Raw genomic sequence first — 457,285 nt, forward strand, 5'->3', positions numbered from 1 at the left:
GTTAAAGAACCCCGCTACCAAGTATCGCTCGTTCAAGCCCGTCACCTTGACGGATCGCCAGTGGCCGTCGCGCACCATCACGCACCCGCCGATCTGGATGAGCACCGACCTGCGCGACGGAAATCAGTCGCTGTTCGAGCCGATGGACGCGCAGCGCAAGATGCGCATGTTCAAGACGCTGGTGCAGATCGGCTTCAAGGAAATCGAAGTCGCGTTTCCGTCCGCTTCGCAGACCGACTTCAATTTCGTGCGTGAACTGATCGAAGGCGGCCACATCCCCGACGACGTCACCATCGAAGTCTTGACGCAAGCGCGCGACGACCTGATCGAGCGCACCTTCGAATCCTTGCGTGGCGTGCCGCGCGCCATCGTCCACCTGTACAACGCGACCGCGCCGGAATTCCGCAAGATCGTCTTCAATCTGGAAAAGAGCGGCGTGAAGGAGTTGGCGCAAAACGCAGCGCGCACGATGAAACGCATCGCCGCCACCATGCCGGAAACGCAGTTCACGTTCCAGTACAGCCCGGAAGTATTCAGCGGCACCGAAATCGAATTCGCCAAAGAAGTCTGCGACGCCGTGTTCGACGTCTGGCAACCGACGCCGGAACACAAAGCCATCGTCAATCTGCCGGCCACCGTCGAAATGTCCACGCCGAACATCTACGCGGACCAGATCGAGTGGATGCACCGCAACCTCGCGCGCCGCGATTCGCTGATCATCTCCGTGCATCCGCATAACGATCGCGGCACCGCCGTGGCGGCGGCAGAACTCGCCGTGATGGCCGGCGCGGATCGTATCGAAGGCTGTTTGTTCGGCAACGGCGAGCGCACCGGCAACGTGGACCTCGTCACGCTCGCGTTGAACCTGTACACGCAAGGCGTCGATCCGGGCCTCGACTTCTCGAACATCAACGAAGTCGCGCGTACCGCTGAAGAATGCACGCAACTGCCGATCCATCCGCGTCATCCGTATGTCGGCGATCTGGTGTTCACGGCCTTCTCGGGCTCGCATCAGGACGCGATCAAGAAGGGCTTCGCGGTGCAGAAACCGGACGCGGTCTGGGAAGTGCCCTACATGCCGATCGATCCGGCCGATCTCGGCCGCACCTACGACTCGGTGATTCGCGTGAACAGCCAGTCGGGCAAGGGCGGCATCGCGTATCTGCTCGAACAGGGCTACGGCGTCGTGTTGCCGCGCCGCTTGCAAGTGGACTTCAGCTCGGCCGTGCAGCGCTTCACCGACGACAGCGGCCAGGAAGTCACGTCCGCGCAGATCTGGGAATTGTTCCAGCAGGAATATGTGCAGAACACGGCGCCGATTCATTATGTGGGCCACAGCCTGTCCGAGCGCGAAGGACGCGAGCGCATCAAACTGACGGTCGACATCCACGGCACGCGGCGTGTGTTGACCGGCGAAGGCAATGGCCCGCTCGACGCGTTGATGCACGCGATCGGCGTACCGGTGCGGATTCAGCACTATGAAGAGCGTGCGTTGACGCAGGGCGCGGATGCCCGAGCGGTGGCCGTCGCTGAAATGGCCGGCGCCGATGTGACCGGCAGCGCGTTCGGCGTCGGCATCGACGCCAATCTGGTGACGGCGTCGATTCGCGCGGTGATCAGCGGGGTGAATCGCGCTTATGCTCGAGTCAATGCGCAGGCGCAGGAGAACTTCTTCGACGCTGCGATGAACGATGCCGCGGAGAGCGTGGGCGTTTAAGGGTCTCTGCAGTCAGTGACAGACTTGTAGCGGTTATGTGCGAAGGGGGCGTTCCGGCAACGCCCCCTTTTTTATCCAGCCGCATGGCCACATTGCCACGTGACTGCCATCAGGTCCGCATCATTGCGTCCACTCATCCGGCAGACTATGCGTCAGCGTCGAAACGAAACGCTCCGTTTCCGGTGCACGCGGCTGCATGAAGATCTCGCGCGACGGTCCAGCCTCCACCACCACGCCGTTATTCAGAAACACCACATCACGCGCGATCGTCGCGGCGAGCCGCAAGTCGTGCGTGGCCATCAGCATGGTCATACCTTCAACGGCGAGTTGCTTGAGCACCTCCACCACTTCCGCGGCGAGACCGGGGTCGAGCGCCGAGGTCGGCTCGTCGCACAACAGCACTTCCGGCGACGGCGCCAACGCCCGCGCAATCGCCACACGCTGTTGCTGGCCGCCGGACAGCGTCGAAGGCCACGCATCCGCTTTGTGCGCGATGCCGACCTTTTCCAGCAATTCGTCGGCGCGAGCCCGCGCCTTGTCCTTGTCCCACTTCTGCACGGTCAGCAGGCCTTCCATCACGTTCTGCCGCACCGTCAGATGCGGGAACAGCTGAAAATTCTGAAACACCATGCCGGTGCGGCGGCGAATCGTCAGCACCGCTTCGCGCGAAGGCCGGTGGTCGCGGCTGAACTCCAGCCGCTGATCGCCGAGTTCGAGCGAACCGGACTCGGGAATCTCGAGCAGATTCACGCAACGCAACAGCGTGCTCTTGCCGCTGCCCGACGGACCGATCAGCGCGGTGACATTACCCGAGGCGAGTTGCAGATCGACCGAGTTGAGCACTCGCAGGCCGCCGAAATACTTGTCGATTTTTTCCAGTCGGATCATCAGTTGCCTGCCTGGAAAAGTGCGTGGCGCCCGAACTTGCGCTCGAGCCTGACTTGCGCCGACGACAACACGGAACTGAACACCAGATAAACCAGCGCCGCTTCCGTGTACAGAATCAGCGGCTCGTAAGTCACCGACGCAATCCGCTGCGCGGCCTGAAACACCTCGGGCACGGTCAGCACCGCGGCGAGCGAGGTGTCCTTCACCAGCGCGATAAACGAATTGGACAACGGCGGCAACGCGACGCGCGCGGCTTGCGGCAGGATCGCGCGACGCAGGGCCTGCTCGCGCGTCATCCCCATCGAATAGGCCGCTTCCCACTGCCCTTTCGGGATCGACTCGATCACGCCGCGTATCACTTCGGAGTTATACGCGCCGACGTTCAGCGAAAAGCCGATGATCGCCGCCGTCAACGGATCGAGCACGATGCCCACGTTCGGCAAGCCGTAGAAGATCACGAACAGCTGCACGAGCAACGGCGAACCGCGAAACAGCCACACGTAAAAGCGCACGATCGCCACGGCCCACTTCGGCCCGAACAACCGGACCAGCGCGACGAGAAACGCCAACGCGAGCCCGATCGCGAACGAGATCAGCGTAAGCGGCACGGTGAAGACGAGCCCCGCATATAGCAGGGGCCACAGCGACTGCGCCATCAGATGCAACCATGCCGGCATGATTCAGACTCGCTGAAGGCGTTTACTGGGAGACGTCTTTGCCGAAATACTTCTGCGAGATTTTCAGGTAGCTGCCGTCTTTCTTCATGTCGGCGAGCGCCTTGTTGATCGCGGCCTGCAATTCGGGGTTGCCTTTGCGGATCAGCACTGCGGACTTGTCGCTGCTGTCTGCCGACGTATCGAGCGCGGCGATCTTCACTTTCGCATCCGGCTTGTGCTTCTTGAAGTCGAGAAACGACAGCGAGTCGTTGACGGTGGCATCGACGCGACCCGAGGTCAGCAGATCGATCGACTCATTGAAACCCTGCACCGGGATCACTTCCGCGCCGTGCGCCGCCGCGATCTTGCCGAAGTTGCTGGTCAGCGTATTGGCCGACTTCTTGCCCTTCAGGTCGTCGAAGTTCTTGATCGTGGTGTTGTTCGACGCCACGATCAGCGCCGCGTGCGACGTGATGTACGGGTCGGAGAAATCGTATTTGGCCTTGCGCGCATCGGTCACCGCCACTTCGTTGATCACCGCGTCGTAACGGTTCACATCGAGGCCGGCAATCAGACCGTCCCATTTACCTTCGACGAATTGCGGCTTGACGCCGAGACGCTTCGCGATCTCCGTACCGATCTCGACGTCGAAACCGGTCAGCTTGCCGGATTCGTCGTGGTACGTGAACGGCGCATAGGTGCCTTCAGTGCCGATCTTGAACACGCCGGCGGATTTGATCTGCGCGAGTTCGTCGGCGGCGAATGCGGAACTCACGGCCACGGCCTGGAACAACGCGATCAGCAGAATGGAACGAATCGATTTCATCAGGCGGCTCCGTCAAATGTGCCACGCGAGTGGCTGAGTCTTGTGTTGGACAGTCCCCGCCGGCGTTTGCGCCGGGCAGAGTGGGCGGACTGTAGCAAACGGCCTGCGTTTTTACAAAGGATCAGGTTTTCGATCGATATGCGCTTGCGTGCTAAGTGAACAGCCGTGGCCTCCACTATCACGTGGATTCCAACTCTACAGCAGATAGACAGACGCGGCATGCATCGCAACACGGAACCCATGCGGTGCGCCATCGGGGAAAACGCGAGAGGTCTCGCCGCGGCGAACGCGCGGCAGGAGAAAAACAGGCGGCGCCGCGTTTGAAAACGGCGCCGCCCGTCGGTTTGCGAAAGGCTTACCGCTCCACCGGATGCGGTTCCTTGCGCTTGTTGGCGACGCGGATCGCGTCGAAGTAGGCGCCGTTGGGCGGACGTTTCAGGTAACGGCCGGCGCCGCGCACCGCCCGCAACTCGCCGTCGGTCCAGGCGAGCGCGCCACGGGTCAGCGTGTGCATCGCCACGCCTTGCACGGTCATGCCTTCGAACACGTTGAAGTCGACCTTCTGATGATGCGTCTTCACCGAAATCGTTTTGCTCGCGTTCGGGTCCCACACCACGAGGTCGGCATCCGCGCCGACCCGCACCGCGCCCTTGCGCGGATACAGGTTGAAGATCTGCGCGGCATTGGTCGACGTAATGCGCACGAACTCGTTCGGCGTGAGACGCCCGGAGTTTACGCCGTGATGCCAGAGCACCGCCATGCGGTCTTCCACGCCGCCGCAGCCATTCGGGATTTTCGTGAAGTCGTCGCGTCCCATGGCTTTCTGCGACGCGCAGAACACGCAGTGATCGGTCGCCGTGGTGTGCAACTGGCCGGCTTGCAAACCACGCCACAATGCCTCGCGATGCTCGGCGGAACGGAACGGCGGGCTCATCACGTGGGCGGCCGCGCGGGTCCAGTCGGGATCGCGGTACACCGCTTCGTCGATCACCAGATGGCCCGGCAATACCTCGCCGAACACGCGCAGACCTTCGCTGCGGGCGCGGGCGATTGCATCGACGGCGTCTTTCGAGGATACGTGCACGATATACACCGGCACGCCCAGCACCTGCGCGATCCGGATCGCGCGATTGGCCGCCTCGCCTTCTACTTCGGGCGGCCGCGACAACGGATGCGCCTCCGGACCGGTAAAGCCTTTCGCCAGCAACTGCCGCTGCAATTGAAACACCAACTCGCCGTTTTCCGCATGCACGGTCGGCAGCGCGCCGAGTTCGAGCGAACGCGAGAAACTGTTCACCAGCACTTCGTCGTCGGCCATGATGGCGTTCTTGTAGGCCATGAAGTGCTTGAAGCTCGACACGCCGTGTTCGTGCACCAACGTGCCCATGTCGCGATAGACCGAGTCGTCCCACCACGTCACCGCGACGTGAAAGCCATAGTCCGACGACGCCTTCTCGGCCCAGCCGCGCCATTCCTTGAAGGCGTCCATCAGCGGCTGCTTCGGGCTCGGAATCACGAAATCGATGATGCTCGTGGTGCCGCCCGACAAACCCGCCGCCGTGCCCGTGTAGAAATCGTCGCTCGCCGTGGTGCCCATGAACGGCAGCTCCATATGCGTGTGCGGATCGATGCCGCCGGGCATCACGTACTGCCCGCCCGCATCGACGATCGTGGCGCCGGCGGGCGCCTCCAGGTCCGCTCCGATCTGCAGAATCGTGCCGCCGTCCTGCGGGTCCGCACACAATACGTCCGCGCGATAGGTGTTCTCCGCGTCGATAATCGTGCCGCCGCGAATCAGGGTCGTCATGTTGCCGCCTCCTTATGAACTGCTGGTTTCGGTGCTGCGTAATTCGTTGGTGCTCATATGGCTGGTTTATGCGCTCGCCACGCGCGCGCTCGGTCCTTTGCTGAGCTTCATCCACGCGCTGTATACGATCGACGCCAACGCGAGCCCGACGAACCACGCATACGTGTAGAGCGTATTGAAGATCGCCGGCACGTTCGGGAACGAGGCCGGAAACGCGGTATGCAAAAAGCCCGGCAGATTCGGCAGCACGCCGATCACGAGCGCGACCACCGCGCCGATATTCCAGCCACCCGTGTAGCTGTATTCGCCGTGTTCGTCGAACAGTTCTCGCGTGTCGAGACGCGTGCCGCGGATCAGGAAATAGTCGACCATCAGAATGCCCGCAACCGGACCGAGCAGCGCCGAGTAGCCGACCAGCCACGTGAAGATATAACCCTGCGTGGTGGCGAGAATCTTCCACGGCATCATCACGATCGCGATGGTCGCGGTGATCATGCCGCCGACACGATACGAAATGCCCTTGGGCCACAGGCTCGAAAAATCGTAAGCAGGCCCGACGAGATTTGCCGCGAGATTGCAGCACATGGTGTCGAGCGTCAGGATGATCAGCGCGACGCCCACGCCGATGCCGGTCATGCGGCTCGTCAGATCGATAGGATCCCAGATCGCCTTGCCGTAGATCACCACCGTCGCCGACGTGACGACCACCGAGATCACCGAGAGCAGCGCCATCGGCACTGGCAAGCCGACCGACTGGCCGATGATCTGATCGCGCTGCGTTCTGGCAAAGCGCGTGAAGTCGGGGATATTGAGCGCGAGCGTGGCCCAGAAGCCGACCATGGCGGTGAGGCCCGGCCAGAACGTGGCCCAGAACAAGCCTTCTTTCTTGCCGCCCGGCACGAATTGCGACGGCGCCGACAGCATCGAACCGAGACCGCCCGCTTTCGACGTCGCCCACCACACCAGCGCAATGCACATCACGATCTTGATCGGCGCGGACCAGCTTTCGAGCCAGCGGATCGAATCGGTGCCATGAACTATGAAGTAGATTTGCAGCGCCCAGAACACGAGGAAACACGCGAGCTGCGCGAGCGAGATGTCGAGAAACGGCAGAACCGCGCCATGCAGCGCGTTGCCGGTGAGAATGTTGAGCAGCGTATAGATCGCGCTGCCGCCGAGCCAAGTCTGAATCCCGTACCAGCCGCACGCGACAATGGCGCGCAGCATTGCCGGTAATTTGGCGCCCTGCGTGCCGAACGAGGAGCGCACCAGCACCGCGTACGGAATGCCGTGCTTCGCGCCCGCGTGGCCGATAAGCAGCATCGGCACCAGCACGATCAGGTTGCCGAGCAGCACGGTCGCGACTGCCTGCCACGGCGACATGCCCTCTTCCGTCAAGCCGGCGGCGAGCATGTACGACGCGATGTTCATCACCATGCCGACCCACAGCGCTGCGAAGTGATACCACTTCCACGTGCGCTGCGCGACGCCGGTCGGCGCAAGATCGTCGTTGTAAAGACTGCTGCCCTGCACGCCGGCCGCGAACTGCGGGTCGGCGGGTTGCGCTGTCTGCTTCATCTAGAGCTCTCCACTCGATCGTTGAGGCCCGCGCGGCTTCTGTCGGCGCGTCGGGCCTTTTGGGGAATGACAGGTTCAGTACTAGCGCTGCGTTTGTTTCAGGTTGCCTCAGTTTGCTTTAGTTTTCTTCAACCACGTCCTGTTTCAGGCGGCTTTTGCCGCGTGCGCGTGCGCGTGCTCGGCGGTTTCAGCCGTGTCCGCCGATGCGCTCACGCCTGCGTCCACGCGCGCCGGATTGTTCGGATGCGTGGTCCAGTTCGCGTATTCGCCGTTGTCGACGCGCTCCATCGAGATGCACTGCTCGACCGGACACACGTGCATGCACAGATTGCAGCCGACACATTCGGAGTCCATCACTTCAAAATGCCGGACGCCATCTTTTTCTTTCATGATGGCCTGGTGAGCCGTGTCTTCGCAGGCGATATGACACAGACCGCACTGGATGCACTTGTCCTGGTCGATGCGCGCCTTGATGTCGTATTTCAGGTTCAGGTACTTCCAGTCGGTAACGTTCTGGACGGCGCGGCCGCGAATATCGTCGAGTGTCGCGTAGCCTTTTTCGTCCATCCAGTTGGAGAGGCCGTCGGTCAAGTCGGAAACGATACGGAATCCGTAGTGCATCGCCGCGGTGCAGACCTGCACGCTGCCCGCGCCGAGCACCATGAATTCGGCCGCGTCGCGCCATGTCGTAATCCCGCCGATGCCGGAGATCGGCAGATTCGGCGTTTCCACATCGCGCGCGATTTCCGCGACCATATTCAGCGCGATCGGCTTCACGGCCGGGCCGCAATAGCCGCCGTGCGTGCCCTTGCCATCGACCATCGGCAACGGCGACATCGCGTCGAGATCGACGGCGACGATCGAGTTGATCGTGTTGATCAGCGACACGCCGTCCGCGCCGCCTTTATAGGCCGCGCGCGAACCCGTTCGAATGTCGCTGATGTTCGGCGTGAGTTTGACGAGGCACGGCAGCCTGGTGCCTTCCTTCACCCAGCGCGTGACCATCTCGACATACTCAGGCACCTGCCCGACGGCCGCGCCCATGCCGCGCTCGCTCATGCCGTGCGGGCAGCCGAAATTCAGTTCGACCGCATCCGCGCCGGTGTCTTCGACGAGCGGCAGAATCCACTTCCAGTCGCGTTCGTTGCACGGCACCATCAGCGAGACGATCATCGCGCGGTCCGGCCAGTCGCGTTTGACTTGCGTGATCTCCTTCAGGTTGACGTCGAGCGGGCGGTCCGTGATCAGCTCGATGTTGTTCAGGCCCGCCATGCGCTGGCCGTTCCATTGCACTGCGCCGTAGCGCGAGCTGACGTTCACCACGTGCGGGTCGAGGCCGAGCGTTTTCCACACCACGCCGCCCCAGCCTGCTTCGAAGGCGCGGTTCACGTTATAGGCTTTGTCGGTCGGCGGCGCGGAGGCGAGCCAGAAAGGATTCGGCGAAGTGATGCCGGCAATCGTACAGCGCAGATCGGCCATGTTCGGCTCCTTGGGGACTGCTGTTTTTTGTCTGGTATGACGCTTCGTCAGGCTTGGCTCGATTCGCTTCAGGCGGCTTTTACCGCTGTGCGAGCGAACTGAGCGTCGATCGCGGCAGCGGCGATCTTGCCGTCCTGCACCGCCTGCACCGTGAGGTCGATGCCGCCGGTGGCCGCGCAATCGCCGCCGGCCCACACGTTCGCGAGCGACGTCTGGCCATTCGCATCGACCGCGATGCGGCTGCCGTCCAACGTCAGCAACTCACGCTCGATGCCGACCGCCACCAGCGTTTGACCGATCGCCTTGAGCACCATGTCGGCCTCGACCACGAAGCGCTCCTCTCCACCATCCTTCGACGTGCGCGCGAATTCGACACCTGTCACCACGCCGCCGTCGCCGATCAGACGCATCGGCGCGGCATGCGTGACGAGCGTGACGCCGCTGGTCTGCGCGAAGTCGCGTTCGGCCCAGGTCGCGCTCATCGCTTCGACGCCGCGCCGGTACACCATCGTCACCGACGTCGCGCCGAGCTTGCGGCTTTGCACGGCAGCGTCCACCGCCGTATTGCCGCCGCCGATCACGACCACGCGGCGGCCCACCGGCACCGTGCCGAGATCGCTCGCGCTGCGTACCTGCTCGATGAAGTCCACCGCGTTCATCACGCCGCCGAGGTCTTCGCCGTCCATCGCGAGCGCCCGCACGCCGGTGAGGCCAATCGCGAGGAACACCGCGTCGTGCTGCTTGCGGAGCGTGTCGAGGTCGACGTCACGTCCGAGCGACACGCCGTGCTTGATCTCGATGCCGCCGACAGAACACAGCCACTCCACTTCACGCTGCGCAAAGTCGTCGACGGTTTTATAGGCGGCGATACCGTATTCGTTCAGGCCACCGGCTTTTTCGTGCGCGTCGTAAATCGTCACGTTGTGGCCGGCCAGCGCGAGCCGATGCGCACAGGCAAGGCCCGCCGGACCCGCGCCGACCACCGCGACGTGCCGTCCGCTTTCTGCCGCGCGTTTGAAGAGCACCTCGCCGCGCGCCATTGCCCAATCCGTGGCGTGACGTTGCAGCGCGCCGATCGCCACCGGCTTCGCGTCCTGATGGTTCCGCACGCAAGCGCCTTCGCACAGAATCTCCGTCGGGCAGACGCGCGAGCACATGCCGCCTAGCGGGTTGGCCGACAGAATATCCACGGCCGAGCCCTTCAGATTGCCGTTGCTGATCTTGCGGATGAAGCTGGGAATGTCGATCTGCGTCGGGCAAGCGTTCACGCACGGCGCGTCGTAACAGTAGTGGCAGCGGCTCGCCGCCGCGGCTGCGGCACTTGCGTCGAGCAGGGGCGCGATGTCGGAGAACTCGCACGAGAGCTGCTCGGGCGATAGCCGCTGAGCGGCAATATCGCCGGTTTGCTTGATGGCCATACTCGTTCCTTCTTCGATGTGAGGACGTAGCCGCTCCTGCCGGCCACGCTTCGAGCGGCGCCGGGACGGCATGTTTTATGGGCACGACGGTGAAGCGGGTCAAACGTGTCGATACGGACCGCAACCGCTAAAGCGTTATGAAACCGGCTCGCACGCACGCTCCAGCATGGCGTGCAGCAATACATTGGCGCCCGCCTCGATCCATTCGAAGGTGGCGTCCTCGATTTCGTTGTGACTGATCCCGTCCACGCACGGCACGAACACCATCGAAGTCGGCGCAACTTGCGACAGATAGCAGGCATCGTGTCCCGCACCGGACACCATGTTGCGATGCGGATAACCGAAGCGTTCCGCCGCGGCGCGCACGGACTTCACGCAGGCTTCGTCGAAGGCGACCGGCGCGTAATAAAAAATCTGCTCGAGTTCGGTTTCGAGGCCGATACCGTTCGCGATGTCGGCCACGCCCTTGCGCAAGGCGGCATCCATTTTCGCGAGCACGGCATCGTCCGGATGACGGAAATCGGCGGTGAAGAACACGCGGCCCGGAATCACGTTGCGCGAGTTCGGATAGACCTGCATCATGCCGACCGTCGCGCAGCCGAATGGCGCGTTGTCCAGACCGATACGATTGACCAGATCGACCACGCGCGCGGCGCCGAGCAACGCGTCGCGACGGCGCGGCATCGGCGTCGGACCCGCGTGCGCCTCCTGTCCCGTCAGCGTGATTTCGTACCAGCGCTGACCTTGCGCGTCGGTCACGACGCCAATGGTTTTCTGCTCGGCTTCGAGAATCGGGCCCTGTTCGATATGCAGTTCGAACGCCGCGTGCAGTGGCCGTCCGCCGCATGGAATATCGCCCGCATAGCCGATGCGTTCGAGTTCCTCGCCGATGGTCTTACCGTCCACGTCCTTGCGCGACAGACCGTAGTCGAGCGTGAACACGCCGGCGAACACGCCTGACGCCACCATCGCGGGCGCGAAACGCGAGCCTTCCTCATTGGTCCAGATCACCACTTCGACTGGGTGCTCGGTCTCGATGCCGTGATCGTTCAGACTCCGAATTACTTCGAGACCGCCGAGGACGCCGTAGATGCCGTCGAAGCGGCCGCCTGTCGGCTGCGAGTCGGCGTGCGAACCGGTCATGACCGGCAACGCAGCGGGATTGCGCCCGGCGCGGCGCATGAATACATTGCCCATCTGGTCCACACTGACCGTGCAGCCGGCTTCCTTCGCCCAACTGACGATCAGATCGCGTCCCTCCTTATCGAGGTCGGTGAGCGCGAGGCGGCAGACGCCGCCTTTAGGCGTTGCGCCGATCTTCGCCATGGTCATCAGGCTGTCCCACAGCCGCTTGCCGTCGACCTTGATCGACGTGGTGGGTTCAGCATGCTTCAGCGCTTCGGATACCGCATTCATTCGTCTCGCTCCTTTCGGTGAACCGACATGAAACTGGTGCATCGGCGGCGGGTTTTGGGGCGCGCCCGCACGGGGGCGGTGCAGATTCGAAGCCCTCGATGACCTCTCACACAGAGGGCAAACCCTGGGGCATCGGCCGCCCTTTCAATCCTGTCCAGTTGGACAGGTTGTAGCCGATTAAACTCGCCAAATCAACACCTTTCGTGCGGTGAGAAACATAGCGAGAAGCGTGCCATTGCACCGCAGCACGCCTTCGACGCGCGAGACGAATGCGCGTGTGGGCAGCGCGCCAAACGACTAGAATGAAGCGCGACGCGGCACCCATGCCGCCGAAGGCGAACATGAGAGACGACGACGTGGCGGCTGACATCACGGAAAACGAGGAAACACGCGCACCTTTGCGGCGGCGCAAGGCGCACATTCGCGAGTCGAATGAAGCGCATCTTCTGGCGTGCGCGGAGGCGGTTTTCGCCGAGCGCGGACTCGACGGCACGAGCACCGCGATGATCGCGGAACGCGCGGGCTTACCAAAAGCCAACGTGCATTACTACTTCCCGACAAAGCTCGCGCTGTATCGACGCGTGCTGGAAGACCTGTTCGAAGACTGGCATCGCGCGGCGGATACGTTCGAGTGCAGCGACGACCCGGTCGAAGCGATCGGCGGGTACGTGCGCGCGAAAATGGAATTGTCGCGGCGCCGGCCGCTCGGTTCGAAGGTGTGGGCGAGCGAGATCATTCACGGCGCGGAGCATATGGAGGACATTCTCACGGAGCGGGTGAAGCCGTGGCTCGATAGCCGTGTGAAGGTGATCGACGATTGGATCGCGCGCGGGCTGCTTGCGCCGGTGAATGCGCAGACGCTGATGTATATGATCTGGGCGACGACACAGCACTATGCCGACTTTGATGCGCAGATTCGCGCGCTTAAGGGCAAGCGCGCGTTGACGCAAAAGGCGTTCGATGCGACTACGGAGGAAGTGGTGCAGTTGGTGATTCGGGCTTGCGGGGCGGTATCGCCGGGGAAGGTGGATTTGCCCGAGTGTAACGCGTAGGTTCGAAGCTAGGGTGCTCGAGTTGTTTCAGCAGATCGAATCTTCCGGCGAGAGTGTGATCGTGACAGACTGCGGCAAACCCGTGCTCGAAGTGCGGCCCTATCGCGGCATGGAACGCAACGCACTCGAAGTGCTGCGTGGCACGCCTTTGCGTTATGACAATCCCACGACGTCCATCACCGAAGACGCGTGGGAGGTCACTCAATGATCACTCCAGGCGAGTTCCATGAGATCTTGCCGACCGCACGACCGGACACCATCCGGTCAATACGTCTCCAGATGCAGCCTCCCCTCCTTCTTCAACTTCACCCACAGCGCTTCCCAATCCAGCTGATGCCGCTCGCCAATCTCCTTGAGCGCTTGCAGCACACCATCCTCCATGCCCTTCAACCCGCACACGTAAATATGCGTGTTGTCGTCCTTGAGCATGTGCGCCACATCGACGGCGCGTTCGCGCATGGCGTCCTGAACATAACGCTTCGGTTGACCGGGCGTACGCGAAAACGCCAGATTCGTATCGATGAAATCCTTCGGCAGATTCGTAAGCGGCCCGAAGTACGGCAACTCTTCCTTGGTCCGCGCGCCGAAGAACAACATCAACTTGCCCGTAGCGCCCTTCAGCCGACGCCGGCGGCGATACTCGGTCATCGCGCGCATCGGCGCTGAGCCCGTGCCGGTGCAGATCATCAGCAGATGCGAGTTCGGATGGTTCGGCATCAGGAACGTGCCGCCGAACGGGCCGATCACCTTGACCACGTCACCCTTCTTCAGATCGCACAGGTAGTTCGAACACACGCCGTCCAATGAGTCGCCGTGTTGCTGCGAAACACGTTTGACCGTCAGCGAGACGTTGTTGTAACCAGGCCGCTCGCCATCGCGCGGGCTCGCAATCGAATACTGGCGCGCGTGATGCGCGCGGCCGTCGGCGGCAGTGCCGGGCGGCAGAATGCCGATCGACTGGCCTTCCAGCACCGGGAACGGCATCGACCCAAAATCCAGCACGATATGATGAATGTCGCTATCGGTCGATCCGTCCGTCAGCCGGTAGTTGCCGACCACCGTCGCGCTAGTCGGCTCCTTGTGCGTGTAGAGATTCACGTAGGGCTTCGCTGCGGACCACGGCGGCACGACCGAGCCGCGCACGGTATCCACTTCGATGCCGCTCGCCTCGGCCACCGTATCGCCCGACGCGCCCGCGCCTGGCAATTCGTCCGCGGCGGGCACGGCCATCGTGTTCTGTTCCGGCAGGACGTCCCATGTGAACTGCTCTTCGATCGGATACGCGTCGGCCTTCAGCACCGTGCGCCAGTTATCGATTGCGCCGGTCGGACACGGCGGCACGCACGCCATGCAGCCGTTGCAGATCTCCGCCTTGACCACGTAGTTGTTGTCGTCGTGCGTGATCGCATCGACCGGGCAAGTCTCTTCGCACGTATTGCAGCGAATGCAGATTTCCGGATCGATCAGATGCTGCCTGAGAACTTCGATCGATACTGGGCCGTTCATGACTTCCTCCATCTTGAGATGCGGCGCAACCGTGCATGGCGCCGTTCGCCGCCCGCGCGCTCAGTTAAAGCGCACGTATTCGAAATCGACCGGCTGACGGTTCACGCCCATTGCGGGCGGCGCGATCCAGTTGGCGAACTTGCCGGCTTCCGTCACGCGTCCCATCAAAGAAGCGACGTAAGCGCGGTCTTCCGGCGTAGCGAGCCATTTCGCCTCATTGGCAGCCCATTCGCTTTCGCTGACCACACGGCCATCGGGCGACACACGCGTACCCGCGAACGTGCCGATCTGCCGATTGAACGCTTTATGCGGCACAGTCATGCGGAAATCGATGCCCGCCTTGTCCAGCACCTTGTTCCAGCGCCCCACGCCCGCCACCGAATCCTTGATGTAGTCGTCGCGCAGCACTTCGTTCATCGCGTTGAGCATCGGCACTTCGCGCTCGACCAGCTTGCCGTCCTGCACGTCGAGCAGCTTGTAGCTCTGACCGTTCAACTGATGATCGTCGTCGCGCTTGTTTTCTTCGTAACGGCCTTTGAGGCCCGAGCTATAGAACGTGGCCGCGTTGGAAGAATGATCCGCGCCGAACAGGTCGATCGTGACCGAGTAATGGAAGTTCAGATAGCGTTGAATGGTCGGCAGATCGATCACGCCGGCCGCGCGAAGCTTCGAGACGTCGTCGGTGCCGAGTTCGTTCATCACCTGAGCTGTGCGCTGGATCACGCGAGATACACCCGACTCGCCGACGAACATGTGATGCGCTTCTTCAGTCAGCATGAACCTCGTGGTACGCGCGAGCGGATCGAAGCCCGACTCGGCGAGCGCCGACAACTGGAACTTGCCGTCGCGATCGGTGAAGTACGTGAACATGAAAAACGCGAGCCAGTCCGGCGTTTTCTCGTTGAACGCGCCGAGAATGCGGGGATTGTCGTCGTCGCCTGAACGGCGGCCGAGCAATGCTTCGGCTTCCTCACGGCCATCGCGGCCGAAGTAACGATGCAGCAGATACACCATCGCCCACAGGTGGCGGCCTTCTTCCACGTTCACCTGGAAGAGGTTGCGCAAGTCGTACATGGAGGGCGCCGTCAAGCCAAGGTGACGCTGCTGTTCGACCGACGCCGGCTCGGTATCGCCTTGCGTCACGATGATACGGCGCAGATTCGCGCGATGTTCGCCGGGCACGTCCTGCCAGGCCGCTTCGCCCTTGTGTTCGCCGAAATGAATCTTGCGGTCCTGCTCGCCGGGCGTAAGAAAAATGCCCCAGCGGTAGTCCGGCATCTTCACGTGATCGAAATGCGCCCAGCCGCCCGCGTCGACGCTTACGGCGGTACGCAGATAAACGTCATAGCCGTGCGAGCCTTCCGGGCCCATATCGCCCCACCACGCCAGGAAATTCGGCTGCCATTGTTCGAGTGCGCGCTGCAGCGCGCGGTCGTCGGCGAGGTTGACGTTGTTCGGAATCTTTTCGCTGTAGTTGATCGTTGACATGGTCGGTTCCTGGTTAGGAAACTGCAGTGACGATGAATGGCGCGTATCTGACAAACGGTGGCCTGTTTCGCGCTCATTGAGCGGACGGCGTTCAGACGCCCATCACGCGCGCATCAAATGCGTATCAAACACGCGAGACGTCGAATTGCGCCTTGCTGCCCTTGCCGTACACCTTGAGCGCGCCCTTCTCGCCCACTGCGTTCGGCCGGTTGAAAATCCAGTTCTGCCACGCGGTGAGACGGCCGAAAATGCGCGTCTCCATTGTTTCCGGACCGTTGAAGCGCAGGTTCGCTTCGAGTCCGGTCAATGCATCCGGCGACATCGCGGCGCGTTCTTCGAGCGCGATTCGGATTTCGTCGGCCCAGTCGATGTCGTCGGGCGATGCGGTCACGAGACCGAGGCGTTCGGCTTCGACTGGCTTGATCGGCTGACCGATCAGGGAGCGCACAGCATCGAGCGGCTCCGCTTCCTCATAGAAACGGCGACCGAGACGCGACTGATGCGTGACCATCGGATAAAGGCCGAAGTTGACTTCGGACAGCGTGATGGCCGGCTCTTCCTCTTCGTTGCTCGGCAGCGCCGCCATATACGTGCGGTCGGCGGCGAACGCGAGTTCCGCGAAAGTGCCGGCGAAGCACGAGCCCGGCTCGATCAGCGCGAACAGCGAACGCGACGAGACGTCGATGCGCGCCAGCGTGCGGCGCAACAGGCCGATGGTCTCGCGCACGAACCAGTGATCTTTGTGTTGCATAAGCGAGGCGTCCGCGGCGAGCAGATTCCGGGCGTCGCCTTCGGTCTTGAAGACCCATGTGCCGACCGCCAGTTCGTTGGTGCGCATGCAAAGGATCGCGTCGTCGAGTTCGCGGGCGAATTGCAACGGCCACCAGTTCACGCCGGCTGCGACGATCTCATCGATATTCGTGGGCGGTTCGCTCTGCGGCGCCTTGGCAGTGAACGTCGCGATACGTTTTGCACGATCGATCGTGACGTCGAGCGTTTTATAAGTGAGGCCTTCTTCGCGATCCGTGCGTTCGATACGCGTGAGCACAACACCTTGTGCGTCAGCGGGACGATCGCTTTGCTCGGCGAGTTCGAGCGCGCGTGCCTGGATCGCCTGGTCGAACTGATTCGGCTTCACGACTTCATCCACGAGACGCCATGCTTTCGCGCGCTCGCCGCGTACGCCCTCGACCACCGTGCAGAAGATATCGGCGCGATCGTGCCGCACCTTGCGTTTGTCGGTGACGCGCGTGAGGCCGCCGGTGCCCGGCAGCACGCCGAGCAGCGGCACTTCCGGCAGCGACACCGATGACGAACGGTCGTCCACCAGATAGATCTCGTCACAGGCCAGAGCGAGCTCATAACCGCCACCGGCGCACGCACCGTTCACGGCAGCCAGAAACTTCAGTCCCGAATGACGCGACGAATCTTCCAGACCGTTGCGCGTTTCGTTGGTGAACTTGCAGAAGTTGACCTTCCACGCATGCGTCGAGAGACCCAGCATGAAAATGTTGGCGCCCGAGCAGAACACGCGGTCTTTCAGGCTCGTCAGCACCACGGTTTTCACTTCGGGATGCTCGAAGCGGATGCGCTGTACCGCGTCGTGCAGTTCGATGTCGACGCCGAGGTCGTACGAATTCAGCTTGAGCTTGTAGCCGTCACGAATGCCGCCGTCCTCGGCGATATCGATGCCGAGCGTCGCGACGGGACCGTTGAAGCTCAGCTTCCAGTGCTTGTACTGGGAGGGTTCAGTGCGGTAGTCAACCGGCGCGACGGCGGTTTCTGCTGTGGACATGGGGCGTCTCCTGACTGGACGATGCAAAACTGTTTTTTTGAACAATAGTGCACTGTCAAACCCATGTAAAGCACTTTAGTGCATGTTTGCTAGTAAACCCTGACGTCGAATTGCACGTTAGCCGAGCCGCGCTTCGTCGGGCGATTCCGCAGCGAGTCTCGCGGCGAGGCGGTCGCGCAGTTGCAGGTAGGCGTCGGCCAAGGTTTTTTCGCTGGTGTCGAAGGTCATGTCGGCGCGGGCGTAGAGCTCGCTGCGCCCCGCCAGGATGCGCTTCAGGTCGTCCATCGCCTCCTTGTTGCCCGACATCGGCCGCAGGTCGCCTTGCGCGACGACGCGGCGCATGTGCTCCTCCGGCGCGGCCTGCAGCCACACCGTATAGCAATGCGACAGCAACGTATTGAAGGTGCCCGACTCCGACACCAGCCCGCCCGGCGACGCGATCACCGCGCGTTCGTGTTCCTGAATCACGGCCTCCAGCGCGCGGTGTTCGTAACGCCGGTAAGCGGCCGCGCCATAAAGCGAATGAATCTCCGAGGGCGGGCAGCCGGCCAGTTGCTCGATTACACGTGTGAGTTCGACGAACGGCACTTTGCGCTCCTGCGCGAGCATTCGTCCGAGCGTCGATTTGCCGGCGCCGCGCAGGCCGATCAACGCAATCCGGTCCTTGCGATGCGGGTCGCGCGGCGCCTGCGCGAACATCTCGGCGAGCGCCACGCGGGCGCGCTGCAAGGCCGCCTGATCGCGTCCCTGCAGCAGCTCGCGGATCAGCAGCCATTCGGCGGAGGCCGTGGTTTCGTCACCGATCACCTCGGCCAGCGAACAGTTCAAGGTGCCCGCGATCTGCCGCAGCACCAGCACCGACGCATTGCCCACCCCCGACTCCAGATTCGCCAGATGCCGCTCCGACAGGCCGGTTTCCGCGGCTAACGTCTTGCGCGTCATGCCGCGGCGCGCGCGCAGCAGACGCACGCGTTCGCCCATTGCCGTGAGAAACGGATCGCGCTCTGCGCCGCGCTCCGGCACCCGTTCGGCGCGGCTCGCGTCCTCGTCGGCTGAGTCGGCCAGCGGTACGGAAGAGTAATTTTGGTTCATGTTTTGCTGCCCGTTAACTTCGATACATGTACTATAGTGCTTGACAGACACCAGGTGAACGGTTAATTTTCGCCAAATATTGATCCAATAACAAACGCTGTTGAGAACTTTCGGCAGCGTCACGGAGATGGCGCGACGACTCGCATGCATTAACGTGCGTGTGCGGTCGAAGGCGCCGATCTGGAGGCTCGCATGTCCCCACATGAATTCCAGCGCCTGATCGCGGGCGTCACGGAGCAACTCGACGGCCGGCCGCTCGACGGCGAGCTGGCGGACTGGCTGAACGACACCTATCCCGCCGACGGAGACGCGTTCCGCGAGCTTGCAGAGGCATGCCGAACCGGCGTCGCCGAAGGCTGGCTGTGCAACCGCGAAGGCGGCGGCATTCGCTACGGCCGCATCTTCAAGGCGCTGCCCGAAACCCACGGCTTTTCCGTCGACGTCGTCGATATGAAGGATATTGCCGGTCCGCATCATGTTCATCCGAACGGCGAGATCGATCTGATCATGCCGCTCACCGAAGGCACCACCTTCGACGGCCACCCGGCCGGCTGGTGCGTGTACGGGCCCGGCTCCGCCCATCGGCCGACGGTGGCGAACGGCGAGGCGTTGGTGCTCTATCTCCTGCCGCAAGGCGCCATCGAATTCACTCCCGCCTGAGCGCCGCCATGACCGAACTCCTGAAGAACCATGTAGCCGGCCAATGGATCGCCGGCAGCGGCACAGGCGTCACGCTCACCGATCCGGTGACAGGCGTCGCGCTCGTGCGTGTGTCGAGCGAAGGTCTCGATCTCGCACACGCGTTCGGCTTTGCGCGCGATACCGGCGGCGCCGCGTTGCGCGCCTTGACCTACGCGCAGCGCGCCGCCCGTCTCGCCGATATCGTCAAGCTGCTGCAAGCGAAACGCGACGACTACTATGCGATCGCCACCGCGAACTCCGGCACCACGCGCAACGACTCGGCCGTCGATATCGACGGCGGCATTTTCACGCTCTCGTATTACGCGAAACTCGGTGCGTCGCTCGGCGACGTGCATGCGCTGCGTGACGGCGAAAGCGTCTCGCTGAGCAAGGATCAATCGTTCAGCGTGCAGCACGTGCTCACGCCGACACGCGGCGTCGCGCTCTTTATCAACGCGTTCAATTTTCCATCGTGGGGCTTGTGGGAGAAAGCTGCGCCAGCGTTGCTATCCGGCGTGCCCGTCATCGTCAAACCGGCTACGGCAACCGCCTGGCTCACCCAACGCATGGTCGCCGATGTGGTCGACGCGGGCATTCTGCCGCCCGGCGCGCTCTCGGTGATTTGCGGCAGTTCGGCGGGCCTGCTCGATCAGATTCAGTCTTTCGACGTCGTGTCGTTCACGGGCTCGGCGCAAACCGCCGCCACGTTGCGCGCGCATCCGGCCTTCGTGCAGCGCGGCGCGCGTCTGAACGTCGAAGCCGACAGCCTGAATAGCGCGATTCTGTGCGCCGACGCCGCGCCCGGCACACCGGCCTTCGATCTCTTCATCAAGGAAGTGGTGCGCGAAATGACGGTGAAATCCGGGCAAAAATGCACGGCGATCCGGCGCGCGTTCGTCCCCGAGGGCGCACTTGAAGCCGTGCTCGAAGCGCTCAACGCGAAGCTCGCGAAAATCACCGTCGGCGATCCGCGCAACGACACCGTGCGCATGGGTTCGCTCGTGAGCCGCGAGCAATACGAGAACGTGCTGGCCGGCATCGCGGCGCTGCGCGAAGAAGCGGTGCTCGCCTTCGACGGCTCCGCTGTGCCGCTCATCGACGCAGACTCAAATATCGCGGCTTGCATCGCGCCGCATCTGTTCGTGGTCAATGATCCGGATAACGCGACGCTACTGCACGACGTCGAAGTGTTCGGACCGGTGGCGAGCGTGGCGCCCTATCGCGTCGCCACTGACGCAGCAACGTTGCCCGAAGCGCACGCGGTCGCGCTCGCGCGGCGCGGCCAGGGATCGCTCGTCGCCTCGATCTATTCGAACGACGAAGCACATCTCGGCCGTCTTGCGCTCGAACTTGCGGATTCGCATGGCCGCGTGCATGCCATTTCGCCTTCAGTCCAGCAGAGTCAAACGGGTCACGGCAACGTGATGCCGATGTCGCTGCACGGCGGCCCGGGCCGCGCGGGCGGCGGCGAGGAACTCGGCGGCTTGCGCGCGCTAGGTTTCTATCACCGGCGTTCGGCCATTCAGGCAGCGAGCGCGGCAATCGGCTCGCTGACGCAAGCGACTCATTTGCCCAAGACCTGACGGCGCACGAATCTAACGATAAGGACCGGGCAAGCACATTAGCCTGACAGCATCAAGCGGATCACGAGCACAGAATAGCCGGACCGCGCCCACCCGATGGAGGAGACACATGGAAGCCCTGTTGGAAAAGGCCGCGAATCAGCCCGCCGCGACAGCCGAAGCGCCGCCCGCGCTATTCAATTTCGCGGCCTACCTGTTTCGACTGAACGAAACACGCGCCACCAAGACCGCCTATATCGACGACACCGGCAGCATTACCTACGGTGAACTGGAAGAACGAGCGCGGCGCTTCGCTAGCGCGCTGCGAACGCTCGGCGTGCATCCCGAAGAGCGCGTGCTGCTCGTCATGCTCGATACCATCGCGCTGCCGGTTGCCTTTCTCGGCGCGCTCTACGCGGGCGTCGTGCCGGTCGTTGCGAACACGCTGCTCACGCCCGCCGACTACGTGTATATGCTCACGCATAGCCATGCGCGCGCGGTGATCGCCTCGGGTGCGCTGGTGCAGAACGTAACGCAAGCGCTAGATTCCTCCGAACATGACGGTTGTCAGTTGATCGTCTCGCAGCCGTGTGAAGGCGAGCCGCTTCTCGCGCCTCTGCTCGAAGAATTGATCGACGCCGCCGCGCCCGCCGCCAAAGCCGCGGCAACCGGTTGCGACGACATCGCCTTCTGGCTGTATTCGTCAGGCTCGACCGGCAAACCGAAGGGCACGGTCCATACGCATGCAAACCTGTACTGGACCGCCGAACTTTACGCGAAGCCGATCCTCGGTATCGCCGAAAGCGACGTGGTGTTCTCCGCAGCCAAGCTGTTCTTTGCATACGGTCTCGGCAACGGCCTGACGTTTCCGCTGTCGGTCGGCGCCACGGCGATCCTGATGGCGGAGCGTCCCACCGCCGACGCAATTTTCATGCGTCTCGTCAAACATCGCCCTACCGTATTCTACGGCGTACCCACGCTCTACGCGAACATGCTGGTCTCACCCAACTTGCCCGCACGCGCCGATGTCGCGATGCGGATCTGCACCTCGGCGGGCGAAGCGTTGCCGCGTGAAATCGGCGAGCGCTTCACCGCGCATTTCGGCTGCGAGATTCTCGACGGCATCGGCTCGACAGAAATGCTGCATATCTTCCTGTCCAATCGCGCGGGCGCGGTCGAGTATGGGACGACGGGGCGACCCGTGCCGGGATACGAAGTCGAGTTGCGCGACGACGCCGGTCACGCCGTGGCCGATGGCGAAGTCGGCGATCTGTACATCAAAGGCCCGAGCGCAGCCGTGATGTACTGGAACAACCGCGAGAAAACGCGCGCTACTTTTCTCGGCGAATGGATTCGCAGCGGCGACAAGTACTGCCGGCTGGCGAACGGCTGCTATGTCTACGCGGGCCGCAGCGACGACATGCTCAAGGTGAGCGGCCAGTATGTCTCGCCGGTCGAAGTGGAAATGGTGCTGGTGCAGCACGGCGCGGTGCTCGAAGCGGCGGTGGTCGGCGTCGATCACGGCGGCCTCGTCAAGACCCGCGCGTTCGTGGTGTTGAAGCGTGAATTCGCGGCGTCTGAGATACTCGCGGAAGAGTTGAAGGCTTTCGTGAAGGACCGCCTCGCGCCACATAAATACCCGCGCGATATCGTGTTCGTCGACGATTTGCCGAAGACTGCCACCGGAAAAATTCAACGCTTCAAACTGCGCGAGCAGTCATAAGGTGATTTATGCAGAACCCCGCCATTGGCAACGTTGCAGCGACGACCGCCAGCGAATTCGCTGATTTGCCTGCTACCGCGTCGCATGGGCCGTTGCGCATCGAGTATCGTTGGCTCAATGAAGCGGCAGGCGACGCGCCGATCGCCGTCTTCCTGCACGAAGGTCTCGGCTCGATCGCGATGTGGCGCGACTGGCCGCAAACGCTGTGCGAACGGCTCGGCATGCGCGGGCTGGTTTATTCACGGCCCGGCTACGGACTTTCCACCCCGCGTCCGCATGCAGTGAAGTGGCCCGTCGATTTCATGACGGCGCAGGCGCGCGACATTCTGCCCGCTTTGCTCGACGCACTCGATATCGATATGCGCGAACGCCGGCGCATGTGGGTGATCGGCCACAGCGATGGCGGTTCGATCACGCTGCTGTATGCGGCACTCCATCCGGAAGAATTGGCCGGTGCGGTGGCCATTGCGCCGCACGTTTTCGTCGAAGATATTTCAGTGGAGAGTATCGCGCAGACCAAACAACTCTACGAAACAACGGACCTGCGCAGCAAGCTCGCCCGCTATCACGCGGACGTCGATTCCGCGTTTTATGGCTGGAACGACATCTGGCTGAATCCGGCATTCAGGCAGTGGTCGATTGCAGAAGAAATGGCGTCGATCCGCAAGCCGCTGCTCGCGGTGCAAGGCCACGACGACAACTACGGCACGATGGCCCAAATTGACACGATCGCCGTACAGGTGCCGCATGCGCAACTGGTCAAGCTCGACGCTTGCGGGCACTCGCCGCATCGCGACGCGCCGCAACCGCTGAACGACGCCATTGCGGCATTCGTTTCGAGCGCGGCGCGTCTGGACCATTGAGGTCATGAGCGCGGCGCGTCTTCACGACGCGCCGCATTGCAGCGCTATTGCTGTCGAACCGCTCAGATCACCGTCGACAAACCCAGCGTCAACAACAATGCTGTCACCGAGATGATCGTTTCGCAAACGGTCCATGTCTTGAAGGTTTGCGGCACCGTCATGCCGAAGTACTCCTTCACCAGCCAGAAGCCGCCGTCGTTCACGTGCGAGAGGATTAGCGACCCCGCACCGGTGGCCAGCACCAGCAACTCGGGGCGCACGCCACCCACCGTGCTTGCGGCCGCAGCCGCGATCGGCGCGATGATGCCGGCAGCCGTTGCCATCGCCACCGTCGCCGAACCGGTCGCCACGCGAATCAGCGCCGCCACCAGCCAGGCGAGAATCAGCAACGGCACGTGCGCGCCGGTCGCGACATCCACAATCGCTTTCGACGCGCCGCTGTCGATCAGAATGCGCCCGAAACCCGCGCCCGCTCCCACCACCAGCGTGATGCTCGCGGTCGGCGCAAGACATTCGTTGGTGAACTTGAGGATCTGGTCGCGGTTGAAGCCGCGCGCCTTGCCGAAGGTGATGAAGCTCAACAGCACAGCCAGCAGCAGCGCCATGTCCGGGTGACCGATCAGGCGCAGCACGTTATTCGCTGTCGATTTGGCCGGCACGATCAAATCGGCCCAACTGCCGACCAGCATCAGCAGCACCGGCAACAACACTGTCAACAGGGTGATGCCGAAGCCCGGCAACTCCTGGTGCGAGCGCTTCGCGTCCTGTTCGATGAATTGCTGCGCCATCGGATTGACGCCGTCGAGCACGACAAAGCGCGCGATCAGCTTCGAGAACAACGGACCGGCAATCGCAGCGGTCGGAATACCGACGATCAGTGCGTAGAAAATCGTGTGGCCGATATCCGCGTTGTACGCGGTCACTGCGAGCAACGCGGCCGGATGCGGCGGAATCAGCCCGTGCACGACCGAGAGACCCGCCACCATCGGAATGCCGACGCGAATCATCGAGGTGCCGGTACGCTGCGCCACGTTGAACGCAATCGGAATCAGCAGCACGAAGCCGACTTCGAAGAACACCGGCAAGCCGACGAGGAACGCGATGCACATCATCGCCCAATGCACGTTCTTCGGACCGAACAGGTCGATCAACGTGCGTGCGATGCGCTCCGCGCCGCCCGACTCGGCCATCATCTTGCCGAGCATGGTGCCCAGACCGACCACGATCGCAATGTGGCCGAGCGTGCCGCCCACGCCGGTTTCGAACGACTTGAGAATCGACGTCGCCGGCATGCCGACGGCCAGCGCCAACGCCACCGACACCACCATCAAGGTGATGAACGGATTCATCTTGAAGCGCGCGATCAGCACGACGAGCGCGATGATGGCGATCAATGCATAGACGAGTAACAGACTTCCTTGAACGGTCGCCATAGGTGCTCCTGAAGGGAAAGAACCGCGCCGCCGCTTTGAGCGCTTTGCAGCGCTCTCTGCCGCATAGGTCACACGACATGCTGCGAATGCGACAACGCGGGCGGCGTGCTTAGAACTTGTGGCGGATGCCGGCGACGGTCACGAACTGACCGTTGTTGCTCGACGGATTGGAAATGCCTTCAACCCACGCTTTCGAACCGGACGAGCGCTGGTAGATGCCGTTCAGGTAGAGGTCGGTCGTCTTGGACAGGAAGTACTCGCCGCCCAGGCTCAACTGGTTGTAGTGCGCGTTGGTCGCCGTGGTGCCGCTGGTGTTCTGCGTCGTGTAGATGTAGCCGAGCGCGAGCAGCGTGGCCGGCGTGAACTGGTACTTCAGGCTGGCTTCGTAGTTGGCGAACCGCAGGCTGCCGCCCGTCAGCAACTGGAATTGCGAGTTCGTGTAGAGCAATGCGACGGTAGCCGGACCGAACACGTACGCACCGCCCGCGCCCCACACCTGATTGCGCTTCACACCGCTGATGATCGACGAGCCGGTGTTGTAGTAATTGTCCGAAGGCGCCGCGCCCGCGGTGCTGGTAGCCGGCTGATTGACCAGCGAGTACGCCGCGTCCAGACGCACCGGACCGTTCACGTAATCAGCGCCGACGCTCCATGCGCGGTTGTTGGCGAAGTCGCCCGCAGCGTTCGAGAACGCGTACATGGCGTTGGCAGTGAAGCCTGCATACGTCGGCGTGGTGTACTTGACCGCGTTGTTGGTGCGATAAGTGTTGTTGATATCGTCGTTGTCGTAGATCGCGTTGCCGTACTGGCTCATGGCGCCGACGCCGTTGATCTGCAGATTCGACAGATAGTCCTGCACGCTGTTGTACTGACGGCCGAGCGTGATCGTGCCGGCCTTACTGTTGGACAGCGCGACCCATGCGCTACGACCGAAGATGCGGCCGCCCTGGCCCAATGCGCCGGTCTCCAGGCTAAAGCCATTTTCCAGCTTGAACATCACCTTGTTGCCACCGCCCAGATCTTCCGTGCCGAGCAGGCCCCAGCGCGAGCCCTGCACATTGCCCTGCGTCGCCTGATAGGCCTTTTCGCCCTTCTGATTGTTCGTGAACGTAAAGCCCGCGTCGACGATACCGTAGAGCGTCACGCTGCTTTGCGCCTGCGCGGCTTGTGCGGCGAGTCCGGCCACTGCGAAGGCGATGGCCGTACGGAGAATCTGCTTGTGCGTCATGGTTTCCTCAAGTCGAAAGAAAAATGAACGCCGGTGACATCGAGCATGTTCCGGCGATATAAGTAGTACTAAGCGGGCAAGTCAAAGCCGCACCGGAACGGCGTCCGGTGCTGCGGTCAAGCCAGGGTCATCGGTGAAGCGAAATCAGTCGGGCCAGTTGCGGCGCGCGGCGATGCGGCGAGCGTCGCGCTGGTAAAACGGTGTGACGATGGGTTCGGGCGACAGACGCGCCCGTTCGAGTTCGGCGGTCAGCCTAGCCAGCACGATCTGCTCTTCACCCGGGTGCAGATTGCACGGGTCGATAAAGAAGAAATGCAATTCGGCTTCGTGATCGCGCACGATCACCGGCGCTTCCCCCGCAGATGGATGCGCCAGTGCGTCGGCGAGATCCCATGCGGTGATGCGCGCCTGCTTCGGATCGATGTGCAACTTCAGGCGGTCGAGCGGATTGCCGGTCGGGTCGGCGTCGATCTCGGCCCACACACCGTCGCAACGGTTCAGCGTTTCACGCCACAGCGTCAGGTAGCCGCGTTCGCGGGCACGGATCGCGACGTGGTCGCGCTGCTGCCACTGCTCGAGCGCGGCAATCGCGCCGACAATGCCTTCCTTACCGACTTTCATGCCGCGGCCGATGCCGCCATTCTGGAAATAAGCGGCACGTACCAGCGCTTTCTTGCCCGCGACGATGCCGGCGGTCAGTCCGCCGAGAAACTTGTGCGCCGAATACAGCACGAGGTCCGCGCCGGCGGCGATGAAACGCTTGAGGTCGTACTCGGAAGCCGCGTCGACGATCACGGGTACGCCCTTCGCACGCGCGATCGCTATAAATTCTTCGAGCGGGATCATGCCGAATTGCACGGTGTGATGCGACACCACGTAAAGCGCCGCAGCCGTGCGTTCGGTGATGGCGGTGTTCAGTTGATAACCGTGCGCTTCGGTGGCCGCGCCGACCGGCACGACGCGCGCGCCCGACAAACGGATCGCCTGATCCACCGGTGCGCCATAATTGACGAGATGGCCGGTCTGGATCACGACTTCATTGCGCAGGCCCGGCAAACTGCTCGTATCCGGCAGGCGTTCGATCAAGCCGTGGTCGTCGCCCGTCATGGTGGCGGCGATGGCAAGCGTGATGGCCGCTGAGCACGACGCGGTGACATAGCCAGCTTCGCTGCCGCACGCCGCGCTGATCGCAGCGGATGCCTTGCGTTGCAGATCGTCGATCTCGACGAATTGCGGCAGCATCTGCGCTACCGTGTCGATCACCGGCGCGCTGACGCTGGACGCGCCCAAGCTCGTCATCGTGCCCGAAGCATTGATGACGGGGCGTAAGCCAAAACGAGAGCGAATGTCCATGAAGCGCCTCCGACCTGGTATTTCTTAATTATGGAATATATGTTGTAATTGCGGATCAGTCTAGCATACAATCCCCCTGCGTCAACTGGCCAAAAACATAGCGACAGAGGAGCACGATGGCTCGCACGTCCCGACCTTCCGCGTCCGCCGGCGAATCCGTGGCGGCAGCGGCGCATCCGTCCGCAGAGCAATCGCAGGGTGAAACCGTGGCGCCGCGCACGCGCACCAGCGCGCTCGACCGGGCCGTGCAGATTCTCGACGCGCTTCAGCAGGCGAACCGCCCCGCCACCGCGTATGAAGTTGCGCGCATCGTCGGCGCACCGTTGTCCACCGTATATTCGATCATCAACGACATGGTCGAGAAGAGTCTGCTGGCGCGGCGTGTCGACGGCACCATCTGGCTCGGCTCGCGCCTGTACGGCTACGGCCTGACTTACGCGAGTTCGCTCGACTATCTCGCGGTCGCGCATGAGGAAATGCAGCGGCTCTCCGCCGAAGTCGAAGAAACCGTGCAAGTCTGCGGTCTCGAAGACGGCATGATGGTGGTTCAGCAAATGGCCGAAGGCCCCGGGCATTTTCGCGTCACGTCGCGAGTCGGCAGTCGCGTGCCGCTCAATTGGACGGCTTCGGGCCGGTTGCTGGTCGGCCACTTGCCGGACGCCGAACGGGTCGCGTTTTTCGCGCAGCACGCGCAAAGCTCGCCCACCGGGCGCGCGGAAACGCGGCCGGAAGTGCTCGCGCAGATCGCGCGCGAAGCGCTTGAGGCGCGACTGTCGATTCAGATCGGCGAATCGGATGCGTCCGTGGCGTGCCTCGCAGCGCCCGTGCTCGACAACAGCGGCGCGTGCGTCTTCACCATTTCGATCGTGATGCCCGAGGCGAAGGCCGCGCTCGGCACCGAACGTTTCGCGCAAGCCGTGCAGTCGGTGGCGGCCCGGATCGAAGCGCGCCTTGGCTGGCGGCACCGCGAGCAGGAGCCGGCCGCGTAAGCGCCGCCGCCCTGCTCAATTCTCAACGACCGCTCACCCTCACGTCCTTATCGATGAACTGCTACGACCGGCTGCACACGCGCGGCCTCAAGCTCCCGCAAGTGCCGACGCCGATCGGCAATTTCACGCACTGCACACGCGAGGGCAATCTGCTGTTCCTGTCCGGCCAGGGTCCGCTCGACGAAACCGGCTCGCTGATGACCGGCAAGGTCGGCGCTACGGTCAGCGCGGACGAAGCCTACCGGCATGCGCAAATGGTCGGACTCAATCTGCTGGCGGTGCTGCACGACGAACTCGGCGATCTGCGCCGCGTGAAGCGCATCCTCAAACTGCTCGGCATGGTCAACGCAGCGCCGGATTTCACCGAGCATCCGCGCGTGATCAACGGCTGCTCGGATCTCTTCGTCGATATATTCGGCGACGCCGGTCGCCACTCGCGCTCCGCGGTCGGCGTGGGCTCGCTGCCGGGCAATATTACCGTCGAGATCGAGGCCATCGTCGCGATCCAGGATTGACGGTCGCGCAGTTTTCAACAAATACCCAAATTTCCACATCTTCACAAAAGTTACACAGGTCAGCGACTATTCTTGCGCATCGCTGACCTGGGCACATGGATGCCCTGGCGCAACTTTCCCGTGCCGGAGACATTGCCATGTCTGTTGTGTCGAACCCGTCGATTGCCTTGCATCGCAAACGTTTGTCGGCCGCGCTGGCCGCCGTGTCGCTGTGCCTGCTGCTCGGCGCATGCGGCAACGACGACGACAAAACTCCGGACACGCGCGCGGTTAGTTCCACCGTGAGTCCCGCGGGCGACGGCAACGCCGCTGCCGTGCCGCCGGCGAATCCATCCTCCGCTTCACCCGCGCCCGCTGCCGTTACGATTCAAACCCCCGCACTACCCGCATCAAGCGCCGACCCGGCATTGACCGCCGCCGCGTCGACGCCGCTCGCCACACCCGTTATCCACACCGTCGACTGAGTTTCGCGCGTCACGCGACGCGCGGGCGAGTCTCGCGTGTTGCGTGCATCGTTCCTTCACTGAAGATCGAAAGCCAATACCATGACCTCAAAAAATCGCCGTGATTTTCTGCGCTCCGCCGCGCATGCAGCGGGTTCCGCCACCGCGTTGAGCATGCTGCCGCTGGGCATTCGCAACGCACTCGCCATTCCCGCCAACAACAAGACCGGCACCATTCGCGATGTCGAGCACATTGTCGTGCTGATGCAGGAAAACCGTTCGTTCGACCACTACTTCGGCACGCTCAAGGGCGTGCGCGGTTTTGGCGACACGCGCGCGATCAATCTGCCGAACGGCAAGCCCGTGTGGTATCAACCGCTCGCGGCGGATGCCGGTTACGTGCTGCCGTTCCGCCCGAGCGCGCCGAATCTGGGTCTGCAATTCCTGCAGGATCTCGCGCACGACTGGACCAGCACGCACGCGGCTTGGAACGGCGGCCGCTACGATCAATGGGTGCCCGCCAAGAGCGCCACGACAATGGCCTATTTCACGCGCGAGGACATTCCGTTTCACTACCAACTCGCCGATGCGTTCACCATCTGCGACGCGTACCACTGCTCGCTGATGGGACCGACGGACCCGAACCGCTATTACATGTGGAGCGGCTGGGTCGGCAACGACGGCAGCGGCGGCGGCCCAGTGATCGACAACTCCGAACTCGGCTACGGGTGGTCCACTTACCCCGAAGTGCTGCAGAACGCGGGCATTTCGTGGAAGATCTACCAGGACATCGGCACCGGTCTCGACGCCAACGGTTCGTGGGGCTGGACGCAAAACCCGTACATCGGCAACTACGGCGACAACTCGCTGCTCTACTTCAACCAGTACCGCAACGCGCAGCCCGGCAATCCGCTTTACGACAACGCGCGCACCGGCACGAACGCGGCGAAAGGCGACGGCTACTTTGACATCCTTAAACGCGACGTGCAGAACAACGCGTTGCCGCAAGTGTCGTGGATCGTCGCGCCCGAAGCCTACTCCGAACATCCGAACTGGCCGACCAACTACGGCGCGTGGTACATCGACCAGGTCCTGCAGATTCTCACGTCGAATCCCGAGGTGTGGAGCAAGACGGTGCTGCTGATCAACTACGACGAGAACGACGGTTTCTTCGATCACATGGTGCCGCCGTTCGCACCGTCGTCGAGCGCGAACGGTCTGTCCACCGTCGACACAAGCAACGAAATCTATCCGGGCGATGCGAAGATTCCCGCCGCCCCGTACGGACTCGGACCGCGCGTGCCGATGCTGGTCGTGTCGCCGTGGTCGAAAGGCGGCTATGTGTGCTCGGAACTGTTCGACCACACGTCGGTGATCCGCTTCATCGAAAAGCGTTTCGGACACGAGCACAACCTCGGCGAATCGAACATCACGCCGTGGCGCCGCGCGGTGTGCGGCGATCTGATGTCGGCGTTCAACTTCCGCAATCCGAACGACGCTTTCCCGACGCTGCCGGGCACGAGCGGCTACGTGCCGCCGGATCAGAACCGCCATCCGGATTACGTGCCGCTGCCGCCCGCCTTGCAGGCCGTGCCAAAGCAGGAACCCGGCGTGCGCCCCGCTCGCGCGTTGCCCTACGAGTTGTTCGTGCGTGTGCATGGCGAAGGTTCGGCCAACCAGCTTACGATGCGCTTCGTCAACACGGGCCGCACTGGCGCAGTGTTTCTCGTCTATGCCGCGCATAGTCTCGACGCGCCGCGCACCTACACGGTCGAAGCCGGCAAGCGCCTGCAGGACGCGTTGCCGCTGAATGCCGACGGCAGCTACGACTTCACTGTGTACGGCCCGAATGGCTTTCTGCGCCGCTTCGCGGGCAAGCCGGTCGCGCGCAACTGGTGGAACGGTTCCGACATCGCGCGGCCTGAAGTCGAGGAAGGCTACGACGTCGCGAACGGCAATCTGCAGTTGCGCCTTGAAAACGTGGGCAGCGCGCCTTCCCAATTCAAGATCGTCAACGCGTACGACCCGAACAACGTGATCCGGCATACGGTGCGCGGCGGCGACACTGACCAGATCTACCTCGATCTGCGCAATGCTCACGGCTGGTACGACCTGGCGATTACGGTCAATACGGATCCGCTGTTCGCGCGGCGTTTTGCCGGACACGTGGAGACCGGCAAGAGCAGCATGAGCGATCCGGCGCTGGGGAGCTAAGCCTTAGCCGAACGTCTCGATGAAATACAGCGGCCGCTGCCATGGAAAACGCAGCGGCCGTTTTTCTTCCACCATCGCTCGTAATCGCATTGAGCAACGTCACGCCGCCACAGCGGACGATAACGACGCGCGCTCGCGTGCCTTCTCGCGAATCGCCTGCACGATAAATTCCGCATCGCGTGCGACGCCGGAGAAACGCCCCGAGCCCCACGTATGCAGCCATGGCAAGCCCACGAAATACAAACCGTCGATCGGCGTAATGCCGCGCGTATGCGCGGGATAACCGCGACCGTTGAACACGGGTGCGTCGAGCCAACTGAAGTCCGGCGTAAAACCAATGCACCAGATGATCGCGGCAATGCCGCTTGCTTCCAGATCAAGCGTGGTGCGTTCCTGTGCCGGACGCCAGACAGGTTCGTACGCGCCACCCGCCGGCGCGTCGATGCCACGCTTCTCGATGAAGTTGTCGATGCTCACGTTGATCCGGTTATACGTCTCGTCGGCCGCATCGAGATTGGCCGCAAGCGTAGGTGAAAAATGGAATTGGCCGTCGCGCAGATCGTCGAGGCGGCCGTACAACTCCATGCCCTCCGCGGCGAATTTGCGCAGATCGATATCGCGGCCGCCGTCTCGGCCCGTCACGTAGTGGTTGGTGTTGTCGCGCACGCCTTCGCGCAACGGATGCTTTTCGACCGGCATGTCGTAGTACTGCATGTCGGCCAGCCAGTCGACCACGTCGCGGCCACGATAGAAGCGCGCGCAGCGCGGCGCCTCGCCCACCGCCAGCACCACCTTGCGGCCGGCCAGATGCAAGTCTTCCGCGATCTGCGCGCCCGATTGCCCGGTGCCGACCACCATCACCGCGCCATCAGGCAGCGCCTGCGGGTTGCGATACGCCGACGACTGCAGCTGCACGATTCGCGCGGGCAAGCGCTCGGCGAGGCGCGGCACGATCGGCGTGTGGTAGCCGCCCGAGGCCACCACCACCTGATCCGCGCTGAAATCGCCCTGCGTCGTCGTGATCGCGTAGACGCCGTCGTCGCGCTGCTTGACGCGTTTGACCTCGGTGCGCTCCATCAGCGGCGCATCGACATGCGCAATGAAGCCGTCGAGGTACGCCACGATCTCGTCCTTCTTCATGAAACCGTGTGGATCGTTGCCGCGATACGGATAACCGGGCAGCGCGCATTGCCAGTTAGGCGTGACCAGACAGAACGCGTCCCAGCGCTGCTCGCGCCATGTGTGCGTCACAGTGTTCTTCTCGACGACCAGATGGTCGATGCCGGCCTCTTTGAGGTAATAGCTGACCGACAGTCCCGCCTGACCGCCGCCGATGACGAGCACGCTGTAATGGCCCTCGGCGCGCGCGTGATGTGCTGGATTCGACATGATGCATCCTCTGAAAAAATAAGCGCCTAGCTGAATTCGATAACCTTGACGGTTGCGCCCGGCCGCTCGCGAAAGCGCGCCGCGTCGCGCTCGATCTGTGCAAGCTGGTCCATCGCCGCCGAGCAGGCAAAGCCGTATTTCTCGCGCACGCGCTCCGACGCGATGCCCAGCGCCTGGCGCGAGCGCGCCACAAAATCGTCCAGCGCGTAGACCTCGCCAGGGACGAAAAATTCGCCGATCACGCGCGAGGGCGAATAACAGTTCGCTTCGTCGCCATCAGGCCATTGAATGCGAAAGTGCATGACAGGCATCGCTAATCCTTGAATCAATGAGTGAGCACGAACACGGTCGCGTCGTGCCCATGTATCGTCAAAGGCGTCGCCAGTTCGAGCGTGTGCACGACGCCGTCGCGCGGGTTGACTGTGCACAGCGCGCTCATGTCACACCACCCTTTCCGACAATGAACGGCTCGCGCTGAAAATCCCATAGCATTGCAGCGTCATCTTCCTGCTGCACGACCACCTGACTCGTCGCATCGACGGATCCGATCACCGCACACGAGAGAGCGCGCGCATCGAATAGCGCCTGCACGGCATCGACATGCTCGGGCCGCACGGATAGCAGATAGCCGAAACTCGGAAACGCGGTCACCCAGCGTTCCAGTGCCACGCCGTCGGGTTTGGGAATGCGCGCGAGATCGATCCGCGCCCCCACCCGTGAACACTCCAGCAACATCAACGCCGTGCCGAGCGTACCCGCCATGCTGATATCTTTCGCGGCGTCGCACAGGCCGCTCTCCGCCAATTGCGGTAGCAGTTCGAGATCGCCGCGCAGACGCCCGGCCGGTGCATCCACCGACGCATTCCAGAACGGATACGGTTCTTCAAAATGGCCGCGCAGATCGATCGCCATCATCAGGCTATCGCCCGGTTTCGCGTTGAAGCTCGACAGCAACGCCTTGGCGCGGCCGATAATCGATACCGCCAGTTGCGCAGCGTCGCTGCGCGTATTCGTGTGGCCGCCGACAATCGGCACGCCGTACGCGACCGATGCCGCCGCCATGCCCGCCAGCACCTCGTCGGCCGCGCCGATGCCCGGACTCCACAGCGCATCCACCACCGCCAGCGGCCGCCCACCCATCGCATAGATATCGCTGACGTTGACCATCACGCTGCTGTAGCCGGCAAACCATGGCATGGCGCTGACAAAATCGCTGACCATGCCTTCGATGGCAAAGAGCAGATAGCCGTCGCCATCGGCAAGCGCGGCGCAGTCGTCGCCTAGCGCCACGGCCTGTGCGAGATCGTGCGTGCCGTGAGGCAAACGCTTCGCCAGCGCACCGACCACGTCGACGATATCGGTCTTGTGACGGAACCCACGGCTTTCGCGCAAGCTGGCGACGAGATCGGCAACGCTCATGCCGCACTCCGCGCGGGCTCGATACGACGCGAATACACTTGTGCTGGCGTGGGCGTGACGAACCCACCAAAGGGCGTCACACACGGCGGATAGCGGTCCAATTGCGCCTGCATCAGATGGTGCGGCCTGCCGAGCAGCGTTTCCTCGGCGAGCACGTCCCAATGCATCGCGCGAAAGAGCGGCACATTCTGGCTCTGCACATGGGCCAAAAACGTCTCGCAGCCCAACGCATGCGCGCTGCTTACCGCGAGACGAATCAGCGTCGCGCCGATTTTTCCATGCCGACGAAACGCCGCATGCACGGCGAGGCGCGAACCGAACCACACGTTGTCGTGATCGCGATGAATCCGCACGGTGCCGACCACCTGCTCCGGCATGCCGCCAAGACAACTGACGGCCACCAATTGCTGCGCGTGCCGATCGATATCGTCACGATCGTCCGCAACGAAAATGCCCTGCTCGATGCAGAACACCGCACGCCGCAATTTGAATGCCTCTTCGGCTTCCCAATTCAACGTGGTCCACTTGATGCGGAATTCACTCGGCGCATACGGTGCGGAATCGATGTCACCGTCCAGCGCCTCGCCTGCAATCGCTTCACCGAACATGATCACTCCTCGTACGACGATAGCGACGAACACGCGCCGCATTTACCGCAGCCCGCCTTGATATCGCTCGAACGCATGGCCGCTGCATTGAGCATGCCGCCAAGCGGCTGCAACACCGACTTCATGAATTCAGGCGTGGGCGCCGGATGATCTTCGAGCGGCGTGCCGCTAATCGGCACGAATGGCACCACGAACGGATAGACGCCCAGTTCGATCAATTCGCGCGACATCGCCAGGATCGCCGCCGCGCTATCGCCGAGCCCAGCAAGAATGTAGGTACTGACCTGACCGCGCCCGAATACGGCCACGGCGGATTTGAACGCTTCCATGTAGCGCGATAGCGGCACGCTTGCCTTGCCCGGCATGATGCGTTCGCGCAAAGCGGGCGTCACCACTTCGAGATGCATGCCGAGCGTGTCGATGCCGCTCGCTTTCATGCGCGCGAACCAGCGGTCGTCGTCGGGTGGCTCGCATTGCGCCTGGATCGGCAGATCGACCGCGGCCTTGATCGCGAACGCGCTCTCGCACAAAATCTGCGCGCCGCGATCCGGCGTGGGCGGCGTGCCGGTGGTCAGCACCATATGCTTTACGCCGTCGAGCAACACGGCCGCGCGCGCCACTTCCGCCAGTTGCTCCGGTGTCTTGCGCGCAATCGTGCGGCCCGCCGCCAACGACTGCCCGATCGCGCAGAACTTGCAGCTCTTGCGCCGGCTCTCGTAGCGAATACAAGTTTGCAATACGGTCGTCGCGAGCACGTCCGCACTATGCAATGCGGCGATATGCGAGTACGGCACGCCGTCGAGCGTCTGCATGCCGTAAAAACGCGGCGCCTTCGGGAAGCTGATGTTGGCGATTGGAATCGTGCCGCGCAACAGCGCGCTCGAACCGCTCGCATCCGGCGTCTGCGCAACGAAGGGCGAGTGCCACGCGGTGCTCGTATGCACAGGCACCATGATCGTCACGCCGTCCACCGTCACCGCCTTATGATCCGACGGACCCGCGCCGCCGCGCCGGCTCGCCGCGCCCGCATCCGGCGATACGAGGCGCAAACCGGCCGACTGCAATTCAGTCATCAATTGCCGGCTCCGCGCCGACAGCGAGTCGCTGGCGTTCATCGCATCCTCCTTCGGTTGAATTGAAATCGATACTCGATGCGGCCGGCCACGCCGGCATCGGCGCCACGGTTTCCGCGGGCCGCCGGTTGATCGCGAGACTCAGCAACTCGGGCCGCGCGTAATGGCCGACCGAATCCATCATGCGTTTGCGCTTGGTGATCAAGGCCATGTCGAGATCGGCGATCACCATGCCTTCGCCCTCGCGCAGCGGTTCGGCCAGATGCTGTCCTTCCGGCGAAACGATCGCAGTATTGCAGCCGCCGCGCAGCGCCTTTTGCAAATTCGTCTCCGGCGTCACGGAGGCGATCTGCGCCTCAGTAAGCCATCCCGTTGCATTGACGACAAAGCAGCCCGACTCCAGCGCGTGATGCCGGATCGTCACTTCGATCTGCTCGGCGAAGATCGGTCCCACGAGAGAGCCAGGGAACTGGCTGCAATGAATCTCTTCGTGCTGCGTCATCAACGCATAGCGCGCGAGCGGGTTGTAATGCTCCCAACAGGCCAGCGCGCCGACACGCCCCACCGCCGTATTCGCCACCGTCAAACCTGCGGCGTCGCCCTGCCCCCAGATCATCCGTTCATGAAACGTCGGGGTAATCTTGCGGCGTTTGAGGGCGATCCGGCCATCCACGTCGAAGATCAACTGCGTGTTGTAGAGGCTGCCGTGATCGCGTTCGTTGACGCCGAGCACCACCACCATCCGATGCAAACGCGCCTGCTCGGCCACCGCCTGCGTCACCGGGCCCGGCACGATCACGGCCTCTTCATAGAGTTTCATGTGATCGGCGCCGGACACGACCGGCGGCCGCACGAAAGAAAAGTACGGGTAATACGGCACGAAGGTTTCGGGGAACACGATCAGCTGCACACCCTCGCGTGCGGCTTTCCCGATGGCCTCGCAAACCTTCTCGAGCGTGCCGCCGCTGCGCTCGAAGTCGGGTGCGATCTGAACCGCTGCGGCGCGCACGATACGTTTGTCGGACATAGTGGTCACTTGCCTCTTGTCAAACTGCGGTCAGACCGTCCACGTGTGGATGACCAGCGCATTGTCCTTGCGGTGAAGCAACTGAATGTCGAGCACGTCGAGCGGACTGATCGGCCGGATACCTTCGATCAGCGAGGCTTCGCCGTGGCCATACAGCGCTTGCAGTGCGAAGCGGCACGCGTAGACCTTGCCGCCCTCTTCCATGAACTTCGTCAACTGTTTGTTGAAGTTCAGATGACCGGGAAACGCTTCGTCGCCGAGCGTCGGAAAGCCGCGTTGCAAGCCGAGCGTCACGCCCGGTCCATACAGCAGCACCGATGTTTCGAAGCCCTTACGTTGCAGCCGCGTGGCCTGCAGCATATTGACGAAACCGATCGAACCTTCGAACGCGACCGTATGAAACGTGACGAGTGCCTTCTCGCCCGGCTCGGCTTTCACGTCTTCGAAGACTTTCTCCTCGTAGTCGACAAGGTAATCGCCTTTCTGATGCAGCGGTTTGTTGACGGCTGGCATGACACTCTCCGATCAGGTTTGCTAAGTAAAAGAGGACGCGCGTTCAAGCTGTGCGCGCTTCTTCTAATGCAACGGCCGTGCCATTGATCGGCCAGGCGAATGCGATCAATCAGCAATCAATTCCGTCTCGATTCGAAGTGCGACTCGAAAAAATTTTGGGCGCGAAGGTTGCATATGACTCGGGCATCCGGCGCGAACGCCGTTGCTGCGGCTTTATCGCACCAGCCATGTGCGATTCGCGCATATCTGCGTGTCGGCGTGGTGCAGTCATTCACCACGGTCGATCAATCCAATCATTGATCGCATGCGAATGCGATCAAGTTCTTCAACGTAATAGAGACCCGAAGAGACCCGAAACCGATGAGCAGCCCCACACATCACTGGATCAAACGTCTCGCCGACATTCGCAAACCCGCCTATCTGGCGATTCCGGATCTGATCGAAGAAGATCTCGCCACCGGGCGGCTGCGTCCGCGCGACCGCTTGCCGGGGCTGCGCGATCTCGCACTGGAACTCGCGCTGAACTACACGACGGTGGCGCGCGCTTACGCCGAAGCGCGCAAACGTGGCCTGCTCGATTCACGCGCGGGCAGCGGCACGTTCGTGCGCGGCCGTACCGCCACTTTGCCGCTCGCGGGCGGCAGCAGTATCGAGATGTCGATGAACACGCCGCCCGAGCCGCCCGACTTCGCGATACGTCTGCGAGAATCCGCCGCGCGGCAGATGGCCGACAGCGATCCCTATCAGTTGCTGCGCTATCAGGACTTCGGCGGCTCGGCGGCTGACAAGGACGCGGGCGCCGAATGGTTGAGGCGGCGCGTGCCGCATTGCGACGCGCAGAACGTGCTGGTGTGCCCCGGCATCCATAGCGCGCTGGTGGCGCTCGTCTCGCAACTCGCGCGGCCGGGCGGCACCATTTGTCTCGATTCACTGGCCTACCCCGGCATCAAGGCAATCGCCGCGCAACTCGGTGTGCGTCTGCAAGCGCTGCCGCGCGATGACGAAGGACCGCTCGCACACGCCTTCGAGGCGCTCTGCAAGACCGACAAGCCCAGCGCGTTCTACTGCAATCCGACGCTGCAGAATCCGAGCACGCTCACGCTCACACACAAACGGCGCGAGGCGCTCGCCGACGTCGCGCTGCGCTACAGCGTGCCGATCATCGAAGACGATGCCTACGCGATGCTGCCGCAGAACGCGCCCGACGCGCTCGCGAGTTTCGCGCCCGAACTGACCTATTACGTCACCGGTTTGTCGAAGAGCTTCGGCGCCGGTTTGCGCGTCGCGCATCTGCATGCGCCTACGCCGCGGCAGACGCAGCGGCTAGCCGGCGCATTGCGCGCGACCACCGTCATGGCGAGTCCGTTCACGGTCACGCTCGCGACCCGGTGGATCGCGGACGGCACCGCGGCTGACATGCTCAACGCGATTCGCAACGAGTCGCGCGCCCGCCAGATCATCGCTTCGCGCATGCTCGGAGCGTGGCGTTACGAAGCGCATCAGGATGGCTTTCATTTGTGGTTGCCGGTGCCGGTGGAAAGCGGCTGGAGCGCATCCGAACTCGCGTTGCAGTTGCGCAATCAGGGCATCGCCGCCGTGGCGGGCGCTGCGTTTTCGACCGACGGCAATCCGCCCAACGCCATGCGCCTCTGTCTCGGCGGATCGAAAACGCGCGACGAATGCGAAGAGGCGCTGCGCATCGTCGCGGAGACACTCGATCATCCGCATCATCTGCATTCTCCGGTGATGTGACGCGATCCTCAGACGCCTCTAGCCAGCGTTATTGTCATACGAATACAGCGTATCGCGAGCGATCGATCAGCGCGCAACGACACGCTGTTCCACGCGCATTGAAAAAGCCGACGCGCAAGAAATATTTCGCGCGCGCTCGACACACCGCCCCGCACCGCTCACCCGCCTCGGTGTGTAATTGAAAGCATTCCCCCACTCAAGTCCCACTAATTGGAGCCGTATACAGCTTGTGAGGCCACTGCCTCGCTGACTCCGACTCCGACTCCGGTTCACCGCTCACTCCGAAAGACTCCCGACATGTTCACCTCCATTCGCGCGCGCATCGTCGCCCTGTGCGTCGCTATCGTTGTGGTCGCGCTCGCCGCCAACGCGGTTCTCAACTATGTCGTCGCCAACTCGTATAACGCCGATGCCATCGACAGCAGTCTGAGCGCGGTCGAAAGCGGTCACGCAGGCGGCATCGGCGACTGGGTCGCCGCCAACAGCCAGATGATCAACTCGCTGCAAGACGCGGTGCTGCAAGCGGATCCGTCCGCCGCGCTGAAGCAGATCGCCGCGGCCGGCAAGTTCACCAACGTGTACGTCGGCTATGCGGACAAGACCGCAAAGTTTTCCGATCCGACCGGCATTCCGCCCGACTACGATCCGACCGGCCGTCCCTGGTACAGGCAGGCGGCGGAAGCGGGCAAGCCGGTGGTCACGCCGCCTTACGTGGACGTAGGCACGGGCAAGCTAGTGGTGGCGTTCGCTGCGCCCGTGGTGCGCGACGGCGCGGTGAAAGGCGTGGTCTCCGGCGATGTCGCGATGGACAGCGTGATCGCCAACGTCAAGGCGATTCATCCGACACCGGCGAGCTTCGGCATGCTGATCGATGCGAGCGGCCACATCGTTGCGCACCCCGATCCGAAACTGACCTTGAAGCCGGTCTCCGATGTGGCGCCGGGCCTGACCGGCGACAAACTCGCCGCCCTCTTCAGCGCCGAGCGTCCGCTCGAAATGGACGTGAACGGCAGCACGAAGCTGCTGCGTGCACAGGCGATTCCCGGCACCGACTGGTACGCGGTCGTCGCGCTCGATAAAGCCGAAGCGACCGCCGGCATGCGTTCGCTGCTGACCGCTTCGGTGATCGCGCTGATCGTGATCGCGGGCATCGCTGCCGCTATCGTGGCCGCGGTCACCGCTGTGTCGTTTCAGCGTCTGTCGAAAGTGCGCGACGCGATGGATGCCATCGGCTCCGGTGAAGGCGACCTCACGCAGCGCCTGCCCGCCGTCGGCAACGACGAAGTCGCGCAGATCGCGCGTTCGTTCAACACCTTCATCGACAAACTCAGCCACGTGATGCGCCAGATTCGCGACGCCAGCGAATCGGTGCGCGTGGCCGCGAATGAAATCGCCGCGGGCAACGTGGATCTGTCGGGCCGCACGGAGTCTGCGGCGGCGAGCTTGCAGCAAACCGCCGCGTCGATGGAAGAAATCACCTCGACCGTCACGCAATCGGCAAGCGCCGCGAAGCAGGCCGACGGCACCGCCGTGTCCGCCTCGCAGGTCGCCTCGCGCGGCGGCGTCGTGATCTCCGAAGTGATTGCGACGATGGGCGAGATCCAGCATGCGTCGGTGAAGATCTCCGACATCATCGGCGTGATCGACGGCATTGCGTTCCAGACCAACATCCTCGCCTTGAACGCCGCGGTGGAAGCCGCGCGCGCGGGCGAACAGGGCCGCGGTTTCGCGGTCGTGGCCGGTGAGGTGCGCAGCCTCGCGCAGCGTAGCGCGCAGGCGGCGAAGGAAATCAAGGCGCTGATCGAATCGACTGTGGCGAGCGTGACGTCGGGTTCGGACCAGGTGCGCCAGGCCGGCGAGACGATGACGGAGATCGTCAGCAACGTTGGCAACGTGACGACCATCATTTCCGAAATCACCCAGGCGGCCAACGAGCAGACGCGCGGCATTCAGGAGGTGAACCGCGCGGTCAGTCAGCTCGACGAGATGGTTCAGCAGAACGCCGCGCTGGTCGAGGAATCCACCGCGGCAGCCGCCGCGCTGCAAAGCCAGGCGGTGAGCCTCGCCAGCGCGGTGACGCAATTCAAACTCGATTAAACGCTTTTGCAGGGACACCGCAGTGACGTTCTATAGAAATCTGAAGATCGCCGTTAAGCTGGCGTTGCTCGGCGCGGTGTTGCTGGCCGCGACGATGATCGTGGGCCTGGAAGGCTGGCACGCGTTGTCGAAAACGCATGCGCTGCAAATCGAGTCGGCGCAATCGCTCGGTCGATATGCGCAAGCCGCCGACACGGCGCGCGTCGCGCAGGTCGAGTTCAAGAAGCAGGTGCAGGAATGGAAAGACCTGTTGTTGCGCGGCGCCGATCCCGCCGCGTTCGCCAAATACCGTGATGCCTTCAGCAAGGAAAGCGGCACGACGCACGCCGCCCTGCTGCGCCTGAAGGACCAGTTGAGCGCATTGGGCGCGAACGTGGACGGTGTCGACAAGGCGCTCGCCACGCACGCTTCGTTGCAGGACAGTTACATCGATGCGCTCAAGCGTTACGACGCCACCGATCCGAACACCGCGCACGTGGTCGACGGGCTCGTGAAGGGCATCGACCGCGCGCCGACCGCCGCAATCGACGACATCGTCGCTTCCGTCATGCAACAGGCGCAGGATTCCAGCGTGCGCACGAGCGAAGCGGCGGAACGCGCCTATACGATCGCCACGGTGCTGTTGCTGTCGGTCGTGATCGGTTCGCTCGGCGTCGGCGCATTTGCGGTGTGGTTTCTCAGCCGCAGCATCACGCTGCCGGTCAGGCAGGCCGTGGGCGTCGCGCAGGCGGTTGCGGCAGGCGATCTGCGCGCGGACGTGGCGGTGGCGAGCCGCGATGAAACCGGCCAGTTGCTCATCGCGCTCAACGACATGAACCAGCGTTTGCGGCATATCGTCAGCGAGATTCGTGAAGGCGCGACGACGATTTCGTCGGCCACGCAGGAGATCGCGGCGGGCAACCTCGACCTGTCGGCGCGCACCGAACAGCAGGCGGCCTCGCTCGAAGAGACCGCTGCGTCGATGCAGCATTTCACCAGCTCGGTCCAGCGCAACGCCGCCAATGCGCGCGAAGCCACCACGCTCGCGCAAACCGCCGCGCAAGCCGCGCGCGACGGCGGCGCAGTGATGAGCGACGCGGTACGCACGATGGGCCAGATCGATGCCGCGTCCAGGCGCATCGTCGATATCATCGCGGTGGTGGAAGCGATCGCCGCCCAGACCAATATTCTCGCGCTCAACGCCGCGGTCGAAGCAGCGCGTGCCGGCACGCAAGGGCGCGGCTTTGCGGTGGTCGCGAGCGAAGTGCGCAGTCTCGCGCAACGTTCCGCCGATGCCGCGCAGGAGATCAAGGCGCTGATTCGCGAGTCGGTCGCCACGATCGACGCCGGCACGCAACTGATCAATCACGCGAGCAATACGATGGACGGTGTGGTGGCCAGCGCGGGCAGCGTGACGCGCATCGTCGAATCGATCGCGACGGCAAGCGTCGATCAGGCAGCAGGTATCGCGGAAGTCAACGATGCCGTCACGCAGATGGATCAGGTGACGCAAAGCAACGCGGCGCTCGTCGAGCAGGCGGCTGCCGCAGCCGATGCGGTGCAAAGCAAGGCATCGGGGCTCGTGCAAAGCGTGAGTTTCTTCAGGCTGGGCGCCGCGGCTTGATGGAGCGGGCGCGGCGCCGGTTGTTATACGAGGGCGATGCGGCGCTTACGACTCGAAATCGAGTCCGCCGATCAACACCAGAGGATCGGCCTGCGTATGCGAGAGAAAATCCAGTTCCCGCGCATGATTCCAGGCTGCGAGCTTGCGCGGCAATGCGGCCAGATAGCCGGCGAAACGCACCGGCCCTTCAGCGCCCATCAGTCGCTCGATTTCGTCGCTGTCCCAGGTCAGATACAGATTCAGCGGATACGGGTACTGCCCCATGTCTTCGATGGGCGCTGCGTGAATCCGTACGCGAGTGGGATGCCCATGGCCACCGTACGGCAGCACTTTGGTCTGCACGGTTGTCGCGAAACAGGCGGCAATAGCCTCGGCGATGCGAGGCGCGAACTCTTCATCGAAACGGGCGGCACTCTCGGGACGCATCCAGGTCTCCAGCTTATGCGTGATGAACTGGATATCGTAGCATGCGGGTAGGCGTGCCCAACCGCAGCAGCGGCTTTGCGCCGGCCCATCCGCCTCAAACCGTCTTCAGAATCCGCGGCTTCGCTTCGTTCACCGCCAATGCGAGTTCAGGCACCGCATCGGGAGCGCCGGCGCCCTTCTCCGTGCGCATCGACAGATAGCGCAAGCAGCACACCCGCAAAAACGATGCGAAATTGGTCGGCATCTCGCCGCGCAACGCGATCAGTTCGTCGTAGAGCTTCACGGCGAACTGGCTGGTCGTCATGCTCTCGCGCGCGGCGATTTCGTGCAGCACGTCCCAGAACAGATTCTCCAGCCGCACCGTAGTGATCACGCCGTGAATGCGCAACGAGCGCGTGCGCGACTCGTACAGGATCGGATCGGCGTTGATGTATATCCCACACATAACGTTTGCTCCTTAATTACAGGCACACGCGCCGTGGCGCTTTGCATGCAGCCACGGCACGCCGCCCGTCTTCGTCAACATACGCCGGCATTCGGCGCCCGGCAATCGCATCGAACCCGAACACCGCGCCGGCCCCGTCGAACCGCTTTACACATTTACACCGCGCGTTTATTCATCTGCCCCGCGATGTGATCCGCCTGACGAATCGCCAGTGTGACGATCGTCAGGGTCGGATTTTCCGCCGCGCCGGTGGTGAACTGGCTGCCATCCGAAATGAACAGGTTCGACACTTCATGCGTCTGGCCGAAGCGGTTGCACACACCGTCTTCGGCGCGCGCGCTCATGCGGGCGGTGCCGAGATTGTGCGTGGACGGATACGGCGGCACGCGATACACCGTCTTCGCGCCCGCCGCTTCATACACTGCCGTGCCCTGCTTGTAGGCGTGGTCGCGCATCGCTTCGTCGTTCGGGTGATCGTCGAAATGCACGTTGGCGACCGGCTGGCCGTACTGATCCTTCACGTCCGTGTTCAAGGTCACGCGATTGCTCTCGCGCGGCATGTCCTCACCGACGATCCACATGCCCGCCGTGTACGCGTATTGATCCATCGCCTGGCTGAAGGTCGGCCCCCATGCGCCCGGATTCAGAAAGGCCGCGTAAAACGGCAGGCCGAGCGACACGGTCTCCATGTGGTAGCCGCCCGCGAAGCCGCGCTGCGGATTGAACACCGCTTCGTCCTCGATGATGCCGGCCATCGTGGTGCCCTTGAACATCTCCACCTTGTCGTTGAACACCGCATACACCGAGCCCGTGGTGTGACGCATATAGTTGCGGCCCACCTGGCCCGAGCCGTTCGCGAGCCCCTGCGGGAATTTGCTCGAATGCGAGTTCAGCAACAGCCGCGGCGTCTCGATCGAGTTGCCGGCCACCGCGACAACGCGTGCCTTCTGCCGCTGCAATTTGCCGTTGCCGTCGTAATAGAGCACCTCCTTCGCCTTGCCGCGCGCATCGGTTTCGATACGCACCACGTGGGCCTGTGTGCGCAACTCCATATGGCCGGTTGCCTGAGCGCGCGGCAATTCGGTGTAGAGCGTCGACCACTTCGCGCCCGTACGGCAGCCCTGAAAACAGAAGCCGCGCTGGAAGCAATGCGCGCGGTCGTCGCGCACCACGCTATTGATCGCCATGTGGCCGGTATTGCAATCCTTGTAGCCGACTTTCATCGCGCCGGCCGACATTACCTTGAAGTTGTTGTTGCCCGGCAGGCCCGGCAAACCATTGGTGCGCGTCACGCCCATTTTCTGCGAAGCGCGGTCGTAGTATGGATCGAGTTCTTCACGCGTAACCGGCCAGTCGAGCAGATTGGCGTCCTTGATATCGCCGTAGGTCGTCTTTGCCTTGAACTCGTACGGCTGGATGCGCAGACTCGCGCCGGCCCAGTGCGTGGTCGTGCCGCCCACCGTCTTGCAGATCCACGCGGGCAGATTCGGGAAGTCCTTGGCGATGCGCCAACTGCCCGACGTGGTGCGTTTGTCGAGCCATGACAGCATCTGGAACGCGCCCCATTCGTCGGTCGTGAAATCGCCCTGCGTATGCAGCTTGCCCGCTTCCAGCACCACGACGTTGATGCCCTTCTGCGCCAGCTCGTTGGCGAGCGTGCCGCCGCCCGCGCCGGAGCCGATGATCACGACGACCCTGTCGTCGTTGTGCGAAAAACGCACCTTGTTGTTGTCCTGATCCATTTCTTTCTCCGCTGTCGACAAGAGTTAACGCTTTAGCGCTTACTCTTGTCCCATGCACCGCAGTCGACCAGAGTTGGCCCTTTAGCGCTTACTCTGGTCCCATGCACCGCTATCGCCAAGAGTTAGCGCTCCAGCGCTTACTCCTGCCCCATGCAAAGCTCTCGTCGCGATTAGCTATCCGTCGGAATCGGGCCACTGGCAGCAGGCGGCGGATTGGGCAGCCACGATAGGCTGTTGAACCCTTTGGTCAGGTAGCCGCCGTCGCCTTCCGAAGCGCCGTAGCCGAAGTGCGCGTACGCCATGGTGTTGGCGTACAGCGAAACCACCGCTGTGCTGCGTATCGTGTTGAAGAACGGCGTGCCCGCGAGCGCGGCGACGTCTTTCGCCTGGTCCGCAGGCGCGCGTTTCAGCCAGTCTGCACCCGCCTGCGCGTCGAGTTGTTTGACCCCGTCCGCAAGTTGCTGGCGTACCGCCGGATCGGCTTTCGCTTTCGCGTCGAGGTCCTTGACCACCAGCGCGTAGACCGCGTTGTCGAGCGTGGGGTGCGGATAGAGCTGCCGTGTGAAGGCCAGAATCACTTCGCCCTGGTGCGTGTCGAGACCTTGCAGTTCGAGCGCCCACGCGCGGCTCGGCGCCAGCGTCGACAGTACCGACGAGAACGCCAGCGTGCCCACCAGCACACCCGTACCTCTCAATAGCTCGCGGCGCGTGAGCGGAATGCGCAACGCGGCCGCGGCAGCTTTCGTCGCGCGATGTTCGCCGCCGTGCTCATGATCGTGTTCATGAGGATGCTCATGACGTGCGTGATCGGACGCGACGATCGGGATGACCGTTGTCTTCATGGTTGTCTCCTGTCGACCGGAGTTGGCGCTTTGACGCCTTATTCCGGTCCCATCCAAGATGGTTGCTTGTGGGGTATTGCAACTACGCGCGGCGGCCGCCGGGTGACTTTTACTATTGATAGTGGCCGTGGCGTTCCAACACTTCAATCTTGTAACCGTCAGGGTCCTGAATGAAAAAATAACGCGCCAGCAGCTCGCCGTTATCGTTGTGAAACTCGCGCAAATCGTTGGGCGTCATACCGAGATCGAGCAGACGCTGGCGTTCGTGTTTCGCATCGTCGACCACGAAAGCGACGTGACCGTATCCATCGCCGTGCGAATACGGTTCCTCGCGGCCTTTGTTCCAGGTGAGTTCTATCTCGGTGTCGGCCTCCGCGTTGCGCAAATAGGCGAGCGTGAAGTCCGGAAAATCGAGCCGGTGCGATACGTCGAAATTGAAAGCCTTTTGATAGAACGCGAGCGAGCGCGGCAGATCCTGCACACGGATCATCGTGTGAATGAGTTTGGCCATCTGTGTCCCCTCCTGGTTGAATCAAGTTTAGGAGGTCGCACAGACGAGTGGTAATGCACGGCTAAATCGCGCCAGGGACTTGCCCTATGTTGCAGAAGCGTCGATTGCGGGGATTTCGCTCGCGCGTCGGCGGCGCGAACAGCGGTGGACGTGGCGCCACGTCAGGTTGCATTGCAACACGCCAGCTTGTTCAAGCGCGCATGCGCCGAATGGCATTAGGCAAAACCCGACCTCGACGTAGTGCCCACGCGTATCCGGCGAAGCCCATTCGTTTTTGCCTGACCACCCTACACACGCGCGCCGAGTTTCCATAACATCGGGCTTGACTGTCTTTCTAAATGCTGTGGAGCGTAGTGCGTGATGGAATTCGATACGAAAGTCGCGATCATCGTGCTGGACGATCTCGCTGTCTGGCAAAAACTCAATGTGACCGCGTTTCTCGCGACGGGGATCGCGGGCGCGGCACCGGAGGCAATGGGTGAGCCGTACGAGGACGCGGCGGGCCGCCGGCACGCGCCGCTGCTCGGCCAGCCGATGATGGTGTATCAGGCGGACAACGCGGGTTTGCTGCGCGCGTTTCGCCAGGGCATTGAACGCGAATTGACGCGCGCCGTGTATGTGCGCGCGATGTTCGCGACCGGCCACGATCAGGCCAACCGCCAGGTGTTCCGCGCCGAACCCGCCGATGCGCCCGACCTCGTCGGTATTGCCGTGCGCGGGCCGAAGAAGGCGGTGGATAAAGCCGTGAAGGGTCTTTCACTGCATGCGTGACACGGCCTACTGAAATCGCGCGCTCAGCGTTCAGAGTTCAGGACTCGGGCCGCGCTCCAGATAGGTAGTCAGCGCGATATAGCTGCGCGTGCCGGTAAATCCTTCGATCGCGTGAATACGCGCGAGCAGTTGTTCGAGTGATTGCGTGTCGCGCGTGCGGACCTTGAGCAACATCGCGCTCTCGCCCGTCACGGTGTGAATCTCCTCGACATCAGGTAGCTCCTGCAGCGCGAGCAGTTGCCGAGTCACCGCCCAACTCGTCGTATCGACATGCACGAACGCAAGCAACGGGCGGTTCAGCCTCGCGCCGTCGAGCGCGGCGACAGTGCCCTTGATCACGCCTTCCTTCTTCAAACGCCGGGTGCGTTCGTGGACCGCGGGCGCCGACAGGAACAGTAGCTTGCCAAGCTCGGCATAAGTGCGCGTGGCGTCTTCGGCGAGCAGCGCGAGCAGCTTGCGGTCGGTGTCGTCGAGCGAGGCCGGGCCCGGTTGGGTGCCCGGCGTCCGGAGCGCTCTGCCGCTGCGGGTGGAAGGTGAGCGCGAACGCGTGCTCATGGTCTTGCCGCGGCGTTGTCCCCGTCTTGTGCGAGTCCCTCGCGCAAGGCTTTACGGATCACCTTGCCGGTCGGCGTCAACGGCAGGCTGTCGACAAAGCGGATCTCGCGCGGATATTCGTGCGCGGCGAGACGCGTTTTGACGTGATGCTGGATCTCGCGCACGAGCGCCTCGTCGCCGACAAAACCGGCCTTGAGCACCACGAACGCCATCACGATCTCCGTGCGCTCGGGATCCGGCGCGCCGATCACGGCCGCCATCGAAACAGCCGGATGGCGCAGCAATGAATCTTCAATCGAAGCCGGTCCGATTCGATAACCGGCGCTCGTGATCACGTCGTCGCCACGGCCGACGAAGCGGATAAAACCGTCCGCGTCGCGGGTGCCGAGGTCGCCGGTCAGCAGAAACTTGCCGCGGAATTTGTCGCGCGTGGCCGCCTCGTTGCCCCAGTACCCGAGGAACATGACCGGATCGGGCGCGGCCACCGCGATATCGCCGATTGCGCCTTGCGGCAGTTCGTTGCCGTCCGTGTCGACGATCGCGACATAGTGTCCCGGCACCGCTCGGCCAATCGCGCCAAAGCACGGCTCGAACAGCGCCGCGCACGACGACACCACCACGTTGCACTCCGTCTGCCCGTAGAACTCGTTGATCGTCACGCCCAGTGCCCTGCGGCCCCAGCCGATCAATTCCTCGCCGAGCGATTCGCCGCCGCTTGCCACCGAGCGCAACGCGAGGCTCCAACGTTCCGGATGCTCGACGCCCCGCATCATCTTCAGCGCGGTCGGCGGCAAAAACGTATGCGAGACCGCGTGGCGCGCCATCAGATCGAACGCGGCCTCGCCGTCGAATTTCGCAAAGCGGCGCGCCAACACCGCGACGCCGTGATGCCACGACGGCAGCAGCACGTCGAACAGACCGCCGATCCATGCCCAGTCCGCGGGCGTCCACATCAGCGTGGCGTGCGCGGGAAAGCCCTGTTGCGACATCTCGACGCCCGGCAGATGACCCAGCAACACGCGATGCCCATGCAGCGCGCCCTTCGGCTTGCCGGTCGTGCCCGAGGTATAGATGATGACGGCGGGATCGTCGGCGCCGGTGTCGGCGGGCGTGAAGCTCGCGGCCGCGCCATTCAGCGCATGCCAGAATGAACGCACAGGCGCTTGCGGATCGCTGTTGTCCTGATCGATATCCACGCTGAAGACAGTGCGTAATGCAGGCAACGCCGCGCGGATTTCGTCGACCTTCCGCACGCCGGCGTGATCGGTGATCAACGCCACCGCGCCGCTGTCGCCGAGCCGGTGTTCGATCGCGTCGACGCCGAACAGCGCGAAGAGCGGCACGGCCACCATACCGGCCTTATAAGCGGCAAGGTGCGCGACCGCCGTTTCGATCGATTGCGACAGGAAGATGCCGATGCGGTCGCCACGTTGCGCGCCCGCTGCGAGCAGCACATTGGCGAAACGATCGGACAGCGTCTTCAACTGGTCGAACGTATAGCGTGTGGCGTTGCCCTCGGCGTCTTCGTAGATCAGCGCAAGGCGGCCCGAACCGTCAGCCCATTTGTCGCAGACGTCGACGCCGATGTTGTAGCGCGCCGGGATCTCCCAGGCGAAGTTTGCCGCCAGCGATTCATAGGTCTGGCCGTCGAGATTCATCGTGTCTGCTCCTGCAAGCCCGTCGGCGGTTGATAGCGCGGGAAGCCGTTATATTCGATCGTACGCTGCGCTTCAGCGAGCGGCCATGAATGGCGCGCGTTCGGCACGCCGCCGTCGACACGGATCACCGTACCGTTGATGAACGCCGACGCCTCCGACAACAGAAACACCGCCGCGCTGGCGAGTTCCGATTCCGTGCCGAAACGCTGCAACGGCACCTTATGCTTCAGCGTGCGCAGTAGCGCCTGGTACTCTTCGTTGTAGCTGTCCATGCCCGCTGACGCAATCCAGCCGGGCGCGACCGCGTTGACTCTGACGCCTGCGTGGCCCCATTCGCAAGCAGCCGTTTCTGTGAAGTTCCATACGCCCGCACGCGCCGCGCCGGAGTGCCCCATGCCGGGCATGCCGCCCCAGATGTCCGCCAGCATGTTCACGATCGCGCCGCCGTGATGCTGCATCCATTGGGTATAGCACTCGCGGGACATCAGAAACGTGCCGTGCAGATTGTTGCGCACGACCGCGTCCCAACCGTTCAGGGAGATGTTTTCGAGCCTCGCGGGGAATTGGCCGCCCGCGCAGTTGAAAAGGCCGTCCACGTGACCCAGATCCGTGATGATCGAAGCGATCGTTTCACGCACCTGCTGCTCGTTGCGGATGTCGCAAGAGTAAATTTTGTGGCCGATGGCGGAGGACGGATGATCCGCCGCCAGTTCGGCTTGCACCGCTTTCAGCTTGTCTTCGCTTCGGCCGACCAGCGCCAGGGTCGCTCCGAGGGATGCGAGTTCGTGAGCCGTGCATCGGCCGAGCCCGCTGCCCGCGCCGGTGACGATGACCACCTTGCCGGTGAAAAGGCCTGCGCGGAAAACAGAACGATAGCCGCTGGAGAGCGGCGAGCTACTCGACGAAGCTGCGGGCATTCGGGTGTCTCCTTCATGTGCTGCGTTTTCGATGTTTTCTGAGTTTAGCTCATGTTTTGTTTGCCCGTTGTTGTCGCTGTCAATTTCATTTCAGTTATTTCGTGCTTGATATTTCATTAATTTTTGAGCTAGGCTCAACTCCGGTCCACTCGACTGCCCGCGCGGCACCCACCGTCGTGCGTTCATCGAGCCCGACGGCCAGATCGTCAACCGGCCGCGAGCGTGGCCGCGCCAGCGCCGCGTTCAGCTTGCCCCGATCCAGTTCTTTCTCCCACGCCGCAATCACAATCGACGCCACGCCGTTGCCCATCGTATTGGTCAGCGCCCGGCATTCGGACATGAACCTGTCGATGCCGAGAATCAGCACCATCGCCGTCACCGGCACGGTCGGCACCACGGAAAGACTCGCAGCCAGCGTGATGAACCCCGCCCCCGTGACGCCCGTCGAACCCTTGGACGTCAGCATCGTCACCGCCAGCAGCGTGATTTCCTGAGCGATCGTCAAATGCGTGTTGGTGGCCTGCGCGAGAAACAGCACCGCGAGCGTCATGTAGATATTGGTGCCGTCGAGATTGAACGAGTAGCCGGTCGGCACTACGAGACCGACAATGCCGCGCGAGCAGCCGAGCCGCTCCAGCTTCTCCATCAGTTGCGGCAGCGCGGCTTCCGACGTGGAAGTGCCGAGCACGATCAGCAATTCATCCTTGATGTACACGACGAAGCGCCACAAACTGAATCCGCATGCCCGCGCAATCAGACCGAGGCCGCACGAGACGAACAGAAACGCGGTCAGATAGAACGTGCCGATCAGTTTCATCATCGGCAGCAAGGAGACGATGCCGTATTTGCCGATCGTGAATGCGATCGCGCCGAACGCGCCGATCGGCGCGAGGCTGGTGATCATCCGCACGATACGGAAGAACGTTTTAGACAGCAGGTCGATCAGGCCGATCAGCGGTTTGGCGGGTTCGCCCAGCACCGCGAGCGCGGTGCCGAACAACATCGCGATCAGCAGCACCGGCAGAATATCGCCCTGCGTGAAAGCGCCGGCGAACGTGTCGGGAATGATGTGCATGAAGAAGCCCGCGAGCCCTTCACCGTGTGCGGCTTGCGCGGCATAACTCGCGATCGCGCCGGCATCGAGCGTGGATGGATCGACGTTGAAGCCGATGCCCGGTTTCAGCACATGCGCGGCGAGCAGACCGATCGCCAGTGCGAGCGTCGACACCACCTCGAAATACAGCAAGGCCTTGCCGCCGACGCGCCCAACTTTGCGCATGTCGTGCATGCTCGCAATACCGGTCACGACCGTGCAGAAAATCACCGGGCTGATGATCATGCGCACGAGTTTGATGAAGGCATCCCCGAGCGGTTTCATCGCCACGGCGTCCGCGGGCAGAAAATGCCCCAACGCCACGCCGATGATGATCGCCACGATCACCTGCACATACAGCACCTTGTAGAGCGGTTTGCGTTTCATGTCTCCTCCGTTTTTGCAGGCAAAGCGCGTCCGTTCCCTTCTGGTGGGGAATGAGTCACGCGCTGTTTGGTTGGATGGCGACGTGGATGTCGCCGGGGTGTTACAACACGGCGGCCCAGCTATGCCGCGCGAAATGGTCTCGCTCGAATGCTTCGATGTCGTGCAATGAAGCGAGCGTCAGATCGATGGTGTCCATGCCTTCGACCACCATCTGTTTATGACGAGCGCCTAGTGGAAACGCAAACACGCGTCCCGTGGCGGACGTCACCGTTTGGCGTTCGATGTCGATATGCAGCGGCGCTGCGGGCTGCGTTGCCGCGTCATGCAAGAGGACGTCGATTTCGTCGCGTTCAAGCTGCACGAGCAGCAGACGGTTATTCATCGCGTTCGAATAGAAAATCTCCGCGAAGCTCGGCGCGATGACCGCCTCGAAACCGCCTTGTTGAAGTCCCCACACCGCGTGCTCACGGCTCGAACCGCAGCCAAAGTTCGAACCGCCGATCAGAATGCGCGCGTCACGATACTCAGGCTGATTCAGCACGCAGTCGCTACGCGGCTCGCCTTGCGCATCGAAACGCAAGTCATACAGCAAGCCATCCTTGAGCCCCGCCTTGCCGATAATGCGCAGAAACTGCTTCGGCATGATCTGGTCGGTATCGAGGTTTTCGATCGGCAAAGGCGCGGCGGTGCCGTGGATTTCGGTAAGTCTCATGACTGCGTCTCCAGCGTGCGGACGTCGGTGATGCGTCCGGTCAATGCGGCCGCCGCGGCCATCGCGGGGCTCATCAGGTGAGTACGGCCGCCACGGCCCTGGCGCCCTTCGAAGTTGCGGTTAGTGGTCGAGGCACACCGTTCGCCGGGCGTCAGAAAATCGTCGTTCATCGCCAGACACATCGAGCAGCCCGGCTCGCGCCATTCGAAACCGGCCTCGCGCAATGTCGCCGCGACGCCTTCGGCTTCCGCCTGGCGGCGCACGCTGCCCGAGCCGGGCACGACCATCGCGCGCACGCCCTGCGCGACGTGGCGCCCCGCGACGATCGACGCGACGATGCGCAGATCTTCAATGCGTCCATTGGTGCAGGAGCCGATGAACACGCGATCGATCGGCGTGCCCGCAATCGGCTGATCTGCGTCGAGGCCGATATAGTCGAGCGCGCGGCGTAACGCGGCGGCGGCTTCCGGTGTCTTTTGCGCGGCCGCAGCGGGAATCCGTTCGTCGACGGCGATGGCCTGATCGGGACTCGTGCCCCACGTGACAAACGGCGAAATATCGCATGCGTCGAAACGATACTCGCTATCGAAGCGCGCGCCCGGGTCCGACTTCAGTTCACGCCAGTCGCTCATCGCTGCGTACCACGCGATCTCATCGAGTTGCGTTGCGTGTGCGCGGATGTAGTCGAAGGTGGTGGCATCGGGTGCGATCAGCGCGGCACGCGCGCCCGCTTCGACGGTCATGTTGCACAAGGTCATGCGTGCTTCCGCCGACAGCGACGCGATGGTCGATCCAGCGAATTCCACCGCATAGCCGCGCGCACCCTGCGCGCCGATTCGGCTGATGATCCACAGAATCAGATCCTTCGACGATGTGCCATACGGCATGGGGCCCTCGATCGTGATGCGCATGGTCTGCGCGACGCGATACACCAGCGTCTGCGTGGCGAGCACATGTTCGACCTCGGACGTGCCGATGCCGAAACCCAACGCGCCGAGCGCACCATACGTGGTGGTGTGGCTATCGCCGCACAACACGACCATGCCCGGCCGAACCAGTCCACGCTCGGGCGCGACGATATGTTCGATGCCTTGCAACGGATCGTTTGCCGCATGCAGCGCGATGCCGGCCTCGGCGCAATTGCGCGCCAGGTTGTTCGCGAGCAGCAACGACGCGGCATCGCGAATCACACGCGGCGCTTCCGCGTGCGTCGGAATGATGTGACTGACCACCGCGAGCTGCTGCTTCGGCCGGCGCACGCGCCGCGTTTTCGCGGCCAGCGCGCTGAACGCTTGCGGGCTGGTGTATTCGTTCATCAGATGCAGATCGACGTACAGCAGCACGTTCTGTTCATCGACGCGCGTCACGACATGCGAATCGACCAGCTTCTGGTAAAGGGTTCGTGTTGACATGATGAAGGCCCGAGCAACTAGGACTGCAGAAACGGAAGGACGCGTTCGAGCAATAACTCGGGCGCTTCCTCGGGAATGTAGTGACCGCACGGCAGCGCTTCGCCGCTCACCCTGGCCGACCACTTCCGCCATTCGGCGAGCGGCTCGAAGCATTGTTCGATCACGCCTTGCGCGCCCCACAGCGCGAGGAAATCGCATTCGATCTTCCGCCCCTCAGCGAGCGACGCGCGGTCGTGTTCGAGGTCGATCGTAATGCTCGCGCGGTAGTCCTCGCAGATGCCGTGCGCGGTGCCGGGGTCGCTCAGGCAGCGCAGATATTCGGCATAGGCCGCGTCGGTGAATGGCGCGAGGCCTGCGCTGCGCGCGCCGATGGTCTGCTTCAGATATAGGTCGGGGTCCGCGCGAATCAGCGTCTCGGGAAACGGCGCGGGTCGCACGAGAAAGAACCAGTGCCAGTAAGCGCGCGCGAAATCGAACGAGGTCTGTTCGTACATCGCGAGGGTCGGCGCGACGTCGAGCGTCACGAGCCGCGTCACGGCTTGCGGATGATCGAGCGCCATGCGGGCGGCCACGCGTCCGCCGCGATCGTGGCCGATCACGGCGAAGCGGTCGAAACCTTGCGCATGCATCAGCGCGAGCTGATCGGCGGCCATGCGGCGCTTGGAATAGTTCGCGTGGTCGTGGGTGCCCTGCGGTTTGCCGCTGTCGCCATAGCCCCGCAAATCCGCGGCGATCAGCGTGAAGTGTTGCGCCAACGTCGGTGCGACCTTGTGCCAGATGGCGTGAGTTTGTGGATGCCCATGCAGCAGCAGCAAAGCCGGCCCGTTGCCGCCGCGTATCGCGTTGATGCGGATGCCGTCGACCTCGGCCGACGCGTCTGTGAAACCTGCAAACATCATTGCCTCCCATGTTTGAATGAAGTCTAATTGATGCCTGCAGCGATATGGTTTCTCTTGGCGCAATCCGGAATTAACTTTTAGGAACGAATCGATGGACGGCTTTTCCGACCTGAATCTGTTCGCGCTGGTGGCGCGCCATCGCAATCTCGCCGCGGCCGCGCGCGAACTCGGCGTCACGCCGCCGTCCATCAGCAAGCGGCTTGCGCAACTCGAACAGCGTCTCGGCGTGCGCCTCGTGAACCGCACCACACGGCGCGTGAGCCTGACGGCGGAGGGCGAGATTTATCTGGCGAATGGCTCGCGCATCCTCGACGACCTCGCCGAACTCGAACAATTGGTCACGCAGAGCCGTGCCGAGCCGGCCGGCCTGTTGCGCGTGAATGCGTCGTTCGGTTTCGGCCGCGCGCACATTGCCCCGGCGATTTCGCGTTTCAGCGAACGGTTCCCATCGATGAAGATTCAACTGCATCTGACGGACCGGCCGGTCAGCTTGCAGGAAGAAGGCTTCGATCTCGGGATCCGTTTCGGCGAAGTGCCGGATGCGCGCATCAACGCGCGCTTGCTGCTGAAGAACCAGCGCGTCGTGTGCGCGTCGCCGGCTTATGTGAAGCGGCACGGCGCACCGCAAATGCCGCACGATCTCACGCGCCATGCCTGCCTCGTCTTACGCGAAAACGAATCGGCGTACGGCACGTGGCATTTTTCGCGCGGCAAGAAATCGGAGACGGTGAAGGTGGACGGTCCGCTAAGCAGCAACGACGGCAGCGCCGTGCTGAAGTGGGCGCTCGACGGCCGCGGCGTGGCCGTACGCTCGGCGTGGGAAATCGCCGGCCATCTACGGCGCGGCGAACTGGTGCCGCTTCTCGCCGACTGGACGCTGCCGAACGCGGACATTCACGCCATCTATCTGGAGCGGCACCGCTTGTCGGCCAAGCTGAGGACGTTCATCGAGTTTCTCGGCGACGAGTTGCGCGAGAGCGTTCAGGCCACCTAGCGAGACATGTGCTCACCCTGCCCGCTTATTGCGCTGTTGGGTCCGGCTGGCGCGCCAGCGCAGCAGAAACCCGACAAGCGCGGCAAAAGCGGCAGTCCCCATGTAGCCGCCGAGACGAATCGCGTCTTCGCCCGGCAAGCGGGAGATCAACAGAACGACTACGGCGAGCGCCGGCACGGCCAGAAGTCCAATGATCCATTTCATCTCTTGTCTCCGCTCTTTTCTGCGTAGCATACCCGCGCGAGATGCAAGATGAACCTCGTCGTTTACGCGGGCACGCCTCGGCCCGTGCCATGCGCCTGCTGCAAAATGAAATCGATGAAGGTCGACGCCGCGCGCGTGTGATGCCGGTTCGGCATATACAGCATGTACATGTGCGTGCCGAAGATGCTCAGGCGCCATTCGTCGAGCGTGGTGAGCACGTCGCCGCGGCGCAGATCGTCCTGCACCACATAGTCGGGCACAAGGCCCACGCCAAGGCCGGCGAGCACCGCCTGACGCAAGAACAGAAAGTTCTCGGAGATGATGCTCGGCTCCAGCAGCACTTCATGCCGTTCGTCGCGCAAATAAGCGGCCACCCGCAATTGCCGGCCGACCACTGCCGCGGTAATCAGCGGCGCCGTGCGCAGGTCGTCGAGTTGCCGCGGCATGCCGTGCCTGTCCGCAAAATCCGGCGACGCGCACGCCACATACCGCACCGGCCCCATGTCTCGCGCGACGAGGTTTTGCGGCGGCTCGGACATCACGCGCACGGCGATATCGACTTCATCGCGCATCAGGTCTTCAACACGGTTTTCGAACATCACATCCAGCACGATGCCCGGATAAAGCCGCTTGAACGCGATCAGCCAGTCCGACATGATGAGTTGCCCGTAACCGCTCGGCACGCTCAGCCGCACGCGCCCTTGCAGGCTCTGCCCGAGCGTGGTGACGGATTCGCGCGCGGCCAGCAGCGCGTTCTGGATCGTGCGGCCGTGTTCGTAGAGTTGCAGGCCGATCTCGGTCGGCTCGACGCGGCGCGTCGTGCGCCTCACGAGTTGCAGCCCGATGGAACGCTCCAGCTGATTCAGGTGGTAGCTCACGTTCGCCCGGCTCATCTTCAGCCGACGCGCGGCTTCGCTGAGATTGCCGGCGTCCAGAATGTCCACCAGCAGGGTCAAGGAGTTGACGTCCATGGCAGCGCCTTTGTCAAAGAAACCTTGACAGTCTGTCAACCGCCCATGTGATTGTCAATAAACCTTGACCGACTCACAATCGGGACAGTTCGCCAGACCCCGGCATGCTTTGCCATGCGACCCATCACAATCAGGAGACGCCATGACCCCCAATCCTTCGGCCGACGTTGTCTCGCGCGAATTGCGCGGCAAGGTGCTGCTCGTGACGATCGACCACGCGCCGGTCAACGCGCTGTCTGCCGACGTGCGGCGCGGCCTGCTCGCCGCCATCGAAGCCGCGGATGCCGACAAGGCCGTGGAAGCGGTGCTGATCGTCGGCGCGGGACGCAATTTCATCGCCGGCGCGGACATTCGCGAGTTCGGCAAGCCCCCGGTGCCCCCGTCGCTGCCGGACGTGTGCAACCGCATCGAGGCGTGCACGAAGCCGGTGGTCGCCGCAATTCATGGCGCGGCGCTCGGCGGCGGCCTGGAAGTAGCGCTCGCGGCGCATTACCGGATTGCCGTCGACGGCGCGAAGCTTGGCTTGCCTGAAGTACAACTCGGCCTGTTGCCGGGCGCGGGAGGCACACAGCGCACGCCGCGTTTGATCGGCGCGCAGGCCGCGCTCGATCTGATCCTGAGCGGCCGTCACGCCAGCGCGAAGGAAGCGCTGGCGTTCGGTCTGATCGACCGTCTAGGCAGCAGCGACGACATCCTCGCCGAAGGCCTTGCCTACGTGCACGAGTTGCTGGCCGCGCACGCGCCGGTGCGCCGCACGCGCGACGCCGCGGCACTCAGCGACCGCGCCGCGAGTCTCGCGGCCGTCGCCACGGCACGTGCGGAAACCGCGAAGAAATCGCGCGGCCTGTTCTCGCCGCTGAAAATCGTCGATGCCGTCGAGGCCGCCATCGAACAGCCTTTCGACGAAGGTCTGCGGGTCGAACGTAAGCTGTTCCTCGAATGTATCGACAGCCCGCAGCGCGCCGGTTTGATTCACGCGTTCTTTGCCGAGCGCGAAGTGCTCAAGGCGCCGGAAACGCGCGCTGCCAAACCACGCACCTTAAATACGATCGGCGTGGTGGGCGGCGGTACGATGGGCGCGGGCATTGCCGTCGCGGTGCTCGACGCCGGCCTGCCGGTGACGATGATCGAGCGCGACGACGCGTCGCTCGCACGTGGCCGCGCGCACATCGAAAAAGTCTACGACGGCCTGATCGCCAAAGGCCGCCTGAGCGCGGAGAAAAAAGCGGCGCTCATGTCGCGCTGGAGCGGCAGCACGTCATACGATGCGCTCGCCGGCGCCGACCTCGTGATCGAAGCCGTATTCGAAGACCTCGCCGTCAAACAGGCCGTATTCGCCGAACTCGATCGCGTCTGCAAAGCGGGCGCGGTGCTTGCGACCAACACCTCGTATCTCGACATCGACGCGCTCGCGTCGAGCGTTTCGCGTCCCGCCGACGTGATCGGCCTGCACTTCTTCTCGCCCGCTAACATCATGAAGCTGCTGGAAGTGGTGGTGCCGAAGCAGGTCAGCGCCGATGTAGTCGCCACCGCGTTCGAGCTGGCGAAAAAGTTGCGCAAGACGCCGGTGCGCGCGGGCGTGTGCGACGGCTTTATCGGCAACCGCGTGCTGGCCGTGTATCGCAGCGCCGCGGACGCCATGATGGAAGACGGCGCCTCGCCCTATCAGATCGACGCGGCCGTGCGCGCGTTCGGCTTTCCGATGGGACCGTTCCAGGTGGTGGATCTGGCGGGCGGCGACATCGGCTGGGCGGCACGCAAGCGGCGAGCGGCGACGCGCAATCCCGCCGCGCGCTATGTGCAGATCGCCGACCGCCTGTGCGAGCGCGGCTGGTTCGGCCAGAAGAGCGGACGCGGCTTCTATCTGTACCCCGAAGGATCGCGCAGCGGCACGCCCGATCCGGAAGTCGAGGCGATCATCGACGCCGAACGCGCACGCGCCGGCATCACGCCGCGCAGCTTCACCGACGAAGAGATCATCCGCCGCTACATGGCCGCGATGATCAACGAAGGCGCCAACGTCGTGCATGAACGCATTGCGCTGCGGCCGTTGGACGTCGACGTGACGTTCCTGTACGGCTATGGCTTTCCGCGTTATCGCGGCGGTCCAATGAAATATGCGGACATGGTCGGCTTGCCGAAAATCCTCGCCGACATCCGCGAGTTCGCCAAAGAAGACCCGCTCTTCTGGAAACCCTCGCCGCTGCTGATCGAACTGGTGGAACGCGGCGCCGATTTCGCGAGCCTGAACCAGAGCGTCTGAAACGGCGCATCATCGTCGACGTCCATCATGATGACCGGCCGCGCCCAGCGCGCGCCGTTCGCTCAACCCAATCCGGAACCCCGCCATGGATCTGAACTTCACTCCCGAGGAAGAAGCCTTCCGCGCCGACGTGCAGGCCTTTCTGCGCGACAAGCTCCCGCAGCGTCTCGCCGACAAGGTGCACGGCGGCCGCCGTCTCACGCGCGACGACATGGCCGAGTGGCACGCGATTCTCAACGCGCAAGGCTGGCTCGCCAATCACTGGCCGAAAGAGTACGGCGGCCCGGGCTGGAACCCCGTGCAGAAATTCATCTTCGAAAACGAATGCGCGCTGGCCGGCGCGCCGCGCGTGGTGCCGTTCGGCGTCAACATGCTCGGCCCGGTGCTGATCAAATACGGCAGCGAAGCGCAAAAGCGCCATTGGCTGCCGCGTATTCTCGACGGCTCGGACTGGTGGTGCCAAGGCTATTCGGAACCGGGCGCCGGCTCCGATCTCGCGTCGGTCAAAACCACCGCCGTGCGCGGCGTGGATGCGCAAGGCGAGCACTACCTCGTCAATGGACAGAAGACGTGGACCACGCTCGGCCACTTCGCGAACATGATCTTCTGCCTCGTGCGCAGCGCGACCGACGTGCGCAAACAGGAAGGCATCAGCTTCCTGCTGATCGACATGAAGACGCCGGGCGTCGAAGTGCGCCCGATCATCACGCTCGACGGCGAGCACGAAGTCAACGAAGTGTTTTTCACCGACGTGCGCGTGCCGGTCGAGAACCTGGTCGGCGAAGAGAACAAGGGCTGGACCTGCGCCAAGTATCTGCTCACGTATGAGCGCACCAATATCGCGGGCGTCGGCTTCTCGGTGGCCGCGTTCAATCGGCTGCGCAAGATCGCCGCGAAACAGCGGCGCAATGGCCGGCCGCTCGCGGAAGACCCGGCGTTCGCGGCGCGCATGGCGCGCGTCGAGATCGATCTGGAGAACATGAAGACCACCAACCTGCGCGTAATCGCGGCAGTGGCGGGCGGCGGCGTGCCCGGCGCCGAAAGTTCGATGCTGAAGATTCGCGGCACAGAGATCCGTCAGGAAATCTCGTCGCTCACAAGGCGCGCGATGGGTGCGTACGCACAGCCGTTCATCGAGGAAGCCTTGCATGACGGCTTCGAAGGCACGCCGGTCGGCCCCGACGAAGCCGCGAGCGCCGCGTCGCTGTATTTCAACAATCGCAAGCTGTCGATCTTCGGCGGCTCGAACGAAATCCAGAAGAACATCATTTCCAAAATGATCCTGGGACTGTAAGGGGGCGCACGTCATGAATTTCCAGCACACCGAAGACCGCCGCATGCTGGCGGATACGCTGAACCGTTTTGTCAGCGAGCAGTACGCATTCTCGACGCGAGACCGGATCGCTCAGTCCGACCAAGGCTATAGCGGCGAATTGTGGAGCCGCTTTGCCGAACTCGGCATTATCGGTGCACTGTTCGATGAAGCGGACGGCGGTTTCGGCGGCGGCGGTTTTGATATCGCGGTTGTATTCGAGAGCTTGGGGCGCGGTCTCGTGGTCGAGCCGTTTCTCGATACGCTGATCGTCGGCCGCGCCATTGCACGCAGCGGCAACGAAGCGCAAAAAGCCGTGCTCGGCGAATTGATCGACGGCTCGCGGATCGTCGCGCTCGCGCACGGCGAGCCGGACAGTCACTATGAACTGTCCCGCGTATCGGCGCGTGCGGAGCGAAGCGGCTCGACGTGGCAACTGAACGGAGCCAAGGCCGTGGTTCAGCACGGCGAGCACGCTTCGCTTTTTCTGGTTTCGGCGCGCACCGGCGGTGACGACGATAGCGACGCCGGCATAACGCTCTTTCTCGTGCCACGCGATGCAGCCGGCGTCAGCGTGCGCGGCTATCGCAAGATCGACGGCGGCCGCGCTGCTGAAGTGACATTGGACAACGTCACGCTCAGCGACGACGCATTGCTCGGCACGCCCGACGCGGGCTTCGCGACGCTCGAATACGCGATTGGCTGCGGCGTGTTCGCGCTGTGTTCCGAAGCAGTCGGCGCGATGGATGTCGCCAAGGACTACACCCTCGAGTATCTGCGCACGCGCAAACAGTTCGGCGTGCCGATCGGCAGCTTCCAGGCGTTGCAGCATCGCATGGCCGATCTGCTGCTGGAGATCGAGCAGGCCCGCTCGGCGGTGATCAATGCAGCGGCGGCGCTCGGTGCCGAGCGCAAGGTGCGGGAGCGCGCGGTGTCGGCGGCCAAGTACAGCATCGGGCGAATCGGCGCGCTGGTCGCGGAAGAATGCATTCAGCTGCATGGCGGCATCGGCATGACGTGGGAACTGCCGCTCGCACATTACGCGAAGCGCCTCGTGATGATCGATCATCAACTCGGGGACGAGGACCATCATCTCGAACGGTTCGTCGCGCTGGGCCGTTGACCTTGACATGACTTTCCATGGAAACCACAATGATTTCCATGGAAGCCAATCATTAGCCGAGGTAAAGGTCATGCGCAATCAGAAGAAAGGGGTACCGTCCTCGCCTGCCCTCGAAACGCATCTGGGTTATTGGCTGAGACTCGTATCCAATCATGTCTCAGGCAACTTCGCTCGTGCTTTGCAGGAACGCAGCGTGTCCGTGGCCGAATGGGTCGCGCTCAATCAGATTCAAAGATGGACGGACATGACGCCCGCGCAACTCGCCGACGCGATGGGCATGACGCGTGGCGCAATCTCGAAGGTGCTGGACAAGCTGCAAGAGAAGAAATGGATTTCGCGCGCGACGAGCGCGGAGGACAACCGCGTGCAGTTCCTTTCGCTGACTCCGCAGGGAAAACGCGCGCTGCCGGATCTAGCGTCGATTGCCGATGAAAATGACGACCACTTCTTTAGCGCGCTGGATGCCGATGAGCAGAGCACGCTTCGAAGCCTGTTGCGCAAGTTGGCGGAGTTGCACCGGATCAGCAACGTGCCGGTGGATTGAGGACTCGCAAGCTCCAGCGAGATTGTTGCTAACCAGCGTGCGCTCAATGATGGGGCGTTGCACGCTTAAGGCGGTCTGCCGGCATTCCGTTCGCCGTCCCGTCAGTCATTCGCTCAAGCGAACTCACTCCGGCGCATCCATCCCCGATTGCAGATAGTTCTGGATGCCGACCTTGTCGATCAACTCAAGATTCGTCTCGAGCCAGTCGATATGTTCCTCGGTGTCGTCGAGAATATGGGTCAAAATCTCCCGCGAGATGAAGTCGCGGACCGACTCGCAATAGACGATGGCCTCCTTGCAGGTGGCCTGCGACATCTGCTCCAGCTTCAGATCGCACTCCATGATCTCTTTGGTTTCTTCGCCGATCAGCAGCTTATGGAGGTCTTGCAGATTCGGCAGGCCGTTCAGCAGGAAGATGCGCTCGATCAGCAGATCCGCATGCTTCATCTCGCCGATGGATTCGTCATACTCATGCTTGCCGAGCTTATCGAGCCCCCAGTGCTTGTACATGCGGGCATGCAGGAAATACTGGTTGATCGCGGAGAGTTCGTTCTTCAGTTGCGCGTTCAGGTATTCCAGGACCTTTGGGTCGCCTTGCATGTTACCTCCCTGTTTCGTGTGCGAAGACCCCGGCGCCGGCGAAAGATAATGGATCGGGCCGGCTCCTCGGTGGCATTGCACCAGCACGGAACCTGCCTCACGGTTTATATTTTTTAGCCGTCATCCCAGCATAGCGCATCGAGTCGGCAAGGCAAAAAATGATAATCGTTCTCATATGTCTGACGACGAGCTTACGTCGGCGGGGACGACTTGCTGCAAGCGCCATGCCACAGGCCGCGCGGGTTTTCCGCCACAACGACGACAGCCGACGCGGTTCGCGCAATGCGCTCGGGATTTGATAGTGCGCCGCAAAACTCCTGGCCTCGGCAAACGCCCGCGACCCGGCCATCGACGGCGGGGTCGCTGAGCCGCCGAAAAGGCGGCACGACACTAGATACAGTGCTTGGCTCGCCTCGATAAACGACTAGTATGGTTTGGTGAGCACGCTCCTCGGACCTCGGGGAATACAGCATGGCTCGCGACTCATCTGTCGCACAGACCCGGCACAGGATTGCGCCCTGATGCCCGCTCCCGACGCACGTTAATGCGGTGCGTCATGACTTGAACGCGCCCGCTTCCTCACGCCGCGTAAAAACCTGTTTGCACGCTGCAACGCAAATGCGTTCGCCGTCGACAAGACGCCGGACCGTCTCTTGTGTTCGAGCGATCGACGAAACGATACCTGTCCGGCGCGAAGGAGCGACAAAATGAACGCGAGTCTTCAGGCAGTGCGTTCGGGTTCCCCGGACACGGTAGTGATAGCGCGCACGAAAGAACTCGCGGACGACGGCATCAAGGCGGCGAACATCGACGGCATCGATTTGATCGTTCTTCGCCACGGCAACGCCATTTCGATTTTTCAGGGCCGCTGCCCGCATCAAGGCACGCTCCTGTCTGAAGGAACAGTAAAAGATGGCGTGCTCGCCTGCCGCGCACACGGTTGGCAGTTCGACTGCTCGTCAGGCTGCAAGCAAGGGCCAAGTAGTTCGAATCTGAAGCGCTTCGACGCAATCGTCGAGAACGGCGAAGTTAAAGTCGATCGCAACGAAGTGCGCGCATGGAATGCGCAGCGCCCTGCCCCGGCAGTGATAATGCCGTGCCGCGAATCTGCCGTGAGATCGCTTGCCCAGCTCCCTGGCCCCAAGCGCGTTTCGTTTCTCGGCAATACGTTGCAACTACGTCCCGAGAAGCTGCACCTCGTACTCGAAGAGTGGTGCAGGGAATTCGGCCCCGTGTACACGTTCCGATTGATCGGCCGCCCATTCGTCGCGATCGCCGATCCCATTCTCATCAGTCAGGTGTTGCGCGATCGCCCTGGCGCGTATCGCCGCTGGAACGTGATCGAAACCGTTGCGCGCGAGTTGGGCATCAACGGCGTTTTCTCCATGGAAGGCGATGCCTGGCGACGGCAACGGCAACTCGTCGCCAAGGCGCTAGACCCTCTGCATCTGCGTGCCTTCTTTCCGTTGCTCTGCGAAATGACACGTCGATTGCTGCAACGCTGGGAGAAAGCGGAGCGCGAGCGGCAAATCATCGATATCCAGAAAGACCTGATGCGATACACGGTGGACGTCACCACCAATCTCGCGTTTGGATATGACATGGATACCATCGAAAGCGAGGGCGACGTGATCCAGCGTCATCTCGAAGTCGTGTTCCCGATGATCAACCGGCGGATCAATGCGCCCTTCCCTTATTGGCATTACGTCAAGCTAGCCGCAGACAAGACGCTGGATCGCGCCTTGATTGCGGTTCAGGCGCTCACGAAGGACCTCATCGCCGCCAACCGCGCGCGCCTCGCGCAGCGCCCGGAAACGGACACGATGCCCACGAATCTGCTCGAGGCGTTGCTCATGGCGCAACACGATGGAGAAGCGCCGCTGACAGACGATGAAGTACTGGCCAATGTGTTCACCATCCTGTTGGCCGGACAGGACACGACGGCGAACACGATCGCCTGGGTGGCGTACTTCATTGCGTCTTTACCAGACGTCCAGCGAAAAATGCAGGAAGAAGTCGATGCCGTTATCGGATCCGCAGCCATGCTCGAAGATTTTGACGCCGGAGACGCGCTCCTCTATGTGAACGCGGTCATCAGCGAGTCCATGCGGCTCAAATCGGTGACGCCCGTTCTTGCAGTCGAGCCGAATTACGACGTGCAAGTGGGCGACATTGCGATCCCGAAGGGCGCGGTGCTGTCGCTATTGACGCGCGAGGCAGGGCTGCAGCAAGGCGGCCATTCGGCGCCCGACGTATTCGATCCGGCCCGCTGGCTCACCGGCGAAAGTGCCGCCAGCCATCATCGAGCGGGGTTCATGCCGTTCGGCTCCGGACCTCGCCTCTGTCCGGGACGCAGCCTCGCCTTGATGGAAGTGAGATCAGCAGTCGCCATGCTGTGCCGCAACTTCGATCTGCTGCTGGTCGACAACGCGTCCGAGGTGGAGGAAGTGTTCGCGTTTTCGATGGTGCCGCGAAACCTGCGCATCGAATTGCGTCGACGCGGTTAGTCGAGAATAGAAGACGGAAACCGAGTTGAACCGCATGCTTATGAAAGTGCGTCCAGCAACGCATACCACGCCACCCCCGCGCTGATATAAAACCGCTGCAACGCATGCAACGGAACCGGCTCGATCGGCGTCGGCGGGAGCGGCAAGCCCTTCGCCGCCCCTCCAAGATACGCAGCCAGGTGCTTGCCTAACGTCGTCGCCATCGCGATGCCGCGTCCGTTGTAACCGAGCGCGATAGTCATACCTTTCGCTGGCATATGCACGTGCGGCAAGAAGTTGCGCGTAATGGCGATGCGGCCCGCCCAGCGGAATTCGTATTCGGTGCCCCTCAGTTGCGGAAACATCAACTGAGCGGCTCGCTCGAGATGCGCCCAATCCGCCGCGTTGCGAGGCTCGCGAAACGGACCGCGTCCGCCCATCAGCAAACGTCCATCCGCGTCCTTGCGAAAGTACAGCAGCAGCCGCCGCGAATCGGACGCCACTTCTCCGCCCGCCAGAATCGTTGCGCCGACATCGTCCGCCAGCGGCTTCGTCGCGACAATGAAGCTGTTTGCCGCGATCACCGATTGCGCCAGTCGCGGCCAGAGTCCGTCGGTATAGCCGTTGGTGGCGAGCAGCACCTGTTTCGACTCGATGACCGGACCGTGCGCCGTGCGAATGCGCCATCCGTTCGCGCCGCGCTCGATGCCCGCGGCGCGAGTCCCGCCATGAATCTGCGCGCCCGCTGCTTGCGCCGCGCGCGCAAGGCCGCGTGCATAACTCAGCGGTTGCACGCTGCCCGCACGCCGATCGACCCAGCCGCCGACAAACGCGTCAGTGCCGAGCCGTTTCGATACCTGCGCACGGTCGAGCAACTCGACCGGCGCGCCACGCGCTTCCCACTGTCCCGCGCGAGCGTACAGCGTCTTCAGCAGCTTGTGCGAATGGGTCGGCTGAATCCAGCCCGCGCGCGTTGCATCGCAGCGAATGCCGTGGCGCGCGACCAGATCGAAAACCGTATCCGCAGCACCGCCCGCCATTTGCACGAGCGCGTTGCCATCGCGCGGACCATAGCGTCGGATGAGTTCATCGGGATCGTATTTCAGGCCGGGAATGACCTGGCCGCCATTGCGGCCGGACGCTCCCCAGCCGGGCTCGTTGGCGTCGATCACGCAGACGCGCAAGCCCTGCTCCGCCAGATGCAACGCCGTCGACAAACCGGTATAGCCGGCGCCGACGATCGCCACGTCCACGACCGTCGAGTTATCGAGTGGAGGCGTTACCACCGCGGGTTCCGCTGTCGCCGCCCACAGCGAGGGCGGCAACGGCTTTGCAACTTCAACTTCAACCAGGCTCATGATGGTCTTCAAATCCGGGGCGCTTCGGACAGCGCAGGCATCTTGCCGAGAAACTCGCGCGTGCGGGCATGGCGCGGACGGTCGAACAACTCGGCCGCGCTGCCTTCTTCATGGATCGCGCCGTCGTGAAGAAAACACACACGGTCGGCCACTTCGCGCGCAAACGCCATTTCATGCGTGACGACGATCATCGTCATGCCGTCGTCGGCCAGTTGGCGCATCACGCCGAGCACTTCACCAACCAGCTCCGGGTCGAGCGCCGAGGTGGGTTCGTCGAAGAGAATCGCTTTGGGCTCCATGGCCAGCGCTCGCGCGATCGCCACGCGCTGCTGCTGTCCGCCCGACAGTTCCGCCGGATGCGCGTTCATACGATGCGCAAGCCCGACCTTGTCGAGCAGGTGCCGCGCGCGCTCGCGTGCCTGAGCGCGCGCTTGCTTCTTCACGAACACGGGACCCTCGAACACGTTTTCAAGCGCCGTGCGATGCGGAAACAGATTGAAACGCTGGAACACCATGCCGACCTGCGCGCGCAGTTCGTGGATCTGTTTCGATTTGGCATCGACGGTGCGACCCTCGACGGTGATCTCTCCGGCGTCATGCCGTTCCAGCCCGTTGATACAGCGTAATAGCGTGGATTTGCCCGAGCCCGATGGGCCGATCAGACAGACCACCTGGCCGCGTTCCACATTTAGACTGACGCCTTTCAGCACGTGCTGATCGTGAAATCGCTTGTGAATCGAGTCGACCTTGATCATCGTTTTCCCTTCAGTCCAAGGCGGCGTTCGAGCCGCCGCAATCCATAGACGAGCGGCAGGCTGAGTCCGAGATAAAGCAGCGCGACCAGCGTGAAAACCGTCATGTTCTGAAACGTGGACGATGCAATGAGCTGCCCGGCACGCGTCATTTCGGCAACCGTGATGGTCGAGGCGAGCGACGAATCCTTCAGCATCATCACGAGCGTGTTGCCGTACGGTGGCAACGCGATCCGGAACGCTTGCGGCAACACCACGCGCCGCATGATCATCGCGCCGCGCATGCCGATGGACTGCGCCGCTTCGATCTGCCCGTGATCGATCGCCTGAATGCCCGCGCGGAAGTTCTCCGCCTGATACACCGAGTACGCAATACCGAGGCCGATAAACCCGGCCTGGAAGGCGGACAACTGCACGCCGAGATCGGGCAGCACAAAGTAGATATAGAAGAGCTGAACGATGATCGGCAGTCCGCGAATCACGTTGATGAAAGTAGCGGCCGCGTTCGACACGACGCGGTTGTCGGACACGCGCATCAGCGCGAGCAGCAACCCGAGCACGGTGCTCAGAACGAACGAGCAGAAAGTAATCTCGATCGTGACGACCGCGCCTTTCAGCAGGATCGGCAGGAATTCAACGGCGTTCTGGAAGAACATGGCGGGCAGTCCTTATTCTGAAAACGGCGTCATTCCACCTGCCACTTCTTGACGATCTGCGTGAGCGTGCCGTCGGCCTTGATCTTTTTGATGCCGGCATTCAACTGCTCCAGCGTGGCCGTGTCGCCCTTGCGCACGACAAAGCACAACTGGCCTTTCACCGAAGGCTGATATCCGCTGACGAGGCGCAGTTGCGGATTCGGATTGTGCTGAAGCTGATAGGCAATGATCGGATGATCGCCGAAGCCCGCTTTGATACGGCCCAATGCGACGTCGCGCATGATGTCGGCGACCGAATCGTAAGTGCGGACTTCCTTGAAGATGCCCTTCTTGTTCAAGGCGTCGACGAACGCGGTGCCGACCTGCGCGCCGACGATCTCGCCCTTGAGATCGTCCATGGACGTGTACTGACCTTTGTCGTCGGCGCGAACGATCAGGCCTTCGCCGTACGAATAGACCGTATCGGAGAAATCGACGACCTGTTCGCGCGCTGGCGTCTTCAGCATGGCTGCTGAAATGATGTCGATCTTTTTGGTGGTCAGCGACGGAATCAGCGACGAGAACGTGGTCTGCTCGATCTTCACATCGAAGCCCGCCGCCTTGCCCGTTGCCGTGATCGCATCGACCAGCAGCCCCTGGATCGAATTGCTCTTCACGTCGAGAAAGGTGAACGGCACGCCGGTGGCCGTCGAACCGACCTCGTAGGTGGTGGCGGCAACCGACCAGGCCGGCGCGCCGGCGAGCAGCAATCCTGTTGCAAAGACACTAGCGAAGCGTTTGGCGAACTGGAACATGAGTCTCTCCACGGAGTTGGCGAGGGCCGACAGGAATATCGGCCACCATCGGTCTAACTATGATATTCGAATCAAAAATATCGACTAACGGAAATTGCGTATCGATATTCGATATGCTAGTCTCGATGCTACGCCTAAACAATTGGGTAATTCCATGACACGCAAGACGCCCGACGCGCCGCCGGAAGCCTCTCCGGAACCGGATGAGACGCCGGATGCGCTGTTCAATCAGTCGCTGGAGAAGGGAATCGCGGTGCTACGCGCGTTCAGCGCGCAGCGCCGGTCGATGACGCTGCCCGAAGTCGCGGAAGCGACGTCGATTACCAAAAGCTCTGCGCAGCGCATGATCTACACGCTGGAGAAGCTCGGCTACGTGAGAAAGCATCCGCGTACGAAGCGGTATCAGCTCGCGCCGCGTGTGATGCAAATCGGTTTCAACTATCTTGCCGCCGACACGCTGATCGACGTCGCCAACCCGTTTCTGTCCGAACTCACCAATGTCACCGGGGAGACCACCAATCTGACCGAGCCGGACGGCGTCGACATGGTCTACGTTGCACGCTTCGTCTGTACGAAGTTCGTGCCCATTCATATGCCGATAGGCAGCCGTATTCCGATGTACTGCACGGCGTCGGGGCGGGCTTATCTCGCGGCGCTGCCGGACGACGAGTCACGCGCGCTGCTGGTGGCCAGCGATCGCGTGACGCACACGCAGTACACCGTCACGGATCTCGAGGAGATCGGCACGCGTCTTGTGCTTGGGCGGCGCAATGGTTATGCGTCGAACCGCGAGGAGTTGTTTATCGGCGATATGACCATCGCGGCGGCGGTGCTCGACGGCGAGCGCCGCCCGGTCGGCGCGGTTCACGTCGTCGCGCCGACGAGCCGCTGGACGCTGGCGGACGCCGAAGCGCGGCTGGCGCCGGCGGTGATCGATTGCGCGCGTGGTATCAGTAGTTCGATCAGGACACTGGTTTGAAATGACGTGTCGTGTGCGGCGCTTGGGGCTACGCTACAGAATGTTCACCGTAGCGTGACTGTGCTCGCATCCTGCTGGCCTGAAGAAGAAGCCGACGGAAACACCATCCCTCCTTCGGCCTCGCTCCAGCGCGCGACCCATTCGGGCAACGCCGGCGATGACTGCGTCACGCCGGAAAGTTGCATCAGCTCGGCGGTCGTCACGACACCACCGCTTCGCTTCAGAAAGCGTGCTCGCACGACGGCCAGCGCGACTTGTGCATCGTCGCGCACGAAGCCTTGTTCGATGAAGATGTGTTTCTCATCCCAGCCGATCACACGGGTCCGAACGTCATAGCGATTGCCGAGTTCGAGCGAGCGGTGAAAACGCATCGTTTCCAGTGTGACGACCGGATACCAGCCTTGTGCCTTCAATTGACGCCACAAGCCGCTGCGCATCATCAGATCGACGCGTGCCAGATCGAGGATCGTGAAATAACGGCCGTTGTTCATGTGAAGCAATACATCCAGGTCATTCAACCAGACGCGAAACGGCGTGACGCACGTATCGAGCACATGCAAGCGGCTGCGGCGACGGCTGGTGAATATCAGAAGCAACAAACGAAGTAGCAGACTCATGCGAAAACCCGTTGATCATGACGCGCCGCGCGCGGCGGGCAAACGTGCATGGTAGACGCGCGCGTGGGAGACGGGACGCGGGTGATGGGCAAATCTATAGAGCGCCTATTCGAAAACGAGCGGCTGCGGTTGAAGCGCTCGTCGCAACTTCGCGCACTGGCTTGCTCCGGGTCGAGCGAGCCGGGGCCGAGCCTCTCCCCCTCAATCATCCGCTGACGGACTACGCGACGTCTCCTTGCTCGCCAGCATCGCCACGAGCGCGACGCCCGCCGCGCCGATCAACCGCGTGGCGACGAGCGGCATCGTCTTGCGGCCGGCCCGGTCGGAGAGTTTCCGCATTAGAAAAGCGGTTGATATTTATTCGTGGGCAGCGTGAGATCGTAGGAGACGATAACCGCTTCGAATTTTCGTTGATATTCAGCGATGAGGGCGTGCGCCTTCGCAGCCGCTTCGTTACAGTCTGAGGTGCCCAGGCTTTTGCGATAGGCATCGACGGCGTACTTACCATTCGCTTGGCGGGGCCATGGATGTTCACATCTTTGGGCACAACAATGCGCAGGTGGCACACGGAACCGCGAAGGCTAACGCCAGCAGGAAGAGTAACGGGCATGTCGGTCATCTCCGTAGATTCGCACAGCGGATTGACACACTCCACAGACACAGCCGTAAACGAGAAAGCCCGGTGAGCCTTGTCAGCATTGGCTTCTCCAATACTGGCTTGACTTACCGGGCTATGTCTCTTGGTCGGGGCGAGAGGATTTGAACCTCCGACCACCTGCACCCCATGCAGGTACGCTACCAGGCTGCGCTACGCCCCGAACAGCACAAAATTATAACAGACACTTTATTCGATTAGAACCGCCATCTGCCAACAAAGGCGACTAGTGCCCCAACAAATCGATTACGTGCAGCAATTCTTTACGCAACTGCTCGACGTCCACCGCCGCGGCTGCAGTGGTTGCCGCCGGCACCACGGCGCCCTCGCCTTCATCGACCAGATCGCCCGGCGCACCGTGCGCCCCGCCGCCGTGTGAATCGAGCCGGTTGCGCGCGCCGTTGATCGTGAAACCCTGCTCATACAACAACTCACGAATCCGCCGGATCAACAGCACCTCGTGATGCTGGTAGTAGCGACGATTGCCGCGCCGCTTGACCGGCCTCAACTGCGTGAACTCCTGTTCCCAGTAGCGCAGGACATGCGGTTTCACACCGCATAGTTCGCTGACCTCACCAATCGTGAAGTAGCGCTTCGCCGGAATCGGAGGCAAGACGACTTTTTCGATCGTCGCTGTCATCGTCAGTTAGCCGTCGTGGTGGGTTGCGCAGGAACGCGCCAGTCGGTTAGCGCGTGAAGCTCGCTTCAGCGCCGTTCTCGACCAGTGCTTTCAGCTTTTGACTTGCATGGAACGTCACAACACGGCGCGCGGCGATCGGAATCGCCTCGCCGGTCTTCGGGTTTCTGCCGGGACGCTGGGGTTTGTCGCGCAACTGAAAGTTGCCGAACCCCGACAGCTTCACGCTGTCGCCACTCTCCAGCGCGTCGCGGATCACCTCGAAAAACGCTTCGACCATGTCTTTCGCTTCCCGCTTGTTGAGTCCGACATTGTCGAACAGCAACTCAGCAAGTTCCGCCTTGGTAAGCGTCGGCGTTTCAGTGGAAACGACGGCGGGTGATGTCGGAATTTCGCGAATCATGGCGCTGCGTTGCGCCGTAAGAAGGGCTTCGAAATCACTCGAGTTCATTTCATTCATATCTATCAAATGGCGCGCCAAGCAGAAAACAATGGATGCGGAAACAGCCGTGCAATTGTTAAATGCGGGTTATCCGCGCAACCGTGCGCCATATACTCGAGCCAGACGTTCCACCAGAGTTTGAATAGCCAGATCGACCGTTTCATCCTGAAGGGTTCCGCCAGTATCTTGCAAGGTCACACGGAACGCAAGGCTTTTCTCGTGAGCGCCCAGACCACCGGAAGTGTTTGATTTTGGACGGAATTCGTCGAAAAGCACAACCTTCTGAACAGTCTTGCAGGCGGGTTCGGACTGGGCCTTCTGAAGCTCATCCAGCAGTGCCTGAGCCTCGATTTTCTGATCGACGACCACCGCAATATCACGACGCACCGGCTGAAATTTAGACACCTCAGACGGAATGGGCAATACGCGCTGCATTAATGCTTCCGCTTCGATTTCAAACAGAATCGGCGCAAGCGGTAAATCATATTTTTGCATCCAGCGCGGATGCAATTCGCCAATCCAGCCAACTGCGCGGCCATTCAGTTCGATACGCGCGCTGCGTCCCGGATGCAATGCCGGATGTTCCGCTTTAACGAAGCGCGCGACCGCCGGTGCCAGCACGGCTTCCAGATCGCCCTTCACGTCGAAGTAGTCGACCGTGCGCGTCGCCGCGCCCCACTGCTCTTCGAGCGCGGGACCGTACGCGAGGGCGCCGATCATTTTCGGCTGCGCGAAACCTTCGACTGTCAGCTCGCCGGCCTTGATCGACGGATCGTGCAGGAACACGCGGCCGGCTTCGAACACGCGCACGCGATCCGCCGCGCGGCGGTTCAGATTCGTACGCAGCACGTGGATCAGGCTGCCGAACAGCGTGGTGCGCATCACCGACAACTGGCTTGCAATCGGGTTCAGCAAACGTACCGGCTTGTCGTTGCCGGCAAAGTCCTGCTCCCACTCCGCATCGACGAAACTGAAGTTCACCGTTTCCGCGTAGTCGCGCGCGGCGAGCGCGTGACGGATCACGTGGATCGAGCGCTGCGTTTCGTTGGTCGCGCGCATTTCGCTGGTCGCGACCGGCGGACGCGCCGGAATTTTCTCGAAGCCATAGATGCGCGCGACTTCTTCGATCAGGTCTTCTTCGATTTCGATATCGAAGCGATACGACGGCGGCATCACCGAGAACGTGTCTTCACTGCGCTCGAACGACAGGCCGAGGCGCGTGAAAATCTGCGCGATTTCGTCGGCGTCGATCTTGATGCCGATGATGCGATTCGCACGCGACACACGCATCTTCACGGGCTCGCGCTTCGGCACGTTGACGATCTGATCGTCGACCGGACCGGCTTCGCCGCCGCAGATGTCGAGAATCAGTTGCGTGATGCGTTCGATATGTTCGACGGTGGTCGCGTAGTCGACGCCGCGCTCGAAGCGATGGCCGGCGTCGGTCGAGAAGTTGTATTTGCGCGAGCGGCCGCGGATGCTGTCGGGCCACCAGAAGGCGGCTTCGAGATAGATGTTGGTGGTGTCGAGCGTGACGGCCGTGCTGTCGCCGCCCATGATGCCCGCGAGACTTTCGATGTGCTGCTCATCGGCGATCACGCCGACGGTTTCATCGAGCTCGACGGTATTGCCGTTCAGCAGCTTGAGCGTCTCGCCCTTACGGCCCCAGCGAACGTCCATGCCACCGTGGATCTTGTCCAGATCGAACACGTGCGACGGACGGCCCAACTCGAGCATCACATAGTTCGAGATATCGACGAGCGCGGAGATGCTGCGCTGACCCGAACGCTCCAGACGCTCGACCATCCAATGCGGTGACTTGGCGTGTGCATTCACGCCACGAATCACGCGACCCGAGAACCGGCCGCACAGATCAGGCGCCGAGATTTTGACGGGCAGCGTCTCGTTGAGTTTGACTTCGACCGGTTTGATTTCCAACGGACGCAACGGCGCGCCGGTAATTGCCGAGGTCTCGCGCGCCACGCCGAACACCGACAGGCAGTCTGCCTTGTTCGGCGTCAGCTTGATTTCGAAAACCGTGTCGTCGAGATTGAGCGTTTCGCGGATGTCCTGGCCGATCGGCGTATCTTCCGGCAGGATCATCAGGCCGCTATGATCTTCGGAGAGCTTCAGTTCGCGTGCCGAGCACAGCATGCCCTGGCTTTCCACGCCGCGCAGCTTCGAGAGCTTGATCGCGAACGGCGCGCCGCCTTCTTCGGCGGGCGGCAGTTGCGCGCCCACCAACGCGACCGGCACCTTGATGCCCGGCGCCACGTTCGGCGCACCGCACACGATGTTCAGCGTCGCGCCCGTGCCGGCGTCGACCTGACACACGTTGAGCTTGTCCGCGTCCGGGTGCTTGACGACTTCCAGCACCTGGCCGACAACGATCTTCGAGGTCGGCGGCGCGGCCGGCCGCAGGTCTTCGACTTCGAGACCCGCCATCGTCAACGCGTGCGACAGTTCGTTGGTCGTCAGTTGCGGGTCGACAAAGGTTCTCAGCCAGGATTCCGGGAATTGCATGGTTCTGTGTACGTTCTGATCAGGTTAGGTCCACGTCCGGCAATGTTTCGACTCGGCGCGCTGTTCATGCGAGCGATTCATCGAACATTGCCGGGGACGCTGTGGCGGCATGTACTGCATACCTTGCCGCACTCTATGCTCGTCGCGTTCGACCGCGCCGGTTCAGGCGAATTGACGCAGGAAACGCAGGTCGTTTTCGAAGAACAGACGCAGGTCTTGCACGCCATAACGCAACATGGTGAGCCGCTCGAGGCCGCTGCCGAAAGCAAAGCCGATGTAACGGTCCGGGTCGAGGCCCATGTTGCGGATCACCGTGGGGTGAACCTGGCCCGAGCCCGAAATTTCGAGCCATTTGCCGGCGTTCTTGCCCGTTTCGAACAACATGTCGATCTCGGCCGACGGTTCGGTGAACGGAAAATACGACGGACGGAAGCGCACGAGAATGTCGTCGCGCTCGAAGAACTTCTTGAGGAAGTCGGTGTAGACGCCCTTCAGATCCGCGAAGCTGATGTTCTCGTCGATCCACAGGCCTTCGACCTGGTTGAACATCGGCGAATGCGTCGCGTCGCTGTCCACGCGATACGTGCGGCCCGGCACGATCACCTTGATAGGCGGCGTGTTGGTGCGCGCGTAGCGAACCTGCATCGGGCTGGTATGCGTGCGCAGCAGCAGTTGGCGGCCGTCGGCATCTTTGCCGTCGACGTAGAAGGTGTCCTGCATGGAACGCGCCGGATGATTTTCCGGGCTGTTCAGCGAGGTGAAGTTGTACCAGTCGGTTTCGATTTCGGGGCCGTCGGCCACGTCGAATCCAATCGTACGGAAAATCTGTTCGACCCGCTCCCACGTGCGCATCACCGGGTGCAGGCTGCCTGCGCCGGTGCCGCGGCCCGGCAGCGTCACGTCGATGGCTTCAGCGGCGAGGCGCTGATTCAGCAGCACGTCGGCCAGCGCCTGACGGCGCGCGGTCAGTGCGGCTTCCACTTGTTGCTTGACGAGGTTGATCCGTGCGCCTTCGGACTTGCGCGTTTCGGGATCGAGTTTGCCGAGGCCCTTCAATAGCTCGGTCAGCGCACCCGATTTGCCGAGAAAGCGTGCTTTCTCGTTCTCGAGGGTGGTGACGTCGGAGGCTTCTGCGAAGGCTTTTTGCGCGTCGGCGACAATCTGGTCCAGATCCATTGATCCCATCATTTCAACGTCAGTGTTCAATCGAAGCAAAACTGGTTCTACCAACAAAAACGGGGCTCGGTGAGGAGCCCCGTTTTTGCTGCAGCGTCACCGAGACTACCGGATGTTCGCTGCAACGAACCACGCAGTTTTAATTGCCAGAAGCGCAATCAGGCTGCAACGGCGGCTTTCACCTGCTGAACGATCGCAGCAAAAGCAGCCTTGTCGAACACAGCCATGTCGGCCAGCACCTTGCGGTCGAGTTCGATCGAAGCCTTCTTCAGGCCGTTGATGAACACGCTGTACGTCATGTCGTGCTGACGCACCGCCGCGTTGATACGCGTGATCCACAATGCACGGAACACACGCTTCTTGTTGCGGCGATCGCGGTAGGCGTATTGGCCTGCACGCATGACCGCCTGCTTGGCGATGCGATAGACGTTATTGCGACGGCCGCGGTAACCCTTGGCCAGCTTGATGATCTTCTTGTGACGGGCCCGTGCGGTAACCCCACGTTTTACTCGAGGCATGTCTTGCTCCTATGAGTGTCGGTTAAGGGTTAAGCGAACGGCAGCATTGCGCGCACGGAGTTCATATCTGCATCATGAACTGCCGTCGAACCGCGCAAATGGCGTTTGTTCTTGGTGGTCTTCTTGGTAAGAATGTGGCGCTTGAAGGCTTGACCGCGCTTGACGGTACCGCCCGGACGCACCACGAAGCGCTTTGCAGCACTCTTCTTGGTCTTCATCTTCGGCATGACAACTCCATTATTTGATGGATATGGGTGTGCGGTCGGCCATTGGCCATTACCCGCCCTTCGAAACCCACTCCACTTGGTATGCAGACCGCCTGAACTGCCGACAGCCGCTTTTCGGGAAACGACGCGCATTGTACACACGTCGTTCCGAAACCTGCTGACACAGCACCGGACACCCGGCGCCGCGTCGTTCAATCTTTTCACAAACAGAACGCGCGCCACACGGCGCGCCGCTGCTCTGATTGCTTACTTCTTTTTCTTCGGAGCGAGCACCATGATCATCTGGCGCCCTTCCATTTTCGGCATCTGCTCGACCTGACCGACTTCGTCGAGGTCCGTGCGCAGGCGCTCGAGCATGCGCATACCGATTTCCTGGTGAGCCATTTCGCGGCCACGGAAACGCAACGTGATTTTCGTCTTGTCGCCGTCGTCGAGGAAGCGGATGAGGTTGCGCAGCTTGACGTTGTAGTCGCCGTCGTCCGTGCCCGGGCGGAATTTGACTTCCTTGACCTGGACGATCTTCTGCTTCAGCTTGGCCTCGTGTTGCTTCTTCGCTTCCGAGTACTTGAACTTGCCGTAGTCCATCAAGCGGCAAACCGGCGGAACCGCTTGCGGAGCAATTTCGACCAGATCCACGTCTTGCTGTTCCGACATGCGGAACGCATCAGCGAGTTTCACAATGCCGAGCGGTTCGTTCTCGACGCCGACCAGACGCACCTCGGGTGCCGTAATTTCACCGTTGATGCGGTGCGCAGACTTATCAGTAGCGATGTTACGTTTCCTCTAAAAATTAAAAAAACGAGCCGGGCTGCCAAGTGGCTCAATTGAACGACTGCACATCCTGGCGCAGACGCTCAATGAAAGTGTCGGGAGGCATCACACCCAGATCGACACCACCACGGGCACGCACGGCTACCGTTTGGGCTTCACGCTCTTTGTCGCCGACCACAAGCAGGTACGGCACCTTTTCCAGCGTGTGCTCACGTATTTTATAGCTAATCTTCTCGTTGCGCAAATCGGCCTCTACTCTAACCCCTTGTTTTTGCAACGATTGGGCTAAAGATTGCGCATATTCGGCCTGACTTTCCGCGATATTCATCACCACGACCTGCATCGGCGCGAGCCATGCGGGCATTGCACCGGCATGGTGCTCGATCAGAATGCCGAGGAAACGCTCCATTGATCCGACGATTGCCCGATGCAGCATGATCGGACGGCGGCGGCTGTTGTCTTCAGCGACGTACTCGGCGCCCAGACGCTCCGGCAGCACCATATCGAGCTGCAGCGTGCCGCATTGCCACGAGCGGCCAAGCGCGTCCTTGATGTGGTACTCGACCTTCGGGCCATAGAACGCGCCCTCGCCCGGCAACTCTTCCCACGTCACGCCGCAGGCCGTCAGCGCCTCGCGCAGGCCCTGCTCCGCGCGATCCCACGTTTCGTCCGTACCGGCGCGCGCGTCCGGGCGCAGCGACAGCTTGATCTCGACGTTGTCGAAGCCGAAGTCTTTATAGACGCTCATCGCCAGCGTATTGAACGCGATCGATTCGCTGATGAACTGGTCTTCGGTACAGAAAATATGCGCGTCGTCCTGCACGAAACCGCGCACGCGCATCAGGCCGTGCAACGCGCCCGACGATTCATTACGGTGGCACGAGCCGAATTCCGCGTAACGCAACGGCAGATCGCGATACGAGCGCAGACCGTGGTTGAACACCTGCACGTGACCCGGGCAGTTCATCGGCTTGATTGCGTAGTCGCGCTTTTCCGATTCCGTCGTGAACATGTTTTCACGATAGTTCTGCCAGTGGCCCGACGCTTCCCAGAGCGAGCGGTCCATGATCATCGGCGTCTTGATTTCGAGGTAGCCTGCGTCGTTCACGCGACGGCGCATGTACTGCTCGACCTGCTGCCACAGCGTCCAGCCGCGCGGATGCCAGAACACCATGCCCGGCGATTCGTCCTGCATGTGAAACAGATCGAGTTGCTTGCCGAGCTTGCGGTGATCGCGCTTCTCTGCCTCTTCGAGCATGTGCAGATACGCTTCCTGGTCTTCCTTTTTCGTCCAGGCCGTACCGTAGATGCGCTGCAGTTGTTCGTTCTTCGAATCGCCGCGCCAGTAAGCGCCCGCGACCTTCATCAGCTTGAAGACTTTCAGCTTGCCGGTGGACGGCACGTGCGGGCCGCGGCACAGATCGGTGAAGCCGCCGTGCGAGTACAGCTTGATGTCGTCGGTAGCGGGAATCGATTCGATGATCTCGGCCTTATACTTTTCGCCGATGCTCTTGAAGTAGTCCACCGCTTCGTCGCGCGACACCACGCGGCGCGAAACCGGCTCGTCTTTCTTCGCGAGTTCCTGCATGCGCTTTTCGATCTTCTCGAGATCTTCAGGCGTGAAGGGGCGGTTGTACGCGAAGTCGTAGTAGAAGCCGTTGTCGATGACCGGGCCGATCGTGACCTGCGCTTCCGGATACAAATCCTTCACCGCGTACGCGAGCAAGTGCGCCGTGGAGTGGCGGATGATATCGAGACCGTCTGCGTCTTTCTCGGTGACGATGGCCAACGCCACGTCGTGATCAATCAACGCGGACGTATCGACCAGCTCACCGTCGATCTTGCCGCCGAGCGCGGCTTTCGCGAGGCCGGGGCCGATCGAGGCGGCCACTTCGGCGACGGTCACCGGATGCTCGTACTGTCGAACAGAACCGTCAGGCAGACGTATCGAAACCATTGCGTTCTCCGTGGTGCCGACCGGCGGCGGCACATACAACCAGGTCAAAAAAACAAAAAAAATGCGGCCCCGCTTTCGAGGGGCCGCATTCACATTTCCTGCTAACTACAGTGGCGAAAGTGGTCCTCGACTAGCGTCGCTCCGAAGTAGTTTCGGTCAACGTTCGCGGTGTCATAACCGTATTCGCCTTTTGCGCCAAAGGCGCTTACTGCAGCTTGCGAAACCCCGGCAAGACCGGAATTTCTCTTTCGTTGGTAGGCTCGATTGGACTCGAACCAACGACCCCCACCATGTCAAGGTGGTGCTCTAACCAGCTGAGCTACGAGCCTGAAGAAACGAGATTATATGGAGCGCCACACTGCTTGGCAAGTACTTTTATGCACCGACTTTAAATTTCTACTCACGCGCTCATGCATGCCCAGAAGATACCTCGACTGGCCATGCGTTCGCCGCACACTCATCAACTCTTGCGTGAAGCGCGCACCACGCCCGTGACTTCGCCGAGCAGCGTACACGCGCGCTGAATCTGCGCCGCGCTCGACACCTCGACGGTAAATTGCATGAACGCGGCGTTACGTCGCGTCTGCGTTTTCACGCCGATCACGTTCATCTTCTCGCGCGCGAACACTTCGGAAATATCGCGCAGCAGGCCCTGCCGATCCGTTGCATCGATCGAGAGATCGACCGGATAGACCGACTGGCCACGGCCGCTCATCACCTCCGCCGACCACGCCGTTTGCAACACGCGCTCGGGCGCCCGGTCCGCCATGCGCAGAAACGTCGGGCAATCGCTGCGGTGAATGGACATGCCTTTGCCGCGCGTAACAAAGCCGCAGATATCGTCGGGCGGCGCGGGCCGGCAGCAGCGCGCGAGTTGCGTGAGCAACGCATCCACGCCGACCACCAGCACGCCCGTGGACGCTCCACGCGCCACGCTCGCGCCGCTGCTACGCTTCTCGAACTGCTCCGGCGCTTCGACCACCGGTTCCGGCGGCGGCGCATCATGCAGCGCCTGCTCGACGAGCCGCAAACTGAATTCTTCCTTGCCCACCACCGAGAACAGATCGTCGGTGGTCTTGAAGCCGAGCTTGGCCGCGAGCTGATCCAGATTGACCGACGTCTTGCCCTCGCGTTGCAAGGTCTTTTCGACCATCGCACGGCCGCTCGCGATATGTTCCTGCAGTTCGACCGCATTGAACCAGGCGCGCACCTTCTGCCGCGCTCGCGGACTTTGCAGATAGCCGAGTTGCGGGTTGAGCCAGTCGCGCGACGGACCGCCCTCCTTCACCGCGACGATCTCCACCGTCTGACCGTTTTGCAAAGGCGTGTTCAGCGGCACCATCGCGCCGTCGACGCGCGCGCCCCGGCAACGGTGCCCCAACTCGCTATGCAAGTGGTACGCGAAATCGACAGGCGTGGCGCCGTGCGGCAACGGGATCACCCGGGCCTGCGGCGTCAGCACATAGATGTGGTCGTCGTCGAGCGTGGCCTGGCGCAGTTGTTCCCACGGCTGCGATGCGCGCTTCTCACCGTGCTCGCCTTCGGAGACTTCGTCCTTCCACGCGAGCAATTGACGCAGCCACGCGATCTTCTCGTCGTACTTCTCGTTGGCGGCGAACTGGCCGCCGTAGCCGCGCGTGCCGGCTTCCTTGTAACGCCAATGCGCGGCCACGCCGTATTCGGCGAACTGATGCATTTCCTGCGTACGGATCTGCACTTCGAACGCGCGGCCATCGTCGCCGATCACCACCGTGTGCAGCGACTTGTAGCCATTAGGCTTCGGTCGTGAGATGTAGTCGTCGAACTCTTTCGGCACCGGTTGCCACAGGTTGTGCACGATGCCGAGCACCGTGTAGCAATCCTTGATGTCCGGCACGATCACGCGAAACGCTCGCACGTCGTAAAGCTCGGCGAAGTCCAGCTCCTTGCCGCGCATCTTGCGCCAGATGCTGTAGATATGTTTCGGCCTACCACTCACTTCCGCACGAATATTCGCTGCGGCCAATTCCTTTTGCAGGCGCTCGATAGCCTGCGCGACATAGCTCTCGCGCTCGACGCGTTTCTCGTCGAGCAACTTGGCGATGCGCTTATATGTGACCGGCTCTTCGAAGCGTAATGCGAGATCCTCGAGTTCCCACTTCAACTGCCAGATGCCCAGGCGATTGGCGAGCGGCGCATAGATATCGAGCGTCTCGCGCGCCACGTCCGGCGAAGGCGTGATTTTCGCCGCCGCGTAGTAACGCAGCGACTGCAGTCGCGACGCGAGCCGGATCAGCACCACCCGGATATCCTGCGCGAAGGCGAGCAGCATCTTGCGCAGCGCCTCGACCTGCGCGCGGCGCGCGGCTTGCGCATCGCGCCCGGCTTCGGGCATGGCATTCTGTGCGGCACGCAAGCTCACGGTGCCGAGACGCAACAACTTGCGCACGTCGCCGACCAGTTGCGCAACTTCTTCGCCGAAGTTGTCGGCGATCACGCGCTCCGGGTCCTGCAGATGCGGCGTCAATGCAAACAGCGCCGCCGCCAGCACCGCCGGCGGATCGACGTTGAGCTTGCGCATGATCGACGCCGTACCCGCCGCGTGATCCGCCAGCATTTCGCCCGACGACAGCCGCACCTCGCCCGCATGTTCGCGCACGAACGCCATCGCTTCATCGAATGAAGGAAGGGGGTTCGGCGCGTTAGTAACGGTTTCGGTATTCATGGTGCGACGGCCCACCGGGCCAGGCGATTCAACGGAAATTCAACTACGCGTGCACGACTTAGTCGCGCTGCGCCGCGACCACGCAGATTTCAACCAGGCACTTCGGATTGGCGAGCTTTGCTTCGACCGTAGCGCGCGGCGGCGTGGCGCCTTGTGCGACCCACTCGTCCCACACCGCGTTCATGCCCGCGAAATGCACCATGTCCGAGATGTAGATCTGCACCGACAGCAAGTGCGACTTGTCGCTGTTCACTTCGCCCAGCAGACGGTCGATATGGCCGAGCACTTCGCGCGTCTGACCCGTGATGTCCTGATCCGCGTCTTCAGCGATCTGGCCCGCGAGGTACACGGTGCCGTTGTGCACGGCGATTTCCGAGAGGCGCTTGCCGATGTGGTGACGAATGACTGCCATGACGAATCCTGAGTTGGTTTGAAAATTGATCGGAGATGCGTTCCGCATGGCGCCCCACTGAGGACGCCGCGCGGAACTGCATATTATGACGCGTCGGCGGCCGGTCCGATAAAGAACTGCCGCGCGATGTCGATCTGCTCGGCCGACAGAAACGCCGGCGCGTGTCCGACACCGGCGATTTCCGCGCTCGACACCGCGCGCCCGGTCTCGATCATCTTCGCGACGGTTTCACGCGAGAGCAGATCGGATAGCTCGCCGCGCACCACCAGCACCGGCCCCTGAAACGAGGCCAGCGAATGCCACAGCGCGGCCTCGCCGAGTTTGGCCGCTTCTTCGGTGATCGCGGTAAAAGGCTGCGCGATCCGCGGGTCGTAACGGAACAGCCACTTGCCGTCCTGTTCGTGCAGAAGCGGCGTGTTGATCTCGCGCCACTCGTCTGGCGTGAGCGGGCCAAAAGTCTGCGCGAGCAAGGCTGCGTAATCGATACCTTGCTGCAGCGTTTCAAACTGCACGGGCTTGCCCAAATAATCGCCGATGCGTTGTACCGCAGCCGGCTCCAGATGCGGACCGACATCGTTCAGCAACATCTTGCCGATCGGCGTTTCGGGCAAGCCGGCCAGTCCAAGCCCAATCAGGCCGCCCATCGACGTGCCGAACCAGTCGATCGTCTCGACGTTCAGGCGCGCGATCAGCGTGACGATGTCGGCGACGTATTGCGGCACCGTATAGAAGTTGGGGTTGGCGAGCCACGATGACAAGCCCCGCCCCGCGACATCCGGGCACACCACGCGGTAAGTGCCGGCGAATTCCTCCGCGAGGCGGTCGAAGTCACGCCCTGAACGGGTCAAGCCGTGCACGCACAGCAACACGCGCGGATTGGCCGGGTCGCCCCACTCGGTGTAGGCAACGCGATGCAAGCCTCCAGCGCTCGCGCACTGCACGTAGCGTTGACGCGGCGCAAGCCGACCGGCGGTGGAAGCGGACGTGATTTCGGTCATCTGGGTTCCTTGCAAAAGCGCTGCGGGTTCGGCATGGGCACAGCAGGGATCGACGTGCGTTCAATCTTCAAACGATTGTAAACCGCTTTGCCGCGCGGCAAGAGTCGGCCAGATGGCATAGGACGGCTCCGAACGAATGTCCTGCGCACAAAAGAAAGCGGGCGAGACTCACGCCTCGCCCGCCTTGGAACCGCCTCGCGGCCGCCTGCCGCTCACACCAGCCGCATCTGGCCGCCAGCGGCCTCAAACAGCCTCGAACCGCTTCAGCTGGCCTCGCCGCACGCCATTCAGCTAACCGCGCTCACATCGAGCGGCGCGCCCGTCTTCGCCTTGATTTCCTCGACGCTCACGCCCGGCGCCAGTTCGGTCACCTTGAGCCCGTTGTCCGTGACTTCGATCACGCCGAGATCGGTGATGATCTGGTCGACCACGCCCACGCCCGTGAGCGGCAGCGTGCATTCTTCGAGGATCTTGTGCTGGTCGCCCTTCGCGACGTGCTCCATCAGCACGACCACGCGCTTGACGCCCGCAACCAGATCCATTGCACCGCCCATGCCCTTGATCATCTTGCCCGGGATCATCCAGTTGGCCAGGTCGCCCTTCTTGCTGATCTGCATGGCGCCGAGAATCGCCAGATTGATGTGGCCGCCGCGAATCATCGCGAACGAGTCCGCCGACGAAAAAATCGACGAGCCCGGCAGCGTGGTCACCGTTTGCTTGCCGGCGTTGATCAGATCGGCGTCCACTTCCTCTTCGGTCGGCGACGGGCCGATGCCGAGCAGGCCGTTTTCCGACTGCAGCCACACTTCGACGCCGGGCGGGACGTGATTGGCCACCAGCGTCGGCAGGCCGATGCCGAGGTTCACATAAAAACCGTCCTGCAATTCCTTCGCCGCGCGTGCGGCCATTTCGTCACGAGTCCATGCCATGATCAGTCTCCTTTCGCGCGGACAATGCGTTGTTCAATGCGTTTTTCCGGATTCGCATTGAGCACAATGCGCTGCACGAAAATGCCAGGCGTATGGATCGCGTCCGGATCGAGTTCGCCCACTTCGAGAATCTCTTCGACTTCCGCAACGGTAATCTTGCCGGCCATCGCGCACATCGGGTTGAAGTTGCGCGCGGTGCGGCGGTAGATCAGGTTGCCCGATTTGTCGGCCTTCCATGCCTTGACCAGCGCGACGTCGGCCGTCAGCGAATGTTCGAGCACATAGTGGTTTTCGCCGAACTGGCGGGTTTCCTTACCTTCGGCGATCAGCGTGCCGTAGCCGGTATTGGTGAAGAACGCCGGAATGCCCGAACCGCCCGCGCGCAGCTTCTCGGCGAGCGTGCCTTGCGGCGTGAATTCGAGTTCGAGTTCGCCGGCCAGATACTGGCGTTCGAACTCCTTGTTCTCGCCGACATACGACGAGATCATCTTCTTGACCTGGCGCGTTTCGAGCAGCAGACCGAGGCCGAAACCGTCGACGCCCGCATTGTTGCTGATGCAGGTAATGCCCTGCACCTTCGAATCGCGCAGTGCGCCGATCAGCGCCTCCGGAATGCCGCACAGCCCGAAACCGCCGACGGCGAACGTCTGCCCGTCCTTGACGATGTCTTTCAGCGCCTCGGCGGCGCCTGGATAGACCTTGTTCATCAGTATGTCCCTTCCTTTATGGAAACCCGAAATCGGATCGTTGCGGCTGGTATGACGTTGCGCGGGCCCGCGCCCGACACGTCATTCTAGTCATCCCCGGCGGGCTGTGCGCCCAGGTTTCCCTGTGCGCCGTACAAAGCCCGCCGCGGACGGCTTCGCCGCGTTGTCATGTGCCCGAAAGAGTACGCTGGGCGCGCCATGCGGCACAATACGCAAAAATACATAAGTACTCGCCGCCAATTCATGCCCGCACTGGATTATCAAACCGCGTTCCAGCTCGCCCCGATCGGACTCGTGCTGTCGCGCGAACGGACTATCGAAGACTGTAATGACGAGCTCGCGTCGATATTCGGCTGCACGCGCGAGTCGCTGCTCGGCCAGTCGTTCCAGGTGCTGTATCCGTCGACGGACGAATTCGAGCGGATCGGCGCGCGGATTCCGCCGATCATGACCGCGCACGGCAGCTACGCGGACGACCGCATCATGAAGCGGGCCAACGGCGAATTATTCTGGTGCCACGTAACGGGCCGCGCGCAGGAGCGCGCCGACCCGCATGCGGCGGGCGTCTGGACCTTCGAGGACTTGAGCGCGACGCGGCGCGTGGCGGTCGAACTGACACCGCGCGAACGCGAAATCGCCGCGCAACTGGTGACAGGCAAAACCAGCAAGCAGATCGGCCGGGCGCTGGATATCAGCCCGCGCACCGTCGATGTCTACCGGGCGCGGCTGATGCGCAAATACGATACGGGGAACGCGACGGAGTTGTTGCAGCGCCTGCTCGGGCATTGAAGCAGCGGGCGCGTGTGTCCGGTCACTGGTTCGCGCGACGCTGAGTCGCGCTTGGGCAAGCCATCTCGGAGGCAGGCGGCAATGTGCCGCGACGTTAGCGATTGCCGCCGGTTCGCCACGAAAGCCGGCTGAAGGTCGGCTATTACGCCACCTTGACCAGCGCAGCCCGCTCGATGGTTTCGCGCAGCAAGTCCGGCACCGGCACCGACTTGCCAGCCGCGTAATCGATCCAGACGCAGCGCGCGGCACCGCGTGCATAGACGGTATTCGGATCGTCCGCGCGCACCAGCTCGAAACCCGTGTCGAAGCTGCTGCGGCCGGGCGTGGCGACCGTCATCCGGCCGATCACGTCGCCGGGATAATGCAGTTGCTTGAGAAATTCCATCGACGCATTGACGATCACCGGTCCCTGGCCGTCGGCGTTGTTACCGGCGAGGCCCAGCTGTTCGAACCAGGAAATCCGCACCTGCTCCATGTAGCGGAAATAGACCGTGTTGTTCACATGGCCGAAGGCGTCCATGTCGCCCCAGCGGATCGGCATCGACATCTCGAAAACTGCGTGAAAATCGCTCATCGTACTTCTTTATCGGGTTGAAATCAGGTTGAAGCCGGCGCGTGGACCGGCGTAGAGACAGACAGCAACATAGCGCACGCCCTCAGGCGGCACAAAGGCCCGAGTGCGTAAAACAGTTTCTTCGAACGGACGCCAATCCGGGCCCTCGCGACCTGAAAACGCGAGCGCCGGCTGCGCCGTCTTGCGTTCAGGAGAGCCCGAAGCCGTCGTCGGCGGCAATCACCGAGCCGTTGATGAACTGCGATTCGTCCGCCGCCAGCAGCAGCAGGAGCCCGTCCAGATCCTCCGGTTTGCCGACGCGGTGACGCGGCAGCATCGACACGAGCTTCTGCCCTTGCTCCGTCGACCAGTGATGATGGTTGATCTCAGTGTCGATATAGCCAGGACAGATCGCGTTCACGTTGATGCCGTGCTTGCCCCACTCGAGCGCCATGGCTTTCGTCATATGCACGACAGCCGCCTTGCTGATCGAATACAGGCCGATTTGCGGCAGCACGCGCAAACCCGCCATCGACGCGATATTGATGATGCGGTACGACGGTTTCTGCGCGCCGTTACCGCGCATGATCATGCGCTTGGCGACTTCCTGCGCGACGAAGAACGCGCCGCGCGTGTTGGTATCGAACACGTATTCGAAGTCGGCGGGCGTGACCTCCGACAGCTTCTGCGTGGTCGACACGCCCGAATTGTTCACCAGAATATCAATCGTGCCGGCCTCGGTTTCCGCATGGGCGACCGCGGATTTGATGCTCTGGTAGTCGGTCACGTCAAGCGAAACGACGTGCGCCGCGCCGCCGGAGGCCTCGATCTCGGCGCGCAACTCCTTCAGACGCTCGGTCCGCCGGCTCGCCAGCACGACCTTGGCGCCCGCCTGCGACAACACTTGAGCAAAGCGCTTTCCCAACCCGCTCGAGGCGCCGGTAATCAGCGCGACCTTGCCTTCCAGATTGATCGAACGGCCCATTGTCGTTCCTTGTTCGGTTGTTGTTACGGCTGCGGTTGACGGGTGCGGTAAGCCCGTCGCTACGGGTCATACCGTATCACAAAAATAGAACGATCGTGCTAATCTCTGCTCATCTGGTTGCAGTGCGGGTGTGCATCGCCCACAATACGAACCCGAAAAAAGCATTCTAACGGTAAGAGGAGCATCAATGACCCCCGCAAGTCTCATTGAGCAATACGGTCCACGCGAGTCGATGGAATACGACGTCGTGATCGTCGGCGGCGGCCCGGCTGGCCTGTCCGCGGCGATCCGCCTGAAGCAGCTGGCTGCTGAGAAAAGCGTCGAGATTGGCGTGTGCGTACTGGAAAAAGGCTCGGAGATCGGGGCTCATATCCTGTCGGGCGCGGTGATGGATCCGCGCGCGATCACCGAACTCATTCCCGACTGGAAGGAAAAAGGCGCGCCGCTGACGGTGGATGTGACCGAAGACAAATTCCTGTTTCTCACGGAAACCGGCTCGAAGAGCGTGCCGACCTGGGCGCTGCCGGATAACTTCAAGAATCACGGCAATTACGTCATTTCACTGGCCAATGTCACACGCTGGCTGGGTCAGCAGGCCGAGGCGCTGGGTGTCGAGATTTTCCCGGGCTTTCCTGCGGCTGAAATCCTGTACAACGACGACGGTTCGGTTAAAGGTGTCGCCACAGGCAACCTGGGCATTGGCAAGGACGGCGAGCCGACCGAAAACTTCCAGCTCGGCATGGAACTGCACGCGAAATACACGCTGTTCTGCGAAGGCGCGCGCGGTCACCTCGGTCGCCAGCTGAACGATAAATTCAAGCTGCGCGAAGGCGCCGATCCGCAGGTCTACGGTATCGGCATCAAGGAACTGTGGGAAATCGACCCGTCGAAGCACAAGCCGGGTCTGGTGATGCACACGGCCGGCTGGCCGCTGGAAAACGACACGTACGGCGGCTCGTTCCTCTATCACATGGATAACAACCAGGTGGTGGTGGGCTTCGTGGTCGGCCTCGGCTACACGAACCCGTATCTGTCGCCGTTCGAAGAATTTCAGCGCTACAAGACGCATCCGGCGATTCGCGCCGTGCTCGAAGGCGGCAAGCGCGTGTCGTATGGCGCGCGGGCCATCACGGCGGGCGGTTTGATGTCGCTGCCGAAGCTGGTATTTCCGGGCGGCGCGCTGGTGGGCGACGATGCGGGTTTCCTGAACGCGTCGCGGATCAAGGGTTCGCATGCGGCGATCAAGACCGGCATGCTGGCTGCTGAAGCGGCTTTCGACGCCGTGCAGGCAGGACGCACCAGCGACGAACTCACCGCCTATCCGGAGAGCTTCAAGACGTCGTGGCTGCACACCGAACTTCACCGTGCGCGCAACTTCAAGCAGTGGATGAGCAAGGGACTCTACCTCGGCACGCTGATGGTCGGCATCGAGCAGAAGCTGCTGGGCGGCAATGTGCCGTGGACGCTGCATCACCAGCATTGGGATCACGAGATGCTCAAGCCCGCGTCGCAATGCAAGCCGATCGTGTATCCGAAGCCGGATGGCAAGCTCACGTTCGACCGGCTGTCTTCGGTGTTCATCTCGAACACGAATCACGAAGAGAATCAGCCGGCGCATCTAACGCTGAAAGATCCGTCCGTGCCGGTGAACGTGAACTGGCAGACGTATGCCGGTCCGGAATCACGCTATTGCCCGGCGGCCGTGTACGAGTTCGTGAAAAACGACGACGGCAGCGAGCGTCTCGTGATCAACGCGCAGAACTGCGTGCACTGCAAGACGTGCGATATCAAGGACCCGACGCAGAACATCGTGTGGGTCACGCCTGAGGGCGGCGGCGGTCCGAACTATCCGAACATGTGATCGATGCTTCACTTGCCTTCGCAGCGCCTGCTTCTAAATGCCGGCGCTGCGAAAAGGTAGGCAACTCACCGCCGTCCCACCGCTTCAATCCGCTCCCGCACCCTCGCCACCACCGGCGCCCAGTCGCCGACGCGTAGCTGTCGAACCAGCTCGATCGAATCGTACCAGACCGTCTCCGGCGTTTCGTCGCCCCAGAACCAGGCGGAGACGTGGTCGATCATCAAACAGGTCGGCACGCCAAGCGCCCCCGCCAGATGCGCGGGCCCGCTATCGATCGTGACCACCAGATCCAGATTCGCCAGCAGCGCCGCGACATCGTCGAAGCCTGATTGAAAATGATGCGTCAGATCGACGACGTCGAGACCCTTGGCGCGCCACTGCGCGACCGTCTCTCCGCGCCCCGGCGACACAGCAAAATAGGTCACACCGGCTACATCCAACAGCGGCTCGATTTGCCCGACCGGCACCGAACGCCGCATGTCGCGGATATGGTCCGGATTACCGTTCCACACCAGACCGACCTTGCGATTGCCCCGCGTGCCGGCCATATGCGCTTCGACCCGCTCACGCCATGTCTGCTCAAGCGCGGCATCAGCGCTTAAGTACGGCGCGCCCCATCCGGTTGCGTCGACAATGCCGAGCCGCAGTGGCAGGGTCATCAGCCCGCAATGAAAATCCGGCTGCGTCTCCAGACTCGTTTCGAGCGGCAAATCGGCGGGCAGCATGCGTTCGAATAGATGCCGCAAAGGTCCGTCGTGGCCGAAAATCACCCGGCCGCCCTCGCGCCGCGCCCGCTCGGCGAGCAGCGGCAAAAACCTCACCGCCCAGAGGCAATCGCCGTTGCCTTGCTCGCCGTACACCACGAGCGTTTTGCCAGCTAGCGATTCGCCCTGCCAATGCGCGCTGATCGCCGCGAGGGCTTGCTGCGCGTTGTTCAGTTCGCCCGCGGCAAACGCGATACGCGACTCGTAATGCGCCCAGCCTTCGGCAAGACGCCCACTGCGAATCTCGAGTTCCGACAGATCGAACAACGCATGGGCATTGTCCGGCGAAAGCATCAGCACTTGTCGCAGCAAGCCCTCGGCCTCGGCGAAGCGCGCCTGCTCCTTGATGCATAGCGCCAGCTTGTGAAGCGCCACCGGGTTGCCCGGCACGACGCGCACGGCTTCGCGCAACAGCGCCTCGGCCGCGGCAAAGTCGTCGCGCTGCTGAACGGCCGCCGCGCGCCAGATCAATGCGTTGGCGTCTTCGGCATGGCGCGCGAGCAGCAGGCCCGTGGCCGAGTCGACCAGCGCCCAGTCGCGCAATACGAACGCCGTTTGCGCAATGGTATGCAACAGTGTGGGTTCGCAGGAAGCATCGAGTTGATAGGCGCGCACCAGCGCAGCAAGTGCCTCGCGCTGGCTCGCCTTGTCGCGGCCGGCGTGTTGCAGTAGCGCCTGACCGAACGCCAGGCAGTCGCCGGCGGCGGCATCGGGCGCGGCGGCGCGCGCACGCAGGCCCGCGAGGGCGCTCGCGGACGGCCCGGAATTGAGATCGGTCATGGAGAGCACTGCCCACGCAGAACGGCTACAGAGGCGCTCGAAGCAGGCCCGTTAAGGCGCGCTCGCGGCGATCTTCGGCGTGCTGACGGCCACGTCGCCGCATTGCGCGCGATGACGCAGCGCATGGTCGATCAGCACCAGCGCGAGCATGGATTCAGCGATCGGCGTGGCGCGAATGCCGACGCACGGATCATGCCGTCCGAACGTTTCGACGACGACCGGTTGCCCCGCCTTGTCGATCGAGCGGCGCGGCGTGCGAATGCTCGACGTCGGCTTGATCGCGATCGACACCGTCACGTCCTGTCCAGTCGAAATACCGCCGAGCACACCGCCCGCGTGATTACCGACGAAGCCCTCCGGCGTCAATTCGTCGCCATGCACCGAGCCTCGTTGCGCGATGCTGGCAAAGCCCGCGCCGATCTCGACACCCTTCACCGCGTTGATGCCCATCATGGCGTGCGCAATGTCCGCGTCGAGGCGGTCGAACAGCGGCTCGCCGAGGCCGACCGGCACGCCGGACGCCACGACGTTAATGCGCGCGCCGATCGAGTCGCCGTCCTTGCGCAGCGCGTCCATGTACGTTTCCAGTTGCGGCACGATCTGCGCGTTGGGCGCGAAGAACGGGTTCTCGCGCACGTGTGCCCAATCGACGAAGGGCACGTCGATCTCGCCAAGCGCTGCCATATAGCCGTGAATTTCGGTGCCGAACTTCTCGCGCAGCCACTTCTTGGCAACCGCACCGGCGGCCACCGTCGGTGCCGTGAGACGAGCCGACGAACGGCCACCGCCGCGATAGTCGCGGATGCCGTATTTCTGCCAATAGGTGTAGTCGGCGTGGCCCGGGCGGAACGTGTCGGCAATGTTGCCGTAGTCTTTGCTGCGCTGGTCCGTGTTGCGGATCAAGAGCGCGATCGGCGCGCCGGTGGTCTGGCCTTCGAACACGCCCGACAGAATCTCGACCTTGTCTTCTTCCTGACGCTGCGTGACGTGGCGCGACGTGCCGGGCTTGCGCCGGTCGAGTTCGAACTGGATGTCGGCTTCGTTGAGCGCCATGCCCGGCGGGCAACCGTCGATCACACAGCCGATAGCGGGGCCGTGCGATTCGCCGAAGGTCGTGACAGTGAAAAGCGTACCGAGCGTGTTGCCGGACATGGGCGTCGTCCAAAGAAATGCGGGGAAGACGCTATTATGCCAGCCCCGTGGCGGCTGGACCGCGCCGCGCAGTCGCGTTGGCCGATCGGCCAGGATGTGTATAAGCAGGCATTCCGGCCGGACCACCCGGCTTGTCGGGACGCTCGCTGCGCCGTGCAGGATTGTTCGCATCGCCGCCGCTGCCCAGGTCACTCAGGCGGAGCCGCGCAAAACATCGCACGTCAGGAATTTCTGCGCCGATATTGCGCGCTACTTGCGCGATCGATTGGCGTTCTGGCGGCGCTGGCATTCCAGCATCTTGCGCCTGGCCGGCGTCCGCGCGGGCATCGTTCGATTTCCGTGACACCGCGCGCGCTTCACCGCTGCGGCCGCGCTACTTGCGCGCCCCGCGCAACTCGGTGACGATCTGCTGCAACGTCTCCGGCGTCGCCAGTTCCGGTTCGATCGGCTCGCCCACCGCCAGCGTGAGACGGCTCATGACGCCCTTCTGGATCGGCCGCGGCCAGCGCGCGTCGCCCGCGCGCGAAAACACGCTGCCCCACAGGCCGCGCAGCGCCATGGGAATGACCGGCGCGGGCGTGCGCCGGATGATCTCGGTGACGCCATGACGGAACGGATTCATGTCGCCGGTTCTGGTCAGCTTGCCCTCCGGAAAGATGCAGACCAGATCGCCCTCGGCAAGCGCCTGCGCGCAGCGCTCATAGGCGCGCGTCAGCACCTGCGGGTCCTGATGCGCCGGCGCGATAGGAATCGCCTTGGCGTGACGGAACACCCAGCCGGCAAACGGCGACTTGAAGATCTGGTGGTCCATCACGAAACGGATCGGCCGCGGGCTCTCGGCCATGATGACGATCGCGTCGACGAAACTCACGTGATTGCAGACCAGCACGGCCGCGCCCTCTTCCGGAATCCGCTCAGCGTGCACGAGGCGAATCCGGTAGAACGTGTGCACCAGCACCCACGCGATGAAGCGCAGCAGAAACTCCGGCACCAGCGAGTAGATGTAGGTCGCCACCACGATGTTGAGCAACGCAGTGACGAGGAAAATGGCCGGAATGCTAAAACCCGCCGAGGTCAGAGCGACCGCCATCAGCGACGAGACGATCATGAACAGCGAGTTCAGGATATTGTTCGCCGCGATGATGCGCGCACGGTGGCTCGGCTGGCTGCGGCTCTGGATCAGCGCATACAAGGGCACGCTGTAGAAGCCCCCGAACATGGCGAGCAGGAACAGATCGGCCAGCACGCGCCAGTGCGCGGGCCGCACAATGAACTCGCCGACGCTCAGCAGATGTCCCGGTAGCGGCAACGCATGGCTCGCGAAAAACAGGTCGATCGCGAATACGCTCATGCCGATCGAACCGAGCGGCACGAGGCCGATTTCGATGCGTCGCTTCGAGAGTTTTTCGCACATCAGCGAGCCGAGGCCGATGCCGATCGAGAAGGTGCCGAGCAGCACGGTCACGACGTCCGGATCGGCGGATAGCACATTCTTCGCGAAGCTGAAAAACGACGACAGGAAGATCGCGCCGACGAACCACAGCCAGGAAATCCCAAGCAGACTCAGAAACACCGTACGGTTCTCGCGCGCCAGCTTGAGATTGCGCCACGTCTCGCTAACCGGATTCCAGTTGATGCGCAGATCGGCCTGCGGCGCCGGCGTCACGGGAACGAAGCTCGACACCACGCGCCCCACCAGCGCGATCGCGACGCACGCGCAGGCCAGCACCACCGCGCCATGTTCGGCGAAACCCGCGCCCACGCCGCCGACGATTGTGCCGATCAGGATGGCCACGAAGGTGCCCATTTCAACCATGCCGTTGCCGCCGACCAGTTCCGCCTTCGACAGATGCTGCGGCAAATAGGAGTATTTGACCGGCCCGAACACGGTGGAATGCACGCCCATCAGAAACGTGCACAGGTACAGAAGCGGCGCGCTATGCAGCCAGAAACCCGCGCCGCCGATCAGCATCACGACGATCTCGAAGCTCTTGACGAAGCGCGTGAGCATCGCCTTGTCGTACTTGTCGGCGATCTGGCCGGAGGTGGCCGACAGCAGCACGAACGGCAGAATGAAGATGGCGGAGATCAGGAACGCCGCCGTTTTCGGATCGACTCCGGAAAAGCGCGCCGCCTGATACGTGACGAGCGACGTGAAACCGATCTTGAACACGTTGTCGTTCATCGCGCCGAGGAACTGGGTCCAGAAAAACGGTGCGAAGCGGCGCTGGTTGAGCAGCCGGAACTGGGATTCGTGCGCCTCGTGTTGACGCGCGGCGCGGCGGGCAGCAGGTAACGGACGATCGCTCATGGAGTTCCGGAAGCAGGCTAAAAGAACGACAGGTAAGAAAGTGCGATGCGCGGTGTCGCGTACGGGCGGGTCGCCGGGCGGCACGCGGTGCCGGATTGCAAACCCGCCACGCGGACTCGCACCGGCCCTGACGTCGAGCCGGCTACCGAACCGGACACAAGACTCCTCATAGGCCGAGCACAGCGCCGGACACAAAAAAAGCGCACGCTTTCGCGCGCGCCTCGACTGCCTTTTCGCGCTCACCGCAACGGCTGGCGCGTCGCAGTGAATCGCCGCGCATTAACGCGCCGGCTGCTGCTCCTGCTGTTCTTCCGGCCAGTCGCGGATATAGGCCTTGAGCATGCGGTTTTCGAAGCCCTGCTCTTCGACCACCGCCTTGGCGACGTCGTAGAACGAGATCACGCCCATCAGCGTGCGGCTTTCGAGCACCGGCAGATAACGCACGTGATGCTCGAGCATCATGCGGCGAACTTCGTTGACGTCCGTTTCCGGCGTGCAGGTGAGCGGATGGTCGTCCATCACTTTGCGGATCGTCGACGTGCCGACGCTGCCGCCGTTCTTGCTCAGCGTCAGCATGATTTCGCGGAATGTGAGCATGCCGACGAGGTCGCCATACTCCATTACCACCAGCGAGCCGATGTCGTGCTCGGCCATGGCGTTGACTGCGTCGTGCAGCGTGGTGTCCGGCGTGACCGTGAATAGGGTGTTGCCTTTGACTTTAAGGATGTCGCTGACTCGCATGATCTGTCTCCCGTAGTGCCCGCTAAGCTGGTAATGCATCGATGTCTTTCGATCCTAGCGGAAAGACCCATAAAAGGAAAGCGGCCCGCCCACCAAGGCGCAGCGGGCGTTCGCAGGTTCGAAGCCGTGCTTGCACGCGCACGCGCATCGGGAAAACCGCGCTTGATGCGCCGCGTGCCGGTGATAGGATGGCCGCCACTTTCACCTTTCGCGAGGCCGTCCGTGGCCTCGCCGCTCCGCATGTCCGCCAACCGTTTCGACACGCTTGCGCTGCACGCCGGCGCTGCTCCCGACCCGACAACCGGCGCGCGCGCCACGCCGATTTACCAGACTACCTCGTTTTCGTTCCGCGACTCGGACCACGCCGCGGCGCTCTTCAATATGGAGCGCGCCGGCCACGTCTATTCACGCATCTCGAACCCGACCGTGGCCGTGTTCGAGGAACGCGTCGCCGCGCTGGAAAACGGCGCGGGCGCGATCGGCACGGCAAGCGGCCAGGCGGCCTTGCATCTGGCCATCGCCACGCTGATGGGCGCGGGCTCGCATATCGTCGCCTCCAGCGCGTTGTACGGCGGCTCGCACAATCTGCTGCACTACACGTTGCGGCGCTTCGGTATCGAGACGACCTTCGTCAAGCCCGGCGACCTCGACGCGTGGCGCGCCGCGCTGCGCCCGAATACACGACTGCTGTTCGGCGAAACGCTCGGCAATCCGGGCCTCGACGTGCTCGATATCGCCGCCGTGGCGCAGATCGCGCACGAGCACCGCGTGCCGCTGCTGGTCGACTCGACCTTCACCACGCCTTATCTGCTCAAACCGTTCGAACATGGCGCGGACTTCGTCTATCACTCGGCCACCAAATTTCTCGGTGGCCATGGCACGACGATCGGCGGCGTGCTGGTGGACGGCGGCACGTTCGACTTCGAAGCCTCCGGGCGCTTCCCCGAATTCACCGAACCGTACGACGGCTTTCACGGCATGGTGTTCAGCGAGGAAAGCACCGTCGCACCGTTTCTTCTGCGTGCACGCCGCGAGGGCCTGCGCGACTTCGGCGCCTGCCTGCATCCGCAGGCCGCGTGGCAACTGCTGCAAGGCATCGAAACGCTGCCTCTGCGGATGGAACGGCACGTCGCCAACACGCGACGCGTGGTCGAATTCCTCGCCGCTCACGCGGCAGTCGAATCCGTCGCCTATCCGGAGTTGCCGACGCACCCGGATCACGCCCTTGCGAAACGCCTGTTGCCGCGCGGCGCCGGCGCGGTGTTCAGCTTCAATCTGCGCGGCGACCGCGCCGCCGGGCGCAGTTTCATCGAGGCGCTCTCGCTGTTCTCGCATCTCGCGAACGTAGGCGACGCACGCTCGCTCGTCATCCATCCCGCATCGACCACGCACTTTCGCATGGACGCCGCTGCGCTCGCCGCGGCCGGCATCGCCGAAGGGACGATCCGCCTTTCGATCGGCCTCGAAGATCCCGACGATCTGATCGACGACCTCAAGCGCGCGTTGAAAGCCGCACAGAAAGCGAGCGCTTCGAGCGCGCCGCACGGCGGCGCAGCCGCTGCGGCCGCCCAAACTCGCCCGGAGTCCGCATGATCCTGACCGTTCAAGGCAAACCTGCCTACGCCTACACCGGCGGCAAAGCGTTCGATGCGAGCCTGCCGACCGCCGTATTCATCCACGGCGCGGAGCACGATCACAGCGTGTGGGCGCTGCAAACCCGCTACTTCGCGCATCACGGCTTCAGCGTGCTGGCCGTGGATCTGCCCGGTCACTGCCGCAGCGCCGGCCCGGCGCTGACCACCGTGCCGGCCATGGCCGACTGGCTGGCAGCGCTGCTCGATGCCGCCGGTGTGCGGCGCGCCTTCGTGGCCGGTCACAGCATGGGCTCGCTGATCGCGCTCGATTTCGCCGGCCGCTATCCGGAACGGGCAACGCATCTCGCCCTGCTCGCCACGGCGATTCCGATGGCAGTCTCCGACGCACTGCTCGACGCCGCCTTGCACCGTGAGCCCGAAGCGATCGGCATGGTCAATCAATGGTCGCACTCGACCTTCGCGGCCAAGCCCTCCTGCCCCGGCCCCGGCTTCTGGCTGCACGGTATGAACCAGCGCTTGATGGAACGCGTCTCGGCAAGCGGCGAGCCGAACCTGTTCCACACCGACTTCGCCGCCTGCAACAGCTATGCGGACGGCCTCGCCCGCGCTGCGCAAGTGCGTTGCGCCGCACGCCTGATCGTCGGCCGGCGCGATGCGATGACGCCGCCGCGCGCCGCCAAAGCGCTCGCCGGCGCCCTGGCGCAAGCCGGTGTACCGGTCGACACGGTCACACTCGACGCCGGTCACGCGCTCATGTCCGAGCAACCCGACGCCACGCTCGACGCCCTCTTCAGCTTCGCCACCAGAGCGCCTCGCGAGGCCGGATAAAGGTCACGAGCCGTCACGATAACGGCGTAAAGAGCGGCGCGCCATCGGCCGAATGGCCAGGTTGCGCGCGTCGTCCGATAGCCGCACAATGGATCAACCCTGTCCTGTTTCGAGCGCGCGTGCCTGGCATGTTGGCGCACGCCGAAGCATCGGGAAGCGTCGCAATCCGGAGGCCGTGATGGCGCAAACCGCGCACACCGATCACTTCGCGAGTTTCGCGGAGTTTTATCCGTACTACCTGAGCGAGCACCGCAACACGGTCTCGCGGCGGCTGCATTTCGTGGGATCGCTCGGCGTGATCGGCTGTCTCGCCATGGCGCTCGCCACCGGCGACTGGCTATGGCTGCCCGCCGCCGTGATCTGCGGATACGGCTTTGCCTGGGTCGGACATTTCTTCTTCGAGAAGAACCGGCCCGCTACCTTCCGGCATCCGCTTTACAGCCTGATGGGCGACTGGGTGATGTTCAAGGACATCTGCGTCGGCAAGATTTCGCTGTAGCGATGCATTAGTTTTAGCGCCGACCAGTACGCACTCCGCGACTCAAGCAGCCTGATGCGGCATGGAAGGCGTGCCGGGTTCGCTCTGCTCGGCGCGCGCCGCGCGAGCGGCCGCGCGCGCCGCCAGCAATGCGGCAAGTGTGACTTTCAGCTTGTCGTTTTCCAGCGCCGCCAGCAGCATCTCGCCATCCACGCGGGTGGACGCCAGCTGGAGTTGATACTCGAGTTCCGCGCGGTCGATCACGAACATTTCGAACAGGCGCTCCACTGTGATTTGCGCCGGATTTGCCAGCAGCAGGAAATGCGGACGCAGCCCGTCCTCCTGCAAGCGCGCGATCCATTCGATCTCCTCGAGCTTTTGCAGCAGGTTGATCGTGGTGTCCATATCGCGCCGAAGCATCCGCGAAAGTTCGGGTACGGTGTAGCCGCGCTTACCTGCTTCACGCGCTTCCGAGAGGCGTGCGAGCAGTTCGAGCGAGTCGAACAGATTGCTGCCCTCGAAGGTGGGCCGGTGAAACTGGCCGATGCGAATGGCCGGCAACGCGGACGCGATCATTGCGCCCGCGAGCGTGATGAACCAGCACAGGTACATCCACACCAGAAATAGCGGCACGGCCGCGAATGCGCCGTACACCGCGGTGTAGGTCGGAATACGCCGCACGTAATAGCCGAAGCCGCGCTTCGCCAGTTCGAAGGCGATCGCCGCGGTCACGCCGCCAATCACCGCGTCGCGCCATTCCACACGGCAATTCGGCAGGTAGACGTAGAGAATCGTGAAAGCGACCGCAGTGAGCGGCAGCGCGGCGCCGGTAAGTGCCCACTCGATGACGGGCGTCATGCGCTGCGCCGCCGTGAAGGTCATGGACTGCGTAAACAGATACGACGATATCGACAAACTGACGCCGATCAGAATCGGGCCCAGCGTGATGATTGCCCAATACACCAGAATGCGCTGCGCGATCGGCCGCGCTTTGCGCACGCGCCAGATCACATTGAAGGCGGATTCGACTGTCATCATCGTCATCACGGCAGTGACAAACAGAAAGATCATGCCGATGGTCGTGAGGCCTTTCGCCTTCGACGCAAACTGATTCAGATAGTTAAAAATCTGACTGTTGAGCTGCGCTGGCATCAGATGGTCGGCAAGAAAAATCTGCAGCGACATCTGGAACGAAGCAAAGATCGGAAACGCGGTGAACAACGCGAACGCGACCGTCGCGAGCGGCACGAGCGAAAGCATGGTGGTGAACGTGAGGCTGCCGGCCACCTGCGGAATGCGGTCTTCGCTGCTGCGCTGCGCGGCAAATTGCGCGAGCCGTTTGAGCGTGTCGAGATCGAAACGCACCCTGGACAACAAACCCACCTCCTTGCTGCGTGCAACGGTATGACAGGACCGCGCGAGACCTGGCCGAATGGCTATGGGCGGCCTGTGGAGCGGACCCAGCCCCTATAATACCCGTTCACCGATGAGGCCTATGAAAGACATTCTCGTGCTCTATTACAGCCGTCACGGCGCCACGCGCGAACTCGCGCTGGCGATCGCGCACGGCGTCGACAGCGTTCCCGGCATGCAGGCGCGCGTGCGCACCGTGCCGGCGGTCTCCACCGTCTGCGAAGCGACCCAGCCCGATATTCCCGCCGAAGGCCCGCCCTACGTCGAACTGCGCGACCTCGAAGATTGCGCCGGTCTGGCGCTCGGTTCGCCTACCCGCTTCGGCAACATGGCGGCGTCGCTCAAATACTTTCTCGACGGCACCACGCCGCAGTGGCTGTCCGGCGCGCTCGCGGGCAAACCCGCTTGCGTGTTCACGTCCACAGGAAGTCTGCACGGCGGCCAGGAGTCGACTCTGCTCTCCATGATGCTGCCGCTTCTGCATCACGGCATGCTGATCGTCGGCATTCCGTACACGGAGAGCGCACTGAGCACCACGCAAACCGGCGGCACACCTTACGGCGCGTCGCATTTCGCGCGCGCGGGCAGCGCCGGACACGGCATCTCCGCGGACGAGAAGACGCTCGCCATCGCGCTCGGCGCACGCATCGCGCGCACGGCGGCATCCATGAGTGAAAGGCCGTGAACGAGCCGCACGCGCAACCGGCCGCCGCGTCTAACGCCCACACCGCAATGCAGGCGTCCACGCCTCCTACCGCTGCCCCCGTGCCGCGAAATCGCGCCGCTGCGCTCGGCGCCACCACTGCCCTGGTTGCGCTGATCGTCGTGTCCGTCGTGTGGGAATGGTGGCTTGCGCCGCTGCGTCCCGGCGGTTCGGCGCTCGTGCTCAAGGCTGTGCCATTGCTGCTCGCCCTGCCCGGTGTCTGGCGGCAACGGCTGTATACGCTGCAATGGGCGTCCATGCTGATCCTCCTGTTTTTTGCCGAGGGCATTGTGCGTGGCTGGAGCGAGCGCGGGCTGAGCGCGCGCCTCGGCTGGCTGGAAGCCGCGCTCTCCGTGGTCTTCTTCGTCTGCGCGCTGGCCTACGTCGCGCCGTTCAAACGCGCGGCGAAACGAGCGGCAAAGCAGGCTGCAAAGCAAGCTGCCACTCAGGCTGCAACCCAGCCCGCGAATCAAGCCGGAAGCGAGCCCGCCGACCACGCCAATCCGTCCGGCTGACAAAAACGCTCCGCCTCGCCCGACATTTCCGCCCGAATACGCTGACCGACCGACATGACCCAAACCGCTTTCCTCGCCGCCTGCCGCGACGCCATCGGCGCCGCGCAGGTGCTGACCGATCCGCACGACACTGCCCTGTACCTGACCGACTGGCGCCGCCGCTACGCCGGCGCGGCGTGCGCGGTACTCTGCCCGGCCACGCCTGACGAAGTCGCCGCACTCGTGAAGCTTGCTGTCGAACATCGCATCGCGCTGGTTCCGCAAGGCGGCAACACGGGTCTCGCCGGCGGCGCCACGCCGGACGCAAGCGGCGCGCAGGCGGTCATCAGCTTGCGGCGTCTGAACCGGGTGCGCGACATCGATCCGCACAACAACACGATCACGGTCGAAGCCGGTGTGATTCTCGCCGAGGTGCAGAAGCACGCCGACGAGGCCGGCCGCCTCTTCCCCTTGAGCCTCGCCGCCGAAGGCAGCTGCACGATCGGCGGCAATCTCGCCACCAATGCGGGCGGCACCGGCGTGCTCCGCTACGGCAACGCGCGCGAGTTGTGCCTCGGGCTGGAGGTCGTCACACCGCAGGGCGAACTCTGGGACGGCCTGCGCGGACTGCGCAAGGACAACACCGGCTACGATCTACGCGACCTGTTCATCGGCGCGGAAGGCACGCTCGGCATCATCACCGCCGCCGTGCTTAAGCTGCATCCGCGACCGGCCGCGCGCGTCACGGCGCTCGCCGCGCTCGCGTCGCCGCATGCCGCGCTCGACTTTTTGTCGCTCACGCAGCGTGTCGCCGGGCCGCTGTTGACCGGTTTCGAATTGATGTCCGATTTCTGCCTGCGGTTGGTCGGCCGGCATTTCGAGCAGATGCGCTATCCGTTCGCCGAGCCGCACGCGCAAGTCGTGCTGCTCGAACTGTCGGACAGCGAAAGCGAGGAGCATGCACGCGAACTGTTCGAGCGTCTGATGGAAACGGCGCTCGAAAGCGGTCTGGTGCAAGACGCGGTGGTCGCGGAAAATCTCAGCCAGTCGCGAGCGTTCTGGAATCTGCGTGAACACATTCCGCTCGCACAGGCCGAGGAAGGCCTGAACATCAAGCACGATATCGCGGTACCGATCTCGCGGGTCGGCCACTTCATCGAGGAAACCGACGCGGCGATCGCGCAGGCCGTGCCCGGCGCGCGCATGGTGACGTTCGGCCATCTCGGCGACGGCAATCTGCACTACAACGTGCAAGCGCCCGAAGGCGTCGATGCGAAAGCGTTCCTCACGCAATACCAGAGCCCGATCAACCAGATCGTCTACGACAGCGTGCACCGGCATCGCGGCAGCATCAGCGCGGAACACGGGCTCGGCCAGTTGAAGATCGACGAAGCGATGCACTATAAGCAGGACGTCGAAGTGCAGTTGATGCGCGCTGTCAAACGTGCGCTCGATCCGCTGAATCTGATGAATCCGGGCAAGGTGCTACGCTAGCGTCTGAAATTCCGCGTCCCCCCGCGGAGGCCATTTCAGGAGTCGTGGCCGTGAAGATTCGAGTGCTGTCCGATCTGCATCTGGAGAACGACGAGCCCGAGCTGATCCCGCATGCGCAGGCGGATCTGATCGTGCTGGCCGGCGACATCCACAATCACGCGGCCGGACCGCGCTGGGCCGCGCAGACTTTCGACGGCGCCGTGCCGGTGGTCTACGTGCCCGGCAATCACGAATACTACGACGGCGAGTTCAGCGCGCTCGACGCGGCGCTCTACGACGCTGCTGCGCAGGTCGAGAACGTGCACGTGCTGAACAACGCCGCGCTGGTCGACCCGCAAGGCCGGTGGCGCGTGCTCGGCACGACTTTGTGGACCGACTTCGCGTTGTACGGAAACGACCCGGACGCGCTCGCCAGTTCGATCGAGGCATCGCGCAAGGTGATGCTCGACTTCCGCGGACTGATCCAGATGAACTGGCCGCACGACACCCACGACGCCACACGCGATTTCACGCCCGACGACTCGCTTGCACTGCACCGGCGAGCGCGCACCTGGCTCGAGGGCGAACTCGCCAGGCCGTTCGGCGGCAAGACGATTGTGGTCACGCATCATGCCCCGCATCGGCTGAGTCTGGCCGAGCGCTATGCGGAAGACCTCGTGTCGGCGGGCTTCGTCAATCATTTGCCGGATCTGGTCGGCGCGCCTGTCGCGTTGTGGATTCATGGGCATACGCATACGCCTTTCGATTACAGCGTGAACGGCACGCGTGTGGTCTGCAATCCGCGCGGCTATCTCGACCGGCGCACTGGCCAGTTGGAGAATCCGCTTTTTGCGTGGGATAAGGTCGTAGAGATATAGCGGTCGCGTGAGGTGGCTTGGGGCCAATCTGAATAGCGCGCCCGCACAGCACGCACTACGCTATCGAGGTTGTCGAATCGCGGTGATCCAGCCGCGGCTATCGAAACCCACGCCGGTCGTCCCGGAGGTCGCTCATGTGTGGTCGAATCAGCCAGTACCGCGATCCGCATTTCTACGCCGGGCAGCTCGGCCTCGCCGACCCGCTCATGCTCTTCGATGCCGCCGACCGCCGCCCCGGCTACAACCTCGCGCCCGGTACTCACCCGCTCGCCATCTACCCGGATCAAACAGTGCACGCGATCCACTGGGGTTATTGCCCTGACTGGGCACGCGAACAGCATCTGCCGCAGACGATCAACGCGCGCGCCGACGCCGCGCCGAGCGGCCGCTACTTCAAGGACTTGTGGAAAACCGGAAGGGTGTTGGTGCCGGCAGACGGCTGGTTCGAATGGCGCATGGAAACCGCGTCACTGGCCAACATCGCGGATAGCAAAGACCGGCTAGACGAGCCACCGGGCCGCCAACCCCACTTCGTGCATCTGAAGAGCGACGCGCCCATGTATCTCGCGGCGCTCTCGAGCGTGCGCGGAACCGAACCGCAAACGGAAGGCATGGGGATGGTAATCGTGACGGCCATCGCCGACGCGGGTCTCGTCGACGTGCACGACCGCCGTCCGCTGGCATTCGCGCCGGACGCGGCGCGCCGCTGGCTGGACCCTGAATTGCCGCTCGATGAACTCGAGCAGTTGACGCGCACCGCCGGCATCGCCGCCGCGCGCTTTCGCTGGCACAGAGTGAGTCACGAAGTGGACCGCACGCTCACCGACGAGCCGGGTCTGATCGCAGCAGTGAACTGAATTTGAGCGCCGGATATGAGCGCGGATGGAGGGCGAACCGCGACGCCCGAAGGCGGAAGCGTCACTCGCCGCACACGGAACGCGACATCAGCGCCAGACGCGCGCCCGCATCAACCCGTCACCCCAAGAACAAAGACCCGGCCGCCCGGTAGCAAGGCCGCCGCAGCAAACCTCAACGATCGCGCCGCTGCCCCTGCGAATCCGGGCGCTCGACCTTGACCGGCACCAGTTGCGGCTGCTGATCGCGCAACCGGCGCAGCAAATCGCGCGACGCGGCAATCGCGATCAAGCCAAACATGACGGCCACGCCGATCATCAGATGCGTATCCATGAATCCCTCGTCCTTCTGTCGTTGCGATTTTGTTGCGATTTGCCGAACGGCGGCGAACTCAGCGCGTCCGGTGCAGACCGCGACGCATGAACGACACGTTAGCAAATCGACCGCGCGGCAGAAGTAAGGAAATGTTGCGACGCGGCAGCTATGTAACAGGCGCTCACGCCAGCTTCCGGCAGACCGCCGATCATCGCCGGAAACACCGCGCGGCACAGTATCAAGTGCGCGCGAACTGGCGCAGTTCCTCCTGATCCGCGGCTAGCGTGGCGGGCAATTCGTCGCGCAGGAACTCGACCCACGTGCGGATCTTGGCATCCAGATACTGCCTGGACGGGTACAACGCGTACAGATTCATTGGCTGCGACGTGTATTCCGGCAGCAGCCAAACGAGTTCGCCCTTTCGCAAACCGCTGATCGCCGAGTAGATCGGAATCAGGCCGACGCCCATGCCGCTCGACACCGCCACCGCCATGGCTTCGGCGACGTTCACCTGAAAGCTGGTCGCGCCCAGCGCAATGGTTTCCTCGCCGTTCGGGCCGTCGAAGATCCATTTTTCGGTCGGGAAGACCGGTGTGACCATTTGCAGACACTCGTGGCGGGTGAGGTCCGCCGGCGTTTGCGGCACGCCGTGCCGCTCCAGATAAGCGGGCGACGCGCACGCAATGCTGAACGCGCTGCCGAGCCGCTGCGACACCAGCCCCGAATCCGGCAGACTGGTGGCGAGCGTGAGCGACACGTCGAAGCCTTCATCGAGCAGATCGGGCATGCGCTGCGCGAGCGTCAATTCGATTTGCACGTCAGGGTAACGCTCCTGGTAGCGGCCGACGGCCGGCACCACGTAGTGCTGGCCAAAGCTCGTCATGGCGTGCACCTTCAGCTTGCCGGACGGGCGGGCATGGGCGTCGCTCGCCTCGGCCTCCGCCTGATCCACGTACGCGAGGATCTGTTCGCAGCGTTGCAGATAGCGCTCGCCGGCTTCGGTCAGCGCGATCCGGCGCGTCGTGCGGTTCAACAGGCGCGTGCGCAGATGCGCTTCCAGATCGGACACCGCGCGCGACGCGTAGGCCGTGGTCGTATTCAGATGCTGCGCGGCGCCCGTGAAGCTGCCTGCTTCGACGACCCGGACAAATACGCGCATGTTTTGAAGCGTATCCATAACTTTCCCTTGTGATCGGAAGCGATTGTTACACGATTCGCAAAGGCGATTGTCTCATATCGCGTAAGAATGCCTTGCATCTTTACCGGTTATTCCGCAATCAATCGAAAAATATAATGACGCACATGCTTCTATAGCCAATTTTGGAGGAAATCGTGCAGTCTCCGGTACAGAAAGGGATCGCCGCAGCCGCGGTTCTTACGATCCTATTAACAATCGCCGGCTGTGCAAGTACCGGAGGCGTTGCGCCGCAGGCCAGCGGAATCGAACCCGCTTCGCTCGACGCGGGCAACGCGATCCGCGCCGCCAACGCGGACGCCCAATGGCCCGCGCTCGACTGGTGGCGCGCCTATAACGATCCGCAACTGAACCAGTGGATCGAAGACGCGCAAGCGGGCAACCCGAGCCTCGCGGCCGCCCAGGCGCGCGTGCGCGAAGCCATGTCGATGGCCGGCGTCGCCCGCTCGGCGTTGTCGCCGCAAGTCAACGGCAGCCTGTCGATCCAGCGCCAGAAGTGGGCCGACAACCTTTATTACGGCCCGGGACCGCTGGCCGGCGAGCAGTCGTGGAACAACACCGGCACGCTCGGCCTGTCGTATCACCTCGACATCTGGGGCAAGGACAAGAACGCCGCAGAGCGCGCGCTCGACGCCGCGCACGCGAGTTCGGCCGATGCGCGCGCCGCCCAGCTCGAACTGGAAGGCAACGTGGTGCGCACGTACATCGAGATGTCGCTGAACTACGCGCTGCTCGATATCGCCAAGGCCACCTTGCAGCAACAGCAGCAGATCGTGGATCTGGCCAACCGGCGTCTGAAAGGCGGCATCGGCACGCAGCTCGAAGTGAGCCAGGCCGAAACGCCGCTGCCGGAATACGAACGCCAGATCGACGAAATCGAAGAGAAGATCGCGCTCGGCCGCAATCAGCTGGCGGCGCTGGCCGGCAAAGGTCCGGGCGCGGGCGATTCGATCCAGCGTCCGAGCCTGTCGCTCCAGATGGGGCCGGCCGGTCTGCCGAGCGCCTTGCCCGCGGACCTGATCGGCCATCGGCCGGACGTGGTCGCGGCGCGCTGGACCGTCGCGGCGCAAGCGCGCGGCATCGACGTCGCCAAGGCCGATTTCTATCCGGACATCAACCTGCTGGCGTCGATCGGCGGTTATGCGGCGATGGGGCCGCTGTTCCAGTTCCTGAAGAATCCGTCGCATAGCTGGAGCGCGGGGCCGGCGCTGTCGCTGCCGATCCTCGACGGCGGACGGTTGCGTTCGCAACTCGGCGCGGCGTCGGCGGGCTATGACGAAGCCGTCGAGCGCTATAACCAGTCGATTGTCGGCGCGCTCAAGGACATTTCCGATCAGGTGATCCGCATCCGTTCGCTCGCCACTCAAGCCGACGACGCCGACCGTTCGGTCGCGGCGGCCCGCAAGAATTACGATCTGTCGCGCGAAGGATATCGGCGCGGCCTGACTGACTACCTCAACGTGCTGATCGCGCAGAATCAGTTGCTGCGCGCGCAGGAAGGGGTCGCGAAGATTCAGGCCGAACGGCTGGGCGCGCATGCGTCGCTGGTCACCGCGTTGGGCGGTGGACTCGACGACCCGGCTAACGGTCCGCAGGCGAATGAGACGTTGCCGGCGCATGGGAAGGGGAAAGCGGCGGGTTCGGCCGTTGGCGGTTTGCCGGCGAATGGGGCGGCGGGTTCCAGCGCTGGGTCGATTTCGGCGAACACGGCGGTGAAGTCGAGCGCTGGGGCGATGTCCGCGAACACGGCGGTGAAGTCGAGCGCTGGGTCGATGCCGGCGAACACGGCGGCGAAGCCGAGCGCTGGGGCGATGTCGGTGAACACGGCGGCGAACTCGAACACTCTGTCCACGTCGCCAACGACACCAGCGAATTCACGCGCCGGATCAATACCCGCAAACGCGTCGGCGAGCACAAATGCCGCTCCCCGGTCGGCTAAGTCGGGAAGCTGATCATGTCCGCCTCCCCTGCCTCCGCCTCGCGGTCCGTGTTGACAGCGAAGTTCGCCGCGCTCTACGCGGCCGCCGCCGACTGGGCCCGCAACGACGGCCTCACGTGGATCTACCTTTTCAAAGCGCTGGCCGCCTGCTTCCTCGCGCTCGGCATTGCGATGAAGCTCGACCTGCCGCAGCCGCGCACCGCGATGACCACTGTGTTCATCGTGATGCAGCCGCAAAGCGGCATGGTGTTCGCGAAGAGCTTCTACCGGATCTGCGGCACTCTGGTCGGCCTTGTAGTGATGCTCGCGTTGATCGGCCTGTTCGCGCAGCAGCCCGAACTTTTCATCGTCACGACGGCGATCTGGGTCGGCATCTGTACCGCCGGCGCCGCGCGCAACCGCAACTTCCGCTCGTACGGTTTCGTGCTCGCCGGCTATACCGCCGCGCTAATCGGCATTCCCGCCTCGCAGCATCCGGACGGCGCGTTTCTGAGCGCGCTCACGCGGGTGGCCGAAGTGGTGGTCGGCATCGTTTGCGCGGGCGCGGTGAGCGGCCTCGTGTTTCCGCAGTTCGCCGGCTTGCAGATGCGCGGCACCGTGCGCGCGCGGTTCTCGGCGTTCGTCGAGTATGTGTCGGCGTCGCTCGCCGGCCGCAACGACCGCGCGCAAATCGAAGCGACCAATGCGCGCTTTGTCGCCGACATCGTCGGATTCGAAGCGGCGCGCAGCGTGGCCGTGTTCGAAGGCCCTGATTCGCGCATGCGCGGCGGACGTCTCGCGCGTCTGAACAGCGAGTTCATGACCGCGTCGACACGCTTTCACGCGCTGCATCAGTTGATGAACCGCTTGCGCAACACGAACACGAGCGGCGCGGCCACCGCGATCGACGCGCTCGAACCGTACTTCAAGGAAATCGCCCCGCTGCTCGAGAAGTCCGGCGAACCCGTGCTGAGCGCCGCCGACGCCGCGCACGCCGCCGCGCAACTCGAGGCCTACAAAGCCGAGTTGCCCAAACGCGTGCGGGCGACGCGCGCGCAACTGGAAGCGCATCCCGACGCGCCGCTGCTCGACTTCGACACCGGCGCTGAACTGCTGTACCGCTTCATCGACGATCTGCATGCGTATGCGGCCACGTACGCGTCGCTCGCCGTCGATACGCACGAGCGCGAGCGTTGGATCGAGCGTTACGAACCGAAGACGAACGCGATCGCGGCGGGCGTCGCGGGTGTGCGCGCCGCCCTCGTGATGATGGCGCTCGGCGCGTTCTGGATCGCGACCGCGTGGCCGAGCGGTTCGACCTTGACGCTGAATGCCGCGGCGGTTTGCGCGCTGGCGTCGTCGTCGCCGAATCCGAAGCGCACCGCATTCCAGATGGCCGGCGGCACCCTGGTCGCCACCGTGATGGGCATGATCGCGGTGTACGGCGTGTTTCCGCACATCGACGGCTTTCCGCTGCTGTGCGCCGCCCTCACGCCGTTCCTGCTGCTCGGCGTGTTCATGACGACGCGGCCCGCACTCGCCGGCTACGGGGTCGGCTATTGCATCTTCTTCTGTTTCCTGGCCGGCCCGGACAACGTGATTCACTACGACCCGAGCGCCTTCATGAACGACGCGATGGCGCTGGTGCTGTCCATGCTGGTGTCGTCGGTCGCGTTCGCGGTGTTGCTGCCGCCTTCGACTCCGTGGCTGCGCAACCGCCTGCTGGTGGACCTGCGCCGCCAGGTCGTGCTGGCGAGCCGCGCGGGCTTGCGTCGCGTGAGGTCGCGCTTCGAGAGCGGCGCGCGCGATCTGATGTTCCAGATCAACGCGCTCGCGCAGAACGAGCCCGAGTTGAAACGCGACACCTTGCGCTGGCTCTTCTCGGTGCTCGAAGTGGGCAACGCGGTGATCGACCTGCGCCGCGAAGTGGCGGCGCTGCCCGCCGACGCGCGCTATGCGAAGTCGATGCCGTGGCGCGTCGCGTTGCGTTCGATGCGCGATGCGCTGGCCGCGCTGTTCGAGCGGCCGCGTGAGGACCGCTTCGACCACGCGCTTGCCGCGACCGGCGACGCCATCGCCGCCGTCCAGCAGACGCTGGCCACTTTCACGCCGTCGCGTGAAGAACGGCATCGGCTGCAACGCATCTTGAGTCAACTGCATTTCATTCGTACCGCGCTGCTCGATCCGCAATCGCCGCTCGAACCGCTGATGAGCGGACGTGCCGACGCGTCAGAGGGAGTTCTTCATGCCACGTGATATCGCCGTTTTCGACGCCTACGTGCCGGCCATCGTGCTGCTGTTCATCGCGGGCGCCGCGCTTACCTGGGTGCTGGACCGCGTGATTGCCTATACGGGCGTGTATCGCGTGGTGTGGCATCCGTCCTTGTTCCGGGCCAGCTTGCTCGTGTGTGTGTGCGGCGTGCTGGGTCTCGCCGTTTATCGTTGATCAGAGTCGAAACATGACCATCCGAAATCTTGTGGGCTTCGTCGCGACAGCCGTTATTTTTATCGTCGCGATTTTGATTGGACGCGTGCTGTGGGTTCATTACATGGACGAACCGTGGACGCGCGATGGACGCGTGCGCGCCGAGATCGTGAATGTCGCGCCGGATGTTTCTGGCGCGGTTGTCGATCTGCCTGTGAAAGACAATCAATTGGTGAAGAAAGGCGATCTATTGATGCAGATCGATCCGTCGCATTATCAGATTGCGGTTGAGCAGGCGCAGGCTGCGGTGGCGGCGCGAAAGGCCGAGTTGCAGATGAAGCGCGATGATGCGCAGCGGCGCGCGGATATGGATGCGCTGGTTGTGTCTAAAGAGAGTCGTGAGAATGCGACTCATACGGCTTCGGCTGCGGAGGCTTCTTATCAGCAGGCTTTGGCTGCTCTGGATGCGGCTAAGTTGAATCTCGAGCGGACGCGGGTGGTGTCGCCGGTTGATGGGTATGTCACTAATCTCAGCGTGTTTCGGGGGGATTATGCGACTGCTGGCGCCGCCAAGCTGGCGATTGTCGATAGTCACTCGTTCTGGGTTTATGGGTATTTTGAGGAGACCAAGCTGCCTCATGTTCGGGTCGGGGACAAGGCCGAAGTTCGGTTGATGAGTGGTGGCACCCTGCAAGGGCACGTCGAGAGTATTTCTCGTGGGATCTATGATCGGGATAATCCGGAGAGCCGGGAGTTGCTGGCTGATGTGAATCCTACTTTTAATTGGGTTCGGTTGGCGCAGCGCGTTCCTGTGAGGGTTAGGATAGATTCGGTGCCCGATGATGTTGTGCTTGCTGCTGGGATTACCTGTACTGTTGTTGTTATGCCGGCAGGTGGGAAGGTTGCTGGGTGAATTGTTCGGATTTCTAAGGTGTTGGCCTTTCCTTGAATTGCTTTTGGTCTATTAGCATTGCCCCTGTGCGGGGCGGCACCTACTTCTCTTTGCCGCCGCAAAGAGAAGTAGGCAAGAGAAAGCGGCTCACACCGCTAATTCTTAAGTGGGTCCCTCGCGCAGCGACGGTAGTGGTGCATCTGGAATCAGTGATCTCGCGCATTCGGCGTCAGTGACAAAGGGCTCATTCTTCCGGCGGCGCTGCGCGCGCCGTCGCGGTCCGCGCTACCTTCCCGCCCTTCGGCAATGACGAACGTGTAGGGCGCAAACTTTCGGCTGGTCACCAGATCACCCTTGCGCGCAATCGAAATTTCCTCGCGCCCCCATGTTGAAGAGAGGCTGCCGGATATGACCTCGCCTCCATGACTCGTCGTATCACCCACGTTCATGTCCGCACGCTCATTCAGCATGATCTCCCGCTCAATTCCCGGATGCGCTGGACGAAGACTCCAGCGCTTTGATCGGCGGGTCTTGGTAGTTCGTGTCGATGGTGTAGCCCTGGCTTCCCAATGCTGCCTCTGTTTTGAGGCGCTCCGCGTGGTACTTCTTCAACTCTGCAGGAAGCAGTGTCTTCCAGCGATGAATTTTTTCTGCGTTCCCCGGGAAATACCCCAGACCATAAAAGGCATATTCGCTCTTTATATCTACGGTCAGCAGATAGGTGCTCTTCCCGACGAAACCCCCCATATTGCTCTCAACAAGAGAGATCTCGAGATACACCCCATCGGCATAGAAAATCCATCTTGGATCATGTCGCAACATCGCATTCCATTCCTCTTGCGTTGGCGCGTATTCCGAATCCAGGGAATAAATGGCAACGGGAAATGACGAGCCGTAGAGCCACGCCGCTCGGCCCCGAAGGCGAGGATCGCCGACATCAATATAGCGATTCCATCCAAGAGATCGCAGCTGTGCCAACAATTTCAAAACCCGGTCTCGCGCGGCCTCGTGCGTATCAGCCTGTTCGGAACTGACACCAAAACTGATGTTCCACTTGTAAATTCCCTCTGGCACATCCTTGTCAGCGAAAGCGAGAATCGACAATACGTTATCGATCATCAAGCTCCGGTTATTATCGACGAACTCTACAGTGCCGAGATGACCCCTGGTCCACTCACGCTGGTAGAACCTCGCCCCTGTTGGATGATCGTCGATGGACGAGCCAGGGCCGTTCAGGTCACTGTTCTGAGGCTTGCCAAGCCGGATAAGGGTAGGTGATTGGGACATGGTGTGGCCGTCGGGGAACGAGGAAGGGAGACATCTGTTGTGCGCAACCATCAGCACGCCAAGCAAAAATGCGCCGAGGATTAACGTTTTGGAAAGGACGATCCTCATGAATTATCCGGCCTATCGCCCCAGTTCCGAATATCTTTGAGATAGCCGATCATGGTTTCCCGCCTGTCACCTTGCATCAGTCCGTGATATTTCATTGCAGCCTTCTGAATCCAGTCCATTCGTTTCTGGTAATCCTGCAAAACCAGTCTGTCTGGAGCATTGGATTGGAATTCGGCATCGTCCGTTGTATCGCCTGATGTAAGTACCAGTTGGAGATTTGGCACCAAGGCTCGAAGAAGGAGCGATAGCGCAATATCTGAGCCGTCCGACAGACCGTATCGCATTGCTTCCATCGAAGAATGGATCGCTGTGTCGTCAGAGGCCGACAGCGCCACTCGCTGCATGTTGAGCCATCGTTGAAACGCCGGTTCGTCATATATCAGACCCTGCAACACCTCTCCTTGTTCGTGCTTGGCAATGGCTAGCAAATGGGAAAAGGCGATGGCAGGACGAGCTTTGTCGGCCGCTTTCTCCCATTGATTTACAGCAGCAAACCCGTCACCAACCAGCGAGGTGTGCCTGAGATATCCCAGCCTGAATTTCTTCAGTCCGGTGTCGCCATCAATTTCGCAGGGAATTTTGTCGATCGATTCAGCATGACTCTTTTGTCTTGTGAAATTAGTCGCGACCTGATCGACAAAATTCCTGCTGTCGCGTGACTGTGCACATTTTTCGAAGGTGTCAGCTCCGGCGGCATAGCCATAGAACCATGGCAGCACGTCGTTGAAGAGCCAAAGATTGCCCCGGCCCAAGCCCGCGCGCAACTCGGACCATCGTGCGCCGTATTTGACACGCCATAGCGCGAGCGTCGCCGCAACCTGCTTGGACGCGAACGCACCCAAACCTAGCCAGTAAAAGCGGCCAACAAAATTGCCCTTGCTGCCGCCCTTGGCGCCCAGGTGAAAATCTTCAAGAAACACGCGTGCATAAGCTGCGGCAATGCGTCTTGCCCGTACCTCCGGGTCGGTAACAAACGCTGGCGCTTCCTTCTCAAGCTGCGTACCTGAAACCTGTGGGTCGTCCTCGCGGTAGTCTGGCATGTGATTGTGGACCGGCGCATGTGTCACGATCTGCCGCATCGCAAACTGCTGCGCAAGCGACCAGATGACATCGCAACTGCACTGCGCGTCGACACAAGTATTCGGCTGTGGATTTGTCGTGGCGGTCGCTGTCAGATTCTCTGCCAAATGATTCCCCTTATTGTGGACTCGGTGTTACACACTGGAATTTTCACGAGCGGCGGAAAACTCATCCCAGTGCAACTGGAACGTTGCGCTTTCCTGCTCCGCGGTATTCAGGGCCGGTGAAGTTCCGCGACTATCCGTTCTGAAAATATGTCCGCCCGATTGCGTAGTGAGCCGGTAGTCCACGCCAGGAAGTGGTTGACCGGTTGGTGAGAGCGTACGGAACATCTGGTCGTTCGCCTGCACGTCGGGCAGTCCATCCGCGCTCACCCCCATCGGCTTCGGAGGCAGGTTTTTCACCTCGGCGTTCACCTCGTAGACACCGCCACCCACCTTGATCTTGCCGTTCTTCAGGCTGATATAGCTGTCGCCACCGTGAAGCATCACTTCTTCCGTTGCCTTGATCGTGATGCGGTTTGCACTTTGGGTAATGTCGAGTTTTGCCAGCAGATTCAGGTTCTTTCTCAGCGCGGAAATATTGATGTCCTCGGCATACGAAATAATGCGGATGCCAAACTGGTAGGCGAACAGCCTGACCGCATTGCGTGCTGCGGCGAACAGGCTGCCTCCTGTGCTGATGCTCGTATGCTTGCCGCTCGTCAAGGCGATATTCTTGCCGCCGTGCACATGGGCATTACTGGTCGCGGTCGCGGCAATGTCGGCGGCGGCGGCAAGCACCAGATGCGGCTTCGATGGGCATCCCAGCCCATCGTGGCCGGCGTCACCAATTTCCGTCCCCAACGCCTTCAGAGACTGACCCAGGGCGCTACGATCCTGCGACACTTGCGCACCCGCCTGAACAGCCGCTGCCGCCAGCACGTCATGCTGCTCCGCTGCCTCGACCAGACGCTGCACCGTCTCACCGCGATCCAGCGCCGGCGCCCGCGCACCGCTGCGGGATTCGGTGGTAATTAGCAGGCTCCCGTTCGCCCGCGCAACGCCGTGCGCATCGGTGGCCAGTTCAAATCCCTCGCCACGTGCTTCGCTACGCCCCTTGCGCCGGTCAATGCGCGTATTGCTGCCGACTACCAGGCGCGACTGCGCGTGGTCGCTCGCCACCTGTACCTGGAGCTTGCCAGGTGTGTCGTCCGTGACGACGCTGTTCGTCGCCGGCCCCTCCAGGTCCTCGCTCAGCCAGCCCGAAAGCGCCTGGTTGGCGGGCAGCGGCCAAGGCGGCTCGTGGAACTGGTTCACGTGCCGGCCCGCAATATAGGGCTTGTCCGGGTCGTTATCGTGATAGCCGATGACGACCTCGTGGCCAACCCGCGGGATATAGATCGCGCCGTAGCTCGCGCCCTGCCACGGCGAGGAGACCCGCACCCAGCAACTTGAATCCTGGTCCTGCTTGCCCTCGCGGTCCCAAGGAAACGAGACTTTCGCCCGACCATACTTGTCAGTCCAGATTTTTGACGAGGAATAGCCTGTCACGACCGCTACCTCGCCTTGCGAGCGCGGCTTCTTCGCCTTCTGCGGTGTACGGAAATACGTGCTGGCGGGTTGCACCGTAAATTGCGTATCGCAGGTGTAGTTGCGTTGCAGTGCGCCCTGGTTCGACACCGTATCGTTGTTGACGATCTCGATCTTCGTGGAGACGACGAGGTATTCGCCATCGCCCGGTGCGAGCGGATAGCCTTCCAGGTGGAACGTGTGGCCTACCCTCAGCCCGCGCATGTTGCCGCGCCCCTTGCCACGCAGGCTCTTTGCACGCTTCGCCTCGAGCCGCACGCGGGCGAGATGTTCACCCTCGAAATCGACTTCATTGGGCTGCGCCGCGGTTCCCATCGCGCCCGCCAGCGGCTGAGAGTAATCCCCCCAGGCATAGTGCTCGATATTGTCATTCGCGCGCTCGCGGTAGTCCGAATCCTTCGCGGCCAGGTCCGCACGCGACTGCGTATAGTCGTAGTCGGTCACGCTCACCTTGCCCGTGGTCAGGGCGCGCGCAATCTCGAACTGGTGAATATGTTCCTCGTCGATGCGCTGGCCACCGCGCTCCAGATAACGCAGCGTTTCGTATGCGGGGCCGTGCTTTCTGTATGCGCTGGTGGAATCGCACAGGACCAGTCTCAAACCCTCGTAAAAGAACGTGATGCCCCATTCCTGCCATAGCCGATTCAGATAGCCCCAGTCTGACTCCCAGTACATCCGCTGGTAGTCGCGTTTCGGATATTGCCGCCCAAATCCAAGACCCGACAGGCGCAGTTCGTAGGGGAATGGATACTTCTTCAGGATCAGTTCGGATATTTCCTTGACGGTCTTGTCTTGGAAGAGTCTTGAATCCTGGTTCAAGGTCGCGAGCCACAGCCACGGGCGAATCCGCAACCGGTAGAACGCCCGCCGCGTATCGGCCCCAACGCACTGCGCCGAGACGATCAGGCCGGTGATCTCGCGTACATCCGCGCCAACGTTCACCAACGGGGCCGTGCCATTTCGACCGACCTGCCAGGTGCCGCTTCCTTCAATAGCAATCCTGACCGTCACTTGCCTGCCGACGAGCTCATCCACTTTGACCAGCGCCTGCGCCTCATGCACGCTCAGACTGGCATGCTCCTTCGTCGCAACTTCGACCGTGTAGTCGTAGAGTTTGCCGAGCTTTTCGGTGCCCTTCACGCGCGACACCGTAAAAAGGCATTCGGCCTGCCACTTCGGCAGGCCCGCGCTGACAATCTCCAGCGTGCGGGACGGGTCAATCCATGATGACATGCGTGTCTCCGTGTTGAATCAGGGAAGATAGTCAGAACACGCCGCGCGTGCCCCGTCGCGGTGGCCAGCTCGCGATGCGGCCACGCTGCTTTGAATACAGCACGGTGGTCGTGAACGAGTGCGTGGAGACATGCCGCGCGACGTAGTGCTCCAGCACCAGCGCGAGGGTGTAGGGGCTCACGCCATCGAAACCGCTTTCATCGAAGGTGAAGCAGCACTCAATGCAGCGTCCGAAAACGAATGGGCCGTCGCCCGGCAACTTACGGTTGACCGGCGTCGCCGTGGCGCTCAACAGGCACTCGACTTGCCGCGCCAGAACACCCGCATCCGGCGTCACATAGAGCCGCAGGCGGCGACGTACTCCGTCGCCGGAATGTGGCTCGATGTCGTGATCGCCGCATCGGTCGTCGAACATTCCATAATTGAGATTTAACTGGCTCATCAGTTGCCAGGCGAGATCGTGGCGGGCGAGGGGCGACTTCGGCGCTGACGGTGCACGCACCAGTCCCACGCTGGCCACCGGCTTCGATCCGTCGAGCGTGAGGTCGTCCCGGCCATTGCAGTCGAGCAGCGAGGGCAGGTCGCGGTTGGTGAGCCACGCATCGAGCGACAGGGAACGGATGCGGCTTTCATTGGACCGGCCCTCGCCATTCACGAGCGAGATGAACGTCTGCGTTTCGGTGAAGGGGCGGCGTGTGCCGTACTGCCGCTCGCTGCCCGTGTTTCGGCACAACTCGCGGCGCAGAGAGAAGTAATGTCCTGCGCTGGCGTCGCGCTCTTCAAACGATCCGTCCCAAGGCTTGAACCGCACGTCATCGCTGTCGTCCTCCGAAACCTGGCCATGCGCGACATCGACCGATCGCAGATCGAAGTCGGCAGGCGCGTCCGGCACCGGCACAAGCCGCTGGGGAGCGCTATCCTCCGGGTCGATTTCGAGATGCTTCGTGCGCCAGGGAAACAGGTTGATGACGGGTGTGCAAAAGAGCGCAACATGTGACGCATCCACCGCGTCTAGCAGCGCCCCGGGCGCGCGGTTGAGCAGGATGACGATTTCGATGGCATTCCCCTCGACTGCCCTCAGGCCCTGCGCCAGCCCCGTCAGCGCAAAAAACCAGAAGCGCGCCGGACACGCGAAGTATTCCTGCACGAGACCATGTCCGTGCAGGCTGCGCGGCACGTCGGGCAGCACCGCCTGCTGCGGGTCAAGTCCCTCGTGAACGACCGCACCACGCGTCACTCCGTACAGCCGTCCCTCCGTGAACCGACCTGGCGCCGCCATGACGGTAGCGACGCTCGAAGTGTGGAGCAGTTCGAACAGGTGCGATGCGGTGCGCTCATCGCCGGTGAGATACACCGGGAGCCGCGCCAGCTCCCCGAGACTGGCAATTGAGGTACCGTTGGTCGTTTCCAGCGTGAGGCGCAACGCGCCATGCACCGGCTGGCCGTCCGGCACGTAGAAGTCAAGGGAGGGTATGTCGGATGGAACCAGCGTGACCCGCGCAAGATTGATTCGCAGCGGATAGACTGTCACGTCCTGGCTGCTGCGGAACACGCACGGTGTTTTCTCCCCCTCAGGCGGGCGTGATGTAAAGGCCGTGCCGCGCGGAATAAGAAATCCCTGGCCGAGGTGGCCGCTTTCGTGACCCGGGTACAGGCGGGCCACGCTGATAGACGGAGTCTGCCGGACATAGTTCGGATAAACCGTCTCCAGCAGCGGCTGCATCAGTTCGGGAAACGCCGTATCAAGGCGCATCCGCATGCGTGCGGTCACGAACGACGACGCCTGGAGCAACCGCTCGACGTAGGGATCAGCCGTCTCGCCTGCATGCATGCCGAGGCGCTTTGCCACCTTTGGATGCTGTTCCGCGAACTCCTGCGCCAGTTCCCGCATATAGAGCAGTTCGCCCGTGTAGTAGTCGAGCAGTTCCGGGTCTGTAAGAGATCGATGCGGCTTGGTCATGTCTTTCGTACTTTTTCCATCGGGGTTGCGCGCGCAATATTTAGCTATCCATATTTAACATCCGATCAGGCTGGGCGCAATTTTTGAGATCGGCGTGAGGAAACACCACGACACGCCTGCCCGTATTTCGTATCGATGGAGCCTGGTCTCTAAAGACGGATATCCGACGACGCTGTCAGTCAGCGGCGAAATTGTCGTGGAAATTTCTGCGACTGATAGGGATGTGCGGCTCCCCAATCGCGATAAGACCAAGATGGGCCCCGCTACCATTCTCGGCACGGCGATAGCGAAGCGCGATCTTGCAGCTTTGACCGACCTCCCCCATCAAGCTCACGGCAAGCATGCCGTCAATGGTGAATACCAAAACGAAAACGCAGATTAGTCGGCGAGCTATTTATGCATCGAATTGCCGACGCTGCCACTAACAGTAATGATTAAGCGTTCTGGCGGATCGGCAGTTGCAAATACTGCTCTCCAACGAGCCGCGACTCATTAAAAAAGCGGGGGATATAAGAGTGCAAAATCTGTTGCGTGGGGCTTTGTTTGTCGCGACCGCTGTCGTGTTGAGCGCCTGTGGCGACCGCTCCGGCACAGCGTCTGAAAGTGCCGACATGGCGCCGTGACAACCACGTTGGCGCCAGGCGCCAGCCGGAGCATAACGGCAAAAGCTTCAGTCCAGGTTCCGGCCGGCACGATCGTGAGTTCGCCGAATGGCACCGTGATAACAATCAGCGGAACGTCGCATACCGTCTACACGCAGATTGGCGCGCAAGTCGCAGTACCCGCGAATGCAACGGGTCCTGCAACGAATATCGTCACCACCACACAGTCGTCGGCCAATGGCCTTTCAGCATCGGCCCTGAGCGTCGTCAGCCTGGCAGGAGCAACCGGATCGTGAAGTTTGGCCTGGCCCACAACACGTGGGCGGTTCTTGCCGGCGGCGGTGCGAGCGGAAATGTCGACGGGAACGGCAGCGCCGCGACATTTTCCCTCAGCGGCGGGCCGATCTTGCAATCGACAGCAGCGGTTATCTCTACATAAGAAGTCTCGACACGGTCCGCAAGACTTCCCCCGACGGCGTCGTGACGACGCTGGCGACCGGACTAACGACTGCCAGCAATGCAATCGCGGTCGACAAACAAGGAAACGTCTACACCGCCGGTTCGCGAGTCATTTATCGGCGTCCCGCGAATGGCAGCATCGCGTCCTACCCATTCACCGCCACGTCCGACTTCATTACGTCCATGACCAGGGACAGCGCCGGAAATCTGTTCGTCGGCACACGCGGGGTTGGTGCGCAGATTTTGAAGATCACATTCTTATAGCCCCGAAGAGAGCGACCGCGGCAGCAAAGACGCCGCACGCGGCCTTCCCTCACAGCCGGAATTTCCCCACCATCACCTTCAACCCCCGCGCCTGATCATCCAACGACCTGGCAGCAGCGGTAGCCTCCTCCACCAACGCAGCATTCTGCTGCGTCCCAGAATCCATCTGCGTCACGGCAAGATTTATCTCCTCGATCCCGGCGCTCTGCTCGGAGGAAGCCGCAGAAATCTCCCCCATGATGTCGGTCACGCGCTTCACCGCCTTGACCACTTCATCCATGGTCTGCCCAGCGTCCTGAGCCAGGGTCGAGCCATTGCTGACACGCTCCACCGACGTGCTGATCAACCCCTTGATCTCTTTCGCGGCAGCGGCACTACGCTGAGCCAGATTGCGCACCTCGGCAGCCACCACCGAAAAACCGCGCCCTTCCTCGCCCGCCCGCGCAGCCTCGACCGCCGCGTTCAGCGCCAGAATATTGGTCTGAAACGCAATCCCTTCAATCACGCCGATGATGTCGCCGATACTGCGCGCGCTATCGTTGATCTCGTTCATCGTCGCGACCACGCGGCTCACCACGGCACCGCCCTTCTCCGCGATTTCCGACGCGTTGTTGGCCAGCGTGCTCGCCTGCTTCGCGTTATCGGCGTTCTGGCGAACCGTCGATGTCAACTGCTCCATGCTGCTCGCGGTGCGTTCGAGCGCCATGGCCTGCTGCTCGGTGCGCTGCGACAGGTCCAGATTGCCCATCGAAATCTCACCCGACGCCGTCGCAATCGCATCGGCGCTCGACGCAATGTCGGCGACCGTCGTGGCGAGCCCGCTTTGCATGTCCTGCAGCGCGAACAGCATGCTCGACTTGTCCTTGCGACCCAGCGCGATTTCGACCGACAGATCGCCCGCCGCGATCCGGCTGGCAATTTCCTTTGCATACGCCGGCTCGCCGCCAAGCTGGCCGGCGAGCCGCCGCACCACCCACTCGCTGATGCCGAACGCGAGCACGATCAGCCCGAGCGTCGCCACCGCGAGCATCACGAACGACGAGTGGTAAATAAAGCCCGACGCCTCGATGGTCGCCTTGGCCGCCTTGCCGCGCTGCGCGACGAGTTCATCGACCATTTTTTCAAGCTTGCCGGTTTCGACCAGCAGCGACACATCCTGCGTGCCGACCTGCCAGTTCATCTGCGAGAGGTCGAGCGGCTGCGCTTTCACGAGCGTCACGAAGTCGCGCAGATGCCCGCTCCACACGGTCACGGCGGCGGCGAATTTCTTTTGCTGATCGACGGCCTTCGCGTCGGACGTGTCGACGTACTGTTGCAGCGTGCCGAGTTGCGCGGCGAGACCGCTTAAGCCCGCCTCGATGTCGGTGCCGAGTTCATCGCGCTCCTTCGCGGTGGTAGCGGTGAGCAGCATTTTTTGCGCGCGGCTCGCGCGCAGCATGTGGCCGCGCGCTTCTTCGGCGGCACGGCTCGCGACATGCCCCTGATCGTAGATCGATTGGGCCGACGCATTCAGACGGCTAATCTGGGTCAGCGAGAACACGCCGATCAGCAGCGTGCCGACCAGCAGCACGGCGAAAGCGAGGCGCAACATCGCCTTCACCGACAATCCCTTGAGCCTCACCGCCCGCGAGCGGCTGCTCTGGCCACGCGGCGGCTTGCCCGCCGCTTCTCCCCCCGGTACGAATCCCGCGCCCGTCTGGCTTCCCAGCGAAACTGCTTTCATATTCCCCGTCCCCACGTTTAGAACTGCCGGAAAGGTCGGTTCCGGCATTGCTGCTTATCTCTCCGGGTCTACGGCAAGAACGCCGGCGATCTTTAACGTCGCTTGCGAAAATGCCAGCCGCTTGCGCCACGCGTGTCACCACGCGTTTTGCCACGGTTCTTGCCACATCTGTCGCCCGGTCCTCGGCGCGCCGCCTCGTAAGCCGCGCGCCCGCGACCGTTTTATACATGGCCAAAATTCGGTGGTTGGCATATATCAGACGACTTGCCAGCCATGCGTAGCCGTGGCAACACACCGGTCGCCGGCACCGCCGAGGTGCGCACGGTTCCCCGTTTCGGCGCACGGTCTCTGGCCCTTATGACCAGAACCTGTCCGATTCACGACAAAACTTGTCCTTACATTTAACTCAGGCCACTTTAAACTTCGACAATTAGTTGACGGCGCACGTCGCCGCGTCGAAATGCCGCAGCGCTGGAAACGTCGCCCGAACAGAGCCTCCGGCTACCTCAGATCCACCTTTCTTCTCTCTCATCTAGCGTATGGAAACGAGCCTCGATAAAAGCGCCCTCGCCGGCGGAGCTGGAACAGGAACCGGCTCGGCCGCCGCCGCGCAGCCCGCCGCCAAAGCGCAGCGCACGGTGTACTCCGTGCTCGGCGCGATCAGCTTCTCGCATCTGCTCAACGACATGATCCAATCGTTGATCCTGGCGATCTACCCGATGCTGAAGGACAACTTCTCGCTGTCGTTCGGTCAGATCGGTCTGATCACGCTGACCTATCAGATCACTGCGTCGCTGCTGCAGCCGCTGGTCGGTAGTTATACGGACAAGCATCCGAAGCCGTATTCGCTGCCCGTCGGCATGGGCTTCACGCTCGCGGGTCTGCTGCTGATGTCGGTCGCGCCCAGCTTCGGCGTGCTGCTGGTGGCAGCCGCGCTGGTGGGCTGCGGTTCGTCGGTGTTTCATCCGGAGTCGTCGCGGGTCGCGCGCATGGCGTCGGGCGGCCGGCACGGGCTCGCGCAGTCGCTGTTCCAGGTGGGCGGCAATGCGGGTTCGTCGCTCGGGCCGCTGCTCGCCGCGTTGATCGTGATTCCGCACGGCCAGCGCAGCATCGCGTGGTTTTCGGTGGCCGCCCTCGTCGCGATCGTCGTGCTGACGCAGATCGGCCGCTGGTACAAGGCGCATCCGTCGGTGAAGAAAGCGCGCAGCGTCGCCGGTCACGCCACGCTGTCGCGCAACAAGGTCATGTTCGCGATGGGCGTGCTGATCCTGCTGGTGTTCTCGAAGTACTTCTATCTCGCCAGCATCAACAGCTACTTCACCTTCTATTTGATCGACAAGTTCCATCTGCCGGTGCAGGCCGCGCAGGTTCATCTGTTCGTGTTCCTCGCGGCCGTCGCGGCGGGCACGGTGATCGGCGGTCCGATCGGCGACAGGATCGGCCGCAAGTATGTGATCTGGGTGTCGATTCTCGGCGTGGCGCCGTTCACGCTGCTGCTGCCGTACGCCAATCTGTTCTGGACCGGCGTGCTGACGGTGATCATCGGCGTGGTGCTCGCCTCGGCGTTCTCGGCGATCCTCGTGTATGCGCAGGAACTGATTCCCGGCAAGGTGGGCATGGTCGCGGGCCTGTTCTTCGGCTTCGCGTTCGGCATGGGCGGGATCGGCGCGGCGGTGCTCGGGCAACTAGCCGATGCCACCAGCATCACGTACGTCTATAAGGTCTGCTCGTTCCTGCCGCTGATCGGCGTGCTGACGGTGTTCCTGCCCGATGTGGAAGGCAAGCGCGCAAAGGCGTGACGGCCGGCTGACGGCAACTCTGGTGAGAAGAAGGCGCTTCGGCGCCTTTTTCTTTTTCTTTGTCTGCAACGGGTGTCCCCGGCAGGCCCGCCGCGGAAGTCATCACCCATCCCGATAGCACGCCGCATCGCTCATGGTGAACCCGCGTTGTCCGCCGAGCCACGCCTGCTCTATGCTTGTGCGGATACACGCCCTGCTCTCGCGCCGCGCCACACGGCCGCACGACCCGACATCCGTTCACTCACGCAGCAGAAGGATCGCCGCAGATGACAAGCTATCGCGACTTCCACCGCCGTTCGATCGAAGACCCCGAAGCATTCTGGCGCGACGAGGCGCGGCGCATTCATTGGCACACGCCGTTCGATACGGTGCTCGACCGTTCGAATCCGCCGTTCGCGCGCTGGTTTGTCGGCGGCCGGACGAACCTGTGCCACAACGCGGTGGACCGCCATCTGGCCGAGCGCGCGCAGCAGAACGCGCTAGTGTATGTGTCGACGGAAACCGGCATCGAGCGGCGCTACACCTACGCCGAACTGTACGGCGAGGTCAACCGGATGGCAGCGGTCATGCGCTCGCTCGACGTGAAACGCGGCGACGTAGTGCTGCTCTATCTGCCGATGATCCCCGAAGCCCTGTTCGCGATGCTCGCCTGCGCGCGTCTCGGCGCGATTCATTCGGTGGTGTTCGGCGGCTTCGCGGCGCCGAATCTCGCGGCCCGCATCGACGACGCAAAGCCGGTCCTGATCGTCACCGCCGACGCCGGCGCGCGCGGCGGCAAGGTGATCGACTACACACCGCTGATGGACGAGGCGCTCGCCCGCGCCCAACACAAGACGCCGCGCGTTCTGCTGATCGACCGGCAACTCGCGCCCGAGCGGCTCAACGCCAGCTACCTGGTCGCCTACGAACCGCTGCGCGAGCAGTTCTTCGACGCCCACGTGCCGTGCGAATGGCTCGAATCGAACGAGCCTTCCTACGTGCTGTACACGTCGGGCACGACCGGCAAGCCGAAGGGCGTGCAACGCGACGTCGGTGGCTACGCGGTCGCGCTGGCGGCTTCGATGGAACACATCTTTCAGGGCAAAGCGGGCGACGTGATGTTCACGGCGTCGGACGTGGGCTGGGTGGTCGGCCACAGCTATATCGTCTACGCGCCGCTGATCGCGGGCCTCACCACCGTGATGTACGAAGGCACGCCGATCCGTCCGGACGGCGGCATCTGGTGGCGTCTCGTCGCGCATCACCGGATCAATCTGATGTTCACCGCGCCGACCGCCTTGCGCGTGCTGAAGAAGCAGGACCCGGCGCTGCTGAAGCAGGCGGACCTGACGAGCCTGCGCGCGCTGTTCCTCGCCGGCGAGCCGCTCGACGAACCCACCGCCGCCTGGATCGCCGGCGCGCTCGACAAGCCGGTGATCGACAACTACTGGCAGACCGAGACCGGCTGGCCGATGCTGGCGATTCCGCGCGGCGTCGAAGCACTGCCGACCAGGCTTGGCTCGCCGGGCGTGCCGTCGGCGGGATTCAACCTGACCTTGCGCAACGAGCTCACCGGCGAGCCCTGCCCGCCCGGCGAGAAAGGCGTCCTGACGCTGGACTATCCGCTGCCGCCCGGTTGCATGTCGACGGTATGGGGCGACGACAAACGCTTCGTGAGCACTTACTGGTCGAGCATCCCAAACCAGCAGGTCTATTCGACCTTCGACTGGGGCGTGCAGGACGAAGACGGCTACGTGACGATCCTCGGCCGCACCGACGACGTGATCAACGTCGCCGGCCACCGGCTCGGCACGCGCGAGATCGAGGAAGCGTTGTCGAGCCACGCGGCCGTGGCGGAGGTCGCGGTGGTCGGCGTTACCGATCCTTTGAAGGGCCAGGCGGCGATGGCCTTCGTGGTGCTGCGCGACGCGCAGGCTTACGCGGACACGAAAAAGCGCAGCAAACTGGACGCCGAACTCACGGCGACGGTAGACCGCCAGCTCGGCGCGATTGCGCGGCCGTCACGGGTCGTGGTGGTGCCCATGCTGCCGAAGACACGCTCCGGCAAGCTGCTGCGCCGCGCGATCGCGGCGCTCGCCGAGGGACGCGAGCCTGGCGATCTGCCGACCATCGAAGATCCGGCCGCGTTGCAGCAGGTGCGCGAGGCATTGGACGACGGTGCGGGGAAGTAGCTTGCAAGGCAGCAGCGGGGCTGAAGCGCGTGTCGTTATAGATGCGTCGACACGCGCATCCCGACGCCGTCCGTCAGACGGTCGAACTACGCGCTTCTAAAAACCGCGTCAGAATCGCGTTCGAATACGTCCCCGCGATCTCCGTGAGAAACGACACGAAAGACGCCGGCGCGTGATCGTCGGCGGTATCGGAAACGGTACGCACGACCGCGCACGGCACGCCGTATTCGTAACAGACCTGCGCGATCGCCGCGCCTTCCATCTCGACGGCGAGCGCATCCGGCAACGCCTCGCGCAAGGCCTGAACGCCGGCCGCGCTGGCCACGAACTGATCGCCGCTGATGATCAAACCGCGATGCACGCGCGGCTCACGTGTGCCGAAACGCGCCGCCAAGGCCAAGCCCTCTTCCGCGACGAACCGCCCGCAGGCTGCGGCGAGTTGATCGGCCAGCGCCACATCGGCGTCGAATCGCGAGACGCCCAGCAACGGCACTTCGAAACGCGGAAACAGCGGCGATGCGTCGAGATCGTGCTGCAGCAACGCGTCAGCGACGACGATGTCGCCCACTCGCACTTCGCTGCCCACGCCGCCGGCCACGCCCGTGAAGACGACCGCTTCGACGTCGAATGCATGGATCAGCGCGCTGACCGTGGCCGCCGCCGCGACCTTGCCGACGCGCGCCAGCGTCACCACACACGGCGCGCCGTGGACGGTGCCCACGTGATAGTCGCGCTGACCGTGCGTGATCGTGCGCACGCCGGACTCGGCGCGCATCGCTTCGATCAGATCGCCGAGCTCTTGCGGCAACGCCGCCAGAATTCCGAGCGGTCGCCGTGAAAGCGGCTTGCCGCTGCGGTCCGGATCTATCGCGGAGAGGCTTGCGGCTGACGAGCCCCCCACCACCGCTGGCGTGCCGGCGGCTTCTACGCCTTGGGCCTCGACGCCCACCGTTTCAACGCCATGCGCCACTTGGCGCGCTGCGTCGACGCCGGACATCCCGGCACCTGCGCCCGTCCCGCTCATTCCACCGCCTGCAATTTAGCGACCGCGAGCGCCAGCCATTTCTCGCCGTGCCGCTTGAATTTGACCTGTGCTTTCGCGTCGGCGCCGCCGCCTTCGAGCGCGGTGATCGTGCCTTCGCCGAACTTGGTGTGGAACACTTGCTGGCCGACGCGGAAACCCGTTTCCGCCGCACGCTGCTCGTTCGCGAACGCGGGCAACTGCGCGGGCGTGGACGATGCGGGCCCCGTATAACCCGGCCGCGCGAACCAGTCGCGCCCATAACCCGCGTTGTCGGAGCGGCCGCCCCAGCGCGCGCCCGCCTCGACCTTCGGCGTGAGCCACTTGAGCGTTTCCTGCGGCAGTTCGTCGAAGAAACGCGAACGGATGTTGTAACGCGTCTGACCATGCAGCATGCGGCTCTGCGCGAACGACAGATACAACCGCTCCTTGGCGCGCGTGATTGCCACGTACATCAGGCGGCGCTCCTCTTCCAGGCCGTCCGATTCCATCGCGCTGTTTTCGTGTGGGAACAGCCCCTCTTCCAGACCGGTGATGAACACCGCCGTGAACTCGAGGCCCTTCGCCGCGTGCACCGTCATCAGTTGCACGGCTTCCTGGCCGGCTTGCGCCTGATTGTCGCCCGCCTCCAGCGATGCGTGTGACAGGAAACCGGCGAGCGGCGTCATCGTGTCCGGGTTTTGCGCCGGGTCGGCAATGCCGGGGGCGTCGAGCACGACGGTATTCGGATCGTCGGTGGCGACGGCCAGTTCGGGCGCGGCGGTCGCGCCCGGACGCAGCGGAATGGAGCGCGCCGGCGTGTCCATGCCGTAGCCCTCTTCGCTGACGAACGCGGCGGCCGCGTTGACCAGTTCCTGCAAGTTCTCGAGCCGGTCCTGGCCTTCGCGTTCGTTCTGATAGAACTCCGAGAGACCGCTCGTGCGCACCACGTATTCGACGGTTTCCGGCAGGCTCATCTGCTGCGTTTCCGCGCGCATCTTGCCGACCAGGTTCGCGAAGGCCGCGAGGCTCGAACCCGCCTTGCCCGCCACGTACGGAATCGCTGCGGCCATCGAGCAGTTGTACAGACGCGCCGCGTCCGCGAGTTGCTCGATGGAGCGCGCGCCGATGCCGCGTGTCGGAAAATTGACAACGCGCGCGAACGCGGTGTCGTCGTTCGGATTGTCGATCAGGCGCAGATAGGCGAGCGCGTGCTTGACTTCCTGGCGCTCGAAAAAGCGCAAGCCGCCGTACACGCGATACGCGATGCCCGCGTTGACCAGCGTGTGTTCGATCGTGCGCGACTGCGCGTTGCTGCGGTAGAGAATCGCGATTTCGCTGCGCGACGTGCCGGTGCTGATCAGCGCCTTGATTTCCTCGACGATCCAGCTGGCTTCCTGCGAATCAGTCGCGGATTCATACACGCGGACCGGTTCGCCGTGGCCCGCGTCGGTACGCAGATTCTTGCCCAGACGGCGCGAATTGTTGGCGATGAGCTGATTGGCGGCGTCGAGAATATGGCCGTGCGAGCGGTAGTTCTGCTCCAGCTTGATCAGATGACGGACGTTGAACTCGTGTTCGAAGTCGCGCATGTTGCCGACGTTCGCGCCGCGAAACGCGTAGATCGACTGATCGTCGTCGCCGACGGCGAAGATCGAGTTGGTCTGGCCCGCCAGCATCTTGAGCCAGGCGTATTGCAGCTTGTTGGTGTCTTGGAACTCGTCGACCAGAATATGCCGGAAGCGCGCCTGGTAGTGGGCGCGCAACGGCGGATTGTGCGCGAGCAGTTCGTAGCAGCGCAGCAGCAGTTCCGGAAAGTCGACGACGCCTTCGCGCTGGCATTGCTGGTCGTAGGCTTCGTAGAGTTCGACGAATTTGCGGTTGAAGTTGTCGGTGGCGTCGACGTCTTTTGGGCGCAGACCTTGTTCTTTCGCGTTGTTGATGAAGTACTGGAGATTTTTCGCCGGGTACTTTTCGTCGTCGATGTTGAGGCCCTTCATCAGACGCTTGATCGCGGACAGCTGGTCGGCGGTATCGAGAATCTGGAAGGTGGCCGGCAGGCCCGCGTCGCGGTGATGCGCGCGCAGCATGCGGTTACAGAGGCCGTGGAAGGTGCCGATCCACATGCCGCGCGTGTCGATCGGCAGGAGCGCCGACAGACGCGACATCATCTCGCGGGCGGCTTTGTTGGTGAAGGTCACCGCCAGAATCGTGGCCGGCGACGCCAGACCGTGCTGGATAAGCCACGCGATGCGCGTGATCAGGACGCGGGTCTTGCCGCTGCCCGCGCCGGCGAGAATGAGGGCGGGCTCGTTCGGGAGCGTGACGGCGGCGTGTTGTTCGGGGTTGAGATTGGCTAGCAGGTCGGGCATTTTTTCGGAGGGGCGGCGGGTCGTTCGACATTATATGCCCCGGAGGGGGGGCGGTTTTTTTGCCTGTTCGGCGGGGTGGGTTGGGGTGGGGTTGTCGGTTTCTTTTTGTTGGTCTTTTGTTGCGGGCGCTGGGGGTTGGGTCTGATTGCTGTGTTGGCCTTTCCTTGAAATCTTTGTGGTCTATTGGCGTTGCCCCTGTGCGGGGCGGCACTGTAGTGGTCCAATGGTCCTGGACATCTCTAAAGGGGATAATTCTCCAACTGAGGTGAGAGACATGGGCAGACGGAACCTGACAGACGAGTTCAAGGCTGAGGCAGTGCAACTGGTGGTTGCGCAGGGCTATCCAATCACCAAGGCCTGCGAGGCGTTGGGCGTGGGCGACTCGGCTTTGCGGCGCTGGGTGGCGCAGTGGCGTGCGCAGCAGGCTGAGCCGCCACGCAGCGACGTGCAGATCCAGCGCGACCAGCGACGCATCCGTGAGCTGGAAGCGCGCGTGATGGAGCTTGAGCGGGAGCGCGAGATACTAAAAAAGTCTACGGCCTTCTTCGTCAAGGAAATGGATCGCTCCTCGAAGTGATCCGTTCGCTGAAGAAGGCCTGGCCGGTGAGTCTGATGTGCCGTTTGCTGAAGGTGCCGCGAAGCAGCTATTACGCCTTTGCTGCGCGGCCGCCCAAACCGGGCGCATCGCCTCCACTGCTGAAGGCCGTGCGTCAGATTCATAGCGAAAGCCGCAGCAGTTACGGCAGTCGCCGGATGGCGCAGGCACTGCAGCAGCAGGGTTATGCAATCGGACGCTACCGGGCGCGTTCACTGATGCGCGAGGCGCAACTGGCTGTGGCCAGGCGGCGAACGCACCGGTATCGCAAGGCCGAGGGTGAAGCCCTGATTGCACCTAACCTGCTTGAGCGGCAATTCGAGCCGGGCGCGATCAACCGGGTATGGGCAGGCGATATCACGTATGTGAGAACGCGTCAGGGGTGGTCCTATCTGGCCATCGTGATGGATCTGCACTCGCGCCGCATCGTAGGCTGGGCGTTCGCCTTGCAGGCGGATACGGAACTGGTCATCCAGGCCCTACAGCAGGCCCGGCAGAAGCGGCGCCCGGCAGCCGGGCTGATGTTCCACTCCGATCAGGGCTGCCAGTACACCAGCGAGCGCTTCGTGGGCGATCTGAAGGCGAACGGGATCGTCCAGAGCATGAGCAGAAAGGGGAATTGTTGGGACAACGCGGTGGTCGAGCGCTTCTTCAGAAGCCTGAAGAGTGAATGGATTGGCGAACAGGAATACGGCAACCACGAACTCGCCCGCCGCGATATCGCGGGCTACATCGCAGACTTCTACAACTACCGGCGCATTCATTCGGCGGCAAACAATCTGCCGCCAGTGCGGTACGAAACTTCGATTTATTGAAAAAACCCTTTGTGGGTGTCCAAAGAGGCTTGACCACTACACACTCCCTTTCTTTGCCGCCGCAAAGAAAGGAAGCAAAGAAAGCGGCTTCACACCGCCAGCTTTTAAGTGGGTCCCCCGGCTTGGAGGGGGCAGTGGCGCATCTGGAATCTGTGCCCTCGCGCATTCCGCGTTCGTGACAAGGCGCTCATTCTTCCGGCGGCGCTGCGCGCGCCGTCGCGGTCGTTCGGCAAGACCTCAGTCGGTTCGATGCCAAGGGCCTTCAATGAGCTGTGGACGGATTTTCCGCATTGCGGCTTGCCGGGTGCTCGGCCTCTCTCGCGCGCAACTGTTCTCGTTCCGTCATTTTCCACGTCCCACGGCGTCTCCCGTGTGCCCGGCTCCGTCCCACCCGAGCGCTTTCAGGACCGCCGGCCGTTTCGCGGCATCGTTGGGGCGAAGCCGGTGGCCCCACTGCGCACACGAGCCGCGGCGGGTTTGGGATAGACCGTTCCGGCGAGCGCGCAGCGCGACGCGGGCGGCATGACTGCCTTGTCACGAACGCGGAATGCGCGAGGGCACAGATTCCAGATGCGCCACTGCCTCCTCCAGTCCGGGGGACCCGCTTACAAGCTGGCGGTGTAAAGCCGCTTTCTTTGCTTCCTTTCTTTGCGGCGGCAAAGAAAGGGAGTGCCGCCCCGCACAGGGGCAACGCCAATAAACCACAAAGATTTCAAGGAAAGGCCAAAGCAGCAAGCCAACCCCAAACCACCCAAAACCCGCCCGCCGCCAAGGCGCCGCTTATAATCAACCATTCCCAGCATTCACCAGCCGAACCGACACAAATGAGCGAGACCCCGAGCGACACCACCTCCACGCTTGCCAAAAGCTTCGAGCCCCACACCATCGAAGCCCACTGGGGCCCCGAATGGGAAAAGCGCGCCTACGCGACGCCCGTCATCGACGAAAACCGGAAAGATTTCTCGATCCAGCTGCCGCCGCCGAACGTCACGGGCACCCTCCACATGGGCCATGCGTTCAACCAGACCATCATGGACGGCCTCGCCCGCTATCACCGCATGCTCGGCGAAAACACCCTGTGGGTGCCGGGCACGGACCACGCGGGCATCGCCACGCAGATCGTCGTCGAGCGGCAACTGGACGCGCAAGGCGTCTCGCGCCACGACCTCGGCCGTGAAAAATTCGTTGAACGCGTCTGGGAGTGGAAACAGGAATCCGGCTCGACCATCACAAACCAGGTGCGCCGCCTCGGCGCCTCGATCGACTGGTCGCGCGAATACTTCACGATGGACGACAAGATGTCGGCCGCCGTGCGCGACGTCTTCGTGCGTCTGTATGAACAGGGCCTGATCTATCGCGGCAAGCGCCTCGTGAACTGGGACCCGGTGCTGCTCACCGCCGTCTCCGATCTTGAAGTGGTCAGCGAAGAAGAAAACGGCTCGCTGTGGCACATCCAGTACCCGCTCACCGACGGCTCGGGCCATCTGACGGTCGCCACCACGCGCCCGGAAACCATGCTCGGCGACACCGCCGTGATGGTCCACCCGGAAGACGAGCGCTACGCGCACCTGATCGGCAAGACGGTCACACTGCCGCTATCGGGCCGCGAAGTGCCGATCATCGCAGATGATTATGTCGACCGCGAGTTCGGCACCGGCGTCGTCAAGGTTACGCCCGCGCACGATTTCAACGACTACCAGGTCGGTCTGCGCCACAAGCTGCCGATGATCGAAATCCTCACGCTCGACGCGAAGATCAACGACAACGCGCCGGAAAAATACCGCGGCCTAGACCGTTTCGACGCCCGCAAGCAGGTGGTGGCCGACCTCGAAGCGCTCGGCGTGCTCGAATCGGTCAAGCCGCATAAGCTGATGGTGCCGCGCGGCGACCGTACGGGCGTCGTGATCGAGCCGATGCTGACGGACCAATGGTTCGTCGCCATGAGCAAGCCGGCGCCGGAAGGCACCTTCAATCCGGGCAAATCGATCGCCGAAACCGCGCTAGACGTGGTGCGCAGCGGCGAAATCAAGTTCGTGCCGGAAAACTGGACCACCACTTACTATCAGTGGCTCGAAAACATTCAGGACTGGTGCATCTCGCGCCAACTCTGGTGGGGCCACCAGATCCCGGCGTGGTACGGCGAAAACGGCGAAATCTTCGTCGCGAAGACCGAGGAAGACGCGCGCGCCAAGGCCGCGGCGGCCGGCTATACGGGCGCGCTCAGGCGCGACGAAGATGTGCTCGACACCTGGTTCTCGTCTGCTCTGGTGCCGTTCTCGTCGCTCGGTTGGCCGAATGAAACCCAGGAGTTGAAGCACTTCCTGCCGTCGTCGGTGCTGGTCACCGGCTTCGACATCATCTTCTTCTGGGTCGCGCGCATGGTCATGATGACCACGCACTTCACCGGCAAGGTGCCGTTCGATACGGTGTACGTGCACGGTCTCGTGCGCGACGCCGAAGGCCAGAAGATGTCGAAGAGCAAGGGCAACACGCTCGACCCGATCGATATCGTCGACGGCATCGGCCTCGACGCGCTGGTCGCCAAGCGCACCACCGGCCTGATGAACCCGAAGCAGGCCGCGTCGATCGAAAAGAAAACCCGTAAGGAATTCCCCGACGGCATCCCCGCGTTCGGCACCGACGCGCTGCGCTTCACGATGGCCTCGATGGCCACGCTCGGGCGCAACGTCAACTTCGACCTGGCGCGCTGCGAAGGCTATCGCAACTTCTGCAACAAGCTGTGGAATGCCACCCGTTTCGTGCTGATGAACTGCGAAGGCCACGATTGCGGTTTCGGCAAACCGGAACAATGCGGCGAATGCGGTCCGGACGGACACTTGCATTTCTCGCAGGCCGACTTCTGGATCGTCTCGCGTCTGCAGCGCGTGGAAGCGGAAATCGCCAAGGGTTTCGCCGACTATCGTTTTGACAATGTGGCCAACGCCCTATACAAGTTCGTATGGGACGAATACTGTGACTGGTATCTGGAGCTCGCGAAGGTTCAGATCCAGACGGGTCAGCCGAACCAGCAGCGCGCAACTCGCCGTACTCTGCTGCGCGTGCTCGAGACGGTGCTGCGGTTGGCGCACCCGGTGATTCCGTTCATTACCGAGGCGCTGTGGCAAAAAGTGGCGCCGTTGGCCGGGCGTTACCCCGAAGGCAAGGCCGAGGGCGAAGCGTCCATCATGGTGCAGCCTTACCCCGTCGCCGAACCGTCGAAGATCGATGAAAACGCGGAACAGTGGGCGGCCGATCTGAAAGCAGTGATCGATGCGTGCCGGAATCTGCGCGGCGAAATGAATCTGTCGCCGGCGGTCAAGGTGCCGTTGCTCGCTACCGGCAACGCGGAGCGCCTGCGCACCTTTGCTCCGTACGCGCAGGCATTGGCCCGTTTGTCCGAAGTGCAGATCATTGCCGACGAGGCAACGCTGGATGCGCAGGCAGATGGCGCGCCAATTGCTATCGTGGGGAATGACAAGCTCGTGCTGAAGGTGGAAATCGATGTGGCAGTGGAGCGCGAGCGGTTGTCGAAGGAGATTGCGCGGTTGAGTACGGAAATCGTCAAGTGCAGCGGAAAACTGCAGAATGAGAGTTTCGTTGCAAAGGCACCGCCGGCAGTCGTTGAGCAGGAGCAGAAAAGACTGGCGGAATTCGAAGCGACGGTGGGCAAGCTGAAAGCCCAACTGGCGCGCTTGCCGGCTTGATCACGCTCCGTGCCCGCCCGAAGAGGCAGGCAAGGACCGATAGCTAAACCAGAGGATTCAGGGTAATCACATGCTAAAAGTTACAAAGGCGGTTTTTCCGGTAGCAGGTCTTGGCACCCGGTTCCTCCCGGCCACGAAGGCGAGCCCGAAAGAGATGCTCCCGATTGTCGACAAGCCGCTGATCCAGTACGCGGTGGAAGAGGCAATGGCGGCCGGCATCACCGAAATGATCTTCGTCACGGGCCGCAGCAAGCGCGCGATCGAGGACCACTTCGATAAGTCGTATGAAATCGAGGCGGAACTCGAGGCACGCGGCAAGGACAAGCTGCTGGAACTCGTGCGCAGCATCAAGCCGAGCCATGTGGACTGCTTCTACGTGCGTCAGCCGGAAGCGCTGGGCCTGGGCCACGCGGTGATGTGCGCCGAAAAGCTGGTGGGCGACAACCCGTTCGCCGTCATTCTCGCGGACGACTTGCTGTACGGCACGCCGCCCGTCATGACGCAGATGATCGAGGTGTTCGACCACTATCACAGCTCGGTGATCGGCGTCGAAGAGATTCCCGCTCAGGAAACCAAGTCGTACGGTATCGTCGACGGCAAGGAGTGGGAAGACTCGATCATCAAGATGTCGGGCATCGTCGAGAAGCCGGAGCCGAGCGTGGCGCCGTCGAATCTCGGCGTGGTGGGCCGCTATGTGCTGAAGCCGCGCATCTTCGAACATCTGCGTGCGTTGAAGCCGGGCGCGGGCGGCGAATTGCAGCTGACGGACGCAATCCAATCGCTGCTCGCCGACGAACAGGTGCTGGCGTACAAGTATCACGGCACGCGTTTCGACTGCGGCAGCAAGCTGGGTTATCTGAAGGCGACCGTCGAGTTCGCCTTGCGTCACCCGGAAGTGGCTGCCGATTTCGAAGAATATCTGCGCACGCGTTCGCCGGTGCTGGAGGGTTGAGCGGCTTTGAGCCGGTAGCCTCTCGGTAGCGTTGAACCGAAGTCAAAAGGCGCTGTGCCCGCATTCGCGGGGACAGCGCCTTTTGTTTTTTGCGACCCTCTCACGAGTGAGCGCGTTGCTGCGTCGGCTTTAGCGGCGCTTCATCAGGAAGGTGAAAACCTTGTCGTGCGCGGAGCTTTCGACGATTTCATTGCCGGTTTGCCGGGCAAACGCGGCGAAATCGCGCTGCGAGCCCGGGTCGGTGGCGAGCACCTTGAGAATCTGGCCGCTTTCCATATCGGCGAGCGCCTTCTTGGCGCGCAAGATGGGCAGCGGGCACATGAGGCCGCGTGCATCGACTTCCTTGTGAATCTGAATTTGCATCGATGATGACCTTCGGACTGGGGCGTGTTTTTTTGACGCTGGAGGCTTAAATTCTACAGCAGGGTTGGTGGGGTTGCCGGCGGGGCGGTTTTTTTTGGCTGTTTGCTTGGTGCTTTGGCCTTTCCTTGAAATCTTTGTGGTTTATTAGCGTTGCCCCTGTGCGGGGCGGCACTGTAGTGGTCAAGCCTCTTTGGACACCCACAAAGGGTTTTTTCAATAAATCGAAGTTTCGTACCGCACTGGCGGCAGATTGTTTGCCGCCGAATGAATGCGCCGGTAGTTGTAGAAGTCTGCGATGTAGCCCGCGATATCGCGGCGGGCGAGTTCGTGGTTGCCGTATTCCTGTTCGCCAATCCATTCACTCTTCAGGCTTCTGAAGAAGCGCTCGACCACCGCGTTGTCCCAACAATTCCCCTTTCTGCTCATGCTCTGGACGATCCCGTTCGCCTTCAGATCGCCCACGAAGCGCTCGCTGGTGTACTGGCAGCCCTGATCGGAGTGGAACATCAGCCCGGCTGCCGGGCGCCGCTTCTGCCGGGCCTGCTGTAGGGCCTGGATGACCAGTTCCGTATCCGCCTGCAAGGCGAACGCCCAGCCTACGATGCGGCGCGAGTGCAGATCCATCACGATGGCCAGATAGGACCACCCCTGACGCGTTCTCACATACGTGATATCGCCTGCCCATACCCGGTTGATCGCGCCCGGCTCGAATTGCCGCTCAAGCAGGTTAGGTGCAATCAGGGCTTCACCCTCGGCCTTGCGATACCGGTGCGTTCGCCGCCTGGCCACAGCCAGTTGCGCCTCGCGCATCAGTGAACGCGCCCGGTAGCGTCCGATTGCATAACCCTGCTGCTGCAGTGCCTGCGCCATCCGGCGACTGCCGTAACTGCTGCGGCTTTCGCTATGAATCTGACGCACGGCCTTCAGCAGTGGAGGCGATGCGCCCGGTTTGGGCGGCCGCGCAGCAAAGGCGTAATAGCTGCTTCGCGGCACCTTCAGCAAACGGCACATCAGACTCACCGGCCAGGCCTTCTTCAGCGAACGGATCACTTCGAGGAGCGATCCATTTCCTTGACGAAGAAGGCCGTAGACTTTTTTAGTATCTCGCGCTCCCGCTCAAGCTCCATCACGCGCGCTTCCAGCTCACGGATGCGTCGCTGGTCGCGCTGGATCTGCACGTCGCTGCGTGGCGGCTCAGCCTGCTGCGCACGCCACTGCGCCACCCAGCGCCGCAAAGCCGAGTCGCCCACGCCCAACGCCTCGCAGGCCTTGGTGATTGGATAGCCCTGCGCAACCACCAGTTGCACTGCCTCAGCCTTGAACTCGTCTGTCAGGTTCCGTCTGCCCATGTCTCTCACCTCAGTTGGAGAATTATCCCCTTTAGAGATGTCCAGGACCATTGGACCACTACACACTCCCTTTCTTTGCCGCCGCAAAGAAAGGAAGCAAAGAAAGCGGCTTCACACCGCCAGCTTTTAAGCGGGTCCCCCGCGCAGCGACGGTAGTGGCACATCTGGAAACCGTACCCTCGCGCATTCCGCGTTTGTGACAAGGCGCTCATTCTTCCGGCGGCGCTGCGCGCGCCATCGCGGTCGTTCGGCAAGACCTCGGTCGGTTCGATGCCATGGGCCTTCAAAGAGCCGTGGACGGATTGCCCGCATTGCGGCTTGCCGGGTGCTCCGCCTCTTCGCGCGACTGTTCTCGTCCCGCCATTTTCCGCGTCCCACAGCGCCTCCCGTTGCGCCGGCTCCATCCCGCCCGCGCGACTTCAGACCGCCGGCCGTTTCGCGGCATCGCCGGGGCGAAGCCGGCGACCCCAACCGCGCACGCGAATCGCGACGGGTTTGGGATGGACCGTTCCGGCGAGCGCGCAGCGCGACGCAGGCGGCATGACTGCCTTGTCACGAACGCGGAATGCGCGAGGGCACAGATTCCAGATGCGCCACTGCCTCCTCCGAGCCGGGGGACCCGCTTATGAGCTGGCGGTGTAAAGCCGCTTTCTTTGCTTCCTTTCTTTGCGGCGGCAAAGAAAGGGAGTGCCGCCCCGCACAGGGGCAACGCTAATGGACCACAAAGATTTCAAGGAAAGGCCAACACAGCAAGCCAACCCAGCCGCGCAGGCAAAAAGCAAAAAAACCTACAACGTAACCGCCTCCCCCCTCAACAAAGACTCCCGCAACGCCACCCCAATCCGCGTAGCCTCCACCGCATCAGCGAGTGAAGCACCAGCACCAGCCTGCGCAGCCGAAGCCCCCACCCCACCCCGCACCGCCGCAACAAACGCCCGAGCTTCAAACAAAAACGCATCCTCGAACCGATCAAAAAAATTCGGCGTGCACTCGTTCCGAATCCCCGTGGCGTCATAAATCTCCACCCGATTCGCCCGCGGATTACGCCCAATAGCCAGCGCGCCGGCCGTGCCGATCACTTCGCTATGCGTATCATTCCCATGCGCCTGCGTCCGCGACGCATAAAACATCGCCAGCTTGCCGCCCTCGAACTCGCAGATCGCGACACCGTTATCGACATCGCCGAACTCACGCAACCCTTCATGCATCACCGCGGCCCCCGCGGCAAACACGCGTTTCGCACGCGGCTTGCCAAGCAGCCAGCGCGCGACATCGATATCGTGCACCGTGCAATCGAGAAAGATCCCGCCAGAGGTCGCCGCAAAACGCACGAAAAAACCATCGCTGTCGTTCTGATCCGCAGTCTGTGAGCGCACCAGAAACGGCCGGCCGATCTTGCCGGCTTCGATCTTCTCGAATGCGTCCCGATAGCTCGGATCGAAGCGCCGCATAAAACCAATCGTGGCCTGCAAATGCGGATAACGCGCGGACTCGGCCAGCACCCGCTCGCACTCGGCAAGATCCAGCGACAAAGGCTTCTCACAGAACACATGCTTGCCGGCTCGCAACGCATCGACAATCTGCTGCGCGTGCAACGACGACGGCGTGACGAGCCACACCGCATCCACTTCGCGGTCACCCAGCAACTCCGCATAATCCTCGTACAGACGCGGCGCGGGCAACGCTTCTCGCGCCCATGCCCGCTCTTCTTCCACCGGACTGCAGGCTGCCACGAGCGACGCGCCCGGCACGCGATACGCCAGATTCTCCGCGTGCCGCTTGCCGAGACGCCCGAGGCCGACCACGCCCACACGAACCCGCGGCGCGGCGGCCGTCATCACGAGGCCTCGCCGAGTTTGATCGCGCGGCCCTCGCGCCACGACCGGGTCGCGGCTTCAGCCAGTTCGAGCGCCTTCAAACCGTCGGCTACAGTTGTACGCACCGGCTTGCCATGCGTCACCGCATCGAAGAAATGCGCGATTTCATGCGCGTAAGCGGCGCGGTAGCGTTCGAGGAAAAACGCTTCCGGCACGTCGCTCGACACCTCGGTTTTCGAATAGGCCGTGACTTCCGTGGGCCGCACATTGCCCGCTTGCAACATGCCGTGGCTGCCCAGTACTTCGAAACGCTGGTCGTAGCCGTAGGCGGCACGGCGCGCGGTATTGATCTGGCACAGGCGGCCGCGCTTCGTGCGGATCGTCACCGCGGTCGAATCGATATCGCCCGCCTCTGCAATCGCCGGGTCGCTCAGACAACTGCCGGTGGCGTGCAGCGTCTCGGCCTCGTCGTCGAGAATCCAGCGGAAGATGTCGAAGTCGTGAATCAGCATGTCCTTGAAAATTCCGCCGGAATGCTTGATGTACTCGACCGGCGGCGCGCCCGGATCGCGGCTCGTCACCACCAGCATTTCCGGCGTGCCGATCTCACCCGCATCGAGCCGCGCCTTCAACGCCGAGAACGTCGGATCGAAGCGGCGCTGAAAACCGATCATGCACACCACGCCCGCGCGCTCCACCGCATCCGCGCAAGCCCGCGCGCGCTCCAGCGTGAGATCGACCGGCTTCTCGCAGAACACATGCTTCTTCTGCGCGGCGGATTGCAAGATCAGATCGGCATGCGTGTCGGTGCTCGAACAGATCACGGTCGCGCCGATCGACGCATCGCCCATCGCGCCGTCAATATCGGCAACCTGCGCGCCATGCTCGGCGGCGAGCGCCGCGGCGGCTTCACGATTCACGTCGACCACATACTTCAGCCGCACGCCCGGCTGCCGCGCAAGATTCGCCGCATGAATCTTGCCGATGCGCCCTGCGCCGAACACCGCCACGTCGATCGTCTTTGCCCCATCAGTCATCGTATCCTCCAGTATCTTTGGATTCTTCAACATTCAATTCGAGCTTGTACGCGAGCGCGATGAACAACGCCTGGCACAAACAGATCGTGCTGGTCAGCGAGCGAAACGCAAACGCGCTGCCCTCTTTCACATACAGTTGCGTACTGGCATAACGCGCAAGCGGAGATAGTTGGCTATCCGTAATAACGAGCGTCTTCGCCTGATGATGATGCGCCACTCGCAAGCAATACTGCGTTTCCTTGCCATAGGGCGCGAAGCTGATTGCGATCACCACATCGCCCTTCTTCACACTGCGAATCTGTTCGCGGTACATGCCGCCGAAACCGGACACCAGATGCACGCGTTTGGGCGTGTGCTGCAGCGCGTAGACGATATAGCTCGCCACCGGAAACGAGCGCCGTACGCCGATCACGTAGATGTTGTCGGCCTGTTGCAGCATCTTCACCGCGGCGTCGAACTCCTTGTCGTCGAGGCCCGCTTCGAGTTCTTCCAGAGCGCCGCGCGAGGCCGCGATGAATTCGCGCGCCACCGAACCGCCGGACAGCGCGCCAGGCTTCTCGTCGATCAGCTTGCGAATGCGCTGCTGATAACTCGGCGACGAACTGCCCTGCCCCGTGTAAGCCTGGCGAAACACCGCCTGCAGGTCGGAGAAACCGGAAAAGCCGAAGCGCTGCGCAAACCGCACCACGGCGGACGGATGCACGCCACAGCTCGCGGCAATGTCGCTGGTGCGGTCCACCATCACGCTCGATCGATGCTGCTCGATATACGTCGCGACATTCTTCAACTGACGCGGCAACGCGTCGTAGTTTTCCGCGATGCGCTGCATCAATTCTTCGACGCTTGGCAATTCCTCGGTGCTCTCTTCCGCCATGGTTTTCTCTCGGGTGCTTTATTGCAGTGCGGCAGCGGCCTCAAACCGGCGCCACACGGCCTCCTGACGCTGCCGATTATAGGCAGCCGCCCCGTCAAATGGAACGTATTTTCCATTTTTATTTGTAATGAAATTTTCATTGCAACGTCTTGGAAGATCGCCTAATCTTGGTCGTGAGCGATGGCGCTTTGGTGGCAACACCCGGGTTTGTACGCAGATGCAAAGCCGCCCGCCAGACGCTCCCTTCAAAAACGACATACCGAGAAAGGTGGAGACAATGAGACTTTGCAAGGGCAAGGCTACGCTCAGGATTCTGGTGACGGCATTGACGTTGGCGACGGGATTCGGCGCGGCCTCGGCCGCCCGCGCGGCTGACGCGCACTTCGTGCTGATCAGCCACGCGCCGGATTCGGATTCGTGGTGGAACACCATCAAGAACGCCATCAAACAGGCCGACGAGGACTTCAACGTCGAGACCGACTATCGCAATCCGCCGAATGGCGACATCGCCGATATGGCGCGTCTGGTCGAGCAGGCCGCCGCGCGCAACTACGACGGTGTGATCGTCACCATCGCCGACTTCGACGTGCTGAAGAGCTCGATCAACAAAGTCACCGCGAAAAAGATTCCGCTCGTCACGATCAATTCCGGCACGGAGGAACAGAGCGCGCAACTCGGCGCGATCATGCACGTGGGTCAGCCCGAATACGTGGCAGGCAAAGCCGCCGGTGAGAAAGCCAAGGCAGCAGGCGTGAAGTCGTTCCTGTGCGTGAATCACCTCGCCACCAACACCGTGTCGTTCGACCGTTGCCGCGGTTTTGCCGAGGCGATCGGCGTCGATTACAAGTCGTCGACCATCGACTCCGGCCAGGACCCGACCGAAATTCAATCGAAGGTCAGCGCGTATCTGCGCAACCATCCGAACACCGGCGCGATCCTGACGCTCGGACCGACCCCGGCTTCGGCCACCTTGAAAGCGGTTCAGCAAATGGGTCTGGCGGGCAAGATCTACTTCTGCACGTTCGACTTCTCCGACGACATCGCCAAGGCGATCCAGAACGGCACGATCCAGTTCGCGATCGACCAGCAGCCGTATTTGCAGGGCTATATCCCCGTGGCCGTGCTGGCGATCGTGAAGAAAGAGCACACCACCGATCCCGCGAAGATCCGCCAGATTCTCGAAGCCAATCCGAAGTTCAAGGAACGGCTCGCAACCTATGGCCTCGCACCTTCCTATGGGCCGAAGAACATTCGTTCGGGCCCGGGTTTCATCACCAAGGAAAACCTCGACAAGGTCATCAAGTACGCAGGGCAGTATCGCTGATTCTTTTCTTTAGCTAGTCACGCGCACGGCGGGCACCGCTTCGATTCGCAGCGGGCCGCCCGCCGCCACCGCGCATTTCACCGGCTGTCGTTCTCGCCTCGCATCCTCGCGTGCGAGCCGCACACGGCCGGGCTCCAAGGAGACATCATGGGTGTAGCCGGCAAACACTTCCCACCGCACGTCAAGACGAATACCGGCGAAGCAGCGCCCTCGCTGCCCGATTCGGATGAACGGTTGCGCAAGGAATCCCGATTCGGCCATGTGCTGAATCGCCCCGAATTCGCCGCGATTTCCGGCGCGGTGCTGGTGTTTCTCGTTTTCGCGCTGACGGCCGGCAACTCCGGCATGTTCAATCTCGACGGCGTAATGAACTGGTCGCAGGTCTCCGCGTATCTCGGCATTCTCGCCGTGGGCGCCTGTCTATTGATGATCGCCGGCGAGTTCGATCTCTCCATCGGCTCGATGATCGGTTTCTCCGGCATGATGGTCGCGATTCCCTCGGTGTACTTTCACTGGCCGATTTCGCTGGCGATTCTCTTCGCGTTCGCCGGCTCCATGCTGCTCGGCGCGCTGAACGGCTATCTGGTGATGCGTACGCGCCTGCCGTCGTTCATCGTCACGCTCGCGTTTCTGTTCATCCTGCGCGGCCTCACCCTCGCGCTCTCGATCATGTTCGCGGACCGCACCATCGTCTCCGGTGTCGGCGACCTCGCGCAGCAGGACTGGTTCGCGAATACGCTGTTTCACGGCGTCGCGCTGAACGGTCTGTTCACGATGCTCGCGCGCCATGGCATCGGCACCATGCTCGATAACGGCCACGCCCTCGTGCCGGGCATTCCCAAGGTGATTCTGTGGTGGCTCGGACTCGCGGCAGTGTGCGCGTTCGTGCTGGCAAAAACGCGCGCCGGCAACTGGATCCTCGCGGTAGGCGGCGACGCCAACGCGGCCAAGAATGTCGGCGTGCCGGTGCGTCGCGTGAAGATTTCGCTGTTCGTGTTGACCGCGTTCTGCTCATGCCTGTTCGCGGTGCTGCAAGTGTGCGACATCGGCTCGGCCGCGGCCGACCGCGGCTTGCAGAAGGAATTCGAAGCGATCATCGCCGCAGTGATCGGCGGCACCTTGCTCACGGGGGGTTATGGTTCGGTGGTCGGCGCGTGTTTCGGTGCGTTGATCTTCGGCGTGGTGCAGATCGGTATCACCTACACCAACGTCAGTTCCGACTGGTTCCGCGTGTTCCTCGGCGTGATGCTCCTGATCGCCGTGCTATTCAATCACTATGTGCGCCGCCGCGTCTCGCAGGCGTAAGGAGGAGACGAACATGTCCGATATGAATACCGCGGCGAACGCCTTGCCTGAATCGAACGCAAACGCGAACGCGAATGCCACCGCAGCCGCGCCGCAGGAAGACGTGATCCTCGCGCTGGAGAACGTCAACAAATACTTCGGCAAGGTCATCGCGCTAAGCGGCGTGACCTTGCGCCTGAAACGCGGCGAAGTGCACTGCCTGCTCGGCGACAACGGCGCGGGCAAGTCGACGCTGATCAAAACGCTTGCCGGCGTGCATCAACCCTCTTCCGGACAATATCTGGTGGACGGCAAACCGGTGCTGTTCGAGTCGCCCAAAGATGCGCTCGATCTCGGCATCGCCACCGTGTATCAGGATCTCGCGCTGGTGCCGCTACTCTCCGTGGCGCGCAACTTTTTCATGGGACGCGAGCCGCAAAAGAAGTTGTTCGGTTTCCTGAGCGTAATGGACCTCGAAACGAGCGCCACCACCGCGCGCGACAAGCTCGCCGAAATGGGCATCAACGTGCGCGACGCGCATCAGCCGATCGGCACCATGTCCGGCGGCGAGAAGCAATGTCTCGCGATTGCGCGGGCGATTCACTTCGGCGCACGTGTGCTGATTCTCGACGAGCCGACCGCCGCGCTCGGCGTGAAGCAGAGCTTCAACGTGCTCAAGCTGATTCACAAAGCGCGCGCCAAGGGCATCTCGGTGATCTTCATTACGCACAACGTGCACCACGCGTATCCGATCGGCGATTCGTTCACGGTGCTCAATCGCGGCAAATCGCTCGGCACGTTCACCAAGGAAACCATCAGCAAGGACGAAGTGCTCGACATGATGGCCGGCGGCGCCGAGATGCAGAAGATGATCGGCGAACTCGAAGGCGCGACGATCTGATTCATTAGCGCGGCGGCCCGGCACAGTCGCGCCGGCCGCCGCGCCTAGCTATTCAGGAAACTTCATGGATCAATCCATCACATCCAGCGGCGTCACATCCGCTTCGGCGCCGGCCACCGGCAGCCGCTTCGCGCCGGGCCGCAGCCGCGATATCGTCTGCCTCGGCCGCCTCGCTGTCGATCTGTACGCGCAGCAAGTCGGTGCGCGACTCGAAGACGTGTCGAGCTTCGCGAAGTATCTCGGTGGCTCGTCGGCGAATATCGCGTTCGGCTGCGCGCGGCTCGGCCTCGCCTCGTCGATGCTGGCGCGCGTCGGCAACGATCACATGGGCCGTTTTCTCACCGAGACGCTCACCAAGGAAGGCTGCGACGTCAGCCATGTGCGCATCGATCAGGAGCGCCTGACCGCCCTCGTGCTGCTCGGCTTAAAAGACCGCGATACTTTCCCGCTGATCTTCTATCGCGAGAATTGCGCGGACATGGCAGTCGACGAAGCGGATTTCGACGAGGCCTACATTGCGTCATCGAAGGCGTTGTTGATCACCGGCACGCACTTTTCCACCGAACAGGTGAACCGCACGAGCCGCCGCGCGCTGGACTACGCGCGCCGCAACCAGGTGCGCACCGTGCTCGACATCGACTATCGCCCGGTGTTGTGGGGTCTCACCGGTAAAGCGGACGGTGAGACGCGCTTCGTCGCGAGCGAAGGCGTCACTGCGCATTTGCAGCGCATTCTGCCGCTGTTCGATCTGGTGATCGGCACCGAGGAGGAATTCCGCATTGCAGGCGGCAAAACCGAACTGGTCGACGCACTCGCGATGGTGCGAGCCGTCACGCCGGCCACACTGGTACTGAAACGCGGACCGATGGGCTGCCAGATCATCGACGGCGCGGTGCCCGCCTCGCTCGACGACCTGCCGATTCACGGCGGCGTGGAAGTCGAAGTGCTGAACGTGCTCGGCGCGGGCGATGCGTTCGCCTCGGGCTTTCTCTCTGGATGGCTGCGCGATCAACCGCTCGAAGCCTGCGCGCGCATTGCAAACGCGAGCGGCGCGCTGGTCGTCTCGCGCCACGGCTGCGCGCCGGCCATGCCGACGCCCGCTGAACTCGACTACTTCCTGCGCGAAGCGAAAGCGGATCCGCAGCGCATGCGCCGCCCGGATCGCGACGCAACGCTCGCACGGCTGCATCGCGTCTCGCCGGCCCGCAAACAATGGGACGAAGTGCTCGGCTTTGCCTTCGACCATCGCAACCAGTTCTTCGAACTCGCGCAGCAAACCGGCGCTGACGATGCGCGTATTGCGCGCCTGAAGGGTCTGTTCGTCGAAGCCGTCGCGCAAACCGAAAGCGCGTTGGGTTTGCAGAACCGCATCGGTGTGCTGATCGACGACCGCTATGGCCAGGACGCGCTGAACGCAGCGACTGGGCGCGGCTGGTGGATCGGGCGGCCGGTGGAACTGCCGGGCTCGGTGCCGCTCGTGTTCGATCATGGCCGTTCGATCGGCACCACGCTGATCCCGTGGCCGCAGGAACATATCGTGAAGTGCCTCGTGCAATTCCATCCGGACGAACCCATCGAGCAGCGGCTCGAACAGGAAGCGCAACTGCGCGCGCTCTACGACGCGACGCAAGCAAGCGGCCATGAATTGCTGCTCGAAGTGATTCCGCCGAAACACGCGCATCTGCCGCAAGCGCCGGACACCGTGTATCGCGCGTTAAAGCGGCTGTACAACATCGGCATCTATCCCGAGTGGTGGAAGCTCGAACCGATGGACGCCGCGCAGTGGCGCAACGTCGATGCGCTGATTGCCGAGCGCGATCCGTATTGCCGGGGCGTGGTGCTGCTCGGTTTGTCGGCGGCCGTCGAGCAGCTGGACGAAGGCTTCCGCGCGGCGGCGCAATCGGCGACGTGCCGCGGCTTCACGGTCGGACGCACGATCTTCCATGAGCCGAGCCATGCGTGGCTCGCCGGAGAAATCGGCGACGACGAGTTGATCGGGCGCGTGCGCCGCACCTTCGAAACACTGATCGCTTCGTGGCGTGCAACGCGTGGCGCAAGCGCCGCGCAGTCCAGCGCACCGAAGCCTGTCCATCAGGAGCAAGCCGCATGAATCAGCGCGTAGTGCATCACGAAGCGGCGTCCGCCAATGACGCCAGCCATGCCAGCACGCGCACGGACGGCACGGTGCGCCTGACGACCGCGCAGGCACTGGTCCGCTATCTCGCCGCGCAACGCGTCGCGACGGAAGACGGCGAAGGCACCGAGCCGCTGTTCGGCGGCGTGTTCGCCATTTTCGGCCACGGCAACGTGGCGGGGATCGGCGAGGCGCTGTATCAGCACCGCGAAGAGTTGCCCACTCTACGGGCTCACAACGAGCAGGCGATGGCGCATAGCGCGATCGCCTATGCGAAGGCGCATTTCCGCCGCCGCATGATGGCCGTCACGACGTCGATCGGACCGGGCGCCACCAACCTCGTGACCGCGGCGGCGCTCGCCCATGTGAACCGTTTGCCGGTGCTGCTGCTGCCCGGCGACATCTTCGTTTCGCGCGCGCCCGATCCCGTATTGCAGCAAGTCGAAGACTTCCACGACGGCGGCGTCTCCGCCAACGACGCGCTCAAGCCCGTGTCGCGCTACTTCGACCGCATCGTGCATCCGGCGCAATTGCTGAATGCGTTGCCGCGCGCGGTGCGCGTGCTGACCGATGCCGCCTTGTGCGGGCCTGTCACGCTCGCGTTGCCGCAAGACGTGCAGGCGCAGGCATGGGATTTCCCAGTCGACTTCTTCAAGCCGCGCGTCGTCACGTTTTATTCGCCCGCGCCGCGCGCCGATGAAATCGAAGCCGCGATCGCGCGTCTGCGTCATGCGAAGCGGCCGTTGATCGTTGCGGGCGGCGGCTTGCTCTATGGCCGCGCAACCGACGCGCTGCACCGTTTCGCCACCACGCATGGCATTCCAGTGGCGGAAACCCAGGCCGGCAAAGGCGCGCTCGCGTGGAACGATCCGCTGAACGCGGGCGCGTTGGGCGTGACCGGCTCGCCCGCGGCGAATGCGCTCGCGCACGACGCCGATTGCGTTCTCGCCATCGGCACGCGCTTGCAAGACTTCACGACCGGCTCGAACACCTTGTTCACGCAAGCCGACGTGATCGCCGTCAACGCCAATGCGTTCGACGGCCTCAAGCAACGCGCGCAAGTGGTCGAAGCCGATGCGCGTCTCGCGCTCGAAGCGCTCGCCGAACCGCTGCAAGGCTGGCACGCTGACCGCGCGTGGACCGCGCGCGCGCACAAACTCGCGGCAAGCTGGCGCGATACGGTCAGCACGCTCACGCATGCGCCGCAGCGCGATACCGTGCTGCCTTACGAGGGCGACGTGATCGGCGCCGTGCAGCGTTCGAGCGCCAGTTCACCCACGAACGATATCGTCGTCTGCGCGGCCGGCACGCTGCCCGCCGAGTTGCACAAGCTGTGGCGCGCGGGCAAACCGGGCGCGTATCACGTCGAGTACGGCTACTCGTGCATGGGCTACGAGATTGCCGGCGGCCTCGGCGTGAAGCTCGCGCGGCCCGCGCGTGAAGTGATCGTGATGGTCGGCGACGGCAGCTATCTGATGATGAACAGCGAGATCGCCACCTCGGTGATGATCGGCGCGAAGCTGATCGTCGTGGTGCTCGACAATCGCGGCTATGGCTGCATCAACCGCTTGCAGCAGGCGTGCGGCGGCGCGCCGTTCAACAATCTGCTCGAGAACTGCATGCAAGGCCCGCTCGGCGCGCCGAAGATCGATTTCGCCGCGCATGCGCGAGCGCTCGGCGCGCAGGCCGAACACGCGGCGAATGTCGCCGAACTCGCAGCCGCATTGCAACGCGCCCGCGCGGCGGATCGCACTTACGTGATCAGCATCGATACCGATCCCGCCCACACCACCGACGAAGGCGGCTGGTGGTGGGAAGTGGCGGTGCCGGAAGTCTCGACGCGCCCCGCCGTGCGCGACGCGCGCGCGAAATACGAAACGCAACTCGCCGCCCGCGCCGAACCGGCCGGCTCCGCGCAGAACACCGGCTCCACCGACAACGAATGAGGACGTCCGCATGACTGCTTTCGACGTACGTATCGGCATCAATCCGCTCTCGTGGATGAATGACGATCTGCCTTCGCTCGGCGGCGAGACGCCGCTCGAAGTGGCGCTGACGGAAGGCCGCGAGATCGGCTATCAAGGCTTCGAACTCGGCAACAAGTTTCCACGTGAACCGCAGGCGTTGAAGTCGCTGCTCGCGCAATACGATCTCGCGCTCGTCTCCGGCTGGTATTCCGGACGCCTCGCGCGACGCAGCGTCGAAGAAGAAATCGCGGAGGTCGGCCCGCATCTCGAACTACTCGCGCAAAACGGCGCGACGGCGATGGTGTACGGTGAGGTTGCCGATTCGATTCAGGGCGCAGCGCAACCCCTTTACCAGCGCCCGCGCTTTTTCAGCGAGAAGCAATGGGCCGACTATGCGGCCCGTGTCGACGAATTCGCACGTTATACGCTGAGCCGCGGCGTGCGGCTCGCCTATCATCACCACATGGGCGCCTATGTCGAAACGCCTGCCGATGTAGACCAACTGATGGCGCGCACCAGCGACGCCGTTGGCCTGCTGTTCGACGCGGGACACATCACGTTTGCCGGTGGCGATCCGCTCGCCGTGCTCGACAAACATATCGGGCGCGTTTGCCACGTGCATTGCAAGGACGTGCGCCCCGCCGTCATGAAGCTCGCGCGCAATCGCAACTGGAGTTTTTTGGACGCGGTCATCGCCGGCGCCTTCACGGTGCCGGGCGACGGCGCGGTGAATTTCCCCGCGATCATCGAGCGCCTGAAGCGGCACGGTTATTGCGGCTGGCTGGTGGTGGAAGCCGAACAGGATCCGGTCGTGGCGCCGTCGTTCGAGTACGCGCAGAAAGGCTACAAGACGTTGCGCGCGCTGGTCGATGCGCCGCTCGACGGCACAGAGCAGGAGGCAGCATGAGTTTATTGGTGAAGGCGCAGCGCGAAGGCCAGACAATCGCGCGAGTGACACCGGAGTCGGCGTGCTGGCGGTATGTCGGTTTTGCCGCTTACCGGCTGGGTGAGAACGAGGTCGTGCACGTATTCGAGCCGTCGCGTGAAACGTGCATCGTCGTGCTGACGGGCGCCGTGGATATCGAAACCGCGGACACCAAATGGAGTTCGCTGGGTTCACGCGACAGCGTGTTCGAAGACGCCGCGCCGTATGCGGTCTATCTGCCGCCGAATGTGCGGATCACGGTACGCGCCTGCCGCGATGCCGAGATCGGCGTGGCGAGCGCACCGGCCAAAGGCGAACTACCGGCGCGGTTGATCGAGCCGGGTTCGATGAAACGCTCGACACGCGGCAAAGGGCTGAATACGCGATATGTATGCGACATTCTTCCGCAGACCGAGCCGGCGGAGTCGTTGTTGGTGGTGGAAGTCAGGACGCCTGGCGGACACGCTTCGAGCTACCCGCCGCATAAACACGATACCGACAATGTCCCGCACGAGAGCTCACTCGAAGAGACTTACTATCACCGGCTCGATCCGCCGCAAGGGTTCGCGTTCCAACGCGTGTACACCGACATGCGCGACATCGACGAGTCGATGGCCGTCGAGAATCACGACGTCGTGATGGTGCCGCGCGGCTATCATCCGGTGATCGTGCCGTATGGGTACGACTCGTATTATCTGAACGTGATGGCGGGCGGACAGCGGGTCTGGCATTTCCGCAACGACCCGGCACACGAATGGATTATCAATAAGGATGCCTGATGTCGCAGCCTGCGCGGCGCTCTTGGGAAGCACCGCACAGGCTATTTTCTAACGGCCAGATCGACATCCAGGCCGCCGTCTTCACCCATCTTCACCGTGCCCTTCGACACGTCCTTGCGATAACCGTACAGATCGAACTTCATCACGCCGGGGTTCGAACTGTCCTTAATGAAGGTGCGCGTATTCGTCACCAGCGAGTTGAACATCTTCACGTCGCCGGACTCGATCCAGACGAAGCTCTTGCCCGCGCCCGCGGGCGGCCTCGCGGCGGCGACGTTGCCGTCGCGCTTGAACTTCAGCACGAGGCCTTCGTCGGTGACCGTCGCGCTGGCGAGACGCCCTTGCAAAACCGGCGGCGGAAACACGGTGTACTGATCGAACACCAGCTCATTGCCCTTGAGCGCCACACCCTTGCGCGTGAACGGCGTGAGCGACGCGAGCGGAATATCCAACGCGCGCAGCAAGCCGGCCTGCGGCACGCCGAGCACCTTCACCGACGTCGGTTGATACACGAGATGCCGCTCGTCTTTCGCGACGATCGAACCGCTCATCGTGGTCGGCAGCCACACACCAGGAAAGTGATTCCATAACTTGATGCCGCTGCTCACTTCCAGTTTGCCGTCCACCGGCTTCAACTGCAAATCGTTGAGCGAGCGCGGCTCGTAGTCGAGCAGGTAGTCGTTGAAAAGCGCGGCCATCGCGGGCCACGGCTCCACGACCTCGCCGCTGATGATGCGGATATCGTACTGATCGGGATCGTCCAAGTCGACTGGTTGTCCCGGTTTTTTCGGCACCATCTGCGCGTCCAGCGTGCGCACGTGAAAACCGATGCGCCCCGACACATAGAAGTCGACATTCTCGACGTGAATCAACGGTGCGGGTCCCGACGAATGACGCTCGTTGCTCAACGCGGAACCCGGCGTCGCCATACTTTGCCCCGAGAATGCCGCGCGCGTGCCGACTGGAATCGCGCGCGCCACCGCGGCGGTCCGCATCGTCTGCGGCACGTGTTGCCAAACGAGGCGCGCCTGCGCGAGCGCGGCCTGCTGCGCGCGGATGAAGCTGTCGTTAAAGCGCGCGCTCGCGCTGCCGGTTTGCAGAGCGGTGTCTTTGTCCGCGCTGGCTAGCGTCGTATACGACGGCAGATGCACGTCCAGCGCGCCCGCTTCGTCGAAGGTGAAATAGCCCGCCGCCATCTGCTCGCGATAGTGGTACAGATCCAGCACGAACGGCGCTTTGCCGTCGACCGGCGTGAGCGCCATGTCGATGTTCATCGGCATCGAACGCATGAATTTAACGTCGCCGCCTTGCACCAGCATGCCGCGGGCGGGCATCGTCGCGGGCCAGACGATGTTCGGCACGCTCCGGTCGTCGAGCGTGAAGCGCACGCCCGCAGCGCTAGTTTCAATCTGCGTGATGGTCATATGCAACGCGGGCGGCGGCGTCAATTTGGCCACTTGCATCACGACGTCGTCGCCCTCAAGGCGCGCGATCGGCGTGTCCACTTTCAGCAGGTCGGCCATCTTCACGTGCGCGGCCTGCATCAGCTTGTCCGCGCCGACGCCGGCCACTTCGACGTGATCGGCGTGAAAGACGAGTTCGTCGGGGTTGCGCATCGACAGCGATCCGCTCAGCACGATCGGCACCCAGGTATCACGATGCATTTCGCCGGTAATGCGCAGATTGCCGCCGTCCTGCGGCATGACACGCATGTTGCGCAAAGGCGAGCCCTGATACTGGAACAGATAACGGTTGAAGATCGCCGTGAGCTTCGCGGTGTCGAGCGTCACATGGCCGCGGTGGACGTTGATCGTCACGCTGGTCGGATCGTCGAATACGATCGGCTGGCCGGGACGCGCCGGGCTCAGCGTCGCCGCCATGTCGTGAATCATGAAGCCGATGTCGCCGGTCACGCGAAAGTCGACATCGCGCGCGAACATCAGCGAGCCGTCGATGCCGGAATCGCGCAGCGTCAGCGGACGGCTGCGTTTTTCAGTCATTCCGCTCGCCGATGGCACGCGCGCAGCGATGCTTTGCTCCACGGCGAGTTGTTTCGCCTTGGCGAGTTCGAGGGCGGGTCGCGTCGACGAAGCGGGTCGAGCGGCGAGCGCAGTGTCCGGCGATGTCGTGACATTCGCGCGGACGCCGGTGGTGCTGGCTTCGTTGCTTGATGCACTGGTTGTCGCGTTCGCGGAATTTGACGGCGCAGACGCCGTATCGCTGGTTGTCGAGCTCGCGTCGGCGCAGGCGGACATCAGCAGCGCGGCTGTCATCAACGTGGCGCCCGCGCAGATCGGCGTGTACCACCAGGCGTAGTTCGACCTCAGACCTTGCAGCGAGTGCGTCGATGTCCGCGGATCATTCGCCGACGCCACATGCAATGCGCGTCTCTGTCTCATGATGTCTCCTCCTGAAGCCGTGACGCGTTCTTCGCGCGCCGGGCACGACATGGTTCGTCGCGCATACCGCGGCTTTAAACAGCAAGCCGCCGTCACGCGTCTTTACCCGATTGTCTTTATTTGTCAGCGCGCTGCCGACAAGATTTCTGGAGGACGCTCACCAAACGATCAAGCGTTTGAATCGCAGCGGCGGGCGAGCGGAGAGCCGCGTGCACGGGGCGTGAGCGACGCGTGGACAAATCGGATTCAAACGGCACGAATGGCGCGATTCGAGCGGTCTGCGCGGACCCGGCGACTCATTCGACGCAAGAAGCATTCGGCAAGGACAGCACAACGGCCACCCATCACCGCGCGGCGCCGCAATAAAACGCCGCTAGCGGACGTCGATCGATCAACCGACGCCGAGCCATTCCCGCATCACGTCCGCCCGCTGCACGAACGACGCGAGCGCGCCGTCGAACACGATTTCGCCGTGCCCCATCACCGCGACGCGGCTGGCGATGTCCTGCGCAATCACGAGACGCTGCTCGATCAGCAGCATCGCCACGCCGCGATCGCGCAAAGTCCGCAAGCACTGCGCGACCTGCTCCATCACGAGACTCGCGAGACCCTCACCGGGTTCGTCGATAACGAGCAGATCGGGATCGCCAAGGAGCGCGCGAGCGAGTGTCAGCATCTGCTGCTCGCCGCCCGAGAGCGCGCCCGCGCGCGTGCGCTTTCGTTCGCGCAGTATGGGGAAAAGCGCGTAGGCATCGTCGAAGGTGAAGCGCGGCGCGCAGCCGCGATCCCGTGGCGCGACGCCGAGTTGCAGATTCTCGTGCACGCTCAGCGCCGGAAATACGTCGCGATGTTCGGGCACATAGCCGAGTCCGAGACGCGCGATCTCGAAGGTGCGCAGACCGCCGAGCGGTCGGCCCGCGAAACGCAACTCGCCTTCGCTGCGCACGAGGCCCATGATCGCGCGCGCGAGCGTCGAGCGGCCCGAGCCGTTACGGCCGACCAGCGCCAGCACTTCGCCCGCTTCGATGCTGAGCGTGACGCCGTGCAGCGCCTGGCTCGCGCCGTACCACGCGTTCAGCGCGCGAATCTCCAGCAAGGCGCTCATGTGCCGAATCCTTCGCCGAGATAGGCGGCGCGCACTGTCTCGTCCGCGCGGATCGCCGCCGGCGTGCCGCTCGCGATGATGCGTCCTTGCACGAGCACCGAAATGCGATCGGCGATCGCGAAGACCGCGTCCATGTCGTGCTCGACCATCAACAGCGTGCGGCCCGCCGTGGTCTCGCGAATCAGTTCGATGGTGCGCGCCGCTTCCGCGCGATTCATGCCGGCCGTCGGCTCGTCGAGCAGCAAGGTATGCGCGCCGCCCGCGAGCGCGATGCCGAGATCGAGCGCGCGCTGCTCGGCATAGCTGAGCGTGCCGGCCTGAACGTGGCGGCGCTCGGTCAGGCCCACCGCGTCGAGCACTTGTGCGGCGCGCGCGTCGACCGTTGGCGAGCCGCTGAAACGCTGCCACCAGCGCGTGCGGTCACGCTCAGCCAGCATCGCCGCGCAGCGCAGGTTGTCGAACACGCTGAGGCGCGTGAACACGCTGGTGCTCTGGAAGCTGCGCGCAAGTCCGCGACGCGTGATCGCGGCCGGCGCGAGCCGCGTGATCTCGGCGCCGAACAGATCGATGCGCCCCGCGTTCGGCCGCGCGCCGCCGGCGATCAGATTGAAGAGCGTCGACTTGCCCGCGCCGTTCGGACCGATCAGCGCGTGACGCTCGCCCGGTTGGATCGCGAGATCGACGCCGCGCAGAATCCGCGTCGAGCCGAAGCGTTTTTCGATGCCGTAGAGCGCGAGCGCGGGGATCATCGCGAGGCTCCGGTGGTGGGGGTGACGCTTGAATGCGTAGTTGCGAGATGCGCTCGCGCGCGAATTGCCGGCAGCGGGATCGTCAAGGCACCGGCGGTGCGCGTGGCGCTTGAGCGCGTGGTGGCGAGATGCGCTTGCCTGAGAATTGCGAGCGCGGAGATCATCGCGAAGCTCCGGCGGTGGGGGTGACGTTTGAGCGTAATGCTGCGAACAACGCTTGCGCGCGCCTCGCGTAATGAGCGGCCAGTCCTCCCAACGCGGCCAGCACAAAGACCGTGGCGCCGAAGTAAACCGGCGACGCGATGATCCACGACGGCACGCCAGGCACACTGAATACCGCGCCGTCGCCCGCATCGAATTGCGCGGCGTAGGCCCATTGCACGGCGAGCACGGCGGCCACGCTCCACAGCAATGCGGCAACCGCGCCCCACCCATACGCAGCCCCGCACCGGCTCCAACCGTGCGCGGCCACCCGCGCCATAAAACGCCGCGCGAAGCCCGCCAATCCATCCGGCGACATCATCACGATCACGATAAAGAACAGCCCCAGATAAAACAGCCAGGCGCGCGTGACGCTCGCCACCGCGACGCTGAAAAACGTCAGAACGACCGCACCCGCGACCGGCCCGAAAAACGCCGCCGTGCCGCCGATCACCGTGGCGATCAACACCGCGCCCGAGCGCATCATGCCGACGCTTTCCGTCGACACCAACTCCACATTGATCAGCGCCAACGTCCCCGCGATACCCGCGAAAAACGCCGACATCACCACGACGCCGTAGCGAACGCGGCGCGGGCAGCAGCCGATCGCCGCAGCCCGCACGGGGTTGTCGCGCACCGCATTGGCAAGCCGCATGAAAGGCGTGCGCGAAAGCGCGAACATCATCGCGCACGCGAGCAGGCACCACACCGCGATGAGCGCATAAGCCTCGCGCGCCGGGCCGAAGCTCCAGCTTCCCAGCGGCACGCCGCTCGCGCGATCGATCGCCACGCCCGCCTCACCGCCGAACCAGTCGGGCAGCGTCCACGCCGCAGCCGCGACGAGTTCGCCGAGACCGAGCGTGATCATCGCGAAGGCCGTGCCGGCGCGCCGCGTCGATATGAAGCCGAACAGCACGCCGCACAGCGCACCGCCAATTCCGCCGACCAGCGGCAGCAGCGCGAGCGGCACGCCGATCCGGTTGAACACCTGCGCGGCCATCAGCGCGCCCAGGCCCGAGTAAGCGGCATGACCGAACGACAGCAGCCCCGTCTCGCCGAGCAGCAGGTTGTATGAAAGCGCGAACACGATCATCGTCGCGGTCTGCGCGAGATAGGCGAGCAGCCAGCTTTGCGGCCAAACAAAGGGAGGCACCGCAAGGAACAGAATCAGCGCAAGCCACGGCGCGAGCACGCGCCAACGCGCATGCGGCTCGGCCTTGGATTTCGCTGACGATCCGCCGGCTTCACGCATGATCGTCGCGCCGTCCGAACAGGCCGCGCGGGCGCAGCGCCAGCATCGCCACCAGCAGCAGATACGGAATCAGCGGCGCGAGTTGCGCGAGCGTCAACGCGTCCCATTCGACGGGGAGCGTGGCATCGAAGATCGACAGCACGTCGCCCAGCGACACATTGCTCGCCACGGCCAGCGTCTGCACGCAACCGACCAGCAGCGACGCCGCCAGCGCTCCACCCAGCGAACCCAGCCCGCCGATCACGACCACCACGAACACGATCGAGCCGAGCGACTCCGCCATTCCCGGCTCGATCACGAAGAGCGGCGCGCCGATCACGCCGGCCAGCGCGGCGAGCGCCGTGCCGGCCGCGAACACGCCGGTGAACACGCGCGGCACGTTGTGGCCGAGCGCTTCGACGGCGCTCGCGTGCGTGAGCGCGGCGCGCACGATCAGCCCCGCCTTCGACACGCGCAACACCGCGAACAGTACGGCGAGCATGGCGAGCGACACCGCCATCATGAACGCGCGGTAGCGGGCGAACGCCGCGCCGTAGACGGTGAAGAGCGGCCCGTCGAGCACCGCGGGCACGGTCGCGGACAACGGGCTCAGGCCCCAGCCGAGCTTGACCAGTTCGCCGAGCAGATACGCGGCGCCGAACGTCAGCAGCAACTCGGCAAGATGGCCCTGCACGCGCACCCGCCGTAACAGCCAACGCTCGAGCGCTGCGCCGATCAGCCCGACGACGAGCGGCGCGACGACCAATGCGCTCCAGAACCCCTCGCGCGCCGCCACCGAAAACCCGACATACGCGCCGAGCATGTAAAAACTCGCATGCGCGAAGTTCAGCACGCCGAGCATGCTGAAAATCAGCGTCAGGCCCGCCGACAGCATGAACAGCAGCAAGCCGTAACTGACGCCGTTGAGCAGATTGATGACGAACGACTGCACGCGCCTAGTCCGGCTGTTCTGCAACGCTCAACGGTTCGAGCGCCGCGCGCAATTCGGCGGGCAGATTGACCGGGCGCCGTGTGACACGATTCACATACACATGCACGAAGTGTCCTTGCGCGGCGGGTTGATCTTCGCCTTCCTTGAAGAGACCCACCTGATAGCGCACGCTCGAGGTGCCGAGCCGTATCACGCGCAGACCCGCGTCGATCCGCTCGGGAAACACCACCGGCGCGAAGTAGTTGCACTGCGTCTCCACCACGAGGCCGATCGTCTCGCCCCGCTCGAAATCGAGCACGCCGGTGCGAAGCAGATACTCGTTCACCACGGTGTCGAAGTAACTGTAGTAGACGACGTTGTTCACGTGACCGTAGACGTCGTTATCCATCCAGCGGGTAGGGATCGTTAGGAAATGCGGGTAGGCGCCGCGCGGGGCGGATGCGGGTTTGTTCATGCTGGCGTGGTCGTCTCGGACGTTATCGTGAACGTTGTGCGGCTAGTTGTTTTCGTCAATGCGAGTCGGGCAGTACGCGCTGCGAGCGCTTTCGCTAACGGTGCATGATCAGGCAGGAAATATTAACCATGCCGCGGCGAATTTGTCACTCGGCTCACTGCCCCGGTCTTTCGACGAACTCGAACGGCAGGCCGCGCCGCCGCATCCATTCGCCGAGCGCCTGGCCGGTGCCCGCGCGCCACGGCCGCAATTTGGCCGGCTCGACCAGCCGGTACTCCAGCAATTCCGGCGACAACGCAATCGTGCCGTACGCCTTCACGTGATACGCGATGATCAGTTCGTTCTTGCGAATGAATTCGTACACGCCGATCAGTTCGACCGTCTCCGCACGCAACGAGGTTTCCTCGAGCACTTCGCGGGCAATGCCCTCTTCCGGCGTCTCGCCGTTTTCGAGGAAGCCCGTGATCAGCGCGAACATGCCCTCCGCCCAGGCGGCATTGCGCGCCAGCAGAATCTTGCCTTCGTATTCGACGATCGCCGCCACCACCGGCAGCGGGTTGTTCCAGTGGACGTAGCCACACGTCGGATCAGGGCAGCTCTGGCGGATGCGGCCGCCTTCGTGTTCGGCGTCGGCGCGCTGGGTCAAAGGCGTGGCGCAGCGTGGGCAAAATCGGTATTCGGTCATGGCGAAGAGGACGTCTCGTTTGTCTTGTGTGATGGCTTGTAGCTTCTGGGTGTGACGCTCGGTTTGCGCTTGCCGCTTGTTGACGCGGCACTACGCCGGACTAGATGCGTGCAAGAGCGGATTATTGTGGCTTCTGCTGCGAGGAATCCGGTATTCGCATTCCGCCCTGCTCGGCGCGCGCGATCGTGTTGAAGATCGCCTTCCAGCCAGCGCGAGGATCGGTGCTTCGCGGGTCGGTGGACGATACGACGCGATCCCGAGTTGCCGTTTCCGCGGGTTCGGTCGCGTGCTCATCCCGCAAACTCCCTCCGAGCACTCACGCCGCGCACAACTCGCGCACCTCGGCGGCGAACCGCTCGACCGTTTCCGGCTGCGTATCCCACGCGCACATCAGCCGGCAGCCGCCCGCGCCGATGAATTCGTAGAACTTCCAGCCTCGCGCGCGCATGGCCTTGGCGGCTTGCGCGGGCAATTGCGCAAAGACTGCGTTCGATTCTCCGGGGAACATAATGCTCACGCCCGGAATTTCCTGCAACCGCGTTTGCAGCAGTTGCGCCATCGCGTTCGCGTGACGCGCGTTGCGCAGCCACACGTCGTTGTCCAGCAGACCGAGCCAGGGCGCGGAAATGAAGCGCATCTTCGAGGCCAGTTGGCCGGCCTGCTTCAGGCGGTAAGCGAAATCGTCGGCCAGCGCGCGATCGAAGAACACCACCGCTTCACCCACCGGCAAGCCGTTCTTGGTGCCGCCGAAACACAGCACGTCGACGCCCGCGCGCCAAGTGATCTCCGACGGATGCACGTCCAGCGCGGCGACCGCGTTGGCGAAACGCGCGCCGTCCATGTGCACTTTCAGATGACGCCGTTTGGCGATCGCCGCGATCGCCCGCACTTCCTCGACGCTGTAGACCGTGCCGACTTCCGTCGACTGGGTCAGCGTGACGACTTTCGGCTTCGGGTAATGGATGTCGGCGCGGCGGGTGACCACGGCTTCGATCGCATCCGGCGTGAGCTTGCCGCCGATGCCCGGCGCGGTCAGCAGCTTCGAGCCGTTCGAGAAGAACTCCGGGCCGCCGCATTCGTCGGTCTCGATGTGCGCGAGCTCGTGGCAGATTACCGAGTGATACGACTGGCACAGCGACGCGAGCGCCAGCGAATTGGCCGCCGTGCCGTTGAATACGAAGAACACTTCGCAGTCGGTCTGGAACAGTTCGCGCAGACGGTCGCACACCTGGTTGGTCCAGGAATCGTCGCCGTAGGCCGGCTCGTGGCCGCTGTTGTTGGCGGCGATCAGCGCGTCGAGCGCTTCGGGACAGATACCGGCGTAGTTGTCGGACGCGAAATGTTGCATGGCGGGCGGCGCGTCCGGCGATGGGCGCGCTGGGATGACGGGAAAGCGGTCATTTTAGTGCGCGCTGCGGTTATTTGTTTTCCGGCGGATGCAGCGTGGGCAGCGACGCCTTTATCGATGTGCGCTCAGTTGCAGCCGCAATTGGGCATGCGGCCCCGGCCGCGCGGGATGCGCGCGACGGCGATCAACCCGGCCGCGCCCACCAGCAACGCGCCCGCCGCCAGCCACAAGGCTGGCGAAAACGAGCCGGTCTGCTCGGCGATCGGCGCGGCAACCAGCGGGCCGACAATCTGGCCGACGCCGTAGGCCGCCGTCGCGTAGCCCATCAGACCGGCAGCGTCGTCGCCACGCAGACGCCGCGCCTCACGCATCGCGAACAGCGTGATCGCGGTGAACGGCAGGCCGATCAAGATGCTGCCGAACGAGAAGCCGCCTGCCGTCGGCCAGACAATGCCGAGGGCGATGCCGCACGCTTGCAGCACATAGCAGCCGGCGAGCAGCGAGCGGTTGTCCCAATGCACCGGCAAACGCGCCGCCAGCAGCGCGCCGACGATCAGCGCCGCGCCGAACATCGGCCAGAACAGGTCGGGCCATGATGAGCCGGGCAAGGCGTGACGCGCGATGACAGGCAGGAACGTCGCGGTGATGATGTAGCCGAAACCGGGGATGCCGTAGAGGAGGATGAGCCAGAGGGCGTCGGCGCGGTGGGGCGTGGGGTGGTGGGTGGCGCGGGTGGCGGGTTGGGTTGCGGTGGGTTGCGCGGCGGTGGGTTGCGCGGCGGCACCTGACGCCGCGCCAAACACCGGCCAAACCAAAATCGACAGAACCGCCGCAATCAGCCCGAACCCGAGCCATCCCGTCGTGGCCCCATACCCACCCGCCACGCTGACCAGCAGCCCCGTGCCGACGATGCCCACGCCCGGTCCCGTGTAGATCACCCCGCCCCACCCGTGCGCACCGAGTTCGGCGAGCCGCCGCAAGCCCCACTGCGACGCGAATACGAACGTCCAGGCGCTAACCGCGCCCGCGATGAACCGTACCGCCGCCCAGATCCAGAACTGGCTCGTCACGCCCATCATCAACGTCAGCAACACGGTCGCGGCAAGCCCCGCGCGCACCATGCGCGCCGGCGCGATCCGCAGCGCCGCGCACGTGAGCGCGCCGACGAAATACCCCGCGTAATTGAACGACGCCAGCCAGCCGCCATGCTGAATATCGAGCTGCGGCTGACCGAACCCGCTGCCGTGAAGCATCAGCGGCAAAAGCGGCGTGAATGCGAATCGCCCGATACCGAGCGCGACGGCCAGCGTGACCATGCAGGCGAGCGCTGCGCGGCGGGCGGCGTGGCGTTCGGCGAAGCCGCCGTGCGCGGTGGAGGCGAGGTCGTTCATGGGCAAGGGCAATAAATGCAGTCAACGGGTCAGATGGCGTACGTCCATACTAGCTTGACCTTTCAATCACGAAAAATGAATAATTCGGATATCACCCATCGCCGAGAGAGAATCATGGATCTGGCCGCTTTGACCATTTTTCGCGCCGTCGTGCGGGAAAACGGCGTGACGCGCGCTGCCGCCAAGCTCAATCGCGTGCAATCGAACGTGACCACGCGCATCAAGCAGCTCGAGGAGCAATTGGGCACCGACCTGTTCATCCGCGACGGGCGTCGTCTCGTACTGACGCCAGCAGGCGAGACGCTGCTGCCGTATGCCGAGCGCCTGCTCGCGCTCGCGGATGAAGCGCGCCACGCGGTGCGTGAGGATCGCCCAAGTGGACGGCTGCGTCTGGGCACGATGGAGAGTGTCGCCGCGACGCGACTTCCCGCACTGCTCGCGCGCTATCACCAGCAGTGGCCCGCCGTCGCGCTGGAACTCGAGATCGGCACGACTGGCAAGCTGATCGAGCGGGTGCGTGAATTCGAAGTGGATGCGGCTTTGGTGGCGACGCCGTTGGACCGCGCCACGCTCGGCGATTTATTCGAATCGGTGCCGGTGTTTCGGGAAGAACTGGTGATGCTGACGCCGCGCGGGCATCGGCCGATTCGCGACGTACGGGACATTGCGTTGTCGACGCTGATCGCGTTCGAGCGCGGCTGTGCTTACCGGTCTTATATCGAGAAGTGGTATCTGGAGCACGGCGTGAGGCCGGCGCGCGTGCTGGAACTGGGCTCGTATCACGCAATCGTGGCTTGCGTGGCCGCAGGCGCGGGGGTTGCGGTCGCGCCCCGGTCGGTGCTGAATTTGCAGACCGACGCCAGCAATATCGCGGTGCATGAATTGCCCGATATCGGCGTGATCGAGACACTGCTGGTGTGGCGACGCGGACATTTTTCGTCCGCGCTGAACGCGCTGAAGCAGGCGCTTGTGATGCGGCAGGATGCCGTGAATTCGACCGGGATTGCGACCGTTGCGGAGGGTGCAGTCTGATTTTTGGCTGCGTCGCCGGCATCCGTCAAAACGAACACTGCGAGCAAAATCAAGGCTCGGAGCGCGGCCAATCCAAAACCCGGCGCACCTGACTCTGAAAAAAAACTTAGGCCACGCTAAACGCCCGAATTTCCGGCGCCCCGCGTGGCCCACCCAATCACATCAGCAGAATTAAAGCTGGCCTTCGACCCAACCCTTGACGCCAGCCAGCGCCGCCGGAAGATTCGCCGGCTCGGTGCCACCAGCCTGAGCCATGTCCGGACGGCCGCCGCCCTTGCCGCCGACTTGCTGCGCCACGAAGTTGACCAGTTCGCCCGCCTTGACCTTCTTGCTCGCGTCCGCCGTGACGCCGGCGATCAGACTCACCTTGCCGCCTTCGACCGACGCCAGCACGATCGCCGCGCTCTTCAGCTTGTCCTTCAGCTTGTCGACGGTTTCGCGCAGCGTCTTGACGTCCGCGCCTTCGAGCGTGGCCGCCAGCACGTGTACGCCGCCTACTTCGATCGCCTGACCCGCCAGCTCGTCGCCCTGGCTCGACGCCATCTTCGATTTCAGCGCGCTCAGTTCCTTCTCCAGCGACTTCACCTGATCCTGGACCTGCGTGATCCGCTGCGTCAGTTCCGACGGTTGCGCCTTCAACACAGCCGCGGCCGCATTGATGCGCGCGTCGAGGTCTTGCACGAAGCGCACGGCATTGTCGCCCGTGATCGCTTCCACGCGACGGATGCCCGCCGCCACGCCGCCTTCCATCACGATTTTGAAGAGACCGATGTCGCCCGTGCGATGCACGTGCGTACCACCGCACAATTCACGCGAGAAGCCCAGGTCGAGCACGCGCACTTCGTCGCCGTATTTCTCGCCGAAGAGCGCCATCGCGCCGCCCTTCACCGCTTCGTCGAACGGCATGACGCGCACGATGCCCGGCGCATTCGCCAGCACTTCGGCGTTGACGATTTCCTCGACGCGGCGGATCTGCTCGTCCGTCATCGGCGCATTGTGCGCGAAGTCGAAACGGGTCTTGTCCGCGTCGACGAGCGAGCCCTTCTGCTGCACGTGCGAACCGAGCACTTCACGCAGCGCCTTGTGCATCAAGTGCGTGGCCGAGTGGTTGCGAGCCGTGCGAGCGCGACGCACCGCGTCGATCTCCGCCTTGACGACGTCGCCCACCTTTAGCGTGCCCTGTTCGAGCGTGCCGTGATGACCGACCACGTCGGCCTGCACCTTCAGCGTATCGCTTACCGCGAAGCGCACGCTCGCGTTGGCCAGCACGCCCTGGTCGCCGACCTGGCCGCCCGACTCCGCGTAGAACGGCGTGTGGTCCAGCACGACGACAGCCTGCCGGCCGTCACGCACTTCCTTCACCGAGGCGCCGTCCACATACAGCGCGATTACCTTTGCGTCGTCGAAGACGATTTCTTCGTAACCGTGGAATGTGGTCTTCGCGCCCGAATATTCGAGGCCTTGCGCCATCTTGAACTTGCCCGCCGCGCGAGCCTGTTCGCGCTGACGCGCCATGGCTTCGTCGAAGGCGGCTTCGTCGACCGTCACTTCGCGCTCGCGGCACACGTCTGCCGTCAGATCCAGCGGGAAGCCGTATGTGTCGTGCAGCTTGAATGCGAGTTCGCCGTCGAGCGTCTTGCCGCCCTTGGCTTCGAGGTCGGCCAACGCGCTCTCGAGAATCGACATGCCGTGTTCGATGGTCTCGAAGAAGCGCTCTTCTTCCTGACGCAGCACGTCGGTCACGCGTTGTTCGGCTTCCTTCAGTTCCGGGTACGCGTCGCCCATTTGCGCAACAAGGTCGGCCACCATGCGATGGAAGAACGAACCCTTCTTGCCCAGCTTGTAGCCATGGCGGATCGCGCGGCGCACGATGCGGCGCAGCACGTAGCCGCGGCCTTCGTTGCCCGGAATCACACCGTCGACAATCAGGAACGAGCACGCGCGGATGTGATCGGCGATCACCTTCAGCGAGTTGTTGGTCAGATCGCTCACGCCGGTTTCGCGGCCGGCCGCTTTGATCAGCGCCTGGAACAGGTCGATCTCGTAGTTGCTGTGCACGTGCTGCAGCACGGCGGCGATACGCTCCAGACCCATGCCGGTGTCGACGCACTGCTTGGGCAGCGGCGTCATGTTGCCTTGCGCGTCGCGGCTGAACTGCATGAACACGAGATTCCAGATCTCGATGTAGCGGTCGCCGTCTTCCTCGGGCGATCCCGGCGGGCCACCCCAAACGTCCGGACCGTGGTCGTAGAAGATTTCCGAGCACGGGCCGCACGGACCGACATCGGCCATCTGCCAGAAGTTGTCCGACGCGTAGCGCGCGCCCTTGTTGTCGCCGATGCGGATGATGCGCTCGACCGGCACGCCCACTTCTTTCGCCCAGATGTCGTGCGCTTCGTCGTCTTCGTGATAGACGGTGACCCACAGCTTGTCTTTCGGCAGCTGATACACGCCCGTGAGCAGCTCCCACGCGTAGTGGATCGCGTCGCGCTTGAAGTAGTCGCCGAACGAGAAGTTGCCCAGCATTTCGAAGAACGTGTGGTGACGCGCGGTGTAGCCGACGTTTTCCAGATCGTTATGCTTGCCGCCGGCGCGCACGCTGCGCTGCGCGGTCGTGGCTCGCGAATACGGGCGCGATTCCGCGCCGAGGAACACATCTTTGAACTGCACCATTCCCGAATTGGTAAAGAGCAGCGTCGGATCGTTGCCGGGCACAAGGCTCGACGAGCGAACGATCGTATGGCCCTTCGATTCGAAGAACTTGAGGAATTTCTCGCGGATTTCGGCGGCTTTCATAGCGGGCGGGGGACGGGTTTGCCAGTTCCCTGGCTGTTACCGGCGGCATCGTGAGATGCGCCAACTGTTTGTTTCTTAAACGACTGATTATACGGGATCGGCGCCCGTGCGCGGCGGGGCGGGCTGCATGGTTGGCCGTTCGGCCAGGTTTGAACGGGCGGCGCGGGACATAACGGCGCTTTGCGGGACCCGTCATTCGTCCTATGCCCTTCGGCCGACTGCGCCTGCGCACGGGAATCGCTTAAGATTGCCTCCATCCCGCAGCGCCTCGCGCGCCGCCTGGCTACTCGCAACTACGTGCATGGGACCCGCCTTGCATGGGACCAACTAAGCGCTAAAGCGCTAACTCTGGTCGACACAGGAGACATCGAACAATATGGGCGCTCTCAGTCATATCCGCGTGCTGGATCTCACACGCGTACTCGCCGGCCCCTGGTGCGCGCAGACTCTCGCCGATTTCGGCGCCGACGTGATCAAGATCGAACGCCCCGAGGTGGGCGACGACACCCGCCACTGGGGCCCGCCGTACCTCAAGACGCCGGAAGGCGAGGACACGCGCGAGGCCGCGTACTACCTTGCAGCGAACCGCAACAAGCGCTCGGTCACCGTGGACATCGCCTCGCCAGAAGGTCAGCGGATCATTCGCGAACTGGCCGCGCAGAGCGACGTGGTGCTGGAAAACTACAAGGTCGGTCAGTTGAAAAAGTACGGTCTCGACTACGCGTCGCTCAAGGAAGTGAAGCCCGACATCGTCTATTGCTCGGTGACCGGCTTCGGGCAAACCGGCCCGTATGCGCAGCGCGCCGGGTACGACTTCATCGTGCAAGGCATCGGCGGCTTCATGAGCATTACCGGCGAGCGTGACGGCCAGCCGGGCGGCGGCCCGCAGAAGGCCGGCGTCGCGATCGCCGACCTCATGACCGGCATGTATTCGACCATCGCCGTGCTCACCGCCCTGACCCACCGTGACCGGACGGGCGAAGGCCAGTACATCGACATGGCGCTGCTCGACGTGCAGGTCGCGATGCTTGCCAACATGAACTCGAACTACCTGGCGAGCGGCCAGCCGCCGGTGCGCTGGGGCAATGCGCATCCGAACATCGTGCCGTACCAGACCTTCCAGACGAGCGACGGCTGGATCATCGTCGCGGTCGGCAACGACGGGCAGTTCCGCAAGTTCATCGAGGCGGGCGGCCGCCCGGAATTAGCGGACGACGAACGCTTTGCCACCAACCCGGCGCGGGTGCGCAACCGCGACGTCCTCGTGCCGATTCTCGCGGAGATGGTCCGCCTGCAGGGCAAGCAGCAATGGATCGCCGCGCTCGAGGCGGCGGGTGTGCCGTGCGGACCGATCAACGATCTCGGCGAAGTCTTCGAGAACGAGCAGGTCGTGGCACGCGGGCTGCAGGTGGATCTGCCGCATCCGTCGGGCGGAACGGTCAAGCTGGTGCGCAATCCGATCAATATGACCGGCACGCCGCCTGAAGCGCTTGCCCATCCGCCCACCCTCGGGGAACACACGGAGAGCATCTTGCGCGACGTGCTGGGCTATGACGAAGCGACGATTGCCGCGTTGCGGAGCCAGTCCGTGATTTGAGTGTGCAGCCTGGCCGCCGCGAAGTCCGAAGATGCGAGGTGTGCAGAGCGGTGCCGCGCCGCGATGGACACAGCGCAGCAGCGGGCTTCCAGATCGACGGCGCGGGCGGCTAGCGCGGCCCGAACGAGTCCAGCCACTCACGCCCTTCGTCCCAATCGCCGAGCCCGCTGTCCGCGTTGATATGGCCGCGCGCGCCGAGGTCGATCCAGCGGCTGCCCCACGCGCTCGCACAGGCCTGAGAAAACGGCACGCCGCCGTAGGGATCATCGCTGCTGGCAACGACAATGGTCGGAAACGGCAATTGCTTTAGCGGCACAGGTGCGAAGCCACGCGCGTCCCGCGGAAAATGCGCCCCGCCCGGATCGGGCAGCGCGACCAGCAACGCGCCCGCCACCTTCGCAAGCTGCGCGGCGCTCGCATATTGCGCCGCCCAGAAAGCCGTCGTCAGGCAGCCGAGGCTGTGCGCGGCGAAGACCACGGGCGCATCGGCGGCGGCCACGGCGGCGTCCAGCGCGCGGCACCAGGCGTCGCGCTCAGGGTGATCCCAGTCCGGCATGCGCACCCGCACGAATGCCGGATTCAGTTCTTCCCAACGCGTCTGCCAGTGGCCGGCGCCGGAGTTCTGGTAGCCCGGCAGAACCAGCGTGGTGGACTGTTTTCGTATGCTCATCCGCGTTCCCCGTTGAAGGTTGTTAATCGCAGTTATTGTTTTTGGCTTGCGGTCTTTGCTCGCGCGGGCGCAAGCCCGCATCGCCGCGTCAATGCATCACGCGCCCCACGCCCACGCCTCGCGGATCCGCCGCAGGCACGGGCGTCGTGCCGTCGATACGGATCATCTGCACGTCGCCGTTGAACGACTGCCCTTCGAGCGTGTAGCCCTTGGCCTGCAACTGTTCGGCCAGTTCCCCCGTGATCGGACGATACGGCTCGAAATAGATCGTCTTCTGCGGCAGCAACTGGTGGTGAAAACGCATCGCGGCGAGCGCGTCGGCGGGCGACATGTTGAAGTCGTACAGGTCGGTCATCACCTGGAAGATCGACGTCAGGATACGCGAGCCGCCGGGTGTGCCGATCACGAGCGACACCTTGTTGTCCTTCAGCACAATGGTCGGCGTCATCGACGACAGCGGACGGCGTCCCGGCGCCACCGTGTTCACTTCGGCGCTGCTTGCGCCGGACGCGTTCGCGCCGGCGGGTTTGGTGACGAAGTCGTCCATGGCGTCGTTCAGCAGAAAGCCGGCGCCGTCCACCACCACGCCCGAACCGAAGTCGCCGTTCAGCGTGTAAGTGTTCGACACGGCGTTGCCCCACTTGTCGACCACGGAGAAGTGCGTGGTTTGGACCTTCTCCGGCGCCGCGTCGCCGAGGCCAGGCTTGACCGGCGTCGCGCCCGGCACTTCGTCGGGTTTGACTTCGTCGGCGCGCTGCGCGAGGTAGGCGTCGTCGATCAGTTTACCGGTCGGCACCTTGTACGCATCCGGATCGGCCAGGTATTGCTGGCGATCGGCGAACACGCGGTCCTCGATCTGCGCGATCAGATGGATGTACGGCACGGAATTCAGCTCAAGGCCATCGAACGCCTGCTTCAGGTCGGCCTTCATCTTCAGCATCTGGATCAGACCCACGCCGCCCGAACTCGGCGGCGGCGCGGTGACGACCTGATAGCCGTTCCAGTCGGCGGTAAGCGGCTGGCGCCACACGGCCTTGTATTGAATCAGATCCTGTTTCGTGACGAGACCGTGGCCGTACATCTGCTGGGCGATCAGGTCGGCGGTGCGGCCTTCATAGAATTCACGCCCGCCGTCGCTTGCAATGCGCGACAGGGTCTGCGCCAGTTCGGGCTGGCGATACGTCACGCCCGCCTTGAGATTGGAGAAGTAGGCGTCGAAGTTGGTCTTGCCAGCGAAACTCTTCGCCGCCGCGTCGTGGCGTTGCTGCAACCACGGTTCGACCTGGAAACCGTCGGTGGCGTAGCGGACCGCGGGCGCGAGCACCTGCTTCCACTTCAGTTTGCCGAAACGCTGCTGCGCTTCCCACATGCCCTCGACGGTGCCCGGCACGCCCACCGCGCGATGCCCGACGGCGCTCATACCCGGCAGCAGATTGCCCTTGTCGTCGAGATACATGTCGCGGGTCGCCTGTTGCGGCGCGCTCTCGCGATAGTCGAGAAAGTACGGCTTGCCGTCCATGAACACGGTCATGAACCCACCGCCGCCGAGGTTGCCCGCATCCGGCGCGGTCACGGCCAGGGTGAAGGCGACGGCGACGGCGGCATCCACCGCGTTGCCGCCGGCGGCGAAGATCTGCTGCGCCGCGTCAGCGCTGTAGCGGTCCGGCACGGCCACCGCCGAGGCGTCGAACACGGCCCTGGGCGGCGGCGTTTTCGCCAGCGCGACCGCGGGCGCGGCCACGCCGCCCGCAAAACCGGCGAGTACAGCCGACACCGTCAGGATCCGGGTCAGGGAGAGAAAAGTGAAAGGCGCGCGAGGCGCGCCGTGCGTCGGGACAGACATCCGAGAAACTCCGGCAACTGAGGGCGCCGTGATGCACGAACGACAGGAATCGTGCGGGGCGACAAAGGGCGGTGCGGCCTGCGTGGACGGCTGCGACGAGTGCACGCGCTGCGCGTTCTGGCGCAGGCTGCACTACCCCGAGGAAAAATCGGGCGGCGGGCATGTAACGCGAGGCGGCTCATGGGCCGCTCAATGCGCGATGCTTGCCCGCCCATGGACTGACACCGCACGAAACGCGGCGTGACTGCCTGCTCGATGCGGCACACCGAAAGCGGCCGCATACAGCCCATTGCTGTGCCAAAACACGCCAAGGACACTCGACGCGGACACCCCGCGCAGCCCTCGCGGGCGAACCCGCGCCGCTCGCATCCTAAGTCGGCCGCGCTCGCGCGAACAAAACGTTTTACCTCCTGTTACAGCACCGGCCCGCCCGTTGAATGACCGTCAAAATGGCTCAAACGTTGGCGGCACGCCGCACTCGCCTGCCGCGACGGGACGCGTCAGGTAGAATTGTCGGATAAGAGGGCGCATTGCGCGCCCCCGACAGACTCTCACCATCTCGCATGAATACCGAACGCAACGACGCGCCAGCGGCATCCAATTTCATCCGCAACATCATTGACGACGACAACCGCACCGGCAAGTGGGGTCAGCGCGTCGAAACGCGCTTTCCGCCCGAGCCGAACGGCTATCTGCATATCGGTCACGCCAAGAGCATTTGCCTGAATTTCGGCGTGGCGCGCAGCTACGGCGGCGTGTGCCATCTGCGCTTCGACGATACCAATCCGGAAAAGGAAAGCGTCGAATACGTCGACTCGATCATCGACGCCGTGCGCTGGCTCGGCTTCGAGTGGGAAAAAGACGGCAAGGCCGAGCTTTACTACGCGAGCGACTACTACGACAAGCTATACGAATTCGCCGAACTGCTGATCGAACGCGGCAAAGCCTACGTTGACAGCCAGTCGGCCGAAGAAATGCGCGCGAACCGCGGCTCGGCCACGGAAGTCGGCACGCCGTCGCGCTTCCGCGAGCGTTCGGTGCAGGAGAACCTCGACCTGTTCCGCCGCATGAAGGCCGGCGAGTTCCAGGAAGGCGAGCACGTGCTGCGCGCGAAGATCGACATGTCGTCGCCGAATTTCAACATGCGCGATCCGGTGATCTACCGTATCCGCTTCGCGCATCACTACCGTACCGGCGACAAGTGGTGCATCTACCCGATGTACGACTACACGCACTGCATCTCGGACGCGCTGGAAAACATCACGCATTCGCTGTGCACGCTGGAGTTCGAAGACCATCGTCCGCTGTACGACTGGATTCTGAACGAGCTCGCCGAGGCCGGCGTTTTTACGCGCCCGCTGCCGCAGCAAATCGAATTTTCGCGCCTGAATCTGACCTACGCGATCACCAGCAAGCGCAAGCTGCTGCAACTCGTGACCGAAGGCCATGTGGACGGCTGGGACGATCCGCGCATGCCGACCATTGTTGGCGTGCGCCGGCGCGGCTTCACGCCGGAATCGATCCAGTTGTTCTGCGAGCGCATCGGCGTGACCAAGGTCGATTCGTGGATCGACATGAGCGTGTTCGAAGGCGCGCTGCGCGACGATCTGGACGAAAAAGCGCCGCGCACCGCTGCCGTGCTCGATCCGGTCAAGCTGATCATCGACAACTTTCCGGAAGGCGTCACCGAGCCGTGCAATGCGCCGGTCCACCCGCATCATCCGGAAATGGGCGTGCGCGAGTTTCCGATTTCGCGCGAACTGTGGATCGAACGCGACGATTACAACGAAACGCCGCCGAAGGGCTACTTCCGCCTGTTCCCGGGCAACAAGGTGCGCCTGCGTTACGGCTACGTGATCGAATGCATCGGCGCGGACAAGGACGAGAAGGGCAACATCGTCGCGGTCCATTGCAACTATTTCCCGGACAGCAAATCGGGCACCGAAGGCGCGAACAACTACAAGGTCAAGGGCAACATTCACTGGGTCAGCGCAGCAGCCGCGTGCCCGGCCGAAGTGCGCATCTACGACCGCCTGTTCAAGGAACCGCAACCGGACGCCGGCGGCCGCGATTTCCTCGAAGCGCTGAATCCGGATTCGAAGCGCGTGGTCAACGCCTACCTCGAGCCGGGCGCGCGCGAAGCGCTGCCGGAACAGCGCTATCAGTTCGAGCGTCACGGCTATTTCGTCGCCGACCGCGTCGATTCGAAGCCGGGTAAGCCCGTATTCAATCGCATCGTCAGTCTGCGCGACAGTTGGGGCAAGCCGGCGTAAGCCGGGGCGCACCCCTTGTGCCGCGCATCTGGGGTTGGATTCGGCGTGCGTCTGGATCGAAAGATGCACGCCGTTTTGTTGCACCATGTTCCATCGACAGTGACGGCGCGGCATCCGCAAACGCCAGTCCGGGAGGTCCGATGAAAGTTGCAGGCCGCCGCAGGGCCAGTACCCGGCACGCGACGGGGCACACGGCATACGCCGCGCGTTTCGTCCACCGCACACGTTGCGCGCTCGTGGCGCTGACCACCTTCGGCGCGGCGTCGCTCGCCTGCTCCGCTCAGACGGACGAACTTACCGGCACGCTGAGAAAAATCCACGACGACGGCGTAGTCGTGCTCGGCGTGCGTGAAGCGTCGATTCCTTTTTCCTACTTCGACGGCAAGGGCACGGTCGGCTACTCGCAGACCATCGCGCTGCAGATCGTCGAAGAGATCAAGAAAACGCTCGGCATGCCGCAACTGAAGGTGCACGAGATCACGGTGACCTCGTCGAACCGTACGCCGATGCTGCTGAACAACCAGATCGATCTTGAATGCGGCTCGACCACCCACACGGTGGAACGCGAAAACCTGGCCGCGTTCTCGAACAGTTTTTTCCAGTATGCGGTGCGCATGATCGCGCGCAAGAACGCCGGCATCACGGATTTTCAGGATCTGGCCGGCAAAGCGGTCGTGACGACCGCGGGCACCTCGGATGAGCGTCTGCTGCGCCGCCTGAACACCGACAAGCTCCTGAACATGCGCATTACCAGCGCGCGCGACCACTCCGAGGCATTCAACACGCTCAAGGACGGACGCGCGGTGGCCTTCGTGATGGATGAGCCAATCGTGTACGGATTCAAATCGACCGATCCGCGTCCCGACGATTTCGTGGTGACCGGCACGCCGCTGGGCTACGAAGTCTACGCGTGCATGTTCCGTAAAGGCGACGAGCCGTTCCGCACGCTCGTCAATGGCGTGATCGCGCGCGGCCAGACTTCCGGCGAAGCGGAGCGTCTGTACAGGCAGTGGTTCACGCAACCCATTCCGCCGCACGGCATCAATCTGAATTTTCCGCTGTCGGAGCAGAACCGCGCCCTGTTCGCGCATCCGAACGACCGCGCGCTCGACTGAAGCGTCGCGCGGTCACGGCCTCGCCGCTACAGCGACCGATGCAGTTCCGCGAGCGACAGTGTGGTCTGAAAGAGCCGCGTGAGACTGCGGCTCGCATACTTGTCCACCTCGTCTGGCGCAGCCCAGCGGTAGGCGTCCATTTCGGGTATCAGCGTGCCGTCCGAGCGGCGCGGAAAGAGCGACGTGCAGGTGCACACGCTCAGATCGAGTTCATCGACGGTGGCACGCGCGCCGAACAGATGCAGATCCTTGTCGCGCCGATAGACGAACAGGCCGAGGTCTTTCAGACGCTCGGGCTCGATGGCGATACCGGTCTCCTCGACCATCTCGCGCAGCGCCGTGACGTGCGGCGCCTCGCCTTCTTCGCCGTGTCCTTTCGGGATGTCCCAGTGCGACGTTTCGGTGGCGTGAGCAAGCAGCACACGGCCGTCCGGGTCGAGCAAGACGATGCCGCACGAAATAATCCGAGGGCTCATCGCGGCACCATGTCAAGCAAACGCACAGATCCGCCGACACGCACGCGCACGGCTTCGGGCCGCGTCGGGGGCCAACCGGCGCGCGCCGCCATCAAGGCCTGCATGCTCAGTGTTTTTTCTGCAATTGCCAGGTGCCGCTGCCCTGCTTGCAGAACTGCGGGCGCAGGTTCATCGATTGCCCCTTGGCGCTCAGCACGACGCCGACGTCGCGGCAGGTGCGATCGCCGTCTTTGGCCGTGCTGGCCATCGTGATCGCGGCGTCGATCTTCACGCTATTGCCCGTGCCTTCGTTGACCCAGGTCGCGGTTTCGCCGTCATGCTTGTCGTTCAGCGCGGCAAAGACCGCCTTTTTGACGGAGTCGATGTCGCGTTGCTTCATGTAGCTGATCGGCGTGTCGTTCAGAAAGCCAAGATTCGCAGCGTGCGCGCCGATCGCGGCACCCAGCAACAGGCTACCGGCGGTCAGTTGAGACAGGACACGGGTTCGCATCGACATGAAGGGTTCTCCTCGAAAGTGTTCGGCGGTCTTGAGCGCGCATGGCGTCTCGTGATCTGGACCCCAAAAGCATAGCATGTCGCCCTCGAAGGACCCGCGAGAAACGGCCGCGCGCCAAAGCGAACGCTAGCCCTGCACACGACGCGCCTCATTCCCGGCATCGCGCGCCAGTGCGCATAGTGAGCGCCTTTAATTTTAGGACAGCTCCCATTCCTGGCACCAGGACGTCTTCTTAACATTGATCGGTTGCGCCCCCGCGCCAATCAGAATCTCAAGACGCCCCGCCATGTACACCCTCTCCGCCCTCGAAGTCATTGCCATCGCGCTTGCGCTGCTGTGCGTCGCGCTCGTGCCGGTTGCCATCGGCCGCGATCCCGGACTCGCGCGGCGCGTCGTGCGGATGGACGCGTTGCCCCGCGCTCGCTGGCCCAATCTGCTGACGCGCGTCGGCGTCGCCTGCCTGTTGCTGTCCTTCGCGCTGCTGCTCGCCGCTTGCTATTACATGTTGGCGAGCGCCGGCCACTAATCTTTGCCCGAGCGATCGACTACTCCAGCGGCAATCGCATCGCTCACGTCACTTTGCGGCCACCGAATCGGCCGCCCCGCTTCCCGCCTTGTATCCGTCCGTCAGCGTATTCAAAAACGCGACCACGTCCTTGATTTCAGCCTCGTCGAGCGCCGGCTTGTCGCCCGGCTTGCGGTCGAACGGCGGATCGGTATTCAGATTGGCCCAGTACTGCTGAGGCAGATCGTCGAACTTCCGCACTTTGCCTTTCGCCACCGGATAGAACTTCTCCGGGTTCGTGTCGCGCTCGGCATAGAAGCGCACCACCTGATCGAGCGAATGGTAGACGCCGTTGTGGAAGAAGCTTTTCTTTAGCGCCACATTGCGTAGCGTCGGCGTGCGGAAGATCCCGCAAAATTCGGCGCGTCCCTTCAGATCGGTGCGCTCCGGGCCACAGGCGCCGAGATCGTAGAAATGCGGATCGCGATTCACGGACAGCGAGCGATTGCGCGGCACGCCGATCGCGATCAGACCGAAATCGCTGAACTGCGGTGGCGCGCCGTCCATGCTGCGCTGGCTGATGTGACAGCTCGCGCAATTGCCTTTTTTCTCATCGTTGAAGAGTTGCAGGCCGCGCAGTTCAGCTTGCGTCAACTGCGCCTTGCCCGCCAGATAGGCGTCGTATTTGCTGGTGTACGGATAGAAAGTTTCCGGCGTCTGCTCGAAGGTTTCGAGCGCTTGCAGCACCGCTTTGAAGGTGGCGTCGTCGCTGTCGAAAATGTGTGCGCCGAAGGCCGCGCGGAAAGCGTCGGCGTACGGCGCGGCCTTGACCGCCGCAGTGACCTTGGCCGGCGTGCTGCCCATTTCGAACGACGACAGCAGCGGAATGCGCGCCTGGTCGCCGCCCCGGTCGACGCGGCCATCCCAGGTCAGGCCGCCGGTGGGTCCGGCATCCACGCTTTCGTCGCCTTCGTCGTCCGACTCGTGATAGTGCTCGGCGAACGCCGGCACCGATTGCAGATACTTCAGCGTCGGCGCGGCGCGCATGCCGGTGCGGTGCATGTCGTTGCCGCCCAGTTGCACCGACAACGCATTGGCCGGCGAGAACCCATGCTCCGGACTGTGACACGACGCGCAAGCAAGCTTGCCCGAACCTGAGAGCGATGCGTCGAAAAATAGTTGTTTGCCGAGCGCCGTCATCTGCCGCACGGATTCGTAGACCTGCGCGCGAGACTGGCCTGCTTCATGAGCGGCAACTTGCACAACCGGCGCCGCCAATGGCACGGACGAAGGCGATACGCCCGCGCCCGTGCTCGCGACGGCGCCCGTGCCCGGCGCGCCCGCATCGCACGCGGCAAGCGTCAAGGTCATGGCCGTCAACGCGAACGCCGTCGCTTGCCGCAGGCGCTTCGTCCCGAGCCCGGCGTCATGATTTGCGCCGACCCGAGCCATTATTTTCCGAATCCCCGTCAGACCTGGCCGCATATGAAAGATGTGTGTTGGCGATTAGTGAAGTCCGCGAGCGTATTTCATCTGCATGTCGTTTAAATGACATGCAGCCGACGTTATTTTTCAATCAGAAGCAATTCGTAATTAATTACATCTTTCTGTCAAATTGCCTTGCCAAACTTTCGCCCGCGGCCATCCGTGTAAGGAGTTCGGATGGCCCGTCCCCAACGCGAGAGAGAGAAACCACATCAAATGAACAAGAAACTGATCTGCGCGACGCCCATCGCGATCGCAGCAGCGTTGAGCCTGTATGCGTGCGGCGGTGACAAGGTCAACGAACCGGACATCACGTCGATCAAGAACGTCGTGGTGATCTACGCGGAAAACCGCAGCTTCGACAATCTGTACGGCAACTTTCCGGGCGCCAACGGTCTACAGAACGTGACGGCGGCGAGCGCCACGCAGGTGGATCGCAACGGCACCGTGCTCGCGACGCTGCCGCAGGTGTGGAACGGTCTGACGCAAATCGGCGTGACGCCGGTGGTCACGCAGGCCATGACGGCGAATCTGCCGAACAGCCCGTTCGCCATCGACGACCCGAAGGGTTTCAACACGCCGATCACGGCAACGACGCGCGACCTGTACCACCGCTTCTACGAAAACCAGATGCAGATCAACGGCGGCAAGAACGACAAGTTCGCCGCGTGGGCGGATTCGGGCGGCCTCGTGATGGGCCACTACACGCTCAACGCCGACAAACTGCCGCTGTGGAAGATCGCCCAGCAATACACGCTCGCCGACAACTTCTTCATGGGCGCGTTCGGCGGCTCGTTCCTGAACCACCAGTGGCTGATCTGCGCGTGCACGCCGACTTATCCGAACGCGGACAAGAGCGTAGCGGCCGGCTCGATCTCGTCGGTGGAAAGCGACGGTGTCACGCTCAAGGTCGCGTCCAACTCGCCGGCTTCGGCACTGAGCGGCCCGCCCAAATACGTGAATTCGGGCAACCTCACGCCTGACTTCTACGCGATCAACACGATGCAGCCGCCGTATCAGCCGAGCGGCAACAAGCCGGCGAGCGGCGGCGACGCGAACTTCGCCGATCCGACCCAGGCCACCACCCTGCCGGCGCAGTCGCAGCAGCACATCGGCGATCTGCTGAACAACGCGAAGGTGTCGTGGGCATGGTACAGCGGCGCGTGGGGCGCGGCGGTGTCGGCAGCGCAGAACGGCACGTCGAACGTGATTTACGGCGCGAATCTGACGGCGCCGAATTTCCAGCCGCATCATCAGCCGTTCAACTATTTCGCCGACCTCGCACCGGGCACCGCGAACCGGTCGCAGCATCTGCTCGACGGCGGTCTGGCCGGCTCGGAGTTCATTAAGGCGATCGATAGCGGCACGCTGCCGCAAGTGTCGTTCTACAAGCCACAGGGCAACCTGAACGAACACCCGGGCTACACCGACGTGGCGTCGGGCGACCAGCACATCGCGGACGTCATCTCGCATCTGCAGAAGAGCCCGCAGTGGAACAACATGGTGGTGGTCGTGACGTACGACGAAAACGGCGGCTTCTGGGATCACGTCTCGCCGCCGAAGGCCGACCGCTGGGGTCCGGGCACGCGTATTCCCGCGCTGATCATTTCGCCGTACGCGAAGAAGGGTTACGTCGATCACACGCAGTACGACACCACGTCGATCCTGCGCTTCATCACGCACCGCTTCTCGCTGCCGACACTGCCGGGTATCGCGGCGCGCGACGCGGCGCTGGTCAGCAACGGCAGCAAGCCGATGGGCGACCTCACGGCTGCGTTGAACATCAAGCAGTGAGCGAAAGGCGCAATTCGTTCAAGATCGGACGGAAGAGGTTAAGCGTTAAGCAACAGTCCGCCTGAGGGCGAGACTTTGACAGGGCAGCTTCGGCTGCCCTTTTATATGGCCGCCTCGTGACCGCCGGGTCCGACGCGTTTTCATGAGCGGCGTATGCTTCGAACCAGAACGCGCTCGTCTCGTCGAACGCGGCTCGATATTTTCCGCGACCCGTTGCAGACTTGCCTACATTCAGGAGTTCGACAGCATGACTGAAAAAACCATCAAGGTGCCCGGCCCCGACCATCCGATCACGGTCGAACCGTCCAACGCGCGCGTCGTCGTGAGCGTCGGCGGCAAGGTGATCGCGGATACCCTCAAGGCACTCGTTCTGCGCGAAGCGTCGTATCCGCCGGTGTATTACATTCCGCGCAACGATGTCGAAATGACGCTGCTGGAGCGCACCGATCACGCGACCTACTGTCCGTACAAGGGCGATTGCGCCTACTACAGCATTCCGTCGGGCGGCGAAAAGACAGTCAACGCAGTGTGGACTTATGAGTCGCCGTATGCGGCCGTGAAGGAGATCGCGCAACATCTGGCGTTCTATCCGAACCGCGTCGACTCGATCGATGTGAAACCGGCGCAGTGACAGTTGCGCGTGGCGCGGCGCGGTGTTCGGCGCTTCGCGCGCTGCCGCCGTGGCTGCCGACGGGCTCCTTAAAGGTGCAACGACCACGCCGATGGATTCACTCCTCGGTGGCCCACAACATCCAGCGTCATTCTCACTTGCTGGAGCTGCCACGGGAAACGGACTACCGCCTGTCCCACGTCATTAAGTCAGCTCTCGTCCCGGGTTTCGATCAGTACCGCACAGGGCGACCGGTCGATGACTTCTCCGCTGGTCGAAGGGTTGGCCCAGCGGCGCAGCCGTGACAGATGGTGATGTCCCATCACGATGACCTCCGCGGCCAGCAGTCGGGCTTGTTCGATGACGACGTCGGCCGGACTATTTCCCGTGCACAGGTGCTGTTCCACCGTGAAATTCCGGTCGGCAAGCTGTGCGCCTGCGGCAGTCAAGGCGGATTGCGCGAAAGATGTCTGCGCATATGCGGACGGATAGTTCTGGCCATCGGGCGCGATATCGCTTTCGCTACCGGGAGGCAACAAATAGGACGGGTCGACCACGCACAGAAGGTGCACAGTTGCGGTACCCGGCGCCGCGACGCGGCTGACGAGGTCGACGACGTGGATACTCTGGGGCGAGCCGTCCAGCGGAACGAGGAGGATATTGAACATGGCTGGCGAAAAAGTCTGAAATCGGGATGCGACACGTGTCGCCTTCCGCCGCGCGTATAGCCTAATAACAGTAGGCGAAAAGCCTCAAACTTTAAATTGATAAGACACAAAGTTGGCAGTTCGACAGGGCGCGCACTGCCCCGCGAACAGATTTGATCTGATTGGTACGGCAGGAGGGACTCGAACCCCCCACCCTCGGCTTAGAAGGCCGATGCTCTATCCAGCTGAGCTACTGCCGTATTGAAGTGGGACGATGCAACCCTGCACAACGTGCATCGCCCGCAATGAGAACCTGCTTTCTGGCATTGGAACCTGTGCCTCTGGAAGCCACAGGTTCGCGGGATACCGAAATTCTAACTGACCGTGCCGTAGACGGGGAATCTGCCCGGGCGCCCGGCAAACAATCCGCGCGTCACACCGGCTGTTGCACGTCACGAAACAAACGGGCCCGGCAAGTTGAGCCGGGCCCGGATTATAACCGATCGTCCCCTGCCCGCCGGCGCACGCTAACGGACAGGGTGAACGCCATCAAGCCGGTTGCGGATGCAGCATGAACCAGCCGAGGAACACGATGCCGGCGATCACGCAATACACGCCGAACGACGCCAGACGTCCGCGGCCCTCGAAATAGCGCATCAGGAAACGCACGCTGAGATACGCGGCGATCGCGGTGAGCACGCCACCGAGCAACGCATCGGCGAGTTGGCCCGGCGCGTGGAACAGTTTGGGCAACTCGAGCACGCCGGCCGCGAAGATAATCGGCGTGCCGAGCAGGAACGAGAATTCCGCCGACTTCTCCGCCGTCAGACCGGCGGCATTGCCGGCGATCATCGTCAGACCACTGCGGGAGAAACCCGGAATCAACGCGCCGATCTGCGCGAGACCGACAAAAAACGCCTGACCGAAACTCAGCTTCTCCGGTGCCTGATGCGCGCGCGAACGCTGCAGACGATCGCCGAACCACAGCAGCACGCCGTTCACGATCAACGCGATCGCCACGATCCGCAAGTCGTGAAAAAGCCGCTCAAGCCGTTTTTCCAGCAGCAGTCCAACCAGACCGGCCGGAATCGTGCCGATGATGAGCGCCCACATCATGTGCGCGTCGTCGTTGCGGCGGCCGCCAAACGATGCGAAGAAGCCGCGCACCAGCGCGCACCAGCGTTTGCGGAAGTACCACAGCAGCGCGAGCGCCGTACCGAGATGCAAAGCGACGAGGAACGGCAGCAATTGCGGCGCGTGTTTGTCGATGTGCATGCCGAACAGTGCGGGTACCAGCAACGTATGGCCGAGGCTGCTCACCGGAAACAGCTCGGTGACGCCTTGCAGCACGCTCAGGAAGATGAGAAACGACAGGTTCACGCGGGGCGTCCTTGTAAGGAAAATGTCGGGGAAAGGCGCGCCGGATAAGGAATCCACGGGCGCCTCAAAAGCGCACCGATTATGCCTGGCTGCAATGTCAGCGCCAAGCGTTTGAACCGCATTCGGGGAAATATTGTGCGTCGCGTCACAACTCGAAACCGTTGTTACGGCGCAGAAAAAGAAACGGGCCGCCGTGAATGGCCGCCCTTATGGGATCAGCAGAATGACGTGAAGCGATGCAGGACGCCCGGATCAGCGTTCGAGCTTGTAAAAGAAGTAGACCGTGCTTGCCGCGAACATGCCGAACAAAGTGACAGCCATTGCCATTGCGAGATCCATGCAGCCTCCTGAGGCAGTCTCGCCCGGTCGTCGAAGTTACCGGGCAGTCGGACGAATTATCAGCAAGAATGGCCTTGCGGCGACACCCGCAATTTCCCCAGAAGGGTTTCCCCGTAGCGGAAAGCAGCGCAAAATCATTCTCTCGCGCGGCGCCGCGCGGCAAATTCCGACGCTCGTACGCTTGGATGGCGCCGCCTGCGGGCGCCCTTGGGTCTGCCTTCAACCTCTTACTCACCAATCCATCGACCATGCCCCTCTCCCCGCAACAGGACATTCTCGAGATCGCTCAGGACGCCTCCGTGCTCCGCTTCGCGCCGCAAGCCGGCGGCCGCCTGATGTCGTGGACGATCGACGGCGAAGAAGTCATCCATTGGCCGGAGCATGCCGACTGGAGCCAGCCCGCGCGGATTCGCGGCGGCAATCCGTTGCTGTTTCCGTTTCTAGGCCGGCATCGTGTCGACGGCAAGATCGGTTACTGGCGCGATGCTCATGGCACGGTGCGCGAACTGCCGATGCACGGCTTCGCCCGCGACCTGCCGTTCGAAGCCCACGCCGACGTGCACGGCGCCGGCTTGCGCATGATCCTGACCGACAGCGAGGCAACCCGTGGCGGTTATCCATTCGGCTTCCGTTTCGAGGCCGCCTACGACCTCGTGGATGCGCACACGCTCGACGTCACGTTCACCACCACCAACACCGGCCACACGCGTCTGCCCTACTACGCCGGCCATCATTTCTACTTCACGCTGCCGCACACGCAGCGTGGCGAGACCTCGCTGGAACTGCCACGCACACAGCGCTGCTATCAGCAGGAGGACGGTTCGATCAGCGCCGCCGAGCCGGGCGAAGCGCGCTATACGCTCGACGAGGCGCGCATCCATGACCGCTTCCATTGCCTCGTCGGCACGCCGGATCAACCGGTGCGGCTCGTGGCGCCGGGTCTCGACCGGCTTATTACTATCGACCTGCAACGGCCGGGCTCGGTGCCCTGGTACGCGGTGACGACGTGGACCGAAGCCGCGGAGTCGGACTTCTACTGTGTCGAACCCTGGCTCGGATTGCCCGACGCGATTCACAACGGCAGGGGTTTGCGTTGGCTCGAAGCCGGGCAGACCGAGGTCGCCGCGCTGCGCATTAGCGTGGCCAGGTTGGGTTGATTGCTGGGAGTCCAGACAGGGCGGCGCGGTTGGCTATCGGGCGAATTTCGCTGCATTTCGCCGCATCTCGCGCCGCGCGCGCCTGCCGCGCTGTCCGCTTTTCGCGTACTGCAGCGCAAAACCGTTAGAATCGAGCGCTTTGTATCCACCTGCCGCGTGATCGGGATCGGCGCGCGGCAGCGCTTTGCGAGGTCCAATGGTAAGCACGACAAGAATGATGAAACGGCTCGCCTGCGCGTCGTTGGTGGCACTGCTCGCCGCGTGCGGGTCGGCGCCGGTGGGGCCGGGCTTTTATCGGGTGGAACGGGGCGATACGCTGTCGAAGATCGCGCGCAGTAACCGGCAGTCGGTGCAAAGCATCGTACGCTGGAACAATCTGACCAATCCGGACAGCATCGAGGTCGGCCAGGTGCTGCGCGTCGCGCCCCCGGGCGGCACGGCATCGACCAGCGGCGCGGTGCGCAGCAGCGGAAGCGGCAGCGCGTCGGCCACGCCGCGTCCGGCGCCCGCGGACAGCGCGCCGTCCGCGGCGCCGGCTTCGAGCATCTCGCTGGTGTGGCCGGCCGACGGCACGGTCATCCGGCGTTTCGACGGCGGCAATTCGAAGGGCATCGATATCTCGGCGGCGGCGGGTACGCCTGTCGTCGCCGCGGCGCCCGGCACGGTCGTGTACGCCGGCAACGGCTTGCGCGGCTACGGCAATCTGCTGATTCTCAAGCACAACGCCGAGTATCTGACCGCCTACGCGCACAACCGCACGCTGCTGGTGAAAGAAGGCCAATCGGTCACACGCGGCGAGAAAATTGCCGAGATGGGCGACACCGATACCGATCGCGTGATGCTGCACTTCGAACTGCGCTATCAGGGCCGCTCAATCGATCCGTCGCGGGCGCTGCCGCCCCGCTAGCGGCTGGCTGAGGCATGAGCACTGGCTCGCGCCAGCGGGCGCGCCTGGCCCGGCCTGCGCGGTCCGCGTGCTGCCCCGCCGCCCGCGCCGCCCATTGCGGGCAGGCAGCCTGCAACTCCGGTCGAGGGAACCCGGCGTGTTATAAAACGCTCAATCAGGACACGGCGTGGCTTCGCGTCACGTCTTTCTCCGTCTATCTGTAAGGAATCTGTATGAAGAGCGCATTTGCGTCCGTCGCGACGGCCGCGGCGATCGGTCTCGGCCTGCTGACGCTGGGCAGCCTCGGCGGCTGCTCCAGCACCACCACCATGACCTACCTGCCGAGCGGTGACACTGGTTTTGCGATCAACTGCAGCGGCAGCGACGCCAGTTCGAGCTGGGCAGAGTGCTACAAGCGCGCGGGCGAAGTCTGCGGCAACTACGGCTACGACGTGGTATCGAAAGACGTCGACAACGGCGCGACCTCGGGTGGAACGGTCGGCGGTATTTTCGGTGCGAACGTGAAGAACCGGTCGATGGTGGTTCGCTGCAAGCAATAACGACGACGCCGCGCGCGCCGCCGTGCGGACTAGCGGCGGCGCCAGCGTCCTGAGCGCGGATCGATGCGCGCGGCGAAGGCGACCAGCACGCCGAGCGCGACCGGGCAGACGCCGAGAAAAATGATTAGCGCGGTCATGCTCGAGGAAGGAAAGGTAAGTTTTCATGATCCACTGCACATGTGAATCGGCGGTGACTCGGACGTGGCGCGGCGAAAAAAAAGCCCGGCACGAGGCCGGGCTAACGGGGGTTCGGCGCATATCGGCAAAGGACCGGTTCACCATGCGCCAGAACGAAATCTAACAATCCGCTTTTACAAGCGCAATATATTAATTTCGCAGTCAATGTGATGCGGCGTACTGATTCCGCCTTACGTGAAGCGGAAAAGTCGGAAACAAACAGGTCGAATTCGCCCGCCGTTTCAACATGAAACGCTTTAAATGGCGCGACTCGAAACCCAATACTGCCCGCCGGGCCGCGCGAAGCAAGGGACGCGCCTGAAACGGCCGGAAAAGCCTGAAGAATGGCGCTGGCGGATTTCTGCTAACTCATCCAGCCTGATTCGGACGCTTTGCGTACTGCGTAGCTTTAGTGCGCCACCGCACCTTCTCGCATTAATATCCGATATTGACCGACTTAATCAAGGAAACCGGCTTCTTCACAACAATTCGCAAACGGCGGAAATATTATAGAGATTAAATCAGCCGACAATTGCGGCACTTAAAATCCGGCGACTTAATTGATTCGACCAATTGAATCATAAGCACCGGCATGGGATCGTTCAAGCTGGCCGAATGGCTAAAATCGGCCAGCTTGAGCGCACGCTCACATGACCCGCAACCCCAGCTCGGTGACGAGCACGGCCGCTTGGGCATGCGAGATCGTCGCGCCCTTGAAGAGCGCCGCATCCACCAGCCGCACGCCGCTGAGGTCGGCTTCGCGCAGGTCCGCGCCGTCGAAGCGCGCGCCCTTCAGGTGCGCATCCTTCAGGCTGCCGCCGTCGAAGATCGCTTCACGGAAGTCCACGCCGGCCAGGTCGGCATCCGAAAAATCCAGTTGTTGCAGCGTGGCCTTGCGAAACGACAGGCCGCGCAGGTGCGCGCCAACCAGCAGGGTTTCGACGAAGCTCAAACCCAGCGCCGTGCATGCTTCGAAATTGGCGCCGGTCAGCTTGCAGCTATGAAACGACGCCGAAGCCAGCTTGGCGCGCCGCCAACTGGTGTTGTTCAGGTCGCTCGACTGAAACGCCGCGTCGACCAGATCGGCCGACGCGAAGTCCGCCTCGCGGCCACGGCAACGGACCCAGCGGGTATGCGAGAGCGCCGCGCCGAAAAACGACGTCTCGACGATCGTGCAGCGCTGAAACTCGGCGCCGCGCAGATCGAGTCGCGAGAGGTCGACGCCTTCGAAATCGCAGTCGGTGAAATGAAGCGGCGCCTTATTGCCGGCGAGGCTGGCCGCGACAAGTCGCTCCACTTCCGCGCGCGTGAGCGCGGCGTCGGTCACGACATGAGCTTGCGCGCCTGAAGCCGGCGCCGTTGAATCCAGTGACATGAAGGTTCAGAATGAATTTCGCAGGACCCATAGCCTACCGGAACGCGCACCGCGCTGACGGTTCGCACCGATGGTTTATAGTAACGGCCCCGCCGGAACCCGCTTACGATGACTTCCAACGACGCCACCCATAGCCCGCTGTACGCCAAGCTGCTCGCCGAAACCGCCAAGATCGGCTGGATCGAGCTCGAACGTTTCTTCGCACGCGGCATCCTGCTGCGCGTCGCGCGCGACCTCGATCTGGTGAGCGTTGCCGAGGCCATCGCCAGCGACGACACCAAGCAGGTCACGCAGTGGCTGTCCGCCGGGCTCGTCGAGCGCGTGCAGGCGGAAACCGCCGCCGACTTCGCCGAGCGCGACCCGGATCTGTGGGCGGTCGTCGTCTCGCCCTGGGTATGCGTGCAGGAACGCAGTTGAGCGAAGCCACGCGCGACGCTAACACGTCGGCAGCGGCACCCGCCGTTCCCGTGCGCTGGCACCGCAGGGTGCTCGCGCTGGCGTTTCCCATCGTTCTCGCCAATCTGACGCAGCCGATTCTCGGCGCGGTCGATACCGCCGTCGCGGGCCATCTGGATGGCGCTTCGTATCTCGGCGGCGTGGCGCTCGGCGGTCTGTTCTTCAACTTCGTGTTCTGGGGCTTCGGCTTTCTGCGCATGGGCACGACCGGACTGGTCGCGCAATCGCACGGTGCGCGCGACCACGCGGAGTTGCGCAACACCGTCGTACGCGCGCTGTTGCTGGCGGCCGCGATCGGCGCCGTGGTGCTGGCACTGCAAATGCCGCTGATCGATTACGCAGTGCGCGTGATCGGCGGCAGCGACGCGGTGCAACGCAACGCGCGGCTCTATTGTCACGCGCGCATCTGGGCCGCCCCGCTCGCCCTCGGCAACTATGTCGTGCTCGGCTGGCTGCTCGGCACGCAGCAGGTGCGGCTCGCGCTTCTCTCGCAGGTGTTCATCAACAGCGTGAACATCGTGGCCGTACTCCTGTATGTGTATCGGTTCGACTGGGGTGTAGCCGGCATCGGCGCGGCCACGGCCACCGCCGACGCGCTCGGTTTCGTGCTCGGCGCCGCCCTGCTATGGCGCGGCAGGCCACGCGGCTTGCCTGGCCTCAACCGCGCCGCGCTGTTCGACGCAGCGGCGCTCAAGCGGCTCGTGGTGCTCAATCGCGACATCTTCGTGCGCACCTTGTGCCTGCTCTCCTCGTTCGGCTGGTTTGCACACCTGGGCGCGAAGCAAGGCGACGCCACGCTCGCCGCCAACGCGCTGCTGCTCAATTTTCAGACGTTCATGGCCTACGGACTCGACGGTTTCGCGCACGCCGCCGAAGCGCTCGTCGGTGCGGCGATCGGCGCGCGCGACCGGCACGCTTTCGCGCAGGCGATCAAGGTGACGGCGTTGTGGTCCACGCTCGGCGCGCTGGCATTTTCGCTGGCGTATTGGGGCGCGGGCTCGTGGATCGTCGAACGTCTGACGGATCAGGCCGCCGTACGCGCCACCGCCGAAATGTATCTGCCTTGGGCCGCGCTCTCGCCGGTGGTGTCCGTGTTGGGCTTTCTGCTCGACGGCGTGTTCATCGGCGCGACTCGCACGCGCGAACTCATGATGTCGATGGTGGTGTCGTTCGCGTTGTTCGTCGTGGCGTCGTGGGCCTTGCTGGCGCTGTACGGCAATCACGGCTTGTGGGCCGCGATGCTGCTCTTCATGGCGCTGCGTGGTCTCACGCTTGCGCGTTACGTGCCGGGCGTCGTGCGCGGCATGGCGAGCGCGGCGGCTTGAGCCAGCGGGCTCGCCCATTTCGCATCGCGGCACTCGGTTACGGCTTGAAACAAGCGCATACATGTCACGCGCGACGCTCGCCCTAGAATGACTTCAGCCCGCGCTCTCCGCGCGAACAGTCTGCGCGGGTCAGAAGCGCCGGCGTGCCCGCGCCGGTGCTTCGCTTCCGCTATTCATCACCGTTGCCGCGCCCGTCATCAGCCGAAACCTCAGGGCGCGACCGGTGCAGGCACCATCGTGGGCGGACGGCTGTCGGTCGGCACGCCGTGGTAGTCGGCCGGATCTTGCGGCGGTGGCCCGCCGTGATGGCCGGACGGACCATTCGCACAACCTGCAAGGCCGGCAACCAGCAGCAACGCAATCATTGAAACGCGGATCATAAACTGAGTCTCTCGAAGCGGAATGAAAGAGCGGCTGCCCGCCGGTGAGCGGGCAAGCGCGAGCGCCGAGAGTCTAACCGCAAAGCACATTCCACGACGCCGCGCCGCGCTGCGTGCGCCCTCCCATTTCGTTGCGCGTGACCTACTATAAAGTCACGGTCGCATCTCACAGGAGGCTGCCATGGACGCTGAAACGATCGCGGGTCTGGTTGGACTTGCAATAGGTCTGCTCGTGCTGCTCGTGTTGTCGATCTACGAATCGAGAACCTATCGGCATGAACACGATGGCGAAGGCATGGTGCACCACTGGCTGACTCATCAGCACATGCCGCACTGGATGCGCCGCCGGCACTGAACGAACAACCGGGAGTGCCAACTGCGCCTGCGCACATTCCGTTCGAATAATTGAACGGTTGAAGCGTTGCATTGCACGTGCGAGTCCGCGCTCGCACGTCGGCCGTTTGCGCGGTGACGCCAATGGCATGTCCACCGTAACTCGCGCAAGTCTTTCCGGCCTGCCCTTTCCCTGATCAGGCGCCTCGTCACGGCTGGAGCATCCAGCAGCCCGCCATTTCCCCTCCGGACTCATTTCCTCTTTGGGCACATGCCTTGCTGATGGTAAGCGTGCAAGGAGCGCGTAGCTTGCGCGTCGAGCGTCCCGGCGTGAATGCGCCGAACCAACCAGACTAACTGGCTCAGGCCAGACAGGGAGAACTCGAATGACCATCGGAACCATACTGCTTATCGTGCTCATTCTTCTGCTGATCGGCGCGTTACCGAGCTGGCCGTACAGCAGTGGCTGGGGCTATCGGCCGACCGGCGTGCTGGGCGTCGTGCTGATCATCGTGATCGTGTTGCTGCTGATGGGCCGCATATAACGCAGCCGACTGGCGCTTTCGAGCCTGCGTTTCTCTCCGATGCAATTCGTGATTGACTCTGGCACCCAATGCCACGTAGAATCTCGGATTCGTCGGAGCGTAGCGCAGCCTGGTAGCGCATCTGATTTGGGATCAGAGGGTCGAAGGTTCGAATCCTTTCGCTCCGACCACGAAAAGCAACACGAAACCCGCGTAGCCTCCGGCTTCGCGGGTTTTTGCTTTTTGGGCTTTGTTCGGTCTGGCTTTGTTCGGGCTTTCAGACTCTCGCCTGCGATACACCCGCGCGCTGATACGGTCGGCCCGAGCCCTTGCCTTGCGGCATGACGGGCCCGCGTGCGACAGTGACTAAAACCTGGCGCAGGCCTCATCAGGCTCAAGCGCCGCAAGCAGAGTCAAGGAGACACGCATGGATCTGATTCTCTGGCGTCACGCCGAAGCCGAAGACATCGCCAGCACCGACCTCGCGCGCGCGCTCACCACCCGCGGCCGCAAGCAGGCGCAAAACGTCGCCAAATGGCTGCGCACCCGCCTGCCCGACGACGCCGTCGTGCTCGCGAGCCCCGCTGTGCGCGCCATCCAGACTGCCGAGACGCTGAGCGATCAATATCGCGTAGTGCGTGAACTCGCGCCCAACGCGAGCGCCGACGACGTGCTCGACGCCGCGGGCTGGTCTAAAGGCATTGCGCAGACGGTGGTGATCGTCGGCCATCAGCCGACGCTCGGCCACGTCGCCGCGCGGCTGCTCGGCAATAGCGACGCGAGCTGGCCCCTGAAGAAAGCGGGCCTGTGGTGGATTGCGAGCCGCGAGCGGGATGGCGACGATCAGGCCGTGCTGCGCGCCGCGATGACGCCCGATCTGGTCTGAGCCGCTTTCGCTCCGACGAGGCGAGGCGCGCCCATAAAAACCCACGCGCCACGCGAGACGGCGCCGAACTATCAAACCAATCACCCGCTTGACCCACATCGCCGGGGCTTCACCGTCCCGGCGCGTGAACTACTCCCACCCGTTTCCTCGATTCCCCACGTTTCGCGCGGAAACAACACTCGTCGTCCCGACTCGCAACATTACAAGCCGCGGGCACGCAGCTTACGGGCAGTCATCCAATCGTCATGGGTTTGCCATGCGAGCGTCACCAGGCGTTACTACATTGGCGAAAAAAGAAATCTCCTTTTTTTCGACCAGGACCCCCCAATGCGAGAACTGCCGACGCCTACCCTGCCCCTCGCTTCGATCTTCGAGTCGCGCCGTCTGCCGCGCGCCGAAGAAACGGTCACCGCCCAGCATCGCCTGCAAGTCACGTGGGCTCGCACCGACGAAGAACTGCGCGAAGCGCAGCGTCTGCGCTACCGCGTGTTCGCCGACGAAATGGGCGCGCGTCTGACGGGCCCCGCGGGTCTCGACGTCGATTCGTTCGACTCCTACTGCGATCACCTGCTGGTGCGCGATCTCGACACATTGAAAGTGGTCGGCACGTATCGCGCGTTGCCGCCGCATCAGGCCGCGCGTATCGGCCGCCTGTATGCGGAAAGCGAATTCGACGTGTCGCGTCTCACACACCTGCGCGCCAAGATGGTCGAAGTGGGCCGTTCTTGCGTGCATCCAGACTATCGCAGCGGCTCGGTGATCATGTCGCTGTGGGCGGGCCTGGCCGCCTACATGAAGCACAACGGCTACGAGACGATGCTCGGCTGCGCGAGCGTGGCGATGGTCGACGGCGGCCACTACGCGGCGAATCTGTATTGCTCGCTGCGCGACAGCGCGCTGACCGCGCCGGAATATCGCGCGTTCGCGCATACCCCGCTGCCGGTCGATGAGCTGCAAACGGGCGCCGAGGTCGCACCGCCGCCGTTGGTGAAGGGTTATCTGCGGCTCGGCGCGAAGATTTGCGGCGCACCGGCATGGGATCCCGACTTCAATACCGCGGACTTTCTGACGCTGTTCCGCTTGTCCGATATCAATGCACGTTACGCCCGCCACTTCCTCGGCGATGCGCTGCCGCGCTGAGCGGATTCGCACGCAAGACGCGCTGTGACGCGCGTCGGCGAAACAGAACACGCGGCCACAAAAAAGCCCGGCAACATGCCGGGCTTTCTCGTTCATCCGCAATGCGCCACGCGCAAGCTTCAATCGTCCGTATAGACCACACGATACGGAATGCCGACTTTCTCCCACTCAGCGGCTTCCTGAATCAGGCTGTAGTCGGTGAGCGGATTGTTAGCCACCCACTCGTTCGGCAAACGCACCTCGTAACCGCCGTTGACCTGCGCCACCGCAATACCCGGCAAGCCAACGTCCGCACGCCGGCGGCAGAGCAAAGCCGCGAGCCGCAGACAGAACAGCAGCGGCCACTCCACTTCGCGTGTTTGCGACAGCTTGCCGAGCTTGCCCGCGTGACCGAGCACGAGCGCGGCAAGCCGCGCCTGATCGGTGCGCGAAAAGCCCGGCATGTCCGCGTTGCTCGCGATATAGGCCGAATGCTTGTGATAGGCGCTATGCGAGATCGACAGACCGATTTCATGCAGCGCCGCGGCCCAGCCGAGAAACATGCGGTTCTCCGCGCGGCGTTCTTCGTCGGGTTCCGCGAACTGTTCGTAGAAGCGCACCGCGAGTTCGCCGATGCGCCCCGCCTGCGCGCGATCCACGCCATAGCGGCGCATGAAACCTTCCACCGTGACCGTACGCATATCTTCGTGCTGCGAACGGCCTAGCAGGTCGTATAGCACGCCGAGGCGCAAGGCGCCGTCCGTGGTATCGACGTAATCGACACCAAGTTCGTCGAACACCGCGATCATGATCGACAGACCGCCGGCCAGCACCGGAATACGATCGCCCTTCAACGCGACTAGCTTCAGCCGGTTGACGTTCTCCGCCTTGATCAGCGCGCGCTTGAGCCGTTCGAGGCCGCCGCGCGAGATGCCGTGCGTGATACCCGGATCGTTGAAGTTATTTGCCTCCACCAATTCGGCCAACGCGCGCGCGGTGCCCGACGAGCCGATTGCCTGCTCCCAGCCGGTTTTCTTGTACTCGGCGGAAATGATCTGGATTTCGCGGCCCGCGGCGAGTTCGGCCTGACGCATCGTGTATTCGTCCACGTTGCCTGCCGGGAAAAACGCCCGGCTATGACTCACGCAGCCGATATACAGGCTCTCCATCTTGATGGGCGTGTAATGCGAGCCAATGATGAATTCCGTCGAGCCGCCGCCGATGTCGACCACGAGACGCTTACCCGGGCTCGCGGGCACGGAGTGTGCTGCGCCCGCATAGATCAGGCGCGCTTCTTCACGCCCGGCGATCACTTCGATCGGGAACCCGAGCGCGGCCTGCGCCTCGCCGAGGAATTCGCCGGCATTCTTGGCGATGCGCAATGTATTGGTTGCGACCGCGCGAACGTGATCGGGATGAAAGTCGCGCAGACGCTCGCCAAAACGCTTGAGCGCGTCCCAGCCGCGCACCTGCGAGGCACGGTCGAGCATCTTGTCGCGCGACAGACCGGCGGCCAGACGCACCGGTTCACGCAAGGCGTCGACCTGATAGATCTGGCTGCCCGCGTCGGTTTCCTCGACCCGGCCCACGATCAGCCGGAAGCTGTTCGAGCCGAGATCCACGGCAGCGAGGAGTTGTGGAGTATTGACCATCGGGTAAGCGGACTCCATGCGCGCGAGCGCGGCGGCGTTGGATGCGGGAAACGCTCCGTGTCCATCGGGTGCCCTGGGCGCCTCATGCACCTTCCGGCCGGCCGCGCTGTTCAAAGACGCCATTCTAAGCGTACCGCGCCTCACGATGTCACCTCGCAGCAATGGGGGTGCCCAATGGTCCCATACGGACTGCGTCATATTGACGACATGCGGCGATTACGGCGTAGAATAAAAAATCGAGAATGTCATAACAACGTCATCATACTGTGAGAATTTCCGAGCGTCTTTCCGCATCTCTTCCTGACATTCCATTCTCGCTGCCGATGTCCATCCGCTACCCCTTATTGAATCGCGAGCTGGGCATTCTGGGTTTCAACGAGCGTGTGTTGGCACAAGCTGCCGACCCAGCCGTCCCTTTGCTCGAACGCCTGCGCTTCATCTGCATCACCAGTAGCAATCTCGACGAATTCTTCGAAGTCCGCATGGCCGGACTGCAGGAACAGATGCGCGACAACCCCGGCGCGCTATCGCCGGACGGCATGTCGCTGCAGCACGTGTACGACCTCGTGGTCGAACGCGCGCAGAAGCTCGTGCATCGCCAGTACACCATGCTGCACGACACGGTGCTCACCGCGCTCGAAGCAGAAGGCATCTATTTTCACGGCACGGAAGCGTGGAACGAAGCGCAGACCGAGTGGGCCCGCAACTACTTCTTCGACGAACTGTTGCCCGTGCTCACGCCAATCGGCCTCGATCCGGCGCACCCGTTTCCACGCGTGCTCAACAAGAGCCTGAACTTCGTCGTCGAACTCGAAGGCAAGGACGCGTTCGGCCGCCAGGCGATGATGGGCATCGTGCAGGCGCCGCGCGCGCTGCCGCGGCTCGTGCGCATGCCGCAGGAACTGTCGGGTTATCCGCACGGTTTCGTGCTGCTGAGCTCGCTGTTGCAACGCTTTGTCGGCGAGCTGTTTCCGAACCTAGTGGTGCGCAGTTGCAATCAGTTTCGCATCACGCGCAATAGCGAACTGTTCGTCGACGAAGATGAAATCACCAATCTGCGCGTCGCGTTGCAGGGCGAATTGCCGGCACGGCATCTGGGCAATGCGGTGCGGCTCGAAGTGTCGGCGGAAACGCCCACGCATGTCGTGCGCCGCCTGCTCGATGAAAGCGGCCTGTCCGACAAGGACTGCTATTACGCCGACGGCCCCGTCAATCTGGTGCGGCTGATGCAATTGCCGGAGATGGTGGACCGCCCCGATCTCAAGTTCGTGCCGCACATCCCCGCGATTCCGGCGCAGGTGGCCAACAGCGTCAGCATGTTCGACGTGATCGATCAGGGCGACGTGCTGCTGCATCATCCGTACGAGAGCTTTCAGCCGGTGCTCGAACTGCTGCTGCAGGCGGCTAAAGATCCGAACGTCGTCGCGATCAAGCAGACCATCTATCGCACCGGCACCGATTCGCCGTTGATGGACGCGCTCATGCAGGCCGCGCGCAACGGCAAGGAAGTCACGGTAGTGGTCGAACTGCTCGCGCGTTTCGACGAAGAAACCAACATCAACTGGGCCTCGCAGCTCGAGGCGGTCGGCGCGCACGTGGTGTACGGCGTGGTCGGCCACAAGTGCCACGCGAAGATGATGCTGATCGTGCGGCGCGTGTCGGTGGGCGGCAAGACCACGCTCAAGCGCTACGTGCACCTCGGCACCGGCAACTATCATCCGCGTACGGCGCGTCTTTACACCGACTTCGGTTTGATGACCGCCGATCAGAAAATCTGCGAAGACGTTCATCACGTATTCCAGCAACTGACCGGCATCGGCGGCGAGTTGAAGCTGCACGAGTTGTGGCAATCGCCGTTCACGCTGCATCCAAAACTGGTCGAAGCGATTCGCGCCGAAGCCGAGCATGCGCGCGCCGGCAAGAAGGCACGCATCGTCGCGAAGATGAACGCACTGCTCGAACCCACGGTGATCGCCGAGTTGTACGAAGCCGCGCAAGCGGGCGTGAAAATCGATCTGATCGTGCGTGGCGTGTGCTCGTTGCAGCCGGGCGTGGCGGGGCTTTCGGAGAACATCACGGTGCGCTCGATCGTCGGGCGCTTTCTGGAACACCATCGCATCTTCTACTTTTACGACGGCGGCAAGGAACAGGTCTATCTGTCCAGCGCCGACTGGATGGACCGCAATTTCTTCCGGCGCGTTGAAGTGGCGTTCCCGATCAACAACCGCCGTTTGAAGCGGCGCGTGATCGCCGAAGGCCTGTCGGCATTCCTCGGCGACAATCAATCCGCGTGGCTGATGCAAAGCGACGGGCACTATCGGCGCCGCCGGCCGGGCAAGTCCTCGCGCAATGCGCAGATGAGTCTGCTGGGGAAATTCTGTTCGTAGCGTTAGTGACTGCGCTCGCTTCGGCGAGCCACCAACACACGTGAGACGCGTAAAAAAGCCCGCTACGTGCGGGCTTTCTTTATTCCGATGCGGCCACCTTCAAACCGGCACCGGTTGCCGGCGCGCCGTGCGATACACCGGGAAGCGCACGGTGAATGTGCTGCCACGCCCCTCTTCGCTCTTCACGTCGAGTTGCGCATCGTGACGCTGCAGCACATGCTTGACGATCGCGAGCCCGAGTCCCGTTCCGCCGGTGTCGCGCGAACGGCTGCGATCGACGCGATAGAAACGCTCCGTCAACCGTGGAATGTCCGCAGCCGGAATGCCGAGTCCGCTGTCCGTCACGGAAAATATCGCACTGCCGCCCTGCGCATGCCAGGCCACTTTGATCGCGCCGCCGTCCGGCGTGTAGCGGATCGCGTTCGTGACGAGATTGCCCAACGCACTGAGAATTTCCGTTTCGACGCCGGTGACCGTGAGCCCTTCGTCGGTATCGAACACGATCTTGTGATGATCGCTCGACAGATTTTCTGCGTCGTCGCGCAGATGCCGCAACACCGCGCGCATATCGATCATCTGATCGCTCGGCGGCTTGTTGTCGCCTTCGAGTTTGGCGAGCACCAGCAGATCGTTGACGATATGGCGCATGCGCGACGCCTGCTGCTCCATCAGTTCGAGATAGCGCGAACGTTCGGCTTCGCTCAGCGGCAACTCGCGCATGGTTTCCAGAAAACCCGAGAGCACCGTGAGCGGCGTTTTAAGTTCATGCGAAACATTGGCGACGAAGTCGCGCCGCATCGCATCGGTGCGTTCGAGTTCGGTGATGTCTTGCGAGAGCACCAGCTTGCGATTCTCGCCGTACGGAAACACCTGTACCGACAGCACGTTCTGGCGCTTGTCGCCCATGCCGCGCATGATCAGCATTTCTTCGTAGCGATGCGAATTCAGATAGCGAACGAAGTCCGGCTGGCGCACCAGATGTGTGATGTGCTGACGCAGATCGCGCTTCGCATCCAGACCGAAATGAAGCTCGGAGATCGCGTTGCACCACTCGATCTGGTCGTGATCGTCGAGCATCGCCACGCCGTTCGGCGAGGCCTGGATAGCCTGAATGAAGCGCGAATGCTGCTGCTCGACCGAGCGCACCTGGGCGTGCCAGCGCTTCGCAAGCTTGTGCAGACGGTAGTAGATTTCGCCCCAGATGCCAGGGGCGCTCGGCACTTCGCCGTAAACCGGTGCGTCGAGCAAACGCCACAGACGCTGTTTATGGAAGGTGCTGAAAAGGCTCTGCGCGAGCAGCATGACGATCGCGAGGACAAGCCCTGCCTTGACGTTCACCAGTGCGCCGACCACCACGCACAGAACAGCCAGCAGCACGACCGACACGATGGAGCGCGCCCAGATGATGTTCATGGTCTAGCGATCGAAGAGGAAAACTTAAGCGCCGGGATGGCAATCGCGGCGCCTGTCATTGCGAAAAAAACGTAGCCGACGCGGGCGGCTCGACCACCGCTACCGCAGAAGCCTCAGGCGCTCTTCGCAAGCCGGTAGCCGCTGCCGCGTACCGTCTCAATCATAGCATCGCACCCGGCCGGCTTGAGGGCCGCGCGCAAACGCTTGATATGCACGTCTACCGTGCGCTCTTCGACGAACACGTGGTCGCCCCACACCTGATCGAGCAGTTGCGTGCGGCTGTGCACGCGCTCGGGATGCGTCATGAAAAAGTGCAGCAGGCGGAATTCCGTCGGGCCGAGATCGAGCTTGATCTCGCTGCCTTCCGCATGGGCGGCCACGCGGTGCGTCGCCGGGTCGAGCTTGAGACCGTTGATCGCGACCACGTCTTCGGTCAGCTGCGGCGCACGGCGGCGCAATACCGCCTTGATGCGCGCCATCAGTTCTTTCGGCGAGAACGGCTTGGTGACGTAGTCGTCGGCGCCGATTTCGAGGCCGAGCACCTTGTCCTGCTCGTCGCCACGCGCGGTCAGCATGATGATCGGGATATGTTTCGTGCGCTCGTTGTTGCGCAGATCGCGAGCGAACGCGATGCCCGATTTACCCGGCAACATCCAGTCGAGCAGGACGAGGTCGGGCAATACGTCGCTGATCAGGTTCTGCGCCTGCTCCGCGTTGTACGCGCGAATCGGGCAGTGTCCGGCGTGTTGAAGATTGACCGAAATCAGTTCGGAAATGGCGGGCTCATCTTCAATGACGAGAATGCTGCTGGGCATCGGCACCTCTGGTCCTTATGTCTGGATTAACTGAGTGCTTCGCGTTCGAGCGCGTCACGCGACTTGTGCCGCACGTCCGTACCCTTCACGATGTAAATGATGAATTCGGCGATGTTCTTCGAGTGGTCGCCGATCCGCTCGATCGCCTTGGCGATAAAGAGGAAGTCGAGGCCCACCGAGATCGAACGCGGATCTTCGGTCATGTACGAAATCAGCTTGCGCACGAAGGCGCGGAATTCTTCGTCGATCGCTTTATCGTCGCGCACAATCTGCGCGGCGGCGACCGTGTCGAGGCGCGCGAACGCATCCAATGCGCGACGCAGAATCGACACCGCCATCTCGCCCGACAGCTTGATTTCGGCGATGTTGATGGTGCGCGAGGCGCCGTCTTCCATCAACCGCTTGGTGCGCTTGGCGATTTTTTCGGCTTCGTCGCCGGCGCGCTCGAGATTCGTGATGGTCTTCGAAATCGCGATCAGGAGGCGCAGGTCACGCGCGGCCGGCTGACGGCGCGCGATGATGTTGCTGCACTCTTCGTCGATTTCCACTTCCATCTTGTTCAGACGGTCTTCCGCGGCGATGACCTGCTCGGCGATGTCGAGATCGAATTCGTTGAGCGCCTGCATGGCCTTGACGATCTGCGATTCGACCAGGCCACCCATTTCGAGCACCTTGGAAGAAACCAGATTCAGGTCGGCGTCGAACTGGCTGGACAGGTGTTTATCGGACATGTCGTACTCCCTTGTATTGCTCGTCGAGTTAACCGAAGCGGCCAGTGATGTAGTCCTCGGTTTCCTTGCGGACCGGCTTGATGAAGATCTTTTCGGTATCGCCGAATTCGATCAACTCGCCGAGGTACATATAGGCAGTGTAGTCCGAACAGCGGGCCGCCTGTTGCATGTTGTGCGTGACGATCACCACCGTGTAATCGCTCTTCAGTTCAGCGATCAGTTCTTCGATACGGCCCGTCGAAATCGGGTCGAGTGCCGAACACGGCTCGTCGAGCAGGAGCACTTCCGGACGGATCGCGATACCGCGCGCGATGCACAGACGCTGCTGCTGGCCGCCCGACAAACCGTAGCCGCTCTGGCCGAGCTTGTCCTTCACTTCGTTCCACAACGCGGCCTTGGTCAGCGCCCATTCCACGCGGTCGTCCATCTCCGAGCGCGGCAGCGTTTCGAACATCTTCACGCCGAACGCGATGTTGTCGTAGATCGACATGGGAAACGGCGTCGGCTTCTGGAACACCATGCCGATCCGTGCGCGCAAGAGCGAGATGTCGCGCTTGGAGGTCAGCAGGTTTTCGCCGTCCATCAGGATCTCGCCTTCGGCGCGCTGTTCCGGATAGAGCGCGTACATCTTGTTCAGCGTGCGCAGCAGCGTGGACTTGCCGCAACCCGACGGGCCGATGAACGCGGTCACCTTGCCTTCGGGAATCGCCAGATTGATGTTCTTCAACGCGTGATACTTGCCGTAGAAGAAGTTCAGGTCGTTGATCTCGATCTTCGGGCGCGACGGCGCCTGCGACTGGCCGCTCTGGGCGGGATCGAAACCAGCGGGCGCAGTGTGGCGCGCGATCGGATTGAGTTGAGTTTCTGCCATATTCATCGGATTACACTCCGCCCTTACTTGTTCGAGAAGATCGTGCGCGCGAGGATGTTCAATCCCAGCACCGCGAGCGTGATCAGGAAGACGCCGGCCCACGCGAGCGATTGCCACTGCGCGAACGGGCTCATCGCAAACTTGTAGATCGTGACCGGCAGGTTCGCGACCGGCTGGCCCATGTCCATCGAGAAGAACTGGTTCGACAACGCCGTGAACAGCAGCGGCGCGGTTTCGCCTGCGATACGCGCGACGCCGAGCAGCACGCCGGTGACGATACCCGCGATCGACGCCTTCAGCGTGATCGACAGCACCATCTTCCACTTCGGCGTGCCGAGCGCGAAAGCCGCTTCACGCAGTGCGTTCGGCACCAGCTTCAGCATGTTTTCCGTGGTGCGGATCACGATCGGAATCTGCAGCAAGGCGAGCGCGAAGACGCCGGCCCAGCCGCTGAAGTGGCCCATCTTCGCGACGACCAGCGCGTACACGAAGAGACCGACCACGATCGAGGGCGCCGACAACAGAATGTCGTTGATGAAACGCGTGAAGCTCGCGAGCCAGCCCTTCTGGCCGTATTCGGCGAGATAGACGCCCGCCAGGATACCGATCGGCGTGCCGACGAAAGTCGCGAGTCCGACCAGCATCAGACTGCCGACGATCGCGTTGGCGAGACCGCCGCCATCGGTGTTCGGCGGCGGCGTCGATTGCGTAAACAGTTCGACCGACAAGCCACCGACACCGAGACGCAAAGTCGTATAGAGAATCCAGACCAGCCAGATCAGGCCGAACGCCATGGCGGCGAGCGACATGGTCAGCGCGATCGCGTTCTTCATGCGGCGGCGGCCTTGCAGACGCACGCGCATCGCTTCGAGCGCGGCGGCGTCGTTCGAACCCGGCATATTCAAAGTGGGCTGGCTCATTTCGCGCCCTCCGCTTTCTGAAGACGCAGCAGCATGACCTTGGAGATCGCCAGCACGATAAAAGTAATCACGAACAGAATGAGGCCGAGTTCCATCAGCGCCGACGTGTGCAAGCCCGGATCCGCTTCGGCGAATTCGTTGGCGAGCGCCGACGTAATGCTGTTGCCCGGCGAAAAGAGCGACACGTTGTCGAGCAGATTGGTGTTGCCGATCACGAACGTCACAGCCATGGTCTCGCCGAGCGCGCGGCCCAGACCCAGCATCACGCCGCCGATCACGCCGCTCTTCGTAAAGGGCAGCACGATCTTCCACATCACTTCCCACGTCGTGCAGCCGATGCCGTACGCCGATTCCTTCAGCAGGACCGGCGTGACTTCGAACACGTCGCGCATCACCGAGGCGATGTACGGAATGATCATGATCGCGAGAATCACGCCCGCGCACAGAATGCCGATGCCGATCGGCGCGCCCTGAAACAGCGCTCCGACGAACGGAATGCCGCCGAGCACCACGCCGAGCGGTTTTTCGAAGTACGTCGCGAAGATCGGCGCGAACACCAGCAAACCCCACATGCCGTACACGATCGACGGAATCGCGGCGAGCAGTTCGATCGCGATGCCGAGCGGGCGGCGCAGCCACGCGGGCGAGAGTTCAGTCAGGAAGAGCGCGATGCCGAAGCTCACGGGCACCGCGATGATGAGTGCAATGATCGAGGTGGCGATCGTGCCGTAGATCGGCACCAGCGCGCCGAATTGCTTGCTGGGTGGATCCCAGTCCGCGGTCCACAGGAAGCTGAGGCCGAATTGCTTGATCGACGGCATGGATGCGACGATCAGCGAGACGATGATGCCGCCGAGCAGCAGCAAAGTGATGATCGCGGCGAGGCGCGCGAGACCGCCGAAGATCACGTCGCCGGCGCGGCTGGGCGCTTTCTGCTGCGACGCGCTGCCGGGCGGGGTCGACCTGCTCGCGCCGGGCGCTAATTGGATATCGGACATGAGAGCCTGATGGACCTGTTTCCAGTTGCCGTACGACACGTGTCATGCGGCCGGTAATGCCGGGGGTTAAAGCCATTGGCCGTCCTCACATGAGGACGGCCAACGTGTTACATACTGCGGATGCCGAGCGCTGTGCCCGATGCGTCCCTTACTCGGCGATTGCCTTGCCCGAAGCGTCCTTCACCTTCGACTTCCATTGCGTGCGGATTTCCGACACGACCGAATCCGGCAGCGAGATGTAGTCCAGATCGTTCGCGGCTTGCGTGCCGTTCTTGAACGCCCAGTCGAAGAACTTCAGCGTTTCGCTGCCTTGCGGCGCCTTCTCTTGCGTCGTGTGAACCAGCACGAACGTCGCGCCGACGATCGGCCATGCGTTCTTGCCCGGCTCGTTCGTCAGGATCTGGTAGAACGACTTCGACCAGTCCGCGCCTGCTGCCGCTGCCTTGAAGGTGTCCGTCTTCGGCTCGACCACCGTGCCCGTCGAGTTCTTCAGCGCGACATACGTCATGTGGTTTTGCTTCGCGTACGCCCATTCCACGTAGCCGATTGCGCCCGGCAGACGTTGCACGAAGGCCGCGACGCCGTCGTTGCCCTTGCCGCCCGTGCCCGTCGGCCAGTTGACCGTCGAACCTTCACCGACCTTCGACTTCCAGTCCGCGTTGACCTTCGACAGATAGTTCGTCCAGATGAAGCTGGTGCCCGAACCATCGGCGCGGCGAACCACGGCGATGTCGGTATCCGGCAGCTTGACCTTCGGGTTCAGCGCAACGATCGCCGGATCGTTCCACTTCTTGATCTTGCCCAGATAGATGTCGCCCAGCACTTCGCCCGACAGCGTCAGTTCAGCCGGCTTCACGCCCGGCACGTTGACGACCGGCACCACGCCGCCGACCACCGTCGGGAACTGGAACAGGCCTTCCTTGGCGAGTTCGTCGTCTTTCAGCGGAGCGTCCGAACCGGCGAAGTCGACGGTCTTCGCGACGATCTGCTTCACGCCGCCCGACGAGCCGATGCCTTGATAGTTCACCTTGCCGCCGCCGGACTTCTGATACGAGTCGGCCCACTTCGTGTAAATCGGTGCTGCGAAGGTGCTGCCCGCGCCGGTGATGTCTGCGGCTTGCGCTGCGATCGCGAAAAGCGCGCCAGCGACGCCAGCGAACACGGTTTGCATCAATTTCATGAGACCTCCAAAGGTGTGAGCGGTGTGAGCGTGTAAGACGAACACCGCGAAGCTTAGGGTCTCTTTGTGACAGTAACGTGACTTAACGTGAAACGGATGTGACAGTGGGATTACGCAGTTGAAAGGCGCTTCGCCAGGGAAAACGCTGACCCTTCGCCGAAGGTCATGCCGCTCTTTAGATTAGACGAAGAAAGTTGGGGCGCGAACGTTTGCGAGTGCGCATTTGGGAAAAGATGCGGTGTGGATGGTACGGAATGTTGTGGTTGGGTGAGACGGTAGTTGCAGTGTGGGTAGAGCGTTGGAATTGTTTTTTGGGGCTGCGCGGTTTGGCGTGGCGCGTTTGGGCGCCGGCCCACCTGGCGATGTGCCCTTTGCGCGGTTCGCTTTCTGAGTTCGCGACACTTGGTCACATGATGCGTGACGCGCTACGTGCGGCAGGCGCCAATTGCCGCGTGGTGATTGCGAAGCTGAATTGCAGGTTGCGGGCGGCAAGAGGGGAACCTGTCCGCATTTTTGTGTGCGAGGCGGTTAGCGGATCTAGCCGCGTGCGTTGGTGAAGCGCTCGCCAAACAGGATGGCAAACTGGTTCATGGCAGATTTCCAGTCGAAGGTGGTTCGTACGGACTTTGCCAGCACGTTGCGAAGCGCCAGCCACAGCAGCTTGATGGCCGCCTCGTCATTCGGGAAGTGACCACGGGTCTTGATGATCTTGCGCAGTTGCATGTTCAGACTCTCAATGGCATTTGTGGTGTAAATGACCCGGCGTATCTCCGGCGGAAACACAAAAAATGGCGTGACGTTTTCCCACGCCCGCCGCCAGGATTGCACGATAGTCGGATACTTCGTTCCCCATTGTCCTTCGGCAAAGGCCTCCAGCGCCTGCCGCGCGGCCAGCTCGTTCACAGCGGTATAGATGGGCCTGAGCGCGGCAGCGACGGCCTTGCGATCCTTGTAGCTCGCGTACTCCAGGCTATTGCGCATCAAATGCACGATGCAGGTCTGCACGGCCGTACGCGGGTACGCCGTGCCGATCGCTTCGGCCAGTCCCTTCAGGCCGTCGACCACGGCGATCAGGATGTCCTGGCAGCCGCGCGTTTTGAGCTCGTTGAACACCTTGAGCCAGAACTTTGCGCCCTCGGTCTGTTCGATCCACAGACCGAGCACGTCGCGCTGGCCGTCAGCCTGGATACCCAGCGCCAGATAGACGGCCTTGTTGCTGACCACGCCGTCGTCACGGATCTTCACGCGCAGCGCATCGAAGAACACGACCGGGTACATCGGCTCGAGCGGACGGTTCTGCCAGGCGAGCGTTTCGGCCATCACCTCGTCGGTAACCGAGCTGATGAAATCGGGCGAAACCCCGGTGCCATAGGTTTCGGCCAGAAACGCCTGGATCTCGCGCACACTCATGCCGCGCGCGTACATGGCGATGATGCGCTCATCGAAACCGGTGAAACGGCGCTCGTGTCTGGGGATCAGGATGGGCTCGAAACTGCCGTCACGATCGCGCGGCAGATCGACCCGCAGCGGGCCATAATCGGTGAGGAGCGTCTTGCCGCTGGCACCGTTACGTTCGTTGCCCTGGCCGTCGGGTTTGGGCTGACCCGCCGGGTAGCCCAGATGCATCTTCATCTCGGCGCCCATCGCGCGCTCAATGAGTGCCTTGTTGAATGCCAGCATCAGGTCCTGAACCTCGTTGGGCGTCATCGGGCCTTTGACCAGGTCATCAAGCAGACCTTCCGGTAGGGCGGGCAGCGGCCCTCGGGCCGCTGCCTGAGAAGCGACGGTGCGTTTCTTCTTCATCGGCATATCCATGACTTTTACCTCCCATGATATGCCTCGCCCACAAAATTACGGATAGGTCCCAAGAGGGCGTCGGGACGATATGCTCGTCATCCCGACGCCCTCTCGCCGCAACAGCGTGCGGCTTACGCCGTTGCCTCTTTCACGGCTCCGGCAATCGACTCCGCGTACTGAAGCGCGTCGGCGGCATTTTCTGCTTCCACCATCACGCGCAGCACCGGCTCGGTGCCGGACGCGCGGATCAGCACGCGGCCGCGGCCGTTCAGCGCGCTCTCGGCCTTGGCGATGGCGCGGCGGATCGCATCGCTGCTCTTCCAGTCCGCGTCGGGCTTCATGCGCACGTTGATCAGCTTCTGCGGGAACAGCGTGACGCCGTCGAGCAGGTCCGCGAGCGTCTTTTCGCTGCGCTTCATGGCCGCCAGCACCAGCAACGCGGAGACGATGCCGTCGCCCGTGGAATGGCGGTCGAGCGAAAGAATATGGCCAGAGCCCTCGGCCCCGAGTTGCCAGCCGTGCTCGCGCAACTGCTCGAGCACGTAGCGGTCGCCGACCGCCGCGCGGACGAACTTCACGCCGGCTTCCTGCAGCGCCACTTCCACCGCCATATTCGTCATCAAGGTGCCGACTGCGCCGTCCACTTTGCCGTCGGTCGCGACTCGATCCTTGACCAGGATGTACAGCAGTTCGTCGCCGTTGTAGAGGCGCCCTGCCGCGTCGACCACTTGCAGACGATCGGCGTCGCCATCGAGCGCGATGCCTAGATCCGCGTGATTCGCGCGCACGGCACGCACCAGCGCATCCGGTGCGGTCGCGCCGACACCGTCGTTGATGTTGAAGCCGTTCGGCGCGACGCCGATCGGAATCACTTCGGCGCCGAGCTCGTGGAACACGTGCGGCGCGACGTCATAAGCGGCGCCATGCGCGCAGTCGACCACCAGCTTCAGCCCGTGCAGATCGAACGCCGCCGGGAACGTGCTCTTGCAGAACTCGATGTAGCGGCCCGCCGCGTCGTCGAGACGCCGCGCCTTGCCGAGTTGCTCGGATGCCGCGCAAGCGAGCGGCAGATCGAGCTGCTCCTCGATCTGCGACTCCACTTCGTCCGGCAACTTGTTACCGTCGGCGGAGAAAAATTTGATGCCGTTGTCGTAGTACGGGTTATGCGATGCACTGATGACCACGCCCGCGGCAAGCCGCAACGCGCGCGTCAGGTAGGCGATGCCGGGGGTCGGCATCGGGCCGGCCAGCATCACGTCCACACCTGCCGCGGAAAAACCCGACTCGAGCGCGGCTTCGAGCATGTAGCCCGACACCCGCGTGTCTTTGCCGATCAACACGGTTGGCCGCGTGCCCGATTTGGCCCAGCGGTCCGCGCCTGCCAGCACCTTGCCGGCCGCGTAGCCGAGCCGCAATACAAACTCCGGCGTGATAGGCCCTTCGCCGACTTTGCCCCGAATGCCGTCCGTTCCGAAATAACGACGTGCCATGTTTTATCTTCCTCCTTGGCTTGTGGGTTCAACCGCGCGCGCGGCTGTGATTCCCCGCGTCGCGCATGGCTGCCCATACTTTCAATGCATCTACCGTTTGCGCGACGTCGTGCACGCGCAGAATCGCAGCGCCCCGTTCAGCGGCGCACACCGCCGCCGCAATACTGCCCGCGACGCGTTCCGGCGCCGGGCGTCCCACCACCGCGCCGACCATCGACTTGCGCGACATGCCGGCAAGAATCGGATACGGCGGTTCGGCTCGCGGCGCCGTATCCGACAGATGCGCGAGCAGCGTGTAATTATGCTCGACTACGGTCTTGCCGAAGCCGAAACCCGGGTCCACGCTGATACGAGCACGCGCAATGCCCGCCTGCTCGAGTGCCGCGATGCGCTCCTCGAGAAAATCGCGAACTTCACGCACCACATCGTCGTAGACCGGCTCACCGAGCTGCATGGTCTGCGGCTCGCCGAGCATGTGCATCACGCACAGGCCGCACTCGCTGTCGCGCACCGCGTCGATCGCGCCGGGCATCCGGAAGCCCCAGATATCGTTGATCAGATCGGCGCCGGCGGCCAGCGTGTGGCGCATCACTTCGGGCTTGTAGGTGTCGATCGACAAGGGCACATTCGCGCCGCGCAATTGCTCGACGAGCGGGATCACCCGCTCCAGCTCTTCGTCGAGCGGCACCGGCGGCGCGCCGGGGCGCGTCGATTCGCCGCCGATATCGATGATGTCCGCGCCGTCGAGCATCATACGCTCGGCCTGGCGCAACGCATCGCCGCGCATCGCGTATTTGCCGCCGTCGGAAAAAGAATCGGGAGTAACGTTCAGAATGCCCATGACCAACGGGCGTTCAAAGGTCAGCTTGAAACGGCCGCATTGCAGCGGCTCGGGAATGGGCAACAAAGGGGATTCGACTTTCGACACGTGGTAGTGCTTCGCGCAAACGGATAAATGCAAAACGGGCCGGTGTGAAACACACCGGCCCGCACTTTCTACTGGTCGCCTATCAGGCCGGCGCCGTTGCGCTGCCCGGCTTGACCTCGGTGCCCGGGCTGCCGCCCGAGGAGGCGTCGGTTGCCGACGGCGGCGAGCTCTTCGGCGAACGTGGCGGACGGCCTGCCATGATGTCGTTGATCTGATCGGCGTCGATCGTTTCCCACTCCATCAGTGCGGCGGTCATCGCCTCGACCTTATCGCGGTTCTCGTCCAGCAAGCGCTTCGCGAGGTTGTACTGCTCATCCAGCACGCGACGGATTTCAGCATCGACCTTCTGCTGCGTCGCTTCCGAAATGGTGCGCGTGAAGCCGCGGCCAAACGGCGTGGCGTCGTTCTCGTCGTCGACGTAGACCATCGGTCCGAGTGCGTCCGTCATGCCGAAGCGAGCCACCATGGCGCGCGCGGTTTGCGTCGCCTTGTTGAAGTCGTCCGACGCGCCGGTGCTGAGCAGGTTCAGGAACAGCTCTTCCGCGACGCGGCCACCGAACAGAATCGCGAGACGATCCAGCAGGTAGTCCTTCGAATACGTTTCGTTGTCATGCTCCGGCAACTGCCACGTCACGCCCAATGCACGGCCACGCGGAATGATCGTGACCTTGTGCACCGGATCGGCCTTCGGCAACAGCTTCGCGATCACCGCATGACCCGACTCGTGGTACGCCGTAGCGCGCTTCGATTCTTCGCGGATCACGGCCGACTTGCGCTCCGGACCCATGAAAATCTTGTCCTTCGCATCTTCAAAGTCGTTCATTTCGACGATGCGCTTGCCGCGGCGAGCCGCGAACAAAGCTGCTTCGTTCACCAGGTTCGCGAGGTCGGCGCCGGAGAAGCCCGGCGTGCCGCGTGCGATCACCGCTGCGTCGACGTCGTTCGAAATCGGCACCTTGCGCAGGTGAACCTTCATGATGTGCTCACGGCCGCGAATATCGGGTAGACCGACATACACCTGGCGGTCGAAACGGCCCGGACGCAGAAGCGCCTTGTCGAGGACGTCCGAACGGTTCGTTGCAGCAATCACGATCACGCCTGAGTTCGCTTCGAAGCCGTCCATCTCGACCAGCATCTGGTTCAAGGTCTGTTCGCGCTCGTCGTTACCGCCGCCCATACCGGCGCCACGATGACGGCCAACCGCATCGATTTCGTCGATGAACACGATGCACGGTGCATGCTTCTTGGCCTGCTCGAACATGTCGCGCACACGAGCCGCGCCGACACCGACGAACATTTCGACGAAGTCCGAACCCGAGATGCTGAAGAACGGCACTTTCGCCTCACCGGCGATGGCGCGCGCCAGCAACGTCTTACCGGTTCCCGGCGGCCCGACCAGCAGCACGCCGCGCGGAATGCGACCACCCAGCTTCTGGAATTTCTGCGGATCGCGCAGGAAGTCGACCAGTTCGGAGACTTCTTCCTTGGCTTCGTCGCAACCGGCGACGTCGGTGAAATTGATTGCGTTATTGTTTTCGTCGATCAGACGTGCACGGGATTTACCGAACGAGAACGCACCACCTTTCCCGCCCCCCTGCATCTGTCGCATCATGTAGAACCAGAAACCAATGATCAGGATCGTCGGCCCGAGGTAGTACAGCGCGGACACCAGCGCATTGGGTTCGTCATCAGCCTTGCCGCTCACCTGAACGCCGTACTTCATCAGATCGCCGACCATCCAGATGTCGCCGGGCGACACGATCTGGTACTTCTGGCCGTCTGCTGGAGTGACCGTGAGGTTCCGCCCCTGGACAATGACGTTCTTGACTTTGCCGTTCTTCGCGTCGTCCATGAACTGCGAATAGGAAACGCCTTCCTGGACACGGGGCTTGTCGAACTGCTTGAACACCGTAAACAGCACCAGTGCGATAACCAGCCACACTGCTGCTTTCGAAAACATATTGTTGTTCAAAGCACCACTCCTTCACTTAGACGGGCGCCTACATTTGCCTTGCGGCACCACGAAAGCATTCTAATCCAGTCCGCAGACCCCTGCCATAAGGTTTCACTACCACAGAAATAGGACAGCGGGCCATTGCAGCACCCATTTCCGAGGCCATGATCGCATTATCGGCAGATGCGGAACCGTCCTGCAGCGTCCTATGCGGGCCGCTTGAGATGCTTACCCAAAATAAACGTTTCTGATGACTTGTCCCGCGAGGCTTTCGGCTTGCGGGCCGCCACCACCTTAAATTGATGCTTGAACTTTTCGACAATCTGGCTGTAACCGCTGCCGTGAAAGCATTTGACTAAAAGGGCACCATCCTGCTTCAGGTGATTTTGTGAGAATTCCAGCGCGAGATCGCACAGATGCTCGATTCGCGCGGCATCCGCCACCGCCACTCCCGACAGGTTGGGCGCCATATCCGAAATTACAAGATCAACCTGGCGTTCGCCGACCAATTCTTCCAGTTGACCGAGCACGGTGTCTTCGCGGAAGTCGCCCTGAATGAACGTGACGTCGGCGATCGGCTCCATGGGGAGGATGTCCAGCGCGATGATCGTGCCGTCGATGCCACCTTCGCGCTCGGCGTCGCGCTGCGCACCCTTGGCAAGCTTGTTACGCGCGTACTGGCTCCAACTGCCCGGCACCGAACCGAGGTCGACGATCACCTGGCCGGGACGGATCAGCCTGTCCTGCTCGTCGATTTCCTTGAGCTTGTAGGCTGCGCGGGCACGATAGCCCTCCCGCTGCGCCATTTTTACGTACGGGTCGTTGATGTGATCGTGCAACCACGCCGTGTTGAATTTGTTTTTTGCCATTAAGCGTTGAACTCTTGCTGCGTTATGACACGCTTTAGGGGATAATACGCGGTTAATTCGCGCGGACGCCGCCAAAACTGGCAGTCATCCGCGATTCTGTTGTTCTGACGCGCCGCCCTGCGCAATTGGCCGAATCTCTCGGAAATGCAGGTGCCGCCATTTTAGTCGAGTCTCCCACTTTCCATGCCCGCCCTCAAAGTCTCTTCCGACCAACGCGCCGAGTTGCGCTCCCAGGCACATGCGCTCAAACCGGTCGTGCTCGTCGGCGCCGAAGGCTTGACCGACGCTGTGCTCTCCGAGATCAAGGTCCACCTTGGCGCCCATCAGCTCATCAAGATCCGCGTGTTCGGCGACGAACGCGAAGAGCGCATCGCGATCTATGAAGAAATCTGCGACAAGCTGAACGCCGCGCCGATCCAACATATCGGCAAGCTGCTGGTGATCTGGAAACCGGAAGCCGCACAGCCGGCCGTGAAGACCAAACGCGGCGCCCTGCCGAGCGCCCGCGAAGCCGCAGTGGAAGCCAAGCCGGGTAAGGGCCGCGCGCCGCGCGTCGTGACCGTAGTGAAGCCCAGCGAAATCCCGATGCGCAAACCCAAGGCCAAAGCAGTCGTGGTGCGCGGCAATGAACGCGTAACGCAAGGCGGCAACATCAAGCGCGCCAAGAAGCGCCAGACCAGCGCGAAGCGCTCGCATCAGTCGTCGAAATAAGCGAATGATGAGCGGTGCGGGCGGCGTCCGCACCTTGCCGTGGGCTGCCTGATCACGATCACGAAGCTCAACGTTGCTCACTCAGCAGGCTCGTCGCGCTCCAGCTTGCATACTCAGCGCCTGAAAGCAGCCACGGCCGCGCGTGTCAGCCGGCCGCCTTCCCTGCCGTGCCGCGAGCAACCTGCTCTGCGGACGCAACGCCTGCGCCGGCGGGCAGTTTCCACACCAGCGCCACTCCCAGCAGGCTTTCGATCAGGTAGAACAGACTCGACACGCCGTGCAAAATGCCGAAGCGTGTTGCATAAGCCGAATGCCCGACATCGCTGCCCGCCTCGAGCGCGGCGATGCGCATTGCATTCATAAAAGGCTGCAACGCAAAGTAACCAACGAGTACGCACACCAGCATGCCGGCGATCAGCCAGCGCAGCCGGCGATACGCATCGCTGCCGCGCCGAACCAGCACGTTCGCGAGACCGAGCAGCAAAATGCCGCACACCGCGCCCAGCACGCCTTCAATGCGGAACAGTTGCGCGGCCACCGCGCCGGCCGTCATCCGGTCGAGCGACGTGAACAGCACGGGCGCGACGGCATAGCCGATAGTCAGCAGACTACCGACCCACACCACCGTCAATAGCCGGAAAAATCGATGCGGCATCAGGGACACCGGAACCGCCTTCAAACGTAGCTAACCGCGATGATTTCGTATTCGCGCACGCCGCCCGGTGCCTGCACCGACGCAACGTCGCCTTCCGACTTGCCGATCAGGGCGCGCGCAATCGGTGAGCTGATCGAGATCAAACCATGGTCGATGTCCGCTTCGTCGTCGCCGACGATCTGATACTTGACCGACGCGCCCGAATCCAGATCTTCCAGCTCCACCGTCGCACCGAACACCACGCGCCCGTCCGCTTCCACAGCCGCCGGATCGATGACTTGCGCGCCTGCCAGCTTCGATTCGATTTCGGCAATCCGGCCTTCGATAAAGCCTTGCTTTTCCTTCGCCGCGTCGTATTCCGCGTTTTCCGACAGATCGCCCTGGGCACGCGCTTCCGCAATCGAATTGATCACCGAAGGACGCTCAACCGATTTCAGGCGCTGCAATTCATCGCGCAACATTTCCGCGCCGCGCTTAGTCAATGGAACAGTGCTCATAAACAACTCTATGCAAAAAACAGCCGTAAAAAAAATCACCGCGGTTAAGTGCATTCCGCGGGGGCCGGAGCGCCGGGCAAAGCCCGGCGTCAAGCACCTGCGGAACGCCGCTTAACCGCGGCACTTACATCTTGGACAGGTATTCGAAGCCTTAGTTTAGGCGAGCGTGGAGGCCTTGTAAATCATAGACTTCCAGGTCCTTCAAATAGCGCAAACCTTCCACAGCGGCACGCGCACCGGACATGGTCGTGTAGTACGTGACCTTGTTCGCCTGCGCGCTCATGCGGATCGAACGCGAGTCGGCGATCGCGGCGCGGGTTTCGTCGACGGTCGTGAAGACCAGCGCGATCTCACCGTTCTTGATCATGTCGACGATGTGCGGACGGCCGTCCTTTACCTTGTTGACGACCTTCACCGGCACGCCGGCCGCTTCGATCGCGGCGGCCGTGCCCTTGGTCGCGACGATCGGATAACCGAGTTCGTGCAGCATGCGCGCGACTTCGACGGCCTTCGGCTTGTCGGCGTCCATCACGGTCAGCAGCACCGTGCCCGACTCCGGCAGACGCGAACCCGCCGCGAGTTGCGACTTGAACAGCGCTTCGCCGAACGTCTGGCCCACGCCCATCACTTCGCCGGTCGAACGCATTTCCGGTCCGAGCACCGGATCGACTGCCGGGAACTTGACGAACGGGAACACGGCTTCCTTCACGCTGAAGTACGGCGGATCGATTTCCTTCGTCACGCCTTGATCGGCGAGCTTCTGGCCGACCATGGCGCGCGCCGCGATCTTCGCGAGCGGCAGGCTGGTTGCCTTCGACACGTACGGCACCGTGCGCGAGGCGCGCGGGTTCACTTCGAGCACGTAGATAACGTCTTCTTTCGAGCCGTCTGCCTGCGGCACCTGCTGAATCGCGAACTGCACGTTCATCAGGCCGATCACGTTCAGCGCCTTCGCCATTGCGCCAGTCTGGCGCTTCAACTCAGCAACGGTTTCCTTCGACAGCGAATACGGCGGCAGCGAGCACGCCGAGTCGCCCGAGTGCACGCCCGCCTGTTCGATGTGCTCCATCACGCCGCCGATAAACACCGCTTCACCGTCGGAGATGCAATCCACGTCGCATTCGATCGCGTCGTTCAAAAAGCGGTCGAGCAGTACCGGCGAGTCGTTCGACACCTTCACGGCCTCGCGCATATAGCGTTCGAGGTCGCGCGGCTCGTGCACGATTTCCATCGCGCGGCCGCCCAGCACGTACGACGGGCGCACCACCAGCGGATAACCGATTTCGTCGGCGAGCTTGAGCGCTTCGTCTTCGGCGCGCGCGGTACGGTTCGGCGGCTGACGCAGGCCGAGGTCCTGCAGCAGCTTCTGGAAACGCTCGCGGTCTTCCGCGGCGTCGATCATGTCGGGCGACGTGCCGACGATCGGCACACCGTTCGCTTCGAGATCCAGTGCTAGCTTCAGCGGCGTTTGACCGCCGTATTGCACGATCACGCCGACCGGCTTTTCCTTGTCGACGATTTCGAGCACGTCTTCGAGCGTCAGCGATTCGAAGTACAGACGGTCGGACGTGTCGTAGTCGGTCGAAACGGTTTCAGGGTTGCAGTTGACCATGATCGTTTCGTAGCCGTCTTCGCGCATGGCGAGCGCGGCGTGCACGCAGCAGTAGTCGAACTCGATGCCCTGACCGATCCGGTTCGGGCCGCCGCCCAGCACCATGATCTTCTTGTTGCTGGTCGGGTTTGCCTCGCACTCTTCCTCGTAGGTCGAGTACATGTAGGCGGTTTTCGTGGCGAACTCGGCCGCGCACGTATCCACGCGCTTGTACACCGGGCGCACGTTCAACTCGATACGGCGTTGACGCACTTCCGCCGGCTTTGCGCCGAGCAACTTGGCGAGACGGCGATCCGAGAAGCCGCTTTGCTTCAGATACTTCAGCTCTTCCTTCGAGAGGCTGGCGAGCGTACGGCCGGCCAGCGCCTTTTCCTTCAGGATGATCTGTTCGATCTGCGCGAGGAACCACGGGTCGATCGAGGTTTCTTCGAAAATCTCTTCGGCCGTCATGCCGACGCGGAACGCGTCGCCCACGTACCAGATGCGATCCGGACCGGCTTCGCCGATCTCGCGGATGATCTCGTCGCGGTTATCGGTCTTTTCGTCCAGACCGTCCACGCCGACTTCCAGACCGCGCAGCGCCTTCTGGAACGATTCCTGGAAGGTGCGGCCAATCGCCATCACTTCGCCGACCGACTTCATCTGCGTGGTCAGGCGCGAATCGGCTTCGCGGAATTTTTCGAACGCGAAACGCGGGATCTTGGTAACGACGTAATCGATGGTCGGTTCGAACGACGCCGGAGTCTGGCCGCCGGTAATTTCGTTCTTCAGTTCGTCGAGCGAGTAGCCGACCGCCAGCTTCGCCGCGATTTTCGCGATCGGGAAACCGGTCGCCTTCGACGCCAGCGCCGACGAGCGCGACACACGCGGATTCATTTCGATCACGACCATCCGGCCGTCTTTCGGATTGATCGAGAACTGCACGTTCGAACCGCCGGTGTCGACACCGATCTCGCGCAACACCGCGAGCGATGCGTTACGCAGGATCTGATATTCCTTGTCCGTGAGCGTTTGCGCCGGCGCGACGGTGATCGAGTCGCCCGTGTGGATGCCCATCGGGTCCAGGTTTTCGATCGAGCAGACGATGATGCAGTTGTCCTTTTTGTCGCGGACCACTTCCATCTCGTACTCTTTCCAGCCGAGCAGCGACTCTTCGATCAGCAACTCGCGCGTGGGCGACAAATCGAGACCGCGCTTGCAGATCTCTTCGAACTCGTCGCGGTTATACGCGATGCCGCCGCCCGAACCGCCCAACGTGAACGACGGACGAATCACGACCGGATAGCCGCCGCTGCCCGTTTGCGAAGCGATGTCCGCTTGCACCGCCAGCGCTTCTTCCATGGAATGCGCGGTGCCCGATTTGGCCGAACCGAGGCCGATCTTGGTCATCGCATCTTTGAACTTCTGGCGGTCTTCCGCCTTGTCGATCGCTTCCGGCGATGCGCCGATCAGCTCGACCTTGTACTTCTCCAGCACGCCGTGCGCGTGCAGATCGAGCGCGCAATTCAGCGCGGTCTGGCCGCCCATCGTCGGCAGGATCGCGTCGGGGCGCTCCTTGGCGATGATGCGCTCCACCACTTCCCACGTGATCGGCTCGATGTAGGTCACGTCGGCCGTGTTCGGGTCGGTCATGATCGTCGCCGGATTGCTGTTGACGAGAATGACCTTGTAGCCTTCCTCACGCAGCGCCTTGCATGCCTGCGCGCCCGAGTAATCGAACTCGCACGCCTGGCCGATGATGATCGGACCCGCGCCGATGATGAGGATGCTCTTGATGTCTGTCCGCTTGGGCATAACGCTCTCGCTAATGTATTCCTGTGTCCACCGGAGTTGGCGCTTTAGCGCCTTACTCCGGTGCCATGCAACCTGGTTGCTGTTCTTTCCGCCGGCACGCGCCGCTGTGGCGTTGCGCGCGCTCTGCTCTGTCTGCTGCGGCTCGCCGCGTGTGCGCCGCTGTGCGTCGATCACGCGCAGCGCGGCGCGAGCCGTGCGCCGCCGAAACTTTGATGCCGCCTTATGCCGCTGCGGTCTTGCCGGCCTTCTTCGTGTCCATCAACGCCGTGAAGCGGTCGAACAGATAGGCGATGTCGTGCGGACCAGGCGATGCTTCCGGGTGACCCTGGAAGCAGAACGCCGGCTTGTCAGTCAGCGCAAAGCCCTGCAACGTGCCGTCGAATAGCGACACGTGCGTGGCGCGGGCGTTGGCGGGCAGCGTGTCGGCGTCGACCGCGAAGCCGTGGTTTTGCGACGTGATCACCACGCGGCCGTCGTCCAGATCTTTCACCGGATGGTTCGCGCCGTGGTGGCCCGTCTTCATCTTCATGGTTTTGGCGCCGACCGCGAGGCCCATGATCTGATGGCCGAGGCAGATGCCGAAGGTCGGGATGCCGCGCTCGATAAGCTCTTTGGTAGCCGTGATCGCGTAGTCGCACGGTTCCGGGTCGCCGGGGCCGTTCGACAGGAAAATGCCGTCCGGATTCAGCGCGAGCGCGTCAGCAGCGCTGGCTTGCGCCGGCAGCACGGTGACGTGGCAACCGCGTTCGGCCAGCATGCGCAGGATGTTGTACTTGACGCCGTAGTCGAACGCCACGACGCGATACTTCGGCGCCTTTTGCGTGCCGTAGCCTTCGCCCAGACGCCATTCGGTCTGGGTCCACTCGTAGGTTTCCTTCGTCGACACGACCTTCGCGAGGTCCATGCCCGAGAGGCCCGGGAACGAGCGTGCGAGTTCGATCGCTTTGGCTTCGTCGTCCGAACCCGCGAGGATCGCGCCGTTCTGCGCGCCCTTGTCGCGCAGAACGCGGGTCAGCATGCGGGTGTCGAGACCGGCGATGGCGACCACGCCTTCGTCCTGCAGGTATTGCGGGAGCGTGCGCTCCATGCGGAAGTTCGACGCGAGAACCGGCAGATCGCGAATGATCAGACCGGCGGCATGGACTTTCGTAGCTTCGACGTCTTCGGCGTTCACGCCGACGTTACCGATATGCGGATACGTGAGGGTCACGATCTGGCGCGCGTAGCTCGGGTCAGTCAGGATTTCCTGATAGCCGGTGATAGCGGTGTTGAACACGACTTCGCCGATGGTGTGCCCGGGGGCGCCGATCGAGTAACCACGAAAGACCGTGCCGTCGGCGAGCGCGAGCAGAGCGGGAGAAAATGACGGCAACACGGGAGACTCCTTGGGGGAACACCCTGTTGCCGACCTGTCTATCCGACTGCGAGCCGCAGCGAAACGCATCCGGGATGCGCGCGCAGACTCGCTCGCGAACTGCCGTTGACGTTGCAAGGGGCGCGATGGGTCCATTGTGTGGACGGATCGGCTGGGGGCGGGGCCCTGCTTGCTACGCCGGTGGCGCGCGGCGGATGAACGGTATGGGAGAGGTAGGCGCTAGGGTGCGGGTTGATAAGCTCAAACCTCGGAATTATAGCGTGAAAATGCCCTTCTCTCCAAATCCGAGATGGCGTCGCCCCGCAAAACAGTGCGGTTCGAAACCGCTGAAAGCCTTGCCGTGCTTGACGCGGACGGTGCTCTGGAACGCTTCCGCCGGGGCGAATCGGGACAGCGCCGGGAGATGGGGCACGACCGGCGAATCACCGCTCGCCAGCGCCGTGACGACGATCGAATGGGCGTGCCCGGCGGCAGACTACAGGTTCGCTTTACCTCAAGCGTCCTGCTCGGCGTGGACCTCGGCCTGATGAACCTGCTTACGGCCCGGCAACACGTACCAGATTGCGCTCGCCACCTGCAGCGCCACGAGAATGCCCCAGGCCGTCAGATGCGCGGCCGCCGGATAATGGCCGCCGCTCGCCGGCCAGTGCGACAGCACGGCGCCGACACCAATCTGGAAGCCGAAAATCAGCAGAAAGATGATCAACGTCAGCGTGGTATTCACGCGGCCGATCATCTGCGCCGGGAAGTGCCGGGCCATCACCGCGTAGCTGAGAATGCCGGTGCCGCCGAAGATCCCGTACGCCGCCCACAACAGGCCCGCCGGCAGCGGCGCCTTGAACATGATCAGCAGCTGAGTCACGACGTACAGCGCCATGCCGATGCCGCAAAACGCATAGAGCGAGATACCGCGCCGTTCGAGACCGCGCGCGGCCGCGCCGAAGCCCACGCAGCCGGCCATCATCGCGAAGCCGAGAATCGAAACAAGCGCGGCGGCTTCGCGCGGCTCGAAGCCTTGCACGTCACGCAGCCACGCGCCGACCCAAAGCGATTGCATCGCGTAGAAGACGCCTTGCGTGACGACCGAAAACGACGCGATCTTCCAGAACGCCGCGCTGCGCAAGATATGCAGCGTGCCTTTGAACTGGGCACCCAGACTCGCCTGATGATGCGATTCCTTCGTGTCCGGCGCGAGCGTCCACTGTGCTAGCGCGACCAGCACCGTCAGCACACCCAGCCCGACGCAGACGGCGCGCCAGCTGGCGAACGTCAGCGCCCACGTCAGCGGCGAGCCGACCATCACACCGCCGAAGCCGCCGATCGCCATCACCAGTCCGTTCATCAACGGCAGGCGCGCGGCGGCGAAGTGCTGCGCCAATGCCTTGAACGCGGCGCCAAGGCACACGGACACGCCGACGCCGATCAGCAGGCGCCCCACCATCATCACGCCGACGTTATGGGCCGCGCCGAACACCCAGATGCCGAGCGCTGCGAATAGCAGCGTGACCGCCGTGACACGCCGCGCGCCGAAGTGATCGAGCAGAACGCCAGCCGGAATCTGCGCACCCGCGAAGCCGAGAAAATAGAGACTCGTGAGCAGGCCCAGATCCGTGGCCGACAAGCCGAGATCGTGCGTGATGAACGGCGCAAAACCGAGGTTGACGCCGCGGAACACGTAGGAAACGAAGTAACCGGCGGAGAACAGCAGGAAGACGCGCAACTGGGTCGACGACATGAGCTTTGAGTTAGACCGCTGGCCGATTGGGTTTGACCGAAGCACGAAAGATAAAGGAAAAGCGCCGACTTTGCGCGAAATGATCTGCACAATGAAAAACGCCGTCACCACAGGTGACGGCGTTGGAAAAAGCACGGTGCGTGATCGGAGCGCAATTCATGCGCTGCCCCCGCAACGCATGTGGTCACTACCGTGTGAGCCGCTATTGGTCTATTTACCCTTCTTCGCGCTGGCCGCGGTCTTCGGGCGGCTCTCTGCCGCAGCCTTCGACGCCTTGCTGGACGTGGAAGCCGAAACCTTGGTCACCTTGCCCTTGCTGGCGCTGGATGCCGTCGGCTTGACGACTTTGCCTACCGGCTCGGAAACCTTCACCACCTCTGCCCGGCCACGACCCTTCTTCTTATCGTAGCGCGATTCGCGTCTGGTGTCTGCGACGCGGGTGCCGATCTTCTCGACGCCGCCGCCTTGCACGTCGGTCGCGATGCGTTCCGGACCCGGCTCGCTCGGCATGGCTTTGCCGACCGGCACGTGCAGCACGATCACCTGACCGCGCGAAACGGCGTCGCGATGCGTGCGGTTCCAGGCCTTCAACTGGCCGACCGATACGCCGTAGCGCACGGCAATGGCCGCCATCGACTGATTGCGGCGCACGCGAATCAGCATCTTGCGCGTATCGGGGACGTCGGGTTCCATGGCGAGCACGGCGCTTTCGGCGACGTCGGCGCTGATGTCCTCGTCGTCGTCCGAACCGCGCGGCACCACGATCGTGGAGCCGGGTTTCAAACGCATGCCGACCGGAATCTTGTTCACTTCCATCAGCGTGTCGGCGTCGACGCTGATCTTCTGCGCGATTGCCGCGGGTGTCGCGCGTTCGGTGACCGTGTACGTGGTCCACGACGACAGCGAGCCGGAGTAAGTCTTCAGATTGCGCTCGAAGGCGCTCGCGTTATCGAACGGCAGCAGGATCTGAGGCTGCGTGGCGCCGAGAATCACCGGCTTCCTGAACGACGGGTTCAACGCGCGGAATTCGTCCGCGGACAGGTTCGAGAGCTTGGCGGCCATATCCACGTCGATGTCGTGCGAGGTGGTTACCGTCACGAAATACGGGTGGTTCGGAATGGTCGGCAGCGTGAGCCCGTACATTTGCGGGTTCATCACGATGTTCTTGACCGCCTGCAGCTTCGGCACGTAGTTACGCGTCTCGTTCGGCATGCGCAGGCTGAGGTAGTCGGTCGGCAGGCCCGCCGCTTCATTGCGCGCAATCGCGCGCTGCACGTTGCCCTCACCCCAGTTATAGGCCGCGAGCGCCAACTGCCAGTCGCCGAACATGTCATGCAGACGCGACAGATAGTCGAGCGCGGCACTGGTCGACGCCAGCACATCGCGCCGCTCGTCCTGCCACATGTTCTGCTTGAGGTTGTAGGTGCGGCCCGTGCCCGGCATGAACTGCCACATGCCGGCCGCCTTCGCGACAGACAAAGCCTGCGGGCTATACGCCGATTCGATGAACGGCAGCAACGCGAGCTCGGTCGGCATATGGCGCGCCTCGAGCTCTTCGACGATGTGATAAAGGTATTTCTGCGAGCGCTCGGTCATGCGCTGCACGTAGTCAGGCCGTTGCGCATACCAGTTGACCTGCATGTCGACGAGGTCGGTTTGCAGGTCCGGCATCTGGAAACCACGGCGAATACGGCCCCAAAGGTCAGCGTCGGCGCTCGTCAACTGAGTGACGGAGCCTTGATCGACGTTGATCGTCTCTTTGGCGGTGGCTGACTTGCGAAGGGCGTCTGCTACGGCTTGCTGACTGGCGGGGTTGGTTGCGGTGTTCGGAATGCTCGTCGTCGGTCCCTGGCTCGCGCAGGCGGCGAGCGTCAGGACCAGCAACGCACTAAAGATAAATCGCATGAAAATCTCGGCTTCCACAAGGGCTGGAATTTGCAGCCGATAGTACGAAACGGCAACGTTTACGTCAATCGGAAAATTACGAAAAAATCAAGTAAATCTTGGGCTTGGCGAATTTTTCCGATTCTTCGCGTGAGGATTACCCTGCCTGGGGGCGGGTTAACGGAAGCGGTTCTTCCATTCGCGCATCAAGGTAAAGGCCGTCAATCGATCCGGCACTGCCTCGTGCAACTGCTCCCGCAAGCTCGCCTGCACCGCTGGGTCGCCGGCGCGTAAAAACGGATTCACTGCGCGCTCATGGGCGATCGTGGTGGGCAACGTGGGCACGTCGCGCGCGCGCAGTTCGCTCGCTTTGTCCCGCCAGGCTTGCAGCTCGGCGTTGCCCGGCTCGCAGGCGAGCGCGAAGCGGATATTCGACAGCGTGTACTCGTGCGCGCAGTGGACCTCGGTCGCGCCGGGCAGCGCGGCCAGCGAATCCAGCGAGGCGAGCATCTGCTTTGGCGTGCCTTCGAACAGCCGGCCGCAACCGCAGGCGAACAGCGTGTCGCCACAAAACACGTGCGGCGTGCCTTGCGGGTCGGCCGCCTGAAAATAGGCGATGTGGCCGCTCGTGTGACCCGGCACGTCGAGCACGCTCAATTTGAGCGCCGGCGCCGCAATCGACACGTGATCGCCATTTTTCAGACGGTGTGTGAGATGCTCGATCGCTTCACCGGCGGGGCCGTAGACGGGCACGGCCTGGCCATTCAGCAGATCGGCCACCCCGCCGACGTGGTCTTGATGATGGTGCGTGAGTAAAATAGCGCTCAGCCGCCAACCCCGTTTCGCCAGATAGGCTTTAACGGGGGCGGCCTCACCCGGATCGACGACCGCCGCGTGGCGTCCGTCGGAAACGACCCAGATGTAATTGTCATCAAACGCCGGGACCGGTACGTACTCGAGCGCATTCATAGGCGACGCATTCTTTGATATGACTGACCGAGCGATTATAGACTGGCCCGCCTGGACCCACTCGCCACCTGGCCGATACGTACTCGAGTGGGAGCAAACGCAGCTCGACCGCGTGGTGTCGGACGTGTTCGGATACCATGCGCTACAACTCGGCTTGCCGCAACTCGACGCCTTGCGCGAGAACCGCATGCCGTGCCGCGGGCTCGTGCTCGACGCCGCGAGCGGAGCGAGCGCTCCGTATGCATATCCGCGCGGCGCGGGCCGTGCGGCCAATGGCGATCGCAACGGTTTGAACAACGGCGCCGCACAGAGCGGCCTCGCGGGTCTGCCGGCGCCGGCCGGACGCAGCGCGGTCTGGTGCGACCTGCTGGATCTGCCGTTCGAGGCGCAAAGCGTCGATCTGATCGTCATGCCGCACACGCTGGAATTCACGAGCGACCCGCATCGTCTGTTGCGCGAAGCCGAGCGCGTGTTGATGCCTGAAGGCCAGTTGATCATTCTCGGCTTCAATTCGCTGTCGCTGTGGGGCGCGCGGCAATCGGTCGGCAAGATGACCGGCCGGCCGTTCGTGCCGGCCGCCGTCGATCTGATCGCCTTCACGCGCCTGAAAGACTGGATCAAGCTGCTGGGCTTCGACCTTGAACGCGGGCGCTTCGGCTGCTATCGTCCGCCGCTTGGCAGCGAACAATGGCTCGCCCGCTACGGTTTCATGGAAGCCGCCGGCGACCGCTGGTGGCCGATTTTCGGCGCCACCTACATGATCAAGGCGATCAAGCGCGTACGCGGCATGCGTCTCGTCGGCCCGCTGAAAGTGAAGAAACCCGTCCTCGCCGCGGGCCTCGCGCCCGCCGCCACACCGAATACACGCAACCACACTCAATGACTTCCGATCTCATCGATATTTATACCGACGGCGCCTGCAAGGGCAACCCCGGCCCCGGCGGCTGGGGCGCGCTGCTGCGCTTCGGCGACCAGGAAAAAGAACTGTTCGGCGGCGAAGCCAACACCACCAACAACCGCATGGAACTGATGGGCGTGATCGCCGCGCTGGAAGCGCTGAAGCGCCCTTGCAAAGCGGTCGTGCACACCGACTCACAGTACGTGCAGAAAGGCATCAGCGAATGGATCCACGGCTGGAAGAAGAAAGGCTGGATCACCGCCGCCAAGCAGCCGGTCAAGAACGCCGACTTGTGGAAGCGGCTCGACGCACTCGTCGCGCAACACGAAATCGAATGGCGCTGGGTGCGCGGGCACAACGGCCACCCGGAAAACGAGCGCGCCGATCAGCTGGCCAATCGCGGCGTCGCATCACTCGCGCAGCTGTAAGTCCTGCTGCGACGGCGCACGCGGTCCACTGCGTGCGCACTCTTTTTTGCTACAACTATCTTCAAGCAGGTTAACCCGACATGCGTCAACTCATCCTCGATACCGAAACCACCGGCCTGAATGCCCGCACCGGCGACCGGATTCTTGAACTCGGTTGCGTCGAAATGGTGAACCGCCGGCTGACGGGCAACAATCTGCACTTCTATATCAACCCGGAACGCGAGAGCGATCCGGGCGCGCTGGCTGTGCACGGACTGACCACCGAGTTCCTGAGCGACAAGCCGAAATTCGCCGAGATCGCCGATCAGTTTCGCGACTTCATCCAGGACGCGGATCTGATCATCCACAACGCACCGTTCGATATCGGCTTTCTCGATGCCGAATTCGCCTTGCTGGGTTTGCCGCCGGTGAAAACCTACTGCGGCGAAATCATCGATACGCTGGCGCGCGCCAAGCAGATGTTCCCCGGCAAGCGCAATTCGCTTGACGCACTGTGCGACCGCTTCGGCATCAGCAACGCGCACCGAACGTTGCACGGCGCCCTGCTCGACTCGGAACTGCTCGCCGAGGTCTATCTGGCGATGACGCGCGGCCAGGAAAGCCTTGTCATCGACATGCTCGGCGAGTCGCACGCCGGCGGCGACGCGCATGCGCCGCGCGTCGCGCTCAGTTCGCTCGATCTGATCGTGGTCACCGCCAGCGACGACGAGCTCGCCGCGCACCAGGCGGTACTCGACGGCCTCGACAAGGCGATCAAGGGCACGAGCGTGTGGCGCCTTGAACCGGCGCCGGCTGCGGATGAGCAAACCGCTTAAAAAGTACTGGACGAGGCCGGAAATCCCTGACATAATTCGGATCTCTTCGGGTGGTTAGCTCAGCGGTAGAGCACTGCCTTCACACGGCAGGGGTCACTGGTTCGATCCCAGTACTACCCACCAGAATTTTGGTGTGTCGATCACCGAAGACTAAAGGGCTCGCGCAGAAATGCGTGAGCCCTTTTTCATTTCGTGGTTTGGCTCATAGGTCGCCCGGTGAAAACCGTACGGAATGCCAGGCAGATTCCGGTGCTCAACGTTCGGACTAGCCGTCAACTCCGGATCTTCGTACGTTTGCGGACGCCTGACACTGCTGATATAGTTGGCACTCGGGCATTCGCCCCGTCCATTTTTCCACCTCATTCGACCATAGGGAGGCGCCACATGTTCGCAATGCGTATCGCCGTCCCCGGCATGGTCTCGCGAGCGTTTTCGCGATCTTAATCTGTCCGATTAAGTCGCCGAATTAAGCCGCCGCATCGCCGTTCACGTGGTGTCGCCTGAAAAGGCACTCCACGCAATTCCCAGACAGTCCGCAGTTCAATCGCCTATGCATTCCGGCGCGTTTTGACTGTCTCGTCCTTTCGCTTCTGACTGGAACCTCGCTGCGCTCATGCGCCACGGGGGCGTGACAAATGACCAGAAAAAAACTCGACTTTCGCGGACAAGCCTTCAAGGATGTCCTCGGCTTTACCTTCCATCACTGGGCGCAGCAGCCCTGGCGCATCGTCGTCATCACGGCGCTGGTGCTGCTCTCGGCAGTGGCCGACGTACTCACGCCGATGTTCGCCGGCCGTCTCGTCGACGCCATCGCGTCCGGCGCGGCGAGCGACGCTGTCGCCTGGCATGCCGCGGTCACGGCCTTCTGCGTGCTGAGCGCGCTCGGTCTCGGCGCCACTTTGCTGCGGCAAGGCGTGTACTTCAACATCATCCGGCTCACGCTCAAGATGATGAGCGAGATCGCAGCCAACGCGTTTCATCGCGTGCAACGCTTTTCGACCGATTGGCACGCCAACAGCTTCGCCGGCTCCACAGTGCGCAAGATCACGCGCGGCATGTGGGCGCTCGACCTGCTCAACGACACGCTGCTCATCGCGCTGTTGCCGTCGCTCGTCATGCTGGTCGGCGCAACCGTTCTGCTCGGCTGGCGCTGGCCGATGATGGGCGCGGTCGTCGGCATCGGCTCGGTGCTCTACATCGCGGTGACGGTCGCCATGTCGCTCGGCTTCGTTGCGCCGGCCGCGCGTCTTGCGAATGCGTGGGACACGCGCATGGGCGGCGCGCTCGCCGACGCGGTCAGTTGCAACGGCGTGGTCAAGGCGTTCGGCGCGGAAGAGCGCGAAGAAGCGCTGCTCGCGCGCGTGATCGGCAAGTGGCGGCACCGCACGCGCCGCACATGGATGCGCGGCACGATCAACGGCGGCGTCCAGGGCGGCATGCTGGTAGCGATCCAGGCCGCGATTCTCGGCGCGGCGCTGCTGTTATGGGCGCGCGGCGACGCGAGCGTCGGCGACATCACGTTCGCGCTGACCATGTTCTTCATGCTGCAAGGCTATCTGCGCGACGTGGGCATGCACATCCGCAACCTGCAACGCTCGGTCAACGACATGGAGGAACTGGTGTCGCAGGAAAGCCAGCCGCTCGGTATCGAGGACCGCCCCGGCGCAGTTCCGATCACGATCGGCAAAGGCGAGATCCGTTTCGAGCACGTCACGTTCCACTACGGCACGAACGGCCTGCCGCTTTACGACAACTTCTCCGTGCGCATCGCGCCGGGCGAGCGCGTCGGATTGGTCGGGCATTCGGGTTCGGGGAAGACTACGTTCATCAAGCTGATCCAGCGGCTCTATGACATTTCGGAAGGCCGGATCACGATCGACGGTCAGGACATCGCCCAGGTGCGGCAGGCGTCGCTGCGCAGCCAGATCGCGATCGTTCAGCAGGAACCGGTGCTGTTTCACCGCTCGCTCGCCGAGAACATCGCTTATGCGCGGCCCGGCGCGAGCCGTGCCGAGATCGAGCGGGCCGCGAAGCTGGCGAGCGCGCACGGCTTCATCGCGGCGCTGCCCAATGGTTATGACACGCTGGTCGGTGAACGCGGCGTCAAGCTCTCGGGCGGCGAACGTCAGCGCGTCGCGATCGCGCGGGCGTTCCTCGCCGACGCGCCGATCCTGATTCTGGACGAAGCGACGTCAAGCCTCGACAGCGAAAGCGAGGTGCTGATCCAGCAGGCCATGGAGCGGCTCATGACGGGCCGCACCACGCTGGTGGTGGCGCACCGCCTTTCCACTGTGCGCGCGCTGGACCGGCTGCTGGTGCTGGACAAGGGCAAGGTGATCGAGGAAGGCAGCCACGACGCGCTGATCAGACTCGAGAACGGCCTGTACCGGCGGTTGTTCGAGCGTCAGGCGCTGGAGCTGATCAAGGGTCTGGGGGAGCCGGAATTCACGACTCGGACCGCGCGGCCGAATGCGAACCGGACGGACGATTCCAGCCTGCTGGTCGGGAAATAGATTGAACTGGGCGTGTGGGACGCCGACTGAAAACCGCAGATAGGGCGGCGCTTTCGGATGACGTTCCACCGCCCGTTTTTCGGGCGCGAGTGGGCGTTAATCAGGCACGCTCTCGTCATCTGGAAATCGCCGCGCCGGTAGGCGGCGACGCTTCCACTATCAACCTGCCGCGCTTTTTCGCACGCGGAAGAGCGCACGCGTAAGCGCCGCTCCGCTCGCGCCGGCTACGCAAGCGTCCACACCGCCGTCACACCATACCCGCCGGCAATCCCACGCCGCGCGCCATACCCGTCGCGGCAAACACCATCAGCACCAGCAAGATCGTCTGAATGACACTGTAGCGGGCATAAGAGCGCGCCTTGCGCAAATCCGGCGCGACGCCTTTTCTGATCGCGGCGCGCCATCGCATCAACGCGAGCATCGACGGGACTTCAAGAATGAGAATGATGACGAGCAGCGTCATCTTGATGTGGAAGAGCGGCTCGTGGAGATAGTAGTCGGCGCCCTTTTCGTAACCGCCGAATACGCGCATCACCCCGGTGACCAGCAGCACCAGCGCTGAAATGCCCCAGCGTGAATCCGCGCGGAAGAGCGAGCGCAGCGCGGCGGGTACGGTGGCGCGGCGCAGCGCCCAGGTGCGCCGCAGAATCGACGCGAGCGCGAAGCCATAAGCAAGCAGATGGATGGCGGCAATCAACCAGCGAACCAGCATGGCGACTCCTGCAAAGGACGCAATACGATCGTTGTATGTCTCACTCGCCCGCGCTGAAGCGCCGGGCGCCATGACTTCATTATCGACTACGGCTCAATCTACAACGCCTGCTTCGGCCACGGGGTGTGGCCGACTGCACAAACCGGCAGGTTCAGACCTGCTGCAAGGATGTGTCAAGCGCGCGGGCGGCGGCGCGGTCGCCTTCGGTCGTCAGCGCGGTGCGGAATACGGTTTGCCGGTTGTGCCCCGCGGCGGCCGGCGAATCCCACAGTAGTTCGATCTTCGGACGGCGGCCGAAGGCGCCGTGCGCCAGCGAAGGCGCGGCAGCCGCCCCCAGCGATGCGCCGGATCCACCCGGCTCTCTCACGCCGCCGAACGCGACAGCGGGAACGGGCGTCGGCGTCGGTGTAGTGCGTGCCTCCTGCCCCGCCGCCCAGCGCACGGACAATTCGCGCGCGTCGTACTGCCCCACCTTGCGGCGCTCCGCCCACACGATCACCGTCCGAGTGGCCGGATCGAGCGCGACCGCATAGCGGCCGATCGCGAAACGGCGCGCGGCGATATTGGTGCGCCACAGCGCGCGCGGCCGGCAGATCCACAGCACGGCCGCGTACAGCGCCGGCGCGGCCAGCAACCAGCCGTTGGAGGCCGCCACCGCATTGGCGGCACGCCGCCAGCCGGCGCTCGCGGCAAACGCGCCGACCGACCAGACCGCAAACAGGAAGCCGAGAAAAGCGAACAGACGCAGCGCCTGCCGCAGCCATTGCGGCAGCGGATGAAACGGACGCTCGGCCACGGCGCGCGCGCCCGGCAGGAAGATCAGCAGGAACAGGAAAACGAGGTTGATGCAGGCCCATGGCGAGGACAGCATGGCCAGCAGCGACGCGCCCGCATCCAGGTCCGCCATCGAAAAAAGCCAGCGAGCGAGGATCACGAGACCGATGGCGCGCAACGCGAAAATCGTTCCGGCGCCGGGCGCCGCGTTCGCACGCGTCTCTTTCGTTCTCGCCAAGGCATCCTCCTGTCGTCGGCGGCGCCGCAGCCAAATTTGCGGCAGGGCCATTATAGGGATATTACGGAGCGTGGCTCATTCTTACCGGCTGGAAACCCGCACTTTCGTCCGTTGATTGGGGAAAACGCTGCGCGCCTGCAACAACGCCCCGTGGGCATGTGCCTCACGGGGCGTTGCGGGCGGCCTTCGGAGCGCCTGACGCGCTCCTTGAGCCGGTGCGACTTTCCTACCTGTCGCGCATTAGCTGGCGTTGACTTCGCGCAGCACCGTGCGGTGCTTCTGACGCAGCAGTTCCTCGTAAGTCGCGACGTAGTTCTTCGCCATGACCTTCGACGAGAAGCGCGACTCGAACGCCTTGCGCACACCGGCGCGCGACAGCGTGTGCAGACGCTTGACGGCAGCGACCGCGCTGATTTCGTCTTCGACGACGAAGCCCGACACGCCGTTTTCGATCACTTCGGGCACCGAACCGCGGTTGAACGCGATCGCCGGCGTACCGCACGCCATCGCTTCGATCATGACCAGACCAAAGGGCTCCGGCCAGTCGATCGGGAACACCAGTGCATGCGCGTTGCCGAGGAACTCACGCTTTTCGGCTTCGCCGATTTCGCCGATGTACTCGACGTGCGGGAGCGCCATCAGCGGCTTGATCACTTCTTCGTAATAGGCGCGGTCGGCCTTGTCGATCTTGGCGGCAACCTTGAGCTTCATGCCTGCCTGGCCAGCGATACGGATTGCGCGGTCGAGGCCCTTCTCCGGCGAGACGCGGCCGAGGAAAGCGAGGTAGCCCGGCTCGACGTTGGGGATCGGCGTGAGCACGTTTTCCGGCAGACCGTGATAAACGGTTTGCAGCCAGTTTGCCTGCGGCAGCGGAATGCGCTGGTTGTCCGAAATCGACACCACCGGCACGTCGCTGAACGTATTGAAGATCGGCTGCAGTTCCGGCAGGTCGAGACGGCCGTGCAGCGTGGTCAGGAAAGGCACCGGCTGACGGGCGAACAGCGAGAACGGGTAATAGTCGATGTGGAAATGCAGCACGTCGAATTCGTCCGCGCGGCGGCGCACTTCTTCGAGCAGCAGCATGTGCGGCGCCATCACGTCGCGGATCGTCGGGTCGAGGCGCAGCGCCTGCGGCCAGAAAGCTTCGAGTTTCGCCGAGGTTACCGAATCGCCGCTCGCGAAGAGCGTGACGTCGTGACCTTGCTCGACGAGAGCTTCGGTCAGATAGGACACCACGCGTTCCGTACCGCCATACAGCTTGGGAGGAACCGCCTCGTGCAACGGAGCGATTTGAGCGATTCGCATATGAAGAACTCCTCGTAAAAAATCAGGCAAAGATACTGCGTTTGGTAAAAGCGACTCGCTTGCTCGCCAGGGCAGTCTGGCCGGACTTGCCGGCGCGGGCCTGATTCTTTCGAGAAATCCTGCGATGGATCGCTTGGGTAGTGAGCCCAGACCCGTGGTCAGTGTCTGCGCATGTGCCGGTAAACGCACACATGACACCTACGTTGACAAACTGTCAGAAAATTCGGTGGGCCTACAGAGCATGCATTATCAATGCCGGGATTCACGCTGCACCACAACATTTCAAAGTCTTTACGTTGTTACAAACGCGAAACACTTTGCAAACCCTTGTTTTCTAAGACAGTTCTACAGTGGCAACTGGTTTGCGGCAAGGACCGTCGAGGTGGTCCCGTAAGCACTTGCGTCAACTTTGCCGGCAAGCGTTGAAGAAATGCCGCACCGCAGTTGAATGCAATTTGTAATTATATCCCGAAATTTTTCGCGGCCCCCGCGCGAACCCAGACCCCATAGGCGGGTCGAGTAGCGGTGGGCGGCGACGTCTATCGCGAATCAATCGCGCCAAGGCCCGGATACACAGGGCGCAATCGCTTTTGCATGTTTACAATGCGAAGCATCGGCTTCGCGGCGAACCTTTTCCATGTGGCCCACGCTTTGCATGCACAACCCGAATCACACCAACCTCACGATCAATTGGAACATTTAACCATCGCCCAGCGTAATGCCGAGAACGCAAAGCTCGCGAGCTATGCGCACCGGCCGCTTGCGTTCCTTTTCCGCTTCATTCGCCGCCATCCGCTCGCGCATGCGATCGTCCTGTGCAGCGTGTTCGCGGCCGTGGGCTGTGCGCTCGCTTCGCAGTACGCGATCAAACATTTGATCGACGTGCTTGGCGAAGGCCGGCACCATCCCGGCCCGCTGTGGGGCGCATTCGCCATCCTGGTCGGCCTGATCGCCGCCGACAACCTGCTGTGGCGGGTCGGCGGCTGGGTCGCCGCGCATACGTTCGTCGCCGTGACCGGCGACCTGCGGCGCGATCTGTTCCAGTATCTGAGCGGACACTCACCCACCTACTACTCCGAAAAGCAGCCGGGCATGCTTGCCAGCCGGATCACGGCGACATCGAACGCGGTCTACACGGCTGAGAACACCACCGCATGGAACGTGCTGCCGCCGTGTATCGCGGTGCTCGGCGCGATCGTCATGATCATCGCGGTGAATCCGCTGATGGCCTGCGGTCTGATGCTGTGCTCAGCCATTCTGTCAGTCGTGCTGTACAAGCTGGCCGGGCGCGGCTCCGCGCGCCATCACCATTTCGCCACCAAGGCGGCGTCGGTGGACGGCGAACTGGTCGACGTGATCAGCAACATGGGCCTCGTGCGCGCTTTCGGCATGACGTTTCGCGAGCAGCAGCGCTTCGGCGCAACGGTCAAGGCCGAGATGGACGCGCGCCAGCAGAGCTTGCTGTATCTGGAAAAGCTGCGTCTGCTGCATGCAGTGATCACCGCGCTGCTCTCGGCGGGCTTGCTGGGCTGGGCGCTGTGGCTGTGGGATCAAGGCAAGGCGACCTCGGGCGACATCGTGCTCGTCAGCTCGCTCGGCTTCACGATCTTGCACGGCACGCGCGATCTGGCCGTGGCGCTCGTCGACGTCACGCAGCACGTGGCGCGTCTTGCTGAAGCCGTACGCACGCTGCTCGAGCCGCACGGCATGCCGGACCGCGACGGCGCGACCGAACTCGTTCCGCAAGGCGGCCGCGTCGATTTCGAAGGCGTGACGTTCGCCTATCCGCGCCGCCGTCCGATCCTCGACCACTTCGATCTGCATATCGAACCCGGCCAGCGCGTCGGTCTGATCGGCAAGTCGGGCGCGGGCAAGTCCACTGTTCTGGCGCTGTTGCAGCGTTTCTACGAGACGCAGGGCGGCGCGATCAGGATCGACGGCCAGGACATTGCCACGATCACGCAGGACAGCCTGCGCCATGCAATCGCACTGGTGCCGCAGGATATTTCACTGTTCCACCGCACGGTGTACGAGAACATCGCCTACGGACGCCCGGAGGCAAGCCGTGACGAAGTGCTCGCGGCCGCGCGCGAGGCGCGCTGCGCGGACTTCATCGAGGCGATGCCGGAAGGCTACGACACGATTGTCGGCGACCGCGGCGTGAAGCTGTCGGGCGGCCAGCGTCAGCGGATCGCCATTGCACGCGCGATCCTCAAGAACGCGCCGATCCTGCTGCTCGACGAAGCCACCTCGGCGCTCGACAGCGCGTCGGAAGAAGCGATCCAGAAAGCGCTCGACCGGCTGATGGTCGGCCGCACCGTGATCGCGATCGCGCACCGTCTGTCGACGCTGAACAACTTCGACCGGATCATCGTGATGAGCGCCGGCAAGGTTATCGACGACGGCAGTCCGGAAGAACTGCGCCAACGTCCGGGCCTCTATCGCGACCTGCTCACCAAGCAGTATGGCAAGGGCCACACGCTGCACATCGGCGGCAAGAAGGTCGACGAACAGCACGTGGTTTAAGCCTGCGAACGCGGCATGATTCCAGCCGCGAGCCGTTATCGCCATAAGAAAAGCCGCTCGAGAGCGGCTTTTCTTTTACGCGCGTTGCAATCGGAAGCGCCGACCTCGGCCTACCCCGCCTGCGTCTCGCGCGCTGCTTTTTTCCCCGACACCGCGCGCGCTTTCCCGCTTCGGGTGCTCTTTGCACCAGCGACGCCCTGCAAATCGCGCATGAAGTTATCGCGCCACACCGACACATTGTTCTCGCGCAACTGCACCATCATTTCGCGATGACGCGCCTGACGCTCCGCGAGCGGCATGTCGAGCGCCCGCGCGAGCGCCTCCGCCATGCCGTCGATATCGACCGGATTGACGATCAGCGCGCCGTCCAGCTCCTGTGCGGCGCCGGCAAAGCGCGACAGCACGAGCACGCCGGGATTGTCCGGATCCTGCGCCGACACATATTCCTTGGCGACGAGGTTCATGCCGTCGCGCAACGGCGTCACATAGCCGACGTGCGCGGTGCGGAACAGCGCGGCCAGCACCGAGCGCTCGTACTGCTTGTGGATGTAGAGAATCGGCGTCCAGTCCAGTTCGGCGAAGCGCCCGTTGATGCGCCCCGACTCCCCTTCCAGCTGCAAACGGATGTCCTGATACGCGTGCATGTCGGCGCGCGTTGGCGGCGCGATCTGCAGAAACGACACCTTGTTGCGTTGCGCGGTCGCGTGTTCGAGCAGCCGCTCGAAGGCGCGAAACCGCTCGACCAGTCCCTTCGAATAATCGAGCCGGTCGACGCTCATGATCAGCTTGCGCGAATGCAGCGTCGCCTTCATGGTGCGCACCGGTTTGCCGCGCTCGCCCGCTTTCGCGAGTTCGGCGATCTCGTCCGGATAGACGCCGATCGGATACGCCGCCGCGCGCAGCGTGCGGCCGAACGCGTGGATCATCAGCGGGCCTTTCGCCGATGCGTCGACCGAGCCGTTCGCCTCGTTGACGATGTAGTCGCAAAACGCGCGCAGATCCGGCGCTGTCTGGAAGCCGAGCAGATCGAACGAACACAGCGCTTCGACGAGTTCTCGATGCGGCGGCACCGCCAGCAACACCTGCGAAGCCGGAAACGGAATATGCAGGAAAAAGCCGATGCGGTTCTTCACGCCCGCCGCGCGCAGCGCCTGCGCGAACGGAATCAGATGGTAGTCGTGGACCCAGATCACGTCGTCTTCGCGCAGCAACGGCACGAGCTGTTGCGCGAGCCACGCATTGACGCGGCAGTAGCCCTCGAAGTCGTGCCGGTCGTACTGCACCAGATCGGCGCGATAGTGGAACGCGGGCCACAGCGTGGCGTTAGAGAAGCCACGATAGTACTGATCGTAATCGCGGCGCATCAGCGCGATGGTCGCGAAGGTCACCGGGCCGCGCTCCTCGACCTTGATCTGCGGCTGGCCCGAGCTGAGCACGTCGCCGCTCCAGCCGAACCACATGCCGCCGGTTTCCTTCAGCGCGTCGTACACGCCGACCGCCAGACCACCCGCCGCCGGGCCGCCCTCCGAGATCGGCGCAACCCGGTTCGATACGATGATCAGTCGGCTCATGAAGCGCGATTCCCGATGCAGTACTTTGTTTGCTTTGGATGATGCGGCGCGGCCATCATGCGGCGCGCGCCGCCGCAACGATCGATGCCAGCCAGTCGAGCAGACCCGACACCGAGTCGATACGCGTATGCGCCAGCGTCTCGCCCGGACCGACCTTGATCGACACGCCGCCGCGTTCGTTGACGACGGCGAAGCCTTTCTCGTCGGTCAAATCGTCGCCGGCAAAGACTGGCTTGCGGCCGACGAAAGGCGGCTCGTCGAGGAACGCGCGCAACGCGCGGCCCTTATCGACATCTTTAGGTTTGATTTCGTAGACCATCTTGCCGGGCTGCAGCACGTAGGAGCCGGCATAATCGGCCACCAGCCGCTCGGTCGCCTCGCGCGCCACCGGCTCGCGGTCCGGCGCATTGCGGTAATGCAGCGCCACGGCCGCACCCTTGATCTCGAGCAGCATGCCGGCGTTCTCGTTGACCACCTGCGCGAGCACCTGCTCCATGCGTAGCAGCCGCTCGTCGTGAAAGCCGATGCGCTGCGTGTCGCCGTTGGCGTCGCGCCGTTCGGCGCCGTGCAGGCCGGCGATCGGCAGATCGGGCATGTTGAGAAAACTGTCGATGCTGTCGATACCGCGGCCCGACACGACCGCGACCGCACCGTTCGTCAAGCTGCGCAACTCGCTCAGCAAATCGATCACGCGAGGTTGCACCAGCACGCCGTCCGGCGTGGGAGCCAGTTCGACGAGCGTGCCGTCGAAATCGAAGAAAAATGCCGTCTCGCTCGGAGACAGAACAGCCGGAAGTGCTTGCATCGGTTAGTTTTGCCTTTCAGCCTTCTGCGGCCGGAAAAGTGTGCGCATCTTACCGCGCATCCATCAATTTTTCGAGAAAGTAAGGCTCGGCACAAGCCCAGCCGGGTGCCGCAGGCGGGCCTCGGCGGCGATTGCGTTCAAAATGGGAACAATCCGACTTCAACCGGCTTTCAGCCGCCTGCGTCAAATTGCCTCGCAAACCGCGCGCCCGTGGGCGCTGCGCAACGTCGTCCGCTAATTTGCGCTAAAGTCGCAGCCACGCGAAACATTGCCGTTACGACCATATTTGCACACTATGACCGCGCAAGCGCCGCATGCGCATCGAGCAGCGCCGCAATTCAATCGAGTAACCAAACCCAGCTTTGTTCCCGATCTTCTCATCCCGGCACTCGCAACCGCACTTCGCAATGTCACGCTGGCCGCGGTCCGCGCGTCTGTTCGCGCTGACGCTGATGCTGGGCGCACTGACGGCGCTCGCCGGCTGCACGCATCGCACCGAAACGTGGCAGTTGACCAATGTGAGCGGCCATCTGCCGGATCTCGACTTCAAGCTGACCGGCGACGACGGCAAACCCGTCACCGGCGATTCGTTCAAGGGCCGCGTCTCGCTCGTCTATTTCGGCTACACCCATTGCCCGGACGTCTGTCCTGAAACGATGGGCCGGCTCATGCAGGTGCTCGGCAAGCTCGGCCCCGACGCGCAGAAGGTGCGCATCCTGTTCATCACCGTCGATCCCGCGCGCGACACGGCGCAGGCGTTGCACGATTACGTCGGCGCCTTCGATTCGCAACATGCCGAAGGGCTGACCGGCACCGACTGGCAGATCGAGTCGCTCGCCAAGCGTTACCGCGTTGCCTATCAGATGGAAAAGCGCGACCCCAGCGGCAACTACGAAGTCACCCATAGTTCCGCCGTCTACGTGTTCGACAGCCAGGGTCACGCGCGCCTGCTGGCCACCGATCACGACACACCCGATGCGATCGCGCAGGACCTGCGCCGCATCATCGATGACCGTTCCTGACCTTTCCCGAGTTCAACCATGTCGATCAAGATCAAAACGTTCGCTGCACTGAGTTGTGCCCTCGCCCTTTCGTTCGGTGCCGCATCGACCGCGCAAGCGGCCGGCGCCAATGCGATCAGCGTTAAGGACGCGTGGGTTCGCTGGCTGCCCAACAACCTGCCCGCCGCCGGCTACGCGACGCTCGTCAACGCGAGCGACAAACCGGTCGATCTCGTCGATATCTCCAGCAACGACTACGGCGACGCAATGCTGCATCAGACCGTGTCGAACGGTTCGTCGCAGAAGATGGTGATGGTCGACAAGCTGACGGTGCCCGCGCACGGCCAGGTCGCGATCGCGCCCGGCGGCTATCACGTGATGCTGGAAGACGCGAAGCACAAGGTCGCGCCGGGCGACACCGTGCATCTCACGCTCAAATTCTCCGACGGCGAAACGCTCGACACGCCGTTCGCGGTCAAGTCGCCGGCGCAAACCAAGTAACCAGGCAACGTGCCGCGATGAACCTGCTCTACTGGCTCGATCCCTGGGAGTTTTCGCCGACCGTCGTGATCGCGCTGCTGGTGCCCGCGATCCTGTTCGTGCGTGGCGCGCGTAAAGCGAAGGTGTCGGTCGCGCGGCGCATCTCCTTCTGGTTCGGGCTGGTGGCGTTATACGTCGCGTTGCATACGCGGCTCGATTATTTCTTCGAGCATGAGTTCTTCATGCATCGCGCGCAGCATCTGGTGCTGCATCACCTCGGGCCGTTTTTTATCGCGCTGTCGTATCCGGGCGCCGCGTTGCGCGCGGGTATTCCGTTTAGCTGGCGGCAGCGCTTCGTGCGGCCCGCTCTGGGAACGCCGGTGGTGCGCAAACTGCTCGACGTGGTGATGCACCCGGTGGTCGCGGTCACGTTGTTCGTTGGGCTGATCTACTTCTGGCTCATGTCGCCGATTCATTTCGTGGCGATGCTCGACTGGCGGCTTTATCGCGTAATGAACTGGAGCATGGTGATCGACGGCCTGCTGTTCTGGTGGCTCGTGCTCGATCCGCGTCCCGCGCCGCCCGCGCGTTTGTCGCCAGGCATGCGCGTGCTGGTCGTGATCGCCGCGATTCCGCCGCAGATCATTCTCGGCGCGTTCATCTTCTTCACGCCGCACGAGCTGTATCCGATCTACTCGATCTGCGGCCGCGCGTTCACGTGGTTGAGCCCGATGCGCGATCAGCAGATCGGCGGGCTGTTGCTGTGGATCCCGGGTTCGATGATGAGCGTGATCGGCGCGCTGCTCGCCTTGCGGCACTGGATGCGGCTGTCGGCGCGCGGACGTTTGCGTAGCGAAAGGCGCGCGAAAGCCAAGCAGTCCCTAGCGCCGGCGCGCGGCCAGCACTGAGCCTACGATTCGATTGACAGCCCGGCGCGCCCGCGCCGGACTCAGCTTGCTGTAGCCGCTTCAGGCCGACCGCATCCACACGTGCGGAATGCCGTCTTCTTCGTGAATCTCCGAAACCGGCGTGAAGCCGAACGCGCCATAGAAACCTTGAAGATGCGCCTGCGCATGCAAGCGAATCGGCGTACCGGGCCACTGCGCGCGAATATGCGTCAGCGACCGCTCGAGCATCGCATTGCCCAGACCGATGCCGCGGAAATCGGCGGTCGTGAGCACGCGGCCGATGCGGATATCGGTGTCGTCCGCATCGGGCACCAGCACGCGCAGATAGCCCGCGAGCGCCGGGCGTCGTTCATCGGCTCCGTACACCAGCAGATGCCACGCATCCATATCGAGCCCATCGATATCGCCGTACAAGCAGTTCTGCTCGACGACGAACACCGCGGCGCGTGCGCCCAGCATCGTATAAACCTCGACGCCCGTGAGATCGTGAAAGGATTTCCAGCGCCAATCGAGTTGTGCCAGCCGCATGGCGGCGGTTTGCTGCGGTTCAGTCATGACAACGTTCTACAGAAAGAGTCGCGCCGCACCTGAAGCGGCGATGCGTGATTATGCCGCGCGTGACGGCTTCGCCGCCGTGCCGCGCTCAGTTGCGATGCGCAGCGCGCGCCTTCGACGCCTGTTTGTGGCTGTACATCGCAGCGTCGGCGGCCGCCAGCAGTTCGGCAATGGATTGGTGCCGGGCGCAATCGTATTGAACCTGCCCGACGCTATAGCGGATGTGATAGCCACGCTGCGCTTCGGCATTGCGCGCGTCCAGCATCTGCGTGAGACGCTGCGTCACTTCCTGCGTGGCACCGCTGTCCGAATCGGTGAGCAGCACGACAAACTCGTCGCCGCCGAGCCGCCCGATCACGTCGCTTTCACGCAGCGCGGTACGCAAGACGTCGGCGAAGGTCTTCAGCGCGCGATCGCCTTCGGCGTGGCCGAGCGTGTCGTTGATCTGCTTGAAATCGTTCAGGTCGAAGAACAGCAGCGACGCCGGTTTGTGCATCCGCTTGCAAACGTTCAGCGCATGTTGCGCGAGCGCCTCGAAACCGCGCCGGTTCGACAGCAGCGTCAGATCGTCAAGCGTGGCCAACTGGACCGCCGCCAATTCCTGCTCGGCCATGCGCGCCAGATCGCGCAGGAGTTGACGTTCTTCTTCGTCGAGGCCGCGCGGCTTGGTGTCGATCAGACAGAGCGTGCCGAGCTTGCTGCCGTTGGGCACCGTCAGCGGACAACCGGCGTAGAAGCGGATACTCGGGTTGTCCGTAACGAGCGGATTGTCGTGAAAGCGCTCGTCCGCGAGCGTGTCGGGCACCATCAGGATTTCGTCGCCGAGAATCGCGTGCGCGCAGAACGATACGTCGCGCGAGGTCTCGCTCGCCTCCAGGCCGACACACGACTTGAACCATTGACGGTCCGCGTCGACGAGACTCACGAGCGCGATGGGCACGCCGAAGAGCCGCTTGGCGAGCCGGGTCAGACGATCGAAGCGCTCTTCGGGCAACGTATCGAGAATATGCAGCGCACGCAAAGTGTCGAGACGGGCGCTTTCGTTCGTGGGCGTCGGTGGGACATGCATGTTGGATTCCCTTGGGCGACCGGCTTGGCCGAAGTGGTAGGCGGGTAGTGTATAGCTGTGTGCTTCACCTTGGGGCAAAACCACGGCGCGAGAGTTCCCGCCGATTGCGCGCGCGTCGGACCCGCGCTCGATCCTCACTTACGCCGATGCAGGCCGCATCGGGCTGCCACGCGCGCGTGGAGACGGCTTTGCTATGGGTTGGCAAAGACCGGTTCGACGGGCCGCGCGAGGCAGTCGATCAGATTACCGGGGCCACACAGATGCAGCGCGCCGACCACGACCAACGTGCGCTCCGGCCGCGTGAGCAACTCCGTCAGGCGCGTCGCCCATGCGCAATTGCGCGCGTCTAGAATCGCATGCCGGATGCCCGGCAGATTGAACATTGGCGACTCGATGGCGATTTGGTGCACGGCGGGCAGATCGCCATCCAGCCAGGCTGCGTGCATGCGCTCGAGCGTGCGCTGCGGTTCGTCGAGATCGGCCATCAGCAGGCCAAGCGCTGCGCCGACCGCATCTAGCGGAATCGATTCAAGCGCCGCCGCTACCTCGTCCGCGGTCTCGAGATACCGATAGGGCTTGGCCTGCGTGATCGCCGAGCGCAGCATGCGCGGCTCGACACCTTCGACGACCTGCTGGAACAAGGTCGGCGCGACGATCAGCGCGGCCCACGGACGCAGATCGGCGAGTGGCGCCAAAGGTCCATCAACGGGCCACGCCGCCTGGAGTTGCCGCCATGCGTCGGCGGAAAGAAAGGGCTGCAGTTGCTGCGCGCTGCCTGGTTGGTCGGCCTTGAGAAACGGCAGGATCGTCGGCGGATCGGACTCGAAGACGAGCGCTTCGGCCCAGTCGTAGGCCTCGGCGATCCACGGCGGCGTTCTGCGGCTCGTCGCCGGAAATAGATGCATCGAGCCGAGCAGGCGAACTTGGGTGCCGGTGAGTTGTAGGTACATGCAGCCTCGGTGTGGACGGGCAATGACGCAGGAATCAGACGCGCGGACAAATGATCGATCACGTGCAGAATGGATTGTGCGCCGCATCGGCCACGGCATCTGCCACGATAGCGGCAACGCGGAGACTCAGCCCATATAAAAATAAAGCCCCGGAGGATGGGGCTCCACTTCGGGGAAAAATCGGCCGCTGTCTATTCTGTATGCGCCTTCATCGAATGCAGTTCCGTGTAGCCGATATTCCCAGGTTTTACCGGACGACAACGGGAACGCGACCTGCCAATTGACCACCACTTCCGCGCCGGCGATCGCTTGGTTCGGCGGCTGGGTCAAGCCCGACGATTTCGCCGATGACAAGCAATGCTTACGAACGCGAGAATGGGTATTGCACACTCTACATTAATGGCAATTGCCGAATGCACTCAATGCATCGTTCCGTGTGTTAACCGATTGGCAAAACACAGTTGAAAGACAATAAAGCGAAAGTGAAAGTGCGCGCGAAGCAATTGGTAAATAAGCATTTGATGCCGGCGTTCGAACCTGTTGCGCAGTACTGTGCCGTTCGCGCCTCTTCGAAGCACTGATGATCGCGAGTGACCAACATGCTGGCTACCCCATGGCCCTGCAACGAAACCAGCAACCGCGCCAGCCCCCATCCGCTTCGCCGGCGAAACCGACGCCGAAAAAAGAAAAGCCCCGACGAGTCGGGGCTTTTCTTTACATCAACTACTGGAGGCGCGAGCCGGAGTCGAACCGGCCTAAACGGCTTTGCAGGCCGCTGCATAACCGCTTTGCTATCGCGCCGCAAGCGGACTGGAACCTAGCAACAGATTCGCAGATTTTGTCGGGCGGACAACCGGCAGAACCGGGCCACCAAACAAAAAGGGAAGCGTTGCTTCCCCTTATGTATGGAGCGGGAGACGAGGCTCGAACTCGCGACCTCAACCTTGGCAAGGTTGCGCTCTACCAACTGAGCTACTCCCGCATTGAACTGCTTCACAACGCACTGCACTTCTACTTGCCAAACAATGCGCTGCTTTAAAAATTTGGAGCGGGAGACGAGGCTCGAACTCGCGACCTCAACCTTGGCAAGGTTGCGCTCTACCAACTGAGCTACTCCCGCATTGTGCTGCTTTTGCCGTGCTATCTGCTGCCTTGTTACCGCAACTACTCTCTTACTGCCACCGACGTTTCGAACTGCGCGCATCGGAGAAACGAGATTATGGAGAAACGACTGAAACGTGTCAACCCCTTTTGCGAATCTCTTTTACTGAACAGATTTCACTCATGCGACAACGAAGTTCGGACACGCTCCGAGCGCCCTCCACCACGACGAAACCTCAGGCCACCCCGCCCCGTTCGCGGATCTGCGGCCACGCGAGCTTCATGTAGTAGAGCATCGACCAGATCGTCAGGAACGCAGCCAGATAGATGAGCCACAGGCCCCACACGCGCGTGTCGACCACCACGCCGCCGCCGAACTGCAGCGGGCCGTAGAACAGCAGCATGGGAATCGCCACCATCTGGCAAACGGTCTTGAACTTGCCGAGCGAATTCACCGCGACGCTCTTCGACGCGCCGATCTGCGCCATCCATTCGCGCAACGCCGAGATCGCGATCTCGCGCCCGACGATCACGAGCGCAATCGCCGAATCGATTCGCGCGAGTTGCACGAGCACCAGCAACGCGGCGGTCACCATCAGCTTGTCGGCGACCGGATCGAGGAACGCGCCGAATGCCGAGGTCTGATTCCACTTGCGCGCCAGATAGCCGTCGAACCAGTCGGTCAGCGCCGCCAGAATGAAGATGGTCGCGGCCGCCAGATTGCGGTGCGCGGGGCTCATCATCATGTCGGGCAAATAGAACACACCGACGACGAGCGGGATCAGGACGATCCGCAGCCAGGTCAGGAAAATCGGGAAATTAAACGGCATGGGCAGGCGCAGCGTCTGGCAAGGGAGATGCAATTGTGCCGTGTCATAAGGCCTGCCACAAGCAAAGCGGCGCGCAGGGCTTGCGGTGCGCGCCGCCGCGGCGCTGTTCGACAGCGGTTGAGCGGCCGGCCGCGGCCGCCGCAATCAGTGCAATTGCCGGTAAATCTGCTCCGCAAGTGCCTGCGAAATGCCTTCGACGCTCGCCAGATCCTCGACACTGGCCGCAACCACGCCACGCAGTCCGCCAAAGCGCGCGAGCAGCCGTTGACGCCGCTTCGCGCCCACGCCTTCGAGTTCTTCGAGCCGCGAGGTCTGGCGCGTCTTGCCGCGCTTCGCGCGCATGCCCGTAATGGCGAAGCGGTGCGCTTCGTCGCGGATCTGTGCGACCAGCATGAGTGCTGCGCTTTCCTTGCCGAGTTCGAGCGGCGCGCGGCCGTCGGCGAAAATCAGGGTTTCGAGGCCGACTTTGCGCCCTTCGCCCTTCGCGACACCGACCAGCATGCCGGTATCGAGACCCAGTTCCGTGAACACCTGACGCGCGATTTCGACCTGGCCCTTGCCGCCGTCGATCAGCACGATGGTGGGCAGGATGCCGCCGGCCGCGACCGGCTCCGCGGCGTCCGGCGTGAGCGACGGATCGGCGGCCGCATCGCTTTGCAACTCGGCGGCTTCGTCGGCGGCATTCGCGGCGGCTTGCTCGACCATCTTCTCGTAACGGCGCGTGAGCACCTGGCGCATCGCGGCGTAGTCGTCGCCGGGCGTGATGCCGGTGATGTTGTAGCGGCGGTACTCCGACGACTGCATCTTGTGATGGTGATACACCACGCACGACGCCTGGGTCGCCTCGCCCATCGTGTGGCTGATGTCGAAGCATTCGATACGCAAATGCGCGAGATCGTCGCACTCCATGCCGAGCGTGTCCGTGAGCGCGCGCGTGCGGGCTTGCTGCGAGCCCTGCTCCGAAAGCAGGCGCGCGAGCGCGAGCCGCGCGTTCTGTTCGGCCATCGTAAGCCAGGCGCGCCGTTGTCCTTGCGGCTGGCGCAGCACCGTGACCTTGTGGCCGGCTTGTTCGATCAGCACGTCGACCAGTTCGCGGTTGGCGGGTGCGTGGCTGACTACCAGCACCGGCGGCACGCGATTGCCCAGGTAATGCTGGGCGATGAATGCTTCGAGGACTTCGGCTTCGATGCCGCCGGTTGCAGCACGGCCTTTGCGCGGCTTTGCGGGTTCGGAGCCGGCTTCTTCGGCTACGTCGACTTCTTCGGCGGCGTCGTTCTGCTCGTTCTCTTCGTCCTCCGATGGCATCTCTTGCGCGATCGCGAGAGCGTCGGCGGTATCGGCCAACGCTGCCGTTTCATCATCAATGACATCGTCTCCCGCGAGCGAGTTCGACGCGAGCGCGACACTGGCCAACGCCGCGTCGTCTTCTTGCAATCCGCCCTCGTCGGCGGTCAGCGCGCTTTCAACATGCGCCGGAAAATACGCCTTGTCGCCCAGATGCCGTCCGCCGCGCACCATCGCCAGATTCACGCACACGCGGCCGCCTAGCGCGACCACCGCGAGAATGTCCACGTCGCTATCGCTGCCGACTTCAATCGCCTGCTGATGCAGCACCGTCGACAGCGAACTCATCTGGTTGCGCACCGCCGCGGCCTGCTCGAACTTCAGCTCGCTCGCGAACGCGTGCATCTTCTGCTCGAGCTCCTTCATCACCTCGCCCTGCCGGCCGAGCAGAAAGCGCGAGGCGTTGGCGACGTCGCGCGCGTAGTCCTCTTCATTGATCGCCGCGACGCACGGCGCCGTGCAACGGCCGATCTGATGCAGCAGACAAGGCCGCGTGCGGTTGTTGAACACCGAGTCTTCGCAGGTGCGCAACTGGAATACGCGCTGCAGGATCTGGATGCTCTCGCGCACCGCCCACGCGCTCGGAAACGGACCGAAGTACTGATTCTTGCGATCCACCGCGCCACGGTAATACGCCATGCGCGGAAACTTGTGACCGGTCAGCTTGAGGTAGGGATACGACTTGTCATCGCGAAACAGAATGTTGTAGCGCGGCGCGAGCGCCTTGATCAGATTGTTTTCGAGCAGCAGCGCTTCGGCCTCGGAGCGCGTGACGGTCGTTTCGATGCGCGCAATGCGCGTCACCATCATCGCGATACGTGGCGACAGCAGCGTCTTGGTGAAGTAGCTCGACACGCGCTTCTTCAGATCGCGCGCCTTGCCCACGTAAAGCACCGCGCCGTGCGTATCGTAATAGCGATAGACGCCGGGCAGATGCGGCAGTTGGGCGAGCACTTTTTTCGGCTCGAAAGCGTCGGTTGCTTCGGGTTCGGTCATGCAGAATCGGTCGGGTGGGACGGTCTCGCCAAGCATTCCTCCGTTGCCGCGCGCCGTAGCGAACCACAGGACGCCATGCGCGCGCAATCGTGAACGAGTGCTTTAGAATCGCCAGTTTAGAGCATTCCGCGCGCGTCCGAGCCTTGTTGGCCTGAATCGGGTCACGCTTCGGCGGCAGCTTCGTCATGCCGCGGCGAAGTGCAACGCCATCGGATCGCTCGCACTGCCTCGCTCCTTCCATCCGTCCGAATCCGCGACCCAGGCCATCATGTCTTCCGCTACGCCCCAATCCGAGCATGCTGCCGACGCGCCCACGGCAATCGCCTGCGATATCTTCTGTGCGGTGATCGACAATTTCGGCGACATCGGCGTGTGCTGGCGGCTCGCGCGCCAACTCGCGAGCGAACACGGCTGGCAGGTGCGCGTGTTCGTCGACGATCTGCACGCGTTTCAGAAGCTGTGCCCATCGCTGACGTTAGAGCGCGCGCGCCAGACGGTGGGCGGCATCGTCGTCGAACATTGGCACGAGCCGGCCCATGCGGGCGATACGCTCGAAGTCGCCGACGTCGTGATCGAGGCGTTCGGCTGCGAACTGCCGCCCATTTATGTCGCCGCGATGGCGGCGCGCGAGCGCACGCCGGTGTGGTTCAACCTCGAATATCTGAGCGCCGAGGATTGGGTGGCGGATTTCCATCTGCGGCCGTCGCCTCATCCGCGCTATCCGCTGACCAAGACGTTCTTTTTCCCCGGACTAGGCCCCGGCACCGGCGGCGTGCTGAAGGAACGGCATCTCGACGGCGCGCGCGCGGATTTTGAAGCGTCGCCCAGCGCGCGCGCGGCATGGTGGCGGCAAACCACCGGCCACGCGCCGCCGCCCGCCGCTGCCACGGTCGTCTCGCTGTTCGCCTATGAAAACCCCGCCGTCGACAGCCTGCTCGAACAATGGCGCGACAGCGCGGAGCCGGTCGCCCTGCTGGTGCCCGAAGGCCGCATTTCAGGCGCGGTGGCGCGCTTTTTCGACCTCCCGGCGTTCGGCGCCGGCTCGCATGCGATGCGCGGCAATCTCAGCGCGCACGCCCTCGCCTTCACCGACCAGCCCGGCTACGACGCGCTGCTGTGGGCGAGCGAAATCAATTTCGTGCGCGGCGAGGATTCGTTCGTGCGCGCGCAGTGGGCCGCCAAACCGTTCGTCTGGCACATCTACCCGCAAGCCGACGACGCCCATCTGCCGAAGCTCGACGCCGCGCTCGCGCACTACGCGCGCACCCTGCCCGCCGACGCCCGCGACGCGCTCGCGCGCTTCTGGCACGCCTGGAACGGCACGGGCCGGCCGGACTGGGCGCAATTCCGGCATCACTTGCCGGCGCTCAGGCACCGCGCGGCGGCGTGGGCCGGAGAACTGGCTCAAGTGGGCGACCTCGCCGGAAATCTGGCCTTGTTCGCAAAAACTCAGTTAAAATAAGCGGTTATCCAACGGCCGACGACGCAAGCGCGGCCCGATCGCAGCGGCGCAATCCAGACAACTCACTTTGGCGGCGCGCCAACCTTGGCCTCGAAAGGGGCCAGATATTTCCTAAGTCACAGCTTGATGCCGGAAATATCGAAAAGGGACGTATGTTGCGAATCGGCGCCACTCGTGTACACGCCCGCACAGGGTAAAAAAGCAGGTAACGGATCGCTGGGAGTGGCTGAGACCGCGCGTTTGCGGTACTCCCGCCGCGCCCCGCGGCAAGCCGGCCACGCTTGACCCGCTCGCGACTCGCCGAACCGCTTCTGCGGTGCGGCGCGCGGCGGCAAAGCGCCGAAGCCGCTTGCGCCGTATGCCGTTGAGCACAAGTTGAAGCTACTTAATTCGTACAGGACAGTTTTATGAAGACCGCACAGGAACTCCGCACCGGCAACGTCGTGATGATCGGCGCAGACGCAATGGTTGTGCAAAAGGCCGAATACAACAAATCGGGCCGCAACTCCGCCGTCGTCAAGATGAAGTTCAAGAACCTGCTGACCGGCGCAGGCATGGAAAGCGTGTACAAGGCCGACGACAAGTTCGACGTCGTCGTGCTGGAACGCAAGGAAGTGACGTACTCGTACTTCGCTGACCCGATGTACGTGTTCATGGACGCCGACTACAACCAGTTCGAAGTCGAAGGCGAAATGATGGGCGACGCCCTTCATTACCTCGAAGACGGCATGGCTTGCGAAGTCGTGTTCTACAACGAGAAAGCCATCTCGGTCGAACTGCCGACCACGCTGGTCCGCGAAATCATCTACACGGAACCGGCTGTCAAGGGCGACACGTCGTCGGGCAAGGTGTTGAAGAACGCCAAGCTGAACACCGGTTTCGAACTGCAAGTGCCGCTCTTCTGCAACATCGGCGACAAGATCGAAATCGACACGCGTACGCATGAGTACCGCAGCCGCGCGTAAGCGCCCTGCTCGCCTGAATCCAGCGCTCTAACGGGGGCGCTGCGAAAAAAATGGCAAAAAAAGCGCCCAATTTGGGCGCTTTTTCTTTTTTGCGCCACCGTGTATGGTTAAGGAAAACTTTACCGGCAAACTTCGCCAAATTGCCACACCTCGACTTCAAATTTCCCGTATGCCGTCCTACAAACCATTGATAAGTTTATATAAATTATCGTGGCACGGTCCATGCTTGTCTCTGGATATAGGCCAGTACGGCTTTATTTCTTCAACCCCGGAGATGCGGCATGAATAACGACATCGCTGAAGGCAAGTGGAAGCAAATGGTTGGGAAGGCCAAGACAGCATGGGGTGAACTGACGGACGACGAGTTGACCAAGGCCGAAGGCCGCGCTGACAAGCTCGCCGGTTTGATCCAGGAACGTTACGGCAAGACACGTGAAGAAGCGGAACGCGAAGTGCGGCGTTTCTTCGACAGCAATCGGGATTTCTGACAGCCCGAGTGAAGGAAATACAGGCGCTCGGTCCTCGCGTTACAAACGTAATGACCGATTGCCAGGTAAAAACACAAAGGACCGAACCGATTGAGCCGAATCGCCGCCGTTCTGCCGGTGCCACGCCTGGCGTGCGCGCCGGACGAGTTGCCTACGTCAGCCGGCTGCGCCTTCAACGCGACCGCGTATGTCGTAGTTGCGCACGCGGCGCAGGATCCGACTCGGCATCCGACCGACAGTACCGGCCAGCATCGCGCCCGTGCCGCGCGCCAACGTATCGGCGCAGCGCATCGGGTATTCCATCCATCTAAAAATTGCGCTCGCCATGCCACACGCCCTGATTGTTGAAGACGATCCCAATAGCCTGTCAGGCCTGTCCGCCATCCTGGCAGCCGACGGTTTTTCCGTCGATACCGCGACGACGATCGCGGAGGCCCGGGCCGCGTTGACGCGTTTCATTCCCGACGTCGTGCTGGTCGACCTGAACCTGCCGGACGGCAGCGGGCTCGACCTGCTGCAGCACCTGCCCGCCCATCCGCCCGGTGGCGCCCTGCCCGTGATCGTGATGACCGGCAATGCGACAGTGGAAAGCGCGATCGAAGGTTTGCGCCACGGCATCTGGGATTACCTGCTCAAGCCGGTCAACATTCCCCGTTTGCGCAGCCTGCTCGCGCGCATTCCGCGGCCATACGAACTGACCGAAGAAGTTCAGACGTTGCGCGCGTCGCTGCGTCAACTAGGTCGTTTCGGCTCGATGCTCGGCCGCAGCGGCGCGATCCAGCACGTCTACGACACGATTGAACATATCGCGCCGACTGAAGCCGCTGTGCTGATTTCCGGCGAAACCGGCACCGGCAAGCAGATCGCGGCGCGCACGATGCACGACATGAGCCGGCGCCGCAAAGGTCCGTTCATCACGTTCGACTGCCGGAGCGCGAATAGCGCGGGCGTGCAACGCTCGCTCGATAGCCTGCTGTTCGGTCACGAACGCGGCGCGTTCAACGGTGCCGAGCAGCGCGAACCGGGCCTGTTCGAACAGGCGAGCGGCGGCACGCTGTTCATCGAGGAAATCGCCGAGTTGCCGCGCGCCCAGCAGGAAGCGCTGTTGCGCGCGCTCGATTCGCAGACCTTTATGCGGGTCGGCGGCACGAATCAGGTGGTGACGGACTTCCGCCTAATCGCGTCGACGCGCAAAGCGCCGCGCGCGGCGGTAGCCGACGGCAGCCTGCACGAAGACCTGGCGCTACGCCTCGAAGCCGCAGCCGTCACGCTGCCGCCGCTGCGCGAGCGCGGCGAAGATCCGGCGCTGATCGCCCAGGCGGTCGTCGACGAGTTGAATCACGAAGGCTTGACTCGCGGCAGCGCGGAGAGCGCCAAACAGGTTGCGCCGAATTTCCTGCGCGAATGCCTCGCGTACGAATGGCCAGGCAATGTACGTGAATTGCAGGACCGCGTGCGGCGCGCGTATCACGCGTCCGGCGACGTGCTGGAGTCGCTGCGCGCCGACGAGGCCGGCTCGGCGAACGGCCGCGATCTGAACGGCAGTCGCGTGCAGGTCACCGTGGGCACGCCGCTCGCGGACGTCGAGGAAATGCTGATTCGCGCGACGCTCGACGCGGTCGGCGGTACGCGTCACCGGGCGGCGTCGCTGCTGGGTATCAGTCCCAAGACGCTATACAACAAGCTGCAGCGTATGCGCCTGAACTAACAGCCGCGGCGATCGTTTGCGGTTCGCCTTGAACGAAAAAACGGCGCCTTCATATTGAAGGCGCCGTTTTTTTGCGATGCTTGCCGGGTGTTCGGGCTGCCTATGCAAACGCGCTACGCAACAGCGCCTGCGCTTGCAGATATTGCGGATCGGCGACCAGCTTGCTCCACTTCAACGCTTTGCCGCGCGGCCGCATGCGTTGCAAGCGCCGTTGCGATTCCTTCGACGGCGTGAAGCGCAGCGCATCCAGCACCTTCTCCGCTTCGTCCGGCTGATTGCAGATCAGCACCATGTCGCAGCCGGCCTGCAGCGCGGCGCTCGCGCCTTCGGTCAGCGTGCCGCCCTGGCGCGCAGCTTCCATCGACAGATCGTCGCTGAAAATCGCGCCTTCAAAGCGCAGCTTGTTGCGAAGAATGTCCTGCAGCCAGACACGCGAGAAACCCGCCGGCTTCGAGTCGACCTGCGGATAGATCACATGCGCCGGAATCACCGACCCGAGCGACAGGCCGAGCCAGTCGTACGGCGCCACGTCGTCGCGCAAAATCTCCTCGAGCGAACGGTCGTCGACCGGCATGGCGACATGCGAATCCGCGTGGGCGAAGCCGTGTCCCGGGAAATGCTTGCCGCAATTGCTCATGCCGGCCAAGGCGAGTCCATGGTTCAGGCTCTTGGCGAGCAACGCCACCACGCGCGGATCGCGGTGGAACGAGCGGTCGCCGATTACCTGCGATTGTCCGTAGTTCAGATCGAGCACCGGCGTAAAGCTCATGTCGATGCCGCATGCGCGCAGTTCCGTCGCGAGGATATAGCCGACGGCCGTCGTCACTTTGGTGGCGTGCAGCACGTCGCTGTCCCACAACGCGCCGAGCTTGCCCATTGCGGGCAGCACCGTGAAGCCGTCGGTGCGAAAGCGTTGCACGCGGCCGCCTTCGTGATCGACGGCGATCAGCAGATCGTCGCGAATGTCGCGGATCGAATCGGTCAGCGCGATCAGTTGCGCGCGGCTCTCGTAGTGGCGCGCGAACAGGATCACGCCGCCGGTCATGGGATGGGCGAGGCGGCGCTTGTCGTCGTGGTTCAGCGTTTTGCCGACCACGTCGAGCATCACCGGTCCGGGAATGGTTTTCATCGATTTCCGCTGGAAAAAAGCCTGGAGCAAGAAGAGACGCGGCAGACCTTCGCCGCGTTCAAGGTATTTTTATTCGGCGATGTCGGCCGCGCCCGCTTGCGCCGTTTCCGCGATCACGAACGACACCGCGTAGTCGCGCTCGTCGCTGATCGTCACGCGCGCCGTGATGCCGCGCGCGTCGAGCCACTCGGCCAGTTCACCGGACGCGACCACCATCGGCTCGCCGCTCGGTTTGTTGAGCGTTTGCAGCGCGCGCCAGGTCATCGGCCAGTGCATGCCGAGGCCGATCGCTTTCGAAAATGCTTCTTTCGCCGAGAAGCGCGTGGCGAGAAACGCGAGACCGCGCGCCGCCGAACGCGCGTGGCGCGCGTGATAGACGCGCAGTTCGTCGGGACCGAGCACCTTCTCGGCGAAGCGGCCGTTGGTGCGCGTCATGACCGCGGCCACGCGGCTGACCTGAACGATGTCCGTGCCGATGCCGTAGATCGCCATACGCGAGCCGCCGCGTTACGAACGCGCGCCGAGACGCGCGGCGACCATGATCGCCTTCATCTCACGCACCGCGTTGTCCCAGCCGGCGAAGATCGCGTGCGCGACGATCGCGTGGCCGATATTCAGTTCGTCGATGCCCTCGATCGCTGCGATCTGCTGGACGTTCGTATAGTGCAGGCCGTGGCCCGCATTGACCTTGATGCCGAGCGTCCTGCCGAATTCGACGGCGCGCACCACGCGCTCGAATTCGCGCTGCTGTTCGGCGGGATCGTGGGCTTCGGCGTAACGTCCGGTGTGCAGTTCGATCACCGGCGCGCCGGCTTCGTGCGCGGCGCGAATCTGCGTTTCGTCCGGATCGATGAAGAGCGACACGCGCGAGTTCGCGTCCGCGAGTTGCTTGCACGCGGCGCGTACGGCTTCGAACTGGCCGGCGACGTCGAGTCCACCTTCCGTCGTCAGCTCCTGACGTTTTTCCGGCACGAGGCACACGTCGTGAGGCTGCACTTCGCTGGCGATGTCGAGCATCTCCTGCGTGACCGCGCACTCGAGATTCATGCGCGTTTGCAGAAGCGGGCGCAGCTTGCGCACGTCGGCGTCGACGATATGCCGGCGGTCTTCACGCAGATGCAGCGTGATGACGTCCGCGCCGGCCTCTTCGGCCATCAGCGCGGCGCGGATCGGATCGGGATAGGACGTGCCGCGCGCGTTGCGCAGCGTGGCGACGTGATCGATGTTCACGCCCAGGTCAATCACATTCGGCGACGTAAGAAAGAAGCTCATAAGTTCTGCAAGTCGATCAGGATCTGGCGCGTCGCGAGCGGCGTGCCGCCAAGGTAAGTGTTGAGCAGAAAGCGCATCAGCGTTTTGCTTTGCGCCACCGTCTGCGCTCGATGGTAATCGTCCTGCTCCATGTCGAGCAAGGTTTGACCCGCGATCACCGGCCAAAGCGCGGGCAGATCGTCGGAGGCTTCGCGCACGCCGCGCTCCGGATCGAACACGTAGCGGCCATCGGCCAGCACCGCTTTGCGCGCGACCGTGCGATCCAGCGCCATCGCGTAACCGGTTTCGCGCAGCAGCACGCGCTCGAACGAACGCAGCACCTGCACGGGCGGCTCGTCGTGCGCGAGACGCGTCATCGTGACGACGTAGTGATGGAACAGTTGCGGATGCGGGTCTTCGCGCGCGCAGAACTTGACCAGCAGTTCGTTGACGTAGAAGCCGCACAACAGCGCGTCGCCGGCCAGCGGCAACATGCCGCCGACCCATTCGGCGCCGGTCAGCGTGCGCACTTCGGATTTGCCCGACCACGAGAGCGCAAGCGGCTGGAACGTCTGCAGCACGCCGCGCAGCGCGGAGTGCGGACGCTTCGCGCCCTTCGCGACGAGCGCGAGACGGCCGTGATCGCGCGACAGCACGTCGATGATCAGACTGGTCTCGCGATACGGATAGCTATGGAGAACGAACGCGGGTTGCTCCGCGATCCGGTAGTCGGACGCGGAGATGCGCGGCGCGCGGCGAGTGGGCGTTTTCCGTGGCTCGCCTTCGGCGCCTTCGGCGCCTTGAGCACTTTTGGCCGATGAAGATTTTCTGGTGCTACGCGCCGGTTTGGACGCGGGTTTGGACAAATCGCGTGCCGGCGCGGCCGGCTCCGAATCGTCCGGGTCGGTGTCGGAATTCAGCGTCATCCACGCGTCATTCGTACCCATACGCACGAAGTCCGGCTTCGTTGTCGGCCCAGCCGCTCTTGACCTTGATGAAGGTTTCCAGATACACCGGACCGTCGAACAGCTTTTCCATATCGAGGCGCGCTTCGGTGCTGATCTGTTTCAGCTTGGCACCCTTCTGCCCGATGATCATCGCCTTATGCGTGTCGCGTTCGACCATGATGGTCGCGAAAATGCGGCGCAGACGCCCTTCGGTTTCGAACTTGTCGATCAGCACGGTGCTCGTGTACGGCAACTCGTCGCCGGTCCAGCGGAACACTTTCTCGCGCAGGATTTCCGCGGCGAGGAAGCGCTCGCTGCGATCGGTCAGGTCGTCTTCGCCGTAGATCGGCGCGCCTTCCGGCAGGAACGGCTTGACGGTCGCCATCAAACGTTTGATGTCGTCCAGATTTTTCGCCGACAGCGGCACGATCTCAGCGAACTTGTGCAGCGCGCTCACCTGCTGCATGAACGGAAACAGCGAATCCTTATCCGACACGCGATCGAGCTTGTTAGCGATCAGCAGCGTGGGCACCGACGGCGGAATCAGGTCGAGCACCTTCTGATCGTCCGGGCCGAAACGGCCGGCTTCGATCACGAACAGGATCGCGTCGACCGAAGTCAGCGTGGACGTGACCGCGCGATTGAGCGAACGGTTCAGTGCGCCGCTGTGCTTGGTCTGAAAACCCGGCGTGTCGACAAAAATGTATTGCGCGTCGTCGAGCGTATGAATGCCCGTGATGCGATGGCGCGTGGTCTGCGCCTTGCGCGACGTGATACTGACTTTCTGGCCGACCAGCGCATTCATCAGCGTGGATTTGCCGACGTTGGGGCGGCCGACGATCGCGACCATGCCGCAGCGAAAACCAGTGGGAGTGGGAGTGTTCATATTCGGGCTACGGCAAGTTCGGATCGACGCGCGGGAATGGCGCGCCGATGGCAATCAATGGCCCGCGTCGGCGACGCGCGTTTGCACCGCGTCGGCTACGCCGGGTTCGTGTTCGGTGGGTGCCGCCGCCGCGCTCGGCACGGGCACGGGCACGGCGGGACCAGGCGTGGCCTCGCGGCTGCGGTGTTTGTCGACGCTGCGGACTGCGACGGTTTCTGGCTTCGCTTCCGGTTTGGATTCAGCGGGTTTGGCCTCGGCGGGTTTCGCATCCGCGGCCTTGGTGTCGAGCTTTTCGGCGGCTTTTTCCGCTGCGACTTTGTCAGCGGACTTGTCGCCCGCGTGAGCGGCCGTCTTCTCTGCTTTCTCGGCGCGCTCGGTTTTGTCCGGTCCGCTGTACTCCACATGCGCGGCCCGAATCACTGCCAACGGCGCGGCTGTCGCGGTCAACGCCGGGCGTTCGGTTGCGGGCTCCGCGGCCGCGCGCGATTCGCCACGCCCCGCTCCGCGCTCGCTCTTGCGATCCGGACTGCGCAAATCCAGCGCCGCTTGCACGCCCGTCACACCGGGCACGATCTCCAACTCGGCATGCTTCGCCGCGCGAGCGCCTTTCGAGCGCTTGGGCTTGGCGACGACAGCGGGCGCCGCGGCCATGACTTCGTCGAGTGCTTTCTTGGCCGCTGCCTGCTCCGCCGCGCGACGGCTCGCGCCGGAACCGGACACTTTCACGTCCAGCTTCGGCACCGTGCACTCGACTTCGAATTGCTGATTGTGCGCCGCACCATGCGTTGCGACGACCGTATACGTGGGCAGCGCGATCTTGTGACCTTGCAAATACTCCTGCAGCAGCGTCTTGGCATCCTTGCCGAGCGTGCGCGGATCGATGTGATCCAGAATTGGTACGTAAAGGCGCTTGATGACTGTTTGGGCGGCGTCGAAGCCACCGTCGAGGAACACGGCGCCCAGCACTGCTTCGAGCGTGTCAGCGAGAATGGAGGGCCGGCGGAAGCCGCCGCTGCGCAACTCGCCTTCGCCCAGCCGCAAACCTTCGGAAATATTCAGGGCCTGAGCAATCTCGTAGAGCGACTGCTGCTTGACCAGGTTGGCGCGGACGCGCGACAGGTCGCCTTCGTCCAATTTGCCGAAACGTTGGAACAAAAGCGCGGCCACCGCGCAATTTAGAACGGAGTCGCCAAGAAACTCGAGCCGTTCGTTATGCGTGGAACTGTGACTGCGGTGCGTTAAAGCCTGGCGCAACAATTCCGCATTGCGAAATTCGTAGCGCAGACGGCTTTCCAACGGAGATAGGGGCATGGGCAGAGTATAACGCGGGCGCCAGACCCGGCGAAAACGCGGGGCGGCCAGCGGAAAAAGCGTGGTGAAGCGACGTTACCGCGGGATCTTAAAGTAGCGTGAGAACACGCCGCGGCTCATGCGGCCTGGTGAAGGCCAACTGCGAGCGAGGCACGCGGCGTGTCGTGCAATCAACGCAAACGAACTCAGTTGAATGAGCCGATGCGCTTCAGATTGCTGAAGTTCATCCAGATAAAAAACGCGCGGCCGACGACATTCTTGTCGGGTGCGAAACCCCAGTAACGGCTGTCCGCGCTGTTATCGCGGTTGTCACCCATCATGAAGTAGTTGCCCGGCGGCACCTTGCAGATCACGCCGCGTGCGTTGTACGTGCAGTTGTCGCGATACGGATAATCTTCGGCGCCGACGATAAACGGCGGCACGGCGGGATTGTTTAGGATCGCGTTCTTGCGGCCGTCGAGATCTTCTTCGAACTGTTTCGCGTAACCCATGCGTTCGTCGTCGAGATAATCGGGCAGCGGCGTTTCCGGTACAGGCTTGCCGTTGATCGTGAGTTGCTTGTCCTGATACGCGACGGTGTCGCCCGGCAAGCCGATCACGCGCTTGATGTAGTCGACCGATTCGTCTTTCGGATAACGGAACACCACCACGTCGCCGCGTTGGAGCGGACGGCCTTCGGTGATTTTCGTGTTGGTGATCGGCAGACGGATGCCGTAATCGAATTTATTGACGAGGATGAAGTCGCCCACCAGCAGCGTCGGCACCATCGAACCCGACGGAATCTTGAACGGCTCGACCACGAACGAGCGCACCACGAACACCACCAGAATCACCGGGAAAAAACTCGCCGAATACTCGAGCCACCACGGCTGGCGCAGCTTGTCGTCACGCAGACGCGCGCGCGTTTGCGCGGCGTTTTCATCGGCGAAACGCTCGCCGATGCGTGCCTGCTGGCGGTCGAACTCGGCGACCACGGCTTCCGCCGCGCGGCGCCGTTGCGGCATGAAAACCAGTTTGTCTGCGACCCATGCGACGCCCGTCAAAATGACGAGCACAAAAAGAATCAGCGCAAAATTCATAGGGTTCCGTTGTTCGTCTTATTTGTCTTCGACACGCAAAATCGCGAGGAAAGCCTCTTGCGGAATCTCGACCGATCCCACCTGCTTCATTCGCTTCTTGCCTGCCTTTTGCTTTTCCAGCAGCTTCTTCTTACGCGAGATATCGCCGCCGTAGCATTTTGCCAGCACGTTCTTACGCAATGCTTTAATGTTCTCGCGCGCAATAATGTTCGCGCCGATGGTGGCCTGAATCGCGACGTCGTACATTTGACGCGGAATCAGTTCACGCATTTTCGCCGCCACTTCGCGGCCGCGATACTGGCTTTGCGAACGGTGCACGATGACCGACAGCGCGTCGACCTTGTCGCCGTTGATCAGCATGTCGACCTTCACGACGTCTGCCGCGCGGTATTCCTTGAACTCGTAATCCATCGACGCATAGCCGCGCGAAATCGACTTCAGACGATCGAAGAAATCGAGTACGACTTCGCCCATCGGAATTTCGTAGGTCAGTTGCACCTGACGGCCGTGATACTGCATGTTGATCTGCGTGCCGCGCTTTTGCGTGCACAGCGTGATCACCGAGCCGACATAGTCTTGCGGCATGTACAGGTTCACGGTGACGATCGGCTCGCGCACTTCTTCGATCTTCGACGGCTCCGGCATCTTGGCCGGATTCTCGACCATGATGGTCGTGCCGTCGCGCTGCAGGACTTCGTACACCACGGTCGGCGCCGTGGTGATCAGATCCATGTCGAACTCGCGCTCCAGCCGTTCCTGCACGATCTCCATGTGCAACAGACCGAGGAAGCCGCAACGGAAACCGAAACCGAGCGCCTGCGACACTTCCGGCTCGTACATCAGCGAGGCGTCGTTCAGCTTCAGCTTTTCGAGCGAATCGCGCAGCGCGTCGTACTGGTTTGCTTCGACCGGATAGAGACCGGCGAACACCTGCGGCTTCACTTCCTTGAAACCGGGCAGCGGCTCGGGCGCCGGACGGTTCACCAGCGTCACGGTGTCGCCCACTTTCGCGGCAGCCAGTTCCTTGATGCCGGCGATGATGAAACCCACCTGCCCGGCCGACAGCGATTCCAGATTCTTCGACTTGGGCGTGAACACGCCGACATGCTCGACCGGATACTGCGCGCCGGTCGCCATCATGCGGATCTTGTCCTTGGGACGCAGCGTACCGTTGACGATACGCACCAGCATCACGACGCCGACGTAGTTGTCGAACCACGAGTCGATGATCAGCGCCTGCAGCGGCGCTTCCGGATCGCCCTTGGGCGGCGGCACTTTGGCGACCAGCGCTTCGAGCACGTCTTCGACGCCGAGACCGGTTTTCGCGCTGCAATGCGTGGCGTCGGTCGCGTCGATGCCGATCACGTCTTCGATTTCGGCAATCGCGTTTTCAGGGTTCGCCGCCGGCAGATCGATCTTGTTGAGCACCGGAATCACGTCGACGCCGAGCTCGATCGCCGTATAGCAGTTGGCGACGGTTTGCGCTTCCACGCCCTGGCTCGCGTCCACGACCAGCAACGCGCCTTCACATGCGGACAGCGAGCGGCTGACTTCGTACGAGAAGTCGACGTGGCCCGGCGTGTCGATCATGTTCAGGTTGTACACCTCACCGTTACGGGCTTTGTACGTCAGTGCGGCGGTTTGTGCCTTGATGGTGATGCCGCGCTCGCGTTCGAGATCCATCGAATCGAGCACTTGAGATTCCATCTCGCGGTCGGACAGGCCGCCGCAAATCTGGATGATGCGATCGGCGAGCGTCGACTTGCCATGGTCGATGTGCGCAATGATCGAGAAGTTACGAATATGATCCATTCAGTGCCGATCAAGCAAAAAAGGCGCGCTCGGACAATAGCGGAGCACGCCTTGTAAGTAGGTGAAAAACCTATCTATTTTAGCCGAAAAGGCTATCGCCCGGCGCATCTTGCGAAGCTCGGGCGGAAAAGACGGCTCAGGAGAGGCGTGAGACTCGGTGTGAACGGCGCGGCGTCGGCGCTACGTTCGAGCTCTTGAGCAAGCTCAGAGCCTAGCCGCAACCCGTGCGGCGAGCGCGGCACGAACCCGCGCTTCGTCGAGGTGATAGTGACACAACTCGACGCCGTCGCAGACCAGAACCGGCACCAGTTCGTTATAACGGGCTTCCAGCACGGGATCGGTGTCGACGTCGATCACCTCGACCTGCGCGCCGAATTCGGCCAGCAAAGGCTCGAGCGCGGCATGCAGGTCGTCGCACAGGTGGCACCACGCGCGCCCGTAGAGCGTGAGCGGCGCCGCCTTCGTCATTTCTGCACGCTGCGTGGCCGGACCGGCACGAACTGCGTATTCTCGCCGCGGCGAACCAGCAGCGCGACCATCTTCTGCGGATCGAGGTGCGAACTCACCTCGTCGAACTGCTTCGCGCTGGTGATATCCGTATCGCCTACCCGCAGGATAATGTCGCCCTTTTGCAAGCCGACGCGCGCTGCGGGACCGTCCGCGGCGTCGATCTGCACGCCGTTGCGCAGTTTCAGCGCCTTCAGTTGGTCAGCAGGAATATCGCTGACGGCCACACCCAGCGCGTTGGTGGCGCGCTGCTTCGGCGGCTGCGGTTTCTTCTGATCCGCCTTGGCCGATTTATCCGGCTGCATTTCGGCGATCGTCACCGGCAGATCGCGCGTCTGGCCTTTGCGCCAGATCGTAATCGTCGACTTGGTGCCCGGCTTGGTGTCGCCAACCATGCGCGGCAGATCCGTTGCCGTATCGACCGAATGGCCATTGAACTTAAGGATGATGTCGCCCGGTTGCACGCCGGCCTTATCCGCCGGGCCGCCCGGTTCGACGCTGCTAACCAGCGCTCCCTGCGCCTTCGGCAGGCCAAGCGAGTCGGCCACGTCTTTGGTCACTTCGCCGATCGCTACCGCGATCCGGCCGCGCACGACCTTACCCGACGCCTTCAATTGATCGGCCACACGCATGGCCTCGTCGATCGGAATCGCGAACGAGATGCCCATGAAACCGCCCGTGCGACTGTAGATCTGCGAGTTGATGCCGATCACCTCGCCCTGCATATTGATCAGCGGACCGCCCGAATTGCCCGGATTGACAGCCACGTCGGTCTGGATAAACGGCAGGTAGTCGCCCGTATCGCGCCCCTTGGCGCTGACGATGCCGGCCGTCACCGTGTTCTCGAGACCGAACGGCGAGCCGATCGCCACGACCCATTCGCCCACGCGCACCTTATTCGAGTCGCCGATCGTGATGGTCGGCAGATTGGCGGCGCTGATTTTCACGACGGCAACGTCGGTCCGATCGTCCACGCCGATCAGCTTCGCTTTGAATTCGCGCTTGTCGGTGAGCGTGACGTAAATGGTGTCCGCGTCGTCGATGACGTGCGCGTTGGTCATCACGTAGCCGTCCGCCGACAGAATGAAACCGGAACCGACGCCGCTGTTCTGCTCGGCATCGCTGTTATCCGGCAAGTCCTGACTGCCGCCACTGCCGCCGTTGTCGCCGCCACGTGGCGAACCGGGCGCGCCAGGAGATTGCGGCGACTGCGGCAACGGAATGCCGAAGAAGCGCCGGAAAAACTCCGACATGTCGCCGTCGTCCATGCCCGGCGGCAAACCGCCGCGAGTTCCGCTGTTCGACACGCGTGTAGTCGTGCGAATGTTGACGACCGCCGGGCCGACCTTGTCAACCAGATCAGTGAAATCGGGCAGATTGGCGGCCGATGCCGCCGAAGCCGTATGCGGCACGAGCGGCAAACAAGCCGCTACCACCGCGGCCGCGAGGAATTTGCGCACCGAGAAAGTCGTCATATCGTAGCAAGCCGAGGGATTCAGGATTCGGAGGATTACTTCGGAGCTTTGTATTCTATGGCAGACGCAAATTGCTGCAATGTGGTCTGGGGCACTTCACCAAGCAGAGTAATCCAGAAGTCGCCGCGACGCTTGACGAGCACATGCGTGGCGCCGCTGCTTCCCGCGCCTTCCTTGCGCGTGTTGTTTTCAACCGGTTCGACGAACACCGAAATGGCCGCGAGGCCGTCGGAGAAAACCGCCTGGTCCACCGGAATGGTCGGCTGGCCCGGATCGCGCGCGGCCATGGGACGGCGCAGTTCACGAATCTTGCGGAAGCCCGGCACTGTCGGCGTGATCTGCCAGCCTTGCGCGGCCATGTCGACCGGCTCAACCGGCGGACGCACCACGGTCCAACCCGCCGTATTACGAATACCGTTGACGATGCCGGTTTTGTCGACCGGCACGCCGATGCGAATCTGGGAAAACGAAAGTTGCTCGAGCACCTGACCACTCGTATCGAGCGTCTGGGCGCGCAGCAGGAGGCCGGTTTTCTTGTCGGCCCACAGCTTGTAGGCAAAGCGATAGGCGTCTTTCGGATCCAGTTCGATCACCTGGCTGTCGACGCCCGCGACGCGGTCGTCGCCGAGCAGCTTAGGCTCGTAAACCGACAGCACCTGCTCGCCGCTCACGGCCAGCAGCGCAGGGAACGAGTCTTTGTTCTGACGTTTTTCGACGACGCACAAATGCCGCTCCGGCACGAACGTGTAGAGCTCGTCGTTATGACGCAGCATTTTGCGCGGCTTGCCGTCGAGGCTTTCGAGCTGCTCGAATTCGCCGTCCGAGCGGGTCGCGTAGTGCGCGATCCGCGACGTTTGAACGAAATTGCCGCGCTGATAGACGAATGCGCCCTCGTAGTTCTGCTGTTGCGCGGCCTGATGGATGCGATCCAGCAAATCCGCAGCCGTGCGACGGGCAACGATCGGATCGTCGGTTTGTGCAAAGACCCGCGGTGTAGCGGACAACAATACGGCTGCGCAGAACAGAAATGCTGGCAGCCGCCCCCAGATAGTCGTTTTATTCAACCGCGGAGTCTGCATCAAACTATTGGCCTTGCGTAGAAACAGCGGCAGCGCGAATCAGCGGCATCGAACCCGGCATGACCGGTTGTTGCGCGAATTGCTGATGAGCTTCCAGATACTGGTCGAGACTGGCGTCGCGAATGATGTTGGCGTCTTGCGCGACCGGCTGGACCGCAGCTGTCGGCGCAGGCGCCATGGCCACGCGTTGCAGTGCGTCGCCATGTTGAACCGATGCCAGCTGCGCCGCGCCCGGACCGCCCGGCACACCTTGCAGTTGCGGCACGACGATCCACGTCAGCGTGGCGGCTGCCGCCGCGACGGCAAACGCCGGCACGACGCGGCGGCGCAGCGCCAGCAAGCGACGCGCAACCGGCATGGCGGCGGGCGCCAGCACGTGCGGCTCGTTGTCGAGGCGCGCGGCAAAACCGCTCAGAAACGCGCTGCTCGCCGCCGGGCTAACCGCCAGATCGTCAGAACGCAATGCGTCGCCGATCAGGTGATAGCTCGACCAGGCGGCGCGATCCTCGCCATTCAGCCCGGAAATAAACGTGTCCAGATTCAGATGCTCTTCGCCGAACAGCTCACCGTCGACAAAAGCGGACAGACGCTCGCCGCGCGAGCTGGCTTGCGATTGCATCGAGACCGACCCCATGATGCTCCCCATCTTACAAATACCCCGTAGTGACACCACTAATCCAGATATTGCACCCGCGTCCCGTCCGACCGGCTGGTGGTTTACCAGCGCTTGCCTTCAGGTGTGTCAAGCAACGGACGCAATTTTGCCGCAATGGCTTCGCGAGCGCGGAAAATTCGTGATCTGACTGTGCCAATCGGGCAACCCATCATCTCAGCGATTTCCTCGTAGCTCAAACCTTCAATTTCACGAAGAGTAATGGCGGTGCGCAACTCTTCCGGTAAAACCGCCATCGCAGCATTGACCGTCTCAGCGATCTGCTTGCTCATCAACATCGACTCAGGCGTGTTGATATCCCTTAGTTGGTCCGCGTCCGAGAAAGTTTCAGCTTCTTCAGCATCTGCTTCGGTCGAGGTCGGCGCGCGCCGCCCTTGGGTCGCAAGGTAGTTCTTTGCTGTGTTGACGGCAATCCGGTACAACCACGTATAAAAGGCCGATTCCCCGCGAAACTGCGGCAACGCCCGGTACGCCTTGATAAAGGCGTCCTGCGCGACGTCTTCTACCTCGGCGGGGTCCCGCACGAGGCGCGAGATCAGCCGGAGAATCTTGCGGTGGTATTTGGAGACCAGTAGCTCGAACGCGGCCTTGTCGCCCTTCTGAACGCGCTCGACCAGCACCTGATCAATTTCTTTTTCGCTCACCTGATAAATCCGTTAACTATGGGGCGCATGGCGGGGCACCATTGTAGCGTCCCCATCATCCGGGTACGTTACGCCGGTAACAGCGGTTACAGTCTTTACAGTCAGGCGCCGGCGCCACGCCGGCCCAGCACGGCCAGTTCCCGGAAGATGGGCGCCGGGAGTGCGTCGGCGGCAAGTAGCAGGGTGCATGAGCGGCCCTGCTCCGGCATCAGCGCCAGCATCAGCAGACGGCCGCTCCATTGCGAACAACCGACAATGCGGCCTTGCGCCAGCAGCGCGCCGGTCCGGTTCCAGACAGACAATCCGTCCGGCCCGATTTTCAACGCGACAGGTTGCGCGCGCTCATACCGGAGCGAGCAAAGCGCAAGCCACGCCCACACGGCGAGCGTGAATGGAATAGCCTGCCACGCGCCCAGATGCAATGCGAGGCAAGCATAGACGGCCAATGTCGCCGTCAGAACGAAAATCCCTAACGCAGCCCAGATCGCGACGGAGCGTCGCAGCAAAATCCGCTGCGACGCTCCGTCGGGCTCGGCCGATTCGGGGGAAAGCGCCGGCGCAGCCGGCGCCGTCGACTGGCGCGTCACCAACTATCAGGCGTTTCAGGCGCGCTTGAAGACCAGCGTGCCGTTCGTGCCACCGAACCCGAACGAGTTCTTCAGCGCGACGTCGATCTTCATCTCCCGCGCGGTGTTAGCGCAGTAGTCCAGGTCGCAGGCCGGATCCTGGTTGAAGATGTTGATGGTCGGCGGCGACACCTGATGATGCACGGCCAGCACGGTGAACACCGACTCCAGACCGCCTGCGCCGCCCAGCAGGTGACCCGTCATCGACTTGGTCGAGTTCACGACCATGTCTTTGGCATGGTCGCCGAAAGCGCGCTTGATGCCAGTGGTTTCAGCCAGGTCGCCGAGCGGCGTGGACGTGCCGTGCGCGTTCAGGTAATTCACCTGATCCGCGTTGATGCCCGCGTTCTTCAACGCGGCCAGCATGCAGCGGCGAGCGCCGTCGCCGTCTTCCAGCGGCGCGGTCATGTGATAGGCGTCGCCGCTCATCCCATAACCGCTGACTTCGGCGTAAATCTTCGCGCCGCGAGCCTTCGCGTGTTCGTACTCTTCCAGCACCATCACGCCGGCACCTTCGCCCAGCACGAAACCGTCGCGGTCCTTGTCCCACGGACGGCTCGCGGTTGCCGGATCGTCATTGCGTTGCGACAGCGCACGTGCCGCCGCAAAGCCGCCGATACCCAGCGGCGACACGGTCGATTCCGCGCCGCCCGCGATCATCACGTCGGCGTCGCCGTATTCGATCAGGCGCGATGCCTCGCCGATACAGTGCAGGCCGGTGGTACAGGCGGTGACGATCGCCAGATTCGGACCCTTGATGCCGAACTTGATGGACAGATGGCCGGAGATCATGTTGATGATCGACGCCGGCACGAAGAACGGCGAAATACGGCGCGGGCCGCGATTGAGCAGCTCGGTTTGCGTCACTTCGATCATCGGCAAACCGCCGATGCCCGAACCGACCACCACGCCGATACGCTCCGAATTCTCGTCGGTGACTTCGAGACCGCTGTCCTGCATCGCCTGGATGCCTGCAGCCACGCCGTAATGGATGAACGTATCCATGTGGCGCGCTTCCTTACCGGGGATGTAGTCCTCGATATTGAAGCCCTTCACCTCGCCGGCGAAACGAGTCGAAAAGTTCGACGCATCGAACTTCGTGATATTGGCAATACCCGACTTGCCGGCGACCAGATTGGCCCAGCCGTCGGCAACATTATTGCCAACAGGCGAAATCAGCCCCAGGCCTGTAACAACAACACGACGGCGGCTCACGGTAACCCCTTTTTCATAGATGACAAAAGCAAAAGCCACAGCGGCCACAGGAACCTCCCCTGTGTGCCCTGTGGCTGTTTAACTCGGCAATCGCGCGAAACTCTGCGCTGTCGACATGGCTGGCTCCTGCTTGGCAAAACGCGCGGCAAAAAGCACCAACCCTGCTGGCGTCGACAACCGACACGGCAGGGCGTCATACGCCGCCAACGCAGAAACGCGGGCGCGAATGACCTTAGGCCTTGACGTTCGCGCGAGCGTAGTCGATCGCTTGCTGAACGGTGGTGATCTTCTCGGCTTCTTCATCCGGAATTTCCATGCCGAATTCGTCTTCGAGGGCCATCACGAGTTCAACGGTGTCGAGCGAGTCGGCGCCGAGGTCGTTCACAAACGAAGCTTCGTTCTTGATCTCAGCTTCTGCAACGCCCAGTTGTTCTGCGACGATCTTCTTGACGCGCTGTTCGATATTGTCCATTACCCCTCCAAGGGAAAAGAAGTTCAAAAATACAGGTGCGCGCATTTTATCAGGTTTGACCCGGCAAAAAAGCGGCGCATCGGGTTGCTGTCAAGGCATGCGCCTTTATGCATTTACAAACGCATCAAGGCGCGGATAGTAACCGAATTTGGTTACGACATGTACATCCCGCCGTTCACATGCAGCGTCGTGCCGGTGATATAGCCGGCTTGCGGCGACGCCAGAAACGCCACGGCGTGCGCGATATCTTCCGGGCTGCCGAGGCGGCCCAGCGGAATCTGTGTCTTCAGCGCCGTTTGCTGCTCTTCCGGCAGGGTTTTGGTCATGTCGGTATCGATGAAGCCCGGCGCCACGCAATTCACCGTGATGTTGCGGCTGCCGATCTCGCGCGCGAGCGCGCGCGTCATGCCCGCCACGCCCGCTTTCGCGGCGGCGTAATTGATCTGCCCAGGGTTGCCGGCCGAGCCGACCACCGACGTGATGTTGATGATGCGGCCGCCCTTCGCCTTCATCATGGGACGCAGCACGGCGCGCGACAGGCGAAATACCGACTTGAGGTTGGTATCGACCACCGCGTCCCAATCGTCGTCCTTCATGCGCATGGCGAGTTGATCCTGCGTGATGCCGGCGTTGTTCACCAGCACGTGCAGCGCGCCGAATTCCTTCACCGTGCCGTCGATCAGCGCTTCTGCCGCAGCCGCGTCGTTGACGTTGAGTACCGCACCGCGACCGTTCACGCCGGCTGCGTTAAACGCTTCGCTGATGGCGGCCGCGCCGCTTTCGCTAGTCGCCGTGCCGATCACCGTCGCGCCCTGGCGCGCCAGTTCCATGGCGATCGCGCGGCCGATGCCGCGCGAAGCGCCGGTGACGATTGCGATCTGCTTGTCGAGAGTCTTTTCCATCTGTCAGTCCGGATGCCCTTCGGAGGGCTGATTGATTCTTGATGCTTGCGTCTGATGCTGCTCTTGCAGCGCCTGCTGCCAGGCGCTCATGAGACTATGCGTTCAGCCTGCCGTTACCAGCTTGAGCGTTTCTTCGAGTGAAGCCGGATCGAAGATCGAAGCGCCAATCAGGTTGCCGTCGATACGTTTGGTCAGGCCCGCAAGGACCTTGCCCGGACCGCATTCGATCACGTGAGTGACGCCTTGAGCCGACATGGCCTGAACGCTTTCGACCCAGCGCACCGCACCGGCCGCCTGGCGCACCAGCGCGTCCTTGATCTTGACCGGCTCGTTGACCACGGCGACGTCGACGTTGTTGATGACCGGAATCGCCGGCACCTGCACCTCGACGCTCGCCAGATACTCACGCAACTGGTCGGACGCCGGCTTGAGCAGCGACGAGTGGAACGGTGCCGAGACCGGCAGCGGCAACGCGCGCTTGGCACCCTTCGCTTTCGCGACTTCGCAGGCCTTTTCAACCGCAGCCTTGTTTCCTGCGATCACGACCTGCGCCGGGGCATTAAAATTCACCGCTTCGACGACGCCCGCGACCGACGCTTCGGCGCACACCGCGCGCACTGCATCGTCGTCGAGACCGAGAATCGCGGCCATGCCGCCTTCACCGACCGGCACCGCCGTCTGCATGGCTTGCGCGCGAAAACGCACGAGCGGCACAGCGTCGCGAAACGCGATCGCGCCCGCCGCGACCAGCGCCGTGTACTCACCGAGGCTATGGCCCGCAACGATCGCCGGCTTCGGGCCGCCAGCCTGCAGCCACGCGCGATACATGGCGTAAGCGGCGGTCAGCATGACCGGTTGGGTGTTGGTGGTGAGGTTCAGATCTTCGACGGGGCCTTCGGCGATCAGCTTGCCGAGATCCTGATTGAGCGCATCGGAGGCTTCCTGAACCGTCTCACGCACGACAGCGTGATCGGCGAATGCGTTGAGCATGCCGACCGACTGCGAACCTTGCCCAGGAAAAACGAACGCAAATTTCATATCGTCCCCAAAATCGATTTAGTCAGATGTGGGTGGCGCGCCCAGTTCATGGCGAGCGCGCTCAAGCGTAGCCAAGCGCCGTGAAGAGCGCTCGCCATAACGTCGCCGCTATCAGTAGCGGATAACCGACGCGCCCCACGTGAAGCCGCCGCCGACACCTTCGATCAGCACGTTCTGGCCGCGCTTGATGCGGCCGTCGCGCACTGCGACGTCGAATGCGAGCGGAATGGACGCAGCCGACGTGTTGCCGTGCTCGCCCACCGTGACGACCATGCGTTCCTGCGGTAAACCGAGCTTGCGGCAGGTGCTTTGCATGATGCGGATATTCGCCTGATGCGGAATCAGCCAGTCGATCTGCTCAGCCGACAGATTGGCCTTCTCGAGCGCTTCGACCGCGACCTTTTCGAGCACATTGACGGCGAGCTTGAACACGGCCTGGCCGTCCATGTGCAGGAACGCGCTGCCCGCTACCACGCCGCCGTTCACGTTGCCCGGCGTGCAGAGAATGTTCGAATGACTGCCGTCGGCGTGCAATGCGCTGGCCAGCACGCCCGGTTGTTCGGAGGCCTGCAGGATCACAGCGCCCGCGCCGTCGCCGAACAGCACGCAGGTAGTGCGGTCGTTGAAGTCGAGAATGCGCGAGAAGGTTTCCGCCCCGATCACGAGCGCCGTGCGATGCTGGCCGCTGCGGATGAAACTGTCCGCTGTGGCCACCGCGTAGGCAAAACCGGAACAGACGGCCTGCACGTCGAATGCCGCGCCGTGGTTCTTGATGCCGAGCTTATTCTGCAGCAGGCACGCCGTGCTCGGAAACACGAAGTCAGGCGTGGACGTGGCGACGATGATCAGGTCGATGGACTGCGGGTCGATATCCGCGGCTTCGATCGCGCGTTGCGAAGCGATGAGCGCGAGATCGCTGGTCGTGACATCAGGGTCCGCGAAATGGCGCGCATGAATGCCCGTGCGGGCCACGATCCATTCGTCGCTGGTCTCGACACCTTGCTTGCCAAGACGCTCGGCCAGATCCTGATTGGTGACGCGGTTGGGCGGCAGATAGCTGCCGGTGCCCAGCACGCGGGAATAAATTGTCGATTGAGCCATTATGCCTTCGAGGATTGCGCAGCGTAGGGCTCGGCTGGCTGGCCTGCGATGGGGCTTGCTTGACCCGCACCGCTCGCGTCGCGCGCCGCCTGTTCAAGAGAACCCGCGTTCTCTTCCATCGCTCGCGCAAGGCGTTCCAGCACGCCGTTTTTGACGGCATCATACCCGCGTTTGATAGCCCACTCAAACCCGTAAGCATCCGCCGAACCGTGGCTTTTGATCACCAGCCCGCGCAGGCCGAGCAACGCGGCGCCATTGTATTGCCGATGATCGACGCGTTTCTTGAAGCGCATCAATACCGGCAAAGCCAGCACCGCCATCACCTTGGTGAGCCAGGAACGGCCGAACTCTTCCTTGATGATGTTGGACAGCATCTGCGCGAGGCCTTCCGACGTCTTCAGCGCGACATTGCCGACAAAACCGTCGCAGACGATGACGTCGACCGTGCCCTTGAAGATATCGTTGCCTTCAACGTTACCGTGAAAGTTAAGTGTACTCGCGCGCAGCAGTTCGCCGGCACGTTTGATGGTGTCGTTGCCCTTGATGACTTCTTCGCCGATGTTGAGCAGCCCGATGGTAGGCCGATCCTTGCCCTCGAGCGCGGACACGAGCGCATGCCCCATCTCCGCGAACTGCAGCAGATGCTGCGGCTCGCAGTCGACGTTGGCGCCCAGGTCGAGCATCATCGTGTAGCCATTGGGATTGGGCAGTGCCGACGCGATGGCCGGGCGTTCGATGCCCGACAGCGTCTTCAGCACATAGCGCGAGACCGCCATCAGCGCGCCGGTGTTGCCCGCGGAAACGCAGGCTTGCGCCTCGCCTTCCTTGACGCGGTTTAGCGCCACGCGCATGGAAGAATCTTTTTTCTTGCGCAGCGCGACTTCGACCGGATCGTCCATGGCGACGATCTCGGAAGCGGGTACGACGGTCAGCGCCGGCAGGTCCTGAGCCTTCAACTTTTTCAGCTGCGCACGAATCGCGCTTTCGATGCCGACGAGCAGCAACTCAGCATCGGGATGCGATCGAACGAAGTTGACGGCAGCGGGAACGGTCACGGACGGGCCGTGGTCGCCTCCCATGCAATCTATCGTGAGCTTTACTGTCATGGAGTGCGACGAATTTCAGACGCCCTGCATGGAATCATAGTAAGCGCGGAGGCGCCAACTGCGATCGACACAAAAAAGCGGCAAGTGAATGCCGCCTTTTTGCCGAGCCGGGAAAATGTCAAGCGAGCCGATCGCCACGCGAAACGCCACAGGGCGACACGCAGTGAAACGCGCAGTGGAACGATTAATCGTTCTTCGTCTTGACGACTTTCTTACCGCGATAGTAGCCGTTCGGGCTAACGTGGTGACGCAGATGCACTTCGCCCGTGCTCGGTTCCACGGCCAGCGGCGCTGCCGTCAGGAAATCGTGCGAACGGTGCATGCCGCGCTTCGACGGCGACTTCTTATTTTGTTGAACTGCCATGACTAACTCCTAAAAATTTTCCGAATTCTAACACAGCCCGATCCGGTCTCCGCCACTGGCCGAATGGCCAACGCGCCCGCATCGTGCTCCCTGCAACTGTTCAATGCTTCTTGTCGCCCGGCTCACCGCGCTTGAGACTCTGGAGCGCCGCAAACGGATTAGGCCGTTCGGGCTCGCCGCCCTCACCCGCTTCGTCCAGTGCGCCCTCGTCACCCTCGCCTTCAGTACCGGCCACGCCCGAGACAAGGCTCTCGTGCACTTCGGGACAGACCTCGTGCTTCGGCACGAGCGGCAAGGAAAGCAGCAACTCTTCTTCGATCAAGTCGATGAGATCGAAATGGTTCGAACCCACGATCACTTCGACTTCATCCTCGTCGAGCGGAAACTCTTCGGCTTCCGCCTCAGTGTTGACGATCCGGTAAGTTGCATCGACGTTGAATGCCTGCAAGTACGGTGTCATGCACCGCTGACATTCGAGCCAGGCGGCGCCGTGAATCGCCATCCTCAAATAAGGTTGGGGACCCTCGGTGCCGTCGTCCTGCAATTCCGGCTGCGTCGTCCCTTCGGCTTGCCAGGTGAACGCGGCATCGCGGTCTGGCGCTTCTGCCGGAACTTCGTTTAACATGCGCGGCAGTTGCGAGACGCGCACGACACCCGCGGCCTGACGCCCACTCCGCGCGAATTCGAACAGATCGATATCATGCGGGTCGGACAGACCTGCAGGGTTGCCAGGATGTTGAGTCATGTGCGCTCCTGCGTCGGCAAAGATTTCGCCGGATATAACCGCGAGGTATAACCGATTTGCGAGACAGCCCGTGAGACTCTTGTGTCTTGTGTTTACCGGCAGTGACACAGCCCTTGATCACTGCCATTGACACGCACCGAGACTCGCCTAGCGCAAGCATACCGATGAAAAGCCCGAAATCATATCCGTTTTGTCTTTTCGAGTCAAACACTTAAGCCCGTACGCGCGCGAGCTTCGCGCAACCCCGTACGCCCCGCCTCCCTAGCCGTCGCTTACCCATGTCAGATTCTCCGAATCGCCCGCCACGCCTGATTCTGGCGTCGAGTTCGCCTTATCGTCGCGAACTGCTCGAACGTCTGCGCGTGCCGTTCGATGTCGTCGTGCCCGCAATCGACGAAACGCCGCTCGTCGGCGAAATACCCGAAGTCACCGCGCTGCGGCTCGCGCAAGCCAAAGCTCGCGCGGTAGCCGGCGGACTCGGCGCCGGTGAAGCGGCGCTCGTGATCGGCTCCGACCAGGTCGCCACCTACGACGGTCTGCAGATCGGCAAGCCAGGCACGCACGACAAGGCGCTTGCCCAATTGCGAGCGATGCGCGGCCGCGAAGTGCTGTTTCATAGTGCGCTATGTCTGTTCGACAGTCGCTCGGGAAACGTCCAAGCCGTCGACGTAATCACCCGCGTGCATTTCCGCAATCTGCCGGATGCCACGCTGGAGGCCTATCTGCTGGCCGAAACGCCGTACGACGTCGCGGGTAGCGCCAAATCCGAGGGGCTCGGCATCGCCTTGCTCGAGGCCATCCATTCCGACGACCCGACCGCGCTTGTCGGCCTGCCGTTGATCGCACTGTCGCGCATGCTGCTCGCAGTGGGTTATCCACTATTGGAGGCTCAATGAGCGGCACGCTCTATCTGATTCCGAACACGCTGGGCGAAGGCGACACCGAGGCGCTCGACGCCGTCCTGCCCGCCCCGGTGCGCGCGCGTGCGGCGTCGCTTCACTATTACATCGGCGAAAACGCGAAAACCACGCGCGCTTTCCTAAAGAAAGTCGGCACGGAACGGCCGATCCAGGAAATCGAGATTCGCGAACTGAATGTGAATACACCGCCCGGCGAGATCGACAAGCTGCTCGCGCCGCTTCTTGCCGGCACGGACGCGGGCCTTGTTTCCGAAGCCGGCTGTCCGGCGGTCGCCGACCCCGGCGCCCTGCTGGTGCGCCGCGCGCATGAGCGCGGCGTGAAAGTCGTGCCGTTCGTGGGCCCGAGTTCGATCCTGCTGGCTTTGATGGCGTCGGGGCTCAACGGGCAAAGCTTTGCGTTCCACGGCTACCTGCCGGTCGATGCCACAGAGCGGGCCAAGCGTCTGCGAGACCTGGAGCAGCAGTCGCGCAAAGGCAAGCAAACGCAGATCTTTATCGAGACGCCCTATCGAAATCGCGCGTTGCTGGATACGCTGCTCGCGACGTGCGCACCTTCCACGCTCGTTTGTGTGGCAGTGGATTTGACTCTGGAAACGGAAACTATCGCAAGCCGCACCGTGGCCGACTGGAAGAAAAAGCCGCCGATCGATCTGCACAAGCGGCCGGCTATATTTCTGATTCTGGCCGTTTGATCGGGTCCGACAACCAGCAGTCAAACTAATAGAAAGCGCCGCGCGATCATCAAACGACGACCGGGCGGCGCTTCTGAATTGTCACCGGCAATTCAACGCAAATTCATCTTCCCACCAAGCGCCATGGCGTGAACCGCGCCGCTACCGACAGCCGCGCCGAACTTGCGCGCAACACGGTCCGTAATGCTCTCTTTCACCGTGTAATCAACAATATCCGGGGCCTTGAACAGGTCGCGGGCCACATAGTCGGCGTCGCCCAAACCGTCGGCGAGGCCAAGTTCGACGCTCTTTTGGCCAGTCCAGAAGAGGCCGGAGAACATGTCTGGCGTTTCGTGCAGGCGCTTGCCGCGCCCCTGACGCACTGCGTCGATGAACTGGGCGTGGATCTGATCGAGCATATCCTGAGCATGTTCGTCCATCTTCGGCGTTTCCGGCGAGAACGGATCGAAAAAACCCTTGTTCTCGCCAGATGTATGCAAACGCCGCTGAATCCCCAGTTTATCCATCAGGCCGGTGAATCCGAAGCTGTCCATCAGCACGCCGATCGAACCCACGATGCTCGCCTTATCGACATAAATCTTGTCAGCCGCCGCCGCCGCGTAGTATCCGCCGGACGCGCACATGTCGCCCACAACCACATACAGCGGAATTGACGGGTATTTGGCGCGCAATCGACGAATTTCGTTGTAAATGATCCCCGCTTGTACCGGACTGCCACCCGGACTATTGCAGCGCAGGATCACGCCTGCCGTGCCCGCGTCGTCGAACGCGCTTTGCAACGCCGTGTTGACATCTTCCGCGTTCGCATTCGTATCCGCGGATATCTCGCCGTCTAACGTCACCATAGCCGTGTGCCGGCCGGTGGCGGCGACCTTGTCCCCGGAGAAGTCAATAGCCGCCCAGATCGCCAGCAGCACTACCACCAGAAAAACAAACCGGAAAAAAATCTTCCAGCGCCGCGCCGCGCGCTGCTCGTTGATCGCCGCGAGCGCGATACGTTCGAGCGCGGCGCGTTCCCAGCCCGGCTCATCGGCAGGCTTGCTGGGGCGACCATTCAGAGACGGTTCCTTCGGCTCGGGAGTCAAATTGTCGGACATGCGGTGCAGTGGAAAGGTCGAAGAGGGGAAAAATCAGGATGTGGCCGGACGCAATTCGCCGTCTGGCAGCCAGAATACGGCTCGGCCTTCCGGCGTGTCGCGCTCGTCCACCTGGACTGGCCGCAATTTGCCGCCGCGGCACGGACCACCGACGCATTTGCCCGTATCCGGCGCGTAAATCGCGCCATGTGTAGCGCACATCAAGTATAAACCGGACGATTCGAAGAACTGCCCTTCGGCCCAGTCCAGCTCCATCGGTACGTGGGCGCAACGGTTCAGGTAGCCGTAGGCGCGGCCATCGTACCGAACGAAGAACACGACGACGTCGCCGCCACCGAGCTTCGCCGCGTGCCGCACGCCCGCGCCACCGTCGACCAGTTCGTCCGACGCGCAGACGCGAACCGCCTCCGCTTGCTCCTGGGTGGCAGCGGTGTTCATGCGTTCTCCCGCAGCCAGCCGGACAGCACGCTGACGCTCGACGCAACGAACCTAGGCGACAACGCGCTCAACGATTCCGCAGGATGCGCGCCATATGTGACGCCAATTCCCGCGACGCCCGCGTTGATCGCCATTTGCAGATCGTGCGTCGTATCGCCGACCATCACCGTACGCGCGTTATCCTGCCCCAGTTCGCGCGTCAATTCGTGCAGCATCGCGGGGTGCGGCTTCGAGAACGTTTCGTCGGCACAGCGCGTGCCGTCGAACAGGCTTGTCAAGCGCGACTGATCCAACGCGCGATTCAGCCCGACGCGGCTCTTGCCCGTCGCCACGGCCAGCAAATAGCCCTGATCGCGCAATTCCTGCAACATCTCGCGCACACCGACGAACAGCTCGGTGGTCTGATCCTTCACCAGATAATGGAAGCGGTAGCGCTCGGCCAGCCGCGGATAGTCCGAAGGATCGAGCGTGGGCGCGGCAATCTGCAGCGCGTCGCGCAGACCAAGGCCGATGACATAGCTGGCCGCCTCGTCGGCGGGCACCGGCAACCCAAGATCGCGGCACGCCGACTGGATGCTGCGCGTGATGTGCGCGGTCGAATCCATCAACGTCCCGTCCCAGTCGAAGACGATCAGATCAAATTGCTCTCTAGCCATGCGGTGCCGTCTCCGGGTGTGACCCATTTCGTAGTTCGTTGAGTTGTGCAATGAAGCTGCGGCATTCGGCAGGCAGCGGCGCCTCGAACTGCAGCGGCGCGCCGGTTGCCGGGTGCGTGAGCTTCAGCCGGTAAGCATGCAGGAACATGCGCTTCAGGCCAGGCTTGGCGTTGGCCCGCGCCAGTGCCTTATTTAGCGCGAAGTCGCCGTATTTGGCGTCGCCAACGATCGGCAGTTCCAGATGCTGCAAGTGGACCCGGATCTGATGCGTGCGCCCGGTCTTCAGTTCCGCCTCGAGCAACGCATATTCCGGCCAGCGGTCGATCAGGTTGAACACCGTGTGCGACGCGAGACCGTCCGGCTGAACGCGCACGCGGCGCTCGCCGTCGGCGGTCAAATACTTGTGCAGCGGTTCCTTGACCGCGCGGCGGCGGCCCCAGTCGCTCGCCCAGTCGCCGTGAACGCAAGCATAGTAGCGCTTGTCCATCTTGTTCTCGCGAATCTGCTCATGCAGATTGACGAGCGCCGAGCGCTTCTTGGCGAGCATGAGAATGCCGGACGTCTCACGATCCAGCCGATGCACCAGTTCGAGAAATTTTGCCTGCGGACGCGCCTCGCGCATTTGCTCGATCACGCCGAACGCGACGCCGCTGCCGCCGTGAACCGCCACGCCGGCCGGTTTATCGATCACGAGCAAGTGCTCGTCTTCGAAAATAATCTTGAAATGGGCGGCCGGGACCGGCGCCTGGGTGGCCGTTTCGCTCGGTTGAGCGACGCGAATGGGCGGCACTCGCACCAGATCGCCTAGTTCGAGACGGTACTGCGCGTCTATCCGGCCCTTATTCACCCGCACTTCCCCGCTGCGCAGGATGCGGTAAATATGGCTTTTTGGCACGCCTTTACAGACGCGCAACAAGAAGTTGTCGATGCGCTGTCCGGCCGCGCTGTCGTCGATCTCGATCATCGAGACCTGGTCGCTTGCGACCGATTTCTGGGATATTTTGCCTAACTCTTTCATTCTGAATATAATTTGCCCAGCAGTCTGCGGCGGCCGGCGCAGTGTCCGGAATTCGGGCGGATTGCGCAGGTGCAAGCGATAAACCGTTATTTTACTTGCGCCGGGGTCTGGTTGCTCACCCTGAAAATGAGATGCAACAAGTTGCACGCACGAAGTCAGTGCCCGGCAGGGACGTCGCCCACAGGCGCGTTCGGTCAAGGTCGGCTTCGACGGTAACGGAATTTTGGTAAAAAAGAATTTAACTTCCAGCTTCGGTATCGGGCGGTCTGACGCCCTGTTCCACGAAGCTGCAGGTTGCGAAAATACGGCGTGCGCCCAAGGCGTCTTGTAGAAAATACAAGATATGGCGACGTCAAAATGAGGCGAGACACCCCCAGCAGGAAAAGACGCGCCGACTGCGCGAACTTCCCGCTGCGGCACGACCGCAGCCTTCGACCCTCCGGTCACGCGCCCAGTTGGCGCACCGGCGCGAGTGGACGAAGGCTTATGAAGGTCGGCCGGCAGAACCCGCGGCGTGTCGGGTCGTTATTTGAAGCCGTGTTCGCATGTGCCCTGCGGCACCGTGCCCGTTTTATGGGCCGGGCCCTCTCAGGCAATTCTCCCGCCAGCTTTCCCGCTCCAGCGTGCTTGTGAAAACACAATAAGGCGCGGCATGCCGCTGCCCGCTTCGCCCTCGCGACTGACAACCGCGCGGCGGAGGGGCAGGCTAAGCCGCTCTGGAGCCGTTCAATGAAACGAATGTTGTTCAACGCAACGCAGCAGGAAGAACTGCGCGTCGCCATCGTCGATGGGCAAAAACTCATCGATATCGACATCGAAACCGCCGGGCGCGAACAGCGCAAAGGCAACATTTACAAGGGCATCATTACTCGCATCGAGCCGTCGCTCGAAGCCTGTTTCGTCAACTACGGCGAAGACCGCCACGGCTTCCTGCCGTTCAAGGAAGTCGCCCGCCAGTATTTCCGCGACGGCGTCGACATGCGTTCCGCGCGCATCCAGGACGCGCTGCGTGAAGGCCAGGAACTGATCGTTCAGGTCGAAAAAGAAGAACGCGGCAATAAGGGCGCGGCCCTCACCACGTTCATCTCGCTCGCCGGCCGCTATCTGGTCCTGATGCCGAACAATCCGCGCGGCGGCGGCGTGTCGCGCCGGATCGAAGGCGACGACCGTCAGGAACTGCGCGAAACCATGGCGCAGCTGCAACTGCCGGAAGGCATGAGCATCATCGCGCGCACGGCCGGCATCGGCCGCAGCGCCGAAGAACTGCAATGGGACCTGAACTACCTGATGCAACTGTGGCGCGCTATCGAAGCCGCGTCGCAAAGCGGTTCGAGCGGTCAGCCGATGCTGATCTATCTCGAATCCAGCCTCGTGATCCGCGCGATCCGCGACTACTTCCAGCCGGACATCGGCGAAATTCTGATCGACACCACTGAAATTCATGACCAGGCCCGCGCCTTCATGGATATCGTGATGCCGGATAATGTCAGCAAGGTGAAGCGGTATCACGACGATGTACCGCTCTTCTCGCGTTTCCAGATCGAACACCAGATCGAAACGGCGTATTCGCGCACCGTGCCGCTGCCCTCGGGCGGCGCGATCGTGATCGATCACACCGAAGCGCTGGTCGCGATCGACGTGAACTCGGCGCGCGCCACCAAGGGCGCCGACATCGAAGAAACGGCCGCGCGCACCAACCTCGAAGCCGCCGACGAAGTCGCCCGCCAGCTGCGTCTGCGCGACCTGGGCGGCCTGATCGTGATCGACTTCATCGACATGGAGTCCGCCAAGAGCCAGCGCGAAGTCGAGCAACGCCTGAAAGACGCCCTCAAGCACGACCGCGCGCGCGTCCAGATGGGCAAGATCTCTCGTTTCGGCCTGATGGAACTGTCGCGTCAGCGTCTGCGTCCGGCGCTCTCGGAAGGCAGTCACGTGACCTGCCCGCGCTGTAACGGCACGGGCCACATCCGCGATACCGAATCGTCCGCGCTGCAAGTGCTGCGGATCATTCAGGAAGAGGCAATGAAGGAAAACACCGCGGCAATTCACTGCCAGGTGCCGGTCGAAGTGACCGCCTTCCTGTTGAACGAAAAGCGTGCCGAGATCAACAAGATCGAGTCGCGTTTCAAGGTCAACGTCGTGCTGATCCCGAACAAGCACCTCGATACGCCGCATTACAAGCTCGAGCGTCTGCGTCACGACGACGCGCGCCTCGACGACCCGCGCGCTTCGTGGAAGATGGCCGAAGAAGCGGCCCGCGAACTGGAATCGGAAACCGGTTACAGCAAGCGTACCGAAGAAGTGAAGCCGAAGCAGGAAGCGGCGGTCAAGGGCATCACGCCTGAAAAGCCGGCGCCGAGCGCGCCTGTGCGCCCGGTCGCGGCCCCCGCTCCGGTCGCGGTTACGCCGGCGAGCGGCGGCTTCATCGGCTGGTTGAAGAATCTGTTCGGCGTGCAGCCGGCCGCTCCGGCGCCCGTCGCGCCTGCAGCGACCGATAAGCAGGCGCGTCCGCAACGCGGCGAACGCACGGAACGCGGTGAGCGCACCGGCGAACGCGGCGGCGATCGCAACCGCAATCGCCGCACTGGCACGGGCACTCGCGATGCAGCGGGCCGTGGCGAAGGCACGACCGGCGGCCGTCAAGCCCAAGGTCAGCAGCCGTCGCAACGCCGCGAAGAACGCGAGCCGCGTGAAGGCCGTGAAACACGCGAAGGCCGCGAGCCGCGCGAAGCACGGGAAGCGCGTGAACCGCGTGGCAACCGTGAGCCGCGTGAAGCCCGCGAAGGCCGTGAACCGCGCGAGGCCCGTGAGCCACGCGAGGGTCGTGAAAATCGTGACCGCGACAATCGCGGTGCCGAGCGCGCGGAAACGGCGGAAGCCGCACCGCGTGGCGAACGTCAGGAGCGCGGCGAGCGCCGTGAACGTGGCGAGCGCGCGGAACGAGGTGAACGCCGCAAGCCGCAAACGGAAACCGCGGACGCATTGACGCAAAGCGAAGCGCAAACGGCGGAAGAACTGGTGCAAAACCAGACCGCTTTGGGCGAAAACGGCGCGCCGATCGATCAGGAAGCAGTGGCGCGTGAAGGCGAAGAGCGTCGTCGTCGCCGTCGCGGCCGTCGCGGTGGCCGTCGTGAGCGTGAAGAGGACGTGAATGGCAATCTGGCGGCGGACGTCGCAGAAGCTGAAGGCGACAATGCAAGCGCAACCGACGAAGCGCCTGTGCGCACGGCGCATCAGCCGGTCGAGCGCAAGCCGGAAGTCGTCGAGGCGAAGGACGTGACGCCGGTCGAAGTAGTGGTCGCTGCTGTCGCGACGCAAACCGCCGTTGTGACCGAACTGCACGCCGCAACCGAAACGCCGGCTCTGGCCGTCGAAAAGGCTGCGAAGACGGAAACGGTAGTACCGGTCGCGGAAGCGCCGGTTGCGCCGGCAGTCGTCGAGCCGGTCGCCGAAACGCCGGTGGCGCAAGCCGCTGCGGAGCCCGTCGAAGCAGCGCAAGCGGCGCCGGCCGCCAGCGAAACGGTTTCGCTGGTTGAACCGGTCGCACGCGTCGAAGCCCCGGCTCATGCGCACGTCGAAGCGCCTGCGGTTGCGCCGGTTGTCGAAGCGCAAGCCGCTGCTCCGGCTCCGGCTCCGGTCGAAACCGCGGCTCCGGCTGTGGCAATCGAAGCGCCTGTTGCTCAACCTGCACGGCAGGCTGAGATCGTCGAACCGCAGCCGGTCGTGGCAGCGGTCGCACCGGCACCTGAACCGGCTGCTGTCGAGCCGGCGCCCCTCGCCGTCGCACCGCAAGCTGCGCCGCAAGCGCCGCGTCAAGCCGCCGTGTCGGCGGAAGCCCTGAAGCCGGTGCTGGAACAAGCCGGCCTCGTCTGGGTGAACACCGACGCCGACAAGCTGCGCGCGGCTCAGGAAGTTGCTGCACAGACCGTCAAACCGGCTCGCGTGGCTCGCGAACGCAAGCCGCTGCCGCCGCTCGACAGCGCGCCAATGCAACAGGTGGAAACAGGCCAGCACCCGCAGTAAGCTGCCCTGCCGCATTCGAAAAGCCCGCCCTCACTGGCGGGCTTTTTGTTTTCATGGGCTCGCGCCGCAGCCCGGGCACGCCGCGGTACGCCACTCCCCGTATACCCCGACACGAGCCGGGGTGCCAGCGCTGCCCGAATCATTTCCGATAGAATGAATATCTAGCTTTGATTTCAAGCACTAACCGCCGTAATTCATCGAAGCAATTCATGTCCCGACGCATCATCCCTGTTGCCGATCTCAGCGCCGTGCCGGTTATCGCCGGCCCCGTGCAGACGCCCAGCGGCGCGCTGCACGACACGCTCGCGCGGCCGCTGCGCGACCTGCGCATTTCGGTCACGGATCGCTGCAATTTCCGGTGCGTCTATTGCATGCCTCGCGCGGTGTTCGACAAGGACTACACGTTTTTGCCGCACAGCGCCTTGCTGAGCTTCGAGGAAATCGAACGGCTGGCGCGGCTGTTCGTCGCACATGGCGTCGAGAAAATCCGTCTGACGGGCGGCGAACCGCTATTGCGCAAAAATCTGGAATTCCTGATCGAACGCCTCGCGCAACTGACCACGCCGGCGGGCCGTCCGCTCGATCTGACGTTGACCACCAACGGTTCGCTGCTGGAACGCAAGGCGCGCAGCCTGAAAGACGCCGGTTTGACGCGCGTCACGGTGAGTCTCGACGCGCTCGACGACACGTTATTTCGTCGCATGAACGACGCGGATTTCGCCGTCGGCGACGTGCTGGACGGCATTGCCGCAGCGCACGCGGTGGGGCTCGCGCCGGTCAAGGTGAACATGGTCGTCAAGCGCGGCACCAACGACAGCGAAATCGTGCCGATGGCACGTCACTTCAAAGGCTCGGGCGCGGTACTGCGCTTTATCGAATACATGGACGTTGGCACGTCGAACGGCTGGAACATGACGGAAGTGCTGCCGTCCGCCGACGTCGTCATGCGCATTGCCGAGCATTTCCCGCTCGCGCCGCTCGAAGCGCACAGCGCCGCCGAGACCGCGCAGCGCTGGGGTTACATGGACGGCGGCGGCGAGATCGGCGTAATTTCGAGCGTGACACGCGCCTTTTGCGGCAGTTGCACGCGTGCGCGCCTGTCGACCGAAGGCAAGCTCTACCTGTGTCTGTTCGCTTCGTCCGGGCACGACCTGCGCGCGCTGGTGCGCAACGGCGCGAGCGATGCCGACATCGCCACCGCCATCGCCGAAATCTGGCAGGACCGTGGCGACCGCTATTCGCAACTGCGCGGCAGCGCCTCAGCCGATTCGCGCGCGCGGGATGGCCGTCGCGTCGAAATGTCGTACATCGGCGGCTGAGCGGCGGCGCATGAGGCCGGCGCGCGAACACATTACCGGACTGTTGCTAGCGGGCGGCCGCGGCATGCGCATGGGCGGCGCCGACAAGGGCCTGCAAATGCTGCACGGCGAACCGCTCGCCGCGCATGTGCTCAAGCGCCTCGCGCCGCAAACCGGCGCCCTTCTGATCAGCGCCAATCGTCACCTCGAGACTTACAACGTACTCGGCGCGCCGTTCGGCGCTACGGTGGTGGAGGACACCCTAGCTGGATTTCCAGGCCCGCTAGCCGGCCTGCTTGCCGGGTTGCGCGTAGCCGCGACCGGCTATGTGCTCAGTGCGCCCTGCGACTCGCCGTGGCTGCCCGCCAATCTGGCCGATCGCCTCGCGTACGCGCTGGACTCGAACGCAGCCGACGTTGCCACGGTCACCACTATCGACGCGCACGGCCAAACGTCCTTGCATCCCGTCTTCGCGCTCATTCGCACGAGCCTCGCGCACGATCTGTCGGGCTTTCTGGAAGCCGGCGAGCGTAAAGTTCGCGCGTGGTACGCGCGCCACAAGACGGTGGAAGTCGTCTTTACCGACGAGCGCGCGTTTTACAATATCAATTCGCTACAAGAACTCGCCGACCTCCAGCGTGATTGAGGCCCCGGTTGAAATCCCGCTCCGGCCGCACGGCAACCGCCGCTCCCGCACCCGCCGCCGGTCGCGACGCTCAGCTCTTCATGACCACGTCTAACGAATTTTCCCGCTGCGTCGCGCAGTACGATCCTCACGCGCTACCTGTCCCGGCCGCACAGGCGATTGTTCGCCAGTGGGCCGTGCCCGTCACGGCGGTTGAACGCGTGGCCTTGCGCGACGCGCTCGACCGCGTGCTCGCGGGCGATATCGTGTCGCCGATCGACGTCCCGTCGCACGACAACTCCGCCATGGACGGCTACGCGTTCAACCGCGCGGCGCTCGCCACGGGCGCGGCCACTGTCGAACTGGCGGTCGTCGGCAAGGCGCTGGCCGGGCATCCGTTCGCGGGCCGCGTCGAGGCCGCGCAATGCGTGCGCGTCATGACCGGCGCATGCATGCCGGCCGACTGCGACACGGTCGTGCCGCAAGAACTCGTCGAGCGCGGCGCCGATGCCGATTCGATCCGGTTTGCGGCCAACGCCGTGGCGGCCGGCGCAAACCGGCGTCTCGCTGGCGAAGACCTCGCGCGCGGTCATGCCGCGCTGCGGGCGGGCCGCATCATGCGCGCGTCGGATCTCGGTTTGCTGGCCTCGCTCGGTATCGGCGAAGTCAATGTGAGGCGGCGTCTACGCGTCGCCTTCTTCTCGACCGGCGACGAATTGCGCTCGCTCGGCGAGCCGCTCGATCCGGGTTGCGTGTACGACAGCAACCGCTACACGCTGTTTGCCATGCTGCGGCGCCTGAACGTCGACACGCTCGACCTCGGCGTGGTGCGCGACGAGCCCGCCGCGATGGAAGCCGCCTTGCGCAGCGCCGCGGCGAACGCCGACGTGGTGCTGACCTCGGGCGGCGTCTCGGTCGGCGAGGCGGATTTCACCAAGCAACTGCTGCAAACTTTCGGCGACGTCGCGTTCTGGAGTCTCGCCATGCGCCCGGGCCGCCCGCTCGCCTTCGGCCGCGTCTGGTCCGGCGAGCGGCCGGGCCTCGGGCTTCCCGCGTTATTCTTCGGTTTGCCGGGAAATCCGGTCGCCGTGATGGTGGCGTTCTATCAGATCGTGCGAGAAGTGCTGCTGCTGATGTCCGGCGCCACGCCGCAACCGCTGCCGGTCATCCACGCCATGAGCCGCCGGGCCATCCGCAAACGCGCCGGGCGCACCGAATTTCAACGCGGCGTCGCGGAACAGGACGCGCATGGACAATGGCACGTCACGCCGACCGGTTCGCAAAGCTCCGGCGTGCTGAGTTCGATGAGCGAAGCCAATTGCTTCATCGTGCTCGGGCACGATGACGGCGAGGTCGCCGAAGGAGAGCGCGTCGCGATCATGCTGTTCGACGGTCTCATCTGACGGCGCACGCGGGGCTGAAGCAACGCACCCGCCAGCGCTCATTGACTGCTTTACCCATTACCACTACGACACACGGGTTTGACTTACATGAAAAAACAGATCTCGTTCATTGCACCGGGACAGACGGCCAAAGCACTGATCCTCGTGTACCTGACGTTTTCGGTGCCGATCGTGCTGCTGGGCGTGCTGGTCGCGTTCGTGCGCTACGGTTCGGTGGAACTGAGCACGGTGTTCAGCGCGCTGCTGCTGAATGCGATTCTCGGTTTCATCCTGCTGTGGATCGCCTGTCATGCGTACAACTGGGTGGCGTCGCGCTTCGGCGGTATTGAAATCCAATTGACCGACGCGCCGGAAGAGGCCTGATGCCCGCGACGATCCGCGCCGCCACGCCCGCGGACACCGGCGCCATCTTCGCGCTGACGTACGAACTTGCGCAGTTCGAAAGCCTCACGCACGTGTTCGTTGCGACGGAAGACGGCTTGCGCGACGCGCTGTTCGGCGCGCGGCCTTCCATTGAAGGGTTGGTGGCGGAGAGCGAAGGCGGCATCGTCGGCTATGCGCTGTTCTTTCACAATTACTCGAGCTTTGTCGGCAAGCGCGGACTGTATCTCGAAGACGTCTACGTGCAACCCTCGCAACGCGGTAGCGGTCTTGGCACCGCGTTGTTGCAGCGTCTTGCCGCATTGGCGGTGGAACGGCAGTGCGGGCGGTTCGAATGGACCGTGCTCGATTGGAACAAGCAGGCCATCAGCTTCTATGAAAAGTTGGGCGCGGCTGTCATGCCGGATTGGCGCGTGGTGCGTCTGGCGGGCGAAGCGCTGGAGCAGCTGGCGGCGGGCGCAGGCGCCTGAGCAAGCGCCAGCGTATTCTTGCGTTGGTTTTCGCGGAGCCGACTTGCCACGCCGCCATGACTAGCAAACCACTAGCGCCACTGCGCTATGGCTCGTCGGGATCCACACCCGACAGCGCATCGCCGAGCAACCCACTAGCCTCTTCACCCGGCAACGCTTCGACATCGCGCAGTCTTCGGCTCATGACGCGTGTGCGCGTTTCCGCCGCTTCAATAGAACGCGTCACAGTTTCCAGTTGCGCCTTCGTCTTGGCCAGCACATCACCAAATTTGCCGAACTCCGTTTTCACCGCGCCGAGCACCTGCCACACCTCGCTCGATCGCTTCTCGATCGCGAGCGTGCGGAAACCCATCTGCAAACTATTGAGCAAGGCGGTCAGCGTTGTCGGCCCCGCAATCGTCACCCGATAGTCGCGTTGCAGCAGGTCCGTCAGGCCCGGCCGACGCAGCACTTCCGCGTATAGACCTTCCGTCGGCAAAAACAGCAGCGCGAAGTCGGTGGTGTGCGGCGGCGACACGTACTTCTCCGCGATCGTGCGCGCCTCGGCACGAATCCGCGCTTCGAGCGCGCGTGACGCTTCTTCCACCGCAACCGGATCGGCGCGCTCCTGCGCTTCGATCAGACGTTCGTAGTCTTCACGCGGAAATTTGGCGTCGATGGGCAGCCACACAGGTGTGGCCGAAGCGCCCTGCTCCGCTCGCCCCGGCAGCTTGATCGCAAACTCGACGCGCTCCGCGCTTCTCGGCACAGTCGCAATGTTTTTCGCGTACTGGTCAGCGGTGAGCAATTGCTCGAGCAACACTTCGAGCTGCACTTCACCCCACGTGCCCCGCGTCTTCACATTGGTAAGAACCTTTTTCAGATCACCGACGCCGGCGGCCAGCGTCTGCATCTCGCCCAGTCCACGGTGCACCTGTTCGAGCCGGTCCGACACCAGCTTGAACGACTCACCCAAACGCTGTTCAAGCGTAGCGTGCAATTTTTCGTCGACGGTGCGGCGCATTTCGTCGAGCTTGAGCGAGTTGTTCGCCTCGATATCCTTCAGCCGCTGTTCGATGGTCGCGCGCACTTCGGCGAAGCGGCGGTCGTTCGCCTCGGTGAGCTGCCCCAATTGCAGGCTTAGCGTATCGCCGAACTGTTTGAGCGAGCGGCCTTGTTCGTCGCGCGCCTGCTGGGCCTGCGCCTGCAGACTGTGGCGCACGGCGTCGAGCTGTTGCGCGAAGCCGTCTATCTTGCCGGCCTGCACCGTCGTCATGCTGCTGAACTGCGCGGCCAGCGTCTGCTGAAAGTGCGCGAAGCCGCTGCTCTGTTCGGTGCGCGACACGCGCGCCGTCTCGGCGATGTCATTGCGCAGTTGCCGCTCAAGCCGCTCATAGGCGTGCGCTTGCGCGTCGGCCGCCACGTCGATGCGTTCGTTGAGCAACTCGAACTGCTCGTTGTCCTCCGTGCGGCTATGCCCGCGCATCAGCAAGGCCAGTGCGATAACCAAGGCGACCGCCAGCACGGCGACGGCCACCACCAGATACATTGTCATGAACGCGCCTTGCCGATGACCTCGGGGTTGACCGGGTTCGGCGGCCGCCCCGCGCGCGGACCTTCGCCCAGGCCCGCGATCAGATTGTCCGCGGCGAGATTCGCCATGGCGCGGCGCGTGGCTTCAGTCGCGCTGGCAATGTGCGGCGTCAGCACGACATTCGGTACGCTGAGCAGATCCTGATTCAGATTGGGCTCGCCTTCGAACACATCGAGACCAGCGGCGGCAATCTGCTTCGAGCGTAATGCTTCGACCAGCGCTGCGTCATCGACGATGCCGCCTCGCGCGATATTCGTAAGCGTCGCGGTCGGTTTCATCAGCGCGAGTTCAGCCGCTCCGATCGTGTGATGGTTCTCCTTCGTGTACGGCAGTACGAGCACGACGTGATCCGCACGCCGCAACAGGTCCTGCTTCGATACATACTCCGCGTTCAACTCAGCCTCGATCTCGGGCGCCACGCGCGAACGATTGTGATAAATCACCTGCATGTCGAAGCCCTTCGCGCGACGCGCGAGCGCCTGGCCAATACGGCCCATGCCGATCACGCCGAGCGTCGAGCCGTGCAAATCGCTGCCGAGGAACGCGTCATACGCCCACTTCTGCCATTGGCCCCCGCGCAGCCAGTGCTCCGATTCGGTGATGCGGCGCGCCGCCGCCATCATCAACGCCCAGCCGAAGTCCGCTGTCGATTCGTTCAACACGTCCGGCGTGTTCGTGCCGAGCACGTTGGCCGCGTTGAAAGCGGCCACGTCGAAGTTGTTGTAGCCCACCGCCATATTCGACACCACACGCAGACGCGGCGCCGCCGCGAGCTCGGCGGCACCGACCGGGTCGCCCGCGGTCAGGGCGCCGTCTTTATCCGCGAGACGGCGCTTCAGTTCGTCGGCGGCCAACACGTCGCCCTGATTCCAGTCGACGTCGAAATATTGTTTGAGCCGTTCGATCACATCGGGAAAGATCGGACGGGCGACGAGGATCTTCTGCATTGCAATTCTCCGTAAGCGCGTCGAGTTCGATTGCCTCGGCGTCAAAAAAAGAGCCAGCCGGTGACAAGAAAAAGCGGCAACAACACCGCGGCTGACCAGCCCAGATACGCGAAAAAACCCGGCATGCGAACACCGCGCGATTCCGCGATTGCCTTCACCATGAAGTTCGGCGCATTGCCGATATACGTGTTCGCGCCCATGAACACCGCGCCGGCGGAGATCGCCGCGAGCGTGGTGGCGCCGGTGGTCATGAGCGTCTGCGCGTCGCCGCCGGCCAGGTTGAAGAACACGAGGTAAGTCGGCGCGTTGTCGAGGAACGAAGATAGCAGTCCGGTCGCCCAGAAGTACATCAGATCGTGCGGCTGGCCCGAGGCGTCGTTGACCAGATGGACGATGCCCGCGAACGCACCCGCCTCGCCCGCGCGCAAAATCGTGATGACCGGCGCGATCGTCACGAAGATGCCGGCGAAAAGTTTGGCCACTTCTTCGATCGGCGCCCAGTTGAAGTCGTTGCCCGCGCGAGCCGCGCGCGGCGTAAGCGCCAACGAGAGCAAGGTGACGCAGATCAGCGCGGCATCGCGCACGGCGTTTTGCAGCGCCACATGCGTGCCGAACACCTCGAATTCCACGCCAGGTTTCCACAGCCCGCTCATCAGCACGAGCGCGATTACGGCGGCAAGCAACACAAAATTGATTTTGCCGTCGATGCCGAGCGGCGGCGTGTCGGGCGTCGGATCGAGAAAACGCGAGCGCTCTTCTTCGCGCCGATGAAAATAGTGCGAGTCCAGCGCATAGAACCCGACCAGCAGCACGCCGCAGACGAACAGCATCGGCAGCGCGAGGTGCGTGGTGGTCCAGAAAAAACTCACGCCTTGCAGAAAGCCGAGAAAGAGCGGCGGGTCGCCCAGCGGCGAAAGCGAACCACCCGCGTTGGCCACGAGGAAGATAAAAAACACGACTACGTGAATGACGTGCTTGCGATTGTCGTTGGCGCGCAGCAACGGACGGATCAGCAACATGGCGGCACCGGTCGTGCCCATGATGCTCGCGAACAAAGTGCCGAGCGCGAGGATCGAGGTGTTCAGGCGCGGCGTGCCATGCAGATTGCCGCGCACGCAGATGCCGCCCGCCACGGTGTAGAGCGCCGTCAGCAACACGATGAACGGTATGTATTCTTCAAGCAGCGCATGCACGAGCGTGCCGAATGCGGCGCTGCTGCCGTAGTTGAGCGCGAACGGCACGAGAAACACCAGCGCCCACGCCGCCGCGATCTTGCCGAAATGGTGATGCCAGAACGCCGGCGCGATCAACGGAAATACCGCGATCGACAGCAGCACGCCCGCGAACGGCAGTCCCCACAGCGCCGACAAGGTCGCGCCGTCGAGCGTGGCGGCCGACGCCAGCTGCGGCCAGCCGGCCAGCGTCAATGCAGCCGCGAGCGCCATGCCCGTCCAGACGGCACGTCCTTTCATAGGTTTGAAGTCCTTGTTATTGATTGCGACCGCGCATCGGAGCATGCGTTTTGCGGCACGGCCGTGCTTGCCGCTCAGGCGCCCTGCACGACGATCACATGCACCCGGTAAGGCCCATGCGCGCCGAGCACGATGGTCTGTTCGATATCGCCGGTCCGCGAAGGCCCGGAGACGAAGTTGACCGCGCGCGGCAGTTCGCCGCGTTCCTTGCGGATCAGTGCGAACGCCTCTTCGTGACCCGAGACGATGCGAGAAGCCGGCACGATCGCAATGTGCGTTTCCGGAAGCAGACCGGCCGACGCATAAGTTTCCGGTCCCGACAGCAGCACTAGCGTGCCGGTCTCGGCGGTCGCGCAGAAGCAGCCGGTAAGACCGACTACGTCGCCGTCTTGCGGCTTGCGAAATTCGACGGTGAGGCCGGCTTCGGCCCAATGCAGATCTTGCAGCGTTTGCCAGGCGATGGCTTGCAGCGGCAATGCATGCTGCGTGAGGTAGCGGTGCGCCGCGGCCGGCACGTCGCTCAGTGCTGCAACCGAGTCCACCGTGGTCGCCATTTTTTGCGCTTCTTCAATGAAGTGCGCAACGAGGTCAACCGGCATCTCCGGACGCGGGCCGGCAGGATGGCGCGCGAGATAGTCCGCGGCGGCCTCGCGCTCGGAAGCTGACGGCTTGGGCTCACGCCCTTGTGCCGCGCGAATGCGCGCCAGGATGTTGCGGCGTGCGAGCGATGTGTCCATGTGCAAAATCCTCGTGTCGACAGCCGTACGATATGGCGAGAATTATACCGGCCACCCTGCGCGCGAACACCCTGGCCGAACGGCCTATTGCCGCGCATCGCAAGCGCGGCATAAGCTACTGACAGCTAGCGACGAACCGCGTTACTTCGCCGCCTCTTCCTCGGGTTGCGCAATGCCGAACACCTGGCGCAGATAGGCGAGATAAGCCTTGTCTTCGCACATGTTCTTGCCAGGCGAGTCCGACAGCTTCGCCACCGGCTGACCGTTACAGCGGACCATCTTGATGACGATCTGCAGCGGGTTATAGCCGAGGTCGTTGGTCAGATTCGTGCCCACGCCGAACGCCAGCTTGCAGCGGCCGCGGAAGCGCTCGTAGAGTTGCAGCACTTTGGGAATGTCGAGCGCGTCGGAGAACACGAGGATCTTGGTGCGCGGGTCGCAGCGGTTCGCTTCGTAGTGCTTGAGCAGGCGTTCGCCCCAGTCGAACGGATCGCCGGAATCGTGGCGCGCGCCGTCGAACAGTTTGCAGAAGTACATGTCGAAGTCGCGCAAAAACGCCTCCATGCCGTACACATCGGAGAGCGCGATGCCGAGGTCGCCGCGGTATTCCTTGGCCCACATTTCGAAGCCGTAGATCTGCGAATCGCGCAGCCGCGGACCGAGCGCCTGACATGCCTGCAGGTATTCGTGCGCCATCGTGCCGAGCGGCGTGAGGCTGTGCTTCATCGCGTAGAACACGTTGCTGGTGCCGGCGAACTGCTCGCCGAGGCCTTCCTTGAGCTTGAGGATCACCTCCTCGTGCCATTGCTTCGAGAAGCGACGGCGTGTGCCGTAGTCGGCGATCTTGCAGTCGGCGAATTCCGGACGCGCGCCGAGCAGCTGGATCTTGTCGACGAGGCGCCCGCGCCCTTCGCTGTAGTCCGGCTTTTGCTGCGTATTGCGGAAGTAGACTTCGTTGACGATCGCGAGCATCGGAATCTCGAACAGGATCGTATGCAGCCACGGTCCCTTGATCTCGATGTCGATTTCGCCATTGCCCTTCGGCGACGGTTCGATCGAAATGTATTTTTCGTTCAGATGGAACAGCGCGAGAAACTCGATGAAGTCGCCCTTGATGAAGCGCATGCGCCGCAGGTAGTCGAGTTCGTCGTCGGTGAAGCGCAGTTGGCAGAGCTTGCGCACTTCGTCGCGAATCTCGCCGATGTACGGTACGAGATCGACATTCGGCGTACGGCAGCGGAAGCGATACTCCACGTTCGCCGCGGGAAAGTGATGCAACACCACTTGCATCATCGTGAACTTGTACAGATCGGTGTCGAGCAGCGAAGTAATAATCATGATGGTGCGAACTGGACTGCGGAGAAACGGAAGGCCTGACACGAAGGCCCGACTCACCCATGCGCGACGGCACGCCCCGTGCGCACCGGCCTGACGCATGTTACCCGAATGCGCCGGTATTCAGCGCGCCGGCAGACTCCCGCGCCGGGCGCTCGGGAGAGCCACCGGGCGGACGTCATAAACTAATCACGAAAACGTATAAACGGTCTTGCGCGATGCTGCATGTGCCTCTTGACGTTACGATACAATAGCGCTTTTGGCGTTTCCGCCTCCCCAGATACCGCATGCAGGAGCTGCCTGAATGACTCACGTTGTGACCGAAAGCTGCATCAAGTGCCGCTATACCGACTGTGTCGATGTGTGCCCGGTGGACTGCTTTCGCGAAGGTCCCAACTTCCTCGCGATCGACCCCGATGAATGCATCGACTGCGCCGTGTGCGTGGCCGAATGCCCGGTGAACGCCATTTATGCCGAAGAAGACGTGCCGGGCGACCAGCAGAACTTCATCGAGCTGAATGCCGAGCTCGCGAAGAACTGGCCGAGCATCACCAAGACCAAGGCACCGCTGCCGGAAGCCGACGAGTTCAAGGACGTGAAGGAAAAGCTCGAGCTGCTCGCACGTTGAGCCTCGCTGCCTGTCGCGTCTGCAGTCGAATTCGAATGAAATCGAGATGAACGCAGGGTATTGACAGGCGCTTAAGCTCCTCCTACAATTTCGTTTCTCTGCTGTTTGTTGTTCTGTTCCTCGATAGCTCAGTCGGTAGAGCGCCGGACTGTTAATCCGTAGGTCCCTGGTTCGAGCCCAGGTCGAGGAGCCAAGAATTGCAAAAGCCCGTTAACCAAGACGGGCTTTTTTATGTAGATCAAGCTGTAGTTAATCAAGTTGTACTGCTGTTCCTCGATAGCTCAGTCGGTAGAGCGCCGGACTGTTAATCCGTAGGTCCCTGGTTCGAGCCCAGGTCGAGGAGCCAAAAAATTTGAAAGGCCCGCATCCGTGCGGGCCTTTTTCTTTTTGCGCGCCGCACGCTGCCAAACCATGTTGCCCTGTTCTGGCCGACGCCGTGATCGCGCCGCTACGACCGGCGCGCCGGCTGGATCATTGGCCATCTGACCCGCCCGCCGTTATACGATGACGATTTCCTGGCGCACAACCCGCGCCCAATCCGGGCGCTCAATTTCCGGCAAGCTCATCCCATGAAACCCACTTTGTTGCGCATCTCGCTTGCGGCGGCTGCCGCCCTCCTGCTGCCTTCGGCGCATGGCGAAGAAGTCGGCAGCGTCAATACCAATTTCCGCGTCACCGGTTCCGACCGCGTGGTCGTCGAGGCCTATGACGATCCGATGGTTCAAGGCGTGACTTGCTACGTGTCGCGGGCACGCACCGGCGGCGTCAAGGGTACGCTCGGCATCGCTGAAGACCCGACCGAAGCGTCGATCGCCTGCCGGCAGGTCGGTGAAATCCACTTCACGGGTCCGGTGAAGAAGCAGGCCGACGTGTTCTCGGTGAGCATGTCGTTCATCTTCAAGTCGTTGCATGTGGTGCGGGTGGTCGACGCGAAGCGCAACTCGCTCGTGTATCTCACCTACAGCGACCGCGTGGTCAGCGGCAGCGCGAAGAACAGTGTGAGCGCCGTGCCGATGCCGGCCGGTACAACGATCCCGGTCAAGTAGACCCTGCCCTACGGCAAAACGCAGTCGGCTGGCACATCAGCGCATGACGCGCCATGGTCGCGACGCGCTACACTGACCGGTCCAGCCGGACTTTCATCATGACCGCCGCACACCGTTTCCAGGATTCCGCCCGCTACTGGCGTACGCCGCTCTTGCCCGGCGCGGACCTGCTCACGGCCGAATATCACGATCACGAATTCACGCCGCATTGGCACGACGCGTACACGATTCCAGTGATCGTGGCGGGCGCCGAGGGGTATCGGTATCTCGGTTCCGACTACGTCGCCGAAGCCGGCAGCGTACCCATCATCAATCCCGGCGAGTTGCACACGGGCTCGAAGGCGGTCGAGGCGGGCTGGCGATATCGCGTGATGTACGCGCCGGTGGATTTCATCCACGCCCTCGCCAACGAGGTCAGCGGCAAGCCTCAGGCGTTGCCGTGGTTTGCGCCTGGTGTGATCCGCGATCCGGATCTGGCCGCGCGGCTGGCGCACGCGCATCGTCTGCTGGAGGCGGGCGGCGACGCGCTCGCTGCCGAAGCCGCCATGCTCGACGCCTTGTCCACGCTGCTGGTGCGCTATGCGCAGACCCAACCCGCGCCTTCACGCCTCGCCACCGACGACGCTCGCGTAACGATCATGCAGGATCGCCTGACGGGCGACCTCGTCGAGCCCGTCACGCTCGCTGAAGTGGCCCAGGTCGCGGGACTCTCGCCGTTCCACGCGGCGCGTCTTTTCACCCAGACGACTGGTCTGCCGCCCCACGCGTGGCGCAATCAGGTGCGCTTGCAGCGCGCGCTCGCGCCGCTGCGCGCGGGCGTTTCCGTCACGGAGGTCGCCGCCGCCAGCGGCTTCACGGACCAGAGCCACTTCACGCGACACTTCCGACGCATGTTCGGCGTGCCGCCCGGGCGCTGGCAGGGCGTTTGACGCGGCGCGGCTGCGTGCGTCGTGGGCGAACTGCGCGTCCTGCAACCTCAAGTACGCCAGCCGCACGACACGACGCAAGTGCGTACTTCGGCCCACGGCCTGCTGCCTCGGCCATCCCATGTGCTCGCAAGTACGCGAACGGCTGCCTCCGGCGCGCCGTGGCCCCGATCAACCCAACCGCCGGACACGATGCCAACACCCACGTTACCGGCGACCTCTGCGTGCCATGTTATTTGCTCATTCCAGCCGCATGGCATGTAACGGCCTGGCGCGCGCCGCCTCCGCATCGAACCATTGCCCATCCGCAAGAACGTACAAGCCCCGCCCGACCTCCGCCGCTATGCTTCCCGAATCAAGGAGGCTAGATTGACCCATTCCACCGCAGGCCGGCCCACGAGCCCAAGCCATTTCAAAGAGTTCACCGCAGGCGCGCGCGACATCATCCCGATGATGGTCGGCGCGGCCCCTTTCGGCGTCATTTTCGGCACTCTCGTCGCATCCGGCCCGTTGCATCTATGGCACGGCCAGTTGATGTCGCTCGTCGTGTTCGCCGGCTCCGCGCAGTTCATCGCGCTCGGCCTGATTGCCGGACACGCGAGTTTTGCCGTCGTCTGGGCGACCACGCTCGTCGTTAATCTGCGCCATGTGCTGTACAGCGCCACGCTCGCCCCGCACGTCGCGCATCTGCCGGCACGCTGGCGCTGGGTGCTCGGCGCGCTGCTCACCGACGAAGTTTTCGCCGTCGCGTGGGAACACTACCGGCATCGGGAGCCCGGCACGGTCGGGCCGCATTACTTCTTCGGCGCCGGCTTGGCCATGTATCTGAACTGGCAGCTCTGGACCGCCGCCGGCCTGCTGTTCGGCGCGGCTTTCCCGGACCTGCAATCGCTCGGCCTCGATTTCGCCATGGTCGCCACGTTCATCGCGATCGTCGTGCCGCAACTCGTCGCGCTGCGCTACATCGCGGCGGCCGTCACCTCGGGCATGCTGGCCTTCTTCTGGCAGGCGTGGCCGTACAAACTCGGTTTGCTTGGCGCGGTGTTCGCGGGCGTGGCGATCGGCGTGCTGCTGTCGACGTCGCGGCCCAACCTGCGCGGCAACGGCAAAACCGCGGAGGCATCGCGATGAACTACGTCTTCCTGATTCTCGGCATGGCGGCGATCACGTGGGTGATCCGCGCCGCTGTCTTCGTGCTCGGAGACCGGCTGGTGTTTCCGCCGCTGGTGCGCACCGCGCTCGGCTTCGTGCCGGTCACCGTGCTGACCGCGATCATCGTGCCGATGGCGGTTGCGCCGCACGGCGGCGACGCCGAGCTGACCTGGCGCAATCCCCAGTTGGTCGGCGCATTGGCCGCGGTGCTCGTCAGCGCGTTGACGCGGCGGCCGCTGCTGACCATCGCCGTCGGGCTGACGGTGTTTTTCGTCTGGCAATGCGTCGTGCTGAAATAGACGCACGCCGCTTTCAAGGCAGCGACAGCGTCGCCCGGCTCGCGCCATGTCTGCGCAAGCCGGGCGACGCTTCCTTCTAAAGCGGGCGGCCCCGCCCCGCACTCCCTTAAGTTTCCCCACGATCCGCCGTTATGCAGTCGAGGTCCGCTCGTCGGGATACGTCCCGCTGGTGATGCGGCATCAGGCAGCAATCAAGCGCGCCGGCATCGAACGCCGCGTCTCCCAAGGCCCGCGCGGCCGGACGGTGTGGCGAGGCCGCGCGGCAGGACCAAACGGGATAACACATGGGTCAAATCACCCTCACGCTCAAAGACGAGACCATCGCGACGCTGCGCAAGGATTTCGACGCTTTTCTGCGGGTATCGCTGAAGCTCGATCCGCAGTTCGCGACGCCGTCGTTTGAGGATTTTTTGCGCGCCAAGCTGCTCGACAACATGGTGCCGCTGACCGAACACGCGGTTCAGCGGATGTTGCAAGGCGGCCAATACGCGTGGGCCAAACGCACACTGGACAAGGAATTTCCGGATGTCGTCGCGATTCTGATGCGGCAGGCGGGCGAGTTCGGCTTCGGCTTCGCCGCCCGCTCGGAATGGACGCCGGAGGAACTGGCCAAGCAGTGCCGCGACTGGGCGGCGGCGATCGTCAAGGAAGCGGAAGGCGACGCCGCGCTCATCGACCCGCTTGCCGCGCAGATCAAGAGCGCGGCGCAGGATATTCAGGCGCTCGAGGAAGTCATGCAGACGCCCGCGTGGCGGCTGGTGGAATCGCTGCGTCAGCGTGTCTACGAGGCCAAGGTGGCGTGCGAAACTAGCGTGGGCAGCACGGCGCGCGAGAAGCTCGGCGAACTGCGCGGGCTGCTGCGGCTGGGTATTTCGCACGGCTCGTTCCAGAAGCAGGAAGCGCAGCAGATCATGGAATTCCTGCGCCTTCTCAAGCCGGAAATTTTCGTGGAAGAGCCGTACGACGTGTTTTCGCGGATGGCGGCCTGGCTGCGCAATTTCTTCGTGCCGCCGCGTCCGGCGCCGCAGCAACAGCAGCAGCGGCAATCGCAGCCGCGCTGAGGCGGAAGAGCTTCGGAAACTATCACTGAGTCCAGGGGCCAACAGCGGCATCCGTTCGCCGCTCTAGAGACATTGCGCAGAACAACAGACCAGGCCGACGATCTAGGCGCGTCGTTTAGTCAGCCTGGATCGCCTCTCGGTTGACGCGAACAGGAGCGCGCGCCGCGTTCCCAATCCCACATCGTTCTGAGTTCCACCGATCGAGGGCGCTGCCTGAACGTCGCGCCCGCTCAGACGCCGCAGGCGCGCGCAGAACTGGCACGCCTGGCCACACATTGCATCAGAGAACGGCATAGACGCGTGGCATAGAAGCCCGCACCGCCGCCGCTCTCAATCCCACATTTTCCTGAGTTTCGCGCCGATCTCGATCTTCGCCTGCGCCGCCGCGGCCAGCCCGGCCGCCGTCGGCGCGCTCGGCATCGCGACGCGCGGCCATGCATAGGCATCGAACAACGGCATCAGATGCGCGGGAATGAAGCGCGTGCGCGATGCCCACACGTGACGATCCCCCATATGCGTCTGGTTGTGCACGTAAAAGCGTTGCGGCACGACGATATGCAGGTCCTCTTTCGCGCGCGTCATCGCCACATAAAGCAGACGGCGCTCCTCGTCGATTTCCTCTTCGCTGCCGGTTCCGAGATCGGACGGAATGCAGCCGTCCACGCCGTTCAGCACGAACACGTTGCGCCACTCCTGCCCCTTCGCCGAGTGAATCGTGGACAGGATCAGGTAGTCCTCGTCGATCAGCGGCACGCCGGATTCGTCGCTGGTGGCGTCGGGCGGGTCGAGCGTCAACTCGGTCAGAAACCGTTCACGCGATGCATACGTGCCCGCGATACTTTCCATCTGCGACACGTCCGCGTGACGGATCGCCGCGTCTTCGTGATTGCGCTCGAGATGCGGCTCATACCAGCGGCGCACCATTTCGAACTCGGCGGGCCATGGCGTCTGGCGCCCGTAGATGCTCGACATCAGCTTGACGAACGGATGCCAGTCTTCCTGCGCCCGAGCCGGCGCGGTGAAGGCGGCCAGCGCGCCGCCGGCGGTGTCGGCGGGATTGCCGCTGCCCGCGCACGCGACGACCTCGTCGAGCACCCTGGCCGCGGTGGCCGGTCCCACGCCCGGCAGCAACTGCACGACACGAAAGCCGGCCACGCGGTCACGCGGATTTTCCGCCCAGCGCAACACGGCAAGCACGTCTTTCACGTGCACCGAGTCGAGAAACTTCAGCCCGCCGAACTTGACGAACGGAATATTGCGCCGGGTCAGTTCGATCTCCAGCGCGGCGCTGTGGTGCGCGGCGCGGAACAGCACAGCCTGCGACTTCAGCTTCATGCCCTGCTCGCGCGCTTCCAGCACCTGCTCGACGATGTAGCGAGCCTGATCGGCCTCGTCGGCGACCGTCACGAGACGCGGGCGCTGCGCCGACGCCTTGTCGGTCCACAGATTCTTCGTGTAGCGCTCGCTGGCCAGCTCGATCACCGCGTTCGACGCCGCCAGGATCGGCGCGCTCGAGCGGTAATTGCGCTCGAGCGTGACCTGTTTGGCCGGCGGATCGAAATGCGCGGGGAAATCGAGAATATTGCGCACGGTCGCGCCGCGAAACGAATAGATCGACTGGGCGTCGTCGCCGACCACGGTCAGGCCGCGGCCATCCGGCTTCAACGCGAGCAGGATCGACGCCTGCAGACGGTTGGTGTCCTGATATTCGTCGACCAGTACGTGGTCGAAGCGTCCCGACAGGTCGGCGGCGATGCCCGGCTCGGCGGCCATGTGCGACCAGTAAAGCAGCAGATCGTCGTAGTCGAGCACGCTCTGCTTCTGCTTCGCCTCGACATAAGCCGCGAACAGCATGCGCAGATCGGCCTCCCATTCGCGACACCACGGGAATGCCTTGTCCAGCACCTGGCCGAGCGACGCGCCGGTGTTCACGACGCGCGAGTAAATGGCAAAGCACGTGCCCTTGGCCGGGAAACGCCGCTCTTTCGCCGACAAGCCGAGCTCGTGCCGCACGAGGTTCATGAGGTCAGCGGAATCCTCGCGGTCGTTGATCGTGAAGGCCGGCGCGAGGCCGATCAGATCCGCGTATTCGCGCAACAGCCGCGCGCCGACGCTATGAAACGTGCCTGACCACGTCAGCCCCTGCGCGAGCGCGGCTCGCGAACCGAGCGCCGCGCCGGCGATGCGCGTGACGCGCCGGGTCATTTCGAGCGCCGCGCGGCGCGAAAAGGTCAGCAGCAGGATGCGGCGCGGATCGGCGCCCTTCACCACCAGATTGGCGACCCGGTGCGCGAGCGTGTTGGTCTTGCCGGAGCCGGCGCCGGCAATCACCAGCAACGCGCCGGGCGGTGCGGTGGGCGTGTCGGCGCCGTAGTCGACGGCTTCGCGCTGGGCGTCGTTGAGCTTCGCCAGCCAGGCGGCGGAGTCGAAAGTCGAGGACGTCGATGACGTCGGGGATGGCGAAGAAGGCGCGGATTCGGCGACGGAGAGCACGATTGATCTGGGCGTTGGATGAATTCAGAGCGGCGACGCATACTGTATATCCATACAACCTGCGCCGACAAGCGACCCTTTTTTAGCCGGATACGCTGCCCACGTTTTCACGCCTGCCGTGCGAGCGAACACGAACACGAGCACAAAAAAATGGCCCGTCGCACGAATGCACACGAGCCATTTTTCGCAGGCACAACATCGAGACGCTCACGCGCCTCGCGTCAGCCGCTGCCGCGAAGCCTGCTATTGCTTCTTCGCGTCCTTGACGTTTGCGTCGGCGCTGGCCTTGTCGGCGTCGGCCTGGGCATCGGTCTTTTTCTTGTCGGCCTTGGCCTGCGCGACCGCAGCCTTCTTGTCCGCCTTCGACTGTTCCTTGGCCGCCTTCTTGTCGGCATGCGTAACCGGCGCCGCGGCCGGATCGCTAGCCTGCGCGAATGCAGCCGACGACAGGCAACCCGCGACCAACGCGGCGACAAGCGTGGTCTTCGTGGAATTGGCAATGCTCATGCGATACCTCCCTTGAATCGAAATGCCCGGACCCGAAAGTCCGGTAAAGCGGCGGGCGCGGCGGCTAACCAAGCCGCCACCCGCCCTGCTCAAAACCCGGCCTTAATGCTTGACGTCGGTGCCGTCCGACTGGTCGCCCGTCTGGCCTTGCATGTTCATCTTCATTTCGTTGTTGGCGGTCTGCTTATCCGCCTTCTGATTGATCTTGGCGTCGCGCACCTGCTCCTTGTACTGCACCTTGGCGGCCTTCTGCTGTTCCTTCAGCTCCGCCTTGGATGCCTTCTTCGACGCGCGATATTCGGCGTTAGCCTTTGCGTTGGCGTCGCGCTTCTGCACCAGCGGGTCGGTCGAGCCCGACGCCGTCAGCCGCGTCGGCGCCGGCGTCACCGGCTGCACGCCCTGCGCGGCGGGGGCCGCGTCATTGCCTTGCATCTGAACCTGCGGCTGGCCTTCCGTACCCGCTGCCGGTTGCGCGGTCTGTGCGAACGCGGCGGTCGAAGCAAGGGCCGTCAGGGCGGTACCGATCAGAAGCGTACGAATCTGGGTCATGGCTAATCCTCTCCAAGTTGTTGTGACGCGGGCGACCTGTCTGGCGCTGCACATTCGAGCCCGTATGAGCGCGCTCTGCGTGCCTCGCCGGTCTGCTCGCTGCCAGATAAAAATCCAGCAGGCTTTCTCTACTGACCTGCACTTTACGAGTGAAGATCGGGTTTTACGACCACCGTTACGGAACGTTTCACTTTCCGACAAACGCATAACATCTGCTTGCAGATGCTCACACGACGGCGGCGTACACCGCGAACTTCATCCAGGGCAAGCTTCTGGCTTATGATGCGAACCCTTTGCCTGGAGGCGCAAACGCCATGCCCAACCTCGATTTCACGCTCACCGGCGACTACGTCGAACTGCACAATCTCCTGAAGATAACGGGGCTGGCGGACAGCGGCGGCTCGGCAAAAATGATGGTCGCCGACGGCGCGGTCACCGTCGACGGCCGGGTCGAGACGCGTAAAACCTGCAAGATCCGCGCGGGTCAGGTCGTGCTGCTAGGGGATACGCGGATCGCGGTTCACGAGGCCTGACTCGATGGGCTAATTCACGGGACTAACGCACGGGCTGACGCACAATCCGCAGTCCGAAAACTCGGAGGAACGGGCGCACCAAAATTGTGCCAATTCCATCGACATCGCCGCGCCTAAGCAATAAGCTGTCTGTTTCAACAGACCAACAATCGGCTGACACACTCGGCCGGCGGCCGCCTCGAGCGTTCGCCGAGGCTCATCGAGCCGCCGCCCTCGGCTCCGCTCGCGCGCACGTCGCGCCCGCCGTCGCACTGTCGCCACTTCCGCCGCCAGGCGCTCCATGACTCAATCCGGCATCACCCGTGTGGCCGCCCGGCCGCCGACCCTGACCCGCCACGCGGCGGACACCGCGCGGCTCGCCGCGCCGCTTGCCATCGCACAGCTCTCGCAAATGGCGATGGGCGTCACCGACACGATCCTGCTCGGCTCGCTCGGCCCCGACGCGCTCGCCGCCGGCGGCCTCGGCGCAAATCTGTTTTTCGTGGTGGTCACGCTGCTGCAAGGCGTGTTGACCTCCGTCAGCGTGAGCGTGTCGCACGCGCGCGGCGCGCAGGACGAAGGCCGCGTGCCGCACATCTACTGGACTGGTCTCGTGCTGTCCGTGCTGCTGTCGGTGCCGGCGTTCTTCCTGCTCTCGTTCGCCACGCCGATCCTGCTCGCTTTCGGCGAACCCGCGCTGCTCGCGCACAACGTCGGCGAATATTCGGCGGTGCTGCGTTGGGGCTCGCTCGGCAGCCTGATCGGGGTCGGCCTGATGCGGTCGTTTCTGCCGGCGATCGGCGCGGCCAAACGGCTTTTGTGGGTGTCGCTGGCGAGCGTCGGCGTGAACGGTTTTCTGAATTACGGCCTGATCCACGGCGCCTATGGTCTGCCGCGGCTCGGTTTTCTCGGCTCGGCGGCCGCGACCTCGATCACCGTCTGGCTGAGCGCGCTCGTGTTGATGGCGCTGCTGCATTTGCGCCCGCGTTATCGCCATTTCGTCGTCGCCACGCGGCCGAACGTGCCGCTGATGGGTGAACTGTTCGGCATCGGCTGGCCGGTCGCGATCACCTACGGCGTCGAGTCCACGCTCTTTCTCGCCACCGGCCTGATGGTCGGCCTGCTCGGCGAGTCGCAACTGGCCGCGCATCAGATCGCGCTGAATGTAGCCTCCGTGGCCTTCATGGTGCCGCTGGCGATAGGCCAGGCGGCGAACGTGCGCGTCGGCTTCTGGTCCGGCGCCGGCCAGCCGCTCGCCGCGCGCCACGCTGGTTTCGTCGCGCTCGCGCTCGGCGTCGCTTTCATGACGTTGTCGGGCCTCGTGCTGATCGCCGCCCCGCACTGGATCGTCGGCCTCTATCTGCATCTCGACGATCCGGCCAACGCGGCCACGGTCAAGCTCGCGAGTTCGCTGCTCGGCGTGGCGGCAATCTTCCAGATCGTCGATGGCATGCAGACGGTCGGCTCCGGCTGTCTGCGCGGCCTGAAAGACACGCGCGTACCGATGATCGCCGCCGCCTTCGGCTACTGGGCGATCGGTTTTCCGACCGGCTACACGCTGGCGTTTCACTTCGGCCTCGGCGCTCGCGGACTGTGGTGGGGACTCGCGGCCGGCCTCGCCAGCGTCGCGCTGCTGATGACGCTGCGCTTTCACAAACTGAGCCTGCGGCGCGTGCCGGCCGTGTCTGGCGCGTCGCCGGTTAAACCGGTTTGATGATGGGTTAAAAGCGCCGTGCCGGCCGCACTTGGCGGGTCGTGGATCAAAACCGTTCGACGCCGATGCCGAGTTAAAAGCGTCGTGCCGCCCGCGCCCGGCGGTTCGCCGATCAAACCCGGTTGACGCCGGGTGGCAGGTTAAAGGCGCCGCGCCGGCCACTCCCAGCGGCTCGCGGATCGATCCCGCGCGAAGTTACACCCGCAGCGCCATCAGACAACGCAGGGCCCGTTATGAGCCCAATCCGCGTGAAGCGCTAACCTGCAGCGCATGCAGCCACACTCGTCACACCGTCGCCCAACCCCGGTAGAACGATGCGCGCCTGGTTGCACGCGCAACCATCGACGCACGAGCAATTCACCGCGAACGGTAAAATACCGTGCTCCGGCGTAGACTCGCGCACCCGCACCCCCACGCCGAACCCCATTCGCGCCTCAAAAAGGCCAGCGCCGCCCGAAGGCCCATCACCCGCCAACAAGGCTTGCCGCGTTCACGCGACAGACTCCCGCAAGCGCGCCACCGCCGGTGGCGCGCCGCTCGACCGACCCTGCTTCTCGCCATAAAACATAATCAAGGACCACACGCCATGCTTGCCCGCGTCACCCGTCTTTTCCCGCTCTGGGCCGTGCTCGTTTCGATTGCCGCTTACTTCTCGCCCGCCTCGTTCGCAGGCGTCGCGCCGCACGTCACCACGCTGCTGACGATCATCATGCTGGCGATGGGCGTCACCCTTTCCGTGGCCGATTTCCAGCGCGTCTTCACGCGGCCCGCGCCGGTGATCGCCGGCATCGTGCTGCACTATCTCGTCATGCCGCTCGCCGCCTGGGTGATAGCCAAGGCGCTGCGCATGCCGCCCGATCTCACCGCCGGCATGGTGCTGGTGGGCAGCGTGGCAAGCGGTACGGCGTCGAACGTGATGATCTACCTGGCGCGCGGCGACGTCGCGTTGTCGGTGACGATCAGCGCGCTGTCGACGCTCGTCGGCGTGTTCGCGACGCCGCTGCTCACGCGTCTTTACGTGGACGCGTCGATCGCCGTCGACGTGCACGGCATGCTGATGAGCATTCTGCAAATCGTCGCGTTGCCGATCGTGGTCGGCCTGATCGTCAATCATCTGTTCGGCAAGGTCGTGCGCAAGATCGAACCGATCCTGCCGCTGATCTCGATGGTCGCGATCGTACTGATCATCGGCGCGGTGGTGGGCGGCACGCAGAAGAGCATCGCGTCGGTCGGCCTCGTGGTGATGCTGGGTGTGGTGCTGCATAACGGCATCGGCTTGCTCGGCGGCTATTGGGGCGGCCGTCTGCTCGGTTTCGACGAAGCCGTGTGCCGCACGCTCGCGATCGAAGTGGGCATGCAGAACTCGGGCCTTGCCGCGACGCTCGGCAAGCTCTATTTCACGCCGATCGCGGCCTTGCCCGGCGCGCTGTTTTCGGTGTGGCACAACCTGTCGGGCTCGCTGCTCGCCGGGTACTGGGCGGGACGTCCCGCGAAAAGTTGGACGCATGCGGATGGCGGACAGGTGTTGAATACCGAACGCGGTTAACAGGCAGGCCGCACGCGTCGAGCCGTTTCAGGATCTCGGTGCGCATGGCCTGCACGATCATGCATTCGACAACGGCTTCTGCCGTTACGTCCACGACGTAACGGCAGAGCCCGCAACGCGCGTGGTCCAACGCGAAAGTTCGATCGCCGGGACCGCCTGCAAGAACAGAAGCCCATCAGGCTGATTCCCCTTAGAATGCATTTCTCGACAGCGTGAGCCACTCACTCGCTGCCGCCATGAGAAGCCTGCAAACTAGGGGAAACGCGTGCCGTCGCATAGAGATCAAAGCCAGGCCGCACTGCAACGCACGTGCGCGTCCGGCATACTCAGGAAGTCCGCTTGGGGAACAACGAGACATTTCTTCCTGCTGTGTTGCGCAACAGCATTTTTGACTGCCTGCGCAACGAGGCCTCCCGCCACCGCATTCGACCGTCAAGTCACCCACGCACTCCCCGCCACGGAAAACACACCGCTGCATACGGCGCTCGCGCCGCTCGAAGCAGCGCATCCGGATCAGTCCGGTTTCCGTGTGCTCGCAAGCGGCACCGACGCCTTGCAGATGCGCATCGCACTGGCGCGCGCCGCGACCAAAACCCTCGACATGCAGTACTACATCGCCAACGAGGACACCACCGGCAAACTGCTGCTCGGCGCCGCGCTCTATGCGGCCGACCACGGCGTGCGGGTGCGCATGCTGGTCGACGACCTGAACTTCAAGGACATCGACCAGGTGATGGCGGGCTTGAACTCGCACAACAACATCGAGATTCGCGTCTTCAATCCGTTCGGCAGCGCGCAGCAAGGCGTATTCGAACGCACGACCAACGTTTTCACGCAGCTCGGCCATTTCACGCGCCGCATGCATAACAAGGCGATGATCGCGGACAACCAGATCGCGATCGTGGGCGGCCGCAATCTCGGCGACGAATACTTCAGCGCGAGCGAAACGCTGCAATTCCGCGATCTCGACGTGCTGGCCGCCGGCCCGATCACCGCCGACGTTTCCGCGAGTTTCGACGACTACTGGAACAGCAGCATCGCCTATCCGTTGCGCGTGCTGAACAAGCAGAAGTTCGACGCGAAGGAATTGGACAAGACGCGCGACGACTTGCGTCAGCACTGGCGCACCAACGCCGATCCGTACAACGCCAAGCCGCTGAACGCGACGCCGCTCGCCACGCAGATCGCCAACGATCAGCTCGGTTTGACCTGGGCGCCGGCCGAGTTCAAAGCGGACTTGCCCGAGAAGATCGTGCATCCGTCGCCGGATTATGTGAGTCCACCGATGCAGCGGCTCGGCGAATTGATGCGCGACGCGCAGAAGGACTTCCTGATCATTTCGCCCTACTTCGTGCCGCACGATTCGGGCGTCAAGGCGGCCGGCGAACTGACGCATCGCGGCGTTCGCATCGCCGTGCTGACCAATTCGCTCGCCGCCACCGACGCGGTCGCCGTGCAGGCGGGCTACAGTCCATTTCGCGTGCCGCTTCTAAAACAGGGCGTCGAGTTATACGAATTCAAGCCGCAGCAGGACACGCCCCCTGCGGGCGTGGCCGGCTCGCAGTCGCGCGCCAGTCTGCATGCGAAAACCTATGTGATCGATCGCAAGATTCTGGTGATCGGCTCGATGAATCTCGACCCGCGCTCGGCCAATCTGAACACTGAACTGGCGCTGGTGATCCACAGTCCGGCGCTCGCCGAACAGGTCGCGGGAATCTTCGAACGCGCCACGGCGCCCGAGGAAAGCTATCGCGTCACGCTCGCCGACGACGCGCAACTCGCCTACCTGCGCTCGATCGGCGCGCCGCTGTCGCCGCTCGTGTGGACCGACGTCGAAAACGGCGCGCGCCGCACGTACATATTCGATCCGCAGGCCGGCTTGTACCGGAACGCGCTAACAGGTCTATTCTCCTTATTGCCCGTTAACGCAGAACTTTGATCAGCGGAGTGGAACATGACTGAAGACGTACGAATGGAGCGGGACACGTTCGGCGAGATCGCCGTGCCGAACGCCCGTCTATGGGGCGCGCAGACTCAGCGCTCACTGCAGAATTTCCGCATTTCGACCGAGAAGCAATCGCCCGAACTGATCGTCGCGCTCGCCGTCATCAAGCGCGCCGCCGCCGAAGTCAACCTCGGCCTCGGCGTGCTGGACGAAAGCAAGGCGAAGGCGATCATGCAGGCCGCCGACGAGATCATCGACGGCAAGCATCCGGATGAATTTCCGCTGGCCGTCTGGCAGACCGGCTCCGGCACGCAGACCAACATGAACCTCAACGAGGTGATTGCGAATCGCGCGAGCGAGTTGCTCGGCGGCGTGCGCGGCGAAGAGCGCAAAGTGCATCCGAACGACGACGTGAATCGCGGCCAATCGTCGAACGACGTGTTTCCGACCGCCATGCACGTGGCCGCGGCGTATGCGATCGTCAAGCATCTGCAGCCGGCGCTGAAGACGCTGCGCGATACGCTCGACGGCAAGGCGAAGGCGTTTGCCGACATCGTCAAGATCGGCCGCACGCACTTGCAGGACGCCACGCCGCTCACGCTCGGCCAGGAGTTTTCGGGCTACGTCGCGCAACTCGATCATGGCATTCGTCACGTGGAAACGGCGCTGCCGCATCTGTACGAACTGGCGCAAGGCGGAACCGCGGTCGGCACCGGTTTGAACGCGCATCCGCAGTTCGCGGACAAGGTGGCGGCCGCGATCGGCAAGCTGACCGGTTTGCCGTTCGTGTCGGCGCCGAACAAATTCGAAGTGATGGCCGCGGCCGACGCGCTGGTATTCGCGCACGGCGCGCTGAAGACGGTGGCGGCGAGTCTGAACAAGATCGCCAACGACGTTCGCTGGCTCGCAAGCGGCCCGCGTTGCGGCCTGGGTGAACTATCGATTCCCGAGAATGAGCCGGGCAGCTCGATCATGCCGGGCAAAGTCAATCCGACTCAGTCCGAAGCATTGACGATGCTGTGCGCGCAGGTGTTCGGCAATGATGTCGCGGTGAATATCGGCGGCGCGAGCGGCAATTTCGAGCTGAACGTGTTCCGGCCGATGATCGCGCACAACGTGCTGCAATCGGTCCGCCTGCTCGCCGACGGCGCGCGCAGTTTCAACGACAACTGCGCGGTCGGCATCGAACCGAATCGCGAGCGCATCGAGACCTTGCTCAACGAATCGCTGATGCTGGTGACGGCGCTCAATCCGCACATCGGCTACGACAAGGCCGCGAAGATCGCCAAGAAGGCACACAAGGAAGGCACCACGCTGAAGGCGGCGGCGCTGGCGCTCGGTTTCGTCACCGAGCAGCAGTTCGATGAATGGGTGCGGCCGAAGGATATGGTCGGCAATTCGGCGAGTTAGGCAACTGCGCGCTCACGCTTGGCCGACCTGGCTGACTTGCAGGCCGCAAGCCCGGCGTGATTCAAAACAACAGCAGTCCGCGCGGATTTCAACTTCGCGCGGACCGCGAGCGGCGCCTTCAGGCGCCGCTTAAACCTTCCCCTGCGCCACCTCTTCCGGCTTCAGTTCGACGATCGCGTCGAGCGCTTCCTTCACGTCTATCGCGTATCTGGCGAGGCGCTTCTGTTCGTCTGTCTCCGGCACGAAGGCCGGCACCGGCACCGGCTGGCCGTTTTCGTTGACGGCGACCATCACGATCAGACAATCGGTGGTTTGCAGCAGTTCGCCGCCCTTCGGATCGCCCGCCTGCACCGAAACATGAATGTGCATGCTGGTGCGGCCCGTGGCCACGACCCGGGCGCGCAGTTCGACCAGGTTGCCGACCAGAATCGGCCGGCGAAAGCGGATATTGCCCACGCTGACCGTCACGCAATAGCGACCGGACCACACCGCCGAGCATGCGTACGCGGTTTCGTCGATCCACTTCATCAACGCACCGCCGTGCACCTTGCCGCCGAAATTGACCGAGCTCGGCTCGGCCAGAAAGCGGAAAGTGGTTTCGGAACGATCCAGCGGCGCTACGGAAGGGTTGCTCATCTTGACTCCGGTCAATCGGATGCATTGAAAGGAGGCGATTATACGAGCGCAATATTGACGCGTCGCGGCTGGGATGCGGCACGCGGGAGAAGGCCGGTGGGAGCACGGGTTTGGCTTGCGGGGAGCTTTCGTTTTGGTTGCGCGTTCAACTCGCTTCGGCAAGCTCCGAGGCGGTTTCGGAAACAGCCCCGTTCCGCGGCGCGGCCGCCGACATGAAGCGCTCGCGATAATCGAGCGGCAGCACGCCGAAACGTCGCAGAAAAGCCCGCCGCAGGTTCTGTTCGCTGCCGAATCCGCAGTCGAGCGCGATTCGCTTGAGCGGCCGGCGCGATTCGGCGAGCGCGCGCGAAGCGGCTTCCAGACGCAGTGCCGAGACGGTTTTAGCCGGCGTGCGGCCGACCTCGTCCACGTAGCGCCGCGCGAAGGTGCGCGGGCTCATCCGGGTTCGTTCGGCGAGCCGCTCGACCGACAGGTCGTCGCGCAAATGCGCCGTCATCCAGCTGTGCAGCGCCTCGAAAGGCCCGTTCGCCGAGGCCTGCGCCGCCAGCGCCGCGCTGTATTGCGACTGCCCGCCCGGCCGCTTCATGAAGACCACCAGCCGCCGCGCCGCCTGCATCGCGACCGCGTGACCGACGTCCTCCTCGATCAGCGCCAGCGCCAGATCGATGCCCGCCGTCACGCCCGCCGACGTCCAGACGACGCCATCGCCTTCGTGACGCCCGGCATCGCGGATAAAGATCGGATCGGCATCCACATGGACGTTGGGAAACCGCTGCGCGAGGCGCGGCGCGTCGCGCCAATGCGTGGTCGCTCGGCGGCCGTCGAGCAGGCCCGCCGCCGCCAGATAGAACGCGCCGGTGCACACCGAGCACACGCGCCGGGCACGCGGCGCATGGCGCCGGATCCACGCGACGAGTTCCGGTTCCAGCGTGCAATGTTCGTCGACAGGGACGCCGGGAACGATCAGCGTGTCGATCGGCTGGTCGTCGAGTGAATCGAGGCGTTCGGTGACGATCGGCAAGCCGGGGAAAGTCTGCAATATGCCGCCGTCGATCGAGGCGACCGTGGTGCGGTAGGCCAATGGCTGGGGCAGGCTGCGACCCGGGGAACTAGCCGAACTCGCTGCACTAGGTGCACTGTACGAATTCGCCGCGTCGTTCGAAGTAGCCGAACTGGCCGCGCCAGCCGAACCGTACGAATTGGCCGCGCTGTCCGAACCAGACGAACCCGCCGACTGACCTGCACCAGCCGAACTCGCCCCACTACCCGCACTGCCCGATATGCCCGATCGGCCCGCGTCGCGGACGACTCCCTCGTCGTTGTCCACGGCTTGGCCGACTCCCGCCCCCGCTGTCCCCGCGACCGTTAACTCCGCGCGCCAGAACGCCTCCAGGGGTCCGCAGGCGTCGAGCAGCACCAGATCCGGTGCGACCGCGAAAACGATATGACGCGCCGCCATCAGGACACCTCCGCCATTAACCGCCGCTTGCGCGACCACGCGTACCCGAGCGTGGCCAGCGCCGCCGCCGCAAGCAGCGGAAATATCGCGGCATTGATCGTCGCCCAGCCGAAGCGGGCCAGCAATTGACCGGCGAACAGCGACCCCAGCGCGGAAAACGCGAACGTCGTGAACTCGCTGGTGGCCTGCGTCTTGGCCCGCTCCGACGGCCGGTACGATTGCGCGAGCAGCGTCGAGCCGCCGACGAACATGAAATTCCAGCCCACGCCAAGACAGGCGAGCGCCGCGTAGAAATGCGGCAGATCGGTTGAACGCAACGCGAGTACGCCGCACAGCGCCGAGAGCGCAATGCCCGCGCCGATCACCCGCAGCACGCCGAAGTGTTTGATCAGCCGTGCGGAAAAGAGCGACGGCGCGAACATGCCGACCAGGTGCCACTGGATGACCTGCGCGCCGTCGCCGATCGTGTGGCCGCAGGCGACCGCGGCGATCGGCGTCGCGGTCATCACGAACATCATCACAGCGTAGCCGAGCGCGTTGTTGGCGAGCGCCGCCGCGAAGATCGGCTGCCGCACGATCTCGCCGAGCGGCCGCGCCGCCTCGTGAGTCGCCGCCGTGCTCGCGGTGGGAGCCGCGTCGCGATACAGCAGCGTTAGCAACGCTATCGATAAAAGCCCGAAGCCCGTTACCAGCGCATACGAACCCGCGAATGCGACCGGCGCCAGCCAGTCCTTGCTCCACGCGGCAAGCAGCGGCCCGCAAACGGCGGCCACCACGCCGCCCGCCAGCACGGTCGAAATCGCGCGGCTTTTATCGTCGATGCCGACCGCGTCGGCGGCGGCCAGCCGGTAATACTGCGCGAACGCCTGGAACACGCCGACTGTCGACGTGCCGGCGCAGAAGGCCCAGAAACTGTGGTGAAAGATCGCCCACACCGAAATCGCGCCGCCTAGCGCGCCGACGCCCGCGCCGAGCACGAAGCCCGCGCGGCGGCCGATGCGCGCCATCAGGAACGACGCGAAGATCGTCGTCAGCGCGGCGGCGACGGTGATCAGCGAGAACGGCAGCGTGGCGAGCGCTTTGTCGTCGGCAAGCGTATAGCCGACCAGACCGGTCAGCGTCAGATCGATCGATACCGACGAGGTGTACAGCGCCTGGCACACGGCGAGCACGCGCGCGGCACGCCGGTCGTGCGGATCGGTGTCGCGCAGGCCGGGTGCATGGGCTGGAACGGTGGAAGCGGCGGACGGTGGCATCGATAGGCCGCGGGGCGGCGGAAGTGAGGTGACCCCGATCGTTACATGAGCGCCGATGGCAGAGATGCCAATGATGCATCAATTTCTGCCAGTCGTGATGAGTCGCCGACCGCTCGCCTATTTGCGGACGGAGATGCCTTCGTCGATGGTGCCGTACATCGTGATGCTGCCGGTGCCCGCGCCCGATCCCGACGCCGCGCCGCCCTGCGCGCATGCGCCGAGCAGCAAGGCTGCGGCAAGGACGGCAAGAAGAGTTTTCATGGCTGCGTGTTTCCCGCTAGGACAGGCTTCGATTCTAGCCTGGCGGTCTTGGGCGGCACCGGAGCGCGGCTCGGTGCCACCGCCCAACCCCGACACCGGCTCCGCGTCCGCCAGGTTTTCGTAGCCGCCGCTTTCGACACTTCACGCTAAGCTGAAACATCGAATCACGCAGCCCGATACAGTGGTCTACATGGCGCGACGAAAGCGCCGCTCTCCGGAGACGTCAGATGCCCGCCACTCTCGCAGACGAACAGAACCAGAACCATTTCCCTGGCTTGAGCCGCATCGGCGCACTGCTCGCCGATCCCGGCCGCGCCGCCATGCTGTGGGCACTGATGGACGGCAGCGCTCGCCCGGCCGGTGAGCTGACGATAATCGCCGGGCTCTCGCCGTCGGCGGCCAGCGCCCATCTCGCGCGCCTGACCGACGGCGGCCTGCTCGCGCTCGAAGTGCGCGGCCGGCATCGCTACTTCCGGATCGCGTCGCCGGATATCGCCGCGTCGATCGAAGCGCTCGCCAATGTCGCTCAAGTCAGCGCGCCGCAGCGTCCCGTGCCGCGCCCGGTGCGCACCGTGCCGCTCGACATGCGCTACGCGCGCACCTGTTACGACCATATGGCCGGCGAATTGTCGGTGCGCGTGTTCGAGCAGCTGGTCGAGCGCGGCCTGCTGACGCTGCACGGCACGTCGCTGGAAGCCACCGCCGAAGGCGTTGCCCGCCTCGCCGACTGGGGCATCGACATGTCGGTCCAGAAAACCCGGCGCCGCCGCTTTGCGTGCACCTGTCCCGACTGGAGCGAACGGCGTCCGCATCTGGGCGGCGCCCTCGGCGCGGCGCTGCTCGATTCGTGGACGTCGCACGGCTGGGTCGAGCGCACCGAGCGGCCGCGAATTCTGCGCATCACGCCGGCCGGGCATCGCCATTTCGACGCGTTTCTTGCTGGGTGACGCGTGGCTGACTGCCTGATGGGTTACAGGAAATCGGCAACCAGCTTACGAATGGCCTTATCGAGACCTTTTGTTACACGGTGGTGAGGCGGCCTTACAAAAGTGGGGGTCTTGAAACAAACGCCACGGGTACAGTGACTGCACGGATGCCGCACGATGCCGCGTCCGTCGGAGATAAATCATGAGAACAGTCACCCCACACCGCTATTCGAACCGCCGGGTTATCGGCTATACGTTGATCGCAGCCGCCGCCTTCCTGCTGGCAGGCCAGGCCACCTTCGCGCAGGAAATCGAGGAGGCGCCGCAGAGCGCCGCCGCCACGCAGAACACCGATCCGCCCGGCCGCGTCGCGCGCCTGAACTATACGGCGGGCGCCGTGACCACCGAACCGGCCGGCGCTACCGACTGGTCGTACGCGCAGATCAACCGCCCTCTCACCACCGGCGACCAGTTGTGGAACGATCAGAACGCCCGCTCGGAGCTCCACATCGGTTCGACCGCGGTGCGCCTCGGATCGTCCACAAGTCTCGATCTGCTCAATCTCGACGACAACAGCGCCCAGCTCAAAGTCGCGCAGGGCACGCTGTCGGCGCGCGTGCGCGAGCTCGCGCCGGGTTCGTCCTATGAGATCGATACGCCGAATCTCGCGCTCGGTCTCAACGGTCCCGGCGACTACCGCGTCGACGTCGCGCCGGACGGCAGCAGCACGACCGTCACCGTGCGCAGCGGCGGCGCGACGGTGTACGGCGACAGCGGCCAGGTGCCGGTCGCGGCCGGCCAGCAAATCCGCTTTGGCGGCACCAACCTGCAACAGCTCGCCGACAACGGCGTACCCGGCCTCGACGCCTTCGATCAGTGGGCCGCCGGCCGCGACGCTGCGGAAGACCGCTCGGTGTCGGCGCGCTACGTGTCGCGCGACATTCCCGGCTACCAGGACCTCGACGCTAACGGCACATGGCAAAGCTCGCCGCAATACGGCGAAGTGTGGGTGCCGCGCGGCACGTCCGCCGGCTGGGCGCCCTATCGCGACGGCCACTGGGTCTGGCAGGCGCCGTGGGGCTGGACCTGGGTCGACGACGCGCCGTGGGGCTTCGCGCCCTACCACTACGGCCGCTGGGCGCAGGTCGACGACACGTGGGCATGGGTGCCGGGACCGGTCGCGGTCAGCGAGCCGCCCGTCTACGCGCCGGCGCTCGTCGCTTTCGTGGGCGGCGGTGGCGGCGGCGTGAACTGGGGTGTGGATCTGGCGATCGGCGGAGCGGTCGCCGCCGGCGTCGCGTGGTTCCCGCTCGGGCCGGGCGAGCCGTGGCATCCGCATTGGGGCGGTCACGATCACTGGAGTCCCGGCTACTACAACCGCGTCAACCAGACGACGATCGTCAACAACTACAACCGCAATGTGAATGTGACCAACATTCACAACACGTACATCAACTACCGCGCTCCGGGCGCCGTGACCGCGGTGCCCGCGACGGCCTTCGTGCACGGACAGCCGGTCGGGCGCTTTGCCCAGAAGGTCGATCCGCGGCAATGGCGCAACGCGCAGATCAACCCGGGCGGTCCGGGCATCGCGCCGGTGCGGGAGAGTTTCGGGCCGGGCCAGCGCAACGCGAATTACCGGCCGCCGGCGGCGGTGATGACGCGTCCGGTGGTGGCGACGCGTAGTCCGGCGATGCCGGCGGCCTATCACGACAGCCTCGCGCAGCGTTTCGCGCAAAGCGGCGGACGAGTGCCGGGCGGCGGTCAGCCGATCGTGCGGACCTCGGTGCCGGCGCACATGGCGGGCGGACCGAGCGCGCTGCCCGTGCAGAACGTGCGGGTCGTGCAGTCGCATATCGCCGGACGTGCGCCGGGCATGGCAGCGGGCGCACTGGGTGGACCGAATGGGATGCAGCAGCGGCCGGGCGAAGCACCGCGCGGTGGAGAGCAGCAAGCACGCCCAGGGATGCCGCCGGGTGCGCCGGGCGGAGCGGGCGCTATGCAACAGCAGGCCGCTCAGCGGCCGGGTGAAACACCGCATGGCGGCGAACCGCAAGCGCGGCCGGGCATGGCGCCGCAGATGGCCAATCAGCGGCCGCAGGCTGGGGAGGCGGGGCACCCGTCGAACGGTGTGCCGCGTCCGCCGCAAGCGAACGGTGGCAATCACGCGGGGTTTGCGCAGCAGCAACAGCAGCAGCCGCAGCGGGGAATGCCGCAGCAGGCGGGGCAGCAGCCGGGCGTGAACGAGCGGCACGAGCCCGCCTGGACTCAACCGCACACGCCGATGGCGCAGCAAGCCCAACAGCGTGGCGGCCCGCAGCCGCAGGCTGGACGCCCGGAGTTCGCGCAACAGCCCGGCGCGGCGCGTCCCGGGGAAAATCCGGCGGCCCAGCAGCAACAGCAGCAGGCGCGTCAGCAGGAAATTCGGCCGCAGCCGCAGCAACAGGCTCAACTGCAGCGTCAGCCCGAGCCGCAGGCGCAGCGTCCGGCGGAAACCCAGGCGCAGCAACAGCCGCGTCAGGAATATCATCCGCAGCCCGTGCAGCAGCCGATGCAGCAGCCGCGTCAGGAACCGCGTCAGCAGCAGGCGCAGCAGCAACCTCGGCCGGAGTTTCATCCGCAGCCGCAGCCTCAACAGCAGCCGCACCAGCAGCAGGCGCAACAACAGCCCCGGCCGGAGTTTCATCCGCAGCCGCAACAGCAGCCGCGCCAGGAACCGCGTCCGCAGCAGGCGCAGCAGCCGCGTCCTCAGGCACAGCCGCAGCACGGCGACCAGCATTCGGGCGGCGGCAACCATGACGAGCATCGGAAAAGCTGAGCGCCTCGCGCCTGAGAGCCGGCAGAGAGCGTAAAAAAACCGCCGCGATTCGCATCGCGGCGGTTTTTCTTTATGCGAATGGGCCGCTTATCGACCCGGCCGACGCTCAAACGGCCATCGGCGCCGTGAGCGGCTCGTGATGCCGGTAGCCGACCAGCGAGAAATCCGCCGGCTCGATCTTTTCAAGCCATTCCGGCTCGTACACGCCGGTTTTCGCATACTCCGGCACGCGCTCCGAGATCGCGAAGCTTGGGCTTTCATATGGCTCGCGCTTGAGCTGCTGCTGCAACATGTCGAGCTGATTCTCGTAGATATGCGCGTCGCCGATGAAATAGGTGAACCAGCGCGGCGTATATCCCGTCAATCGCCCCACCAGATGCAGCAACGCCGCGCCTTCGGTCAGATTGAACGGCGTGCCGAGCCCGACGTCGTTACTGCGAATGTACAGGCACAGCGAAATTTCCCTGGTCACGGCATTCGGCAGGAACTGATACAGCAGATGGCAAGCCGGCAATGCGATCTGGTCCAGTACCGCCGGGTTCCACGCATGAAACAAAATGCGCCGGTCCGCGGGGTTATGCATGATCGTGTCGAGACACTGGCGCAGCTGGTCGATTGCCTTGTACAGCAGGATTTTGTTGCTGCCGTCTTCCTCGAATTCGGTCACCACCTGGAAGCCGCGCGCGGTCGCGTCGGCGAGTTGCGCGCCCGCGTTCGCGTCCAGCACCTTGTAGGCGGGCCACTGGCGCCACTGCACGCCGTACACGTCGCCGAGATCGTCCGGACCCTGCCGGTAGGGATTGGCGAGCCATTGCGGATTCTGGTTGGCATTCGCGTCCCACACCTTGCAGCCGAGATCGCGGAAATCCGCCGCGCTGCGCGAAGCGCGCAGGAACCCGACCAGTTCGCCCACCGCCGATTTGAACGCCAGCTTTTTCGTGGTCACCGCGGGAAAACCTTGCTGGAGATCGAAGCGCAACATCGCGCCCGGCATGCTGATGGTGCGGATGCCAGTGCGGTTCTCCTGCCACGTGCCGGTGTCGAGAATCGTGCGGACGAGGTCGAGGTATTGTTTCATTCGGGTTCCTTCGACGAGACGCGGGCCGGTTTGATCCGGGCGTCACGGAGATTGAGCGGAAAACCCGATTTTAACAAGCACGGCGGGACGACGCCCGGGCGTGACGCGCGGCATCGAAAATATCAAGAGAAAAGGTAAGGCGAGGTGGTGCGAGAGTGGCGCGAGCGCACGGCATGAAACCGGTCGCAGAATCGCTCGATACGCTGAAGGGTCCTGCTGAAATCGTTTACCGGCCCACGAGACCCGCGAGGCCCGTCAAACGATCTACAGATGCGGCACCGAAGCCGGCAATTCGCCGTGCGGCGCGGCGAGCGGCTCGCCTTCCATATGGCGCATGCCATGCGAGCACAGCAGCCGGTACAAGGTGACGCGCGAGATGCCGAGCTCCTGGGCGGCGTCGCCAAGCCGCCCGCGGTGACGCAACAGCGCCAGCTCGATAGCTTGACGTTCGGCCGCTTCACGCGCCTGCGCAAGAGACACCGGCACGATCTCCACATATTCGGCGAGCTCGAGATCGCGCGCCGTGATCGCGCGCCCTTCCGACATCACGATCGCGCGCCGCACGCGGTTGATCAGCTCGCGCACATTGCCCGGCCAGCCGTAGTTATGGAGCGCCGCGATCGCGTCCGGCGCGAAGCCGCGCAAGCGACGACTTGCATCCTTCTTGAAACGTTCCAGCATATGGCGCGCGAGCAGTTCGATATCCTTACCGCGCGCGCGCAGCGGCGGTTCATCGATCTGCAATACGCACAGACGGTGATAGAGGTCGGAGCGGAACCGTCCTTCGATCATCGCCGCGGTCATATCCACGTGCGTGGCCGAGATGATGCGCACGTCGACGTCGATCGCGCCGTGCCCACCCAGCCGCTCCACCTTGCGCTCCTGCAGGAAGCGCAGCAGGCTCGCCTGGCTTTCGAGTGGCAGGTCGCCGATTTCGTCGAGGAACAGCGTGCCGCCGTTCGCCGCTTCCACCCGGCCGATCTTGCGTTGATTGGCGCCGGTAAACGCGCCGCGTTCATAGCCGAATAGTTCGGATTGCAATAGATGCGGCGGGATCGCGCCGCAGTTGATCGGCACGAAAGGCGCATTGCGCCGCGCCGAGCGTTCGTGAATCGCGACCGCCGTCAGCTCCTTGCCCGTGCCCGATTCGCCCGAGATGAAAACCGGCGCGTCGGTCATCGCCACTTTGCGGATCGAACGGAACAGCGCGAGCATGGCGTCGCACGAGCCGACCATTTCGCCTTCGGCGCCTTGCGATGCATCGTTGGAAGCCGTTTCGCCGAGCGAAATCATGCCGTACGCATGACCCACCGAATCGACGATCCTGTCGCCCGAATACGGCACCGTGACGTAGTCGAAACAGTAGTCGCGCACGAGCCGGCGCAACGCGGCGTCTTGCAGTTGTCCGGGCATGGTGGCCGCGACCCAGCCCACGTTCGGCATGGTCAGGCAGGATTCGAAGGCAGCGATTTCGTGTGGCTGAAATTCGCTAGACAGATCAAGCAGGCCGCCGGCCGCCATTCCGGCGCGAACAGCGCGGCGCACGTCGCGCGCCGACCCCACGACTTCGACATGCCAGCCGCGCTGGTGAAACCGAGTATTCAGCTCCGCGCTCGGATCGCGCGAAACGTAAATCAGTTGCCGCGTTGCGGGTTCCATTATTCAGATCCTCTCGTCAACGAACGTTAAGGATGACGCACGCACCTGAAACAAGTTCAGACACGCTGACTCATTCGGGATTCGCGATATAGCAAAAACCGAACGGCCATTCCATTCCGTGCGGACAGCTGATCCCCAAGAAAGCGGCGTGTGTGTTTGAGACGGCCCGTTAGCGGGCTTTTTTAAATTTGAAGCTCTTTTTCGAGAGCTTACTATACGCGCGCCGCTTGGAAAACAATTATGCGAATTTAATCGCTCACACCATACCCGGCGCGGCTCCGCGGGCAATAACCAGTTATTCAGCCGACGAATAAAAAATTAGTGGAAGCGCTTTTCCTCGCGTTGACCCAAGGTAGTTCATACCGCCCGAATTAACGAATTACAGGTATTTTCTGCTCACCGTTTCAGCGCTGAAACGTTTTTGCCAGATTTCTTATTTGTGACTCCGGCGTTTCGATTCGCATCCTGATCCATCAATGGATTGCGAGCGATGGCACACGTTTCGCTAAATGCCGTGCACCAAGGAGACACATCATGCGACTCGCTTTCCGCATCGATCTGGGCAGCGTTGCACCATGCGCGGCACTTTGCACCGCAATCGCGCTGGTCATGCTGCCCATTGGCGCCAACGCACAGGAAGCCGGACAGGCTCCATCCGCCACGCTGACGGAATCCACCGATGCAGGCTCCGCCACCGTCCCGAACGCCTCGCTCGCCACCCCCGCTTCAGCCGATACGACGACGCGCGCCGCCACCCTGTTCTCGCAGCTTGCCGCCAACGTGCTGAGCATTCCGGCCGATGGTGCATCCGTGAACGATTTTTCGCTCGACGACCAGGTGCTCTCGCGGCAACGCGGCGGCGCGGTCGGCATGGTGATGGTGGCCGCGACGCCGCAGCTCATGCGCGGCAATGGCGGCAGCGGCAACAACGTGACGCTATGGGACGAGATCGCCCCGCCCTCGCCTTTACCGATTCCGATCGACGCGGCGCGCGCCGCCCAGGGCAACGTCGCCAACTATCAAAGAAAGTAGCCGACGAACTTAGCAAAGCAGACAGGGGTGGCGGTGCGGCCAATGCACCGCCCGCAGGCAAGACAACAAGACATAAGCAAGGACCGACATGACTGCCTCAAACCGGACGCCGCACGCACGCAGGTCGCGGGTGTCGTCGCACACCTCGTTGCCGTCGGCGCTGGCAAGCGTGCTGGTCCTGTTCAGCGCCTCGTTTGCCGTCGACGCCTTGGCTCAGCAGGCCGCCAATCCCGGCGACATCATCGTCGAGCGCACGGTCACCCCGCGCGACGCCTTCGTGCCGGTGCCGAGGAGTCAGGAGCCGGTCGCCGTGCGCGCCACCACTTTCCCGGCTAACTCGTTCAATCCGGCCGTCGCCCAGATCGTGGGCGATACCGATCTGACGAATGCGCACGGGTCGAGCGGCGTGGCGGACGGTGGCGTACTCGGCGGCACCGGCATGCAGGCGGTGACCCAGATCCTCAGCGGCAAGGCAACCGGCAACAACGTGGCGCTCAATTCCGGCGGTATCGGCCTGCCCGCGCCGGGCATCGGCGGGACCATTACCTCCACGGTGACGGGCTCGCTGGCGCCGCTGTCGAACGCGCTCACCGGCGCGCTTGGAGGAATGAAATGAGCCCGCTCGCGCATCCCCTCATGCTTCGGACGCTGCAGGCGGCGCTGTGCGTCTGCATGGGCGCGGCCCTGGTGGCGAACCACGCCCACGCGCAGTCCGTACCGACGATCGGCGCCACCTCGACCATCGCCAACGGCGCGGCGGCCGGCGTGACGGGCGCGTTCGCCGTCAACGAAACGGCCGGCCTGAACAACGCGCAGGCCAATCAGATCACGGTGTCGAACGGTGGCGTGGCCGGCAACGACAACGCCAGCGTGCAGAGCGCCGCCGTGGCCGCGAAGGTCACGAACGCGCGGGCGTCGATCGAAGCCAATGCTTTTTCGAATTCATCCGGTGCGGTGCTGGTGAACCAGTCCGCCGGAGCAGGAAATCTGCAGCGCAACAGTACCCAATTGGGCACTGCGGCGCTCGGAGTCGAGACCGTCGCGGATGGGGAGCTATCCGCGACGGCCGCGAAAAACGGAGGTCTGGGGCAATCAGCGGGGATTCACAGCGTACGCGAAGCAACGATTTCAGATGATGCCTTCAGAAACATCAGCGGGATCGTGCAGATCAACCAGACGGCCGGCGCCGGTAATGCCACGGCGAACAGTTTTGTGCTCCGTCCCCCGGCGGGCACTTTTTTTAACTGACCAAACTTAAAGTATCGGAGCGAATCATGAAGCGCACTCTTATTGCCGCAGCCGTTCTCGTTGCCGCATCCGGCAGCGCGTTTGCCGCACCGCAAAAGGCCTATCTGTTCAATGCGACGCTGGTCGGCGAAGCGGTCGGCATTGAAGGTCTGGTCGGCCTGTATGGTTGCGTCCACGTGTCCAGCACGGCCGGCGCGGTCGTCAACAACAACCAGTCGGTCAACGTCAACGCGACGCTCAACCCGCAATCGCAGAGCTATACGACCGGCCGCGTGACGACTACTTACAACAACAATAGCTCGTCGATCAAGGGCGGCGGGTCGGTGTTCGCCGTGGCGTCGCAAAGCCACTCGACTTCTTCGTCGAGCGCGCAGGGCTATCAGGCATCGGGCGGCTATGTGTACGGCAGCCACAGCAGCTCTGTCGCGGGCGGCGGCTATCAGACCAGCCAGCAGGCAGCGGCGATCACGGGTGGCTTCACGCACACCAGCCAGAATTCCGGCGGCCACATCGCAGCCGGCGGTTCGATCGGCGGCAACTACAGCTATTCGGGCATCAACACGCCGTTCGGCGGCGGCGGGTCGTTCCATGCAGCGGGCGGACTGCAGGCCGGCTACCGGGAATCGAGCTACTCCAACTCGTCGGGCGTAGCCGGCGGCTTCGAGGCATCGGAAGCATCCGGACAGGGCAAGGTGTGGGGCTACAAGGCCAGCGAAGGTTCGGGCTTCGCGGCGGTCGGCGAACAGTCGTCCGGGTACACGAGGAGCCGGACCTCGTCCAGCGACGCTTATGCCGCCGCATTCGGCGTCGACGCGAGCCTCACCACGACCGACGTGACAACCCGTGGCTCGGTGACGCAGCACATCAACACGCAAGCGGCCGGCACGCTGAACGCCACCACCGGCGCCAACGCGGCCAACGGTGTCTCGGGCAACCTGGGCATCAACATCGCGGAAGGTATCAGCAACGCCCAGAGCAATGACGTGTCGCTCGCCTCGGTCGACATCGGCAACGTGTTCGGCAATGCGCAGATCTTCAGCACGCAAGCGTCGAGCGGCAACGCCCGGATCAACAACTTCAATCTGAATGCGTCGATCGGGGACGGCTCGCTGTCGGGTGTGACCGGCAACGTCGGGGTGAACGTCGCCTCGGGTATCGGCAACGTGCAGAACAACAGCCTCGCCGGCGCCGTGACGACGACCAAGCCGGGCAACGCGCTGACCACGGCGATGGTCGCCACGGACGACAACTCGCAAACCGCCGGCATGACGGTGACGGGTCAATTCCAGGGCACCGCGATGCTGGGTTCCAACGCGCTCGCCAACGCATCCGGCAACATCGGCGTGAATATCGCCGGCGGCGCGGGCAACCTGCAGCACAACGGCCTTGCGATCGCTGCGCTGAACAGCGGCCACTAAGCCGGCGACAGGCACAAGAAAGAAGCCAGCAAGCAGTTGGGGGAGGACGCGCTGGCAGCCATCGCAGCGGCCGGCGCGTATAGAAGGGGGAGACCAGCATGTTGGGGTTCCGGTGGTACCCGGCACTACGGTTCGCCGTAGCGCTGGCCAGCTGCACGCTGTGCGTGGGCCAGAGTTACGCGCAGTCGAGCATCGACACGTCCACGCTGGCGGGCGTTCCGTTGAAAAAGACGGTGCGCTCGATGAAGGACATCCGCTACAGCCACATCGTCAATCAGCAGTTCGACTACAGCTGCGGCGCGGCGGCGCTGGCGACGCTCCTCAAATACGGCTATGGCATCGATATTCCGGAAACCGAACTGATTCGCCGGATGATGGTGTTCTCCACGCCCGAAGTCGTTGTCAAGAATGGCTTCTCCATGCTCGACATGAAGAAATTCGTCGAGACCATCGGTTTGCGCGGCCGCGGCTTCCGGGTCAACGCCGACGCGCTCCAGCACTTGCAGATTCCCGTGATGGTTCTGATGAACATCGACGGGTACGAGCATTTCGTGATCGTCAAGCATGCGCAGGACGGCCGCGTGTTCATCGCGGATCCTGCCCTCGGCAATCGCATCGTGCTCGAAGAGGACTTCATGCGGACCTGGAACGGTCTGGTGTTCGCGGTCCTCGGCAAACCCTTCAGGGAGGATTCCCCGCTCTTGCAGGACAACGAGTCGCTCGCGCTCAAGCTGCGCGCCAGCGCGCTGGCCAACGGCACCGCTGCGACTCCCTTCGTCGAGTACGGCTTGATCAAGGCAGACCTGTTCTGAACCAACCATGAAGCAACACCTCACCCAACTCGGGCTCGCGCTCTGCACCGTGATGTGCGGCTTGAGCGGAACAAGCGGCAGCGCCCAGGCGGCATCGGGCGCCGGCTCGCCGCCGTTGCCCGAATTTCTCGCTTCTCATGACAGCGGCTCCGCCGCCGTCAAGGTGCAGATGGTGGACGACGACGTCCTCGCCGGACAGACCGGCAAATATGCCGGCGCCACGATGATCTCCGGCTTCGTTCTGAACATCATCTCGCAATGGCAACTGCCCAACGGCGTGACCGCCGTCGCCCAGGGCACGCTCGGCGCGGCGCAGAACGCGCTCGGCCAGGTGACGACCACCGTCAGCACGCTCGCGAGCGTGAGCGGCGGCGGCCCCGGCAGCCACACCAATGCCGCCAGTTCGGGAGCCGATCCCAACGCTCACGTCAATGGTGGCCAGAGCATCACGGTCAACGGCGTTTCACAAGTGACCCAGGTGGCAGGCGACCGTAACAGCGGCGCCAATTCCGCGCTCATCGATTTCAATAACAACGCCGCGACGCTGGCGGGCACCGCCAATGCCCCGTCAGCCACGGCCAGCAATTCGACCGGCTCCGTCAAAGCCGGCATCTCGTTCGGCAGCAACGGCATCAGTGTCGTGCTGCAGACGCCGGCTGGGCTCGCCACCCAGACGGTCACGCCGGGCAACGGGCAAATCGCCCAGTTGCTGCAGATCGCAGGCAATAGCCAGCAAGTCGCCAACGCATTGCAGCTGCATTTGCAAACTCAGCCAATGTCGGCCTCGATGATCCGCCAGTTAGGCGTACTACAAGCGCTGCAAAACAGGAGGTGAACACGCGGGCCGCCACCCGCCGACCGTAGCAAGGCAGTACACGTCAGGCCGCGCATCGTCAGGACCGGGGGTGCGCGGCCCGAACACCGGGGGAATACAAAATGAACAGTCTTTCGTCGAAGAAGGTGCCACGCATGGCACTGGCGGCCATTCCGGCCGCCGTCATGCTGTTGGCGCTTTCGCAAGAAGCGAGCGCCCAGGCGCTCGCTGGACAATCGATCGAAGAACGTCTGAATACGTTGATGCGGGTCGTCGACGAGCAACAGCGGCAAATTCATTCACTCGAGCGCCAGGTGACCAATCTGGAAATGTCGCAACGCGGCCGAGGCGTACCGGGTGCCGGCGCGTCGGCGGGCAGCGAAGCCGTGGCCGAACAGCCCGGCGCCGACGGTTTGCCGGTGCCGCTGCCGCTGCTCGCCCAGGTCAGTCCCGGCGCGCCCGCGACTGGCGGCAACACGGGCACGGCGACCGGCGTGCCCGTCTATCCACCGACGCCCGCAGGCAGCAGCGCAGGCGGCCTGCCGCCGGCCAGCGACGGCAGCGGTGCGGTCGGCCAGACGCAGAAAGCGGCCGAGCCGGTGCGCACGCAGGCCGAGGAAGCGGTCGTGCAGCGCGAGCATGCCCCGCTCTTCGACCACAAGCTGACAATGGACTGGGGCATCAGCGACACCTACTACGATCGCCGCCAGCTGCAGTTGTCGGGCTTCCTCGCTCTCGACGCGATTTTCCTCGGCAACATCAATCTGGGCGAGACCAAGTCGCACCAGGTGATGGCGGATCTCGATACGCGCTACGGCCTGACCGACCGCATGAGTGTCGATGTCGACGTGCCGTACATCTACCGCCATAGCAACTTCATTGTGGGCGGCGCGGGCGGCGCGGCGAGCACGATGTCGGATGCCTCGGTGAACGGCAGCAATATCGGCGACGTCAATTTCGGGATCTACTACCAGTTCCTGAAGGAGACCAACAGTCTGCCGGACGTGGTCGGCAGCCTGCGCATCAAGGCGCCGACCGGCACCTCGCCGTTCGGCGAGAAGCTGGTGCAGCTGGACGCCAACAACACCAATCTGGTGGCGCCGGGCAAGCTGCCCACCGGCACGGGCTTCTGGAACATCACGGCCGGCGTTTCGCTGTTGAAGACCTACGACCCGGTGGTGCTGTTCGGCAGCCTCTCTTATACCTACAACGTCGCGCGCTCGTTCGCGGATATCTCCTCGGTGCAGGGGCAAACCCAGCCGGCCACCGTCAAGCTCGGCGACATCGTGCAGTTCGGCGGCGGCGTGGCGCTCGCATTCTCCGACAAGGACTCGGCCAGCATCTCCTACACGATGGCGCTCGCACCCGAATCGAAGACGCGCGCCCCCGGCGGCTCATACGAAAAGGTGCCGGGCAGCGAGACGACGGCCGCGGCGCTGAATTTTGGCCTGAACCACGTCGTGAACAAGCACCTGACCATCAACGGCTCGGTCTCCGTGGGCTTGACGCCCGACGCGCCGAACTTCGTGGTCGGCATGCGGTTTCCCTACACATTCTGACGTGTCAACGAAACGAGGTCGAACGTGCGTGAATCACCTCATCTGACCAGTGTTGCTCCGGCCGCCGGAGCGGGATCGGGGGCGCAGCGGGCACGGGCGCTGCCGAACGGGACGGCGGCGGGCTGTCCCGTCGATGCCGCGACAGGCCGGCCTTCGGCGGTAGTGTCGACGGTCGGCGGCGCGGCGCCGTTGGCCGCGGTGGCCAATGCCGGCGTCGAGCGCTTGCTGCTGTATGTGGCGCGCACACCGGACGACACGCTGATCGCGCACCTGAAAAGCCGTGGTTGGCACGTCCTCGCGGCGCGTTCGGCGCATGAACTCGGCCGGCTGGTGAAACCCGATGTGGCTTGCGCCGGCATCGTCGATCTGGCGAGCTTTCCGCCGCGCGACCTCGCCGGACTCGAAACGAGCTTGCGCCAGCAGCAGGTCGGCTGGATCGCGCTCGCCACCAGCGAACGGCTCAACGATCCGGTGGTGCGGCGCCTCGTGCGCCACTACTGTTTCGACTTCGTCAAGGTGCCGGTGGCCAACGCCACGGTCGACTATCTGGTCGGCCACGCATACGGCATGGTGACGCTGTGCGAGCCCGAACTCGCGCCGCCCGTGAGCGAGTCGGGCGACGAAGAAATGGTCGGCACCTGCGAAGCCATGCAGCAGCTGTTTCGCACCATCCGCAAGGTGGCCAACACCGACGCGAGCGTGTTCATTTCCGGCGAGTCGGGCACAGGCAAGGAGCTGACTGCGCTCGCGATTCACGAGCGCTCGCCGCGCCGCAAGGCGCCGTTCATCGCGATCAATTGCGGCGCGATTCCGCACCATCTGCTGCAATCCGAATTGTTCGGCTATGAGCGCGGCGCATTCACCGGCGCGAATCAGCGCAAGATCGGCCGCGTCGAGGCCGCCGACGGCGGCACGCTGCTGCTCGACGAAATTGGCGATCTGCCGCTCGAAAGCCAGGCGAGCCTGCTGCGCTTTTTGCAGGAAGGCAAGATCGAGCGGCTCGGCGGACGCGAATCGATTCCGGTCGACGTGCGGATCATTTCCGCCACCCACGTCGATCTGGAAGGCGCAATGCGCGACGGCCAGTTCCGCGCCGACCTGTTTCACCGGCTCTGCGTGCTGCGGGTGGACGAGCCGCCGCTGCGCGCGCGCGGCAAGGACATCGAAATTCTCGCGCAGCACATTCTGCACAAGTTCAAGACCGACAGCGCGCGCAAGATCCGCGGCTTCACGCCGTCCGCGATCGAGGCGCTCTACAACTACAACTGGCCCGGCAACGTCCGCGAGCTGATCAACCGGGTGCGCCGCGCGATCGTGATGGCGGAGAACAAGCTGATTTCCGCCGACGACCTCGATCTCGCGCACTTCACCGCGCAGCAGACCATGACGCTCTCGCAAGCGCGCGAGGCCGCCGAGAAGCGCGCGATCGAGGCGGCGCTGCTGCGTCATCGTCATCGGTTGAACGAGGCGGCGGCGGATCTGAATATTTCGCGCGTGACGCTGTATCGCTTGATGGGCCAGCACGGGTTGCGCGAATTGAGCTCCGCCGACGAGAAGGCGGCGTTCGGCGCGGGCGATGGCGCGCCGGTGTGAGGCGGCGCAGTGTGGATGCGGTCGGTGGTTTCTTGAAGCCGCGTGAAGCCGCGTGCTGCGCGTGGGGCGCGTGGTGCGTGTCACGCAGCGAAATCGAGCAGCCGCGCTGCGGATAGCGCATGGCTTGGCCGGGCGCGTCCCGGCCGACTGCGCGGTCACGCACCGAAACCCGCCTCCGCGGCCCAAACCCCCGCGTCAGGTAGAATCAGTCCGGTTACGTTCCCCTTTCCATTCGATGACGACGCTCACCCTGATCGTCGCTCGCGCCAACAATGGCGTGATCGGCCGCGACAACCAGTTGCCCTGGCGACTTCCCGAAGACCTCGCGTTCTTCAAGCGCACCACCATGGGCGCGCCCATCATCATGGGACGCAAGACGCACGAGTCGATCGGCCGGCCGTTGCCGGGACGCCGCAACATTATCGTGACACGGGATGCCACGCGGCGTTTCCAGGGCTGCGACGCGGCCACCACGCTCGAAGACGCGCTCAAGCTCGCCGCTCAGGACCAGGCGCCGGAAGCGTTTCTGATCGGCGGCGCGCAGTTGTATGCGGAAGGTTTGCGGCAGGCGGACAAGCTGATCATCACCGAGATTTCCGCCGACTTCGAAGGCGACGCCACTTTCCCGGCGCTCGATGAAAACGAGTGGGAAGAAGTCGCGCATGAAACGCATCGCGCGGATGCGCCGAACGATTTCGACTACGCGTTCGTGACGTATAAGCGCAAAGGCGCTTAAAGATTTCTTCGACTTAAGACACCAACGCCGCGCGCAGAGCAAACAATCGGCGCCGCCGCCCGATCAGGCATAAAAAACGCCACGCAGTGACTTGCGTGGCGTTCTGCTTTTTACGGGTCAACTGAAAACGCGGCGGGACCGCGGCTAAACCCGCTTACTGCCCCGCGATCGTCATCCGTTCGATCAGCACCGAGCCGGTCTGCTTGGTGCCGCGCGTGATCGTATCCGCGCCGATCGCGACGATGTGGTGGAACATCTCCTGCAGCGTGCTCGCCACCGTGATCTCCTCGACCGGATACTGGATCTTGCCGTTCTCGACCCAGAAGCCCGACGCGCCGCGCGAGTAGTCGCCGGTCACGTAGTTCACGCCTTGGCCCATCAGTTCGGTCAGCAACAGGCCCGTGCCGAGCTTGCGCAGCATTTCTTCGAAGTCGTCTTCGGGACGCGTGTTCGAGCTGCGCAGCGACAGGTTGTGCGAACCGCCGGCATTGCCCGTGGTCTGCATGCCGAGCTTGCGCGCCGAGTACGTGGACAGGAAATAGCCTTCCACCACGCCGTCTTTCACTACCGAACGCTGTTTGGTGCGCACGCCTTCTTCGTCGAATGGCGCGCTGCCCATGGCGCGAGCAATATGCGGGTCTTCGACCACTTGCACGTGCGGCGCGAACACCGGCTTGCCGAGACTGTCGACGAGGAACGAGGTCTTGCGATACAGCGCGCCACCGCTCGTGGCCTGCACGAATGCGCCGAGAATGCCCGCGGCGAGCGGCGCTTCGAACAGCACCGGCACCTTGCGCGTATCCAGACCGCGCGCGCCGATGCGCGCCAGCGCGCGTTGCGCCGCGTAACGGCCGACTGCTTCCGGATCGGCCAGTTCTTCCGCGCTGCGAGTGGACGTGTACCAGTCGTCGCGCTGCATGTTGCGGGCGCTGCCGGCGATCGGCGCGCACGCAATGTAGTGGCGCGAGTACGGATAGCCCGCCAGGAAGCCGCGCGAGGTGGCCAGCACGAACTGCGAGTGCTGCGCCGAGACGCTCGCGCCTTCCGAATTCTTGATCTGCGGATCGGTCGCGAATGCGGCGTCTTCGGCGCGGCGGGCGATTTCCACCGCTTCGTCCGCGGACAGATTCCACGGGTGATAGAGATCGAGGTCGCGCGGCGCCGTTTCCAGCAACTCCGCCTCGGCGAGACCCGCGCAATCGTCTTCCGCTGTGAAGCGGGCGATGTTGTAGGCCGCCGCAACCGTGTCCTTCAACGCCTGCGATGAAAAGTCCGAAGTGCTCGCATTGCCGCGCTTGTTGCCAATGAACACCGTCACGCCGACCATCTTGTCGCGGTTGTGCTCGATCGTCTCGACTTCGCCGCGCCGCACGGAGACGGACAGGCCGTCGCCTTCGGAAATCTCGGTCGCCGCGTCGGTTCCGCCGAGCGACTTCGCGTGACGAAGGATGTCCGAGGCGATTTCCTTCAGTTCATCCTGGGTATGCGGAAAAAAGCGCTGCTTGACGTCCATGTCTGCTGCCATTGTCGTTGCCGTCCTGTTCGGGGCCGAGCGGCCCTGGGTGGGTTCGCTATGTTGGCTGGGTCTGCTGTTGTGTTCGCACCGGTCACGTCCGCGCCTGACGCCTGCGCGCGTGTCTGGCGCGTGTATCCGTTACCTATCCCGCGATCATAGCAAGGTACGCGACGCCGTACCTGGCATTCGCTGCGCCTCGCGTCACGTCGGCCGGGCACCGCCTAAGGCGCAGCATTGTCATCGCTTCGCCATGCGCGAGATCTTGCGCGCGGCGGCACCGCGGGTTCGGTGGGCGCGGCACGTTACAATATCGGCATGACACGCAAAACCCGCATTCAACCCATCGAATCCGCCGAGCCGGAAGTCGACGAGAACGGCTACGACCGTCCCAGCAAGTCCCAGCTCAAGCGCGAAATGCACGAGCTGCAGGAACTGGGCTCGGCGCTGATCGCGCTGCCCAAAGACGCGCTCAAGCGCATGCCGATGCCCGAAAAGCTCGACGACGCGGTGCGCGAAGCGCGCCGCATCACCGACCACGAAGGCAAACGCCGCCAGGTGCAATATGTCGGCCGCGTGATGCGCTCGCTGCTGGACGAGGAAACCGCCGCGCTGCGCACCGCGCTCGACACCTACAACGGCGTCAACAAGGCGGAAACGGCCAAGCTTCACTGGATCGAACGCACCCGCGAAAAACTGCTCGCCGACGACGCCGCGCTGACCGATTTCATCCGCCAGCACCCGAACGCCGACCCGCAGCAAGGCCGCACGCTGATCCGCAACGCCCGCAAGGAAGCGCTGCAGAGCAAGCCGCCGCGCTACTTCCGCGAACTGTTCCAGTGGATCAAGAACGCGGACGGACCGTCCGCGCAAACCGATTCCGACGCCGACAACGCCCTGGACGAAGACGACGATGACGACCGCGACGCCTAAGGCGGCACGCAAGCACCCCGACGAAATCGTGATCGGCCTCGTGTCGATCAGCGACCGCGCGTCCACCGGCGTCTACGAGGACAAGGGCATTCCGGCCTTGCAGGAATGGCTCGGCGCGGCGCTGACTTCGCCGTGGCAAGTGGTCACGCGTCTGATTCAGGACGACGCGCCGACCATTTCCGCCACGCTGACCGAACTGGTGGACGAAGTGGGCTGCGATCTGGTGCTGACCACCGGCGGCACCGGCCCGTCGCGCCGCGACGTGACGCCCGAGGCCACGCTTGCCGTGGCCACTAAGGAAATGCCGGGTTTCGGCGAGCAGATGCGGCAGATCAGCCTGAATTTCGTGCCGACGGCGATTCTGTCGCGCCAGGTCGCGGTGATCCGCGAAACGGCGGAGCACGCGGCGCTGATCGTCAATCTGCCGGGTCAGCCGAAGTCGATCAAGGAAACGCTGGAAGGTTTGCGCGACGCCGAAGCAGGCGGCGCGGTGAAGGTGCCGGGCATTTTCGCCGCGGTGCCGTACTGTATCGACCTGATCGGCGGACCGTACGTTGAAACCAACGCCGACGTGGTGAAGGCGTTCCGGCCGAAGAACGCACAGCGCGCGCCCCGGCCGGCTTAGTTTTACTCCGCCCCGTTGGCGGCGTCCGGCGCCGACGGAATCAGGAAATGCTCGCGGTAGTACTTCAGTTCGTCGATCGACTCGTGGATATCGGCCAGCGCCGTGTGCATTGCGCGCTTCTGGAAGCCCTTGTAGATGGCCGGTTGCCAGCGGCGGCACAGTTCCTTCAACGTGCTGACGTCGAGATTGCGGTAGTGGAAGAAGCGCTCCAGATCCGGCATCCAGCGCGCCATGAAGCGGCGGTCCTGGCAGATCGAGTTGCCGCACATCGGCGATTTGCCGGGCGGCACGAAAACGCTCAGGAAATCGCGAATCTGTTCGGCGGCATCGGCCTCGCTGACTGTAGACGCCTTCACGCGGTCGATCAGGCCCGAGCGGCCATGCGTGTTCTGATTCCACTGATCCATTTTGGCGAGCGTCTCGTCGCTCTGATGAATCGCCAGGACCGGACCTTCGACCATTCTGTCGAGCGTCGAATTCGTCACCACCACCGCAATTTCGATGATGCGGTCGGAATCGGGCTCGAGCCCGGTCATTTCCATGTCCAGCCAGACGAGATTCATGTCGCTGCGCACGAGCGACGGCTGTTCGGTGGATGCGAGGATGTCAGTCATGAAGGCAACCCTGAGGGCCGCGCAAACGGCTTGGTGCAAGCCCGCCTGCCACGGCAATTGTTCGTTTGAGATTGGTTTGAGCGTGTTCCCGCCGCGCGGCGGGAAGAAACATATAATTCTCGCATAGATACCACGGAATCCCCGGATGCCTACTCTGTACTTCACCGTTCTGTTCGTCGTCGCCGTCGTGGCGATGGTCGGCACCAAACTGTGGCTCGCGTCGCGGCAAATCCGCTTCGTGGCCGGCCATCGCGAGCAGGTGCCGAGCCAGTTCGCCGGCACCATCGCGCTCACCGCGCACCAGCGCGCCGCCGACTACACCGTCGAGCGCACGCGTCTGACCATGATCGAAATCGTCGTCAGCGCGGCCGTGCTGATCGGCCTCACGCTGCTCGGCGGCGTGCAGGCGCTGGATCTTGGGATATCCGACTGGCTCGGCCGCGGTTACATCGGCCAGATCGCACTGGTCGCCGCGGTGATCGCGATCACCAGCGTGATCGACCTGCCGTTCGATTACTACCGCCAGTTCGTGGTCGAGCAGCGCTTCGGCTTCAACCGCATGAGCAAGGGCATTTTTTTCGTCGACCGGATCAAGGGCGTGTTGCTCGGCGCCGCGTTCGGTCTGCCGCTGCTGTTCGTCGTGCTGTGGCTGATGAACCAGGCCGGCAGTCTGTGGTGGCTGTGGACGTGGATCGTGTGGGTCGCCTTCCAGATGCTTGTGCTGGTGCTGTATCCGTCGTTTATCGCGCCGCTTTTCAACAAGTTCGAGCCGCTCAAGGACGAAGTGCTGAAAAGCCGTATCGAGGCGCTGATGCAGCGCTGCGGTTTCGCTGCCAAAGGCCTTTTCGTGATGGACGGCAGCCGCCGTTCGGCGCACGGCAACGCCTACTTCACCGGCTTCGGCGCGGCCAAGCGGATCGTGTTCTTCGACACGCTGCTCGCGCGTCTGTCGGGCAACGAGATCGAAGCCGTGCTCGCGCATGAACTCGGCCACTTCAAGCGCCGTCACGTGATCAAGCGCATGCTCGTCACCTTCGCGATCAGTCTCGCGATGCTCGCCCTGCTCGGCTGGCTCACGCAGTGCGTGTGGTTCTATGAAGGGCTGGGCGTGCGGCCGTCGCTGATCGGCGGCAATAGCGGCCTCGCGCTGGTGCTGTTCTTCCTTGCGCTGCCGGTGTTCCTGTTCTTCGTGACGCCGCTGGGCAGTCTCAGTTCGCGCAAGCACGAGTTCGAAGCCGACGCGTTCGCAGCGACACAGACCGATGCGCAAGACCTCGTCAACGCGCTCGTCAAGCTGTACGAAGACAACGCGTCGACTCTGACGCCCGACCCGCTCTACACCGCGTTCTACTACTCGCATCCGCCGGCGTCGCAGCGGATCGACCGCCTGCTGCGGCACGCATGAGCGGCCGCTCCCCGAAAGCGCCGCGCGCGCCGTCCAGCACGCGCGTAGGCGGCCTCGTGGTGGCCGCGCATGGCCGCCACTATCTGGTCGCGCCCGATGACGGCGGCGCCATGCTCCAGTGCTTCCCACGCGGCAAGCGCAGCGAGGTGGCCGTCGGCGATCGCGTGGTTTACGAGCTGGCTTCGGCGGATCAAGGCGTGATTGTCGAGATCGGAGAACGGCGCAATCTGCTGTATCGCTCGGATCAGTACAAGTCGAAGCTGTTCGCTGCCAACCTCGATCAGCTGCTGGTCGTGTTGGCCACCGAGCCGCATTTCAGCGAAGATCTGCTCGGGCGCGCGCTCGTCGCGGCAGAGGCGAACGAGTTGAAGCCGCTGATCGTGCTGAACAAGACCGACGTCACCGATGCACTCGAAGGCGCGCGCAAGCGGCTCGAGCCGTATCGCGCGCTGGGTTATACGGTCGTGGAAGTGTCGATCAAGATGCAACCCGAGGCCGCGCGTGCGGCGTTGATCGAACATCTGCAGGGTCATTCGACGCTGCTGCTCGGCCAATCCGGCATGGGCAAATCGACGCTCGTGAATCTGCTGATTCCCGATGCCGAAGTCGCCACGCGCGAGATTTCGACGGCATTGAACAGCGGGCGCCATACGACGACCTTCACGCGTCTCTATCCACTGCCTGATAGCGCGGACGGCGAAGGCGGCGCGTTGATCGACTCGCCGGGCTTCCAGGAATTCGGCCTGCATCATTTGACCGAAGGCCGGCTCGAGCGCGCGTTTCCGGAGTTCCGGCCGCTGCTGCCGAACTGCCGGTTCTACAACTGCCATCATTTGCAGGAACCCGGTTGCGCGATTCTCGAGGCCGTGGCCGATGGACGCATCCGCCGCGAACGGCATGCGCTGTATGCGCAACTCGTGCACGAAGCCAGCCAGATCGTCCGCTGACATGAAACTGATGCGCGCGCCGAATCTCATCATCGGACAGCATTGGGTCAATGTGCTGGCTACCGCGGGCATTGCTTGCGAGTTGCACAACCGTTATCTGAACGGCGCGCTCGGCGATATCCCGGCGGATCAGTGCTCGCCGGAACTTTGGCTCGTCGATGAACGTGATGAGGCGATGGCGCGGAGGTTGATCGACGCAGCCTCGCATGGACCGGCGGCGGGGTCGCCTGGGTGGACGTGCCGTCAGTGTGGCGAGGCGCTCGAGGCGCAGTTTACGCTCTGCTGGCAGTGTGGGACGGCACGCGATCCGCTGGACGGGTGAAGCGGCTCATCGCCGACCGGTGCATTGCGTACGGTGTCGCGGCATGAATGGAAAAGGCTGTGGCGATGCGCTCCATGATGCGATTTCCGGCGCTTAAAAACAAAACCCTACGTTTCTTCGAAGCGTAGGGTTTGGTCGGCAGACTGACACCGGAGCGCGGCGTTGTTTCTCTTCAGCGAATAGAGCGCTAGCCTGATGGCGTCAAGCCAGCCACACCGCAATCGTCAGCATCAGCAACAAAATCATCCACAGTACCACCGCGCGCCACACCAGGCCCACGGCCGATTGCAGCGTGCGCGGGGTGCAGTCGTCGCCGACCTGCATCGGGCCGCCGTCGCCAGTGGCGAGCGCGTCGAGGCTCGACGGTTCAGCCAGCGGCCCGCTCAGACGTGCGCCCAAGGCACCGCTGCCCGCGGCCAGCAACACGCCGTCGTTCGCGTCCGGCCATTGGCGCGCATGGTTGCGCCATGCATAAATCGCGTCTTCAAAATTGCCGACGATCGCAAAGCCCAGCGACGTCAACCGCGCCGGCACCCAGTCGATCACGAAGAAAGCACGCTGCGCAAAGCTCGAAAACGCGACGGTGCGATCGTCGACCGGCCGCGCCCACGTGCGCGCCAGATATTCGGCGATCCGATACAGCACGGCGCCCGCCGGTCCGACCGGAATCAGGAACCAGAAGAACACGCCGAACACGTGCCGATGTGAAGCGACCACCGCGTGAATCAGCGTATGACGCACGATCTCGCTGACGGGCATATCGACCGTATCGAGCCCGGTCCATTCGTTCAGGATCTCACGCGCGCGCGGCACGTCGTCGTTATTCAACGCGAGGTGGATGTCCGTGAAATAGTGGCTGAACTGGCGGAAGCCCAGCGTGAAGTACAGCACCGCGACGTTCCACAGGAACGCCAGCGCAAAGTGAATGTGATACAGCACGTAGTAGACGAGCGCGACGACCAGCGTCCACGGCACCACCACCACGAGCCAGGCAAGCAAGCCGTGCTTCGGCTTGCCGGCATCGAATCCGTGCGCCGCCGACTCCGCATGGTATTGAAGCAACGCGGACACCGGATTGTTCGGCGACAGCGCGCGTACCTGTTCAATGATCAGAGCCAGCAATACGGAGAAAAAAGTCATGCGGTGCGCCGTGCTTTTCGAGTTTTACGATTGTTTTATAACGATAGCACAGGGTCGGATGCCGCTGAGCGCGGACCTCGACAAACACCCGACAACTGCACAGTCCATGCGACTCATGCCGCGAGGAAGCGATAGAAGTTGCGCAGCATGGCGGCCGTCGCGCCCCAGATGAAATAGTGGCTGCCGACTTCGCTGCTGCTCTCGTCAACTTCAGGATCGGCCTCAGCCAATGCTGCACGCGGATACGGCATCGCGAAAAAGCGCCGTTCGCCGCCTTCATAACGGAACACGCGGACTTCGTGGTGCACGGGGTTCATCAGAAAGGCGAGCGGCACTTCGAAGACTTCGGCCACTTCGAACGCGTCCGCCTTCACTGTGAACGGCGGATGCACGAGGCCGATCACCGGCGTCACGCGAAAACCGGTGCCCGTCAGATAGTCGGGCAATGCGCCGAGAATTTCCACACGCGATGGATCGAGACCGACCTCCTCCTCCGCTTCCCGCAGTGCGGTGGCCGTAGCGTCGGCGTCGAAGGGTTCATGACGGCCGCCAGGAAAGCTCACCTGGCCTGCATGATCGTTCAGATGGTCGGCACGCTGAGTCAGCAGCACGGTCAGGCCGTGTTCGCGGACCACCAGCGGCACCAGCACCGCCGCGACTCGCGGATCGGCATGCGTATCGCGCCAGGGCGCATCGACGACGAGCTCAGGGGTCCAGGCAAGGGGTTGCTCGAAGCGTGCGCGCAAGCCGTCGGGCGTGAGACGGTCGCCCGCCACTGGCGGCAGATCGGTGCCTGTTGCTTCGACAGGCAGGGTTTCAGGCTCAAAGACGGGGCGGGTCAACGGGTCTCTCGAAATGAGCGGATAGGGGACATGCCGCTATTTTGACCTGGCAAACAAAAAAGCACCCGCGAGGGGTGCTTTTTCTTACAGCTTTTACGCTTCCGGAGCAGCGCGGTCTTTCTTCGCGACCAGCTTTTCCTTGATCCGGGCCGACTTGCCCGAACGGTCGCGCAGGTAGTACAGCTTCGCACGACGCACATCGCCACGACGCTTCACGACGATGCTTGCCAGCAGCGGCGAGTACGTCTGGAACGTACGCTCGACGCCTTCGCCCGACGAAATCTTGCGGACGATGAACGACGAATTCAGACCACGGTTGCGCTTGGCGATCACGACGCCTTCGTAAGCCTGAACACGCTTACGCGTACCTTCGACCACGTTCACGCTGACGATCACCGTATCGCCGGGGGCGAATTCGGGGATGGTCTTCTCGCCGAGGGCGCGGCCGATTTCTTCCTGCTCGAGTATTGCAATCAGATTCATCACTGACTCCTAGGTCCATCTTGTCGGCGTTCGTACCTGCCTCGTGAAAACACTTGGCTACGGCCCCGATAGAGGATGGGTTCACATCTGGCGCCGTGCACGCATGCGCGGCGCCGCCTAATGTCCGCTCGAAAGACCGAAGCCTTTACGCCTTCGACTCTTCCTTTGCGAGACTCGCAAGCCATGCCTCGTCGGCACGGCTCAACATCTTGTTCCTTCTGGCCTTCACGATCAGATCGGGCCGTTTCTTCAACGTGTTACGCAAGGCTTCACGCCGGCGCCACGCTTCGATCTCCGCATGATGGCCGCCGAGCAGCACATCGGGCACGCGCACGCCGTCGTATTCCTCGGGGCGCGTGTAATGCGGGCAATCCAGCAGCACGTCGACAAAACTATCCTGCACCGCCGACTGCGAGTCGTTCAGCACGCCGGGCAACTGACGCACCACAGCGTCCATCAAGGCCATGGCCGGCAGTTCGCCGCCCGACAGCACGAAGTCGCCCAGGCTGACTTCTTCGTCGACGACACGGTCGAGCAAACGCTGATCAATCGCTTCGTAGCGCCCGCACAACAGGATCAGGCCGGGTTCGGCAGCAAACTGCATGACGCGGTCGTGATTCAACGTGGCACCTTGCGGCGACATCATCACAACACGCGACGCGCCGATGCCCTGCTCCGCCTGCGCCGCTTTCGCCGCGCCGATCGCGTCTTCCAGCGGTTTGGCCAGCATCACCATGCCGGGGCCGCCGCCATATGGGCGATCGTCGATCGTGCGGTAGTTGTCGGTCGTGAAATCGCGCGGATTCCACGTACGCAACGCGTAGCGCTCCTGCTTCGCCGCACGGCTGGTGATACCCCAGTCGGTCAGCGCGCGAAACATGTCAGGAAAGAGCGTAACGACATCGAACTGCATCGCTCTCTCCATTCAGCGAAATTATTTAGTAATCGGCTTCCCAGTCGACAGTGATCTGCTTCGCCGCCTGGTCCACCGTTTTGACAAAGACGCCGACGAACGGGATCAAACGCTCGCCGATGACCGGCTTGCCGCTTTTGTCGGTATCCGGGTATTCGATGCGCAACACCGAGTGCGCACCGTTGTCGATCATGTCTGCAACCTTGCCGAGATTGACCCCGGCAACGTTCACCACATCCAGGCCGAGCAGGTCGACCCAGTAGAATTCGTCGGCTCCGAGAGCCGGAAATTCGCTGCGGCTGATATAGACGCGGGAGCCGCGCAGTGCCAGAGCCACATCGCGGTCAGTGACGCCGCCCAGATGGGCAACCACACTGTCGCTATGCATTTTCGCCTGCAACGACGGCGCCGATTTGCGCTCCTGGCCTTTGATCAGCCACCAGCGCTTCGCGCTCAGCAACGCATCGCCACCGTGGCCGGCATCCGCGTGCGCGGCCACCTTGACCCAGCCTTTGAGGCCGTAAGCGTCGACGATTGCGCCGACCTCAACCGCATCGGCCGGCCAGCTTTCCACCGTTTCCATGCGCATTTCTGCCGCGCCGGAACCGGCGTTAGCAACTTGGGCTTTCGCCTTGCCTTCGGCTTTTTCGACCGGCTTGCGGACGAATGCACCGAACGGCGCCGGACCAGACGTCTTCGCGCGCGGGGTTGCTGCCGCTACTGCCGCCGCTGCCTTTGCGCGACCTGAACTGCCGGAATCACGCTCAGACATAAGAACACCTCGAAGAGAACCTCGCTGCCAGCTTCGACGCCTGCTTCAGCAAAACAACTCGCGCATCGGACTGCTCACGCACACCGCGCGAGCCGCCGGTCGAACCGACGACGATACGCATGCTAGCTACCATTAAGCAGCCGGCTGCGCCTTTGCAGCTTCCTTCACGAGGCGCTCGACGGTCGGCGACAGTTGTGCGCCAACGCCTTGCCAGTACGTCAGGCGGTCCTGAGCGATACGGAGGGACTCACCCTTCGTAGCGACCGGGTTGTAGAAGCCAACGCGCTCGATGAAGCGGCCGTCACGACGGTTACGCGAATCGGTTGCGACGATGTTGTAGAACGGGCGCTTCTTGGAGCCGCCACGAGCCAAGCGGATGATGACCATACTAGAATCCTTGAAAACCGGGGTTCGGAACGACTGAAACACGCGATTATAGCGGGAAACCAACGCCATAACAAACACTTACCCGGATAAACTGAGCGACGGGGTTGCGCCGGCCATACGGGCGGGAGCCCGGAACCGCGTCAAAACGCCCGAATTACCTGACGGAGCGCCCGTGAAACTCCTGCCGCCAACTGTGTTTTTACGCGCTTTCTGTACCGCCGCCACACGGCTCGCCACCTCGACGCGCGATTTGCAAAGCCGGGGCCTTCGCATAGGCACGGCCGTGCTGATCGCCGCAACTGCCCTGCCTGCGCTCGCCGCGCTGCCGGTGGACCGGATCAAAGTGCCGCCGGGCTTCCGTATCGAGGTCTTGTCGAACGCCGTGCCGAGCGCGCGAGCCATGGCGCTCTCGCCGAAAGGCATTCTTTATATAGGCAGCCTCGACGGCCACGTCTACGCGCTCGAATTGCAAAACGGACGCGTAACGGCCCGGCACGTGATCGCTTCCGGCCTTGAAACGCCGGCGGGCGTGGCTTGGCACGATGGCGCACTCTATGTATCCGCAGTGTCGAAAATTGTACGCTTCGACGCGATCGACACTCATCTGAACGATCCGTCCAAACCCGTCGTGGTAATCGACACATTGCCCGCGGAGACGCACCACGGCTGGAAATTCATCGCGTTCGGCCCGGACGGCAAGCTCTACGTGCCGCAAGGCGCGCCCTGCAACGTCTGCCTGAAAGATCGCAACCGCTTCGGGTTGATCGGCCGCATGGACCCGGACGGCAGTCACTACGAGGTCGTGGCGCGCGGCATCCGCAATTCAGTCGGCTTCGCGTGGCATCCCGTGACGCATGACTTGTGGTTCACGGATAACGGCCGCGACCTGCTCGGCGACGACGTGCCGGACGACAAGCTCAACCGCGCGCCGCGCGCCGGAATGGATTTCGGCTTTCCGTACTGCCATGGCGGCGACACACCCGATCCCGAGTTCGGCAAGGACCATCCGTGCAGCGCTTTTACGCCGCCCGCGGTCAAACTCGGCGCGCATGTCGCGGCACTCGGCATGCGCTTTTACGACGGCCCGATGTTTCCGGCCACGTACCGGAACAGTATTTTTATCGCCGAGCACGGCTCGTGGAATCGCAGCAAGAAGGTCGGCTATCGCGTCGTGCATGTGACCACAGACCCGGATGGCAGCAATGCCCGCCAGGAAGTGTTTGCCGAAGGCTGGCTCCAATCCGGCGAAACCGAGTGGGGACGACCGGCCGACGTGCTGCCGCTGCCCGACGGCTCGCTGCTGATCAGCGACGACTACGCCGGCGCTGTCTATCGCGTGACCTATTCGGCGCCGTAGGGCGCCTTTTGGGGCAAGCAGCGTCAAATTCCGTGCGCTTCCAAAGCCTGGCCGGTCAACTGAGCGCCGGCACCCGCGCCGCCGGTCCAGCCAGATCCGGCGCTCCTCGCACCACTCGCCAAGCTGCCATGATCACCCACTGCACCGCCGCCACAACCACCCACCCTTCGCCCCGCGGCTGAGCGCGCCTTCGGTCCTGCCGCGACCACCCATTAAGTGACCGGCGGCCTGTGGCGGGCGTAGAATGCGCGTCGGTCCGCGCGCCGCGCGCTGCTCCTTTCGACCGCCTGTCACTCTGCTCTGGCCTACATGTCCACCCTTGTCTCGACTTCCTCGCGTTTCAGATCCAAGACGATTACCGCCGCACTGGCGTTCTTCTTCGGCAGCCTCGGCGCTCACCGGTTCTATCTGTACGGCATGCGCGACATCTACGGATGGGCACACGTAATCGGCACGCTGATCGGCATTCCGGGCGCCATGCTGCTGATAGCGAGCGAACGGTCTTCGATGCTCGGCTGGGTGCTGGCCTTTCCTGGCGCGGTTTCGCTGCTTGCGGCGTTTCTCGCCGCGATCGTCTACGGGCTGCGTCCGGACGAAAAGTGGGACGCGCAGTTCAACGCTCGGACCCAGCGCAAAAGCCGCTCCGGCTGGACGGTCATTTTCGTCGTGATCTTTTCGCTGCTGATCGGCGCCTTCCTGCTGATGACAGGTCTCGCCATTTCGTTCCAGACGTATTTCGAAAGCCAGGTGCAGGCGGCCAAAGCGCTCTCGCAATGAGCCGCCGCGCGTCGCGCTAGAAAAGATTCAGTTGAGGATCGTCGCGTGCCGGTTTGTCGGCACGCGGCACGTCCACTGGGCGAAAGTGCGACATATCCAGAATCCCGCGGTCGCGCCGATTCAGGCCCAGACGGCGCACCGCCTTGTGGAATCGCTGTTTGAGCAGATCGGCCCACAAACCTTCGCCCTTCATGCGCGTGGAGAACGACGAGTCGTAGTCCTTTCCACCCCGCATGTCCCGCACGCGACTCATCACCCGATCGGCACGATCTGGAAAGTGCGCCGCGAGCCAGTCCTTGAATAGCGGCGCGACTTCCCACGGCAGACGCAGCACGATATAGCTCGCGTTGCTCGCACCGGCCTCCGCGCAGGCTTCCAGCACGCGCTCCATGTCCGGTTCCGTGACGAACGGAATCACCGGCGCGATGCTGACGCCGACCGGGATACCCGCCTCGCTCAGCGTGCGGATGGCGCGCAGCCGCCGTGACGGGGTCGCCGCGCGCGGTTCCAGCGTGCGAGCGATCTCTGCGTCCAGCGTGGTGATGGTGATGGCCGCCATGAATTGCCCGCGCGCCGCCATGGGCGCCAGCAGATCGAGATCGCGTTCGATCAGCGACGACTTGGTGATCGCCGCAAACGGATGCTGACGCTCGCTGAGCACTTCGATCACCCTGCGTGTGAGCCGCAGGTCGCGCTCGACGGGCTGCCAGGCGTCTGTATTGACGCCCAGCGCGATCGGCTCCGGCACGTAGGACTTCTTCGACAATTCCCGCTCGAGCAACTCCGGCGCATTAATCTTGGCGTAGATTCGACTTTCGAAGTCGAGCCCCGGCGACAGCCCCAGATAAGCGTGTGTGGGCCGCGCAAAACAATAAATGCAGCCGTGCTCGCAGCCGCGATACGGGTTCAGCGACACGCTGAACGGAATATCCGGCGACGCGTTGCGCGTAAGAATGGTCTTGGCCCGCTCTTCGAAGACCTGCGTGCGCAAGACCTTGGGCTCGTCACCCTCTTCCGGCGCCGAGAGCCAGCCGTCGTCCACCGCTTCGCGTTGGTCGACTTCGTAGCGGCCTTGCAGATTCGTCACCGCGCCGCGGCCCTTGCGAGGCGCGGGCGGCGCGATCGGAAATTCGTTGACGAAGTGGGAGTCGGAATCGGTCACGGCTGGAACACGTAAAAACAGAAAACGGCGCAAAACACCTGTACAAATATACAGTGTTTACGCCGTTTGTCGAGTCCCGCCGGGCACAGTCGTGCCGTTCAATCCCCTACCGGAATCATCAGCGTTTCCTTGATCTCCTCCATCACGACATAGCTTTTCGACTGCACCGCACCGGGCAACTGCAGCAGGATGTCGCCGAGCAGCTTGCGGTAATCGGCCATTTCGCCGATGCGCGCCTTGATCAGATAGTCGAAATCGCCCGACACCAGGTGACATTCCAGCACCTCGGGGATCTTCTGCACCTCGCGGCGGAACTGGTCGAACATGTTGCCGCTCTTGTGATCCAGCGTGATCTCGACGAACACCAGCAGCGCCGCGCCCAACTCCGCCGGATTCACGCGCGCGTAGTAGCCGGTGATCACGCCGTCGCGCTCCATCCGCTTGACGCGCTCGATGCACGGCGTGACGGACAGTCCGACCTGTTCGGCCAGGTCCTTCATGGCCATGCGGCCGTCTTGTTGCAGCAGCCGCAGGATCTTGCGATCGAGTTTGTCGAGAGCCCGGACCGGTTGGCGCTGTGTACGCATGGTGTTTTTGCTGAAAATCTTGAAAATACAATAACAAAACCTGCCTGACTGTTAATAGTATAGCGGTTAACACTGGACGATCCGCGAAACACCTCGTTAATCGAGCGAATTCCAACGAATCGACAAACGCACCGTCCTCAGACCTCATTTGAATACCTGGAGCATCTATGCGAGTCGTCGTTTTGGGCAGTGGCGTTGTCGGCGTGACCAGCGCGTATTACCTGGCGCGCGCGGGACACGAAGTGACCGTTATCGATCGCGAGGCCGGGCCGGCGCTCGAAACCAGTTTCGCCAACGCCGGCCAGATCTCGCCGGGCTACGCGTCGCCGTGGGCTGCACCGGGCGTGCCGCTGAAGGCGGTCAAGTGGATGTTCCAGAAACACGCGCCGCTGGCGATCCGCCTCGACGGCACTCAATTCCAGTTGCAGTGGATGTGGCAAATGCTGCAGAACTGCACGTCGTCGCGTTATGCGGTGAACAAGGGCCGCATGGTTCGCCTCGCCGAATACAGCCGCGACTGCCTGCAAGCGCTACGCGCCGAAACCGGCATTCAGTATGAAGGCCGCACAGGCGGCACGCTCCAGGTATTCCGCACGCAGCAGCAATTCGATGGCGCCGCGAAAGACATCGCCGTGCTGCAGGAAGCCAACGTGCCGTACGAACTGCTGTCGCCGGCCGAGCTCGCGCGCGCCGAACCGGCGCTCGCCGCCGTGTCGCATAAGCTGACCGGCGGTCTGCGCCTGCCGGGCGACGAAACCGGCGACTGCCAGATGTTCACCACGCGCCTCGCCGCGCTGGCTGAAGAACTGGGCGTCAAGTTCCGCTACAACACGCCGATCGACGCACTCGCGATGGCCGGCGACCGCATCGCCGGCGTGAAGTGCGGCGAAGAACTGGTGCGTGCGGATTCGTTCGTGGTCGCACTGGGTTCGTACTCGACGCAGTTTCTGTCCGGTCTGGTGAAGATTCCGGTCTATCCGCTCAAGGGTTATTCGATCACCGCGCCGATCGTCAACGAAGCATCGGCGCCGGTATCGACCGTGCTCGACGAAACGTACAAGATCGCGATCACGCGTTTCGACGACCGGATTCGCGTGGGCGGCATGGCGGAGATCGTCGGCTTCGACAAATCGTTGCGCCAGGCGCGCCGCGAAACGCTGGAACTGTGCGTGAACGACCTGTTCCCGGGCGGCGGCGATACGTCGAAGGCCACCTTCTGGACCGGTCTGCGCCCGATGACACCGGACGGCACGCCGATCGTCGGCCGCACTCCCGTGCCGAACCTGTTCCTTAACACCGGCCACGGCACGCTGGGCTGGACGATGTCGTGTGGCTCGGGCCAACTGCTCGCCGACGTGATGTCGGGCAAGCAACCGGCCATCAAGGCGGACGATCTGTCGGTGCATCGCTATCTCGGCGAGGTTGGCGGTGCGCATCGCCCGGCTTATGCCTAAGGTTTAACGACTACGCTTCGCGAGAGCGGCAGCGCTGGTTTGTGATCTCACGGACCAGCGTCACAAAAACAAACGGCGTCAACATGGCGCCGTTTGTTTTTTCAAGCAATGCAAAAGCAGAAGCCGAAGCAATCTTAGAACTGATCTTCCGACAAAGCCAGCACACTCTCTCCACCCTTTGCGCTGACAATCGACGCTTCAAGTGCCGATGTCAGCGGCAGCACATGCTCCGCGTAGAACTGCGCGGTCGCGATCTTCGCGCCGTAGAACGACGGATCTTCGTCGCGCTTTTGCGCCGCCACCAGCAACGCACGCGCCATCTGCCAGCCGCCCAGCACAATGCCCGCGAGCTTCAGATACGGCACGCTGCCGGCGAACACCGCGTTCGGATCGCCCTTCGTATTGGCGACGACGAAATCTACCGCCGCGCCCAACGATTGATGACCCTGCGCGAGATACTTCTTCATCGAGTCGAACGCAGGGCCTTGCTGCGCGCCGAGTGCCTCGATCGTTTCCGCCACCCCGGCGAGCAGCGACTTCGCCACCTTGCCGCCGTCGCGCACAGTCTTGCGGCCGATCAGATCGTTGGCCTGAATCGCGGTCGTGCCTTCGTAGATCGGCAGGATGCGTGCGTCACGGTAGTACTGCGCGGCGCCGGTTTCTTCGATGAAGCCCATACCGCCGTGCACCTGCACGCCGAGGCTCGTCACGTCGATCGACAGCTCGGTGCTCCAGCCCTTCACGATCGGCACGAGATACTCGTAGATCGCCTGATGCTCGGCGCGCTTTGCTTCGTCCGGATGACGATGCGCGATGTCGCAATGCGCCGCGGCCACGTAAGCCAGCGCGCGCGATGCTTCGGTGAGGCCGCGCATGGTCGAGAGCATGCGACGCACGTCCGGATGCTGAATGATCGCGACCGACTGTTTCGCGGAGCCATCGACGGGACGGCTTTGCACGCGATCTTTCGCATACGCGACCGCCTTCTGATACGCCCGATCCGAAATGCCGACGCCCTGCATGCCGACAGCAAAACGCGCCGCGTTCATCATGATGAACATGTACTCGAGGCCGCGATTCTCTTCGCCGATCAGATGACCGATCGCGCCGCCGTGGTCGCCGAATTGCAGCACCGCGGTCGGGCTCGCCTTGATGCCGAGCTTGTGTTCGATCGACACGCAATGCACGTCGTTGCGCTCGCCGAGCGAACCGTCTTCGTTGACGAGAAACTTCGGCACGATAAAGAGCGAAATGCCTTTCACGCCTTCCGGTGCATTCGGCGTGCGCGCCAGCACGAGATGCGCGATGTTCTTCGCCATGTCGTGCTCGCCCCACGTGATGAAAATCTTCGTGCCGAACAGCTTGAACGAACCGTCGCCCTGCGGCTCGGCGCGCGTACGCACCAGCGCGAGATCGGAACCGGCCTGCGGCTCGGTCAGGTTCATCGTGCCGGTCCATTCGCCCGAAATCAGTTTGGGCACATAGGTTTGTTTTTGCGCTTCGGTGCCGGCGGTGAGCAGCGCTTCGATCGCGCCGTCGGTCAGCAACGGACACAGCGCGAACGACAGGTTCGACGCGTTGAGCATTTCAACGCACGGCGTCGCGATCAGCTTCGGCAGGCCCTGGCCTTCGTAGTCGACGGGATGTTGCACGCCTTGCCAGCCGCCTTCACCGAACTGGCGAAATGCTTCCCTGAAGCCGGGCGTCGCGGTGACCACGCCGTCTTTCCAACTGCTCGGATTGCGATCGCCTTCGACATTCAGCGGCGCCAGCACGCTACCGCACAGTTTCGCCGATTCTTCGAGCACAGCCTGTGCGGTCTCGAGGTTCGCGTCTTCGAAGCCCGGCAAGGTCGCGATGTCTTCGAGACCCGCCAGTTCTTTCATGACGAACAGCATGTCTTTGATGGGCGCCGTATAGCTCATTTCAGTTCTCCCCCCGCTTCGGATATAAAAAAAGGGCGCTGGACTTGATCGGTCCCGCGCCCTTCCTGTGCTGCCAGACGCCTTTTATGCGGCGCTACGGCGCTTAGCCAAGTTCGCCGACGAGTTCAGGCACGAGCGTAAACAGGTCGCCCACCAGACCGTAATCGGCGACGCTGAAGATCGGCGCTTCTTCGTCTTTATTGATCGCGACGATCACCTTGCTGTCTTTCATGCCGGCCAGATGTTGAATCGCACCCGAGATGCCGACTGCGATGTACAGCTGCGGTGCGACGATCTTGCCGGTCTGGCCCACTTGATAGTCGTTCGGTACGAAGCCTGCGTCGACTGCGGCACGCGAAGCGCCCAACGCGGCGTTCAGTTTGTCTGCCAGCGGTTCGAGTACCTTGGTGTAGTTCTCGCCGTTGCCCAGACCGCGGCCACCCGAGACGATCACCTTCGCTGAGGTCAGTTCCGGACGGTCCAGCTTCGTCACTTCACGGCTCACGAATGACGAGATGCCGCTGTCCGCTGCCGCTTCGATTTTCTCGACCGATGCGCTGCCGCCTTCGGCTGCGACTGCATCGAAACCGGTTGTGCGGACCGTGATGACCTTGATCGGATCAGCCGACTGCACCGTTGCGATTGCGTTGCCGGCGTAGATCGGACGTTCAAAGGTATCAGCCGAATCCACCGCGGTGATGTCGCTGATCTGCGCGACGTCGAGCTTTGCGGCGATACGCGGCGTGATGTTCTTGCCGTACGCGGTCGCCGGCGCGAGGATATGCGTGTAATCCTTCGCGATATTCAGCACCGTTGCTTCGACGTTTTCCGCAAGGCCCGCTTCGAGTTGCGGCGCGTCGGCCAGCAGCACTTTGCTAACGCCTGCAATCTTCGCTGCAGCATCCGCCGCGGCTTGCGCGTTGTGGCCTGCCACCAGCACGTGAATATCGCCGCCAATCTTCTGCGCGGCGGCGATCGTGTTCAGCGTCGCGGCCTTGATCGATGCGTTGTCGTGTTCTGCTATTACCAGATTCGTCATTTGCTCTGTCTCCCTCACAGCACCTTGGCTTCGGTCTTCAGCTTCTCGACCAACGTCTTCACATCCGGCACCTTCACACCGGCGGAGCGCTTGGGCGGCTCGACGACCTTCAGTGTCTTCAGGCGCGGCGTGACATCGACGCCCAGATCTTCAGGCTTGAGGACTTCCAGCGGCTTCTTCTTCGCCTTCATGATGTTCGGCAGCGTGACGTAGCGCGGCTCATTCAGGCGCAGGTCGGTCGTGACGACAGCGGGCAGCTTTAGAGACAGCGTTTCAGCGCCACCGTCCACTTCACGCGATACGGTTGCCTTGCCGTCAGCGACGACAACTTTCGATGCGAACGTCGCTTGCGGCAGACCAGCCAGCGCAGCGAGCATCTGACCAGTCTGATTCGAATCGTCGTCGATAGCCTGCTTGCCGAGAATGACCAGCGAAGGCTGTTCCTTGTCGACCAGTGCCTTCAGCAGCTTGGCCACGGCCAGCGGCTGCAGTTCCTGCGAAGACTCGATCAGGATCGCGCGATCAGCACCGATGGCCAGTGCCGTACGCAGCGTTTCCTGCGACTGCGTGACACCCGCCGACACGGCGATCACTTCCGTCGCCACGCCTGCTTCTTTCAGACGCACGGCCTCTTCAACCGCGATTTCATCGAACGGATTCATCGACATTTTCACGTTCGCGATGTCGACGCCCGTGCCGTCCGACTTGACTCGAACTTTCACGTTGTAATCGACCACTCTCTTGACTGGCACCAGGATTTTCATGCACACGCTCCAAAGTTACGAATACGTCAACCCAACGAACATTATAACGACTGCCCTCACGGCAGCCCGGTCGCGGGTGCTTTAGCAGGAGGATATCGCTCCTCAGCGGCGTGACGGCAATAACGAACGATCGTTCTATTTTAAACTCGAAAAAACCCGGGCGACAACCCCGGGTTAAGACTTACGACTCTAAACTTTCCATTGCCGTCGTATCTTGCTTGCTTTGTAGGCAACCCGCTTACCACGCGGTGATGACCGACCCGCCGAATTTGCTTTCCACGAACTGCTTCACTTCCGGCGAATGATACGCCGCGACCAGCTTGGCAACCCACGGCTTATTTTTGTCTGCCTCGCGGATGGCGATGACGTTCACGTAAGGACCTTTCGGGTCTTCGATCGCGATAGCGTCCTGCTTGGGCTTCAGACCTGCTTCCATCGCGAAGTTCGTGTTGATCGCGGCCGCGTCCACGTCGTTCAGCGAGCGCGGAATCTGCGCAGCGTCGAGCTCGACGATCTTCAGCTTCTTCGGATTGTCGACGATATCGAGCGGCGTCGCCTTCAGGCCCGCGTCGGCACGCAGTTTCAGCAGACCCTGCTTTTGCAGCAACAGCAGCGCGCGGCCGCCGTTGGTCGGATCGTTCGGCACCGCGATCTTCGCGCCCGGTTGCAGTTCGGCGAGCGTCTTCACTTTCTTCGAATAGATGCCCATCGGGTACGTGACCGTATCCGCGATACGGATCAGCTTGTAGCCGCGGTCCTTCACCTGCGCTTGCAGATACGGGTCGTGCTGGTAGCTGTTCGCGTCCAGATCGCCGCCGGCGAGCGCGGCGTTCGGTTGCACGTAGTCGGAGAATTCGACGATCTTGATGTTCAGACCGTTCCTGGCCGCGACCGTCTTCACGACCTCCATGATCTGCGCGTGCGGACCGCCGGTGACGCCGACCTTGATCGTGTCTTCAGCGTAAGCCGCGTTGGCGGCGATGAGCGATGCGGCGCCGAGCGCGGCAGCCAGCTTGAGAATGAAACGACGTTGCATGATGGACCTTTCCAACCTATCGACTTTGTTGTTTTACTTATGGCTCAAACGACGCACGAGCCAATCCCCGAACGACTGCACCAACTGTACGAAGACGATCAGAATCACCACGACCGTCAACATCACTTCCGGCAGGAACCGCTGATACCCATAGCGAATGCCGAGATCGCCGAGCCCGCCGCCACCGATCGCGCCGGCCATCGCCGAATAGCCGACCAGCGAGACGAAGGTGATCGTCAAGCCGGCGACCACGCCCGGCAGCGACTCCGGCAATAACACCTTGAAGACAATCTGGCTGGTGGTCGCGCCCATCGCCTGGGCCGCTTCGATCAGACCGCGATCCACTTCGCGCAGCGCCGTCTCGACCAGACGCGCGATGAACGGCGCGGCAGCGATAGTCAACGGCACGACGGCAGCCGCCGTGCCGATCGAGGAACCGACCACCAGACGTGTGAACGGAATCACGGCGACGAGCAGAATGATGAACGGCGTCGAACGCACGGCATTGACAATCACGCCCATCGCGCGATTGACGGCGATGTTCTGCAGCACGCCCTGGCGATCCGTGAGATACAGCACCACGCCGAGCGGCAAGCCGACCAAAGCGCCGACCAGTCCGGAAATGCCCACCATGACGAGCGTTTCCCAGAACGACTGGACGAACATATCGAACATTTCACTCAACATACGAGAGCTCCTCCACCACCACACCCTGTTCACGCAGATACGTCAGCGCCTGCGCCACCTTCGCCGGTTCGCCGCCCGCGAGCACCGCGAGCGAGCCGAACGCCTGCCCCTGGATCTCGTCGATCTGGCCGTGCAGGATGTTGAAGTCGAGTTCGTAGCGGCGAATCGTTTCGGAAAGAATCGGTTGATCGACGCCTGAGCCGGTGAAGGCGAGACGCAGCAAGTGGCCGCTGCCGGTCTTCAGCCGCTCGGCGACGCGCGCCTTCATGGCTGGCGGCAATTCCTGCGCGATCACGTCGCCGATCAAAGCGCGCGTGACTTCGTGATGCGGTTGCAGGAACACGTCGATGACCTTGCCTTCTTCGACCACACGGCCCGCGTCCAGCACGGCGACGCGATCGCAGACCTGCTTGATCACGTCCATCTGGTGCGTGATCAGCACGATGGTCAGGTTCAGTTCGCGATTGATGCGCTTGAGCAAGTCGAGAATCGCGCGCGTGGTTTCGGGATCGAGCGCGGAAGTCGCTTCGTCGGAGAGCAGCACTTTCGGCTTGCTGGCCAGAGCGCGCGCGATGCCGACGCGCTGCTTCTGTCCGCCGCTGATCTGCGCCGGATACCGATCTTTCTGCGCTGAAAGACCGACCAGTTCGAGCAGCGGCAGCACGTTCGCTTCGATTTCGTCGCGCTTCATGCCGGCGAGTTCGAGCGGCAGCGCGACATTCTCGTACACCGTGCGCGAGGACAGCAAATTGAAGTGCTGGAAGATCATGCCGATCTCGCGGCGCGCTTCGCGCAATTGCGCGGCGGGCAGCGTCGTCAGATCGCGGCCGTTGACGACGATATTGCCTTCGCTCGGGCGCGTCAGCAGGTTGAGGGTGCGCACGAGCGTACTCTTGCCCGCTCCGCTGCGGCCGATGATGCCGAACACCTCGCCCGCCGGAATCGACAGATTGACGTTGTGCAGCGCCTCGACCCAGCCCCGGGGCCCGGCGAACCGCTGGGAGATATTGCGTATTTCGATCATGGAAAAACGAAACGGCGGAGTCTGTCGGCGAGCGTTGTGTGCTCCCGGCAAGCGGCCGCCGTTGCTTTTATTGGGATTTGAGCCCGCAATTCTACCGCAGCGTCGTCATTCCCTTTAATAATCAATTACGATCTTTTCATAACCTGAAAGCATTAGAGGCTCGCTCCGTGTGGGGCACTCGCGCGCGCACGGTCGCTGCGACTATGATCGGCGGAACAAAAACGGGAGAGGCGCGCAGGCATGGACACATTTCAAAGCAGCAACGTACGGTCCGTCGCGGGCAACAGCGGCGGCAACACCGCCGGCGAACCGCAGCGCGGCTCGGTGACGACCGCCGACGGCGTCGACCTACCGCTATACCGCTGGCCGGCGACCCCGCCAATGCGGGCCACCGTCGCACTGCTGCACGGCCTCGCCGAGCACGCCGGCCGCTACGCGGCATTGGCTGCGCGGCTGAACGCGGCCGGCATCGAACTGGTGGCGATCGATCTGCGCGGCCACGGCTACGCACCCGGCAAGCGGTCCTACGTGAAACGCTTCGACGACTATCTGCTCGACGCGCAAGCCTTGCTCGACGCCGCCGCGCAAAGTTGCGCCCCGCTCTTCCTGATGGGCCACAGCATGGGCGGCGCCGTTGCCGCGCTGTACGCGATCGAGCGCCTCGACGCGAGCGGCCGGCGTCTGAACGGCCTGATCCTGTCGAGCCCGGCGCTCGCACCCGGCCGCGACGTGCCGCGCTGGATGCTCAAGCTGAGCCAGGTGATCAGCCGTCTCTACCCAAGCTTCCCGGCGATGAAAATCGACGCCGCCTTGCTCTCGCGCCTTCAGCCCGTGGTGAACGCCAATCGCAACGATCCGCTTGTGCATCACGGCGCGATTCCCGCGCGCACCGGCGCGGAACTGCTGCTGGCAATGGCGCGCATCGAACGCGGCCGCGCGGGTTTGCGTGTCCCGCTACTGGTTTATCACGGCACCGCCGACAAGCTCACCGAACCCGAAGGCAGCCGCGAATTCGGCCAGCACGCGGGCTCGCCGGACAAAACGCTGACGTTGCACGAAGGCAGCTATCACGAGACGATGAACGACCTCGACCGCGATCGCGTGATCGGGGCGTTGATCGACTGGATTGAAAGACGGCTGGTGATCCGATAGAGCCTGAGTCACGCGCGGCTAGCCCGCGTCGCGTTTCCAGTCAGGCGGTCGTTTGTCGATGAAAGCCTGCACACCTTCGAGCGCTGACTCATCCATCATGTTGCAGGCCATGGTCTGACCGGCGAGTTGGTAAGCCGCCTCGATACCCATCTCCAACTGACGATAGAAGAGGCCTTTGCCGGCGCTCACAGCTTCGACGGGTTTCGCGCAGATACTGGTGGCGAGCCGCGTGATTTCCGCGTCGAGCGCGTCCGCTGAGACAACGCGGTTGACCAGACCTTGCTGCTTCGCTGCGGCGGCATCGATGAAATCGCCGGTGAGCAGCATTTCAAGCGCCGCCTTGCGCGACAGGTTGCGCGACAGCGGCACGGAAGGCGTCGCGCAGAAGAGCCCAAGGTTCACGCCCGACACTGCAAACCGCGCCGTGTCGGCGGCGACCGCCAGATCGCACATCGCGACGAGCTGACAGCCGGCCGCCGTGGCAATGCCTTGCACCCGCGCGATCACCGGTTGCGGCAAACGCTGGATCGTCATCATGAGTTTCGTGCAGCGGGCGAACAGCGCCTGGTAGTAAGCGAGCGACGGCGCCGCGCGCATTTCCTTCAGATCGTGCCCCGCGCAGAATGCTCGGCCCGCGCCAGCGATCACGACTACGCGAGCATTCGACCGCCCGATTTCGCTTAATGCGGTGTGTAGCTCGTCGAGCAAAGCTTCTGAGAGCGCGTTGAAGGCATCGGGCCGGTTCATCGTCACACGCACGACGCCCGGCACGCCGTACGCGCCGTGTTCGATCTCGACCAGTGAAGCGTTGCTCGCATCGGCATTCATGGCTCGGTCCTAATGCGTTTTGAGTGGATGGCGCCGCGCGACTCGGCGACTCGGCGACTTAGCGACTCGGTGGCTCAGATCCCAGCCAGCGAGCGCACATGCGCGACTACGCTACGCCCGAGCGCGGACAGGTTGTAGCCGCCTTCGAGACAGCTGACGATCCGTCCGTGCGCATAACGCTTGGCGATCTCGCGCATCTGATCGGTGATCCAGGCGTAATCGTCTTCGACAAGGCCCATATTGCCAAGGTCGTCCTCGCGATGCGCGTCGAAGCCCGCCGAGATGAACAGCATCTCCGGCTTGAACTCATGCAGGCGCGGCAACCACAGCATGTCCACCGCTTCGCGCACCGCCATGCCTTTCGAGCGCGCCGGCATCGGCACGTTGCACATGTTGGGCGCCTGATTGTCGGCGCCGGTGAACGGGTAAAACGGATGCTGGAAGATGCTGCACATCAGCACGCGCGAGTCGCCCGAGAAAGCCGCTTCGGTGCCGTTGCCGTGATGCACGTCGAAATCGATGATGGCGACGCGCGCGAGTCCATGCACTTCGAGCGCATGACGCGCGGCGATCGCGACATTATTGAAGAAGCAGAAGCCCATGGCGCGCGCCGGCTCCGCGTGGTGGCCGGGCGGCCGCACGCTGCAGAAGGCGTTGTCGTAACGGCCTTCGATCACCGCATCGGTCGCGGCGACCGCAGCGCCGGCCGCACGCAACGCGGCTTGCAACGTGCGCGGGCACATCGTCGTATCGGGATCGATTTCGGCGACGCCTTCGACGGGCGAGCGGCTGCGGATATAGTCGACGTGAGCTTGCGTATGCACGCGCAGCAGCGCGGCATCGTCGGCGAGCGGCGGCGACTCGCGCTCGATCAAGGAGTCGATGCGGCTCGCGATCAACTGATCTTCGATTGCCTGCAGACGCGCGGGGCATTCTGGATGCCATTGCCCCATATCGTGCAGCAGACAGTCGGCGTGGGAATAGAAGCCTGTTGCCATGATTCTCTTTCTGCGGCGTCGCGCCTTCGAGGCGCGCGCGGCATGTCTCCATCCAGGGGTGCGCGCCCTCGGCGCGCCAACATTCATCAAGTTACCACACGACGCGGCTGTGACGCGTCAGGCACAGTTTTGCGGAAGGCGTCGGGTATACTGCCCCGATCGGTTTTCCCCGTCTTTCACTTGTCTCCTGCGCCACGCGCCTTTAGCTCACTATGACCGTCAAGCTTGCTCTGTCTGCACGAAACCGGCTACGCACCAGAACCATGGCCGCCGCACTGTCCGTCGCATCGTGCATGTTCATGGCAACCAGTCCGGCGAGCGCGCAAAGCGCCGCCAAAAAGCCGCCGGTGCTGCTCGCGCAAAGCCAGCCGCAACCCGCGGTGCCGCAAGGGCAAACGTTTGAAGAAGAGATCATCCCGCAGCGCTACGCGAACAATGCCGACGTCAACGCGTTCATCAACGACATGGTCGCGCGCTACGACTTCGACGAATCCACGCTGCACTCGCTCTTTGCCGGCGTGAGTTATTCGGCCACCGCGGTCAAGCTCGTGACACCATCGCCGTCGCCGTCGGTGAAGAACTGGCGCGTGTATCAGTCGCGCTTTCTCGACCAGGTGCGCATCAATGCCGGCGTGCGCTTCTGGCGCGCGAACCAGGCCACGCTGCAACGCGCCTATGAAGAGTTCGGCGTGCCGCCGGAAGTGATCGTCGGCATCATCGGCGTCGAGACGATCTATGGGCGCTTCATGGGCAACTTCCGCGTGCTCGATGCGCTGACCACGCTCAGCTTCGATTATCCGAGCACCGCCAATCGCGCGGATCGCCAGGCGACCTTCCGCAAAAACCTTGAAGACTACCTGGTGTGGACGCGCGATTCGCAGATCGATCCGACCACGGTGCTCGGGTCGTACACCGGCGCGATCGGCATTCCGCAGTTCCTGCCGAGCAGCATCGTGCAATACGCGGTGAGCTACGATGGCAACAAGCGGATCGACTTGCGCACGAGCCAGGCGGATGCGATCGGCAGCGTGGCGAATTATCTGCGTCAGAACGGCTGGGAAAACGGCCGGCCGGTGGTGTGGAAGATCGGCTCGGACGCCGGCAGCCTGGGTGTCGCGCAAGCCGCCGCCGACGGCCAGCCGGAGCCGCACTGGCCGCTCGATCAATTGCTGCGCGCCGGCTTGCTGCTGAACGAACCGGGTGTGGATGTGGCGTCGGAGGCCGGCACGCCGGTGACGGTAGTGGACCTGCCCTCGCCGGGACGCGGCACCGAGTTCATGCTGGGCTTGAAGAATTTCTATGTGCTGACGCGCTACAACCGCAGTTTCTTTTATGCGCTGGCGGTGTATCAGTTAGGTCAGCGGGTCAAGGCGCAAATGGAAGCCGGCGACACAACCAACGCCGTCAACAACGCGGCGCCGCCGGTTGCGGCCTCGCAATAGGCTGCCGTGCGGGCACCGGGTGCGCCTCACAAGTCGACGAGATGAAAAAAGCGCCGGTCTTGAACCGGCGCTTTTCATTGGAGAGCGAGACTTTAAGCTACGCGCTCAAGCGGGAAACACACCCGTCGACAGATAGCGGTCGCCGCGATCGCAGACGATGAACACGATCGTCGCATTCTCGACCTGCCGTGCGATGCGCAGCGCCACTTCGCACGCGCCGCCCGACGAGATGCCCGCAAAAATCCCTTCCACCGACGCCATGCGGCGCGCCATCGCTTCCGCGGCCGCCTGACTCACGTTCTCCACGCGGTCCACGCGGCTGCGGTCGAAAATCTTCGGCAGATAAGCTTCCGGCCATTTGCGGATGCCCGGAATGCGTGAACCTTCTTCAGGTTGCGCACCGATGATCTCGATAGCCTGATTCTGTTCTTTCAGATAACTGGACACGCCCATGATCGTGCCGGTCGTACCCATCGACGACACGAAGTGGGTGATGCGCCCTTCCGTGTCGCGCCAGATTTCCGGGCCCGTGCCTTCGACGTGGGCGGCCGGATTGTCCGGGTTGGCAAACTGGTCGAGGATGATGCCCTTGCCTTCGCGCTGCATCTGCTCGGCCAGATCGCGTGCGTACTCCATGCCGCCCGTGACCGGCGTGAGCACGATCTGCGCGCCATACGCGGCCATGCTCTGACGGCGTTCCACCGACAGGTCTTCCGGCATGATCAACACCATCTTGTAGCCACGGATCGCGGCCGCCATGGCGAGCGCGATGCCCGTGTTGCCGCTGGTCGATTCGATCAGCGTGTCGCCCGGCTTGATGCGTCCGCGCGCTTCCGCTTTCTTGATCATCGACAACGCCGGGCGATCCTTCACCGAGCCCGCCGGGTTGTTGCCCTCGAGCTTGGCAAGAATCACGTTATTGCGGCTGCGGATCTCGTCGTCGGGAAGCCGGACGAGTTGTACGAGCGGCGTGTTGCCGATCGTGTCTTCAATCGTTTTATAAGCCATATCGGTTCTGGTGCTGTCGATGCGCGGAGTCTTCGATCCATCGATTCTAAACCACCGTGCCCGCGGCTGCCGTGCGGCCCTTCTGCCCGCATGGATGCAGGCGCCCGTGTGCGGGCGCCTGCAACGCAAAAAGCCCGCGGCTGAGTACCGCGGGAGCCAGTCATTTGCATGACAGCTGAAGGAGCGTTATTGCCAACTCCGACCATGAAGGGAAAACGATGCGGACCGACCCGCGCGCGGCTCATAAGGCCGCGCGCGCCCGGTCCGTGTCAGGCTATTTCTTCACTGCCACCGTGGCACCGTTTTTTGGCGTGGCGGCCGGAACGGCCGCGCCTTTGGTCTGTGCAGACGCCGCAGCCTGCGGGTTAGCAGCCGCGCCAGCCGGACCGACAGCGAGACCCTCCGCTTGCAGGCGCTCGACGGTATGCCCGCCCATGCCCTTGACGCGCTTGCCGAGGTCGGCCGGGTCCTTGAACGGACCATGCGCTGAACGCTCTTCGAGAATGGCTTTCGCTTTGGCAGGACCGATGCCCTTGATGCCGCGCAGCGCGTCCTCATTAGCCGTGTTGACGTCGACCGCCGCATAAGCGTGGCCAAAAGCGGCGAGCATGGCCGCGGTAACCAGAATTTTTCGAAACATATGGAATCTCCCTCGTACAACCGGTTGGCGACCATCACCAACCGGGAGATTCCAGTTTAAAGAGGGATCCGAATTATTTACACCTGGCCGAATAGCCAACGCACGTAACGGTCGACACCTTCCTGCACGCTCAGGAACGGCGCGTCGTAGCCGGCCGCGCGCAGCTTCGACTGATCCGCCTGCGTGAAGCACTGGTACTTGCCGCGCAACGCGTCGGGGAACGGAATGTATTCGATCAGCCCGCGCTGCACCTGATCCGCGAGCGAGAGCGCCGGTTCGTTGTTCAGCGAGCGCAGCGTGTTGACCACCGTGCTGGCGATGTCGTTGAACGGTTGCGCGCGGCCGCTGCCCAGATTGAAAATGCCCGATTTGTCCGGATTGTCGAAGAAGAAGAGGTTGACCTTGACCACGTCTTCCACCGAGACGAAATCGCGCGTCTGCTCGCCCGCGGCGTAGCCGTTGTATTCGCCGAACAGCTTGACTTTGCCCTCGGCGCGGAACTGGTTGAAGTTGTGAAACGCCACCGACGCCATGCGCGCCTTATGCGTTTCGCGCGGCCCGTAGACGTTGAAGTAACGAAAGCCTGCAATCTGGCTCTTCGCCGTAGGCAGCACGCGGCGGATCACCTGATCGAACAGGAACTTCGAGTAGCCGTACACGTTCAGCGGCTGCTCGACTTCGCGCTCTTCGACGAAGCGGCTCGACCCGCCGTACGTCGCCGCCGAGGACGCGTAAAGGAACTGGATGTTCTGCGCGAGGCAGACGTCGAGCACGTCGCGGCTGTAGCGGAAGTTGTTGTCCATCATGTAGCGGCCGTCGGTTTCCATCGTGTCCGAACAGGCGCCTTCGTGGAAAATCGCGCGTACCTTGCCGAAGTCGCCGCGCCTGAAGCGCTCGACGAACTCGGTCTTGTCGAGGTAGTCGTCGATCTCGCAGTCCACGAGGTTCTTGAACTTGTCCGCGCGCGTGAGATTGTCCACGGCGATGATGCGTTGTTCACCGCGCTCGTTGAGCGCCTTCACGAGATTGCTGCCGATAAAACCGGCCGCGCCGGTGACGATGAGGGTCATGATTGATGATCCTGCGGTAGTGAGCTTGGCATTGGATCGGAGTCAGCGCGTGGCGCCCGCTCCGATCGACAGGTTCAGTCGACGCCGCGCGGATCCCTTTTGCACGCCGTTCATGGAAGCACAGCGAGGGACCCGGCGGGCCGCGTCAGTGAAAAAGTTCGTCGTAGTCGACAGTGGCGGTGCCGAGTTTGCCGACCACGATGCCGGCCGCGCGATTCGCGAGCCCGACCGCCTCGACCAGCGTGAGACCCGCGCCGAGCATGGCGGCGAGCGTGGCGATCACGGTGTCGCCCGCACCCGAGACATCATACACTTCGCGCGCAACCGCCGACGCGTGCAGGATGCCGTCGTCCGAGAAGAGCGTCATGCCCTCTTCCGAACGCGTCAGCAGCAGCGCCTTGAACTGCAGATCGGTGCGCAGCTTCGTCACGCGCGCGATCAGATCTTCTTCGGATTTCCACTGGCCGACCACTTCCCGCAACTCGGCGCGGTTCGGCGTGATCAGCGTCGCGCCGCGATAGCGTTCCCAGTCGTCGCCCTTCGGATCGACCAGCACCGGCTTGCCCGCTGCGTGCGCTTTCGCGATCATCTGCGTAACGTGGGTCAGGCCGCCCTTCGCGTAGTCGGACATGAGAATCACGTCGTGCGACGGCAGCAGCTCGTCGAACCGCGCGAGGCCCGCGAGCAGCACTTCGTGCGCCGGCGAGTTTTCGAAGTCGACGCGCAACAACTGTTGCTGCCGCGACAGCACACGCAACTTGATCGTGGTGAGCAGCGCCGGATCGCGTTCGAGATGCGGCTTCACGCCGCTTTCGTCGAGCAGTTGCACGATGCGCTCGCCCGGTTCGTCATGGCCGACCACGCACAGCAAGCCGGCCTGCGCGCCGAGCGCGACCGCGTTGCGCGCAACGTTCGCCGCGCCGCCGAGACGATCTTCCTGACGCTGCACGTGCACGACCGGCACGGGCGCTTCCGGCGAAATGCGGTTCACGTCCCCAAACCAGTAGCGATCGAGCATCACGTCGCCCACCACCAGCACGCGCGCGGCGGCAAGCTGTTCCCGCGGCACTACCGTGAGTTGTGGCGCGGGCGTGGTCGGCGCGGCGCCGGGCGCGGTCTCAGGCAACGGCCGGAAGTTCAGAGGGTTGGGCATAAGGGCGTCCAATCGAGTGGTAGTCGATGCCGAGCTCGGTCATCGCGTCCGGTTCATACAGGTTGCGGCCGTCGAAAATCAGCGGCGACTTCAGCACCGATTTCAGATGAACGAAATCCGGGCTCTTGAATTCTTTCCATTCGGTCACGATCACGAGGGCGTCGGCACCCGTGAGCGTTTCGTCCTGCGTGGTCGTGAAGGTCAGACGCGCGAACTGGTCCGGTGCGTCGTGCAGGTCCATGGCGAACACGCGGCGCGCTTCGGTCACCGCGACCGGATCGTACGCGCGCACCTGGGCGCCGCGCGCCAGCAGTTCCGCGATCAGACGACGGCTCGGCGCCTCGCGCATGTCATCGGTATTCGGCTTGAACGCGAGGCCCCATACGGCGAACGTGCGGCCGCTCAGATCATCGCCAAGCTTGTCGGTGATCTTGTGCACCAGCACGTCTTTCTGCTTGTGATTCACTTCCTCGACCGCTTCGAGGATGCGCAGATTGTGGCCGCTCTCGCTGGCCGTGCGGATCAGCGCCTGCACGTCTTTCGGGAAGCACGAGCCGCCGTAGCCGCAACCGGCGTACAGGAAGTGATAGCCGATCCGCGGATCCGAGCCGATCCCTCGGCGCACCGCTTCGATATCCGCGCCGACGCGGTCCGCCAGATTCGACATCTCGTTCATGAACGAGATGCGCGTGGCAAGCATGGCATTGGCGGCATATTTCGTGAATTCGGCCGAGCGCACGTCCATGTACAGCGTGCGTTCGTGATTGCGATTGAACGGCGCGTACAGACGCTTCATCAATTCGCGCGCGCGCATGCCGGGTTCATCTTCGTCGATGCCGATCACGATGCGGTCGGGGCGCATGAAGTCGTCGACTGCCGCGCCTTCCTTCAGGAACTCGGGGTTGGACACCACCGAGAAGCGATGCTGCGCGCTGGCGGCGAGCCCGCGTTTAGCCAATTCTTCCTCGACTACCGTGCGTACGCGCTGCGCGGTGCCGACCGGCACCGTTGACTTGTCGACGATCACCTTGAAGCCGTTCATCGTGCGGCCGATGTTGCGGGCCGCTTCCAGCACGTATTGCAGATCGGCCGAGCCGTCTTCGTCCGGCGGCGTGCCGACGGCGATGAACTGCACGTCGCCATGCGCAACGCTGGCTTCGACATCCGTGGAAAACGTGATGCGGCGCGCTGCGCGCGTGCGCGCGATCATTTCCTGCAGGCCCGGCTCGTGAATGGGCACGCCGCCGTTGTTGAGGATTTCGATCTTGCGCGGGTCGACGTCGAGACAGAAAACGTCGTGACCGATCTCGGCGAGACACGCGCCAGTGACGAGACCCACATAGCCCGTGCCGATAATGGTGATTTTCATACGCTTTCCGGTAGAGGGTTCCGGTGAGGATTCCCGGCGGTGAAGCCGGTCATGAACATCTTGCGATAGGCGTGCGCACGTGGGCACTTGCCCTGCTGCGCCCGGTGACGGCCAAGCCGCACGGCCGGAGCCGGTTTGGCCGCCCGAGCATCAGTTCGATGCGGTAATTGGCTCGATGCGGCGCGGCGCATAGGTTTCCCAACCGCTGCAACCCGGGCACTGCCAGTAGAAAAGCCGCGCCCTGAAACCGCAATTCTGGCACGTATACCGTGGCAGATTTTTGGTGCGCTGGCGGATCAGCGTGCGCATCAGTTCGAGTTCGCTGCGCCGCGGTTCTTCCGCGACGGCTTCCTGCGCTTCGAGCAGCCGCGTCATGCCCGCCAGATTCGGCGACTTCTGCATTTGCGAACGCGCCAGCGCGTGGGCGGCGTCAGGTCCGCGCAACGAGGCGACGTGCTGATAGGCAACATCGAGCAGGTCGTTGGTCGGATAGCGGTCCACCCACGTGGTGAGCAGATCAGCGCCATCTTGCGGGCGTCCGAGCGCCTCGTAGGCCTTCATCAACTTTTCCGCGACCAGCGGCAGATAGGCCGGATTCTGCTCCTCCACCCGGCGCCATTGGGCGATGGCCGCTTCCTGCGCGCCGCCGGCCGCGTCGACGTCGCCGAACAGGATCGTGGCGCGTACGTTGGTCGGGTTCGCCTTCAGCGCGAAGCCGAGCTGGCGGCGGGCTTCGTCCGGCTTCTTCTGTTGTAGCGCTTCCTGGGCGAGTTCGCAGTGGAACTGCGCGATTTCCTTGTCCAGCGACTCGGCGCCCATCGTTTCCAGATGGCGGGCCGTATCGATCGACTTGACCCAGTCCTTCTCGATCTCGTAGATGGTGAGCAGCGCGCGCTGCGCGCCCAACGCGTAGTCGCCGGTTTCGAGCGAGCGGAACGTTTCTTCCGCGCGATCGAGCAGACCCGCCTTCAGGAAGTCTTGCCCCAGCTCGTAGAGTGCGTGATCGCGCTCGCTGACCGGCAGATCGGCACGGCTCAACAGGTTCTGATGCACGCGAATCGCGCGGTCCGTTTCGCCGCGGCGACGGAACAGATTGCCCAGCGCGAAGTGCAACTCGACCGTTTCCGGATCGAGCTTGACCACTTCGATGAACGCGTCGATTGCCTGGTCGGGTTGCTCGTTAAGCAGGAAGTTCAGGCCGCGAAAATACGAACGCGGCAGGTTGGCGCTTTCGGACAGCAGCGTCTTGAGGTCGTAGCGCGCGGCCATCCAGCCGAACGCGAACGCGACGGGTATGACGAGCAGCCACCAGAAGTCTAGATCCATGCGATTAATGCAAATATGCGGGAAAGCGAAAACGGAAAGCCGCGCTCAAGCGCGCGGCGGAAGGCATTCAGATTAACGGCGGCATGGGCGGTTGTTCGACCACGACCGGGGTTTCGCGCGCCACCCGCAACTCGCGCTTGAGCCGGCCATTTTCCATGCGCAAGCGCAGCATGGCCGGCATCGACGACACCAGCCCGGCCAGCAACCCCACCACGAAGAACGCGAGGCCGATCAGGATCAACGGCGCCGACCATGCGTAGCCCGCGAGGAAATTCAGCGTAGCAGGTTGTGTATTGGCGAGCGCCAGCACCAGCAGCAGCACGAACACCAGCACACGGATCAGCCAGACGATAAATTTCATGAATAGGTCTCTTGACGGCAGTTGCGGGGGTGACGCCGGCTTGATGACGCGTCGCGCCACGGTGTTGCCCGCGCCGAAGTGACCCGTATTGTAATTGAAGCCCTCGCGGCTGGGCAGGAAGTGGGGGATTCGGGGGGTTATGCGAGGTTGGCTTGTTTTGGGCGGGAGGGTGTGGGCGGTGCGGCGATGGGTTAGCGTTCGGCGGCTTTGTTTGTGGGTTGTGCTGGCGGACAGCGTTGATTCTGCTGCGGATCGCCGTGGCGGCGTACTGCGGCCGTTCTTGCCTGCGTGAGCGTGCTCGCAGGTCACGCCCGCTGGCCACGCGTCGAATTCGGGGCAAAACGCCGCGGCGCAAACGCCAAACATATAGGCGAAAAAAAAGCGCCCGAAGGCGCTTTTTCTGGTCTTTTGCCGACTGGCTTTGGCCGCTGACACTACCAATGCCACGCTGCAAACAGCACAGCGAAGCATTTACAGGTCGTCATCCGGCTCTTCGGCCTTCAACGGCTCACCCGCGCGACGATCTACCCGTTCGCGCAATTCCTTGCCAGGCTTGAAGTGCGGTACGTATTTCTCAGGTACCAGCACCTTCTCGCCCGACTTGGGATTGCGCCCCACGCGGGAGGGACGGCGGTTAAGGCCGAAGCTGCCGAAGCCGCGAATTTCAATGCGATGGCCGTTGGCAAGTGCCTCCGACATCGCATCAAGCATCGTCTTCACCGCGAAATCCGCATCTTTAAGGACAAGTTGCGGAAATCGCGCAGCCAGCTGGGCGACCAATTCCGATTTGGTCATACTGCAGCAGACCTCTCAGGCTTACTGGTTCTGGCCGTCGAGCTTGGCCTTCAACAGCGCGCCGAGGTTCGTCGTGCCGGTGGCAGCCGAGCTCGAGTCCGACGAAGCCAGGCCGCGGATCGCTTCCTGTTGCTCAGCCGAATCCTTGGCCTTGATCGACAGGTTGATGCCACGCGACTTGCGATCGATGTTGATGATCATCGCGTTGACCTTGTCGCCGTCCTTCAGCACGTTGCGAGCATCTTCCACGCGATCTTGTGCGATTTCCGAAGCGCGCAGGTAGCCTTCGACTTCCGCCGACAGCTGAACCACAGCACCCTTCGCGTCCACCGTCTTGACCACGCCGTCGACGATCGAACCCTTGTCGTTCATTGCAACGAAGTTGCTGAACGGGTCGCCTTCGAGCTGCTTGATGCCCAGCGAAATGCGTTCCTTCTCGACGTCGATGCCGAGAACGATCGCTTCCACTTCGTCGCCCTTCTTGTACTTGCGAACGGCTTCTTCGCCCGTTTCCGACCACGACAGGTCCGAAAGGTGAACCAGACCGTCGATGCCGCCCGGCAGACCGATGAAGACGCCGAAGTCGGTGATCGACTTGATTGCGCCTTGCAGCTTGTCGCCCTTCTTGAAGTTGCGGCTGAAGTCGTCCCACGGGTTCGGCTTGCATTGCTTCATGCCGAGGCTGATACGGCGGCGGTCTTCGTCGATTTCCAGAACCATGACTTCGACTTCGTCGCCCAGTTGCACAACCTTCGACGGTGCAACGTTCTTGTTCGTCCAGTCCATTTCCGACACGTGAACCAGGCCTTCGATGCCCGATTCGACTTCGACGAATGCGCCGTAGTCGGTGATGTTGGTGACCTTACCGAACAGGCGCGTGCCCGACGGGTAACGGCGCGAAATGCCTTCCCACGGATCGTCGCCCAGTTGCTTGATGCCCAGCGAAACGCGGTTCTTCTCTTGATCGAACTTGAGGATCTTCGCGGTGACTTCCTGGCCAACCGACAGCACTTCGCTCGGGTGACGCACACGACGCCATGCGATGTCGGTGATGTGCAGCAGGCCGTCGATACCGCCGAGGTCCACGAACGCGCCGTAATCCGTGATGTTCTTCACCACGCCTTCCACGATCGCGCCTTCCTTCAGCGTTTCGAGCAGCTTTGCGCGCTCTTCGCCTTGGGTCGCTTCGATCACGGCACGGCGCGACAGCACGACGTTGTTACGCTTGCGGTCGAGCTTGATGACACGGAATTCCAGCGTCTTGCCTTCGTACGGGGTCGTGTCCTTGACCGGACGCGTATCAACCAGCGAACCCGGCAGGAACGCGCGGATGCCGTTGACCATGACGGTCATGCCGCCCTTGACCTTGCCCGTGATCGTGCCCGTCACGAGTTCGTTGTTGTCGAGAGCCTTTTCCAGCGACAGCCACGAAGCGAGACGCTTCGCCTTGTCGCGCGACAGGATCGTGTCGCCATAGCCGTTTTCCAGCGCGTCGATCGCGACGGAAACGAAGTCGCCCGCCTGCACTTCTACCTCGCCCGCGTCGTTCAGGAACTCTTCGAGCGGGATGTAGGCTTCGGACTTGAGACCAGCGTTGACGACCACGAAGTTGTGGTCAACACGCACGACTTCGGCGGAGATCACTTCGCCGGCGCGCATGTCTTGCTTGGTCAGCGACTCTTCGAACAGAGCCGCAAAAGATTCGGTATTCGGGGTAGAGGTTTGCAGGTCGGACATAAAAATCAAAATTTGCATGGTTCTCGCGGTGCCAGGCTGGCCGGATGGTCAGCAACAACGGCCAAGAAAGCGAATGCCACGCGGGGTTAAAGGGTTAAACACAACGCTCCACGACGATCGCGAAGCACCTACTGACAACGGACTTCTACTGCACCCACACCTGAAGCACAACGCGTACTTTCATCAGGCATGTGGGACTAAAGCTTCATACCACTGCACCACTTGCTCGACCGCCTGGTCGACCGACAATGCGGAGGTATCAAGCAGCTTGGCATCCGCTGCGGGCTTGAGTGGCGCGGCTACACGCTGACTGTCACGCTCATCGCGCTCACGCAAATCCCGGAGCAAGTCATCTATATTAGCAGAAAATCCTTTTTGGATCAATTGCTTATGCCGGCGCGCCGCGCGGGCCTCGACGCTTGCGGTCATGAACACCTTCAGCACGGCATCCTGGAAGATCACCGTGCCCATGTCGCGGCCGTCGGCGACCAGTCCCGGCTCCTTGCGGAAAGCCCGCTGACGCGCCACCAGCGCGGCACGCACCGGCGCGTGCACGGCAATCGCCGAGGCACGGCCGCCCACCTCCTCGGCGCGAATCTCGGCCGATACGTCGACGCCGTCGAGTTGCGCCAGTCCCTCGCGAAAGGTGATGTGTAGATCGTCGATCAGTTTTACAAGGGCGTCGACATCGTCGCCCGAAATGCCGTAGCGCAAGCTGGCGAGCGCGGCGAGACGGTACAGCGCGCCGCTATCCAGCAAGTGGAAGCCGAGGCTCGCGGCCACCAGCGCGGCCACGGTGCCTTTGCCGGAGGCACTCGGGCCGTCGATCGTAATGACGGGCGTCTGGTGAAAGGGACGGGTCGGTTTCATCGAAAAAGTCGCACGTCAGTCGATTCGGGGTCGAATCAGGGTTGAGCGAGCGCGGTGAAGCGCTCGAAATAATCGGGAAACGTCTTGCCGACGCACTTAGGGTCGTTGATCCGCACCGGCACGCCGCCGAGGCTCACCAGCGAAAAGCACATGGCCATACGGTGATCGTCATAGGTGTCGATAGCGGCGTTCGGAGTCAGTTTTTCAGGCGGTTCGATCACGAGGTAATCCTCGCCTTCCTGCACCTTGGCGCCGACTTTGCGAAGCTCGGTCGCCATCGCGGCGAGCCGGTCGGTTTCCTTCACGCGCCAGCTGGCGATATTGCGCAGCGTGGTGGCGCCGTCCGCGAACAGCGCCGCGACGGCGATCGTCATCGCGGCATCGGGAATCAGGTTGCAGTCCATGTCGATCGGCTCGAGCTTGCCGCTGTCGTGGCCGACGCCGCGCACTTCGATCCAGTCGTCGCCCATCTGCAAGTTCGCGCCCATCTTGATGAGCGCATCGGCAAAGCCGACGTCGCCCTGGATACTCGCCCGGCCGACGCCTTCCACCCTCAGCGGCCCGCCGCCGAGCGCGCCGGCCGCGAGGAAATACGACGCGGACGACGCGTCGCCCTCCACCATGATCGTGCCCGGCGACTGATACCGCTGCCCCGCCGGCACGACGAATTGATGCCAGCCATGGCGCTCGACCTTGATGCCGAAGCGCTCCATCAGCTTGATGGTGATCTCGATATACGGCTTCGAGATGAGCTCGCCGTCCACCTGCACGGTGCTTACGCCGCTTTCGGTGCGCAAAAGCGGCAGCGTCATGAGCAGCGAGGTCAGGAACTGGCTCGACACGTCGCCGCGCACGGTAATCGGCGCGTCGGCGTTGATTTGCCCCGGACGGATGCGCAGCGGCGGATAGCCTTCATTCTCTTCGTAGTCGATCCTGGCGCCGAGCTGGCGCAAGCCGTCGACCAGGTCGCCGATCGGCCGCTCGTGCATGCGCGGCACGCCGTGAATGCGGTAGTCGCCGCCGTTGACCGCCAGCGCCGCCGTCAACGGACGCACCGCCGTGCCGGCGTTGCCGAGAAACAGATCGGCCGTGCGCGCCGTGAATGCGCCGCGCGTGCCGGTCACGACGCAGGTGTCGCCGTCGCGCTTCAGACGCACGCCGAGCTTCTCGAGCGCGTCGAGCATCACGCGGGTGTCGTCGGAGTCGAGCAGATTTGTGATCGTCGTTTCGCCTTCGGCGAGGGCGGCGAGCAGCAGCACCCGGTTCGAAATGCTCTTCGAGCCAGGCAGGCGAATCGTGCCGGACGCGCGGGAAAACGGTCCGAGATCGAGGAATTCCATGATTGAGTCCAGTTTCCGGTTATTTCGACGCGTCGCTATTCGCGACGCCGGCCGCGCGCTGCTCCTGCCATTCGGTCCGCGCCACGCGAGAACGCGCGAACACGGCTTCGAGGGCCGCGCCGTCGGCGGCTTCGATGGCGGCGCGCAGGCGCGCCAGCACCGCCGTGTAGGCGTCGAGTTCGTCCAGCAGCGCGACGCGATTGGCGACGCACACGTCGCGCCACATTTCCGGGCTCGACGCGGCGATCCGCGTGAAGTCGCGGAAACCGCCCGCGGCGAACGAGAATTTCAGCGCGGCGTCGGGCGAATTGAGAATCTGCTCGACCAGCGCGAACGAGAGCACGTGCGGCAAATGGCTGACCGACGCGAGCACGCGGTCGTGCTGCTCGGGCGCCATGTCGCGCACGAGCGCGCCGGTAGCGCGCCACATCGCCGCGACGCGTTCCACGTCTGCCGGCGCATTCTCAGGCAGCGGGCACAACACCACGTTGCGGCCGACATACAGATCGGGCAACGCCGCTTCCACGCCGCTGGCCTCGCGGCCGGCAATCGGATGCCCCGGCACGAACTGGCCGATGCGCGCGCCGAGCGCCGCCCGAGCGGCGGCGACCACGTCCGATTTGGTGCTGCCGGCGTCGGTGACGATCGTCGCGGCGTCGAGAAACGGCGCGATGCGTTCGAGCAGCGGCTGCGTCTGCGCGACCGGCGCGGCCAGCAGGACGAAGTCGGCGCCCTTAAGCGCTTCACTGAGTGCGGCATCGTCGTTCAGCGACGCCGAACCGTCGATCACACCAAGTTCCAGCGCGCGCTCAGTCGATGCGGATGAACGTCCCACCCCGATCACCTTGCGCGCACCATCGGCCTCGCCACGTTCGCGCAACGCGCGCGCAAGCGATCCGCCGATCAGGCCGACACCGAAAATTACCAGCTTGTTAAATGAAAACGCGGCCACGTCGGTCACAGATAAAGCGCGCCTTTCATGCCGACGAGGCGCGCGGGTCAAGGGTTACCGCTTACGCGGCGGCGAGCGTCCTTTCAAGCGCCGCGATAAATGCTTCGTTTTCTTCCGGCAGGCCGATGGTGATGCGCAGCCACTGCGGCAAACCGTAGTTGCCGACCGGACGCACGATCACGCCTTGCTTCAGCAATTCGAGGTTGACGCGGTTGCCGGCCGCGTCGTCGTTGCCGACACGCACCAGCACGAAGTTGCCGTCCGACGGCACATACTCCAGGCCGAGCTTGTCGAACGCTTCGGTCAGTCGGCGATAGCCCTGCGCGTTCAGCGCGGCGCTCTTTTCCAGGAACGCCTTGTCGTTCAGCGCGGCGATTGCCGCGGCTTGCGCGAGCGTGTTCACGTTGAACGGCTGACGCACACGATTCAGCAAATCGGTCAGTTCAGGTTGCGCGATCGCGAAACCCACGCGCAAACCGGCAAGACCGAAGGCCTTCGAAAACGTGCGCGACACCAGCAGATTCGGATAGCGACGCACCCACGCGATCGAGTCGTAGCGCTTCTCTTGCGGCAGATATTCCGTGTACGCCTCGTCCAGCACGACGACCACGTGGCGCGGCACCTTGTCGAGAAACGCCTCGAGCTTCGGGCCTTCGATGAACGTGCCGGTCGGGTTGTTCGGATTCGCGACGAAAATCAGGCGCGTGTCGTCGCTAACGGCGGCGAGCATCGCGTCGAGGTCGTGACCATATTTAACGGCCGGCACGACAATCGCGCGCGCACCCAGACCTTGCGTAGCCAGCGCATAAACCGCGAACGAGTACTGTGCATAAACGATTGACTGGCCCTTTTCGACAAACGCGTGCGCAGCGATTTCGAGGATGTCGTTGCTGCCGTTGCCGAGTGTGACCCAGTCGGCCGGCACACCGTAGCGCTCGCTCAGCGCCGCCTTCAACTCGAATGCGTTCGCGTCCGGGTAGCGGCCTAGTTCACTCGCGGCCTGCGCCATGGCGCGCTGCGCCGACTCCGGCATGCCGAGCGGATTTTCGTTCGACGCGAGTTTCACGATGGTCGCTTCGTCCAGACCGAACTCGCGGGCCACTTCCGAAATCGGTTTGCCTGCGATGTAAGGCGCAATCGCGCGCACGTAGGAAGGACCGAAAGACGCTGTCATGAGAATCTCCGAACGACTATGAGTAATTGAATGCGCGGCGGCCACCGCAAGATGCCACGCGCCGCCGCCTGAATTTCGTTACCGGGCGCGCGGATACGAGCCCAGAATCTTCAGGAACGCGGCCTTCTCGCCGAGTTCGGTGAGCGCGGCGGCGACCGCCGGATCGTCGCGATGGCCTTCGACGTCGATGTAGAAGTAGTACTCCCACGTGCCGACGCGCGCCGGACGCGATTCGAAACGTGTCATGGACACGCTGTGACGCGCCAGCGGCTCCAGCAGCTTGACCATCGCGCCCGGTTCGTTCACGACCGACACGATCAGCGACGTCTGGTCATATCCGCTCGGGCCGGCCGGCTGCTTGCCGATCATCACGAAGCGCGTGCGGTTGTGCGGATCGTCCTGGATCAGTGCGTACGCCACTTGCAGGCCGTAATGGGTCGCGGCGCGATCGCCGGCGATCGCCGCCACAGTCGGATCTTCCGCTGCCATGCGTGCCGCTTCGGCGTTGCTCGACACCGCCTGACGCTCAAGATGCGGCGCGTTGGTCGACAGCCAGCGCTGGCACTGTGCAAGCGCCTGCGCATGCGCGCACACGCGCGTCACGCCGGTGAGCCCGCCGTTCAGCGTCAACAGATTGTGATGAATCGGCAAAGCCAGTTCGCCGCCGATCGTAAGTTGCGTTTGCAGCAGCAGGTCAAGCGTGCGCGACACCGCGCCTTCCGTTGAATTCTCGACCGGCACGACGCCGAATTCCGCGGCGCCGGCTTCGACCGAACGGAACACTTCGTCGATCGACGGACACGGCAGGCCTTCGATCGACTGACCGAAGTATTCGTGCATCGCCTGTTCGCTATACGTACCGACGGGCCCGAGATACGCGGCCTTGATGGTTTTCTCGAGCGCGCGGCTCGCGGCCATGATCTCGCGCCAGATCGCGCTGATATGCTCGCTCGCGAGTGGCCCCTCGCTCATGTCCTGCAAACGCGCGATCACTTGCTGTTCACGCTCGGGCCGGAACACCGGCGCGTTGAAATGCTTCTTGACCTCGCCCACTTCGAGCGCCACCGCGGCACGCTGATTGAGAAGCGCGATCAATTGCGCGTCGAGCGCGTCGATGCGTTCGCGAAGGGGTTTGAGTCGGGTATTGAGTTCGTCGTCCATGCGTGAAAACGGCCCTGCCGGTAGCTGCTGCACAAATGCGTGTTGGAAAGGATGCGCGCGCCGTAATGCTCAGGCGCTGCGCTGTTCGAATTCCTTCATGTATTCGACAAGCGCTTTGACGCCCTCGAGCGGGACGGCGTTATAAATCGACGCCCGCATGCCGCCGACGGACTTGTGGCCCTTTAGCTGCACCATTCCCCGCGCTTTCGCGCCGGCCAGGAAATCTTCGTTGCGCGACTCGTCGGCGAGGAAAAACGGGACGTTCATCCGCGAGCGCGAGCCACGCTCGACCTTGTTCAGATAGAAGCTGCTCGTGTCGACAGCGTCGTACAGCAGTTTCGACTTTTCGACGTTACGCGCTTCCATCGCGGCAAGGCCGCCCTGCTTCTTCAACCACTTGAACACCAGCCCGGCGATGTAGATCGCATAAGTGGGCGGCGTGTTGTACATCGAATTGTTCTCGGCGACGGTCTTCCATTCGAACGCCGACGGGCAGATCGACTGCGCGCGATCCAGCATGTCTTCGCGCACGATCACCACCGTCACGCCGGCCATGCCGATGTTCTTCTGCGCGCCGCCGAACAGTACGCCATATTTGGCGATGTCCATGGGACGCGACAGGATGTGCGACGAGGCGTCGGCCACGAGCGGAATATCGCCGAGATCGGGAATCTCGAATGTCTCGACGCCGTGGATCGTCTCGTTCGTGCACAGATGCACGTAAGCCGGGTCGTCCGACAGTTGCCATTCGGAGCGCGCGGGGGCGCGCGTGAAACCCTCAGCCGTCTGACCGCTCGCCGCCAGATGCACGGTGCCGTACTTCTGCGCTTCCTTGAACGACTTCTGCGACCAGGAACCCGTTACGACGAAATCCGCGCGCGGCTTCGCGCCCATCAGATTCATCGGCACGATTGCGTTCTCGCCGAGACCGCCGCCTTGCAGGAACAGAATGCGATGGCTCGCCGGCACCTCGAGCAGGTCGCGCAGATCGACGAGCGCTTCCTCGTGGATCGACATGAACTCTTTCCCGCGATGGCTCATTTCCATCACGCTCATGCCGCTGCCTTGCCAATCGAGCATTTCGTCGGCGGCTTGACGCAGCACTTCTTCGGGCATGGCCGCAGGGCCGGCGGAGAAATTAAAGACGCGCATCGTGAGATCCTGGAAGCAGGCGCAAAAAAAGGAAGAACGCGCAAAGATCGGCGAAGCTGGCAGCCGTGCGAGCAACCGCGGTAACACTAACAACGCAGTTTTGCCCGCGCGATTTTCTGACGCGGATTCGGACCATTTCGCGCCGGAAAAAGATAATGGCCGTCTGCGCGCGTGCGCAAACGGCCATTATCGCATTGTCATCGCCAAGCCGCCAAACCCGGCGCGCCATTCAGCCTATGAGGCGCGCTTGCGGGGCAGCAGCTGGCGCGATGTCAGCGCAGCCTTTCGACCGTAGCTTTACTTGGCCGGCTTGACCGAAGCGACTTCCTTGTCGGCCTGGTCACGCGTTGCCTTGATCGATTGCGGCATGTACTTTTGCATCAAGCCGTTCACGACATCGCGGCCAACCTGGTCTTGCACCTGGATGAACTTGCGGCCGGTCGGGCTCTTGTAGAACGTGGTCAGATCCTTGATTTCCGACGTGCTGTAGTACTTCGCGTACGCGTCGTACTGAGCTTGCATGGCGTCCTGACGGAACGAATCCGTAGCGAACACCTGGCCTGCGCCGTCAACCAGCTTCGGCACTGCGTTCTTTTGCAGCGTCGGCACGGAAGCCTGCTTCTGCTTGTCCGTCATCGTCTTGTTTTCGCTCAGCGCGTCCGACAGGATGGCCGGCACCAGCTGCTTGGCTTGCATCTGGGCGCTGTTGCCGATCGCGCCCACGAGCTTCTGCGCGTCGATTGCGTCCAACAGGTCCTTGATTGCAGCCTGCTTGGCCGGATCAACCGGTGCCGCGGCAGCAGCCGGAGCCGCCGGAGCCGAGCTCTGAAGTGCTTGAGCCATGGCAAAGGTCGGCACGAGGGCAGCCAGCAACACCAGTTGTTTGAATCGTTTTTGCATCATTACTCCCTAATAGAAATGAACTTGAGCAGCAAGCCGCGCGGGATACGTATCAGCCCGACACGCCATTATTCCCGGCGCAGCTTTCAACTAATCACTGAGACTGTGAGACGCTGACGCGAATCAGGCCGCACCGCCTTCTTCGCCACCGTTGTCGCCTTCTGCGGGACCTTCGGCGTCGCCTTCCGCATCACTTTCTGCCTCGGCCTCAGCAACCTGTTGCAGACCTGAAAGCTTGGTCCCTTCGTCAAGGCTGATGAGTGTAACACCTTGGGTTGCACGTCCCATTTCTCGAATTTCCGAGACACGCGTACGGATCAGCACGCCGGTATTGGTGATCAGCATGATCTGCGCTTCCTGATCCACTAGCGTGGCGGCCACGACCTTGCCGTTACGCTCCGACGTCTGGATTGCGATCATGCCCTTCGTGCCGCGACCATGACGGGTGTACTCGGTGATCGGCGTGCGCTTGCCGAAACCGTTTTCCGTTGCGGTCAGCACCGACTGCTGCTCGTCGCCGGCCACCAGCAGCGCGATCACGTTCTGACCGTCTTCGAGCTGCATGCCGCGCACGCCGCGAGCTTCCCGGCCCATCGGACGCACGTCGTTCTCGTCGAAGCGAACCGCCTTGCCCGAATCCGAGAACAGCATCACGTCGTGCTGGCCGTCAGTAATGGCGGCGCCGATCAGGTAATCGCCGTCATCCAGACCGACCGCAATAATACCCTTGCGCAGCACGCGACCAAAGGCTTCCAGCGGCGTCTTTTTTACGGTTCCTAACGCGGTGCCCATGAAGACGAATTTGTCAGCCGAAAATTCCTTGACCGGCAGGACGACCGTGATCTTCTCGCCTTCCTGAAGCGGGAAGATATTGATGATCGGACGGCCGCGCGAGTTCCGCGAACCTTGCGGCACTTCGTACACCTTCACGCTGTAGACGCGACCGCGATTCGAGAAGCACAGAATGTGATCGTGCGTGTTCGCGATAAACAGCGTGTCGATCCAGTCGTCTTCCTTCATTGCCGTGGCCTGCTTGCCGCGGCCACCGCGCTTCTGCGCGCTGTATTCGGACAGCGGCTGCGACTTCACGTAGCCCGCGTGCGACATGGTCACGACCATCTCTTGCGGCGTGATCAGGTCTTCGGTGTTCAGTTCGGTGGCGTTCAGCTCGATCTTCGAGCGACGCGCGTCGCCGAATTCGGCTTTGATCGACGTCAGTTCGTCGACGATGATCGCCGTGATGCGTTCCGGACGAGCCAGAATGTCCAGCAGGTCGGCGATTTGCGCCATCACTTCGCGGTACTCGCCGATGATCTTGTCCTGCTCCAGGCCAGTCAGGCGCTGCAGACGCATCTGCAGAATTTCCTGAGCCTGGGTGTCGGACAGACGGTAGAGGCCGTCGGACTGCATACCGAACGACGGATTGAGTCCGTCAGGACGGTAGGCATCGCGACCGCCCGCCGTCGCGTTTTCCGTCTCGGCACGCGACAACATTTCGCGCACCAGCGACGAATCCCACGGACGCGCCATCAATTCCTGCTTGGCGATCGGCGGAGTCGGCGCGGCCTTGATGATCGCGATGAACTCGTCGATATTGGCGAGCGCGACCGCCAGACCTTCAAGCACGTGGCCGCGTTCGCGCGCCTTGCGCAGTTCGTATACAGTGCGCCGCGTCAGCACTTCCCGGCGATGCGACAGGAAGCACGACAGCATTTCCTTCAGGTTCAGCAGCTTCGGCTGGCCGTCGACCAGCGCGACCATGTTCATGCCGAAGGTGTCCTGAAGCTGGGTCGCCTTGTACAGATTGTTCAGAACGACTTCCGGCACTTCGCCGCGCTTGAGCTCGATCACGACGCGCATGCCGCTCTTGTCGGACTCGTCGCGGATGTCGGAAATGCCTTCGAGCTTCTTCTCGTTGACCAGCTCGGCGATGCGCTCCAGAAGTGAGCGCTTGTTCACCTGGTACGGCAGTTCGTCGACGATGATCGACATGCGCTGACCGCGGTCGATTTCCTCGAAGTGCGTGAGCGCGCGCATCACCACGCGGCCACGGCCCGTGCGATAGCCGTCGCGCACGCCGGCCACGCCGTAGATGATGCCGGCGGTCGGGAAGTCGGGCGCCGGAATGATCTCGATCAGTTCGTCGATCGTGGCTTCCGGGTTCTTGAGCAGATGCTGGCAGGCGTCGACAACCTCGTTGAGGTTGTGCGGCGGGATGTTGGTCGCCATGCCGACCGCGATGCCGGACGAGCCATTGATCAGCAGATTGGGGATGCGCGCCGGCAGAATGGCCGGTTCGTTTTCGCTGCCGTCGTAGTTCGGCGTGAAATCGACCGTTTCCTTGTCGATGTCGGCAAGCAGTTCGTGGCCGATCTTCGCCATGCGGATTTCGGTGTACCGCATCGCCGCGGCGTTGTCGCCGTCGACCGAGCCGAAATTGCCCTGACCGTCAACCAGCATGTAGCGCAACGAGAAGTCTTGCGCCATCCGGACGATGGTGTCGTAAACAGCCGTATCGCCGTGCGGGTGATATTTACCGATGACGTCGCCGACAATACGCGCCGACTTCTTGTACGCCCGGTTCCAGTCGTTATTCAGTTCGTGCATCGCGTACAGCACGCGCCGGTGCACCGGCTTCAGGCCATCGCGAACATCGGGAAGCGCACGCCCCACGATCACGCTCATCGCGTAATCGAGATACGAACGGCGCATTTCCTCCTCTAGGGAGATTGGCAGAGTCTCTTTGGCGAATTGATCCATTATCCGTATCTTTTACGTGCCAAGACGACGGCTTAACTTCAATTCGCCGCGCCTTCGCGTAAGCATTGCAGGCGCAACGCATCACGCGATTCTAACATGCCGCGAAACCGCTCCCGACGAAGGTACGTATACCTATTAGTGGGATATGCGCGGAGCGCTCGTCGACGCTTATTTTTGGAACCGGTCAGGCTCGATTCGTGCGTGGGGCAATTCGCCGCTGAGCCATGACTGGCGGAGCCTCCAGGGAATTGCTTTTGTTGCGCATGCACCACATTTGGAGGGTGATTTGATGGGGGGCAGATTTTTTTATCGTTGGAAGGGAACGATATGGCAAAATGCCAACGCACAAAGAGTTAGACACTGCTCGAAGTCTACACAGCACGTTTTTTGTTCTACACCGATGTTATACTTCGAGCAATGTATGACTTGTCTTCGTCAACAGGCTCGCAGTAAACCTGCGGTAATCTCAATTTCGAGAGGAGAAATATGAATAAACTTTCAAAGCTCGCGTTCATTGCAGCTACCGCGGTTATGGCTGCATCCGCCATGGCACAGTCGGTGCCGGCGTCGCGACAAGCTACGAACGACAACTGGGTGAATGGTACCGGCGAATACGTGTGGATGAACGGCACGAACGAGCTGTGCTGGCGCGATGCATTCTGGACTCCGGCAACGGCCAACGCAAAGTGCGACGGCGCTCTGGTTGCTCAAGCTCCGACTCCGCCGGCTCCGGTCGCACCTGCACCGGCTATTACGAGCCAGAAGATTACGTATCAAGCTGACGCACTGTTCGACTTTGACAAGGCAATCCTGAAGCCGGCTGGCAAGGAAAAGCTGGACGATCTGGCATCGAAGATCGGCGCGCTGAACCTGGAAGTCGTCGTCGCAACGGGTTACACGGACCGCATCGGTTCGGACAAGTACAACGACCGTCTGTCGCTGCGCCGCGCTCAAGCTGTGAAGGCATACCTGGTCAGCAAGGGTATCGAATCCAACCGTATCTACACGGAAGGCAAGGGCAAGCGCAACCCGGTCACGACCGGTTGCAACCAGAAGAACCGCAAGCAACTCATCGCCTGCCTCGCACCGGATCGTCGCGTGGAAGTCGAAGTTGTCGGTACTTCGAAGCAGTAAGCTACAAAATACCGCAGTATCAAAGCCCCGCTTCGGCGGGGCTTTTTTTATGTCCAGCCACAGGTGCGACGCCACATCGGGCACCGCGCCGACCCTCCAGCAAGCGGCATTTTGCCGTCCGTCCCGCGCCCTATATACTCAGGGTTTATCCTCGAGCGCCCGCTCACCGCTCTCTTCGAGGCAGCTTCCGCCATGACCAACGCCGATCCCCACGAACTGCAGAAATTTAGCGATCTCGCGCATCGTTGGTGGGACCCGAATGCCGAATTCAAGCCCTTGCATGAGCTCAATCCGATTCGCCTGAAGTGGATCGATGCGCACGCGCATCTCGCGGGCAAGACGGTGCTGGATATCGGCTGCGGCGGCGGCATTCTGTCCGAGTCCATGGCCGGTTTGGGCGCGCATGTGAAGGGCATCGACCTGTCGACCCAAGCTTTGGGCGTGGCCGATCTTCACAGCCTTGAAAGTGGTGTAACCGTCGATTACGAAGAAATCGCCGCCGAGGCGCTCGCCGCCCGCGAACCCGCGAAGTACGACGTCGTGACCTGCATGGAAATGCTCGAGCACGTGCCTCAACCTGCCGCCATCGTCGAGGCGTGCAAGACGCTGGTGAAACCCGGCGGCTGGGTGTTCTTTTCCACCCTGAACCGCAACGTGAAGTCATACCTGTTCGCCGTGATCGGCGCCGAATACATCGCGCGCATGCTGCCCAAAGGCACGCACGATTACGCGCGCTTCATTCGCCCGTCGGAACTGGCGAGCTTCGTGCGCGCCGCCGACCTGCGCACGGCCGATATCAAAGGCATCGTGTACAACCCGCTCAGCAAGCATTTCATGCTGTCCGCCGACACGAGCGTGAACTACATGCTCGCTTGCCGCCGCGACGTTTGATCCGCCCCGACCTGCCGGACCTATCGAACCAATGAGCGATCCCACGCCCCTGCCCCAACGCGAAGACAACGAAGATGCACTCGGTCTTTGCCACGCCGTCCTGTTCGACCTCGACGGCACGCTAGCCGACACGGCGCCCGACCTCGCGGCGGCCGTCAACAAGATGCGCCACGATCGCGGGCTCGAGATGGTACCGCTCGAAGATCTGCGCCCGCTTGCGTCCGCGGGCGCGCGCGGGCTGATTGGCGGCGCGTTCGGAATCGGCCCCGATAGCCACGAGTTCGCGTCGATGCGCGAGGAGTTCCTCGCCAACTATGAGGCGGACCTGTGCATCGAGACCACGCTGTTTCCAGGCATCCCCGAGATACTCGACGAGCTGGACGCACGCGGTGTGCGCTGGGGCATCGTCACGAACAAAGTGGCGCGGCTTACCGAGCCGCTGATCGCACAACTCGGCCTTGAAGAGCGCGCAGGTTGCGTCGTGAGCGGCGACACTACGCCGCATTCGAAACCGCACCCAGCGCCATTGCTGCACGCGGCGCGCGAACTGGACGTGATGCCGGAGCGCATCGTCTACGTCGGCGACGATTTGCGCGACGTGCAGGCTGGTTTCGCCGCCGGCATGAAGACGGTCGCGGCGGCGTACGGCTACTGCGGCAACGACATCCCGCCGACGCAATGGCATGCGCAACACGTCGTCCAATCGCCGGCGGAGTTGCAGAGGCTGCTGCGCGACCTCGGCTGAAGCGCAGGCGGCAAAAGCCGAGCCCCCGCGCCGGCCGCGCCAATGAGTCAGGACGTGGCCGTCGATCTATTGTAAAATCTCCGTCTGGCTCAGAAGTTTGAGCAACGAACCGCGGGGGCGACCTGGTTTCGACAGGGGTTGCGAAGCGGCTAGGGCATGTCGAGGCCCCGTCACCTCGTAAATCAGCGGGAAAAACGTAACTGCAAACGACGAAACGTTCGCACTGGCAGCCTAAGGGCCGCCGTCCTCTGCCTAGTTCACTGACGGGCTAGAGTCGCAAGACCGGTAGCAATACCGACAGAGGTCATATACGTCAGTTAAGCCTTGGTGGTGTCACGACATCCGGGTCGAAAACCTAGTGAATCGCCGTAGTGAAGCGTGTTCGTCCGCGTCACTATGGTTAAATCAAAAGACAGAACTACACATGTAGAACTAGTCGTAGAGTGCTTCTGGACGCGGGTTCGATTCCCGCCGCCTCCACCAATACATCATCCCGATTCCTCGCAGGATGTCCCAAGAACCCCGCCAGCTAACGCTTCGCGGGGTTTTGCTTTTCCTGGCTCGCCTGTAATCGTCCTGACTAATCCGGAGGGTGCTGGAGGTATTTCCGGGAGTACAGATCGTCTTCCTTTGCCCCGATACCCCCAAGCAGCCAGAACATGCCCAGATCGGGTTGACTATGCCGCTACCAGACGCGGAAATTCGCGGACCCCCACCTTGCGAGAAGCCGGACAAGCTCGCCGATGGCGGCGGTATCTACCTAGGTGCGCCCCAACGGCGCGCGCTATTGGCGGCTTAATACAGGTTTGCCAGCAAGGAAAAGCTGCTGGCGCTTTGGCGTCTACCCAACGGTCAGTTTGAAAGACGTGCGCGAGAAGCGGCGAAAAAAGAGCTGTCCAAGGGCGTTAACCCCGGCGAGGCAAGGAAGGCCGCGATCAATTCCGAAAAATTCTTCGAAGCAGTTGCGCGCGAATGCCATGCGAAATTTACGGTGGACCAATCGAAGTCGCACGCGGATCGAAATTTGAGGAGGCTTGAGGTGCACGTCTTCCCGTACGTTGGTGACCGCCCCACAACGTTGATAGAGCTGGCCGAAGTACTCGACGTACTTCAGCACGTCGAGAAAAAAGGAACAATCGAAACTGCTCACCGCGTCCGGTCGCGCGTCGGGCAATCTTCGTAGACTCGGAACAAAAGCACAGCTTTGCCGTCCGACGTCGCTGCTTTTTCATCAAATTAACGCGGGGATATCGCACTAACCTGCCTTGACCAGTTGCGCGCCCTTGCAGGGCTGCTGAGTCTTAAGGATGTGGCCGAGGAGTTTGCCGGTCTGCCATTGCAGGGACAGCCGTCGATCTTTGGCTTGTTCGAGGATGGCCTTGGCGACGTGCGCGCAGTATTAGCTCGCGACAGGTAGCCGCACATTCGCGACGCCGTAGTGACCTGAAGCCGACCGTTATGGTCGGCTTTTTTTGTTGACAGCATCGCAAGAGTGCTACGCATCCCTGAATTCATGCCTGATAAATATTCCATTGCGGCACGAGCGGGCAAAGCACTGTGTCACGTCAACAAACAGCAGCCCGTCATCTGTTTTCAGAGTTGTCCGATATGGCTGTCGGCCAATCATGCGGGGTAATGCCTTGCCGTGTCAGCGTGTCGGTTTCCGCGCGATGCGGCGGAGTGACTTAATCAGGACAGGAGACTTGAAAATGCCGGATCAGCAGAAAAACGAAGCGATATATGACCAACAGGTCCACGCCGCCGCGTGCGTGAGGCTCGACGGCTATCCGTATCTGATCGAGACACCAGACGGCCAGATGCACGCGGGACGCCTCGATGCATATGGACAGCTATCGCGCATTGATGCCCGCGAGAGTAGCGACGACTACACGGTGTATTGGGGCGATAAGGCGCGCGCACGCGATGACATGGCGCGCGTCGAGTACCACATGGAACAGGCCACGGAATCATGATGCGTCGAATCGCCGTAGTCGGTGACAGGCTGGAACGCGGTGGCGAGATACTGCCCTATGCAGGTCCGCTCTTTACTATGGGTGATGCGGGTCGCCAGGTCGCCCTCATCGGAGGAACGGCTTATTGCGAAGCCAAGAGCGCCGGCACGATTGCGAAGGCCGGCGGCCCCCGGCGTATTGACTTCATGGGCGAAACCGCCGCCGACCGCGATATCGTCCTTTGCAAATGCCCGTCGCCACCGCATATTCTCGCCACACTTTCCGGCGAGTCGTGGTGTGACGACATGGCCGAATCATTGGGTGAGGTTGCGTCGAGCCGAACCGTCAGCGGCGGCGTCGCTTCAGTCGCAATTGGCGCATACGACGAGCAGATCACAGCGACCGGGCGCGGAGCATCCGCAGGCTATCCGTATTTCATCGAAACAGCGCACGGGCGGACTCTCTCGGGGCGATTGGATCACGGCGGCCACCTGCCGCGCGTCCACTCTGATGCCGCCGACGATTACACCGTTCATTGGGGCGATGCAGCCCTTGCAAAACAGGAAGTCTGAATAATGCCGAACAAGAGGACAATAGTCAGGACTAACTCGACGCCTAACTCCATTAAGGAAGTGCAGTTGAACGCTGTTACCTTTGCCGAGTTGTGGGCAGCATATCCGTCGGGAAATCCGTATGATAATTCTGTATACAAGGATCAATGCACGATTCGCATGAGCGTTACTTTCCATCGCGTCGGCATTGAAATGAAGTCGTTTTCTTCGAGACTGGTGCGTCCACTATCGAGCCAATCTACGATTGGGCGAATCATCCTTGATGGCAAACCAACGGCAACTCGTGCAGATGAGCTTGGTGAATGGTTGAAGCTGCGCCCTCTTGCCGGTCTGCCGAACGCCGAGGACATTACCGGGCAAGAATGGGAATCGAAGGTCAAAGGGCGAACTGGCATCATTCAGTTCTCGCGCTATTGGACGCGGGACGGTGAAAGCGCAGCAGACGCAAGCGGCGGACACATTGACCTATGGAACGGTTCTCGATTGACGATCAGCGGCCCAGTAGACTCCGTTGCAACGGTCGGGCGAATGTTTGGGATGAACTCCCTCTTCGCAGGTACTTCGTTCGGCTTCTCTGATTTACGCAGTTCAAAAGAAACCCTTTTTTGGGAGATCAAGTGAAACGGTTCGTCGTTAGCCTTGGAGGAATTGGATACGGACTCGTTATTACATGGGCTTGCCTGACTACACTGAGCAGATTCGACTGGTTTCGCGATACACACATGGTTGTGCACGGCTGCCACGAACTGGGCAAATGCGTATTTCCTTGGTACAACTGGCTCATTCTGTACCTGCTCATATTCGGCCCCGCCACTTTAGCGGCTGGTGTCAATGCTTACGCATGGCAGCGATGGCCGGTGAGGCGGTGGACATACTGCACAGGCGGCGCGACGATTCTGTGCGTGGCGCTCTATTTTGTCAGTGCGGTTATTCTAGAGAGTTAGCGAAAAGCCCCGCTTCAGCGGGGTTTTTTATTGATGCTAGCACAACAACTACAACGGCAAGACGAGCTGTGCCCACGCTTCCATCACCGGGCGGCGCTGTTCTATCAAATCGGTTCGGTGACAAGCCGCTTCAACCTTGTTCGAGATTGTATGGGCGAGCACCCGCTCGGCAAGGTCGCGCGCGTAGCCATTTCGCCAGCGCAATCCCGAAACGAACTTCTAAACCCTTGCGCGGTTGCCACGCGCCCTGCCGTATCGCTTTTTGCATTCATGCGGCGCAGGAATGACGTGAGCAACATGTCACTCACGACCCTTCCTGCGCGGCGAAGGGAATACGAGCGTCTCAGGCAGCTTCTGTTCCTTCAGCTTTTTGACGAGTACGAGCGCCGGGGCTGACAGCGCCAGGCGGTGCGCCTGCTTCGCTTTCATTCGTTCGCCTGAAATGGGTCCACACGCCTTCTTCCAGGTCGAACTCATTCCACGCCGCACCGCACACTTCACCGCCGCACGCCGTTCGCGTGCATCTGCAATGGGCGTTTCGGGCAGGGTCCAAGGCCCGCATCGCGCCGCTTTCCTGTAGCCGGACGGGTGAATCGCAAAGTCCATTTGCTGCCGGTTTTGTGGGCGTAAGCATGAGCCCCGTTACCTTGCCTTCAAAAACCGGTCTGTCGCCGGGCCGCAATGCTCTGCGCCTGCCTATCAAAGAGTGCCATATCAGTCCATCATTCAGCCCATCGCGAAGCGGCTGATAGTGCGGGATCAATACAGCTGCTTGCGGGTTTTTTCTTATCCCTCGCGTCCTTCCCGCAGCGCGCTTTAGCGCACTATCCTTTTCCTATCTCATCCACGCGCCGTTCCCTGACGGATCCAATTCCGATCGTCTCGCGAAGAAACGATTGGAATAAACGCATCTGCTCAGTCGTTTGATCCTCACGCGCGCACGCCGTGCCTCGCGTGAGACCAACACCAAAATCAGGAGCCGACATCATGCGCAAGACTCTCTTCTGCCTCGCCCTTCTCGCCCTCCAACAAAGCGCTTTCGCCGAAGCACCGAAAATCGTCGACGGGCGTTTCGTTAGTGCAGACGGCATGACGCTCTACACCTTCGACAAGGACACCACGCCCGGCGTGAGCGCCTGCACCGGCGGCTGCATGAACTACTGGCCCGCGGCCACGGCGAGCGCGTCAGACAAACCGTCCGGCGACTGGACCGTGATCACTGGCGCAGACGGCAAGCCGCAATGGGCGTACAAGGGCCATCCGCTCTATCGCTACGCAGCGGACAAGCAGGCGGGAGACATGAAGGGAGAAGGCTTCAAGGACATGTGGCACACGGCAAAACCTTAAGCGCGCGCCGCGAGCCTACGACAACTAAGCCAGACTGAACCTGGGAGCCAAACGGAAGACGCCGGCAGAACGCCGGCGTCGCACCAACAACGGACACGCGCGTCCGCTTATTCGTCTTTAGGACACTGCAGATTGCAGCCATTCGGATCGCCCAGATCGCCGCGCTTGCGCATGGCCGATTTTTTGCCAGTCTGGTATTTGCCCGAAGGAGTAGACGCCGCAAACGGCATTTGCGGATGCTCGGCGAGACGGAACTGATCTTGCAGAATGCCGCCCGGAACACCCGGCGAATTCTGCGCGAAAGCAACCGATGCGGTCGCGAGGAGCACACCAGCCGTCGCAACGGCAGCACATGCGTGAAGAATGACTTTCATAAGGATCGGCGCGACGTAACGCGCGGTTTAGGCGGAAGCGGAAGCTTAGAGAGTATCCCAAACGGACGCCACTCGCAGCGCCAGATACACGCAAATGTTTACGGCCGCTTACGCCACCGCTTCGCCCAAGCCCTCTTCGAGATCGACTACCTTGCCGCAGTCTTGCGGGTCATAGCCTTCGAGCTGGTCGACGCTACGGCGAAACGCGCTGCCGCGCAGCAATCCGAGCACCGTCGCCAGCGGCATACGTTCGAGGCGCGCGCGGTCGCAGGCGAAATAATAGTCTTCGTCGACAATCGGGATGAAGTCCAGACCGAAGTGGTGCGCCGCGGGCTCCACGCCAAAACCCACATCCGCCATGCCGCTCGCGACGAACGCCGCAATCGCCGAATGCGTGAGTTCGGCCGACGCATAGCCATTGACCCGATCCGGATCGACTCCGACTTTCCGTAGCGCGAGATCGAGCAACATACGGGTGCCGGAACCAGGCTGTCGATTCACGAACCGAATATCGTCGCGCGCGAGATCGCCCAAGCCGGCAATTCCCTTGGGATTGCCCTTGCCAAGAAAAAGCCCTTGCTTGCGTCGCGTGAGATGTACGAGCACGTGACGCTGCGGATCGAGCCAGCGCCGATACGCATCGGCACACACCGAGCGAAACTCGCCGAGCGGCAAATGGAAGCCGGCCAGATCGCATTCGCCGCGCGCAAGCGCGCTGACGGCGTCCACGCTGTCGCGATACTTGATGTCGACCGGCAAATCGTCGGCGACCAGCGCCGTCACGAGCGCGGCCACCGCATAGCCGTGCGACGCGAAGATGCGCACGTCGTCGGCGGGCGGCGCGAGCCAGCGGTTCAGATCGCTCGCCACTTCGCTGGCGAGTGCCTGCATGTTGCCGTCGAGTCGCTCGCCGCACAGACGCTGCGCGCGCAACACCGCCTGCCCGAGTTCGGAGAGCACCGAGCCGCGGCCACGCTCCTTTGCGATCAGCGGCCCGCCTAGACGCTCTTCGATACTGCGCAGCAAACCCCATGCATGACGGTAGGACAAACCCTTAAGCGTCGCCGCCTGCGCGATGCTGCCGGATTCGTTCACCAGTGCAAGGAGCGGCACCACGTCCGACAGGCTTGCCTCCCGGCCGTCCGGGCCCTTCACAACCAGTTGCACCTGACACTCGATTCTGACCATATATGTTTAACTCTTTCCTATTGCATCGGCCGAAATGCCCGCCTATTGTTCGGCTATCCCATATCGAATAAACGAAGCATAAGTGCACGCATTATGAATAACAAGTGCATATATGACTTTGGAGGAGCCCCCACTTGGACGATTCCCTCGCCATCGCGCCGGATCAACTCGTTGAGCGTCACGCGCAACCGGGCGTGTCGCTGCTAGCGGTCTTGCACGCGATCCAGGACGAAGTTGGTTACGTGCCACCCGCCGCGGTCGCGCCGCTCGCGCGCGCCATGAATCTGTCGCGCGCGGAAGTGCACGGCGTCATCACCTACTACCACCACTTCCGCACGCAGCCGCCCGCGCCCGTCACGGTGCAACTGTGCCGCGCGGAAGCCTGCCGCAGCATGGGCACCGAAGCGCTCGCGCAACATATCGAGGCGCACACGGGTTGCCGCTTCGACGGCGAACATCAGCACGGCGCGACGGTGGAACTGGAATCGGTGTACTGCCTCGGCCAATGCGCGTTGTCGCCGGCGCTGATGCTCAACGGCACGCTGCACGCCAGAGTCACGCCGCAAAAGTTCGACGCGATCTTCGCGGCCGCCAGCAAGTGCGTGGAGGTGACGGCATGACGCGCATCTACGTTCCCCGCGATTCGTCGGCGTTGGCGCTGGGCGCTGACGCGCTCGCACAGGCAATTGAAAACGAAGCAGCACGCCGTGGCCTCGCCATCGAACTGGTTCGTAACGGTTCGCGCGGCTTGCTGTGGCTCGAACCGCTCGTTGAAGTTCAGACCTCTGAAGGCCGCATCGGCTATGCGAATATCGAAGCCGGCGATGTCTCGGCGCTGTTCGACGCCGGCTTCCTTGAAGGGGGCGCGCACGCAAACCGCGTCGGCGTGGTCGACGCGATTCCGTATCTGAAGAAGCAGCAGCGCCTGACGTTCGCCCGGATCGGCATTACAGACCCGCTTTCCATCGACGACTACGTCGCCCACGGCGGCCTCGAAGGCTTGCGCAACGCTTTGCAAACCGACGGCGACGCCGCCTGCGAAGCCTTGATCGAATCCGGCCTGCGCGGCCGCGGCGGCGCGGCCTTCCCCGCCGGCATCAAATGGCGCACGGTGCGCGGCGCCAAGGCGGCGCAGAAGTACATCGTCTGCAACGCGGACGAAGGCGATTCCGGCACATTCTCCGATCGCCTCGTGATGGAAAGCGATCCGTACGTGCTGATCGAAGGCATGATCATCGCGGGTGTCGTGACCGGCGCGACGGTCGGCCATATCTACGTGCGCAGCGAGTATCCGCATTCGATCGCCACGCTCGAAGCCGCCATCGCCAAAGCGCGCGCCGCCGGCTGGCTCGGCGACCGCGTGCTCGGCTCGGCACATCGCTTCGAACTGTTCGTCGCGAAAGGCGCCGGCGCTTACGTATGCGGCGAGGAAACGGCGCTGCTCGAATCGCTCGAAGGTAAGCGCGGCATCGTGCGCGCCAAGCCGCCGGTGCCGGCGCTCGTCGGCCTGTTCGGCCAGCCGACCGTGATCAACAACGTCATCACGCTCGCCACGGTGCCGATCATCTTCGCGCGCGGCGCGGCGTTCTACAAAGACTTCGGCATGGGCCGCTCGCGCGGCACGCTGCCGTTCCAACTCGCGGGCAATGTGAAGCAAGGCGGCCTGGTCGAACTCGCGTTCGGCGTGACGCTGCGCGAATTGCTGTACGACTACGGCGGCGGCACGGCGAGTGGCCGGCCGGCGCGCGCGGTACAAGTGGGCGGCCCGCTGGGCACGTATCTGCCGGAAAGCCAATGGGACATTCCCATGGACTACGAGGCGTACGCGGCAGTCGGCGCGGTGGTGGGTCACGGCGGCCTCGTCGTGCATGACGACACCTCGAATCTCGCCGAACTCGCGCAGTACGCCATGCACTTTTGCGCGCTCGAATCGTGCGGCAAATGCACGCCGTGCCGGATCGGCTCGACGCGCGGCGTCGAAGTGATCGGACGGATTCGCAACGGCGACACGTCCACACGACAAGTGCAGTTGCTGCGCGATCTGTGCGACACGATGGTGTCCGGTTCGCTGTGCGCGATGGGCGGCATGACCCCGTTCCCGGTGTTGTCCGCGCTCGATCATTTCCCCGAAGACTTCGGTCTCGCCGACGTATCTCATCACACGCCGAAAGCGGCCTGACCCAGGAGCCCACCATGTCCGACGTGCTCAACTCTCCCACTGGCGGCTGCGGTTCCGGCAACTGCGCGTGTAAATCGCAGGCGCAGCAACAGCGCGCGCCCCGCTCCTTCTTCGACGACACCGATTTCGGCACGCCCGAGCGTCACGCCGATATCGACATCACGCTGGAAATCGACGGCCAGTCCGTCACCGTTCCCGCCGGCACCTCAGTCATGCGCGCCGCCGTCGAAGCGGGCGTCAACGTACCGAAGCTCTGCGCAACCGATTCGCTGGAACCGTTCGGCTCGTGCCGTTTGTGTCTGGTGGAAATCGAAGGCAAGCGCGGTTATCCCGCTTCGTGCACGACGCCGGTCGAAGCCGGCATGAAAGTCCGCACGCAAACCGATCGTCTGCAGTCGTTGCGCCGCAATGTGATGGAGTTGTATATCTCCGATCACCCGCTCGACTGCCTCACCTGCCCCGCCAACGGCGACTGTGAACTGCAGGACATGGCGGGCGTAACGGGTTTGCGCGAAGTGCGCTACGGCTTCGACGGCGCGAATCACCTGAAGGACAAGAAAGACGAGTCGAATCCGTACTTCACCTACGACGCGTCCAAGTGCATCGTCTGCAATCGCTGCGTGCGCGCGTGTGAGGAAACGCAAGGCACATTCGCGCTGACCATCGCCGGACGTGGTTTCGAATCGCGCGTGGCGGCCAGCGAAAACGTGCCGTTCATGGAATCGGAATGCGTGTCGTGCGGCGCGTGCGTGGCCGCGTGCCCGACCGCTACCTTGCAGGAAAAGACCGTCATCATGCTCGGTCAGGCCGAGCATTCGGTCGTCACCACCTGCGCGTATTGCGGCGTCGGCTGCTCGTTCAAGGCGGAGATGAAGGGCAACGAGGTCGTGCGGATGGTGCCGCACAAGAACGGCCAGGCCAATGAAGGCCACGCCTGCGTGAAGGGCCGCTTTGCCTGGGGCTACGCGACGCACAAGGACCGCATCACCAAGCCGATGATTCGCGCGAAGATCACCGATCCGTGGCGCGAAGTCAGTTGGGAAGAAGCGCTCACGTATGCGGCCTCGGAATTCCGCCGCATTCAGGCCAAGCATGGGCGCGATTCGATCGGCGGCATTACGTCGTCGCGTTGCACGAACGAAGAAACGTACCTGGTGCAAAAGCTCGTGCGCGCGGCGTTCGGCAACAACAACGTCGACACCTGCGCGCGCGTTTGCCACTCGCCGACTGGCTATGGACTGAAGACCACGCTCGGCGAATCGGCGGGCACGCAGACTTTTGCGTCCGTGGATAAGGCCGACGTGATTATGGTGATCGGCGCGAATCCGACCGACGGCCATCCGGTGTTCGGCTCGCGTCTGAAGCGGCGTGTGCGTGAAGGCGCGAAGCTGATCGTCGTGGATCCGCGGCGCATCGATATCGTCGATACGCCGCACGTGAAGGCCTCGCATCATCTGCAATTGCGGCCGGGCACCAACGTGGCCGTCGTGAATGCGCTGGCGCACGTGATCGTCACCGAAGGCCTCGTCAATGAAGCGTTCGTCGCCGAGCGCTGCGAAACGCGCGCGTTCGAGCAGTGGCGCGATTTCGTCGCGCTGCCGGAGAACGCACCCGAGGCAACCGAGGCTGTGACCGGCGTGCCGGCTCAATTCGTGCGCGAAGCCGCCCGCATCTATGCGACCGGCGGCAACGCCGCGATCTACTACGGCCTCGGCGTCACCGAACACGCGCAAGGTTCGACGATGGTGATGGGCATCGCCAACCTCGCGATGGCGACGGGTAACATCGGTCGCGAAGGCGTGGGCGTGAATCCGCTGCGCGGCCAGAACAACGTGCAGGGCTCGTGCGACATGGGCTCGTTCCCGCACGAACTGCCGGGCTATCGCCACATCAGCGACACGGTCACGCGCACGCTGTTCGAAGACGCCTGGAACGTCACGCTGCAACCGGAACCGGGCCTGCGCATTCCGAACATGTTCGACGCCGCCGTGCACGGCACCTTCAAGGGGCTGTACTGCCAGGGCGAAGACATCGTGCAGTCGGATCCGAATACGCATCACGTATCGGCCGCGTTGTCGTCGATGGAATGCATCGTCGTGCAGGATATTTTCCTGAACGAGACTGCCAAGTATGCGCACGTGTTGCTGCCGGGTTCGTCGTTCCTCGAAAAGGACGGTACGTTCACCAACGCGGAACGCCGCATTTCGCGCGTACGCAAGGTCATGCCGCCGGTGCCGGGTTACGCCGACTGGGAAGTCACGGTGATGCTCTCGCGCGCGCTCGGCTATGAAATGGACTACACGCACCCGTCGCAGATCATGGACGAGATCGCGCGTCTCACGCCCACTTTCCACGGCGTCTCGTACAAAAAGCTCGACGAGATGGGCAGCATTCAGTGGCCTTGCAACGAAGATGCACCGGACGGCACGCCGACCATGCACATCGACAGTTTCGTGCGCGGCAAGGGCAAGTTCGTGATCACCAAGTTCATCGCGACGCCCGAGAAAGTTACGCGCAAATTTCCGATGCTGCTCACTACGGGCCGTATCCTGTCGCAGTACAACGTGGGCGCGCAAACCCGCCGCACCGAGAACTCGCGCTGGCACGACGAGGACCGGCTGGAAATCCATCCGCATGACGCCGAAGAGCGCGGCATCAAGACCGACGACTGGGTCGGCATCGAATCGCGCGCGGGACAAACCGTGTTGCGCGCGAAGGTGACGGAGCGCATGCAACCGGGCGTCGTTTATACGACATTCCACTTTCCTGAGTCGGGCGCGAACGTGATCACCACCGATAGCTCGGACTGGGCGACCAACTGTCCGGAGTACAAGGTGACCGCGGTGCAGGTAATGCCGGTCGAACAGCCGTCGCAATGGCAGAAAGAGTATTCGCGTTTCAACACCGAACAGCTCGATCTGCTGAAGCAACGCGAGTTGGCCAACGCGACATCGGGCAAGTGAGGGCGGCCATGGACAATCAGAACCTGATCGACATGGCCAACCGGATCGGCGATTTTTTCGATTCGATGCCGGACCGCGAGGAAGCGCTCGCCGGCATCGCCGACCATATCCGCCGTTTCTGGGAGCCGCGTATGCGGCGCGCGTTGCTGGCTTCGCTCGATGAACCGGATGCGAGCGGCATCGAGATGTCGGCCATCGTCACGGAGGCGCTCGTTAAACACCGCGAGCAATTGACGCCGGCGGCGCCGGCGACAGTGTAGCCAGGCGCGGCGGCTGCGGCTGCGCAGCCTTGGCCGCTTGCTCGCGCGCGCAATCCAGGTCGCACCAGCGACCTCGCACCACTCACAGACCAGCTCAGCAGGCGGCCGTCACAAGGTCGCTTGCTCCTGTATCTCGCCATTCACCGTAAGCGAGTCAGCGGGTACCGCTGCGCTTTCCGCCTAAGCTCGGCAAGCGGCCCCGCATCACAACGCCGCCTGCTCCGGTAGCTCGCCATTCACCGTGAACCACGCTTCGCAATGCCGCAACAGACCGTGCAGATCGGAGCCGGTGCGTCCGCGCGCGCTGATGTAGCCGTCCGGGCGCACCAGATAAAACGACGGCCGCGTGCGTCCATACGATTCGGAAAGCGCCGGGCCGCCATCGCCGTTGGTATCCGTGATGCGCCAGATGCGCACTGCGCCCGGCAGCAAGCGCTCGACTTCGGCCGCCACCCGTTCCATTTCCGGGTCCGGCGGCGGCGCATGCTTCGCTGCGGGATCGAGTGGTGTTTCGTCGACGGGCAGCGGCGGCACCAGCAGGAACAGCGAGAAGAACGCCGGATCGTGCAGATCGAAAATGCAGCCGACGCCGGGCGCGCGGCCAAGCGGTCCGTCCACCACATGCACCAGCGCGTCGGGCGCGCGCTCGCCGGCGCGCGGGCCGCCGTCAAGCACGCGCTCGAGCGTCAGCGGACTGCGCCGGTACTGGATCGACAGTTCGCTGATCGTGGCGCGTGCGGCATCGCGCAGCGGACCCAGCGCGGCGAGCACCGGCATCACGCGTTCGCGCAACAGCCTGAGCGGTCCGTGATCGGCCTCGGCCATTTGGGTAATGAAGCCGGTCTGCCGCAGCACGTCACGTTCGATCGGATGACGTTCGGTGTGATAGGTGTCGAGCAGCCGATCCGGCGCCGCGCTCTTCATGACACGCGCCAGCTTCCAGCCGAGATTGAGCGCCTCCTGAATACCGGTGTTCATGCCTTGCGCGCCGGCCGGACTGTGCACATGCGCGGCGTCGCCCGCGAGAAAGATGCGGCCCACACGCAACCGGTCCACCATGCGGCTGTTCACATGGAAATACGCGGACCACGCCAGATCCGACACATCGACCCGCTCGCGCACGCGCCGCGCGATCAGCGCCTTGCATTCCTCGAGCGACGGCGCCGGCACCTTGTTCAACGGCGGTTCGCCCAACACCGCAGGCGTCGCGGCGGGCGCGAGCGCGGCAGGCTCGAGCGCATGATCCGCAATCAGGCGATGCCGGCCGTGGCCCATCGGAAAGAGCGCAACCAGACCTTCGCCTGACGCGAAGATATGAAACTCGTCTTCGGGCCAATCGGTTTCGGCGTGCAGATCGGCGAGCAGGAACGTCTGCTCGAAGGTCTTGCCTTCGAAGTTCAGACCCAGCCGGTGACGGATCGCGCTATGCGCGCCGTCGGCGGCGATCATGTACGACGGACGCATCGTCTCCGTGTGACCGTCCGCGCGGCGCAGCGTCGCCTGAATGCTGGCGGAGCCTTGCGCGAACATGGTCAGCTCGACGCCGCGCTCGACCGTCACGCCGAGCGTCGCGAGATGCTCCGCCAGCAAGCGCTCGGTCACGGACTGATCGAGAAACAGCAGATACGGATAGCGCGTGTGGAGTGGATCGAAATCGAGTTGCGCGAGACGCATGCCGTTCGAAAACAGATTGGCGATGCGCGCGCGATGGCCGAGTTCGAGAAACGGTTCGACTAGCCGATGCTGCTCGAGCAACTCGAGCGTGCGCGCCTGGATGCCGATGGCCCGCGAATACGGGTTCGGTTGCATGGCTTTGTCGATCAGACGCACGGGGATGTGGGCACGCGCCAGACTCATGGCCGCGGCGAGCCCGGTGGGGCCAGCACCGACGATCAGTACCGGCGACGCATCGTTTGCGGCAGCGTCCATGCGGAACTCCGGAAACAACAATGCGTTCTAGTGTACGCCCGGAGGAACTCGCCCTGAAGCGCCGCCGGCAAGCCGCTGACGGTGCGCTGCATCAATCATGCGATTGGCTTGCACTTGCCCAAGGCTTGCTGCGCATGCCAGTTTGCCTCAATGCGCGTGCGGCGCATGATCCATTGCGCACCGATGGTTCGTGGTGCCGAGGTCGACTTGCAGCGTCGCGTGCTGCATCGAAAAGCGTTCGCGCAGTATGACGACGATGCCGTCGAGCGACTCGTCGCCGGGGTGGCCGTCCGGCATCACCAGATGCGCGCTGAGCGCATTGCCGGTGGTCGACAGGGCCCACACGTGCAGATCGTGCACATCGACGACGCCGGGCTGCCCCGCCAGATAATCGCGGATGCTTTGCAGGTCGACGCCGGGCGGCACGGCGTCGAGCGCGAGGCGCACCGAATCGCGCAACAGGCCCCACGTGCCGACCACCACGACCGCCACCACGAGCAGGCTCATGATCGGATCGAGCCACGTCCAGTTGGTATAGAGAATCACGAGACCGCTCACCGCGACCGCCGCCGAGATGCCGGCATCCGCCGCCATATGCAGGAAAGCGCCGCGAATGTTCAGGTCATCCTTCTGCCCGCGCATGAAGAGCCACGCGGAAATCCCGTTGACCACCACGCCGAGCGTCGCGACGACGAACACCGCGAACCCCGCCACCGGCGCGGGATTCATCAGCCGCCCGATGGCTTCGGCGACGATCACGCCGCACGCGAACAGCAGCAGCCCGGCATTGACGAGCGAGGCGAGGATCGACGAGCTGCCGTAACCGAACGTATAGCGCGCCGACGGACGGCGCGTGGCGAGCCACGAAGCGCCCCAGGCGAGCAGCAGCCCGAGCACATCGGAGAGATTGTGGCCGGCATCGGCGAGCAACGCGGTGGAATGCGCGAGAACACCGTAGACGGCTTGCGCGATCACGATGGCGATGTTCAACACGACCGCGAGCGCGAAAGCACGGCCGTGGCCCGCGACGGGAGCATGGGCGTGGTGGTGGCCGGCGTGGCCGTGGCTGTGGCCGCCGTGACTGTGGCCGCCGTGATTGTGGTTGTGCCCACCGTGGCTGTGGCTGTCGCCGTGGCTGCTTTCGCTGTGGCCGTGGACGCCTTGCGCCTGACCAACCTGGTCAGCGTGGCCCGAAGTGCAATCGTGACGATGTGCTGCAACTAAGTTTGGAGTTTCCGGTTTCTTCATGACGGTTCCAGTGAATCATCGCCGGCCGGTTCGGCCACGTGTTCGAGCATGCCGGCCAACATCGCGCTGATGTGGCGGTCGGCGGCGAGATAGAAGACCTGCTTGCCCTGCCGCTCCGCGCGCACGATCCGCGCCGCGCGCAGCAGCCGCAAATGATGGCTTACCAGCGACGACGACAAACCCAGCGCCTCAGCAATCGCCCCGACGGCGCGCCGCTCGTCGAGGCAAGCCAGCACGATGCGCAAGCGCGTGGGGTCGCCGAGCAGACGAAACAGATCGGCCAGCGGCACGATCGTGTCGACGGAACGATCGTCAAAGCTTGCAAACGACGAGGTAGAAGCAAGGGAAGAAGCCATGGCGGGCGGCGCTGCGGAATAACATATGAACATCTATTCACATGTTATAGATATCGAGACAACCGGTCAAATCGGAGCGCGGTCCGGCGAGTGTGGGAAAATGCGGCCTCTGCCTCACCCGAATGCCATCCCCCGTCATGCAACCTGTATTTGACCGCGCTTTTGCGGCGCATCGTGACGGCCGCCTCGACGACGCCGAACGCGGCTACCGCGCGACGCTCGACGGCAATCCCGCGCACGTCGATGCGTTGCACCTGCTGGGCGTCCTGCGCCACCAGCAGGGCCAGCACGCCGAAGCCGCCGAGCTCGTGCGGCGCGCAGTGAACCTGCGTCCGGAAGACGCCGCGCTGCAACTGAACCTGGGCAACGCGCTGAAAGCGCTGGGCCAGATCGACGACGCCATCGAACAGTTCCGCAACGCGCTGACGCTCGCGCCGTCGTTCCCGATGGCGCACTACAACCTCGGCAATGCCTACGCCGCCGCGGGCCGTCATGAAGACGCCGCCGATGCGTTCGAAAAGTCGTTGCGGCTGCAACCGGACGACGCTTCGTCGCACAACAACTTCGGCAATGCGCTGCATGCGCTCGGGCGCCATACGGAAGCCATCGCCGCGTTCCGGCGCACGATCGAACTGCGTCCCGGACACGCCGGCGCGCTCAATAACATGGGCATGTCGCTGAACGCGCTCGGCCGCGCGGAAGAAGCGATCCCGTGTTTCCAGACGGCGTTGGCGGCCGAACCGCGCTTCGTCGCCGCGCACTTCAATCTCGCCAACACCTTCGACGCCACCGGCCGCCATGCCGAAGCCGTCGCGTCGTTCAAGGCGGCGCTGGCTTTGCAGCCGAACCTGCCGCCGGCGATCTTCGGCATGGGTAACGCGCTCGCGGCATTGGGACGCCACGCCGAGGCGCTGCCGTATCTGGAACGCGCCGTCGGTCTCGATCCGCAATTCGCGCTCGCGTGGCTGAGTCTGGGCACCGCGCATCAGGCGCTGGGCGCGCATGGCCCCGCCGTGCGTGCGCTGGATCAGGCGCTGCGTCTGCGTCCCGATCTTGCCTCCGCGCATATGAACCGCGCACTCGCGTGGCTCGCGCAGCGCGATTTCGCGCGCGGGCTGCCGGAGTACGAATGGCGCCTGCAAACCATGGCGCAGCCGGTGATCCAGACGCTGCCGCGCTGGCACGGCGAGCCGATCGCCGAACGTACGCTGCTGGTTCACGCCGAGCAGGGTTTCGGCGATACGCTGCAATTCGTGCGCTTCGTCCCGCTGGTTGCGCAGCGTGCGGCGCGCGTCGTACTCGAAGTGCAGCCGCAACTGCTGCCCTTGCTGGCCCCGGCCGCGCAGGCCTGGCGCGTGACGCTGATCGCCCAGGGCGCGCCGCGTCCCGCCGCCGACCTGCACTGTCCGCTGCTGAGCCTGCCGCTCGCACTCGGCACGACCTTCGACACCATTCCGCAGCGCACGCCCTATCTCAGCGTGCCGGCCGCCTACGGCCGCAAATGGCGCGGCTCGCTCGGCGGCCAGGCCAAGCGCAAGATCGGCATCGCGTGGTCGGGACGCATCCAGCAAAACGAAACGCGTTCGATGCAGCTTGCCGCGCTCGATCCGTTGTTCGCACTCGAAGGCATCGATTGGATCGTGCTGCAGCCCGAGTTGAGCGCCGAGGAACGCATGGCGCTCGACACGCATCCGCGCGCGGCGTCGATTCATCGCTTCGACAAGCGGATCGGCGACTTCGCGGACACGGCGGCGATCATCGAACGGCTCGACGCGGTGGTGTCGATCGATACATCTATCGCGCACGTTGCCGGCGCGCTGCGCAAGCCGCTGTGGTTGATGCTGCCGTTCGCGGCGGATTGGCGCTGGTTTGCCGGCGAAACAGGCAGCCCTTGGTATCCGGGCGCAACGCTGGTGCGTCAGCCGCAGCCCGGCGCGTGGGGGGATGTCGTCGAGGCCGTGGCGAACGCGTTGCGCAAGGGTTAGCGCACATGCCAGCCGGCGATGTCAGCCGTCGCCGCCGAGCACAAAACAAAAACCCCGCGTTCGTGAGAACGCGGGGTTTTTTACTTGCCCGAATGAATCGTAGACGGTGAAGCTCAGGCCGTTCGATATTGATTGCGCGATTCCGGCGTGCGATACAGCACCAACGTCGCGATCAACCCGCAAATCGCCGCCGCACCCAGGAACAGACCCGGTGCCGCCTTGTTGCCGGTCGAGTGAATCAGCAACGTCGAGATTGCCGGCGTGAAGCCGCCGATCGTCGTGGCGAGGCTATAGGCAAGCGAGAAACCAGCGGTCCGCACCTCGACCGGCATGACTTCGGTCAGCGCCACGACCATCCCGCCGTTATAGCTGCCGTACAGGAACGACAGCCACAGTTCGACTTCCAGCAGACGCGCGAACGACGGGTCCGCCACCAGCCACTGCAGCGCCGGATACGCGGTGAGGATGGTCAGGATCGTGAACGCCAGCAACACCGGACGCCGGCCAATACGGTCGGACAACGCCCCCGCGAGCGGCAGCCAGACCAGATTCGACAGACCGATGCAGACCGTAACGATCAACGTATCGATCGACGACAGCTTCAGCACTTCCTTGCCGAAGGTCGGCGTGTACGCCGTGATCATGTAGAACGACACGGTGGTCATGATCACCATGCCCATGCCGCCGAGCACGATGCCCCAGTTCGCGGCCATCGTCTTCATGATCTCGCCCATCTTCGGATGGTGCTTGCGTGCCTTGAACTCTTCGGTCTCCTGCAACGAACGGCGGATCAGGAACAGGAACGGCACGATCAGGCAGCCGATCAGGAACGGCACGCGCCAGCCCCAGGCGGTCATCTGGTCAGCCGGCAACAGCTTGTTCAGGAACACGCCGATCAGCGCGGCGAATACCACGGCGACCTGCTGGCTGCCCGACTGCCACGCGCAGTAGAAGCCCTTGTTGCCCTTGGTGGCGATCTCCGACAGATACACCGACACGCCGCCCAGTTCGACCCCGGCGGAGAAACCTTGCAACAGCCGGCCACCCAGAACGAGCACCGGCGCGAGCAAGCCGATCGTCGCGTAGCCTGGAATCGATGCGACCGTGAGCGTGCCGAGCGCCATCAAACCGAGCGTGAGGATCAGGCCTTTGCGCCGGCCGTGATGATCGATGTACGCGCCGAGGACGATCGCGCCGAGCGGCCGCATCAGGAAGCCCGCGCCGAATACCGACAGTGACAGCATCAACGAGGCGAATTCGTTGCCGCTTGGAAAGTAGGTCTTGGCGATCGCCGAAGCGTAATAGCCATAAACCATGAAGTCGTACATCTCAAGGAAGTTGCCGCTGACAACGCGGAAGACTGTCTTGACTTTGGATTCTTGCGATGTGGAAGTAGCGTGTGTCGCTGTAGACATGACATTCTCTGATGAGCCTGTCGCCACGCGGAATTCGGCGACGGCAGGCAGTTGAAACGATCCACCGCGTTCGGCAGGCGGATGCCTCGGACGGCTGCAAGAGAACGCGCCCGGGGGCGCTGCATTCTCATGCTGAACGCATTCTCGCGGTATCAGGGTAAACGTTGTGAATCATGCGGTGGCCGCTCCACGTAATGTTACCGATGAAGTCGCTGTCGCGAAATGCATACAGTTTCCTTACATAGAACGGCCGGCCGTCGCGATAACATTTGCAGTCAGGCATTCCGTTGATTACTACCCCGATGCGAACCACCCCCGCGCTTTCACTGCGCCCCGCGACTCTCGCGGACGCCGCGCTCATTGCTTCGATCCACAGCACCAGTTGGCAGGCCACCTATCGCAGCCTGTTGCCCGACGCATTTCTCGACGGTGAAGTCACGCGCGAACGCGCAGCCTATTGGGAAGCACGCCTGAGCGCGCCCGGCGGGGAACGCCGCATCGTACTGATCGCCGAACTTGCGGGCGAGCCGACGGGGTTTGTCTGCATCGAACGTCAGCCGGAGTCCGCGTGGGGTGTGCTGCTCGATAACCTGCACACGCTGCCGGACTATCAGGGTATCGGCGTCGGCAAGCTGCTCATGCAGGCCGCCAAAGACTGGGCTCGCGCGCAGGGCGAAGCGCAACTCTATTTGTATGTGCTCGAAGGGAACGCACCGGCGATCGGCTTCTATGAGCGGCAAGGTTGGCGGTTCGTCGGCGCCGAACCGGATCATATGGGCGGCGTGGATATTACAGCGTTGCGCTACGTCTACAGGCTCGATCGATAGGACAAGCGCGGCCGGCTTGATCGATGTCGAGGCCTGACTCAAGCCAAGACGATTCGACATGGTCGTTGGGAAATTTCCGCACTCCAACTCGACTGCATCCAGGTACCATCCTCCGCACCCCTACGGCTTCACTGAGTGACACGCCCATGCGCCTATGTGCTTATCCAGAGCACAACGCGGGTGGCCGGCGTCGACGTACGGCGTGCGTGTCTGGCGTTTCACGCGCATCGCACCGAGGCCTGAGTCCCCGCAGATCCCGGGACCGCCGAACGGCGGCCCCTTTAAGAGGCGCTGGAAACGACCGATGTCCACCATTCCTTTCACCCCGATCCAGGGCTACCTGGCCATGCCGCGCCTGCGTCCGCTGGGTCATGTACCGGCGTCCTTCGGCCGGGACTGGGCACTGCTCCCGCCAGGTTACAGTTTGCGGGCGGAACTCAAGGCACTTTACGCAGCCATGCTGCGCACGTTCTGCATGAGCGATCAGGCCATTCGCTCGCTTTGCCGATGGTCGCCACCGGAAGAACGGCGCGCGACCGAGGCGCCGGCTCCTGTGTTTGAAAAGCGCTTCGACGCGGCCGCGCAAATCGCCGCAGCCGCTGCGGCCGTACCGCCGCTTCTGCCGCATAGGCACGCAACGGCGGGACGCGGGTCCGGCCATCATTGGAGTGCGTTGGCAGGCGGCGCCTGCGTACTCGGCGGCACTGCGATGCTTGGATGGATCGGGTTCGATCATCTGATGCATCGGGACACCGCCGCTCATATGGACTTCGCGGGCAAGGTCTCGCACGAACACGATTCGCGGTCAGCGAAGGCTGTGCCGCCGGTCGCAGTCACCGCTCGCGCGGTGGGTAACGCAGCGGCAAGCACGTCTGCGGCAGTCGCGGCATCAACGCCTGCGTTCTCAAGTGCGGTGCCTGAGTTCGCGCGTGCGTCTCGTTCCGGGGCAGCGTCGGTGCCGATGCCGGTGCCTGCTTCGAACGCAGCATCCGCGTTGCGCTTCGCTTCGGCGCATGTCGTCGCCGATAAAACCGTCTCGCATCGCCGTCAGCCCGTCCGCGAGGAAAGCCGCAAGCAAGCCGAACAAATTCACCCGCGCACGGCGCGGTTAGCCGTCGCAAACCAATCGCCGCACGCAATGACTAGCGGCGCTCAGGCGACACGCGGCGCGACCCCAAAGGTTGCAGTAAATGCGTCGCCAAAGCTGTCGGCTGCCGGAGCCTATTCGCCGGTCGCCCCGGCTCGACTCGGCGTCGACGAATACGCGGGCGTCTCCATGTTCGCCGCGACACACGTGCGCGACATTGCGCCCATGCCGCGCGCCGGCTCGTCAAACAATTCGTCCAGCGCCAGCGGGACCGAATGGATGAACCATCTTTCACAACGACGCCTGACCGATGTTCCGGATCAATTTGCGAAGTAAGCACGACGCGACCACATAGATGTAGCGTTGCGCAGTACAAAAAAAGCGCGGCCATTCACCCAAGAATGGCCGCGCCTTTTACGTTCATGCATTTACTTCTGAACCGGCAATCCCATTTCAGTTTGCCGCTGCAACTGCATCACTTCGCCCTGCACCTGGCGCAACTGCGCTTGCACTCTTTCCTTCTCGGCATGCAGCGTGACCGCTTCACCTTGGGTTTGACGCTGATAGTCGTTGACCTTGGCCTCTTGTGTGCGAGCCACGTCGAGATCGGCTTGCAGGCGTTTCGCGCGATCTTCGGACATGGCAATCACGTCTTCGATATACGCCTTCTGCGCCTGCAACTGCGTGCGGCGAATCTCGACATCCGCGAGTTGCGCTGTCTGCTGGCCAAAGCCCGCATAGATCGCTTCTGCGCGCGCCATGTCCTCGGTCTTGATCACACGCCAGAAATGCTTGTCCTGAAATAACGCGATGTAGTACGTCATTTCCCGCGGATGGAAAAACAGACTGGCGCCGTAACTGCCGTTATACGTGGTGCGCAGTTCGCTCAGCTTCGCGTCGTGAATCATCTGCATCAGTTCGGCGACATTGCCTTGCGCATCGCCCGCCGTGGGCGATGCGGGCGACGTGGCTGATGCAGATGCAGCGTTGCGCAGCGCGTCGGCGACAGGCTGCGGCGTCAGCGTATTGATGGCCGGCCGTGTGCCAACCAGCGGCGCGGCCTCGTCGCCTTGCGCGGCCAGCACAAACCCGCCCTGCTGCAATAGCGCACACGAGGCTGCGAGCAGCATGGCGCGCCGCATTAATAAGGAATACTTCATACGCGCATGCTCCATGCGAATCCAAAACAGCCGCAGATTATCGCGCGGATTCGCCTTTAAGCGAAGCATTCCAATGTCACGCCGACAGACTTTAAATCGAGATAATTAGCTGACGAGCGATTTGACCAAGGGGGCGCGTCATCGCGAAATAAACGCGTGCGGATGAGGCGAAAACGCGACGTTCCGCCTCGTGCGGATGACTTTGAATTTACGCGAGGTTGTGCGAACTCAGACGTAAGCGGATTCGCAATATGGAGATAGAGCGCCGGGCAATGAGATACGCGCAGTTCGTTCAAAGAAAAAACTCGCATTCCTGATTATCCGTCTTGATAGCGAGATGTTTCCGACTTCAAAAACTGATGCTGCCGCATGCATCGGCAAGCCGATGCGAAAGTCGAACGAGAAACGAATCGGAAAAACAGCAAGAGAAAAATGCAAGAGGCGCACCGTTGCAAGCCGCAACGGTGCGCCTCCAACAAACTACCGGCCAGACTATCCAACCCGCCTCGCCAGCCAGCGCGTATTAAAACCGCGTCTCGCGCGCCACACGCAGGAACGTATCGAGCAGCGGCGTGCAGTCGAGCAACTCCGGCCCGCCCGCGCGATGAAACTCCGGGTGCCATTGCACGCCCATCACGAACGGCGCGCGCCGGTAGCGCACGGCTTCGATGATGCCGTCCGACGCCGACACCGCTTCGATATTGAGATCGCGGCCGAGCGTCTTGACCGCCTGGTGGTGAATCGAGTTGACGATCGCATCGCGCCGGCCGGGGAACATGTTGGCGAGCGTCGAACCGTCCGGGAAATGAATGCCGTGCCGATGCTGATCGTAGTTCTCGTTGACGTGCGTAGCCGCGGTCGGCACATCGGTGGCGATGTCCTGATACAAGGTTCCGCCGAACGCTACGTTGATCAGTTGGCAGCCACGGCACACGCCGAGCACCGGCTTGCCCGACTCGACGAACTCATGCAGCAGTTCGAGTTCGTACATGTCGCGCACGCGGTCGCCCGGCCATTCGTGACTGGCAGCCTGTTCCGCGTAGGACTGCGGCGAGACGTCGGCGCCGCCTTGCAGCAGCAGGCCGTCGAGATGCTTCGCATAGTCGCGCAAGCGGATATTGCTCGGATGCAGCATGCCCTGATGACCGACTGTCGGAATCATGAACACCAGCACGTCGCGCGACATCACCCAGTGCGCGATTGATTCCTCGAGGTACTGCAAGGTCTTGCCGCGCAGTCCCTTCGCCCCCGGCTCGGGATGAAAAATACGCGCCGACACGCCGATGCGCAGCGTGCGTTGCGTGATCCGCTGGCCCGCGCGATCGAAAATCTGGCGCGCGCGCGCCGCGACGATGCGGCCGAACACGGTCCACGCCGAATCGCTGTGCTTCAGATAGCGCGGCGGCGGCGACGGCGGCAAGGCGTTGGGCGGCGGCGGGTTCGAGGCCGTGAAGTCAGGCGCCGCGCCGAACCCGGGCGGAGGCGAACCCGCCCGGCGCTCGGCGGAAGCCGGGATCTCTTCGTTCACTGTCACGTCTTCGACGGCGCCGACCAGTTCGCCGTCCACGGGTTCACTGCCGCCGACAGTCGGCGACGGCCTCATTGCATGGACGCCGGCGCGGCGCGCGTCCCGTTCATGAACCTCCGCTTCCTGCCTCGCGGTGGATGCAGCAGCCGAGCTGCGTGCTTCGGCGGCATCGCGTTGCCGCGCCTTTTGCGGATCGGTGGGCGTGACCGCCGACGCGCTGTCGGGATCGTCCGTCGACGATCGCACGGCGGCTTCTTCGGCAGCCGGCGTTGACGTGGAAGCAACATCCGGCGGCGTCACGTCCTTGACCGGCGACTGGATGGCATCTTCGTGCGAGAGGGGTAGCGAGGCCGCCGGATCGGGCGGCACGGAGCCGGCTATCGACGCGCCGGGCGTAGTGCCGGACGGCGCGGGCGACGCCGAAGGCGGCGTGGGGTTGCCGGGCTTGCCGGCATTTTCAGGTTTGTTTTCGCTCATGACAGTCAGACAGGCGCCTTCCACGCGAACGAATGAATATGCCCTGATTATCCGCTAGCGAGCCAAGCGCCGCAAACCCGCACACAATTGCTCACATTGTTGCGGGCGCCGCGCGGAACTCGATCTGGCGTATCGCGCGGCAAGTCCGGCTCAAGGATCCGGCTGCTCTTCGAAAGTTTCACGCAAGGCGATCTGCATGGCCGCGTGGATTTTCACGCACCAGCGCCACACCAGCGCCAGCAGCAACGCGGCGCAAACCAGCACCGCGGCGAGCAGGCCGGTCGGCGGCAGAATGCCGCCGGAAAGCGCTGCGACCAGCAGAAACACGCCGACCATCGAGACTACCGGCACCAGATCGGAAATAGCGTAACGGATCGCGCTCGTGAAGCGTCCGGCCGTCGCCGGCTGCACGCTGACTTCGGCGAGCAACAAAGCAAGCGACTTGAGCTTGCGATACACGGCGACAAGAAACGGCAGCGACACGACCAGCGCGACGCTCCATAACACCACGCGCTGCATCGGCTCGGAACCCAACCAATGCGCGAGCCAAGCGCTGGTATAGGGCGCGCTATACGACACGATCAGAAAAATCGCGGCGACTAAGGCCAGATTGACGGCGATCTGCAGAATGATCCGCCGCGTCATGCTGAACAGCGTCGGTTCACCGCTTCCCGTGCTCAAGCTGCGCAACCATTGCCCGTACATGCCGAATACGTTCGCGAGCGTGCCCGGCATGGCGTGACCGAGGCGCTGCGTCAGCGGGTCGGCGGCGCGAATCAGATACGGCGTGAACAGCGTGGTCAAAGCGGATACCGCCACCGCGATCGGGTACAGGAACGCGCTCGTCACCTTCAGCGTCAGGCCGAGCGACGCGATGATGAACGAGAACTCGCCGATCTGCGAAACGGTCATGCCGACGCGCATCGCCGTGCGCCCGTCCTTGCCGGCGAGGAAGGTGCCGAGCCCGCACGACACGATCTTGCCCACGATCACCGCCACCGTGATCACCGCGATCGGCCACGCGTAGTCGACCAGCACGGCCGGGTTCAACATCAAACCGATCGTCACGAAGAAGATCGCGGAAAACGCGTCGCGCAGCGGCGCGATCAGATGTTCGATCCGATGCAGATGGCGCGATTCGGCCATGATCGCGCCGATCAGAAAGGCGCCGAGCGCGATGCTGTAATCGAGCTTCACGACCAGCAGACAGAAGCCGAAGCAGAACCCGAGCACGGAGACGAGCAGCATCTCGTCGCTCTTCGCGCGCGCCACATAATTCAAGGCGCGCGGCACGACCAGAATGCCGACCACCAGCGACACCGTCATGAACAGCAGCAGCTTGCCGAGCGTGACCATGGCGACGCCCGCGCTCAACTGCCCCGTCTGCGCGATGCCCGACAGCAGCACCAGCATCGCGATGGCGAGAATGTCCTCGACGATCAGAATGCCGAACACCAGCTGCGCGAAGCTCTCGCGCTTCAGGCCCAGTTCGGAGAGCGCCTTGACGATGATGGTGGTCGACGAGATCGCGAGGATCGCGCCGAGAAACAGCGAATCCATCGAACTCCAGCCGAAAGCGCTGCCGATCTCGTAACCGATCCACAGCATCAGCACGATCTCGGAGAGCGCCGCGACTATCGCCGTCGCGCCGACCTTAAACAGTTTGCGCAGGCTGAATTCGAGGCCGAGCGAAAACATCAGGAACACCACGCCGAGTTCGCCGAGTGTCTGGATGGTCTGCTCGTCGTGGATCAACTGGAACGGCGGCGTGTATGGCCCGATGATCACACCGGCCGCGATATAGCCGAGCACCACCGGCTGTTTCAGGCGATGGAACAGCACGGTGACGACGCCAGCAAGCGCCATCACGACCGCCAGGTCCTGAATGAAGCCGATGCCATGGTGCATGAATACGTCCCTTACAAAAAGTAATCTTGAAAACGAAGTTTAGCAAACGAACGCGACAACCCGCCTCGCGTCGACGTTTGAAGAATATGGCGCTGCCCGCCGGGCCGCACATCTCCCGCACGCCACCCGGAAGAATGTTTTTGACGCGCTAGACTCCTGTGAAATATCACAATAATATTTGCAGCATATTTTCTTCGGAGTCGAGCAATGCAGCAGGTGTCCTTCAACGTTGTAGACCGTTCCGGCGGCAGCCGCGCCGAGATCGCCGAGGTGAATCGCCTGACCATTGCCGGCTGGGCCGGTCGCGATCAGGCCGCGATCGAGCATCACATTGCCGAACTGGCCGAACTCGGCGTGAAACGGCCGTCCACCACGCCATTGTTCTACCGCCTCGGCGCGGAACTGCTGACGCAGGCCGAGCAGATCGACGTGGTCGGCGTGAAATCGAGCGGTGAAGCCGAATGCGTGCTGGTTCAGACAAAGACGGGCTTGCTCGTTACTGTGGGCTCGGATCACACCGACCGCGAAGTCGAAGCCTACGGCGTGACTGTCTCCAAACAGGTCTGCCCGAAACCCTTGGCCCGCGACGCCTGGCGTTTCGACGATGTGGCCGGCCACTGGGACCAGCTCGAACTGCGCGCCTTCGCAGTCGCCAGCAACGGCGAGCGGCGCGTCTATCAGCAAGGCAGTGTGGCATCGCTGCTGCCTGCCGCCGATCTGCTGACGCGCGCGCCGCTTGCGCCGGGCGCGGCGATGTTCTGCGGCACGCTGGCGGTACAGGGCGGCATCGTCGGCATGACCGACGGCGACGCGCTCGAACTCGAATTGCACGATCCCATCCTGAACCGCACGCTGCGCCACGCCTATCGCGTGCGCGCGCTACCTATCGTCGAATGAGGCATCCATGAACTCTCCTTCGCTATCCGCCGCCGACGCGTCATCCGACGCATGGCTCGAAGCCGCCGCCTTGCGCAAGATCACCTGGCGCATCATGCCGTTCCTGTTTCTCGTCTACGTGCTGTCGTATCTGGACCGCGTCAACATCGGTTACGCGAAGCTGCAGTTCACCGGCGACCTCGGCCTGTCGAACGCGGCGTACGGACTCGGCGCGGGGATCTTTTTCTTCGGCTACTTCGTGTTCGAAGTGCCGAGCAATCTGTTGCTGAAGAAGTTCGGCGCGCGCGCCACGATCGCCCGCATCACGATGCTGTGGGGCCTGCTGTCGTGTCTGATGATGTTCGTGCGCACGGAAACGATGTTCTACGTGCTGCGCTTTTTCCTGGGCGTCGCCGAAGCCGGGTTGGTGCCGGGCGTGGTGCTCTATCTGACCTTCTGGTTTCCGTCGGACCGCCGCGCGCGCATGGTCGCCGTGTTCATGGCGGCGATTCCGGTGGCCGGCATTATCGGCGCGCCGTTGTCGGGCTTTTTGATGTCGGCGCTGCATGAAGCGCACGGTTTGCGCGGCTGGCAGTGGATGTTCCTGATCGAAGGCATTCCGTCGATTCTCGCCGGCTTCTGGGCGCTCGCCGTGCTGCGCAACACGCCCGCCGAAGCCGCCTGGCTCACCGACGACGAAAAGCGCGTGATCCTCGGCCGTCTCGCGCGAGAAAACACCGCGGCCGCGGCGGCCGGCGCCGAACATAGCCTGGCCGTGGCGTTGCGCTCGGGCCGTTTCTGGCTGCTCACGCTGATCTATTTCTGCCTCGTCACCGGCAATGCGGGCTTCTCGTTCTGGTTGCCGCAAATCGTCAAGGATCTCGGCGTGACGAACCTCGTCACCAATGGATTCGTTACCGCGATTCCGTATCTGGCGGCGGGCATCGGCATGATCCTGATCGGGCGTTCGTCGGATATCACCGGCGAGCGGCGCTGGCACTATGCCGTGTGCTGCTTCATCGGCGCGGCGGGCCTGCTCGGCAGCGCTTCGGTGACCAACTCGATTCCGCTCGCCGTCACCGGTTTGTCGATTGCGTATGTCGGCATCCTCGCGGGCTTCGGCATTTTCTGGTCGATGTCGACCACCTTCCTGCAAGGCACGGCCGCCGTCGCCGGAATCGCCGTGATCAACTCGATCGCCAACCTCGCGGGCTATGTGAGCCCGTATGTGCTCGGCATCGTCAAAGACGCGACGCATAGCGTGACGTTCGGGCTCGTGCTGATCGCGGGGGCGCTGATCGTCGGCGGGCTGGTTACGCTGATGATGCCGCGCGTCAAGGTGCAGCAAACGGCGGCGGTCGCGCCGAGCCGCGCCTGACGGACGGCGATGGTGACGCAACGCGCCTCACGGTGCGCGCGCCAGGGCCGATGCGGGTCGATCACCCGCTATCCGCCCGAGCCGCGCCGCTGTGTGCGCAAAACCTTGCTCTACAATGCGGACGACATCGTCCGCTGCCACTTCACATGACGCTTTTGCAGACCGCCCGCCCTTCCCCGCCTGCCCGTGCGACCGCCGCCGCGAGTCTCGCCGAGCAGGCGTATGCGTTCGTCAAGCGCGAGATCATCACCATGCGCCTGCGGCCGAGCGAGGTGCTCAACGAAGCGGAACTGATGGCGCTGACCGGCATCGGCAGGACGCCGGTTCATCAGGCGCTGCATCGGCTGGTGCACGAAGGCATGCTGACCATCATGCCGCGCAAGGGCATCATGGTCCGCCCGGTTTCGCTCGACGACGTGCTGGCGATCATCGACGTGCGTCTCGTCAACGAAAGCTATTGCGTCGAACTGGCCGCGCGCCACGCGCAACAGCACGACTACGACGCGATGCAGGCGCTGCTGGACCGCTCGGCCGTGTGCGTCGCCGCGCACGATATCGAAGGCATGATGGATATCGACCGCGAGTTTCATCTGGCGATTTCGGCCGCGTCGCGCAACCCGGTGCTCGCCGACATTCTGCGCGGGCTGCACGAGCGCTCGCTGCGCTTCTGGTTCATTTCGCTGTCCGAGCCGCACCATCTGGAAGACGTACACGAGGAACATCTCGAACTGTTTCGCCTGCTGCGCGAACGCGACGCCGAAGGCGCGCGCCAATCCGTGCAAAAACATATCGAAGCGTTCCGCGCCACACTCTTCAATCGCATCTGATCGACCGCATTCAAGCCCGCCCATCCAGGCTCACGCATCCAGCTCACGCATTTAGCTCACTGACCGGCTTCGCCGGGTTCAACCGGACTTTTACCGACATCATGGCCACTGAACTCACGCCCTTTCCGCCGCTAGCCCAACTTGCCGCCGACCTCGCCGCCGGACGCACTACGAGCCGCGCGCTCGTGGAGACCGCGCTCGAACGGATCGCCGATCCGGCCGGCCAGGGCGCGGCCGTCTTCATGCACGTCGACGCCGACAGCGCCCGCAGCGCCGCCGACGCCCACGACCGTTTGCGCGCCGCCGGCACCGTGCTCTCACCGCTCGCCGGCATTCCGGTGTCGGTAAAAGACCTGTTCGATATCGAAGGCCAGCCGACCCGCGCCGGTTCCACAGTGCTCGCCGACGCCCCCGCCGCCAAGGCGGACGCCGTCGCGGTCGCGCGTTTGAAGCGCGCGGGCGCGGTGCTCGTCGGCCGGACCAATATGAGCGAGTTCGCGTTTTCCGGACTAGGCCTGAACCCGCACTACGGCAATCCGCTGTCGCCGTACCAGCGCGGCGTGAAAGGCGACGAGCGGATTTCGGGCGGCTCGTCGTCGGGCGCGGCGGCTTCCGTCGCGGACGGCATGGCGGCCATTGCGCTCGGCACCGACACCGGCGGCTCGATCCGCATTCCGGCGGCGCTGTGCGGCCTGACCGGCTTCAAACCGACCGCCGACCGCATTCCCAAACAGGGCGGCGTGCCGCTCTCATCGACGCTCGATTCGTTCGGGCCGATCGGCGTTTCCGTGGCCTGCTGCGCGTTAGTCGACCGCATGCTGGCCGGGCTCGAGCCGCGTATTCCGGCCGCCCGTCCGCTGGAAGGCGTGCGCCTCGGCGTGCTGACCAATTTCGTCACGGACGGCGTCGAGCCGGCGGTCGCCGCGGCAATCGACACGGCGCTCAAGCATCTGGAAGCGGCCGGCGCGATCGTCAGCGAAGTGCGTTTCGCACCGCTCGACCGTTTGCCCGAGATCAACCGCTTCGGGTTCTCGCCGATCGAGGCGTACGCGTGGCATCGTCCGCTGCTGGAAAAGCATCGCGACCAATACGATCCGCGCGTGCTGGTGCGCATTCTGAAGGGCCAGCCCGCCAGCGCCGCCGATTATCTCGACCTGCTCGCCGAACGCGAGGCGATGTTGGCCGAAGCCGCCCGCACGCTGTGGCAACGTTTCGATGCGGTGGTGGCGCCTACGGTGCCGGTGGTGCCGCCGCGCGTCGCCGATCTGGTCGACGACGACGAGGCCTTCGGCCGCACTAACGCGTTGATTCTGCGCAACCCGAGCGTGTTCAACTTCCTCGACACCTGCGCGCTGTCGCTGCCGTGCCATCTGCGCGGCGACGCGCCGGTCGGCCTGATGCTGGCCGGCGCGCCGCACGCCGACGACGCCCTGCTGGCCATCGGCCGAGGCGCCGAAGCGGTGCTCAAGGCGATTCGCTGATCAAGGACATCAGGACGCCGATCGGGAAATACGCCGTAAAAGCAGGATAAGCGGCGGGGCGGGGGTTCGCGCTAGAATCGCGGGCACCCGCCCTTTCCGTTTCGAGACAGCCACACGATCCATGAATAACGACACTGCAATGCTGCGCCGCGAGCGCTCCCTGCTGGTTCTGCTTGGCCTGATCTGCGTCGCCCTCGTGGGTGGCGCGCTGTACCTGCAGTATTTCCTGCACGAAGACCCCTGCCCGTTGTGCATCATCCAGCGGTATTTCTTCCTGCTGATCGCGATCTTCGCGTTCCTCGGCGCGCGTTTCAACAACTGGCGCGGCGTGCGTCTGCTCGAAGTGCTGGCGGCCCTGTCGGCGCTGGCCGGTATCGTCACGGCCGTGCGTCATGTGTATGTTCAGGCGAATCCGGGCTTTAGCTGCGGCTTCGACGCGCTGCAGCCGCTGGTCGACAGCTTGCCGCCCGCGCATTGGCTGCCGGGCGTGTTCAAGGTCGCCGGCCTGTGCGAAACGGCCTATCCGCCGACTCTGGGTCTGACGCTGCCGCAATGGTCGCTGGTCGCATTCGTGGTCGCTTTCATCCCGCTGGTGCTGACGCTGGTTCGCAACCGTCGCCGGATTGCCTGACCGGGGTTCTGCCGCGCCGCGTTCGCCACGCTGAACAACGAACGCCGGATTTCGTGCCGCCGAGTGCGGCGACGCGAAATCCGGCGTTTTTTCGTCCCGAGACCCCGCCGTTGCTGGTCAGCCAGACCATCCATTTTCCCCGCAGCGCCCGGCCCCGCCTGGCTTTCCCTCTTCCGTCCCGATTCACGCAACTTCCCGCCGTAGCGCGAATCGTACTTATCTCATGACCGCTTCCGAATAAGCTTCATGCGACATGGGAAATCTTTTTGGGACAAGGTAATGCTATCTTCGGACTTGGATGGCGATCTACGTGCGCGAGGCCGGCTTTGGCGCGACCCCATGCGTAACGCGCGCCCGGTCCGCAGTGTCTTCTGGATTCGCCATGACAACGCAAACCATCCGCTTTTATCACCAGGGGGCCGTCCGTGAGGTCGCGGGCGTTCCTGCGTCGCGCACCGTGCTCCAGCACCTGCGCGAAGATCTGCATTGCACCGGCACGAAGGAAGGCTGCGCGGAGGGCGACTGCGGCGCCTGCACAGTCGTCGTCGGCGAACTTGACGCGCACGGCGGCCTCGCGCTGAAAGCGGTCAATGCCTGCATCCAGTTCCTGCCGACGCTAGATGGCAAGGCGCTCTTCACCGTCGAAGACCTGCGCGCCGCCGACGGCGCCCTGCACCCCGTGCAACAGGCCATGGTCGACTGCCATGGTTCGCAATGCGGCTTCTGCACGCCCGGTTTCGTGATGTCGATGTGGGCGCTGTATGAAAATCAGCCGGCCGCCGCCGGCCTGCCCACCCGCGATGAAATCAACGCCGCGCTCTCCGGCAATCTGTGTCGCTGCACCGGCTACCGGCCGATCGTCGACGCTTCGCAGAAGATGTTCGACTATCCGCAATACCCGCGCGTGACGCTCGACCGCAAGGCCGTCGCGGATCAGTTGCGCGAACTGCAACGGCGCGACAGCTTCGAATACCGTGCGCCCGACACGCGTGGCGCCGCGTTCGGCTCACCCGCCTTTCACGCACCCGTCTCGCTCGACGCGTTCGCCAAGCTCCGCGCCGACCATCCGCAAGCGCGGCTGCTGGCCGGCAGCACCGATGTCGGCCTGTGGGTCACCAAGCAATTCCGCGATCTTGGCGACATTCTGTATATCGGCAACGTCGCCGAATTGAAGACGATCGAGCGCGACGCGCAGACGCTGACAATCGGCGCCGCCGTCACGCTCGAAGATGCGTATGCGGCACTCGCCGTCGACTACCCCGAACTTGCCGAACTGTGGACGCGTTTTGCGTCGCTGCCGATCCGCAATGCCGGCACGCTCGGTGGCAACGTCGCGAACGGTTCGCCGATCGGCGATTCGATGCCGGCGCTGCTCGCGCTCGGCGCCGAAGTCGTGCTGCGTCACGGTCCGAAAACGCGCTCGCTGCCGCTCGACGCGTTCTGCCTCGGCTACCAGAAGACCGCACTCGCGGCCGGCGAATTCGTCGCGGCGCTGCGCGTGCCGCGGCCGGCAGGCAACCTGCGCTTTCGCACCTACAAAGTGTCGAAGCGTTACGACCAGGACATCTCCGCCGTGTGCGCGGCGTTCGCGCTGCACCTCGGCGAACACGGGGTCATCGAGCAAGCGCGTATCGCGTTCGGCGGCATGGCGGCCACGCCGAAGCGGGCCGCGCAAACCGAAGCCGTCCTGAATGGCGCAAGCTGGGACGAAAGCACCGCGCGGCAAGCCATGAATGCGCTCGTCGCCGATTACCAGCCGCTCACCGACATGCGCGCGTCGAGCGCGTATCGATTGAAGGTGGCGCGCAATCTGCTGTGGCGCTTTCACCTCGAAACGCGCGATGACGCGCCGCTCGCCCTCTTCGACGTGAACGCGTTCGCGTTCGAAGCCGGGGCGCCGGACGCCGCCGTTGCGAAGGAGCCGTCGTGATGAACCGGACCGATGCTTTCGTCGAACACGCTGGCCACGTCGCTCACGAGAGCGGCGCGGCGATCGGCGTCTCGCTGCCGCATGAATCGGCTGCGCTGCATGTGAGCGGCGAAGCCACTTACACGGACGACGTGCCCGAGTTGCAAGGCACGCTGCATGCGGCGCTCGGCCTGTCGCGCCATGCCCATGCGCGGATCGTGTCGATGGATCTGGACGCGGTCAGGAAAGCACCGGGCGTAATCGCCGTGCTGACCGCCGAAGACATCCCCGGTGAAAACAATTGCGGTCCGGTACTGCACGACGATCCGATTCTCGCGGTCAATGAGGTGCTCTACCTCGGCCAGCCGGTGTTCGCCGTGATCGCCGAAAGCCACGAGCTCGCACGCCGCGCCGCCGCGCTGGCGAAAAGCGACGACGTGATCCGCTACGAACCGCTTGAAGCCATTCTCACACCCGCCGATGCCAAAGCCGCGAAGCAGTTCGTCCTGCCGCCGCTGCATCTGAAACGCGGCGAGCCGGATGCAAAAATTGCCACCGCGCCGAACCGGATCAGCGGCACGTTCGAAGTCGGCGGCCAGGAACAGTTCTATCTGGAAGGCCAGATCGCCTACGCCGTGCCGAAGGAAATGGACGGCATGCTCGTCTACAGTTCGACGCAGCACCCGAGCGAGATGCAACAAGTAGTCGCGCATATGCTCGACTGGCCGCAGCACAATGTATTGTGCGAATGCCGGCGCATGGGCGGCGGCTTCGGTGGCAAGGAATCGCAATCGGCGGTGTTCGCCTGCGTGGCCGCACTCGCCGCGAAACTGCTGCGCCGTCCGGTCAAGCTGCGCGCCGACCGCGACGACGACTTCATGATCACCGGCAAGCGCCACGACGCGGTCTACGTGTACGAAGCAGGCTTCGACGACAGCGGGCGTATTCTCGGCGCGCGCGTCGAAATCGCGTTGCGTGCAGGCTATTCCGCGGATTTGTCCGGCGCTGTCGCCACACGTGCTGTCTGCCACTTCGACAACGCGTACTACCTGTCCGATGTCGACATCGTCGCGCTGTGCTGTAAGACCAACACGCAATCGAACACCGCGTTCCGCGGCTTCGGCGGTCCGCAAGGCGCGCTCGTGATGGAAGTGATGCTAGACAGCATCGCGCGTCAGTTGAACTGCGATCCGCTCGAGGTGCGCCTCGCCAACTACTACGGCATCGGCGAGCGCGACACGACGCCGTATGGACAGCGCGTCGAGGACAACATCATCGCGCCGCTGACCGACGAACTGCTCGCTACGAGCGGCTATCGCGCGCGCCGCGAAGCAATCGCCGCATTCAACGCAGGCAGTCCGGTGCTCAAGCGCGGCATCGCGTTTTCGCCGGTGAAGTTCGGCATCTCGTTCAACGTGCCGTTTCTGAATCAGGCCGGCGCGCTGGTGCACGTGTACAAAGACGGTTCCGTGCTCGTCAATCACGGCGGCACGGAAATGGGCCAGGGGCTCAATACCAAAGTCGCGCAAGTGGTCGCCAACGAGTTCGGCTTGCCGCTTTCGCGCGTGCGGGTCACGGCAACCGATACTTCCAAGATCGCGAACACGTCGGCAACGGCCGCGTCCACCGGCAGCGATCTGAACGGCAAAGCGGCCGAAGCCGCGGCAAAGACCATTCGCGCGCGGCTCGCTGAACTCGTCGCCAAACAACTCGGCGGCACGGCGAACGACGTGCAATTTGCCAACGGCGAGGTATCGGTGAACGGCGGCGCGATGCCGTTCGAACAATTGGTCGGCGCCGCGTATCTGGCGCGCGTGCAGTTGTGGTCGGACGGTTTCTACAGCACGCCGAAAGTGCATTGGGATGCGAAAACGCTGACCGGTCACCCGTTTTATTACTTCGCCTATGGCGCGGCGGTGTCGGAAGTCGTGATCGACACGCTGACGGGCGAGTGGAAACTCGTGCGTGCGGACGTGCTGCACGACGCCGGTCAGTCGATCAACCCGGCCATCGACATCGGTCAGGTGGAAGGCGGCTTCATTCAGGGCATGGGCTGGCTCACCACCGAGGAACTCTGGTGGAACCGCGATGGCCGTCTGATGACGCACGCGCCATCCACCTACAAGATTCCCGCGGTCAGCGACACGCCCGCCGCGTTCCACGTGCAGCTCTATCAGAACCGCAACGCCGAGCCGACCGTGTTCCGCTCGAAGGCTGTGGGTGAGCCGCCGTTGCTGTTGCCGTTCTCGGTGTTCCTCGCGATTCGCGACGCGATCGCGGCTGCGGTGCCAGATGCGCAAGAGGCGCCGCAGTTGCGCGCGCCGGCTACACCCGAAGCGATTCTCGACGCACTGGACGCCTTGCAGCCGCAGCCCGCGCCGCAACCGGCAACGGCACCAGCGACGAACGACACGACCGCGTGAAAAGAAAACCCCGCGGCCTGACGCGACACGAACGCGCCAGACCACACTCAACCGGCCGCACGGACACCCCGCGCGGCCACGTATGGAGAACGCCGGATGCAAGCCTGGCTACCTGACCTGCAACAACTGCTCGCGCACGGCGACGCCGCCGTGCTGGTGACGGTCGCGCGCGTCGAAGGTTCGGCGCCCCGCGAAGCCGGCACCAAGATGATCGTCACGCGCGATTCGGCGAAGCACACCATCGGCGGCGGACACCTCGAATGGAAAGCCATCGAGACCGCGCGCCAGGTGCTGCGCGACGGCATGCGCTCGCCGCATATGCGTCGTCTGGAGCGTTTCGCGCTCGGCCCGAGTCTCGGTCAATGCTGCGGCGGCGCGGTGATTCTCGCTTTCGAGCGGCTCGATGTGGGCGACCTCGGCTGGATCACGACGCTGGCGAAACGCGTGGCCGCCGGCCAGTCGACAGTGCGTAGCGTATCATTCGGCCCCGCACCGGATGCGGTGATGCTGTCCGACCCCGAGCCGGGCGTCGACGCCGCTGACTGCCTGCTGTGGGACGGCGCCGGTTTCGACGACAGCGGCGCGCTGCTGACCGAAACCATCGCGCCAGGCGACTTCTCGGTCGTGCTGTTCGGCGCCGGTCACGTGGGCGCCGCGCTGGTTCGCGTGCTGGCCACGCTGCCGTGCGCGGTTCGCTGGGTCGACGAACGCGACGCGCAATTTCCGCCCGCGGAAACGCTGCACGCGCCAAACGTGAAGATCGATCCGAACGACGCGCCCGACGAAGCCATCGACCAGGCCGCGCCGAATACGTACTTCATCGTGATGACGCACAACCATGCGCTCGATCTTGAGCTGGCCGAGCGCATTCTGCGGCGTGGCGACTTCGCGTTCTTCGGCATGATCGGCTCGCATAGCAAGCGCAAGCAGTTCGAACATCGGCTGGCCGCGCGCGGTCTCGATCCGTCGCTGATCGCGCGGATGAAGTGCCCGCTCGGCGTGGACGGCATTGTCGACAAGTCGCCGGAGATCATCGCGATCTCGGCGGCGGCGCAGGTGCTTCAGGCCGTCGAAGCGAACGCGGGCGTGCATCACGCCACGCAGACGGTTTGATGCGCGGCATGTCGTCGATACGACGCTTACGCATGCGGCGCACGATGACTCCAAAAGCGATTCAACAAACTTCTGACCGACCATGACTACAACGACTGTTACCCCCACGCCGCTCGCTGAAAAAACCGCGCTGGCACCGAAGGCCGAACTGCATATTCATATTGAAGGCTCGCTCGAACCCGAACTGATTTTCGCGCTCGCCGAACGCAACGGCGTGAAGCTCGCCTACGACTCGATCGACGCCCTGCGCGCCGCGTACGCATTCACCGACCTGCAATCGTTCCTCGACATCTACTATGCGGGCGCGAGCGTGCTGCTGCACGAGCAGGACTTTTACGACATGACGATGGCGTACGTCGAGCGCTGCCTCGCCGACAACGTGATTCACAGCGAAATCTTCTTCGATCCGCAGACTCACACCGAACGCGGCGTGCCGATCGCGACCGTCGTGGCCGGCATCGAACGCGCGCTCGCCGACGCGGAAAAGCGCGGCATGACGAGCAAGCTGATTCTGTGCTTCCTGCGTCACCTATCCGAAGAAGACGCGCTCGCCACGTTCGAAGAAGCGCTGCCTTTGTTCGAGCAGTACAAGCATCGCCTGATCGGCGTCGGTCTCGATTCGTCGGAACGCGGCCATCCGCCTTCGAAGTTCGAACGTGTCTTCGCCAAGGCGCGCGCACTCGGCCTCAAACTCGTCGCACATGCCGGCGAAGAAGGCCCGCCGTCGTATATCTACGAAGCGCTCGATCTGCTGAAAGTGGACCGCGTCGATCACGGCGTGCGCAGCATCGAAGATCCGGCGCTCGTCACGCGTCTCGCGGATTCTCGCGTCGCGTTGACCGTGTGTCCGCTGTCGAACCTGAAGCTCTGCGTGTTCGACGACCTGACCAAGCACACACTGAAAGACCTGCTCGATCGCGGCGTGGCCGTGACGGTGAATTCCGACGATCCCGCGTATTTCGGCGGCTACGTGAACGCCAACTATTTCGCCACCATCGACGCGTTGAAGCTCAACGATGCCGAGGTCTACACGATCATCCGCAACAGCTTCGAAGCGTCGTTCGTCACGCCCGAGCAACGCAGCGAACTGATCGCGAAGCTCGACGCGCACTGGCACCCAAGCGGTCCGCACTGACGGGCCGATATATCGCAGCCGGCGGCGGCATGGGTTCGACTGAGAGCCAATGAACGAACCGTCGTCCGGACTGTGCAGCTTCCCACAATCGGAGACGGTTTTTCCATGACTCAATCTGCCAACCCGGCCAAAGCAGCCAAATCGGCCCAAGCGGCATTCCGCGCGCAACTGCTGACCTTCAACGGCGATCCGGCGCAATCGTCCAGCGCGGCGGTCTTCAACGAGGACGGCCTGCTGATCGTCGAAGACGGCCATGTCGTCGCGGCCGGAGCATATGCCGCGCTCGCGCCGCAACTCGCGCCCGGTACGCAAGTGCAGGAAATGCGCGACAAGCTGATCGTGCCGGGTTTCATCGACACGCACATTCACTATCCGCAGACGGACATGATCGCGTCGCCAGCGCCGGGTTTGTTGCCGTGGCTCGAAACGTACACATTCCCGACCGAGCGCCGCTTCACGGATCCGGCCTACGCGCGCGACACGGCAAGCTTTTTCGTCGACGAACTGCTGGCCTGCGGCACGACGACCGCGCTCGTGTATTGCACGGTTCATAAGGAATCGGCCGACGCGCTCTTCACCGAAAGCGAAGCGCGCAATCTGCGCATGGTGGCCGGCAAGGTGCTGATGGACCGCAACTGCCCCGAGTTCCTGCGCGACACCGCGCAATCGGGCTACGACGACAGCGCCGAGCTGATCGGCCGCTGGCACAATCGCGGCCGCCAGATGTATGCCCTCACGCCGCGTTTTGCGCCGACCTCGACCGAAGCGCAACTCGAAGCGTGCGGCGTGCTGGCGGGCAAGCATCCGGACATCTTCATTCAGAGCCACGTCGCGGAAAATCACGACGAGGTGAAGTGGGTCGCCGATCTGTTCCCCGGCCACCGCAGCTATCTGGACATTTACGATCACTACGGTCTGCTGCGTCGTCGCGCCGTGTACGGCCATTGCATTCACCTCGACGCGGAAGACCGCAAACGCATGGCGCAAACCGGCACGGTCGCCTCGCATTGCCCGACCTCGAACCTGTTTCTGGGCAGCGGCCTGTTCGACTTCGACAAGGCCGATGAAGCCGGCATGCCGATCGCACTGGCGACGGACGTCGGCGGCGGGACCTCGTTCTCGATGCTGCAGACCATGAATGAGGCGCACAAGGTCGCGCGTCTGGGCGGCCATCATCTGACGGCAACGCGCATGTTCTATCTGGCGACCGCCGGCGCGGCCGAAGCGCTCGATCTCGCGGACAAGGTCGGCACGCTGAAGCCGAAGTCGGAAGCGGACTTCGTCGTGCTCGATCCGCGCGCGACGCCGCTGCTCGCACGCCGCACCGCGCGCACTGAAACATTGGAAGAGTTGCTGTTCGCATTCGCGCTGCTCGGCGACGATCGCGCGATCTATGAGACTTATGCGGCAGGCAAGCGCGTGCATCGTCGCGATGATGTGCGGCAGAGTGCGTCGAGCGCGGCGAGGATCGCTGCTTGAGTTGGTGAGTTACGCAACTGAATAGAAAACGGCGCTTCGATCCCGAAGCGCCGTTTTCTTTTAATGCCCACCGCAAGACCAACTCACCGCTGCATGCACACCTCATGCAACGCATTCAACCGACGCACCGGATCGGCCACATACGGATTCGTCTCGTCCCACGCATAACCCGCCAGCACCGCGCTGATCATGCGGCGAATCGACGGCGTCTGCTCCGGATAAAAAATGATGTCCTGCAACGCACCCGAATACCAGCGCTCGACAAAAGCGCGGAACGTATCGATCCCCTTGCGCAACGGCACGTCGTAAGCGGCCGACCAGTCGACCTGCTCGCCGTCCAGGTGCCGGTTCAACGTCTGCACCGCAAGATGCGCCGAGCGCAGCGCGATCGTCACACCGGACGAAAACACCGGGTCGAGAAACTCGCCCGCATTGCCGAGCAGCGCGTAACCCGGCCCATGCAAACGCTCCACGTTCGCCGCATAGCCGCCGATGTGGCGCACCGGCATCAGGAACGGCGCGTTGCCGATCAGGCGGTTCAGTGTCGGTTCCTGCTGGATCAGCGCGCGCAGCTTTGCGTCGCGCTCCGCGTCGGGCACGTCGAGGAAACTCGCCTCGGCGACACACCCCACCGACGAACGGCCACCCGCCAGCGGAATCATCCAGAACCACACGTCGCGATGTTCCGGATGCGTCGCCACGCAAATCTTGTTGCGGTCCGTCATGCCCGCCGGAATGCCGTCCTGCACGTGCGTGAAGATCGCGGCGCGCGTCGGCATGCGCGTCGGCGCTTCGAGGTTCAGCAAGCGCGGCAGCACGCGGCCGAAGCCGCTTGCGTCGAACACGAAACGCGCTTCGATCTGATAAGCGTGATCCGCTTCGTCGATCACATCGACCAAAGGCGTGGCGCCCGTGTGAACCGCGCGCACCGTATGGCCGAAGCGCACATCGGCGCCCTGCTCCGCGGCGCAGCGAATCAATATGTCGTCGAATACCGCGCGTTCGACCTGATACGTGGTGCCCCAACCGGGCGAATGCTTGTCGCGAAAGTCGAACGCCGACGACTGGTCGCGATACACGAAATGCGCACCGTTCTTGTACTGAAAGCCCGCTTCGACCACGGCCCGCAGCATGCCAGCCTCTTCGAGGTAAGCCATGCTTTGCGGCAACAGACTCTCGCCGATGGAAAAGCGCGGAAAGTGCTGGCGTTCGAGCACCAGCACGGAGCGCCCGGCTTTGCGCAACAACGCTGCCGCAACCGCGCCTGCCGGTCCGGCACCGATGATCACGACATCGACGGTCGTGCGCTTTGACGAATGTGTACTCAAATTTGCCTCAATCGTTTGGCTTGCCCGGAGCAGCGTTTCGCTGCATCCTTACGTCTCGTTACAACTTCGCTTCAATGCCCCGAAGAATGTCTTCGGGGCGGGCACAACAAGAACGCTATTTCGCCGGGAGCCCAGCGTGTCGCCATCCGAAACATCCAGTGTGCCTTTCGTGCCGGAAACGGCGTTCGGGATCTGGTTCCTGCGTACCTATACTTGGGAACATCATGTGCTGCGGGTCGCGATCAACGACCTCAAACGCCTGATCGACACGCCCTTGCCCGAGGCGCCGGTGATCGTCGACGTCGGCTGCGGCCAAGGCATTTCATTCCGCTTGCTCGCCGATGCGTTCAAGCCGCGCCGCCTTGTCGGCATCGACTTCCATGAACCGTCGTTGACGCTCGCCGCTCAGGCGGCAAACGCCTGCCGCGACAAGCTGGCGGATATCGAACTGCTGCACGGCGACTGCGCGAAACTGCCGCTGCCCGACGCGAGCGCCGATATCGTGTTCTGCCATCAAACTTTTCACCACCTCGTCGAGCAGGACCACGCGCTCGCCGAGTTCCATCGCGTGCTCAAACCGGGCGGCGTGCTGCTCTTCGCCGAATCCACCGATGCGTACATCAAATCGTGGGTAATCCGGCTCCTGTTCCGTCATCCGATGCACGTGCAAAAGAGCGCCGGCGGCTACCTCGACATGATTCGCCGCGGCGGCTTTAACTTCAGCGAGCGCAACGTGTCGCTGCCCTACCTCTGGTGGAGCCGCGCGAAAGACTTCGGTCTGCTCGAACGGCTCGGCCTGTCTCATCCGCAACCCGGCAAGCGTCGCGAAACGCTGGTCAATGTCGCGGCGGTCAAGCCGGTTAATCCGTAGCAAGGCGCGCGGCAAAATACGCAGCAAGGCACGCGCCTGATGCGATAAAACAGCGCGAGGCGGCATACACCGCCTTCGCGCTTGCCTTGCTCGCATGCGCGTCACTCCGCGCCGGCTCGCGCGGACCCACGCTTACTTGCGCAACGTCACAACTTCACCCGTCAACGCGACGCCGGCAACCACGGCGCCCGCGCCGCACGTGTACTCGGTGGCGCTCTCACGCAACTCGTTCTTGTAGTTGCTCTTGATGTTGATCACCGCGTTGCCGCCTTCCTTGCGCGCGCGTTCCTGCAACTCGATCACCGCCGAGAGGAAAACGTGCTGGCAGGCTTGCAGATCGCTCTTGCCGAACGCGTTGGTCTTCTTGTTGGTGGCGAATTCACCCATCGTCTTCACGACTGCCGGGTGGCGCTGACCCGCGAAATACAACCCGATGTCTTCGCTCACTTTGCCCGGTTCGCTTTGCAAGGCCTGCTCGACCGGAAAGTAGCTGACCGTATCGCGAGCGAAGGCCGGCGCAGCGCTCAGCGTGGCAAACGAAGCAAACAATGCGGCAAACAGCAGATGACGTTTCATTGAGACTCCTTGGTGGTTGTTGTTGCTCTGTGAGTTCTTTTTCAATCAGCCTGGTTCGGCTCAGTTCGATTCCAGCACGACGAGTTGACCGCTTACCGCAATCGCGGCGGCGCTCGGACTCACGCCGCAGGTGAATTCGGTCGACGAGTTGCTCTCGGTGCTATGAAAACGCGTCGACACATCGATCACGGCATTGGCGTGGCGTTCGTTGGCCGCCGCGCGCAGTTTCTGCATGGCTTCGGCGAGCGCTGCGTGACAGGCGTCGTCGGGACCGGCGACCTTGCGCGCGATCCGCACGGAGTACGACACGTCGCCCAGTCGGCTCTTGACCGCCGGGTGGTTCTGTTGCCCGAAATACACCGGCACGTTGCCGCGCGATTCGCCGCCGGCCGCGGCGAGCGGCAGCGACTTCACCTGCGTGGCGCAACCTGCCAACGTCAACGCCATGACTGCCAATGCGCCCAGTACACCTGTTCTTTTCATTTTTTTCTCGCCTTCGTTCTTTATAAAATCGCGGCCGTTTCAGCCGCCCTGCCATGCCTGGAACACCAAACTCGCGCAACTTCCGCCGAACCCGTACGACACCGACATCGCCGTGCCGATGCGCGCGTCGCGCGCTGTGCGCACGAGCGGCATGCCGTCGAGCGCGGGCTCCGGCGTGTCCATATCCGCAGTGCCCGCGATAAAGCCATCGCGCATCATCAGCAGCGTGTAGATCGCTTCGTGCGCGCCGCAGGCGCCGAGCGGATGCCCGGTCATGCCCTTGGTCGACGAAAACGCCGGCACGCGATGATCGAACGCCGCGCCGAACACTTCGTTCAACGCGTGCAGTTCTTCAAGGTCGCCGAGCGGCGTCGACGGTGCGTGCGTGTTGACGTAGTCGGGCCGCTTGCCCGCTTCGTTCAGCGCGCCGCGCATGGACCGCGCAATCCCCGCCGCGCGCGGCGTGACCATGCCGCTGCTGTCCGTGCAGTCGCCGAAACCGGTGAGCTCGGCGTAGATACGCGCGCCGCGCGCGAGCGCATGATCGAGCGATTCGAGCACCAGCACGCCGCCGCCCGACGCGATCACGAAACCGTCGCGCTCGGTGTCGTACGGACGCGAAGCACGCTGCGGCGTGTCATTGAAGCGGCGCGACAACGCGCCCATTGCGTCGAACATCAGCGTCATGTTGTCGTGCAGCGACTCGCTGCCGCCGGCCAGCACGATCTGCTGACGGCCGGTCTGAATCAGTTGCATCGCCTGGCCGATAGCGAGCGCCGAAGTCGTGCACGCCGACGACGGCGAGTAGCTCACGCCTTCGAGCCCGAACACCTGCGCGACATTGGCCGACGCGGTGCTGCTCATCGCGTGCGGCACGACATAGGGCGGCACTTTCTCGACGCCGCGTGAACTGGCGATCGTCATGGCCGCGTCGTAGCTCAGCATGTTGCCGACGCCCGAGCCGATCACGGTGCCCGCGCGCGGCGAACGTAGCGCCCGAGCGTCGAGTCCGGCATCGCTGATCGCTTTACGCGCGGCATGACACGCGAAGCGCGCGGTGTCGCCCATGAAGCGTTCGAGCTTGCGCTCGAACGGCGTCTCATGCGCGACCGAGGCAACGCCCGCCACCTGTGAGCCGAAGCCCCGCTCGCGCCACGCGTCGATCCGTTCGATCCGCGAGCGGCCCACGCGCAAGGCAGCGGAGACTTCGTCGAGCGTATTGCCGAGACACGACACGATCCCCATGCCGGTCACCACCACGCGTTGCAACGCCACGCTCATCGAACGCGCCTGAAAATCAGCGACGTATTGATGCCGCCGAACGCGAAGTTGTTGCTCATCACGTACTCGGCGTCGATCTCACGGCCCGCGCCGACAATGTAGTCGAGCGGCGCGCAAGCCGGGTCAATATTTGTCAAGTTCAAGGTGGGCGCATACCAGTTGCGCTTCATCATCTCGATGGTCCACCACGCTTCGAGCGCGCCGCACGCGCCGAGCGTGTGGCCGACATAACTCTTGAGCGAACTGATCGGCATGCGCGCGCCGAAGGTCTGCGCGGTCGCATGGCTTTCGGCGATGTCGCCGCGATCCGTCGAGGTGCCGTGCGCGTTCACATACTCGATCGCTTCGGGCGGCAGTTGGGCGTCGTCGAGCGCGAGCCGCATTGCGAACGCCATGGTTTCGGCGGTCGGCTGGGTCATATGCGCGCCGTCCGAATTGCAGCCGAAGCCGACAATCTCCGCGTGAATCCGCGCGCCGCGCGCAACCGCATGCTCATATTCTTCGAGCACCAGCGTAGCCGCGCCTTCGCCGACCACGAGGCCGTCGCGCGCGGCGTCGAACGGACGCGGCGTCAGATGCGGCTCGTCGTTGCGCGTGCTGGTTGCGTACAGCGTGTCGAACACGGCGACGGCCGGACCCGACAATTCCTCCGCACCGCCGGCGAGCATCAGCGTCTGCTTGCCGCTCTGGATCGCTTCATACGCGTAGCCGATCGCCTGGCTGCCCGACGCGCAAGCGCACGAGGTCGGAATGATTCGTCCTTTCAGATCCCAGAACAGGCTGACGTTGACCGCCGTGGTGTGCGGCATCATCTGCACGTAGCTGTTCGACGTGACGTCGCTCATCGAGCCGGTTTCGAGCATCGTACCGAACGCGCGGATCGGCTGCACCGAGCCCGACGACGAACCATAGGCGACGCCCATGCGGCCGTCCTTGATGGTGGCGTCGTCGGCGAGGCCCGCGTCGGCGAGCGCGAGTTCGCTGGCGCGCACCGAGTACATCGACACCGGCCCCATCGAACGGGTCTTCTTGCGCGGATAGTGCGCGGGCGCCGTGAAATCCGGCAGCGGACACGCGAGCCGCGTATGCAGCGATTCGAAGTAATCCCACTCGGGCATGCGGCGCACGGCGTTCACGCCGCTCTTCAAGCGCGTTTCGATCACGTCCCAGCTATCGCCCAATGCCGTGACGCCGCCCATGCCGGTTATGACGACGCGCTTCATCAGATCATCCCGCCATTGACGCCGATCACCTGACGCGTGACATACGAGGCCGCATCCGACATCAGGAAGCTGACCACGGACGCCACCTCGGCAGGCTGGCCGACGCGGTTCATCGGCACCGTCTTGAGCGCCTGTTCGAGCGGCATTTCATCGAGCATGCCGGTCTCGATCAGCCCCGGCGCCACGCAATTGACGGTGATGTTGCGCGACGCCAGTTCGACGGCGAGCGCCTTGCTCGCGCCGATCAGGCCGGCCTTCGCCGCGCTGTAGTTGACCTGGCCGCGATTGCCCATCACGCCGGACACCGAAGCGATCGTGACGATGCGGCCGCCCTTGCGGGCGCGCACCATCGGCATGGTCAATGGATGGACGACGTTGTAGAACGAGTCGAGACCGGTTTCGATCACGATGTCCCAATCTTCTTCGGTGAGCGCGGGGAACGCGGCGTCGCGCGTCACGCCCGCGCTGCATACGATGCCGTAGTAGGGCCCGTGCGCCGCGACGTCCGCTTCGAGCACTTCGCGGCACACCGCGCGCTCGCGCACGTCGAATTGCAGCACGCGCGCCGTGCCGCCCTGCGCGGCGATGCCCGTCGCCACCGCATCGGCTTCGCTGCGCCCCGTGCGGCAATGCACGGACACCGCGAAGCCGTCGGCGGCCAACTTGTACGCAATCGCGCGGCCAATGCCGCGGCTTGCGCCGGTAACGAGAACACGCCGGCTCATGAACTGAAACTCCCTTCAATGAATGACTGAAAATCGCGCGGTTGAAAAACCTTGATGACGGCTTCGGCGCACACCGCGTCGCCGTGCCGGATGGTGCATTCGTAGGCGCCATGGCCCTCTTCGCTGCGCAGCAGTTCCGAGACGTGCACCGATAACCGCGCGCCGCCCGCAAACGACGGCTGCAATGCCTTGTAGCTGCGCGAGCCGAGCAGCACGCCGGGGCGCGCGCGGCCGCCGCCGCGCATGGCCAGCAACGCGACGTGCGCGGCGATCGCCTGCGCCATCAGCTCGATGCCGATCCACGCGGGCATGGCGCCGTCGATGTCGGCATACCAGGCGTCGGCGCGCACCGTGGCGCGCGCGCTCAGCGTTTCTTCGCTGAATGTGTCGACCGAGTCGATCAGCAGCATGGTGCCGCGATGCGGGATGATCGCTTCGATCGGCTGCTGGAGCAGTTCGTCAACGGTGGGCGTCGGGTTCATCGCGTGGCTTATCGCGTGGTTCATTGGGCAACTCATCGGGCAAGAACGAGGCTGACGTTGCTGCCGCCGAACGCAAATGAATTGCTCATTGCGTATTGCGCGCCGCCGCGCGGCATGAAGCGTTCGCTAACGACCAGGTCCAGTGCGGGCAACGCGGGATCCGCCTCGCCGTCCCACAGATGACGCGGCAGCGGCACATCGTCGTGCGCCAGCGAGAGCCACGTGAACGCGAGTTCGGTGGCGCCCGCAGCGCCGAGCTGGTGGCCGGTCAACGGCTTGGTGCCGCTCGTCGCCACGCCTTGCGGAAACACGCGCGACATCAAACCCGCTTCCATTTCATCGTTCTTGCGTGTGGCGGTGGCATGCAGATTCACATAGCCGATCGCCGACGACTCGATGCCCGCATCGGCCAGCGCCGCGCGCAAAGCGAGTTCACCGCCCACGCCTTGCGGGTCCGGCGACGAAATGTGATGCGCGTCGCTCGATTCGCCGACGCCCGCGAGCCGCACCGCCGCTTCGTCGCGGCTCATCAGGAACACGGCTGCGCCTTCACCGACGTTGATCCCGCAGCGGTTGCGGCTCATCGGATTGCTGCGCACGTTGCTGGTCGATTCAAGCGATGCGAAACCCTGCACCGTCAGCTCGCACAACGAATCGACGCCGCCCACCACGACGGCGTCGCACAGTTGCAATTGCAGCAGCCGGCGCGCGGACGCAAAGGCCTTTGCGCTCGACGTGCACGCAGTCGAGATGGTGAAGGCCGGACCATGCACACCGAGCACGGCGGCAGCAAACGGCGCCGCTGTGCCGATTTCCATTTGCCGGTAGTTGAAGTTCACGGGCAGATCGCCCGCTTGCGCCTGATAGACGAACGCCGCTTCGGCGGCTTCGATACCCGACGTGCTGGTGCCGAGCACCACGCCGATGCGATGCGCGCCGTAGCGTTCGCGCGCCGCCTCGACAGCGGGCGCGATTTGCGTCAGCGCGGCGAGCAGCAGGCGGTTATTGCGGCAGTCGTAACGGGCGAGTTCGGCGGGCGGCGCCAGCTCCAGCGGCGCAAGCACGCTGCCGACGAACGCCTCGCCGATCCCCGTATGCGCGTTCGCCATACCCGGCGAATGACCGGCGGCGAGCGCCGGGACAATGCTGTCGAGGTCGCCGCCGAGCGCGTTGATCATGCCGAGCGCGTGCAAATAAACTGATGGCGCTTTCATGCGGCCCTCCTTGATTCCAATGGCATGCCGATCGGCGCGAGCAGCACCGAAACCGCAATGCCGAGCGCGAGCGTCGCGCCGAAACTCTCCAGCGCGGGCATCGCGCTCATACCGAGCATGCCGAACGACAACAACGTCGTAGCCGCCGACAGCAGCACGCCCGTCCACACCGCGCCGAGATCCGCGTCCGCGCGCAGGCAGCCTTCGCGCAGGAATACGGCATAGTTTGCGCCCACGCCGAGCACGAGCATCAGCGCGAGCCAGTTGAACAGATTGAGCGGTACGTGCGCATAGCCGAATACGGCGAGCGTGACGCCCACCGCGAGCAGCACCGGCAAGGTCACGGCGATGCCCCCACGCACTTTGTATCTCAGCATCAACAGAACGAGCACGAGTGCAAGCGCGCCGCCGAGCCACCAGCCGCTATCCACGCGATACGCGCCGAACAGTTTCGACACGCTGGCGGCCTTGTCGACGAACACCACCCCGGACAAGCCCTGCGCGGCCGCGATCAACGCGGGTTCGTTCTGCGGCGTCACGCCCTGCGGGATGACGACCGCCGCATAGGCTTTCGTCGACGAATCGACTTCGCCAAGCCAGAGGTGTTTGTACGGTTGCGACCACGGCGTCGCGAGCCACGTATCGATCGTGAGCGGCGCTTGTGGTTTCGCGTACGCGGCGAGCCAGGCGTCGGCCACTTCGTCCTTGAAACCGGCTTGCAGGAGCGTGGCGCGCAATGCGGCGCGGTCGTTGAAAACATGCTGCGAAAGCAACGCACGATCTTCATTCTGCTGTTTCGCGGACGGCACGAACTGCGCAACCGACTGATAGCTGCCGACCTTGTCCGCGGTGCCGTTCAACGCATCCAGTTTCGTGCCTAATGCTTCCGCGCGTTGCAGCACGACCTCGGGCGTCTCGCCGCGCACGACGAAAAACTGCGCACTGTTATCCACGCCGACCGCCGCGCGCACTTTGTCTTCCTGCGCGACGAGCGCCGGATCGCGCTGGATCAGCAGATGGATATCGTCGTCGCTGGTCAGGCGCAGCCAGCCGGGAATCGCCAGCAGCAGCAACAGCGCCGCCACGAACCACGCCCGCCTGCCGCCGATCGTGCGATGCCACACCGTCAGCACGCGCGCCGCACCTGCAAACACGCGCTTGGGGCTGCGTTTGGGCGCGCGGGTGAGCAACGCGGGCAGCAGCCAGAGCACGGACGCGAACGCCGTCGTAATACCGGCAATCGCGAAGCAGGCGATCTGCTTGAGCGCGGGAAACGGCACCCACGTGAGGATCGCGTAGCCGAGCAGGCTCGTCGCGAGCGCCACGCTCAACGCGGGACGCACGGCGCGCGCGCCACGCCGCGCGTCCCAATCGCGTTGCGCGCCGAGATACACGACGAAGTACTGAATCGAATAGTCGACGGCCTCGCCGATCAGGCTCGCGCCGAACACGAGCGTCAACAGATGCAGCTTGCCGAATACCAGCATCGTCACCGCCAGCGCGCAGACAATGCCGAGCGCGGTGGACACGAAGCCGAGCAACAACAGACGCGGCGAACGGAACACCCACATCATCAGCAGCGCGATGCCGCACAGCGACGCGAGGCCGATCAGATGCACTTCATGTTCCGACGCGCTGCGTGCCGACTCGGCGTAGAACACGGCGCCGGTTCGCGCCACGGAGACATCCGGGAACGATTGTTTTAATGTGCTTTCGCCTTGAGCGAGCGACGCGAGTACCGCGTGCTGCGTTTTGGTTTCGTACGCAGAGCCCGGCAGCGTCGCGACGATTAGTACGCTGGTGGCGGCACCTTGATGCGCGACCAGCATGTTGTCTTCGAGTTCGAGATTCGATGTGGCAAGCGGCAGGCCGCCGAGCCAGTGTTCGAGCCAGCCGAACGGATCGTCGGAGAGCGGCGTGGTGAGTCCGCCGCGCAGCGGGCTGTAGATGCGCTGGGCGAGCGCGTCGTGCAACGTGGTGGTGCCGACCGTGCCACTCGCGAGCGCCGCCCGGTCTGCAGGAGCCAGCAAGCCGAAACGATATGGCATGTACAACGCCGCGATCTGCGATAAATCGAACGGCGGCAACTCGGCCGTCACCGAACCGAACGCCCCGCTCTTTTGCAACGAAGCGCCGAGTTGTTTCGCCGCGGCTTTCGCATGCGCGTCGTCGTTGCTGGTAACGAGAAAAACGGTGCGGTCGCCGAGCGCGCTCGCCAGTGTATCGACCGCCTTTTCGGCGACCGGATCTGCCTCGGTCGCCGGCAACAACGCGAGCAGATTGGTTTGCAGCGGCGACGGTCCCGCGAATCGCCAGCCGCAATACAACGCCGCAGCGAGCGCGAGCAGCAGCCACGCGGCGCGCATACCCCACGCCTGTTTCGCGGATCGCTGTTGCAGCATGTCCATTACGGCGCTCCGAGCAGACCGCGTTCAGCCGCGGTGAGTTCGGTCACGGCCGCGCTCTTCGTGAATTCGAGTTGGGTAATGTCACCGTTCGCGAGCGTGATGCGCAAGCGCTGCAGATAGTCGCCGCCGTTCATCTCCAGACCTTTGATCGACTGCGCGATCTGCGGCTGATTCGGCGTGAGTTGCATACGCCATTGCGCGGCGCTGCCTTCGGCTTGCACGTCGAATTGCGAGTACAGCGCCGATAGATCGCCGCCGAGCATCGCGCGCATCATCTTCGAGACTTGCGCGACGCCGCGCGTGCCTTGCGCGCTGTGAGCCGTGACGCGTTGGCCGTTGGCGTTGACTTCGGTCACGCCGGCATCGGTGATCACGTAGGTGGCTTTGTATGGCGTGTCGATCTGCCAGATCACGCCACGTTCGCGGAAGAACAGCAGCGAGCCGGTGCTCACGAGCGGCTGCTTCATCGCGGCGAGCGTTTGCGTCTGCGTGAATTGCGCGCGCACGCCCTTGGCCTGCGCGAGATGCGCGGCGATCTGCGAGACGAGCGCGGGATTGCCGGGCGCGGCCTCTTTCGTCGATGCCAACGCAGCCGACGTAGGCTCCATCCCTACAACTGTCGCGGCAAGTACGCTCACCACGCTCAAAGCGCCCGCGATCACAGCGCGCAAATTCATCGTGCCCATACGCGCTCCAGCTTCTCAAACACGACCGGCGGCGAGACGAACTGCAACTCCTGGGTGGCGGCATCGACCGCGACCTGAATCGTATAACCCTTGGTCAGCCGCGTACCGGTCGCGCAATCGACGATTTCATAGCCTATTTTCAAGCGGTTTTCGTGTTCGAGCAGTTGCGTGCGCACTTCGATCTGCTGACCGTAGGTAGCCGGCTTCACGTACTTGAGATGCGCCTCCACGATCGGCCACAGATAACCCGAAGCCTGCATCTCGCGATAGTCGTAGTCGAACGCGCGCAACAGCGCCGCGCGGCCGATCTCGAAGTACTTCAGATAATGGCCATGCCAGCAGACGTTCATCGCGTCGACATCGTGGAACGGCACTTCCACCGTCGCGCTCGCGCTCAACACTTTGCGGGAACCGGTCATGCGCTCGGTCCTCCGCGAGAGTCGCTCGCAAGATCGCACGCGGCAATGCGCGCGGTCAGCGCGCGCAGCTCGTGTTCGAGCGCGCGGTCTTCGTCGACGAACGGCGACTGCGCGCCCACGCTGTCCATGAACGCCTGCAGCGGCGCCGGCACCGGCGTCGCGCTATCGATCTTCAAGCGCAGGCGCGCGGCTTGCACCGTCGCGAGCGTATGCGCGGCGGCGACCTGTTCGGTCAGTTCCAGCACGCGCAGACAGTCGCGCGCGGCGATCGTGCCCATGCTGACCTTGTCCTGATTGTGCGCCTCGGTGGAGCGCGAAAAGACGCTCGCGGGCATCGTGTTCTTCAACGCCTCGGCAGTCCATGCGGACGACGAAATCTGCACCGCCTTGAAACCGTGATTGATCGCGGCGCGCGCGGGCGCGGCGCCCGACAGATTGCGCGGCAAGCCGTTGTTAAAATTCACGTCGACCAGCAATGCGAGTTGCCGGTCCATCAGATCGGCGAGATTGGCGACCGCGACCTTCAACGAGTCCATCGCGAAAGCGATATGGCCGCCGTAGAAGTTGCCGCCGTGCAGAACGCGTTCGTTGTCGGGATCGATCAGCGGGTTGTCGTTCGCGCTGTTCAGTTCGTTCTCGACATCGCGGCGCACCCACGAAAGTGCATCGCGCGCCACGCCGATCACATGCGGCGCGCAGCGAATCGAATAACGGTCCTGCAGACGGTGGCCCGGCGTGTCGTCGCGTCCGGACAAGTCATCGCGAATCCATGCCGCGGCTTCGGCCTGGCCGGCATGCGGCTTCACTTCGAAGAGCATCGCGTCGAAGTGCGCGGCGCGGCCGTCGAGCGCGACGGTGCACAGCGCGGTCAGACGCGCGGTGAGCCGCGTCAGATGATCGGCGCGCGCGAACGCGAGACAGGCGAGACCCGTCATCACGGCCGTGCCGTTCATCAGCGCGAGGCCTTCTTTCGGCGCGAGCGTGAGCGGCGCATGGCCGAGTTCGGCCCACACTTCGCGCACGTTGCGCAGCTGTCCTTCGAACATCACGTCGCGTTCACCTGCGAGCGCGGCGGCCACATACGAGAGCGGCGTGAGATCGCCGCTCGCGCCGACCGAGCCTTCCGACGGAATGCGCGGCAGCACACGGTGATTGACCAGATCGGCCAGACGTTCGAGCAACACGGGACGCACGCCGGAAAAACCATAAGCGAGCGAGTTGAGGCGCGCGGCGATCACCGCGAGCGTTTGCGCGTCGTCGAGATATTGGCCCATGCCACAGCCGTGATAGCGCGTGAGTTGCAGCGGCAACGCTTCGACCAGTTCCATCGGCACGTCGACCACACAGGCGTCCCCGTAACCGGTGTTGACGCCGTACACCGTCGCGCCCGCGGCCAGATGCCGGCGCAGGAAATCCGCGCCGCGCTGGATGCGCGCGCGCCATGCCGGATCGTCGCTCAAGGCAACCGGCGCGCGATGCTGCGCAATCGCGACGACCTCTTCGATCGTCAGCTTGCGGCCGCCGATCACCACCGCCGCGTCGTTCACATTTGCGCCCGCATTCGGCACATCGATCAGATCATGTTCGGCCATTCGCGCCTCGCTTGGGGCTGGCCCAGAAATCGAAGAAATTGAACCATTGATAAGGTGCCTTGCGGCAATAGTGTTCGAGACGCACGGCATAGCGCTGCGCCCACGCGGCGAGATGCTGCGCGCGTTCACGGCGCGGCAGTTCGATGCGCTCGGCGAACGGTTCGAAATACAGACGGTAGCCGTCGCGCTCTTTCAGGCAGAAGAACAAATAGACCGGGCAGCCGAGCGCATGCGCGAGCACGTAGGGACCCTGCGCGAACGGCGCGGTCGAGCCGAGGAATTGCGCCTCGGTCGTGCGGCCCGCTTCGTGCGCGGGCACGCGGTCGCCGACGATCACCAGCAGCTCGCCGGCATCGACGCGCTCCTGCATCATCATCGCGGTCTCGGGACCAAAGTCGCTGACTTCGAGCAGATGCTTCGCGAACTCGCTATTGGCCGAGGCCAGCACGCTGTTGAAGCGGCGCGCGTGTTCCGTATAGACGACCGCTGTGACCTTCGCATAAGCGCCCTGCGCGGCGAGCGCGCGGGTCATCTCCAGATTGCCGAGATGCGCGCCGATCACGAGCGCGCCTTTGCCGCTCGCCACCAACGCTTCGAACGCCGAAGGATCTTCGAATTTGACGTCGGCGTTGTTCACGCGCCCCGACCATGCCGCGAGTTTGTCGAAGCCCGATTGCGCGAACGCCAGCATATGGCGGTACGCGGACAGCCAGCCTGGACGCGGCGTGTCCGCGTGCGGCGCAACCTCGCCGAGATGCTTGAAATAGTTGCTGGAAGCTTCGCGCGCGGCGCGGCCCGTCAGCAGAAAATACGCGACGATCGGATGCAGCCACAGCGCGGTAAAGCGTCGGCCGAACAGCTTGCAACTCAGCGCGAGCAGCGACATGCCCAGATGACTGCCGCGTTCGGCGATGCGCCACCAGTCCTGTTCGTTTTCTTTGCCCTGCTCGCCTGCACGTGCGGAGCGACGCGGCATGACCTTGTGCGCGAGCAGCATCGGCAGACGCCACAGCATGCCGAACACGAGCCGCGTATGACTGCGGCTGATGCGCACGTTGTCCCACAGCACGTCGAAATGCGAGACGCCGTCGTTCGCGTAGGTGACGCGCGTTGCAATCGAGCGGAATGCCGCGCGCCGCCAATACAGACGCACGAGGATCTCAATGTCGAAGTCCATGCGTGTCGGCAACCGCACGCTGTCGATCAGATCGCAGGCCAGCGCCAGCGGATAAAGGCGAAAGCCGCACATCGAGTCGCGGATCGTCAGCGAAAGCGTTTCGATCCATACCCACACGTGCGTCAAATAACGGCCGTAGAGACGCGCTTTCGGCACGCTCTCGTCGTAGACCGGGCGGCCGAGAATCACCGCGTCCGGTTCGGCGCGTGCCGCTTCGATGAAACGCGGCACGTCGCTGGCGTCGTGCTGACCGTCGGCGTCGATCTGCAACGCGTGCGTGTAGCCCGCCTTGCGCGCGGCGCGCAATCCCGCCATCACGGCAGCGCCTTTGCCGCCGTTCACCGGCAGACGCAGCAGCGTGAGCCGCCCGGCGTACTGCTGCGCGAGCGTGGCGAGCACCTGCTGGGTAGCCTCGTCGCTGCCGTCATCGGCGACGAAAAACGGCAGGTCGTGAACCGCCAGATGCGCGACGGTCGAGCCGATCGCGTCCTTATGGTTGTAGATCGGAATGACGATGCATGGGGAGAACGTCGTCACGCGGCCTCCCCGTAGACGATCACGCCGGACGCGCATTCACGGCCGTTCATGCGATAAGCAAACTGCACCCGCCGACGCGTCACGTCGTGCGCGAGCGTGAGCTTGAGCACCGCGCCCGGCGAGACCGGCGCCATGAATTTCAGACGATCGATCGACGCCAGCGCGCGCACGCCCGGCACGTGCTCGGCGGCCAGACGCATCGCCCAATCGACCTGGACGACGCCAGGCAGAATCGGCAGACCGGGAAAGTGGCCGGCGAAATGCACGAGCGTGGGCGGCACGCGCAACTCGTAGTGCAGCGTGTCGCCGTTGCGCGCCTCGGCCAGCACTTCCATGCCCTCGCTACGCGGTGCGAACGCGGCCGCCACGGCAGCGACCGGCAGTTTGCCGCGTGCGTCGAACGGCAACGTGACGCGAAAACGCCAATGGCGCGGCAGCACGACGACATCGAAATATTCGGCGAGATGGCGGCGCAGGACTTTCGCGAGCGCCACACGGCCTTCGTCGCGCAAAGCCGCGCAGCCCGCTTCGGTCAGCGCTACGACCGCGCCGACGCGCTCGCGCGAGGCGCCTTCCAGCGGCACGATTGCCGCTTGCGCCACATACGGGTGCAGCGCGAGGCGCGCTTCCAGTTCCGGCAGCGAGACGCGTTTGCCGTCGAGCTTGAGCACGCGGTCGAGCCGGCCTTGCAGGCGGAAACGGCCCTCGTCGTCGAAGGCGATCTTGTCGTCGGTGCGGTGCCAGCCGGCGTGATCGAGATGCGGCGAGCGGACGTTCAGCGCGCCGTCGTCGTCGCGGCGCACTTCGATGCCGGACACCGCTTGCCAGGCGTCGGTCTGATCCTGGCGCCGCCACGCGATGCCGCCGGTTTCCGTGCTGCCGTAAATTTCAAGCGGCGCGGCGCCGTACGCGGCGGCGTATTCCTGTGCGGCTTCGAGCCCGAGAGGACCGCCCGATGAAAAGAACGCGCGCGGTGCCGGCGTCAGGTCCGCGAAACCGGGCAACGCGGGCCAGCGCGACAGTTGTGCGGGCGTCGATACGATCACCGCCGCACCGCATTGCTCGATCTGCGTTTGCAGATGCAACGGCTCGATGCTCACCGCGCGATCGAATGCGCGGCCGGCTGCGAGCGGCCATAGCACGCGGAACAGCAGACCGTAAATGTGGTGATGCGGCACGCTCGCAAGCATCGTCGCGTCGCCGACTAGCGCGCCCCACTGCTTTTCGAGCGTATGCACTTCGGCGTTGAATTGCGCGAGCGTCTTGCGGATCGGCTTGGGGCGGCCGCTGCTGCCTGAGGTGTAGAGCGTGAGCGGAGCTTGAGGGTCGATCGGGTAAGCGGCGCGGGATGTATGCGCCGGGGCGGCGTCGGCAGCAAACGCGGCCGGCGGCAAATCCGCGTCCGTCAGTACCACTTCATACGCGTCGGCGAGATCGGCGAGATAACCCGGCGTCGAGTTGGCCGGAATCACCGGCTCCTTGCCGCACGCGAACAGCGCAAAGAGCGCGCAGGCGAAATCGAACGGATCGTCGATGCACAGCGCGTAGCGTTGCGCGTCTCGCGTTTGCACGAGCGCGATCAGCGCGGCAACACGCGCGCGAAACGCCGTGCGATCGAGCAGCGTGGCGCCGTCCCGGCATACGGGTGCATACATCGCGGCAGCGTCATCGGCCACCGACAACAGATCGTGCAACGCGATCATGCCGCCTCCGAGCGTGCCGCGCGCGGCAGCACGACCAGATAACGCCAGATGACCTCAGCCACCAGCAGCACGCCGATCAGCACATAGGCGATCGCGCCGTTGTAGAGCGACCAGCTCGCCCGGCTCCAGTACACCGCCGTGTACGCGGAAAACACGCCGTTCAGCGCGAAGAACGCGCACCACACCTGGGTCACGCGCAGCGTATGGCGCACCGCGCCCGGCGGCAGATTCGGATTGCCGAGACGCGCGAATTTTTCGATCATCGACGGCCCACGCACGAGCGTCGCGCCGAACGCGATCAGCAAGCCCAGATTGACGAGCGACGGATAAAGACGCAACAGCAGCTCGCTATTGGTCAAGACGATCGCCGCCGACGCGCAGCTGAGCAAACCGACCACGGTCCAGTCGATCGAGGAGAGCCGCCGCAGCGAGGTCGCGACCGGCCCGCTGCCGGCCCAGCGCTGCAGCCACAGGATCGCGAACAGCATGCAGCCGACGTAGCGCGGCGTGTCCCATTTCCAGGCACACAGAATCAGCGCGGGGTACGCGAGCTTCAACAGCACCTGCACGACGGTTTTGCCCAGATGGCGCTCAGTGCCGGGCGAGGCATCGGCAACCCGGTCCGCCGCCGCTTGCGTTCGCGAGCGCACGGCGGACATCAGCCCTGTGCCGCCAGCAGCGATTCGACCGCACCGATCACATCGCCGACGGTGCGCACCGACTTGAACTCTTCCGGCTTGATGCGGCGCCCGGTCATTTCCTGCAGTTTGATCGCGAGGTCGACGGCGTCGATGCTGTCGAGATCGAGGTCTTCGAACAGATGCGCCTCGGGCGTGACGCGCTCGGGCTCGATAGCGAAGTTCTCTTTGAAGATGGCGCGGATGCGCTCCAGAATCTCTGCCTCGGACACGGTTTATTCCCCTTTTCTGGTTGTTTCGTTCACGGCGTGCACCGCTTCGCGCTGGCTCGCCACCAGCGCCGCCAGTGTGCTGATCGAGCGGAAGTGTTCGCGCGTGCGCTCGTCGTTCGCTGCGATGGTCAGTTGGTAGTGTTTGCGCAGCACGATGCCGATTTCGAGCGCGTCGATCGAATCGAGACCGATGCCGTCGGTATCGAACAACGGTGCATCGTCGTCGATATCGGCCGGGCTCAGGTCTTCCAGATCGAGAGCTTCGATCAGGAGCTGTTTAATTTCCAGTTTTAAAGAATCCATAATCGAACAGGTGCTGGGTAATGTGGGCTTCGACGGCGCTCGTCACGCTACGCGCCGCGAGAGCCGGTGGAGTGTCATGGGCCGCGAGCTGGTCGACGCCGAGCGGTTCGAGCACGTTCACGCGCATTCTGAACGCGCGCGCCGGCACGTCGTACCAGCGCATCTGCTTGGTGAATGCGGGCGGATCGCAGTCCATCAGCACGGGGACGATCGGCGCGCCGACCTTCAGCGCCATGTGCGCGAATCCGCGCGAAAACGCATGCAACCGGTTCGGCGCGGGGCTGCGCGTGCCTTCCGGAAAAATGATCATGGTATAGCCTGCGGCCAGTTGCTTCGCGCCGGCCTCGACGAGTTCCGCGGGATCGGCATTGCTGACGTATTCCGCCGAGCGCACGATGCCCCAGAAACACGGGTTGCTCCAGTGCGCGTTTTTCACCACGCAGCAGGCATGCGGCGTGAGCGACAGCAGCACCATTACATCGAGATAGGTCGGGTGATTGGCGACCACGATCGCCGGGCCGCCCGCGCGCAACGCCTGCACGCCCGACACTTCCAGTTCCATCACGCCGATGCGTTGCAATACCGCGACCAGCACACGAAAAAACCAGTGAATCACGCTCGTCACCGCGAATTGGCGCGAGGCGCGGTGCGGCCACACCCAGGCAAGCGGAAACACCACCACGGAAAACAGCACGCCGCACACGCCGAAGACCACGAAAGCCATGCCGGTCGCGCAGAATCGCCATAAGTAATCAAGCCGCGCGGTCATGCCACCTCCAATGCCAGGTGGCGCCGGCGTTTTGCCAGGCGGCGGGCAGGCCGGTTTCCAGACAGTGCTGCAGCGCCTGGCTCTGGGTCGCGAAGAGGGTTTCCGGGGCGGTGCTTTTTGGCCTGTCTGTCCCGTCTGTTTCGTCTGCCACTTCCATCCCGCCTGTTTCGCCTGCGCGGGTTTTGTACAACGGCGCGGAGTCTGACTGGACTGCGCGTGACACCCAGCACTCCAGCTCGCCCGTCGCCGTTTCGCTATCCAGCAGGATCGCGATCGCGCCGCCCTGCACTTCGTCTTCGATCGTGCCGTATGCCGAATCGGCCGGTTCGTCCGCGTAGACGAGCAGCGTCGGCGAACCCGGCTGCGTGGCATATTGCGCATGGGCTTCCAGCAGCGCGTAACCCAACGTTTCCGCACCGGCGGAGATCGCGCTCGCCGCGGAGCGGTCGCCGCGCGCAATGCCGAACACGCCGGTCATGGCATTGAGCACCGAGAGGCTGAAGGCGGTCGGCGAAACCGGCTCGCCCGCGCTGATGGCGCGCAAGATATCCGTGGTGCGCCGCAATTCGCCGTGGCGCGAGGCGAACACGACCCGCACCGCATCTCTCGCGACACAATCGTGCGCAACCTTCAGCGCCACTCTGGACAGAGTGCTCAGGCGACGCCGCACGATCGGCTCGATGAAGCCGATATCGGGTGCGGCAGATGCGGCAGCAGGCCAGCTAGACCAGCGAGCGACCGGAATGGTCCAGTGCAGATCGGGCATATCGGTGTTCGCGCGTAGAAGCGAGGAGAGGCTGAAGCGCCTGACGGAATACGGCACCGTCACAGCGTGAACGCGCCGCGCGGACCGGCAATCTCCAGCCGGGGTCGATCCAATCTTATTAGATGGGGTTCAGCGGATTAACGGCACTTGGCCCTGATTATTTAGCCGCCTTTGTCAATTCGTCCGAAAGATTGTCGTGGGCGTCCTATGGTCGCCGGAATCATACTGAATATTCTCGGATAAATCAGCTTCGAAAGACGTATCCATCTGTATCCGTTTCTCTCACGCGACGCCCGCGTGGCAAGCCATGGCACAGGCCTCCGACGCCGTATTCCGCTTGGCTGACGGACCCTTTCCCCATCAGCGGCGCGGCTTGCCGCCGATCCGGACCCGGAAATAATTCGCTGAAATCCGGTAATACTTTCAATTTACTTTCTTAAAAAGTGTTTCAGATTGGGGGCTGCTGCGTCGTTAGCCGGCCTCATTTTGAATGCGTAACGCACGGGCGAGGCCGTTCTGCCGTTCAAGCGATGCAATTGGGGCATGCGGATGCCCGACGGCGACATCGGGGCGTGGCGCATTGCGCTCTCCGGCGGGAAAAGCAGAACGGCCCGGCAGGGTGACCTGCCGGGCCGTTTATCTACCACCCACGTCGCCGTTTGACCGCGCGCCAGCAAGATACTCTTTACTGAACGACTTTCGCACCAGACGCCGGCACCGGTGCGGCGGCAGGCGCCGTGCCGGTCGCCACCATTTCGTTCGATGGTCCGCCACTCTTGTCGACCGGAATCTTCACCGTATGAACCACGCCGTTGCCGAGCGGGAAGTCGGCCAGCGCGCTACGCGCCAGATACGGCATGGCCCGAACCAGCGACGACTCGCCACCCGTATTGCGCGCCGTCACGTTGTAGACCTCCTTGCCGCTCGCACGCTCGGTTATCCGCACGCCCAGCAAGTGGGTGAAGATCGGATAGCTCTGGTTCACGTAAGTGGCCGGGAATGCGCCCCACGGGCCCCACGGATCGAATGGCCGGCCATAGCCCCAGTACGGCGCCGGCCACGGGTTGTAATACACCGGCTCCGAGACCGTCACCATGTCCGAACGGATTCCGTAGGCCAGTCCCACCAGATAGCGCGCCTGCGCACTGTCGACCTGACGGAACGAATGCGTGGCGAGTTCGTTCGCGACCAGGCGCTCGTAAGTGGTGAGCTCAAGATTGTTCTGCTGGTCCGCCGCTCGCGTGAACGCATAAGTTCGGGTGGCGTCGTTGCCGCTCCAGTCGGAAAAGGCTGTGACCTGAGTGGTGACGTAGGTCGTGCAGCCGGAAAGCAGTACCGTCAGTGCGCCCAGCAGCAGCGCGGCGTGGCGGGTCCATCGATCGATTTTCATGGTCTACCTCGTGAAGCTTCCAAGTTGCCTCTGTATTGTCCGTCAAACCCGGCCCCGTCGACGCACAGGCTTTCCCGCACGCGGGCGCCCGATAATACGCTGACCGGCCGACTCGGTAAAAAGTTCGCTCCGCACAATTCGCCGAGGCTTTGTACAATGGCTCGACATGCCCGGCCCGCACGCCAGAAGCGCGCTCGCCGGCTCGAGTTCCAACACTACAGAACGCCATGGCCGATACCGCAACGCCCAATGTGATTCGCCGCGCCGACTACGCGCCGCCCGCCTTCCTGATCGACACCGTCGCACTGGAGTTCGATCTGGTCCCCGAACGCACGGTTGTCCGAAACACGATGCGCGTGCGTCGCAATCCGGAGGCGTCGCGTGCCGCGCACCTGGAGCTGATGGGCGAACAACTGGAGTTCGTCGGCGCCGAGATCGACGGCCAGCCGTTCGCCAATGCCCACGCGCACGAACACGGCTTGCGGCTCGACAGCGTGCCAGATCAGTTCGAACTGACGCTCACGAGCATTTGCAACCCAGCTGAAAACACCACGCTGTCGGGCCTTTACGTGTCGGGCGGCAACTTCTTCACGCAGTGCGAGGCCGAGGGCTTTCGCCGCATCACTTACTTCCTCGACCGTCCGGACGTAATGGCGACCTTTACGGTCACGCTGCGTGCAAACAAAGCCGATTATCCGGTGCTGCTGTCGAACGGCAACCTGCTCGAAGAAGGCGATTTGCCCGACGGCCGCCATTTCGCGCGCTGGGAAGATCCGTTCAGAAAGCCGAGCTATCTGTTCGCGCTGGTCGCGGGCAAGCTGGTCGCCCTGGAAGAGCGCGTGAAGAGCGGTTCGGGCAAGGAAAAGCTGCTGCAGGTGTGGGTCGAGCCGCACGACCTCGACAAAACCCGGCATGCCATGGACTCGCTGATCCATTCGATCCGCTGGGACGAGGAGCGCTTCGGACTCGAACTCGATCTGGACCGCTTCATGATCGTCGCGGTGAGCGACTTCAACATGGGCGCGATGGAGAACAAGGGGCTCAACATCTTCAACACGAAGTACGTGCTGGCGAACCCCGAAACAGCCACCGACACCGACTTCGCGAACATCGAGGCCGTGGTCGGCCACGAGTATTTCCACAACTGGACCGGCAACCGCGTCACGTGCCGCGACTGGTTCCAGCTGAGCCTGAAAGAAGGCCTGACGGTGTTTCGCGATCAGGAGTTCTCGGCCGACATGGCAGGCGGCGCGACGGACGAAGCCGCGCGCGCCACCAAGCGCATCGAAGACGTGCGCGTGCTGCGCCAGATGCAGTTCGCCGAGGACGCAGGCCCGATGGCGCATCCGGTGCGCCCGGAAAGCTACGTCGAGATCAACAACTTCTACACGATGACGGTCTACGAAAAAGGCTCGGAAGTCGTGCGGATGTATCAGACGCTGTTCGGCCGCGACGGCTTCCGCAAGGGCATGGATCTGTACTTCAAGCGTCACGACGGCCAGGCCGTGACCTGCGACGACTTCCGCCACGCGCTCGCCGACGCGAACGGCCGCGATCTCACGCAATTCGAGCGCTGGTATAGCCAGGCCGGCACACCGCGCGTGTCCGTGCGAACGCAATACGATGCCGCGCAGCAACGCTACAGCGTGACGCTCACACAAGGCTACGGCGAAGGCGCGCCGGCCGCGCGCGAAACGCAAAAAGGCCCGCTGCTGATTCCGTTCGCGATCGGTTTGATCGGCAAGGACGGCCGCGACCTGCCGCTGCAACTGCAAGGCGAAAACACGGCCTCGGCCTTCACCACGCGCGTGCTCGAATTCACGCAGACCGAACAGACTTTTACGTTCGTCAACGTGGCGCAGGAGCCGCTGCCCTCGCTGCTGCGCAATTTTTCGGCGCCGGTGATCGTCGAATACGACTACTCGGCGGAACAGCTCGCGTTCCTGCTAGCTCATGACAGCGACCCGTTCAACCGCTGGGAAGCCGGCCAACGGCTCGCTACGCGCGAATTGCTCACCCTCGCAGGACGCGCAGCCACCGGCGTGCCGCTGCAACTCGACGACTCCGTGGTGGCCGCGTTCGCCCGAGTGCTGACCGACGAAACACTCTCGCCATCGTTTCGCGAACTCGCGTTGATGCTGCCTTCGGAAGCGTATCTCGCCGAGCAGATGGCCGAATCGAATCCGGCGGCCGTGCACGCTGCGCGGCAGTTCGTGCGCAAGCGTCTCGCCAACGCGCTCAGGAGCGACTGGCTCAAGGTGTACGGGCAACATCGCACGCCGGGCGCTTACGAAGCCACGCCCGAAGCGTCCGGTCATCGTGCGCTGAAGAATCTCGCGCTGTCGTATCTTGCCGAACTGGACGATCCGGCCGAGGCCGTGCGTCTCGCGTCCGCGCAATACGATGCGGCCAACAACATGACCGACCGCTCGGCGGCGCTCTCCGCGTTGCTCAATGCGTCGGCGGCGAATGGCGGCAGCGCCGAGGCGCAGCAGGCGCTGGACGACTTCTACCGGCGCTTCGAAAAGGAGCCGCTCGTCATCGACAAATGGTTCGCCTTGCAAGCCACGCAGCGTGGCAGCGCGCAGCGTCCGGTGATCGAGATCGTGCGCAAGCTGATGACGCATCCGGCCTTCAACCTGAAGAACCCGAACCGCGCGCGCTCGCTGATTTTCAGCTTCTGCGCGGCGAACCCGGCGCAGTTCCATGCCGAAGATGGCTCGGGCTACGCGTTCTGGGCCGATCAGGTGATCGCGCTCGACGCCATCAATCCGCAAGTGGCCGCGCGCCTCGCCCGCTCGCTGGAATTGTGGCGCCGCTTCACGCCGACGCTGCGCGACGGCATGCGCGCGGCGCTGGAGAAAGTGGCGTCTCAGGTGAAATCGCGCGACGTACGCGAGATCGTCGAAAAAGCGTTGGCATGATGCTCGCCTGAGCACAGTTGTCGCATCGGAAAGCCGGCACGCGTTGCCGGCTTTTTTTTCGCCCTGGATTTTCTGCAGGCGCGACGCGGCCGCGCGTGGCAATCACGTTAGCCATCCGGACGACTGTTCGACTTGCGCTGAAGGGAAGAAAGTAAACGCGTTCATTTAACGGTTTACGTTTAACGCATCGCGTTATATCATCCCATGATCACGACATTCGGCGACAAAGCTACGGCGGGAATCTTTCAGGGCAAGTTCGTGTACTCATTGCCGCTTCACATGCAGGCGCTCGCGCGCCGCAAGTTGTTCATGATCGACGCCGCGGAATCCATCCGCGACCTGCATGCGCCGCCCGGCAACCGGCTCGAAGCATTGCAGGGTCAGCGCAGCGGGCAATGGAGTATCCGGATCAATGCGCAATGGCGCATCTGCTTTCATTTCGTCGAAGGGGAGGCGCTGAATGTCGAAATTGTCGACTATCACTGATTATTGGGAGACCGGCATGGTCATCAAACGCTCCGATCTGCGCAGCATCGATTTCTCGGACATCGACACCGGCGACAGCATCCCGGAAGGCCATCCGGGGGAAATTCTGCGCAGCGAGTTTCTCGAACCGCTCGGCATGTCCGTCAACGCGCTCGCGCTTGCGCTACGCGTCCCGGCGCCGCGCATCAACGACGTAGTGCGTGGCAAGCGTGCCATCTCGGCCGACACGGCGCTGCGGCTCGAGCGCTACTTTGGCGCGAGCGCGCAGTTCTGGCTCAATCTGCAAATCGCCTACGACCTGCGCGTCGCCACCGCGGCGGCCGGCGAGCAGATCGAGCGGGAAATCGAACCCATGCCGAAGGCTGAACGCCCGAAAATGCCGAAGGTTTCAGCTGAACACGCCCGCGCCGCCGCGCTCGCGGCGAGCGTGAGCGGCAAGCTGGCAACCGGCAAGGCACGCCGCAAAGCCTGAATTTCGCCACGCACCGGCATGTCCGGCGCCATCGCTGTGCAAGGTTCGCGCGCAAAAGCGCGGAAGCGACACAACGAACGGTTAAAATCAGAATATTCCTCAAGCCTTCCCGGAGTACAGCATGGCTTTGCAACGTCGTACCACACTCACGAAGTACCTGATCGAGCAGCAGCGCGAAACCAACAACCTGCCGGCCGATCTGCGCCTTTTGATCGAAGTCGTCGCGCGGGCGTGCAAGGCAATCAGCTACCACGTCAGCAAGGGCGCGCTGGGCGATGCGCTCGGCACAGCGGGCAGCGAGAACGTTCAAGGCGAAGTGCAGAAGAAACTCGACATCCTGTCGAACGAAATCCTGCTCGAAGCGAACGAATGGGGCGGCAATCTCGCCGGCATGGCATCCGAGGAAATGGAACAGTTCTTCCCGATCCCGGCGAACTATCCGAAGGGCGAATATCTACTCGTGTTCGATCCGCTCGACGGGTCGTCGAACATCGACGTCAATGTGTCGATCGGCACGATCTTCTCCGTGCTGCGTTGCCCGGACGGTCAACAACCCACCGAACAGTCGTTCCTACAGCCGGGCACGCAGCAGGTGGCCGCGGGCTATGCGGTCTACGGTCCGCAAACCGTGCTGGTGCTGACCACCGGCAATGGCGTGAACTGCTTCACGCTCGACCGTGAACTCGGCTCGTGGGTGCTCACGCAAAGCGACATGCGCATTCCGGTCGAAACGCGTGAATATGCGATCAATGCTTCGAACGAGCGCCACTGGTATCCGCCGGTCGAGCAGTACATCGGCGAATTGAAGGCTGGCAAGGATGGTCCGCGTCAGAGCGATTTCAACATGCGCTGGATCGCGTCGATGGTGGCGGACGTGCACCGTATCCTGAATCGCGGCGGCATCTTTATGTACCCGGCCGACAAGCGTACGCCGGACAAGCCGGGCAAGCTGCGCTTGATGTACGAGGCGAATCCGATGGCCTTTATCGTCGAGCAGGCAGGCGGCGCCGCGACCAACGGCGAGAAGCGCATTCTGGACATCCAGCCGAAAAGCCTGCATGAACGCGTCGCCGTGTTCCTCGGCTCGAAGAACGAGGTGGACCGGGTTACGCGCTACCATCTCGAAACAAAAAAGTGAGCTGAGGGGCTTGCCAAGCTGACAAAGAAGTCCCTATAATCTCGTTTCTCCTGATGCCGGAATAGCTCAGACGGTAGAGCAGCGCATTCGTAATGCGAAGGTCGGGGGTTCGATTCCTCTTTCCGGCACCATCAAGATTCAAGCAAAAAGCCCAGTCCTCGCGACTGGGCTTTTTGCTTTTCTGCACGTGTTTTGGCCGGGTCCGCGCATAGCCACCGCGCAATCAACCGCCCTACCGCTCACCCACGAAACCAGGCCGATCGAACTGCGCTGTCACGCCGAGGTTGCGCGCCACAACGGAATTTTCCGCGCGGGCCGGCTCTGGCTGATGAGTGCTATAGGCCGCGACCGCCTCTTGCGGCGCCGAAGAAAACCACAAAATCCGCCCGGCAGACTCGATTCCGACCTGACGACCTTTCCAGTACACAGCGTTTTCCATGGCGAACTCTCTGAGGGGCGAAGACTGCCATCTTCCGCGCCGGCAGTGGCGCGTCCGTTAGCCACCGCACTCTGGGCGCGGATAGTCGATATCAATGATAGGCGGTCATTTCTGGCTTGACGGGTACACGCGTCTCGATCTCGCCGCGATGCATCTCCTCGCGTTCACTGGCATCATCTTCAATTCATCGTTGGGCATGCTCCGTGCAACTTCACATGCGGTTGGCCGTCCCATCGGCCACGCTTATTCGCTGGTCATCGATATGGACGCCATCCGCAACAACGCTCCTTCAACGCCGCCGTCCGACGCACCCGCCTTCACCGGCTTCGTGCGCGTGCGCGGCGCTCGCGAACACAATCTGAAAAACATCGACGTGCAGATTCCGCGAGATGCGCTGGTCGTCTTCACCGGAGTGTCCGGCTCGGGCAAATCGTCGCTGGCATTCGGCACGTTGTACGCCGAAGCGCAGCGGCGCTATTTCGAATCGGTCGCGCCATATGCCCGACGCCTGATCGAGCAGGTCGGCGTACCCGAAGTGGACGCCATCGAAGGCCTGCCGCCCGCGGTCGCGTTGCAACAGCAGCGCGGCACGCCGAGCGCGCGCTCGTCGGTCGGCAGCGTGACCACGCTGTCGAGTCTCGTACGCATGCTCTATTCGCGCACCGGCGACTATCCGCCGAAGCAACCCATGCTGTTCGCCGAGGATTTCTCGCCGAACACGGTGCAAGGCGCCTGCCCGACTTGTCACGGACTCGGTCGCGTGTACGAGGTCACGGAAAAATCCATGGTGCCGGACGACTCGCTGACCATTCGCGAGCGCGCAATCGCCGCGTGGCCGCCCGCGTGGCACGGACAGAATCTGCGCGACATTCTGGTGACGCTGGGCTACGACGTCGATAAACCGTGGCGCGATTTGCCGAAGAAAGACCGCGACTGGATTCTGTTCACCGACGAACAGCCGACCGTGCCGGTCTATGCCGGCCTCACGCCGAAAGAAACCCGCGCCGCGCTCAGGCGCAAGGACGAACCGAGCTATCAGGGCACCTTCACCGGTGCGCGCCGCTACGTGCTGCACACGTTTGCGAACACGCAAAGCGCGTTGATGAAAAAACGCGTGTCGCGATTCATGATCGGCAGCGTCTGTCCGACCTGTCATGGTAAGCGGCTCAAGAAGGAAGCGCTGTCGGTGAAGTTCGCCGGGCTCGATATCGGCGAGTTTGCCCAGTTGCCGCTAGCGCGGCTCGCCGAGATGCTCGCACCGATCGCGCGTGGCGAATGGCCCGAGCCGGATGTCGGACATTCGGGCAAAGACCCTGGCAAAGGCAGCGTGCTCAGCAAGAACGCCATGCGCGATGCCGTCGATAAACGGGTCGCCGCGGGCGGTTCCGCGCACAAAGCCGCGCCCGATGTTCGGCGCACACCTAACCTGTCCGAGGAAAAACGCGTCGCCGCGCAGCGCATTGCCGCCGAATTGCTCGAACGCCTGACCACTCTGGTCGATCTGGGTCTGGGCTATCTTGCGCTGGAGCGCAGCACGCCCACGCTGTCATCCGGCGAATTGCAGCGCTTGCGACTCGCTACGCAATTGTCCTCGCAGTTGTTCGGCGTCGTGTATGTACTCGACGAGCCATCGGCCGGCCTGCATCCCGCGGATGGCGAAGCGCTCTTCAGCGCGTTGCAGAGTCTGAAGGCCGCGGGCAATTCGTTGTTCGTCGTCGAACACGATTTGCAGATGATGCGGCGCGCCGACTGGCTCGTCGACGTCGGTCCCGCAGCCGGCGAAGCCGGTGGCCATGTGGTTTATAGCGGGCCGCCCGCCGGCCTCGCGAAGGTCGAAGCGTCGCACACGCGCCGGCATCTGTTCGCGCCGCCCGCGCCCGTCGCGCGCGCGACGCGCGAACCGGCCGGCTGGCTGCGGCTCGCCGGCATCACGCGCAACAATCTGCACGGGCTGGACGCCGCGTTTCCGCTCGGTTGCCTGACCGCCGTCACCGGCGTGTCGGGCTCGGGCAAATCGAGTCTCGTGAGCCAGGCGCTGCCGGAACTGGTCGCCAGCCACCTTGGACGCGTCTTCGAAAACCCCGACGACGACGAACAAGACCCGTTGCTCGCCACCGCGAGTGCGCCGACCAGCGGCCGCATCGCTGAAGGCATGGACGCGCTGCGGCGGCTCGTGCGCGTCGATCAGAAACCGATCGGGCGCACGCCGCGTTCCAACCTGGCGACGTACACGGGCCTCTTCGACCACGTGCGCAAGCTGTTCGCCGACACGCCGCTCGCCCGCAAACGCCGCTACGGCGCGGGCCGTTTCTCGTTCAACGTGGCGCAAGGCCGTTGCCCGACGTGCGAAGGTGAAGGCTTCGTCAGCGTCGAGCTACTGTTCCTGCCGAGCGTCTATGCGCCCTGCTCGACCTGTCACGGCACGCGCTACAACACGCAGACGTTGGAAGTCACATGGCGCGATAAAAACATCGCCGAGGTGCTCGGCCTGACAGTCGACGCCGCCTGCGATTTCTTCGCCGACGAAGCCAGCGTGATGCGCGCGCTGAAAGTGCTGCGCGACATCGGCCTCGGCTATCTGCGGCTCGGTCAGCCGGCCACGGAATTGTCCGGCGGCGAAGCTCAGCGCATCAAGCTCGCCACGGAACTGCAACGCGCACAACGCGGCGACACGCTATATATCCTCGACGAACCGACCACCGGCCTGCATCCCGCCGACGTCGACCGGCTGATGGTGCAACTCCAAGGACTCGTGGATGCCGGCAATACCGTCGTCGTGGTGGAACACGACATGCGGGTGGCGTCGCAAAGCGACTGGGTCGTCGACGTCGGTCCGGGCGCCGGCGATGCCGGCGGCAAGATCGTGGCGAGCGGCACGCCGGCTGAGATTCTGCGCGTGAAGGAAAGCCGCACCGCCGAGTATTTGCGGCAGCACCTCGCAGCGTGAAAGAAGGACAGGCGAAGTGACTGGAAAACCGGCCGCATTTTCCGTATTAGGGAAAATTCCCGCACTGTAGTGGTCAAGCCTCTTTGGACACCCACAAAGGGTTTTTTCAATAAATCGAAGTTTCGTACCGCACTGGCGGCAGATTGTTTGCCGCCGAATGAATGCGCCGGTAGTTGTAGAAGTCTGCGATGTAGCCCGCGATATCGCGGCGGGCGAGTTCGTGGTTGCCGTATTCCTGTTCGCCAATCCATTCACTCTTCAGGCTTCTGAAGAAGCGCTCGACCACCGCGTTGTCCCAACAATTCCCCTTTCTGCTCATGCTCTGGACGATCCCGTTCGCCTTCAGATCGCCCACGAAGCGCTCGCTGGTGTACTGGCAGCCCTGATCGGAGTGGAACATCAGCCCGGCTGCCGGGCGCCGCTTCTGCCGGGCCTGCTGTAGGGCCTGGATGACCAGTTCCGTATCCGCCTGCAAGGCGAACGCCCAGCCTACGATGCGGCGCGAGTGCAGATCCATCACGATGGCCAGATAGGACCACCCCTGACGCGTTCTCACATACGTGATATCGCCTGCCCATACCCGGTTGATCGCGCCCGGCTCGAATTGCCGCTCAAGCAGGTTAGGTGCAATCAGGGCTTCACCCTCGGCCTTGCGATACCGGTGCGTTCGCCGCCTGGCCACAGCCAGTTGCGCCTCGCGCATCAGTGAACGCGCCCGGTAGCGTCCGATTGCATAACCCTGCTGCTGCAGTGCCTGCGCCATCCGGCGACTGCCGTAACTGCTGCGGCTTTCGCTATGAATCTGACGCACGGCCTTCAGCAGTGGAGGCGATGCGCCCGGTTTGGGCGGCCGCGCAGCAAAGGCGTAATAGCTGCTTCGCGGCACCTTCAGCAAACGGCACATCAGACTCACCGGCCAGGCCTTCTTCAGCGAACGGATCACTTCGAGGAGCGATCCATTTCCTTGACGAAGAAGGCCGTAGACTTTTTTAGTATCTCGCGCTCCCGCTCAAGCTCCATCACGCGCGCTTCCAGCTCACGGATGCGTCGCTGGTCGCGCTGGATCTGCACGTCGCTGCGTGGCGGCTCAGCCTGCTGCGCACGCCACTGCGCCACCCAGCGCCGCAAAGCCGAGTCACCCACGCCCAACGCCTCGCAGGCCTTGGTGATTGGATAGCCCTGCGCAACCACCAGTTGCACTGCCTCAGCCTTGAACTCGTCTGTCAGGTTCCGTCTGCCCATGTCTCTCACCTCAGTTGGAGAATTATCCCCTTTAGAGATGTCCAGGACCATTGGACCACTACACACCGAAACCGTAAAAATAGCGTCTGACGAAAGCCCAGCGTTCGCTGCCGAACGTTGGGTTTTCTTATTCAGGCAAAAAATCTTAAAAAGTGTTTTTAGTCGTCAACGAAACGGGAGAACCGTTCGTTTACAAAAGATTAGAGGGCGGAATGGCGCGTACTGGACCGACCGCAATTAACGAACGTTCGGCCTCTTAAATGGAAAATCCTGTCGATGCGGCAGCGCACAAATATTCGCGACGATTGATTGTTATCGGTCGATATGAATGTGGAGTGCGCGAAAACGACGACTGGATGCTGAGCGGCCCACGGGATAAGGCCCAGAGGGAAACGGCGCGGAGTATTGGATTGGCTGGGACGGTGACCGCGAAATAAGGCTATTAGCAGTCAGCCGCTAAATTCTATTCAAACATTCCGTTCCATTGTTGACCTGTGCCGTTAAAGCAACAAACGACATATGACCCGCATCAGCAGGCTGGTGCAAAACGGGGACCGAGGCAGATAATCGGTTTGTAAAGGAGAGAGATCATGGATGCCAAACCACCGAAAGTTCCGACCCCGGATAAAGTCTTTTGCCCGGATCCGGAACCCGCTGGCGTCGAGTTTCTGGGTGCTGAGCTGCCGGAGCACGTTCGCGCTTTTTTCGACGAACAACGCAAGTCGTGCGATTCGAAGTAACTATGCCGTGGCGCAATGCAGCATTGACGTCCGCGCGTCTGGCGCGCGGCTGCCGTTTGCATACGTTTAACCGCTCGTTTTCTGCTCGATTCGTGACGCGGGGTCAGTCCGTCTGATTCGGATGACGCTCGGCCGTGCGGTCCGACGTCCGTTGTTGCTCGCCTGTTCGGGTTGACGTTCGACGGTTTCCCGTCGGAAGACCGACGCACGTTCGGCGCTTCGTCTATTCTTCTGGTTTTTCTTCCGCGGCCGCTCGGCTACTGCCATTTTCCATGAATCGTTCTTACCGCTTCGGCGCGTCATGCATGCTCGCGCTGCTGGCTGCTCTTGCATTCGCGCCCGCTCCCGCCATCGCGGATGGTGACGACACCGCGCTAACCAATCTGATCGCGCTTGCCTCGCAGCGCCTCGCACTGGCGGAACCCGTAGCGCGCTGGAAGTGGGCCAATCACCAGGACATCACCGACACCCCGCGCGAAAACGCCCTCCTCGCCGATGTCGAGAAGCGCGCAGCGGCGGCGAACGTCGACCCGGCGTTTGCCCGTGCTTTCTTTCAGGATCAGATCGACGCCAGCAAGGACGTGCAAAACGCGCTGTTCGCCGCGTGGCGTCGCAGCCAGCCGCCGCAAGGACCCGCGCCTGATCTGGCGACCAGTACGAGACCGCAGTTGGACCGGCTGACGCAATCGCTCGTGGCCGGCCTTGCGCGCGTTCAGCCGTTGCGCGCGGCACCGGATTGTCCGTCGCGCGTCGCGCAATCGCTGGCCAACTGGAAGTCGCTGACGCGCTACGACTCGGCTCATTCGAGCGCGTTGACACGCGCTCTCGGACACGTGTGTGAAACGGGCGGCGTGGGCGCAACGGGTTAGTTCGAGTGAGATGAAGCGCGCAGTTTGAGGCTGGCCAATGGCGGCGAAAGCGGCGCGCGCTTGAACCCGCTTTGAACAGCGGGCTATCGGTTGAAAACGAAGTCGCTGAAGACCGAACTGGTGAACGCCTCAGGCAAGACTCGCCACCGCCGCTCCAATCGGCACGCTCAACGGCATCACACGCAAACCGCGGGCGAGATGGCTCTGCAAGATGCGATAGGTCGACAACTCGAACGGACCCGCCGCGCTCGATGCATGCAACTCCGCTGCCAGCGCGAGCGATGCCGCGTGGCCCACGTAACACCAACGGTCGACGACGTGAAACGCGCGCGCCTGCGACGCCTCCTCACGCTCCTCGAATACGATCGGCCCGTCGAACGGCCAGGGCGCGTCAGCAGGATCGCTCTTTGCGACACGCGGCACCCGGTTATGGCCGGGGCGCAGCGTCGCGATCCACTGCGCCTCCGCGAGCATGGCGCCCAATTCGCCGCCGGTCGCGCGCCATTCAACACGCCGCACCTGCTGCGCAAGCCGGATATCTTTGGAGGAGCGCCGCTCGCCAGTCAAATGCGAGCGAAGCCGCTGACGCACGCGCACGCTTCGCCCGACATACAGCGGCAAATCCTCTTCCCCATAGAACGCATAGACGCCGCAGCCGGCCGGCGCGGTATCGAGCAGATCTTCGGTGATGTCACCCGCAAGCCGGTAGCGCCGCGTGGTGCGCTCGATCTGCGTACGCAATACGTCGAGCGGCACGAGGCCGTGCAGACGTTGCCAGAACTGCCAGATGAGATCGGCGTCGGCGAGCGCGCGGTGGCGATCGGACGGCACGAGCGCGTGACGCTCGACCAGAGCGTCGAGACCGTGACGCTTCTCCGCCGGGAACAGCGCGCGCGACAGGCGCACGGTGCACAGCACGTCCGGATCGAACGCCAGTCCGACCCGGCGAAACTCGCCGCGCAGAAATCCGCGATCAAAGCTGGCGTTATGCGCGACGAACAGTTTGCCGTTCAAACGCTTGAACAGCTCCGGCGCGATCACGTCGAAGGTCGGCGCGCCCCGCACCATCGCATTCGTGATGCCGGTGAGCTGCTGGATGAATGAGGGAATCGGCTGCTGAGGGTCGACCAGACTGCTCCAGCGCGACACGCCGGCTGGTCCGATTTCGACCACGCCCACCTCGGTAATGCGATGCTCGGCGGTCGAACCGCCCGTGGTTTCAAGGTCGACGAAGACGATCGGCCCATCCAGGGCCGGTTCCGGCAAAAACTGTTCAGACATGGAAAAAGAGACTTTGGACGCGTGGCTTTGCGGCAAGTATGCACCAGTTGGCGGTCGAGTACCCGAATGGCATCGCATTACGTCAAGTGAGCTGGCGCGCGATGGTCCCGTTTCCGCATAAGCGACAGGCTCCCGCAAAACCCGAAGTCATTTCGTTTTCGCGACGGACACAGAGAAAGGATGGTGAAGCTTTTTGGGAAATTTTTGCTGGCCGTACAAATCATTCCCCAGCGGATATTTAAAATCAGTCGCCTCCGTCCAAATGACATCAGGCATAAAAAAAGCCCCCGCGTTTAGCGAAGGCTTTCGTGCACTCTGCCGCGCGACCATACGCCGAGCCGCGTCGACTGGCTTACAACGGGTGGATGTTCGCCGCCTGCTTGCCCTTCGGGCCGGCCTTGACGTCGAACGAAACGCGCTGATTTTCCTTTAGCGATTTGAAGCCTTCCGCGCGAATCTCCGAAAAGTGCGCGAACAGATCTTCGCCGCCAGAATCCGACGTGATGAAGCCAAAGCCCTTAGCATCGTTGAACCATTTGACGATACCGGTTTCCATTTCCATTTTCCTTCGATAATTTATTAAATATTAGGCATTACTTTGAAAACCGAATATCACAACCACGCCATGCAATTCAATCTGGCGAGCGAAATTCAGCATTGCCGTTATACGGGGAACGAAGAATTTTCGTCAAACGAATTTTCGATATACGATTATCACATCGCACGATAATCCGTAACTTATTGGCTTTACAATCCAGATCGCATATTGGCATGCGCGCCCGAATAATCACACCGCGTCAATATTACTCAATTGAGCGCGAGAATGCGTTTTAGCGGAAAATTTTTCAGCCTTTCGCCGCAAAATGTAACAGAAGATGTTTTCAGTAAGTGTTTGTCCGACTTGCTGCACGACATACATAGCGGGATGATTGATTCCGGCAGTGGTAGTAACGCGCATTAGGGAGATTGCCATGCTGTTCAATCAAATTCGCAGCCTCTTTACGTGGCTGATCCACTCGCACGCGAAGACAACTTCCGAAGAATCTGCGCCAGTCGCGGACACGCCCTCGATCTTCGAAATCGATCCCATGTGGCACGGCGATCATTGGCAAAACCTGCTGTCGTCCCCCATGGACGCGCGTCGCTACGTAATGGAAGACTGGAGCGTCTCGATAGCGGACGACTGGAACGAAGTGGACGGCGCGGCGCCCGCCCACTGAGCGCGTCGTCAATCGGCGCGGCGCAGTCAAAAAAAAGCGCGACTGGAAAAGTCGCGCCGACAAAGGTTTGGAGATCTTTTTCGTCAACGAAAAAGCCTGCTTCGGAAAGCAGAAGCTTGAGTATAGCGGCTTAACTCCTTTCCGATTATTCGCATAAACAACAATCATCTGTTGCGGCATTAACAACAATCTCATTTTACGTTTTATTACGTTGTTTTTTTGCATCGATTCGTGTCGCGAATCCACAACGCAACGCCATCCGGGTCTCGCCTGCATCTCCCTAAAATCGCTGGAAGCCTTTATTGATAAGGCTTCATCGGCTTTCACATATCGTTTCTCAACGCGTAATACTTTATTGCGAAAATCGGAACGTCTATTACGCGAAGTGTCTCTCTACACTCTGCCTAACCGGAAACCAGCGCGATTTTGTTCAACGCGCATCTCACTCGGATTACGCCTCTCGCAGCGTCCCGCGTGAAGGTCTCCTTAAGCCTGGGTTCAATGCCCACTCTCGCTCTCGGAGTTACAAGATGAAAAAGACACTCATGGTCGCAGCCCTTACGGGCGTTTGCGCAACCGCTGCGCATGCACAAAGCAGCGTCACGCTGTACGGTTTGATCGACGCCGGCATTACTTATACGAACAACCAGCATGGCCATAGCAACTGGCAGGAAACCAGCGGTTCGGTGAACGGCAGCCGTTGGGGCCTGCGTGGGTCGGAAGATCTGGGCGGCGGTCTCAAGGCCATCTTCACGTTGGAAAACGGCTTCGGCATCAATGACGGCACGCTCAAGCAAGGCGGTCGCGAATTCGGCCGTCAAGCGTTTGTGGGTTTGACGAGCGACCAGTTCGGCGCCGTTACCCTCGGCCGTCAATACGACAGCATGGTCGATTATGTCGGCCCGCTGGCGCTGACCGGCACCCAATACGGCGGCACCCAGTTCGCGCACCCGTTCGACAACGACAACCTGAACAACTCGTTCCGCGTCAACAACTCGGTCAAGTACCAGAGCGTCAACTACGGCGGCTTCAAGTTCGGCGCGTTGTATGGCTTCTCGAACCAGGCCGACGGTTTCGCCAACAACCGCGCCTATAGCGCGGGTGCGTCGTACAACTGGGGCGGCCTGAACGTCGCTGCCGCTTACCTGCAATTGAACAGCAACGGCGCGACCGGCGCAGCGGCGGCGTTCAATTCGGGTGGCGCGGTGTCGAGCGACAACACGTTCTTCGCCGGCCGCCAGCAAACGTGGGGCGCGGGTGCCAACTACGCGTTCGGCCCGGCAACGGTCGGCCTCGTGTACTCGCAAACCAACCTGTCGAGCCTCGCCGGTATCGGCGCCGGCGCTTCGGGTCAAAGCGGAGGCATCGCCTTCGGTAACAACAGCGCTCACTTCCAGAACTTCGAAGCGAACGCTCGCTATGCGCTGACGCCGGCGGTCAGCATTGCCGGTTCGTACACGTACACCCGCGCGAGCCTGGCTGGCACCCGTCCGCACTGGAATCAGTTCAACCTGCAAACCGCGTACGCGCTGTCCAAGCGGACCGACGTGTATCTGCAAGGCGAGTATCAGCAAGTCAACGAAAACGCTGTCGTGGATGCCGACATCAACGGTCTGGGCGCTTCGGGCAACAACAAGCAAGTCGCTGTGACCGCAGGTTTGCGTCACCGCTTCTAAATAAAGCTGCGGGTAACACCCGCGGGCTCAAAGGCGCCGTTCGCGGCGCCTTTTTTATGCCTCGTCAGCAGTCGGGTTGAACGGCAGGAAGCAAAAGGGGTATCCGTCAGCGGGTGATTCAACCGCCCGTATCCGGCGGCGGATATTTGACGTCGAGTATATCGATCGGCTGCGGGCCGGCGGGCGTGTACAACGTGACCGTATCGCCGACTTTCGCCTTGAGCAGCGCACGCGCAATCGGCGAGATCCAGCTGACGTGACCGATATCGAGATCGACCTCATCAATGCCGACAATCGTCACGATATGCGTCTCGCCGTCCTGCGTCGCATACTCGACGGTTGCACCGAAGAAAACCTGGTCGACATTCTCCTGCTTACTGCTGTCGACCACTTCAGCGAGGTCCAGGCGTTTGGTCAGAAAACGGATGCGCCGGTCGATTTCGCGCAACCGGCGCTTGCCATAGATGTAATCGCCATTCTCCGAGCGATCGCCGTTCGAGGCCGCCCACGACACCAGTTTGACCACTTCCGGCCGATCCACATCGATCAGATGCAGCAGTTCATCGCGCATGCGCCGATAGCCGGCGGGCGTGATGTAGTTTTTCGTGCCAGCGGGAACGTCCGGCTGGGCGACGTCGAGATCGTCGTCATTCTCTTCGCTCGACTCTTTGACAAAGGCCTTGTTCATGATGATCCGGTAACTGCAGCAAGCGACTGCCTATCAAGGGTACACGATCACGACTATGAGACAAATCGCAGTTACATGCTTCCCTTTTTCGAAACCTTTGCTATAATCTCGTTTCTGCGTGCGGCTGTAGCTCAGTTGGATAGAGTACTTGGCTACGAACCAAGGGGTCGTGGGTTCGAATCCTGCCAGCCGCACCACTTATTCGAGGGCCTTCCTCCGGGAAGGCCCTTACGTTTTACCCCAGTTTCAGTGCAGTAAGCATCACCCGTTTAGCGTGCGGCTGTAGCTCAGTTGGATAGAGTACTTGGCTACGAACCAAGGGGTCGTGGGTTCGAATCCTGCCAGCCGCACCACCTATAAAGGGCCTTCCGATCGGAAGGCCCTTTGTTTTTTGTCCGTCGGTTTGCGTCTCAGCGTGTAATGCAGCACCTTGCCATCAAGGCTGGGGCTCGCAAGACACGAGCCGCTATCGCGGCGCCGACTGAATATCGCCGATCTGTCCATCCGGGTTCGGCACATCGCCGAAAGACGCTGCCGTTGCCGCCTGCTCGCCGCTGATTTCCCGTTCACCGATGGGTTGCGCCCGCTCGCCGGACAGCGCCTGCGCCTCATGCAGCACATCCGCCACGGTTTCGCCGTAACGGCTCTCGACGAATGCTCTCAGCAGGGCAATCCGCAAGGAATCGCCCCGCCCTTCCACGGTTCGGTGTCCACCTTCGAATTCCGCGATGCAGTGAGCCGCGCCCTGATGGCTCCGCTCGCGCACCTCGAGTCGCTGCGCGCGCTCCAGCACTGCCGCCGCAGCTTCCCACGAGGTGGAAGGCGTAAAACGGCCATCCCATAGACGTCCGCGGTCATTGCCGCGAACCGCAACGGTTTCGCCGCTATCGGTAAAGTAGATTTCGCGCACGAAGTCGTGCAGGCTGCGGGCAACCCAGTAATCGAGTGCCAGGCCGTCGAGGTCGGATACGTTCACGAGTGTTCTCCCTGAGATTCAGATGAGACTCGCCCGTAGCCGCCGCGTTCAGATTTGAATGATGCAGATGAAAACGACCCGAGACCGACCCGAGGCGCCCTGAGACGATCAGTAATCCGCACGCTCGCGGTCGATGCGCATCCCGCCGTCGTGACGGTGATGGCCGTCCTCGCTAGGCCGTTCACGCGCGATGCGCATGACATCGGGGTTAGTGCGCACCCGACGCATGACATTGGCCAGATGGACGCGGTCGCTAACCTGGATCACGAAGCGCAACACCGTGGATTCCTGCGACAGGTCTTCGTCCATTGCAATGTGGACGATATTGGCATCCGCTGAGGTGATATCCGCCGCCACGCGGGCAAACACGCCCTTGGTGTTCTTGACCAGCACCTTCACGGCGACGTCGAACAGACGCCCTGGCTGCGGCGCCCAGGCGACGTCGATCCAGCGGCCCGGATCGCGACGGTGGATTCGTTGCGCGACGCGGCAATCCGTGGTGTGGATCGCCATACCGAGGCCGATACCGATATAGCCCATGATGTCGTCGCCCGGAATCGGACGGCAGCACGCGGACAGTTGCACCGACATGCCCTCGGTCCCGGTGATAACCACCGGCGGCGCATGCGGCAGATCGGAGTGGGAGCGCGAACCGTCGTCGTCGGCGTCGCGACCGCTCATCAACACTTCGATGCGCTTGGCCATGACCGCCGCGACACGCCGGCCCAAACCGATGTCCGCGAAAATTTCCTGACGGTTCTTGTTGCCGGTCCACTGAACGAGCTTTTCCCACGCTTCCGGCGTCACGTCGGACAGCGCGAACCCGTAGCCCTTCAACGCCTGGTCGACGAGACGCTCGCCCAGCTGCACGGACTCGTTCAATCGCATCGTCTTCAGGTAATGGCGGATCGCCGACCGCGCCTTGCCCGTGCGCACGAAACCCAGCCACGCCGGATTCGGTTTCGAATAAGGTGCCGTGATGACTTCGACGATATCGCCGCTCTTCAACTCGGTGCGCAGCGGCAGCAGTTCATTGTTGATCTTCACCGCGACGCACTGGTTGCCCAGGTCGCTGTGGATCGAATACGCGAAGTCGAGCGCCGTGGCGCCGCGCGGCAGCGCCATGATCTTCGACTTCGGCGTAAACACGTAGACCGCGTCGGGGAACAGATCGATCTTGACGTGTTCGAGGAATTCGCTCGAATCGCCCGCTTCGCTCTGAATGTCGAGCAGCGATTTCAGCCACTGGTGCGCGCGCTTCTGCACGTCGTTCAGGTCCGCGCCGCCGTTCTTGTACAGCCAATGCGCGGCCACGCCCGCCTCAGCGATCTCGTGCATCTTGCGCGTGCGCACCTGGAACTCGATCGGCGCGCCAAACGGGCCGACCAGCGTGGTGTGCAGCGATTGATAGCCGTTCACCTTCGGGATCGCGATGTAATCCTTGAACTTGCCCGGCACGGGTTTGTACAGCGCATGCAGCGCGCCGATGCAGGTGTAGCATTCCAGCGCGCTCTCGACCACGACACGGAAGCCGTACACGTCGAGCACTTGCGAGAACGACAGCTGCTTGTCACGCATCTTCTTGTAAATGCTGAAGATGGTTTTCTCGCGGCCGGTGACTTCGGCGTCGAGCTTCGCGTCGGCAATGGCGCGCTGCACCGATTCGAGAATCTTGCCGACCACTTCGCGCCGGTTGCCGCGCGCCGCCTTGACGGCTTTTTCGAGCGTGGCGTACCGATGCGGGTTGAAGTTCGCGAAGCTCAGGTCCTGCAGTTCGCGATACGTATTGTTCAGGCCGAGCCGGTGAGCGATCGGCGCATAGATATCCAGCGTTTCGCGCGCCACGCGGCGGCGCTTTTCCGGCGGCACCGCGCCCAGCGTGCGCATGTTGTGCAGCCGGTCGGCGAGCTTGACCAGAATCACGCGGACGTCGCGCGCCATCGCGAGCAGCATCTTGCGGAAGTTTTCCGCCTGCGCCTCTTCGCGATTACGAAACTCCATCTTGTCCAGCTTCGACAAACCGTCGACCAGTTCGGCGACCTTCGCGCCAAAACGCTCGGCGAGTTCGGCCTTGGTCACGCCCTGGTCTTCCATCACGTCGTGCAGCAGCGCCGCCATGAGCGCCTGGGCGTCGAGATTCCAGCCGGCGCAGATTTCCGCGACGGCAACTGGATGCGTGATGTACGGCTCGCCGCTCTGGCGGTACTGGCCGAGGTGGGCTTCGTCGCTGAAATGGAAGGCCGACTTGATGTCCTTGATCTCTTCCGGCTGCAGATAGCCGGACAAGACGGACGTCAGTTTGGCGATGGAGACGACGTCATGCCGGCGCGGTTGCTCCGGCGTGGCGGTCGGCCCGAACAGATGGCGAAACGACTGTTCGAGGACCGCGTCGATGTATTTCCGTGCAGACGAGGGCGAGTCGGCGTCGTGTTCCACTTCCGTGGCGGTGGGCGGGGTAGCACTCATGGTCGCCTCCGTAGCGGTTAGGGTTGGACGCCGGTCTGCACGTTGATGCAATTACTTATGGTGAAACGGTGAAGCAAAAAAGCAGCGAAGCAAAAAGCGATGAAGCAAATGCGTGTGGCAAAAGCGCAATCGAAAACGGAACAGTGCGCCTTAAACCGGCACCTTCTTCAGCATTTCGACGCCGACTTGGCCGGCTGCGATTTCGCGCAGTGCGACGACGGTGGGCTTGTCGCGGCTTTCGATCTTCGGCGTGTGGCCTTGAGCGAGCTGACGCGCGCGATAGGTTGCGGCAAGCGCGAGTTCGAAACGGTTCGGGATCTGTTTGAGGCAGTCTTCGACGGTAATGCGGGCCATGTTGGGTTCCTTCTCAGTATGTACGTTATTCTACCTTATGTGCTCGGCTGACCGCCGCGCTCACGCGTGTGGCAAGTGAATGCCGAGCTGCACGAAAAGCTGCGTGTGGCGTGCGTATTGCGAGGCGAAGCGCGAACGCGTCGCGGCCACCAGACATTGCAGTTCGCTGAGCGCGCGCTCGAACTTCTCGTTGATCACCACGTACTCCGCTTCCGCCGCGTGCGCCATCTCGCTGCCGGCTGCCAGCAGACGGCGCGTGATCACGTTCGGCTCGTCCTGGCCGCGCTTTCTCAGCCGCTCTTCCAGAGCTTCCAGCGACGGCGGCAAGATGAAGATTTCGACCGCGTTGTGAAACTGCTTTTTCACCTGCTGCGCGCCCTGCCAGTCGATTTCCAGCAGCACGTCATGGCCGTTCTTCATCTGGTCCTCGATCCAAACGCGCGAGGTGCCGTAGTAGTTGCCATGCACTTCCGCGCTTTCGAGAAACTCGCCGGCATCGTGACGCTTCATGAAATCGTCGACGGTGGTGAAGTGATAGTGCTCGCCGTCCTGTTCCTTCGGACGCGGCGGGCGCGTCGTGTACGAGATTGACAGACGGATCGCGTCGTCGCCGGCGAGCAGCGCGTTCACGAGCGTCGACTTGCCCGCGCCCGACGGCGCGACGACCATGAACAGGTTGCCGGGGTAAGCACCGGCGTACGGGTTGCGCGGCGTTTCGCGCGAGTGGTGATGGTCGGTCATGTCGGTGGTGCTCCAGCCTTATTCCAGATTCTGTACTTGCTCGCGCATCTGTTCGATGAGCAGCTTCAGGGTCATTGACGAATCCGCCAGTTCCTTCGCGGCCGCCTTCGAACCGAGCGTGTTCGCTTCGCGGTTCAGTTCCTGCATCATGAAGTCGAGGCGCTTGCCGACCTTGCCGCCCTTCTGAATCACGTGACGCGTTTCGTTCAGGTGAGCCGTGAGGCGCGACAGTTCTTCGGCGATGTCGATACGAATGCCGTACATCGTCACTTCCTGGCGAATCCGCTCGTTGATTTCCTCGCGCGAGACGATCGTCGCGGCGGTATCCGGCGCGGCGATGCCGAGCGCTTCCTGCAGGCGCTCGACAATCTTTTGCTGATGCTTGGCGATCAACTCCGGCACGAGCGGCGTGATCTTCGTGACGATCGCTTCCATTTCGGTGACGTTGGCGAGCAGCATGGTCGCCAGTTGCGCGCCTTCGCGGGCGCGCACGTCGATCAGGTCGGTGATGGCCTGCTTGCCGCACGCGAGCACGGCGTCGCGCAGCACTTCAGGCGCCACGCCGCTTTCGGCCAGAATGCCCGGCCAGCGCAGAATCTCGCCGGTGCGCAGCCGCTCCGCTTCCGGAAACGTCGAGAGCACCGTGCGCTCGAGCACCGCGAGTTGCGTGAGCGCATCATGATTGATCGAACCCGCATTGGCCGACTGTTCGCTGCGTTGCAGGTTGATACGGATATCGACCTTGCCGCGCGACAACTTGTTCATCAGCATCTCGCGCAGCGTGGGCTCGCACACGCGCACGTCTTCCGGCATGCGGAAGTTCAGATCGAGAAAGCGCGAGTTCACGGTGCGCAGTTCGACCGATACGCTCACGCCGCCTGTGCCCGAGGCCGCGACGAGTTCGCGCGTGGCGCTCGCATAGCCAGTCATGCTGTAGATCATCGTATTTCTCGCGATTGTGGCCATGCGTTCGACGATGGCCGGAGAGTCGAATCGCCCGGCGTGTACGAGACGCGGGGCGGGGAAACGGCATTATCCCATTTTTGACGATAGGTCCCCGTGGAGAGCCCCGGCACACGCGGGCAGCCGCCCCGCCCGATCGGCTGTAAAATCGCGCTTTCCCTCCTGCTTTTCTTCCTGACCGATCCCAACATGACCAACGACACCCAACGCCCCAGCGGCCGCCAGGCCAATCAGCTGCGCGACGTGCGCATCACGCGCCACTACACGAAGCACGCGGAAGGCTCGGTGCTGGTCGAATTCGGCGATACGAAAGTGATCTGCACGGCGAGCATTGCCGAGAGCGTGCCGTCGTTTCTGCGCGACCGCGGCCAAGGCTGGCTGACCGCCGAATACGGCATGTTGCCGCGTGCGACGCATACGCGCAGCGACCGCGAAGCCGCGCGCGGCAAACAGACCGGCCGCACCCAGGAAATCCAGCGGCTGATCGGCCGCGCGCTGCGCTCGGTGTTCGATCTGGAGAAGCTCGGCGCGCGCACGCTGCATATCGATTGCGACGTGATCCAGGCCGACGGCGGCACGCGCACGGCCAGCATCACCGGCGCGTTCGTGGCGGCGCACGACGCGGTGGCGAAACTGCTGGCCACCGGCCGCATCGAAAGCTCGCCGATTACGGATTACGTCGCGGCGATTTCGGTGGGCGTGTACGACGGCCTGCCGGTGCTCGACCTCGACTACGACGAAGACTCGCAATGCGACACCGACATGAACGTCGTGATGACGGGCGCGGGCGGCTTCGTCGAAATTCAGGGCACCGCGGAAGGCGTGGCATTTTCCCGCGACGAAATGAACGCGCTGCTGGATCTGGCGAGCGACGGCATCAATACGCTGATCGCGAAGCAGAAGGCGGCGTTGGAGCAAAAGAGTGAGTGAGGTTTTTCAACGCAACGGCGCAGCCGATTCAGGTGCGCCGTTGAAAAAAGTCGTGCTGGCGTCGAACAACGCGGGCAAGCTGCGCGAGTTCGCGGCGTTGCTCGGCGCGGCCGGCATCGAACTGATCCCGCAAGGCGAACTGAGCGTGCCGGAAGCCGAAGAGCCGCATCCGACCTTCGTCGAAAACGCGCTGACCAAGGCGCGTCACGCGTCGAAGTTGACCGGCCTGCCCGCGCTCGCCGACGACTCCGGCCTTTGCGTGCGCGCGTTGCGCGGCGCACCGGGCGTCTATTCGGCGCGCTACGCACAGCTTGCCGGCGGCGAGAAGAGCGACGCGGCGAATAACGCACGCCTCGTCTCGGCGTTGCAAGGCGAAACCGATCGGCGCGCGTATTACTTCTGCGTGCTGGCCCTGGTGCGTCACGCGGACGATCCCGAGCCGCTCATCGCCGAAGGCCGCTGGCATGGCGAAATGCTGGACGCGCCGCGCGGCGCGAATGGATTCGGCTACGACCCGTACTTCTTCCTGCCGCCGCTGAACGCGAGCGCTGCCGAACTCGAACCGGCGGTGAAGAACGCCAGCAGCCACCGCGCGATTGCGTTGCGGCAACTGCTCGCGCGTCTCACGGAGGAAGCGTGATTCCGATCAAACCGGCGCCCGCCGATATCGGCAACGGCGTCATCAAAGCCTTCACGTCGCCGGGCAGTATCCGGCTGACGTCGCTGCCGCCGTTGGCGTTGTACGTGCATTTCCCCTGGTGTGTGCGCAAGTGTCCGTATTGCGATTTCAACTCGCACGAATGGAAAGGCGACACGTTCCCGGAAAACGAGTATCTCGACGCCTTGCGCGCCGATCTGGAGATGGCGCTGCCGCTGGTGTGGGGGCGGCAGGTGCATACAGTGTTCATCGGTGGCGGCACGCCCAGTCTGCTTTCGGCGGCAGGGCTCGACCGCATGCTGTCGGACGTGCGCGCGCTGCTGCCGCTCGACGCCGACGCGGAAATCACACTCGAAGCCAACCCGGGCACCTTCGAGGCCGCCAAATTCGCCCAGTTTCGCGCGAGCGGCGTGAACCGGCTTTCGGTGGGCATTCAGAGTTTCAATGAAGCGCATCTGAAGGCGCTCGGCCGCATCCACGATTCGGCGCAGGCGCGCCATGCCGTCGAAGTCGCCGCGACCACGTTCGACAACTTCAATCTCGATCTGATGTTCGCGCTGCCGGGACAGACGCTCGCCCAATGCCAAGCCGATGTCGAGACGGCGTTGTCGTTCGCGCCGCCGCATTTGTCGCTGTACCACCTGACGCTCGAACCGAACACGTTGTTCGCGAAGTTCCCGCCCGCCCTGCCCGACGCCGATTCATCCGCCGACATGCAGGACTGGATTCACGAGCGCACCTCCGCGGCGGGCTACGAACGTTATGAGGTGTCGGCGTATGCGCGGCCGCATCGGCAGAGCAAGCACAATCTGAACTACTGGCGTTTCGGCGACTATCTCGGCATCGGCGCGGGCGCGCATACGAAGCTGTCGTTTCCGAATCGCGTGCTGCGCCAGGCGCGCTACAAGCATCCCACCACGTTCATCGAGCGGGCGTTGGCCGGCACGGCAGTGCAGGAAGAGCGCGAAGTCGGGACGCGCGATCTGCCGTTCGAGTTCATGCTGAACGCGCTGCGGCTGGTGGAAGGGTTTCCGGTGCATCGATTCATCGAGCGCACGGGCATGTCGATGACATCGATCGAGCCGGCCTTGCAGGAAGCCGAGCGGCGCAAGCTAATCACGCGCGACCACGAAAAGATCGCGCCTACGCCGCTCGGCCAGGCGTTCCTGAATGATTTGCAGGAACTGTTTCTGAAAGATCCGCAGTGATTGTGGATCGAGCGGGCGCCGCAACGAGGTTTTTTCAGGTTACAATTTAGGGCTTGGAGGTGTGGCCGAGTGGTTTAAGGCACCGGTCTTGAAAACCGGCGAAGGAGCAATCTTTCCGTGAGTTCGAATCTCACCGCCTCCGCCAGAATGCGTTATCGAATACGCGCCTCTTGGCCCGTTTTTCGTTTCTACCCGCCAAAGAACCCACCAAATAAAAATGTCCTTCGGGCGGGGTATCAATGCCTGCGGTGCATCAAGTCCCGAAGATGATGCTCCTGGAACCAGCGGGACAGACGCGCCTCGTTCTCGGTCGTGACCCAGAGCGCCGTGCCAAACACAATCAAAATAGTTCCTATCAAAGTCACCAACATTGCGTCGCTCATGGCAGCCTCCAGCAAAGTCACGGCCACACTTAAATTTTAGGCCACGGGTGATGCCTTTGGTGTTTCATCCGTGTGCACTTGCTAGGCACCTGCTAAGCATTTTCTAGGGGCGTCCTTAGCGGATGCTCCAAGCATTTCTTCAAGCATCCTCGTTGCATCGCGTTGCCTTGCGTTGATTTGCGTTGCCTTGCAAGGGTGTCCCATTTTTGGACTGGTCCTGATTCGGGACGGGCAATAACCTTTGTCCCTCGGACGTCCGCAGGACATGCTCCAGCCGTCCTTGGTGACAACCTCTGTCACCGAGCGCGGACGGAGTCTGTCGGTAACGCAGCCAGCGTTGCATCGGCGTTACCAGGATGTGACGGGGAGTGACGCATGGTGGCGATCGACAGACCTACCGTGGTAAGAGAGGTGACCGCCGTATAAATAAGGTGCCTCCCGCTGCTAGGGCGGAATGGTTTAGACCTCCGGGGCGACGGTGCAATTATAGAGTGCGCGGTAAACCCATTGCAAACCCACCAGTAACCTATGGATTTCGAGAAGGCTTCTCGGAAGCCTAGGCGCAAGCCTTCCGAGCGGTGGTCGATTCGACAACGGCTGTTGTTTCGATAACTGGGGTTGCCAAATCAGCAACGGTTGCTCTTCCAGCAATCTGGGCCCATCGAGTGATGGTTCACTGAAATGCTGGCCAAAGAGCGAATCGTTGCGGCGTGGAATGGCAAAACCGAATACGTCGCAATCACCGGCCTGGGAGACATGCTTGGCTTACAAGGAGGCCGCAGGAACTCCCAGTGCTGCAAGCGCTGCATCGGTGAGCGGAATCTAGGTCCAAAAGCGCATTAATAAAAGTCCGCGCGGTTCGCCCCGAGCGGGCTCTTTTTATGGTCAGCCGAAAATGCTAGAGCGACCGCTCTGTGTGAGTGCGTCATGCCCGCTTGAGGTCAAGCGGTAGTAGCCCGATAATTACGCGGTCGTCCAGCGCCGCAAGGTGGAAAAACCGGGGAAGCGCAATGCTTGTAGCTGACTACAGCAGATGGCGTCAATGGCAGGCCTGGCACCAATGCCAGGCCTGCCAGCCGTGGATGAACCCGGATTTCCTACCATCCAATCGAACGTCTGCCGAGAGATATTGGAAGCGCTGGCCGGCGAGTCGGTGGAGCGACTTTATGGCCTCGTTTTTCAGTTCGCGAAGGATCTAGCTAGCTAAAAATGATGCGAAAGAAATTGTTACTTGGGGACTCGCGATGGGCAGCTCGCAAAGTTTTAAACCAGCGAAGTAGCTACCCACGACTGCTTTACAAATATCGGGATGCGACGAAGCAGCACTTGGAACCGCTGTTGCTGAGTTCGACCTTCTATCTCTCGTCCCGAGAGCAGTTTAACGATCCATTTGATGCTCAGTGTATCGCTCGCGTAAGCCCCGATCTGCGGGATCGCAAACGGCGACTGGAGCAGCTCAAGACAAGGGTAAGGGCGAGCCGGGGCAGTCAATCTATCAGCCGGGGGGTTAAGCATCGCAACGAACTCTATCGCGACATGCTGACTCTGGACCGGGCTCAGGGGCGAGCACAACGAAGCTTTGACATCAATGCAAACGCATTTGGAATTTATTCTATGGCGGAAACGCCGCGCAGCTTGCTGATGTGGGCTCATTACGCAAACAACCATGCCGGAGTCTGCCTCATCTTCTATGTTCCAGCCGATCCAGATGTATTTATGCGCGCTTTTCCTGTCGAGTACGGCGATGACTACCCTTCGATGGAGTGGACTGACCTTGAAAGGGTCGATGCCATACGTGCGCTATTGAAGAAAAGCACTGAATGGGCGTACGAGCAGGAAAGTCGGATTCTCGTACCCGGCGCGGCAAAGACCATTTTTCCTTTCGATCGGGCCGCATTAGTTGGGATCATCTTCGGCGCTCGATGCTCAGACGAAAGCAAGACGACAGTCAAAGAGCTGATTGATCGACGTGCAGCCGTCGGTGGCGGCCGCCCCCAGATGTTCGACGCGCATCTTGCTCGCGAAAAGTATGCAATCGGAGTATTTCCACATGGAAAAAAAAGCCACCAGCGGGATGGAAGGGGCGACCGTCATCCATCCGTCGATCCAAACGAACTAAGCTTCCGACAACCACGGGAGCTTAGTTGCCACCTACTCCCGACAGCGCCAGACGCCTTTGCGCTCCGCTCGTGACCGAGCAATCCTTCGCTTCGCCGACCCATGCGGGCGATCGATCTCATGTCCGGTATCTGTGGGAACTGTAGCGCCTGCCTGCACATCTCAATGCACTTAGCTTGCCGGGGGACTCCAGCGAACCACCGAAACAAAATCATTGACGTGCGCTTCACACTGCGCCGCTTGTGCTCCTTCCGACACTCAAGGATCGGCTGTATCACCGGCGTTGAAAATTTTGGATCTCAAGCATGAAAAAACTTCAGGCGGCGGCACTATTCGGCGGGGGAGCATTTCTAGGTGTGTTTGGCTGTGCGTTTCTGACGAAGCCTCCTTCTCAAAGTTCGGACTGGGCTGCCTGGGCGCAGGCTTTCGGTTCCGTTGGCGCTATATTTATTGCGTGGTTCGTTTCGAAACAACAATATGAGCGTGACCGTCGCACTGAATTTGAACGCGCTCTAGTAGAGCGCATCTCTCGGCTGGAACTGGCAAAAAACCTCTTCGAAATGATCGCCGGATCAGCGAGTCTTATGCCCGATAGGGAACAATGGGGTAAGTTCTTCGGTCAGCAATCCACGCGTGAAGAACAGTATTCATCGCTCGTTCGATTTGGCGACGCGCTGAAGGATATTCCCCTGCATGACCTCGCCTGCCCGGAGGCGGCAAGCGCCATCCTGCATGTCTCGTGGCTCGTCGAGCGCCTCAAAATTCGCATCCCTCAAAGCACCGAGTTCCCGTGGAGTGTCGAAGAAAACATGCTGCTGTCGGGTGCTGAGGTTCAGCTGGAAAACGCGATAAAGGAATTGCGCCAGCAACTCGCCGCGATCGACCGGCGTCGATAATTCACTTCTTGCTGGGACGGGGGGAAGGTTACCATCTACAAGTGCCTACTGCGGGGAAATATGGAACACAAGAAAATCGACCGCCTGCCGATCAAAAGGCGCTTAGTCATTTCAAAGGTTGAAGCCCCAGAGGGAACGCGCTGCGCGGCTGAGCACACGCCAACACTCAAGACACCAGGTCAGTACCAAAAGCTAAACCAGCGCGGTCGCCTCGACCTCGATCTTGAAACCGTAGTGCAGCTGCGGGACCGGCACTACTGCGCGTGCGGGCCGTGCTTCACCGGCCCAACGCGCGTAGATCTGATTGAAGCTCATCCAATGCTCGACATCGACAATGTAGACGCGTACCTGAACCAGTTGCGCAACGCCGCTACCGGCGCGTTCCAAAGCGGCTTGCACATTGGCTAACACCTGTTCTGCCTGAACCTCGAACGAGGCCTCGGATAGCTTGTCGCCTTGCGCCGTGATCGGCAATTGTCCCGAGACGAACACGAAACCATTTGCGACCGCGACATGAGTGTAGTGACCGCCCGGCTGCGAAAGCGTAGCGGGATTGTCCATATGCGGCAGATGCAGGTCGTGCTGGCTACCAGCCATGAATAACACTCCAGATGTGAGGACGGCACATGACACTGCCTGCGATTCATCCGCTCGGCAGCATCCCGTTTTTGTAAAAGCGTTGAGCGATCGCACGAGCAGCTATGCAACGCTAGCGCTGCCAGTGCGAAGCACAGCGCCTCACATCAACACGCTTTTACAAATGTGCCGCGCACATCACACGCCAAGCAGCTCAAGCTTCTCGCGCGCATCCGCGCAACGGCGGTTCAGATCGCGATGCATCAACTGACTGTCGAGCAGCGTTGATACATCAGACAACCCGAAATCAAAGCGCAAGACGTATTCGATGTCTGTGTAATCGTGATAGGCGCCGCTGTCCGCCAGCTTCTGCGCTTCAGCGAAAGCAGCGTGTTGCCGTTCGCCGTTCATCAAATCTCTGATCGCCATGAATGCCGCTCCGAGGAACAGTGGGTCCATCATAGCAACGGAAATTCAAACGCACGGTCGCGCGCACGCAACACCTGGTGTTTTCCGTAGACGCCACGCGGGTTGCGCTTCGTCAGTCCTCACGCAGCAGCGACAGGCGCCTTGGTCCCGTGCCACCTAACAACTAGAATCCGGCCGAGATAACACAGCAAGCCCGCCACGCCCACCGTCGCGCCCATGCCCTTGGGCGAACCGTCCTGCCAGAGTCCGACAGCAAGGCTCGACAACGCGCCAAGCGCCAACTGCACGGCGCCGAACACGGCGGCC

Annotated in this window: 409 protein-coding genes, 14 tRNA genes and 1 other RNA gene (2 of these 424 cut by a window edge); 171 read left to right on the top strand and 253 right to left on the bottom strand. The window is 63.0% G+C overall.

What is annotated here, in order from left to right; genetic code table 11:
• Positions 1-1,717 carry the 3' portion of a 2-isopropylmalate synthase gene (gene leuA, locus BPHYT_RS13280; protein WP_012433669.1) on the top strand. It extends 2 nt beyond the left edge of the window, so only the last 1,717 of its 1,719 coding nucleotides appear in the window; only part of the start codon is in view: it crosses the left edge, with 1 base visible at position 1; it ends in the stop codon at positions 1,715-1,717.
• 120 nt (positions 1,718-1,837) lie between these two features.
• Here leuA and BPHYT_RS13285 read toward each other — a convergent pair whose 3' ends face one another.
• The 8 genes from BPHYT_RS13285 to BPHYT_RS13320 all read right to left on the bottom strand — a co-directional run bounded on the left by BPHYT_RS13285 (position 1,838) and on the right by BPHYT_RS13320 (position 11,785).
• Entirely contained in the window at positions 1,838-2,605 is a 768-nt protein-coding gene (locus BPHYT_RS13285; RefSeq protein WP_012433670.1) for an amino acid ABC transporter ATP-binding protein, read from the bottom strand.
• A complete protein-coding gene (locus BPHYT_RS13290; RefSeq protein WP_012433671.1) occupies positions 2,605-3,282 on the bottom strand; it encodes an amino acid ABC transporter permease in 678 nt (225 codons plus the stop codon). Before BPHYT_RS13290 ends, BPHYT_RS13285 begins: the two co-directional genes overlap by 1 nt.
• Before the next feature lie 22 nt (positions 3,283-3,304).
• Positions 3,305-4,087, bottom strand: a complete 783-nt coding sequence (locus tag BPHYT_RS13295; protein ID WP_012433672.1) for an amino acid ABC transporter substrate-binding protein — start codon at positions 4,085-4,087, stop codon at positions 3,305-3,307.
• Between the two features lie 355 nt (positions 4,088-4,442).
• On the bottom strand, positions 4,443-5,894 hold the full coding sequence (hydA, locus tag BPHYT_RS13300; protein ID WP_012433673.1) for a dihydropyrimidinase: 1,452 nt from the start codon (positions 5,892-5,894) through the stop codon (positions 4,443-4,445).
• A gap of 66 nt (positions 5,895-5,960) precedes the next feature.
• On the bottom strand, positions 5,961-7,472 hold the full coding sequence (locus BPHYT_RS13305; protein ID WP_012433674.1) for an NCS1 family nucleobase:cation symporter-1: 1,512 nt from the start codon (positions 7,470-7,472) through the stop codon (positions 5,961-5,963).
• A 144-nt stretch (positions 7,473-7,616) separates the two neighbouring features.
• The gene (gene preA, locus BPHYT_RS13310) at positions 7,617-8,951 is read right to left on the bottom strand and encodes an NAD-dependent dihydropyrimidine dehydrogenase subunit PreA (protein WP_012433675.1); all 1,335 of its coding nucleotides are present in this window, start codon (positions 8,949-8,951) and stop codon (positions 7,617-7,619) included.
• Positions 8,952-9,019: 68 nt separating this feature from the next.
• Complete coding sequence (locus tag BPHYT_RS13315) at positions 9,020-10,369, bottom strand: NAD(P)-dependent oxidoreductase (protein ID WP_012433676.1); 1,350 nt, start codon at positions 10,367-10,369, stop codon at positions 9,020-9,022.
• A gap of 135 nt (positions 10,370-10,504) precedes the next feature.
• Positions 10,505-11,785, bottom strand: coding sequence for a Zn-dependent hydrolase (locus tag BPHYT_RS13320; protein WP_012433677.1), 1,281 nt, complete (start codon positions 11,783-11,785; stop codon positions 10,505-10,507).
• 302 nt (positions 11,786-12,087) lie between these two features.
• Here BPHYT_RS13320 and BPHYT_RS13325 point away from each other — a divergent pair, with 302 nt between their 5' ends.
• Together BPHYT_RS13325 and BPHYT_RS13330 are read left to right on the top strand one after the other, a co-directional pair.
• The gene (locus BPHYT_RS13325) at positions 12,088-12,837 is read left to right on the top strand and encodes a TetR/AcrR family transcriptional regulator (protein WP_012433678.1); all 750 of its coding nucleotides are present in this window, start codon (positions 12,088-12,090) and stop codon (positions 12,835-12,837) included.
• 13 nt (positions 12,838-12,850) lie between these two features.
• Entirely contained in the window at positions 12,851-13,045 is a 195-nt protein-coding gene (locus tag BPHYT_RS13330) for a hypothetical protein (RefSeq protein WP_012433679.1), read from the top strand.
• A 56-nt stretch (positions 13,046-13,101) separates the two neighbouring features.
• On the opposite strand, the gene boxA is transcribed toward BPHYT_RS13330, so the two are convergent.
• The 4 genes from boxA to BPHYT_RS13350 all read right to left on the bottom strand — a co-directional run bounded on the left by boxA (position 13,102) and on the right by BPHYT_RS13350 (position 18,718).
• A complete protein-coding gene (gene boxA / locus BPHYT_RS13335; protein WP_012433680.1) occupies positions 13,102-14,343 on the bottom strand; it encodes a benzoyl-CoA 2,3-epoxidase subunit BoxA in 1,242 nt (413 codons plus the stop codon).
• Positions 14,344-14,403: 60 nt separating this feature from the next.
• Positions 14,404-15,831, bottom strand: a complete 1,428-nt coding sequence (boxB, locus tag BPHYT_RS13340; protein ID WP_012433681.1) for a benzoyl-CoA 2,3-epoxidase subunit BoxB — start codon at positions 15,829-15,831, stop codon at positions 14,404-14,406.
• A gap of 124 nt (positions 15,832-15,955) precedes the next feature.
• Entirely contained in the window at positions 15,956-17,626 is a 1,671-nt protein-coding gene (boxC, locus tag BPHYT_RS13345; RefSeq protein ID WP_012433682.1) for a 2,3-epoxybenzoyl-CoA dihydrolase, read from the bottom strand.
• 117 nt (positions 17,627-17,743) lie between these two features.
• Positions 17,744-18,718, bottom strand: coding sequence for a helix-turn-helix transcriptional regulator (locus tag BPHYT_RS13350; protein WP_041758501.1), 975 nt, complete (start codon positions 18,716-18,718; stop codon positions 17,744-17,746).
• 192 nt (positions 18,719-18,910) lie between these two features.
• On the opposite strand from BPHYT_RS13350, the gene BPHYT_RS13355 reads away from it, so the two are divergent.
• The 4 genes from BPHYT_RS13355 to BPHYT_RS13370 all read left to right on the top strand — a co-directional run bounded on the left by BPHYT_RS13355 (position 18,911) and on the right by BPHYT_RS13370 (position 23,547).
• Positions 18,911-19,378: a DUF4863 family protein gene (locus tag BPHYT_RS13355; protein WP_012433684.1), complete on the top strand. Its 468-nt coding sequence runs from the start codon at positions 18,911-18,913 to the stop codon at positions 19,376-19,378.
• 8 nt (positions 19,379-19,386) lie between these two features.
• The gene (locus tag BPHYT_RS13360) at positions 19,387-20,982 is read left to right on the top strand and encodes a 3,4-dehydroadipyl-CoA semialdehyde dehydrogenase (protein ID WP_012433685.1); all 1,596 of its coding nucleotides are present in this window, start codon (positions 19,387-19,389) and stop codon (positions 20,980-20,982) included.
• Positions 20,983-21,091: 109 nt separating this feature from the next.
• Positions 21,092-22,684: a benzoate-CoA ligase family protein gene (locus BPHYT_RS13365; protein WP_012433686.1), complete on the top strand. Its 1,593-nt coding sequence runs from the start codon at positions 21,092-21,094 to the stop codon at positions 22,682-22,684.
• Between the two features lie 8 nt (positions 22,685-22,692).
• Positions 22,693-23,547 carry an alpha/beta fold hydrolase gene (locus BPHYT_RS13370; RefSeq protein ID WP_012433687.1) on the top strand — a complete coding sequence of 285 codons (855 nt, stop codon included), beginning with the start codon at positions 22,693-22,695 and terminating at the stop codon, positions 23,545-23,547.
• A 62-nt stretch (positions 23,548-23,609) separates the two neighbouring features.
• On the opposite strand, the gene BPHYT_RS13375 is transcribed toward BPHYT_RS13370, so the two are convergent.
• From BPHYT_RS13375 to BPHYT_RS13385, 3 genes are all read right to left on the bottom strand, one after another.
• Entirely contained in the window at positions 23,610-24,980 is a 1,371-nt protein-coding gene (locus BPHYT_RS13375) for a GntT/GntP/DsdX family permease (RefSeq protein ID WP_012433688.1), read from the bottom strand.
• 109 nt (positions 24,981-25,089) lie between these two features.
• Positions 25,090-26,208, bottom strand: a complete 1,119-nt coding sequence (locus BPHYT_RS13380; protein ID WP_012433689.1) for a porin — start codon at positions 26,206-26,208, stop codon at positions 25,090-25,092.
• Positions 26,209-26,352: 144 nt separating this feature from the next.
• The gene (locus BPHYT_RS13385) at positions 26,353-27,561 is read right to left on the bottom strand and encodes an aminotransferase class V-fold PLP-dependent enzyme (RefSeq protein ID WP_012433690.1); all 1,209 of its coding nucleotides are present in this window, start codon (positions 27,559-27,561) and stop codon (positions 26,353-26,355) included.
• A gap of 116 nt (positions 27,562-27,677) precedes the next feature.
• Between BPHYT_RS13385 and BPHYT_RS13390 the strand changes: the two genes are divergently transcribed.
• The 4 genes from BPHYT_RS13390 to BPHYT_RS13405 all read left to right on the top strand — a co-directional run bounded on the left by BPHYT_RS13390 (position 27,678) and on the right by BPHYT_RS13405 (position 31,722).
• Positions 27,678-28,550, top strand: coding sequence for an IclR family transcriptional regulator (locus BPHYT_RS13390; RefSeq protein ID WP_012433691.1), 873 nt, complete (start codon positions 27,678-27,680; stop codon positions 28,548-28,550).
• 53 nt (positions 28,551-28,603) lie between these two features.
• Positions 28,604-29,065: a RidA family protein gene (locus BPHYT_RS13395; RefSeq protein WP_012433692.1), complete on the top strand. Its 462-nt coding sequence runs from the start codon at positions 28,604-28,606 to the stop codon at positions 29,063-29,065.
• Between the two features lie 137 nt (positions 29,066-29,202).
• On the top strand, positions 29,203-29,529 hold the full coding sequence (locus BPHYT_RS13400) for a hypothetical protein (RefSeq protein ID WP_012433693.1): 327 nt from the start codon (positions 29,203-29,205) through the stop codon (positions 29,527-29,529).
• 81 nt (positions 29,530-29,610) lie between these two features.
• Positions 29,611-31,722, top strand: a complete 2,112-nt coding sequence (locus BPHYT_RS13405; protein ID WP_012433694.1) for a phosphocholine-specific phospholipase C — start codon at positions 29,611-29,613, stop codon at positions 31,720-31,722.
• 99 nt (positions 31,723-31,821) lie between these two features.
• Here the strand turns inward: BPHYT_RS13405 and BPHYT_RS13410 are convergent, their stop codons facing one another.
• The 7 genes from BPHYT_RS13410 to BPHYT_RS13440 form a co-directional block, all read right to left on the bottom strand.
• Complete coding sequence (locus BPHYT_RS13410; RefSeq protein WP_012433695.1) at positions 31,822-33,111, bottom strand: MSMEG_0569 family flavin-dependent oxidoreductase; 1,290 nt, start codon at positions 33,109-33,111, stop codon at positions 31,822-31,824.
• 26 nt (positions 33,112-33,137) lie between these two features.
• The gene (locus BPHYT_RS13415; protein ID WP_012433696.1) at positions 33,138-33,422 is read right to left on the bottom strand and encodes an MSMEG_0570 family nitrogen starvation response protein; all 285 of its coding nucleotides are present in this window, start codon (positions 33,420-33,422) and stop codon (positions 33,138-33,140) included.
• Positions 33,423-33,546: 124 nt separating this feature from the next.
• Positions 33,547-34,530, bottom strand: a complete 984-nt coding sequence (locus BPHYT_RS13420; protein ID WP_012433697.1) for a sll0787 family AIR synthase-like protein — start codon at positions 34,528-34,530, stop codon at positions 33,547-33,549.
• A complete protein-coding gene (locus tag BPHYT_RS13425) occupies positions 34,527-35,138 on the bottom strand; it encodes an MSMEG_0567/Sll0786 family nitrogen starvation N-acetyltransferase (RefSeq protein WP_012433698.1) in 612 nt (203 codons plus the stop codon). Before BPHYT_RS13425 ends, BPHYT_RS13420 begins: the two co-directional genes overlap by 4 nt.
• Before the next feature lie 2 nt (positions 35,139-35,140).
• Positions 35,141-36,211: an MSMEG_0568 family radical SAM protein gene (locus BPHYT_RS13430; RefSeq protein ID WP_012433699.1), complete on the bottom strand. Its 1,071-nt coding sequence runs from the start codon at positions 36,209-36,211 to the stop codon at positions 35,141-35,143.
• Positions 36,204-37,238 carry a Nit6803 family nitrilase gene (locus tag BPHYT_RS13435; protein ID WP_012433700.1) on the bottom strand — a complete coding sequence of 345 codons (1,035 nt, stop codon included), beginning with the start codon at positions 37,236-37,238 and terminating at the stop codon, positions 36,204-36,206. The genes BPHYT_RS13430 and BPHYT_RS13435 overlap by 8 nt, the downstream gene beginning before the upstream one ends.
• Before the next feature lie 30 nt (positions 37,239-37,268).
• The gene (locus BPHYT_RS13440; protein ID WP_012433701.1) at positions 37,269-37,751 is read right to left on the bottom strand and encodes an MSMEG_0572/Sll0783 family nitrogen starvation response protein; all 483 of its coding nucleotides are present in this window, start codon (positions 37,749-37,751) and stop codon (positions 37,269-37,271) included.
• Between the two features lie 360 nt (positions 37,752-38,111).
• On the opposite strand from BPHYT_RS13440, the gene BPHYT_RS13450 reads away from it, so the two are divergent.
• The 3 genes from BPHYT_RS13450 to BPHYT_RS13460 all read left to right on the top strand — a co-directional run bounded on the left by BPHYT_RS13450 (position 38,112) and on the right by BPHYT_RS13460 (position 43,203).
• On the top strand, positions 38,112-39,503 hold the full coding sequence (locus BPHYT_RS13450; RefSeq protein WP_012433702.1) for an aminotransferase-like domain-containing protein: 1,392 nt from the start codon (positions 38,112-38,114) through the stop codon (positions 39,501-39,503).
• A 297-nt stretch (positions 39,504-39,800) separates the two neighbouring features.
• Entirely contained in the window at positions 39,801-41,600 is a 1,800-nt protein-coding gene (locus BPHYT_RS13455) for a methyl-accepting chemotaxis protein (RefSeq protein ID WP_012433703.1), read from the top strand.
• A 22-nt stretch (positions 41,601-41,622) separates the two neighbouring features.
• Positions 41,623-43,203 (top strand): methyl-accepting chemotaxis protein, encoded by a 1,581-nt coding sequence (locus BPHYT_RS13460; protein WP_012433704.1) that lies wholly within the window; start codon positions 41,623-41,625, stop codon positions 43,201-43,203.
• A 45-nt stretch (positions 43,204-43,248) separates the two neighbouring features.
• Here the strand turns inward: BPHYT_RS13460 and BPHYT_RS13465 are convergent, their stop codons facing one another.
• The 5 genes from BPHYT_RS13465 to BPHYT_RS13485 all read right to left on the bottom strand — a co-directional run bounded on the left by BPHYT_RS13465 (position 43,249) and on the right by BPHYT_RS13485 (position 47,169).
• Positions 43,249-43,629 carry a DUF5594 family protein gene (locus BPHYT_RS13465; RefSeq protein ID WP_012433705.1) on the bottom strand — a complete coding sequence of 127 codons (381 nt, stop codon included), beginning with the start codon at positions 43,627-43,629 and terminating at the stop codon, positions 43,249-43,251.
• Between the two features lie 94 nt (positions 43,630-43,723).
• Positions 43,724-44,074: a ribbon-helix-helix domain-containing protein gene (locus tag BPHYT_RS13470; protein ID WP_012433706.1), complete on the bottom strand. Its 351-nt coding sequence runs from the start codon at positions 44,072-44,074 to the stop codon at positions 43,724-43,726.
• A 155-nt stretch (positions 44,075-44,229) separates the two neighbouring features.
• A complete protein-coding gene (locus BPHYT_RS13475; RefSeq protein ID WP_012433707.1) occupies positions 44,230-45,816 on the bottom strand; it encodes a GMC family oxidoreductase in 1,587 nt (528 codons plus the stop codon).
• A gap of 170 nt (positions 45,817-45,986) precedes the next feature.
• Positions 45,987-46,658, bottom strand: coding sequence for a twin-arginine translocation signal domain-containing protein (locus tag BPHYT_RS13480; RefSeq protein WP_012433708.1), 672 nt, complete (start codon positions 46,656-46,658; stop codon positions 45,987-45,989).
• A gap of 112 nt (positions 46,659-46,770) precedes the next feature.
• Positions 46,771-47,169 (bottom strand): VOC family protein, encoded by a 399-nt coding sequence (locus tag BPHYT_RS13485; RefSeq protein WP_012433709.1) that lies wholly within the window; start codon positions 47,167-47,169, stop codon positions 46,771-46,773.
• 360 nt (positions 47,170-47,529) lie between these two features.
• Between BPHYT_RS13485 and BPHYT_RS13490 the strand changes: the two genes are divergently transcribed.
• Positions 47,530-47,940 (top strand): DUF2000 domain-containing protein, encoded by a 411-nt coding sequence (locus BPHYT_RS13490; RefSeq protein ID WP_012433710.1) that lies wholly within the window; start codon positions 47,530-47,532, stop codon positions 47,938-47,940.
• 30 nt (positions 47,941-47,970) lie between these two features.
• Here BPHYT_RS13490 and BPHYT_RS13495 read toward each other — a convergent pair whose 3' ends face one another.
• From BPHYT_RS13495 to BPHYT_RS13525, 7 genes are all read right to left on the bottom strand, one after another.
• On the bottom strand, positions 47,971-48,495 hold the full coding sequence (locus tag BPHYT_RS13495; protein WP_012433711.1) for an Lrp/AsnC family transcriptional regulator: 525 nt from the start codon (positions 48,493-48,495) through the stop codon (positions 47,971-47,973).
• Positions 48,492-50,153 (bottom strand): acyl-CoA synthetase, encoded by a 1,662-nt coding sequence (locus BPHYT_RS13500; protein ID WP_012433712.1) that lies wholly within the window; start codon positions 50,151-50,153, stop codon positions 48,492-48,494. Before BPHYT_RS13500 ends, BPHYT_RS13495 begins: the two co-directional genes overlap by 4 nt.
• A complete protein-coding gene (locus tag BPHYT_RS13505) occupies positions 50,150-51,070 on the bottom strand; it encodes an SDR family oxidoreductase (RefSeq protein ID WP_012433713.1) in 921 nt (306 codons plus the stop codon). Before BPHYT_RS13505 ends, BPHYT_RS13500 begins: the two co-directional genes overlap by 4 nt.
• A gap of 94 nt (positions 51,071-51,164) precedes the next feature.
• Positions 51,165-52,550 (bottom strand): dicarboxylate/amino acid:cation symporter, encoded by a 1,386-nt coding sequence (locus BPHYT_RS13510; RefSeq protein WP_012433714.1) that lies wholly within the window; start codon positions 52,548-52,550, stop codon positions 51,165-51,167.
• A gap of 100 nt (positions 52,551-52,650) precedes the next feature.
• A complete protein-coding gene (leuD, locus tag BPHYT_RS13515; protein ID WP_012433715.1) occupies positions 52,651-53,262 on the bottom strand; it encodes a 3-isopropylmalate dehydratase small subunit in 612 nt (203 codons plus the stop codon).
• Positions 53,259-54,674, bottom strand: coding sequence for a 3-isopropylmalate dehydratase large subunit (leuC, locus tag BPHYT_RS13520; RefSeq protein WP_012433716.1), 1,416 nt, complete (start codon positions 54,672-54,674; stop codon positions 53,259-53,261). Before leuC ends, leuD begins: the two co-directional genes overlap by 4 nt.
• Before the next feature lie 17 nt (positions 54,675-54,691).
• A complete protein-coding gene (locus BPHYT_RS13525) occupies positions 54,692-55,570 on the bottom strand; it encodes an alpha/beta fold hydrolase (RefSeq protein ID WP_012433717.1) in 879 nt (292 codons plus the stop codon).
• 94 nt (positions 55,571-55,664) lie between these two features.
• Here BPHYT_RS13525 and BPHYT_RS13530 point away from each other — a divergent pair, with 94 nt between their 5' ends.
• A complete protein-coding gene (locus tag BPHYT_RS13530; protein WP_012433718.1) occupies positions 55,665-56,567 on the top strand; it encodes a LysR family transcriptional regulator in 903 nt (300 codons plus the stop codon).
• A 12-nt stretch (positions 56,568-56,579) separates the two neighbouring features.
• Here BPHYT_RS13530 and BPHYT_RS13535 read toward each other — a convergent pair whose 3' ends face one another.
• Together BPHYT_RS13535 and BPHYT_RS13540 are read right to left on the bottom strand one after the other, a co-directional pair.
• Positions 56,580-56,771: a hypothetical protein gene (locus BPHYT_RS13535; RefSeq protein WP_012433719.1), complete on the bottom strand. Its 192-nt coding sequence runs from the start codon at positions 56,769-56,771 to the stop codon at positions 56,580-56,582.
• Positions 56,772-56,833: 62 nt separating this feature from the next.
• Entirely contained in the window at positions 56,834-57,742 is a 909-nt protein-coding gene (locus tag BPHYT_RS13540; protein WP_012433720.1) for a LysR family transcriptional regulator, read from the bottom strand.
• A 142-nt stretch (positions 57,743-57,884) separates the two neighbouring features.
• Between BPHYT_RS13540 and BPHYT_RS13545 the strand changes: the two genes are divergently transcribed.
• From BPHYT_RS13545 to BPHYT_RS13560, 4 genes are all read left to right on the top strand, one after another.
• Positions 57,885-60,005: a 3-hydroxyacyl-CoA dehydrogenase NAD-binding domain-containing protein gene (locus BPHYT_RS13545; RefSeq protein ID WP_012433721.1), complete on the top strand. Its 2,121-nt coding sequence runs from the start codon at positions 57,885-57,887 to the stop codon at positions 60,003-60,005.
• An 85-nt stretch (positions 60,006-60,090) separates the two neighbouring features.
• The gene (locus BPHYT_RS13550; RefSeq protein WP_012433722.1) at positions 60,091-61,299 is read left to right on the top strand and encodes an acyl-CoA dehydrogenase family protein; all 1,209 of its coding nucleotides are present in this window, start codon (positions 60,091-60,093) and stop codon (positions 61,297-61,299) included.
• A gap of 13 nt (positions 61,300-61,312) precedes the next feature.
• Positions 61,313-62,440 carry an acyl-CoA dehydrogenase family protein gene (locus BPHYT_RS13555; RefSeq protein WP_012433723.1) on the top strand — a complete coding sequence of 376 codons (1,128 nt, stop codon included), beginning with the start codon at positions 61,313-61,315 and terminating at the stop codon, positions 62,438-62,440.
• A gap of 193 nt (positions 62,441-62,633) precedes the next feature.
• A complete protein-coding gene (locus tag BPHYT_RS13560) occupies positions 62,634-62,984 on the top strand; it encodes a MarR family winged helix-turn-helix transcriptional regulator (protein WP_202945173.1) in 351 nt (116 codons plus the stop codon).
• A 123-nt stretch (positions 62,985-63,107) separates the two neighbouring features.
• On the opposite strand, the gene bfr is transcribed toward BPHYT_RS13560, so the two are convergent.
• On the bottom strand, positions 63,108-63,584 hold the full coding sequence (bfr, locus tag BPHYT_RS13565; RefSeq protein ID WP_012433725.1) for a bacterioferritin: 477 nt from the start codon (positions 63,582-63,584) through the stop codon (positions 63,108-63,110).
• Positions 63,585-64,291: 707 nt separating this feature from the next.
• On the opposite strand from bfr, the gene BPHYT_RS13570 reads away from it, so the two are divergent.
• A complete protein-coding gene (locus tag BPHYT_RS13570) occupies positions 64,292-66,091 on the top strand; it encodes a cytochrome P450 (protein WP_012433726.1) in 1,800 nt (599 codons plus the stop codon).
• Positions 66,092-66,129: 38 nt separating this feature from the next.
• Here BPHYT_RS13570 and BPHYT_RS13575 read toward each other — a convergent pair whose 3' ends face one another.
• Genes BPHYT_RS13575 through BPHYT_RS13590 form a run of 4 tightly spaced genes read right to left on the bottom strand, consistent with a single transcriptional unit; the run spans position 66,130 to position 69,630 of the window.
• Positions 66,130-67,428: an NAD(P)/FAD-dependent oxidoreductase gene (locus tag BPHYT_RS13575; protein WP_012433727.1), complete on the bottom strand. Its 1,299-nt coding sequence runs from the start codon at positions 67,426-67,428 to the stop codon at positions 66,130-66,132.
• A gap of 8 nt (positions 67,429-67,436) precedes the next feature.
• Positions 67,437-68,183, bottom strand: a complete 747-nt coding sequence (locus BPHYT_RS13580) for an amino acid ABC transporter ATP-binding protein (RefSeq protein ID WP_012433728.1) — start codon at positions 68,181-68,183, stop codon at positions 67,437-67,439.
• Positions 68,180-68,836 carry an amino acid ABC transporter permease gene (locus BPHYT_RS13585; RefSeq protein WP_012433729.1) on the bottom strand — a complete coding sequence of 219 codons (657 nt, stop codon included), beginning with the start codon at positions 68,834-68,836 and terminating at the stop codon, positions 68,180-68,182. The genes BPHYT_RS13580 and BPHYT_RS13585 overlap by 4 nt, the downstream gene beginning before the upstream one ends.
• 29 nt (positions 68,837-68,865) lie before the next feature.
• Positions 68,866-69,630 carry an ABC transporter substrate-binding protein gene (locus BPHYT_RS13590; protein ID WP_012433730.1) on the bottom strand — a complete coding sequence of 255 codons (765 nt, stop codon included), beginning with the start codon at positions 69,628-69,630 and terminating at the stop codon, positions 68,866-68,868.
• A gap of 154 nt (positions 69,631-69,784) precedes the next feature.
• On the opposite strand from BPHYT_RS13590, the gene BPHYT_RS13595 reads away from it, so the two are divergent.
• Entirely contained in the window at positions 69,785-70,609 is an 825-nt protein-coding gene (locus BPHYT_RS13595) for an IclR family transcriptional regulator (RefSeq protein WP_012433731.1), read from the top strand.
• Between the two features lie 44 nt (positions 70,610-70,653).
• Here BPHYT_RS13595 and BPHYT_RS13600 read toward each other — a convergent pair whose 3' ends face one another.
• From BPHYT_RS13600 to BPHYT_RS13675, 17 genes are all read right to left on the bottom strand, one after another.
• Entirely contained in the window at positions 70,654-71,226 is a 573-nt protein-coding gene (locus BPHYT_RS13600; RefSeq protein ID WP_012433732.1) for a thioesterase family protein, read from the bottom strand.
• A 201-nt stretch (positions 71,227-71,427) separates the two neighbouring features.
• Positions 71,428-71,565 (bottom strand): hypothetical protein, encoded by a 138-nt coding sequence (locus tag BPHYT_RS38655; protein WP_012433733.1) that lies wholly within the window; start codon positions 71,563-71,565, stop codon positions 71,428-71,430.
• Positions 71,566-71,967: 402 nt separating this feature from the next.
• Positions 71,968-72,044, bottom strand: a tRNA-Pro gene (locus BPHYT_RS13605).
• 63 nt (positions 72,045-72,107) lie between these two features.
• The gene (locus tag BPHYT_RS13610; protein ID WP_012433734.1) at positions 72,108-72,521 is read right to left on the bottom strand and encodes a MerR family transcriptional regulator; all 414 of its coding nucleotides are present in this window, start codon (positions 72,519-72,521) and stop codon (positions 72,108-72,110) included.
• Positions 72,522-72,567: 46 nt separating this feature from the next.
• Positions 72,568-72,978: an integration host factor subunit alpha gene (locus BPHYT_RS13615; RefSeq protein ID WP_012433735.1), complete on the bottom strand. Its 411-nt coding sequence runs from the start codon at positions 72,976-72,978 to the stop codon at positions 72,568-72,570.
• A gap of 69 nt (positions 72,979-73,047) precedes the next feature.
• Positions 73,048-75,483 (bottom strand): phenylalanine--tRNA ligase subunit beta, encoded by a 2,436-nt coding sequence (gene pheT, locus BPHYT_RS13620; RefSeq protein WP_012433736.1) that lies wholly within the window; start codon positions 75,481-75,483, stop codon positions 73,048-73,050.
• 162 nt (positions 75,484-75,645) lie between these two features.
• Positions 75,646-76,659 (bottom strand): phenylalanine--tRNA ligase subunit alpha, encoded by a 1,014-nt coding sequence (gene pheS / locus BPHYT_RS13625; RefSeq protein WP_012433737.1) that lies wholly within the window; start codon positions 76,657-76,659, stop codon positions 75,646-75,648.
• A gap of 158 nt (positions 76,660-76,817) precedes the next feature.
• On the bottom strand, positions 76,818-77,177 hold the full coding sequence (gene rplT, locus BPHYT_RS13630; RefSeq protein WP_006052502.1) for a 50S ribosomal protein L20: 360 nt from the start codon (positions 77,175-77,177) through the stop codon (positions 76,818-76,820).
• 29 nt (positions 77,178-77,206) lie between these two features.
• The gene (rpmI, locus tag BPHYT_RS13635; RefSeq protein WP_012433738.1) at positions 77,207-77,404 is read right to left on the bottom strand and encodes a 50S ribosomal protein L35; all 198 of its coding nucleotides are present in this window, start codon (positions 77,402-77,404) and stop codon (positions 77,207-77,209) included.
• Positions 77,405-77,650: 246 nt separating this feature from the next.
• Complete coding sequence (gene infC / locus BPHYT_RS13640) at positions 77,651-78,175, bottom strand: translation initiation factor IF-3 (protein ID WP_074263967.1); 525 nt, start codon at positions 78,173-78,175, stop codon at positions 77,651-77,653.
• 49 nt (positions 78,176-78,224) lie between these two features.
• Entirely contained in the window at positions 78,225-80,132 is a 1,908-nt protein-coding gene (gene thrS / locus BPHYT_RS13645; RefSeq protein WP_012433740.1) for a threonine--tRNA ligase, read from the bottom strand.
• A gap of 252 nt (positions 80,133-80,384) precedes the next feature.
• Positions 80,385-80,461 (bottom strand) — tRNA-Val (locus tag BPHYT_RS13650).
• Between the two features lie 131 nt (positions 80,462-80,592).
• Positions 80,593-82,836 (bottom strand): RelA/SpoT family protein, encoded by a 2,244-nt coding sequence (locus tag BPHYT_RS13655; RefSeq protein ID WP_012433741.1) that lies wholly within the window; start codon positions 82,834-82,836, stop codon positions 80,593-80,595.
• 58 nt (positions 82,837-82,894) lie between these two features.
• The gene (locus BPHYT_RS13660) at positions 82,895-83,248 is read right to left on the bottom strand and encodes a RidA family protein (protein ID WP_012433742.1); all 354 of its coding nucleotides are present in this window, start codon (positions 83,246-83,248) and stop codon (positions 82,895-82,897) included.
• A gap of 83 nt (positions 83,249-83,331) precedes the next feature.
• Positions 83,332-84,246: an alpha/beta fold hydrolase gene (locus BPHYT_RS13665; RefSeq protein ID WP_012433743.1), complete on the bottom strand. Its 915-nt coding sequence runs from the start codon at positions 84,244-84,246 to the stop codon at positions 83,332-83,334.
• A 287-nt stretch (positions 84,247-84,533) separates the two neighbouring features.
• On the bottom strand, positions 84,534-85,175 hold the full coding sequence (locus BPHYT_RS13670) for a CoA transferase subunit B (RefSeq protein ID WP_012433744.1): 642 nt from the start codon (positions 85,173-85,175) through the stop codon (positions 84,534-84,536).
• Between the two features lie 2 nt (positions 85,176-85,177).
• On the bottom strand, positions 85,178-85,882 hold the full coding sequence (locus BPHYT_RS13675; RefSeq protein WP_012433745.1) for a CoA transferase subunit A: 705 nt from the start codon (positions 85,880-85,882) through the stop codon (positions 85,178-85,180).
• Positions 85,883-86,125: 243 nt separating this feature from the next.
• On the opposite strand from BPHYT_RS13675, the gene BPHYT_RS13680 reads away from it, so the two are divergent.
• Positions 86,126-86,671, top strand: coding sequence for a LuxR C-terminal-related transcriptional regulator (locus tag BPHYT_RS13680; protein WP_012433746.1), 546 nt, complete (start codon positions 86,126-86,128; stop codon positions 86,669-86,671).
• Between the two features lie 142 nt (positions 86,672-86,813).
• Here the strand turns inward: BPHYT_RS13680 and BPHYT_RS13685 are convergent, their stop codons facing one another.
• On the bottom strand, positions 86,814-87,245 hold the full coding sequence (locus tag BPHYT_RS13685; protein WP_041758509.1) for an acyl-CoA thioesterase: 432 nt from the start codon (positions 87,243-87,245) through the stop codon (positions 86,814-86,816).
• A 187-nt stretch (positions 87,246-87,432) separates the two neighbouring features.
• Positions 87,433-88,209, bottom strand: coding sequence for an SDR family oxidoreductase (locus tag BPHYT_RS13690; RefSeq protein ID WP_012433748.1), 777 nt, complete (start codon positions 88,207-88,209; stop codon positions 87,433-87,435).
• A 187-nt stretch (positions 88,210-88,396) separates the two neighbouring features.
• Between BPHYT_RS13690 and BPHYT_RS13695 the strand changes: the two genes are divergently transcribed.
• Complete coding sequence (locus BPHYT_RS13695; protein ID WP_012433749.1) at positions 88,397-90,070, top strand: electron transfer flavoprotein-ubiquinone oxidoreductase; 1,674 nt, start codon at positions 88,397-88,399, stop codon at positions 90,068-90,070.
• Between the two features lie 65 nt (positions 90,071-90,135).
• Here BPHYT_RS13695 and BPHYT_RS13700 read toward each other — a convergent pair whose 3' ends face one another.
• The 4 genes from BPHYT_RS13700 to BPHYT_RS13715 all read right to left on the bottom strand — a co-directional run bounded on the left by BPHYT_RS13700 (position 90,136) and on the right by BPHYT_RS13715 (position 95,818).
• Positions 90,136-91,614 carry a tetratricopeptide repeat protein gene (locus BPHYT_RS13700; protein ID WP_012433750.1) on the bottom strand — a complete coding sequence of 493 codons (1,479 nt, stop codon included), beginning with the start codon at positions 91,612-91,614 and terminating at the stop codon, positions 90,136-90,138.
• A 51-nt stretch (positions 91,615-91,665) separates the two neighbouring features.
• Positions 91,666-92,766, bottom strand: coding sequence for a chorismate synthase (gene aroC, locus BPHYT_RS13705; protein ID WP_012433751.1), 1,101 nt, complete (start codon positions 92,764-92,766; stop codon positions 91,666-91,668).
• Between the two features lie 373 nt (positions 92,767-93,139).
• Complete coding sequence (locus tag BPHYT_RS13710; RefSeq protein ID WP_012433752.1) at positions 93,140-95,077, bottom strand: MFS transporter; 1,938 nt, start codon at positions 95,075-95,077, stop codon at positions 93,140-93,142.
• A gap of 279 nt (positions 95,078-95,356) precedes the next feature.
• Positions 95,357-95,818 (bottom strand): CBS domain-containing protein, encoded by a 462-nt coding sequence (locus BPHYT_RS13715; protein ID WP_012433753.1) that lies wholly within the window; start codon positions 95,816-95,818, stop codon positions 95,357-95,359.
• A gap of 240 nt (positions 95,819-96,058) precedes the next feature.
• On the opposite strand from BPHYT_RS13715, the gene BPHYT_RS13720 reads away from it, so the two are divergent.
• The 3 genes from BPHYT_RS13720 (at position 96,059) to BPHYT_RS13730 (ending at position 98,740) form a co-directional block, all read left to right on the top strand.
• Positions 96,059-97,411: an O-acetylhomoserine aminocarboxypropyltransferase gene (locus BPHYT_RS13720; protein WP_041758511.1), complete on the top strand. Its 1,353-nt coding sequence runs from the start codon at positions 96,059-96,061 to the stop codon at positions 97,409-97,411.
• The gene (locus BPHYT_RS13725; RefSeq protein WP_012433755.1) at positions 97,408-98,241 is read left to right on the top strand and encodes an alpha/beta fold hydrolase; all 834 of its coding nucleotides are present in this window, start codon (positions 97,408-97,410) and stop codon (positions 98,239-98,241) included. Before BPHYT_RS13720 ends, BPHYT_RS13725 begins: the two co-directional genes overlap by 4 nt.
• Before the next feature lie 178 nt (positions 98,242-98,419).
• Positions 98,420-98,740, top strand: a complete 321-nt coding sequence (locus BPHYT_RS13730; RefSeq protein ID WP_012433756.1) for an Mpo1-like protein — start codon at positions 98,420-98,422, stop codon at positions 98,738-98,740.
• A 42-nt stretch (positions 98,741-98,782) separates the two neighbouring features.
• On the opposite strand, the gene BPHYT_RS13735 is transcribed toward BPHYT_RS13730, so the two are convergent.
• Entirely contained in the window at positions 98,783-100,096 is a 1,314-nt protein-coding gene (locus BPHYT_RS13735; RefSeq protein WP_012433757.1) for a YihY family inner membrane protein, read from the bottom strand.
• Positions 100,097-100,214: 118 nt separating this feature from the next.
• Here BPHYT_RS13735 and wrbA point away from each other — a divergent pair, with 118 nt between their 5' ends.
• The 5 genes from wrbA to BPHYT_RS13760 all read left to right on the top strand — a co-directional run bounded on the left by wrbA (position 100,215) and on the right by BPHYT_RS13760 (position 104,537).
• The gene (gene wrbA, locus BPHYT_RS13740; RefSeq protein WP_012433758.1) at positions 100,215-100,817 is read left to right on the top strand and encodes an NAD(P)H:quinone oxidoreductase; all 603 of its coding nucleotides are present in this window, start codon (positions 100,215-100,217) and stop codon (positions 100,815-100,817) included.
• Positions 100,814-101,350 (top strand): DUF2069 domain-containing protein, encoded by a 537-nt coding sequence (locus BPHYT_RS13745; protein WP_012433759.1) that lies wholly within the window; start codon positions 100,814-100,816, stop codon positions 101,348-101,350. Before wrbA ends, BPHYT_RS13745 begins: the two co-directional genes overlap by 4 nt.
• Positions 101,351-101,404: 54 nt before the next feature.
• Positions 101,405-102,823, top strand: a complete 1,419-nt coding sequence (locus BPHYT_RS13750; protein WP_012433760.1) for an FAD-binding oxidoreductase — start codon at positions 101,405-101,407, stop codon at positions 102,821-102,823.
• A 50-nt stretch (positions 102,824-102,873) separates the two neighbouring features.
• The gene (locus BPHYT_RS13755; protein ID WP_012433761.1) at positions 102,874-103,680 is read left to right on the top strand and encodes a metallophosphoesterase; all 807 of its coding nucleotides are present in this window, start codon (positions 102,874-102,876) and stop codon (positions 103,678-103,680) included.
• A gap of 134 nt (positions 103,681-103,814) precedes the next feature.
• The gene (locus tag BPHYT_RS13760) at positions 103,815-104,537 is read left to right on the top strand and encodes an SOS response-associated peptidase (RefSeq protein ID WP_012433762.1); all 723 of its coding nucleotides are present in this window, start codon (positions 103,815-103,817) and stop codon (positions 104,535-104,537) included.
• Positions 104,538-104,709: 172 nt separating this feature from the next.
• Here BPHYT_RS13760 and BPHYT_RS38660 read toward each other — a convergent pair whose 3' ends face one another.
• Together BPHYT_RS38660 and BPHYT_RS13765 are read right to left on the bottom strand one after the other, a co-directional pair.
• Positions 104,710-104,868: a hypothetical protein gene (locus BPHYT_RS38660; RefSeq protein WP_012433763.1), complete on the bottom strand. Its 159-nt coding sequence runs from the start codon at positions 104,866-104,868 to the stop codon at positions 104,710-104,712.
• 220 nt (positions 104,869-105,088) lie between these two features.
• A complete protein-coding gene (locus BPHYT_RS13765; RefSeq protein WP_012433764.1) occupies positions 105,089-106,027 on the bottom strand; it encodes a LysR family transcriptional regulator in 939 nt (312 codons plus the stop codon).
• A 155-nt stretch (positions 106,028-106,182) separates the two neighbouring features.
• On the opposite strand from BPHYT_RS13765, the gene BPHYT_RS13770 reads away from it, so the two are divergent.
• Genes BPHYT_RS13770 through BPHYT_RS13785 form a run of 4 tightly spaced genes read left to right on the top strand, consistent with a single transcriptional unit; the run spans position 106,183 to position 111,301 of the window.
• Complete coding sequence (locus BPHYT_RS13770; RefSeq protein ID WP_012433765.1) at positions 106,183-107,997, top strand: efflux transporter outer membrane subunit; 1,815 nt, start codon at positions 106,183-106,185, stop codon at positions 107,995-107,997.
• Between the two features lie 2 nt (positions 107,998-107,999).
• Positions 108,000-110,219, top strand: coding sequence for an FUSC family protein (locus BPHYT_RS13775; protein WP_012433766.1), 2,220 nt, complete (start codon positions 108,000-108,002; stop codon positions 110,217-110,219).
• Complete coding sequence (locus BPHYT_RS13780) at positions 110,209-110,409, top strand: DUF1656 domain-containing protein (RefSeq protein WP_012433767.1); 201 nt, start codon at positions 110,209-110,211, stop codon at positions 110,407-110,409. Before BPHYT_RS13775 ends, BPHYT_RS13780 begins: the two co-directional genes overlap by 11 nt.
• Before the next feature lie 13 nt (positions 110,410-110,422).
• Positions 110,423-111,301 carry an efflux RND transporter periplasmic adaptor subunit gene (locus BPHYT_RS13785; protein ID WP_012433768.1) on the top strand — a complete coding sequence of 293 codons (879 nt, stop codon included), beginning with the start codon at positions 110,423-110,425 and terminating at the stop codon, positions 111,299-111,301.
• Between the two features lie 185 nt (positions 111,302-111,486).
• Here BPHYT_RS13785 and BPHYT_RS13790 read toward each other — a convergent pair whose 3' ends face one another.
• From BPHYT_RS13790 to tssF, 5 genes are read right to left on the bottom strand one after another with little or no spacing between them, the layout of a single operon-like run.
• Positions 111,487-111,729 carry a PAAR domain-containing protein gene (locus tag BPHYT_RS13790; protein ID WP_238535657.1) on the bottom strand — a complete coding sequence of 81 codons (243 nt, stop codon included), beginning with the start codon at positions 111,727-111,729 and terminating at the stop codon, positions 111,487-111,489.
• Positions 111,730-111,760: 31 nt separating this feature from the next.
• Entirely contained in the window at positions 111,761-112,675 is a 915-nt protein-coding gene (locus BPHYT_RS13795) for a hypothetical protein (RefSeq protein ID WP_012433770.1), read from the bottom strand.
• The gene (locus BPHYT_RS13800; protein ID WP_012433771.1) at positions 112,672-113,862 is read right to left on the bottom strand and encodes a DUF2515 family protein; all 1,191 of its coding nucleotides are present in this window, start codon (positions 113,860-113,862) and stop codon (positions 112,672-112,674) included. Before BPHYT_RS13800 ends, BPHYT_RS13795 begins: the two co-directional genes overlap by 4 nt.
• 27 nt (positions 113,863-113,889) lie before the next feature.
• Positions 113,890-116,559, bottom strand: a complete 2,670-nt coding sequence (locus tag BPHYT_RS13805) for a type VI secretion system Vgr family protein (RefSeq protein WP_012433772.1) — start codon at positions 116,557-116,559, stop codon at positions 113,890-113,892.
• A gap of 31 nt (positions 116,560-116,590) precedes the next feature.
• The gene (gene tssF / locus BPHYT_RS13810; RefSeq protein WP_012433773.1) at positions 116,591-118,519 is read right to left on the bottom strand and encodes a type VI secretion system baseplate subunit TssF; all 1,929 of its coding nucleotides are present in this window, start codon (positions 118,517-118,519) and stop codon (positions 116,591-116,593) included.
• Between the two features lie 94 nt (positions 118,520-118,613).
• Between tssF and BPHYT_RS38200 the strand changes: the two genes are divergently transcribed.
• Both BPHYT_RS38200 and BPHYT_RS13815 read left to right on the top strand, forming a co-directional pair.
• Positions 118,614-118,901, top strand: coding sequence for a hypothetical protein (locus BPHYT_RS38200; protein WP_012433774.1), 288 nt, complete (start codon positions 118,614-118,616; stop codon positions 118,899-118,901).
• A gap of 700 nt (positions 118,902-119,601) precedes the next feature.
• Positions 119,602-119,844 (top strand): SBBP repeat-containing protein, encoded by a 243-nt coding sequence (locus BPHYT_RS13815; RefSeq protein WP_012433776.1) that lies wholly within the window; start codon positions 119,602-119,604, stop codon positions 119,842-119,844.
• Between the two features lie 49 nt (positions 119,845-119,893).
• Here BPHYT_RS13815 and BPHYT_RS13820 read toward each other — a convergent pair whose 3' ends face one another.
• Positions 119,894-121,567, bottom strand: a complete 1,674-nt coding sequence (locus BPHYT_RS13820; RefSeq protein ID WP_041758513.1) for a methyl-accepting chemotaxis protein — start codon at positions 121,565-121,567, stop codon at positions 119,894-119,896.
• Between the two features lie 539 nt (positions 121,568-122,106).
• On the opposite strand from BPHYT_RS13820, the gene BPHYT_RS13825 reads away from it, so the two are divergent.
• The gene (locus BPHYT_RS13825; RefSeq protein ID WP_012433778.1) at positions 122,107-123,366 is read left to right on the top strand and encodes an MFS transporter; all 1,260 of its coding nucleotides are present in this window, start codon (positions 122,107-122,109) and stop codon (positions 123,364-123,366) included.
• Positions 123,367-123,542: 176 nt separating this feature from the next.
• The gene (locus BPHYT_RS13830; RefSeq protein WP_407669136.1) at positions 123,543-125,537 is read left to right on the top strand and encodes a propionate--CoA ligase; all 1,995 of its coding nucleotides are present in this window, start codon (positions 123,543-123,545) and stop codon (positions 125,535-125,537) included.
• 73 nt (positions 125,538-125,610) lie between these two features.
• Here BPHYT_RS13830 and BPHYT_RS13835 read toward each other — a convergent pair whose 3' ends face one another.
• Complete coding sequence (locus tag BPHYT_RS13835; protein WP_238535594.1) at positions 125,611-126,534, bottom strand: 5'-methylthioadenosine/adenosylhomocysteine nucleosidase; 924 nt, start codon at positions 126,532-126,534, stop codon at positions 125,611-125,613.
• Positions 126,535-126,557: 23 nt separating this feature from the next.
• Positions 126,558-128,909, bottom strand: coding sequence for a UvrD-helicase domain-containing protein (locus tag BPHYT_RS13840; protein ID WP_012433781.1), 2,352 nt, complete (start codon positions 128,907-128,909; stop codon positions 126,558-126,560).
• 274 nt (positions 128,910-129,183) lie between these two features.
• On the opposite strand from BPHYT_RS13840, the gene BPHYT_RS13850 reads away from it, so the two are divergent.
• From BPHYT_RS13850 to galU, 3 genes are all read left to right on the top strand, one after another.
• A protein-coding gene (locus BPHYT_RS13850) for an IS3 family transposase (protein WP_238535650.1) occupies positions 129,184-130,319 on the top strand; the annotation gives its coding sequence in 2 pieces (ribosomal slippage) (positions 129,184-129,442 and positions 129,442-130,319; 1,137 coding nt in all).
• An 824-nt stretch (positions 130,320-131,143) separates the two neighbouring features.
• Entirely contained in the window at positions 131,144-134,023 is a 2,880-nt protein-coding gene (locus BPHYT_RS13855; protein ID WP_012433782.1) for a valine--tRNA ligase, read from the top strand.
• Positions 134,024-134,093: 70 nt separating this feature from the next.
• Positions 134,094-134,975 carry a UTP--glucose-1-phosphate uridylyltransferase GalU gene (gene galU, locus BPHYT_RS13860; RefSeq protein ID WP_012433783.1) on the top strand — a complete coding sequence of 294 codons (882 nt, stop codon included), beginning with the start codon at positions 134,094-134,096 and terminating at the stop codon, positions 134,973-134,975.
• A 129-nt stretch (positions 134,976-135,104) separates the two neighbouring features.
• On the opposite strand, the gene BPHYT_RS13865 is transcribed toward galU, so the two are convergent.
• From BPHYT_RS13865 to BPHYT_RS13890, 5 genes are all read right to left on the bottom strand, one after another.
• Positions 135,105-135,332: a sulfurtransferase TusA family protein gene (locus BPHYT_RS13865; RefSeq protein ID WP_041759012.1), complete on the bottom strand. Its 228-nt coding sequence runs from the start codon at positions 135,330-135,332 to the stop codon at positions 135,105-135,107.
• A gap of 219 nt (positions 135,333-135,551) precedes the next feature.
• Positions 135,552-136,687 (bottom strand): IS3 family transposase gene (locus tag BPHYT_RS13870; RefSeq protein ID WP_238535650.1). Its coding sequence is split into 2 segments (ribosomal slippage): positions 135,552-136,429 and positions 136,429-136,687, totalling 1,137 coding nucleotides; the frame shifts between segments, so codons are not numbered across the junction.
• Positions 136,688-137,475: 788 nt separating this feature from the next.
• Positions 137,476-138,525: a Gfo/Idh/MocA family oxidoreductase gene (locus BPHYT_RS13880; protein WP_012433785.1), complete on the bottom strand. Its 1,050-nt coding sequence runs from the start codon at positions 138,523-138,525 to the stop codon at positions 137,476-137,478.
• A complete protein-coding gene (gene iolG, locus BPHYT_RS13885; RefSeq protein ID WP_012433786.1) occupies positions 138,525-139,541 on the bottom strand; it encodes an inositol 2-dehydrogenase in 1,017 nt (338 codons plus the stop codon). The genes BPHYT_RS13880 and iolG overlap by 1 nt, the downstream gene beginning before the upstream one ends.
• A complete protein-coding gene (locus BPHYT_RS13890) occupies positions 139,534-140,415 on the bottom strand; it encodes a MurR/RpiR family transcriptional regulator (protein WP_012433787.1) in 882 nt (293 codons plus the stop codon). The genes iolG and BPHYT_RS13890 overlap by 8 nt, the downstream gene beginning before the upstream one ends.
• Before the next feature lie 277 nt (positions 140,416-140,692).
• Between BPHYT_RS13890 and BPHYT_RS13895 the strand changes: the two genes are divergently transcribed.
• The 7 genes from BPHYT_RS13895 (at position 140,693) to iolB (ending at position 149,729) form a co-directional block, all read left to right on the top strand.
• The gene (locus BPHYT_RS13895) at positions 140,693-141,739 is read left to right on the top strand and encodes a sugar ABC transporter substrate-binding protein (RefSeq protein ID WP_012433788.1); all 1,047 of its coding nucleotides are present in this window, start codon (positions 140,693-140,695) and stop codon (positions 141,737-141,739) included.
• Positions 141,740-141,886: 147 nt separating this feature from the next.
• Positions 141,887-143,044, top strand: coding sequence for an ABC transporter permease (locus BPHYT_RS13900; RefSeq protein WP_012433789.1), 1,158 nt, complete (start codon positions 141,887-141,889; stop codon positions 143,042-143,044).
• A gap of 13 nt (positions 143,045-143,057) precedes the next feature.
• Positions 143,058-143,924 (top strand): ATP-binding cassette domain-containing protein, encoded by an 867-nt coding sequence (locus BPHYT_RS13905; protein WP_012433790.1) that lies wholly within the window; start codon positions 143,058-143,060, stop codon positions 143,922-143,924.
• Between the two features lie 64 nt (positions 143,925-143,988).
• Positions 143,989-146,034 (top strand): bifunctional 5-dehydro-2-deoxygluconokinase/5-dehydro-2-deoxyphosphogluconate aldolase, encoded by a 2,046-nt coding sequence (locus BPHYT_RS13910; RefSeq protein WP_012433791.1) that lies wholly within the window; start codon positions 143,989-143,991, stop codon positions 146,032-146,034.
• Positions 146,031-148,004, top strand: coding sequence for a 3D-(3,5/4)-trihydroxycyclohexane-1,2-dione acylhydrolase (decyclizing) (iolD, locus tag BPHYT_RS13915; protein ID WP_012433792.1), 1,974 nt, complete (start codon positions 146,031-146,033; stop codon positions 148,002-148,004). Before BPHYT_RS13910 ends, iolD begins: the two co-directional genes overlap by 4 nt.
• A 10-nt stretch (positions 148,005-148,014) precedes the next feature.
• Complete coding sequence (gene iolE, locus BPHYT_RS13920; protein WP_012433793.1) at positions 148,015-148,932, top strand: myo-inosose-2 dehydratase; 918 nt, start codon at positions 148,015-148,017, stop codon at positions 148,930-148,932.
• Entirely contained in the window at positions 148,929-149,729 is an 801-nt protein-coding gene (iolB, locus tag BPHYT_RS13925) for a 5-deoxy-glucuronate isomerase (protein WP_012433794.1), read from the top strand. The genes iolE and iolB overlap by 4 nt, the downstream gene beginning before the upstream one ends.
• A 41-nt stretch (positions 149,730-149,770) precedes the next feature.
• Here iolB and BPHYT_RS13930 read toward each other — a convergent pair whose 3' ends face one another.
• A complete protein-coding gene (locus BPHYT_RS13930) occupies positions 149,771-151,729 on the bottom strand; it encodes a hypothetical protein (RefSeq protein ID WP_238535595.1) in 1,959 nt (652 codons plus the stop codon).
• A 127-nt stretch (positions 151,730-151,856) separates the two neighbouring features.
• On the opposite strand from BPHYT_RS13930, the gene BPHYT_RS39110 reads away from it, so the two are divergent.
• Positions 151,857-152,045: a hypothetical protein gene (locus BPHYT_RS39110; RefSeq protein ID WP_238535596.1), complete on the top strand. Its 189-nt coding sequence runs from the start codon at positions 151,857-151,859 to the stop codon at positions 152,043-152,045.
• A 474-nt stretch (positions 152,046-152,519) separates the two neighbouring features.
• Here BPHYT_RS39110 and BPHYT_RS13935 read toward each other — a convergent pair whose 3' ends face one another.
• The 8 genes from BPHYT_RS13935 to BPHYT_RS13970 form a co-directional block, all read right to left on the bottom strand.
• A complete protein-coding gene (locus tag BPHYT_RS13935) occupies positions 152,520-153,233 on the bottom strand; it encodes an ABC transporter ATP-binding protein (protein ID WP_012433796.1) in 714 nt (237 codons plus the stop codon).
• On the bottom strand, positions 153,230-153,982 hold the full coding sequence (locus BPHYT_RS13940; protein ID WP_012433797.1) for an ABC transporter ATP-binding protein: 753 nt from the start codon (positions 153,980-153,982) through the stop codon (positions 153,230-153,232). Before BPHYT_RS13940 ends, BPHYT_RS13935 begins: the two co-directional genes overlap by 4 nt.
• A 160-nt stretch (positions 153,983-154,142) precedes the next feature.
• A complete protein-coding gene (locus tag BPHYT_RS13945) occupies positions 154,143-155,435 on the bottom strand; it encodes a branched-chain amino acid ABC transporter permease (RefSeq protein WP_012433799.1) in 1,293 nt (430 codons plus the stop codon).
• A complete protein-coding gene (locus BPHYT_RS13950; protein ID WP_012433800.1) occupies positions 155,428-156,366 on the bottom strand; it encodes a branched-chain amino acid ABC transporter permease in 939 nt (312 codons plus the stop codon). The genes BPHYT_RS13945 and BPHYT_RS13950 overlap by 8 nt, the downstream gene beginning before the upstream one ends.
• Before the next feature lie 4 nt (positions 156,367-156,370).
• Positions 156,371-156,820, bottom strand: coding sequence for an acyl-CoA thioesterase (locus tag BPHYT_RS13955; protein WP_012433801.1), 450 nt, complete (start codon positions 156,818-156,820; stop codon positions 156,371-156,373).
• A 154-nt stretch (positions 156,821-156,974) separates the two neighbouring features.
• Positions 156,975-157,505 (bottom strand): NUDIX domain-containing protein, encoded by a 531-nt coding sequence (locus BPHYT_RS13960; protein WP_012433802.1) that lies wholly within the window; start codon positions 157,503-157,505, stop codon positions 156,975-156,977.
• Positions 157,506-157,821: 316 nt separating this feature from the next.
• Entirely contained in the window at positions 157,822-158,853 is a 1,032-nt protein-coding gene (locus BPHYT_RS13965; RefSeq protein ID WP_012433803.1) for a threonine aldolase family protein, read from the bottom strand.
• A 125-nt stretch (positions 158,854-158,978) separates the two neighbouring features.
• Positions 158,979-160,244 carry a YbfB/YjiJ family MFS transporter gene (locus tag BPHYT_RS13970; protein WP_012433804.1) on the bottom strand — a complete coding sequence of 422 codons (1,266 nt, stop codon included), beginning with the start codon at positions 160,242-160,244 and terminating at the stop codon, positions 158,979-158,981.
• A gap of 114 nt (positions 160,245-160,358) precedes the next feature.
• Between BPHYT_RS13970 and BPHYT_RS13975 the strand changes: the two genes are divergently transcribed.
• A complete protein-coding gene (locus BPHYT_RS13975) occupies positions 160,359-161,276 on the top strand; it encodes a LysR family transcriptional regulator (protein ID WP_012433805.1) in 918 nt (305 codons plus the stop codon).
• 171 nt (positions 161,277-161,447) lie between these two features.
• On the opposite strand, the gene alaS is transcribed toward BPHYT_RS13975, so the two are convergent.
• On the bottom strand, positions 161,448-164,072 hold the full coding sequence (gene alaS, locus BPHYT_RS13980) for an alanine--tRNA ligase (RefSeq protein ID WP_012433806.1): 2,625 nt from the start codon (positions 164,070-164,072) through the stop codon (positions 161,448-161,450).
• Between the two features lie 376 nt (positions 164,073-164,448).
• On the opposite strand from alaS, the gene BPHYT_RS13985 reads away from it, so the two are divergent.
• Positions 164,449-165,669: a CaiB/BaiF CoA transferase family protein gene (locus BPHYT_RS13985; protein WP_012433807.1), complete on the top strand. Its 1,221-nt coding sequence runs from the start codon at positions 164,449-164,451 to the stop codon at positions 165,667-165,669.
• 109 nt (positions 165,670-165,778) lie between these two features.
• Here the strand turns inward: BPHYT_RS13985 and BPHYT_RS13990 are convergent, their stop codons facing one another.
• The gene (locus tag BPHYT_RS13990) at positions 165,779-166,339 is read right to left on the bottom strand and encodes an RBBP9/YdeN family alpha/beta hydrolase (protein WP_012433808.1); all 561 of its coding nucleotides are present in this window, start codon (positions 166,337-166,339) and stop codon (positions 165,779-165,781) included.
• Between the two features lie 88 nt (positions 166,340-166,427).
• Complete coding sequence (gene ggt, locus BPHYT_RS13995) at positions 166,428-168,182, bottom strand: gamma-glutamyltransferase (protein ID WP_012433809.1); 1,755 nt, start codon at positions 168,180-168,182, stop codon at positions 166,428-166,430.
• A gap of 563 nt (positions 168,183-168,745) precedes the next feature.
• Here ggt and BPHYT_RS14000 point away from each other — a divergent pair.
• Positions 168,746-170,455, top strand: coding sequence for a glutamine--tRNA ligase/YqeY domain fusion protein (locus tag BPHYT_RS14000; RefSeq protein WP_012433810.1), 1,710 nt, complete (start codon positions 168,746-168,748; stop codon positions 170,453-170,455).
• 140 nt (positions 170,456-170,595) lie between these two features.
• Positions 170,596-171,570, top strand: a complete 975-nt coding sequence (locus BPHYT_RS14005) for a transporter substrate-binding domain-containing protein (RefSeq protein WP_012433811.1) — start codon at positions 170,596-170,598, stop codon at positions 171,568-171,570.
• 26 nt (positions 171,571-171,596) lie between these two features.
• Here BPHYT_RS14005 and BPHYT_RS14010 read toward each other — a convergent pair whose 3' ends face one another.
• Together BPHYT_RS14010 and BPHYT_RS14015 are read right to left on the bottom strand one after the other, a co-directional pair.
• Positions 171,597-172,046, bottom strand: a complete 450-nt coding sequence (locus BPHYT_RS14010; RefSeq protein WP_012433812.1) for an NUDIX hydrolase — start codon at positions 172,044-172,046, stop codon at positions 171,597-171,599.
• Positions 172,047-172,152: 106 nt separating this feature from the next.
• Positions 172,153-172,542, bottom strand: a complete 390-nt coding sequence (locus tag BPHYT_RS14015; RefSeq protein ID WP_012433813.1) for an RT0821/Lpp0805 family surface protein — start codon at positions 172,540-172,542, stop codon at positions 172,153-172,155.
• A gap of 286 nt (positions 172,543-172,828) precedes the next feature.
• Here BPHYT_RS14015 and BPHYT_RS14020 point away from each other — a divergent pair, with 286 nt between their 5' ends.
• Positions 172,829-173,068: a hypothetical protein gene (locus BPHYT_RS14020; RefSeq protein WP_012433814.1), complete on the top strand. Its 240-nt coding sequence runs from the start codon at positions 172,829-172,831 to the stop codon at positions 173,066-173,068.
• Between the two features lie 48 nt (positions 173,069-173,116).
• Here BPHYT_RS14020 and BPHYT_RS14025 read toward each other — a convergent pair whose 3' ends face one another.
• Positions 173,117-174,499 (bottom strand): cytochrome-c peroxidase, encoded by a 1,383-nt coding sequence (locus BPHYT_RS14025; RefSeq protein WP_012433815.1) that lies wholly within the window; start codon positions 174,497-174,499, stop codon positions 173,117-173,119.
• Between the two features lie 249 nt (positions 174,500-174,748).
• Between BPHYT_RS14025 and BPHYT_RS14030 the strand changes: the two genes are divergently transcribed.
• Both BPHYT_RS14030 and BPHYT_RS14035 read left to right on the top strand, forming a co-directional pair.
• Positions 174,749-176,326 (top strand): acid phosphatase, encoded by a 1,578-nt coding sequence (locus tag BPHYT_RS14030; protein ID WP_041758517.1) that lies wholly within the window; start codon positions 174,749-174,751, stop codon positions 176,324-176,326.
• A gap of 247 nt (positions 176,327-176,573) precedes the next feature.
• Entirely contained in the window at positions 176,574-176,957 is a 384-nt protein-coding gene (locus BPHYT_RS14035; RefSeq protein ID WP_012433817.1) for a DUF427 domain-containing protein, read from the top strand.
• A gap of 188 nt (positions 176,958-177,145) precedes the next feature.
• Here BPHYT_RS14035 and BPHYT_RS14040 read toward each other — a convergent pair whose 3' ends face one another.
• From BPHYT_RS14040 to BPHYT_RS14050, 3 genes are all read right to left on the bottom strand, one after another.
• Positions 177,146-177,604, bottom strand: coding sequence for a universal stress protein (locus BPHYT_RS14040; protein WP_012433818.1), 459 nt, complete (start codon positions 177,602-177,604; stop codon positions 177,146-177,148).
• Between the two features lie 162 nt (positions 177,605-177,766).
• A tRNA-Arg gene (locus BPHYT_RS14045) sits at positions 177,767-177,843 on the bottom strand.
• A gap of 289 nt (positions 177,844-178,132) precedes the next feature.
• A complete protein-coding gene (locus BPHYT_RS14050) occupies positions 178,133-178,963 on the bottom strand; it encodes an undecaprenyl-diphosphate phosphatase (RefSeq protein ID WP_012433819.1) in 831 nt (276 codons plus the stop codon).
• A 587-nt stretch (positions 178,964-179,550) separates the two neighbouring features.
• On the opposite strand from BPHYT_RS14050, the gene BPHYT_RS14055 reads away from it, so the two are divergent.
• The 3 genes from BPHYT_RS14055 to BPHYT_RS14065 all read left to right on the top strand — a co-directional run bounded on the left by BPHYT_RS14055 (position 179,551) and on the right by BPHYT_RS14065 (position 181,905).
• Entirely contained in the window at positions 179,551-180,459 is a 909-nt protein-coding gene (locus BPHYT_RS14055) for an aldose epimerase family protein (protein ID WP_041758519.1), read from the top strand.
• A 196-nt stretch (positions 180,460-180,655) separates the two neighbouring features.
• Positions 180,656-181,366 carry a peptidoglycan DD-metalloendopeptidase family protein gene (locus tag BPHYT_RS14060; RefSeq protein ID WP_012433821.1) on the top strand — a complete coding sequence of 237 codons (711 nt, stop codon included), beginning with the start codon at positions 180,656-180,658 and terminating at the stop codon, positions 181,364-181,366.
• Between the two features lie 212 nt (positions 181,367-181,578).
• Entirely contained in the window at positions 181,579-181,905 is a 327-nt protein-coding gene (locus tag BPHYT_RS14065; protein ID WP_012433822.1) for a hypothetical protein, read from the top strand.
• Between the two features lie 823 nt (positions 181,906-182,728).
• On the opposite strand, the gene BPHYT_RS14070 is transcribed toward BPHYT_RS14065, so the two are convergent.
• Complete coding sequence (locus BPHYT_RS14070; protein ID WP_012433824.1) at positions 182,729-183,457, bottom strand: pentapeptide repeat-containing protein; 729 nt, start codon at positions 183,455-183,457, stop codon at positions 182,729-182,731.
• Between the two features lie 108 nt (positions 183,458-183,565).
• On the opposite strand from BPHYT_RS14070, the gene BPHYT_RS14075 reads away from it, so the two are divergent.
• Both BPHYT_RS14075 and BPHYT_RS14080 read left to right on the top strand, forming a co-directional pair.
• Positions 183,566-183,874 carry a DUF2288 domain-containing protein gene (locus BPHYT_RS14075; protein WP_012433825.1) on the top strand — a complete coding sequence of 103 codons (309 nt, stop codon included), beginning with the start codon at positions 183,566-183,568 and terminating at the stop codon, positions 183,872-183,874.
• Positions 183,871-185,238 carry an MATE family efflux transporter gene (locus BPHYT_RS14080; RefSeq protein ID WP_012433826.1) on the top strand — a complete coding sequence of 456 codons (1,368 nt, stop codon included), beginning with the start codon at positions 183,871-183,873 and terminating at the stop codon, positions 185,236-185,238. Before BPHYT_RS14075 ends, BPHYT_RS14080 begins: the two co-directional genes overlap by 4 nt.
• Before the next feature lie 209 nt (positions 185,239-185,447).
• Here BPHYT_RS14080 and BPHYT_RS38665 read toward each other — a convergent pair whose 3' ends face one another.
• Positions 185,448-185,618: a hypothetical protein gene (locus BPHYT_RS38665; protein WP_012433827.1), complete on the bottom strand. Its 171-nt coding sequence runs from the start codon at positions 185,616-185,618 to the stop codon at positions 185,448-185,450.
• 181 nt (positions 185,619-185,799) lie between these two features.
• On the opposite strand from BPHYT_RS38665, the gene BPHYT_RS38670 reads away from it, so the two are divergent.
• From BPHYT_RS38670 to BPHYT_RS14100, 5 genes are all read left to right on the top strand, one after another.
• Positions 185,800-185,973, top strand: a complete 174-nt coding sequence (locus BPHYT_RS38670) for a hypothetical protein (RefSeq protein WP_012433828.1) — start codon at positions 185,800-185,802, stop codon at positions 185,971-185,973.
• Between the two features lie 364 nt (positions 185,974-186,337).
• The gene (locus BPHYT_RS37300) at positions 186,338-186,496 is read left to right on the top strand and encodes a DUF3309 family protein (RefSeq protein WP_007181032.1); all 159 of its coding nucleotides are present in this window, start codon (positions 186,338-186,340) and stop codon (positions 186,494-186,496) included.
• A 93-nt stretch (positions 186,497-186,589) separates the two neighbouring features.
• Positions 186,590-186,666, top strand: a tRNA-Pro gene (locus BPHYT_RS14090).
• 236 nt (positions 186,667-186,902) lie between these two features.
• Positions 186,903-187,361: a phosphohistidine phosphatase SixA gene (gene sixA / locus BPHYT_RS14095; protein ID WP_012433829.1), complete on the top strand. Its 459-nt coding sequence runs from the start codon at positions 186,903-186,905 to the stop codon at positions 187,359-187,361.
• 327 nt (positions 187,362-187,688) lie between these two features.
• Entirely contained in the window at positions 187,689-188,501 is an 813-nt protein-coding gene (locus BPHYT_RS14100; protein ID WP_012433830.1) for a GNAT family N-acetyltransferase, read from the top strand.
• A gap of 119 nt (positions 188,502-188,620) precedes the next feature.
• Here the strand turns inward: BPHYT_RS14100 and ppx are convergent, their stop codons facing one another.
• The gene (ppx, locus tag BPHYT_RS14105; RefSeq protein WP_041758521.1) at positions 188,621-190,255 is read right to left on the bottom strand and encodes an exopolyphosphatase; all 1,635 of its coding nucleotides are present in this window, start codon (positions 190,253-190,255) and stop codon (positions 188,621-188,623) included.
• Between the two features lie 200 nt (positions 190,256-190,455).
• Here ppx and ppk1 point away from each other — a divergent pair, with 200 nt between their 5' ends.
• The gene (ppk1, locus tag BPHYT_RS14110; RefSeq protein ID WP_012433832.1) at positions 190,456-192,519 is read left to right on the top strand and encodes a polyphosphate kinase 1; all 2,064 of its coding nucleotides are present in this window, start codon (positions 190,456-190,458) and stop codon (positions 192,517-192,519) included.
• Positions 192,520-192,618: 99 nt separating this feature from the next.
• Here the strand turns inward: ppk1 and phoR are convergent, their stop codons facing one another.
• The 12 genes from phoR to BPHYT_RS14170 form a co-directional block, all read right to left on the bottom strand.
• Positions 192,619-193,932 carry a phosphate regulon sensor histidine kinase PhoR gene (phoR, locus tag BPHYT_RS14115; protein WP_012433833.1) on the bottom strand — a complete coding sequence of 438 codons (1,314 nt, stop codon included), beginning with the start codon at positions 193,930-193,932 and terminating at the stop codon, positions 192,619-192,621.
• A 113-nt stretch (positions 193,933-194,045) separates the two neighbouring features.
• Complete coding sequence (gene phoB, locus BPHYT_RS14120) at positions 194,046-194,747, bottom strand: phosphate regulon transcriptional regulator PhoB (protein ID WP_006051991.1); 702 nt, start codon at positions 194,745-194,747, stop codon at positions 194,046-194,048.
• A gap of 26 nt (positions 194,748-194,773) precedes the next feature.
• Complete coding sequence (phoU, locus tag BPHYT_RS14125) at positions 194,774-195,478, bottom strand: phosphate signaling complex protein PhoU (RefSeq protein ID WP_012433834.1); 705 nt, start codon at positions 195,476-195,478, stop codon at positions 194,774-194,776.
• A 28-nt stretch (positions 195,479-195,506) separates the two neighbouring features.
• Positions 195,507-196,355, bottom strand: a complete 849-nt coding sequence (gene pstB / locus BPHYT_RS14130) for a phosphate ABC transporter ATP-binding protein PstB (protein WP_012433835.1) — start codon at positions 196,353-196,355, stop codon at positions 195,507-195,509.
• Between the two features lie 17 nt (positions 196,356-196,372).
• A complete protein-coding gene (pstA, locus tag BPHYT_RS14135; protein WP_012433836.1) occupies positions 196,373-197,269 on the bottom strand; it encodes a phosphate ABC transporter permease PstA in 897 nt (298 codons plus the stop codon).
• The gene (gene pstC, locus BPHYT_RS14140) at positions 197,266-198,267 is read right to left on the bottom strand and encodes a phosphate ABC transporter permease PstC (RefSeq protein WP_012433837.1); all 1,002 of its coding nucleotides are present in this window, start codon (positions 198,265-198,267) and stop codon (positions 197,266-197,268) included. The genes pstA and pstC overlap by 4 nt, the downstream gene beginning before the upstream one ends.
• Positions 198,268-198,415: 148 nt before the next feature.
• Positions 198,416-199,447 (bottom strand): phosphate ABC transporter substrate-binding protein PstS, encoded by a 1,032-nt coding sequence (gene pstS, locus BPHYT_RS14145; protein ID WP_012433838.1) that lies wholly within the window; start codon positions 199,445-199,447, stop codon positions 198,416-198,418.
• Positions 199,448-199,984: 537 nt separating this feature from the next.
• Positions 199,985-201,256, bottom strand: coding sequence for an IS256 family transposase (locus BPHYT_RS14150; RefSeq protein WP_407669193.1), 1,272 nt, complete (start codon positions 201,254-201,256; stop codon positions 199,985-199,987).
• A 119-nt stretch (positions 201,257-201,375) separates the two neighbouring features.
• Entirely contained in the window at positions 201,376-202,734 is a 1,359-nt protein-coding gene (gene glmM / locus BPHYT_RS14155; protein WP_012433840.1) for a phosphoglucosamine mutase, read from the bottom strand.
• A 28-nt stretch (positions 202,735-202,762) separates the two neighbouring features.
• Positions 202,763-203,662, bottom strand: coding sequence for a dihydropteroate synthase (folP, locus tag BPHYT_RS14160; RefSeq protein ID WP_012433841.1), 900 nt, complete (start codon positions 203,660-203,662; stop codon positions 202,763-202,765).
• Positions 203,663-203,744: 82 nt separating this feature from the next.
• Positions 203,745-205,634: an ATP-dependent zinc metalloprotease FtsH gene (gene ftsH / locus BPHYT_RS14165; protein WP_012433842.1), complete on the bottom strand. Its 1,890-nt coding sequence runs from the start codon at positions 205,632-205,634 to the stop codon at positions 203,745-203,747.
• A 188-nt stretch (positions 205,635-205,822) separates the two neighbouring features.
• A complete protein-coding gene (locus BPHYT_RS14170) occupies positions 205,823-206,485 on the bottom strand; it encodes an RlmE family RNA methyltransferase (RefSeq protein WP_012433843.1) in 663 nt (220 codons plus the stop codon).
• Positions 206,486-206,668: 183 nt separating this feature from the next.
• On the opposite strand from BPHYT_RS14170, the gene BPHYT_RS14175 reads away from it, so the two are divergent.
• Positions 206,669-207,196 (top strand): YhbY family RNA-binding protein, encoded by a 528-nt coding sequence (locus BPHYT_RS14175; protein ID WP_012433844.1) that lies wholly within the window; start codon positions 206,669-206,671, stop codon positions 207,194-207,196.
• A 145-nt stretch (positions 207,197-207,341) separates the two neighbouring features.
• Here the strand turns inward: BPHYT_RS14175 and BPHYT_RS14180 are convergent, their stop codons facing one another.
• The 7 genes from BPHYT_RS14180 to gloB form a co-directional block, all read right to left on the bottom strand.
• A complete protein-coding gene (locus tag BPHYT_RS14180; RefSeq protein ID WP_012433845.1) occupies positions 207,342-207,851 on the bottom strand; it encodes a DUF4149 domain-containing protein in 510 nt (169 codons plus the stop codon).
• A gap of 20 nt (positions 207,852-207,871) precedes the next feature.
• Positions 207,872-208,348, bottom strand: a complete 477-nt coding sequence (greA, locus tag BPHYT_RS14185) for a transcription elongation factor GreA (protein ID WP_012433846.1) — start codon at positions 208,346-208,348, stop codon at positions 207,872-207,874.
• A gap of 151 nt (positions 208,349-208,499) precedes the next feature.
• Positions 208,500-211,754, bottom strand: a complete 3,255-nt coding sequence (gene carB, locus BPHYT_RS14190) for a carbamoyl-phosphate synthase large subunit (protein WP_012433847.1) — start codon at positions 211,752-211,754, stop codon at positions 208,500-208,502.
• Between the two features lie 220 nt (positions 211,755-211,974).
• Positions 211,975-213,129 carry a glutamine-hydrolyzing carbamoyl-phosphate synthase small subunit gene (gene carA, locus BPHYT_RS14195; protein WP_012433848.1) on the bottom strand — a complete coding sequence of 385 codons (1,155 nt, stop codon included), beginning with the start codon at positions 213,127-213,129 and terminating at the stop codon, positions 211,975-211,977.
• Positions 213,130-213,622: 493 nt separating this feature from the next.
• Positions 213,623-214,864 carry an MFS transporter gene (locus BPHYT_RS14200; protein WP_012433849.1) on the bottom strand — a complete coding sequence of 414 codons (1,242 nt, stop codon included), beginning with the start codon at positions 214,862-214,864 and terminating at the stop codon, positions 213,623-213,625.
• 210 nt (positions 214,865-215,074) lie between these two features.
• Positions 215,075-216,769: a transglycosylase SLT domain-containing protein gene (locus BPHYT_RS14205; RefSeq protein ID WP_012433850.1), complete on the bottom strand. Its 1,695-nt coding sequence runs from the start codon at positions 216,767-216,769 to the stop codon at positions 215,075-215,077.
• Positions 216,770-216,925: 156 nt separating this feature from the next.
• On the bottom strand, positions 216,926-217,717 hold the full coding sequence (gene gloB, locus BPHYT_RS14210) for a hydroxyacylglutathione hydrolase (RefSeq protein ID WP_012433851.1): 792 nt from the start codon (positions 217,715-217,717) through the stop codon (positions 216,926-216,928).
• Between the two features lie 19 nt (positions 217,718-217,736).
• On the opposite strand from gloB, the gene BPHYT_RS14215 reads away from it, so the two are divergent.
• From BPHYT_RS14215 to BPHYT_RS14235, 5 genes are all read left to right on the top strand, one after another.
• A complete protein-coding gene (locus BPHYT_RS14215; RefSeq protein WP_012433852.1) occupies positions 217,737-218,600 on the top strand; it encodes a class I SAM-dependent methyltransferase in 864 nt (287 codons plus the stop codon).
• The gene (gene rnhA / locus BPHYT_RS14220) at positions 218,597-219,043 is read left to right on the top strand and encodes a ribonuclease HI (protein WP_007181008.1); all 447 of its coding nucleotides are present in this window, start codon (positions 218,597-218,599) and stop codon (positions 219,041-219,043) included. The genes BPHYT_RS14215 and rnhA overlap by 4 nt, the downstream gene beginning before the upstream one ends.
• A gap of 80 nt (positions 219,044-219,123) precedes the next feature.
• Positions 219,124-219,858 carry a DNA polymerase III subunit epsilon gene (gene dnaQ, locus BPHYT_RS14225; protein WP_012433853.1) on the top strand — a complete coding sequence of 245 codons (735 nt, stop codon included), beginning with the start codon at positions 219,124-219,126 and terminating at the stop codon, positions 219,856-219,858.
• A gap of 48 nt (positions 219,859-219,906) precedes the next feature.
• Positions 219,907-219,981 (top strand) — tRNA-Val (locus tag BPHYT_RS14230).
• A gap of 512 nt (positions 219,982-220,493) precedes the next feature.
• The gene (locus BPHYT_RS14235; protein ID WP_012433854.1) at positions 220,494-222,371 is read left to right on the top strand and encodes an ABC transporter ATP-binding protein; all 1,878 of its coding nucleotides are present in this window, start codon (positions 220,494-220,496) and stop codon (positions 222,369-222,371) included.
• A 247-nt stretch (positions 222,372-222,618) separates the two neighbouring features.
• On the opposite strand, the gene BPHYT_RS14240 is transcribed toward BPHYT_RS14235, so the two are convergent.
• The 3 genes from BPHYT_RS14240 to BPHYT_RS14250 form a co-directional block, all read right to left on the bottom strand.
• A complete protein-coding gene (locus BPHYT_RS14240) occupies positions 222,619-223,083 on the bottom strand; it encodes a DUF2214 family protein (RefSeq protein WP_012433855.1) in 465 nt (154 codons plus the stop codon).
• Positions 223,084-223,234: 151 nt separating this feature from the next.
• A complete protein-coding gene (locus tag BPHYT_RS14245) occupies positions 223,235-224,095 on the bottom strand; it encodes a hypothetical protein (RefSeq protein ID WP_012433856.1) in 861 nt (286 codons plus the stop codon).
• Positions 224,096-224,335: 240 nt separating this feature from the next.
• The gene (locus tag BPHYT_RS14250) at positions 224,336-225,400 is read right to left on the bottom strand and encodes a glycosyltransferase family 4 protein (protein WP_012433857.1); all 1,065 of its coding nucleotides are present in this window, start codon (positions 225,398-225,400) and stop codon (positions 224,336-224,338) included.
• Between the two features lie 690 nt (positions 225,401-226,090).
• Here BPHYT_RS14250 and BPHYT_RS14255 point away from each other — a divergent pair.
• On the top strand, positions 226,091-227,926 hold the full coding sequence (locus tag BPHYT_RS14255) for an ABC transporter ATP-binding protein (protein WP_041759014.1): 1,836 nt from the start codon (positions 226,091-226,093) through the stop codon (positions 227,924-227,926).
• Between the two features lie 110 nt (positions 227,927-228,036).
• Here BPHYT_RS14255 and otsA read toward each other — a convergent pair whose 3' ends face one another.
• Entirely contained in the window at positions 228,037-229,497 is a 1,461-nt protein-coding gene (otsA, locus tag BPHYT_RS14260) for an alpha,alpha-trehalose-phosphate synthase (UDP-forming) (protein WP_012433859.1), read from the bottom strand.
• Between the two features lie 55 nt (positions 229,498-229,552).
• The gene (gene otsB, locus BPHYT_RS14265) at positions 229,553-230,302 is read right to left on the bottom strand and encodes a trehalose-phosphatase (RefSeq protein ID WP_012433860.1); all 750 of its coding nucleotides are present in this window, start codon (positions 230,300-230,302) and stop codon (positions 229,553-229,555) included.
• 407 nt (positions 230,303-230,709) lie between these two features.
• On the opposite strand from otsB, the gene BPHYT_RS14270 reads away from it, so the two are divergent.
• Genes BPHYT_RS14270 through BPHYT_RS14280 form a run of 3 tightly spaced genes read left to right on the top strand, consistent with a single transcriptional unit; the run spans position 230,710 to position 232,691 of the window.
• Positions 230,710-231,324, top strand: a complete 615-nt coding sequence (locus tag BPHYT_RS14270) for an SCO family protein (protein WP_012433861.1) — start codon at positions 230,710-230,712, stop codon at positions 231,322-231,324.
• Between the two features lie 18 nt (positions 231,325-231,342).
• Positions 231,343-231,804, top strand: a complete 462-nt coding sequence (locus BPHYT_RS14275) for a copper chaperone PCu(A)C (RefSeq protein ID WP_012433862.1) — start codon at positions 231,343-231,345, stop codon at positions 231,802-231,804.
• A gap of 17 nt (positions 231,805-231,821) precedes the next feature.
• Complete coding sequence (locus BPHYT_RS14280) at positions 231,822-232,691, top strand: cytochrome c oxidase assembly protein (RefSeq protein WP_012433863.1); 870 nt, start codon at positions 231,822-231,824, stop codon at positions 232,689-232,691.
• Positions 232,692-232,751: 60 nt separating this feature from the next.
• Here the strand turns inward: BPHYT_RS14280 and BPHYT_RS14285 are convergent, their stop codons facing one another.
• The 8 genes from BPHYT_RS14285 to uvrC form a co-directional block, all read right to left on the bottom strand.
• Positions 232,752-233,246 (bottom strand): GNAT family N-acetyltransferase, encoded by a 495-nt coding sequence (locus tag BPHYT_RS14285; RefSeq protein WP_012433864.1) that lies wholly within the window; start codon positions 233,244-233,246, stop codon positions 232,752-232,754.
• 88 nt (positions 233,247-233,334) lie between these two features.
• Positions 233,335-234,315 carry a sensor domain-containing diguanylate cyclase gene (locus BPHYT_RS14290; protein WP_012433865.1) on the bottom strand — a complete coding sequence of 327 codons (981 nt, stop codon included), beginning with the start codon at positions 234,313-234,315 and terminating at the stop codon, positions 233,335-233,337.
• Between the two features lie 191 nt (positions 234,316-234,506).
• Positions 234,507-235,265, bottom strand: a complete 759-nt coding sequence (locus BPHYT_RS14295) for a TraB/GumN family protein (RefSeq protein ID WP_012433866.1) — start codon at positions 235,263-235,265, stop codon at positions 234,507-234,509.
• A 727-nt stretch (positions 235,266-235,992) separates the two neighbouring features.
• A tRNA-Cys gene (locus tag BPHYT_RS14300) sits at positions 235,993-236,066 on the bottom strand.
• 105 nt (positions 236,067-236,171) lie between these two features.
• Positions 236,172-236,247 (bottom strand) — tRNA-Gly (locus BPHYT_RS14305).
• A gap of 62 nt (positions 236,248-236,309) precedes the next feature.
• A tRNA-Gly gene (locus BPHYT_RS14310) sits at positions 236,310-236,385 on the bottom strand.
• Between the two features lie 217 nt (positions 236,386-236,602).
• Positions 236,603-237,196, bottom strand: coding sequence for a CDP-diacylglycerol--glycerol-3-phosphate 3-phosphatidyltransferase (pgsA, locus tag BPHYT_RS14315; RefSeq protein WP_012433867.1), 594 nt, complete (start codon positions 237,194-237,196; stop codon positions 236,603-236,605).
• Positions 237,197-237,340: 144 nt separating this feature from the next.
• Positions 237,341-239,536, bottom strand: a complete 2,196-nt coding sequence (gene uvrC, locus BPHYT_RS14320; RefSeq protein ID WP_012433868.1) for an excinuclease ABC subunit UvrC — start codon at positions 239,534-239,536, stop codon at positions 237,341-237,343.
• A 268-nt stretch (positions 239,537-239,804) separates the two neighbouring features.
• Here uvrC and earP point away from each other — a divergent pair, with 268 nt between their 5' ends.
• The 3 genes from earP to BPHYT_RS14335 all read left to right on the top strand — a co-directional run bounded on the left by earP (position 239,805) and on the right by BPHYT_RS14335 (position 242,451).
• On the top strand, positions 239,805-240,998 hold the full coding sequence (gene earP / locus BPHYT_RS14325; RefSeq protein WP_012433869.1) for an elongation factor P maturation arginine rhamnosyltransferase EarP: 1,194 nt from the start codon (positions 239,805-239,807) through the stop codon (positions 240,996-240,998).
• A 407-nt stretch (positions 240,999-241,405) separates the two neighbouring features.
• A complete protein-coding gene (gene efp / locus BPHYT_RS14330; protein WP_012433870.1) occupies positions 241,406-241,963 on the top strand; it encodes an elongation factor P in 558 nt (185 codons plus the stop codon).
• 281 nt (positions 241,964-242,244) lie between these two features.
• On the top strand, positions 242,245-242,451 hold the full coding sequence (locus tag BPHYT_RS14335; protein ID WP_012433871.1) for a CsbD family protein: 207 nt from the start codon (positions 242,245-242,247) through the stop codon (positions 242,449-242,451).
• A 156-nt stretch (positions 242,452-242,607) separates the two neighbouring features.
• Here the strand turns inward: BPHYT_RS14335 and BPHYT_RS38675 are convergent, their stop codons facing one another.
• On the bottom strand, positions 242,608-242,778 hold the full coding sequence (locus tag BPHYT_RS38675; RefSeq protein ID WP_167315748.1) for a hypothetical protein: 171 nt from the start codon (positions 242,776-242,778) through the stop codon (positions 242,608-242,610).
• Here BPHYT_RS38675 and BPHYT_RS14340 point away from each other — a divergent pair.
• On the top strand, positions 242,777-244,159 hold the full coding sequence (locus BPHYT_RS14340) for a sigma-54-dependent transcriptional regulator (RefSeq protein ID WP_012433872.1): 1,383 nt from the start codon (positions 242,777-242,779) through the stop codon (positions 244,157-244,159). The genes BPHYT_RS38675 and BPHYT_RS14340 overlap by 2 nt on opposite strands.
• Positions 244,160-244,259: 100 nt before the next feature.
• Here BPHYT_RS14340 and nagZ read toward each other — a convergent pair whose 3' ends face one another.
• The 22 genes from nagZ to BPHYT_RS14450 form a co-directional block, all read right to left on the bottom strand.
• Positions 244,260-245,288 (bottom strand): beta-N-acetylhexosaminidase, encoded by a 1,029-nt coding sequence (gene nagZ / locus BPHYT_RS14345; protein ID WP_012433873.1) that lies wholly within the window; start codon positions 245,286-245,288, stop codon positions 244,260-244,262.
• Positions 245,289-245,357: 69 nt separating this feature from the next.
• Complete coding sequence (acpS, locus tag BPHYT_RS14350; protein ID WP_012433874.1) at positions 245,358-245,780, bottom strand: holo-ACP synthase; 423 nt, start codon at positions 245,778-245,780, stop codon at positions 245,358-245,360.
• Positions 245,781-245,795: 15 nt separating this feature from the next.
• The gene (pdxJ, locus tag BPHYT_RS14355) at positions 245,796-246,560 is read right to left on the bottom strand and encodes a pyridoxine 5'-phosphate synthase (RefSeq protein WP_012433875.1); all 765 of its coding nucleotides are present in this window, start codon (positions 246,558-246,560) and stop codon (positions 245,796-245,798) included.
• The gene (recO, locus tag BPHYT_RS14360) at positions 246,557-247,486 is read right to left on the bottom strand and encodes a DNA repair protein RecO (protein WP_012433876.1); all 930 of its coding nucleotides are present in this window, start codon (positions 247,484-247,486) and stop codon (positions 246,557-246,559) included. Before recO ends, pdxJ begins: the two co-directional genes overlap by 4 nt.
• Positions 247,473-248,372, bottom strand: a complete 900-nt coding sequence (era, locus tag BPHYT_RS14365; protein WP_012433877.1) for a GTPase Era — start codon at positions 248,370-248,372, stop codon at positions 247,473-247,475. The genes recO and era overlap by 14 nt, the downstream gene beginning before the upstream one ends.
• 54 nt (positions 248,373-248,426) lie before the next feature.
• A complete protein-coding gene (gene rnc, locus BPHYT_RS14370; RefSeq protein ID WP_012433878.1) occupies positions 248,427-249,683 on the bottom strand; it encodes a ribonuclease III in 1,257 nt (418 codons plus the stop codon).
• A 185-nt stretch (positions 249,684-249,868) separates the two neighbouring features.
• Complete coding sequence (lepB, locus tag BPHYT_RS14375; RefSeq protein WP_012433879.1) at positions 249,869-250,762, bottom strand: signal peptidase I; 894 nt, start codon at positions 250,760-250,762, stop codon at positions 249,869-249,871.
• Positions 250,763-250,780: 18 nt separating this feature from the next.
• On the bottom strand, positions 250,781-252,574 hold the full coding sequence (gene lepA, locus BPHYT_RS14380; RefSeq protein WP_012433880.1) for a translation elongation factor 4: 1,794 nt from the start codon (positions 252,572-252,574) through the stop codon (positions 250,781-250,783).
• 204 nt (positions 252,575-252,778) lie between these two features.
• Positions 252,779-253,042 carry a glutaredoxin family protein gene (locus BPHYT_RS14385; RefSeq protein ID WP_012433881.1) on the bottom strand — a complete coding sequence of 88 codons (264 nt, stop codon included), beginning with the start codon at positions 253,040-253,042 and terminating at the stop codon, positions 252,779-252,781.
• Complete coding sequence (locus tag BPHYT_RS14390; RefSeq protein WP_012433882.1) at positions 253,039-254,556, bottom strand: DegQ family serine endoprotease; 1,518 nt, start codon at positions 254,554-254,556, stop codon at positions 253,039-253,041. The genes BPHYT_RS14385 and BPHYT_RS14390 overlap by 4 nt, the downstream gene beginning before the upstream one ends.
• Positions 254,557-254,591: 35 nt before the next feature.
• Positions 254,592-255,635, bottom strand: a complete 1,044-nt coding sequence (locus BPHYT_RS14395) for a MucB/RseB C-terminal domain-containing protein (protein ID WP_012433883.1) — start codon at positions 255,633-255,635, stop codon at positions 254,592-254,594.
• A gap of 4 nt (positions 255,636-255,639) precedes the next feature.
• Positions 255,640-256,269 (bottom strand): sigma-E factor negative regulatory protein, encoded by a 630-nt coding sequence (locus tag BPHYT_RS14400; RefSeq protein WP_012433884.1) that lies wholly within the window; start codon positions 256,267-256,269, stop codon positions 255,640-255,642.
• Positions 256,270-256,352: 83 nt separating this feature from the next.
• Positions 256,353-256,952 (bottom strand): RNA polymerase sigma factor RpoE, encoded by a 600-nt coding sequence (gene rpoE / locus BPHYT_RS14405; protein ID WP_006051939.1) that lies wholly within the window; start codon positions 256,950-256,952, stop codon positions 256,353-256,355.
• 101 nt (positions 256,953-257,053) lie between these two features.
• Positions 257,054-257,539, bottom strand: coding sequence for a hypothetical protein (locus tag BPHYT_RS14410; protein ID WP_012433885.1), 486 nt, complete (start codon positions 257,537-257,539; stop codon positions 257,054-257,056).
• Between the two features lie 15 nt (positions 257,540-257,554).
• On the bottom strand, positions 257,555-258,793 hold the full coding sequence (fabF, locus tag BPHYT_RS14415; RefSeq protein ID WP_041758526.1) for a beta-ketoacyl-ACP synthase II: 1,239 nt from the start codon (positions 258,791-258,793) through the stop codon (positions 257,555-257,557).
• Between the two features lie 232 nt (positions 258,794-259,025).
• Positions 259,026-259,265, bottom strand: a complete 240-nt coding sequence (gene acpP / locus BPHYT_RS14420; RefSeq protein ID WP_004197638.1) for an acyl carrier protein — start codon at positions 259,263-259,265, stop codon at positions 259,026-259,028.
• Positions 259,266-259,417: 152 nt separating this feature from the next.
• The gene (gene fabG / locus BPHYT_RS14425; protein WP_012433887.1) at positions 259,418-260,167 is read right to left on the bottom strand and encodes a 3-oxoacyl-ACP reductase FabG; all 750 of its coding nucleotides are present in this window, start codon (positions 260,165-260,167) and stop codon (positions 259,418-259,420) included.
• Positions 260,168-260,269: 102 nt separating this feature from the next.
• The gene (gene fabD, locus BPHYT_RS14430; protein ID WP_012433888.1) at positions 260,270-261,205 is read right to left on the bottom strand and encodes an ACP S-malonyltransferase; all 936 of its coding nucleotides are present in this window, start codon (positions 261,203-261,205) and stop codon (positions 260,270-260,272) included.
• A gap of 111 nt (positions 261,206-261,316) precedes the next feature.
• A complete protein-coding gene (locus BPHYT_RS14435) occupies positions 261,317-262,306 on the bottom strand; it encodes a beta-ketoacyl-ACP synthase III (protein ID WP_012433889.1) in 990 nt (329 codons plus the stop codon).
• Positions 262,306-263,412, bottom strand: coding sequence for a phosphate acyltransferase PlsX (plsX, locus tag BPHYT_RS14440; protein ID WP_012433890.1), 1,107 nt, complete (start codon positions 263,410-263,412; stop codon positions 262,306-262,308). Before plsX ends, BPHYT_RS14435 begins: the two co-directional genes overlap by 1 nt.
• A 184-nt stretch (positions 263,413-263,596) precedes the next feature.
• Positions 263,597-263,776 (bottom strand): 50S ribosomal protein L32, encoded by a 180-nt coding sequence (rpmF, locus tag BPHYT_RS14445; protein ID WP_006051932.1) that lies wholly within the window; start codon positions 263,774-263,776, stop codon positions 263,597-263,599.
• A 100-nt stretch (positions 263,777-263,876) separates the two neighbouring features.
• On the bottom strand, positions 263,877-264,521 hold the full coding sequence (locus tag BPHYT_RS14450; protein ID WP_012433891.1) for a DUF177 domain-containing protein: 645 nt from the start codon (positions 264,519-264,521) through the stop codon (positions 263,877-263,879).
• 278 nt (positions 264,522-264,799) lie between these two features.
• On the opposite strand from BPHYT_RS14450, the gene BPHYT_RS14455 reads away from it, so the two are divergent.
• Together BPHYT_RS14455 and BPHYT_RS14460 are read left to right on the top strand one after the other, a co-directional pair.
• Entirely contained in the window at positions 264,800-265,417 is a 618-nt protein-coding gene (locus BPHYT_RS14455; RefSeq protein WP_012433892.1) for a Maf-like protein, read from the top strand.
• Complete coding sequence (locus BPHYT_RS14460) at positions 265,414-266,133, top strand: SAM-dependent methyltransferase (protein WP_012433893.1); 720 nt, start codon at positions 265,414-265,416, stop codon at positions 266,131-266,133. The genes BPHYT_RS14455 and BPHYT_RS14460 overlap by 4 nt, the downstream gene beginning before the upstream one ends.
• A 92-nt stretch (positions 266,134-266,225) precedes the next feature.
• On the opposite strand, the gene BPHYT_RS14465 is transcribed toward BPHYT_RS14460, so the two are convergent.
• Genes BPHYT_RS14465 through BPHYT_RS14480 form a run of 4 tightly spaced genes read right to left on the bottom strand, consistent with a single transcriptional unit; the run spans position 266,226 to position 269,342 of the window.
• On the bottom strand, positions 266,226-267,230 hold the full coding sequence (locus tag BPHYT_RS14465; protein ID WP_012433894.1) for a S49 family peptidase: 1,005 nt from the start codon (positions 267,228-267,230) through the stop codon (positions 266,226-266,228).
• 33 nt (positions 267,231-267,263) lie between these two features.
• The gene (locus tag BPHYT_RS14470; RefSeq protein WP_012433895.1) at positions 267,264-267,668 is read right to left on the bottom strand and encodes a Rieske (2Fe-2S) protein; all 405 of its coding nucleotides are present in this window, start codon (positions 267,666-267,668) and stop codon (positions 267,264-267,266) included.
• Entirely contained in the window at positions 267,665-268,324 is a 660-nt protein-coding gene (locus BPHYT_RS14475) for an HAD-IA family hydrolase (protein WP_012433896.1), read from the bottom strand. The genes BPHYT_RS14470 and BPHYT_RS14475 overlap by 4 nt, the downstream gene beginning before the upstream one ends.
• Positions 268,317-269,342 carry an RluA family pseudouridine synthase gene (locus BPHYT_RS14480; protein ID WP_012433897.1) on the bottom strand — a complete coding sequence of 342 codons (1,026 nt, stop codon included), beginning with the start codon at positions 269,340-269,342 and terminating at the stop codon, positions 268,317-268,319. Before BPHYT_RS14480 ends, BPHYT_RS14475 begins: the two co-directional genes overlap by 8 nt.
• Before the next feature lie 729 nt (positions 269,343-270,071).
• Here BPHYT_RS14480 and BPHYT_RS14485 point away from each other — a divergent pair.
• The 6 genes from BPHYT_RS14485 (at position 270,072) to BPHYT_RS14510 (ending at position 277,542) form a co-directional block, all read left to right on the top strand.
• Positions 270,072-273,365 (top strand): Rne/Rng family ribonuclease, encoded by a 3,294-nt coding sequence (locus tag BPHYT_RS14485; RefSeq protein ID WP_012433898.1) that lies wholly within the window; start codon positions 270,072-270,074, stop codon positions 273,363-273,365.
• Between the two features lie 209 nt (positions 273,366-273,574).
• Complete coding sequence (moaA, locus tag BPHYT_RS14490) at positions 273,575-274,684, top strand: GTP 3',8-cyclase MoaA (protein WP_012433899.1); 1,110 nt, start codon at positions 273,575-273,577, stop codon at positions 274,682-274,684.
• 10 nt (positions 274,685-274,694) lie between these two features.
• Positions 274,695-275,309, top strand: coding sequence for a molybdenum cofactor guanylyltransferase MobA (mobA, locus tag BPHYT_RS14495; protein ID WP_012433900.1), 615 nt, complete (start codon positions 274,695-274,697; stop codon positions 275,307-275,309).
• 80 nt (positions 275,310-275,389) lie between these two features.
• Positions 275,390-276,691 (top strand): molybdopterin molybdotransferase MoeA, encoded by a 1,302-nt coding sequence (moeA, locus tag BPHYT_RS14500; RefSeq protein ID WP_041759017.1) that lies wholly within the window; start codon positions 275,390-275,392, stop codon positions 276,689-276,691.
• An 87-nt stretch (positions 276,692-276,778) separates the two neighbouring features.
• The gene (locus BPHYT_RS14505) at positions 276,779-277,054 is read left to right on the top strand and encodes a hypothetical protein (protein WP_006053283.1); all 276 of its coding nucleotides are present in this window, start codon (positions 276,779-276,781) and stop codon (positions 277,052-277,054) included.
• The gene (locus tag BPHYT_RS14510) at positions 277,054-277,542 is read left to right on the top strand and encodes a GNAT family N-acetyltransferase (protein WP_012433902.1); all 489 of its coding nucleotides are present in this window, start codon (positions 277,054-277,056) and stop codon (positions 277,540-277,542) included. Before BPHYT_RS14505 ends, BPHYT_RS14510 begins: the two co-directional genes overlap by 1 nt.
• 85 nt (positions 277,543-277,627) lie before the next feature.
• Here BPHYT_RS14510 and BPHYT_RS14515 read toward each other — a convergent pair whose 3' ends face one another.
• The 5 genes from BPHYT_RS14515 to pncB all read right to left on the bottom strand — a co-directional run bounded on the left by BPHYT_RS14515 (position 277,628) and on the right by pncB (position 283,609).
• Positions 277,628-279,076, bottom strand: a complete 1,449-nt coding sequence (locus BPHYT_RS14515) for a DNA recombination protein RmuC (RefSeq protein WP_012433903.1) — start codon at positions 279,074-279,076, stop codon at positions 277,628-277,630.
• Positions 279,073-280,062 carry a 2-hydroxyacid dehydrogenase gene (locus BPHYT_RS14520; RefSeq protein ID WP_012433904.1) on the bottom strand — a complete coding sequence of 330 codons (990 nt, stop codon included), beginning with the start codon at positions 280,060-280,062 and terminating at the stop codon, positions 279,073-279,075. The genes BPHYT_RS14515 and BPHYT_RS14520 overlap by 4 nt, the downstream gene beginning before the upstream one ends.
• A 41-nt stretch (positions 280,063-280,103) precedes the next feature.
• Positions 280,104-281,534: a sodium:proton antiporter gene (locus BPHYT_RS14525; RefSeq protein WP_012433905.1), complete on the bottom strand. Its 1,431-nt coding sequence runs from the start codon at positions 281,532-281,534 to the stop codon at positions 280,104-280,106.
• 74 nt (positions 281,535-281,608) lie between these two features.
• Positions 281,609-282,271, bottom strand: a complete 663-nt coding sequence (locus BPHYT_RS14530) for a LutC/YkgG family protein (RefSeq protein ID WP_012433906.1) — start codon at positions 282,269-282,271, stop codon at positions 281,609-281,611.
• A gap of 141 nt (positions 282,272-282,412) precedes the next feature.
• Positions 282,413-283,609: a nicotinate phosphoribosyltransferase gene (pncB, locus tag BPHYT_RS14535; RefSeq protein WP_012433907.1), complete on the bottom strand. Its 1,197-nt coding sequence runs from the start codon at positions 283,607-283,609 to the stop codon at positions 282,413-282,415.
• A gap of 301 nt (positions 283,610-283,910) precedes the next feature.
• On the opposite strand from pncB, the gene fdxA reads away from it, so the two are divergent.
• From fdxA to BPHYT_RS14575, 8 genes are all read left to right on the top strand, one after another.
• Positions 283,911-284,234, top strand: coding sequence for a ferredoxin FdxA (fdxA, locus tag BPHYT_RS14540; protein WP_012433908.1), 324 nt, complete (start codon positions 283,911-283,913; stop codon positions 284,232-284,234).
• A 117-nt stretch (positions 284,235-284,351) separates the two neighbouring features.
• Positions 284,352-284,427: transfer RNA gene (locus BPHYT_RS14545), tRNA-Asn, on the top strand.
• A gap of 77 nt (positions 284,428-284,504) precedes the next feature.
• A tRNA-Asn gene (locus tag BPHYT_RS14550) sits at positions 284,505-284,580 on the top strand.
• Between the two features lie 223 nt (positions 284,581-284,803).
• Positions 284,804-285,280 carry a CreA family protein gene (locus tag BPHYT_RS14555; protein WP_012433909.1) on the top strand — a complete coding sequence of 159 codons (477 nt, stop codon included), beginning with the start codon at positions 284,804-284,806 and terminating at the stop codon, positions 285,278-285,280.
• Between the two features lie 98 nt (positions 285,281-285,378).
• Positions 285,379-286,209 (top strand): AraC family transcriptional regulator, encoded by an 831-nt coding sequence (locus tag BPHYT_RS14560; protein WP_012433910.1) that lies wholly within the window; start codon positions 285,379-285,381, stop codon positions 286,207-286,209.
• Positions 286,210-286,575: 366 nt separating this feature from the next.
• A complete protein-coding gene (locus BPHYT_RS14565; RefSeq protein ID WP_012433911.1) occupies positions 286,576-287,337 on the top strand; it encodes an AzlC family ABC transporter permease in 762 nt (253 codons plus the stop codon).
• The gene (locus BPHYT_RS14570; RefSeq protein WP_012433912.1) at positions 287,334-287,657 is read left to right on the top strand and encodes an AzlD domain-containing protein; all 324 of its coding nucleotides are present in this window, start codon (positions 287,334-287,336) and stop codon (positions 287,655-287,657) included. The genes BPHYT_RS14565 and BPHYT_RS14570 overlap by 4 nt, the downstream gene beginning before the upstream one ends.
• A 284-nt stretch (positions 287,658-287,941) precedes the next feature.
• Positions 287,942-288,718, top strand: coding sequence for a DUF4088 family protein (locus BPHYT_RS14575; protein ID WP_012433913.1), 777 nt, complete (start codon positions 287,942-287,944; stop codon positions 288,716-288,718).
• Between the two features lie 330 nt (positions 288,719-289,048).
• Here BPHYT_RS14575 and BPHYT_RS14580 read toward each other — a convergent pair whose 3' ends face one another.
• From BPHYT_RS14580 to BPHYT_RS14590, 3 genes are all read right to left on the bottom strand, one after another.
• A complete protein-coding gene (locus BPHYT_RS14580; protein WP_012433914.1) occupies positions 289,049-291,211 on the bottom strand; it encodes an ATP-dependent helicase in 2,163 nt (720 codons plus the stop codon).
• Positions 291,212-291,454: 243 nt separating this feature from the next.
• Positions 291,455-291,718: a hypothetical protein gene (locus BPHYT_RS14585; RefSeq protein ID WP_012433915.1), complete on the bottom strand. Its 264-nt coding sequence runs from the start codon at positions 291,716-291,718 to the stop codon at positions 291,455-291,457.
• 102 nt (positions 291,719-291,820) lie between these two features.
• Positions 291,821-292,267 (bottom strand): hypothetical protein, encoded by a 447-nt coding sequence (locus BPHYT_RS14590; protein WP_012433916.1) that lies wholly within the window; start codon positions 292,265-292,267, stop codon positions 291,821-291,823.
• A gap of 314 nt (positions 292,268-292,581) precedes the next feature.
• On the opposite strand from BPHYT_RS14590, the gene BPHYT_RS14595 reads away from it, so the two are divergent.
• The 5 genes from BPHYT_RS14595 (at position 292,582) to fumC (ending at position 299,394) form a co-directional block, all read left to right on the top strand.
• On the top strand, positions 292,582-292,800 hold the full coding sequence (locus tag BPHYT_RS14595; protein ID WP_011489423.1) for an RNA-binding S4 domain-containing protein: 219 nt from the start codon (positions 292,582-292,584) through the stop codon (positions 292,798-292,800).
• 280 nt (positions 292,801-293,080) lie between these two features.
• Entirely contained in the window at positions 293,081-294,493 is a 1,413-nt protein-coding gene (locus tag BPHYT_RS14600) for an MATE family efflux transporter (protein WP_012433917.1), read from the top strand.
• 586 nt (positions 294,494-295,079) lie between these two features.
• A complete protein-coding gene (gene panS, locus BPHYT_RS14605) occupies positions 295,080-296,039 on the top strand; it encodes a ketopantoate/pantoate/pantothenate transporter PanS (RefSeq protein WP_012433919.1) in 960 nt (319 codons plus the stop codon).
• 322 nt (positions 296,040-296,361) lie between these two features.
• A complete protein-coding gene (locus BPHYT_RS14610; protein WP_049869176.1) occupies positions 296,362-297,978 on the top strand; it encodes a phospholipase D family protein in 1,617 nt (538 codons plus the stop codon).
• Positions 297,979-297,993: 15 nt separating this feature from the next.
• A complete protein-coding gene (gene fumC / locus BPHYT_RS14615; protein ID WP_012433921.1) occupies positions 297,994-299,394 on the top strand; it encodes a class II fumarate hydratase in 1,401 nt (466 codons plus the stop codon).
• Positions 299,395-299,523: 129 nt separating this feature from the next.
• On the opposite strand, the gene BPHYT_RS14620 is transcribed toward fumC, so the two are convergent.
• The 4 genes from BPHYT_RS14620 to BPHYT_RS38680 form a co-directional block, all read right to left on the bottom strand.
• Complete coding sequence (locus tag BPHYT_RS14620) at positions 299,524-300,030, bottom strand: acyl-CoA thioesterase (protein ID WP_012433922.1); 507 nt, start codon at positions 300,028-300,030, stop codon at positions 299,524-299,526.
• 145 nt (positions 300,031-300,175) lie between these two features.
• The gene (locus BPHYT_RS14625) at positions 300,176-301,489 is read right to left on the bottom strand and encodes a GlxA family transcriptional regulator (RefSeq protein WP_012433923.1); all 1,314 of its coding nucleotides are present in this window, start codon (positions 301,487-301,489) and stop codon (positions 300,176-300,178) included.
• The gene (locus BPHYT_RS14630) at positions 301,489-302,745 is read right to left on the bottom strand and encodes an MFS transporter (RefSeq protein WP_012433924.1); all 1,257 of its coding nucleotides are present in this window, start codon (positions 302,743-302,745) and stop codon (positions 301,489-301,491) included. Before BPHYT_RS14630 ends, BPHYT_RS14625 begins: the two co-directional genes overlap by 1 nt.
• Positions 302,746-302,862: 117 nt before the next feature.
• Positions 302,863-303,006 (bottom strand): hypothetical protein, encoded by a 144-nt coding sequence (locus BPHYT_RS38680; RefSeq protein WP_012433925.1) that lies wholly within the window; start codon positions 303,004-303,006, stop codon positions 302,863-302,865.
• Between the two features lie 227 nt (positions 303,007-303,233).
• Here BPHYT_RS38680 and BPHYT_RS14635 point away from each other — a divergent pair, with 227 nt between their 5' ends.
• Both BPHYT_RS14635 and BPHYT_RS36675 read left to right on the top strand, forming a co-directional pair.
• The gene (locus BPHYT_RS14635; RefSeq protein WP_012433926.1) at positions 303,234-303,953 is read left to right on the top strand and encodes an ArsR/SmtB family transcription factor; all 720 of its coding nucleotides are present in this window, start codon (positions 303,234-303,236) and stop codon (positions 303,951-303,953) included.
• Between the two features lie 181 nt (positions 303,954-304,134).
• Positions 304,135-306,750: a DUF6600 domain-containing protein gene (locus BPHYT_RS36675; RefSeq protein ID WP_012433927.1), complete on the top strand. Its 2,616-nt coding sequence runs from the start codon at positions 304,135-304,137 to the stop codon at positions 306,748-306,750.
• Positions 306,751-306,856: 106 nt separating this feature from the next.
• On the opposite strand, the gene BPHYT_RS14650 is transcribed toward BPHYT_RS36675, so the two are convergent.
• Both BPHYT_RS14650 and BPHYT_RS14655 read right to left on the bottom strand, forming a co-directional pair.
• A complete protein-coding gene (locus tag BPHYT_RS14650; protein ID WP_012433928.1) occupies positions 306,857-307,828 on the bottom strand; it encodes a thymidylate synthase in 972 nt (323 codons plus the stop codon).
• Between the two features lie 264 nt (positions 307,829-308,092).
• Complete coding sequence (locus BPHYT_RS14655) at positions 308,093-309,487, bottom strand: sigma-54 dependent transcriptional regulator (RefSeq protein WP_012433929.1); 1,395 nt, start codon at positions 309,485-309,487, stop codon at positions 308,093-308,095.
• A 534-nt stretch (positions 309,488-310,021) separates the two neighbouring features.
• Between BPHYT_RS14655 and BPHYT_RS14660 the strand changes: the two genes are divergently transcribed.
• The 9 genes from BPHYT_RS14660 to BPHYT_RS14700 all read left to right on the top strand — a co-directional run bounded on the left by BPHYT_RS14660 (position 310,022) and on the right by BPHYT_RS14700 (position 318,699).
• Entirely contained in the window at positions 310,022-310,519 is a 498-nt protein-coding gene (locus BPHYT_RS14660; protein ID WP_012433930.1) for a hypothetical protein, read from the top strand.
• An 88-nt stretch (positions 310,520-310,607) separates the two neighbouring features.
• Positions 310,608-311,135 (top strand): hypothetical protein, encoded by a 528-nt coding sequence (locus BPHYT_RS14665; RefSeq protein WP_012433931.1) that lies wholly within the window; start codon positions 310,608-310,610, stop codon positions 311,133-311,135.
• Positions 311,132-311,767 carry a hypothetical protein gene (locus tag BPHYT_RS14670; protein ID WP_012433932.1) on the top strand — a complete coding sequence of 212 codons (636 nt, stop codon included), beginning with the start codon at positions 311,132-311,134 and terminating at the stop codon, positions 311,765-311,767. The genes BPHYT_RS14665 and BPHYT_RS14670 overlap by 4 nt, the downstream gene beginning before the upstream one ends.
• 26 nt (positions 311,768-311,793) lie before the next feature.
• Positions 311,794-313,185 (top strand): hypothetical protein, encoded by a 1,392-nt coding sequence (locus BPHYT_RS14675; RefSeq protein ID WP_012433933.1) that lies wholly within the window; start codon positions 311,794-311,796, stop codon positions 313,183-313,185.
• A gap of 98 nt (positions 313,186-313,283) precedes the next feature.
• Positions 313,284-313,997, top strand: a complete 714-nt coding sequence (locus BPHYT_RS14680) for a C39 family peptidase (RefSeq protein ID WP_012433934.1) — start codon at positions 313,284-313,286, stop codon at positions 313,995-313,997.
• Between the two features lie 7 nt (positions 313,998-314,004).
• Positions 314,005-314,832 carry a hypothetical protein gene (locus BPHYT_RS14685; RefSeq protein WP_012433935.1) on the top strand — a complete coding sequence of 276 codons (828 nt, stop codon included), beginning with the start codon at positions 314,005-314,007 and terminating at the stop codon, positions 314,830-314,832.
• 101 nt (positions 314,833-314,933) lie between these two features.
• Positions 314,934-316,370, top strand: coding sequence for a hypothetical protein (locus tag BPHYT_RS14690; protein WP_012433936.1), 1,437 nt, complete (start codon positions 314,934-314,936; stop codon positions 316,368-316,370).
• A 24-nt stretch (positions 316,371-316,394) separates the two neighbouring features.
• Positions 316,395-317,963, top strand: coding sequence for a sigma-54 dependent transcriptional regulator (locus BPHYT_RS14695; RefSeq protein ID WP_012433937.1), 1,569 nt, complete (start codon positions 316,395-316,397; stop codon positions 317,961-317,963).
• 235 nt (positions 317,964-318,198) lie between these two features.
• Complete coding sequence (locus BPHYT_RS14700; RefSeq protein WP_012433938.1) at positions 318,199-318,699, top strand: dihydrofolate reductase; 501 nt, start codon at positions 318,199-318,201, stop codon at positions 318,697-318,699.
• Positions 318,700-318,853: 154 nt separating this feature from the next.
• Here the strand turns inward: BPHYT_RS14700 and pmbA are convergent, their stop codons facing one another.
• Entirely contained in the window at positions 318,854-320,224 is a 1,371-nt protein-coding gene (gene pmbA, locus BPHYT_RS14705) for a metalloprotease PmbA (RefSeq protein WP_012433939.1), read from the bottom strand.
• Positions 320,225-320,530: 306 nt separating this feature from the next.
• On the opposite strand from pmbA, the gene yjgA reads away from it, so the two are divergent.
• Together yjgA and mog are read left to right on the top strand one after the other, a co-directional pair.
• A complete protein-coding gene (gene yjgA / locus BPHYT_RS14710; protein ID WP_012433940.1) occupies positions 320,531-321,145 on the top strand; it encodes a ribosome biogenesis factor YjgA in 615 nt (204 codons plus the stop codon).
• On the top strand, positions 321,126-321,770 hold the full coding sequence (gene mog / locus BPHYT_RS14715) for a molybdopterin adenylyltransferase (RefSeq protein WP_012433941.1): 645 nt from the start codon (positions 321,126-321,128) through the stop codon (positions 321,768-321,770). Before yjgA ends, mog begins: the two co-directional genes overlap by 20 nt.
• 2 nt (positions 321,771-321,772) lie before the next feature.
• Here mog and orn read toward each other — a convergent pair whose 3' ends face one another.
• Positions 321,773-322,384, bottom strand: coding sequence for an oligoribonuclease (gene orn / locus BPHYT_RS14720; RefSeq protein WP_012433942.1), 612 nt, complete (start codon positions 322,382-322,384; stop codon positions 321,773-321,775).
• Between the two features lie 145 nt (positions 322,385-322,529).
• On the opposite strand from orn, the gene BPHYT_RS14725 reads away from it, so the two are divergent.
• The 3 genes from BPHYT_RS14725 to BPHYT_RS14735 are packed head-to-tail and all read left to right on the top strand — an operon-like array spanning position 322,530 to position 325,058.
• Complete coding sequence (locus tag BPHYT_RS14725; RefSeq protein ID WP_012433943.1) at positions 322,530-323,789, top strand: M48 family metallopeptidase; 1,260 nt, start codon at positions 322,530-322,532, stop codon at positions 323,787-323,789.
• Positions 323,786-324,736, top strand: a complete 951-nt coding sequence (rsgA, locus tag BPHYT_RS14730; RefSeq protein WP_012433944.1) for a ribosome small subunit-dependent GTPase A — start codon at positions 323,786-323,788, stop codon at positions 324,734-324,736. The genes BPHYT_RS14725 and rsgA overlap by 4 nt, the downstream gene beginning before the upstream one ends.
• Position 324,737: 1 nt before the next feature.
• Positions 324,738-325,058, top strand: a complete 321-nt coding sequence (locus tag BPHYT_RS14735; RefSeq protein WP_012433945.1) for a putative signal transducing protein — start codon at positions 324,738-324,740, stop codon at positions 325,056-325,058.
• A 201-nt stretch (positions 325,059-325,259) separates the two neighbouring features.
• Here BPHYT_RS14735 and BPHYT_RS14740 read toward each other — a convergent pair whose 3' ends face one another.
• The 6 genes from BPHYT_RS14740 to rpsP all read right to left on the bottom strand — a co-directional run bounded on the left by BPHYT_RS14740 (position 325,260) and on the right by rpsP (position 329,595).
• Positions 325,260-326,198: a CobD/CbiB family protein gene (locus tag BPHYT_RS14740; RefSeq protein WP_012433946.1), complete on the bottom strand. Its 939-nt coding sequence runs from the start codon at positions 326,196-326,198 to the stop codon at positions 325,260-325,262.
• A 113-nt stretch (positions 326,199-326,311) separates the two neighbouring features.
• On the bottom strand, positions 326,312-327,040 hold the full coding sequence (locus tag BPHYT_RS14745) for a CoA pyrophosphatase (RefSeq protein ID WP_012433947.1): 729 nt from the start codon (positions 327,038-327,040) through the stop codon (positions 326,312-326,314).
• 93 nt (positions 327,041-327,133) lie between these two features.
• The gene (gene rplS, locus BPHYT_RS14750; protein WP_012433948.1) at positions 327,134-327,523 is read right to left on the bottom strand and encodes a 50S ribosomal protein L19; all 390 of its coding nucleotides are present in this window, start codon (positions 327,521-327,523) and stop codon (positions 327,134-327,136) included.
• A gap of 145 nt (positions 327,524-327,668) precedes the next feature.
• Positions 327,669-328,436 carry a tRNA (guanosine(37)-N1)-methyltransferase TrmD gene (trmD, locus tag BPHYT_RS14755; RefSeq protein WP_012433949.1) on the bottom strand — a complete coding sequence of 256 codons (768 nt, stop codon included), beginning with the start codon at positions 328,434-328,436 and terminating at the stop codon, positions 327,669-327,671.
• Positions 328,437-328,461: 25 nt separating this feature from the next.
• Positions 328,462-329,208 carry a ribosome maturation factor RimM gene (rimM, locus tag BPHYT_RS14760; RefSeq protein ID WP_012433950.1) on the bottom strand — a complete coding sequence of 249 codons (747 nt, stop codon included), beginning with the start codon at positions 329,206-329,208 and terminating at the stop codon, positions 328,462-328,464.
• Between the two features lie 132 nt (positions 329,209-329,340).
• On the bottom strand, positions 329,341-329,595 hold the full coding sequence (gene rpsP / locus BPHYT_RS14765) for a 30S ribosomal protein S16 (protein WP_007180912.1): 255 nt from the start codon (positions 329,593-329,595) through the stop codon (positions 329,341-329,343).
• Positions 329,596-329,767: 172 nt separating this feature from the next.
• Here rpsP and BPHYT_RS14770 point away from each other — a divergent pair, with 172 nt between their 5' ends.
• Positions 329,768-330,952 carry a PQQ-dependent sugar dehydrogenase gene (locus BPHYT_RS14770; protein ID WP_012433951.1) on the top strand — a complete coding sequence of 395 codons (1,185 nt, stop codon included), beginning with the start codon at positions 329,768-329,770 and terminating at the stop codon, positions 330,950-330,952.
• Positions 330,953-331,261: 309 nt separating this feature from the next.
• Positions 331,262-331,729 carry an NINE protein gene (locus BPHYT_RS14775; RefSeq protein WP_012433952.1) on the top strand — a complete coding sequence of 156 codons (468 nt, stop codon included), beginning with the start codon at positions 331,262-331,264 and terminating at the stop codon, positions 331,727-331,729.
• A 16-nt stretch (positions 331,730-331,745) separates the two neighbouring features.
• Here BPHYT_RS14775 and BPHYT_RS14780 read toward each other — a convergent pair whose 3' ends face one another.
• Together BPHYT_RS14780 and BPHYT_RS14785 are read right to left on the bottom strand one after the other, a co-directional pair.
• Entirely contained in the window at positions 331,746-332,891 is a 1,146-nt protein-coding gene (locus BPHYT_RS14780; protein WP_012433953.1) for a PA0069 family radical SAM protein, read from the bottom strand.
• A gap of 98 nt (positions 332,892-332,989) precedes the next feature.
• Positions 332,990-333,478 (bottom strand): Lrp/AsnC ligand binding domain-containing protein, encoded by a 489-nt coding sequence (locus BPHYT_RS14785; protein WP_012433954.1) that lies wholly within the window; start codon positions 333,476-333,478, stop codon positions 332,990-332,992.
• 167 nt (positions 333,479-333,645) lie between these two features.
• Between BPHYT_RS14785 and BPHYT_RS14790 the strand changes: the two genes are divergently transcribed.
• A complete protein-coding gene (locus BPHYT_RS14790) occupies positions 333,646-334,932 on the top strand; it encodes a D-amino acid dehydrogenase (protein ID WP_012433955.1) in 1,287 nt (428 codons plus the stop codon).
• 134 nt (positions 334,933-335,066) lie between these two features.
• On the opposite strand, the gene BPHYT_RS14795 is transcribed toward BPHYT_RS14790, so the two are convergent.
• The 6 genes from BPHYT_RS14795 to BPHYT_RS14820 all read right to left on the bottom strand — a co-directional run bounded on the left by BPHYT_RS14795 (position 335,067) and on the right by BPHYT_RS14820 (position 341,407).
• On the bottom strand, positions 335,067-336,857 hold the full coding sequence (locus tag BPHYT_RS14795; RefSeq protein WP_012433956.1) for an acyl-CoA dehydrogenase: 1,791 nt from the start codon (positions 336,855-336,857) through the stop codon (positions 335,067-335,069).
• A 103-nt stretch (positions 336,858-336,960) separates the two neighbouring features.
• Positions 336,961-337,896 carry an electron transfer flavoprotein subunit alpha/FixB family protein gene (locus tag BPHYT_RS14800; RefSeq protein ID WP_012433957.1) on the bottom strand — a complete coding sequence of 312 codons (936 nt, stop codon included), beginning with the start codon at positions 337,894-337,896 and terminating at the stop codon, positions 336,961-336,963.
• Positions 337,897-337,910: 14 nt separating this feature from the next.
• Positions 337,911-338,660, bottom strand: a complete 750-nt coding sequence (locus BPHYT_RS14805) for an electron transfer flavoprotein subunit beta/FixA family protein (RefSeq protein WP_012433958.1) — start codon at positions 338,658-338,660, stop codon at positions 337,911-337,913.
• A gap of 238 nt (positions 338,661-338,898) precedes the next feature.
• The gene (locus tag BPHYT_RS14810) at positions 338,899-339,696 is read right to left on the bottom strand and encodes a MetQ/NlpA family ABC transporter substrate-binding protein (RefSeq protein ID WP_012433959.1); all 798 of its coding nucleotides are present in this window, start codon (positions 339,694-339,696) and stop codon (positions 338,899-338,901) included.
• A 33-nt stretch (positions 339,697-339,729) separates the two neighbouring features.
• Positions 339,730-340,383, bottom strand: coding sequence for a methionine ABC transporter permease (locus tag BPHYT_RS14815; RefSeq protein WP_012433960.1), 654 nt, complete (start codon positions 340,381-340,383; stop codon positions 339,730-339,732).
• Positions 340,373-341,407 (bottom strand): methionine ABC transporter ATP-binding protein, encoded by a 1,035-nt coding sequence (locus tag BPHYT_RS14820; RefSeq protein WP_012433961.1) that lies wholly within the window; start codon positions 341,405-341,407, stop codon positions 340,373-340,375. Before BPHYT_RS14820 ends, BPHYT_RS14815 begins: the two co-directional genes overlap by 11 nt.
• Positions 341,408-341,647: 240 nt before the next feature.
• On the opposite strand from BPHYT_RS14820, the gene BPHYT_RS14825 reads away from it, so the two are divergent.
• Positions 341,648-342,559: an alpha/beta hydrolase gene (locus BPHYT_RS14825; protein ID WP_012433962.1), complete on the top strand. Its 912-nt coding sequence runs from the start codon at positions 341,648-341,650 to the stop codon at positions 342,557-342,559.
• Positions 342,560-342,577: 18 nt separating this feature from the next.
• On the opposite strand, the gene BPHYT_RS14830 is transcribed toward BPHYT_RS14825, so the two are convergent.
• Together BPHYT_RS14830 and BPHYT_RS14835 are read right to left on the bottom strand one after the other, a co-directional pair.
• Positions 342,578-343,387, bottom strand: a complete 810-nt coding sequence (locus BPHYT_RS14830; protein WP_012433963.1) for an enoyl-CoA hydratase — start codon at positions 343,385-343,387, stop codon at positions 342,578-342,580.
• Between the two features lie 74 nt (positions 343,388-343,461).
• The gene (locus tag BPHYT_RS14835; RefSeq protein ID WP_012433964.1) at positions 343,462-344,385 is read right to left on the bottom strand and encodes a histone deacetylase family protein; all 924 of its coding nucleotides are present in this window, start codon (positions 344,383-344,385) and stop codon (positions 343,462-343,464) included.
• 293 nt (positions 344,386-344,678) lie between these two features.
• Between BPHYT_RS14835 and mltB the strand changes: the two genes are divergently transcribed.
• Positions 344,679-345,827 carry a lytic murein transglycosylase B gene (gene mltB, locus BPHYT_RS14840; protein ID WP_041759022.1) on the top strand — a complete coding sequence of 383 codons (1,149 nt, stop codon included), beginning with the start codon at positions 344,679-344,681 and terminating at the stop codon, positions 345,825-345,827.
• Positions 345,828-345,932: 105 nt separating this feature from the next.
• Here the strand turns inward: mltB and cysM are convergent, their stop codons facing one another.
• The 15 genes from cysM to serC all read right to left on the bottom strand — a co-directional run bounded on the left by cysM (position 345,933) and on the right by serC (position 361,935).
• A complete protein-coding gene (gene cysM / locus BPHYT_RS14845) occupies positions 345,933-346,835 on the bottom strand; it encodes a cysteine synthase CysM (protein WP_012433966.1) in 903 nt (300 codons plus the stop codon).
• 274 nt (positions 346,836-347,109) lie between these two features.
• Complete coding sequence (locus BPHYT_RS14850; RefSeq protein WP_012433967.1) at positions 347,110-347,475, bottom strand: ComEA family DNA-binding protein; 366 nt, start codon at positions 347,473-347,475, stop codon at positions 347,110-347,112.
• Positions 347,476-347,552: 77 nt separating this feature from the next.
• Positions 347,553-348,545 carry an ADP-glyceromanno-heptose 6-epimerase gene (gene rfaD / locus BPHYT_RS14855; RefSeq protein WP_012433968.1) on the bottom strand — a complete coding sequence of 331 codons (993 nt, stop codon included), beginning with the start codon at positions 348,543-348,545 and terminating at the stop codon, positions 347,553-347,555.
• A 145-nt stretch (positions 348,546-348,690) separates the two neighbouring features.
• A complete protein-coding gene (gene rfaE1, locus BPHYT_RS14860; RefSeq protein WP_049869059.1) occupies positions 348,691-349,698 on the bottom strand; it encodes a D-glycero-beta-D-manno-heptose-7-phosphate kinase in 1,008 nt (335 codons plus the stop codon).
• Positions 349,664-351,067 carry a UDP-glucose dehydrogenase family protein gene (locus tag BPHYT_RS14865; protein ID WP_012433970.1) on the bottom strand — a complete coding sequence of 468 codons (1,404 nt, stop codon included), beginning with the start codon at positions 351,065-351,067 and terminating at the stop codon, positions 349,664-349,666. The genes rfaE1 and BPHYT_RS14865 overlap by 35 nt, the downstream gene beginning before the upstream one ends.
• Positions 351,068-351,217: 150 nt before the next feature.
• Positions 351,218-352,393 carry a lipopolysaccharide assembly protein LapB gene (gene lapB / locus BPHYT_RS14870; RefSeq protein WP_012433971.1) on the bottom strand — a complete coding sequence of 392 codons (1,176 nt, stop codon included), beginning with the start codon at positions 352,391-352,393 and terminating at the stop codon, positions 351,218-351,220.
• A gap of 67 nt (positions 352,394-352,460) precedes the next feature.
• Positions 352,461-352,754, bottom strand: a complete 294-nt coding sequence (locus tag BPHYT_RS14875) for a LapA family protein (protein ID WP_012433972.1) — start codon at positions 352,752-352,754, stop codon at positions 352,461-352,463.
• A 471-nt stretch (positions 352,755-353,225) separates the two neighbouring features.
• Positions 353,226-353,549: an integration host factor subunit beta gene (locus BPHYT_RS14880; RefSeq protein WP_012433973.1), complete on the bottom strand. Its 324-nt coding sequence runs from the start codon at positions 353,547-353,549 to the stop codon at positions 353,226-353,228.
• A gap of 21 nt (positions 353,550-353,570) precedes the next feature.
• Positions 353,571-355,304, bottom strand: a complete 1,734-nt coding sequence (rpsA, locus tag BPHYT_RS14885; RefSeq protein ID WP_012433974.1) for a 30S ribosomal protein S1 — start codon at positions 355,302-355,304, stop codon at positions 353,571-353,573.
• Positions 355,305-355,469: 165 nt separating this feature from the next.
• Positions 355,470-356,156: a (d)CMP kinase gene (cmk, locus tag BPHYT_RS14890; protein WP_012433975.1), complete on the bottom strand. Its 687-nt coding sequence runs from the start codon at positions 356,154-356,156 to the stop codon at positions 355,470-355,472.
• Positions 356,157-356,191: 35 nt separating this feature from the next.
• Positions 356,192-357,496, bottom strand: a complete 1,305-nt coding sequence (gene aroA, locus BPHYT_RS14895; RefSeq protein ID WP_012433976.1) for a 3-phosphoshikimate 1-carboxyvinyltransferase — start codon at positions 357,494-357,496, stop codon at positions 356,192-356,194.
• Positions 357,497-357,515: 19 nt separating this feature from the next.
• Positions 357,516-358,457 carry a prephenate dehydrogenase gene (locus BPHYT_RS14900; RefSeq protein ID WP_012433977.1) on the bottom strand — a complete coding sequence of 314 codons (942 nt, stop codon included), beginning with the start codon at positions 358,455-358,457 and terminating at the stop codon, positions 357,516-357,518.
• A 52-nt stretch (positions 358,458-358,509) separates the two neighbouring features.
• The gene (hisC, locus tag BPHYT_RS14905; RefSeq protein ID WP_012433978.1) at positions 358,510-359,622 is read right to left on the bottom strand and encodes a histidinol-phosphate transaminase; all 1,113 of its coding nucleotides are present in this window, start codon (positions 359,620-359,622) and stop codon (positions 358,510-358,512) included.
• A 78-nt stretch (positions 359,623-359,700) separates the two neighbouring features.
• Positions 359,701-360,783, bottom strand: coding sequence for a prephenate dehydratase (gene pheA / locus BPHYT_RS14910; RefSeq protein ID WP_012433979.1), 1,083 nt, complete (start codon positions 360,781-360,783; stop codon positions 359,701-359,703).
• A gap of 69 nt (positions 360,784-360,852) precedes the next feature.
• A complete protein-coding gene (gene serC / locus BPHYT_RS14915; protein WP_012433980.1) occupies positions 360,853-361,935 on the bottom strand; it encodes a 3-phosphoserine/phosphohydroxythreonine transaminase in 1,083 nt (360 codons plus the stop codon).
• Between serC and BPHYT_RS38685 the strand changes: the two genes are divergently transcribed.
• Positions 361,898-362,230 carry a hypothetical protein gene (locus BPHYT_RS38685; RefSeq protein ID WP_167315739.1) on the top strand — a complete coding sequence of 111 codons (333 nt, stop codon included), beginning with the start codon at positions 361,898-361,900 and terminating at the stop codon, positions 362,228-362,230. The genes serC and BPHYT_RS38685 overlap by 38 nt on opposite strands.
• 2 nt (positions 362,231-362,232) lie before the next feature.
• Here BPHYT_RS38685 and BPHYT_RS14925 read toward each other — a convergent pair whose 3' ends face one another.
• Positions 362,233-362,835, bottom strand: a complete 603-nt coding sequence (locus BPHYT_RS14925) for a DUF2059 domain-containing protein (protein WP_012433981.1) — start codon at positions 362,833-362,835, stop codon at positions 362,233-362,235.
• 123 nt (positions 362,836-362,958) lie between these two features.
• Positions 362,959-365,595, bottom strand: a complete 2,637-nt coding sequence (gyrA, locus tag BPHYT_RS14930; protein WP_012433982.1) for a DNA gyrase subunit A — start codon at positions 365,593-365,595, stop codon at positions 362,959-362,961.
• Positions 365,596-366,081: 486 nt separating this feature from the next.
• Here gyrA and ompA point away from each other — a divergent pair, with 486 nt between their 5' ends.
• From ompA to BPHYT_RS14965, 8 genes are all read left to right on the top strand, one after another.
• Entirely contained in the window at positions 366,082-366,729 is a 648-nt protein-coding gene (ompA, locus tag BPHYT_RS14935) for an outer membrane protein OmpA (protein ID WP_012433983.1), read from the top strand.
• A 192-nt stretch (positions 366,730-366,921) separates the two neighbouring features.
• Positions 366,922-367,620 carry a bifunctional 2-polyprenyl-6-hydroxyphenol methylase/3-demethylubiquinol 3-O-methyltransferase UbiG gene (ubiG, locus tag BPHYT_RS14940; RefSeq protein WP_012433984.1) on the top strand — a complete coding sequence of 233 codons (699 nt, stop codon included), beginning with the start codon at positions 366,922-366,924 and terminating at the stop codon, positions 367,618-367,620.
• A gap of 31 nt (positions 367,621-367,651) precedes the next feature.
• Positions 367,652-368,365: a phosphoglycolate phosphatase gene (gph, locus tag BPHYT_RS14945; protein ID WP_012433985.1), complete on the top strand. Its 714-nt coding sequence runs from the start codon at positions 367,652-367,654 to the stop codon at positions 368,363-368,365.
• 113 nt (positions 368,366-368,478) lie between these two features.
• Positions 368,479-368,848, top strand: a transfer-messenger RNA (tmRNA) gene (gene ssrA / locus BPHYT_RS36915).
• Positions 368,849-369,356: 508 nt separating this feature from the next.
• Positions 369,357-369,548 (top strand): phage integrase central domain-containing protein, encoded by a 192-nt coding sequence (locus BPHYT_RS39640; protein WP_407669137.1) that lies wholly within the window; start codon positions 369,357-369,359, stop codon positions 369,546-369,548.
• Positions 369,549-370,074: 526 nt separating this feature from the next.
• The gene (locus tag BPHYT_RS36680; RefSeq protein ID WP_012433986.1) at positions 370,075-370,338 is read left to right on the top strand and encodes a hypothetical protein; all 264 of its coding nucleotides are present in this window, start codon (positions 370,075-370,077) and stop codon (positions 370,336-370,338) included.
• Positions 370,335-370,889 (top strand): PAAR domain-containing protein, encoded by a 555-nt coding sequence (locus BPHYT_RS14960; RefSeq protein ID WP_012433987.1) that lies wholly within the window; start codon positions 370,335-370,337, stop codon positions 370,887-370,889. Before BPHYT_RS36680 ends, BPHYT_RS14960 begins: the two co-directional genes overlap by 4 nt.
• Before the next feature lie 3 nt (positions 370,890-370,892).
• Positions 370,893-371,510, top strand: a complete 618-nt coding sequence (locus BPHYT_RS14965) for a type VI secretion system amidase effector protein Tae4 (RefSeq protein WP_012433988.1) — start codon at positions 370,893-370,895, stop codon at positions 371,508-371,510.
• A gap of 623 nt (positions 371,511-372,133) precedes the next feature.
• Here BPHYT_RS14965 and BPHYT_RS39450 read toward each other — a convergent pair.
• Positions 372,134-372,262, bottom strand: coding sequence for a hypothetical protein (locus tag BPHYT_RS39450; protein WP_274378457.1), 129 nt, complete (start codon positions 372,260-372,262; stop codon positions 372,134-372,136).
• A 558-nt stretch (positions 372,263-372,820) separates the two neighbouring features.
• Between BPHYT_RS39450 and BPHYT_RS14970 the strand changes: the two genes are divergently transcribed.
• The gene (locus BPHYT_RS14970) at positions 372,821-373,180 is read left to right on the top strand and encodes a COG4315 family predicted lipoprotein (RefSeq protein ID WP_012433989.1); all 360 of its coding nucleotides are present in this window, start codon (positions 372,821-372,823) and stop codon (positions 373,178-373,180) included.
• A gap of 107 nt (positions 373,181-373,287) precedes the next feature.
• Here BPHYT_RS14970 and BPHYT_RS14975 read toward each other — a convergent pair whose 3' ends face one another.
• Complete coding sequence (locus BPHYT_RS14975) at positions 373,288-373,554, bottom strand: hypothetical protein (RefSeq protein WP_012433990.1); 267 nt, start codon at positions 373,552-373,554, stop codon at positions 373,288-373,290.
• A gap of 108 nt (positions 373,555-373,662) precedes the next feature.
• Entirely contained in the window at positions 373,663-374,742 is a 1,080-nt protein-coding gene (locus BPHYT_RS14980; protein WP_012433991.1) for a substrate-binding domain-containing protein, read from the bottom strand.
• A gap of 134 nt (positions 374,743-374,876) precedes the next feature.
• Here BPHYT_RS14980 and BPHYT_RS14985 point away from each other — a divergent pair, with 134 nt between their 5' ends.
• Genes BPHYT_RS14985 through BPHYT_RS15000 form a run of 4 tightly spaced genes read left to right on the top strand, consistent with a single transcriptional unit; the run spans position 374,877 to position 380,144 of the window.
• Complete coding sequence (locus tag BPHYT_RS14985) at positions 374,877-375,362, top strand: NAD(P)H-dependent oxidoreductase subunit E (RefSeq protein WP_012433992.1); 486 nt, start codon at positions 374,877-374,879, stop codon at positions 375,360-375,362.
• Positions 375,359-376,921 (top strand): formate dehydrogenase beta subunit, encoded by a 1,563-nt coding sequence (locus tag BPHYT_RS14990; protein ID WP_012433993.1) that lies wholly within the window; start codon positions 375,359-375,361, stop codon positions 376,919-376,921. Before BPHYT_RS14985 ends, BPHYT_RS14990 begins: the two co-directional genes overlap by 4 nt.
• A gap of 14 nt (positions 376,922-376,935) precedes the next feature.
• Positions 376,936-379,884: a formate dehydrogenase subunit alpha gene (fdhF, locus tag BPHYT_RS14995; protein ID WP_012433994.1), complete on the top strand. Its 2,949-nt coding sequence runs from the start codon at positions 376,936-376,938 to the stop codon at positions 379,882-379,884.
• 8 nt (positions 379,885-379,892) lie between these two features.
• Complete coding sequence (locus tag BPHYT_RS15000; RefSeq protein WP_012433995.1) at positions 379,893-380,144, top strand: formate dehydrogenase subunit delta; 252 nt, start codon at positions 379,893-379,895, stop codon at positions 380,142-380,144.
• Between the two features lie 204 nt (positions 380,145-380,348).
• Here BPHYT_RS15000 and BPHYT_RS15005 read toward each other — a convergent pair whose 3' ends face one another.
• The 3 genes from BPHYT_RS15005 to BPHYT_RS15015 all read right to left on the bottom strand — a co-directional run bounded on the left by BPHYT_RS15005 (position 380,349) and on the right by BPHYT_RS15015 (position 383,677).
• On the bottom strand, positions 380,349-382,073 hold the full coding sequence (locus BPHYT_RS15005) for an FAD-dependent monooxygenase (RefSeq protein WP_012433996.1): 1,725 nt from the start codon (positions 382,071-382,073) through the stop codon (positions 380,349-380,351).
• A gap of 147 nt (positions 382,074-382,220) precedes the next feature.
• Positions 382,221-383,321: a cation diffusion facilitator family transporter gene (locus tag BPHYT_RS15010; RefSeq protein ID WP_012433997.1), complete on the bottom strand. Its 1,101-nt coding sequence runs from the start codon at positions 383,319-383,321 to the stop codon at positions 382,221-382,223.
• Positions 383,318-383,677, bottom strand: a complete 360-nt coding sequence (locus tag BPHYT_RS15015; protein ID WP_041759024.1) for an ArsR/SmtB family transcription factor — start codon at positions 383,675-383,677, stop codon at positions 383,318-383,320. Before BPHYT_RS15015 ends, BPHYT_RS15010 begins: the two co-directional genes overlap by 4 nt.
• Before the next feature lie 137 nt (positions 383,678-383,814).
• Here BPHYT_RS15015 and BPHYT_RS15020 point away from each other — a divergent pair, with 137 nt between their 5' ends.
• Positions 383,815-385,662 (top strand): tetratricopeptide repeat protein, encoded by a 1,848-nt coding sequence (locus BPHYT_RS15020; protein ID WP_041758536.1) that lies wholly within the window; start codon positions 383,815-383,817, stop codon positions 385,660-385,662.
• 113 nt (positions 385,663-385,775) lie between these two features.
• Here the strand turns inward: BPHYT_RS15020 and tcuC are convergent, their stop codons facing one another.
• Positions 385,776-387,077: an MFS transporter gene (gene tcuC, locus BPHYT_RS15025; protein WP_012434000.1), complete on the bottom strand. Its 1,302-nt coding sequence runs from the start codon at positions 387,075-387,077 to the stop codon at positions 385,776-385,778.
• A 302-nt stretch (positions 387,078-387,379) separates the two neighbouring features.
• Here tcuC and BPHYT_RS15030 point away from each other — a divergent pair, with 302 nt between their 5' ends.
• Both BPHYT_RS15030 and BPHYT_RS15035 read left to right on the top strand, forming a co-directional pair.
• Positions 387,380-387,904, top strand: a complete 525-nt coding sequence (locus tag BPHYT_RS15030) for a GNAT family N-acetyltransferase (protein ID WP_012434001.1) — start codon at positions 387,380-387,382, stop codon at positions 387,902-387,904.
• A 202-nt stretch (positions 387,905-388,106) separates the two neighbouring features.
• Positions 388,107-389,327, top strand: coding sequence for a hypothetical protein (locus BPHYT_RS15035; protein WP_238535598.1), 1,221 nt, complete (start codon positions 388,107-388,109; stop codon positions 389,325-389,327).
• A 92-nt stretch (positions 389,328-389,419) separates the two neighbouring features.
• On the opposite strand, the gene BPHYT_RS15040 is transcribed toward BPHYT_RS15035, so the two are convergent.
• The 3 genes from BPHYT_RS15040 to BPHYT_RS15050 all read right to left on the bottom strand — a co-directional run bounded on the left by BPHYT_RS15040 (position 389,420) and on the right by BPHYT_RS15050 (position 394,064).
• Positions 389,420-390,151 carry a DUF2968 domain-containing protein gene (locus BPHYT_RS15040; protein WP_012434003.1) on the bottom strand — a complete coding sequence of 244 codons (732 nt, stop codon included), beginning with the start codon at positions 390,149-390,151 and terminating at the stop codon, positions 389,420-389,422.
• 523 nt (positions 390,152-390,674) lie between these two features.
• Entirely contained in the window at positions 390,675-392,156 is a 1,482-nt protein-coding gene (locus tag BPHYT_RS15045; RefSeq protein ID WP_012434004.1) for a gamma-glutamyl-gamma-aminobutyrate hydrolase family protein, read from the bottom strand.
• Between the two features lie 150 nt (positions 392,157-392,306).
• A complete protein-coding gene (locus BPHYT_RS15050; protein ID WP_012434005.1) occupies positions 392,307-394,064 on the bottom strand; it encodes a cation:proton antiporter in 1,758 nt (585 codons plus the stop codon).
• 207 nt (positions 394,065-394,271) lie between these two features.
• Between BPHYT_RS15050 and BPHYT_RS15055 the strand changes: the two genes are divergently transcribed.
• The 10 genes from BPHYT_RS15055 (at position 394,272) to guaD (ending at position 407,316) form a co-directional block, all read left to right on the top strand.
• Positions 394,272-394,961: a DUF2848 domain-containing protein gene (locus BPHYT_RS15055; protein WP_012434006.1), complete on the top strand. Its 690-nt coding sequence runs from the start codon at positions 394,272-394,274 to the stop codon at positions 394,959-394,961.
• Positions 394,962-394,968: 7 nt separating this feature from the next.
• Positions 394,969-396,318 (top strand): MFS transporter, encoded by a 1,350-nt coding sequence (locus tag BPHYT_RS15060; RefSeq protein WP_012434007.1) that lies wholly within the window; start codon positions 394,969-394,971, stop codon positions 396,316-396,318.
• A 146-nt stretch (positions 396,319-396,464) separates the two neighbouring features.
• The gene (locus BPHYT_RS15065; RefSeq protein ID WP_012434009.1) at positions 396,465-397,145 is read left to right on the top strand and encodes a GntR family transcriptional regulator; all 681 of its coding nucleotides are present in this window, start codon (positions 396,465-396,467) and stop codon (positions 397,143-397,145) included.
• Between the two features lie 101 nt (positions 397,146-397,246).
• Positions 397,247-398,626, top strand: coding sequence for an amidase (locus BPHYT_RS15070; protein WP_012434010.1), 1,380 nt, complete (start codon positions 397,247-397,249; stop codon positions 398,624-398,626).
• Between the two features lie 121 nt (positions 398,627-398,747).
• Positions 398,748-399,257, top strand: coding sequence for a disulfide bond formation protein B (locus tag BPHYT_RS15075; protein WP_012434011.1), 510 nt, complete (start codon positions 398,748-398,750; stop codon positions 399,255-399,257).
• 382 nt (positions 399,258-399,639) lie between these two features.
• Positions 399,640-401,187 (top strand): xanthine dehydrogenase small subunit, encoded by a 1,548-nt coding sequence (xdhA, locus tag BPHYT_RS15080; protein WP_012434012.1) that lies wholly within the window; start codon positions 399,640-399,642, stop codon positions 401,185-401,187.
• Entirely contained in the window at positions 401,187-403,589 is a 2,403-nt protein-coding gene (gene xdhB, locus BPHYT_RS15085) for a xanthine dehydrogenase molybdopterin binding subunit (protein WP_012434013.1), read from the top strand. The genes xdhA and xdhB overlap by 1 nt, the downstream gene beginning before the upstream one ends.
• A gap of 96 nt (positions 403,590-403,685) precedes the next feature.
• Positions 403,686-404,702, top strand: coding sequence for a xanthine dehydrogenase accessory protein XdhC (xdhC, locus tag BPHYT_RS15090; protein ID WP_012434014.1), 1,017 nt, complete (start codon positions 403,686-403,688; stop codon positions 404,700-404,702).
• A gap of 82 nt (positions 404,703-404,784) precedes the next feature.
• On the top strand, positions 404,785-405,837 hold the full coding sequence (locus BPHYT_RS15095) for an adenosine deaminase (RefSeq protein ID WP_012434015.1): 1,053 nt from the start codon (positions 404,785-404,787) through the stop codon (positions 405,835-405,837).
• A 105-nt stretch (positions 405,838-405,942) separates the two neighbouring features.
• Positions 405,943-407,316 (top strand): guanine deaminase, encoded by a 1,374-nt coding sequence (gene guaD, locus BPHYT_RS15100; RefSeq protein WP_012434016.1) that lies wholly within the window; start codon positions 405,943-405,945, stop codon positions 407,314-407,316.
• 83 nt (positions 407,317-407,399) lie between these two features.
• Here guaD and BPHYT_RS15105 read toward each other — a convergent pair whose 3' ends face one another.
• Complete coding sequence (locus BPHYT_RS15105; RefSeq protein WP_012434017.1) at positions 407,400-408,644, bottom strand: NAD(P)/FAD-dependent oxidoreductase; 1,245 nt, start codon at positions 408,642-408,644, stop codon at positions 407,400-407,402.
• 136 nt (positions 408,645-408,780) lie between these two features.
• Here BPHYT_RS15105 and BPHYT_RS15110 point away from each other — a divergent pair, with 136 nt between their 5' ends.
• Positions 408,781-409,515, top strand: coding sequence for a class I SAM-dependent methyltransferase (locus BPHYT_RS15110; protein ID WP_012434018.1), 735 nt, complete (start codon positions 408,781-408,783; stop codon positions 409,513-409,515).
• Positions 409,516-409,647: 132 nt separating this feature from the next.
• Here the strand turns inward: BPHYT_RS15110 and BPHYT_RS15115 are convergent, their stop codons facing one another.
• From BPHYT_RS15115 to BPHYT_RS15205, 19 genes are all read right to left on the bottom strand, one after another.
• The gene (locus BPHYT_RS15115) at positions 409,648-410,091 is read right to left on the bottom strand and encodes an excinuclease ABC subunit A (RefSeq protein ID WP_012434019.1); all 444 of its coding nucleotides are present in this window, start codon (positions 410,089-410,091) and stop codon (positions 409,648-409,650) included.
• A gap of 60 nt (positions 410,092-410,151) precedes the next feature.
• On the bottom strand, positions 410,152-410,574 hold the full coding sequence (locus BPHYT_RS15120) for a hypothetical protein (RefSeq protein WP_012434020.1): 423 nt from the start codon (positions 410,572-410,574) through the stop codon (positions 410,152-410,154).
• A 39-nt stretch (positions 410,575-410,613) separates the two neighbouring features.
• Complete coding sequence (locus BPHYT_RS15125) at positions 410,614-411,855, bottom strand: beta-ketoacyl-[acyl-carrier-protein] synthase family protein (RefSeq protein WP_012434021.1); 1,242 nt, start codon at positions 411,853-411,855, stop codon at positions 410,614-410,616.
• Complete coding sequence (locus BPHYT_RS15130) at positions 411,852-413,078, bottom strand: beta-ketoacyl-ACP synthase (RefSeq protein WP_012434022.1); 1,227 nt, start codon at positions 413,076-413,078, stop codon at positions 411,852-411,854. The genes BPHYT_RS15125 and BPHYT_RS15130 overlap by 4 nt, the downstream gene beginning before the upstream one ends.
• On the bottom strand, positions 413,078-413,803 hold the full coding sequence (locus BPHYT_RS15135) for a 3-ketoacyl-ACP reductase FabG2 (protein ID WP_012434023.1): 726 nt from the start codon (positions 413,801-413,803) through the stop codon (positions 413,078-413,080). Before BPHYT_RS15135 ends, BPHYT_RS15130 begins: the two co-directional genes overlap by 1 nt.
• Positions 413,800-414,285: a hotdog family protein gene (locus BPHYT_RS15140; protein ID WP_041759025.1), complete on the bottom strand. Its 486-nt coding sequence runs from the start codon at positions 414,283-414,285 to the stop codon at positions 413,800-413,802. The genes BPHYT_RS15135 and BPHYT_RS15140 overlap by 4 nt, the downstream gene beginning before the upstream one ends.
• 32 nt (positions 414,286-414,317) lie before the next feature.
• Positions 414,318-415,499, bottom strand: a complete 1,182-nt coding sequence (locus BPHYT_RS15145) for a beta-ketoacyl-[acyl-carrier-protein] synthase family protein (protein WP_012434025.1) — start codon at positions 415,497-415,499, stop codon at positions 414,318-414,320.
• Positions 415,496-417,907, bottom strand: a complete 2,412-nt coding sequence (locus BPHYT_RS15150) for an MMPL family transporter (RefSeq protein ID WP_012434026.1) — start codon at positions 417,905-417,907, stop codon at positions 415,496-415,498. The genes BPHYT_RS15145 and BPHYT_RS15150 overlap by 4 nt, the downstream gene beginning before the upstream one ends.
• Positions 417,907-418,593, bottom strand: a complete 687-nt coding sequence (locus BPHYT_RS15155; RefSeq protein WP_012434027.1) for a LolA family protein — start codon at positions 418,591-418,593, stop codon at positions 417,907-417,909. Before BPHYT_RS15155 ends, BPHYT_RS15150 begins: the two co-directional genes overlap by 1 nt.
• On the bottom strand, positions 418,581-419,012 hold the full coding sequence (locus tag BPHYT_RS15160) for an acyl-CoA thioesterase (protein ID WP_012434028.1): 432 nt from the start codon (positions 419,010-419,012) through the stop codon (positions 418,581-418,583). Before BPHYT_RS15160 ends, BPHYT_RS15155 begins: the two co-directional genes overlap by 13 nt.
• The gene (locus BPHYT_RS15165) at positions 419,009-420,604 is read right to left on the bottom strand and encodes an HAL/PAL/TAL family ammonia-lyase (RefSeq protein WP_012434029.1); all 1,596 of its coding nucleotides are present in this window, start codon (positions 420,602-420,604) and stop codon (positions 419,009-419,011) included. Before BPHYT_RS15165 ends, BPHYT_RS15160 begins: the two co-directional genes overlap by 4 nt.
• A complete protein-coding gene (locus tag BPHYT_RS15170; protein WP_012434030.1) occupies positions 420,591-422,318 on the bottom strand; it encodes a glycosyltransferase family 2 protein in 1,728 nt (575 codons plus the stop codon). Before BPHYT_RS15170 ends, BPHYT_RS15165 begins: the two co-directional genes overlap by 14 nt.
• Entirely contained in the window at positions 422,315-424,021 is a 1,707-nt protein-coding gene (locus BPHYT_RS15175; RefSeq protein ID WP_012434031.1) for an AMP-binding protein, read from the bottom strand. The genes BPHYT_RS15170 and BPHYT_RS15175 overlap by 4 nt, the downstream gene beginning before the upstream one ends.
• On the bottom strand, positions 424,018-424,680 hold the full coding sequence (locus BPHYT_RS15180) for a COG4648 family protein (protein WP_012434032.1): 663 nt from the start codon (positions 424,678-424,680) through the stop codon (positions 424,018-424,020). Before BPHYT_RS15180 ends, BPHYT_RS15175 begins: the two co-directional genes overlap by 4 nt.
• Entirely contained in the window at positions 424,680-424,931 is a 252-nt protein-coding gene (locus tag BPHYT_RS15185; protein ID WP_007180827.1) for an acyl carrier protein, read from the bottom strand. Before BPHYT_RS15185 ends, BPHYT_RS15180 begins: the two co-directional genes overlap by 1 nt.
• A 3-nt stretch (positions 424,932-424,934) precedes the next feature.
• Positions 424,935-425,234 (bottom strand): phosphopantetheine-binding protein, encoded by a 300-nt coding sequence (locus BPHYT_RS15190; RefSeq protein ID WP_012434033.1) that lies wholly within the window; start codon positions 425,232-425,234, stop codon positions 424,935-424,937.
• Complete coding sequence (locus BPHYT_RS15195) at positions 425,209-426,003, bottom strand: lysophospholipid acyltransferase family protein (protein ID WP_012434034.1); 795 nt, start codon at positions 426,001-426,003, stop codon at positions 425,209-425,211. Before BPHYT_RS15195 ends, BPHYT_RS15190 begins: the two co-directional genes overlap by 26 nt.
• The gene (locus BPHYT_RS15200; RefSeq protein ID WP_012434035.1) at positions 425,987-426,769 is read right to left on the bottom strand and encodes a beta-ketoacyl synthase chain length factor; all 783 of its coding nucleotides are present in this window, start codon (positions 426,767-426,769) and stop codon (positions 425,987-425,989) included. Before BPHYT_RS15200 ends, BPHYT_RS15195 begins: the two co-directional genes overlap by 17 nt.
• 685 nt (positions 426,770-427,454) lie before the next feature.
• Entirely contained in the window at positions 427,455-428,159 is a 705-nt protein-coding gene (locus BPHYT_RS15205; RefSeq protein WP_012434037.1) for a DUF4136 domain-containing protein, read from the bottom strand.
• 227 nt (positions 428,160-428,386) lie between these two features.
• Here BPHYT_RS15205 and pepN point away from each other — a divergent pair, with 227 nt between their 5' ends.
• The 5 genes from pepN to BPHYT_RS15230 all read left to right on the top strand — a co-directional run bounded on the left by pepN (position 428,387) and on the right by BPHYT_RS15230 (position 433,310).
• Complete coding sequence (pepN, locus tag BPHYT_RS15210; protein ID WP_012434038.1) at positions 428,387-431,083, top strand: aminopeptidase N; 2,697 nt, start codon at positions 428,387-428,389, stop codon at positions 431,081-431,083.
• Between the two features lie 204 nt (positions 431,084-431,287).
• A complete protein-coding gene (locus tag BPHYT_RS15215; RefSeq protein WP_012434039.1) occupies positions 431,288-431,569 on the top strand; it encodes a type II toxin-antitoxin system RelE/ParE family toxin in 282 nt (93 codons plus the stop codon).
• A gap of 16 nt (positions 431,570-431,585) precedes the next feature.
• Positions 431,586-432,041 (top strand): HigA family addiction module antitoxin, encoded by a 456-nt coding sequence (locus BPHYT_RS15220; RefSeq protein WP_012434040.1) that lies wholly within the window; start codon positions 431,586-431,588, stop codon positions 432,039-432,041.
• 121 nt (positions 432,042-432,162) lie between these two features.
• The gene (locus tag BPHYT_RS15225) at positions 432,163-433,179 is read left to right on the top strand and encodes a class 1 fructose-bisphosphatase (protein WP_012434041.1); all 1,017 of its coding nucleotides are present in this window, start codon (positions 432,163-432,165) and stop codon (positions 433,177-433,179) included.
• A gap of 55 nt (positions 433,180-433,234) precedes the next feature.
• Positions 433,235-433,310: transfer RNA gene (locus BPHYT_RS15230), tRNA-Thr, on the top strand.
• A gap of 101 nt (positions 433,311-433,411) precedes the next feature.
• On the opposite strand, the gene BPHYT_RS15235 is transcribed toward BPHYT_RS15230, so the two are convergent.
• Positions 433,412-433,618 (bottom strand): hypothetical protein, encoded by a 207-nt coding sequence (locus BPHYT_RS15235; RefSeq protein ID WP_012434042.1) that lies wholly within the window; start codon positions 433,616-433,618, stop codon positions 433,412-433,414.
• Between the two features lie 262 nt (positions 433,619-433,880).
• Between BPHYT_RS15235 and BPHYT_RS15240 the strand changes: the two genes are divergently transcribed.
• Entirely contained in the window at positions 433,881-436,565 is a 2,685-nt protein-coding gene (locus BPHYT_RS15240; protein ID WP_041759026.1) for an excinuclease ABC subunit UvrA, read from the top strand.
• 106 nt (positions 436,566-436,671) lie between these two features.
• Here BPHYT_RS15240 and BPHYT_RS15245 read toward each other — a convergent pair.
• Positions 436,672-437,807, bottom strand: a protein-coding gene (locus BPHYT_RS15245; RefSeq protein ID WP_238535650.1) for an IS3 family transposase whose coding sequence is annotated in 2 segments (ribosomal slippage) — positions 436,672-437,549 and positions 437,549-437,807 — 1,137 coding nt in all. Because the reading frame shifts where the segments join, the coding sequence is not laid out codon by codon here.
• Between the two features lie 590 nt (positions 437,808-438,397).
• Between BPHYT_RS15245 and BPHYT_RS38690 the strand changes: the two genes are divergently transcribed.
• A complete protein-coding gene (locus tag BPHYT_RS38690) occupies positions 438,398-438,547 on the top strand; it encodes a hypothetical protein (RefSeq protein WP_007180815.1) in 150 nt (49 codons plus the stop codon).
• Positions 438,548-438,819: 272 nt separating this feature from the next.
• Complete coding sequence (locus tag BPHYT_RS15260; RefSeq protein ID WP_012434044.1) at positions 438,820-439,416, top strand: chorismate mutase; 597 nt, start codon at positions 438,820-438,822, stop codon at positions 439,414-439,416.
• Positions 439,417-439,545: 129 nt separating this feature from the next.
• Here the strand turns inward: BPHYT_RS15260 and BPHYT_RS15265 are convergent, their stop codons facing one another.
• Together BPHYT_RS15265 and BPHYT_RS15270 are read right to left on the bottom strand one after the other, a co-directional pair.
• Positions 439,546-440,697: an exonuclease domain-containing protein gene (locus tag BPHYT_RS15265; RefSeq protein ID WP_012434045.1), complete on the bottom strand. Its 1,152-nt coding sequence runs from the start codon at positions 440,695-440,697 to the stop codon at positions 439,546-439,548.
• 352 nt (positions 440,698-441,049) lie between these two features.
• Positions 441,050-441,253, bottom strand: a complete 204-nt coding sequence (locus tag BPHYT_RS15270) for a cold-shock protein (protein ID WP_012434046.1) — start codon at positions 441,251-441,253, stop codon at positions 441,050-441,052.
• A gap of 415 nt (positions 441,254-441,668) precedes the next feature.
• On the opposite strand from BPHYT_RS15270, the gene BPHYT_RS15275 reads away from it, so the two are divergent.
• Together BPHYT_RS15275 and BPHYT_RS15280 are read left to right on the top strand one after the other, a co-directional pair.
• Positions 441,669-441,917 (top strand): hypothetical protein, encoded by a 249-nt coding sequence (locus BPHYT_RS15275; protein WP_012434047.1) that lies wholly within the window; start codon positions 441,669-441,671, stop codon positions 441,915-441,917.
• A 530-nt stretch (positions 441,918-442,447) separates the two neighbouring features.
• Positions 442,448-443,593: a porin gene (locus BPHYT_RS15280; protein WP_012434048.1), complete on the top strand. Its 1,146-nt coding sequence runs from the start codon at positions 442,448-442,450 to the stop codon at positions 443,591-443,593.
• Positions 443,594-443,711: 118 nt separating this feature from the next.
• Here the strand turns inward: BPHYT_RS15280 and greB are convergent, their stop codons facing one another.
• Positions 443,712-444,281 carry a transcription elongation factor GreB gene (greB, locus tag BPHYT_RS15285; RefSeq protein ID WP_012434049.1) on the bottom strand — a complete coding sequence of 190 codons (570 nt, stop codon included), beginning with the start codon at positions 444,279-444,281 and terminating at the stop codon, positions 443,712-443,714.
• Between the two features lie 120 nt (positions 444,282-444,401).
• On the opposite strand from greB, the gene BPHYT_RS15290 reads away from it, so the two are divergent.
• Together BPHYT_RS15290 and BPHYT_RS15295 are read left to right on the top strand one after the other, a co-directional pair.
• Positions 444,402-444,478 (top strand) — tRNA-Arg (locus BPHYT_RS15290).
• Positions 444,479-444,557: 79 nt separating this feature from the next.
• Positions 444,558-444,634: transfer RNA gene (locus tag BPHYT_RS15295), tRNA-Arg, on the top strand.
• A gap of 113 nt (positions 444,635-444,747) precedes the next feature.
• On the opposite strand, the gene BPHYT_RS15300 is transcribed toward BPHYT_RS15295, so the two are convergent.
• From BPHYT_RS15300 to BPHYT_RS15320, 5 genes are all read right to left on the bottom strand, one after another.
• Positions 444,748-445,257 (bottom strand): phage protein NinX family protein, encoded by a 510-nt coding sequence (locus tag BPHYT_RS15300; protein WP_012434050.1) that lies wholly within the window; start codon positions 445,255-445,257, stop codon positions 444,748-444,750.
• A gap of 108 nt (positions 445,258-445,365) precedes the next feature.
• On the bottom strand, positions 445,366-447,723 hold the full coding sequence (locus BPHYT_RS15305; protein WP_012434051.1) for a RelA/SpoT family protein: 2,358 nt from the start codon (positions 447,721-447,723) through the stop codon (positions 445,366-445,368).
• Positions 447,724-447,873: 150 nt separating this feature from the next.
• Positions 447,874-448,077 carry a DNA-directed RNA polymerase subunit omega gene (gene rpoZ, locus BPHYT_RS15310; RefSeq protein WP_006025620.1) on the bottom strand — a complete coding sequence of 68 codons (204 nt, stop codon included), beginning with the start codon at positions 448,075-448,077 and terminating at the stop codon, positions 447,874-447,876.
• Between the two features lie 60 nt (positions 448,078-448,137).
• The gene (gene gmk / locus BPHYT_RS15315) at positions 448,138-448,818 is read right to left on the bottom strand and encodes a guanylate kinase (protein WP_012434052.1); all 681 of its coding nucleotides are present in this window, start codon (positions 448,816-448,818) and stop codon (positions 448,138-448,140) included.
• Positions 448,819-448,836: 18 nt separating this feature from the next.
• Positions 448,837-449,760, bottom strand: a complete 924-nt coding sequence (locus BPHYT_RS15320) for a YicC/YloC family endoribonuclease (protein WP_012434053.1) — start codon at positions 449,758-449,760, stop codon at positions 448,837-448,839.
• A 210-nt stretch (positions 449,761-449,970) separates the two neighbouring features.
• On the opposite strand from BPHYT_RS15320, the gene rph reads away from it, so the two are divergent.
• The 4 genes from rph to BPHYT_RS15340 all read left to right on the top strand — a co-directional run bounded on the left by rph (position 449,971) and on the right by BPHYT_RS15340 (position 452,722).
• Positions 449,971-450,711, top strand: coding sequence for a ribonuclease PH (gene rph, locus BPHYT_RS15325; protein WP_012434054.1), 741 nt, complete (start codon positions 449,971-449,973; stop codon positions 450,709-450,711).
• Positions 450,704-451,351 carry an RdgB/HAM1 family non-canonical purine NTP pyrophosphatase gene (gene rdgB, locus BPHYT_RS15330; RefSeq protein ID WP_012434055.1) on the top strand — a complete coding sequence of 216 codons (648 nt, stop codon included), beginning with the start codon at positions 450,704-450,706 and terminating at the stop codon, positions 451,349-451,351. The genes rph and rdgB overlap by 8 nt, the downstream gene beginning before the upstream one ends.
• Positions 451,348-452,577: a radical SAM family heme chaperone HemW gene (gene hemW, locus BPHYT_RS15335; protein ID WP_012434056.1), complete on the top strand. Its 1,230-nt coding sequence runs from the start codon at positions 451,348-451,350 to the stop codon at positions 452,575-452,577. The genes rdgB and hemW overlap by 4 nt, the downstream gene beginning before the upstream one ends.
• Positions 452,578-452,632: 55 nt before the next feature.
• A tRNA-Ser gene (locus tag BPHYT_RS15340) sits at positions 452,633-452,722 on the top strand.
• A 91-nt stretch (positions 452,723-452,813) separates the two neighbouring features.
• Here the strand turns inward: BPHYT_RS15340 and BPHYT_RS38695 are convergent.
• Positions 452,814-452,960: a hypothetical protein gene (locus BPHYT_RS38695; protein ID WP_012434057.1), complete on the bottom strand. Its 147-nt coding sequence runs from the start codon at positions 452,958-452,960 to the stop codon at positions 452,814-452,816.
• Positions 452,961-454,286: 1,326 nt separating this feature from the next.
• On the opposite strand from BPHYT_RS38695, the gene BPHYT_RS37305 reads away from it, so the two are divergent.
• Together BPHYT_RS37305 and BPHYT_RS15350 are read left to right on the top strand one after the other, a co-directional pair.
• Positions 454,287-455,153 carry a DUF2971 domain-containing protein gene (locus BPHYT_RS37305; protein WP_167315750.1) on the top strand — a complete coding sequence of 289 codons (867 nt, stop codon included), beginning with the start codon at positions 454,287-454,289 and terminating at the stop codon, positions 455,151-455,153.
• 230 nt (positions 455,154-455,383) lie between these two features.
• Positions 455,384-455,974: a hypothetical protein gene (locus tag BPHYT_RS15350; protein ID WP_012434060.1), complete on the top strand. Its 591-nt coding sequence runs from the start codon at positions 455,384-455,386 to the stop codon at positions 455,972-455,974.
• A 192-nt stretch (positions 455,975-456,166) separates the two neighbouring features.
• Here BPHYT_RS15350 and BPHYT_RS15355 read toward each other — a convergent pair whose 3' ends face one another.
• The 3 genes from BPHYT_RS15355 to BPHYT_RS15365 form a co-directional block, all read right to left on the bottom strand.
• Positions 456,167-456,571 (bottom strand): RidA family protein, encoded by a 405-nt coding sequence (locus BPHYT_RS15355; RefSeq protein WP_012434061.1) that lies wholly within the window; start codon positions 456,569-456,571, stop codon positions 456,167-456,169.
• Positions 456,572-456,748: 177 nt separating this feature from the next.
• Positions 456,749-456,979 carry a hypothetical protein gene (locus BPHYT_RS15360; protein ID WP_012434062.1) on the bottom strand — a complete coding sequence of 77 codons (231 nt, stop codon included), beginning with the start codon at positions 456,977-456,979 and terminating at the stop codon, positions 456,749-456,751.
• A gap of 119 nt (positions 456,980-457,098) precedes the next feature.
• Positions 457,099-457,285: the 3' end of a Bcr/CflA family multidrug efflux MFS transporter gene (locus BPHYT_RS15365; protein WP_012434063.1), read on the bottom strand. Its footprint extends 1,034 nt past the window's final position; the window shows 187 of its 1,221 coding nt (coding positions 1,035-1,221); its start codon lies beyond the right edge, outside the window; the stop codon is at positions 457,099-457,101.

Source organism: Paraburkholderia phytofirmans PsJN (genome assembly GCF_000020125.1).
Classification (GTDB): domain Bacteria; phylum Pseudomonadota; class Gammaproteobacteria; order Burkholderiales; family Burkholderiaceae; genus Paraburkholderia; species Paraburkholderia phytofirmans.

Excerpts from the sequence above, each read along its gene's own strand:
- BPHYT_RS13285 (WP_012433670.1), bottom strand. The coding sequence starts at position 2,605 with ATGATCCGACTGGAAAAAATCGACAAGTATTTCGGCGGCCTGCGAGTG.
- BPHYT_RS13290 (WP_012433671.1), bottom strand. The coding sequence starts at position 3,282 with ATGCCGGCATGGTTGCATCTGATGGCGCAGTCGCTGTGGCCCCTGCTA.
- BPHYT_RS13295 (WP_012433672.1), bottom strand. The coding sequence starts at position 4,087 with ATGAAATCGATTCGTTCCATTCTGCTGATCGCGTTGTTCCAGGCCGTG.
- hydA (WP_012433673.1), bottom strand. The coding sequence starts at position 5,894 with ATGACGACCCTGATTCGCGGCGGCACGATTATCGACGCGGAGAACACC.
- BPHYT_RS13305 (WP_012433674.1), bottom strand. The coding sequence starts at position 7,472 with ATGAAGCAGACAGCGCAACCCGCCGACCCGCAGTTCGCGGCCGGCGTG.
- preA (WP_012433675.1), bottom strand. The coding sequence starts at position 8,951 with ATGGCCGATCTGCGCTGTACGATTGCCGGCATCACTTCGCCGAATCCT.
- BPHYT_RS13315 (WP_012433676.1), bottom strand. The coding sequence starts at position 10,369 with ATGGCCATCAAGCAAACCGGCGATATTGCCGCTCAGCGGCTATCGCCC.
- BPHYT_RS13320 (WP_012433677.1), bottom strand. The coding sequence starts at position 11,785 with ATGAATGCGGTATCCGAAGCGCTGAAGCATGCTGAACCCACCACGTCG.
- BPHYT_RS13325 (WP_012433678.1), top strand. The coding sequence starts at position 12,088 with ATGAAGCGCGACGCGGCACCCATGCCGCCGAAGGCGAACATGAGAGAC.
- boxA (WP_012433680.1), bottom strand. The coding sequence starts at position 14,343 with ATGAACGGCCCAGTATCGATCGAAGTTCTCAGGCAGCATCTGATCGAT.
- boxB (WP_012433681.1), bottom strand. The coding sequence starts at position 15,831 with ATGTCAACGATCAACTACAGCGAAAAGATTCCGAACAACGTCAACCTC.
- boxC (WP_012433682.1), bottom strand. The coding sequence starts at position 17,626 with ATGTCCACAGCAGAAACCGCCGTCGCGCCGGTTGACTACCGCACTGAA.
- BPHYT_RS13350 (WP_041758501.1), bottom strand. The coding sequence starts at position 18,718 with ATGAACCAAAATTACTCTTCCGTACCGCTGGCCGACTCAGCCGACGAG.
- BPHYT_RS13355 (WP_012433684.1), top strand. The coding sequence starts at position 18,911 with ATGTCCCCACATGAATTCCAGCGCCTGATCGCGGGCGTCACGGAGCAA.
- BPHYT_RS13360 (WP_012433685.1), top strand. The coding sequence starts at position 19,387 with ATGACCGAACTCCTGAAGAACCATGTAGCCGGCCAATGGATCGCCGGC.
- BPHYT_RS13365 (WP_012433686.1), top strand. The coding sequence starts at position 21,092 with ATGGAAGCCCTGTTGGAAAAGGCCGCGAATCAGCCCGCCGCGACAGCC.
- BPHYT_RS13370 (WP_012433687.1), top strand. The coding sequence starts at position 22,693 with ATGCAGAACCCCGCCATTGGCAACGTTGCAGCGACGACCGCCAGCGAA.
- BPHYT_RS13375 (WP_012433688.1), bottom strand. The coding sequence starts at position 24,980 with ATGGCGACCGTTCAAGGAAGTCTGTTACTCGTCTATGCATTGATCGCC.
- BPHYT_RS13380 (WP_012433689.1), bottom strand. The coding sequence starts at position 26,208 with ATGACGCACAAGCAGATTCTCCGTACGGCCATCGCCTTCGCAGTGGCC.
- BPHYT_RS13385 (WP_012433690.1), bottom strand. The coding sequence starts at position 27,561 with ATGGACATTCGCTCTCGTTTTGGCTTACGCCCCGTCATCAATGCTTCG.
- BPHYT_RS13390 (WP_012433691.1), top strand. The coding sequence starts at position 27,678 with ATGGCTCGCACGTCCCGACCTTCCGCGTCCGCCGGCGAATCCGTGGCG.
- BPHYT_RS13395 (WP_012433692.1), top strand. The coding sequence starts at position 28,604 with ATGAACTGCTACGACCGGCTGCACACGCGCGGCCTCAAGCTCCCGCAA.
- BPHYT_RS13400 (WP_012433693.1), top strand. The coding sequence starts at position 29,203 with ATGTCTGTTGTGTCGAACCCGTCGATTGCCTTGCATCGCAAACGTTTG.
- BPHYT_RS13405 (WP_012433694.1), top strand. The coding sequence starts at position 29,611 with ATGACCTCAAAAAATCGCCGTGATTTTCTGCGCTCCGCCGCGCATGCA.
- BPHYT_RS13410 (WP_012433695.1), bottom strand. The coding sequence starts at position 33,111 with ATGTCGAATCCAGCACATCACGCGCGCGCCGAGGGCCATTACAGCGTG.
- BPHYT_RS13415 (WP_012433696.1), bottom strand. The coding sequence starts at position 33,422 with ATGCCTGTCATGCACTTTCGCATTCAATGGCCTGATGGCGACGAAGCG.
- BPHYT_RS13420 (WP_012433697.1), bottom strand. The coding sequence starts at position 34,530 with ATGAGCGTTGCCGATCTCGTCGCCAGCTTGCGCGAAAGCCGTGGGTTC.
- BPHYT_RS13425 (WP_012433698.1), bottom strand. The coding sequence starts at position 35,138 with ATGTTCGGTGAAGCGATTGCAGGCGAGGCGCTGGACGGTGACATCGAT.
- BPHYT_RS13430 (WP_012433699.1), bottom strand. The coding sequence starts at position 36,211 with ATGACTGAATTGCAGTCGGCCGGTTTGCGCCTCGTATCGCCGGATGCG.
- BPHYT_RS13435 (WP_012433700.1), bottom strand. The coding sequence starts at position 37,238 with ATGTCCGACAAACGTATCGTGCGCGCCGCAGCGGTTCAGATCGCACCC.
- BPHYT_RS13440 (WP_012433701.1), bottom strand. The coding sequence starts at position 37,751 with ATGCCAGCCGTCAACAAACCGCTGCATCAGAAAGGCGATTACCTTGTC.
- BPHYT_RS13450 (WP_012433702.1), top strand. The coding sequence starts at position 38,112 with ATGAGCAGCCCCACACATCACTGGATCAAACGTCTCGCCGACATTCGC.
- BPHYT_RS13455 (WP_012433703.1), top strand. The coding sequence starts at position 39,801 with ATGTTCACCTCCATTCGCGCGCGCATCGTCGCCCTGTGCGTCGCTATC.
- BPHYT_RS13465 (WP_012433705.1), bottom strand. The coding sequence starts at position 43,629 with ATGCGTCCCGAGAGTGCCGCCCGTTTCGATGAAGAGTTCGCGCCTCGC.
- BPHYT_RS13470 (WP_012433706.1), bottom strand. The coding sequence starts at position 44,074 with ATGTGTGGGATATACATCAACGCCGATCCGATCCTGTACGAGTCGCGC.
- BPHYT_RS13475 (WP_012433707.1), bottom strand. The coding sequence starts at position 45,816 with ATGGATCAGGACAACAACAAGGTGCGTTTTTCGCACAACGACGACAGG.
- BPHYT_RS13480 (WP_012433708.1), bottom strand. The coding sequence starts at position 46,658 with ATGAAGACAACGGTCATCCCGATCGTCGCGTCCGATCACGCACGTCAT.
- BPHYT_RS13485 (WP_012433709.1), bottom strand. The coding sequence starts at position 47,169 with ATGGCCAAACTCATTCACACGATGATCCGTGTGCAGGATCTGCCGCGC.
- BPHYT_RS13490 (WP_012433710.1), top strand. The coding sequence starts at position 47,530 with ATGGAATTCGATACGAAAGTCGCGATCATCGTGCTGGACGATCTCGCT.
- BPHYT_RS13495 (WP_012433711.1), bottom strand. The coding sequence starts at position 48,495 with ATGAGCACGCGTTCGCGCTCACCTTCCACCCGCAGCGGCAGAGCGCTC.
- BPHYT_RS13500 (WP_012433712.1), bottom strand. The coding sequence starts at position 50,153 with ATGAATCTCGACGGCCAGACCTATGAATCGCTGGCGGCAAACTTCGCC.
- BPHYT_RS13505 (WP_012433713.1), bottom strand. The coding sequence starts at position 51,070 with ATGCCCGCAGCTTCGTCGAGTAGCTCGCCGCTCTCCAGCGGCTATCGT.
- BPHYT_RS13510 (WP_012433714.1), bottom strand. The coding sequence starts at position 52,550 with ATGAAACGCAAACCGCTCTACAAGGTGCTGTATGTGCAGGTGATCGTG.
- leuD (WP_012433715.1), bottom strand. The coding sequence starts at position 53,262 with ATGAGACTTACCGAAATCCACGGCACCGCCGCGCCTTTGCCGATCGAA.
- leuC (WP_012433716.1), bottom strand. The coding sequence starts at position 54,674 with ATGTCAACACGAACCCTTTACCAGAAGCTGGTCGATTCGCATGTCGTG.
- BPHYT_RS13525 (WP_012433717.1), bottom strand. The coding sequence starts at position 55,570 with ATGTTTGCAGGTTTCACAGACGCGTCGGCCGAGGTCGACGGCATCCGC.
- BPHYT_RS13530 (WP_012433718.1), top strand. The coding sequence starts at position 55,665 with ATGGACGGCTTTTCCGACCTGAATCTGTTCGCGCTGGTGGCGCGCCAT.
- BPHYT_RS13535 (WP_012433719.1), bottom strand. The coding sequence starts at position 56,771 with ATGAAATGGATCATTGGACTTCTGGCCGTGCCGGCGCTCGCCGTAGTC.
- BPHYT_RS13540 (WP_012433720.1), bottom strand. The coding sequence starts at position 57,742 with ATGGACGTCAACTCCTTGACCCTGCTGGTGGACATTCTGGACGCCGGC.
- BPHYT_RS13545 (WP_012433721.1), top strand. The coding sequence starts at position 57,885 with ATGACCCCCAATCCTTCGGCCGACGTTGTCTCGCGCGAATTGCGCGGC.
- BPHYT_RS13550 (WP_012433722.1), top strand. The coding sequence starts at position 60,091 with ATGGATCTGAACTTCACTCCCGAGGAAGAAGCCTTCCGCGCCGACGTG.
- BPHYT_RS13555 (WP_012433723.1), top strand. The coding sequence starts at position 61,313 with ATGAATTTCCAGCACACCGAAGACCGCCGCATGCTGGCGGATACGCTG.
- bfr (WP_012433725.1), bottom strand. The coding sequence starts at position 63,584 with ATGCAAGGCGACCCAAAGGTCCTGGAATACCTGAACGCGCAACTGAAG.
- BPHYT_RS13570 (WP_012433726.1), top strand. The coding sequence starts at position 64,292 with ATGAACGCGAGTCTTCAGGCAGTGCGTTCGGGTTCCCCGGACACGGTA.
- BPHYT_RS13575 (WP_012433727.1), bottom strand. The coding sequence starts at position 67,428 with ATGAGCCTGGTTGAAGTTGAAGTTGCAAAGCCGTTGCCGCCCTCGCTG.
- BPHYT_RS13580 (WP_012433728.1), bottom strand. The coding sequence starts at position 68,183 with ATGATCAAGGTCGACTCGATTCACAAGCGATTTCACGATCAGCACGTG.
- BPHYT_RS13585 (WP_012433729.1), bottom strand. The coding sequence starts at position 68,836 with ATGTTCTTCCAGAACGCCGTTGAATTCCTGCCGATCCTGCTGAAAGGC.
- BPHYT_RS13590 (WP_012433730.1), bottom strand. The coding sequence starts at position 69,630 with ATGTTCCAGTTCGCCAAACGCTTCGCTAGTGTCTTTGCAACAGGATTG.
- BPHYT_RS13595 (WP_012433731.1), top strand. The coding sequence starts at position 69,785 with ATGACACGCAAGACGCCCGACGCGCCGCCGGAAGCCTCTCCGGAACCG.
- BPHYT_RS13600 (WP_012433732.1), bottom strand. The coding sequence starts at position 71,226 with ATGAGTCTGCTACTTCGTTTGTTGCTTCTGATATTCACCAGCCGTCGC.
- BPHYT_RS38655 (WP_012433733.1), bottom strand. The coding sequence starts at position 71,565 with ATGCGGAAACTCTCCGACCGGGCCGGCCGCAAGACGATGCCGCTCGTC.
- BPHYT_RS13610 (WP_012433734.1), bottom strand. The coding sequence starts at position 72,521 with ATGACAGCGACGATCGAAAAAGTCGTCTTGCCTCCGATTCCGGCGAAG.
- BPHYT_RS13615 (WP_012433735.1), bottom strand. The coding sequence starts at position 72,978 with ATGAATGAAATGAACTCGAGTGATTTCGAAGCCCTTCTTACGGCGCAA.
- pheT (WP_012433736.1), bottom strand. The coding sequence starts at position 75,483 with ATGCAATTCCCGGAATCCTGGCTGAGAACCTTTGTCGACCCGCAACTG.
- pheS (WP_012433737.1), bottom strand. The coding sequence starts at position 76,659 with ATGGATCTGGACCAGATTGTCGCCGACGCGCAAAAAGCCTTCGCAGAA.
- rplT (WP_006052502.1), bottom strand. The coding sequence starts at position 77,177 with ATGCCTCGAGTAAAACGTGGGGTTACCGCACGGGCCCGTCACAAGAAG.
- rpmI (WP_012433738.1), bottom strand. The coding sequence starts at position 77,404 with ATGCCGAAGATGAAGACCAAGAAGAGTGCTGCAAAGCGCTTCGTGGTG.
- thrS (WP_012433740.1), bottom strand. The coding sequence starts at position 80,132 with ATGGTTTCGATACGTCTGCCTGACGGTTCTGTTCGACAGTACGAGCAT.
- BPHYT_RS13655 (WP_012433741.1), bottom strand. The coding sequence starts at position 82,836 with ATGAATACCGAAACCGTTACTAACGCGCCGAACCCCCTTCCTTCATTC.
- BPHYT_RS13660 (WP_012433742.1), bottom strand. The coding sequence starts at position 83,248 with ATGGCAGTCATTCGTCACCACATCGGCAAGCGCCTCTCGGAAATCGCC.
- BPHYT_RS13665 (WP_012433743.1), bottom strand. The coding sequence starts at position 84,246 with ATGACCGAAATCACGTCCGCTTCCACCGCCGGTCGGCTTGCGCCGCGT.
- BPHYT_RS13670 (WP_012433744.1), bottom strand. The coding sequence starts at position 85,175 with ATGGCATGGACTCGTGACGAAATGGCCGCACGCGCGGCGAAGGAATTG.
- BPHYT_RS13675 (WP_012433745.1), bottom strand. The coding sequence starts at position 85,882 with ATGAACAAGGTCTATCCAGGCGCCGCCGAGGCGCTGAAAGACATCGTC.
- BPHYT_RS13680 (WP_012433746.1), top strand. The coding sequence starts at position 86,126 with ATGCCCGCACTGGATTATCAAACCGCGTTCCAGCTCGCCCCGATCGGA.
- BPHYT_RS13685 (WP_041758509.1), bottom strand. The coding sequence starts at position 87,245 with ATGAGCGATTTTCACGCAGTTTTCGAGATGTCGATGCCGATCCGCTGG.
- BPHYT_RS13690 (WP_012433748.1), bottom strand. The coding sequence starts at position 88,209 with ATGGGCCGTTCGATCAATCTGGAAGGCAAGGTCGCGCTGATTACCGGC.
- BPHYT_RS13695 (WP_012433749.1), top strand. The coding sequence starts at position 88,397 with ATGACCCCCGCAAGTCTCATTGAGCAATACGGTCCACGCGAGTCGATG.
- BPHYT_RS13700 (WP_012433750.1), bottom strand. The coding sequence starts at position 91,614 with ATGACCGATCTCAATTCCGGGCCGTCCGCGAGCGCCCTCGCGGGCCTG.
- aroC (WP_012433751.1), bottom strand. The coding sequence starts at position 92,766 with ATGTCCGGCAACACGCTCGGTACGCTTTTCACTGTCACGACCTTCGGC.
- BPHYT_RS13710 (WP_012433752.1), bottom strand. The coding sequence starts at position 95,077 with ATGAGCGATCGTCCGTTACCTGCTGCCCGCCGCGCCGCGCGTCAACAC.
- BPHYT_RS13715 (WP_012433753.1), bottom strand. The coding sequence starts at position 95,818 with ATGCGAGTCAGCGACATCCTTAAAGTCAAAGGCAACACCCTATTCACG.
- BPHYT_RS13720 (WP_041758511.1), top strand. The coding sequence starts at position 96,059 with ATGTCCGCCAACCGTTTCGACACGCTTGCGCTGCACGCCGGCGCTGCT.
- BPHYT_RS13725 (WP_012433755.1), top strand. The coding sequence starts at position 97,408 with ATGATCCTGACCGTTCAAGGCAAACCTGCCTACGCCTACACCGGCGGC.
- BPHYT_RS13730 (WP_012433756.1), top strand. The coding sequence starts at position 98,420 with ATGGCGCAAACCGCGCACACCGATCACTTCGCGAGTTTCGCGGAGTTT.
- wrbA (WP_012433758.1), top strand. The coding sequence starts at position 100,215 with ATGAAAGACATTCTCGTGCTCTATTACAGCCGTCACGGCGCCACGCGC.
- BPHYT_RS13750 (WP_012433760.1), top strand. The coding sequence starts at position 101,405 with ATGACCCAAACCGCTTTCCTCGCCGCCTGCCGCGACGCCATCGGCGCC.
- BPHYT_RS13760 (WP_012433762.1), top strand. The coding sequence starts at position 103,815 with ATGTGTGGTCGAATCAGCCAGTACCGCGATCCGCATTTCTACGCCGGG.
- BPHYT_RS38660 (WP_012433763.1), bottom strand. The coding sequence starts at position 104,868 with ATGGATACGCATCTGATGATCGGCGTGGCCGTCATGTTTGGCTTGATC.
- BPHYT_RS13765 (WP_012433764.1), bottom strand. The coding sequence starts at position 106,027 with ATGGATACGCTTCAAAACATGCGCGTATTTGTCCGGGTCGTCGAAGCA.
- BPHYT_RS13775 (WP_012433766.1), top strand. The coding sequence starts at position 108,000 with ATGTCCGCCTCCCCTGCCTCCGCCTCGCGGTCCGTGTTGACAGCGAAG.
- BPHYT_RS13780 (WP_012433767.1), top strand. The coding sequence starts at position 110,209 with ATGCCACGTGATATCGCCGTTTTCGACGCCTACGTGCCGGCCATCGTG.
- BPHYT_RS13785 (WP_012433768.1), top strand. The coding sequence starts at position 110,423 with ATGACCATCCGAAATCTTGTGGGCTTCGTCGCGACAGCCGTTATTTTT.
- BPHYT_RS13790 (WP_238535657.1), bottom strand. The coding sequence starts at position 111,729 with ATGAACGTGGGTGATACGACGAGTCATGGAGGCGAGGTCATATCCGGC.
- BPHYT_RS13795 (WP_012433770.1), bottom strand. The coding sequence starts at position 112,675 with ATGAGGATCGTCCTTTCCAAAACGTTAATCCTCGGCGCATTTTTGCTT.
- BPHYT_RS13805 (WP_012433772.1), bottom strand. The coding sequence starts at position 116,559 with ATGTCATCATGGATTGACCCGTCCCGCACGCTGGAGATTGTCAGCGCG.
- tssF (WP_012433773.1), bottom strand. The coding sequence starts at position 118,519 with ATGACCAAGCCGCATCGATCTCTTACAGACCCGGAACTGCTCGACTAC.
- BPHYT_RS13820 (WP_041758513.1), bottom strand. The coding sequence starts at position 121,567 with ATGAAAGCAGTTTCGCTGGGAAGCCAGACGGGCGCGGGATTCGTACCG.
- BPHYT_RS13825 (WP_012433778.1), top strand. The coding sequence starts at position 122,107 with ATGGAAACGAGCCTCGATAAAAGCGCCCTCGCCGGCGGAGCTGGAACA.
- BPHYT_RS13835 (WP_238535594.1), bottom strand. The coding sequence starts at position 126,534 with ATGTCCGGCGTCGACGCAGCGCGCCAAGTGGCGCATGGCGTTGAAACG.
- BPHYT_RS13840 (WP_012433781.1), bottom strand. The coding sequence starts at position 128,909 with ATGCCCGACCTGCTAGCCAATCTCAACCCCGAACAACACGCCGCCGTC.
- BPHYT_RS13855 (WP_012433782.1), top strand. The coding sequence starts at position 131,144 with ATGAGCGAGACCCCGAGCGACACCACCTCCACGCTTGCCAAAAGCTTC.
- galU (WP_012433783.1), top strand. The coding sequence starts at position 134,094 with ATGCTAAAAGTTACAAAGGCGGTTTTTCCGGTAGCAGGTCTTGGCACC.
- BPHYT_RS13880 (WP_012433785.1), bottom strand. The coding sequence starts at position 138,525 with ATGACGGCCGCCGCGCCGCGGGTTCGTGTGGGCGTGGTCGGCCTCGGG.
- iolG (WP_012433786.1), bottom strand. The coding sequence starts at position 139,541 with ATGACTGATGGGGCAAAGACGATCGACGTGGCGGTGTTCGGCGCAGGG.
- BPHYT_RS13890 (WP_012433787.1), bottom strand. The coding sequence starts at position 140,415 with ATGGCGGAAGAGAGCACCGAGGAATTGCCAAGCGTCGAAGAATTGATG.
- BPHYT_RS13895 (WP_012433788.1), top strand. The coding sequence starts at position 140,693 with ATGAGACTTTGCAAGGGCAAGGCTACGCTCAGGATTCTGGTGACGGCA.
- BPHYT_RS13900 (WP_012433789.1), top strand. The coding sequence starts at position 141,887 with ATGGGTGTAGCCGGCAAACACTTCCCACCGCACGTCAAGACGAATACC.
- BPHYT_RS13905 (WP_012433790.1), top strand. The coding sequence starts at position 143,058 with ATGTCCGATATGAATACCGCGGCGAACGCCTTGCCTGAATCGAACGCA.
- BPHYT_RS13910 (WP_012433791.1), top strand. The coding sequence starts at position 143,989 with ATGGATCAATCCATCACATCCAGCGGCGTCACATCCGCTTCGGCGCCG.
- iolD (WP_012433792.1), top strand. The coding sequence starts at position 146,031 with ATGAATCAGCGCGTAGTGCATCACGAAGCGGCGTCCGCCAATGACGCC.
- iolE (WP_012433793.1), top strand. The coding sequence starts at position 148,015 with ATGACTGCTTTCGACGTACGTATCGGCATCAATCCGCTCTCGTGGATG.
- iolB (WP_012433794.1), top strand. The coding sequence starts at position 148,929 with ATGAGTTTATTGGTGAAGGCGCAGCGCGAAGGCCAGACAATCGCGCGA.
- BPHYT_RS13930 (WP_238535595.1), bottom strand. The coding sequence starts at position 151,729 with ATGACTGAAAAACGCAGCCGTCCGCTGACGCTGCGCGATTCCGGCATC.
- BPHYT_RS13935 (WP_012433796.1), bottom strand. The coding sequence starts at position 153,233 with ATGAGCGCCTTGCTGGAGATTCGCGCGCTGAACGCGTGGTACGGCGCG.
- BPHYT_RS13940 (WP_012433797.1), bottom strand. The coding sequence starts at position 153,982 with ATGATCCCCGCGCTCGCGCTCTACGGCATCGAAAAACGCTTCGGCTCG.
- BPHYT_RS13945 (WP_012433799.1), bottom strand. The coding sequence starts at position 155,435 with ATGCGTGAAGCCGGCGGATCGTCAGCGAAATCCAAGGCCGAGCCGCAT.
- BPHYT_RS13955 (WP_012433801.1), bottom strand. The coding sequence starts at position 156,820 with ATGAACAAACCCGCATCCGCCCCGCGCGGCGCCTACCCGCATTTCCTA.
- BPHYT_RS13960 (WP_012433802.1), bottom strand. The coding sequence starts at position 157,505 with ATGACCGAATACCGATTTTGCCCACGCTGCGCCACGCCTTTGACCCAG.
- BPHYT_RS13965 (WP_012433803.1), bottom strand. The coding sequence starts at position 158,853 with ATGCAACATTTCGCGTCCGACAACTACGCCGGTATCTGTCCCGAAGCG.
- BPHYT_RS13970 (WP_012433804.1), bottom strand. The coding sequence starts at position 160,244 with ATGAACGACCTCGCCTCCACCGCGCACGGCGGCTTCGCCGAACGCCAC.
- BPHYT_RS13975 (WP_012433805.1), top strand. The coding sequence starts at position 160,359 with ATGGATCTGGCCGCTTTGACCATTTTTCGCGCCGTCGTGCGGGAAAAC.
- alaS (WP_012433806.1), bottom strand. The coding sequence starts at position 164,072 with ATGAAAGCCGCCGAAATCCGCGAGAAATTCCTCAAGTTCTTCGAATCG.
- BPHYT_RS13985 (WP_012433807.1), top strand. The coding sequence starts at position 164,449 with ATGGGCGCTCTCAGTCATATCCGCGTGCTGGATCTCACACGCGTACTC.
- BPHYT_RS13990 (WP_012433808.1), bottom strand. The coding sequence starts at position 166,339 with ATGAGCATACGAAAACAGTCCACCACGCTGGTTCTGCCGGGCTACCAG.
- ggt (WP_012433809.1), bottom strand. The coding sequence starts at position 168,182 with ATGTCTGTCCCGACGCACGGCGCGCCTCGCGCGCCTTTCACTTTTCTC.
- BPHYT_RS14000 (WP_012433810.1), top strand. The coding sequence starts at position 168,746 with ATGAATACCGAACGCAACGACGCGCCAGCGGCATCCAATTTCATCCGC.
- BPHYT_RS14005 (WP_012433811.1), top strand. The coding sequence starts at position 170,596 with ATGAAAGTTGCAGGCCGCCGCAGGGCCAGTACCCGGCACGCGACGGGG.
- BPHYT_RS14010 (WP_012433812.1), bottom strand. The coding sequence starts at position 172,046 with ATGAGCCCTCGGATTATTTCGTGCGGCATCGTCTTGCTCGACCCGGAC.
- BPHYT_RS14015 (WP_012433813.1), bottom strand. The coding sequence starts at position 172,542 with ATGTCGATGCGAACCCGTGTCCTGTCTCAACTGACCGCCGGTAGCCTG.
- BPHYT_RS14020 (WP_012433814.1), top strand. The coding sequence starts at position 172,829 with ATGTACACCCTCTCCGCCCTCGAAGTCATTGCCATCGCGCTTGCGCTG.
- BPHYT_RS14025 (WP_012433815.1), bottom strand. The coding sequence starts at position 174,499 with ATGGCTCGGGTCGGCGCAAATCATGACGCCGGGCTCGGGACGAAGCGC.
- BPHYT_RS14030 (WP_041758517.1), top strand. The coding sequence starts at position 174,749 with ATGAACAAGAAACTGATCTGCGCGACGCCCATCGCGATCGCAGCAGCG.
- BPHYT_RS14035 (WP_012433817.1), top strand. The coding sequence starts at position 176,574 with ATGACTGAAAAAACCATCAAGGTGCCCGGCCCCGACCATCCGATCACG.
- BPHYT_RS14040 (WP_012433818.1), bottom strand. The coding sequence starts at position 177,604 with ATGTTCAATATCCTCCTCGTTCCGCTGGACGGCTCGCCCCAGAGTATC.
- BPHYT_RS14055 (WP_041758519.1), top strand. The coding sequence starts at position 179,551 with ATGCCCCTCTCCCCGCAACAGGACATTCTCGAGATCGCTCAGGACGCC.
- BPHYT_RS14060 (WP_012433821.1), top strand. The coding sequence starts at position 180,656 with ATGGTAAGCACGACAAGAATGATGAAACGGCTCGCCTGCGCGTCGTTG.
- BPHYT_RS14065 (WP_012433822.1), top strand. The coding sequence starts at position 181,579 with ATGAAGAGCGCATTTGCGTCCGTCGCGACGGCCGCGGCGATCGGTCTC.
- BPHYT_RS14070 (WP_012433824.1), bottom strand. The coding sequence starts at position 183,457 with ATGTCACTGGATTCAACGGCGCCGGCTTCAGGCGCGCAAGCTCATGTC.
- BPHYT_RS14075 (WP_012433825.1), top strand. The coding sequence starts at position 183,566 with ATGACTTCCAACGACGCCACCCATAGCCCGCTGTACGCCAAGCTGCTC.
- BPHYT_RS38665 (WP_012433827.1), bottom strand. The coding sequence starts at position 185,618 with ATGATCCGCGTTTCAATGATTGCGTTGCTGCTGGTTGCCGGCCTTGCA.
- BPHYT_RS38670 (WP_012433828.1), top strand. The coding sequence starts at position 185,800 with ATGGACGCTGAAACGATCGCGGGTCTGGTTGGACTTGCAATAGGTCTG.
- BPHYT_RS37300 (WP_007181032.1), top strand. The coding sequence starts at position 186,338 with ATGACCATCGGAACCATACTGCTTATCGTGCTCATTCTTCTGCTGATC.
- sixA (WP_012433829.1), top strand. The coding sequence starts at position 186,903 with ATGGATCTGATTCTCTGGCGTCACGCCGAAGCCGAAGACATCGCCAGC.
- BPHYT_RS14100 (WP_012433830.1), top strand. The coding sequence starts at position 187,689 with ATGCGAGAACTGCCGACGCCTACCCTGCCCCTCGCTTCGATCTTCGAG.
- ppx (WP_041758521.1), bottom strand. The coding sequence starts at position 190,255 with ATGGCGTCTTTGAACAGCGCGGCCGGCCGGAAGGTGCATGAGGCGCCC.
- ppk1 (WP_012433832.1), top strand. The coding sequence starts at position 190,456 with ATGTCCATCCGCTACCCCTTATTGAATCGCGAGCTGGGCATTCTGGGT.
- phoR (WP_012433833.1), bottom strand. The coding sequence starts at position 193,932 with ATGAACATCATCTGGGCGCGCTCCATCGTGTCGGTCGTGCTGCTGGCT.
- phoB (WP_006051991.1), bottom strand. The coding sequence starts at position 194,747 with ATGCCCAGCAGCATTCTCGTCATTGAAGATGAGCCCGCCATTTCCGAA.
- phoU (WP_012433834.1), bottom strand. The coding sequence starts at position 195,478 with ATGTCCGATAAACACCTGTCCAGCCAGTTCGACGCCGACCTGAATCTG.
- pstB (WP_012433835.1), bottom strand. The coding sequence starts at position 196,355 with ATGAATATGGCAGAAACTCAACTCAATCCGATCGCGCGCCACACTGCG.
- pstA (WP_012433836.1), bottom strand. The coding sequence starts at position 197,269 with ATGAGCCAGCCCACTTTGAATATGCCGGGTTCGAACGACGCCGCCGCG.
- pstC (WP_012433837.1), bottom strand. The coding sequence starts at position 198,267 with ATGTCCGATATCCAATTAGCGCCCGGCGCGAGCAGGTCGACCCCGCCC.
- pstS (WP_012433838.1), bottom strand. The coding sequence starts at position 199,447 with ATGAAATTGATGCAAACCGTGTTCGCTGGCGTCGCTGGCGCGCTTTTC.
- BPHYT_RS14150 (WP_407669193.1), bottom strand. The coding sequence starts at position 201,256 with ATGCCGATGAAGAAGAAACGCACCGTCGCTTCTCAGGCAGCGGCCCGA.
- glmM (WP_012433840.1), bottom strand. The coding sequence starts at position 202,734 with ATGGCACGTCGTTATTTCGGAACGGACGGCATTCGGGGCAAAGTCGGC.
- BPHYT_RS14170 (WP_012433843.1), bottom strand. The coding sequence starts at position 206,485 with ATGGCAAAAAACAAATTCAACACGGCGTGGTTGCACGATCACATCAAC.
- BPHYT_RS14175 (WP_012433844.1), top strand. The coding sequence starts at position 206,669 with ATGCCCGCCCTCAAAGTCTCTTCCGACCAACGCGCCGAGTTGCGCTCC.
- BPHYT_RS14180 (WP_012433845.1), bottom strand. The coding sequence starts at position 207,851 with ATGCCGCATCGATTTTTCCGGCTATTGACGGTGGTGTGGGTCGGTAGT.
- greA (WP_012433846.1), bottom strand. The coding sequence starts at position 208,348 with ATGAGCACTGTTCCATTGACTAAGCGCGGCGCGGAAATGTTGCGCGAT.
- carB (WP_012433847.1), bottom strand. The coding sequence starts at position 211,754 with ATGCCCAAGCGGACAGACATCAAGAGCATCCTCATCATCGGCGCGGGT.
- BPHYT_RS14200 (WP_012433849.1), bottom strand. The coding sequence starts at position 214,864 with ATGTCGTCGACCCAGTTGCGCGTCTTCCTGCTGTTCTCCGCCGGTTAC.
- BPHYT_RS14205 (WP_012433850.1), bottom strand. The coding sequence starts at position 216,769 with ATGCGATTTATCTTTAGTGCGTTGCTGGTCCTGACGCTCGCCGCCTGC.
- gloB (WP_012433851.1), bottom strand. The coding sequence starts at position 217,717 with ATGAATGCGCTCGAGTACGTACCGGTCCCGGCGTTTGATGACAATTAC.
- BPHYT_RS14215 (WP_012433852.1), top strand. The coding sequence starts at position 217,737 with ATGACTGACCGAGCGATTATAGACTGGCCCGCCTGGACCCACTCGCCA.
- rnhA (WP_007181008.1), top strand. The coding sequence starts at position 218,597 with ATGACTTCCGATCTCATCGATATTTATACCGACGGCGCCTGCAAGGGC.
- dnaQ (WP_012433853.1), top strand. The coding sequence starts at position 219,124 with ATGCGTCAACTCATCCTCGATACCGAAACCACCGGCCTGAATGCCCGC.
- BPHYT_RS14235 (WP_012433854.1), top strand. The coding sequence starts at position 220,494 with ATGACCAGAAAAAAACTCGACTTTCGCGGACAAGCCTTCAAGGATGTC.
- BPHYT_RS14240 (WP_012433855.1), bottom strand. The coding sequence starts at position 223,083 with ATGCTGGTTCGCTGGTTGATTGCCGCCATCCATCTGCTTGCTTATGGC.
- BPHYT_RS14250 (WP_012433857.1), bottom strand. The coding sequence starts at position 225,400 with ATGCGAATCGCTCAAATCGCTCCGTTGCACGAGGCGGTTCCTCCCAAG.
- otsA (WP_012433859.1), bottom strand. The coding sequence starts at position 229,497 with ATGAGCCGACTGATCATCGTATCGAACCGGGTTGCGCCGATCTCGGAG.
- otsB (WP_012433860.1), bottom strand. The coding sequence starts at position 230,302 with ATGCAAGCACTTCCGGCTGTTCTGTCTCCGAGCGAGACGGCATTTTTC.
- BPHYT_RS14270 (WP_012433861.1), top strand. The coding sequence starts at position 230,710 with ATGTCACGCTGGCCGCGGTCCGCGCGTCTGTTCGCGCTGACGCTGATG.
- BPHYT_RS14275 (WP_012433862.1), top strand. The coding sequence starts at position 231,343 with ATGTCGATCAAGATCAAAACGTTCGCTGCACTGAGTTGTGCCCTCGCC.
- BPHYT_RS14280 (WP_012433863.1), top strand. The coding sequence starts at position 231,822 with ATGAACCTGCTCTACTGGCTCGATCCCTGGGAGTTTTCGCCGACCGTC.
- BPHYT_RS14285 (WP_012433864.1), bottom strand. The coding sequence starts at position 233,246 with ATGACTGAACCGCAGCAAACCGCCGCCATGCGGCTGGCACAACTCGAT.
- BPHYT_RS14290 (WP_012433865.1), bottom strand. The coding sequence starts at position 234,315 with ATGCATGTCCCACCGACGCCCACGAACGAAAGCGCCCGTCTCGACACT.
- BPHYT_RS14295 (WP_012433866.1), bottom strand. The coding sequence starts at position 235,265 with ATGTACCTACAACTCACCGGCACCCAAGTTCGCCTGCTCGGCTCGATG.
- pgsA (WP_012433867.1), bottom strand. The coding sequence starts at position 237,196 with ATGCCGTTTAATTTCCCGATTTTCCTGACCTGGCTGCGGATCGTCCTG.
- uvrC (WP_012433868.1), bottom strand. The coding sequence starts at position 239,536 with ATGACCGAACCCGAAGCAACCGACGCTTTCGAGCCGAAAAAAGTGCTC.
- earP (WP_012433869.1), top strand. The coding sequence starts at position 239,805 with ATGTCTTCCGCTACGCCCCAATCCGAGCATGCTGCCGACGCGCCCACG.
- efp (WP_012433870.1), top strand. The coding sequence starts at position 241,406 with ATGAAGACCGCACAGGAACTCCGCACCGGCAACGTCGTGATGATCGGC.
- BPHYT_RS14335 (WP_012433871.1), top strand. The coding sequence starts at position 242,245 with ATGAATAACGACATCGCTGAAGGCAAGTGGAAGCAAATGGTTGGGAAG.
- BPHYT_RS14340 (WP_012433872.1), top strand. The coding sequence starts at position 242,777 with ATGCCACACGCCCTGATTGTTGAAGACGATCCCAATAGCCTGTCAGGC.
- BPHYT_RS38675 (WP_167315748.1), bottom strand. The coding sequence starts at position 242,778 with ATGGCGAGCGCAATTTTTAGATGGATGGAATACCCGATGCGCTGCGCC.
- nagZ (WP_012433873.1), bottom strand. The coding sequence starts at position 245,288 with ATGAAAACCATTCCCGGACCGGTGATGCTCGACGTGGTCGGCAAAACG.
- acpS (WP_012433874.1), bottom strand. The coding sequence starts at position 245,780 with ATGGCGATCTACGGCATCGGCACGGACATCGTTCAGGTCAGCCGCGTG.
- pdxJ (WP_012433875.1), bottom strand. The coding sequence starts at position 246,560 with ATGAGCTTCTTTCTTACGTCGCCGAATGTGATTGACCTGGGCGTGAAC.
- recO (WP_012433876.1), bottom strand. The coding sequence starts at position 247,486 with ATGGGTACGAATGACGCGTGGATGACGCTGAATTCCGACACCGACCCG.
- era (WP_012433877.1), bottom strand. The coding sequence starts at position 248,372 with ATGAACACTCCCACTCCCACTGGTTTTCGCTGCGGCATGGTCGCGATC.
- rnc (WP_012433878.1), bottom strand. The coding sequence starts at position 249,683 with ATGCCCCTATCTCCGTTGGAAAGCCGTCTGCGCTACGAATTTCGCAAT.
- lepB (WP_012433879.1), bottom strand. The coding sequence starts at position 250,762 with ATGAATTTTGCGCTGATTCTTTTTGTGCTCGTCATTTTGACGGGCGTC.
- lepA (WP_012433880.1), bottom strand. The coding sequence starts at position 252,574 with ATGGATCATATTCGTAACTTCTCGATCATTGCGCACATCGACCATGGC.
- BPHYT_RS14385 (WP_012433881.1), bottom strand. The coding sequence starts at position 253,042 with ATGACGAAGGCGGCGCCGCTCACGCTCTACGGGCGCGCGTGGTGCCAC.
- BPHYT_RS14390 (WP_012433882.1), bottom strand. The coding sequence starts at position 254,556 with ATGACGACTTTCTCGGTGCGCAAATTCCTCGCGGCCGCGGTGGTAGCG.
- BPHYT_RS14395 (WP_012433883.1), bottom strand. The coding sequence starts at position 255,635 with ATGCAGACTCCGCGGTTGAATAAAACGACTATCTGGGGGCGGCTGCCA.
- BPHYT_RS14400 (WP_012433884.1), bottom strand. The coding sequence starts at position 256,269 with ATGGGGTCGGTCTCGATGCAATCGCAAGCCAGCTCGCGCGGCGAGCGT.
- acpP (WP_004197638.1), bottom strand. The coding sequence starts at position 259,265 with ATGGACAATATCGAACAGCGCGTCAAGAAGATCGTCGCAGAACAACTG.
- fabG (WP_012433887.1), bottom strand. The coding sequence starts at position 260,167 with ATGGAAAAGACTCTCGACAAGCAGATCGCAATCGTCACCGGCGCTTCG.
- fabD (WP_012433888.1), bottom strand. The coding sequence starts at position 261,205 with ATGAAATTTGCGTTCGTTTTTCCTGGGCAAGGTTCGCAGTCGGTCGGC.
- BPHYT_RS14435 (WP_012433889.1), bottom strand. The coding sequence starts at position 262,306 with ATGGCTCAATCGACAATTTATTCCCGCGTGCTGGGCACCGGCAGCTAT.
- plsX (WP_012433890.1), bottom strand. The coding sequence starts at position 263,412 with ATGACAGTAAAGCTCACGATAGATTGCATGGGAGGCGACCACGGCCCG.
- rpmF (WP_006051932.1), bottom strand. The coding sequence starts at position 263,776 with ATGGCAGTTCAACAAAATAAGAAGTCGCCGTCGAAGCGCGGCATGCAC.
- BPHYT_RS14450 (WP_012433891.1), bottom strand. The coding sequence starts at position 264,521 with ATGACTCAACATCCTGGCAACCCTGCAGGTCTGTCCGACCCGCATGAT.
- BPHYT_RS14455 (WP_012433892.1), top strand. The coding sequence starts at position 264,800 with ATGTCAGATTCTCCGAATCGCCCGCCACGCCTGATTCTGGCGTCGAGT.
- BPHYT_RS14460 (WP_012433893.1), top strand. The coding sequence starts at position 265,414 with ATGAGCGGCACGCTCTATCTGATTCCGAACACGCTGGGCGAAGGCGAC.
- BPHYT_RS14465 (WP_012433894.1), bottom strand. The coding sequence starts at position 267,230 with ATGTCCGACAATTTGACTCCCGAGCCGAAGGAACCGTCTCTGAATGGT.
- BPHYT_RS14470 (WP_012433895.1), bottom strand. The coding sequence starts at position 267,668 with ATGAACACCGCTGCCACCCAGGAGCAAGCGGAGGCGGTTCGCGTCTGC.
- BPHYT_RS14475 (WP_012433896.1), bottom strand. The coding sequence starts at position 268,324 with ATGGCTAGAGAGCAATTTGATCTGATCGTCTTCGACTGGGACGGGACG.
- BPHYT_RS14480 (WP_012433897.1), bottom strand. The coding sequence starts at position 269,342 with ATGAAAGAGTTAGGCAAAATATCCCAGAAATCGGTCGCAAGCGACCAG.
- BPHYT_RS14485 (WP_012433898.1), top strand. The coding sequence starts at position 270,072 with ATGAAACGAATGTTGTTCAACGCAACGCAGCAGGAAGAACTGCGCGTC.
- moaA (WP_012433899.1), top strand. The coding sequence starts at position 273,575 with ATGTCCCGACGCATCATCCCTGTTGCCGATCTCAGCGCCGTGCCGGTT.
- mobA (WP_012433900.1), top strand. The coding sequence starts at position 274,695 with ATGAGGCCGGCGCGCGAACACATTACCGGACTGTTGCTAGCGGGCGGC.
- moeA (WP_041759017.1), top strand. The coding sequence starts at position 275,390 with ATGACCACGTCTAACGAATTTTCCCGCTGCGTCGCGCAGTACGATCCT.
- BPHYT_RS14505 (WP_006053283.1), top strand. The coding sequence starts at position 276,779 with ATGAAAAAACAGATCTCGTTCATTGCACCGGGACAGACGGCCAAAGCA.
- BPHYT_RS14510 (WP_012433902.1), top strand. The coding sequence starts at position 277,054 with ATGCCCGCGACGATCCGCGCCGCCACGCCCGCGGACACCGGCGCCATC.
- BPHYT_RS14515 (WP_012433903.1), bottom strand. The coding sequence starts at position 279,076 with ATGACAATGTATCTGGTGGTGGCCGTCGCCGTGCTGGCGGTCGCCTTG.
- BPHYT_RS14520 (WP_012433904.1), bottom strand. The coding sequence starts at position 280,062 with ATGCAGAAGATCCTCGTCGCCCGTCCGATCTTTCCCGATGTGATCGAA.
- BPHYT_RS14525 (WP_012433905.1), bottom strand. The coding sequence starts at position 281,534 with ATGAAAGGACGTGCCGTCTGGACGGGCATGGCGCTCGCGGCTGCATTG.
- BPHYT_RS14530 (WP_012433906.1), bottom strand. The coding sequence starts at position 282,271 with ATGGACACATCGCTCGCACGCCGCAACATCCTGGCGCGCATTCGCGCG.
- pncB (WP_012433907.1), bottom strand. The coding sequence starts at position 283,609 with ATGATTATTACTTCGCTGCTCGACACCGATCTGTACAAGTTCACGATG.
- fdxA (WP_012433908.1), top strand. The coding sequence starts at position 283,911 with ATGACTCACGTTGTGACCGAAAGCTGCATCAAGTGCCGCTATACCGAC.
- BPHYT_RS14555 (WP_012433909.1), top strand. The coding sequence starts at position 284,804 with ATGAAACCCACTTTGTTGCGCATCTCGCTTGCGGCGGCTGCCGCCCTC.
- BPHYT_RS14560 (WP_012433910.1), top strand. The coding sequence starts at position 285,379 with ATGACCGCCGCACACCGTTTCCAGGATTCCGCCCGCTACTGGCGTACG.
- BPHYT_RS14570 (WP_012433912.1), top strand. The coding sequence starts at position 287,334 with ATGAACTACGTCTTCCTGATTCTCGGCATGGCGGCGATCACGTGGGTG.
- BPHYT_RS14575 (WP_012433913.1), top strand. The coding sequence starts at position 287,942 with ATGGGTCAAATCACCCTCACGCTCAAAGACGAGACCATCGCGACGCTG.
- BPHYT_RS14585 (WP_012433915.1), bottom strand. The coding sequence starts at position 291,718 with ATGAGCATTGCCAATTCCACGAAGACCACGCTTGTCGCCGCGTTGGTC.
- BPHYT_RS14590 (WP_012433916.1), bottom strand. The coding sequence starts at position 292,267 with ATGACCCAGATTCGTACGCTTCTGATCGGTACCGCCCTGACGGCCCTT.
- BPHYT_RS14595 (WP_011489423.1), top strand. The coding sequence starts at position 292,582 with ATGCCCAACCTCGATTTCACGCTCACCGGCGACTACGTCGAACTGCAC.
- BPHYT_RS14600 (WP_012433917.1), top strand. The coding sequence starts at position 293,081 with ATGACTCAATCCGGCATCACCCGTGTGGCCGCCCGGCCGCCGACCCTG.
- panS (WP_012433919.1), top strand. The coding sequence starts at position 295,080 with ATGCTTGCCCGCGTCACCCGTCTTTTCCCGCTCTGGGCCGTGCTCGTT.
- fumC (WP_012433921.1), top strand. The coding sequence starts at position 297,994 with ATGACTGAAGACGTACGAATGGAGCGGGACACGTTCGGCGAGATCGCC.
- BPHYT_RS14620 (WP_012433922.1), bottom strand. The coding sequence starts at position 300,030 with ATGAGCAACCCTTCCGTAGCGCCGCTGGATCGTTCCGAAACCACTTTC.
- BPHYT_RS14625 (WP_012433923.1), bottom strand. The coding sequence starts at position 301,489 with ATGGCGGCGCGTCATATCGTTTTCGCGGTCGCACCGGATCTGGTGCTG.
- BPHYT_RS14630 (WP_012433924.1), bottom strand. The coding sequence starts at position 302,745 with ATGCCACCGTCCGCCGCTTCCACCGTTCCAGCCCATGCACCCGGCCTG.
- BPHYT_RS38680 (WP_012433925.1), bottom strand. The coding sequence starts at position 303,006 with ATGAAAACTCTTCTTGCCGTCCTTGCCGCAGCCTTGCTGCTCGGCGCA.
- BPHYT_RS14635 (WP_012433926.1), top strand. The coding sequence starts at position 303,234 with ATGCCCGCCACTCTCGCAGACGAACAGAACCAGAACCATTTCCCTGGC.
- BPHYT_RS36675 (WP_012433927.1), top strand. The coding sequence starts at position 304,135 with ATGAGAACAGTCACCCCACACCGCTATTCGAACCGCCGGGTTATCGGC.
- BPHYT_RS14650 (WP_012433928.1), bottom strand. The coding sequence starts at position 307,828 with ATGAAACAATACCTCGACCTCGTCCGCACGATTCTCGACACCGGCACG.
- BPHYT_RS14655 (WP_012433929.1), bottom strand. The coding sequence starts at position 309,487 with ATGGAACCCGCAACGCGGCAACTGATTTACGTTTCGCGCGATCCGAGC.
- BPHYT_RS14660 (WP_012433930.1), top strand. The coding sequence starts at position 310,022 with ATGCGACTCGCTTTCCGCATCGATCTGGGCAGCGTTGCACCATGCGCG.
- BPHYT_RS14665 (WP_012433931.1), top strand. The coding sequence starts at position 310,608 with ATGACTGCCTCAAACCGGACGCCGCACGCACGCAGGTCGCGGGTGTCG.
- BPHYT_RS14670 (WP_012433932.1), top strand. The coding sequence starts at position 311,132 with ATGAGCCCGCTCGCGCATCCCCTCATGCTTCGGACGCTGCAGGCGGCG.
- BPHYT_RS14675 (WP_012433933.1), top strand. The coding sequence starts at position 311,794 with ATGAAGCGCACTCTTATTGCCGCAGCCGTTCTCGTTGCCGCATCCGGC.
- BPHYT_RS14680 (WP_012433934.1), top strand. The coding sequence starts at position 313,284 with ATGTTGGGGTTCCGGTGGTACCCGGCACTACGGTTCGCCGTAGCGCTG.
- BPHYT_RS14685 (WP_012433935.1), top strand. The coding sequence starts at position 314,005 with ATGAAGCAACACCTCACCCAACTCGGGCTCGCGCTCTGCACCGTGATG.
- BPHYT_RS14690 (WP_012433936.1), top strand. The coding sequence starts at position 314,934 with ATGAACAGTCTTTCGTCGAAGAAGGTGCCACGCATGGCACTGGCGGCC.
- BPHYT_RS14700 (WP_012433938.1), top strand. The coding sequence starts at position 318,199 with ATGACGACGCTCACCCTGATCGTCGCTCGCGCCAACAATGGCGTGATC.
- pmbA (WP_012433939.1), bottom strand. The coding sequence starts at position 320,224 with ATGGCAGCAGACATGGACGTCAAGCAGCGCTTTTTTCCGCATACCCAG.
- yjgA (WP_012433940.1), top strand. The coding sequence starts at position 320,531 with ATGACACGCAAAACCCGCATTCAACCCATCGAATCCGCCGAGCCGGAA.
- mog (WP_012433941.1), top strand. The coding sequence starts at position 321,126 with ATGACGACCGCGACGCCTAAGGCGGCACGCAAGCACCCCGACGAAATC.
- orn (WP_012433942.1), bottom strand. The coding sequence starts at position 322,384 with ATGACTGACATCCTCGCATCCACCGAACAGCCGTCGCTCGTGCGCAGC.
- BPHYT_RS14725 (WP_012433943.1), top strand. The coding sequence starts at position 322,530 with ATGCCTACTCTGTACTTCACCGTTCTGTTCGTCGTCGCCGTCGTGGCG.
- rsgA (WP_012433944.1), top strand. The coding sequence starts at position 323,786 with ATGAGCGGCCGCTCCCCGAAAGCGCCGCGCGCGCCGTCCAGCACGCGC.
- BPHYT_RS14735 (WP_012433945.1), top strand. The coding sequence starts at position 324,738 with ATGAAACTGATGCGCGCGCCGAATCTCATCATCGGACAGCATTGGGTC.
- BPHYT_RS14740 (WP_012433946.1), bottom strand. The coding sequence starts at position 326,198 with ATGACTTTTTTCTCCGTATTGCTGGCTCTGATCATTGAACAGGTACGC.
- rplS (WP_012433948.1), bottom strand. The coding sequence starts at position 327,523 with ATGAATCTGATTGCAATACTCGAGCAGGAAGAAATCGGCCGCGCCCTC.
- trmD (WP_012433949.1), bottom strand. The coding sequence starts at position 328,436 with ATGCAGTTCGATGTCGTTACGCTCTTTCCTGACATGTTTCGCGCGCTG.
- rimM (WP_012433950.1), bottom strand. The coding sequence starts at position 329,208 with ATGTCTGAGCGTGATTCCGGCAGTTCAGGTCGCGCAAAGGCAGCGGCG.
- rpsP (WP_007180912.1), bottom strand. The coding sequence starts at position 329,595 with ATGGTCATCATCCGCTTGGCTCGTGGCGGCTCCAAGAAGCGCCCGTTC.
- BPHYT_RS14775 (WP_012433952.1), top strand. The coding sequence starts at position 331,262 with ATGTCCACCCTTGTCTCGACTTCCTCGCGTTTCAGATCCAAGACGATT.
- BPHYT_RS14785 (WP_012433954.1), bottom strand. The coding sequence starts at position 333,478 with ATGCGTACACAGCGCCAACCGGTCCGGGCTCTCGACAAACTCGATCGC.
- BPHYT_RS14790 (WP_012433955.1), top strand. The coding sequence starts at position 333,646 with ATGCGAGTCGTCGTTTTGGGCAGTGGCGTTGTCGGCGTGACCAGCGCG.
- BPHYT_RS14795 (WP_012433956.1), bottom strand. The coding sequence starts at position 336,857 with ATGAGCTATACGGCGCCCATCAAAGACATGCTGTTCGTCATGAAAGAA.
- BPHYT_RS14800 (WP_012433957.1), bottom strand. The coding sequence starts at position 337,896 with ATGACGAATCTGGTAATAGCAGAACACGACAACGCATCGATCAAGGCC.
- BPHYT_RS14805 (WP_012433958.1), bottom strand. The coding sequence starts at position 338,660 with ATGAAAATCCTGGTGCCAGTCAAGAGAGTGGTCGATTACAACGTGAAA.
- BPHYT_RS14810 (WP_012433959.1), bottom strand. The coding sequence starts at position 339,696 with ATGCAACGTCGTTTCATTCTCAAGCTGGCTGCCGCGCTCGGCGCCGCA.
- BPHYT_RS14815 (WP_012433960.1), bottom strand. The coding sequence starts at position 340,383 with ATGTTGAGTGAAATGTTCGATATGTTCGTCCAGTCGTTCTGGGAAACG.
- BPHYT_RS14820 (WP_012433961.1), bottom strand. The coding sequence starts at position 341,407 with ATGATCGAAATACGCAATATCTCCCAGCGGTTCGCCGGGCCCCGGGGC.
- BPHYT_RS14825 (WP_012433962.1), top strand. The coding sequence starts at position 341,648 with ATGGACACATTTCAAAGCAGCAACGTACGGTCCGTCGCGGGCAACAGC.
- BPHYT_RS14830 (WP_012433963.1), bottom strand. The coding sequence starts at position 343,387 with ATGAATGCCGATGCGAGCAACGCTTCACTGGTCGAGATCGAACACGGC.
- BPHYT_RS14835 (WP_012433964.1), bottom strand. The coding sequence starts at position 344,385 with ATGGCAACAGGCTTCTATTCCCACGCCGACTGTCTGCTGCACGATATG.
- mltB (WP_041759022.1), top strand. The coding sequence starts at position 344,679 with ATGTTCATGGCAACCAGTCCGGCGAGCGCGCAAAGCGCCGCCAAAAAG.
- cysM (WP_012433966.1), bottom strand. The coding sequence starts at position 346,835 with ATGGCTTATAAAACGATTGAAGACACGATCGGCAACACGCCGCTCGTA.
- BPHYT_RS14850 (WP_012433967.1), bottom strand. The coding sequence starts at position 347,475 with ATGTTTCGAAAAATTCTGGTTACCGCGGCCATGCTCGCCGCTTTTGGC.
- rfaD (WP_012433968.1), bottom strand. The coding sequence starts at position 348,545 with ATGACCCTCATCGTCACCGGCGCGGCCGGTTTTATCGGCAGCAATCTC.
- rfaE1 (WP_049869059.1), bottom strand. The coding sequence starts at position 349,698 with ATGCCCAACCCTCTGAACTTCCGGCCGTTGCCTGAGACCGCGCCCGGC.
- BPHYT_RS14865 (WP_012433970.1), bottom strand. The coding sequence starts at position 351,067 with ATGAAAATCACCATTATCGGCACGGGCTATGTGGGTCTCGTCACTGGC.
- lapB (WP_012433971.1), bottom strand. The coding sequence starts at position 352,393 with ATGGATCTAGACTTCTGGTGGCTGCTCGTCATACCCGTCGCGTTCGCG.
- BPHYT_RS14875 (WP_012433972.1), bottom strand. The coding sequence starts at position 352,754 with ATGAAATTTATCGTCTGGCTGATCCGTGTGCTGGTGTTCGTGCTGCTG.
- BPHYT_RS14880 (WP_012433973.1), bottom strand. The coding sequence starts at position 353,549 with ATGACCAAATCGGAATTGGTCGCCCAGCTGGCTGCGCGATTTCCGCAA.
- rpsA (WP_012433974.1), bottom strand. The coding sequence starts at position 355,304 with ATGCAAATTTTGATTTTTATGTCCGACCTGCAAACCTCTACCCCGAAT.
- cmk (WP_012433975.1), bottom strand. The coding sequence starts at position 356,156 with ATGAAACCGACCCGTCCCTTTCACCAGACGCCCGTCATTACGATCGAC.
- aroA (WP_012433976.1), bottom strand. The coding sequence starts at position 357,496 with ATGGAATTCCTCGATCTCGGACCGTTTTCCCGCGCGTCCGGCACGATT.
- hisC (WP_012433978.1), bottom strand. The coding sequence starts at position 359,622 with ATGACAGCGTCTTTCGGTCCTTCCTACGTGCGCGCGATTGCGCCTTAC.
- pheA (WP_012433979.1), bottom strand. The coding sequence starts at position 360,783 with ATGGACGACGAACTCAATACCCGACTCAAACCCCTTCGCGAACGCATC.
- BPHYT_RS38685 (WP_167315739.1), top strand. The coding sequence starts at position 361,898 with ATGGCCGCAGGGCCGGCGGAGAAATTAAAGACGCGCATCGTGAGATCC.
- serC (WP_012433980.1), bottom strand. The coding sequence starts at position 361,935 with ATGCGCGTCTTTAATTTCTCCGCCGGCCCTGCGGCCATGCCCGAAGAA.
- BPHYT_RS14925 (WP_012433981.1), bottom strand. The coding sequence starts at position 362,835 with ATGCAAAAACGATTCAAACAACTGGTGTTGCTGGCTGCCCTCGTGCCG.
- gyrA (WP_012433982.1), bottom strand. The coding sequence starts at position 365,595 with ATGGATCAATTCGCCAAAGAGACTCTGCCAATCTCCCTAGAGGAGGAA.
- ompA (WP_012433983.1), top strand. The coding sequence starts at position 366,082 with ATGAATAAACTTTCAAAGCTCGCGTTCATTGCAGCTACCGCGGTTATG.
- ubiG (WP_012433984.1), top strand. The coding sequence starts at position 366,922 with ATGACCAACGCCGATCCCCACGAACTGCAGAAATTTAGCGATCTCGCG.
- gph (WP_012433985.1), top strand. The coding sequence starts at position 367,652 with ATGAGCGATCCCACGCCCCTGCCCCAACGCGAAGACAACGAAGATGCA.
- BPHYT_RS36680 (WP_012433986.1), top strand. The coding sequence starts at position 370,075 with ATGCCGGATCAGCAGAAAAACGAAGCGATATATGACCAACAGGTCCAC.
- BPHYT_RS14960 (WP_012433987.1), top strand. The coding sequence starts at position 370,335 with ATGATGCGTCGAATCGCCGTAGTCGGTGACAGGCTGGAACGCGGTGGC.
- BPHYT_RS14965 (WP_012433988.1), top strand. The coding sequence starts at position 370,893 with ATGCCGAACAAGAGGACAATAGTCAGGACTAACTCGACGCCTAACTCC.
- BPHYT_RS39450 (WP_274378457.1), bottom strand. The coding sequence starts at position 372,262 with ATGAAAGCGAAGCAGGCGCACCGCCTGGCGCTGTCAGCCCCGGCGCTC.
- BPHYT_RS14970 (WP_012433989.1), top strand. The coding sequence starts at position 372,821 with ATGCGCAAGACTCTCTTCTGCCTCGCCCTTCTCGCCCTCCAACAAAGC.
- BPHYT_RS14975 (WP_012433990.1), bottom strand. The coding sequence starts at position 373,554 with ATGAAAGTCATTCTTCACGCATGTGCTGCCGTTGCGACGGCTGGTGTG.
- BPHYT_RS14980 (WP_012433991.1), bottom strand. The coding sequence starts at position 374,742 with ATGGTCAGAATCGAGTGTCAGGTGCAACTGGTTGTGAAGGGCCCGGAC.
- BPHYT_RS14990 (WP_012433993.1), top strand. The coding sequence starts at position 375,359 with ATGACGCGCATCTACGTTCCCCGCGATTCGTCGGCGTTGGCGCTGGGC.
- fdhF (WP_012433994.1), top strand. The coding sequence starts at position 376,936 with ATGTCCGACGTGCTCAACTCTCCCACTGGCGGCTGCGGTTCCGGCAAC.
- BPHYT_RS15000 (WP_012433995.1), top strand. The coding sequence starts at position 379,893 with ATGGACAATCAGAACCTGATCGACATGGCCAACCGGATCGGCGATTTT.
- BPHYT_RS15005 (WP_012433996.1), bottom strand. The coding sequence starts at position 382,073 with ATGGACGCTGCCGCAAACGATGCGTCGCCGGTACTGATCGTCGGTGCT.
- BPHYT_RS15010 (WP_012433997.1), bottom strand. The coding sequence starts at position 383,321 with ATGAAGAAACCGGAAACTCCAAACTTAGTTGCAGCACATCGTCACGAT.
- BPHYT_RS15015 (WP_041759024.1), bottom strand. The coding sequence starts at position 383,677 with ATGGCTTCTTCCCTTGCTTCTACCTCGTCGTTTGCAAGCTTTGACGAT.
- BPHYT_RS15020 (WP_041758536.1), top strand. The coding sequence starts at position 383,815 with ATGCAACCTGTATTTGACCGCGCTTTTGCGGCGCATCGTGACGGCCGC.
- tcuC (WP_012434000.1), bottom strand. The coding sequence starts at position 387,077 with ATGTCTACAGCGACACACGCTACTTCCACATCGCAAGAATCCAAAGTC.
- BPHYT_RS15030 (WP_012434001.1), top strand. The coding sequence starts at position 387,380 with ATGCGAACCACCCCCGCGCTTTCACTGCGCCCCGCGACTCTCGCGGAC.
- BPHYT_RS15040 (WP_012434003.1), bottom strand. The coding sequence starts at position 390,151 with ATGAAGTATTCCTTATTAATGCGGCGCGCCATGCTGCTCGCAGCCTCG.
- BPHYT_RS15045 (WP_012434004.1), bottom strand. The coding sequence starts at position 392,156 with ATGAGCGAAAACAAACCTGAAAATGCCGGCAAGCCCGGCAACCCCACG.
- BPHYT_RS15050 (WP_012434005.1), bottom strand. The coding sequence starts at position 394,064 with ATGCACCATGGCATCGGCTTCATTCAGGACCTGGCGGTCGTGATGGCG.
- BPHYT_RS15055 (WP_012434006.1), top strand. The coding sequence starts at position 394,272 with ATGCAGCAGGTGTCCTTCAACGTTGTAGACCGTTCCGGCGGCAGCCGC.
- BPHYT_RS15060 (WP_012434007.1), top strand. The coding sequence starts at position 394,969 with ATGAACTCTCCTTCGCTATCCGCCGCCGACGCGTCATCCGACGCATGG.
- BPHYT_RS15065 (WP_012434009.1), top strand. The coding sequence starts at position 396,465 with ATGACGCTTTTGCAGACCGCCCGCCCTTCCCCGCCTGCCCGTGCGACC.
- BPHYT_RS15070 (WP_012434010.1), top strand. The coding sequence starts at position 397,247 with ATGGCCACTGAACTCACGCCCTTTCCGCCGCTAGCCCAACTTGCCGCC.
- BPHYT_RS15075 (WP_012434011.1), top strand. The coding sequence starts at position 398,748 with ATGAATAACGACACTGCAATGCTGCGCCGCGAGCGCTCCCTGCTGGTT.
- xdhA (WP_012434012.1), top strand. The coding sequence starts at position 399,640 with ATGACAACGCAAACCATCCGCTTTTATCACCAGGGGGCCGTCCGTGAG.
- xdhB (WP_012434013.1), top strand. The coding sequence starts at position 401,187 with ATGAACCGGACCGATGCTTTCGTCGAACACGCTGGCCACGTCGCTCAC.
- xdhC (WP_012434014.1), top strand. The coding sequence starts at position 403,686 with ATGCAAGCCTGGCTACCTGACCTGCAACAACTGCTCGCGCACGGCGAC.
- BPHYT_RS15095 (WP_012434015.1), top strand. The coding sequence starts at position 404,785 with ATGACTACAACGACTGTTACCCCCACGCCGCTCGCTGAAAAAACCGCG.
- guaD (WP_012434016.1), top strand. The coding sequence starts at position 405,943 with ATGACTCAATCTGCCAACCCGGCCAAAGCAGCCAAATCGGCCCAAGCG.
- BPHYT_RS15115 (WP_012434019.1), bottom strand. The coding sequence starts at position 410,091 with ATGAAACGTCATCTGCTGTTTGCCGCATTGTTTGCTTCGTTTGCCACG.
- BPHYT_RS15120 (WP_012434020.1), bottom strand. The coding sequence starts at position 410,574 with ATGAAAAGAACAGGTGTACTGGGCGCATTGGCAGTCATGGCGTTGACG.
- BPHYT_RS15125 (WP_012434021.1), bottom strand. The coding sequence starts at position 411,855 with ATGAGCGTGGCGTTGCAACGCGTGGTGGTGACCGGCATGGGGATCGTG.
- BPHYT_RS15130 (WP_012434022.1), bottom strand. The coding sequence starts at position 413,078 with ATGAAGCGCGTCGTCATAACCGGCATGGGCGGCGTCACGGCATTGGGC.
- BPHYT_RS15135 (WP_012434023.1), bottom strand. The coding sequence starts at position 413,803 with ATGAGCCGGCGTGTTCTCGTTACCGGCGCAAGCCGCGGCATTGGCCGC.
- BPHYT_RS15140 (WP_041759025.1), bottom strand. The coding sequence starts at position 414,285 with ATGAACCCGACGCCCACCGTTGACGAACTGCTCCAGCAGCCGATCGAA.
- BPHYT_RS15145 (WP_012434025.1), bottom strand. The coding sequence starts at position 415,499 with ATGAAAGCGCCATCAGTTTATTTGCACGCGCTCGGCATGATCAACGCG.
- BPHYT_RS15150 (WP_012434026.1), bottom strand. The coding sequence starts at position 417,907 with ATGGACATGCTGCAACAGCGATCCGCGAAACAGGCGTGGGGTATGCGC.
- BPHYT_RS15155 (WP_012434027.1), bottom strand. The coding sequence starts at position 418,593 with ATGGGCACGATGAATTTGCGCGCTGTGATCGCGGGCGCTTTGAGCGTG.
- BPHYT_RS15160 (WP_012434028.1), bottom strand. The coding sequence starts at position 419,012 with ATGACCGGTTCCCGCAAAGTGTTGAGCGCGAGCGCGACGGTGGAAGTG.
- BPHYT_RS15165 (WP_012434029.1), bottom strand. The coding sequence starts at position 420,604 with ATGGCCGAACATGATCTGATCGATGTGCCGAATGCGGGCGCAAATGTG.
- BPHYT_RS15175 (WP_012434031.1), bottom strand. The coding sequence starts at position 424,021 with ATGATCGCGTTGCACGATCTGTTGTCGGTGGCCGATGACGCTGCCGCG.
- BPHYT_RS15180 (WP_012434032.1), bottom strand. The coding sequence starts at position 424,680 with ATGTCCGCCGTGCGCTCGCGAACGCAAGCGGCGGCGGACCGGGTTGCC.
- BPHYT_RS15190 (WP_012434033.1), bottom strand. The coding sequence starts at position 425,234 with ATGGATTCTTTAAAACTGGAAATTAAACAGCTCCTGATCGAAGCTCTC.
- BPHYT_RS15195 (WP_012434034.1), bottom strand. The coding sequence starts at position 426,003 with ATGACCGCGCGGCTTGATTACTTATGGCGATTCTGCGCGACCGGCATG.
- BPHYT_RS15200 (WP_012434035.1), bottom strand. The coding sequence starts at position 426,769 with ATGCCCGATCTGCACTGGACCATTCCGGTCGCTCGCTGGTCTAGCTGG.
- BPHYT_RS15205 (WP_012434037.1), bottom strand. The coding sequence starts at position 428,159 with ATGAAAATCGATCGATGGACCCGCCACGCCGCGCTGCTGCTGGGCGCA.
- pepN (WP_012434038.1), top strand. The coding sequence starts at position 428,387 with ATGGCCGATACCGCAACGCCCAATGTGATTCGCCGCGCCGACTACGCG.
- BPHYT_RS15215 (WP_012434039.1), top strand. The coding sequence starts at position 431,288 with ATGATCACGACATTCGGCGACAAAGCTACGGCGGGAATCTTTCAGGGC.
- BPHYT_RS15220 (WP_012434040.1), top strand. The coding sequence starts at position 431,586 with ATGGTCATCAAACGCTCCGATCTGCGCAGCATCGATTTCTCGGACATC.
- BPHYT_RS15225 (WP_012434041.1), top strand. The coding sequence starts at position 432,163 with ATGGCTTTGCAACGTCGTACCACACTCACGAAGTACCTGATCGAGCAG.
- BPHYT_RS15235 (WP_012434042.1), bottom strand. The coding sequence starts at position 433,618 with ATGGAAAACGCTGTGTACTGGAAAGGTCGTCAGGTCGGAATCGAGTCT.
- BPHYT_RS15240 (WP_041759026.1), top strand. The coding sequence starts at position 433,881 with ATGGACGCCATCCGCAACAACGCTCCTTCAACGCCGCCGTCCGACGCA.
- BPHYT_RS38690 (WP_007180815.1), top strand. The coding sequence starts at position 438,398 with ATGGATGCCAAACCACCGAAAGTTCCGACCCCGGATAAAGTCTTTTGC.
- BPHYT_RS15260 (WP_012434044.1), top strand. The coding sequence starts at position 438,820 with ATGAATCGTTCTTACCGCTTCGGCGCGTCATGCATGCTCGCGCTGCTG.
- BPHYT_RS15265 (WP_012434045.1), bottom strand. The coding sequence starts at position 440,697 with ATGTCTGAACAGTTTTTGCCGGAACCGGCCCTGGATGGGCCGATCGTC.
- BPHYT_RS15270 (WP_012434046.1), bottom strand. The coding sequence starts at position 441,253 with ATGGAAACCGGTATCGTCAAATGGTTCAACGATGCTAAGGGCTTTGGC.
- BPHYT_RS15275 (WP_012434047.1), top strand. The coding sequence starts at position 441,669 with ATGCTGTTCAATCAAATTCGCAGCCTCTTTACGTGGCTGATCCACTCG.
- BPHYT_RS15280 (WP_012434048.1), top strand. The coding sequence starts at position 442,448 with ATGAAAAAGACACTCATGGTCGCAGCCCTTACGGGCGTTTGCGCAACC.
- greB (WP_012434049.1), bottom strand. The coding sequence starts at position 444,281 with ATGAACAAGGCCTTTGTCAAAGAGTCGAGCGAAGAGAATGACGACGAT.
- BPHYT_RS15305 (WP_012434051.1), bottom strand. The coding sequence starts at position 447,723 with ATGAGTGCTACCCCGCCCACCGCCACGGAAGTGGAACACGACGCCGAC.
- rpoZ (WP_006025620.1), bottom strand. The coding sequence starts at position 448,077 with ATGGCCCGCATTACCGTCGAAGACTGCCTCAAACAGATCCCGAACCGT.
- gmk (WP_012434052.1), bottom strand. The coding sequence starts at position 448,818 with ATGACCGACCATCACCACTCGCGCGAAACGCCGCGCAACCCGTACGCC.
- BPHYT_RS15320 (WP_012434053.1), bottom strand. The coding sequence starts at position 449,760 with ATGATCTACAGCATGACTGGCTATGCGAGCGCCACGCGCGAACTCGTC.
- rph (WP_012434054.1), top strand. The coding sequence starts at position 449,971 with ATGACCAACGACACCCAACGCCCCAGCGGCCGCCAGGCCAATCAGCTG.
- BPHYT_RS38695 (WP_012434057.1), bottom strand. The coding sequence starts at position 452,960 with ATGAGCGACGCAATGTTGGTGACTTTGATAGGAACTATTTTGATTGTG.
- BPHYT_RS15350 (WP_012434060.1), top strand. The coding sequence starts at position 455,384 with ATGAAAAAACTTCAGGCGGCGGCACTATTCGGCGGGGGAGCATTTCTA.
- BPHYT_RS15355 (WP_012434061.1), bottom strand. The coding sequence starts at position 456,571 with ATGGCTGGTAGCCAGCACGACCTGCATCTGCCGCATATGGACAATCCC.
- BPHYT_RS15360 (WP_012434062.1), bottom strand. The coding sequence starts at position 456,979 with ATGGCGATCAGAGATTTGATGAACGGCGAACGGCAACACGCTGCTTTC.